This is a genomic window from Nocardia sp. KT25-26, assembly GCF_056627695.1.
On sequence record NZ_CM152813.1, the window covers coordinates 342478 to 803850 of the forward strand.

Consider the following 461373-nt stretch of genomic DNA (forward strand, 5'->3'; position numbering starts at 1 on the left):
TCCTTGGCGAGGGTGGTCTCCACCAGTTCGCGCACATTCGGCGGCAGATCGGTCGGCAGCGGTGGCGGTGTATCGCGCACATGCTTCATGGCGACCGTGATCGCGCCCTCACCGGAGAACGGTCGCTGCCCGGCCAGGGCTTCGTAGCCGACCACGCCCAGCGAGTAGACATCGCTCGCCGACGTCGCGTCCTCGCCGACCGCCTGTTCCGGAGCGATGTACTGGGCGGTGCCCATCACCATGCCGGTCTTGGTGACCGGTGAGGCGTCCACGGCCTTGGCGATGCCGAAATCGGTGATCTTCACCTGGCCGGTCGGGGTCACCAGGATGTTTCCCGGTTTCACATCACGGTGCACCACCCCGGCCTCGTGTGCCGCGTCCAGGGCGCGTCCGGTCTGTTCCAGCATGTCCAGGCCCTGGAGCACCGACAGCCGGCCGAGCCGGTTGAGCACCGCGTTGAGCGGTTCGCCCTGAACCAGCTCCATCACCAGATACGCGGTCTCGCCACCTTGCGGGTCGGCGGTTTCGCCGTAGTCGTAGATACCGGCGATCCCGGGGTGGTTCAGCTGGGCGGTGGTGCGCGCCTCGGTGCGGAACCGCTGCCGGAAGGTCGGGTCGGCGGAGAACTCGGTCTTGAGGACCTTGACCGCGACCCGACGGTCCAGCCGGGTGTCGACCGCTTCCCACACCTGACCCATGCCGCCGGTCGCGATCAGGCGTTGCAGGCGGTAGCGATCGGCGATCAGCGCGCCGTTGTTCAGCATCGGGGCCCCCGTGATGTCACTCGCTCACTCATTTCGTTCAGCCCCCTCGAATTCCGGCATCGAGGACTGCCCGGGCGATCGGCGCCGCTACGGAGCCGCCGGTGGCGGCCAGGTTCCGGTCTCCTTCACCCTCCACGATCACCGCGATCGCGATCTCCGGGTTCTTCGCGGGGGCGAAGGCGATGTACCAGGCGTGTGGTGTGGTGTTGCGCGGATCGGATCCGTGCTCGGCGGTGCCGGTCTTGGAAGCGATCTGATACGGCGTGCGTCCGCCACCGGCAGTGTTGTCTTCCGACGCGATCATCAGATCGGTCAGCGTCGACGCTACCTGGGCGCTGACGGCCTGGCCCACGGACACCGGCCGGTTCTGTGACAACTCGGACAGATCCGGCTCCTGGGTCTCGTCCACCAGATACGGCTGCATCCGGACACCACCGTTGGCGATGGTCGCCGCGATCACTGCGTTGTCCAGCGGGGTCAGCGCGACATCACGCTGACCGATGCTGCTCTGGCCGAGAGCGGAGTCGTCCGGGATCGGGCCGACGGTGCTCTCCGCCACCGGGATCGGAATATCGGCGTGGGTGCCGATGCCGAACGCAGCCGCCTCGTCTTTGAGCGCGGTGGCACCGACCTCGATGCCCAGTTCGACGAATGCGGTGTTGCAGGACATCCGGAACGCGTCGTACAGGGAAGCCGTCGGGCCGCTGCCGCATTTACTTCCGCCGTAGTTCTCCAATGTGGTCTGCGTGCCGGGCAAGGTGATATTGGGTGCGGCGGTGAACTGGGAGTCGGGTGTGGCCACTCCGTTCGTCAATGCCGCCGCCGTGACGATGGTCTTGAAGGTGGATCCGGGCGGATAGGTCTGTGAGATGGCGCGGTTGAGCGTCGGCTGCCCCGGATCGTTCTCCAGTTCCTCCCAGGCAGCTCCGGCAGCTCCGGCATCATGGGTCGCCAGCCGGTTCGGGTCGTAGCTGGGTGTCGACACCATGGACAGAATCCGGCCGGTGCTCGGTTCGATCGCCACCACCGATCCGGTATAGCCCTTGGCGGTCAGCTCCTCGTACGCCGTTTGCTGCATCACCGGGTCGATCGTGGTCAGGACATTGCCGCCGCGCGGGTCGCGCCCGGCGAACATGTCCACCAGTCGGCGGCCGAACAGCTGGCTGTCGTTGCCGCTCAGTATCGGATCCTCGGCGAACTCCAGGCCGGACTTGCCGAACCGCATCGAGTAGAAGCCGGTAACCGGTGCGTATGCCTCCGGCATGCTCGGGTAGGTGCGCAGGTACTTGTACCGGTCCTCGGTGGCGACCGAACTGGCCAGCACTGTGCCGCCCGCGGAGATCTGCCCGCGTTGTCTGGAGTACTCGTCCAACAGCACCCGCGAGTTGCGTGGGTCGGCACGCAACTCGTCGGCCTTGATCACTTGTACGTAGGTGGCGTTGACCAGCAGCGCGACGATCATCACCATCACCGCGACGGCGACGCGCCGGAGGGGCGTGTTCATGCCGGTCTCCCCTTTCCGGCCGGCCCAGAGCGCTGCATCATCTGGGTCCGGGCGTCCGCGATCGGTGCCGGTCCGCGCTTCCTGGCCGGAGCCGGGGCCCGGGCGGCATCCGAGACCTTCATCAGCAGCGCCACCAGCGCATAGTTGGCGAGCAGCGACGAACCGCCGTAGGCCATGAACGGGGTGGTCAGGCCGGTCAGCGGAATCAACTTGGTGACACCGCCGACCACTACGAACACCTGGATCGCGATGGTGAACGCCAGTCCGGCGGCGAGTAGTTTGCCGAAGCTGTCCCGTACCGCCAGAGCGGTGCGCAGACCACGCACGATGAGGATGGTGAACAACATCAGCACCGCGGTGAGACCGATCAGGCCGAGTTCCTCACCGATCGTGGTGACGATGAAGTCTGTCTTCGCGAAGCTCTTGAGCGCCTGATCCGTCCGGCCGTTGCCCAGTCCGGTACCGGCGAGCCCACCGGTCGCCAGGCCGAACAGTGACTGCGAGATCTGGTAGCCGGTGTCGTAATAGTCGTCGAACGGGTTCAGCCAGGTATCGACTCGCACCCGGACATGTCCGAACAGCTGGTAGGCGATGACGAATCCCAACAGGAGCAGACCTGATCCGACGATCAGCCAGCCGACTCGTTCCGTGGCGATGTAGATCATCACCAGCACGGTCCCGTAGATGAGCAGTGAAGTGCCCAGGTCTTTCTCCAGCACCAGCACACCGATACAGACCACCCACACCACGAGGATGGGCACCATGTCTCGGGCGCGGGGGAATTCCATCCCGAGGAAGTGCCGCCCCGCCGTGGTGAACAGGTCGCGCTTGGCGACCAGAATCCCGGCGAAGAACACGATCAGCAGGATCTTGGCGAACTCCCCCGGCTGCACACTGAAGCCGGGCAGCCGGATCCAGATCTTGGCGCCGTTCATCTCGGAGAACCGGCCCGGCAACACGGCCGGAATGGCCAGCAGGATCAGGCCGGCCAAGCCCAGGGTGTAGGTGTAGCGGGCCAGTGTCCGGTAGTCGTGCAACAGCACCAGGACCGAGACGAACACGATGATGCCCAGCCCGGTCCACAGAATCTGCTGGTTGGCATCCGGCGAGGGGATCGGCAGCGAATTGTCCGCGGCGCGCTGGGCGGCGGCCAGGTCGAGCCGGTGGATCAGCACCAGGCCGAGCCCGTTGAGCAATGCCACGATCGGCAGCAGCAGCGGGTCCGCGAACGGTGCGAACCGGCGCACCGCCAGATGCGCGACACCGAACAGGGCGCCGAACGCGGCGCCGTACTTGGCGATATCCCAGGTGATCGACTGTTCCTGGCTGGCCTCCACGATGAACAGCGACACCGTGGTGATCAGCGCGGCGAAGGCGAGCAACAACAGCTCGTTGTTGCGCCGCGTCGACGGCGGCGGGGCGGGCGCGAAACCACCGGGGGGACTCGGATAGGCCCCGGCCGAGGGTGCTGCCGGAGCCGACATCAGTCCGTCACCGGCCGGCAGTTCTCGCTCGAGACCTGCGGAGTCGGGGCCGCGGCGGTGGGCTGCGGCTGCGGGGTGGGTTCGGGTTGCGGCTCCGGTTCCGGGGTCGGCGCGGGCGGAGTCTCGGCCGGCGGCGGGCCGTCGGCCGGCGGTGCCTCGGTGCCCGGCGTCTCGGGCGGGATCACACCCGGCTGCTCGGGTTCCTGAACCGCGCAGGGCGGCAGCAGTTCGTCGTCGGCGAGCAGCTGCATCGATTCGCGGGCCCGGTCCAGCGATGCCGGGGGCAGGCCGCGCTCCACCTGGTCGCGGCCGGTCGGCTGGAGATCGTCCACCCGGAGTTCGCTACAGCCGGCGGGCAGATCCTCGCCGGCCGGGACCAGGGTCAGCTCGTCGGTACCGGTGATGCAGCCGACCAGTTCCACATCGTGGATCGAATAGCCGAGAATCGAACCGGGCAGCCCGCGCAGTACGACCACCCGGCCGTCGTCGGCGCCCACGTAGTAGTTGCTCCGGATCATCTTGTAGCCGACGGTGAGCCCCACGCCGATCGCGGCGATCAGCGCCAGCGACAGCAGAATCCAGCGCAGCTTGTGCGTGGTCTTCGGGGTCTCCGGCTCCGGGGTGGCGGCGCGGCGCGGCGGGGTGGCGCGCGGCGGGCGCATGGCGGCGGCACGACCGGCCGCGGTGTTCGGCGGTGGGGCGTCTTCCTCGTCGTCGGCGGAGGCGGCGCCCGCGACGATCGGATGGCTCTGCCCGTAATCCAGGTCGATGACATCGGCGACGACCACGGTGACGTTGTCGGGCCCACCGCTGCGCAGCGCCAGCTCGATCAGCCGGTCGGCGCATTCGTCGGTGCTGCCCTCGCGCATGGTGTTGCCGATGGTTTCGTCGCTCACCACATCGGACAGGCCGTCCGAACACAGCAGGTACCGGTCACCCGCGCGGGCCTCGCGCATGATCAGCGTCGGCTCGATCTCGTTTCCGGTGAGCGCGCGCATGATCAGGGAACGTTGCGGATGGCTGTGTGCCTGTTCCGGGGTGATCCGGCCCTCGTCCACCAGGGATTGCACGAAGGTGTCGTCCCTGGTGATCTGGGCGAGTTCACCCTCGCGCAGCAGGTAGGCCCGGGAATCGCCGATGTGGACCAGGCCGAGCTTCTTACCGGCGAACAGGATGGCGGTGAGCGTGGTGCCCATCCCGTCCAGCTCCGGCTCGTCCTCGACATGGTCGGCGATGGCCGCATTGCCGGTCCGGGTGGCCCGGTCCAGCTTGCCGAGGATGTCGTCGCCCGGCTCGTCGTCGTCCAGGTGGGCCAGCGCGGCGATGATCAGCTGGGAAGCGACCTCACCGGCGGCGTGTCCGCCCATCCCGTCGGCCAAGGCCAGTAGCCGGGCACCCGCGTAGACGGAATCCTCATTGTTGCCGCGGACCAGGCCGCGGTCGCTACGCGCGGTGTAGCGCAGAACAAGTGTCACGATCGCAGCTCGATCACTGTTTTGCCGACTCGGACCGGAGCACCGAGCGGGACGCGGACAGCAGTGGTGACTTTCGCACGATCCAGGTATGTGCCGTTCGTCGAACCGAGGTCTTCGACGTACCAGTCGTCACCTCGGAGAGACAGTCGTGCATGCCTGGTCGAGGCGTAGTCGTCGGTGAGTACCAGGGTGGAATCATCGGCGCGGCCGATCAGGACCGGCTGGCTGCCCAGCGTGATCCGGGTGCCGGCGAGTGAACCATGAGTGACCACAAGATATTTGGCGGTCTTCTGGCCTCGGCGCAGGTTGGGCAGCACGGTGGAGCCACGGGCCGCCCGGGAAGGCATCCGGATTCCGGACGCCGCGTATATGTCACTGCGCAGCGTGCGCAGTACTGCCCAGACGAACAGCCACAACAGCAGCAGGAACCCCGCACGGGTCAATTGCAGGATCAGTCCCTGCACGGCGTTCCACCTCCTGTTCGCCGGGGTCATGGGTGACGCAGGCAGGAACGAGCTCCCACCGGCGTGCCGACTCGGACCCCGTCGCCGGGGCCTGGTGTGCTGGCAGCATCTTAAGGTGCGAATCGCCTCCGCGTGCGCTGCAGCACCGCGAGCCTACTCGGATCACACGATGCGGATCAGAATCTCGGAGTGGCCGGCCCGGATCACATCGCCGTCGGCGAGCTGCCAGTCCTGCACCGGCGAACCGTTCACCAGGGTTCCGTTCGTGGAGCCGAGGTCCGACAGCATCGCGGTCTGGCCGTCCCAGCGCACCTCGATGTGCCGCCGGGAAACGCCGGTGTCGGGCAGCCGGAAGTGCGCGTCCTGGCCCCGGCCGATGATATTGCTGCCTTCGCGCAGCTGGTAGGTGCGGCCACTGCCGTCGTCCAGCTGCAGCGTCGCCGAGTAGCTGGACGGCACCGGGGCCCCGCCGTACCCGCCGGGCTGGCCGTAGCCGCCCGGCTGACCGTAGCCCTGCTGGTCGTAGCCGGGGTCGTAACCGGGCTGGCCGTAGCCGGCCTGCTGGTCCGGCTGCCCGTACGAGGAATCGGGGTAGCCGACGGTGCCGCCGGGCTGCGCGTAGCCGCCGCCCTGCTGCTGCTGGTCGTAGGCGGGGTCGGCGTAGGGCTGGGCGTAGCCGGCCTGCTGGCCGTAGCCCGGGTCCGCGTAACCGGCCTGGCCGCCCTGCTGGTCGTAACTCGGATCGGCATAACCGGGCTGGCCGTAGCCGCTCTCCGGGGTGTAGCCGCCCTGCTGGCCGTACGCCTGATCGGCGTAGCCCTGCTGGCCGGGGCCGAAGCCCTGATCGTAGCCCTGCTGGTCGTACCCGCCCGGCTGCTGCTCGTACCCGCCGGGCTGGCCGTAACCCTGCTGGCCGTAGCCCTGCTGTGGGTCGTAGCCACCCTGCTGTGGGTCGTAGCCCTGTGGAGGTTGGTCGTAGCCGCCGCCGTACCCGTTCTGGTAGCCGCCCTGCTGGTAGCCGTTGTAGCCACCCTGGCCGTAGTCGTCGCCGTAGCCGCCGGGCGCGCCAGGGGCCGGCGGGGCGTACCCGCGGTTGCGTGGATCGGCGTCCGCGGGCTCTCGGCTGGGGTCGAAGCCTGAGTTCTGCGTCATGTGGCCAGCTCCTGGTAGCGGGTTTGCGGGTCGTTGTGGCGTGGGTTCTGGGCGGCGTCCCGCGTCGGGGTCGACTCGGCCGGTCGTCCTGAACTGTCCGGTGTGCAGCGTAGGTGATGCTGCGAACGCCACGTGCACTTCGCCGTAGGTCTGCCAGCCTCGGTCATGGATGAAATCCTGCAGATGTTTGGCGAACGCCCGGGTGGTCAGGTCGTGATCGGCGGTCAGTTCTCCGTGGTCGGAGGCGCTGATCGTGATCACATAACTGTTCGGTGCCAGCAGATGTCCACCGTCGAGCTCCTGGAGCCGATCCGTGGCTTCCTGCTGCAACGCCGCCTCCACTTCCTGGGGGACGACGTGGCCGCCGAACAACCGGGCGGATACGTCATCGAAGGCGCCTTGCAGGCGACGTTCGAATCTCGACACGATGCCCATCCCGGCCCTCCCTTCGGTGATCGCGTCCGGCGATGGATCCGTAACGACCACGCGCCGATCGGGCGTGTCCGCAACGGAGCACGTTCCTTGCATGATATCTGCGAACGTCCATACCGGAAACGTCCGGCGGGCCATCCCGGTTCCCGCCACCCGCTCCCGGCTGTCGCCGCAGGTCAGCGAATCGATTTCGTTTTCGGCCGATCGGCATGCTAAGTTTCTAGACGTTGCTCGGGCGAGTGGCGGAATGGCAGACGCGCTGGCTTCAGGTGCCAGTGTCCGAAAGGACGTGGGGGTTCAAGTCCCCCTTCGCCCACCAGAAGAGGGCCGATCCACTGAGTGGATCGGCCCTCTTTCGTATGGTCGGAGGGCGGTCCCCCGTGTGGCGAGTGCCATAGGTCTCCGATCCGATCTCGCTACCGCCCGCGGCGGGCGAGGAGGAGGTGGCCCGGGATCGGCTTGCTCGGCAGGGTGCGGTGTTCCACATCCAGGCCCGCGGCCGCGAGGGTGCCGACGATGCCGGGGGTCTCGCGGAGGGTGAAGCCGTGCGCGGTGAAGGGCAGCTTCGCCATGGCGGCCGGATCGCCGATTGCGATCACGGCGGTACCGCCCGGCCGGAGGGTGCGGGCGAGTTCCGCGGCGACGGGGGCGAGGTCCGGGACGAAATAGATGGTGTTGACCGTGATCGCGGCGTCCAGACAGGCGTCGGGGAGAGGTAGTTCGGTCAGCGAGCCCTCGGACAGGTGCAGGCGGGCGTCCCGGAACCGGCGGCGCGCCCGGTCGAGCATTTCGGTGGCGAGTTCGATGCCGTGCACGGTGCCGTCGGGGCCGACCCGGTCGAGGAGGAGTCCCAGCCCGACGCCGCCGCCGAATCCGATATCGGCGACGGTGGCACCCGGGGGCATATCCGCGGCGTCGATCGCGGCGGTGATCGTCGCCCGGTTTCCCCGGTTCAGGATCGGAGCCACGACATGGCCGAGCGGGCCGTGCGGGCGGCCCAGCTGGCCGGCGATGGTGTGGAGCAGACGGGCGGTGACGCGAGACATGCCGGCAATCGTATCCGGGTTCCGGCCGGATACTGAGGTGAAGATCACATCGCTGATCGGGAGGGGTTTTTCGGGCATCGGACGGTGGTGATCCGGGCGCTTCCCGCAACCGATCGGCTGACCAGTAGACCGCCCTTGGGTGTACATCTCCACCAGTTAGCCGAGTGATGATCATGTTTATAAGGCCGTAAACAAACCTGAGGTCGCTTTATTGCGTCAGTGTCGTTGTCGAGTTCGGTCGGTCTGCGGAAGGTGCAGGTAGGCCGCGGTGTCGGGGTGGGGATCTCGTGCCGGTGGCGCATTCGGGCGTGGCCGCGCAGTGTATTCCGGGGACCGACTCGTCCGGTTCATCCGGTTTGCCGAAGGTGAATTCTCGGTGGCCGCCCGGGGATTCCGGTCCGGCAGCCAGAAGTTAGCTGGAACTGTGAAAAACACCGAGTCCACATGGGATTACGTTGTGCTGCGAGCCGGGCGCTTGTACTCCTCGACGGGTGTGTCGGGGGTTGCGCAGGGGTAACGATTGTGTAGAGTCGACGGTAACGCTGGCCGCAGCTCGAGCCGGACTCGCTGCGGCCAGCGGAACTCAAATCGGGGGATATCCACAACCAGGCGCACAGCGGTGTTGCTGTCGGTTGCCCATCCCCGGTCGTGTCCCGTGTGCCCGATGTTGCCTGCTGTGCAAATGCACGTACATCCGTGCGTTCATGCAGTTCGCGAGGCTCGTTCCCGGGCCACTCGTCCGCCGACACCGAACACGTACACCAGGAACAGTGCCTCGGCCGCGAAGCCCAGCCCGATGCGCACCGGGGTGGGCAGGCCGCTCGGCGTGACGAAGCCCTCCAGCAGTCCGGACACGAACAGCACCCCGACCAGGCCCAGCGCGATGGTGGCGGTCGATCGTCCCCGGTCGGCCAGCGCCCGGGCCCGGCTGCGCCGCCCCGGATCGACGAGCGTCCAACCCAGCCGCAGGCCGGCGCCACCCGCGACGAAGATGGCGGTCAGCTCGAGCGTCCCGTGCGGAAGGATGAAGCCGAAGAAGGAATCGAGCCGGTCGGCCTCCGCCATCAATCCACCGGTTATCCCCAGGTTCAGCGCATTCATGAACAGCACATACACAGCCGGGAGAATCAGCACACCGATGAACAGCGCAATCGCGGATACCCAGGCGTTGTTGGTCCATACCTGCGCAGCGAACGCGCCCTGCGGATGCTCGGTGTAGTAGGTCTCGAATCGGCCACCGGGCGCGGTGAGCGACCGGGTGTCGTCCGGAACTCCCAGGGCGTCCCGGGTCGCGGACGAACTCTGGACCAGAGTCGCGAATACGGTCGATACGAGTAGGAAAGCAGCGCCCACCGAGATCCACCAGTACCGGGCGTAGTACACCGCAGCGGGGAAGTGGTGGGTGAAGAATCGCCCGATCTCGCGCGCCGTGCCGCCACGGGCGGCCAGCACCCGGCCCCGGGCACGGGCGAGGATCGCACCGAGCCCGGTGATCAGATCGGGGTCGGGATGTTCGCGCTGCAGCCGGGCCAGCTGCTGCGAGGTGTCCCGGTAACGGCGCAGCAGTTCATCGGTCTCGGGACCGGTCAGCGAACGCTGCCTGCTCAGCTGGTCCAGGCGGTGCCAGGATCGTCGGTGCGCCCAGCTGTAGGCATCGGTGTCCATATCGGGAATGCTATCCACATGGCCGAATTCACCACCGGCGAAGCTGTTTCGCTCGAGCTGCCGATCGCCCGGATCCCCAGCCGGGCCGGCGCGTTCGTCATCGATGTACTGCTGGAGTTGTTGCTGGCCTTCGGCCTGTTCGCTGTCGCCGCGATGCTGGGGCTGTTCCGGCTCGACGAAGCCTGGGTGGCTGCCGTGGTTCTCGTGATCATGGTGTCGGTACTGGTCGGCTACCCGGTGGCGACCGAGACCCTGGGGCGCGGGCAGACCGCGGGGAAGGCGATCGCCGGGCTGCGGGTGGTCCGGTCCGACGGCGGACCGATCGATTTCCGGCACGCCCTCACCCGTGGGCTCACCGGGGTGATCGTGGACTTCTGGCTGCTCGGTGCCTTCGGTGCGGTGGCGGTGGGCACGTCGATGTGTTCCCCGCGGGCGCGCCGGGTCGGCGATGTGCTGGCGGGCACAGTGGTGGTGCACACCCGGACACCGATGCCGGCGCCCGCCCTGGTCGCCGCCCCGCCGTGGCTGCAGCCCTGGGCGACCCGGCTCGATCTGACCGGGGTGTCCACCGAACTGGCCGCCGCGATCCGGCAGTACCTGACCCGGCTGCGCACGCTGACCCCGGAGGCACAACAGCAACTCGGAACCCGGCTGATGCAAGCGCTCGCCGAAGTTGTGCACAGTCCGTTGCCGACCGGGTACCCCCCGTTCCATGTGCTCGCGGCCGTGCTCGCCGAACGTCAGCGGCGCGCGGCACTGGAGCTCACGTCCCGGCAGTCCGGTGCCGCCCGGTGGAGTGTCTCGGCCTGAACGGGGCAGGCGCTACCCCGTGCCGCCCCGTTTCAGCTCCAGATATTCCTCGGCCAGGGCTTCCGGGAGCCGATCCGGTGCGGCCGTGACGACATCCACCCCCAGCCGCCGCAGCGACTCCCGGGCCAGGGCGCGTTCGGCGAGCACCGTTTCCGCCGCCGCGGCGGTATACGCCGCGCCGGAACTGCTGCGGTCCCGGGCCGCGGCGGCGATATCGGGGTCGGTCACCGAAACGATCAGCACCCGGTGCCGGCGCAGCAGCACCGGAAGCACCGGAACCAGCCGTTCCTCGACCGAATCGCTCAAATCGGTGAACCAGACCAGCAATGCGCGCCGCCGGCTGCGCTGCAGCACCGCCCGGACCAGTCCCGGCACATCGGTGTCCACCAGCCGGGGCGTGACCCCGGCCAGCGCGTGCATGAGTTTCACCGACAACCGTTGGCCACGGGCGGAGGCCTCCGCTCGTACCTCGCGGTCGTAGGCCAGCAGATCGACGGTGTCGCCGGCCGCGCCCGCGAGCCCACCCAGCAGCAGGGCCGCCTCGATCGCGGCGTCGAGCCGGGTGCCGTCCCCGACCCGGCCCGCTTCCGTGCGCCCGGTTTCCAGCAGCATCAGCACGTGCCGGTTGCGTTCCGGGCGCCAGGTGCGCACCAGCACGTCGGCGGCCCGGGCGGTTGCGCGCCAGTCGATCGCCCGTACATCGTCGCCTGCCACGTATTCCCGGAACGAGTCGAACTCGGTGCCCTGACCGCGGGTGTGTGCGATCGTGCGGCCCTCCAGCTGCTGCAGCCGGGAGACCTTCGCCCGCAACAGCCGTTCGCTCCGGAACGGCGGCAGGGCGCGGACCCGGGCCGGTGCGGTCAGCCGGGTCTGCCGCCCGGCGAGGCCGAGCGGGCCGACGGTCCGCAAGGTCACCGGTCCTGCCACCCGATCGCCGCGGTGCCCGGGTGTCAGGGTGGTGCGCAGCCGGGTACGGGTTCCGGGCGGCAGCCGGAGCGGATGCTCGAAATGCTCGGCACCGGCGCTGTCGGGCCAGTTGTCCCACAGCGTGCCGCGCACCGTCCGGTCTCCGGTGTTGGTGACCACCAGCTCCACATCGGTACTGCGCCCGAGCCGGACGGTGGTGAGTGGCTCCCGGTCGAGGTCGATCGTCGCCCGCGCCGCCGATGCGTCCACCGCGACCGCGGCGGCGAGCAGTGCCGTCGCCAGCAGCACACCCGGCCAGGCGGGCAGCACGAACATCACGAAGGCACCGGCCACCACGGCCAGCGCGACGAATCGTCCGGTAACCGTCATCGCGGCGGCTCCTGCCGTCGGTTTCCGGCCGATCGGCCGCGGCGATGGGAAGGCGAGTAGCGCATCGGCTACACCGGGACGGGGACGGCGTTCAGCAACGAGGCGAGCACCGATTCCCGGGTGACCCCGTCCAGCTCGGCCTCGGGCCGCAGCTGCAGCCGGTGTCGCAGGACCGCCGTCGCTACCGCTTTCACATCGTCGGGGGTGGCGTAACCGCGGCCGTGCAGCCACGCATACCCGCGGGTGGCGGCCAGCAGGGCCGTGGCGCCGCGGGTGGAGGCACCGTGCTGGACGGCGGGGGAGGAGCGGGTGGCCCGGCACAGATCGACGATGTAGGCGAGGATCTCCGGCCGGGCCGTCACCTCCGCGATGGCGGCTCGGCCGGCGGCGAGGTGTGCGGGCCCGGCCACCGGCTGCAGTCCGGCGGCGCCCAGGTCGCGGGGATCGAACCCGCTCGCATGCCGTTGCAGGATGTGGAACTCGTCGTCGCGGCCGGGCAGCCGGATGTCGACCTTGAACAGGAAACGGTCCAGCTGGGCTTCCGGCAGCGGATAGGTGCCTTCCTGTTCGATCGGGTTCTGGGTGGCGACCACCACGAACGGATCCGGCAGCGGGCGCGGCTGCCCGTCGACGGAAACCTGCCGCTCCTCCATCGATTCCAGCAGGGCGGACTGGGTTTTCGGCGGCGTCCGGTTGATCTCATCGGCCAGCAGCAGATTGGTGAAGACCGGGCCCTGCCGGAAGGTGAACTCCGCCGAATGCGGATCGTAGATCTGTGAACCGGTGACGTCGCCGGGCATCAGGTCGGGGGTGAACTGCACCCGGGCATGGTCCAGGTCCAGGGCGGTGGCCAGGGCCCGGACCAACAGCGTCTTGGCGACGCCGGGCACACCCTCGAGTAGTACGTGCCCGCGGCACAGCAGGGCCAGTACCAGGAACATCACCGCATCGTCGTTGCCGACCACGGCCTTGCCGATCTCGGTGCGCAGCGCGGCCAGTGCCGCGGCGGCTTCGGCAGCGGTCGGCGCGGCGGCGCCGGCTTCGGTCGCGGTCGGTTTCGTCAGTTCAGTCATCCGAGTTCCGTCTCGATCCATTCGAGTTGTGCGGCAACGTGGGTCAGGGTCTGTGCGTCGGGCACCGGTGCGTAGAGGGCCGCGTGGATCTGCTCGGGCGGGCTGCCGAGTCGCCGGGCGGCCGCCGCGGTCAGCTGTTCGGGGGTGAGTGACCCGCCGTGCTCGAGGCGGGGCCGGATCCGGCGCAGAGTGCCGGCCCGCAGCTTGCCCGCGACGAACTCGGTGTCGCCGCTGCGCCGGTACAGCCCGGCGCGGCCGGTGAGCAGTTCGTTCGCGGCCACCTGCACCGGCAGCGGCTCACCGACCAGGGCACCGCGCCGCCGGCCGCGCCACCAGATGGCGGCGGCGAAGGCCAGCAGCAACTGCAGGCCACCGAACGCCAGCCAGGGTGGCAGCCTGCTGAAGATCGAGTCCTGGCCCGCACCGAATTCGTCCGGCAGATCGGGCGGCGGCAGATCCGGTGGTGGCAGATCGGGATCCGCCGGTGGTGGCGGCGCGGTCGGCGCACCGCACGATTGCAGCGCTGCGAACAACAGCAGGGCGATCGCCGCCGTGGCGGCCAGAACACCCCAGAACCTGGGGTCGCGCAGCAGTTTCGGCAGCTGCGGCAGGGACCTCCGGCTCCGCGCGGCGGTTGCGGCGGGTGCGAGCTCCACCGGTTCCGGTTTCGGTGGCGGCGCGGTCTGCGAATATCGGTCGGCGTATTCGAGGTGCCGGTATTCCGCTTCGGTCGCGGCCCGGCTGCCGTACACGACCTCGTCGAAACTCGTTGCCGAAGGCGTCAATTCGTCGGCCTGCGGCAGCGGCAGCACCGTGGTGGCATCGGTGGCCGTCTCCTGTGCGGTCCGGGATCGGCGCACCGGCAGCGCACCCTGTTGTTCCAGGCCACGGAGTACCGCCCGGAAACGCTCCCGCAGCGCGCGGTCGTAATCCTTTCCGGCTGCGGCCTGTTCGGCCGCCGCACGGTGATCCGCGGCCGACCCGAGCCGCGGCGGGTCCGGGGCCGGGGCCTCGGGGTCGGGTACCGGTTCGTTCATCGTCCCCCCGTCGGAATCCGGATATCGGCGCCCTCGCACCGGCAGCGCCGATCCACGTACACCAGTACCCGGGACGCGGCTTCGACGATCTCGGTGAACGCCGCGAGCAGCAGCACCGCCGCAACCACCAGCCCGATGACCGCCCAGCGATGCGTGCCGGTGAACTCGGACAGGAAGTACGGGATCCCCAGCAGCGGCACCGCCACCAGCGCGAACACCGCCCGCTGGGTGAACCACAGGCCGGCGGTGCGCCAGGCGGCATCGCCGATCAGCAGCCGGGACCGGGTGGCCGCAGCCGGATAGCCGAGGCGCTCGGCCAGGATCAACGGCGCCACCTGGAACCCGCGGGCCCGGAGATGACCCAGCCAGACCGGGCCGAGCGGCATCGTGATGATCAGCACGGAACACAGCAACAGCACGCCGACCCCGCCGAGGGTGAACATCGCCTGGGCGGCGGCCAGCGGAGCCGCCCGGGAGCCGAACGCGGCCAGCAGTTTCCGGGGACCAGGCCGGTGGCCGCCGAGCAGATCGGCGAGCCCGGCCGATATTGTCACCGAGCGCAGCACCAGCCGCACCAGCCAGACCGCCGCAGCGCTCGCGCCCAGCACGGCCAGGAAGGTACCGGCGTCGGAACCGTCGGTGAGGTGCGAAACGAGCCCGGTCACGGCGAGGACGAAGACCTCGGCGCTCAGCAGTGTCCCGGCCAGGATCGGAGCCAGCGCCGGTAGCTGCGCCTGGATCAGGGCGAACGGCTCGTCGAGCAGCTCGCGGAAACGCATGGGCCGGAGGGGCACCGTCGGAGCTGACACAGCAGCTGCCGGATCGACTCCCGCCCCGACGGCCCCGGCCGATTCGGTGGCTGGGGACACGCCGCCGAGTCTAGATCGTGTCGCCCGGTCGCGGGCGGGCGAGCCGGGTCGGAGCCGTTCGGCCACGCAGGGTCACCTCATCGGCCAGCTCCCACCGGCCGGCTTCGGTCGAAGCCGCACCGGACACGGTGGTCGCGGAGCTGAGCAGCAGGCCCGGTTCGTTCTTCGCCAGCTCACACAGCCGGGCCGCCTCGTTGACCGCATCGCCGATGACGGTGAACTCGTACCGGTGCCGGGCACCCACATTGCCGGCCACCACCCGTCCGGCCGCGATCCCGATGCCCGCCTGCAGTTCGAGTGGCCCGTCCGGATCGTCCGGGTCGCGCTGCTGCAGCCGCTGCTGGATGGCCCGCCCGCAGGCCAGCGCCGCACCGGCGGCATCGGGTAGCGGTGCCGGTGTGCCGAAGACGACCAGCGCGGCATCGCCTTCGAATTTGTTGAGCAGGCCGCCGTGCCGGTCCACTTCGTCGACGACGACATCGAAGAACCGGTTCAGCATCGCCACGATCTCCGGCGCCGGCCGGGTGGCGGCCATCGTGGTGGAGCCGACGATGTCGATGAACAGCGCCGCCGCCTCGGTTTCGGTACCGCCGAGCACCGGTCGCGAGGCGATGGCCGCCCGGGCGACGTCGCGGCCGACGTGCTTACCGAATAGATCGGCGATCTCGGCACGTTCGCGCACCCCGCTCACCATCCGGTTGAATCCGCTCTGCAGTTCACCCAGCTCGGTGCCGTCGTAGACGGTGACGGCCACTCGCAGATCACCGTCCTCGACCCGGCGCAGTGCCTGGCGTACACCGCGGATCGGTGCCACGGTGGCCGCGGTCACCTGCATCATCAGCACCATTCCGAACACCAGCGCCGAACCGCCCAGCGACAGCATGCACACCGCGAGGCGCTGCGTGCTCACTTCCGACGGGTCGGCCAGCGCCCATATCGCCACGATCATCGCGGTGGCGACCGGCACGCCGGTACCGACCAGCCAGCAGAGCATGGTCCGGCCGAAGACGCCGAGACCGTGCCGGCGGCGCTGGGGTGCGGCCTCCAGCACCCGGGCGGTGACCACGCGGAGGGCGAATTCGGCGATCAGATAGCTGTTTGCGCACACCACGATCGCCGCCGCACCGATGGCCAGGACGAACTTCGGGATGAGCCGCGGATCGGCGATGCCGTAGCAGGTGGTGAGCACGATCAGCGCCAGCGTCCACAGCACCAGTTGCTGCAGCACCAGCCGCCGTGGTGCCGCGGCGGCCGCCCGCTGCTCGGCCGGGGTGGGTACCCGGTCCGGATCGGTGGCCCAGCGCATGGTGCGCAGGCCCACGACTGTGCCCCAGACGGTGCCGATCGCCAGCGCTGCCACCGCGCACAACGGCGTCAGGATGGCGTTCAGCAGGATCAGGTCCCAGCGGAACAGCGACGGGCCGGGGAGTACGAAGCCGGTCAGGGCGATGACGACCGCGATCCCGATCAGATTCGCCACCAGCAGCGGGAGGGTCAGCAGCAACTGGACGCGGACCCGCCGGATGCGGGAGTCCTCCTCGGCCGGGCCCAGCAGTGGGGACCCCCACGGCGCCGGCCCGGGCGCCGTCACAGTGTCCGGGTGCAGTTTCGGCTCGGTCTCGCCCACCCCCGCACTGTAAACCGGACACCCCTCGGTGGCGTGATTCATATGACCTTCAACACATCATGCAGTCGGCATATGTCCTGGAAGATCGGCCGGTCGGTGTGGTGTGACCGCTTCGGGCGGGCGCTCCGGCTTCCGGTACACCTGTGCACTGGACCCCTGGTCGGCGGTCGCGCGCGGCGGGCCGGCAGGAAATCTGCCGCGACCGTCACCGGCTGCGGATGTCAGCGCCCCGGCGGCAGTTCGTACGGGCCGCGGTGGCCCGGCAGCTCGGTGCTGTCCCGGCCGGGTAGTTCTGCTGCGCTGCCCGAGTTCAGCGCGGGATCGCCCGGCGCGGCGCCGGTGGGGAGGGCGGCGTATCCGGCCGTCGTCGGATACATCCGCGGATCCGGATGGAACCGGGCATCCGGTGCGTCCACGACCCCGGCGGCGATCCGGTGCGCATAGGCCCCGCCCGGTGCAGTGGGGTCGGCGCCGGGCGGCAGCTGGTGGCCGACCTGGTATCCGGGCGGCAGCTGGTACCCCGCCTGGGCGGCCTGCGCCTGCGAGTCCTGTGTGTCGACGGTGACTTTGCGGGTGCGCCGCAGTGTGAAGGTGACCTCCTCGACCTCCTCGAACGCCTGCCGCGCGGTCCGAAGTGGGTGCGTGGCCGTGTCGATGGCGTTCGCCACGAACGAGGGCACCAGCGGGCGGATCCAGCGGGCCGCGGTGTCGGTGAACGGAACGGTCCCGATCACCGGCAGTTCCAGGCCCCCGCTGGCGGTCGGCGCCGGGGCCGGGGCAGTCGTGCTGCCGACGGGTTCGGGCAGCTGCTGCTGCGGCACCGGCGCAGGTGCCTGCGCCCGGTCGGCGGACAGCTGGGCCGCGGGGAGGTGTGCGGGCAGGTTCGGCTGCTGTGGCACGGAGTCGTCCTTTCGATCGCCGGCCGGGCCGGGAAGTTCGGGGCGTCGTGGTTCGGTGATTCCGATCTCCAGGCCGCCGATCGCCGCGACCACCCGGGTGCGCTGCCGCTCCCGGTCGATGGCGCGGTCGGCGTCCAAGGCGAGTCGGGCGGTGGCGAGCTGATGATCGGTGCGCAGCGACTCGACCGCCACCCGGGTCCGGGCCTGTTCGACCGCGATGGCGGCGTCGGCCTCCCGCTCGGCGCGGTCCTGCACCTCGCGGGCCGCGGCTGCCCGGTCCGCCGAGGTCTCGCCGCGCCACCACCGCAACAGCAGCGGCAGCAGTGCGAGCAGGGTCGCTGCCGCCAGGATCAGCAGCCGCAGCGCGAAGGCACCGGCATGGTGGGTGGTGTAGTCGTTCATCGCCAGCCAGCGGGCGCCGAGCCCGCGGTCGGCCTCGGCGACCGCGGTGGCCCGGGCCGAGGTCAGCGCCGCATCGGCGGCGGCGATCCGTCCGTCCAGTTCGCCGGCGCGGTCCCGGGCAGCTGCCAGCTGGTCACGGGCGTCGGCGAGCATCTCGTTTGCGGTGCGTTCCTCCGGGCCGCGGCCGGGGACGCCGGTGATCCGGGTCTGCGGGCAGGCCGGGGTGGGGTTGTATTCGCAGCGGGCGATGACCAGCGCTTCGTCGATATCGTCCTGTGCGGTGGCGATCGCCTGCTCCTGGTCGGCGCGTTCGGCGCGGGCCCGGTCGAGTTCGGTCTTTGCGGTGACCACCGCGGGTGCCGACTCGGCGGCGGCCGCGGCGCGTTCGTCCACCGTCCGATCCACGGTGCCGGCGAGCAATACGGTGGTGGCGAGCTCGGCGACGATGACGCCCGCGAGCACCGCAACGCCCACCCGCACGAGATGAATGCGCAGCCCGGCGGCGGTGGGCCGGACGACGATCAGGGCCCGGGCGACGGCACCGGCCGCGGCGGCGGCCAGGATCGCGACCGCGAGCGCGGCCGGCACGCCGGCTCCGGCGGCAGTCAGGGCCGTGCCGGTGACCAGGCCGGCGACCACGGCGAACAGCAGTACCGCGGTGCCGGTGAGGGCGTATCCGGTGCGTTCGTGGTCGTCCGCACCCTCGGCGTGCCCGCCGCCGAGTGCGATGACGATGCCGGAGACGGTCATGGGTTATCACGTCCTTGCAGCGTCGAACGGACAGGCCGGAACGGACATCTTGGCGGAACTGTCACGAACCCGTTGTGTCAGCGTGACAGCACCCGGCCCGACACACCGAGCGACGCCCGGGCTATGTGGGCAGCCTCACAAGTGTTGTGCAGCACGGATGCCGACGTCCGACGCTGTGTTCTGCGCCACGCCCACCGAATAACTGGAAGTGTGCTGTCTCCCACAGCATCGGCCGGATCGTCCGGAAAGGTGTGGTGTCCCGCCGATTCCGACATTGTCGGTTATCTCTCAATCCGGGTTCGGTACGGGGTCTGCGGGTTTGGTTCCGGCCGGGCCGGGGAACTCCAGACCGATGCAGGTGGATGCCCGCTTCCGGGCGTCGTGCCGGCCTCCTGTCGGCCGGTTCGCCCTGGTGGGCGCGGTGCAGGCGGAATCGATCCGCCCGGTGCCCTGCTTTACACTGGACGATGCGCGCAAACTGGAGGACGGACAACGCAAAGCCCAGCTAGACCGGGTTATTAGTACAACCTTAGTTGGTTGGGTCCCGGACCTGACTTATCGTTTGCTCTTACGCCGAACACACACAACGTCGGCGATATCGCCCATCGAGGGCCGGAAATACCGGGCCCGACCGTAGTGGGTGCAAGCCCGCGCAAGCGAGCACCACTTCCCTCTCGTGGAGGGCGGAAGCGGACAACTGGAGACGTGACTGCACGCCGGAGACCATCAGCGCGGCTGGACTCCGGACCGTACGGACGCAGTCTTGACGAAGGCGTTCGACGAGGACGGCCCGGCCACGTGGTGGGCCGAGTTCATCGGAGGCCGACTTTCTTGAAGGCAGAGGCATGACGCAACTTCCTGGCCACAGGTCCCCGACCGGCGGCGCCGGCTATGGGCACCGCCCCACGGGGCTCTACGACCCGGCGAACGAACACGACGCCTGTGGTGTCGCATTCGTCGTCGACATGCACGGCCGCCGCAGCCGCGACATCGTCGACAAGGCTATTACGGCACTGCTGAACCTGGAGCACCGCGGTGCTGCGGGCGCCGAGCCCAACTCGGGCGACGGTGCAGGCATCCTGATCCAGCTTCCGGACCGGTTCTTCCGTGCAGTCCTGGCTCAGGAAGGCGCCACCTTCGAACTGCCGGCGGAGGGCTCCTACGCCACCGGTATCGCTTTCCTGCCGCAGTCCCGCCGGGAAGCTTCACGGGCCGCCTACGGTGTCGAGAAGATTGTCGCCGAGGAGGGCCTCGCGGTTCTCGGCTGGCGTGAGGTGCCGATCGACGAGTCGTCGCTGGGTGCGCTGGCCCGCGACGCCATGCCGACCTTCCGGCAGATCTTCATCGCCTCGCCCGCCGGTGCCGACGAGCAGCTCTCCGGTATGGACCTGGAGCGGCGCGCCTACGTCATCCGCAAGCGCATCGAGCACGAGCTCGGCAAGGCGGGCGCCGGCGAGGGCGCGGTCGGCAAGGAATCGGTGTATTTCCCGAGCCTGTCCGGTGAGACCTTCGTCTACAAGGGCATGTTCACCACGCCGCAGCTGCGTGCCTTCTACCTGGACCTGCAGGACGACCGCGTCGAGTCGGCGCTGGGCATCGTGCACTCCCGGTTCTCCACCAACACCTTCCCCTCGTGGCCGCTGGCGCACCCGTTCCGCCGGGTCGCGCACAACGGTGAGATCAACACCGTCTCCGGTAACGAGAACTGGATGCGCGCGCGTGAGGCGCTGCTGCGTTCGGACGTGTTCGGCAAGGATTCGGCCGGCAAGAACCGCCTGGACAAGGTCTTCCCGGTCTGCACCCCCGGCGCCAGCGACACCGCCCGTTTCGACGAGGTGCTCGAACTGCTGCACCTGGGCGGCCGCAGCCTGCCGCACGCGGTGCTGATGATGATTCCCGAGGCCTGGGAACGCAACGAGACCATGGACCCGCAGCGGCGGGCGTTCTACGAGTACCACTCGATGCTGATGGAGCCGTGGGACGGCCCCGCGTCGGTGTGTTTCACCGACGGCACCGTCATCGGCTCGGTCCTGGACCGCAACGGTCTGCGCCCCGGCCGCATCTGGGTCACCGAGGACGGCCTCGTCGTGCTCGCCTCCGAGGTCGGCGTGCTCGATATCGACCCGGCCAAGGTGGTTCGCAAGATCCGGCTGCAGCCGGGCCACATGTTCCTGGTGGACACCGCCAAGGGCCGGATCCTGACCGATGACGAGGTCAAGTCCGAACTGGCCGCCGAGCACCCGTACCAGGAGTGGCTGGACGCCGGCGTCAAGCGGCTGGCCGATCTGCCGGACCGCCCGCATCAGCACATGTCGCACGACCGCGTGCTGATCCGGCAGCAGATCTTCGGCTACACCAACGAGGAACTGAACCTGCTGATCTCGCCGATGGCGAAGAACGGCATGGAAGCGCTCGGCTCGATGGGTACCGACACCCCGATCGCGGTGCTGTCGTCCCGGTCGCGGCTGCTGTTCGACTACTTCCAGCAGCTGTTCGCGCAGGTCACCAACCCGCCGCTGGATGCGATCCGCGAGGAAGTCGTCACCAGCCTCAAGCGCAATATCGGCGCCGAGGCCGACCTGCTGCACCCGGGCCCGGATTCGTGTAAGCAGATCGCCCTGGAACAGCCGATCCTGGACAACGACGAGCTGTCCAAGCTGGTGCACATCAACGACGACGGCAGCCATCCCGAGCTGCGCTCGGTCGTGGTGCGCGGTCTGTACCCGGCCGACGAGGGCGGCGAGGGTCTGGGCCGGGCGCTCGAGGCGATCAACACCCAGGTCTCGGCGGCCATCGAGGGCGGCGCGCGGATCGTCGTACTCTCCGACCGCGAGTCGAACGACAAGCTGGCGCCGATTCCGTCGCTGCTGCTGACCGCCTCGGTGCACCACCACCTGGTGCGGGAGCGCACCCGCACCAAGGTCGGCCTGGTCGTGGAGGCCGGTGACGCCCGCGAGGTGCACCACATGGCCATGCTGGTCGGCTTCGGTGCCGGCGCGATCAACCCCTACATGGCCTTCGAGACCATCGAGGACATGCTGGAGCGCGGTGCGCTGCAGATGCCGGGCAGCACCGGCGACCTGCGCGCCGACTACGCCAAGGCCGTGGCCAACTACAACAAGGCCGCCAGCAAGGGTGTGCTGAAGGTGATGTCCAAGATGGGCATCTCCACCATGGCCTCCTACAACGGCGCCCAGCTGTTCCAGGTGATCGGCCTGGACCAGGGCCTGGTCGACCGCTACTTCGTCGGGCTGCGCTCGCATCTGGGCGGCATCGGCCTGGACGAGATCGCCGAAGAGGTGGCCATGCGCCACCGCGTCGCCTTCCTGGAGAACCGCAACGAGCGCGCGCACCGCGAGCTCGAGGTCGGCGGTGAGTACCAGTGGCGTCGCGAGGGTGAATACCACCTGTTCAACCCGGACACCGTGTTCAAGCTGCAGCACGCGACCCGCTCCGGCCAGTACTCCATCTTCAAGGAGTACACCAAGATGGTCGACGACCAGTCCGAGCGGCTGGCTTCGCTGCGCGGCCTGTGCAAGTTCAAGGAGGGCGAGCGCGCCCCCATCCCGATCGACGAGGTCGAGCCGGCCAGTGAGATCGTGAAGCGGTTCTCCACCGGCGCGATGAGCTACGGCTCCATCTCGGCCGAGGCGCACGAGACCCTCGCGATCGCGATGAACCGGCTCGGCGGCCGCTCCAACTCCGGTGAGGGCGGCGAGAACCCGGCCCGGTTCGAGGTCGAGGAGAACGGTGACTGGCGGCGTTCGGCGATCAAGCAGGTCGCCTCGGGCCGGTTCGGTGTCACCGCGCACTACCTGACCAACTGCACCGATATCCAGATCAAGATGGCCCAGGGCGCCAAGCCGGGTGAGGGCGGCCAGCTGCCGCCGCACAAGGTGTACCCGTGGGTCGCCGAGGTGCGGCACTCCACGCCGGGCGTCGGCCTGATCTCGCCGCCGCCGCACCACGACATCTACTCGATCGAGGACCTGGCGCAGCTGATCCACGACCTGAAGAACGCGAACCCGCAGGCTCGGATTCACGTGAAACTTGTCGCGGAGCCCGGCGTCGGCACCGTCGCCGCGGGTGTGTCGAAGGCGCACGCCGACGTGGTGCTGATCTCCGGCCACGACGGTGGTACCGGTGCCTCGCCGCTGACCTCGCTCAAGCATGCGGGTGGCCCCTGGGAACTCGGCCTGGCCGAGACCCAGCAGACCCTGCTGCTCAACGGCCTGCGGGACCGGATCGTGGTCCAGGTCGACGGCCAGATGAAGACCGGCCGCGACGTGATGATCGCTGCGCTGCTGGGCGCCGAGGAGTACGGTTTCGCGACCGCTCCGCTGGTCGTCTCCGGCTGCGTGATGATGCGCGTCTGCCACCTCGACACCTGCCCGGTGGGTATCGCCACCCAGAACCCGGTGCTGCGCGAGCGCTACACCGGCAAGGCGGAGTTCGTGGTGAACTTCTTCATGTACATCGCCGAAGAGGTCCGGGAGATGCTGGCCCAGCTGGGCTTCCGCACCCTGGACGAGGCCATCGGCCGGGTCGACCTGCTCGACACCACTGAGGCCAAGAACCACTTCAAGGCGAACAAGCTGGACCTCTCGCCGATCCTGGATCAGCCGGAGACCGCGTTCATGCGCCAGGACCTGCGCTGCACCAAGGAGCAGGACCACGCGCTGGACAAGGCCCTGGACAACGAGCTGATCGCGCAGAGCGCGGCGGCCCTCGAACGCGGCCAGGCGGTCAAGTTCGAAACCAAGATCACCAACGTGAACCGGACGGTCGGCACCATGCTCGGCCACGAGGTGACCAAGCTCTACGGTGGCGCGGGCCTGCCCGACAACACCATCGACATCACCTTCAACGGTTCCGCGGGCAACAGCTTCGGCGCGTTCGTCCCGGCCGGTATCACCATGCGGGTGCAGGGTGACGCCAACGACTACGTCGGCAAGGGCCTGTCCGGCGGCCACATCGTGGTCCGGCCGTCCGAGACCGCGCCGACCGGGTTCGTGGCCGAGGACAACATCATCGCCGGCAACGTCATCCTGTTCGGTGCCACCAGTGGCCGCGTACTGATCAACGGTGTGGTCGGTGAGCGTTTCGCCGTGCGTAACTCCGGTGCCACCGCGGTCGTCGAGGGTGTGGGTGACCACGCCTGTGAGTACATGACCGGTGGCCGGGTCGTCATCCTCGGCGATACCGGACGCAACTTCGGTGCGGGCATGTCCGGCGGTATCGCCTTCGTGTACGACCCCGAGGGCACCTTCGCCGGCAAGGTCAACCCGGAACAGGCCGGAGCCGTCGAACAGCTGTCGGGTGACGACTTCACCTGGCTGCGCGACATCGTCACGGTGCACCGCGACGAGACGGGTTCGGCGCTGGCCGAGCGCATTCTGAGCGACTGGTCCCAGCAGGTGAACCACTTCGTGAAGGTGATGCCGCGCGAATACAAGAAGGTTCTGCTCGCCATCTCCGAGGCCGAGAAGAGCGGCAAGGACGTGGACGAGGCGATTATGGAGGCGGCCCGTGGCTGACCCACAGGGATTTCTGAAGCACACCTCGCGGGAGCTGCCGAAACGTCGGCCGGTGCCGCTGCGCCTGCTGGACTGGAAAGAGGTCTACGAGGAGAAGTTCTCCCACGACACGCTGCAGACCCAGGCCAGCCGCTGCATGGACTGCGGTATTCCGTTCTGCCACCAGGGCTGCCCGCTCGGGAACCTGATTCCCGAGTGGAACGACCTGGTGTACAAGGACCGGTGGCGCGAGGGCATCGACCGGTTGCACGCGACCAACAACTTCCCGGAGTTCACCGGTCGGCTGTGCCCGGCACCGTGTGAGGCCTCCTGCGTGCTCGGCATCAACCAGGACCCGGTGACCATCAAGCAGGTCGAGGTCGAGCTCATCGAGAACGCCTTCGACGAGGGCTGGGTGCAGCCGGTCTACCCGACCCGGATCACCGGTAAGAAGGTGGCCGTCGTCGGTTCCGGTCCCGCCGGTCTGGCCGCCGCCCAGCAGCTCACCCGGGCCGGTCACACCGTGACCGTGTTCGAGCGGGCCGACCGCATCGGCGGTCTGCTGCGCTACGGCATCCCGGAATTCAAGATGGAGAAGCGCTTCATCGACCGCCGGATGGCGCAGATGGAGGCCGAGGGCACCATCTTCAAGACCGGCGTGAACGTCGGTATCGACATCACCGCCGCCGAACTGCGTGAGCAGTTCGACGCCGTGGTGCTCTCCGGGGGCGCCACCATCGCCCGTGACCTGCCGATCCCGGGCCGCGAACTGGACGGCATCCACCAGGCGATGGAATTCCTGCCCTGGTCGAACCGGGTGCAGCTGGGTGACGACTGCACCGACGAGAACGGCCTGCCGCCCATCCACGCGAAGGGCAAGAAGGTCGTCATCATCGGTGGCGGCGACACCGGTGCCGACTGCCTGGGCACCTCGCACCGGCACGGTGCCGAGAGCGTCCACCAGTTCGAGATCATGCCGCGCCCGCCGGAAGAGCGTGCCGGTTCCACCCCGTGGCCGACCTACCCGCTCATGTACCGGGTGTCCTCGGCGCACGAGGAGGGCGGCGAGCGGGTGTTCTCGGTGAACACCGAACGCTTCGTCGGCGAGGACGGCAAGGTGACCGGCCTGCAGGCGCACGAGGTCAAGATGGTCAACGGCCGCTTCGAGAAGGTCGAGGGCACCGACTTCACCCTGGAGGCGGACCTGGTCCTGCTCGCCATGGGCTTCGTCGGCCCCGAGAAGCCGGGCCTGCTCACCGATCTCGGTGTCGGCTACGACCAGCGCGGCAACGTCCAGCGCGACAAGAACTGGGCCACCAATGTTCCCGGCGTGTTCGTCGCCGGCGATATGGGCCGTGGCCAGTCCCTGATCGTGTGGGCCATCGCCGAGGGCCGGGCCGCCGCCGCCTCGGTGGATCAGTTCCTGGAGGGTGACACTGCCCTCCCGGCGCCGATCCCGCCCACCGCGGTCGCCCAGCGCTGACCCGCTGAACGCCGAAGGCGCCGCCGGACAACGAGGTCCGGCGGCGCCTTTGTGCTGTGCACCGGTGTCGGCTGTGCTGTGCACCGGTGTCGGCCCGCCGCCGGTCGCCGGTGCACCGGCGAATGCAGCGACATCCATCTCCGCCGCCGCACGGGCCCGGCCGCGCATGGTGCCGCTCCGGCTCTGCCACGACTGTGGTGTGTGTGGCAGCAGACATCACCCGGTCCTCCTGTGGCGCGGTTCCGGTCGTGCGCCTATTGTGATGCGCGATCGGGCGCGCAGCGCTGCGCGCTGTCGGGGTGTGCGCGGTGCAGCGCAGGGTAGTTCGAACTGGAGCGGTATGCGGTTGAAGAAGGTTGTCGCGGGCTTCGGCGTGTCTGCGGCGATGGCGGCGGGGCTGATCACGGGTGGTGGGAATGCCGCGGCGGCACCCGGTTGTCCGGAACTGTATGTGGTTGCGATTCCCGGCACCTGGGAGACCGGGCACGACAAGGAACCGGGGCCCGGCATGCTGTCCGGCGTCACGGACGGTCTGCCCCGGACCGCACAGGTCGACTACGTGACCTATGCCGCGACCGCTTTCCCGTGGGAAGGCGACGTCTACGGCAGTTCGAAGCAGGAAGCGGTCGATTCGGCACGCGGATTGCTGACCGCCAAGGCCGCGGCCTGCCCGGGAGCCGATATCGCCTTGGTCGGATACAGTCAGGGTGCCGATGCGGCAGGCGATCTCGCCGCCGAGATCGGGACCGGCCTGGGCCCGGTCCGTCCCGAGCGGGTCGCCGGTGTCGGTCTGATCTCAGATCCGCGCCGGTCACCCACCGATATCCAGGTCGGCCCGCCCGCACCGGGCGCCGGCGCCAGCGGTCCGCGGCCGGGCGGGTTCGGTTTGGTCAGCGACCGGGTCCGCACCATCTGCGCCGTGGACGATCTGTACTGCGCCACCGAGAACGAGGATTTCATCACCCGATTCGCCGGTTTCCTCGCGCAGGCCTCGGCAGCGAATCCGGCCGAGCTGCCGAAGTATCGGAGTGAAGCGAACTCGATCATCGAAGATCTGATGGCGCACGGCGGCATTCCGACGCTGCAGTCGCAGTTGTCCGATCCGGCCAACCAGGCCCGGGCTGAGCAGCTCGAGGAGTTCTATCTGTCGCAGACGCATATGCGCTACGCCAGCTATCCGGTCGGTGGCGGCCAGACCGCGATCTCGTGGATGCACAACTGGATCGCCGGGATGGCCTGATTCACATCTCTGGTTCGATTTCCTCGCGGCCGGTGACATCCGCCGTATCGATGATGCGGATGTCCCGGCCCGGATCGGTGAGCACCTTGAGAAAGCCGGGTGGATTCTCCATGACGTAACCGTGCACCACGCCGTCCCGGGTTTCGATGCGCTCCAGCGCAACCCACGGCACCTGCACGACCGCCGCGAGGATCAGCGCGGCCGCCGCGACCACCATCCCGGTCCGGGTGATGAACCAGTGCGCGAGCACGCGCCCTTCGGGATCGTGTACACCGGCCCGCAGCAGGATCAGCAGCAGCGTGGCCAGCACGGCGGCGACGGCCAGGACCCACCAGGCCCGGTAGGTCCAGACCAGCGCCGTCGTGAACACCGCGACGATCACCAGCCAGACCAGGTTTCCCGCATTGCTCCACCCGGGTTTCCCCAACCTGATCTGGTGTACCACCGCCTCCGGCAGCAGGATCGCCAATGCCACCCCACCCAGCACCGGACTGGCCATCAGCGTGCCGATCACCATCGGCCCGACATCGTCGACCCCGAGGGTGCCCGCGATCGAGAACGCCGCACCCCACGAATAATCGGTTATCGCGAACAGCCGCAGCGCCAGGAACAACGCCGCCAGCGCCGTCAGCGACAGCCCCTTGGCGAACAGATGGTCGTTTCCGGACGGCTCGGCCATGCGATGACGATAGCCGTGGTCATCGCCCGGCTCCGGCAGTCGACTGCGGCGTGCCGCCGCAACGACCGCTATCGACCGGGCGCGCGGCGATACTCCTCCTGGCGGTGCCGGACCTGATCCGGCCGCCGCGGTCTGTACAGCGGATGCGGCCCCGTATGACGGTGGCGGGCCCTCAGTATCCGTGGGGCGGATGCTGACCGGGGTATCCCTGTGGACCGGGGTACCCCTGTGGTGGGTGGCCCTGTGCGTGGCGGCCGTCCGGCGGTGGTGGTCCGTAGCCCGGCTGCGGGACAGGCGGGGGTGGTACGTAGCCGGGAGGTGGGAGCGGAGGCCGCGCGCGATTCGCGGAGCCGGACCGAGTGGTCAGCGAAATCACGACAATGATCACGCCGATCGGGACAAGCAACAGCGTGCCGACGACGATGATTCCGTACAGGGTCTCCATGGGCTCCCCCCACCTGGATCAGGACAGTGTCGGTAGTCGATCTTGCCACGGCGGCTCGCTCAGTGGATGCCAGTGTCCGTGGGTCGGGTGCTGACCCGGAGTATCCCTGTCGTGGGTGGCCTGGATGTGGCGGCCGACGGCGGTGGGGTGAACCGGGGGAAACCACCTCGGATGTGCTGCGCCGCGCACTGCGCGTCCTCGACCGGGAGCGCTGGCAGGCTCAGGCGCAGGACGACGCCGACCGGATCACCGCCAGTGGTGAAAATCTCGCAGACGAGCCGGACGCCTGGTGATCCGGGGTGCGGTGTACCGTATCGACCTCGGTGATCAGCGGCGGGGGCATGAACAACGCGGTCGCCGCTTCGGCGTAGTCCTTTCTCGAACCGACTGGTCCATGGTCACCATTGTTCCGACGTCGACCAGCGCTCGACCTTCCCGGTTCCGCCCCGAAGCCGAGCTCGGCGGGCGCACCACCCTCCTGCTGGTCGACCAGGTCCGCTCGATCGACACCGGGTACCTGAACGGCGATCCGGTCGGGTACCTGACACTCGAGGAGATGACCCGGCTCGATCGAGCGGTGATCCGCTATCTCGGCCTGAACTGATCCGGCTGCCCGGGGGCAGCCGGATCAGCGCGGTTTCACGAACGGGAACGGCAGGGTTTCGCGGATGCTGCGGCCGGTGAGCAGCATGACCAGGCGATCCACGCCGAGGCCGAGTCCTCCGGTGGGTGGCATGGCGTGTTCCAGCGCGTGCAGGAATGCGGCATCGGGGGCCGGTCGACCGGTGGTGCGCCGGCGAAGCTGCACGGGGTCGGTGAGTTCGCTGTGTGCGGTGGCGATTTCGGCACCCCAGGCAACCAGTTCCCAGCGTTCGCCGACACCGGGGACGGTGCGGTGGGTGCGGGCGAACGGCGCGACCGACGTGGGAAAGTCGAGATAGAAGGTCGGTTCCTGGGTCCGCGCGACCACCAGGCGCCGGTACGCCTTCCGCACCAGCAAGCCGGGATCGGCGCCCGGTGGGCCGGAAACCCCGGCCTTTTCGCACAGTTCCCGCAGCCGGTCCGGGTCGGTACGGGAGGTTATCTCGGTGCCGACCGCCTCGGACAGCGCTCCGTACACCGTCTTCACCCGCCAGTCTCCGGAGATGCCGACCCGGGTGCCGCCACCGGATCCGTCCGGCCGCAGGACCACCTCGGCACCGTGTGCGGCCCGGGCGGCATGCTGGATCAGCTCCCGGCAGATGTGCATCATCCGCAGGTAGTCGCTGTGCGCCTCATAGGCTTCCAGAAGCGTGGCCTCCGGATTGCGGCCGAAATCCACGCCGTCGGTGCCGAAGGTGCGGCCGATCTCGAACACCCGCTCCACCCCGCCGACCCCGAGCATCTTCAGGTACGTCTCGGGGCTGTGGCGCAGGTGCAGATCCAGCCGGCCGAGCCGGGTGGTCGGCTGCGTTCCGGAACTGGGCGCCGGGTGCAGGATCGGCGTCTCCACCTCCAGAAAACCCCAGCCGTGCATCGACTCCCGCAACGACCACAGCACGGCGCTGCGCTGCACGAGCAGGTCCCGTTGCGCGGTGTCGACGGCGAGGTCGAGATAGCGCTTACGCGTCCGGGTATCGGATGCGGTGAGGCCGTGTCGTTTGTCCGGCAGCGGATGCAGGCTCTTGCCGTTCATCCGCCAGTCCTGGCCGTGCAGTACGAGTTCGCCGCGCCGGCCGGTGCCGATCCGCCCGCTCACCTGGATCAGATCGCCCAGGTCGAAGATCCGGGTGAATTCGGTGATCCGTTCGGCGCCCACCCGGCCCCGGTCCAGTACGACGGTCAGATCGCCGGACCAGTCGCGGACCAGTACGAAGATCACCCCGCCGTGATCGCGGCGGCGCAGCAGCCGACCGGCCACCCGCACCGTGGTGCCGCGCGGTACCTGCCATGTCTCGGCGATCGAATGGGTCGGTGGATAGGCTTCCGGATACGGTTCGCTGCCCGCGGCCCTGATCCGATCGAGCTTGTCCTGCCGCACCCGGAACTGATCGGGCAGTCGCGGCGCCGGGGCCGGTTGCTCGGCCCGGACGGCGGGCGGAGGCGGCGTGGGTGGCGGCTCGGCAGCCACCGGTTCGGGGTCGGGGCGACGACTGCTCCATGCCGACAACGCGGCCAGCGCACCCAGCAGGACGAAGAGGCCGAGTAGAACGAGGATCGCTGCCGTCACCGAACCAGTTTGGCCGGTAACCGGGGGGATTTGCCACGCGGACGCTACGGCGTGTTTCGCACAGTGCCGCCGGGCCGGTGACCAGGCCGACGATCGGGAGGGGTAAACATTATCCCATGTCGGAACCAGTAGATGTGCCCATCGGTGACGAGGTGATCCGGCTCGGGCAATTCCTGAAGCTGGCGAACCTGATCGATTCGGGCTCGGAGGCGAAGTCGGTGATCGCCGCCGGTCTCGTCCGGGTCAACGACGAGGTCGAGACCCGGCGCGGCCGGCAACTGCAGGCCGGGGATGTGGTCGTCTTGGCGGGCCATCAGGCCCGGGTCACGCAGGCGCACTGAGCGGCGCGGGCCGGTCCGCCACAGCGCCGCCCGATTGCGGAACAGCCATGGGACATGATTTGCCTCCCCGCCCGCCTGCGAGCCACAACGTTCGTCTGCCTGGACCGGCAGACCGGATTGTCGCTCGCAGGCGGGCGGGTTCGGTGACCGGTTCCGGCCGCTACTCCGCGCGTGCTACGACGCCATCGGAGTCGCTGTAGACCATCTCGCCCGGTACGAAGGTGACGCCGCCGATCTCCACCGGGACGTCCTTCTCGCCGCTGCCGGTCTGGGTGCTCTTCCGCGGGTTGGTGCCCAGCGCCTTCACGCCGATGTCGAGAGTGCGCAGGATCGCGGAGTCCCGCACGGCGCCGTTGACGATCACGCCGGCCCAGCCGTTGTCCACGCCGCGCCCGGCGATGATGTCGCCGACCAGTGCGGTGTGCACGCTGGCGCCGCCGTCGACGACCAGGACCTTACCCTCGCCCGGTTCGCTGAGGGTTTGCTTGACCAGCAGGTTGTCCTGGAAACAGCGGATCGTCGTGATCCGTCCGGCGAACGCCGCGCGTCCACCGAATTGGATGAACTGCGTATCGCAGCTGCGGATCTCGGGGCCGATCTCATCGGCCAGATCGGCGGTGGCCACCACATTCGCTTGCTCGGTCATGGCCTCGATTGTGTCGTATCAGCGATGGCTCCAATGCAGCCGGTACATCTCTCGGTCGTGATCGGTGAATTTGGTGCGGTTGACCAGATCCGGGTTCAAGCCGTGCTGGATCATCCGGAACCGGCGCCACACGTAGCTCAGCGACAGGGTGAACAGCACCATCGGGATGATCATCAGCACCATCAGGCCGATCCGCCAGTTCAGTGGTCCCGGCAGCAGCAGGACCAGCAGGAAGAACGGCAGGACCGGGCCGAGGAACCGGACGAGGTAGCGTTCCAGCGCCCCGTGGCCGACGAGGTCGCGGAGCACCCACTCGTGCAGCTCCTCGGGGAGCTCACGGCCCAGATCGTAGGCGATCCGCTGCCTAATCGTCGGGGTGCGCATACCTCCAGGCTATACCCGACGGCTATCGATGTGGTATGGCTCATTCTCCCGTGGTACGGCCGTGCCGCCGCTCGTAGGCGGCCCGTTGGCCGGCCGCGCGGGCCCGCGCATCGGCATCGGCCAATGCCGGGTCCAGCCCGTGCCTGATCAGCCGGTTCCGGCGGAACACGTAGGTGAGTGCCACGGTGAAGTAGATCAGCGGCAGATACAGCAGCGCCATCATCGCCAGACCCATCCACACCGGCCCCGGCACCAGCAGGAAGAGACAGAGCACCGGCAGGATCGGCACCAGGATGCGCAGCAGGTAGCGGCGGGTGGCGCCGGGGCCGGTCAGATCGCGCAGCACCCAGTCCTGCATCGAGGGCGGCAGCGTCCGGCCGCAGATGTAGCCGATCCGCTGACCGAACCCCGGACTCGCGAACTCGCTCACGCCTGCGAATGCGCCTTCTCGATCTCGGCCACCAGGTGGTCGGTGGTGTGCTTCGCGGCGATCTTCACGAACGGTTCGATGGTCTTGTTCAGCATCTTCCCGGCCATCCCGCTGCCCACGCTGAACTCGATCACGGCATCCACGGTGCAGCGATCGTCGCCCTTGGGGTAGAAGAAAAACGTCGATTCGAGCTCGATGCCCTTGATCGACTTCACTCCGATGGTGCGGCCCGGCTCCCAGCGGACCACCTCGATCCGGGACTCCAGCGTCGCCGGACCGAGCTTCATCTTGCCGTCGAACTGGGCGCCCACGCCCTCGGTCTGCTCGGTGACCGCGACGAACCGTTCGATTCCGTACAGGAAGTTGGCGAGGTTGCGGTAGTCGTTCACATAGGCGAACGCCGTTTCGGCCGAGGCGACGCAATCCTCGACAATCCTGACTTCGGTCATGCAGTCACTCTAACGGCGCTCACCCGGAGACTGCGAGCGTAGCCGCGAGCCCGAACACCACGGCCTGCACCGTCACCTCGGTAATCGCCCGGCGCAGTGAGCCGTCGGCGGTCATCCGATGCCGCCGGACCAGCGGCACCCAGCTGCGCCGCCACCACCAGCCCAGTCCGGCCAGCGCCACCAGCAACACCAGTTTGGCCAGCATGATCCGCCCGTAGCCGGTGGTCACCAGGGGAGCCGGGCCACCGATCCGGACCAGGCCGTTGATCACCCCGGTCGCCGTCAGCACCACCACCGCCGGGCCGGCCAGCGTCGAGAACTGCGGCAGCACCTGCAGCCAGTCCCGGCGGCTGCGCAGCACCAGCGCCGCGGCCAGCAGGACGCCGAACCAGGCGGCGGCGGCCAGTGCATGCACCCCGGCCAGCACCGAGCCGAACGCCTGCTGCGACATATGCCCGGTGATCGGCCGCAAGGTGAGCACGACCGCGGCGAACACCAGGACCGGATCGGTCGAAACCGGGTCGGCCCGCCGGTCTGCCAGCACGCTGTAGCAGGTCAGGCCGCCGGTGCCGAGCAGAATCGCGATCCCGATCTGCCCGTTGCTCAACTGGGTGAGGAAGATGCCGAAATCGGTCGCGCTCAGCCGGGTGACCGGCACCCCGACCACCTCGGCCGCCGCACCGACCAGCACACCCACTTCGGCGACGAACCAGATGGCCGCCAGCACGGCCAGGCGGCGCCACGGTGCGGGCGCCCGGGGATGCAGCCGGGGCAGCACCGCCAGACCCAGCACCGTGGCACCGGCGATATCGGCGGTCGCCCGCAGTGCGGCCCCGGCCGGGAACGCCGGGACCGCCAGCAGCAGCCAGGCCAGCGCCACCCCGGCCAGGGCGGCGCCGGCCACCGGCAGCATGGTCCGCCACGGTTTCGGCTCGGACACGGCGGCCCGGCCGCCGCGCGTCACTGTTTCCGGCTGCGGCCGGTCAGCAGCGCCACTGCCAGACCGGCGGCGACCACCACGGCGCCACCGACGATGAACACCCAGACGGGAACCGAACCGGACTGCTCGTCGCCGTCGGAGCCTTCGGCGGCCTGCCCACTCGCCGGCGGCCCGGGCGTCCCGGAGCCCTCGGTGGTCAGGGTGAAGGTGCGCTTTGCCCTGATCGGGTGTCCGTCGGCCGAGGTCACCTGGTACGCGATCCGGTATTCGCCGACCGGCCCGAGTTCGCCGACCGCCACGCTCACCGTATTGCCTTCGACCACCGGCTCGCCCTTCGACCACAGGTGGCCGTTCGGTCCGGTCACCGTGAGCGCCGCGAAGTTGGGTTGAATTTCTTCGTTGAAGGTGACGCTCACCCGTGCGGGACCGGAATCGATACTCGCCCCGTCCTCGGGATCACTCGCGATCGCCGTCGCGTGCGCACCGGCAACCCCGGCGCCGGTGCCGAGTCCGGCAAGTGCAAGCAACAGGACCAGGACGCCGGTGCCGGTGCGGGTGCGCAGGCGGTGCAGTGCGGTCACGACTGCCGCCCCCGGATCACGGTGCCCAACCCGAGCGCCACGGCGAACAAGGCCAGCGCCAGCCCGATGCCGCCGAGCCAGCGGGCCACGGTATCGGTGCCGGGATCGTCGGCGGCAGCTTCGGTCTCGGTGCCGACCGAGTGGTGGTCGCCGCCGTTGCCTTCGGCCAGAGTCAGGGTGGGTGCCGGGCGTTCGGGTTCCGCACCCTCGGTAGCCGGCTGATCCCAGGCGACGACGGTCCCGTCGCTGTAGGTCTGGGTCGCCGGGAGCACGAGTGTCTCCTCGTCCGGCAGTGGGCCGATCGACAGGGCGAACTGCTGGAACTGATCCGGCCCGATACCGGCGTCGGTATCGGCGGTCCAGGTCACGGCCGTGATCTCGTCCGCGTCGTTGCGCACCAGTTCACTGTGCCAGCCGGGCATCGGTTCCGTGCGGACCGACTTCGGGTTCGGCAGCTCGACGGTGAGCGCCGTGGTGGACGCGGTATCCGATTCGGTGGGCACCCGGAAAGTGGCGATCGTGTATCCGCCCTGGGTCGCGCCGGGCGCGTCGACGGTGACGTGCGCGCCGGCCGGCCCGGCCGCTGCGAGCAGCAGTCCGGCGCCGAGGGCCGCGGTGGCCGCGGCCCGGAAGTAGGGATGTCTGGTCATGGGGGAGAGTCTCCTCGTCTGGTCGGCGGCCGGGCGTGCGGCCCGGCCGAGCCGGATGTCGACGGCTGCGCTGCCGCGCCTCGTACTGACAGTGGTCCGGTGGCTTGCGCAGCCGGCAGGTGCGTGGTGCCGATCGGGCTTCGATGCTGGGCGTGTGCGGCCCGGCCGTGTTCGCCGCCGATGGACTGCACCCGGCAGTCAGGAATGCGCCGGGCCGGCGACTGGTCGATGCGTCCACCGGACCGGATCGCGGTCGGCCGGAACCTCGAGCGTCGCTGACCGGAATGCCGTCGATCCTCGACGGGCCTTCGGCCGCGATCCGCTCGGCCGCGGACCGTTCGATCTCCGGAATGCGGCAGTCGCAGTGCCGGCCGGTCAGGTGCTCGATGACCGGGTTGGTCGGGTTACCGACGGCCCGTCATCGGTAGGTGGCCGCTGGGCGGGGCACGTGGGGCCACTGCACCGAAATGCCGGGCAGCGGCGCGCACATCGCTCTCGCAGTGCGTTGCCGGGACACGCGGGGCCAGCGGCGCGGCAGGCAGGCGGAGGAGCGCCCGGAGCACACCGGAGGCCACCAGATACAGCCGCTCGGCGGCATGGATGAGTGCCGCGCCCGCCCCGGCGGCGAGCAGATGCGCCGCCAGCATGCCGTCGGTGGGCAGGTGCAGCAGGGAGGTCGCGTCACCGTGATGGCTGAGCAGGACCGCGAGCGCCGTGTGGGCCGCCCACTGGCCGAGCGTCAGCACCAGGGCGAGTCGGGCCGCTTCGCTGCCGAGCAGTTGCGGCCGGAACCATCGGAGGACCCGGTCGTTCGCCGCCAGATTCCCGGTCAGTCCCGAGATGGCCAGCAACACCGCCACTTCCATGGATCGTGGCACACCGCCACCGGCGGCGCCGTGCGCCGCGATCGCCAGGGCTCCGACGACGGCACCGCCCGCCGCGCCGCGCAGCCGCGCAGCCGCCGCATTCCCGCCGGACCCTGGTCTGGAGTGCACCGAATCGGCCGGTCAGTGAATACCCAGCCGGTCGAGCGCGGCGGATTCGATTCCGGAGAGTTCGGTGGAGATCGAGGCGTGCACGGCCTTCCGGCGGGGCGCCGGCATCTGGTCGGCGGTGCGCAGCGCGACGGTCAGGTCGTCCAGGCGGGACCGGTTCGAGGCGATGAACTGCTGGGTTTCGGAGCTCTTCTTGTCCACGGAGCCCTTCTTCGCCTTCCCGTTACCGGTCTCCCCGGCCGCGATCTTGTCCAGGGCGGCCGAGGTATTCGCGATCCGGGCCTGCAGCCGCGCGCCCGGGCCGCCGAACTCACCCAGCCGATCGGTGTCGACCCCGAGTTCCTGGGCGCGGCGGGCGTCGAGCTGTCCACGCACGAAGGTGGCAGCGCGGTAGGCCAGCGGCGTCAGCACCGGCACCAGGACCCGGGCGACGCCGATGTACTTGCGGATCTCACTCGGGCTGAACCGATCTCGTTCGGCCTTCTTCGCCGCTGCGGCCGCGGCCTTCTCCTCGGCTTTCAGGGCGGCGATCTGCGCCTCGGCCACCTTGGCTTCGGTGCGGGCCTGCTGCTTGGCCGCCTTACGCTGGGCCCGTTCGCCCACCTTCGCCGCCTTGCGGTCGTTCTTGGCGCCGAGCTTGGCCTCCATGGCGGCCTTGTGCTTGAGTGCCTTCGCCTCCGCTCGCCGGCTCGGACGCCGCTTGCGCTTGCTGAACAACCCCATGGGAAAGGCCTTCCGTCATGCTCACCGTCATGAGGCAGCGCCGAGGAAGTGACCCTGCCGTATCCGTAGCGTAGTGGGACAACGCCGGGTTGTCCCTCCCGGGGCCGAGGCGTGCCGGATACGCGATTGGGCAATCTGTCGGGGGTAGGCACCATACTGCTTACGTGTTCTCCCCCTCGCCCCTGCCCAACGAGCCGGTGCCCGCCGAGCCCGTCTATCTGGATGCGCGCGGGCTGATCGGCTGCCGTCACCGGCTGCGTCTCGACGCCACGTACCCGCAAGTGCAGGCCGAGGTGCGCGAGGATCCCGGGGTCCAGGAGCGGCGTGCCGCGGCCGCCGCCTTCCGGGCCCGGGTACGCGACGAGCTGCGCGAATCCGCGCCCGACAAATGGGTCGTCATCGATCCGAACCTGCGGGCCCGTGCCCGGGCCGAAGCCACGATGGCCGCGATCGAAGCGGGTATCGACCGGATCTGGGGTGGCCTGCTGCCGCAGGAGGCCGATACCGGCCGCCGTGGCGGCGCCGAGGTGCTGCTGCGCGATACCGACCGGGGCGGCTGGATTCCGATCATCGTGGTGAATCACAAGATCACCGACCCGCGCAGCCCGCAGCCCGCCGACTTCCATCCGAACACCACCACCCTGGCCTCCTGGAATCCGCAGCCGGACCGGCATGTCAAACTCCGCCAGCAGCCCCGCGACCAGCAGCGGCTCGCCCATGTCTACCGGATGCTGCAGCGGCACGGGCTGGCCAGCCCGGCACTGGTCGGTGGCGTGATCGGGCTGGCTTTCGACCGGATCCTCGTCCACGATCTCGGCCCGGTGCTCGACGAATACGACCGGCGCTACGCCGACCGGATCGCGGTGCTGCGCGGCGAGCTGCCGACGGTCCCGTCCAAGGTTCCCGAGTGCCGGCAATGCCCTTGGTGGAACCGCGATATCGAGGGGCCGAGTTGTGAACGCCGACTGATCGCCGATCGGGACGTGAGCCTGGTGGCGCCGGGGTCCCGGGCCGAGGTGCTGCGCCGCCACGACGTCCGGACCATCGACGAGCTGGCGGCATGGACCGGCGACGATCCGGACGATTGGCAGCACGGGCCGTTCGAGGAAGTGGTGGTCACCGCCCGCGCCTGGCTCACCGGTGCGCCGCTGGTCCGCCGGGTCGATGCGGTGCGGGTACAGCGGGCCGACGTGGAGGTCGATGTCGACCTGGAGAGTTTCCAGGAGGACGGCGCCTACCTGTGGGGCACCCTGCTGGACGGGGTGTACCGGCCGTTCGTCACCTGGGATCCACTGCCGACGCCCGACGAGGGCCGCTCCTTCGCGGAGTTCTGGAACTGGCTGATGGCGGTACGGGCACAGGCCCACGCCGCCGGCAAGACCTTCGCCGCCTACTGCTACTCGCGCACCGCCGAGGACAAATGGCTCTACGAATCGGCCCACCGGTTCGCCGGGATGCCGGGGGTGCCCACTCGGGAACAGATCCGCGATTTCGTCGACGGAACCGAGTGGGTGGATATGTTCCAGGCGGTATCGGACCAGTTCATCTGCCCCAACGGTAAGGGATTGAAGAAGGTCGCGCCGGTGGCCGGATTCGCCTGGCGCGACGCCGAGGCAAGCGGTGAGGCTTCGATGGGCTGGTACCGCCGCGCGGTCGGCTACGACGGGGCGCCGGACCCGACCCAGCGCACCCGGCTGCTCGAGTACAACGAGGACGATGTCCGCGCCACTCAGGTGTTGCGGGAATGGATGACCGAGCGCGCCGATCTCGAGGTCCCGGGCCTGGCCGACTTCGCAAGTCGTACTATTTCGACGTGACAGAGCAACTCGAGTTCCAGGCCGAGGCTCACCAGCTGCTCGAGCTGATGATCCACTCGGTGTACTCCAATAAAGACACGTTCCTGCGCGAGCTGATCTCGAATGCTTCCGATGCCCTGGACAAGCTGAAACTGGCGTCCTACCAGGACAAGGATTTGCAGGTCGACACCGACGATCTGCATATCGAGCTGGAAACGGACTCCGAGGCCCGGGTGCTCACCGTGCGCGACAACGGTATCGGGATGTCCCGGGCCGAGGTCGTGGACCTGATCGGCACGCTGGCCAAGTCGGGTACCGCGCAGCTGCGCAAACAGCTCAGTGAGGCCAAATCGGATGCCGCCGCCGAGGAGCTGATCGGCCAGTTCGGCATCGGCTTCTATTCGACGTTCATGGTCGCCGACAAGGTCACCCTCACCACCCGCAAGGCGGGCGAGACCGAGGGCACCCGCTGGTCGGCGGAGGCGGGCAGCTCCTCCTACACGATCGAATCGGTGGACGGCCTGCCGCAGGGCACCTCGGTGACCCTGCAGCTGAAGCCGGCCGACGAAGAAGATCACCTCTACGACTACACGCTGGAGTGGAAGCTCCGCGAGATCGTCAAGAAGTACTCCGACTTCATCTCCTGGCCGATCCGGATGCAGGTCGAGCGCACCGTCACCGAGGGTGAGGGTGAGGAGAAGGTCGAGAAGACCGTCGTCGAGGACCAGACGCTCAACTCGCAGAAGGCGCTGTGGACCCGTCCGCGCAGCGAGGTCTCCGACGAGGAGTACAAGGAGTTCTACCACCACGTCAGCCACGCCTGGGACGATCCGCTGGAGATCATCCCGATGAAGGCCGAGGGCACCTTCGAATACCAGGCGCTGCTGTTCATCCCCTCGCATGCGCCGTTCGACCTGTTCACCCGGGAACACAAGCGCGGGGTACAGCTCTACGTGCGCCGGGTGTTCATCATGGACAACTGCGAAGAGCTGATGCCGGAGTATCTGCGCTTCGTGAAGGGCGTCGTCGACGCGCAGGATCTGTCGCTGAACGTGTCCCGGGAGATCCTGCAGCAGGACCGGCAGATCCGGGCGATCCGCAAGCGCCTGGTGAAGAAGGTGCTCGGCACGGTCAAGGACCTGCAGAAGGCCGAGGACCAGACGAAGTACCAGACCTTCTGGCAGGAGTTCGGTCGCGTCCTCAAGGAGGGGCTGCTGCAGGACACCGACAACCGCGACACTCTGCTGACCGTCTCGTCGTTCGCGTCCACGAACTCCGATTCCGAGCTGACCACCCTGGCCGAGTACGTCGAGCGGATGCCCGAGGGCCAGGACGCGATCTACTACATGACCGGCGAGAGCCGGGAGCAGATCGAGAACTCTCCGCACCTGGAGGCGTTCAAGGCCAAGGAGCGCGAGGTACTGATCCTCACCGATCCGGTCGACGAGATGTGGGTCGGCTCGGTGCCCGAATTCGAGGGCAAGCGGTTCCAGTCCATCGCCAAGGGCGAGGTCGATCTGGAGACCGAGGAGGAGAAGAAGGAGTCCGAGGCGCTGCGTGAGCAGCAGGACAAGGACTTCGCGGACCTGCTCGGCTGGCTCGGCAAGACCCTGGAAGACACGGTCAAGGAGGTGCGCCTGACCAGCCGGCTCACCAGCTCGCCGGCCTGCCTGGTCGGCGACACCTTCGACTTCAGCCCGATGCTGGAGCGGATGTACCGGGCGTCCGGGCAGGCACTGCCGGAGTCCAAGCGGATCCTGGAGCTCAACCCGACCCACCCGCTGGTCACCGGTCTGCGCGATACCTACGACGCGCGCAAGTCCGATGCCGACGAGGGCAAGGTGCCGGAACTCGCCGAGACGGCCGAACTGCTGTACGGCACCGCGGTTCTCGCCGAGGGCGGCGAACTGAAGGATCCGGCCCGGTTCGCGCACCTGCTCACCGACCGGCTGACCCGCACCGTCTGATCGCGAAACGCGACAGCGTGGCGTACTGCCCGGACATCGGCCCGGTGTCCGGGCAGTACGCGTAATCGGACGCAAGCCGCGCGGCCGGGCGCCGGGTGCGCCACTATGGATACATGGCAGAGTGGGACGGCCATGAGATCCGGGTTGCGCGGCGGGCAGATTACGATCAGCTGGTCGGGGTGGTGGAACAGTGGTGGGGGCAGACCGAGGTGGCGAGCCTGCCCAGGTTGTTCCTCGATCACTTCCATCGAACCAGCCTGATCGCCTCCGACGAGGTGGGGCTGTCCGGTTTCCTGATCGGCTTCGTTTCGCCGTCGGAGCCCGACGAGGCCTATATCCACTTCGTCGCGGTGCGCCCCGAATCCCGTAAGAGCGGGCTGGGCCGGGCGATGTACGGCGAGTTCTTCCGGATCGCGCGGGACGGGGGCAGCCGGGTGGTCCGGGCGATCACCTCCCCGGCCAACTACACCTCGATCGATTTCCACCGCAGTCTCGGCTTCGCGGTGGCCGGCCCGGTGCGTGACTACAACGGCCCGGGACGCGCGATGGTCACCTACGAACGGAAGATCTGAAAAGCCGGGGACGGGCCGGCCCGTCCCCGGCTTTCTGCGTTACCGCGGGGCCATGCGCAGCGCGCCGTCCATCCGGATGGTCTCGCCGTTGAGGTAGTCGTGCTCGACGATGTCGACCGCGAGCTGGGCGTACTCGTCCGGGCGACCCAGGCGGGACGGGAACGGCACGCCGGCCTCCAGGCCCTTGCGGTATTCCTCGGTGACACCGGCGAGCATCGGGGTGTCGATGATGCCGGGGGCGATGGTGTTCACCCGGATCCCGAACTGGGCCAGGTCGCGGGCGGCCGGTACGGTCATGCCGTGCACGCCGCCCTTCGACGCGGAGTAGGCGATCTGCCCGATCTGACCTTCGAACGCCGCCACCGACGCCGTGTTGATCACGACGCCCCGCTGACCGTACTCGTCGACCGGCTCGGTCTTGGCGATCGCGTCGGCGGCCAGGCGCATCACATTGAAGGTGCCCAGCAGGTTGACGGTGATGACCGTGCGGAAGAGCTCCAGATCGTGCGGGCCGTTCTTGGACAGGATGCGGCCGGCCCAGCCGACGCCGGCGCAGTTGACCACGATCCGCAGCGGGGCGCCGGCCTCGGTGATCTTCGCGACGGCCGATTCGACCTCGTCGTTGCTGGTCACGTCGGCGGGCAGCAGGGTGACCCCGGCCGGCACGTTGTCGCCGGCCCGTTCGATGGACTGCGGTACGTCCAGGCCGTAGACGGTGGCGCCCAGTTCGGCCAGGCGCTTCGCGGTGGCGGCACCGAGGCCGGACGCGCCTCCGGTGACGATGGCGGCGGAACCCGAAATCTCCACGATGGTCCTCTCGTTCGTGACAACCATTGGCGGTATGCCAATGGCACCATATCGGGTCGTCCATCTCCGCCGCCGTCGGAGGCAGCGCAGAATGGAGTGACCAGATTTGACCCTACGAAGTTCCGGAGCCAGTGACCATGACCGAACCGGCTGCCCCACCTCGTCGCCTGCCGCGCGGACGGCACGGCTTGCCGCGTGAGGAGGTCGTCGCTTGTCAGCGCGAGCGGATCCTCGTCGCCATGGGGGAGGCGATGGTGGAGAACGGCTATGTCGGGACACCTGTGGCCGCGATCCTGAAACGCGCTGGTGTTTCTCGGGAGACGTTCTACGAGCAGTTCAAGTCCAAGGCCGACTGTTTCGCGGCCGCCTTCGACCGGGTCTCCGAACAGACGGTGGCGCGGTTGACCGAGGTGGTCGGCGAGCCCGCCGCTGCGGACGAGCTGACCCGGATGGATCGGTTCATCGGCGCCTATCTGCAGCATCTGGCCGATGATCTGCCGTCGGCCCGCCTGTTCCTTTTCGAGGTGTATGCGGCCGGTCCGGTCGCGATCACCGCCCGGCTGGCCCTGCAACGCCGCTTCGTGGACCTGCTGGCCCAGGAGGTGGGTGCGCGGTCGGAGGCGCAGCGCTTCGCCTGCCAGATGCTGGCCGCCGGGATCGGCGGGATGGTCACCGGCCGGGTCGCGGCGAATGATCCCGAAGGTCTGCTGGCCCTGCGGGCGCCGGTGATGGAGCTGGTCCGCCGCTCGGGCGCGCTGTTCGGCGACGCAGTGCCCACAGACTGATCCCGGCCGCGATCAGAGCCGGTGCGGCGGCCGCCAGGACAATGGTGGTGGACCCGCCCAGTCCGGTCGCGAAGGCGTCGAGCGCGGTCTTCGCCGCGAAGAACAGGAACAGCAGGCCGGAACAGCAGGCGATGAGGCGTTCCGGCAGATGCTTGCCGACCAGTTTGCCGACCGCGATGGCCAGCGCACCGGCGGCGATCATCCCGGCCACCGAACCGATCCAGACCGCGGCCCAGTCGTTGCCCGAGGCGAGCGCGGCGGTCGCGAACATGGTGCGGTCGCCCAGTTCGGCCAGCATGAACGCCGAGATCACCACCAGGAAGGCGTTGCGGGTGCTCCCGGGTTCGGGGGCCGTCTCCGCTTCGGCATCGTCGAGCGCCTCCCATAGCGTCCAGACGCCCACGGTCAGCAGGGTCAGCGCGGTGACCACCGCGATGGCGCCGGCGGGCAGCGCCGCCCCGAGGAAATGGCCGACACCGGCGGCGATGAGATTGACCGCGACACTGGCCACGCTGATGCCGGCCAGCACCACCCACCAGCGGTATCGCAGGGCGAAGGTCAATGCCATCAGCTGGGACTTGTCGCCGAGCTCGGCCAGGAACAGCACACCGAAACTCAGCAGAATCGTGGCAATCAAAGAAACTCAGCTCCCAGGGTTCTCCGGCCTGTCGGCTGAGCTTCGGGTGCGCCTCCAGCCGACAACGCAACAAGCGGTTGTCATCGGCCGAAGGTCTCGCCCACCGGTGCCACCGGTTCGGACAGCCGGACCGCCGAGGGCGATCAGTATGTCGACTGCGCGATTGCGGGCTACTCCCCTTCGCTGTATCGACCATACCCCGCTACCCTCGCCGGCGCCAACTCTATGTTGTCGAAATCGCAGTGGCGCCAATAAGTTTGGCGATACTTGGGTGATTGTTCGGGTGTCCTGAGTCGTGTGCTGTGGGGCACCTGCCACATGGTTGCCGGGCCCTCGGGCCCCAGCGGTACGGAATGCCGGGCGCCCGGAGTAACTCAGTGATGTCGGCGGCCGGTCGTCCGGACCGAGCCTGTGGTGGGTGCGGTCGACCGTGGCCCCGGGCCCGGACGATCGAGCGGCCGCCGACCGAATTCGGGTGTCGACGCCTCTCGCGACCGGGTGTGCTCAGGCGGCGATGAGCATGGCCAATACGGCGGTATCCGGATCACTGATCGGGTCCAGGCCGACGCGGCTGGTCAGGGCGGTGACGGTGCCGTCGAGTTCGGCTTCGGCCCAGGCGGCGCGGTGTTCCAGGCCCAGGTGGGGGATGCCGGGCAGGAGAACGCAGCCGGAGGCGGCTCCGGTGCATTCGGGTAGGGACGGGTGGGTCTCCGACGGTGGATGCAGCATCAGCAGGGCCGGTGGGACGTGGTCGGCGAAGCGGCCGGGTTCGAGGGCGTCCTCGCCGAGGACCGGTCCTTCGGCCATCACCAGGCCGACGGTGCCAGGCTCCGGGTCCTGCGGCAGTTCCTCGCGGACGCCGAACACGGTGGAGGTGACCAGCAGGCCGGGCAGGGATGCCACCCGCACCGCGAGGATCAGCACCTGCGCCCATTCCTTGGTGGTGTCGGGCCAGCGGCCGGAAACGACGAATCCGCGTAGTTGCCCCCGGGCATGGAAGGGAGTGATCCCGATCGGACCGTTCGTCTGCATCTCGGCCTCCCGTGGCTACCGGGGGCGGCTGTGCCCGTCCTCGCATCGAACCCCGGGGTACGAGGTCCTACTACATGGATAGCGCGAAACATATCTGGCACACAAGTACCAGAGAGTGCCAGGAAGCGCCGGGTGGTGACCGAAGCTGCCGTGCGTCCCCGGAAACCAGTGCGCCGGTGCATCCGGGGCATTGCTGCCCGGATGCACCGGCGAACGGATACGGCGGGCAGCCTTACCCGAAGATGAGGCCCTTGCCCTGCGCGACGGCGCGCGCGAAGCGATCCTGCACGTCGGCCCAGTTGACGACGTTCCAGAACGCGGTCACATAGTCGGCCTTGACGTTCTTGTACTGCAGGTAGAAGGCGTGCTCCCACATGTCGACCTGCAGCAGCGGGATGATGCCGATCGGCACGTTGGCCTGCTGGTCGTACAGCTGGAAGGTCAGCAGCTTCTGACCCAGGGTGTCGTAGCCGAGCACCGCCCAGCCGGAGCCCTGCAGGCCGTTCGCGGCGGCGGTGAACTGGGCGCGGAACTTGTCGAACGAGCCGAACTGGTCGTCGATGGCGGCGGCCAGCTCGCCGACCGGCTTGTCGCCGCCGTTGGGCGACAGGTTCTTCCACCAGATCGAGTGGTTGGTGTGACCACCCAGGTGGAACGCCAGGTTCTTCTCGTGCAGGAAGATCGCGGAGTGGTCGCCGGCCTCCCGGGCGGCCTCCAGCTTCTCGAGAGCGGTGTTCGCGCCCGCGACGTAGGCGGCGTGGTGCTTCGAGTGGTGAATCTCGTTGATCTGCCCGGAGATGTGGGGCTCCAGAGCGCTGTAGTCGTAGTCCAGATCCGGCAGCGTGTACTCGGCCACGTTGTCCCTTTCCTGTGTCGGGCTGTGTGCACTCGAGCGTTCGAGCGCACCCAACCATCATTCGTACACCCGTTTGCTGCAACCCAGCGTGTGCGCCCCCGCATTCCGGGATACCGGAATCGCCGAGGCAGCCCGCGGGCTGCGACATGTGTTTACCAACTGTGTCTAGCATCGAAGCATGTCGTGGTTCGATGAGCTCGCCGGACGGGTCCACCTGCCGGAACCGCGGATGGTTTCGGCGGATGCCGCGCTGCCCGGCCGGGCCGACCCCATTCTGGTCCCGGAGACGCACTTTGTGAACGGCCACCCGCTCCGGCCACCGTTTCCCGAGGGTATGGAACTCGCGGTGGTCGGCATGGGCTGCTTCTGGGGGGCCGAGAAGGGGTACTGGGAGCTGGACGGGGTCTACTCGACCGCGGTCGGCTACGCCGGCGGATACACCCCGAATCCGACCTACGAGGAGGTCTGCAGCGGGCGGACCGGGCACACCGAGGCCGTGCTGGTCGTCTTCGACCCAGCGGTACTCGACTATCGCGGGGTGTTGAAGCATTTCTGGGAGAACCACGACCCCACCCAGGGCATGCGCCAGGGCAACGACCGGGGTACCCAGTACCGTTCGGCACTGCTCACGCTGAACGGCCGGCAAGACGAGATCGCCCGGGAGACCGCGGCGGCATACGGTGAACGGCTGCGGGCCGCCGGGTACGGCCCGATCACCACCGAGATCGCCCCGCTACCCGATCTGTCCCGGTTCTACTACGCCGAGGGCTATCACCAGCAGTACCTGGCGAAGAACCCCGGCGGCTACTGCCCGGTGCACGCCACCGGGGTGAGCTGCCCGATCGGGCTGGAGGGCGTCTAGCGCGTCAGAGCGGCGGGGCTATGCCCGCCCGGCTCGCCCGGGCGTCGCCGGCATCGTGTGCCTGCCACCAGCGCTGCCCACCGGCCACGAAATCCGCCATCGGCAGCTCCCGGCCGTCGGTATCGGACACCGAGAGCTTGTCGAACCAGATCCGCACATCGAGTTCGCGAGGGTCGATGCCCTCCTCCTGGCTGAACTCGATGACGTGCGGCGAGATGCGGGTGTCGTCGAGCACGGTGTCGAAGCTGAGCAGTTCGCTCCACAGCGTCCAGCCGCTCTCGTCGACATCGATGAACTCCCAGCCGTGCAGGCCGGCGCCGCCGAAGCTGCGGATGGCCCCGTCCAGCCCGTCCAGCTGCAGCGGCAGCACCTTGGGCTCGACATCGTCCCAGTGCTGGGTGCGCAGCGAGGCCGCCACCCGGGACACCCCGGTGAAGGTGAGCACGACCCGGCTGTCCTCCGGTGCGGGCCCTTCCGCCGGGAGGGTGAGCACCTCCAGCGCCAGCTGTAGCCGGCCCGCTGTGACATCGATCTCCGCGCCCAGGCAGGTGGCTTCTGCCAAAGCGGTGTTCAGGCCGTTGGTGTCGAAGCTGTCGAGTAGCCCCCTGCTCATGTTCATGTGCTCAGGCTACCGATACCCCCACGGAGATCGCGGGATTTCAGATTTTCGCCATGCTCGTCATTTTTTATGGAACCGAATCCGGCCGGGCTGCGTCCAAACAGATGTCGGGATCGGAACACCTGGTGGATCCCGACGCCGGCGGTGGTCGACCGCTCCGGGATGTCAGGAGGGGAGTTCCGGATCGGTCGCCCCGGCCACCGGCGCCGCCGGGGGAGGACCTGGGGCGATAGTCTTGTCCTGCCGGCGGTGTGCTGCGCGATAGCTGAGACCTGTGGATCAACCTGTGGATGATGTGGATAACTCGGCTCGGTGCACACGATGCCCGGCGACCGGCCTCGCATGGCAGGATCGAAACCGTGACGAGCGCAGATGTCCCGACGGTCCCGGTGGGTGAGATCCCCGCCGGATTCGACCACGCCGACCCGGTCCCGGGCGCCATGCTCCTCGATGTACGCGAGGCCGACGAATGGCAGCTCGGCCACGCCCCGGGGGCCGTGCACATCCCGATGGCCGACGTACCGGCCCGGGTGGACGAGATCGATCCCGACGCCGAACTGTATGTCGTCTGCCGCCAGGGCGGGCGTTCTCTGGAGGTGGTCCGGTATCTCGAACACATCGGATACGAGGCGATCCAGGTGACCGGCGGCATGGTCGCCTGGCAGCAGGCCGGGCGACCGCTGGCGGGGACCGGCGAGCATCCGGGCAGGATCTACTGACGCGCCGCAGGCGCGAACGAGCACAGGAACGGGGTGCGCGGTGAGTTCGGTGGTGCAACCTTGTGCGCGCTGTGGCGCGCGCTGGTCGGTGCAGGGGACACCGATGCACTGGTGCCCGCGCTGCCATGGCGTCCTGCTGTCGCCGGGCCCGGTGGATGCGCCGCCCGAGCGGCGTAACTATCGCTGGGTGGCGCGCCGTCCGGGGCGGGCCGGTCGCCGGCCGGGGCCGGCTCGGGCGGTTCGGCCGACACCGACACCGCACTACTCCGAGATCCCGCGCTGGGGCCTGATCGACGTTCCCGGACCACAGCAGGCGGACCGGCCCCGGGATCGGCTGTCCGTCTGGGCGGGCCGTGCCCCACTGCTGTTGTGGGTCACGGCGGTGCTGTTCCTGCTGGCCGCGTTCGCCGAAGCGGGCCGGTATCTGATCCTGCTCCGGAATCGGACCCGGCTGATCACACCGGAACTGCTGTGGGCGTCCGACAGTTCGGTCTGGGTGTTCGGGGTGCTGGCCCCGCTGGGTGCGCTGGCGGCTGCGGTGGCTTCGACGGCGTGGCTGATCGAGGTGCGGCGCCGGGTGTTCGCCGCCCGGGGTCGGCGGGATCCCCGGTCGGTCCGTTCGATGCTGCTCGGCTGCCTGGTTCCGGGGGTGAACCTGATCTGGCCGGGGGTTTTCCTGTGCGAGGTGGTCGGGGCGGCCTACGATCCACGGGCCCGGCGCGCGGTGCGGATCTGGTGGATCATCTGGGTGTTCGGCGGTGCCCTGATGGTTGCCGCCCTGCTCTGGCGGCCGACCGGAACCCTGCAGGCCGAGGCCGACTCCGTCGCGGTCACCGCGTGGACGGATCTGTACGCAGCCGGGGTCGCCGTGGCCACGGTATGGGCCATGCAGCTGCTGCAGGGGCGTGATCTGTGGGGCCGGCACCGTCGGCCGCATCGGTGGACAGTGTCGGCGGATCCGGTCGAGCCGGTGATCGCACCGGTGGCGCCGGGGCATCGGGAGCCGGAACCGGATACCGACACCGCCGAACGTGAGCAGGAGGAGGTCGTGGCCAAGTGAGCCAGGGCAAGCGCGCGCCGTTCGTGGTCGCGCATCGGGGGTCGTCGGCGACGCGGCCCGAACACACGCTCGCCGCATACGAGCTGGCGCTGCAGGAGGGTGCCGACGGTGTCGAATGCGATGTCCGGCTGACCCGGGACGGACACCTCGTCTGCGTGCACGACCGCACGGTGGATCGGACGTCCTCGGGCACCGGTGCGGTCAGTGAACTCACCCTGGCCCAGTTGCGCGAATTCGATTTCGGCGGCGACGGCGAACCCGCGGGTGTGCTCACCCTGAGCGAGTTGATCGGCTTGGTGCTGGACTGGCGCAGCCGGCCCACCAAGCTGTTCATCGAGACCAAACATCCGGTCCGCTACGGCGCCCTGGTGGAGAACAAACTGCTGGCCGAACTGCAGCGGTTCGGCATCGCCGCACCGGCGTCGGCGGACCACTCCCGGGCCGTGGTGATGTCTTTCGCGGCCACGGCGGTGTGGCGGATCCGCCGCAGCGCGCCGCTGCTGCCGACCGTGCTGCTGGGCGAGTCCTCGCGGTATCTGGGTGGCAGTGCGGCCACCACCGTCGGCGCCACCGCGGTCGGACCGTCGGTGAAGACTCTGCGCGAGCATCCGGAGCTGGTGGACAAGGCGGCCGCCGCGGGCCGGGAGACCTACTGCTGGACGGTCGACGATCCCGCCGATATCCGGCTTTGCGCGGACCTGAGTGTGGGCTGGGTGGCGACGAATCATCCGGGGCGCACCAAGACACTGCTGGCGGAGTTGTAGCGCTGCCCGGTATCCCGGGATCGGCCCAGTAAGGTGGCCGTTCGTGGGTAAGAGCAAGCGCAACAGTCCGAAGCCGGGAAGCAACCGGCAGCAGCGCCTCGCCGAGCGGCGGGCCGCACAGGAGCAGGCGTCCCAGGCGGTCACTCGGCCGTTCGAGGGTTTGGCCGCCGAATGTGATCTGGTGGCGCTGCGGGAATTCGTCCCGTCGGCGACCGCGAACCTGAAACTCGCCCCGGGGGTGGCGGCCGAGCGTCCCGTCACCTTGGCGACGGTGCTGCCCGGTGCGGTGGCCGCGCTGGTCCGGGCCGGTGACGAACCGCTCGGGATGGTCGCCGCCCAGGTGCAGGCCCAGGGGGCCGATCCGGGTGCCGACCTGGCCGCCGCGATTCTGTGGACCCAGTCCGCGGAGCCGGGCGATTCGCTGCCGGCGGCCGGGGCCACACCCGATGGCCCGCGCCCGGCCGACGTCATCGATCCGGGCGCGGACCTGGAGCTGACCGTGCACCAGGATTTCGATTGGTGGGTGCCGGCGGGGGTGACTCCGGATCCCCAGGTCGCTGCCACCATCGAACAGGCCAAGGATGCGATCATGCCGTCGGCCCGGCTGTACCCGGCCGATGTGACCGGGGCGGTCTGGTGGGTGGACGCCGGTGAGAAGGCGCATATCCGCTGGGTCCGGCCGGAGGACGAGGACCGGGTGATGTCGGCCCTGGCCCGGGTGCATGCCGCGGGTGGTCTGCATCTGGGTGAGGGTTCCCGGTTCGCCGGCACCTTCCGGACCCATGGGCTGCTGGTGCCGGTGTTCGATCTGGATCCGGAGCGGCACCCGACCGAATGGGAGGCGGCGGCAGTCGAGTTCGACGCCCGGCTGGGCGCCGCCCTGGCCACCGATGCACCGCTGACCGGTGCCGAACGCCGGTCCCGGGACGGTTTGCGGTCGCGTCAGGTCACGCTGCGCTGACCCGCCGAGATAAGCCGGAGAAATTTTCTGAAAAACGCACGTTCCACCCTTGGTGCCGGCTACTGTCTTCTCATCGCCGCAAGACCGGGCGATGGTGAGGTGACACTCACCGCTTCGATGAGGAAAGTAGGAAGCCATGGACGGCATTCTGGAACTGATCACCGGCCTGCTCAGCTCGCTCAGCGCCGAGTGATTCTCCCCCCATGAAAACTTCATAGCAATTGCCGGTGCCGACTTCGACTCGACACCGGCAATTGTGCTTTCTGCTGCACAATGATGAGGATGGTAAGAAGATGGAAGAGTTCCTGATCCAGATCCTGGCGCTGCTGAACACCCTGAGTGCCGGGGGTGGCAGCGCCGAATGACGAACCGTCGGTGGCCGGTCCGCGCCCGGATCGCGGCGGGGCCGGTCACCGACGTCGTGCCCAGGGCTCAGACGGCGCCGCCGGCGGCGGAGGGTGCTCCCGAGGCATCCTTCGGCAGCGACATCTCGCGGGCCATGAAGTTCTCCAGATCGAACAGGTTGGCGCCGGCGCGGTCGGCGATATTGAGCAGGGTGGTCATATTGGCGACCTCCTCGACCTGCTCCTTCAGGAACCACTGCATGAACTGCTCGCCGAGGTAGTCGCCCTCTTCCCGGGCGGTACTGGCCAGCTGGACGATCTGATCGGTGACCGTCTTCTCCTGGTCGAGAGCCAGGGCGATCGGTTCCCGGGCATCCGCGAACCGCGACTTGGCGGCATCGATTCCGGCGATCTCGACATCGATATCGCGGTCCAGGAAGTACTGCACGATCATCATGGCGTGATTGCGCTCCTCGACGGCCTGGGCATAGAAGCGCTTGGCCAGCTGAGGCAGATCCGCATTGTCGAACCACACCGCAATTGCGATGTACTGATGCTCGGCGTTGAATTCATGCCGGATCTGGTCGTGGAGCAGGCTGTGGAATTTGCTGCGCGGGGCTTCCGGATTGCTGGACATATCGGCAACATTAGTCCTGGTCGCAGCGCGTGTCATCCAAGTGCAACCTTATTGAGGTTAGTGTTTCCTCAGTAGCCGGGGCACTCAGTTTTACCTTACTGAGTTGTGCCTAACCTGAATTTCTGGCCCGTTTTTCACCGGCCATTTTAGGGGCACCGCCATCCGTCACGACGGTGCTCCGCAGTTCCCGGCGGATGAATTCCTCCACGTCGAAGAGGTTCCCGGGTGCCCGGTCCAGCACCGTGAGCAGCGTGGTCATATCGGCGAGATCGGCCGTCTGCTCCTGGAGGAACCACTGGACGAACTGCTCGCCGAGCAGGTCACCGTCCGCGCGGGCCCCGGCCGCCAGTTCGGTGATCCGGTCGGTGTGTTCCTGCTCGCGATCCAGCAGGAAGGCAATGGCATCGCGCGGGGAATCGAATTCGGACCGGATGGTGTCGAGTCCGCCCACCGTCACCGGCAGGTCGCGGTCCAGCAGATACTGCACCATCCGCAGGCCGTTGCCGCGCTGCTCTTCGGCGTGCGCGTACATTCGCCCGGCCAGTTCCGGCAGCCGCTGCGTGTCGAGATAGACCGCCGCGGCGAGATACTGCTGGGCGCCGGTCAGCATCCGGCGGACCTGGGTGCGTAGCAGATCGGGGAACGCGGCCATGCCTCGACGTTACTCCGTGATCAGGTCGGGTGGGATCGGTTCGTCCGCCGCGAGCGCGTCGAAGAACAGGCCGGCGCGCTCCTGGTCCCACAGCAGGACGTTGCCGCTGCCGGTTTCGGCGAAATCGCCGACCGGGACCGTGGTGGTCACCAGGTCACCGCGCATCGACCAGGCCAGCCGGGCCAGGTGCCACAGGTGGTCGCCCTCGTCGACGCGCAGCGAGCCGGCCACGTCGCCGATCATCGGCCACAGCGTGAACGGGTTCAGCAACGTGCCCGCGCTCGTCGCCTTCGCCAGCAGTGCCGACAGGAAGATCCGCTGGTTGTTCATCCGGTCCAGGTCGGCGCGCGGCGTCGCCCGGGTCCGGACGAAGCCCAGTGCCTCGGCACCGGAGAGCCGCCGGCAGCCGGCCGGCAGATCCAGCCCGGCGAGCGGATCCCGGATCGGGTCGGGCAGGCAGACGTCGATACCGCCGAGCGTGTCGACGACATCGGCGAACCCGCCGAACCCGACCTGGGCGTAGTGATCGATCCGCACCCCGGTGTTCTCCTCCACCGTCTGCACCAGCAGGGCCGGCCCGCCGAAGGCGAATGCGGCGTTCAGCTTGTCCTGGCCGTAACCGGGGATGTCGACATAGGAATCGCGCGGCAGGCTCACCATCGTGGTCGCCCCGGACCGGGGGATGTGCACCAGCATGATGGTGTCGGTGCGTTCCGGTCCCGTATCGCCACCGGTGGCGAGATCCTGTTCCTGCTGTTCGCTGAGTTCGCCGCGCCCGTCGCTGCCGACCAGCAGCCAGTTGGTGCCCGGCGTGTTTCCGATCCGCCCGCTGTAGGAGGTGAGGGCGGGAACCCGGTTCAGCTTGCCGTCCAGATGGATGACCGCCGCGAACAGCGCGGCCAGCAGCGCTACCAGCAGGATCAGCAGCCAGCGGCCCAGATGCCGGCGCCGCCGGCGTGGCCGGGGCGCCTGCCCGGCACCTGCACGCCGCGGACGCCGGGGTGGTGGCACGTCATCGCGATAGGGGACCGGCCGCTGGGTCGGTGCATGCCCGCGCGGGCGCGCCGACCCGCCCGCCGGGCGGATACCGGAGCGCCCGGGCGGCGGTGTCGGGGGTGGTCCGACCCGGCTCCGTGGCGGTGGTGCCGGCTGCCGGATATGCGGCGGTGCCTCGGACCAGGCCTGTGCCGGCGGCGGCCGCCCGTCCCGCCGCGTGATCTGGGTCGCCTCCGCCGGCGCCGGCCGATCGCCGCAGACACCGGCCGTCCCGCCACCACCCCGACCACCCGGAACGTGGCTAGGCCGGTCGACTTGCTTCGGCCGGTGGCCGGCCTCGGATGGGGGAGCCGGTCCGGTACCGCGCCTGGGCGGGCCGGCCGGTCCGGCGGGGGGAGCGCCCGGTATCGGCCGGCCGCGGGGCGGAGCCACCGGCCGTTTTCCCGGGGGCGGCTGATTGCCGGGGCCGACGAAGGGGCTGCCCGGCTGCGCGCCTCGCGGCGGTCGGTCTTCCGGTCCTGCGGCTGCACGTCCCGGCTGCCTGCCTTGCATCGGTCGGTCTCCCGATCCTGCCGGTGCACGTCCCGGCTGCGTGCGGCGGTCGGCCGGTCCGGGCGGAATGTTCTGCCGGAACGGCTGGTTGTCGGTTCCGCCTGGGTGAGGTCCGGGGTGGCCTCCTTGTGCTTGCCGGGGGTCCGGCGCGGTGTGGGCGTTCCCTGGCGGCGGGTTTCCGCGCGTTGCGGGTCCAGCGGGTGGTGGTACCCCTGCACCCGGGCTGGGTTGCGCGTTTATCGGGTGGCCTGGCCGGTCCGGGCCGCCGGGTCGACCAGCAGGGCGGGCAGTGCGTGGCGGGACCGCTTCCGGCGTGTGGTGCCGGGCGGAAGCGCTGTTCGGCGGAGGGTCGCGGCGGTCCGGGTGTGGGCCGGGGCGACCTTCGCCGGTGCGGTCGTCCTGCGGCGGGATACGCCGCCGCGGGACGCCGGAGCGAGGGTCGTCGCCGTTCATTTCCGGGACTCTACTTATTCGGAGGGGATGGGCGGTGGATGCTGTGCCTATCGATTGCCGGCTCGCCGGTGTGAACACGCACAGGGAGGTCGTAGCCGAGTCGGTATCACGGCAGCCAGTCCACCCGGCCGCGCAGCACCGTGTAGCCGAGATAGGCGACGGCGTCGATCAGGGCATGGGCGATCACCAGCGGCCACAATCGTCGGGTGCGCTGCCAGTAGCGGCCGAAGACCAGGCCCATCACCACATTGCCCAGCCCGCCGCCGAGGCCCTGGTACAGGTGGTAGCTACCGCGTAACAACGCGGAGGCCAGCAGCGACCGGTTGGCCGACCAGCCGAGTTGCTGCAACCGGGTGATCAGGTACGCCACCACGAGCACTTCCTCGGCGACCGAGTTGGCGGCGGCCGACAGCAGCAGCGCCGGCAGCCGCCACCAGTGCTCGTCCAGCGCATCGGGAACGATGGTCACACTCATGCCGAGGGTGTGGGCGATCAGATACAGCGCCAGGCCCGGCAGGCCGATCACGGCGGCGAGTGCCAGTCCCGCCGGTAGATCGCCGGGCCACCAGCGGGTTCGGGCCGGACCTGCGGCCGCCGAACTGCTGCTCCGGGCGAACAGGTACGGGCGCGCGAAACCGATCATCCGGGGACCGATACCACTGCGCCACAGCAGGTAGAGACCCAGCGCCGCCCAGCCCGCCAGCCGGGCGACACCGAGCAGCTGGAACGCCAGGTCCAGGATGGAGTGTTGCGATCGCGAGGCGTTCAACGCCACCGTTCGCTCGCCGACCCCGCCCGGTGCGAGCGCCGAGTCCAGCAGCGACAGGGCTGCCGAGGCTCCGCTCAGACCGAAGGTCACGACCAGGACGATCGCGATCTCGATCCGGATTCCGAACCGCTCTCGCTCGCTGAGCTCCCCGCCACCGTCTCGCATGCCGCGCAGTGTATGCACTCCCCGCGCCCGTGCCGTCCCGGCAGGGCACGATCAGCGGCGGCGGATCCCGTTGAGGAACGGGCAGCCCGCCAGGATACGCACCGCCCGGCTCAGCGATTCCAGATCGTCGGCCGGGTCCGGGAAGGCCAAGCGGATATCGTGATCGCCGTCGAGGCCCTCGACCCGAAGGGTCAGCCCGTACCGGTCGATGGCCAGCGGAAACACCGTCCCGCCGCGCAGCCGTGGCGGCAGATGCCGGGCCAGCTGGGCGACGATGTCGGCGTGGTCCTCGGCCAGGTGCTGCAACCAGGCGGATTCCAGGGCACAGAACGGGTCCGGGGTGGCCGTTCGCAATGCGGTCGCCGGAACCGATTCCGCGCCGGAGGTGTCGGCCACCACCGCGGTGTCCACGGTCAACCGCACCAGGGTCACGCCGAATCCGACGTCGAGCAGGCCCGGATGCGGATGGTCCTTGGCGATCTCGCCGGCGAGGGCGCGCTGGGCATGCGCCGGAACGTGCCGAATCCGGCCGCGCAGCCAGACCAGTGCCCGCACCGGTTCACGCAGCGGCAGCGGGGCATGATCGGTGAGTTCCAGGACCGCGGGAGTGCCGTCGGCGGCGGTGGCCGGTTCGGCGGCGACCGATCCGGTCGGGATGGCGACCACGGCGTCGCCGCCGGCGCGCAACTGGTGCACCGAAGTCGGCGTCGGTTCGGCGCCCGGCAGCGCGAGCATTGCGGTCTCGGCATGCGCGCAGGCATTGCGGACCCGCTCGGCGGTGCTGGGTGCGGCGGTGGTGGTGGAACTACGCATGCAATCCTCCGCGGGGCTCGGCTCGATCCGATGTCGATCATTAGGTTACCCTAAGCTAAGTCAAAGGGGTGAGCTGCGCAACCGATCACCGGCACGTAATACGGTGGACCGATGGCCGACCGTCCTGCGCCCGCCCCAGTGCCGATAACGCTCGGGATGCCGAGCCCGGCCGCCGGTGCATCCGCCGGAACCGGTCCGGCCGGGCTCGCCGACGGCCTGGTACATCCGGTCGGGGGCCGCATCGCCGCGGCACGGGTGATAGACGCCGATGTCCCCGATGCGGAGCTGGCCGATTTCCTGGCCGGGGCGGCACACCAGGACGGCGGATTCGTCGCCCGGACCGCGCACGGGGAACGGGCACTGGCGGTGGTCGCGGCCACCACCGCCGCACTGTGCGGTGAGGACATCCGGGCCGCGCTCACCGCGCCGGACATCGCCTTTCTGACCGCGCTGCGGCCGGCCGCCATCGAGGCGGTTCGCGGCGTGTTGCTGGGTATCGAGACGCCGGCACCGGCCGAGGTCACGGCGACGCTGTCGGTGCTGGCACCGGCCGCTGCCGAAGTGCCGCCCACCGGAAACGCCCCGGAATAGCTCACCGGCCCGCGATCGGGCGGCCCCGGCGCCGCGGCGCAAGTAGTCTCGTAACCGTGCCGCGTATTGCCTATTTCGGACCCTCCGGAACCTTCACCGAGATCGCCCTCGCCGAATTCGAATCGAACGGCGCCTTCGACGGTGCGGTGGAACGGGTCGCCGCGCCCAGTCAGGGAGCGGCGCTGGAGCTGGTCCGCACCGGGGCGGCCGCGGGCGCTGTGGTGCCGATCGAGAGTTCGGTGGAGGGCTCGATTCCGGCCACGCTGGATTCGCTGGCCGTCGGTTCGCGGCTGCAGATCGTCGCCGAGACCGAGCTCTCGATCCGCTTCGCGGTCCTGGCCCGGCCGGGAACGACGTTCGACGACGTCCGGGTCGTCGCCGCCTACCCGGTGGCGGCCGCGCAGGTGCGCGAATGGCTGGCCCGGCAGCTGCCGCAGGCGCAGCTGCATGCGTCGGCGTCGAATGCCGCCGCGGCCGAGGACGTGGCGGCGGGGTCCGCCGACGCCGCGATATCGACGGAATTGGCCGGTGCCCGGCTCGGGCTCGTCGCATTGGCCACCGGGGTCGCCGATCACGACTCCGCGGTGACCCGGTTCGTCCTGGTGACCCGGCCCGGTGTGGCACCGGCCCCGACCGGCGCCGACCGCACCTCCGTGGTGTTCCAGCTGCCCAACGAGCCCGGCGCGCTGATGCGTGCCTTCGCCGAGTTCGCCACCCGCGGCGTCGACCTGACCCGGATCGAATCGCGCCCGACCCGCACCGGAATGGGTACCTACCGGTTCTTCCTGGACTGCGTCGGGCACATCGACGACCCGGCCGTCGCCGAAACATTGAAGGCGCTGCACCGGACCACCGAGATCCGGTTCCTGGGATCCTGGCCCGCGTGCGCACCCACCGGTACACCACCGCCGTCGGACGAGCCCGCCGCCGAGTGGCTGACCCAACTGCGGAAGGGAGTGGCAGATCTGTGAGTGATCAGCAGGCGGCCCGGCTGATCCTGGTCCGGCACGGTGAGACCGAAGGGAATGTGGCCCGCATCCTGGACACCAGGGTGCCCGGCTTGCCGCTCACCGAGCGCGGGATCGACCAGGCCAAGGTCTTCGGCGCCGGGCTGGCCCGGCGGCCCCTGGCCCTGTTCAGTTCCACCGCCCGCCGGGCCCAGCAGACCGCGGCCTATATCGAGGCAGCCACCGGCGTCGGCGCCGAGTCCCTGGACGACATGTTCGAGGTGCAACTCGGTGACCTGGAAGGGCGTTCCGATGACGAATCGCACCGGCAGTTCCAGGAGGTGTACCGCAGCTGGCACGAGGGTGATCTGGTGCGCCGGGTACCCGGCGGCGAGTCCGGCCGCGAGGTGCTGGACCGGATGCTGCCGGTGATCGACCGGCTGCGCGCCGAGTTCCTCGACGGTGCCGACGGCGCCGGTGATCTCATCGTGGTGAACCACGGCGCGGCGATGCGTCTGGTGGCGGCGGCACTGACCGGAGTGGCGCCGGCCTTCACCCTGGAGAACCATCTGCGCAACACCGACACCATCGAACTGCTGCCGACCGCCGGCGGCTGGGAATGCCTGCGCTGGGGCCGGCTCACGCCGCCCCCGGCCTCATCCGCGGCCCAGCAGGCACCGGCCGGGGAGCTGTCGGCGGCGGGAAACGCCGCCGACCCCGACGACCCGATGGGCTGAATGCGCCGACCGGATCAGGCCTGCGAGACGGCTCCCGGGAACCCTTCGCGCAGCGGCAGCGACTCGATGAGGTCGGTCAGGGCCGTCCGCAGCCGGGCATTGCTGCCGGTGGCGATCGAGGACCACTTCACATCGTCGTCGGACATGCTGGCCGTGATGATGAATCGGCCACCCCGGGTGTTGAACACCGCGATGTGGTTGTCCAGGATGTCGCGGGTGCCGTCGCCGTAGGCGACGCCGACGATCTCGGCGTAGGAGTGGATCTCCACCAGCGCCGAGGCCAGCGTCTGCGCGTCCTGGGCCGGATTGCCGACCTCGGCCAGCTGGGCGGCCGTCTTCGCGGAGTCCCCGGTGTCGTCGAAGATCGGGGCGAGCTGTTCGGTCGGCGCGTTCATTCCGTACAGCTCGAGCGGCTCGGCCGGGCCGAGCGCCGCGAGTATCGTCCCGGCCAGGTCGTCACCCGCGCGGTCGACGACGTAGGAGTTCGGTCCCCGCAGGGCCACGACCGCGAAATCGTCACCGCGGGCCAGACAGCAGCGGCTCACCTGGCCGTCCACCATCCAGCGCAGCGCAATGATCCAGTGCGGATGGTTGAGCACCCGCAACCGCTGGGCCAGTTCGGCCTGCACGGTCGCACCGAACAGCAGCTCCCGCTCGGTGAGTGACTTCTCCGCCTCGGCCAGCGCCGCATCGTGATCGGCGAGATTGTCGTAGCGGCCGAGCGCGTCGAGCACCACCGGCATCTCGTCGAGTTCCAGCTTCTCCAGCAGGAACTGCATCTCGTCGAGCGAGAGCGTCACCGCTTCCAGCGATGACGCCTCGCCCGGGCCGAGTACCGTCACTTGGCGGATCCGGTCACGTCGCCGCCGATCACTCCGTCGGCCAGAGTGCGGCCGTCGGCGAAGTGTTCATCGGACCGGCCGTAGTCGGCGGCCTTGTGCTCGTCGTCCTCGTCCTTCGAAACCTGCCGGCCCATCAGTGGATGCCCGCCGGGCTGAGCCGGCCGGACCGGCGCACCCTCGGCACGGACGACCACCGGCTCGGCGGCCGTCGCGGTGGTGACCTGGGCGGCGGGTGCGGGAGCGCCCCAGCCTTCGGGGACCTTCAGTCCGCCGTTGCCGAGCCCGCTACCGGCGCTGGGGAATCCGGCCGCGCGGGTGCCGGCGGCAGCTGCCGCGGCGCCGCCGCCGGCAGCCATGGCGCCCATCGGGGCAGTGGCCGGTGCGGCCGGTGCCGCTGCCGCCGCAATCGTGTTCGCGGCCGCCGCACCGGCATTGGTGACCGCACCGACTCCGCCGGTGGCGATGGTGCTGGCGGCGTTGGTCATGTGGGTCGCGGCGGCGCCGACCGCCGGGTTGCTGATGATCGCCTGCGCGGCGGCCGCCGCGGTCTGGATCGGGTCGCCGCCGAAGCTGCCCTCACCGGCGGTGCCTGCGCCGCTGGCGATCTGCGGCGGCGCGTGGAACTCGCCCGGCGTGGTGACGGTGGCGGTGGTGGCCGCCTCGTAGGTCTCCATGACCAGTGCGGCGCGGACGTCCATCGCCTGCTTGGCGACCTCCGCGACCTCCCAGGCGCCGGAGGCGGCGCCGGCCGGGTTCCGGGAAGCCCAGACCGCGGCCTCGGTTGCCGCGACCTCCGGCGGGCTCGGCATCGCCAGTGCCGCAACCCCGTAGGCGGTGGCGTTGGCGGTGCACTTGGCGCTCATCGTGCCGGCCATCGTGGCCTGCTCCGCGCACCAGCCCATGAACGGCGCCAGCCGGGAAAGCGCCGCGATGCCGTTCACACCCTGCAGGCCGACCCCGACCTCGGCGATGACGCGGCCGATGGTCGCCGACGCATCGGTCCAGGCGGCCGTGAGTGCGGTCCAGGACCCGGCGGCGGCGGTGATCGGCACCGCATGCGCCCCCGAGTGCAGGGCGGTGGAATTGCCGACGGCCATACGGGGCAGCCAGAACACCCCGGTGATACCTGCGGTCATGAAAGTTTTCTCCCCTGAAAGTGTGATCTGTGCCGGACGCTGTCCGCCGCTACACCTGGATGCTGTTGATCGAGCCGGCGCGCGACACATCCCCGGCGATGTGGGTACCCAGCTGCGAGATCAGCGTCTCGGCGGCGTGGTGGAGCTCGAGGACGGCCTGCGCCACGGAGAAGTCGTGGGTCGCGGCGGCGTGATTGAAGTGGTTCGCGGCCAGCAGCGAGACTTCCTCGGCACCGGACGGCAGCACGTGGGTGGCCGGTCCGGCGGCGGTGGCGGTGGCGGCCAGGCGATCGGCCAGCAGGTGCAGTTCGGCAGCTGCGGCGGTCACGATCTCGGGCGCGATGAGGACATGTCCAACCATTACTCGACTCCTTCTAGTGGCGACTACCGGGAACCACGAGAATTCCCCCTACGAGTGTTAGGACGCGACAGCCCTGTGATCGGTTCCATCGAATCCCCACCAACTTTGCTCAACCCCATCCCAGCTCATGCAACCGGTCGTCGTCAATCCCGAAATGGTGTGCGATTTCGTGGATCACGGTGATCGCCACCTCTTCGACGACGTCGTCGATGCTCTCGCAGATATCGAGGATAGCGTCTCGGTAGACGGTGATGGTGTCCGGTAGGGCTCCCGCGTAGTCGTGATCGCGTTCGGTGAGTGCGATGCCGTGGTACAACCCGAGCAGCGACGGTTCCTCCGGATTGCGTGCTTCGATCAGCACCACCACATTGTCGATCGCATCGGCCAGTTCGGCCGGAATCAGGTCCAGGGCATCGCCGACGAGCTCCTCGAAGTGCTCGTCGGGCATCGTGACGGTCACCGCGGCTGCTGCGGTTCGGGCTGCGGCGGTAGCGGCGCCGCGCCCGGCAGCGGTGCCGGCGTCGACCGGCCGGAATTCGGCGGCGGGACCGGCTTCTGCCCATCGATCAGGATCTCGCCACGGGCCGACCCGGTGATCGGCGCGAAGCCCTCCCGGTCCACTCCCTTGCCGATCATGCAGTCGAGCCGGTGGCTGCCGGCCAGCCAGCTGCGGGTATCCACACTGTGGAAGAACATGGTCAGCGTCTTGTTCCGGATCACGTCCGGTCCGCCGAGGTACTCGTTCGCCGCCGCCGTGCACTTCTCGTCCATGTAGCTGTCCTGGTCTTCGGTGCTCGGCGGACCGCCGGTGAACTGCGCGGCCAGGTCCACGGTGCCGACGATCTCCACGGCGTGCGGCTCCGCGCAGTCCACCGGGTCGGTCGGCAGGTTCTGCGTGATGCCCAGGCATACGCCGGGGGCGTACACCTTCGACTGGTCCTGGTCCCGGATGCTCCCGGTGGCCGGCGGAGTGCCCGAGGTCGCCGCCACCTGGACGCCGCAGCGCAGCGTCCGGTCGCCGTGCGCCCAGCCGTCCGGGCTCGGATACATCAGGCCAACGACGTACTTGCCCTGTGGATCGAAGCGTCCGTCCAGATAGCTCTGGACGGCGGGCACGCAGTGCTCCTCCTTGAGCTCGGTGAGCCGCAGCGAATCCGGGAACTCCGAGTCCGGGCCGAACTCGGCCCCCGGGTAGGCGCTCATATCGATATCGGCGGTCACCTCGAACAGGTGCTCATCGGCGCAGTTGACCTTGACCAGGTCGCTGCGGTCAGGTGCGGTCCAGCTCAGGCAGTCCCCGGTCCGGGCACTGCTGAACTCCTTGTCCCGGACGGTCGGAGAAGTACCCGGTTGATGTGCCTCGAGCTTCCGGTCGTTGTCGAACCCGGTGATGAACACCGTGACGGCGGCCGCGACGATCGCGCCGAGGGCTGTGATGAGCAGCCCCCAGCGCAGCTTCCGCGCGGACAGGTGCATACGGACGCCTCGGTTCCCGGACTTCGCCTTCTCGGACATCGCGTCCATCATGTCACTACCGCGCGCCGGGCATCGCCGAGATGCCGGTGTCCGTGGTGCTTCGCCGTGCAGGGCCGGGAAGAACTAGCCGCGCAGGGCCGAGACGAAGATGCCGGGCAGCCGGCTCGGCTTGCCGTCGCCGTAGAACTCGGTGAGCCGGCGGCCGGTGGTCGCGGCCGTGTCGTTGGAGACGAACCACGGCGGCTTCGGGGTGGTGCTCAGCTCACCGCCGAGTACCGAGCGCGGGAACGGGCGGAACGGGCCCCGGACCACGGTTCGCTCGACATCGTCGAGCAGCAGCGCATTGTGCACCACGCCGACACCGCTCTGGATGTCGTCGAGGGTGTGCCCGGGGTAGGCCCCCCAGCTCGCGCGCGGGGTCAGGAAGCCCAGACCGGTCCAGGCATTGACGGCGATGGTGCCGTAGCGGAGCCGTTCGAGGGCCGCGTCCAAGGCCGGGCCAAGCAGCTTCAGGGTGGCCGGGTCGGCGATGATGTTCGCGCCCAGCGTTCCGGTCAGCTCGTCGTTGGCGAAATCCACCGCCCGGGAGAGGAACTCGACTCCGGTTCCGGGAAGTTCCACCACGCCGAGGACCGGTGAGAAGTATTCGGTCTGCAGCAGCGGCGAGTCGCTCGGCGGCACATCGGTCACCAGGACCCGGCTACCGGCCTGCTCTGCCTCCGGATAGCTCGCCACCGCGGCGGCGACCCGGTCGTCACTGCCCGGGTAGTACGCGGCGCGCTGCGGGGCCCGCTCGAAGGCGGTGCGCAATGCGGTGCGGAAGGCGTCCTTCTGCGGCCAATCCGCGGCCAGGACCACCGTCTGTGCCGCAACGCAGTTGTAGCCGCCGTTGTGCAGGCGCATCGTCGCGATGTGCTCGGCCTGGAACTGCAGGTCGGCGGCGGACCAGTCACCCGGTACCACGACGACCGGCGAGACGCCGCCCAATTCGCTGGTGATCGGCTTGTCCAGCAGCGGTGTGCCGGCCCGCTTGCGCTCGGCACCCGACTCGCCGGGCCCCCAGACGATGGCGTCATGGGTGTGCGCCCCGCCGGTCATATGCACATGCGCGACCTGCGGGTGGTTCACCAGGTAACCGCCGGCCTCGGCGCCGCCGGTCAGGATCCGGACCAGCCCGCGGTCGATGAACGGGGCGAAGATCTTCCGGAAGACCGGCAACAGCGGGTCGGTGATCGGATTCAGCTTCAGCGCCACCACCCGGTTGTTGGCCAGCAGCTCGTAGAGGGTGTCCAGCGGGGCGATGGACATGATGTTCCCGGCGCCCAGCACCGCGCCGACCCCGCCCGTCGCCGCCGGTTCCAGCTGGGCCAGGCCGGCCTTGCGCCGGGCGGTGTCGGCATCGACGCCGGGACGCAGCCACACTTCCCCGGTGAAACCACTGAGCAGCAGTTTGTCGTAGATGCCGTGCGGGAGCACCGGAACACTGACCCGGTCACCCGGTGCGGTGCCCAGGGTGGTTCCGTCGAGCGGGCTGCGCCCCTGTTCGAGGGCCTGCAGGGTCTGCGCCAGCGCGGGGAGGGCGCCCAGCATGGTCATCGGGCCCGACATCCACTCCTCGCCGACGAGCGGCGAGTCGGCGTCGAGCTGCTTGATGCCGCGGGCCGCCTCGACCCACTCCGCCGCGTGCTGCGCGGTCAGGGCGTGCATCTCCTCCAGGAGGGCGCGGCGCTCGGCGAGGCCGGTGGCGGCCCAGGTCTTCTCCCCCGCTGTGAGGTCGGCCAGTGCGGTGTCCACGACGGTGGCGTCGAATTCGGTGCTCACAGCGTCGACTATACCCATGTCTGACACGTGTTTGCATAGGTCCGAACCGATTCCGGTTTGCGGACCCGACTAGGGTGTTTGCCATGATCGACCTCCGATTCCTGCGCGATGATCCGGAAGCGGTGCGCCGCTCGCAGCGCGCTCGCGGCGAGGACCCGGCTCTGGTGGACGCGCTGCTGGAGGCGGACGCCGCCCGCCGCGCCGCGGTGGCCACCGCCGACAACCTGCGGGCCGAGCACAAGGCGATGGGCAAGCTGATCGGCAAGGCGAGCAAAGAGGAGCGGCCCGCCCTGCTCGCGCAGGCGAGCGAGATGTCGGCGAAGGTCAAGGAGGCCGAAGCGGCCCAGCATGCCGCCGACGCCGATCTGGATGCCGCGCAGCGGGCCATCTCGAATGTGGTGCAGGACGGCGCTCCGGCCGGTGGTGAGGACGATTTCGTGCTGCTGGAGACCATCGGCACGCCGCGGGAGTTCGACTTCGAGCCGAAGGACCACCTGGAGCTGGGTGAGTCGCTCGGGCTGATCGATATGGAGCGCGGCGCCAAGGTCTCGGGCGCGCGCTTCTACTTCCTCACCGGCTACGGTGCGCTGCTGCAGCTGGGGCTACTGCAGCTGGCGGCCCAGCGCGCGGTGGCCAACGGCTTCACCATGATGATTCCGCCGGTACTGGTCCGGCCGGAGATCATGGCCGGTACCGGATTCCTGGGCTCGCATTCGGCCGAGGTCTACCACCTGGCCGACGACGATCTCTATCTGGTCGGCACCTCGGAGGTCCCGCTGGCCGGCTACCACTCCGAGGAGATCCTGGATCTGAGCGAGGGCCCCAAGCGGTACGCCGGCTGGTCGTCCTGTTTCCGCCGGGAGGCCGGCAGCTACGGCAAGGACACCCGCGGCATCATCCGGGTGCACCAGTTCGACAAGGTGGAGATGTTCGTCTACACCACCCCGGACCAGGCGAGCGCCGAGCACCAGCGGCTGCTGAACTGGGAGAAGGAGATGCTGGCCGCGATCGACGTGCCCTACCGGGTGATCGATGTGGCGGCCGGTGACCTGGGCAGCTCGGCGGCGCGCAAGTTCGACTGCGAGGCCTGGGTGCCCACCCAGCAGACCTACCGGGAGCTGACCTCCACGTCGAACTGCACCACCTTCCAGGCCCGCCGGCTCTCGGTGCGGTACCGGGACGAGAACGGCAAGCCGCAGATCGCGGCGACCCTGAACGGCACCCTGGCCACCACTCGCTGGCTGGTGGCGCTGCTGGAGAACCACCAGCAGGCCGACGGTTCGGTGCGGGTACCCGAGGCGCTGGTGCCGTTCGTCGGTACCGACAAACTGGAAGCGAAGTAGCGCGCTTCGTTCGGCGAACGGGCATACCTCACAACCTCTAGGCTGGTGATCGTGCGAGGAATCGGGGCGCGCGGCGATACCCGAACTCGGGTGCGCGCCGCATCGGCGCTGGCCACGGCGAAAGTGATGGCCCGGACCACCGGGGCGTTCTACGTCATGGGTGGTGTGCTCGGTCTGGTCATCACGGCCATTGCACCCGGGAACGAAGGAAATCGGCCGCTGGTCGGGGTGGCGGCAGCGATTGCGCTGCTGCTCGGCCTGACCCTGCTCGCCTGGGGCCCGCGGATGCCGCACGGCCTGCACCACGCGTACCTGGGCACGGCGACCGTGCTGGTCACGATCGCCGTGCACTCGTTCCCGAACCTGATCGGCGGGATCACGCTCGCATCGTTCTACGCCTTCGTCGCCTGCGATGCCGCACTGTTCTTCGCCTGGCCGCTGGCCATGACCCATATCGGTGTCGCCATGGGCCTGTGCCTGTGGGTGCTGCCGACCCGGGATCTGCCCTGGTGGTCCGGGCTCATCCCGGCCGGGGTCACCTTCGGGGTCGGTGTGGTGGTCGGCATCCTCACCCGGATGGCCTCGGAAGCCGATATCGACGTGCTCACCGGCCTGCTGAACCGGCGCGGCTTCGAGAAGCAGCTGAACACGGCCATCGACACCGCCGGCCGCACCGGCCAGAACCTGGCGCTGGTGCTGGTCGACCTGGACCGCTTCCAGAAGATCAACGATCATCTCGGGCACCGCGCCGGCGATGCCGTGCTACAGCGGGTCGCCGATACCTGGTCGAAGGCGCTGGCGCCGGGCCAGGTGCTGGCTCGCTTCGGCGGCGACGTGTTCGCGCTGCTGTTGCCCGGCGGCACCGAACAGGCCGCGATCCTGCTGACCGAACAGCTGCGCTCGTCGGTGACCACAGGCTGCTCGGCCGGTGTCACCTCATGGCAGCCCGGTGAGTCCGGATCGCTGCTGATCAGCCGTGCCGATGTCGGCCTCTACCGAGCCAAGCAGTCCGGGCGCAACCGCACCGTGCTGGAATCCTCGCGCCAGCAGCCACTGGCGGTGGAGCTGCGCGAGGCGATCGACAGCGGTGCGCTCGACGTGCACTATCAGCCCATTGTCAGCCTCACCGAGGAAGGCAATCAGGCGGTCGGTGTGGAAGCGCTGCTGCGCTGGTCGCCGAATGCACAACCCGATGTCACCACCGAGGGCCTGATCCGGGTCGCCGAGGAATACGACCTCATCTCCGACCTCGACGAACTGGTGTTGCGCCGGGCATGCGCCGACGCCACCCGGCTGCAGGACACCTTCGCGCAGCTCGACCTCACGCTGAACGTCAACGTCAGTGGCCTGGAACTGGCCGAGACCGGCTACGCCGACCGGGTCACCGGCATTCTGGCCGAGACCGGCTGGCCGGCCGAGCAGCTGGTGCTGGAGGTGACCGAGAGCGAGCTCGCCGCCGAATCCGAGACCGCCATCGCCAACCTGCACACCCTGCGCGATCGTGGCGTGCGCATCGCCATCGACGACTTCGGCACCGGATACTCCTCGCTGAGCCGGCTGGCGACCATCCCCAGCGATATCCTGAAGGTCGATCAGTCGTTCGTCGCGGCGATCCGCTCCGATTCCCCCGCGCCGCCGTTGCTCGGGGTGATCGCGGCGCTCAGTAAATCGCTGGACCTGCAGGTGATTGCCGAGGGCGTGGAGACCGACTACCAGGCGGCGGTCCTCACCGAGCTCGGCTTCGCCCTCGCCCAGGGGTATCACTACAGCGATTCGCATCCGGTGGCGGAGCTGATCAACGACCTCAATGAAGGATCGGGTTCCGACGACGAGCTGCCCGCCGGTAGCGGTGACTGGATTCCGCTGACCTGACCGGTGACCCGGATCGGGTGTGCAGAAACCGATTGACAGCCGGCGATCGATCCGGAAATCATGGGGTCATGCGTCTGGTCGTCTACTTCTGTTGACTCCTGCGGCGGAGCTTCCGTCCCGTGAGCCCGGTGTCGGTCCGTGGGCTCACCGTACGTGCGGTGCTGTTCAAGGGCACCCGCGATCTGCTGCCGATCTATGCGTTGTATGCGGTGCTGTTCGCCGAACACGGGATGAGCACCGCGCAGATCTCCGCATTGCTGGCCGTCTGGTCGATCACGGCATTCGTGCTGGAGGTGCCGTCCGGTGCCTGGGCCGACACCGTCTCGCGCCGTGGCCTGCTGGTCCTCAGTGCACTGTTGCAGGGTGCCGCGTTCGCACTGTGGCTGGTGGCCCCCTCGTTCCTGGGCTTCGCCCTCGGGTTCTTCATCTGGGGTATCGCCGGATCACTGGAATCCGGGACGTTCGAGGCGTTGCTCTACGACGAGCTGGCCGAACGTACGGCCACCGCCGAGTACCCACGGATCATGAGCTGTGCGCGCGCCGCGCAGGAGGCCACCGTGCTGGTGGCGATCGTCGCGGCCGCACCCCTGTACGCCCTGGGCGGGTTCGCGCTGGTCGGGTGGACCAGTGTGGCAATCGCCGGCCTGCACACTCTGGCGGCCGCAGCACTGCCGGGGGCCCGGATGCAGATATCCGCCACGGCCGTCGACGAGCTGGATGACGACGCCGAACCGAACCCACCCGCAGCAGAACCGGCGCCGGGCACCGGACCGCCTCCGCGGGAATCAGGTCTGTCCGGCACCGGGATGCGCGGGTCCGCTGCCGGCGGCGAGGAGACGATCGGTGCGGCTGTGAAGTCGATGGCCGACTCGGGACAGGTACCGGGCACCGGGGTGCCTCCGCGGGTCGGGATGCCCGGAGCAGCGGTCCCGGCGGGCGATGTGGCCGGGCCGCCTGCCGCTGCGGGACCGGAAGCCGGTGTGCTGCGGCGATATGTCGGCATGTTGCGGGCCGGGATCTCCGAGGCGCTTCGGGTGCGCCGGGTTCGCCGGGGGGTGCTGCTCGGCTCGCTGCTCTATGGGATCACCGCGTACGACGAATACTTCGGGTTGCTGGCGCAGTCCGGCGGAGCCGGCAACACTCTGGTGGCGTTGCTGGTCGGGGTCACCGTGGCCGGTTCGCTGACCGGGTCCCTGCTCGCCGGGTGGGCGGCCCGGTGGTCGCACCGCACGCTCGCGGTATCCCTGATCGGTGCGGGTATCGCGTTCATTGCCGGGTGTCTGGTTGTCGGCGCCGCCGCCGGATCCACCGCCGCGGCACCGCTGCTGTGGCTCGGTTTCGCGGCCGTCGGCGTCGGCTATGGTCTCGACTACACCGCCGTCGTGGTCGCCGATGCCCGGCTGCAGGACGCCATCGATGGCCCGGCTCGGGCCACCGTCACCTCGGTCTCCGGCCTGCTGTCCGAGGTCGTGGCCCTGGCTGTCTTCGGGTTCGTCGCGCTGGCCGGCACCTGGCTGCCCCTCCCCGCCACGATCGCCGTCCTGGGCCTGCCACTGCTGCTGGCCGCCGCACTGACGCCGACCTGGTTGCCGCCGCGGACCGCGGCCGAGCCGGTATCGAACGAGCTCACCGATCAGCAGATCTGACCGGGGTACGGGTGCAACGGTGTGGTGGTGGCGACCTACTCAACTGATCGGCCGCGGTGTGGCGGTTCCGGACGACCGGCGATGATGGGTCGGGCGGCGAGCCGGTCGCCGGGACGGTCGAGCACGAGTGGGTGAGGGTGAGCGGGCGGTATCGGGTCGGGTTGGGGTTCGGGTTCTGCATCGGTGCCGGTGTGGCGGTGCAGGCGCGGATCAACGGGGCGCTGGGGGAGCGGCTGGCCGATGGGGTGGCGGCGGCGACGATCAGTTTCGGGACCGGGCTGGTGGTTTTGCTGGTCGCGGCCGGGGTGAGCCGCCGGATGCGGGCCGGGGTACGCCGAGTCCGCACGGCGGTGGCGACGGGACGGCTGCGGTGGTGGCAGCTGCTCGGTGGGCTGTGCGGGGCATACTTCGTCGCCGCGCAGGGCCTGACCGTTGCCGCGCTCGGCGTCGTCGCGTTCACGGTGGCGGTGGTGGCGGGGCAGCTGATGAGCAGCCTGGTGGTGGACCGGCTGGGTTTGGCGCCGAACGGCCGCACCCCCATCACCGGACCGCGGTTGCTGGCTGCCGGGCTGGGGATCGCCGCCATCGCGGTGTCCGCATCGGATCGCGCGGAGCCGGTAGCGGAATCGGCGGTGCCCACCGACGGCCTGTCCGGTGTGCTCATCGTGATTCCGGCACTGGCCGGGATCGGTTTGGCCTGGCAGCAGGCGGTGAACGGCCGCGTAGGTGCCGTGGGCGGTCCGATGCCGGCGACGCTGGTGAACTTCACCGTCGGCCTGGCCGCGCTGCTGCTGGTCGATCTGCTGATCCTCGCGACCATCGGCCCGCCGCAGACCTTCCCCACCGAACCGTGGCTGTATACGGGCGGCCTGATCGGGGTCGCGTTCATCGCGCTGGCCGCATTGACCGTCCGCTGGATCGGTGTGCTCCTGCTCGGTCTCACCTCGGTGGCCGGCCAGCTGCTCACGGCGTTGTTGCTCGATGCGGCGGCCGGAGCGTTGTCGACTACCAGGACGATCGGTTGTGTCGTGGTGTCCGCCGCAGTCCTCGTCGCCGCTTCGGGAAGCAGCCGATCCGGCCCGTCGATCCGGCATGACCGCCGATAACGCGGCAGGCTGCCCGGACACCGTGGCGGCCCGCGATCGCCGACCGGGACCGAGCGCAGCACCTACCGCAACGTCCGGACCGCCAGGGTGATGCCGGACCGACCGCGGAGGTGCCGGGACACGCCGACGCCCGGCGGCACGCAGACGGCCCGCCCGCTCGGCCGGTGGCCAGTGGAGGTGGGCGATGTTAGGTTGACCGGCGAAACACGCTGTCGCTCGGCCCCGGTGCGGTGTGGCCGAGGGTGGCGGGATTGGGGCGGACGGGGAGATCGAGTGGTGACGGGGTCGATGGATACCGGCGATCCGGGAATCATCGGGCACTACCGTTTGCTCGGCGAACTCGGTGCGGGCGGGATGGGCCGGGTACTGCTCGGTGTCGGGCCGGACGGCCGGTTCGTCGCGATCAAGCAGATCCATCGTCATCTGGTGGGCGACAGCGAATTCCGGGCCCGTTTCGAGCGTGAGGTGCGGGCCTCCGCACGGGTGTCCGGCGCATTCACTGCAGCGGTGGTGGACTTCGACATCACCGGGCCGGTCCCGTGGCTCGCCTCGGTGTTCATACCCGGTGTACCACTGGATCGTGCGGTTTCGAGTGGCGGACCACTGCCGGTGGATGCGCTGCGGGTGCTGGCTTCTGGGCTGGCTTCGGCCCTGCACGCCATCCACGGCACCGGACTGATCCACCGGGACCTCAAGCCTGCCAATGTCATCCTCGCCGCCGACGGGCCGCGGGTGATCGACTTCGGCATTGCCGCGCTCACCGAGCCGGACTCGGGACTGACCGAAACCGGTGCGCTGATAGGTTCACCCGCCTACATGTCGCCCGAACAGGCCGGTGCGGAGCCGCTCACGGCCGCCTCGGACATCTTCTCGCTGGGCGCGTTGCTGTACCTGGCGGCCACCGGAGTCACCCCGTTCGCCGCCGAATCGGCACCGCAGGTTTTGTTCAACATCGTGCATCGGGAACCGGACCTGGACCGGGTGCCGCCACCGGTTCGCTCGCTGGTCGGTGCCTGTCTGGCGAAACAGCCGCAACAGCGGCCGACGCCCACCCGGATCCTCGACCACCTGGGTGTACTGCCGGTGCGTGTCCAACCCTGGTCCGCACCGGTGGCCGCCGAGATCGCCGAGAAGCAGCGGCGGCTGCTGGCACAGTCCGCAGATCCGGAAGCCACACGGATCGTCGGCGCGGAACCGCAGTCGCCCGGCGCGGGACCGGCAACGGTCGATACACCTGCCCGGACCAGGCTTCGTCGGTGGCGGTGGCCGGGAGTCGCGGCAGCCGGATGCCTGGTCGCCGGAGCTGCCTCGGCCGCCCTGCTGTTGCCCGGCGATCCCCCTGCTCCCGAACCGGACGGCCCGGCGATCGCACTGCCCGGCTTGGCGCAGCTCCGCGAAACCGACGCCTGTGCCTGGTCCCGGGCAGCGCTCGGATCGGAACTTCCGGAAACCGCCGATGCCGGTCTGCCACGCGACACCGCGTCCTGGTTGTGGCAACCGACCTCGTCCTGGGGCTGTGCCGGCAGCGCGGGCGCCCACCGGCTGACCGTCGAACTGGGTGCGCCGCTGGCCGGCTTCGAGCGACTCGATGGAACCGCGGGGGGACACCCGATACGGGGGCGTGGCGGCGCCTGTGCCCGGGGCGTCGGTACCGGCACCTGGGGGATGGTGGTCGACACCGGTGCCAGTGCCGACTGCGCGCTGGCCGAAAGCGTGCTGAACCGCCTCGTAGCCTCATTCGGGACGCTCGCTCGGCATCCCGCGGATGCCGGTTCGCTGGCGACGGTGGATCCGTGTGTTCCGGTCTCTCCGGCGGTTCTCGCCGAGGTCGGGATCACGGCGCCGGGGACCCCCGTCGCTGCGCACACCTGTGGGTGGACCGGCGAGTATCGGCTGGAGGTGTCTGCGTCACTGCCGCGGCGACAGGATCTGCCGATATCGCCGGTGGTCATCGATCTCGGCTCGGGATTACTGGTGGACGAGTCGCGCGTCGGCAATTCGTCGACGTATTGCGGGCGCTCGCTGCGGGTGCGTGATGTAGGCGAGACGTTCGTCGAGGTGCTGACCGTGTCGGTCCGGGGTGATTCGGCACAGCGCGACCAGCTGTGCCCGACGGCCGACCGGATCATGAGATCGGTTGCCGCCGAGCTGCCCCGGGCCTGAGCGGGTGGCGGGCCGAGCGGCCGGGTGCTAATTTCGGCGAAGGTTTTCGGTGGAGCCGGACAGTCCGTGAACTCGGGACTTCCGGTGGAGGGGGCAGCAGTGGTGAGGCATCTTCCGTACCGGATTCCGGTTCTGGCCGCTGCGGCGCTGGTGTTCGTCGCGGGATGTGCGGAAAGTGGTGGCATCGACTACGGGGACTATTCGATCGAGCCGATCTCCCGCGCCTACGACCAGAGCGCCAGCCGCTCCCGCGGATTGCTGGTGGAATCACTGCGTCTCGGCGAGCGGATCGTCCGCGCCGACCGCATCGACCCCGATCTGACCGAGGGCCGCGGTGGCGGTGTCTCGGTCGACTACCGGGGTGTCACCGGGATCCTGTCGGCCGCACAGATCGAGGCGCTGGATCCGTTCGAAGTATCGGGCGCTTTCGGGGTGATCGCGGGCAATGGCATGCGGCACGAGGAGCAGAACGACAAGTCGCTGTCGATCACCCTGGTGTCTTTCCCGTCGGCGCAGGTCGCTGCCGATGCCGCCCGGGCGATGGCGGCGGCGGATTTCGCGGCGAACGACGGCAACGTCGGTGTCGGTATTCCGGACCACCCGGCAGCGCTGGCGCACCGCAGGCCCGGAATCCCGACCGTCGGCGGGTGGCTACCCTGGAACAACCTCGTAATACGAGTGTTCGCGAAGCTCCGCACGCCCGGCGAACCGGAATTGGTGGACGTCGTCGTCCGGACCTTTCGCGAGCAGATCGCCGAGCTGGCCGATTTCGTCCCCACGCCGCCCGCCGACTTGCCGGAGCTGGTCATGGACTCGGACGGACTGCTGACCAGACTGGTCACGACCGGATACCGGATCCCCGACGACCGGGAATTCGCCGTATACGGCCCGCACGCCTTCGCGCTGTTGAACGATCGGCCGGCGGACAGCGAGCGGCGCTACACGGAACGGGGCATCATTGCGATCGCGGTGGCAGAGAACAAGTTTCTCTATCGCGCCGGTGATGCTGCCGCAGCGGCCAGGTTCGCCGACGACCATGTGGGTTCACTGCTGGACGAAGACTATCTGGCGATGCGTGGCGTCGACGGCCTCGCCGGGGTGCGGTGCTTCCGCGCTCGGCATCCGAACCCGGATTCGATCGAGGCGCGCCGATACACCTGCCTGATCCAGCGGGGTGACTTCGTAGTGCGGGTGAACAGCCATCACGAGATCGACGTGCGACAGCTGGCCGCGGCACAACACGCCTTGCTCGGAGCGGACGCGTGAGCCGAGAGGCCGACCGGGAGGGGCACAGATGAAGGCACTGGAATCCGGCGATCCGGAACAGCTGGGCCGGCATCGGCTGCTGGCGGTCATCGGAGCCGGTGGCATGGGCACGGTGCTGCTCGGCCGTAGCCCGGACGGCCGGCTGCTGGCAGTGAAGCGAATTCATCCGCAGCTCACCGGAAGTGAACAGTTCCGGGCCCGGTTCCGGCGGGAGGTGGTGGCCTCGCAGCGGGTCACCGGGGCCTACACGGCAGCAATCGTCGACCACGACGCCGAGGCCGAGGACCCGTGGCTGGCGGCGGAGTTCATCGCTGGGCCGGCCCTGCAGGACGTGGTCGCCGACTACGGCAGGTTCACGCTGAGCGGACTGAAACTGCTGGCCACCGGGCTGGCAATGGCCCTGGTCGAGATTCATCGGGCCGGTTTGGTGCATCGTGACCTGAAACCCGGCAATGTCCTGCTCACCAACGACGGTCCGCAGGTCATCGATTTCGGTATCGCCCGGGCGATGACCGAGGACGTACAGCTGACCGCCACCGGGACAGTGATCGGCTCGCCCGCCTACATGTCGCCGGAGCAGGCCGAATGCCGACCCTTGACGTCAGCATCGGATGTCTTCTCGGTCGGCGCGATCCTCGCGATGGCGGCGACCGGGGTGAGCCCGTTCCACGGCGCTTCGACACCACAGGTGCTGTACAACGTCCTGTACACCACACCGGATCTGAGCGGAATCGCTGCGCCGGTCCGGGATCTCGTTGCGGCATGCCTGGCCAAGGACCCGGCCCAGCGGCCGACTCCCGAGCAGTTGCTGGAGGCCGCGGGGCGAATCGACGCCGAACCGGTCTGGCCGGTCCGAGTGCGCCGCCGGATCGCGGATTGCGCCGCGGAGGCCGAGCGCTGGGCCACCGGTACCGGCGTCCCGGTCGAGGCGGAACAACCGCGCCGCCGGGTGGAACGCCTGCTGGCCGAACCGCGGCGGGTCCTGCCGGTCGCGGTGGCCGCGCTGCTCGCGGTCGGCGCGGCTCTGGCCTGGGGGGCAGGTGTGGACGGGCACGCGGTGCCGATGGCAGATCCACCACTGGCATTGACCGCCGAAGAGACACGGTCGCTCGATGTCTGCGAGTTGCTGAAGCCGTCGGTGCTGGGGGAGATCGGCACCCCGGCCGGGGAACTGGTTCGCAACGGGTCCACCGGCTGCTCCATGAACGTGCTCGATCCGTTGGGTGACGAGTTGTACTTCACTGTGGATACGGGGCTGCCGCCCGGTTGGGTCATCGAGGATCACGACCCGATGGGCACCACCATTGCCTGGATGCCGGTCCTCGGGCTGCACCGCGAGGCCTCGATCTGCGACCGCTATGTGGTCACCCAGGGAAGACCTCGTACCGCCATCCGAATGCAGGTGAACAGCTCGGGCACGGACGGCTGCGCAGTTGCCGAGCGCGCCCTCGCGGCGGTTGTGCGGCGGCTGTCGGTCGATCCGCCGGTCCGGGACCTGCCGGTGGACTCGGTACTCCGGCTGGACGCCTGTGAGTTCGTGTCCGAATCCGCCCGGGCGGTGGTCGGCGACCCCGGCAGCGTCGAACCCGGCGGAGCACATGGGTGCAGCATCCAGGGCGATATCGGGTGGGTGAATTTCGATTTCCGTGAGGGCATCCGATTCGATTCGCCCGGGAACGACGGCGTCGAGATGGACGGCTGGACGGTCCAGGAGGACCCACTCGGCGACCGGCAATGCGACCTTGCATTGATGGTCCGGCCGACCTACAAGGACCGTGCCGAAAGCGTCTCGATCAACTTCGGCACCTGGCGTGCCGCCGATATCGACCCCTGTGAATCCGCCCGCCGGGTGCTGACCCCGTTGCTTCCGAAACTGCCGAGATCATGACACCGACGCCGCTCACACCCGCCGACCCGCATCGCATCGGCCGCTACCGGCCGATCGGGGTGCTGCGTGCCGACCCGATCCACCGGCGGCTGCTGTGTGCCGGCCCGGACCGGCAGCTGTACGTGCTCACCCAGGCCCGATCCACCGCCGTCGAGCAGACCGACTTCCGGATCCGGCTGCGGCACACCGCGGTGGCTGCCATGCGGATCACCGGATCGGCCAACAGCACGGTGGTAGACGTGGATTCCGATGCCGACCCGCCGTGGTCTGCCACCGGGTACACGCCGGGGACGCCGCTGGACGAGGTGATCGCCGAGCACGGGCCGCTCCCGGAAGCGGCGGTGTGGGCGCTGGCGGCTGCCGCGGCTGCCGCCCTGTGTACGGTCCACGCGGCCGGGCTGGTGCACCGCGGCCTCCGCCCCGGCGCGATTCTGCTGACCCGGGACGGGATCAGGCTCGGCGATATCGGCCTCGTACCCACCGACCCACCGGTCGCCGAGACACCGCCCGGGACGCCCGACTTCCTGGCGCCGGAACAGACCCTGGCCGCGCCGGTCACCAGCCCGGCCGATGTATTCGCGCTGGGGTCCGTGCTGGCTTTCGCGGCCACCGGGAAGGCACCGTTCGCGGCCGTTTCGGTTCCGCTCACGTTGTACACCATCGCGCAGGGACAGCCCGACCTGACCCAGGTGCCCGAGCAACTACGTGGACTCGTGGCAGCCTGTCTGCAGAAGGATCCGGCGGCTCGCCCCACTCCGGCGCAGATCGCCTACCGGCTGGGGGAACCGCCGGCCGCGCCACCCTGGCCGGATGCGGTGTTCGCCGCCATCGATGCCGAACGGAATCGGGCCGAAGAACTCCTGGCAGAACTGCCGGCGGAGGTCTTGCCGGACGCCCCGGCCGTCCCGGCGCATCGACGATTCGCCGCCACGGCACAGCGACTGGGCAGTGCAGTCCGACGGCGCTGGCGTGCTCTCGGCCGGCGCGGTCGCATCGGGTCGGCGATCGTTGTCGCCGCGATCGTGCTTGCTGCCGGAGCGACCGGGTACGGTGTCGCGACGAGTCCCGAACCGGGCCCGGTCACTGCGTTGACGCTGGCCGAGCAGCGCAGAATCGATGCGTGTGCCTGGCTCCGGTCGGCGCTCGGCAGTGGAATACCCGACGGCCCGGCGGCCTTCCCTGCATCGAGCTGGGCGTTCGACTCCTGGCTGAACTGGGGTTGCACTGCGTACACCGACGGCTATCGGATCACCTTGGAACTCGGCGCGTATCTGGAGTACTTCACACCGTACGAGACCGACGTGGCCGGAGTTCCGATCGTGCACGGCAGCATGGTGCGATGTGGCCGGGCGATCCGGTCGGCCGCACCGGAATCGGAGCCCGAGTTCGAGACCGGGATCGTTGTCGACTTCTCGGTGCCTGCCGATATCGAGCTCGGTTGCGAGGCCTCCGACTACATCGTCGGTCGGCTGGCGCGGACTCTGGGTAGTGCTCCGCGTACCGAAGATCCGGCCACGGCGTTGGCCCGCATCGATCCGTGCGAGCTGCTCGACCGGAAGGTCGTGGCCGCCGCGATCGGGCCGCTGCCACCGGAACCGACGGTGGCGGGTGCGCATCACTGTCGTTGGAACGGCCGGGTTCAGGCGACGCTGTCGACGAAAGCGATCAGCCTGATGACCGATGAACCCACCGAGACCGTGGACGGGGTCGAACTGGTCGGCGACCCCGAAGGCTCATCGGCCATCTGTACCCGTGCCTACCGGTATGGGGACCGCTCGGACGATGAGGGCTATCCGGTCGATGTGCTGGAAATGGAGATCTACGGCGGCGCCGGCACCAACTGCGAAACCGCCGGAGAACTCCTCGCCGCGGCGGTGCGCGCACTGCCGCCGCACTGAACCGGCGACCGGGTCAGAGCTTGCGGGAACGCAGTTCGTGGCCCTTCGAGGTCTTGCACCGGCCGGACTCCAGGTCCCACTGCCACCCGTGCAGGTTGCAGGTCAGCGTATTGCCTTCGACCACACCGAACTTGGAGAGGTCGGCCTTGAGGTGCGGGCAGCGGCGCTGCACCTCCCAGCCGTCGAGTTCACACGAGGCGTTGTCGTCGTGCGCTTCGGCGAACCAGCCGTCGGCGTAGGCGATCCGTTCGTCGGTGAGGCATTTGAAGAAGGTGTAGAGGAACTCGTTGTAGCCACCGATCCGCCAGGCCTGGAACCGGGTGGACAGGAAGATGGTGTTCACCCAGTCGGGTTCGTTGTCCCGCAGTACGGTGCGCACCAGCTCGGGGGCGATGCGGAAGCCGTAGCGGTACTTGCCCTCACCTTCGACGGGGAGCCGGACCTCGCGCTTCGGGAAATCCAGGACGATGGTCTGCTCGCCGAGCACCAGCCCGACCGGGTAGCCGATACCGTCGCAGATCAGATCGCTCTGCTTCATGATCGGCTCGAAGAGCTCCCGCAGCGGTTCCAGCAGCGAATCGTCGCCGGTCGCCCAGGCGGCCTTCTCGGCCGCGATCACCGGCGCGAACCGCTGCGCCATCTCCTCGATATAGCCGGCCTTGTCCCGATAGATCTCGTCCGGGTCGAACGGATGGCTCAGTTCGAGTTCCGCACCGTGTACGTCGGCGACCGATCCGGGGATCATCAGGATGCCGCCGGAATTGCCGTGGCTGCGCATCTGCTCGAGGAACACCACCTGGTCCGGGAAGATGTTGCCTTCATCGCCGCGATCGTCGTTGAGGTAGCGCAGCTCGTCGTCGAGGAACACCGGCGGCCCGGCCGAGGGCACCACCCAGGTGGCCCCGACCTGTTCGATGTAGGAGCGGGCCCGGTCCATCCCGCGCTGCCGCTTCTGCTTGCCGAAGTTGGCCTTGGTGCGCTTCGGGATGTCGTACACCATCGGGTACCAGATGGCGCCGGAGTACTGCAGCAGGTGGATGTCGATGTGGCCGAACGCGTCGTGCACCACGTCCATATCCACCGGCCGGGCGTCGTTCATGTTGAAGCAGGTGGTCTCGCCGTCGGAGACGATCAGCCCGGAATCACCGATCGGGCCGTCGGCCGGCGCGCGCAGCGCCACGATCATGACGTCCAGATCGGCTCCGTTGCCCGGAACCGTGTGCTTGACCGAGTCCTCGGTCTCGAAGAACTTGTGGAAACCGAGCTTCTCCAGCTCCCGCTTCAGATCCGGTACCGGATAGTCCGGGAGCAGGACGGTGGCGTCCTTGTTGACGTATTTGCTCAGGTGTGCGGCGTCGAAGTGGTCGCGGTGCAGATGCGAGACGTACAGGAAGTCCACATTGCCCAGTTCGTCCCAATCGAGACGGGTGTTGTCGGGAAACGGGAACCACGACGCGAAGTACGCGGGGTTCACCCACGGATCGCAAAGGATCGTCCCGGCCGCGGTTCGGATGTGGAATCCGGCGTGTCCGACGCTGGTGATCTGCACGAGCTGTTCCTCCTGACCAGTACCAGCCAACCAGGGTAATGGTCAGGAGGTGTAGTCGCCGATGCAGTAGCCATCCGACATGGGTGCCAGGACGAACGTCACAGTTCCGGGGGTGCCCGCGGGGTCGGTGACCGGGACGGTCACCTGCTCGTATCCGCCGGTCAACGGCTCCGAGCCGATCCGGGCGTCGGTGAATGCCGCGATCCCGGCCGGTGCGGGCGCGGCGGCCAGCGGCGCGGCGACCGGGGCCCCGCTGCCGGTCGGATCCCAGGTGGGTGGCGCGGCCGGGCACACCAGCGGATAGGCGGCCTCGGTATCGGCCGGGTTCAGCGGCGCACCGGTCAGCCGGGCCAGATAGCGGCGCACCGTGTGCCGGGCGTCGGCACTGTCGTAGCCGGGCTCGGCCGCGGCCGGGAACACCCGCCCGCAGGCGTACCCACGCTCGACGGCGGCGCGCGATACCGCCACCGTGGTGGTCTCGCTGCGCCAGGTGATCGTGTCGCCCTCGGCGACGCCCGGTGCGGCGAGTGCGGTGAGCGCGGCCTGCGGATCGGCGTACATACCCTCGATCGTCAATGGCGGAATGGTCCAGCACTGCTGCTGCAGTTGTTCGAGTGGCTGGGTGGCCAGGTCCGCGGCCCAGCGTTGCACCGCCGGGGCCGCTTCCGGCAGGCCCGGTACGGCGCCGACCGGGGGCGCGTCGGAGGGGACCGGCGGTGCGGTGGGCGCCGGAGCCTCGCTGGTGATCGTCGGCTCGGTGCTCGGGCTCGCTTCGGTGGTCGTTTCCGCGGCGAAGGTCTCACCGTCGCGCGGACGGCCGTCGCGGGAGATGCCGGAAACGGAGTCGCAGCCGGTCAATACCACGGTCGCGGCCAGCGCTGCTCCGCCGGCGACCAGGCGGAAGGTGCGCCCGGCCGGGCGCGGCGCGGTGGCGGTCGGGGTAGGCGGGCAGACACGGTCCACGGCAGCGATCCTCTTCCCTCGGCAACGGTCGGCGCCATTGCGGCCCCGGCTTCCGCCCGCCCAAGCTACCCGCTCGGCACCGGATCGACAGGCTCGCCGAATGTCGCCCGCGGTGACGTACCGCACGATCTGCGACTACGCTCCGGAAATGTGGAACCCGTCTACCGGTCGATCATCGGCCTGGCCCGAACGCTCTTCTTCGCCGAAGGACTGAAGTTCACTGTGCACGGCGCCGAGAACATCCCCGCCACCGGCGGTGCGGTGCTCGCCGTCAACCACACGGCGTACACGGACTTCATCTACGCCGGCCTGCCGGTGCGCACCCCCAAGCGCTATATCCGGTTCATGGCGAAGAAGGAGGTCTTCGACAACAAGATCTCCGGTCCGATCATGCGCACGCTCAAGCACATTCCGGTCGACCGGTCGGCCGGTGCCGACTCGTATCAGGCTGCGGTCGAGTACCTGCAGCGCGGTGAGCTGGTCGGTGTCTATCCGGAAGCCACCATCAGCCGCAGTTTCGAGATCAAGGCGTTCAAATCCGGCGCCGCCCGGATGGCGATCGAGGCCGGGGTGCCGATCATCCCGATCGTGATCTGGGGTGCGCAGCGGGTGTGGACCAAGGGCTACCCGAAGCGCCTGGGCCGCACCAACACCCCGATCTCGATCGCGGTCGGCAAGCCGATCCGGCCCTATGAGCCGGCCGCCGAGCTCACGGCGGAACTACGCGCCACCATGCAGGAGTTGCTGGCCGGACTCCAGAAGGACTACGAGCACGAACCGGGTGCCTACTGGGTGCCGGCTCGGCTCGGCGGCAGCGCCCCGACACTCGAGGAAGCCGACGCCATGGATGCCGCCGAGGCTGCGGAGAAGGCCGCCCGGCGCGCGGCCCGCAGCGAGCAGCAACCGGGCTGAACCCGGCATCCGGCGGTATCCGATGGCCTGAGCCGCGAGGCGCGCAGCCGTGGCTCAGGCGGGACCCGATTTCGTTTTCGCCGGGGCCACCGGCTAGAGTTCTAGGCACGCGATGCGGTCCGGGTGACCGGCGGCATCGAGTGTGCGGATGTAGCGCAGCTGGTAGCGCATCACCTTGCCAAGGTGAGGGTCGCGGGTTCGAATCCCGTCATCCGCTCCATATGAGGGCGGCACCCGGAAGCGGGTGCCGCCCTCATGCTGTTTCCGGACCGATGCGGCGCGGGGTGCCCGGCACGCTGCGGGGTGCGGTCGAATTCGATGGAACCGATCGGCGGGGCGGTACGTCCTATTAGATGCCGGTACGGTCCGGGGGTTCGTCGGGGGATGTCCCGGCCGCCCGGCGATCACAGCTACGAGGACGAGGAGTGGCGCGATGCTCAGTAGTGACCCGCAACGAGCGGCCGACGAGCTGGCGCAGTGGGCGCAGCAGCTCGAGGAGAAGGCCGGGCGGTACCAGGACCTGCAGGGCCGGATGGCCACGCTGACCGCCACCGAGTCCCGGGGTGGGGTGAGCGTCACCGTCGACCCGAACGGGGTGCCCACCGATATCCAGCTGTCCGCGGCCACCCGGGGCGCCGATCCGGCCACCCTGTCCGGCCTGATCATGAGCTGCATGCGGGCCGCCCAGGCGAAGCTGCGCGGTCAGGTCACCGATCTGGTTCGCGATGTCGTCGGGGACGATTCCGCCGGGCAGGGCATCGTCGACCAGTACGACCGACGCTTCCCGGATCCGGCGCCGGAGCCGTCGGAGCCCGGCGCGGGCTTCGCTGCGCCCGGCTATGCCGCGCCGCCGCCTGCCGCTACTCCGCCCGTCCCGCCTGCTCCGTCGTACCCCCGGGCAGCCACACCGCCCGAGCAGAGCAACGTCCGCCCGGGCACCCGCAAGCCGGACCGCGACCGAGTGGTCGCCCCCGACGATCCGGACGAGGACGACCAGTTCTTCGGCCGCAAGTCCTGGCTGGTCTGACCCGGCGTCATCGCGGCCCACGACTTGTCCGGGGCGCACCGGTCGAAAGCGTGCTGCAGTGGTGGCGCGGCCGGCCCGAGCGTCAACGCGGAACCGGTCCCCTGCCCTGCTTGTCCTGCGGCGGCACCTCGGCGACTACCGCATCGATACCGACCTCGTCGGCGATACCCTCCGGGTGAGGTGTGCCCGGTAGAGCGTCGAGGTAGGCGGCGATCTCGGCCGGTCCCCACCCGTGGGTCTCGGCCAGACCGTCGGCCAGTAGCTCGCGGTAGCGGGCCGAGGGGGCGCGGAGCGGCACGGCATCCGGGTCCCAGGACGCGGTACAGGTCAGGATCGGCAGTCCGGCGAGTTCGCCTAGGTGCAGCAGGGTTTCGTAGCGGCCGGGGCCCAGTTGCAGGCGTCCCCGGGCAGCGACCTCGCCGGGGTCCACCGCAACGGTGCTTCCGGGCTCGCGGTACATCTCCTGGGCCAACAGATCGTCGAACTGTTCCACGGTCAGCAGCCGGGCGCAGACGGCAGCCGTCCGCGGTCGGCCGGGTGCGGGGCGGTCGGTGTAGAACGCGACACCGCCGGTCCATACCGGACTCTCCCAGGCGAAGTACACGCAGCCGGGCAGTAGCAGCGGTTCGGTGCGCAATGGTTCGGCCGGGTCGCGGAATCCCGGATAGGTGCGCTTCCCGCCGGCCGGACGTCCACCCAGGCGGTAGCAGTCGAACCGTGCGGTGCTCAGGTTCGATCCGTATGCGGCATACCACACTCGCTGCATCACATCGCCTTCCGTGTCTGCTCGAGCGGCCGTCCGACTCCATGGTGCCGCAAGCTGGGCGCCCGGCCGGCGGCCCCCGTCCTCGCGCACAGGGCGGCGGCAGTAACTCGCGCCGGAAACGGCGAACGGCGGGCAGCGATCGGATCGCTGCCCGCCGTCCGGTTCCGGTGGACAGTGCTACTGCGCCGTCGACCGGAAGCGCCGCAGCCGCAGGCTGTTGCTCACCACGAACACCGAGCTGAACGCCATGGCGGCGCCGGCCAGCATCGGGTTGAGCAGCCCCGCCATCGCCAGTGGGATGGCCGCGACGTTGTAGGCGAACGCCCAGAACAGGTTGCCCTTGATGGTCCCGAGAGTGCGCCGGGACAGCCGGATGGCATCGGCGGCCGCCCGCAGGTCGCCGCGCACCAGGGTCAGGTCGCTCGCCTCGATGGCGACGTCGGTGCCGGTGCCCATCGCCAGGCCCAGATCGGCCTGGGCCAGGGCGGCGGCATCGTTGACGCCGTCGCCGACCATCGCGACGACCTTGCCTTCGTCCTGCAGCTTGCGGACCGTGTCCACCTTGTCCTGCGGCAGCACCTCGGCGATCACCGCATCGATACCGACCTCATCGGCGATGGTGCGGGCCGCGCGGGCATTGTCGCCGGTCAGCAGGATCGGGGTGAGCCCGAGTTCGGTGAACTGGCGGATCGCCTGCGCCGAGGTCGGCTTCACGGCGTCGGCCACCACCAGCACGCCGCGGGCCTGTCCGTCCCAGCCGATCGCCACCGCGGTCCGCCCGGCGTCCTCGGCCTCGGTCAGCACCCGGGTCAGCTGCTCGCCGAGCGGCTGCGACCAGTCCGCCAGCAGCCGGGGCCGGCCGACGATCACCGCGTGACCGTCCACCACGCCCTGCACTCCGAGCCCTTCGATATTGCCGAAGTCCTCGACGGCCGGCAGGGTACCGAACTTCTCGGTCGCGCCCTTGGCCACGGCCTGGGCGATCGGGTGTTCCGAGGAGTTCTCCAGTGCCCCGGCCAGCCGGAGCACCGTGTCGGCGTCTTCGCCGGCGGCGGCGTGCACATCGAGCAGGGTCATCTTGCCGGTGGTGACGGTGCCCGTCTTGTCCAGCACGATGGTGTCCACCTTGCGGGTGGATTCCAGCACCTCGGGGCCCTTGATCAGGATGCCCAGCTGCGCGCCCCGGCCGGTGCCGACCATCAGCGCGGTCGGGGTGGCCAGGCCCAGGGCGCACGGGCAGGCGATGATCAGCACGGCCACGGCGGCCGTGAACGCCGCCGCCACCGAGCCGCCGGTGCCCAGCCAGAAGCCGAGCGTGGCGACCGACAGTGCGATCACGATCGGTACGAAGATGCCGGAGATCCGGTCGGCCAGCCGCTGTGCCTGCGCCTTGCCGGTCTGGGCGTCCTCCACCAGCTTCGCCATCTGGGCGAGCTGGGTGTCGCTGCCGACCCGGGTGGCGTGTACCACCAGCCGGCCGCCGACATTCACCGTCGCACCGGTCACCGTATCGCCCTCGGCGACCTCGACCGGCACCGATTCGCCGGTCAGCATCGAGGCGTCGACCGCAGACGAGCCCGCCACGACGACACCATCGGTGGCGATCTTCTCACCGGGCCGCACCACGAATTCGTCGCCGACGGCCAGCTGTTCGATCGGGATCCGCTGTTCGGCACCGCCGCGCCGGACCGTGACGTCCTTGGCGCCCAGTTCCAGCAGCGCCCGCAGCGCCGCCCCGGCCCGCCGCTTGGACCGCGCCTCGAAGTAGCGGCCGGCCAGGATGAAGGTGGTGACGCCGGCCGCCGCCTCCAGGTAGATGTTGCCGGTGCCGTCCATCCGGGCGATGGTCAGTTCGAACGGGTGGGTCATACCGGGAACACCGGCGGTACCCCAGAACAGTGCGTAGACCGACCAGGACAGCGCGGCGAGGGTGCCCATCGACACCAGGGTGTCCATGGTGGCGGTGCCGTGCCGCAGGTTGGTCCAGGCGGCTCGATGGAACGGCAGCGCTCCCCACACCACCACCGGCGCGGCCAGGGTGAGGGACAGCCACTGCCAGTTGGTGAACTGCAGCGCCGGGATCATGGCCATGGCGATCACCGGGACGGTGAGCACCAGCGAGACCAGCAGCCGGGTGCGCAGTGCGGCGGCCGGGTCCGGTTCGGCCGGAGTTGTTTCGGTGTCGGCGGGTGCGGGTGGCTCGGGTAGGGCGGCCGTGTAGCCGGCCTTCTCCACCGTCTCGATCAGCTGCTGCGCGCCGATATCACCGTCGATGTCGACGCGGGCCTTCTCGGTGGCGTAGTTGACCGTGGCCGTGACGCCGTCGAGCTTGTTGAGCTTCTTCTCGATCCGGTTGGCGCAGGACGCGCACGTCATGCCACCGATCACCAGTTCGACCTGTCCGGTGCCCGGTGGTGTTGTCGCGGTGGTCATCGCGAGGCTCCTAGTTCTCGAAGGGCTTCCGGCGCGCCGTGACCGGAGTCGCAGGTCTGCTGGTTCTCGTGCCGGGTCGGTGCGGCCGGTTCCGGGCCGACCAGGGCGCCGATACCGACCGCGATCCCGAACACGGCTGCCAGCGAGATGGTGAAACCGGCGAACTTTGTCGTGGCGTTCATCGGATGCTCCGTTCCGGTATCGGTCAGTCGGTGAGTGGGTAGCCGGCCGCGTCCGCGGCGGCGGCGAGGTCGGCGGTGGCGATCGGCCCATCGGCTTCGATGGTGACCGAACCGCTGTCGACATCGACGTCGACCCCGGTGACACCGGGCAGTGCGCCGATCTTGTCGCGGACCTTGCCGGCGCAGCAGCCGCAGGTCATTCCGGTGACGGTGACGGTGGTGGTGTTCATATTCTGCTCTCCTTCTCCACGATGCGCCGCTCGCAGCGGCTACTGCCGTTCATACGATACCCCCCTAGGGTAATTAGTCAAGAGGGCTCCGGTCGACTTCTGATTCGATATCTGTCAATATCGACGCATGTCGAATCAGGAACCGATGGGATGTTCCGCCGAGCCGCTGGTGCGCCCGCCGCTGGACGCCGAGTCCGCGGCCGAACTGGCGGCGGTGTTCAAGGCGCTGTCGGATCCGGTGCGGTTGCGGCTGCTCGCCTCGGTCGCCGGCCGGGCCGGTGGCGAGGCCTGCGTCTGTGACATCTCGGCCGGGCTGGACGTCAGCCAGCCGACCATCTCGCACCACTTGAAGGTGCTGCGGGAGGCCGGGCTGCTGGTGAGTGAGCGGCGCGCGTCCTGGGTGTACTACCGGGTGGTACCGGAGGCCCTGCAGCGACTGGCCGTGGTGCTGCCGCTCGAGGGGGCACTCGCGTGAACGTGACGGCCGAAACTCAGCCGGCCGTCGTCGGCAAACTGGGCACGCTCGACCGGTTCCTGCCGGTGTGGATCGGTGCCGCCATGGTCGCCGGGTTGCTGCTCGGCCGGATGATTCCCGGCCTGGGCGATGCGCTGGGGGCGGTCGAGATCGACGGCGTCTCGCTGCCGATCGCGATCGGACTGCTGATCATGATGTACCCGGTGCTGGCCAAGGTCCGGTACGACCGGCTCGACACCGTGACCGGCGACCGGAAGCTGCTGGTCGGCTCGCTGGTGCTGAACTGGGTGCTCGGCCCGGCGCTGATGTTCGCGCTGGCCTGGATCTTCCTGCCCGATCTGCCCGAATACCGCACCGGCCTGATCATCGTCGGACTCGCCCGCTGTATCGCCATGGTGATCATCTGGAACGACCTGGCCTGCGGTGATCGCGAGGCGGCGGCGGTGCTGGTCGCGCTGAACTCCATCTTCCAGGTGCTGATGTTCGCGGTGCTCGGCTGGTTCTACCTGTCGGTACTGCCGGGCTGGCTGGGACTGGAACAGACCACCATCGACACCTCGCCGTGGCAGATCGCGAAATCGGTGCTGATCTTCCTGGGCATCCCGTTGCTGGCCGGCTACCTGAGCCGTCGGATCGGTGAACGCAGGGCGGGCCGCACCTGGTACGAGGAGAAGTTCCTGCCGCGGATCGGCCCCTGGGCGCTGTACGGTCTGCTGTTCACCATCGTCGTCCTGTTCGCCCTGCAGGGTGAGCAGATCACCGAACATCCGCTGGACGTGGTCCGGATCGCGGTCCCGCTGCTGATCTACTTCGCCGTCATGTGGGGCGGCGGCTATCTGCTCGGCGCCGCCATGCAACTCGGCTACGCCCGCACCACCACCCTGGCCTTCACCGCCGCCGGTAACAACTTCGAACTCGCCATCGCCGTCGCCATCGCCACCTACGGCGCGAGCTCCGGCCAGGCCCTGGCCGGCGTCGTCGGCCCGTTGATCGAGGTCCCCGTGCTGGTCGCCCTGGTCTACGTCTCACTCGCCCTGCGCAAGCGCTTCCCATCGACTCCGGAAGGTGCCCCGGTATGACCGACAAGCCCAGTGTCCTGTTCGTCTGCGTACACAATGCCGGACGCTCCCAGATGGCGGCCGGGTTCCTGACCCAGCTGGCCGGTGACGCCGTGGAGGTCCGCTCGGCGGGCAGCGCCCCCGCCGACTCGATCAATCCGGTTGCTGTCGCCGCTATGGCCGAGGTGGGGATAGATATCGCCGATCAGGCGCCGAAGGTGCTCACCTACGACGCCGTAGAGACGTCCACCGTGGTGATCACCATGGGCTGTGGCGACACCTGTCCGGTCTTCCCCGGTATCAGCTACCGGGACTGGGTGCTCGACGACCCGGCCGGCCAGGGGATCGAAGCCGTCCGGCCGATCCGCGATGAGATCCGGGCGAAGGTGGAAGCACTGCTCGCCGAGCTGGTTCCGTCCCGCGCTCGGGCCGGCTCAACTGGGGTCTGAGCCGCGGATTGCGGCCAGCCAGGTGAAGGTTGCCGCTGCGATGCAGCAGGCACCGGCGAAGGCCGGGATGCCGCCGCCCATGACGTACACCCAGAACAGGGCGGCGAACGGGGCGGCGACCGCGCCCTGGGCATCCAGCAGCAGGCGGCGGGCCGGGGCCGGCGCATCGGTGACCAGGCGTTCCCAGCCGTTGCGTGCGGGGTGCGTGGCGGTCCCGGGTTCCGATGGCCGGGTCGGGTTGTCGATCAGTTTGCCGGGTGGCTCGGAGGTGCGTGCCCGGCCGGCGGGGTAGCAGCGCAGCAGCTTCGGCCCGGGGTTTCCGGCGGCCGGGTCGGCACTGCGTGTGGTGACAGCCCCATCCGGCGGTCGGTGCACGAACAGGCGCCCGCGGTCGACAGTCAGTTCGGCCGGAACGAGCGCAGTGAAGGCACGATCGAAATGAACCGGGACCCACACGGTTCCGTTCGCGTCGCCGACCTCCAGCCAACTGCGGCCGACCAGCCGATGCTGCTGCCGGACCCGGCGCGCCCGCCCCGGCCGGGCGCCGGACCGGAGCAGCCCGGCCGCCCGGGCGAACTGCCATCCGCTGTACCCGAGAATCGCGATCGCGACCACAGCCAGGGCGCTGAGCTGGTCGGAGTCGGCGAACGGTGCCCAGGCGATGACGATTGCCAGGGCGGCGGCGGTCACCGTGGCCGGGTAGGTCAGCGGGTAGCCGCGCCGGCGGTTCACTTCACGAAGCCCACATCGGTGTAGTCCACCGTTGCCAGGCCGAACGCGCCGTAATTGGCCAGGTTCTCGCGAGTGGCGACGTTTCCGGGCGACACCGCCAGCGGCAGCGAATGCCCGAGTTCGAAGATCATCCGATCGGCCTCGTTGGCCAGTTCCTTCGCCTTTTCCGGGTCGATCTCGGAAATCACCCGGTCGATGAGCTCGTTCAGCTCGGGCGAGCCGATCCGGCCCTTGTTGCTCTGTGGATTCTCCGGATCGTAAGCGTAGATCTGGGTCAGCGCGCCGAGCGGGAAAAGACTGCGTTGCCAGCTGAACTGGGCAATATCGAAGTTGCCCGGGTCGATCACGTCGGTGAACAGCCCGGTCCCGGGGTAGGTTTCGATTTGCAGTTCGACCCCGATCTCCGCCAGGTTCTGCTGCATGATCTGGGCCATCTTCACCCAGCTCTCCTGGTCGAACATCACATCGCGCAGCACCAGCCGCTGCCCGTCCTTCACCCGGTACTCGCCGTCGAGTCGCCAGCCGAGCTCGTCCAGCATCCGGGCTGCCTCGTCCGGGTCGTACCGCACCGGCTCCGAATTGTCCTGGTAGCCCGGCTGACCCGGCAGGAAGACGTGGTTGTTCAACGGCTGCGGATCCGCGACCAGGCCGTGCTGGGACGTACCGACGATGTTCTCCCGATCGATGGCCTTCATGATGGCGACCCGCAGTTTCGGGTCGGCGAGAATGGATCCGGGTGCGCCGTTGAAGGTGAGCTGTGAATTGTACGGTCGCGGGGCATGCCGCACGTCGATGCCGGGGGCGTTCGCGGCGGTGGTGACCTCGGCCAGGTCGGTCCCGAGATCGATGGCGTCCAGTTCGTCGTTCTGCAGCGCGGTGAGCCGGGCGGTCCAGTCCAGCACGCTGTAGGTGACGGTGTCGAGTTTGGGGGTCTCGCCCCACCAGAGCGGGTTGCGTTCGAGCACGATGCGCTGCTGCGCGCGGTCCACGGAGGCGATGCGGAACGGCCCGGCGGTCTCGGTGGGGCGTTCGCGGTCCCGGTCGTCGAACGCTTCCGGGGTGGCCGTGGACGCCGCGGGCATCAGTGCGCTGAACAGGCCGCGCCACTCCGAGTAGTGCTCGGCGAAGGTGACGACCGCCTGGCGGTCGTCCACGCCGCGTTCGACGGTGGCGATCCGGTCGTAGCCCTGGGTGGCTGCGACCTGGAATTCGGGGTTGCGGCCGCTCAGCGCTTCGGCCTGAGATTTCATGTCCGCCCAGGTGATCGGGCTGCCGTCGGTCCACACCGCATCCGGATTGATGGTGTACGCCACCCGCTGCGGCTCGGTGCCGGTGAGTTCGATATCGGTGAAGTAGTCGTGATCCACCGACAGTTCGCCGGTGGGCGATGACGTGACCGGTCCGGGCAGCGTCCAGCCGACGATCTCGCTGACCTCCCCGTCGGAATCCACGTGGTGCGGATTGAATGTCGCCGGGAACGAGGTCACGGTCAGCCGCAGATTCCCGCCGTCCCGGATATCGCTGCGGTCGTGCGCATTGATGTCGTTGGTATCGGTCAGCACCGTCGACCCCGCCACGATATTCGAACTGTCACCACCGCATCCGGTGACGATCAGGGCCAGGGCAGCGGCCGGGGCGAGGCAGCGTCCGGCCAGCTTCCGGGTGCGCCGGTGTCCGGCCGCGGTTCGTCGATCACTCATTGCACGAATCCGATCTGCGTGTAGTCGTAGGAGGCCAACCCTGGGGAACCGAAGTTCGCCAGGTCGGCGCGGACGCCGAAACTGCCGTGGTCCTGGGTGAGCGGAATCGAATGTCCTTCGGCGAACACCTCCCGGTCGATCCGGTTGGCGAGTTCGATGGCGCGTTGCGGGTCGAGTTCGGAGAGCATCGCATCGATCTGCTCGTTCAGTTCGGGTGAACCGATCCGGCCGAAATTGCCCTGCAGATCGTCCGGGTAGTAGCCGTAGATCTGCGGAATGCTGCTGAGCGGGAAGGCATCACCCTGGAAGCTGAACTGGGCGATATCGAAATCGCCGGGCTGCATCACATCAGTGAAGAAGCCGGGGCCCGGCCGGGTGTCGATCTCCACCCGCACGCCGACCCGGGCCAGATTCTGCTGGACGATCTGGGCGACCCGCACCCAGGTCGAATCGTCGTACATGACATCGCGGATGACCAGTTCCCGACCGTTCTTCGTCCGGATGTCGCCGTCGCGCCGCCAGCCCAGTTCGTCGAGCATCCGCTGCGCTTCGGCAGGATCGAAGGCGACCGGTCCGGAGTTGTCCCGATAGCCTTCCTGGCCGCGGACGAATACGTGGCTGTTCAGCGGTTGCGGGTCGGCGACGATGCCGTTCTGGATTGCGTTGGCGATACCGGCGCGGTCGATCGCCTTCATCAGCGCGACCCGCAGTCGCGGATCGGCGAGGATCGAGCCGGGCGCGCCGTTGAAGGTGATGTGCCGCCAGCGGTTCCCGGGCGCCTGGCGGATCTGCAGGCCGGCCGTGGCGCGGACGGTGGTCACCTCGTCGATCGAATGCAGCCGGGCGGCGTCCAGTTCGTCGTTCTGCAGGGCACCCACCCAGGTCGACCGGTCGAGCACCGAGAAGGTGATGGTGTCCAGCACCGGCGGCGTACCCCACCAATCCGGATTGCGGCCGAGTACGATCCGGCCCTGCGCCCGGTCGGTGGACTGCACCCGGAACGGGCCCGCAGTCACCGAGATCGCGTCGGCGAGGCTGTCGTTGAAGGCTTCGGGGGTGGCGGTCACCGACTTCGGGTACAGCATCGAGTTGCCGGCGAACTGGCCCCGCCATTCGGCATACGGTTCGGCGAAGGTGATGATCGCCTGCCGGTCGTCCACCCCGCGTTCGACGGATTCGACCCGGTCGAATCCGCTGGCGATGGCGATCTGGAACCCCTGGTCCGGGTTGCGCAGCGCATCGGCCTGCGACGCGATATCCGCCCAGGTGATCGGGGTGCCGTCGGACCAGGTCGCGTCCGGGTTGATGGTGTAGGTGACCTGCTGGGGGTCGGTCCCGGTCAGTTCCACCTCGGTGAAGTAGTCGGTATCGACCGACAGCTTGCCCGCGGCATCGGTGGTGAAGGCGCGTGGCATCATCGGCCGGACGATATCGGCGATCTCCCCCTCGTTGCCGTCGATGGACAGGGTGTTCCAGTTGGCCGGATAGGCGGCCACGGCCAGCCGCAGATTGCCGCCCGCCCGCAGGGCGTCGCGATCCATCGGATTGATATCGCTGGTTGCCCCGAGCTGTGCGGTCCCGGAAGCGCCGGTCTCCTCGGCCGAGCAACCGGCGGCGAACAGGCCCGCCGCCAGTACTGCGGCGACCCACCGGATTCCGGGTGATCGAACGCGCATTCTTCCTCCTATCGGCTCACCACCGGGACGGCGTCGAGCAGCGCCCGAGTGTATTCGTCGCGCGGATCGGTCAGCACTTGTTCGGCCGGCCCGGATTCGACGATCCGGCCGCGGTGCATGACCGCGACATCGTGGGCGAGGTTGCGGACCACGGAAAGGTCGTGCGAGACGAACAGATACGACAGGCCGCGGTCGGCCTGCAGATCCCGCAACAGGTTGAGCACACCGGCCTGGATGGAAACGTCCAGCGACGACACCGGCTCGTCCAGCACCAGCAGCTCCGGGGCCAGGGCGAGTGCCCGCGCAATACTGATTCGTTGTTTCTGGCCGCCGGAGAAGTCGGCGGGGTAGCGGTCGGCGTGTTCCGGGTGCAGGCCGACCAGGGTCAGCAGCTCCGGTACCCGCTGTTCGATCTCGGCGCGGGGGCGGCCGTCGATGCGTAGTGGTTCGGCGATCACATCGAAGATCGGCAGGCGCGGGTCCAGGGAGGCATTCGGGTCCTGGAACACGATCTGCATCCGGCGGCGCAGCTCCCGGCGCCGGTGCCGGGTCAGGGTGGCGACATCATCGCCCAGGACCTCGATCCGGCCGGACTGTGGTGTGGTCAGATCCAGGATCTGGGTCAGCGTGGTGGATTTGCCCGAACCGGACTCGCCGACCAGCGCCAGGGTCCGGCCGGCCCGCACTTCGAAACTGATGCCGTCGACCGCCCGGACCTCGCCGATCCGGCGCCGGAACACCACCCCGGAAGTGAGCGGAAAGGTCTTCACCAGGTCCGTCACCCGCAGCACCACCCCGTCCGATTTCCCGAGATCCGGTTCGGGTGCGGTGATATCGGCCCGGTAGGCGTCGAACAGTTCGGTGCTGCCCAGCTCCGCGGTGCGCACACAGGCCGCCGAATGGCCGGGCCCGGTGCGTTCCAGCGGCGGTTCGGCGGCCCGGCATTCGGGGATGGCGACCGGGCAGCGCGGTGCGAACGGGCAGCCGCCGGGCAGCGCGTGCATGGCCGGCGGCGCACCCGCGATCGGGATCAGCGGGGTGCGCGGCGGCCCGTCCATTCGCGGGATGGAACCCAGCAGGCCGACCGTGTACGGCATCCGGGGCTGCGCGAACAGTGAACGGGCCGGAGCCGTTTCGACGATCCGGCCCGCATACATCACCGCGACCCGGTCGGCGATGGTAGCGGCGATGCCCATATCGTGGGTGATCAGCACGATGCCCGCACCGGTGACGTCCCGAGCGGTGCGCAGCAGATCCAGGATCTGCCGCTGCACCGTGACATCGAGTGCCGTGGTCGGTTCGTCGCAGATGATCAGGTCCGGATCGTTTGCGATCGCCATCGCGATGACCACCCGTTGCCGCATCCCACCGGAGAACTCGTGCGGGAAAGATCGCGCCCGGACCTGCGGATCGGGGATTCCGACCAGGTCGAGCAGCTCCACCGCGCGGCGGGCGGCCGCCGCGCGGGTGGTCTTTCCGTGCGCGAGCACGGCCTCGGCGATCTGATCACCCACCCGGTACACCGGGGTCAGCGCGGAGAGCGGGTCCTGGAAGACCATGCTCACCGCTTTCCCGCGGATCCGGGACAGGTCCCGGTCGCCCAGGCCGATCAGCTCCCGCCCGCGCAACCGGATCGAACCCTGCACCCGGGCCTGGTCGGGCAGCAGCCCCATCACGGCCAGCGAGGACACCGACTTTCCGGAACCGGATTCACCGACGATGGCGAGTACTTCACCGTCGGCGACGGTGAAGTCCACGCCCCGGACGGCCTCCACCCGGCCCTCCTCACTCGGGAAACCGACCCGCAGGCCGGTGACCTCGAGCAGCGGTGTCGTGGTGCTCTCGATGCCGGTCATCGCTTGGCTCGATTCGCGGAGGGATCGAAGGCGTCCCGCAGGCCGTCACCGACGAGGTTGGCGCACAGCACGGTGGCGATCAGCAGGCCACCGGCGAACAGGAACAACCACGGGTAGGTGAATGCCGATCCGGTGCCCTCGGCGATCAGCGAACCGAGGGACACATCGGGTTTCTGCACACCGAAGCCGAGGAAGCTCAGCCCGGTCTCGGCCATGATCGCCGCGCCGATGCTCAGCGTGGTGTCGATGATCAGGATCGACGCGATATTGGGCAGGATGTGACTGCCGATCACGGTCCGGGTCGGCGCACCCATGTACCGGGCGGCCCGGACGAATTCGCGTTCGCGCAGGCTCAGCGTCATGCCGCGCACCATGCGGGCGCTGATCATCCAGCCGAACACGCTGAGCAGCACGATCAGCAGCACGATCGAATGGCTGCCCTTGGTGCGCGGCGCGAACAGGGCCACGATGATGAAGCTGGGCACCACCAGCAGCAGGTCGACCAGCCACATGATCGCCCGGTCCGGCCAGCCGCCGAGCAGCCCGGCCAGCGAACCGGCGACCGCGGCGATGGTGGAGCTGATGATCGCCACGCAGAATCCGATGATCAGCGACTTCTGCAGCCCGCGCAGGGTCTGGGCCAGCACATCCTGGCCGATCTGGTTGGTACCGAACGGGTGTTGCAGGCTCGGTGGTTGCAGCAGCGCGGTGTAGTCCAGTTCCTGATAGTCGTAGGGCAGCAGCGGCGGCAGCACGAAGGCGGCCAGGAACATCAGCAACAGCAGGGCCGCACCGGCGACGGCCGGCTTGTTGCGCAGGAACCGGCGCAGCACCAGCTTGCGGCGCCCCATCGCGACCGGGGACGTCTTCTCCTCGGCAATGATCAGCTCGGTTTCGGTCATCGGACTCGCACCCGGGGATCGAGGATCGCGTAGACGATGTCGGAGAGCAGCCCGGACAGCAGCACCACCAGGCCGGCGAACGCCGTCACCGTCACCACGACGTAGAGGTCCTGGGCATTGATCGAATCGATCAGCCATTCGCCCATGCCGTGCCAGCCGAAGATCTTCTCGGTGAAGGTGGCGCCGGTGATCAGGGCGCCGAAACTGTAGGCGAACAAGGTCGCCATCGGGATCAGCGCGGTGCGCAGGCCGTGTTTGTAAAGTGCCTTCGTGCGGGTCAGCCCCTTGGCCCGGGCGGTGCGGATGAAATCGCTCTGCAGCACGTCGAGCATGGCATTGCGCTGATAGCGGCTGTATCCGGCCATGGCGCCCAACGCCAGCGTGGCGGTGGGCAGCACCAGATGCTGCAGCCGGTCCACGAACTGCGGCCAGAATCCGGTGATCCGGCTCGCCGAGGTCTCGCCGGTATAGAGGAAGATCTGCTGTCCCGTCATCGTGTTGATCTCCAGAGCACCATATTTCAGCAGTGTGGCCAGCAGGAACACCGGTGTGCTCAGGATGAGCAGCGAGAGCACCGTGGTGAAGTAGTCGCTGAACTTGTACTGCCGGATTGCGCTCGCCGCACCGATCAGGACCCCCAGCACGGTGCCGATCACCGAACCCAGCACCAGCAGCCGCAGGCTGACCGCCACCCGCCGGCCCAGTTCCTCGCTCACCGGTTGCCCGGCCAGCGTGGTCCCGAAATCGCCGTGCACCACGCCGCCCACCCAGGTCAGGTAGCGCTGCGGGATCGGTTCGTCCAGGTGCAGCTCGGCGGCCTTGGCGTCGATCACCGCCTGCGGCGGCCGGGGGTTGCGGGATTCCAGGCTGTCCAGCGGCCGGAAGGTCAGTGAGGCCAGTGCGAAGGTGAGAAAGGAGGCCACCAGCAGCAGCACGAGGTAGTTCAGCGTGCGGCGCAGCAGAAAGCCGGTCATTTCTTCCTCGGGTCGAACGTATTGTTGCGGGGATCATACGGAGTGCCGGTCTTACCCGCCGGACCATGCGAAGGCGTTTCATCCGGCAGGATGGAATGGTGACGCGCTTGCAGACCAAACCGACGCTGGTGGCTTCCGATGTGGACGGCACCCTTATCGACGACGCCGAGCGGGTTACGGCTCGAACCAAGTCGGCCGTGGCCGCGCTCGTCGCCGACGGGGCCACCTTCGTGCTCGCCACCGGCCGGCCGCCGCGCTGGATCGAGCCGGTGGTGGCCCAACTCGGGCATGCCCCGCTGGCGGTCTGCGCGAACGGCGCGGTGCTCTACGACAGCGGCGCCGACCGGGTGCTGGCCAGCTCCTGCCTGTCGGTGGACACCCTGGACCACCTGGCCGACCTGGCCGAACAGGCCCTGCCCGGGTGCGGGCTGGCGGCCGAGCGGGTGGGCGCCAGCGCCCACGACGCGGCCACCCCGCAATTCGTCAGCTCCCCGAACTACCTGCACGCCTGGCTCAACCCGGACGATACGACGGTGTCCCGGGCCGAGGTGATCGCTGCGCCCGCGATCAAGATGCTCATCCGGCTGTCCGGCGCGCGGAGCTCGGAGATGCGGGCGGTGCTGGCGCCGCTCGTCGGCGACCGCGCCGACATCACCTACTCCACCGAGAACGGGCTGATCGAACTGTCGGCCCCCGGTGTCACCAAGGGCTCCGGCCTGGCGGCCATGGCCGATCACCTCGGGATGACCGCCGATTCCGCCATCGCCTTCGGCGATATGCCGAACGATGCCCCGATGCTGCGGCTGGCCGGACACGGCGTCGCGATGGGCAATGCCCACGAGGAGGCCCGCGCGGCGGCCGACGAGGTCACCACGCCGAACACCGCGGACGGAGTGGCCGCGGTGCTCGAACGCTGGTGGGGGTGAGTAGCTGAGCCCTCGGGCGGGGGCCGGAGGCCGGCACCGGACGCCCGGCCGGTTGTTCGCGTCCGGTTCGGCCGTGGCGGTGGGGCACACGGCTATCTCGGCACCAGCCTGGTCGGGCAGCCGGTAAGGCGAGTAGCTGGGGGGCCGACCCCGGTGCGGATGCGACACCGGGGTCGGCCCTTGCGTCCGGCGGCGTGCTGGGTTGGTGGTTCGTTCTGCCGGGGTGTGGGCTCAGCGGTGGATTATGGAGCGGCGCCTTCCGGAGCGGCGCCTTCCGGGATGGTGCCGGGATCGGCGGCGCCTTCCGGAGTGCTGCCGGGGCCGGCGGGCGCTGGTTCGGCGGGCGCCGGTGCGGGTTCGGCGGGCGCCGGTGCGGGTTCGGCGGGTACGCCTTCGGTCTCCAGCCGCTCCATTTCTTGCTGGTAGGTCTCGTTGTAGGTCTTCCATACCGTGGTGACGATGCCGGTGAGCTCGTTCAGGATCAGCGAGCCGTTCTGGAAGTCGGTGCGCATTCCGTCGGGGACGACGTAGGCGCTGCCCAGGGGCAGGCCGAGGACGCCCGCATCGGCGCCGAGTTCCAGGTAGCGGTCCAGGATCGCGCCGATCACCTCGAACACCTGGCCGTTCTCGCCGGAGTAGATGTAGCCGTTGGCGAACTTCACGTACTCGCGGCCCTGAGCGGCCGGCAGCAGATCCGATTCCGGTTCGCCCAGCGGGCCCTCGGCAGCACCGGTGTCCACCCAGTGCCGGGCGATCGCGTTGTTCTCCTTCGCCAGCCCCAGCAGCCGGTCGACCAGGGCCCCGAGTTCGGCCAGGTTGCCGCGGGAGCGGGCCTCGTTCTGCGGCGCCGGGCGCTGCTGAGTCTGGGGACCGGCAGAGCTGTCCGGGACCTCCGGGGCGGAGTCGGTGACGGCCCGGTCGGTGCCGCTGCCACCCGCCGCGCGGGCGGCGATCGAGCGGATCCGGTCCATCAGGGCGTACGCGGCGTCACCGGGGCAGCTGGTGTTGCCGACATCGCGGTGCGCGAACACCACCGGCAGTTGTACCTCTTCGCCCAGCGCATACCGGGTGAACTCGGTGCCCTCGGAGTACATGGTGGTCTCGCCCTGCGGATCCAGACCGGCGACCCGGGCTCGCCAGCCGATGAACCGGCCGAGCGAGTTGATCGAGATGTCGGTCGGCTTGGTGGTCTCGTAGTTGCCCATCAGCGATACGCCCGCGGTGTTCTCGTTGAACCCGCCCGTGTGCGCACCCTGGACGGTGCGGTTGAGCCCGCCGTAGCGGCCCTCGAAGATCTGGCCGTACTTGTCGACCAGCGCGTTGTAGCCGATATCGCACCAGCCCAGCGTCTGCGCGTGATAGGCGTAGATCGCCCGGACGATGCCGGCGGATTCGCTGCGCGAATAGTCGTTGCTACCGGCGGTGTGGTGCACGGTGAGCCCGCCCAGGCCGTCGTCGTAGGTGGGTTCCTGGCAGCGGATCGACTCGTCGGCGCCCCACTGCGCGCGGGTGATCACCTTCGGTCCGCCGCCCGGCAGTGCCGCCGCGATTTCGTGCAGTGAACCATCGATGGCGGCCCGGCCGGGATTGATCAGGACGGCTTCCAATGCGGTATCGGCCAGATGTGCCGGATCGTCGGAGCCCGGGTTCGGTTCCGCGATCGGCTGCGCCGCATCCCGGGTGATCATCATCTGCACCGCGGTGGTCTCACCGACATAGATCGGCTCGGTACCGGACGGTGCGGCAGCGCCGACGCCGGCATCCACCGGATCCGAGTCGTACCAGGGCCCCCAGCTGCCATCGGACTGCCGGGATCGCAGCATGGTGGTGACATCCGCGAGGGCGGGCCCGGTGACCGCGACCATGCTGAACGGCGTATCGCTGGTCACCTCCTTGACCTGTGCGCCCACCTGATCGAGCAATTCGGGGGCGATCGCCCCGGGAGCGAGCGCCGGCGTGTCGGGACCGGTGCCCGGCTGCATCCGGGCCGGATCGGCGATGAATCGCACGCCACCCGGGATCTCGGCGGCTGCCGGAGTCCGATCGGCCGTATCGGGTGCCGCGGGGTCCGTGGTGGTCGGTGCCGGAGCGGTGGTGGGTGCCGGAGCGGTGGTCGGTGCCGGACTGGTGGTGGGTGCGGCGCTGGTGGGTACGGGGGCTGTGTTCGTGGCCGGTGCCGGCATGTCGGTGGCCGGTGCCGGTGCGGTGGTGGGCGCCGGGGAGGCGCCGTCCAGCCGGGGGAGCGGGATCTCGCTGGGTAGTTCCACGCCCGGCGGTGCCGGCAGGTCCGGCGGCAGCTGGACGGACTCGGGCAGGGGCAGCATTCGCAGATCGGAAAGGTGCAGGTCGGGCAGGTCGAGACCGGTGAGTTCGCGCAGCGGGATGGTGATGTCGGGAGCCGAATTCAGCGCCACCTGGGCCAGCTGGGTCGGCACGGCGACCGGATCGACGTCGTTGGCTTCCCGGTAGCCGACGGAATCGCTCAGTGCCAGCACGCCCACCGGCGTCGCGACCACGAGCGTGGCCACCACGGGAAGCACGTAGGAACGTTTCGGCTTGAAATTCGGCACGTGCGTCTCCAATCAGGGTGGAACCGGTACTGCGCGTCGTGCTGGGGCTTCGGTGCGCCGGGCGAATCGCGCCGACATGTGATGCTTGCTTCCTGCTGTCTCACAGATCACACTAGCCACATCAGTCACATCTCTAAACCTCTTGTTGAGGATTAGTCGATTGCTCGAATGTAGCCCTCGGACCGCTCAGGCCCGTTGCGACATGCCGACGAAGGAGGCGCTGTGAACCGTGGCCCCAGCCGGGGAACGCACCGGCGCACTGTTCCGCTGTTCCGCTCCATTCCGCTCCCGGTGCTGGTCAGTGGCACCGCGGTGGCGCTGACCGGCGCGGTGGCGCTGTACTGGGTGGTTCCGGCGGTGACCACAACGGCCGGCGCCGGCCACGGCCGCGGTATGAGTCAGGTCGGTGCGTTCGACGGCGCGCAGGACGGGCAGACGGCCGAGCAGATCCTCGACTACTACTACCCGGGCGCCACGCTCGGGCAGATCGGCCCCACCACCATCCGGGTCCGGCTGGCCACCCGGGACGACAGCACCCTCGACGTGGCGGCGCCCGGTGGGGCCCAGGTCGCCGGCCGGGCCCTCGCTCCCGGCGAAGCCGCGCACCTGACCCCGCTTCCCGGCGGCCGGGCGAATGTCGTGGTCACCGCTGGTTGCAACGGCGAGGTGCTGTGGCAGGCCGCGACCGACGATCCGCACGTATATCCGGTCGACCTCGGACCGGGCCGTCCGGCCGCCGAGCATCTGGCGCTCTGCGACGGCGCCGGGTATCGCGGCGCCTTGGGAGTTGCGCTCGAGGGCGAGTCGTACCGGATCGTGAACCAGGTCGATGTCGAGGACTACCTGCTCGGCGTGGTGCCCACCGAAATGCAGGCCAACTGGGCCGACAAGGGCGCGAACGAGGCGTTGCGGGCCCAGGCGATCGCGGCTCGTTCGTACGCACTCGCCGAACAGCGCTACGACTACGCCCGCACCTGCGACACCACCGACTGCCAGGTGTATCCCGGAACCGAGCGCGAGGACCCGCGCACCGCTGCCGCCGTGGCCTCGACCGCAGGCACGGTGCTGCTCCGGGACGGCCAGATCCTACGCTCGGAGTACTCCGCCGCCCCCGACGGCGGCCGGCCCGCCGATATCGGCACTTTCGCCGTGGGCCCGCGCCCCGAGGAGCTCGGCGGCCCGGTCCCCGCCCCGGCTCCGCCGCCGGTCGAGGAATTTCCGCTGCCCGAACCGGACGACCCGAGCCGTCAGGTCCGGGCCGGTGAAAGCGTCATCGACGCCGCCTACCGCCGGGTGGGTGGACCGTCCGGAAGTCTCGGTGCCCCGATCGGCCCGGAGATGCTGCTGCCCCAGCAGGCGGGAACCTATCGGCTGTACAGCAACGGCGTGATCGTGGCGACCGAAACGCTCGGCGCCCAGGTGGTCGACTTCGACACGCTGCTGCAGCTGGTTCCGGATGTCGCCGACCAGCTGCCGACGGGCTCGGTCCGTCCAGACGGCTCTGCCCTTCCAGAGGGCGCCGTCGAACCGGAGATGACAGCACCGGTCGACGAGCTCCCTGCTCCCGTCGATTCCGCCGCTCCGGTGGAGTCGGGTGCAGTCGCCCCAGCGGATCCGCTCGCAGCCCCGGCCGAATCCCCGGTCGCACACCCGCTTGCGGCCCCGGCCGCGCACCCGGCCGAATCGCCCGCTGCGCCCCCGGTCGGATCGCCGGAGCTGTGACAGTCGGAATTCGAGCGGACATCTGATTCGCGGTTTCGAATAGTTACCCCGGCGGGTCAGCGCCGGCTGGTCGGCGCTTGACCTTGACGTTACGTCAACTTGCATCCTGGTCTCACCGACGAGAACGAAGGGAGACCGGAGGTGCGAACCGGGGAATGGTCCATTCAGGATCTGGCCAAGGCGGCCGGCACCACCAGCCGCACACTGCGTCATTACGGACAGCTCGGCCTGCTGCCGCCCAGCCGGATCGGCGCCAACGGATACCGCTACTACGACCAGGACAGCCTCGTCCGGCTGCAGCGCATTCTGCTGCTGCGGGAGCTGGGGCTGGGCCTGGCGGTCATCGCCGAAGTGCTCGCCGGAGAACAGGACACCACGACGGCCCTGCGCACGCACCTGGAGCTGCTCCGGCAGCAACAGGAGTTGCTCCGGCGCCGGATCGACTCGGTGGCCACCACGCTGCACAAGACCGAAAGAGGTGAACCACTCATGGCAGCAGAGGTTTTCGACGGGTTCGAGCACACTCGGTACAAGGACGAGGTGATCGAACGCTGGGGCAAGGATGCCTACGAGGCCGGCGATCGCTGGTGGCGGGGACTGTCCGCCGAACAGAAGCGCGAATTCCAGCAGACCCAGCGCGATATCGCAGCCGACTTCGGCCGTGCCAAGCAGGCCGGACTGTTCCCGGAATCCGACGAGGTCCAGGCGATCACCGCCCGCCACCACCGGTGGCTCGGTTCCTCGGCCGTCCGTCCGGTGACCGCCGAGTATTTCCGTGGACTCGGCGAAATGTACGTTGCCGACCCGCGTTTCGGCGCCAACTACGACACGCCAGGTGGTCCCGGTACCGCCGAGTTCGTCCGGGATGCGATGAACAGCTACGCCGACCGGAACCTGTGAACGGTTTCCGGTACGTCCGGCCGAGGTGCCGCACCGACCGCGCGGTCGTATAACTGAACGCGGTACCTGGACCGGGAGTGGGTGGATGGACGATCGAGCAGCGGGGCCGCGCAGCTCCGGTGTCGCGGTGGCGGCGGGTGCGCTGGCCGTGGGGACCGGCCTGGGACTGACCGGCCTGATCGTCCGGTATCTCCAGTTCCTGGCCGCGGAACCGGAGAGCGGCGGTATCGAGGTGACGGTGCTGGCGGTATGCGCCGCGACCTACCTGACGGCCGGCGGGCTGCTGCTGGCCCGTCACCGCATCGGCCGGCGGATGCTGCTGGGTGTTTCCGGGGTGATGACCGCCGGGTCGCTGCTGGTCGTAATGTTCAACGGCGCTGCCGTCGGCTACCGGAACAGTCCGCTCACCTGGTGGACCTTGCTGAACGCCGTGCTGTTCGTGCTCGCGCTGATACGTCCGACCCGTCGCTGGGTCGGGTAGACCGACTACGGTTCGTTCCATGGTGCAACAGCAGCCCGGTACCCAGTGGCGCACGATGGTGCTGGGCGCGGCAGTCGGAACCGCGACTGTGGCGGCGGTCGGCAATCTGGTCGGCCTGGTGCTGGTGGCGCAGGCGTTCGCCGACGATCGCGCGGCGCTCGACGATTCCCTGGCCGTACTCACCGCACTCGGCAGCCTGCTGGCGGCCGCGGTCTTCGGCTACGGTGCCGTCGCCCTGCTGCGCGGTGACCGGACCGGTGGCTACGTCCTCGCCGTGGCCGCCGGCGTCCAACTGACGTTCGGCCTGATCGCATTGTTCGCCGCCGGGGTGCGCTACGACTCCGGGTACGGCATCCACTGGTTCCCGGAAAGCTCCACGGCGGAGGCGATCGGGGAGGCGTTCACCGGTGTCCTCGGCATCGTGAACACCCTGGTGCAGCACAGCGTGTCCGGCGCCGCCACCGCAATCGGGTTCGGCCTGGTCCTGCTGCTCCCCGCGCTCGCCGCCGCATCGCTGCCGGAGAACACCGGGTCCGCGGGCGACGTATAGTGCCCAAGCAGCAGGATCAGTGAACCATCAGGGGGGGCGAATGAGTTACCCGTACGGGCAGCAGCAGGGCTGGCATCAGCAGGGCTACGGACAACCGATGCCGCCCGGACCCGGCTATCCGCCCGGCGGGTACCCGCCGGGATTTCCGGCCGGTCCGCCACCGTATGGCCACCCGCCCGCGGCGCCGGTTTCCGGTGCCACCGGGATCACTGCGGCATCGCTTGCCCTGCTGATCGCGATCCTGGGCGGTATCGGTCTGACGGTCGGGCTCTTCGTCTTCATCGATTCGGACTCCGATGCGCCGACATCGGCCTTCATCGGTTTCGCGATCGGCGGATTGGTCAACTTCCTGTTGTTCCTGGGATCGGTGCTGTTGTTCATGCGTACCACCGCCGGGCGGGTGCTGGTGGCCATGGTGACGGGTCTGGCCACGGCCACCGGGATCATCCTCCCGTTGGCCAACGGTGGCTTTCCGATTCTGCTGCCCTCAGTGTTGGCGGGTGTGGTGTTCATCCTCGCCGTCGTCCCGTCCACCGGCCGGTGGATCGCCGCCAAGAACGCACCCCGTGGCTACGGCCCGCCGACGGGCTACCCGCGGTACTGATCGGCCCGCATCCGCGCGGTGGGTGACTCCACCGGGACATCCGGCGAGCTTCCGATACGCTGGGCTCCCGTGACCGTCGCATCGTCCCCCGGTAACTCAGTCAACAACTTCGATCTGATCGTGGTCGGCTCCGGCTTCTTCGGGCTGACCGTCGCCGAACGTGCCGCAAACCTGCTGGGCAAGCGGGTGCTGGTGCTGGATCGCCGCTACCACCTCGGTGGCAATGCGTATTCGGAGGACGAACCGGAAACCGGAATCGAGATCCACAAGTACGGTGCGCACCTGTTCCACACCTCGAACAAGAAGGTGTGGGACTACGTCACCCAGTTCACCGAGTTCACCGGCTATCAGCACCGGGTGTTCGCGATGCACAAGGGGCAGGCCTATCAGTTCCCGATGGGGCTCGGCCTGATCTCGCAGTTCTTCGGCCGCTACTTCACCCCGGACGAGGCGCGGGAGCTGATCGCCGATCAGGCCTCGGAGATCGACACCAAGGATGCGCAGAACCTCGAGGAGAAGGCGATCTCGCTGATCGGCCGCCCGCTCTACGAGGCGTTCATCCGCGACTACACCGCCAAGCAGTGGCAGACCGACCCGAAGGAACTGCCCGCCGGCAACATCACCCGGCTGCCGGTGCGCTACACCTTCGACAACCGCTACTTCAACGACACCTACGAGGGCCTGCCGAAACACGGCTACACCAAGTGGCTGGAGAACATGGCGGCCTCCGAGCTGATCGAGGTGCGGCTGAACACCGACTGGTTCGATGTGCGCGAGGAGCTGCGCGCGGCCAGCCCGGACGCTCCGGTGGTCTACACCGGCCCGCTGGACCGCTACTTCGACTACGCCGAGGGGGAGCTGGGCTGGCGCACCATCGACTTCGAGACCGAGGTGGTGGAGTCCGGCGACTACCAGGGCACCTCGGTGATGAACTACAACGATGCCGATGTGCCGTTCACCCGGATCATCGAGCCGCGGCACTTCCATCCGGAACGCGATTACCGAACCGACAAGACGGTGATCATGCGCGAGTTCTCCCGGTTCGCGCAGACCGGCGACGAACCGTACTACCCGATCAACACCCCCGAGGACCGCGCCAAACTGCTGGCCTACCGGGAGCGGGCGAAGGCCGAGACCGCCGAGTCGAAGGTGCTGTTCGGCGGCCGCCTGGGCACGTACCAGTACCTGGACATGCATATGGCGATCGGCAGTGCGCTGAGCATGTTCGAGAATGTGCTGCGCCCGCATTTCGAGACCGGTGCGGCGCTGGTGGAGGACGACAAGTGACCGAGCAGACCGCCATCCGCCCCGCGGCACCGGCCGTTCCGGCTGCGGCACCCGCAGCGGAGCTCGATTCCGGCCGGGCGGTCGCCCTGCTGGCCCGAGTGATCCTGCCGCGCCCCGGCGAGCCGCTGGACGTGCGCAAGCTCTACCTCGAGGAGTCGGCGACCAACGCCCGCCGGGCGCACGCCACCAGCCGGACCTCGCTGTCGATCGGCGCCGAATCCGAGGTGTCGTTCTGCACCTACTTCAATGCCCTGCCCGCCGGATACTGGCGCCGCTGGAGCATCCTGGACGCGGTGGTGCTGCGGCTGCGGCTGGCCGGGCACGGCCGGGTGGATCTGTACCGGTCCAAGGCCGACGGCTCCCGCATCCACGTACTCGGCCGCGAATTCTCCGGCGATACCGCCGCACCGGCGCTGATCGAACTGGAGACCGACCTCGGCCCGTTCGAGGACGGCGGCTGGCTGTGGTTCGACATCACCACCGACACGGCGGTGACGCTGCTGTCCGGCGGTTGGTACGCGCCGCAGCAGGCGCCGGGCGCCGGCACCATCGCGGTCGGCATGCCCACCTTCAACAGGCCCACCGATATGGTGAACACCCTCGCGGCGCTGTGCTCGGACCCGCAGGTGCTCGCGCATATCGACGCGGTGATCATCGCGGATCAGGGCACCCGCAAGGTGGTCGACGAGCCCGGGTTCACCGAGGCCGCCGCGGCGTTCGGCGACCGGATCGCCATCCACGACCAGCCCAACCTGGGCGGCTCCGGCGGCTACAGCCGGGTGATGTACGAGGCGCTGCAGACCACCGACGCCGAATTCATCGTCTACATGGACGACGATATCGAGATCGAACCCGATTCGATCCTGCGGGCGCTGGCCTTCTCCCGGTTCGCGAAGTCGCCGCTGCTGGTCGGCGGGCACATGCTCAACCTGCAGGAACGCTCGCATCTGCACGTCATGGGCGAGGTGGTGGACCGCAGCATCTTCATGTGGAGCGCCGCCCCCAACGTCGAGTACGACCACGATTTCGCCAAGTACCCGCTGCACGACCGGGACAACTCCAAGCTGCTGCACCGGCGGATCGACGTCGATTTCAACGGCTGGTGGACGTGTGTGATCCCGCGGCAGGTCGCCGGGGAGATCGGCCAGCCGCTGCCGCTGTTCCTGAAGTGGGACGATGTGGAGATCGGTCTGCGCGCCCGCGCCGCCGGCTATCCGACGGTCACCCTGCCGAGTGCGGCCGTCTGGCATATGGCCTGGAGCGACAAGGACGACGCCATCGACTGGCAGGCGTACTTCCACCTGCGCAACCGGCTGATCGTCGCCGCCATGTACCTGCCCGGCGACGGCAAGGCGATGATCGCGAACACGGTCAAGGCGACCTTGAAGCATCTGCTGTGTCTCGAGTACTCCACCGTCGCCATTCAGAACGAGGCGATCCGGGACTTCCTCGCCGGGCCGGAGCACCTGTTCGAGCTGCTGCCCTCGGCGCTCGGCAAGATCGCCGCCATGCGCAAGGAGTACCCGGACGCGGTGGTGCTGCCGTCGTCGACCGAGCTGCCGCTGGCCAGCGGCCGGAATGTGGGTGCGGTCGGCGAACCGGCGAACCCGATCGCCAAGGTGGCTCGGCTGGCCAAGGGGGTGCTGCACAACTTCCGTTCCGCGGACACCGGACACCATGAGACCCCGCAGCTGAACGTGCCGACACTCGACGCACGCTGGTTCCTGCTGTCCCAGGTCGACGGCGTCACCGTGACCACCGCGGACGGGCGGGGCGTGGTCTACCGCAAGCGTGATCCGCGCACAGCCGCCGCCCTGCTCAAGGAGGCGATGCGGTTGCGCAAGGAACTGACCGCCCGGTTCCCGGAGATGCAGCAGCGCTACCGCGCCGCCCACGCCGAGCTCAGCAGCACGGCGGCATGGGAAAAGGTATTCGGCACGACGAACGGAACCCAGCAGTGAACGCGATGAACCCGACTTTGCAGGACGGGGCGACCGGCTCGCGGCCGCCGGAGGTCGCCGTGATCAACGCGGTCCAGGCCACCATCGGCGGCAACCCGGGTGTGGTGTCCGCCGCCCGCGGCATGTCGCATTTCGGTGAGCATGCGCTCGGCTGGGTCGGTATCGCGGCGGCCGGTTGGCTGGTCGACAAGCCGCGCCGGCGCCAGTGGGCCGGTGTCGCCGTCGGCGCGGTCGGTGCGCACGCAGCATCGATCGTGATCAAGCGGGTCGTGCGCCGTCCGCGCCCGAACGACCCATCGGTGCAGGTCAACGTGTCGACACCGAGCAAACTAAGCTTCCCTTCCTCGCATGCCACGTCCACGACGGCGGCTGCGGTGTTGCTCGGCCGGTTGACCGGGCTACCCTTGCCTGCGGTGCTCGTGCCGCCGATGCTGTTGTCGCGGGTGGTGCTCGGAGTGCACTACCCCTCCGATGTGCTCGCCGGTTCGGCGCTCGGTGCAGCCTCCGCAGCGGCGTTGCTGGCCGTCGAAAAGAACCGAAACAGCCCTGCCCGACCGGGCGCTACCGCAGAAGGCGCAGCCTGAGATGAGTGAAGAGCCGACGAGTGTCGACCTGGCCGAAGGTGCCGTAAAGGGTCCCCCGAAGACCCTGGCCGGTGGTGTCGTCAAGGCGATGCGTCCGCGCCAGTGGGTGAAGAACGTCCTGGTGCTCGCGGCGCCACTGGCGGCGGGCACCGCCACCGATGTGGACGTGCTGGCGCAGGTCGGCATCGCATTCGTCGTGTTCTGTATGGCGGCCTCGGGCGTCTACCTGATCAACGACGCGCTCGATGTCGAGGCCGACCGGGCGCATCCCACCAAGCGGTTCCGGCCGATCGCGGCCGGCGTGGTTCCGATGAACCTCGCCTATGCGCTGGCGATCGCGCTGTTCACCGGCTCGATCCTGGCCTCGTTCGCGGCGGGCTGGCAGCTTGCCGTGGTGATGGCGGTCTACATCGGCATCCAGCTGGCCTACTGCTTCGGCCTGAAGCATCAGGCGGTGCTGGACATCTGCATCGTCTCGTCGGGCTTCCTGCTGCGCGCGGTGGCCGGTGGTGCGGCCGCCGACATTCCGCTGTCGCAGTGGTTCCTGCTGATCATGGCGTTCGGCTCGCTGTTCATGGCGGCCGGTAAGCGGTACGCGGAGCTGCAGATCGCGCTGAACACCGGCGCCAAGATCCGCAAATCGCTGCAGTACTACACGCCCACCTATCTGCGGTTCATCTGGACTCTCGCGGCCACCGCTGTGGTGGTGTTCTACGGCCTCTGGGCATTCGAGCAGGGCGCCGCCAAGGACACCGAGTGGTTCGCGATCTCGATGATTCCGTTTACCATCGCAATTCTGCGGTACGCGGTCGACGTCGACGGTGGCGAGGCCGGCGAACCCGAAGAGATCGCCCTGGGGGACCGCGTCCTCCAGTTCCTCGCAGTCGCCTGGATCGGAGCGGTAGGTGTCGCTGTCTATCTCACCTGACGAGATGTTGACGGGAGCGGATCGAACCGAATACGAGGAGCAGCCGGACGCCCAGCGTGCGGCTGCTCCGTCGCGCTTCTCCCGATTATCCCGCGGCATCTTCCTGAGTGGGATCGCGATCACCGTGGCGGTGTTCGCGGTGGGCGCCTGGAACCGGCGCTGGATCGCCGACGACGGCCTGATCGTGCTGCGTACGGTCCGCAACCTGCTGGCCGGTAACGGTCCGGTGTTCAACGCCGGCGAGCGGGTCGAGACCAACACCAGCACCGCCTGGACCTATCTGGTCTGGTTCTTCAGCTGGCTCACCGAGCTCCGGATGGAGTACGTGGTGCTCGGGCTGGCGCTGACCCTGTCGCTGCTCGCGATCGTGTTCGCGATGCTCGGCGCGGCGCGCCTGTGGGGCGGTACCGCGACCCAGTTGCTGCTGCCGGCCGGGGTGCTGGTGTACATCGCGCTCGCCCCGGCGCGCGACTACGCCACCTCCGGTCTGGAGTCCGGCCTGGTGATCTGCTGGGTCGGCTTGCTGTGGTGGCTGCTGATCCGCTGGACGCAGGCCGAGCGGGTCCGGGTCCCGGCTCTGTTCGGTCTGGTGTTCCTGGCGGGGCTGGCCCCGCTGGTGCGGCCGGAGGCGTCGCTGATCGGCGTGCTCGCGCTCGGCATGCTCTTCCTGGCCCCGATGCCGGAGTTCCGCTACGGCCCGACCGTGTTGCGCGCCCTGATCGTCGGCGTGGCCGGGCTGGTGCCGGTGGGGTATCAGATCTGGCGAATGGGCTACTACGGCCTGCCCTACCCGAACACGGCGGTCGCCAAGGATGCCGCAGGCGCGAAATGGGGTCAGGGCTTCGTCTACCTCTGGGATCTCGTCGGACCCTACTACCTGTGGTTGCCGCTGCTGGTGTTGCTGATCGCCGGTCTGCTGGCCGCGCGCGCCCGCGGGACAGAGTTCGGCTGGAACCGCAGCCGGATCTCGGTCACGGCGCTGCGCACCTGGTTGCGTACCCCGGCGGCAGTGGTGACCCTGATGCTGGTCAGCGGCGTGCTGCTGACCGTCTACGCCCTGCGTGTCGGCGGCGACTTCATGCACGGCCGGATGCTGCTGACCCAGTTGTTCTGCCTGCTGCTGCCGGTGGCGGTGCTGCCGCTGCGGTTCTTACCGGCGGGCGCGGGCCGCGGTGCGGTCCCCGCCGCGAGCCCGGCGTTCGCGGCGGTGGCCGTGGCGCTGCTGGGCACGGTCGGCTGGGCGTTGTTCGCCGGGAACACCACGGCGATCACGACGGGCACCAAGATTCCCGAGTCCGGCATCGTGGACGAGCGGATCTACTACGTCCTGAACACCGGACATGATCATCCGATTCTGGCCGAGGACTATCTGGACTACCCGCGGATGCGGGCGATGGTCCGCGATATCGGGAACAACCCGAACGGCGGGCTGCTGCTGAACTCGCCCTCGTTCACGTCCTGGTATCTGGATCCGCCGCCGCAGCCGATTCCCGAGGACGGCGCCGGGCATACGGTCTACTTCCTGAACCTGGGTATGACCAGCATGAACGTTCCGTTGGACGTGAAGGTGGTCGACCCGATGGGGCTGGCATACCCGCTGGCCGCGCATACCGACCGGCTCACCGACGGCCGCATCGGCCACGACAAGAGCCTGTACCCGGACTGGGTGGTGGTCGACTCCGGGATGGTGGACCAGCATCCGTGGATGCCCTGGTACATGGACGAGGAGTGGGTGGCCCAGGCCCGGGTGGCGATGTCCTGCCCGGACACCCAGGCGCTGCTGCTGTCCACCCGGGACCCGCTGGACTTCGACCGGTTCAAGCACAACCTGCGCAATGCCTTCCGGTTCGCCGAGTACCGGATCGATCGGGTGCCGAAGTACGAGATCCAGCGGTGTGGTCTGGTCGATCCGTATCCGGAACCGCCACGCTGAGATAGCCTCAGTGCATCACAGCGACCACATTTTTCCCATCTGTCCCGGTGGCAGTGCGGATAAACGTGGCCTGGGTCATTGTGTATCGTTTCGGTAACGCCCAGCTATCGATATCACGATATGGTGCACGAGAACGTTGTCGTCGGCGCGCTGGGTCGGGTGCGCGTCGACTCTTCAGTCGATGCCGTACAGACACGAAAGGCCGGAACTTCAATGCGTGGCGGACGTTTACATACCCGGGGAGTCGGGGCACGACTCAAACGAGCGATGCTGGTTTCACTTGCGGTGATCATGCCGCTGGGTGCCACCGTCGCGGCCCCGATCGGTGCGGGTACCGCATCGGCCGCGTTCAACCCGGACGGCTTCGATTTCTGGGTCGAATCCGATATGGGTCCGATCAAGTCGCGGATCTTCCGCGCCGCCGACGGCAACACCGGCCGGGTGGTGTACGCGCTGGACGGGATGCGGGCGCGCGACGACCTGAACGGCTGGGAGATCGACACCGAGGTCGCCCGCGAGCTCACCAAGTGGAACATCAATGTGGTGATGCCGGTCGGCGGCCAGTCCAGCTTCTACGCGGACTGGCGGGCACCGAGTAGCTTCCTCGGCCTGGACGCCGGTTCCGGTGGCAGCAGCACCGGGTCCGCCGCCACCGGTTCGGCTATGACCGGTTCTTCCATCGCTCCGGTCGAGGTGGACGGCAAGGCCAACACCTACCGCTGGGAAACCTTCCTGACCAGCCAGCTGCCCAACGCCCTGCGGGACCGGCTGGGTTTCAGCTCGCACCGCAACGGCGTGTTCGGGCTGTCGATGGGTGGTTCGGCCGCGCTGACGCTGGCCGCCTACCACCCGGAACAGTTCTCCTTCGCCGGCTCCTTCTCCGGCTACCTGAACATCTCCGCCCCGGGTATGCGCGAGGCGATGCGGGCCGCGATGATCTCGGCCGGTGGGTTCAACATCGACGCGATGGCGCCGCCGTGGGGTCCGGAATGGCTGCGGATGGATCCGTTCGTCTTCGCGCCGCGCCTGGTCGCCAACAACACCCGGCTGTGGATCGCCGCGGCCGCGGGTGTGCCGGCCGCCGGTGACATCTCCGGCCCGATGGAGGTCATCCAGGGTGTGCCGCTGGAGGTGCTCGCCATGACGAACACCCGCGCCTTCCAGGTCCGGATGGCGACGCTGGGCGGCGGCAACGCCACCTACGACTTCCCGCTGTTCGGCGTGCACAACTGGCGCAACTGGGAAGATCAGGTCTACAAGATGCTGCCGGACATGTCCGCCAACATCGGCTGATCGAAGCATTCGACGACAACCGCCCGGGGTCCGCACCCGGGCGGTTGTCGTATGTCCGGGGCCGGAACCGTCACGATCCAGCGGCCGGGCGGTGACGAATCGGGAGTGTCGGCGGCGTCGCTGGTTGTGCCCGGAGTCACTTTCCAGCAACATGTAGAGCATTCGTCAACGATTTATGCACGGAGAGTATGTACCGAGGTCGAATCGTCTGATTTGCCAGAATGCTTCGGCTCGGTGCCAGGTACCGGGTCCGGCGGCGTTTGCTCGGGGATTGCGTCGCCGGACGTCCGAGAAAGGTCGTTTGGAATGCGAACAGCGCGCTGGAAGCGCAGCGGATCCCGGCTGCGGCGGTGGGCAGCCGGTGTCACGATGGCACTGCTGGTCCCGATGGGGGTGATGGTCGGGGGTACGGGAACTGCGTCGGCCGCCTTCAATCCGCACGCATTCGACTTCTGGGTCGATTCCGGTATGGGGCCGATCAAGTCCCGGATCCTGCGCGCCGCCGACGGCAACACCCACCGGGTGGTCTACGTGCTCGACGGTATGCGTGCACCGGAAACCCTGAACGGCTGGGAGATCGAAACCGAGATTCCTGCCGCCCTGGCGGCGGCGAATATCAACGTCGTGATGCCGGTCGGCGGCATGTCCAGCTTCTATGCGGACTGGAATGCGCCGAGCAGCTTCTTCGGTGTCCCGCCGGGGGCCACCCCGTCCTCGGGTTCGGGCGCGGCCAATGCCTTCTCCGCGGGTCCGGGCAAGAGCTACCGCTACCAGTGGGAGACCTTCCTGACCGATCAGCTGCGCTGGGCGCTGCGCGACCGGCTCGGCTTCAATCCGAACCGGAACGGCGTATTCGGATTGTCGATGGGTGGTTCGGCCGCGCTGACGCTGGCCGCCTACCATCCCGATCAGTTCTCCTTCGCCGGTGCGTACTCGGGCTATCTGAACATCTCCGCGCCCGGTATGCGGGAGGCGATCCGTCTGGCAATGCTGGACGCCGGTGGCTACAACGTGGATTCGATGGCGCCGCCGTGGGGTCCGCAGTGGCTGCGGATGGATCCGTTCGTCTTCGCGCCCAACCTGGTCGCCAACAACACCCGGCTCTGGATCGCCGCGGCCAGTGGCCTGCCCACCGATCGGGACCTGCCGAGCGTCGGAACTGCCAACGGGATGGCGCTGGAGGCGCTGGCACTGGCGAACACCCGGGCCTTCCAGGTGCGGATGGCGACTCTCGGGGCCTCGAACGTCACCTACTCGTTCCCGGCCTACGGCATCCACGCCTGGAACAACTGGAACGACGAAGCCTTGCGGATGATTCCGGACCTTTCCGCACATATCGGCTGATCCACGTCGTTATCGGTGAAATTCACCGATTCGGGCCCGGGCCGCGCGATTTCGCGGTTCGGGCCCGAATCGTGTTGCCGGTGGCCCGCTTCCCTTCCGTTCCTCTTGCCTAGGGTTCGGCGGTCGAATATCCTCCAGCGAGCGAAAGTGTGACCACATCGTTGTTGTGCGGCTCTGTGTGTCGGAAGGTCGGGATCCGACATGAAAGTGACGTGCATCACATCGGTAGCGCCGGCAGGGCCCGTGAACGACGCGGCCCGGCCACGACAGCAGAAAGAGAGCTGAATACATGCGTTTCGGCAGGGCCGTCGCGCCGCAGAGTGAACAGGCGCAGATGCCGCGATCCCGAACCGGACGAGCAGCACGGCGACTACTGGCCGCCGGAGCTGCCGCGCTCGTGCTGCCGATCGCAGCGGGGGTGGCCGCGCCGATTGCGGCCGCGGCTCCCGCGCCGGTGCTGCGCGCACCGGCCGGTGGTTACGAAGAACTGATGGTCCCGTCGCAGATGGGCCCGATCAAGGTGCAGGTGCAGTGGGCCCGCAACGGCGGCAGCTCGGCGCTCTACCTGCTCGACGGTCTGCGCGCCCGCGACGACCGCAACGCCTGGTCCTTCGAGACCAACGCGATGGAGCAGTTCGCCAACGACAACGTCACCCTGGTGATGCCGGTCGGCGGTGAGTCCAGCTGGTATGCGGACTGGAACCGGCCCAGCAACATCAACGGCCAGAAGACCACCTACAAGTGGGAGACCTTCCTGACCGAGGAGCTGCCGGCCTTCCTGGAAGGCTACGGCGTCTCCCGCACCAACAATGCGGTGGCCGGTCTGTCCATGAGCGGTCCGGCGGCGCTGCGGCTGGCGGCGCTGCACCGGGATCAGTTCCAGCATGCGTCGTCCTTCTCCGGGCCGCTGGACTGGAGTGCGCCGGGCATGCGGGAAGCGATCCGCGTCATGATGCTCGACGCCGGCCGGTTCAATGTCGACGCGATGGCCGCACCGTGGAGCCCGGCCTGGGTGCGGATGGACCCGATGGTCTTCGCCCCCGAACTGCGGGGCACGCCGCTCTACATCTCGGCGGCCACCGGCCTGCCGGGTGAGTTCGACCATGTGTCCTCCGCAATCGGCGCGTTCAACACCGCCAACGCGATGGGGATCGAGGTGCTGTCCTTCGCCAGCACCAAGGCCTTCCAGCGTCGGCTGAACTCGCTGGGCATCGCCGCCGAATACGATTTCCCGCCGGCCGGTACCCACTCCTGGAAGTACTGGGAGGAGCAGCTGTGGAAGGCGCGCCCGCACATCCTGGGTGCACTCGGCGCCTGATTTCCTAGGCCCCGCGCGGCTTGTCGGGCCGGTTCACCGATTGTGGTGAACCGGCCCTTTTGCGTGTCCCTACCGGGAATTCCGAGTTTGCCGGTGTACAACCGATTGATGGCAGGTCCTCGATCGGGGTGGCAATCGGGCGGAGAGGGGGCACCATGAAACGTGCGGTCGGGACGTCGATGCGACGTCTGCTGGGAATTGCGGTCACCGCTGCGGCATTGGTGTTGCCCGCTGTTTGCACGCCGGTTTCGGCGCAACCCGCTCCGGGGGCAGTCGTGCAGCGGGTCGAATGGTTGTCCGACCGCCGGGTGGCGCTGTGGGTCTACTCGCCGGCCATGGACACCCCGATCCAGGTGCAGCTGCTGCTCGCCCGGGACTGGAACGCCCGGCCGGATGCGAGCTTCCCGATGCTGTTGATGCTGGACGGGTTACGCGCCCAGGACGACGAGAACGGCTGGACCAAGGACGCCGACGCCGAGGGATTCTTCGCCGACAAGAACGTCAACGTCGTGCTCCCGGTGGGTGGCCAGGCCAGCTGGTACACCGACTGGCTGGAGCCGAACAACGGTCACCACTACCGGTGGGAGACCTTCCTCACCGAGGAGTTGCCGCCGGTACTCGAACGCGACTGGCGGACCACCCCGGTGCGTGGTATCGAGGGCCTGTCGATGGGCGGAACCGCGGCGATGAACCTCGCGGCCCGGCAACCGGGTTTCGCGAAGTACGTGGCCTCCTATTCCGGTCTGCTCACCACCACGACACTGGGGATGCCGCAGGCGATCCAGTTCGCCAACCGGGATGCCGGCGGGTTCGACGCCGCCGCGATGTGGGGCCCGCCGACCAGTCCGGAATGGGCGGCGCACGACCCGTACCTGCTCGCCGACCGGCTGCGCGGGGTGAGCATGTACGTCTCCAGCGGCAGCGGCCTGGCCGGATCGCACGACCCGTTGGGCGATCTCCCGCTGCTCAGCACCAACTGGGCCGGTACCGGGCTGGAAATCCTCTCCCGGTTGTCCACCGAGAACTTCGTGACCAAGCTGGACGAACTGCAGATCCCGGTCACCGCCAACTATCGGCCGTCCGGCACGCACAGCTGGCCGTATTGGGATTTCGAGATGCGGCAGTCGTGGCCGCAGGCCGCGGCGGCGCTCGGCACCGACGGCGGCACCGCCTGTGACCCGGGTGGTGCCATCGCGGCCGCCCGGCAGGCACACGCCTGGCTGGGCAACTGCCTGACCACCGAATACCCGGCCGGATCCGGTGTGGCCCAGGACTATTACGGCGGCCGGGTGTTCTATTCGGCAGCGACCGGGGCGCACCCGGTCGGTGGCCGGATCGGCGGTGCCTACACCGCCGCGGGCGGCGCCGGATCACCGCTCGGCCTGCCCGCCGAGGCCGAACGCGGCCTGCCCGACGGCCGCGGCCGGATGCAGCCGTTCGAGCACGGCGCAATCTACTGGACCCCGGAGACCGGCGCCCACGCGGTACGCGGCGAGATCCTTGCCGAATGGGGGCGACAGGGCTTCGAGGGCGGACCGGCCGGCTATCCGGTCTCCGCCGAGACCCGGACCCCCAACCGCGACGGAGCCGTGCAGACCTTCGAACACGGCCCGATGTTCTTCAGCCCGGAGACCGGCGCACACCGGGTCCAGGGTCTGATCCTGGCCAAGTACCAGGAGCTCGGTTTCGAGGACAGCGTGCTGGGATTCCCGACGGCCGGGGAGGCACCGCTGAAGGATCTCGGCGCGTACAGCAGCTTCGAGGGTGGCGCCATCTACTGGAGCCCGCTGTCCGGCGCCTGGGCGGTGCGCAACGGTCCGATCCTCGATGCCTGGGGTGCCCAGGGGTTCGAGAACGGGCCGCTCGGCTATCCGACCGGTGACGAACACCTGATCCCGGGCGGTATCCAGCAGAACTTCCAGACCGGCTCGATCGTGGTCCGGGACGGCTTGGCCGAGGTCAGGGCCCTGTGAAAGGCCGGGCAGGGCACTGAGAGTTCTCTGAGCATCCTCGCCGCTGCCCCGAGTTCGCGGGAACTGCCGCTAGCCTGGTCTGCGATCGCTCCCAGCCGTGGAGCAGCTACCCGGCGAACATACGAGGAAGACCCTTCATGCATCGCATCCCTGTCGCAGTTGTCGGATCGATCGCGGCCCTGGCGGCTGCCGGTCTGCTGACCGCTTGCGGTGACAACGAGTCGACGGCGTCGCAGACCCCGACCCTGACCACCGCAGCCGACGCGAGCACGTCGGTTTCCGAGCCCACCCCCGAACCCGCCCCCGAGGCGCCGGCCCCCGAAGGGCAGCCCGGTGAGCCGCCCGCCGCCGAACAGCCGGCGCCGGAGCCGAGCCCCGCCGAGGAGCCGGCACCCGCACCGGCCGACGAGCGGGACGCGGCGTACATCGACGCGCTGGGTGCGCGCGGTATGCACCCCGAGGACACCCAGACCGCCGTGGTGGCCGCCCAGTACGTCTGCCAGGGCCGGGCCGCCGGCGCCACGGATGAGGAGCTGCGTGCCTATGTCGGCGCGATGGCCGGTACCGACCCTGCGTTCGAGGCCAGCGGCAAGTCCGTGGACGAAGCCGCCACCGCCTATATCGAGGCGGCGACCGAAACCTACTGCCCGTGAACGCCCGGGCATCGAGGCGATCACGCCGGATCCGGCCGCTGGGGTGTCTGACCGCCCTGGCGGTGCTGGTGCTGGTGATCGTGGTGGTGGTGCTGCTGTGGTACCTGCTGGCCGGGCGGCTGCGGGAGCCCGGGCCCACCCCACCCGGTCCACCGCGCCCGGATTCGCAGTCCGCCGACTGCCCGGATGTGATGATGATCTCGGTGCCCGGCACCTGGGAGTCGGCGTCGAACGACGACCCCTACCACCCCACCGCCAACCCGGCCTCGCTGATGCTCAACGTCACCGAGCCGTTGCGGGCCCGGTTCCCGGCGGAGCGGCTCGAGGTCTACACGGTGCCGTACGTGGCCCAGTTCTCGAACCCCATCGCCCTGCCGCCGGACGGGCAGGAGTCCTACAACAACAGCCGCAGCGAGGGCACCCAGCGGACGGTGGATGTGCTCGCCGAGCGGCATGCGGCCTGCCCGCTGACCACCTATGTGCTGGCCGGGTTCTCCCAGGGCGCGGTGATCGTCGGCGATGTCGCCGCGCAGATCGGTGCCGGCAACGGTCCGGTACCGGCGGATCTGGTGCTCGGCGTGACCGTCCTCGCGGACGGCCGCCGCACCGCCGACAACGGGCCGGGGCAGCCGGTCGAGATCGGCAGCCCGCCGCCCGCCGGGGTGGGCGCCGAGGTGGCGCTGCGCGGCATCGAGGTGCCCGGGATCACCATGACCGGGCCGCGGGCGGGTGGCTTCGGCGCGCTCGCCGATCGCACCAACAGCATCTGCGCACCCGGCGACCTGATCTGTGACGCCCCGCGTGAGGCGCTGAATCCGATCAATGTGCTGGGCAGCCTCAACTCCCTGATCCAGGCGGCCGGCAACCCGGTGCACGCGCTGTACAACTCTTTCACCGTCGATGCCGACGGCACCACGGCACCCCAGTGGACGGTCGAGTGGGCGGCCGGGCTGATCGACGGTGCGCCGTATCCGCCGCACTCCTGACCCGGAGCGCAATGGTGAGTCCCACCCGATGAGACCCCGGTGTGTCGTGACAATCACTTACCGGTGAGTATCGGAGTCGGTCACCGTGTGATGTGACATACGCACGCCAGTTCGCGGACACGCTGTAAAGTGCGCTGATGATCGCGCTCCCGCCGCCCGTCGGCAGGGCGTGTACCGACCGGTAACCACCCGTACAGCCAGGAGCCTGAGTAGATGACCGAAGCCGCCGCGCCCACTGGTGTGGAATCGGAGTTGACCGCACTGGGCACGCCGCTGCGACCGTTCCGCTTCGCTGCCGCGGGCGAGGGCAACAAGCAGGAGGGCGGTGCCCGAAAGTTCGTCCGGACGGCGCAGCAGGCCGAGGAGTACGGTTACGACACCTTCGTGGTGCCGGACCACCTGGGCGACCAGATCGGCCCGATCGCCGCACTCGGCGCGCTGTCCCAGGCGACCGACCGGATCCGGCTGGGCACCTCGGTGCTCGCCAACGGCTTCCGGCACCCGGTGGTGCTGGCCAAGGATCTGGCCACCATCGATGTGCTGTCCAAGGGGCGCCTGGAGGTCGGCCTCGGCGCCGGCTGGAAGCAGGACGAGTTCGCCGCCGCCGGGATCGAGTACGACCGGCCCGGTGTGCGACTGGCCAAGCTGGACGAATCGCTGACCATCCTGGACACGCTGCTGCGCGGCCAGGAATGCAACTTCGACGGCAAGTACTTCCAGGTCCACGGCATCAAGGGCACACCGCGCCCGCGGCAGGGTCCGCGCCCGCCGATCTGCACCGGTGGCGGCGGCCCGCGGATGCTGAAGCTGGCCGCCAAGCACGCCGACATCGTCTCGGTGGTGCCGGTGACCACGCCGGGCGGTAAGGGCCTGCTGTCGGGAATCACCCTCGAGAAGACTCTCGAAAAGGTGCACCTGATCAAGGAAGCCGCCGGTGACCGGTTCGCCGAAATCGAGCTGAACTGGGCGATCACCGCGATCGTGATCACCGATGACCGGGAGAAGACCGCAGAGATGGCGTTGTCGGCCATCGAGCGCGGCCTGCACCCCGATCTCGAGGTGGACGTGCAACTGGGTGTCGAGGACATCCTGAACTCGCCCTATGTCGCGATCGGTTCCTTCGAAGAGATCGCCGAGCAGATCAAACGGGTGCGAAAGCTCACGTCGATGTCCTATGTCGGCATCTTCCCCACCCAGATGGATGCGTTTGCTCCGGTGATTCCGCTGCTGCGGGAGGAGTGAGCCGGCGTTCTCTGTAACATGGGCCTGGTTTGATTACATCTAGCCGATAGCGGTCGCCGCGCAGACCGCAGGAAATATCCGTAGCTCGTCCGGGCGTACCCGTCATGCGTCCGGCCGGGTGGCGGCGAAAGAGAGTCGGGGCCTTTCAGGCAGCAGCGTCCACTCCGCCGGAGTCGGCGCCGTCCTGGCTGTTCGTGCCTCGGAGGAGAAGAAGGAATGGAAGAGACTTTCGACGATTACCTGGACGCGACCGGGAACATCGTGATTCCCGAGGGGCGGACCCTGGTCGATCATGTCGAGAAGCACACCCGCAACGACGCGAACACGCTCGCGTACCGCTACATCGACTACTCGCGGGAACGCGACGGTGAGGTGCACGAGCTGACCTGGCAGCAGTTCGGGGTGCGGCTGCGCGCGGTGGCCGCTCGCCTGCAGCAGGTGACCAACCCGGGCGACCGGGTGGCGATCCTGGCCCCGCAGGGCCTCGACTACGTGATCTCCTTCTTCGCGGCGATCTACGCCGGCACCATTTCGGTGCCGCTGTTCGACCCGGACGAACCGGGCCACACCGACCGGCTGCACGCGGTGCTCGGCGACTGCGAGCCCGCGGCGATCCTCACCGCGACCTCCTCCGCGGCGGGGGTGCGGCAGTTCTTCCGCTCGCTGCCGGCCGCGCAGCGGCCGCGCATCATCGCCGTCGACGCGATCCCGGACAGCCTCGGCGACAGCTGGGTGCGGCCCGATATCGCCAACGACGACATCGCCTACCTGCAGTACACCTCCGGTTCCACCCGGACCCCGGCCGGTGTCGAGATCACCCACCGGGCCGTGGGCACCAACGTGCTGCAGATGGTGAAGTCGCTCAATCTGGACTGGAACTCCCGCGGCGTCACCTGGCTGCCGCTGTTCCACGATATGGGCCTGCTCACCGTGATCCTGCCCGCGGTCGGCGGCCGTTACATCACCATCATGTCGCCGAGCGCGTTCGTGCGGCGGCCCTCGCGCTGGATCCAGGAACTCGCCGCCGTCTCCGACGGCGCCGGCACCTTCGCCGCGGCGCCGAACTTCGCGTTCGAGCACGCCGCCGTGCGTGGCCTGCCCAAGGCCGGCGAATCGCTGGATCTGTCGAACGTGATCGGGCTGATCAACGGCTCGGAGCCGGTGACCACGTCCTCGATGAAGAAATTCAACGAGGCCTTCGCCCCGTACGGGCTGCCGAAGACCGCGATCAAGCCCTGCTACGGCATGGCCGAGGCGACGCTGTTCGTCTCCGCCACCCGCGCCGAGGACGAGGCCAAGGTCACCTACGTCGATCGGCACGAGCTCAACGCCGGCCGGATGGTCCCGGTCGACCAGGGTTCGGACAATGCCATCGCGCAGGTGTCCTGCGGCTATGTCGGACTCTCGCAGTGGGCCGCGATCGTCGACCCGGAGTCGGTGGACAGCCCCGACGGCGGTCGGGAACTGCCGGACGGGCAGGTCGGCGAGATCTGGCTGCACGGCAACAACATGGGCATCGGCTACTGGGGCCGCCCGGACGAGTCCACCAAGACCTTCCGCAACAAGGTGACCCAGCGGCTCGCCGAGGGCAGCCACACCGAGGGCACCGATGCGGACGTCGACTGGATGCGCACCGGCGACTACGGCGTCTACTACAACGGCGAGCTCTACATCACCGGCCGCGTCAAGGACCTGGTGATCGTCGACGGCCGCAACCACTACCCGCAGGATCTGGAGTACTCCGCACAGGAGGCCAGCAAGTCGCTGCGGCCCGGTTTCGTCGCCGCCTTCTCGGTGCCGGCCAACCAGCTGCCCGCCGAAGTGTTCGAGGCCGACAGCCACTCCGGCTTGAAGTTCGACGCCGACGACGCCTCCGAACAGCTGGTGATCGTGGGCGAACGGGGCCCGGGCGCCGGTAAGGCCGACCCGCAGCCGATCGCCGACGCGGTGCGCGCCGCCGTCTCGCAACGGCACGGCGTCACCGCCCGTGACATCCTGCTGGTCCCCGCGGGATCCATCCCGCGGACCTCCAGCGGCAAGATCGCCCGGCGGGCCTGTAAGGCCGCCTATCTGGAGGGAACGCTGCGGGGTGGTTACACCCAGCAGGCTTTCCCCGATGCACCGGAAGAGTAATTGAACCTCCGAGGCGAGCTGATGCCCGACGTGACCGCCACCCCGCTGGTGTTCCGCACGTCGGGCATCATTTCGCGGCGCGCCCGGACCGCACACAGGTAGCTTGAGGAACTGATGGCTGACAACGAGGGCACGCCCCGCAACGACCAGGCCGTGGACGCTCCTGCCCAGGCAGGCGCGCCGGAGACCGCCACCGACATCTCGGTGGCCGAGCTGCGTGAATGGCTGCGGAAATGGGTCGCCGATGCGACCGGCCAGCCACTCGAGCAGATCACGGTAGACCGGCCGATGGAGGAGTTCGGGCTCGCCTCCCGGGACGCGCTCGCGCTCGGCGGCGATATCGAGGAACTCACCGGCGTGGTGCTCAACGCCACCGTCGTGTACCGGCACCCGACCATCGCCTCGCTGGCCGAGGTGATCGTCAACGGCGAGCCGGAGCCGCCCGCCGAGGAGACCGAAGACTACTCGGCCGCCTACACCCCGGGCGAGATGCACGATATCGCCGTGGTCGGCCTGTCGACCCGGCTGCCCGGTGCCGGGGACACGCCGGAATCCACCTGGGAGTTCATCCTCGGTGGTGGTGACGCGATCCGGGAGCTGCCGGAGGGGCGCTGGGCGGAATTCCTCGGTGACCCCACCGTGGCCGAGGCCGTGGCCGCCGGCAAGACCCGGGGTGGCTACCTCGATCAGGAAGTCCTCAAGGGGTTCGACGCGGACTTCTTCGCGACGTCGCCGCTCGAGGCGGAGCGCATCGATCCACAGCAGCGACTGATGATGGAACTCACCTGGGAAGCGCTCGAGCATGCGCGCATTCCGGCGAGCGACCTCCGTGGCTCGCCGGTCGGCATGTTCATCGGCTCCTCGACCAGCGACTTCCAGATCATCGCCTCGCTGGCCCTCGGTGAAACCGATCCGAACGTGCCGGCTTCGGCCGAGGCCTACGCGATCATGGGCAGTTCCAACGGCATCATCGCCAACCGCGTGTCGTATTTCTACGATTTCCGGGGCCCGTCGGTCACGGTGGACACCGCCTGCTCGTCCACGCTGGTCGCCGTGCACCAAGCGGTTCGTGCGCTGCGGGACGGCGAAGCCGATCTGGCGCTGGCCGGTGGCGTGAACATGCTGCTGATTCCGATGACGACGCTCGGCTTCGGACCCGGAACCTCCGAGGAAGGACGTATCGCGGCCTTCTCCGCCGATGCCGACGGCATGGTCCGCTCCGAGGGCGGCGGTCTGGTCGTGCTCAAGCGGCTCGTCGACGCCGAACGCGACGGCGACCACATCTACGGCGTCATCAAGGGCACGGCGGTCAACAGCGACGGCCGGTCCAACGGCCTGCTGGCGCCGAACCCGGACGCTCAGGCTGAGGTGCTTCGTCGCGCCTACCGCGATGCGGGCATTGCCCCGACCTCGGTGGATTACATCGAAGCGCACGGCACGGGTACCCCGATCGGTGACCCGATCGAGGCGGAGGCCCTCGCCCGGGTCGTCGGCCGGGGGCGAGAGGCCGACAAGCCTGCGCTGCTCGGCTCGGTCAAGACGAACTTCGGTCACCTCGAGTCCGGCGCCGGTGTGCCGAGCCTCGCGAAAGTGCTGATGTCGTTCGAGCACGATGTGATTCCGCCGAATATCAACTACTCCGGTCCGAGCCCGTACATCCCGTTCGAACAGGCGAATCTCCAGGTCGTCGCCGAGCCGACCGAATACCCCCGCTACAGCGGCACCGCCACCGTCGGCATCTCCGGTTTCGGTTTCGGCGGTACCAATGCGCACGTCGTGCTCCAGGAGTACGTCCCCGGCGCGAGCGCGGCCACGGAGACGGTTCCTGAGGTGACCGCCGAACAGGTGGCCGAGACCGAGGCGGCGCTCTTCGAGTCCGAGGAGACCACCGATGTGGTCGCCGAGGCCGAGGCCGTCACTACCGCGGCCGCCGACGAACTCGCCGAGCCTGCGCCGGCCGAACCGGAATGGGGTGGCGAACGCGAGGAACCGCTGCCGGTGATCCTGGCGGTCTCCGCGTACCTGCCGTCACGCCGCAAGCGGGCCGCCGCCGAGCTGGCCGACTGGCTGGCAGGCCCCGGCAAGGACGTGCCGCTCACCGACGTGGCCCGGTCGCTGGCCAAGCGCAGCCACCAGCGTTCCCGCGGTGTCGTGGTGGCGAAGAACCATGAGGAAGCGGTCGCCGGACTGCGGGCGATCGCCGCCGGTAAGCCCGGTAACGGCGTCTTCACCGCCGATGCGCCGGTCGCCAACGGCCCGGTCTGGGTGCTGTCCGGGTTCGGCTCGCAGCACCGCAAGATGGCCAAGCAGCTCTACGGCGAGAACTCGATCTTCCGCAGGACCGTCGACGAGGTCGACGAACTGGTGCAGGACGAGGCCGGGTATTCGATCCGGGAGATGATCCTCGACGACGGCCAGGACTACGACGTCGGCACCTGTCAGGTCGGCATCTTCACCATCCAGCTCGGACTGGCCGCGGTGCTGCGCGCGCACGGCGCCGAACCTGCTGCGGTGGTCGGGCATTCGATGGGTGAGGTGGCCGGCGCGTACATCGCCGGCGGTCTGGCGCTAGAGGATGCGGTACGCGTGATCTGTGCCCGGTCCCGCCTGATGGGCGAGGGCGAGCAGATGATCACCGAGGACGATGTGCGCAATATGGCGCTGGTCGAACTCAGCGCCCACGATGTGGCGCAGCTGCTGGAGCGCTTCCCGGATGTGGAGTGCGCCGTCTACGCCGCGCCCACCAACACCGTCATCGGCGGGCCGCGTGCGCAGGTGGAGGAGATCGTCGCCGAGGTGGAGGGCATGGGCAAGTTCGCCCGCATCCTGCCCACCCGCGGCGCGGGCCACACCTCGCAGATGGATCCGCTGCTGGGCGAACTGGCCGCCGAGCTGGCGGGTATCGAACCCAGCGCGCTGAAAGTCGGTCTCTACTCGACCGTGCACGAGGGTCTGTTCTTCAAGCCCGGTTCCGATCCGGTGCACGACGAGCCCTACTGGGTGAAGAACATGCGCGGCTCGGTGTATTTCACCAACGCCGTGAAGGCCGCTGTCGACACCGGCCACACCACCTTCCTGGAGCTGGCGCCCAATTCCGTTGCGCTGATGCAGGTGCTCGGCACCACCTTCGCGGCGGGCGTGCACGACGCCCAGCTCATCCCGACGCTCAAGCGCAAGGAGGACGAGTCGGCCGGTGTGATCGGCGCGCTCGCCCAGCTCTACGTGCACGGCCACCCGGTGAACCTGAGTTCGCTGCTGCCCGAAGGCGAATACGCGGACATCCCGCGCACCACCTTCGTGCGCAAGGAGTACTGGCCGAAGGTCTCGATGTCGGCGGGTGGCAGCACCCGGGCGCCCGGCGCGCATGTCGCCATGCCCGACGGCCGGCACGCCTGGGAGGTGTCGGCCACGGCCGTCACCGATCTGACCGCACTGGTGCAAGCCGCGGCAGCGCAGGTGCTTTCGGACGTGACGGTCACCGTCACCCATCCGCATGCCGCACTGCCCACCGCCGGCACCCTCACCACTACGCTCACCCCGCACCTGGGTGGCGCGTCGGTGCAGGTGCATGCGCGGGAGGCGGGCGCCTTCCGGCTGCTGTTCGATGCGGTGGTCACCTCCGGCGCGCCGCTGCCCGAACCCGCCGTCGCCGCACCGGCCGAGGTCGCACAGGTGGCCGAGCCCGAGCCGGTCGAGGAAGCGGCCGGGGAGCGTTGGGATCCGAACGGTTCCGAAACCGTCGAACAGCGGCTGTCGGTGATCGTCGCCGAGTCGATGGGGTATGCGGTCGAGGATCTGCCGATGGAGATCCCGCTGATGGAACTGGGCCTGGACTCGCTGATGGCGATGCGGATCAAGAACCGCGTCGAATACGAGTTCGACATCCCGCAGCTGCAGGTCCAGGCGGTGCGCGACGCCAGCCTCACCGAGGTCGCGAAGGTGCTGCGCTACGCCATCGAGCACCGCGACGAGGTGCAGGCCATTGCCGACAAGCAGGCCGCAGGCGAGGACGTGTCGGTCGACGGCAACTTCGTCGAGGCCGCGCGTGCCGCACTGGCCGCGGGGGAGGATCCGATCACGAGCGTCCCGGGCGCAGCCGAGCAGCTCACCTCGGCCACCGTGTCCGATACTTCCGCAGCAGGCGCCGACGACGCTGCGTCGCCGGTTGCGGGTGCCGCCGCCGGTACGACCGGTGTTGCCGCGGGTTCCGAGACCGGCGGTGCTGCGTCTCCGGTCGCCGCTGCTGCCCCCGAGCCCGAGGCCGCCGACCGTGCCGCGGCGGGCACTGCGGCACCGGATGTGGACTATTCCGCACCCGCCGGAGACACCGACAATGTCCCGCCGCGGGACGCTGCCGAACGCCTCACCTACGCGACCTGGGCAGTGGTGACCGGCAAGTCGCCGGGCGGCATCTTCAACACGCTGCCGATCCTGGAAGAGGAGGTCGCCGAGAAGATGGCGGCCCGCCTCACCGAACGGGTCGAGGCCGAGGTCACCGTCGACGATGTGCTCGACAGCGAGACCATCGAGGAACTGTCCGAGGTGGTGCGGCAGTTGCAGGACGCCGCCAACGAGGTCGAGGGCTTCATCCGGCCGCTGCGCCCGCGCGCCGAGGGCTCGGATGCGGTGCCGGTCTTCGTATTCCATCCGGCCGGTGGCAATACGCTGGTCTACGAGCCGTTGATGAAGCGGCTGCCCGCGGACACCCCGGTGTACGGGTTCGAGCGGGTGAACGGCTCCATCGAGGATCGGGCCCGCGAGTACCTGCCCGAGCTGCGCAAGATCCAGGGCGACGGCCCGTACGTGCTGTACGGCTGGTCCCTCGGTGCGGTGCTGGCGCTGCAGGTCGGGCAGCTGCTCCGGGAGGAAGGCGCCGATGTGCGGCTGGTCGGGCTGATCGATCTGGCCATGCCGGTACAGGACGAGGATGCCAGCCCTGCCGAACGGATTGCCCGGATGGAGCGTTTCCAGGCCTTCGCCAAGAAGACCTACAACGTGCCCGGTGAACTGGATCGTGAACAGCTCGAGGAGCTGGCGGCAGCCAGCGATGAAGAGCAGTTCCAGATGATCAACGACCTGATCAAGCTCAGTGGCGCCAAGATCCCCGGCGGTGTGCTGGAGCATCAGCGGACCTCGTGGATCGAGCATCGGGCCCTGCAGCAGACCAAACCCAGCCGCTACGACGGTGATGTCGTGCTCTACCTGGCCGACCGCTACCACGACGGTGCGATCGAACTGGAGCCGCGCTATGCCGACCGCCGCCCGAACGGCGGGTGGGACGAGTACATCGAGAACCTGGAAATCGTCCACATCCCCGGCGATCATCTGCAGATCGTCGACGAGCCGCGAATCGGCACCATCGGTAAGGACCTGACCGCGAAGCTCGCCGCGATCGGAGCGAAGGGAGCCAAGTGAGCACCACCACCGCCGAGAAGCTGGCCGACCTGCGCCAACGCCTCGAACAGGCGCAGGAACCGGCCGGCGAGAAGGGAATCGAGAAGCGGGCGCGCAAGGGCATCCCGAGCGCGCGGCAGCGGATCGACATGTTGCTCGACCCGGGCACCTTCATCGAGGTCGGTGCGCTGGTGCGCAGCCCGGTCGACCCGGATGCGCTGTACGGCGACGGTGTGGTGGTCGGCCACGGGCTGGTCGACGGCCGTCCGGTGGCGGTGTACTCGCACGATCAGACCGTGTACGGCGGTTCGGTCGGTGAGGCATTCGGCCGTAAGGTCGCCGGGATCATGGAGTACGCGGCCAAGGTCGGTTGCCCGGTCGTCGGCATCAACGACTCCGGCGGTGCGCGGGTCCAGGAGGCCGTGAGTTCACTGGCCTGGTACGCGAACATGGCGTACCGGGTCGAACCGCTGTCCGGTATGGTGCCGCAGGTTTCGATGATCCTGGGCAACTGTGCCGGTGGCGCGGTGTATCACCCGATCAACACCGATGTCGTGGTCGCCACCGAGGCGGCGCATATGTTCGTCACCGGCCCCAAGGTGATCCGCGAGGTCACCGGCGAGGACGTGAGCCTGACGGAACTCGGTGGGGCACAGACTCAGGCCGAGATCGGCAATGTCCACCATGTGGCCGAGGACGAGGACGCCGCCTTCGCCTGGGTCCGCAACTACCTGAGCTATCTGCCCAGCAGCTGCCAGGAGCAGCCGCCGGTGGTCAACCCGGGTATGGACCCCGAGATCACCGACTCGGACCGGGAACTCGACACCCTTATCCCGGATTCGGACAATGCCGGCTACGACATGCACGACGTGTTGCTGCGCATTTTCGACGACGGCGAATTCCACGAGGTCAGTGCGACCGCTGGACGCAATCTGATCACCGGATTCGCCCGGATCGACGGGCACAGTGTCGGTGTGGTGGCGAATCAGCCGATGGTGTCGGCCGGGGCGCTGGACGCCCGGGCCGCCGACAAGGGCGCCCAGTTCGTCCGGATCTGCGATGCCTACGAGATCCCGCTGGTGTTCGTGGTCGACACGCCGGGCTTCCTGCCCGGGGTGGAACAGGAGCAGGCCGCGGTCATCAAGCGCGGCGGGCGTTTCCTGTTCTCCTTCGTGGAGGCGACGGTGCCGAAGATGACCGTCGTCGTGCGGAAGTCCTACGGCGGCGGCTATGCCGTGATGGGCTCCAAACAGCTCGGCGCCGATATCAACCTGGCCTGGCCGACCGCCCGGATCGCTGTGATGGGCGCCGAGAGCGCCGTCGGCCTGATCGGCGCCCGCCAGATCGCCGCGGCCCCCGAGGATCAGCGCGAGGCCATCCGGCAGCAGATGATCGACTTCTACAACGCCACCGTGGCCACCCCGTGGGTCGCCGCCGAACGCGGCTACATCGACGCCGTCATCCAGCCCTCCGACACCCGCCTGGAACTCCGCAAGGCCCTGCAACTACTCCGGGACAAGTCGATCCAGCGCAACCCCCGCAAACACCACCTGCTGCCGATGTAGGAGGCGCAATCGGGGCCGCGGCCGTGCCCGGCGGTCATCCGGTGCGTTCTCGGACGACCGCCGGTGGCGCCAGGTGATCAGGCGATGGTGGCGGCGGTGATGACCACGTCGTCGGCGGGGACGTCCTGGTGCATGCCGGCCGAACCGGTGGAGACGGCGGCGATCTTGTCGACGACCTCGCTACCGTCGGTGACCTTGCCGAACACCGCGTAGCCCCAGCCGGACGGGGTGGGTGCGGTGTGGTTGAGGAAGCTGTTGTCGGCGATGTTGATGAAGAACTGGGCGGTGGCCGAGTGCGGATCGCTGGTCCGGGCCATCGCGACGGTGTACTTGTCGTTCTTCAGGCCGTTGTTCGCCTCGTTCTGGATCGGCGCCTCGGTGCCCTTCTGCTTCATACCGGGTTCGAAGCCGCCGCCCTGGATCATGAAGCCCGGAATGACGCGGTGGAAGATCGTCCCGTTGTAGTGGCCCGCCTTCACATAGTTCACGAAGTTCGCGACGGTGTTCGGCGCCGCCTGATCGTCCAGCTCCAGAACGATCGGTCCGTAGTTCGTCTCCAGATTCACCTTGGTCATGGCAGTGAGTCTAGAGGCTGGATTTCGCTAGAATGCAGATGGCCCGCGCATGCTTCTTCCATGCGCGGGCCACCTGTTTCATCGGATCGCCGAATCCGGCGTCACCCTCAAGGACCGACCGTGATCGGCGTCGACGGGTCCGAGGTGTTGTTCACCTCGTAAGCCGCCTCGACGGTGCCGCTGGTGGCGCTGGTGGGGCACCCGAAACCACCGGTGACATCGACGGGTGCACTGGTGTTCAGGGCCACCGTGGACGGATCGCCGTTGGTCCAGGTGCCGTCGACCGTGGCCGGCCCGTCGGGGGCCACCACCGCGGTGCAGGACGCGAAACCGCTGGTCTTGATCACCATGCCGCCCTGCGGAATGCCGAGGCTGCCGGTGATCGGGGACCCGTATTCGCCCTCGATCGTCCAGTTTCCGCTGGTGGTGATCGTCGCGCTGACACCCCACAGGTTGGTGCTGCAGTTGTCGAAGGTGGGCGCGGCGATCGAAACCGCGACCGGACCGCTCGGGTTGGAGTTGTCCGGTGCCGCCGGCACCTGGCCGGTGGTTTCCGAGGTGTCACAGGTGACCGTCACGCTGCCCGCGGTGAACTTCACCGATCCCTGGTTGGTGGCGGACACGTCCGCTCCGGCCGGGCTGACCGTGGTCGAGCTCTGGGCCATGGCGGGCCCGAGGCCGATGGCGAGCGCCGCCGCCGCACAGCTCGCCGAGGCCACCGTCACGCGGGCAATACTTCGAGTGTTGAACATTTCGCACTCCTTGAATCGTTTCGACGACCCACCGATCCGGGCCGTCGAAAAAAAGAGTACGAATTCGGAATCATCGCCGAGTCGTTTCTGTAACTACGATTTTCTAGTAATTGTTCGAGTGAACTACCTGCGGAATCCGGATCATGTTGATATCATCTGCGCGGATCGTTTTGATATCCGATCGCATTGTTTCGCTGCGTCGTCGATTAAGTCGCTGGTATTCTGGGGAAACTTCTGTGTCCGGTACGCGACCCGGTTGGTGCCGGGTTCGACCTGGGTGGACGATCCGCGAGTCGCGTAGCGGGTAACCCCTGCTGCCGCCCGGAAGCTTAATGAAAAGGTTGAAGTTCAAACTTGTGACACCCGGGTTCGGTGGCCTGGCCGTGCGATGACCGATCCCGGTGGGTGTCCGAATCGCTCCCTCCGGGATACGGGCAGATACGATGACGAACCGTGCCAGACGCCCCTACCGCTGTCCTCGCCGAGCCGGCCGCCCCACCGGCCGCGTCCGTCAAGGATTTCCGCACCGCCCGCCTGATCGCGGTGGTCGCCGGTCTGCTCGGTGCGCTGTTCGCCTTGGCCACGCCGTTTCTGCCGGTCAAACAGACCACGGCGGTGCTGAACTGGCCCCAGGGCGACACGCTCGGCAATGTCACCGCGCCGCTGATGTCGCAGGTTCCGATCGATCTCACCGCCTCGATCCCGTGCTCCGCGGTCGCGCAAATGCCGCCGCAGGGCGGCATGCTGCTCGCGACCGCGCCGCCGCAGGGTGATCGAGCCGCGCTCGAAGCGATGTTCGTCCGGGTGTCCGAAACGAGCGTCGACGTGGTGGACCGGAACGTGGTCGTCGCCTCGGCGCCGCGCGAGCGGATGGCCGAGTGCAGTGCGATCACCATCTCGTCCGATGCCGACCGGACCCGGGTCGCCTTCGAGGGCCTCACCCGGGAGGTCGAGCGTCCGGCCGAGGGCGGTGGCACCGAACTGGTCACCGAGCCGGTGACCGGTGAGCTCGGCGGTGATCTGCGGCCACAGGTGGTCGGCGTGTTCTCCGACCTGAGCGGCGCGGTCCCCGACGGTCTCGACTTCGATATGACCGTCGATTCCCGATTCAGTTCCAGCCCCACCCCGGTGAAGCTGGTGGCCATCGTCGCGGCCGTGCTGTGCACCCTGCTGGCCCTGGTCGGGCTGGCCCAGCTGGACGGCAGCGACGGCCGTGGGCACCGCCGGTTCCTGCCCGCCGGCTGGTTCCGGTTCACCCTCGCCGACGGCGCCGTCCTCGGCACTCTGGTGTTCTGGCACTTCGTCGGCGCCAACACCTCCGACGACGGCTACATCCTGACCATGGTCCGGGTGACCCCGGACGCCGGATACATGGCCAACTACTTCCGGTGGTACGGCGTACCGGAAGCGCCGTTCGGCTGGTATTACCACGTCATCCAGGTGTTCGCCGAGATCTCCACCGCGAGCCCATGGGTCCGGCTGCCCGCCCTGCTCTGCGCGATCCTGTGCTGGCTGGTGATCAGCCGGGAGGTGATCCCGCGGCTGGGCAACGGAGTCAAACGGTCCCGGGTGGCGCTCTGGACCGGCGGACTGGTGTTCCTGGCCTTCTGGCTGCCGTTCGACAACGGCCTGCGCTCGGAGCCGATCGTCGCGCTGGGTGCGCTGCTCACCTGGGTCTCCATCGAACGCGCCATCGCCACCGGCCGGATGCTGCCCGCCGGGGTGGCCGTGCTGGTCGCGGCATTCACCCTGGCTGCGGCGCCGACCGGGCTGATGTGTGTGGCCGCCCTGCTGGCCGGGATCCGGCCGCTGGTCCGGATCGTGGTGCGGCGGCGCCGGCAGCTGGGCACCCTGCCGCTGCTGGCCCCGATCGCCGCGGTCGGTTTCCTGGTGCTGATCGTGGTGTACGGCGATCAGACCTTCGCCGGGATCCAGGAGGCCAACCGGGTCCGCCAGGCCACCGGGCCGAACCTGGCCTGGTACGAGGACTACCTGCGCTACTACTACCTGTTCGTCGAAACCGTCGACGGTTCACTGGCCCGCCGGTTCGCCTTCCTGGTGATGCTGCTGTGCCTGTTCACCACCATGCTGGTGCTGCTGCGCCGGCGCCGGGTGCCCGGCATCGCCTCCGGGCCCACCTGGCGGCTGATGGGCGTCGTGATGGGGACCATCTTCTTCATGATGTTCAACCCGACGAAGTGGACGCACCACTTCGGCGCCTACGCCGGTATCGCCGGTTCGCTGGCCGCGGTCACCGCGGTGGCGGTATCGGCCAGTGCCCTGCGTTCGGCGAAGAACCGGGCGATCTTCCTGGCCGGGTTGCTTTTCGTGCTGGCGCTCTCGTTCTCCGGGATCAACGGCTTCTGGTACGTCTCCAGTTACGGGGTGCCGTGGTTCGACAAGCCGATCTCGCTGCAGGGCTACCAGTCCAACACGCTGATGCTGATTCTCTTCGGGCTCGCACTAGCGCTGGTCGCCTGGTATGCGCTCCGCGAGGACTATGCGAAACCGCGCCCGGCGGCGAAATCGGAACGCGGTAAACGCATCCGCAAGTTCGCTGCGATCCCGTTGACCATCGTCGCGGCCGGTATGGTGCTGCTCGAGATCGCCTCGCTGACCAAGGGGATGGTGGACCAGTACCCGGCGTTCTCGCTGGGCCGGTCCAATGTCGATGCGTTGAGCGGCCGCAGCTGCGGCCTGGCCCGCGACGTCCTGGTGGAACCGGACCCGAACCGGGGCCGGCTGAACCCCATCCCGGAACCGGGCAAACCGTGGCTGAACCCGGCCGATCCGCTGGCCGGCACCGCGGCCACCGGCTTCGACCCGAACGGCATCCCGACCGACCTGTCCGCGGATGCGGTGGAGGTGAAACCGGGTACCGGCAACACCAGCAACCAGTCGGTGGGCGCCAACTTCGCCGAGGGAGAGAACGCTGGTACCGGCGGTGGCACGGGTGCCTTCGGCATCAACGGCAGCAATGCCAAGCTGCCGTTCGGCCTGGACCCGGCGACCACGCCGGTGATGGGCAGCTACCAGGAAGGTGTGCAGCAGCCCGCCCACCTGGAGTCGGCCTGGTACGAACTGCCGCAGACCGATGATTCGGAGCTGCTGGTGATCAGCGCCGCCGGCCGGATCGCCTCGGTGGACGACACCGGCAAGGAGAATTACGGCCAGTCGCTGCGTGTCGAGTACGGCACCCGCAATGCCGACGGCACGGTCACCCCGCTGGGTACCTACCTGCCGCGCGATATCGGGCCCGCTCCGTCCTGGCGCAACCTGCGGATCCCGGTCGACGAGATCGCTCCCGAAGCGAACGCGGTGCGCATCCTCGCCAACGACCCGATCCTGATCGGCGACCAGTGGCTGGCCTTCACCCCGCCCCGGCTGGCCGAACTCGAGACACTGGACGAGTACCTGGGTTCGGAGCAGCCGATCCTGCTGGACTGGGCGGTCGGCCTGCAGTTCCCGTGTCAGCGGCCCTTCCAGCACGAGAACGGGGTGGCCGAGGTGCCGAACTTCCGGATCCTGCCGGACCGACCGCTGGCGGTCTCGTCCACCGACACCTGGCAGGCCGAGGAGTTCGGCGGCCCGCTGGGCTTCGCCCAGATGCTGTCCGCCCGGGTCACCATCCCGACCTATCTGAAGGACGACTGGGCGCGGGACTGGGGTTCACTGGAACGCTACGACCAGTACCTGGATGCCACTCCGGCGGAGCTGGACACCGGGACGGCGACCCGTTCCGGCTTCTGGTCGCCGGGTAACCTCCGGGTGTTCTGACCCGGGCAGTAGCTCCGGACGTGATGCGAGGCCGGTAGTCGATCCAGGATCGGCTACCGGCCTCGCTTATCGGACGTATGGTTGTAGACGACTGATGGCACCGGGGTTGTTGCTATGCGTTCTGGAGCATGCGGCGGCCTAGATCGCGTCGCAGTACCTCCTGATCCGGGAGTCGGTCGAGCACCCGCATCACGGCAGGGCGCAGCTCACGCTTCTCGTCGTCGCTGAGCAGATCGACGAGATCGCGTAGATCCATGTCATCGAAGGCTCGTGTCGTCATACCCACAAGCGTACGTGTTCAAACCTGAGAAGGGCCTGTCTTTTTGCTGCCATTTACTGCCCTTTCACAGTGCCGAAACCAGTACTCCTGCCCCGGTTTTCGCGCTGCAGGCGGTCATCGGGCCCGGATCGGTGGTTGTTCGGTGATGGCCGACGTGCGTTTCACTGTGACCCCGATCTCTGCAGGTACGGCATCCCGGTACGGGGTATAGCGCTCCAGGGAACCCCAGTCGCGACCCGGATCGTGCGACAGGTAAGTCGGCACGGTTTCGGCCTCCAGCAGCAACTCGGTCCAGCCGAGCGGGCCGCCGCCGATGTGGTCCTGCCATGCGTTCGAGGCATCCGAACCGACCCGGTCCGGCAGGATCCGCCACTGCGGTGCCTCGGCCACCCCGTCGTGGTGGTCGAACGGACGCTGACACGGGAAGGCCAGGCCCACGTGCCAGTCCAGCAGGACCGGATCGGTCGAGCCGACCACATCATCGAGCGTTTCCAACCGGGGCAGGCGCGGCGGTGTCACCGCCAGCCACTGGGGCCGGGTGATGTCGTTGTCCACCGCGACCAGCCGCACCGCGTCGACCCCGGCCGGCAGCCGGTCCAGCGGCACCCGCAGATTCCGCCACGACGGCGACGGCCCGATATCCAGCGGCTGCACCGCACCCAGCACCTCGACGGTCCCGTCGGAGCCGCGGGTGCCGTACTCGACCCGCAGCTGCTGGCCGTACTGCAGTACCCCGTCGTTGTCGACCGAGGCGATCCGACCCGCCGCGGTGACGACCAGCACCTGATAGGCGGGGTCGGCGCGCAGCTGCTCGGTCAGGTCCAGGCGGTACCACTGCGAGGTCAGGCTCGCCTGTTCCTGCGGGCCCTGCTGGTAGCTGCCCAGCACCGGCGTCCGCGCCGGGTCCAGGCCGAAGGGCAGTGCGACGGTACTGCCGTTGATACCCGGCTGCTCGGTGGTGCCGCCGCCGGTGCCGGCGCCGGTGGTGTCGGTGGTCTCGTTCGACGAGCCGGTGTTCACCGAGTTCGCACCGCCGGTCACGGTCTCCTCGGCGTCCGCCGTCAGATCGGCGGCGACACCCTGCGGGGTGAACCCGGAGGACTCCGCGGCCAGCGCGGTCGCCGGGTCACCGGAATACGGCTCCAGCAGCGAATCGGCGGTGTCCGTCTCCACCAGCACCTCGTCGGCCAGCGCGCACGGCTGCCCGGCCAGGGATTCGATATTCGACTTGGCGATCGAATACGCCGGGTACTGGGTGATCGCGCCCTTGGCCATCGAAGCCACCTCGAACAACACCAGCACCGCGGCGGCGATGGTCAGCGGCATGGTGGCGAAGCGGTCGAACCGGCCCGGCACCGGGCGCCGGCGGTACGGCTCGCGATAGTGCAGCCACAGCGCCCACAGCAGGGCCAGCACGCTCAGCCCCAGGAACAGGGTGGAGACACCCTTGCCGGCGATCAGCGGTGCCTTGTCCCAGAACGGCACCCCGTAGCTGGACACATACCACCAGCCGTTGGACCCGGTGAAGGTGATCGCCAGCAGGAAGAGCACCGCGGCGGCGAACAGTGCGCGGTTGCGCGGCGCCCGGATGCCCGACGTGCCCACCGCGACCGCGGCCAGCGCCGCCAGCGAACCGGCCAGGCCCGCGTACACACCGAAGTGGTGCGTCCACTTGGTCGGCGTCCACATCATCAGCAGCAGGGCGGCGAACACGATGCCGAGCAGCCGCACCGACGGGCCGCGCGACGTGCCCGGGATCCGGCCCTTCCGCAGCACCTGCAGGATGCACACCAGCAGGCACAACAGCATCACCAGGACGCCGAACCGGCGGGCCAGGGAGCCGTCCGGGGAAAGCATGAGCAGCGAGTCCCACCGGGTGCGCTCGTCGAACCAGGCGACATTCGGCCCGACCAGGGTGCGCACCCGGGTGGCCTCCATGACCGTGGCCAGCGTCTGATCGGCGAACACCACGACCAGCACCACCGTGCCCGCTGCCAGCGCCGGAGCCAGCAGCGCGGTGAACCGGAAGATCTTGGTCGTCAGCGGCATCCGGCGTGCGGGTGCGGGCGCATTCTCGGCGTCGGGCGTACCCGCATCGGCCGCGATCCGACGCGGTGCGGCGCCTGCCGCCCGCTTGATGAGGATCTGCAGCACCGGCCGGGAGCCCGCCAGCAGGGCGGCCACACAGATCAGCCCGGTCGGCCCCGCGGCCAAGGAGAAAGCCGCGATCAGGATGGCCAGCGCCGCCGGCAACAGGCGGGCGGTGGCGATCGCCCGTTCCATCGCCGCCCAGGTGAGCAGGGCGCCCGCCGCGATCAGCGGTTCCGGGCGCAGGCCGTTGTCGTAGGGCAGCCAGAATGCCAGGAACACCAGGCCGGCGGTCCACACCGCCACCGCATCGTGCCGGATCCGGGCGCCCAGCCGCGGCAGCACCTCCCGGCTGATCACCAGCCAGCACACCACTCCGGCGAGCAGCGCCGGCAGCCGCATCCACGGGCTCGCCGTGGAGATCGACGTCATCCAGGCCAGCACCTCGTACGACCAGCCGAACGGTGCCTCCGGCACCCCGAACCAGCGGTAGTAGTTGGCCATGTAGCCGGACGGCCCCGAGGCGCGCGCCATATTCAGGATGTAGCCGTCGTCGGAGGTGTTCGCGCCGATCACATGCCACACCAGCAACGTGCCGACAACCACGACATCGGTGGCCCGCACCCGCAACCAGTGTGCGGGCAGCAGCCGGCGGGCGCGGCGACCGTCGGCGGTGTCCAGCAGATGCAGTGCCACCAGCGACACCACCGTCGCGACCGCCGCCAGCACCATCACCGCCAGCTTCAGCGCGGTCGGAGTCGAGGTGAACCGCGAATCGATATCGGCGTGAAAATCCGCCCCGACCAGCGCGGCCTCGTCCAGGTCGGTGAACACGCCGACGATCTGCGGGCGCTTGTCGACGGTCACCGTATCGGCGAACGGCGTACCGTCGGCCCGCTGCACACCGGTCAGTTCCACGGTGGTCGCATCGACGGTGGACACGATCTCCAGCTGCGTGCATCCGGCGATCTCGGCCACCGGCACCGCCAACATCGGCACATCCCGGACCTGGACGTTCAGTTCACCGTCCCGGACCGCCACGGTCAGTCCCCGGGCGGTCTGTCCCGATTCGGGCGGCACCGTGGCCAGCAGCGTCGTGGTGCCCGAGTCCGGCAGCCCGGCCGCCATGCTGCACGGCAGCGTGGCCGACAGCTGCTGCGGTACATATGACACCAGCGGTGCGGCCACCTCGGTCGCGCCGGCCTGCGGCCAGTCCAGGCTCGCCTCGTCCTGCTGCACCGGCATCAGCGGCGTGAGCAGTGCCGCAACAAAAGCCAGCAGGCCGGAGACGAGCGCGATCAGGCGGTATCTCTGCACGAGCGTCGATGCTATCCGGCGGTCCGGTCCGCAGTCGTTCTGGTGACCGATCGGCGATGCTGTCGGCCGTCCTGGTCGACCGAGCCGGGTTCGACAGCGATAGGCGTACGGGCCGGGCGGCTGAGCATCTGCCGGTTTGCTGAGCTCAGTGCACGGTGTCGAGCTGTGCCCGGATCCAGCCGGGGATCTGTTCGACGGGGCGGGGGTAGGCCTCGAGTTCGGCCCGGAGATCCTCCGGGGCGACCGGGGGCATCCAGTCGGAGACGGCCGTGGTCGAGAAACCCGTGCGGTACCGGGTCGGCCCGGCCACGTAGATCTCGGCGGAGAGCCAGGTGCCCAGGTTCGGGTCGTAGGAGGCGTGTTTGTGCTCGTTGAGCAGGCGCCGCATCTCCGGGGTCGGCTCCAGATGAGTCACCTCGCCGTCGCGGCGCTTCGCCTGGATACCGCAGGACACGTGGTGGCCGACCTGCAGCGCCCAGATCAGCGCGAAACGCTGGCCCGGTTCGAGCAGCCGGATGGCCGCGTCCACCAGTGCCTTCTCCAATGCCGCGAGACCGGGCGCGGTATCCGGTACCGGCTGGGCCGCGGCGGCCACCGGACGGCGGGGTGCCGCGATCGGACGCCGTACGCCCGGCGTGCCGGGGTGTGCATCGGCGGCGGGTTCGCGGTCCGCGGGCCGGGCCGGCGCCGAGGGATGCTGGGTGGCCTGCGGCCGCCGGATCGGCAGCGGCGGGCGCCCGTACGCCGCATCGCCGGGACGTGCCCCGGGTGGCAGGACCCGGTCTGCTGCGCGGCCCGTACCGGGTTCGGAGGTCATCGGCCGCTGCCGGTACGGCTCGGCGGCCGGGGCGACGGGCCGTTCGGCCGGCATCGGCATCAGCGCATCGAGATTCTCCCGGGGTGCTCCTTGATCGGGCCCGGTGAGCCCGCGGTACCGGTCCTCCGCCGCCCGAGGCCCGGACGAGTGGCCGCCGGTGCCATTCGGCTCGGCGGCTGATTCGCCCGCCGGGTTCTGCCGCCGGATGACCTGCGTGAATGCATCGTGGTCGACCGGTCGGGCAGCTCGATCCTCGGCCACGTCGGCTAGGTCGTGCGGTCGGCCGGGATCCATCGTCGGCGCTGATTCGGCGCTCCGGCCGTAACCGGTCCCGGTCGTTCCGTAGCTCTCACCGCCGGTCATTGCAGCAAAGGCGGTCCCCGGTACGGCGGAGGTATCTGCCGTACCGGGCGTCGGCTCGCCTGCAGCCGGTGCGGGCGTGGCTTCCATGCTCGGCGCCGCACTGTCGCCCGGCCTCTCCGGCTCTGCGGCCTGGCGCCGGATGACCCGGGTGACTCCCTCTGCATCCGGGCCGGAGTCGGCGTCGGAGATACGGGTAAACGGAACCGTGGCCCGGGACCCGGGTGGTTCGCTCAAGCTGTCCGTCAACGCACTTACCTCTGCACCGCTACCGGTCGATCCCGCCCGGTGCGCATGCCTGAGACGGCGCGTATCACCTGGTAGGCCGGTCGAGCCGGGTGAAAATAACGACCCCTACGGTACGGCACGGTAACCCTCGGATGCACCCGGTGTGCCGCAATCCACCCGCCGGCGCCCCCGAGTCGGCGTCCCGATCGGGTGGGCGCGGATAGACTGAGGGTCGCGCATGACAGGCCGACAACAGTGATCGAAGCCGGAGGTGAACTGCATGGCGATGCCGATGCCTCGCGCTGATGAGTGGACCTCCGCAGACCTGGACGATTTCCCGGAAGACGGACTGCGATACGAGGTGTTGAATGGTCAGCTCGTCGTGAATGCCGCACCGAAGCCGAAGCACCAATGGCTGATCCGGTCGCTGAGCCGCGTCCTGGAAGCAGTGTCACCGCCGGAATGCTTGGTACTGGACGGCGTCGGTGTGCTGATCGGTGACGACGAACCGATACCCGACCTGATCGCGGTGTCGGGGGCCATCGACTGGAACGCCCGCGGGGTCCCGGTGGCGCAGGTCGCACTGGCCGTAGAGGTCGTGTCGAAGTCGACGACTCACCAGGACCGGATGGTGAAACCTGTGGTCTACGCCGAGGCGGGGATCCCCAACTATTGGCGGATCGAAGCGAACTCGTTCCACGGCCAGCTGGCGGGGGAAGGTGCTCCGGTCCTGTTCGCCTATGTCCTCGGCCCGGATGGCCACTACGAGCAGACGCACCGAGTCGCGGCCGGAACCGTGGCGGCGTTGCGGACTCCGTTCGAGGTCGAGTTCGACCCGGGAGCACTACTGCCCTGAACGACCGACGGCTGCGCGGGCGCCCGGCGTGCTCGCCGGTGCAGCCGACCTGGACGGGTCGGCTGCGGCCGGGGCTTTTCGATGGGGCGGATCGGTCGTCAGCGTCCGATCGTTGCGCGGACGGCGTCGGCGACGGCGGGGGAGTCCTTGCGCAGGATCTTGGAGTGGTTGCTGGCGACCTTCGCGCTGATCGTGACGTTCGGGTTGTGCGCGAGGATCGGGTCGAGCACGGCCCGGTTGGTTTCCATCTCACCCTTCTCGCTGCCCAGGCTGTTTCCGGTGGCCAGGACGAACCGCACCGGGCGGGCGGCGCGTTCGAGTACCGGCACGCTGGCGGCGGCGATCTCGTTGAGTTCGATATTGGACTCGGCATGCTGGGCGGCGCTCATCCGCGCGGCCATGCCGAACGGGCGGGCCAGCGGCAGTAGGAACCGCATCTTGTGGAACAGCTTGCGGATCCGCTCGGCGCCCTCTTCGCCGGTCAGGCCGTGCGGGAAGGCGTCTACCGTCACGGACCCGAGGACGCGGTCGGGGTTCCGGTCGGCCCAGTGCCAGCTCAGCACCCCGCCGTAGGACCAGCCGACCAGGACGACCGGCCCGGTCACGTCCCGGGCTGCGAGTACCGCATCGATATCGCGCAGGCAGGCGGCGAAGGAGTAATCCGTGGACTGCTTCGATTTGCCGCGGGCCCGTTCGTCGAAGGTGATGTGCCGGTAGCCGGGGCCGAGATCGGCGATCACCCGCTTCCAGTGCGACCGGTCCGCGTAGGCGCCGTTGAGGTAGACGACGGGCTGTCCGGCACCGCCGGTATCGGTGACCGCGAGTGCGGTGTCGTCGACCGGCACCATGCCGGTCCAGCTCGTGTCGTTCGATTCGGTGGCTGCTGCGTTGCTCATGTGAACACTGTCGCGAGTGCGGCTGATACCGCCCTGACGCCGGCCTGATACAGCACCTGACACGGAATCGTCCCTGTTCGACGCACGAAAGTCGGTTTCCGCCGCCTTGCAACGAACCCACGCGTCGCCGCGCACATCTGAAATGAATCTGTGTCTGAAAGTGCCGACGAAGCTGCCGTCGAGTGGTCAGAATTGGTCACGAACGACTCCCCGTCGGCAACAGAGGAATTGGACGATGAACAGGTTGTCGAGATCCGCTGCGGCGACGATGATCGCGGCCGTCGTCGCGGCCGGAACCACAGCAATCGGCATCGCGCGCGCGGAAACGCCGGGCGCGCTGCCGTGCACCCCGTACACCGCAATCATGGGACCGGGGACCTGGGAGACCACGCTGCATGCCGACCCCGCAGTGCCGGTCGGCATGCTCCGGCCGATCGGCGACGGTCTGCAACGCCGGTTCGGCCCGGACATCACCGTGCGTTACGTCCCCTATGCCGCAAGCGCATTCGACCAGGGGCTGAGCTACGCGGAGTCGGTGCATACGCTGGATTCCCACTTGCGCCGGATGCTGCAAGACCTGTGCAGCTCGACCCGGGTCGTCCTGGCCGGCTACAGCCAAGGTGCGGACGGCATCGGCGACCTCGCGACCGAAATCGGCAACGGCGAGGGCCCCATCGGCGCCGACCGAGTGGTCGCGGTCGGGCTACTGGCCGATCCGCACCGCGATCCGAATACCACCCTTTCCCTGGGAAATCCGCAGCCCGGTCGCGGTATAGCCGGAACGCGCGGGCGGGGGTTCGGTGCGTTGACCGAGCGGGTCCGCACCCTCTGTACCGACGGTGACCTCTATTGCTCCCTGGATGCCGCGGCTTCCCCGTTTCTCGCCGTACTGGGGCGGTTCCTCAGCGGTGATCCCGGGCCGGTCGCGAATATCGTCCCCGCCACGGTCGATCCGGGCACGCTCATCGAACAAGCCGTCACCATGGGCGCCGGCTGGACCGCCACCGCGGCGAACCTGCCGGCCATACTCGACAACCTCACCCGCCTCCCGGACCTCGTCGCGGCGGGCGATATTCGCGGCGCGCACCGGACCGCCCAGGCGCTGAACATCGACCTGGCCCCGCTGGTGCAGGCCGCAGCAGGGGTGGACCGGCGACTGGTCGCCCAGGTCATCCGCGCAGCCGCCGCCGTCGACCCCTCCGGCCGGACCGCAGGCATCAGTGTCATCGCCGACGCCCTCATACACATCGATCTGCTGGGTATCGCCGAGCGGGCCGGTCGCCTGCAGGAAGCCCTCTGGCGTGCTGTCGAATCCCTCGATCGCAACGACCATCTCGGCGCTGCCGCCGACCTGGCAGCCTTCGCTGCCACCGGCGTCGACCTCACCGGCGCCGTGCTCGGCCCGGTCGCCGCAGGCATCCGGGGTGATCTGCCCGCCACCACCCGGACCCTGCTCAGCATCACCGACCCCGCCACCGTCGACGAACTGGTCCAACTGGGCCGTCAGGGCGCGGACCTGGCCAACTTCTACGCCTCCGCTGCCCATATCGAATACGCGGACGACGCCCGAATCCTGCTGAACTACCTGAGTTCCCGGGTCGCTTCATAGATAGCGACCGGGGCCCGGCGAACACTCGCCGAGCCCCGGTTCGTGCCGGTCGAGCCGACACAACGGTGTTCGGATCAGCACGACACCGCACCGCCGGCCGAGTTGTCGAGACGCACCCCCAGGACTCTCGACAACTCGCCGGCATTGTCGGCACTGGGTGTGACCACATCGCGTTCCCACCGGCTGATCTGGTTTCCGTCCGCAATACCGATCCAGTCGGCCAACTCTGCCTGCGTGAATCCAGAGGCCATTCGCGCCGCCCGAATGGCCTTGCCGATCGTCGTGGACATGGTCTCCCCTTTCGCACCCGGCCGCATTCGAACGATAACGGCGAATCGACCGGCGAAGGAGGCTGTGACTGCACAGCGCCCGACTGTGTGTGCACAACTCGACTGTGCGTGCATGGACTTGCGCGCCGGCGGCGGGCGGCGCCACCGCATCAGACTGCCGTCGAATGCCGGATGACGATGTTGCCGAGGGGGTTCCGTGCGAACACGTGCACCGTGTCGGCAGCATCGGCCGCTGGCTGCAGCTGGTTCTGCACGGCGCCCATAGCGGTGACCGTTTCCAGGCGGGCCGCGCTGCGCGGATGGACACCCACCTCGAGCTCGCCCATGGATGTCTCCAGTCGCACCTCGCCGCGCGATACCTCGCCGATGCGGATATCGCCCTGCCCGGCCTTCGCAGTCAGTGCGTCGAGGGCACGATCCACGATGATGTCGCCACGGGACACCGTCAGATCACACCGGCCGAGGGCGCCGGTGGTGAGCAGCCGACCGGCAGCGACCGTGCCGGTCAACCGGGAGCCGGTCGGCACCTCGATGGTCACCTCGATCGACGAATTGCCGCCGAACGGAGTGTAGGTCCGCCACAGTTTCGGCGATTTCACCGTCAACACCCCGTCGGTGCAGTCGACCCGGGTCTGTTCGGCGACCCGCACATCGCCTTTCGCGGCGGCATCGGCGGGCAGGACGGTCACAACCGTATCGGTCCGGTCGGCGGCGATGACGGTGACGGTGCCGGCGAGCACCTCGACGTCGACGGCGATGGGTGCGGGGGTCCGGAAGGTATGCATGGCTGGTCTCCTCGGGGAAGTGGTCGGATGGTTCCGGTGAGCTGCAAAGTTCCGCTTGCGTTGTGCTCACTGGAGATACGATCTCCCGCCCGGCTGATACCGGCCTGACGTCACCCTGACACCGCCGCTGACACGATATCTGCGCTGCTCACGGTGGTTCCCGACGCCGCATGGGCTGCGGCGAAGCTCAGGTGGCCCGCCGCCGGACGACTGTCCAGGGCAGAATGGCCGGGTGCAGATCGGGATGCTTGGACCGCTCGATATCCGGGCGGATGACGGGGAAACGATCGAGGTCCCGGGTATCAGGTTGCGGGCACTGCTGACCGCCTTGGCGCTCGAGCCCGGCCGGGCGGTCTCGAAATCGACGCTGATCGACTGGATCTGGGGAGAGCAGCCGCCCGCCGATGCCGCCAATGCACTACAGGCACTGGTTTCCCGGTTGCGGCGGATGCTGCCGGACGGATCGCTCGACGGGCAGGCCGGCGGCTACCGGCTGACGGTGCAACCCCACGAGGTCGATGCCGTTCGCTTCGAGGGGCTGCTCGACCAGGCTCGCGGCGGCGACGACACGCACCGGGCCCGGCTGCTGCGTGCGGCCCTCGAACTGTGGCGCGGCCCGTTCCTGCAGGACGGCCCGGACAGTGCAGCGGCCGCCGCGGTGGTGACCCGATTCGAGGGGCTGCGCCTGGCGGCGACCGAGGACTGCTACGAATCGGAGATCCGGCTCGGCCGGGGTGCGGACCTGGTCGGCGAACTGACCGAACTGGTGGCCCGGCATCCGGTACGCGAACGTCTGGTGGCCGCACTGATGCGGGCGCTCGGCGCCGCGGGACGTGGCTCCGAGGCCCTGGTCGTCTACCAGCAGGCGAGGGAGGAACTCGCCGACACCTTGGGCGTGGACCCCGCGCCGGAGCTCGCCGACCTGCATGTCGCGCTGTTGCGCGGTGAGGTCGGTGCTCCGGAGAGCGACCGCAGTACCAACCTGCGGGCCGAGCTGACCAGGTTCGTCGGCAAGGACGCCGATATCGCGGTCGTGCGGGAGCTGATCGGCGACCATCGGCTCACCACATTGACCGGCCCCGGCGGTTCGGGAAAGACCAGGCTCGCCCTGGAGACGGCCCGCACCCTGCTCGCCGACCTGCCGGACGGCGCGTGGCTGGTGGAGTTCGCCGCCGTCGAGGCCGATGGCGACCGGACCCCCGGCGGGACCGGCCAGGGAGGTGCTAACGGTCTTGCCCAAGCGGTGGTCGCGGCACTGGGATTGCGGGATGCGCTGCTCGGCGGAGCGCCGAATGCGGAACCGATGGATCGGCTCATCGGGTCGATCCGGGAGCGCGAAACGCTGTTGATCCTGGACAACTGCGAGCACGTGATCGAATCCGCGGCGGTTTTCGCCCATCGCCTCCTCGGCGAGTGTCCGCGCTTGCGGATCCTCGCCACCAGCCGGGAACCGCTCGGCCTGATAGGCGAGGCATTGTGGCAGGTGGTGCCGCTGGCGTTGCCGGAGGAGCGAGCAGAACCCGGCGAGGTCGAGTCCTCCCCCGCCGTTCAACTGCTGCGGGATCGGGCGAGTGCGGTGCGCAAGGACCTCCCGGACGATGCCCGGACCGGGGCGACCATGGCGCGCATCTGCAGGGCACTCGACGGGATTCCCTTGGCGATCGAGCTGGCCGCGGCGCGACTGCGCACCATGTCCCTCGAACAGCTCGCCGATCGTCTCGATGATCGATTCCGCCTGCTGACCGGCGGAAGCCGGATCGCGCTGCCCCATCATCGGACGTTGCGTGCGGTGGTCGACTGGAGCTGGGAGCTGCTCACCGAGGCCGAACGGATCGTCCTGCGCCGGCTCGCGGTCTTCTCCGGCGGTGCGAGCCTGGCGGCCGCCGAACAGGTGTGTGCGGACCCCGAGTCCGGGGCCGCTGTGCTCGAGCAGTGGGAGGTGCTCGAGCTGCTGACCACCCTGACCGAGAAATCGCTGCTGCACACATCGCCGGACGGCCCATCCCGGGAACCGCGCTTCCGGATGCTCGACACCATTCGGCAGTACGCCGCGGAACGGCTGTCGGAGTCGGGTGAATCGGAGTCGGCGCGGCGCGCGCATCTCGCGTACTTCACCGCGCTCGCCGAAACCGCCGAACCGCATCTTCGCCGCGCCGAACAACTGGACTGGCTCGGTACCCTCGCGGCCGAGCACGACAACATCGCTGCAGCCATGCGGGGGACACTCACCGCCGGTGATGCGGACGGTGCCGTGCGGCTCGCTGCGGCCGCGGGCTGGTACTGGTGGCTCAGCGGACACAAGGCCGAGGGGATGGAGCTGGTCACTGCGGCCGCCGAGATCCCCGGCGAGAGCGACGACGAGATCCGGGCCAGGGTGTTCGGGTTGGTCGTGCATTTCATGAGTTCCGGGCCTGCCGACGAGCACCGGACGGCGGAATGGATCCAACGGGCCGATCGGTTGCGCCGCCGCAGTACGGGCGAACATCCGCTGCTCGGATTCACGGCCGCACTGGAACGGATGTTGCAGGGGCCGGATGCGGTGCTGACGGCATTCGAACCGCTGCTCGACGACGACGATCCATGGGTGCGGGCGCTCGCCCGGCTGCAGATGGGCAAGATGCGCATCATGCTGGGCCGGGAAGTGCGCGCGGCAGATGAATATCTGGCGGCGGCGCTCGCCGAGTTCCGGGATATCGGCGAGCGCTGGGGGATGTCCTTCGCCCTGACCGAGGTAGCCAACCGGATGGCCGCCCGTGGCGAGTTCGCCGATGCGTGCGAACTTCTCGACCAGGCGATCACGGTGGTCACCGAGGTGGGCGCGCTCGAGGACATATTCCTGATCCGCGCCCGCCAGGCCCAGCTGCTCTGGCTGCTGGGTGATGCCGAGGCCAGCGCGGCCGCTATGGCCGAGGCGCAGCGGTACGCGGATCGGTCCGGGTGGCCGGATGCGCTCGCCGAACTCGCCCTGTGGCAGGCCGAACTGGCGCGCTGGCGTGGCGATACCGACCAGGCCCACCGCCAGGTCAGATGTGCGACATCCACCCTGAGCGGCGCCGCGGATCAGGGCTACATCGGTGCCGCCGCACAGCTGCTGCTCGGTTATCTGGCAGCCGGACCCGGCGAGGCCCGCAAGCACCTCACCCAGGCCGTCCGGATGGCCTCCGCGGCGGGCTATGTGCCGCTGATCGCCCAGGTACTCGTCGGTGTCGCGGACCTCGCGCTCCGCACCGACCGGCCCGAGCAGGCCGCACAACTCCTGGCCGCGAGCGCCGCGGCTGCCGGCTTGCCGGACCGTTCGCTGCCGGATGTGGCCCGGATCGAGCAGGCGGCACGTCACCGTCTCGGCGCGGACCGGTTCACCGAGGCGGCGTCGGCTGGTGGGGCGGCCGACTGGCAGGAACTGGCCGCGCTGACGCTCGCCGGCCGAGCGCCGGCCTAGCTCGCCGCACCGGTGCCGCCCCGTCAGGCCGAGGAGGCGCGGAGCGCGAACCAGCCCTCGGTGGGGTCGGCGTAGCCGTGGTACACGAGCGGGATCCGCTGGTCGATCTCGAAATGCCGGTACACCGCCGCCATGGCCTGCCGGACGGAATGTGCCTGGAAGTCGTCGATCCGGCGCGGGCCGATCCGATGTTCGGGTAGTTCCTCCAGCCGGGCGAGTTCGGCCGGGTCGTCTGCGTCGAGCCCCACCGGAGCCGGGTCGGATATCAGGTGATCGTTGAGCACCGCCCGGATCCGGGCCGATTCGTGCCGGGCCGGGTGGAAGGCGAGCAACTGGGTGTGCACCAGATCGTGGCGGCTCAGCGGCATGGCGGCGGCCTGGATCAGCGCGACCAGTTCCGAATCGCGTTCCGGTATCCGTTTTCGCTCTGCGACCGGGTCCTGTTCCACCAGGTGCAGCATGCAACCGCCACGCACCAGCGGTTCCGGCGCCATGAAGACGCTGATGCTGGGGCACCGGCAGTTCATGCCGGTCAGGCACACCTTCGTATGCAGGGGGTCGAGCGGAAACGGATGGGACATACGTCCTCCTCCGGTCGGGGGATCGAGGCCCCGGATCGATCACGTACGAGTGTCGAACGCCGTCCACCGGATTCCGGCGGCGACCACAGGCGTATGGGTCAGTGTAGTGGCGGCCTCGGCCGCTTGCAGCTCCCTGCGCCGGGTCACGCCCAGCCGGACTCCAGCGGACCCTCGTGAACGTTCACCTGCCGAAGCTCGGTTGCCAGCCGTTCCGCAGTCACGAAATCTCGATCGTCATGCACGATCACGAGCCCGTGATAGGCGGCCGTCGCGCAGATCTGCAGGTCGACTGCCGACAGGCAACGCAGACCACCGAACTGGGCAGCACGATGCTGTAGACCCGCGATCCACATCCCGGCCGACTTCGGAACCGAGACATCCTGGTAGAGGGTGTCGAACATCTCGCACAGCGTGGCGGACTCCTTCAAGTTACGGGCCGAGGCCAGGAACTCGGAGCGCTGGGGGTAGCACGATCGCAGGTGGCCGTCCTGAACCGGATCCAGCCACCGATCGTGAACTTCCTCGTCGCGCAGCATGCGCCCCAGGGCGGATGAATCGAGCAGATATCCGACCATCACGGTGCGAAACGATCCTTCTCGGCTCGGTGGGCAGCCTCGGCGCCTTCGATGTCCCAGTCGCGCGCGAGGTCGAAGTACTTCCGGTACGCAGCGGCACGGGTGCGCCGTTCGTTGTACTCGGCGAGGGCAGCGGCTACCGCGGCGGTCTTTGTCCGGTGTCCACCGAGCTTCTTCGCTTGTTCGAGGGAATCGTCATCGATATCGATGTGGGTGAGGGACACGGCCGCCTCCTGTACAGGAATCGAGAATCTCGACCGGTAAATTGTACATCTTCGGACCCCGAGCAGTCAGCGTTGCACGGTCACCAGGGTGAACGGGCCGATATCGGTGCTGGTGAAGGCGGGGTCGGTGAACAGCTCCTGCGGGAACGCGACGACGTAGCGCTCGACATTGGGGTCGTTGGGGTAGACGTCGCGGGCCAGGCGCAACGTATAGGAGTCGCCGGCGCGGCGGAACAGGAAGGCGTCCGGGACGCGCCACGGCGAAGAGTCCAGGGCCTCGAGCAGTTCGGCGGAAGTGTCCAGTTCGGCCCAGTCTCCGATCAGCTCCGCGCGGCCGGTGAAATCGGCGAGCGGGTTGGCGTAGTGGGATGTCAGCGCTTGGAAGCCGAAGTAGGGGTAGTAGGCGAGGAAGGTGGTGTCGGCGGTCAGCACCACCGTCTCGTCCCGGGGCCGGCCGGTCTGCTCCCGGAGGGTGGCGTCCACCTCGGCGTAGTGGGTGACGGCCGAGGGAGCGCGGCGATCGGCGCGGTCACCGTTGCCGTCGGTGTCGGTGTAGGCGGTGTTGATCTCGGGGGCCAGATGTTCCGGGATGCTCTGCGCGAAGGCCAGCGTTCCCAGGACCGCCACCACGGCCGCCGCCGTCCGCAGCGGGGCCGGTTCGTTGAAGGCCTGATAGGCGGCCCGGGCACCTTCGACGAATCCGAAGGCGCCTGCCGCGGCCAGCAAGGCCAGCAGGATCGGCTCCAGCCGGAACGAGAGCAGCGTCATACCGCCCGCCGTCGCCAGCATGGACAACAGCACCCACAGGTAGACCGCGAGCACACCCATACCGAGGGCCTGCGCCCGCCGCGAGGATCCCGCCCGCAGTACCAGCCACACCACCCCGAGCAGGCAGAACGCGCCGACCAGCGAGAACTCGGCCATCGGCAGCGGCAGTTCGGCGCCGGATTCGGGCAGGTAGTGCCAGGCGGCGCCGGAGGTGACCCGGTTGCCACGCAGCGCTTCGAGCAGATACGGCGCCCACACCAGCAGCGCCAGGACGCCGGCGATGGCGCCCATCACGACCAGTTTGATCAACGGGGGCAGCGCGGCCCGCCAGGCGGACGCGCCGCCGGATGAGTTCCGCCGGCCGTTATCGGATGCCGCCACATCGTCGGTCGCTCCGGCCGGGGCGTCGACTGCCGTCGAGCCGTGTCGGCGGCGACCCCGCGACCTCGGACGCGCCGCGCATACCGACAACCAGGCCGCCAGTAGCCCCATCAGCCCCAGCGTGAACGCCATGACACCGAAGTAGAGGGTGTAGAAGCAGGCGGCCAGGCCGAGGAAGAGGCCGGTGCCGATCGTTGCGCCCCAGCCGCCCGCGGAACCTCCGCGCGGTCCGGGCCGGTGCAGTGCACCCCAGGCCAGCACCAGCACCGGCGGGATGAACACGATCAGCACCGCGCTGTACGCCTCGTGGGCGGCATAGCTGATGGCGAACGCGGTGACCGCACCCGACACGGCGACGGCCCAGTCGGCGCGGATCAGCTCGCTCCACAGCACCAGCGCCAGTACCGCCGCCACGGCCAGGGCGCCGATGGCATACGGCTTGAACACCTCCCAGCCGTCCATGCCGAGCAGGTTGCCGACCCGCCCGCCGATCCAGAACCAGCCGGCCGGGTAGAACGGCGGCAGTTCGGCGTAGGTCATATCCCGCAGCGCCGGGCTGTCGGTGAGCCGGGTCAGGTACTCGGTGCGGAATTCCTGATCGACCGAGACGCCGAACAGGTACAGCTTGGTGGCCGCCAGCGGCATCCCGAGCGTCACGGTGACGAATGCCGAGAGGCCCGCCCAGGACAGCAGTTTCGCCACCCACGGCCACCTGTGCCGGCGCAGCAGCACGATCGCGGCGATCAGCACCGCGACCGCGCCGACCTGGCCGACCGTGGTCAGCGCGCGCAATACGTTGGCGGAGTTGAACGCCGGCCACTCCACCATCGAGAAGGCGGTGAGACCGACGGCCGCGACCACCACGGCGACCAGGGCGGCCGCCAGGGCTTCCCCGGCGACCCGGGCCACCCGTCGAGTCAGTGAAGCATCGTGCCCTGCAACCTGCGTCACCATCCGCGCCTGCACCCTTCGCCTTTCGTCACCGACCCGAACTCGCGGGCCAGCCTAACGGAGGTGTCCGGGGGCAAGCCGCTACAGCGGCAGCTTGCGGAAGATCGGCCGGGGCACGTGGCGCAGCGCCGACATCAGGAACCGCACCTCGCCGGGCGCCCAGATGAGCTCCTTGCCCTTCTCCGAGGCGGCCACCGCAAGCGCGGCAACGTCTTCGGCGTCCACCGTGAACGGAGCCTCGGAGGCGCCGGTGGCCTTCCAATGCTCCAGCGTCGTGGTGGTGCGCACCTGGCCGGGACGGATCACGGTGACCCGCGGGCCGTACTCGCGCAGCGCCTCGCCCAGCCCCAGGTAGAACCCGTCCAGCCCGGCCTTGCTGGAGCCGTAGACGAAGTTCGAGCGGCGCACCCGCTCGCCGGCGACCGAGGACATGGCGATGATCCGGCCGTGCCCTTGCGCCTTCATCTTCTCGCCGAGCAGCACGCCCACCGAGACGGCGGCGGTGTAGTTGATGCCGACGGCCTGCACCGCCTTGCGCTGGTTCTGCCACAGCTCCTCGGCGTCGCCGAGCACGCCGAACGCCACGATCGCGACGTCGACATCGCCCTCGGCGAAGGCCTGGTCGACCACCTTCGGATGGCTGTCGGTGTCGAGCGCGTCGAAGTCGATCACCTCGACCTTGCTCGCACCGGCCGACTTCATCTTCGCGACGGCGTCCTCACGCAGCGGATCGCCCGGCAGGGTGGCCAGGATTATCGCGGCCGGACCCTTCTTCAGGTACTCGGCGCAGATCGCCAGCCCGATCTCCGAGGTGCCGCCGAGCAGCAGGATGGTCTGCGGGTTGCCTACTGCATTGATCACTGGAGCTCCAGCCTCCTGGCCATATCGGACATGAATACACCGTCGGGGTCCACGCTGCGGCGGATCTTGATCCACTCGTCGATCCGCGGATACATCTGATGGAAGGTTTCGGCGGTGGTGCGCGAATCCTTCGCCGTGTACAGGCGGCCGCCGAACTCCAGGACCCGCCGGTCCAGATCGGCGACCAGCTCGTTGAGACCGGGCCGGATCGGGAAGTCGACGCAGATGTTCCAACCGGGCATCGGGAAGCTCAGCGGGGCCTTGTTGCCCGGGCCGAACAGCTTGAACACGTTCAGCGCCGAATAGTGGCCGGAGGCCTGGATGTCGATGATGATCTGCTTGAACGCATCGACGGCCTCGGTGGGGACCACGAACTGGTACTGCAGGAACCCGGCCGGGCCGTAGGCCCGATTCCATTCCGCGATCATGTCCAGCGGGTGGTAGAACTGCGTCAGGTTCTGCACCTTGCCGGTGTAGGTGCCGCCCATGGCGTAGTACGCCTCGCCGACCATCCCCAGGCTGAGCCGGTTCGCGGTCCAGCTGGGGAATATGTTCGGCACGGTCAGCAGCTGTGGTGCGTCGAACTTCAGCGGGTTGCGGCGCAGCTTCTTGGGCAGTTCGTCGACCTTGGCCAGCCGGCCCCGGGTGAGGCAGGCGCGCCCCAGCTTGGGCAGCGGGTTCATCACATCGAACCAGGCGCTCGAGTAGGTGTAGTCCGCTTCGCTGCCGTCGCTGTGCACCGCGATGGTCTCGTCCAGCGTGCCGGTCTTCACGCCGTCGTTGAGGAAGTACGCCGTCTCGGTCGGCGCCATCTCGACGGTGGCCCGCAGGATGATGCCGGTCAGCCCGTTGCCGCCGACGGTGGCCCAGAACAGCTCCGCGTTCTTGCGCGGGGAGACGCGCTGCACCGCACCGTCGGCGGTGAGCAGGTCGATCGAGCGGACGTGGTTGCCGAAGCTGCCTTCGCTGTGATGGTTCTTGCCGTGGATATCGGAGGCGATGGCGCCACCGATGGTGACCTGGCGGGTGCCGGGTAGTACGGGCACCCAGAGGCCGAACGGTAGCGCGGCCTTCATCAGTTGATCCAGGCTCACCCCGCCGTCGACGTCGACCAGCCGGGTGTCGCGGTCGATGCGATGGATCCGGTTGAGCGCCGGCATGTCGATGACCAGCCCGCCCGCGTTCTGCGCATGGTCGCCGTAGGAGCGGCCCAGCCCGCGCGCGATCACGCCGCGGCGCAGGTGGGCGGGCTTGCTGTCGTTGTCCTCGGCGACCATGGTCACGGCCTTGACGATCAGCTCGGGATCGTCGGTCGAGAGCACTTCAGCTGAGGTGGGTGCAGTGCGACCCCATCCGGTCAGTGTCCGGGTCCGTGTGGGGAGCCCGGAGGTGCCGGTGGTGGTCGGATCGTTCGTGGACATCGGCATAGAGGCTACATGCATCGTGCGACTCGCGGCGGGTCTCAACTACAGCCTGTAGTGAGATACTCGCCCGGTCGCCCACCGGTTACGCTCGTCGGCGTGCAAGTCCAACCCGAGACCGCCGCGGCGCCGGCCCGTGCCGAGGTCGACCTGAAGACGCAGATCGTGCGTTTCGTGCTGACCGGCGGCCTCTCCGCGGTCGTCGACTACGGCCTCTACACCGCATTGCTGGTGCTGGGCGGCCTGCCGGTGGCCGGTGCAAAGGCACTCGGCTTCATCGCCGGTACCTCCACCGCGTACCTGATCAACCGCCGCTGGACCTTCCAGGCGGAACCGAGTCGGGCCCGGTTCGTGGCGGTGGTGCTGCTGTATGCGGTGACCTTCGCGGTGCAGGTGGGGATCAATTCCGCGCTGTACTTCGCGCTGCCCGAGCAGTGGTGGCGGCAGCCCCTGGCGTTCGTGGTGGCGCAGGGGACGGCCACCGTGATCAACTTCGTGGTGCAGCGCGTGGTGATCTTCCGGCTGCGCTGATCAGCCGGCCCGGGCCGCGACGGGCACGGTCAGCGCCTGTTTCTGGTCCTTGACGCCGAAGTAGTCGCCGCCCTTGGCCCGGATGTTGTCGGTGCCCCAGTCCCGTACGTCCTGATCGACGGGGGCCAGCTGCGGGATGTGTTTGCGGCAGTGGATGTAGGCCTCCTCGACGTCGACCACCACCCACATCTGCGCGGCCCGGCCGCGGCGGGATTCGGGCAGGTCGGTGATGGTTTCCCGGAGGTCCTCGTCGCTGACCAGCCGGGCCGAACCGTTGATGTGCAGGCCGATCTGGTCGCGGATGAAGTCGATCATCAGGATGCCGACATGCGGGTTCTCGACCATATTGCCGAGGCTGGCCATCACCCCGTTGCCCCGGTACTCCGGGTAGGTGAGGGTGTTCTCGTCGATGACGTGCAGAAATCCCGGGGCGCCCGCCCGGAAGCTGGCATCGCATTCGCCGAGGCTGTCCGCGGTGGCGATGAATGCCATCTCCATCCGGCCGACGAACTCGATCATCGTGGGGTTGAGGTGGTCCAGTACCTGGTCGTCGTAGAAGCGTTGTGCGCGGTCCTCGGTTCGCAGGCGGCGCTGTAGTTCGTGCTCGCCGTCGCTGCCACTGGGAATGCCGGCCATCCGTGGGCTCCCTCTGCCGTTCCGAACGTGGTCGTGATGCGAATCTCGTGCCGAAACCCGGTGGTGAGCTGGGTCTCGTTCGAGTGTAGGGGAGGTGACCGGGTTACGGGCCGGGTCCAGTTCGGTAAATCGGACGAAAGTGACGTTTTCCCAAAGGGATTCGCGGGTACCACAAACCGACTGATTGGTTTGTTTTCGCCGAACCCGGGAAACGCCGAAAACCCGCAGGTCGCCGCGGGGATCGGCAGCCTGCGGGTCTCGGAAAGTATGTGCCGAGCCGCGGGGGAGGGTCTAGCTGGCCAGGGTCAGCCGGGCCCGCTTACGGGTGGTAGCGGAGCGGACCGCCGCGCCCAGGGCGACCACCGGCGGAACCCAGCGGGCCTCGCTCGGTGCCACACCCCAGGAGGCGCTACCGCTCGGCAGCAGGGTCGGCGGCAGCGGCACGCTGGCGCCGTCGGTGTGCACAGTGGCGCCGGCCGCACGCATCGCCTCGATGGCCGCGCCGGCCTTGGCGACGCCGGTGACCAGGTGGATCTCCCGGCGCTCGGCGCCGGGGATCTCGATGACCGGGCCGGTCAGATCGTTCGCGCGCAGGTAGCGGCGCACCTCGGCGGCCAGCGGGCCGGTGACCTCGACGGCCGCCAGCTCGGCATCGGTGATCAGGCACAGGCCGTTGGCCGTTTCGGCAACCGTCCAGCCACGCTCGCTGTAGTCCTGCGCAGCCGCGGCCATCTCGGCCGCCGGGACGGTGGTCGGAAACGTCGTGCGCACTGTCTTCTCCATTCCCCGCAACAAGTTCAGGTCGTGCTTCCATGGGACGTATCGGCCGGAGGGGCCGGTCGCGTTACGGATCGATACAAAAAAATCTCGGCATTGTTGTTCGGGTCTCACCTAGGCAGCCGCGGCTATCGCTTCCGGGGTGATCGGCGGTTGGCCAACCGTCGGAAACCGGGCAGGATCCTCGGGTATGACCGAAGACTCCGCCGAGGCCGGGGGGCCGGACCTCGATCCGGACGACTACGTTGCCGAGTCACGTTGGCTGTCTTGGAAAGAGACCGAAGTCCGGCTGCCCGAGACCACCGCCGATCCAGAACCGGATCGAACACCGGACGACGATACGGCCCACAGCGGCCCGCACGCATTTCGCGAGTGGAGCGCCGAGACCATCCGGGCCCTGCTCGACGTCCAGTTCCACCGATCGGCCACCCGCACCCTGCTGCCGCTGGCCTACATCCTGGGGGTGGTCACCTTCGGGATCGCCCTGCCGATCGCCCTGACCGTGCTGATGTGGCGGGTGTCGGCGGTGCTGGGCATCGTCGCTGCGCTGCTCGCGGTGCCGCTCGGCTTGACCATCGCCGCATCGGTGCGGTTGATGCTGGAATTCGCCGACAACGCCGCCCGGCTGGCCGGCCGGGTCGAACACATCGGGGATCTGGCCGACGGGCTGTTCCAGGCCTTGTCCGATGTCGCCGAACCGGTCAACCAGCTCTCCGAAGACGTTCGCGCCGTCCAGTTCTGGCGGTTCCGGAAGAAGGGGTCCCGAAAGTAGGCCTGGCCGGTGGCCGATTCATTGTGAAACAATGCTGCCCGCATCCTGAGATATCGGATCGCAGGTTGGGGGCCTCCGTAAGCAGTACGCGGAGGTCGTATTCGGGTTCAACAGGGGGGAAGTATGGCTTCACCGCAGGCAACTACCGGTTCCACGATGCCGCGTCGAAAGCTCGGCCGGCATCTGCGGGATCTGCGCAATCGGGCGCGGATGACCACGCGGACCGCGGCCCAGCGGCTGGAATGGTCGGAAGCCAAGATCTGGCGGATCGAGACCGGGCAGACCTCGCTGCGCAGTCTCGACGTCGAGGCGATGTGCAAGATCTACGGAGCACCCGCGGACCTGGTCCCGGCGCTGGCGGCGCTGGCGCGGGAGACCAAGGCCCGCGGCTGGTGGGTGAAATACGGGGATGTCATCCCGGAGGGTGGCGAGTCCTATATCGGGCTGGAGGAGGCGGCCGCCGGGCTGTCGATCTACGCCGACGGCGTGGTGCCCGGACTGTTGCAGACCCCGGACTACCACCGGGCGATTCTGGAGCGGGCGGAGCCGGAACTCACCGCGGCCGAGATCGACCGGCGCGAGGAACTGCGCGCCGCGCGGCAGGATCGGCATGTGGCGGTCGAATCGCCGCTGCGGCTGGCTGTGGTGCTCGCCGAGCCCGTGCTGCGGCGTGCCGTCGGCGGCGCCCGGGTGGCAGCCGCGCAGCTCACCCGGCTCAAGGAGCTGGCCGACCACCCCACCATCGATATCCGGGTGGCCCCGGCCGACGCGCCGTACCACGCCGGGCTGATGACCGGCCGGTTCACCATCATGGAGTTCGGGGCCGACGATGCGGCCGGGCTGTCCGAGCCGCCGGTGGTCTACATCGACGGGTTCACCGGGCCCGAATACGTGGACAAGCCGGTCGAGGTGGCGCGCTACGAGGCAGCGTTCGACGAGATCCGCTCGGTCGCGGTGCGCGAATTCTGATCACTGGGTAGCCGCGGGGCGGCCGCATCCTTCGCCGACCGGGTGTAGATGAGCGGCCGTCCGTCCCGGCCGGTGGTCGGCCATTCGATGCCGAGCGCGGGATCGAAGGCGTCCAGGTCGTGATTGTGTTCCGGCTGGTACTCGAGGTTGCACAGATAGGTGATGCAGGAGTCGTCCTCGAGCGACAGAATCGCGTGCCCCAGCCCCTCGGACAGGAACACCGACCGGCGGGTGACATCGTCGAGCAGGACCCCGTCCCACCGGCCGAAGGTCGGCGACCCCGGCCGCAGGTCCACGACCACATCCCAGAACGCGCCGCGCACGCAGGTGACGTATTTCGCCTGGCCGGGCGGGTCGTCGGTGTAGTGGATACCGCGCAGTGAACCGGCCGCCGAAACCGAGGTGTTCACCTGCTGCAGCCGCAGCGGACGGCCGGTGGCCTTCTCGAATTCCGAGGCCTTGAACGATTCGCAGAACACGCCGCGGTCGTCACCGATCAGGCGGGGGGTCACCACCCAGGCGCCGGGGACGGACAGTTCGCGAATCTCCATACCGGTTACCAATCTACGCCGCGGTCGAGCAGGTCGAGCAGGTAGTCACCGTAGCCGGAGCGCACCATCGGCTCGGCGAGGGCCCGTAGCTGTTCGTCGTCGATCAGGCCGCGCCGCCAGGCCACCTCCTCCGGTACGCCGATCTTGAGGCCCTGGCGTTCTTCGATGGTGCGCACATAATTGGCGGCGTCGAGCAGGGAATCGAAGGTTCCGGTATCCAGCCAGGCCGTGCCACGAGCCAGCACGTCCACGTGTAGCCGGCCCTGTTCCAGGTAGGCGCGGTTGATATCGGTGATCTCGTACTCGCCGCGGGCGGAGGGGCGCAGACCGCGCGCGATCTGCACCACGTCGTTGTCGTAGAAGTAGAGGCCGGGGATCGCATAGTTGGAGCGCGGCGCCTTCGGCTTCTCCTCGATCGAGACGGCTCGCCCGTCGGCGAATTCGACGACGCCGTAGGCGGTGGGGTCGGACACCCGGTAGGCGAAGACGGCGCCGCCGTCGATGTCGTGGAAGCGTTCCAGGCCGGTGCCGAGGCCGGGGCCGTGGAAGATGTTGTCACCCAGCACCAGCGCGGCCGAATCGGTGCCGATGTGGTCGGCACCCAGGACGAAGGCGCTGGCCAGGCCGTCCGGTTCCGGTTGCACCACGTAGTCGATGCTGATGCCGAACTGGCTGCCGTCGCCGAGCAGGCGGGTGAACGCCTCGGCGTCTTCGGGGGTGGTGATGACGAGGATGTCGGTGATGCCGGCGAGCATCAGGGTGGACAGCGGATAGTAGACCATCGGCTTGTCGTAGACCGGGACCAGCTGTTTGCTGACACCGCGGGTGATCGGGTGCAGCCGGGAGCCGGTGCCGCCCGCCAGGACGATTCCTCGCATGCGGTTCAGCGTAGGCCAGCCACTGTCCTGCGGAGACGGGGTGGTTCCGACATGTCTACGAAACGGTCACGACGGCGGTTGCGGCGTTTCATCTCCTGCTCACCGGGCGATAACTGTTGCATAGATCACGTCAGCATGGTGTTCTGGACCGCGGTGTTCTGAAACATCAATGTGTGAGATGTCAGCGTCGACACCTCGTCCGCCGGTGACGGCCGGGTGCGGCGCGCCTGAGTGAGGAGGTGCGCGATGGCAGTGACGAAGATCGGCCGCCCGGCCGCAACGGACGCATTGGCCCGGCACAACACGACTGCTCCGGAACCCGGACTGGTGATCCGGAGCATGCCGCCCAGCTCACCCTCCCGAGTACTCATGGCCGCCTGCCGGGGTGTCGTCGGCCCGCTGCTGCGCACCGTGCCGATCAACCGCGCCACCGTCCCGATCGGGGCCGCCGCCGTGGAGGTGCTCACCCGGCTGCGCCCGGAGCCGCAGGGCATCGAACGTGAGCAGGTCCGGATGCCCGGATTCGTGATGGAGATCGTGCGGCCCGCCGGTGGCTCCCGGGCGCTGCGCCACGGCGCGGTCCTCTACCTGCACGGCGGCGGATTCGCGGTGGGCGGGCTGCAGTCGCACCGCCCGATCGTGGCCGGGCTGGCCCGCCGGACCGGGCTGCCGGTGCTGCACGTCGAATACCGGCAGCTGCCGGGCACCATGATCACCGAGTCGATCGACGACTGTGTCCTGGCCTACCGGTGGCTGCTGCGGCACGGCGCGGATCCGGCCCGGATCGTCTTCGCCGGTGACTCGGCGGGTGGCTTCCTCGCCTTCGCGACCGCGCTGCGCGCCCGCGAAATCGGCCTGCCGGTGCCGGCCGGCCTGGTCGGGCTCAGCCCGCTGCTGGACCTCGACTACGCCGCCAAGCGCGGCTACGTCAATGTCGACCGGGACGCCTACATCCCGCTGTCCGGCCTGGAAGCGGTGGTCCGGATGGGCGCCGAACGCGACGGCCCGCTGGATCCGGCGCTGTCCCCGACCAACGGAGACCTGGCCGGTCTGCCACCGGTACTGCTGGTCGCCGCCGAGGACGAACTGCTGCGCTACGACAGCGAACTCATGTCGCATCGCCTCACCGCGGCCGGCGTCCCGAACACGGTCGAACTGTGGCGCGGCCAGGTGCACGCCTTCATGAGCATCCTGCCGGGCATGCCGGAGAGCCGCAGCGTCCTGGGCCGGGTAGCCAAGTTCGTCCGCAATGCCGTCGACACCAGCATGAGCGGCGCCCGAACCGCCTGACCGGAGCCGACGGGCAGGCCGACCGATCTACCCGAGCTGCCCCGGGGGCCGCGTGCCGGTATCGGTACGCGGTGTCCGGGGTCGTGATCCGGACGCATGGTCCCGGACTCGCCATTGGTCCGGCTATGCACAACAGGGTCGACAAGGTTGCGGTCCAGGTTCTCCTCGACGGTGCCATTCGGTTTCCATGATCGGGGCCCGGCGATCGGTCGATGCTGTGCTGGCACGGCCTGGATCCTCCGGAGAGTGAGCGGGTGCCCGGGTGTCTGCTGTCTCGCTCGGTTCGACGGGATCGGCGGCGGCGGACGACCGGCTGGTCACCCGGGTCACCGGTGAAGTCGGTGACCCGGGCGGCGTCGGCGCCGGGATGCCCGCTGTCGGCGGCGTCGGTTTCCCGGGGCACGGTGGGATCGTGGGGTTCGATGCCGTCGGCGTACCGTTGGCGGCGTGCGATTGCTGGTAACCGGCGGGGCCGGATTCATCGGTGCGAACTTCGTTGCGCAGACCGTGGCCGCGCGGCCCGATGTGCGGGTCACCGTGCTCGATGCGCTGACCTATGCGGGCAATCGGGCATCGCTGGCCCCGGTGGCCGACCGGATCGACTTCGTGCACGGCGATATCGCCGACGAGGCGCTGGTGGACCGGCTGACCGCGGGCGTGGATGCGGTGGTGCACTTCGCCGCCGAATCGCACAACGACAATTCGCTCACCGAGCCGTGGCCGTTCGTGCAGACCAACATCGTCGGCACCTACGCGCTGCTGCAGGCGGTACGCCGCCACGATGTGCGCTTCCATCACGTCTCCACCGACGAGGTGTACGGCGACCTCACCGCGGACGAACCGGCCTTCACCCCGGCCACCGCCTACAACCCGTCGAGCCCGTACTCGGCCACCAAGGCCGCGGGCGATCTGCTGGTGCGGGCCTGGATCCGCTCCTACGGCGTGCGGGCCACCCTGTCGAACTGCTCCAACAACTACGGCCCCTACCAGCATGTGGAGAAGTTCATCCCGCGCCAGATCACCAACCTCATCGACGGTCGGCGGCCGCGGCTCTACGGCACCGGTCGGCAGGTCCGCGACTGGATCCACGTACACGACCACAACCGCGCGGTCTGGGATGTGCTGGAACGCGGCCGGATCGGGCAGACCTATCTGATCGGTGCCGACGGCGAGCTGGACAACCGGTCGGTCATCGGGCTGCTGCTCGACGAGTTCGGCCGCCCGGCGGACGATTTCGACCATGTCACCGACCGGCCCGGGCATGATCAGCGCTACGCCATCGACGCCACCCTGTTGCGTACCGAACTCGGTTGGCGGCCGGAGTTCGAAGACTTCCGGGCGGGGTTGCGGGACACGATCGCCTGGTATCGGGACAACGAATCCTGGTGGCGGCCGCACAAGGAGGTTACCGAGCGGGCCTATGCGGCTGCGGGGGAGCGAGTGTTGTAGGCCGGGTCTGCGCTATTCGCACACAACCGAGGCCCCCACCCGCGTTTCGGCAGGTTTCGGGCCGGAAGTGTGCGAATAGCGCAGGTTCAGCCCCAGACGTTCGTGTAATAAGTGCCAACGGCTGCAACCAGCGCGACGGTGCAGGCGGCCACCACCGTGATCGCCGGGCCGCGGGTGGGGGTGCGGCCGGATTCGTCGGTCAGCCGCAGCGGCATCCAGCGCAGCAGGGCCGCGAATGCCAGGATGGCCAGCGGAACGAAGTACCGGCCCTGGACCCCGTCGATGATGTAGAAATCGACCGGCGTGAAGGACATGTACAGCGTTACGTAGACCATCGCCACGCTCGCCGCGACGGTCAGCGCCACGATCAGGGTACGCCGGAAGGTTGCCGTCGCCGGGTTCAGACGTTCGGCGATCCCGGCACTCACCGCGAAGGCGAGCAGGCAGGCCACCACCGTCATCGCCGGCACGTCCACGTATGCGAACCCGAGTTCACCGAAGAACTGGGTGAACCACACCTGGTCGCGCAGGGCGATGCTCTCGGCGAAGGTGTGCCCGAAACCGAGGGGGTCGGTGAGTACACCCTTCAGCTGCTCGCCCGGGTGCACCGTGTACCACTGGTGCTCGGGCCGCATCATGCTCATGCCCTCGCCGGTCGGGGCGGCGATCTTGGTCCAGATCAGGAAGGCGATCGCGCCGATCCCGGCGAACAGCCAGGGCAGTAGGCGCAGCTTGCCGGTCAACCCGTCCGGGCCGGTCAGCCGGAGCCGGTCGGCCGGGACCACCACGACCAGCATCGCGATCAGCACGTAGGTCGGCTTGCTCAGCGGCAGCGCGACGGCTGCGGCCAGCAGGGCAGCGGTCTGGCCGCGGGTGAGTTGCTCGCCCAGGAACAGCGCCCGCACCAGCAGCGCCGACACCATGATCGCCAGCGCATTGGTCACCGTGTCCGCGGTGACCGTGCCCGCCTGGAATACCGCGATCGGCAGCAGCGCCACCGTGGCGGCCAGCCACTGGATCCGGCGCCCGCGCAGCGCGTACAACGCGAATCCGACGATCACCAGATAGGCCAGCAGGCCCGCGAAGCGGGTCAGCAGGAACAGCGATCCGACATCGAGGCCGAGCGCCTCGCCCACCACGATCCCGGCCGCCGCAGGCAGGTACGGCACCGGCGAATACGCCGCGGTGTTGGTGAACCACATCTGCGTGGTCTCGTCCGAGACCGGTGCGGCACCGAGTCGGTCGTAGGCGCCCGGGTCGGCGACCATCGCGTTCGGCTGTGCGGATTCCTCGGGATTGTCGTTGTAGTCGCGGAAGGCGTAGCCCATCAGCGCGTCGACACTGACCGGGATCTGCCCGCCGTAGGCGATACCGCGGTCGTCGTCGATGGTCTGCGGCAGCACCCCGCCGTGCGCCACCTGATAGGCCCGTCCGAACTGGGTGATCTCGTCATGCCCCCAGAACGCGGGCGTCAGCACCGCGAAGACGGTGCCGAAAACGGCGGCCAGCACGGTGAATGCCACCGTGGCCGCGCCGAAACGGTCGCCGAGCCGCTGCAGCGGGCGCATCATCCGGGCGCGTCGAGTATCCGGCCCGGCCGAAGCCGTGGCGTCACCGGTGGCCGGTGCCGCAGCATCGGTAGCGGCCGTCATCGAGCCACTCCGCTGCGGGCGGCGGTACCGTCGCCGGCCCCGTCCGATGTGGCGCCGGTGTCGGCGGTGTGCCCGTCCGACATGGCGCCAGCGTCGGCAGTGCCCTGGTTCGATGTGGCGTCGGTGGTGCGCGTCCGAGTTTCGGCGTCGGTGCTGCTACGGGAGTGCGCGTGCTCGTCGGCCGCCGTGCCCGCGGCAGCTGCCGGCTCGGTTTCGGCAGCGGTGCCGATGTGGCGGATGGCGCCGGTCGTGTCCGTCGGGGTGTCACCGGTTGCCGGAGCCGCATAGTCCCTGGCGACGGACGGGTAGCGCAGGTATACGAGGCGGGCCGCCTCGTGCCGGGAGCGCCGGATGCCGTCCAGGATCAGGCCCGCCGTCCAGGCGAGGCTGCCGAGCAGCAGCAGAGTGAAGCCGAGGAACAGGGTCGGGAAGCGGGGCACCTGGCCGGTGTCGGCGAACTCGATGACGATCGGCACGGTCAGGATCACCGAGACGAGCCAGGCCAGCGTTCCGAACAGGCCGTAGAACGCTACCGGCCGCTCGTGCCGGGCCAGCCCGGCGATCAGCGCCAGGATCTTGGTGCCGTCCCGGTAGGTGCGCAGTTTCGATTCACTGCCGGCGGGCCGGTCCCGGAAACCCACCTCGACGGCGGTCTGCGGTACCCGCAGGTGCAGCGAATGCACGGTGAGTTCGGTTTCGATCTCGAACTCACGCGAGACCGCCGGGAAACTCTTCACGAACCGCCGGGAGAACACCCGGAAGCCGCTCAGCATGTCCTCGACGTTCTCGCCGAACACCTTGCCGACGACGCCGTTGAGCACCTTGTTGCCGGTCTCGTGCCCGGAGCGGTAGGCGGTGCCGGAGTGGTCCTCGCGGCGCACGCCGAGCACGTGGTCGTACGGCCCTTCCAGCAGTTTCTCGATCATCATCGGGGCCGCGGCGGCCTCGTAGGTGTCGTCGCCGTCGATCATCACGTAGATGTCGGCGTCGATATCGGCGAAGGCCCGCCGGACGACGTTGCCCTTGCCCTTGGTGTTCTCGTACCGGACGATCGCCCCGGCCGCGCGGGCCCGCTCGGCGGTGCGGTCGGTGCTGAGATTGTCGTAGACGTAGACGACGATGCCCGGAACGGCGGCCGACAGGTCGCTGACGACCTTCGCGACGGCGGCCTCCTCGTTGTGGCACGGAACCACTGCGGCAATGCGGAGATCGGCGGTATCCACCCGGGTCAATCCTCGATGTCGGCGGTTTCAGGGATCATCGGGAGAGTACCGGTCGGGTGCCCGGGTCGTGCAGGCAGTGTTACCTCGTGCGCGCCCGGTCGGACCGATGACCTGCTGCGGTACCGTCGGCCGCGTGTCACAGCCAGGATCTGCGGTCCCCGAACGCTCCGATGCCCCGGCCCCGCTCCTCGATCGGGTGCGTACCGCGCTGCGGCAGGGCTCGGCCTTCCTGGTGGTCGGCGCGATCGGGTTCCTGGTCGACGCCGGCACCTACAACCTGCTGGTCTTCTGGGGCGGCGGGCTCTCCTTCGAGGAAGGGTTGCTCTACCACGCACCGTTGCCGGCGAAGATCATCGCGATCGCGGTGGCCACCGTGGTCACCTATTTCGGGAACAAATGGTGGACGTTCTCGCACAAGCAGACCGACAATCCGGGTCGCGAATACCTGCTGTATGCGGTATTCAACGTCATCGCCATCGGGCTGCAGCTGGGTTGCCTGGGCTTTTCCAGGTATGTGCTGGACCTGGCGGGTCCGGTGCCGGACAACATCTCCGGCACGCTCATCGGCCAGATCGTGGCGGTGGTGTTCCGGTACTGGGCCTACGACAAGTTCGTGTTCACCGGTACCGCGGAACCGGAGCGCGGCGGCGCGGCGGCAAAGGTTCGTGATTGATATTCTCGCCCCGCCGTGTGCGGCATTCCGGGCGTTGATCGTGCGAAGGATTTCGAGGACTTCATGGAGCAGTCGGCTGACCAGGCCGTAACCGAATCGACCGAGCGGGCCTCGGTCGAGAACAACCGCGTCGTACCGGCCGAACCGGCCCCGGCCCGGCTCGTGCTGCAGCGCGGGGTGTTCAGCGGTCCCTCGCCGCGAGTGAGCGACGAGCTGTACGCCGTCACCTCGGGCGCCGCCTCTCGGGAGCGCCTGCGCCTGCGCCTCGAGAAGGGGACCACCGCCCACACCAACAGCTACTTCGGCCGGTTCGCCGCCTCCTACTGGCAGCGCTGGACCACCGTCACCGAGGTGCAGGCGACGATGGTGCTGGGCGTCGAGAAGTCCGCGCGGGTGCGGCTGGTCGCCTCGGATATCGCCGGGCACCGCCGCATCGTGGACAGTGCTGCCGTCGATGCAGACGGTGTGATCACCCTGTCCGCGCCGCTGGACCAGTTCGTCGACGGTGGCGCGCTGTGGCTGGAGTTCGATGCGGTCGGTGGTGCGCTCACCGTCGCGGAACTCGGCTGGACCGCCGCCGCCCCGGAACAGGTGCGCCCGGTCGCGATCGCGATCTGCACCTTCAACCGGGCCGAGGACTGTGCACACACCGTCGCCGCGCTGGCCTCCGACGAGACCGTGCTCGACACGATCGATGCCGTGTACGTGGTCGACCAGGGCACCGACCTGGTGGAGAGCCGGCCGCTGTTCCAGCAGGTGCGTCCCGATTTCGGGGACAAGCTGCGCTATCTGCGCCAGCCCAACCTGGGCGGGGCCGGCGGGTTCACCCGCGGACTGTACGAGGTGTCGGCGGCGAACGAGCATGCCGATGTCATCCTGATGGACGACGACATCCTCTGTGAGCCGGAGACCGTGCTGCGATTGCGCGCCTTCGCCAATCTCACCGTGGAGCCGACGCTGGTCGGTGCGCAGATGCTGTTCCTGCTCAATCCCGACTACCTGAATGTCGGCGCCGAGGACGTAGCGCTGGACAAGCTGCAGCACGGCCAGAAGGTGCCCAAGGCGCTGCGCAACACCTCCATGCTGAAGAAGAAACAGGAGCGCCGGGTCGATGCCGGCTACAACGCCTGGTGGACCTGTCTGATCCCGGCCGAGGTGGTCGCGAAGATCGGGCTGCCGGTGCCGATCTTCTTCCAGTGGGACGACGTCGAATACGGCCTGCGGGCCCGGGAGAACGGGTTCGTGACCGTGACCCTGCCCAACGCGGCGGTGTGGCATGCCGACTTCTACTGGAAGGACTACGACGACTGGGCCCGCTATTTCAGCACCCGTAACTCGCTGATCGTCAGCTCGCTGCACACCGACCTGGACGGCACGGCGATCACCCGGCAGCTGTTCCGCTACATCGCCGAACTCCTGGTCGCCATGCAGTACGGACTGGTCCACACCACGCTGCAGGGCATCGAGGACTTCCTGAAGGGCCCGCAGGTGCTGCGGGACGGCGGCGTCGAAGCGCTCACCGCCGCCCGGACCAGCCGCGCCGACTACCCGGAGACGATCAAGCATCCCGCGTCGGCGCCGCCGGTGCCCTCGGCCGATGTCCGGGTGCGGCGCGCGGGCGGCGAGCCGAGCCGGGACACCCTGATCCTGATCAAGCGGGCGATCGGACAGTGGTTCGGCCGCACCCAGCACGGCCTGATCGGGGTCACCCGGGAGGACGCGCACTGGTGGCATGTCTCGCTGTTCGACCATGTGGTCGTCACCGACGCCTCCCAGTCCGGCGTCCGGGTCCGCCGCCGGGACAAGGCCCGCGCCAAGGCCCTTCTGTGGCGCACCTTCCGTACGCTGCGCAAACTTCGCAAGGACCTGCCCGACCTGCAGCGGGAGTACCGGGCTGCGATGCCCGAACTGACCAGCCGGGAGAACTGGGCCCGCCTCTACGGCATCGACGGCGACTGAACGCGTGGACCGTTGCGACCTTGCATCGAACTGCGTGGTCTTGCATCGTCGGCGGTGCAAGACCACGCATCTCGATACAAGGTGACGGCTGCCGGCTATCCGGGTTTGCCGAACTGTTCGTTGCGGCCGAGGGAGCGTAGCCGGAACCATTCCTTCAGGCCGGCCGGGTCGCGCCGGGTGACCAGGAAGAACCAGGAGAAGCGGATCCACTCCTGCGGGAGCAATTTGCGCATCCCGGGCTGCGACATCAGGTAGCCGCGGTTGCGGTAGGTGAAGTAGCGTTTCACCGGGTCGTCCGGGTACTGGGTGTGCATTCGGCCGCCCAGGATCGGCTTGAACTCGGCGGCGCCGTTGGGATGCAGGTAGGCCGCTTGCAGGCAGGTGCCGAACGGCAGCCCGGACCGCACCAGGCGGCGGTGCACCTCGACCTCGTCGCCGCGGACGAACAGCCGCAGATCCGGTACGCCGATCAGGTCGACGGCCCGGGCCGAGATCAGCGCACCGTTGAACAGTGAGGCGATCCCGGGCAGGAAGTCCTCGTCGCCGAGTTCGGACCGCAGCCGTCGCCATACGACGCCGCGGCGCAGCGGAAACGCCAGCCGGTCCGGATCGTCGATATCGGCTACCACCGGCGACACCTCCACCAGGCCGTGCCGGTCCGCACAGTCGAGCAGGGTGGCCAGCACCTCCGGGCCGTCCGGGCGGCCGTCGTCATCGGCCAGCCACACCCAGTCGGCACCCATGGTCAGCGCATGCAGCATGCCCAGCGCGAAGCCGCCGGCGCCGCCCAGATTATGCCGGGACCCCAGGTAGGTCGCCTCGATCGGCTGCTGCGCGACCAGCTCGGCCACCTCGTCCTCGTTGGCGTTGTCCACCACGATCAGCTGATCGATCGGCCGCGACTGCGAGCAGAGCACCTTCAGCGATTCGGCCAGCAGCTCACGCCGCTTGTGCGTCACCACGACCGCCACGATCTTCGCGTGCGGCCCGGTATCCGCGGTCAGCGAACCGGGGGAGACCTCCGCTGCGCCTTCCGGCAAGTCGGCGGGGTCGTCGGAAGCTGTGGCGACGAGCGCCGCCGACCCGGTCGCGGTATCTGCGGCCGATTCGGCATCAGTCTTCGGCGCCGACGCGGCGGGCTGTCCGCCCGTTTCCGGCGCAGTGCTGCCGGGGGGCGTTGTGTCCGCGTCGACCGGGCTCGGCACCGTCTCACCGGTGGAGCCGGCCGGGGTAGTTTCGGTCGCTGCCCCGGTGTGCCCGGATTGCTCCGACGGGGATGGGTCGGCCGACCGGGGCGCGACGGGGTCCGGCCGGGTGATGCCGGTCGGGATTCCGGAGGCGGTCGTATCGGGCTGCTGGCCTGTCATGCCTGGTTCTGCTCCAGTTCCGGCTCGGGGGCCGCGCGCTCGTCTTCCATCTCCCGCAGCACCTGGGCCACGTGGTTGCCGGCCTCCGGGCCCTCGTATGCCCGCACCACCTCTTCGATACCGCCGTGCAACCGCACCTGCCCGTGATCGATCCACATCGCGGTATCGCACAGCTGGGCGAGGAACTCGTTGGAGTGGCTGGCGAACACCAGGATGCCGGACCGGGACACCAGTTCCTGCAGCCGGGTGCGCGCCTTCTTCATGAACTCCGCGTCCACCGCGCCGATGCCCTCGTCCAGCAGCAGGATCTCGGGGTCGATCGAGGTCACCACACCCATCGCGAGCCGCACTCGCATACCGGTCGAATAGGTGCGCAGCGGCATGGACAGGTATTCGCCCAGTTCGGTGAATTCGGCGATCTCGTCGATCTTGGCCAGCATCTGCTTGCGAGTCTGCCCCAGGAACAGGCCGCGGATGATGATGTTCTCGAACCCGGAGATCTCCGGATCCATCCCGACACCCAGATCGAACACCGGCGCCACCCGGCCGCGGATCCGGGCGCTGCCGCGCGACGGCTCGTAGATGCCCGAGAGCAACCGCAGCAGCGTCGACTTACCGGCGCCGTTGTGCCCGACCAGGCCGACCCGGTCACCCTCCTGCAACGACATGGTGATGTCGCGCAGCGCCTCGACCACGACCACATCGGAGTTGTTCCGGCCGATCGCGCCGCCGGCCTTGCCCAGGAACGCTTTCTTCAGCGATCGCGACTTGGCGTCGAAGATCGGGAACTCGACCCAGGCCTGATGGGTTTCGATACTCACACGACTCATCGCAGCTCTCCTACACCCAGTACGGAACGCGGGCCCGGTACTGCTTCAAGGCCAGGATCGCACCGATCCAGCCGACCACGGTGATCGCCCCGACGATCACCCAATGCCGCAGTTCGGACGGTTCGCCCAGCAGCGGGGCGCGCACGATCTCCAGGTAGTGGAAGGTCGGCACGATCTCGACCAGCTTGGCCCGGTCGCTCATCCCGCCGACCGAATTCTCGAGCGCGGCCGTGGACCACATGACCGGGGTCAGCACGAAGAGCATCAGCGTGGTGCTGCTCAGGATCGGCCCGATATCGCGGTACCGGGTGCTGAAGATGCCGAACAGGATCGTCACCCACATGGCGTTCAGGAAGAGCAGCAGGATCGCCGGCAGCACCAGCAGCACCGAGGCGTCCAGATCCCGCCAGATCGAGAAGCCCACCAGCAGCAGCAGATAGATGGCCGCATTGTGGGCGAAGAACAGGAACTGCCGCCAGACCAGGCGATACACGTGCACGCTCAGCGCCGAGGGCAGCTGTTTGATCAGTCCCTCGTTGGCGATGAACACATCCGAGCCCTCGAGGATCGACGCCTGGATCACGTTCCAGACGATCAGGCCGACCGTCACATAGGGCAGGTACTCGCTGAGCGGCTGATCCAGCAGCGTGGAATACAGCAGCCCCATCGCCAGCGCCTGCAGCCCGGTGGCGATGGTGATCCAGAACGGCCCCAGCACCGAGCGCCGATACCGCTGCTTGATGTCCTGCCAGCCCAGCGACAGCCACAGTTCGCGCTGGGCGAAGCCGTCCCGCATGTCCTGGAACGCGCGGCGGAAGGTCTGCGAATCTGAAACCATCGGGCTCGCGGTCAACAGCGGTGTGCCCGCGCCGGGCTCGGCGACGGTTTCGTCGGGACGTTCGTGGTCGACAGAATGCACGGAGCTCTCTTCGGGTCGCGCGTCATCCGGTTCGGACACCGATTCGGGGCGAGCGGCTGCGGCTGGCACGATGCACGACCCTACCTTCCGTACCGTCCTCCGGGACTGCAGGTGGGGTCGCGATGCGGGTGCTTCGGTGGCGGGCCGCCGCCCGACGGTGGCGGTTCACAGATACTGGCCGGTGCCACCGCCGGTGTGCGCACCGCGCGGATCGCCCGCATGCAGGCCCGGGGGCAACGCACCCTGCCGCATCTGTTCCAGCTGTGCCCGGGCCGCCATCTGCTGGGCGAACAGCGCGGTCTGGATGCCGTGGAACAGGCCTTCCAGCCAACCGACCAGCTGTGCCTGAGCGATCCGTAGCTCCGCGTCCGAGGGCACCGCATCCTCGGTGAACGGCAGCGTGAGCCGCTCCAGTTCCTCGCGCAGTTCCGGCGCCAGACCCTGTTCGAGTTCCCGGACCGAGGACTTGTGGATGTCCTTGAGCCGGTTGCGGCTGGCCTCGTCCAGCGGTGCCGCGCGCACCTCCTCCAGCAGCTGCTTGATCATCGTGCCGATGCGCATCACCTTGGCCGGTTGCTCGACCATATCGGCCAGCGATTCGCCGGCGTCGTTCTCGGAATCCCCGGTCGACTGCGCGCCGTCGGCAGCCACCTGCCCGGCGGCTGCGTCGACGGCGTCGGCCGGCACCGTCACCGGCCGGCCGTCGGGGCCGATCACGACGATGGATTCGGGGGCTTCCTCCGAGTTCGTCATGCACCCCATCATGTCGTGTGCGGCGCGATCGTGCTAACCCGGCGGGGGTGTCGGACGGGTGGGTGCGTGCTGCCGCGGATGCGGTGTGCGGCGCCGGATCGGCGCGGTACGGGTGACGCGGGTGGGCTCGCGTCTGCGATCCGGGGGAACACTCGGTCGGTTGCCCGGATCGGCGGACACGGTTACGCGGTGTGCTCGGCTGCGCCTAAAGTGGCCTGCATGACTTACGACGTCGCGAGGGTTCGGGGACTGATTCCCTCCCTGGGCGACGGCTGGATCCATCTGGACCCGCAGGCGGGGATGCTGGTTCCCGATTCGGTATCGCGTGCCGTCTCGACCGGTTTCCGGACCTCCTCCTTCACGCACGTCGGCCGGCACGGCGCGGCGGTGCGCAGCGGCGCGATCCTCGATGCCGCCCGGGAGGCGGTCGCCGACCTGGTCGGTGGTGATCCCGCCGGGGTCGTCCTGGGTCCGGACCGGGCGGTACTGCTGGCCTGGCTGGCCGAATCGCTGAGTTCCCGCCTGGGCCTCGGCACCGGCATCGTGCTGTCCCGGCTCGACGACGAAGCCAATGTGGCGCCGTGGCTGCGGATCGCCAACCGGTACGGCGCGCATGTGCGCTGGGCCGAGGTGGAGATCGAGACCTGCGAGATGCCGGCCTGGCAGTTCGAGGAGCTGATCGGGCCGACGGCCCGTCTGGTCGCACTCACCGCGGCCTCGCCGATCGTCGGTTCCGCGCCGGCGGTGCGGGTGGCTGCCGACCGGGTGCACGATGTGGGCGGGCTGCTGGTCGCCGACGCCTTCGGCGCCGCCCCGTACGCGCCGATCGACATCGAGGAACTCAATGCCGACGTGGTCGCGGTGAGCGCGCCGTCGTGGGGTGGGCCGCAGATCGGTGCGCTGGTTTTCCGCGACCCGGCGTTCCTGGACCGCATCCCGTCCATGTCGCTGAACCCGTACGCCAAGGGCGCCGAACGGCTCGAGGTGGGCGGTCACCAGTACGCGCTGCTCGCCGGGCTCACCCAGTCGATCGACTATCTGGCCGGTCTGGACGAGGCCGCCACCGGTACCCGCCGGGAACGCCTGGAGGTTTCCATCACCTCCCTGCAGGACTACCACGATCAGCTGTTCGACCATCTGATGGCGGTTCTCGACGAGGTGCCCGACCTGACCGTCATCGGCCGCGCCTCCACCCGTATCCCCACCGTCAGCTTCACCATGGCGGGAATGCAGGCGGAGAAGATCGCCGCCGAACTGGCCGATCGCCGCATCGGCACCCTCAGCGGCGTCCACGGCGGCAGCCGGCTGCTCGACGCCCTCGGCGTCAACGACGAGGGCGGCGCCGTCACCATCGGCCTGGCGCCTTACACCACCCGCTTCGAGATCGACCAGCTCGGCCGCGCCCTCACCGAGCTTCCCCGCTAATGGTTGCCGTGGCAGCTCCTACCGGGTGCGGACGTTACTGCGGGAGCACCAGGCGCTCGGTGACCAATCCGGTGTAGCGGTCGGCTTCGGCCACATCGAACGGCGACAGTGCACCGCCGAACGTCAGCTGCACGATGCCGCGACCGACGCGCACGCTCACTGTGTCGACGACGACATCGAGCTGGAAGCCTTCCACCGAAATCGGGACGGTCATCCGGCATCCGTCGCATGGACGCCCCTCTCGATCGCTGCGCGGCTCCGACTCCACGGTTGGGCCGGGGAACCGCATGAGCCGCCTCGAACACGAAACATCCCCTGACCTTCAGCGCTGGTCAGGGGATGTTGACTGTGCGCCCGAAGGGATTCGAACCCCTAACCTTCTGATCCGTAGTCAGATGCTCTATCCGTTGAGCTACGGGCGCATATCTGCACTGTGTTCAGTTGTCGCCCGGGTGACCGGGCGTGGCGGAGGCGAGAGGATTTGAACCTCCGGTCCCCGTGAAGGGACAACTCATTAGCAGTGAGTCCCATTCGGCCGCTCTGGCACGCCTCCTGGAGCCTTCTCTTCGAGGGCAACCGGTCCTTTCGAACCGCCGGGAATGAAGATTACACGAGTGCGCGACCGGGGCCAAAACGCCTGGTCATTCAGCGTAGGTTGCTGTCGAACCAGTCGTAGATCCGGGTCTGTGAGTCGATCCGGATCGCGGCGTCGTCCTCGTCCTCGCCGTCCGGACGGTCGGCGCGGTGGCTCAGACCGGGGTAGGTGATGGTGAGGCTGGCGACGTTGGCGCGTGCGGTGGCGTCCCGCAAGCGATCCACCTCGTCGGGTGGGGTGGCCGGATCGTCCGCACCGAACAGGCCGAGCCAGGGCGCCTGCAGCCGGTCGGCGACGTCGATCAGGGCCTCGGCCTGCTCGTCCAGCTTATCGGAGATGCCGGGTGCGGCGACGCTCACGGCGGCGCCGATCGGCCGGTTGGTGGCGACCAGGAACGCGGCCGTGCCTGCAGTGTCGAAGCCGAGCACGCCGATGGTGTCGGCGAACACGCCGCGCCGGGTGAGCCAGTCGAAGCTGGCGTCGAAATCGGCGAACAGGTCGTCGCCGAACACCTGCCCGCCCGCGGCGGCACCGGGACGGTGGAACAGGTTCGGGGCGACCACGATCCAACCGTCGGTGGCCAGCGACAGCATCAACTCGTTCAGCGCGGGCGGGAACTCCTTGGATTCGTGCAGCACGATGATGCCGCCCCGGGCAGCTCGGTCCGGTTCGACGACGGTGATCGGTACCGCCTCGGCCGTTCCGGAGTCCGATTCGTCCGGACCACGCAACGGAGCGAGGTCGTCATAGCTGCCCGGCATGTCCCCAGGGTAGTTCCGGCCGATCCGGTTGGGTAGGGATTGTGCAGGTCGTCGGCGGGTCGCCGCACTGCTCGGCGCCGTCGTTGCCGAAGTAGGCTGGAGGCGTGACAGCGCACATCCGGCCCGACCTCGCCACGATCCCCGCCTACACGCCGGGGCGCAGCCATCCGGGTGCGGTGAAACTCGCCAGCAACGAGACCACGCACGGACCGCTGCCGAGCGTCATGAAGGCGATCACCGAGGCGGCAGAGCTGGCCAACCGGTACCCGGACAACCAGTCCACCGAGCTGCGGGCACACCTGGCCGGTTTCCTCGGGGTGCCCCCGGACCGGGTGGCCGTCGGCTGCGGCAGCGTCGCCCTCTGCCAGGAGCTGGTGCAGATCACCTGTGCCGGGCCGGCCGACGAGGTGATGTTCGCCTGGCGTTCGTTCGAGGCGTATCCGATCATCGCTCAGGTCGGCAACGCGACTGCGGTGCCGGTGCCGCTCACCGCCGACCACGGACACGACCTGGACGCCATGGCTGCGGCGATCACCGAACGCACCCGGCTGATCTTCGTCTGCAATCCGAACAACCCGACCGGCACCGCGCTCACTCGCGCCGAACTGGTGCGTTTCCTGGACCGGGTGCCGCCCGGCGTGCTGGTCGCGTTGGACGAGGCGTACTACGAGTACGTGCGGGCGGCGGACGGCCCCGACGGTGTGGAGCTGGCGAGCACCCGCCCGAACGTGGTGGTGCTGCGCACCTTCTCCAAGGCCTACGGGCTGGCCGGCCTGCGGGTCGGGTACGCCGTCGGCGACCCCGAGGTGATCACCGCGCTGGCGAAGGTGCACACCCCGTTCAGCGTGAACCGGGTGGCGCAGGCCGCGGCGCTGGCCTGCCTGGAGGCCCGGCACGAGTTGCTGGACCGCACCGATGCCGTGGTCGCCGAGCGTGATCGGGTGCGTTCGGCACTGCTGGCCGCCGGCTACGAGGTGCCGCCCAGCGAGGCCAACTTCGTCTGGTTGCCGCTCGGTGAGCGCAGTGTCGGCTATGCGGAGGCCAGCGCCGAGGCCGGTGCGGTGATCCGCCCGTACCCCGGCGACGGGGTACGGATCACCATCGGCGACCCGCACGAGAACGACCGCTTCCTGGCCTTCGCGACCGGGGCCGGGCTACAGCTCCGCTGAGCCGCTCAGCCCGAGGGCCCTTCGGGCCGCACGCTTCTGGCGGAGACGGAGGGATTTGAACCCCCGGTGGTTTTACCCACGCTCGCTTTCAAGGCGAGTGCATTCGGCCGCTCTGCCACGTCTCCTCGGACCTCGATCGTAACCGAAGGCCCGTCGAGGCGGGGTGGCCGCTGGCGGTGGGTGCGCGGGGACGCCAGGATGGGGTGGTGCATGCAATCGAGCTGAACGGGTTCGGTGGGCCCGAGGTGATGGAGTGGACCGAGTCGGTCGATCCGGTGTTGGGCGCCGGTGAGGTCCTGGTCGAGGTGATCGCGGCCGGGGTGAATCGGGCGGATCTGCTGCAGCGTCGCGGTCTGTACCGCCCACCCGCGGATGCCACTTCGGTGCCGGGGCTGGAGTGTTCCGGAACGATTGTCGAGGTCGGTAGCGGTGTGCGTGACTGGCACGTCGGGGACCGGGTGTGCGCCTTGTTGTCCGGCGGCGGCTACGCGGAGCGGGTGGCGGTACCGGCCACCCAGTTGCTGCCCATCCCGGACGGGTTGGATTCGGTGGCAGCCGCGGGCCTGCCCGAGGTGGCGGCGACGGTGTGGTCGAACCTGGTGCTCACGGCCGGGCTGCATGCGGGCCAGCTGGTCCTGATCCACGGTGGTGGCGGTGGGATCGGCACGCACGCCATCCAGGTGGCCAAACAGCTGGGTGCCCGGGTGGCGGTGACTGCCGGTTCATCGGAGAAACTGCAACGGTGCGCCGAGCTGGGCGCGGATATCCTGATCGACTACCGCAACGACGACTTCGTGGCCGAAGTTGCCGCGCTGCCCTCCGGCTCGGGCGGCAACGGTGCCGACATCATCCTGGACAACATGGGCGCCGCCTATCTGGCCCGCAACGTCGAGGCGCTCGCGCCGTACGGGCGGCTGGTGGTCATCGGCATGCAGGGCGGGGTCACCGGTGAACTGAATCTCGCCGCTCTGCTGGGCAAGTGGGGCACGATCCACGCCACCAACGTGCGCAATCGGCCGACCTCGGGCCCTGGCAGCAAGGCCGAAATCATCACCGCCGTCCACGATCACGTCTGGCCGTTGGTCGCCGAAGGCCGGATCGCCCCGATCGTGCACGCCGAACTGCCTATCACCGAGGCGGCCGAAGCGCATCGAATGCTGGACGATCCCGACACGTTCGGCAAAGTCCTATTACGCGTGCCGGACTGAGCGGTGACTGCGCTACTCGCACACAAAAAGCGTCGAATGGCCGAAATCGCGCGATCTGATGCAGTTCTGTGCGAATAGCGCAACTCTACGATCAGCGGAACCGTCGGCGAGGACACCACCGGCGCCGGTCTCGAAGCACCCGCTCGACCTCGTCGACGCAGGTATCGCAGTAGTCGATGATGTCGCCGGCGGCGTAGCGCAGCAGAAACCAGCCCTGCGCCAGCAGCCAGTTCTGTCGGCGCCGGTCGCGGCGGAAGGTCGCTCGATCGCAGTGGAACTCCCAGCCGTCGATCTCGACAATCGTGCGGGAAGCTTCGTCGACGAAGTCGCAAACATAGGGACCGACCTCGTGGTTGGCGAGGAGGAACAGATTGCGTCGGGCCAGGGCCCGGGCGAAGCGCCGCTCCGGCTCGGACAGGGCTCGGGTGGCCGCCTCACGGAGCTGGCGATGTACTGCCCGCGTGCCATGGCTGCCGGGTCGGCACAGCTCCAGAACGTTGCGGCGGGGGACGGTTCGTCCGAGGTGGCGGTCGACCAGACGGTCCGCGGCGGGCTGCGACAGCACCCCGATGCAGTCGACCAGCGTCTGCGCGGGGCTCACCATCGGGAATTCACGGGTGTCGTCGAGCGCAGCTGCGGGCAGGTCCTTGCGGTAGAGCTTTACCCAGGCCGGCGCTCGCCGGGAGATGGTAACCGGGACCGTTGCCTCGTAGACCTCGGGTTCGTCCAGCATGCCCCACAACCAGGCAGCGGTTCGGTGGCTGAGCCGTGCTTCGGGGATCCAGGCGACGACTGCGGCCGCCCGGTCCTGCGCGCTCGGTGGGCCGACGGCATAGACGCCGGAAAACAGGCGGGTATAGGTGCCGCGGCGAAGCCGGTAGTCGATGGTCCGGGCGGGGATGCCTGCTGCCCGGAGTTCCGCGCGAGTTCGGATGGTGGACATACGGTGATCGTTGTCTGCGTGGCCGACCGGTTCGGGCGGAGTGACCCGTGTCTGTGGATTGCTGTGGCCTGTGGACAATTGGGCCGAGCCGTAGGCGCGTCCTACTTCCAGGCAGGCAGGTCCGGAAGCGGGCCGGGGAGGGTGTCGCCGGTGGAACGGCCGAGGAGCCATGCCAGTACGGCGTGGGCCGGGCCGAGAACGGTATGGGTCGGGCGGCTGCTGCCGACCGTGGTAATGAATTCGGAGTCGGTGGTCTGGATGTCGAAAGCCGGTGTATCGGTCAGCTTCCCGGACAGGTCGCGGGCGGCCTCGGGGAGGAGCCGGTCGACGAAGGCACGGGGCCAATCTGCTGAGGTGTAGCCGATGCCCAGATCGACGTGATGGATTTCGACTTCCCGTAACCGCATCCACGGGACACCCGCGGCGGGAAGTGCGCCGCCTTGGCGATTGCGGACCTGGTGCTGCCAGGCGTCGTCGGGCAGGGTGCGTCCGAGCGCGAGGAATCGGCGGTGGCCGGCCTCGACGTCCTCCCGCTGGACCTGTACCGGCCGGCCGGCTCCCGCCTCGATATCGGCGTCGCGCGACGCCGCACTCGGGTACTGCGGGATCTCGGTGCCGGAGTGGGCCCACAGCAGCAGGTTGAGCAGGCTGTCCGCGTTGCGGGCGAGGTGGGTCAGGACGTGGCCTCGTGACCATCCGGGTAGCTGTGAAGGTTCTCCGAGTTCCGACTCGGACATGCCCGAGATGGCCGATATCAGCCGCTCGGTGCCCGCTGCCACCAGATCCAGATCCGCTCGAACCGCGCCGTCGCTCGCCATGCGCCCATTCTCGCCTGTTTGGACCGGTCGCACTGTCATCGAGGTCGCGGCGGTGCGGCCACGTCACCCCACACCGTTTCTACCGGCCTACCCACAGGCTGCTGTCAGGTTCGCTGGGCAGGCTGGAATTCGACAAATTCGAGCGAGGAGGTTCCGGTGACGTTTCTGACCGTATCGGCCGGGTTCATGATGTTGACGGCGATGGTGCTGTCCGGGTTCATGGCGGAGCACGCACCGCGTTCGGTCGTGCGCGTGCGGTCGGACCGGCGGTGATCAACGTTCGGTGAGCTCGCGCTGCACCCGATCGGCCGCGGCCACCGGATCCTCGTGCTCCCAGATCCGGATCACCAGCCAGCCGGCCTCGCGGAGGGCGGCGTCGGTGGCGCGGTCGCGGGCGACGTTGGCGGCCAGCTTGTCCGCCCACCATTGCGCGTTGTTCTTCGGGTCGGTGGCATGTTCCGGGCAGCGGTGCCAGAAACATCCGTCCACGTAGACGGCGATCCGGCGGCGCGGGAACACCAGGTCGGCCCGGCGCCGTTGCCCGCGTAGCGGGGCGCGGTCGACGAAGTAGCGCAGCCCACGCCGGTGCAGCTCCCGGCGCAACGCCAGCTCCGGTTCGGTGCCGGTGCGCCGCTGCCGCGACATCCGGGCGCTGGTCACCGGGTCGGTGCCCGGCCGGTTCTGGGACATCAGCGATCACCTGCCTCGAACGCTACCCGGCCGGACACGGCGATTCCGGGTCACGCGGCCGAACCGCTCATCCGATCGAGATGGACCTGCACATCGTCCAGGAATCCCGGTGGGAAGCGCAGGTTGCCCATTCCGGTGCGCCGGAGGAACCCGGCGGTGGCCCGGGCAGAGAGCAGCTGTGTATCCGTGAGGAAGTGTCGCAGGTCCTCGTAGGGTTCGTGGACCGGCCAGGTGCTCAGGGGGACTCGGTGGGCGGTTCCGGAAGCACCCCATGCGGCGGTGGGCCAGGCGTGTCCGGGGCGAATCGGTTCGCCGGTGTCCAGCGGGGTTCCGGGTGCGGCGAGCCGACCGGCGACCCAGCTCGCCATTCGCACGCTGACGGCGTTGCCGACCAGTTTCCAGCGGTGGCCGCGTCGCACGCCGGGCACCGTCAGCGCCGGTGCGGTCCACCCCGGGGCGAATCCCTGCAGTCGTTCACCGTCGACGATGCCGGGTGTGACGATTTCGCCGGAGGGCAGCCGAACGGCGGGCGGGCTCGCGATTCCCAGCCCGGAGCCTCCTTTGAGGGTGGGCACTGCATTCACCGCCCAGCCGAGACCCCGGACGCCCTCGGTCCAGTAGAAGCCGCACGGGTCGTGGGCGGGGTCGCCGGATTCGCGCGGCCCGGCTTCGTCGGCGAACAGGACGGTGCGGGGGTCCTCGGTACGGGAGGCCAGCATCAGCACCCGTTGCCGGCGCTGCGGCAGCCCGAAGGCGCGCGCATCGACCACCCGGTAGGCCCAGCGGTAACCGAGCTCTTCCAGCGCGCCGGTGATGTGCCGCATGGCGGCGCCGCGACCCAGCTGCAGCATGAACGGCACGTTCTCGATGAGCAACCAGCGCGGCCCGCGCTTGCGGCGGACCAGCCGGAACACCTCGCCGACCAGGCCGGAACGCTGTCCGGTGATCCCCGCCGTGCGCCCCGCCTGGGACAGGTCCTGGCAGGGAAACCCCGCTGCCACCAGTTCGGTGCCGCCCGGCAATGCGCGCAGCCGGGTGACATCGGCGTGCAACGGGACGTCGGGGAACTGCGCACCGAGTACCCCCTGCGCACCCGGGTCGATTTCGCACAGCAGTTCGGTTTGCCAGCCGTGCTCGGTCAGCCCGAGCTCCAGCCCGCCGATTCCGGCAAACAGCCCGACCATCCGCGCGCTCGTCACCGACTGTCCCTTTCCGCCAGCTGTTGTGCGGGCAACGTTACTCGAGCCGGTGCCCCGGGAGCGACTCGTCACCGGTCCGAGGCCACCGGAGGCACGGCGATCTGCGGGTAACGGCTTACCGTAGAGGGGTGACGACTCCAGCCCCGGGCAACGACGGCCCCTCCGAGCCCAGACCGGCGGTCCGCTGGCCGACGGTGCTCACCTGGCGATCCCCGGACAATATGCGCATGGAGTCGGTTCGGGTGACGGTCAACGGCAACCGGATCCGGGCCGCCGGCCGGATGATCGGCGCCGCCTGTGACGAGCACCCGGCCTTCAGCGCCTCCTACGATCTGGTCACCGACGAGCAGGGGGCGACCCGGCGGTTGTCGCTGCGGGCGACCACGGCAGCCGGTGAGCGGCACGCCTCGATATCGCGGGACGAGGAGAACTACTGGCTGGTGGATGCGGGCGGCAACCATCAGCGGTCCATGTTCGGGCATGCGCTCGACGTCGATGTGGTGCTGAGCCCGTTCTTCAACACGCTGCCGATCCGGCGCTTCGGACTCCAGCACAGCGTCGGCGACGTCCAGGTGCCGGTCGTCTATGTCCGGTTGCCGGAGCTGCTGGTCGCCGAGGCCGACCTGACCTACAGCAGCGCCGCCGACGGCATCAGCGTGCTCTCACCGGTGTCCAGCGCCACCCTGCGGGTCGACTCAGACGGTTTCCTGCTGGACTATCCGGGCCTGGCCGAACGGATCTGACCCCGGAAAGCAGAAAACCCCCGCACCGGATGGTGCGGGGGTTTTCCCAGCGGTGGCGGTGGGATTTGAACCCTTCTTACCCTAGTGGTCAGGGGGTCGATATCGTACTGACCTGCAATAATGCCTAATTGGGATTCACGGTGTATCACGGTGTTTCGACGGCGATTGTGGGCAATATGTGGGCACGCCTCAGCCGGTCGAGATCGGTCCGGGTGGATCTCGGTTCCGCTACGGGTGCAGGGTGGATTCGACTTCGGTTATCCGTTGCTCGAGGCGGATGGAGCCGAGTTCGGCGGTGTCGGTGCGGATGCGGTCGAGGATGTGGCGGGCGGTGGCAGTGTCGCCGGCGCGGGCGTGTGCTTCGGCGAGCCATGACCGGTACAACGCTGCCTCGCGTTGGTGGCCGGCGGGGTATCGGTCCACGATCGGTGACAGCAGGGACTCGGCGGTGGTGGTGTCGCCGAGCTGGACGGCGCAGCGGGCGCGCATGATGTCGATCTCGTCGCGGTCGAACCAGTACGTCCAGTCGGGTTCGGGGTCGCCGGGCCGGCGATGGTCGTAGTCGTCGTCCACGCGGTCGAGGGCGCGGTGGGCGCTGTCGACGTGGCCGGCCTTCGCCGCGGCCCAGGCGATTCGTTCGCCGAGCAGGGCACGCACGATCGGGGGCGCGTCCGCGCGGGCACCGTGGGCGGCGGTGCGTGCCAGCAGCAGGGCATCGGCGGGGGTGGCGGTGTTGGTGAGCATGTAGGCCAGGGTCGAGAACAGTTGCCCGGCAAGGGCGCGGTCGCCGGCTTCGCTCGCGGCGGTCACGCCGTCGAGGTAGATCCGTTGCGCCTGCCGGTACCGTCCGGCGTCGGCGTGGACCCAGCCGCCGAGCTGGGACAGTTCGCCGACCACCCGCAGTAGCCGGTGGCGGGTGTCGGGGGTGTGGCTGCCGTCGCGGACCACGGTCTTCGCGGCGTCGAGGTCAGCGCGGACGATGGGGTGCAAGGTGGTGCCGGCGATCACGTCGTCCAGGCGGCGGAGCTGGATCACGCGACGTTCCATCTCGTCGGCCAGGCCGTCGCCGATCCGGCGCCCCGCGGCCAGGTGCAGCGTCGCCGGGGACTCGGTGACGAGCCACTCATGAGCGATCCGCAGCGGGTCACCGGCCGGGGGCGTGACGGTGGCGGGGTCGGCGTCCAGGGCCGCGGCGTAGGCGCGCCGGATCTCGGGTGAGACCGGCCGCAGTCCCCGTTCGATCTGGGACAGGTACGCGGCGGACCAGTGCACTCGCTTCGCCAGCTCCCGCAGACCGACCCCGGCCTGTTCCCGGGCGGCCCGCAGCATCGCACCCGATACCGGTGTGTCGTCCATTCCCCGCACCCCTCGCGACCGTCTGCACTGTGCGAACACCTGCGAACGCTGTGCGAACACCGTAAGCGCTCGGGCGCCGCGGTGGCGTGCCTACCGTCCGATTCAGCACCTGCCGCCGGGTGCGGTGAACCTCGGCGGCGGGTGCCACCAACCGGGTGGGTACGGCAGGCGTGCCCCGATCGACGGCGAAGGGGTGGACGTGGAGCACACCGACGACGAGGACCAGGCGGGCGGCGAGTGGCAGGCGATGCTGCGGCAGCTGCACGACGATGTGATGGCCGCGCTCGCGGTGATCGGCGACGAGGGCGGGCCGCGGTGAACGGGCCGGCCGCGGTGGGGTGGATCAACTACGACGTGAGCCGGGCGCCGGAATGGGATGCCGCTCGGGTGCGGCAGTTGGCCCGGCGGCTCGGCTACCGCCTGGTGTTGCCGTCGCCGGTGTCGCTGCTGCCGCTGCCGGATCACGTGCGTGATGCCGGCGCCGAGACGGTGTTGATCCCTGCCCCGGGCCACTTGTCGGCGCTGGAGTTGGACGCGGTGCTGCATGTCGCCGATGTCGAATCGGCTGTGCCCCGACTGTCGTTCGGCCGGTGGTCGATGACGGAGGTGCAGCGGTGAACGGGTGGACGGTGTTCTGGCTGGTCGTGGCGGTCGGGCTGCCGCTGCTGGTGCTGGCCGCGGCAATCTGGTGGCCAACCCGCGGCGAGTAGCCGGCCGCTCGAGCGGCCCTCCCTCGTCGTGTTCCGGTTGATATCGTCGGGCCACACATCGACCGGAGGGGGAACCCGAACATGCGTACCGCTGCCACGATGGCCGGCGCCTGCATCGTCCTGCTCGGCCTGACCGCCTGCAACGACACCGACGAGACCGGGCAGCCGGTCACCGAGCCATCTACCACCGCGGCCGACGTGGCTCTGTGGAATCCGTGCGACGAGATCTCCGATGAGGCGATCGCTGCGGCCGGGGTCGATCCCGCATCCACGGTGATCGGTATCGGTGGCCGGCCGCAATCGGGTTGGGAGATCTGCGGCTGGCGCGGCGACGAGTACGCCGTCACAGTGTTCTCGTCCGCACGCCCGGTGCAGTGGTACGAGGACAAGGTGGGCAACGTCGAGTTCCAGGACGTCACCCACGCAGGCCGCACCGGCCGGCAGTTCAAGGTCGAGGGCGGGCTGTACGACCTGAGGTGTGATGTGGTGTTCCGTGCTGCGCAGGGAACGGTCCAGATCAAGGTGCAGAACGATCCGGTCCTGGATGACATCCCGGCACCGTGCGACTCCATGGCCCAGGTCGCCGCCGCCCTGGTGCCGACGTTTCCGAGCTGACCACACAGGGGGACACGATGACCGAACAGACCCAGTATCAGCAGCTGTTGGCGCAGGCCCGGGCAGGTGAGATCTACCTGGACGACGAGGTCGCCGCGTACCAGATGCACAAGGCCTGCGAGAAGCGGATAGCAGACCTCAAGGAATTGCTTGTCGTCGCTGGTGACCTGCAGAACATCGGCAGCTTCGGTGACTTCAAGATGGCCAAGGACATCGAAGCCAAGTACCTCCGGCAGGCCACCGGCTCACCGAACTCGATCGACAGCGTGCTTCTCAAAGACATCGAATCGGTTCAGGCGCTGCAAGAAGTGTTCGCGATCAGCTTCCGGCGAGTCACCGGGACGGATATCGAGAACGCGAACGCTCTGGACTACCAGACCGACCAGATCGACTGACCGACCGGAGCGGGGCAGTGTCGTACCCTCGCTGTCAGGAAAGCCACCGGGGCCGGGCCGGCCCACAGCCAGCGCCCGGAACACCCCGGTGGTAAGGCCGCGGAGGGGCCGCGGCAGCCCGTTCGAACCCTGCCGGTATTCGAACGGGTGTTCTAATTTCTGACCCCCGATAATCGAACGTTATCGGTGGTCAGGAGCCGCCGCCGATAGTCACCGACCACACCGCAGTGGGGCATTCCCAGCCCGCGGCGAGTGTCTGTTCGGCGACGGCCTGGTGTTCGTTGATCTCGTGTTGGGTGGCGTAATTGACCAGTACTGCGTCACGCCACACGGTGACCGGGCCGGTTGCGAACAGGGTGGGGCCGAGTCCGGTGTAGCCGGCGCTGAAAACGTATTGGTGCCCGTCGGGTGTGGTGCGGGTGCTCTGGCCGGGGACACGGAATCCGGTGGTGCCGATCGCAGGTTCACGGATCACCAGGCGCGCGGTGGTGAGTTCGGCGAGCTGGGCGGGGTCGGCGTGGATCACGCCGGTGTGTCCGGTCTCGGCGAGTGCGGCTTCCAGGATGCCGAGTCCTGCGGTGATGGTCGCGGCCGGGCCGAGGTCGACCGCGGCGGCGCCGAGCAGGCCGGCGACGTGCTCGCCGAGGTGCCGTTCGGCCTGGAGGTTCAGTAGTTGCATCGCGTTGGTGCGCAACTTGTCGGCCGGTTCGCCGAGTTGGCATTCGTCTGATGCCCATACTGTGACCGCGGCGAAGGTGTCCCAGTCGGGGCGGGCGCCGGCCTTGCGGGCCTCGCCGGGGTCGACGGGGCACAGCCCGGTCGGCCAGGTCCCGGAGTTGCCGCAGTTCCGCGGTTCCCAGTCGATGCCGAGCGGCAATCGTTCCTCCGGTCCGACGTCGAGGACGGTCAAGCCGGGGCCGGGGGTCAGTAGGCCACCGCGGCGCGGCTGGAGCAGTGGCGGGGTGTGGGTGAGTGTCATGTCAGTTTCCCTTCTGGGTGACGCGGCGTGCCCACCGCTCCACGCCGTCGATGTCGACCAGCGCGCCCGGTACTTCGTACGCTGTACGTCGATGCTTGGCGCCGAACCGTTTCTCGTCGGCGCGGAGCTCGGTCACCGGATGCATCGACGCGACAGGTGGTAGCGCCCAGTGGTCGCGTCGGTCGGCCGCGATGTGGAATCGGGTACGCGACTGGGCGGACTTCCACGCCTCCAGGCCGTCTTTGCGCAGGATCTTGTTCGCGGCGGCGAGCCGGGACTCGATCCCTTCACGCTCGGCGGCGGCAGCGCGCCGGTCCGCTTCGGCCTGTTCGGCAGCACGTGATTCCTGGACTCGGGCACTGTTCCAGCGCTCGACAACCTTCTCCGCCTGGTCGAGCTGCGACCCGAACCGCTCGGTAGCCGACTTGATCGCGGCGGAGAACTCGGCTCGCGCTCGAGCGAGCATGATCTGTGCATCGCAGGCGGTGGCGTGCATCTGCATGTACTTCCATGCACCGTCCGGGTCTTCGGCGATCGCGGCAATGACCGCACGGAGACCGTCGACCGCGTGCTCCGTACGGGCGTCGAGTTCCTCGGGGGCGCCGAGGTGCCGGCGGATCGACTCGGCGACCGGTGCCGCGGCCGGCACGTCCGGGACGCGGCCGAACGAGGCGAGGCGGGCGCGTGCCGGGTTCTCGGCGAGCTGGGTGGCGAATGATCGGGCATCCACGGTGTCAGTCCTCCTTGTCTGTGAGTCCAGCGGCTTTCAATGCCGTTGGGGTGGTGGATAGTTCGACGTACTCGGTGAGTGCGTGCTGGAACTCGCCGGGCGTCATCCGGGGCCCGTCCGCGGCATCGGAGCCTTGGTTGAGTCCGTGGAGCCGGGACAGGGATTCGAGGGTGCGCAGCACCAGCGCGGCGGCTTTCTCGTCACCGTCGACCGCGGCGGGCCACCACGCTTTCAACAGCTGGGTGTATCGGCTGTCCTGCACGGTCCGGTAGTGGCCGGCGGTGTCGGACTCGGTGCGGTTGAGGACACGCTGAACGGCCCGGTACGCCGACGAGCGGCACTTGTAGCCGAGCGCGGTGGCGATGTCGTCGTAGGAGTGGCCGGCGGCGCGGAGCTGGAGTGCCTGGAGCTGGCGAACTCGGTCTTCGGGTGTGGCGTGTTTGGCCATGTTGCCTCCCTTGGTTGCCGTCCTGGTTGCGTCATGCGGCCGATCGTGGACGGCAGGGGTGCACGCGCCCGGCCCGCACCGGGTCAGCTGCCGCGGGGTGGCCGTCCTCGCGGCCCGGGGAGTCCGTAGACCTTCCCTGCCCAGATGCCGGCGGGGTGGTGCTGTTCGGCGACGACGGTCCGGCAGGCGTCGATGACGGTGCAGGCGCGGCAGAGCTGCACGGCGGCCCGGTGTCGGCGGTCGCGGGCGTCGAGGTCTTCGCCGTCGAGTTCGGCGTCGAATGCGGGTGCCAGTCCGGCGCAGCGGGCGCCGGCTAATCGAGGGTCGGTGAGGTGGCGCGGGATCTGCGCGGCGGCGAGCCACGCGCGGATCTCGCGGATCTCGTTTCCGGTCACCCGGGCACCACCGGGTCGAGGTGGGTGGTGGCGAGTTGGCCGTGGTGGCGTCCGTGGCAGGGGCATCGGCAGGTGCGGGTGGTGTCGGGGTCCGCGGTGAGGCAGCCGGGCGAGCATCGGCCGGTGCGGATGATCTCGGCCACCGTGCCGGGGGACGGAGTGAGGCTCATTCGGTACTCCTGTGTTCGGGAGCGAGAGAGGACCGGATTTCGTGCCCGCAATGCCCGCATGCCCGCGGTAGCCGGTGTGACCTGAGGAAACACTGCCTGGCAGTGGCGGGCAGTGATGCGGGCATGCGGGCACGGTGCGGGCATTGATGCCCGCATGCCCGCGATGCCCGCGGGATGCCCGCGTATTGCCCGTCAGTCGAGCGGCTCGGTTTCCGCAGGTGAGAAGCGGTATTAGTCGGCCGATGCGGGCATGCGGGCATTGCGGGCATCATTTCCCGCTCTCTCTCGCTTCGGGCGGTGTGAGTTGCCAGCGGGCGGCGTGTGCACGTCCGCCGCGGGGCAGCTGCTCGATCTGCCATCCGGCGGCGCGGAGGGCGGGGGCGTTGCGTTTCAGCTGGGCGGTGACCGCGCGACCGTCGCGGGGCCAGCCGTGCGGCTTGCGCCAGTTCGGCCCGGACTCCGCACCGATGGTCACTGTGCGCAGCAGCTCGGCGGCGGTCGTCGCCTCGATCGGCTCGGTGACGTGCTCCTGTAGCGCGGTGAGGAACGGTTCACCCTCGAGGGTGTCCACGGCCAGCGTGCGGGCCTGGTTCCGGTACCGGTCGAGACCGGCGGTGTCCAGCACGATGTCCACTGCGGCCAGGATGTGCGCGAAGTCGGCCATCCGCGGGGTGTTGGTGAGCGCAACGGAGGGCAGCACCGCCTTCACGCCCGCGGCGAGGTCGAGTACCGCGGCGAGAATCCGCGGCCACGCCGCGGCAAAGTTCTCGTCCAACTCGCGTTCGGTGACGTACTGGTCTTCGGAGATGCGCCTGAGATTCGCGACGATGGACCGTTGGGCGTAGTCACCTCGCATGGCGCCGATGTCGATGCCGTTGACGATGAGGCAGCGGCGGAACGAGAACACGGCAAGGTCACCATCGGTGTAGAGGGCGCGGCGCACGTCTCCGTCTCCGGTGACGGCGCGGCACATCGAATCGGACAGCCATTCCGGGATAGAGGACAGGTTGTCCAGTGCCACCACCCATGAGCCTTGGGCGGCAGTGACCCATCCGTCCGCGTCCTTGGGCGCCTTGCGCAACTGAGCGGACGACGGATCGACCAGTGCGGCAAGCATTCTCGTTGCCTTGGATTTCCCGGAGCCCTGTTCGGCGAACAAGGACAGGATCGGGTGCGGGATGTCGGGAGCGACCAGTGCGGCGACGAGCCACGCCAACACCACCGGACGATCGGGTTCGGCGATGTTGACCAGCCTCCACAGCGCTGCGAGATCCCCGGGTAGCTCCGGCATCGGCATGGCGCCGATGAGGTTGGTCCGGCGGAACAGCACCGGGGCCTGTTTGACGATCTCCCACTTGTCCGGCCGGATGCAGATCACCGTCTTGTCCGGGGTGCCCATGTCCACCCAGGCGACGTTGTCGTGTTCGGCGACGCGCAGGTGCAGCCGAGCGCGGCCGGCCTCGAGGGCGTCTCCTTCGAGGATCATGAGTGCATCGGCGAGCGCCTGCTGTGGTGCCGCGCGGCCGGTCTCGTTGAAGAACGTTCGGGCCAGTTCGGCGCGTAGGCCGGCCCTGCCGCCGCGGAGCATCCGCACGACCGGTTCTCCGTCGTGGGTGCGGGCGTACGGGTCTTCGTCGTCACTGACTCCGAACTCGTAGCGGGCGCGGGCCAGATTCACCAGCGCTGTCGCCGCCGACTGTTTCGGTTTGTCGCCGTCGTCGGCCCCGGGTGGCGTGTCGTGCGGTGGTGGCTCCGGTGCCGGATCTTCTTCGGCTCGCATGCGGTCGATCTCCTCCCGCGCCCACATGATGTACTCGGCCTGGTACTGGTGGCACGTAGGGCATGCGTAGTCGGGGTCCGGCCGGTGCCGAGGGCACGCGCGGGGCGGGCCGTCCATACCGTCAGCGCTGCCCGGCAGGCGGGTATCGTCGCGCATGAGCTGTCCCGCTCCTTTCTGCGGCCGGCACCGAGGTCTCCGGTGCCGGCCGCTGTCGTAGCTACTGGTTGGTGAGCGGCCAGCGCTCGGTGAGGCCGATCTGTGCGGACGCTGCACGGAGGAACCGCTGGTGCTCGTCGCGGATCTCGTCGCGGGGCGCCCCGCCGTTGATCAGCGCGACCAGCAAAACCGCCCGGGCTTCGACCTCCGACTCGAGCTGACTCCGCTTGTCGACCGCGGCGAGATGCGCCGGGCCGCGGTCCGGCGCATATTCGCCGACTCGGTACCCGCGGCCACCGGACCCGGCCTGCCGGTCGCAGAGCTGCCGGTCGAGTGCGGTGGCAGCCTGTAGCCGGTCCCGTCGCCGGGCGCGTTCGATGCGCTTCTCCGGGGTACTGGGCGGGTGAGGCCGGTCCGCGATCTCGCGCGCCAGATCATGCGCCGCGGTCACCGGGCCACCTCCACCGCGGTCGGCCGCAGCGCCCGCCGGGCGGCGTGGCGCTGCCGGTCGGACAGCGGCGGCCGGCCCCGGCCGACCTCACCGGCCAGCGACACCCGGGCCGGGCGCGGCCGAGTGTCGGCCCGGCCCTGCCGTTCCCGGACCACGTGGACGACGACGCTCGCACAGACGTAGCCGGTCGCGCCGAATACCCCGATCAGGATCACGTAGCAGATCAAGGTGGTGATCACCGGCCACCGTCCTCGAGTCCGGCGAACAGGACCATCGGGTCCTCACCCAGCAGGCGAGCGATGGCGATGGTCTCGGCAACCGTCCACTCCGATACTCCGCCGAGCTTGCCCCAGAACTCGCCGGGCTCGAGGTCGAGCCGCTGACTCAGCGCCAGCAGATCCGGGGCGTGCTTCTCGATCAACCCGGTGGTCCGGTCCTGGAGGGCGCGGGTCACTCGGTCGAGCTGGGCGGCGTCGGCGCGGGCGAACTCGATCTGGTCCTGCGCTTCGGCCTGGGCGACTGCTTCGGCGATCCGGTCGCGACGTTCGCCGTCGCACCCGTCACTCGTGCACCGGAACAGCTGCCCGTCTGGACCGTGCCCGGCCGGGACCGACCGGACACCGGGCGCGGCCAGCGACCGGCCGCAGTACAGGCACGCGACCCCGGCCCGCTGTTCGAGTGTCAGGTCGGCGACGACCGCGACATCGGCAGCATGGAGAACCAGCTCATGCGGCCAGCGGTCGAGCCGCACCACGACGTGACCGGGCTTGAGGGGGTATCCATCGGCAGGTAGCTGTACACCGGGGCAATCCTCGGTCGCGCCGAACCGGGCAATGACCCGGATCTGCCGGTCGTCGCACGGCAGGCAGAGGAACGTCTGGATGTCGTGCGAACAGTGCTCGCCGGTCGGCCGCCACGGGCCGGCTATGTCACCGCACCGCACGCAGCGGGGCCGGTCGTGCGAGTGGTGCTTTGTCGATACCATAGGGTCGCCTTCTTCCTGGTGGGAGTTGGTTTCGGCCCGGTCGAGCTGCAACTCGGCCGGGTCCTTGGGGGAAATCACGCTGACTCCGGCGTGACGGTGTTCTTCTCCAGCCACTCCTGCACGTCTGACCAGCGGTAGAGCACTCGCGATCCGACCTTGACGTAGGGCATGCCTTTGCCCAGGTACCGGTCGTTGGCGAGACGTGCAGTCGTGGTGTGCAGGTGTTCGGCCACAGCTTTCGGCAGCAAAAGGCCCTTGTCCGGGTTCACAGCATCCCTCTCTGTCCTGATTTTGCATACCTATGTGCGGATAATCCGCACTAAACACAGATCTACACCACTCCTTTGAGATCGGCAAACCCCGACCTAAGATCTGCAAGATGGGAACAAGGAAGGTGGAGCTCGGCACCACCGGCAGGGTGGTTGCTCGCAATATCGCCCGTTACCGAAAGAAACGCGGCTTGACGTTGCGTGAGCTGTCCAACCAGCTGGCACGCGGCGATAGGCCCATGGCGCACAACACGATCAGCGAGATTGAGCGCGAGGCACGGAGAACCGATGTCGATGACTTAATGGCCTTGGCCTGGGCGTTGAACGTCTCTCCCACCGAGTTGCTCATGCCCGAGACAGGGGATGGCCCGGAATGGGAAACCGAGATCGTCGAAGCGACTGGGTATCCCAACGGAGTCGCGGCCGGCCCGCTGCTCGAGTGGTTCGCGAGTCCCTACTGGGTCAAAGGCGCTGTCCAGGCTGTTCGGAAGGCGATGGACCCGGCCGTTGTCCAGGCATCGCTGGATCAGATGCTTCAACAGATGATGGATCCCGATGTAATTCAACAGCGGGTATCGAAAGCGCTGGAGGAGGCCAGCTTCAAGGACATATTCGGCAAGGGTGACCGGAAGCCAGCCGGAGAAGGCGAGCCGGAGCATGGCGACGATTGAGCCGTACCAGACTTCGGTCTGTCGCCGGGATTGCGGCCCGCGGCCGAAGGCCGAGAAGGGTAAGCAGCCGGCACCCTGGTGCCGCAAGGACGGGCACACGCTAAACCGGGTGCGCTACCGCAAGCCAGACGGCAAGCAGACCGACAAGCGCGGGTTCCGGCGCAAGATCGACGCCGAGCGGTTCGCGAACACCGTCGAGGTGCAGAAGATGACCGGCGACTACGTCGCGCCGGCACTCGGGCGCGTCACGGTCGCCGAGCTCGCCGAGGACTGGCTGAAGGAGAAGAAGGCCGGCGTCGCGCCGTCGAACTACCGAACCCTCGAGTCCGCGTGGCGAATCCACGTGAAACCGCGGTGGGGCGCGGTCCGGGTCGGTGACGTGGAACCGGACTCGGTCCGCGGGTGGATCGTGGACATGCGGCTGGCTGCCCAGCAGCGCGCCGAGGACAAGGGCGAACCGGATATCAACGCCGGGGCGACGAACATCATCCGGTGCTACGGGGTACTTGCCGGGGTTCTGGACATGGCCGTGGAATCCAAGAAGCTGCTGCCGAAGAATCTGGCCCGCGGCAAGACGGTCACGAAGGCGCTACCGGAGAAGCTGCGGAAGCGGCATGTCTACCTCACTGCCGACGATGTCGACCGGCTGGCGAGGGAATCGGGCCGGCATCGGCTGTTGGTGCGGATGCTGGCCTACTGCGGGCCGCGGTGGGGCGAGATGATCGCGCTACGGGTGCGGGATGTCGACCTTGCCCGCGGGCGCCTCACGGTCGAGAACAACGCCGTGCAGATGGGCGTCGAACATGCGGAGGGGCCGACCAAGGGGCGCGAGATCCGCAGCGTGCCCGTTCCGGCGTTCGTGCTCGCCGAGTTGGCGGAGCACATCAAGGGCCGCGCGCCCGACGCGCTGGTGTTCCCGCACCCCGACGACGCGACGAAGTACCTGCCGCGGCCGAAGACGGTCGACGGGTGGTTCTCGGGTGCTGTGAAGCGGTCCGGTGTCCAGCCGATCACGCCGCACGACCTACGCCACACGTGCGCGTCGCTGGCGGTGTCGGCCGGGGCGAATGTGCTGGCGCTGGCCCGGCTGCTCGGGCACAAGGACGCCAAGGAGACGCTGAACACCTACGCGGATCTGTTCGATGACGACCTGGACAAGGTCGCGAGCGCCATGGACAAGGCGTACGGCCCGGGGCAACGTGGGCAAAATGTGGGCACGGACGCCGCGGATACCCCGCGGGCGGCATAGAAAAAGCGCCCCACCTGCGTAAACAGGTGAGGCGCTCCAGCGGTGGCGGTGGGATTTGAACCCACGGAGGGGGGTTACCCCTCACACGCTTTCGAGGCGTGCTCCTTAGGCCGCTCGGACACGCCACCGCGAACAAATATACGCGACTGTGGCCGGATCGCTAAATCGGCTGGTCAGCCGCAGGTCATCGCTGGGTGCGGAAGAAGTCGTCGAGGAGGGTCGCGCATTCGGCCGCCAGGATCCCGCCGCGCACCTGCGGGCGGTGGTTGAGACGCCGGTCGCGAACCACGTCCCACAGCGATCCGACGGCCCCGGTTTTCGGCTCCCAGGCGCCGAAGAGCAGCCGGTCGACCCGGGCCAGGACCAGGGCGCCGGCGCACATCGTGCAGGGTTCCAGGGTCACCGCCAGGGTCGTCCCGGGCAGCCGCCAGCCGTCGCCGAACACCGCGGCCGCCCGGCGCAGCGCCAGCACCTCGGCGTGCGCGGTGGGATCGCCGAGCGCCTCCCGGGCGTTGGTGGCCCGCGCCAGCTCTCGGCCATCGGCGTCGAAGACCACCGCACCCACCGGGACATCCCGCGGATCGGTGTCGGCGGCGGCGGCGATCGCGGCCCGCACCATGTCGGCTTCGGTCGGTCCGGGCCGGTGCAGCGGGTTCAACGCGGCAGTTTGTCCAGGACCGCGGCGAGCTCGTCGGCGAACCCGAGCCGCTGGGCGATCATCCCCAGCTGTTCGTCCGGGTACAGGTCGGTTTCGGTGAGGATCACGCCGAGTACCGGTTCCGGGAGGCCCAGGTCGGCGAGGACGCCGAGGTCGCCTTCTTCCCACGGCTCGATATCGTCGAGTTCTTCGGGGTCGATATCGGGAATCTCGATGTTGAGGGCGTCGAGGACGTCGGCGGCGATGTCGTAGTCGACGGCCGCGGTCGCGTCCGATACGAGCAGCCGGGTGCCGCTGGGGGCGGGCCGCACGATGATGAAGAACTCGTCGTCGACGTCGAGCAGGCCGAATACCGCGCCCGAGCTGCGCAGGGCCTTGAGCTCCGTCTCGGCTGTCGCGAGATCGCCCAGGGTGGCGTGCGGGAGCGGAGTGCACCGCCATTTCCCGTCCTCGCGGACCACTGCCACTGCGAACCCTTCGACGTCGTCGTAATCGTCCGACGCCGCCCTGCCGGTGCCCGAGCGCTGTGCTGCCATGGCCCAAACGGTAGTCTGTCGCGCCGCCGTTGCGGAACTCGTGTGCCAATCTGTTCCGGTGAGTTCTGACCAGCGAGCACCGGTGTGCATTCTCGGAACGGGCCTGATCGGCGGATCAGTGCTGCGCGCGGCGGTCGCCGCCGGCTATCCGGCCTGGGGATACAACCGGTCGGAGTCCGGCGTGGCGGCCGCGCGCGGCGACGGATTCGACGTCTCCGGCGACCTGCCGGCGGTGCTGGAGCGTGCCGAGGCGGCCGGTGCGCTGCTGGTGATCGCCGTTCCGATGCCGGCGGTCGATCACATCCTTGCCGATATCGCCACCTTCGCGCCGAACTGTCCGCTCACCGATGTGGTGAGCGTCAAGGGGCCGGTAGCCGAAGCCGTCCGGTCGCACGGCCTGGCTGCGAAATATGTGGGTGGGCACCCGATGGCCGGCACCGCCGAATCCGGCTGGCCGGCGACCGACCCGGAACTGTTCCGGGGCGCGGTATGGGCGGTCGGCGTGGACGAGGGAGTGCGTGCCGACCCGTGGCGCCGGGTGGCGCGCCTGGCCCTGGACTGCGGTTCGGTGGTGGTGCCGGTGCGTGCCCGCGAACACGATCAGGCGGTGGCGCGCATTTCGCACCTGCCGCATGTGCTCGCCGAAGCGCTCGCTGCCGCCGGGGCCGCGGGCGGCGAACTCGCGCTCGGCTTGGCCGCCGGCTCGTTCCGGGACGGCACCCGGGTCGCCGGCAGCGCCCCCGACCTGGTGCGCGCCATCTGCGAACCCAATGCCGAGGCCCTGACCGAGGTACTCGACGAAACCCTGGCCATGCTGACCGTCGCCCGCGACACCCTGCGCACCCACGGCACCCTCGGCCCCCTGGTCGATGCCGGCTACAGCGGCCGGGTGGACTACGCCGACCACCGGCGCTGGGAGATCACCGGTATCACCCCGGGCGAGCACGGCTGGCTCGAAGCCTTGCACGAGGCGGGCCGCCGTGGCGGGGTGCTGACGCGACTGGATTGATCGCTGCCCCGGAGGCGCCGTCGGGTATGGAACGCCCTCCGGGGAACCCATTTGCAAATAGGTGCATGCCGGCCGTCGCGCCTTTCGGGGGCGGTCGTGCCGCAGAGCGGACCGCCCGGCGAGCCTGCGGGTCCGCAGTCGTCGGCGGATATGGGCGTCCGATGAGCACCCCGTCCGGCTGGGTCGCCGGACACCCGGACTGCGTTATCGTCGAACCCGGATGTCTTGCGTCGTGAGGAGACAGTAATGGGCTCAACGGTTTTCGCGGTCTTCCTGCCCCTGGCGCTGGCCTTGGTGATGTTCGGTCTCGGATTGACGCTGACCGTCGGCGATTTCGGGCGGGTACTGCGATATCCGAAGGCGGCGCTGACAGCTCTCGGCTGCCAGATCCTGTTGCTGCCGGTGCTGTGCTTCGGGCTGATCGAACTCTTCGGTCTCGGTGGGGCATTGGCTGCCGGGATGTTGTTGCTCGCCGCCGCACCGGGAGGTGCCTCGGCCAACCTGTTCAGCCATCTCGCGGGCGGTGATGTCGCCCTGAACATCACGCTGACCGCGATCAATTCGGTGCTCGCGGTGTTCACCATGCCGTTGGTGATCGCCTTCGCCTATGCTCGGTTCCTGGACGAGAGTGCGGCCATCGGTCTGCAGCCGGGAAAGTTCGTCCAGGTGTTCGCTCTGTTGCTGATTCCGGTCGCGCTGGGGATGTGGGTGCACCGTCGTTTCACCGCCTGGTCGGAGCGGATGCGCCCGACCGTGAAGATCGTCTCCGCAGTGGTACTGGCCTCGGTCGTGCTCGCCGCCGTGGTCCGGGAATTCGACACCCTCACCGAGAACATCGGCACCCTGACCGCCATCTGCCTCACGCTGTCCACCCTCGGCCTGCTACTCGGCTACTTCGTACCCCGCCTGGCCGGCGTATCCGCCGACCAATCCGTCGCCGCCACGATGGAGGTCGGCATCCAGAACGGCGCGGTCGCCATCGCCATCGCCACCACAGTCCTGAACAAACCCGAAATGGCCGTCCCACCCGCCGTCTACGGCGTCCTGATGAACGTTCCCGCCGCCCTGGCAACCTATCTGCTGTCCCGCCACCTGCGCGCCCGCCGCCACGCCGCCGAAGCGCCGGTCGGGCGGTGAGCTCGAGCTACGGTGGGTCATCCCTGCTCGTCCGTAATAAGCTGGATGGGAGTGGCATCAGCTCTCGGTGAAGGCCCCGGCCCGGGGCCGGCAAGTTCACAGCGTGCCCGGTGGGCGGGAAGGATGCGATGCCGATGCGCGGGCGACAGGTACCCGCGAAGTCCGGGGGACTCGGGGGCAAGCTGGTGATGCTGGTGGTGCTCACCTGGGTGGGCATCGGTCTGCTGGCGGCCGGGCAGCGGAACTACTTCGCGAACATCCCGAGCGACTGTGCCCAGTGGGCGACGATCGTGGTGACGGCGGCGGCCGGGCCGGGCAACTATGTCGGCCTGAACCCGAGGGTGAACGAATGCGAGTTCAAACTGCCGGAACCGAGCGAGTAGCCCGGGAACCGAGCGCCCCGCAGGCCGGATGACCTGCGGGGCGAGCTACGTCAGCCGCCGACCGGCACCTTGTCCGCGGCCCCGTTCTGCCGCTGGACCTCACGCAGCGCAGTGCCTTCCACATCGATATCGGGCACGATCCGGTCCAGCCACGCCGGCATCCACCAGGACCACTTGCCGAGCAGAATCAGCAGCGAGGGAATCAGCACCATCCGCACCAGGAAGGCGTCCAGCGCGACACCGGCCGCCAGCGCGAAGCCCATCGACTTGGCGGTTTCGTCGGTTTCCAGAATGAACGAGCCGAACACCGAGATCATGATGATGGCCGCCGAGGTCACCACGCGGGCGCCGTGGTGGTAGCCCTTCACGACGGCGTCGGTCGGGTTCTCGCCGTGCACGTATTCCTCGCGCATCCGGGTCACCAGGAACACCTGGTAGTCCATCGCCAGACCGAAGACCAGGCCGATCAACATGATCGGCAGGAAACTGACCAGCGGACGTGGATCGGAGATCAGGCCGAGGGCACCGTCCTGGAAGATCAGCACGGTGGCGCCGAAGGTGGCGGCCATCGAGAGCAGGAAGCCGAGGGCGGCGGTGAGTGGCACCAGGATGGACCGGAACACCAGGATCAGCAGGATGAATGCCGCCCCGGCCACGATCGCCATATAGGGCACGATCTTGCTGAGCAACACGTGATCGATATCGGCGTAGATCGCGGTGGTGCCGGTGATTCCGTATTCGATCCCGTATTCCTCGTTCAGCGCGGCTTCGGCATCGCGTGCATCGGCGACCAGGTCCTTGGTGGCCTGGTTGTTCGGCCCGGCGGTCGGGATGCCGTTGAGCAGGGCACCGGCACCGTCCTCGCTGAGCTGCGGTTCGGTGACGTAGTCCATGTCCGGATACGACTCCAACTGGGTGCGCAGGGCATCCAGGGCCTCGGGGCGCTGTTCTTCCGGTACCTCGGCGAGATCCACCGCGACCTGCAGCACGCCGTTGCTTCCTTCGCCGAACCCCTCGGTGCGCAGGTCGTAGGCCTTACGAACGGTGGTCGTCTCCGGCAGGGCGTCCTCACCGGGTAGTCCCAGTTGCAGGTTCACCGCTGGCGCGGCGAGCACCCCGAGTACCACGATCGACCCGACCATCGTCACGATCGGCGCCTTCGCGATCAGCCGGGCGAAGCGCATGCCGTTGGTGACCGAAGTGTCGTCCTCCGGATCGTGCTGCGCGATGACCGGCAGTTTCGGCTTGAACAGGAACCGGCCGAACGCGCCCAGCAGTGCGGGCATCAGGGTGATCGCGGTGAGTACGGCCATCGCCGCGGCCACCGCGCCGCCGAGACCCATGAAGGTCAGGAACCGGACCCCGACGATGCCGAGCCCGACCAGCGCGATGATGACGGTGAGACCGGCGAACACGACCGCCGAGCCGGCGGTGCCGACCGCGGTGCCGGCGGCTTCCTCGGGGGAGTCTTGGACGGCGAGTTCGTGCTTGTAGCGGGAGACGATGAACAGCGCGTAGTCGATGGACAGCGCGATGCCGATCATCGAGGCCAGGAAGGTGGTGAAGCTCGGGATCGAGGTGAACGACGTGCCGAGGAAGATCAGCGAGGTGGCGGCGCCGAGGCCGACGATTGCGGTGATGATCGGGACGAAGGCGGCGACGATGGCGCCGAACGCGACCACCATGACCACCAGGGCGACGGCCATGCCGATCATCTCTGCGGTGCCGCCCGGCTGTTCCTGCTGCATCGCCACGGTGCCACTGATCTCGACAGTCAGTCCGGCCGCCCGCGCGGTATCACCGGCCGCATACGCGGCCTCCCGGTCGGCGTCGGTGATGTCGGCCCATTCGGCGATGGTGAACGGCACGTTGAAATAGGCGACGGTTGCCGGGTTCTCTTCGTTGAGCACGTTCAACGGTGCACCGCTGCACTGCGCCGGGTCCGGATCCGGGACCAGGCAGCCCATCTGCTCGGTGGCGGCGATCGGGTCGACGATAGGTGCACTGTGGTCGACGATGTCGAGCCGATCGAGTTCGGCGATCAACTCCTGCACCGCCGCCCGGTTCGCCGGCTCGATGAGCGTCTCCCCGGCCGGGGCGCCGACCACATATACGCCGGTCACCGCGTCGAACTCGAATTCCTCGGACATGCCGGGAAAGTGTTTGTCGAGAATTTCCGTGGCCCGTTCCGACGGGAGGTTCGGCATGCTGAAATCGTCGGTCATCGGCTGCTGCAGCGCCGCGCCGAGCCCGCCGACGACCAGGAAGCCGAGAAGCCAGATCGGTAAGACGATCCACTTGCGGCGGAAGGCGAATTTGCCCCACCGGTACAGATAGATGGACACGGGATCTCCTCGCATGATCGGAAGGTTCACGCTGGGCACCGAGCGCCGCCGAACCAACCGATACCGACTGCGCCAGTGATCTACCGGGTCGAACTGCATCGAGTCTGGTGGTGCATCGGGTCGAGATCAAGCACCGCTGCGAGGTACGGCCGAAATGAGACGGCCCCCGCAACCGGGTGGTTGCGGGGGCCGGACGAGCCGAGATCAGACGCCGACCGGTTCCTTGTCGACCGACACCGTCTTCGTGGTGCCGTGCTGCTCGAGCTTGGCGCCTTCCACGTCGATATCGGGCAGGATCCGGTCGAGCCAGCGCGGCATCCACCACGACCACTTGCCCATGATGACCAGCAGCGCCGGCACGATCACCATGCGCACCAGGAAGGCGTCGACCGCGACACCGACGGCGAGCGCGAAGCCCATCATCTTGGCGGTGACGTCGGTTTCCATCATGAACGAGCCGAAGACCGAGATCATGATGATCGCCGCGGCGGTCACCACCCGGGCGCCGTGGTGGTAGCCCGAAACCATGGCCTCCTTGGCCGATTTGCCGTGCACGTATTCCTCGCGCATCCGGGTCACCAGGAACACCTGGTAGTCCATTGCCAGCCCGAAGACCAGGCCGATCAGCATGATCGGCATGAAACTGACGATCGGCTGCGGATCGGCGATCAGGCCGAGCGCGCCCTCCTGGAAGATCAGCACGGTCGCGCCGAAGGTGGCGCCCATGGAGAGCAGGAAGCCGAGGGCGGCGGTGAGTGGCACCAGGATGGACCGGAACACCAGGATCAGCAGGACGAAGGCTGCCCCGGCCACGATGGCGAGGTAGGGCAGGATCTTGCTGAGCAGCACGTGATCGACGTCGGCGTAGATCGCGGTGGTGCCGGTGATCCCGTATTCGATGCCGTACTCGGCGCGCAGTTCGTCCTCCGCGCCACGGGCGTCGAGCACCAGATCCTTGGTGTCCTGGTTGTTCGGGCCCGATTTCGGGACGCCGTTGAGCATCACGCCGAGCCCGTTCTCGCTGAACTGCGGCGCGGTGACGTAATCCATCTCCGGGTAGGAGGCGAGCCGGTCGCGCAGTGCCGCGGCGGCTTCCTCGCGCCGGTCCGGATCGACCTGCTCCAGGTCGGCGGCCACGACCAGGACGCCGTTGCTGCCCTCGCCGAAGCCCTCGGTGCGGATGTCGTACGCCTTACGCACCGTGGAGTCGGTGGGCATGCTGTCCTCACCGGGCAGACCCAGCTGCAGGTTCGCGGCGGGGATCGCCAGGGCACCCAACGCGACTACGGCCAGCGCGAGGGCCACCCACGGCGCCCGGCCGATCAGCCGGCCGAAGCGCATGCCGTTGGTGACCGCGGTGTCGTCCTCCGGGTCGTGCTGCGCGACGCCCGGCAGCTTCGGCTTGAACAGGAACCGGCCGAACGCACCCAGCAGGGCAGGCATCAGGGTGATGGCGGTGAGCACGGCGAATCCGGCCGCGATGGCGCCGCCGAGGCCCATGAAGGTGAGGAACTCGACCCCGACGATGCTCAGCGCCCCGAGGGCGATGATGACGGTGAGACCGGCGAACACGACCGCCGAACCCGCGGTGCCGACGGCGATACCGGCGGCCTTCTCCGGGGAGTCTTGGACGGCGAGTTCGTGCTTGTAGCGGGAGACGATGAACAGCGCGTAGTCGATGGACAGCGCGATGCCGATCATCGAGGCCAGGAAGGTGGTGAAGCTCGGCACCGTGATGATCGAGGTGCCCAGCAGGATCACCGAGGTGGCGGCGCCGAGGCCGACGATCGCGGTGATGATCGGGACGAAGGCGGCGACGATGGCGCCGAAGGTGATCACCATGACCACCAGGGCGACGGCCATGCCGATCATCTCTGCGGTGCCGCCGGGCTGTTCCTGCTCCATGGCGATGGAGCCGCCCATTTCGACGGTCAGGCCGGCCGCGCGAGCGGAGTCGGCGACATCGTAGGCGGCGTCACGCTGCGCATCGGTGACGTCGACGACCGACTCGACGGTGAACGGCACCGAGAGGACGGCCACGGTGTTCGGTGCGTCCGCGTTGAGCACGTTCAACGGGGCGCCCGAGCAGGCGGCCGGGTTCGGGTCGTCCAGGCAGCCCATTCGGTCTGCGACGTCGATCGGGTTCATCAACGGGGTCTGTCCGTCGACGATGTTCTCACCGTCGACTTCCAGGTTGCCGAGGTCGGCGATGACGCGGTCGATCGCTGCCCGGTTCTCCGGGGTGGTCAGATCGCCGCCCTCGGGGGCCTCGAAGACGTAGTCACCGGTCACCGCGGTGATGCTGAACTTGTCCGACATGCCCGGGAACTGCTTGTCGAGGATGTCGTTGGCGCGGGCGGACGGCAGCGAAGGCATGGTGAAGTCGTCGCTCATCGGCTTGCTCAGGGCCGCGCCGGCCGAGCCGAGCAGGACGAGGAGCAGGAGCCAGACAGGCAGGACTATCCATTTGCGGCGGAAAGCGAACTTTCCCCATCGGTACAGATAGACGGACACGAGGGGTTACTCCTAAGGCACGTTTCGGGGTTGTGCTCGGTCGATTGGCCTGTAGACAGCACTTCGCGGGCCTCCCTGCGTGGTCCCGCCTCCACGTTTACACTTCTGCCTACCGTGCGGTAGGTAGACTACCCAGTGGATAAGTGGAGGGACAACCTCTATTTAGCCGACGGGATGCAAGTCACATCGAATTGATGGGAGGATTGCGGTATGGCCGTCCGGGACACCGTCGATCACGCCGCAGGCACAGGCACCAAACAGGCCATCCGCGATGCCGCGGTGCAGCTGTTCGGTGCCAAGGGTTTCGAGCAGACCAGCCTGCGCGAGGTGGCCGATGCGGTCGGCATCACCAAGGCCTCCCTCTACTACCACTACGAATCGAAACTGGACCTGCTGCTGGCGATCATCGACCCGATCATCGACCACATGCGCGCCGTGGTGGAGGACATCGAAGCGGTCCCGTACAACGACGAGGGCATCCGGTCGGTGCTGCGCACCTATCTGCGCGGCATGATCCGCAACCGGGACGCGGGTGCGCTGTGCCTGCGCGACACCGTCGCCATCCTGAATGCGATGTCCGATCGATATCCGGACATGATCGACGCAAACCGGCGGTTGCGCGCCTGGCTCGCCGGCCCCGACCCGGGTGCCGAACAGCGGCTGCGCGCGGCGGCGGCCCTGGAGGTACTCGGGGTGGCCCTGCTCTCCACCGATGTGGAACCCGCCGCATCCGACGAACTGGTGGAATCGACCTTGCTGGAGGCCGCAACCGTCGTCCTCACCGGCGCGTGGCGGTCGTCGCGGTCCGGGCAGCTCTGCTGTGGATCGGGGAACTCCTAGATGCACATCACCGCACGGGTCGACTACGCCGTGCGGGCCCTGCTCGAGCTCGCCGTCGGCCAGGCCGAGCCGGAACAGGGCCGCGCGATGAAGGCCGACACCATCGCCGTCGCCGCGCAGATCCCGCCCAAGGTGCTCGAATCGGTCCTCGGCGAACTGCGCCGCGCCGGGCTGGTCACCAGCCGGCGCGGTCCCGACGGCGGCTACCGGCTGGCCCGCCCGGCCGCGGAGATCTCGGTAGCGGATGTGATCCGCGGAGTCGAGAGCCCGTTGGCCTCGGTGCGCGGGCAACGGCCCGAGGACGTCGAGTACCCCGGTGCCGCCGAGCCGCTCCAGCAGGTCTGGATCGCGCTGCGGGTGAACATCCGGGCGGTGCTGGAGAACGTCTCGATCGCCGATATCGCCGCCGGGCGGCTGCCGGACTTCGTCGCCGGGCTGACCGGCGACCCGGGTGCCTGGGCCCGCCGCGAGCCGGTAGCACGGGCATGACGTCCCGGTGGCCGGAACGCCGTTGTGCGTCGTACGAAAATCCGGCGGCGCCCGTCGGTACCGCACGGTAGCCTGCGATCACCATGCTGATCCGCTTACTGCGCAATTTCCTCCACCCCTACCGGGCTCAACTGGCCGGGGTGGTCGGTCTGCAGTTGGTAGCGGTCATGGCCATGCTGTACCTGCCCAGCTTGAACGCCGACCTGATCGACTACGGCGTCACCAAGGGCGACCTCGGCTACATCTGGACCACCGGGCTGTGGATGCTCGTGATCACCGGGGTGCAGATCATCGCGTCGGCCGGATCGGTCTATCTGGGTGCCCAGGCCGCGATGAGCGCCGGCCGGGACATCCGCGGCGCCGTGCTGCATCGGGTGGAATCGTTCTCGGCCCGCGAGGTGGGGCTGTTCGGCGCGCCCTCGCTGATCACCCGCAGCACCAACGACGTCCAGCAGGTGCAGCTGCTGGTGGTGATGTCGGTGACCATCCTGGTGATGGCGCCGATCATGTGCATCGGCGGCATCATCATGGCGCTGCGCGAGGACCTGCGCCTGTCCTGGGTGTTGCTGATCGCGGTGCCGGTGCTGGCACTGGCGATGAGTGCGATCATCGCCCGGATGGTGCCCGGGTTCCGGGCCATGCAGGCCCGGATCGACGTGGTCAACCGGGTACTGCGGGAGCAGATCACCGGTATCCGGGTGGTGCGCGCCTTCGTCCGGGAACGGCAGGAGGTCCGGCGGTTCGGGGTGGCCAACACCGACCTCACCGAGGCCGCGCTGCGCGTCGGCCGGTTGATGGCGCTGATGTTCCCGACGGTGATGCTGATCAGCAATGTCACCGCCGTCGCGGTGATCTGGTTCGGCGGCCACCACATCGACGAAGGCACCATGCAGATCGGTTCGCTCACCGCGATGCTGGCCTACATCATGCAGATCCTGATGGCGGTCATGATGGCCTCGATGCTGGCCATGATGGCTCCGCGGGCCGCGGTCTCGGCGGATCGCATCGGCGCGGTGCTGGAAACCGAGTCCTCGGTGCTGCCGCCCCTGGAACCGAAACCCTTCGCGGGAGACCCCGCCGCGGTCGACTTCCGGTCCGCCGAATTCGCCTATCCCGGCGCCGAGAAACCGGTGCTGTGTCGAATCCGGTTCCAGGTATCGCCCGGCACCACCACCGCGATCGTCGGCTCCACCGGTGCGGGTAAGACCACCCTGCTCGAACTCATTCCCCGCCTGATCGACGTCACCGACGGAGCGGTCCTGGTCGGCGGCACCGATGTCCGGGATCTCGATCCCGCGCAGCTGCGCGGTGTGATCGGCCTGGTCCCGCAGCGGGCGTACCTGTTCTCCGGCACCGTCGCGACCAACCTGCGCTACGGCAAGCCCGACGCCACCGACGACGAACTCTGGCAGGCCCTCGAGGTGGCCCAGGCCGCCGATTTCGTCCGGCAGATGCCCCAGGGCCTGGACACGCCGATCGCCCAGGGCGGCACCACGGTGTCCGGTGGCCAGCGGCAGCGACTCGCTATCGCCCGGGCCCTGGTGCGGCGGCCGCGGATCTACCTGTTCGACGACTCGTTCTCCGCACTCGACGTCGCCACCGACGCCCGGCTGCGGGCTGCCCTGAAACCGGAGACCGCCGAATCCTCGGTGATCATCGTCGCCCAGCGGATCGCCACCATTCGCGACGCCGACCAGATCGTGGTGCTCGAGGACGGCGAGATGGTCGGCCTGGGCACCCACGATCAGCTGTTGCGTGATTGTTCGGAATACCGCGAGATCGTGGAATCGCAGATGACTGTCGAGGAGGCGCAGTGAGGCCCGGAGCGCCCAATCCGGGAGCACCGGATGCCAAGGCGAAATCGTTCGGCCCGTCGTTGAAGCGACTGCTGCGCCGGCTGGCGCCCGAGCGGGTGTACGTCATCGCGATCATCGTGCTGGCGATCACCGCGGTGGTGTTCAACGTGCTCGGCCCGTATCTGCTGGGCAAGGCCACCAACTTGGTGTTCGACGGGGTGATCGGCCGGCAGCTGGACCCGGCGCTGTCCAAGGAGCAGGCGGTCGAACGGCTGCGCGACCAGGGCGACGACACTTTCGCCGATATGCTCTCCTCGATGCAGGTCGTGCCGGGTGTCGGCGTCGACTTCACCGCGGTCGGCCAGGTGTTGATCCTGGTACTGGTGCTGTACGCCGCCGCCTCGCTGTTCGGCTGGCTGCAGGGCTTCCTGCTCAACATCGTGATCAACCGGACCGTCAAACGGCTGCGCAGCGAGGTGGAACGCAAGCTGCACCGGCTGCCGTTGAGCTACTTCGACACCGCCCCGCGCGGCGATGTGCTCAGCCGGGTCACCAACGATGTCGACAACATCTCGCAGAGCCTGCAGCAGACCATGAGCCAGCTGATCATCTCGGTGTTCTCGGTGCTCGGCATCCTGATCATGATGTTCTGGATCTCGCCGCTGCTGGCGCTGATCGCGCTGCTCACCGTGCCGGCCGCGATCGTGGTGACGGCGCAGATCGCGAAGCGCTCCAAACCGCATTTCGTGAACCAGTGGCGCTACACCGGCGAGGTCAATGCCGCGGTGGAGGAGGCCTACACCGGTCACGCGATCGTCACCGCCTTCGGCCGCAGCCGGGAGGTCGGCGAGGAGTTCGATCGCCGAAACCAGAAGCTGTACGAATCCAGCTTCCGGGCGCAGTTCATCTCCGGGCTGATCATGCCGTCGATCATGTTCCTCGGCAATATCAACTTCGTGCTGATCGCCCTGGTCGGCGGATTGCGGGTGGCCACCGGCCAGCTCTCGCTCGGTGAGGTGCAGGCGTTCATCCAGTACTCGCGCCAGTTCTCGCAGCCGCTCACCCAGATCGGCTCGATGATCAACCTGCTGCAATCCGGTGTCGCCTCCGCCGAGCGGGTGTTCGAGATCCTCGACGCCGCGGAGGAGCTGCCGGATCCGGCCGTGCTGCACCCGGCACCGGATGACCGGGGCCGGGTGGAGTTCGATGCGGTGTCCTTCCGCTACGAGCCGGACAAGCCGGTCATCGACGATCTGTCGCTGATCGCCGAGCCCGGGCATGTGGTGGCGATCGTCGGCCCCACCGGTGCCGGCAAGACCACCCTGGTGAATCTGCTGATGCGGTTCTACGAGGTGGATGCGGGCGCCATCACCATCGACGGGGTGGACATCACGACCATCAGCCGGGAGCAATTGCGGTCCCGGATGGGCATGGTGCTGCAGGACACCTGGCTGTTCAAGGGCACGATCCGGGAGAACATCGCCTACGGCAACCCGGAGGCGAGCGAAGCCGACATCCTGGCCGCGGCCCGGGCCGCCTATGTGGACCGCTTCGTGCACGCCCTGCCCGACGGCTACGACACGGTCATCGACGAGGAAGGCGGCGGGGTCAGCGCCGGTGAGAAGCAGCTGATCACGATCGCCCGGGCCTTCCTGGCGAAACCGTCGATCCTGATCCTGGACGAGGCGACCAGTTCGGTGGACACTCGCACCGAACTGCTGGTCCAGCACGCCACCGCCGCCCTGCGCCGCGACCGCACCAGCTTCGTCATCGCCCACCGGCTGTCCACCATCCGCGACGCCGACACCATCGTGGTGATGGAGGCCGGGCACATCGTCGAACAGGGCAACCACGAACAGCTGCTCGCCGCCCAGGGCGCCTACTACCGCCTCTACAACGCCCAGTTCGCCGCCGCGGTCACTCCCTGACGGTGCGCAGGGCCGGAGCCTCCCGTGGCGGCAGCGGCTGCGGAGAGCCGGCCGTCGGCGCCCGACCGATACGGGTGGCTCGGGGCGTGCCGGGCGGGGCTGGCAGTATTGGTCCGTGGCCGATCCCAGCGAGTTCTCCTTCCGTGTCGATGCGCGTCTCGACGGGGACCGGCACGGCCGCACCGGGGTGATCGAGACCCCGCACGGCGCGATCGAGACCCCCGCCTTCATCCCGGTGGGCACCAAGGCCTCGGTGAAGGCGGTGCTGCCGGAAACCATGGCCGAGCTGGGGGCGCAGGCGCTGCTGGCCAATGCCTACCACCTGTACCTGCAGCCGGGCTCCGACATCGTCGACGAGGCAGGCGGGCTCGGGAAGTTCATGAACTGGCCGGGCCCCACGTTCACCGACAGCGGCGGCTTCCAGGTGATGTCGCTGGGGGTCGGGTTCAAGAAGGTGCTGGCGATGGAGTCGGTGGACGTCCGCAGTGATCAGGTGATCGCCGCGGGTAAGGAGCGGCTGGCCACCGTCGACGACGACGGTGTCACCTTCCGCTCCCATCTGGACGGGTCGAAGCACCGGTTCACCCCCGAGGTGTCCATGGGGATCCAGCACCGGCTGGGTGCCGACATCATGTTCGCCTTCGACGAGCTCACCACCCTGATGAACACCCGCGAGTATCAGGAGCGTTCACTGCAGCGCACCCACGAATGGGCGCAACGCTGCATCGACGAGCACGAACGCCTCACCACCGCCCGTAGCCACCGGCCCTATCAGGCCCTGTTCGCGGTGATCCAGGGCGCACAGTACGAGGATCTGCGCCGCAAGGCCTGTCGGGACCTGGAGAGCATCCGCGGTGCGGGCGGCACCGAATTCGACGGGTACGGCATCGGCGGCGCCCTGGAGAAACACAATCTCGGCACCATCGTCGGCTGGTGCAGTGCCGAACTGCCCGAGCACAAGCCGCGGCATATGCTCGGCATCAGCGAACCCGAGGACGTCTTCGTCGCGGTGGAGAACGGCGCCGACACCTTCGACTGCGTCAACCCCTCCCGGGTCGCCCGCAATGCCGCCGTCTACACCGACCGGGGCCGCTTCAACATCAACACCAGCCGCTTCCGCCGTGATTTCACCCCGATCGACGAACACTGCGACTGCTACACCTGCGCCCACTACACCCGCGCCTACCTCCACCACCTCTTCAAGGCCAAAGAGATGCTGTCGGCCACCCTGTGCACCATCCACAACGAACGCTTCACCGTCCGCCTGGTGGACCGCATCCGCGCCAGCATCGCGGCCGGTGAGTTCGACGAGTTCAAACGGGAGTACCTCGGCACCTGGGCGGCGAAGCAACGTTCCGGGTAGGTTCGGCTGCCGCCGCGGGACCGGCCCGGATCCGCGTCTGGGCCGGTGCAGGCACCACGACCACCGGTGGCTGCGCGGACCCGGGCGCCGGTTCTATTCGTGCAACGCCGGTTCCGGCTGTGGCCGGTAGCTGGGCTCGTTCTTCTTCAGGAAGCCGATCGCGCCGTAGGTGACCGGCATGACCAGGACCTCGACCAGGGTCTTCCACAGGAAGCCGATCAGCACGTAGTTGACGAACGTCGACCACGAGTCGATGCCGATGGCCGTGGCGGCGATGGCACAGAAGATCAGGGTATCGGCGAATTCGCCGACCACGGTGGAGCCGATGAGGCGCGCCCACAGATGCTTCTCCCGGGTGCGTTCCTTCATCAGCACCAGGGTTGCGGAGTTGAGCAGCTGGCCGACGAAGTAGCCGGCCAGGCCGGCGAGCACCAGTTGCGGGGTGGTGCCGAGGACGGTGCGGAAGGCGTCCTGGTTCTCGTAGAACCCGGCGGCGGGCAGGCCGATGGCGACGGCGAAGCACACCACGGTCAGCAGCAGCGCGGCGAAACCGTAGTAGATGGCCCGGCGGGTGGCCCGGAAGCCGTACACCTCGCTGAGCACGTCACCCAGGATGTAGGCGAGCGGGAAGAGGAAGAAGGCACCGTCGGTGGCGATCGGCAGGATCTGCAGCGGCCCCACCGTCAGTGCGGCGTCGCCGAAGAACTCCACGCCCTTGGTGGCGCAGATGTTGGAGATGATCAGGGTGGCGGTGAAGAACGCCACAATAGCCGGATAATACCCCCGCGCGACCTGGGCGAATGCCGCATGTTCCGGCGCGGGGCGCCCAGACTCGGCGGGTTTGTCGGGATTGTCTATCGTACGCACATCGACCATCAAACCAGGTCGTGGAATAGGCTGTACCAATGACGAACCCCGGCGATTCCGACGAGTGGTGGCGGCAATACGGCGGTTCCGGAGTGACGCCCGAGTCCGGTACGCCCCAGCCAGGACCCAGCTCACAGCCGCAGTCGCCGAGCCCCGACCTGTCGAAGAACCCGTCGGTACCGCAGCAGCCGGTCCCGCCGCCTCCGCCGCAGTATCCGGGCTATCCGCCTCCGGCCACGCCGCCACCCCCGCCGCCGTACGGCGGCGGTTACCCGGCGGCCGGTGGTTATCCGGCCGCCGGCGGGTACCCGGGGCCGGGCTATCAGCCGTACTACCAGCAGCCGCAGGGCACCAACGGTTTGGCGATCGCGTCGCTGTGCGTCTCCATTCTGGGGATGTGCACGTGCATCGGCTCGATCGTCGGGATCGTGCTGGGCACCATGTCGCTCAATCAGATCAAGGAGCGGGGCGGTGAAGGCCGGGGTATGGCCCTGGCCGGTATCTGGATCGGCGTGGCCGGAATCGTACTCGCGGTGGCCTACCTGATCTTCCTGCTGCTGGTCGGTTTCGCGGCGGATACCTCCTCCAGCACGTACTGAGTTCGCAGACGACGAAGGGGCGCCTCCGATTCGGAGGCGCCCCTTCGCGTGGTCCGACAACCGGGTGTCAGCTCTTGATCACCTGGGTACCGCCGGCGAACTTGTCGTGCCAGCCCTGCCGGTTCGGGTCCTGGTTGATGGTGACGGCGATGTAGATCGCCAGTCCGACGAAGACCAGGTTGCCGAGGCAGTTGATCAGGTTCGGGACGAAGAAGATGTTGCGCTTCAACGAGGTCACCGGGTCGAGCTTGTCCGCGCCACCGGGGGCGACGACCCGCAACCCGAGCATCTTCTTGCCCAATGTGGCGCCTGCCGACACCTCCATGCCGACGAAGTACCCCATGTAGAGCACCACCAGCAGAATCGGCTGCAGGACCCACGAAACGAGGAAGCTGCCCGACATGGAATCCACGCCGGTGCCGATGCCCAGGATCATCGCCAGAATGAAGTAGGGCACGCCGACGATCAACCCGTCGATCAACCGCGCACCGATCCGCAGCCCCAGATCGCCCGGTACCGGCCCACCCATGCCGAACTGCTGCTGGGCGTACGGATCTCCGGGCATCTGCGGGTAACCCTGCTGCTGGGCATACGGATCCTGGCCGTACTGCGGCTGCCCGAAGCCCGGCTGCTGCCCGTACTGGGGCGGCTGCTGGCCGTACTGCGGCTGCTGCTGCGCATAGGGATCGGGGCCCGGCTGCTGTCCGTACTGGGGCTGTCCCCCGTACGGCTGGCCGCCCTGCGGGTACTGATTGGGGTCGTAGCCACCGCTGGTCATGTTTCGTCCTCGCTGTGATCAGGCGATCGGTCGAGGGGTACGTTACGGAGTGCCCGGTAGCGGCGACAACCCGTCGGGCCGCCAGATCCAGGGGTCCCGGGGGAGTCCGGCGGGATCGAAACCCTCGCGTAGCTCGGATATCGTCCGTACCGGACGGCCGAGTGATCGGGCGATGGTGGCGAAGACATCCTCGGGCGTGTTGCCCGCGGCGCGCCGGTCGGCGAGGGTGACCGCGCCGTCCCGTTTGGCCAGCCGCTGTCCGTGTTGGTTCAGAACCAGCGGAACATGTGCGTAGTGCGGCACCGGAAGGTGCAGCAGGGTGGCCAGATAGGCCTGCCGCGGTGTCGAGGACAGCAGATCGTCGCCGCGGACCACCTGATCGACGCCCAGATCGGCATCGTCCACCACCACGGTCAGGTTGTATGCGGGGGTTCCGTCGCCGCGCCGCAGCACCATATCGTCGACGATGCCCCGGTAGTGGCCGTGCAGTTCATCGGTGATCTCGAAATCCGGTTGTGCGGCGCGCAGCCGGAGCGCGGCGGGCCGCCCGGTGGCTCGGCGTTCGGCGCGTTGCCGGTCGGTGAGCTCCCGGCAGGTGCCGGGATAGGCGCCCATCGGGCCGTGCGGGGCGGTGGCGGCCTGCTGGATCTCACGCCGGGTGCAGAAGCACTCGTAGGTGTGGCCGGCGCGTTGTAGCCGGTCCACGGCGTCGGCATACAGTGCACGCCGCTCGGACTGGTGGACGATCGGTCCATCCCAGTCCAGCCCCAGCGCGGCGAGATCCTCGATCTGCCGTTCCGCGGCGCCCGGACGGACCCGGTCCAGATCGTCCACTCGCAGCACGAATCGGCGGCCGGTGGTGCGGGCGAACAGCCAGGCGAGAATCGCGGTACGCAGGTTGCCGAGGTGCAGATCGCCGGATGGGCTGGGGGCGTACCGGCCGGCGCCGGTCATGTGCAGGTGCCCGCGCCGGGCCGGCGGAGGCTGGGGCGGAGGCGATCCGGGCCGATCGGGGTCCCGGCGGCCAGGGCGGTCAGCAGGTCCTCCGCATGCGCGATGAGACCGTCCCGATCGATGTCGTAGGGCAGCGGCGCCGGGTGCTCGGCGAGCCGGCCGATCGCGCGGCGCAATAGAGTACCCGCGCCCTTCGGGTTATCACGCTGAATATGGGTGATTCCCACGGCGTACTGGGCGAGCCCCTGCCACAGCATCCGCTCGGCTACCGGTCCGTTCTTCCAGGCGGCCTCCAGTACCTCGTGCGCGTTGAAGGCCAAACCGTCGTCCAGCAGTTGCTGGGCGAAGGTCAGGGTTTGCTGGGGTGGCAGATCCAGTTCGTCCGGGATCCGCTCGACGCCGGTGCTGCCCGGCGGCAAGGGTCGGCCGAGGCGGTCGCGCGGGCGCGCATTGCGGGCGCGACCTGTGGAATCGCGGTCACGGGGGAGCATCTCTCCATCATCCACACCGGGGCGGTGTGGGGTCGGTCAGGGGCGGCGCCGGACCGCTGCATTGACGTATCACGGAACAATTACACCCATTCGAAACCTTCCTGAACGGGCATGTTCGTAGCTTGTGAAGTGTACCGGCAATGTTGCCGCAACCCGGAAACTTCGCAAGGTTGGCAGAAGGTTGGGATGTTGGTAAATCTTTCCGGCAAACCTGCGGCGGACCTGCTAGTGTTTGCAGCGCGGGGCCGGTATGAGCCGAGCGTCGACCACCTCTCGGCACCCCGTGGCTCCGCTTGCTCTGTGTGTCTTTCGGCGCGCTTCGATGCGCTCGGTGAAGGCGCGAAATATGGGAAATCCCGTTTACGAGGACGTGAGGAGAACGTGCAGTGGATGTAGCAGTGACGGGTTCCGGGTGGCGAAAGAGTAGTTACAGCGGCCCCGATGGGAACTGTGTGGAGGTGGCTCCGCTGGTCGACGGCCGCATTGCGGTCCGGGACACCAAAGACCGTGGTCGGGGGCCTATCCTTGCCTTCACCTCCGGTGAATGGCAGGCGTTCGTCGCCGATGTCTCGGCGGGCGCGTTCGCTCGCGGGTGAGCGCCGCCGGCCCGGTGTGACCGGGCTTTTCCGGCCCCGAGTCACCGGCTCGGGGCCTTCGTAGCGACGTACTATCGTCTACCGGGTGAGTCAGCTGGCACCTGCAGACGCGACGATGTTCTGGTTGTCGCGCCGTACCCGCAATGATCTGTTCCTTCTCTATTGTTTCACCGAAACCACGGTGTCCGATGCTGGCCTGCGTTCATTCGTCGCAGGCCGTTGCAGAGATATCTCGGATCTTCGAATGCGGATTCGTCCGGTGCCCGGAAACCTGGACTATCCGCAGTGGGTCGGTGCCGAATTCGTTGACGAGCAATTCATCGTTCACGCATTACCGAAGCCGGATTGGCCGAACCTGCAGGACCGGCTCGGCGAACTTCTGGGTACCACCGTGGACCCGGTTCGGCGGGCCTGGCGCCTGCATGTGTTCCGATCCGTGTACGGCGCCCCGGGTGCCGGTGCGGAGCCGGTGACGGTAGCGGTTCTGCAACTCTCCCATGCGCTGGCGGATGGTCGGGGGTCCGCGGCGCTGGCTCGCCGGTTGTTCGCTGCCGGCGCGGTCGCCGGTCCGCCACCGGAGCCGACCGGTCCTGTGCATAAGTCTCGGAGATATCCACAGGCTGTGGATATCTCGGTGTTGCGCGGTGCCGCACTGTTGCCGATCCGCCTGGCTGCCACCGTTGTTCGCGGTGTACAGGCTTACCGTGAGTACCGCGCGCGTGTCAGCGCAGCCGAAAAGACCCCCGTGGCACCAGGATTCCCGCCGATCGGGATCAATCCGACTCGCCCGGTGGCCGATGCCGACCACCGGGTGCGGATGCTGGTGCGCGACGCCGCCGACCTCCGGGGTACCGGGCAGACCGTCACGGTCGTGGTGAGTACGGCGATCTCGCTGGCGATCTCCCGGCGGCTGACCGGCCCGGACCGGGCGGTGCCGCTGGGCGCCCAGGTGCCGATGGCGCTGTCCGGTCCGGGCCGGGGGCGCAACAACTACCGCAGCCTGTCGGTGTCATTGCATTCCGACGAACCGGATCCGGCCGAGCGTGCCGAGCGGATCGCCACCGACCTGGCCCGGCATCGCATACGGGCGGCCGAATCCGTGCCGAGTGCGCAGGACCGGGTGAATGCCGGGCTGCCGGCCCTGCTGGCCCACCGTGATATCGATAGCGCGGACCTGACCGCCGTTCCGGACGAACTGCACGGTCAGACGGTCATCTCGAGCGTGAACCGTGGGCGAGCCGACTTGGAATTCGCCGGGGCCCGAGTGCTTTTCACTGCCGGCTTTCCCGCCCTCGGTGCGGTCATGCACCTGACCCACGGTGTGCACGGCCTGGGTGACACCGTCACCGTCTCGGTGCATGCCGACCACGCCGTGCTGCCCGACCCGGACGGTTACCTGCGCGAGGTGGATGCGGCGCTGGACGAGGTGGTCGCAGCGCTACGGTCACGCTGAACCGTCGTCTGCCCGTCCGGCTCCACCGGTCCGACCACCGAGACCGGGACTATGCGCGGGTATGTGGTTCACCAGGTGTGCCGACCAGTTCGGAGCCGATCGCCGCCAGTGCCGACAGCAACGCCGTGACTTCGTCCGGTCCGGCCGCCGCACCCGCGCGCCCGGCGACCCGGAACGGGCAGCGATATTCGGCCGCGCCGGAGATCCGGTGCGGGCGTTGGATCTCGATCAACGGCGGAACCGGCGCGGTCAGCCGGTCCGCCCCGGTGAGTGCCGCCAGGGTGGCGTCGGCGGTCCGGGCGTCGTGGCGGCCGGAGGGTGCACCGCCGGCTGTGGCGTGGATGCGCCGGTACCACTCGACGACGTCGGGCGATGCCGCCCGGGTGCCGGTTTCGTAGTGGCCCAGCGCCGCCCGGCTGTAGGGCACCCGGGCGGCCATGCCGGCCAGGGAGAGCCCGGCCGCCTCGCGCAGCCTGCGTAGCTGTGTGCCGACTTCCGGATCGACCCCACCGTCTCGACGCTCGCCCCGAGTGGACATGGGGCCATCGTAATCAACTGTAGACGCTTGTAGACGCTTTTTGCTGTCCAAAAGGTCTTTGAGGGGACCATACTGGCTCCGGTGGTTCGAGCAACACCATAGCGGGCCACGCAGCAGGAGGGACTCGAACGGGAGGGATTCGATGGATGTCGTGTTCTGGACGGCCGTGGCATGCTGCGGCGTCAGTGTGATCGTGTACCTGTCCCTGGCGGTGTCGTACCGCCGGGATCGGCGCCCCAGCGTCGCCGATATCCGGTTCCGGCTCGAGGCCGAGACCGGCCGCGCCCGGTCAGGCGGTTTCGGCGAACACCCACTGCCGGTATCCATCGTGCGCCGCGACGACGGGTACCGCGAGGACCTGCGGCGTATCGTCCGGATGCGCGGCATCGATCCGGTCGATGATCTCGGCTACCCGGCCGGACCGCGTGTGCAGCACCGCAAGCGTCTCCCGGTCGTCTTCGACGACACCGTCCCAGCGGTAGATCGAACGCACCCCGCCGACGATATTGCCGCACGCCACCAGCCGGTCGTCCACCAGCCGCCGGACCAGCGCGGCCAGCAGCTCCGGATCGGCGGCGGTGACGCTGATGCTCACGAGGTCGTCGGCCACGAATCCACCTCACCGCCGGTGCGGACCAGCTCCGAGAGCAGCTTCTCGGCGTCCGGCTTCTCCCGGGCCAGGGCGCTCCAGCCACGCACCAGCCCACCCGTGCTGGACTTGCTGGACCAGGCGCCCACCGCATGAGCGCCCTGGGGATCGAGCGAGTAGTAGATGGTGCCGACCGGCCATGCGGTGTCGACGCTGCGGTACCAGCCGGTCAGCGCCTCGCTGTCCCAGACCCGCAGCTCACCGCGCCACGGCCCGGCCGGTTCGGCGGGCGTTTCGGCCTCGGGCTCGCTACCGGAATCGAGCAGTACGTGGTCGCCCTCGTGCCGGATCGTCACCGGGGTGACCTCCACGGCAGTCACGCCATGGTGCCAGCGCTGCCAGGCGGCCCACCAGTCGCCGGCCAGATCAACCCGGGCGTCGACGACCCCGGCCAGCTCGGCCAGCGACACCTCCAGCGCCTCGGCGAGCCGGATGGCCACCGGCAGCGTCGGCGACTGCTCCTCGGATTCGTAGCGGGTGATCTGCCGCGAGCTCACCCCGATGGCTGCCGCCAGCGCGGGCTGCGACAGTCCGAGCAGGCGCCGCCGCTCTTGGATGACCTTGCCGGTACCGGTGTTCATACAGTTATCGCCTCCGAAAACATGCCTGCCATTCCCGCTCCGTCCGTCATCCGTGCCGCCGATCGGCCACATCCCCCGGACCTCCCCGGCCCGGGGTGCCGGTGATCGGTGCGGCCGACCGCGACCGCCGTATCGATCTGTGGCGCAGTGCACACGCCGACTGTGCCGCCGATTCTCCCATCTACTCGCTCCGGCAGGCCCGTTTCGTGCTGACCGAACACGACGGGTGCGGTCCATGCTGCCTGCAGCACCTCGCGGCGACGGCCTACAGCACCGGACTCATCGACGACGAATAGCCGCCGGGTTCAACCGGGTTTCTTTCCGGCGGCCTTCATCTCCTTCTTGAAGGCGCGGACCTCCTGGAGGGTTTCGCCGTCGACGATGTCGGCGGCGGAACGGCGGGAACCGGGCTCGGCATAGGCGCCCGCTACCTGCTCCCAGCCCGACGGTCGGACGCCGAGCTGCTTACCGAGCAGGGCCAGGAAGATCCGGGACTTCTGATTGCCATAGCCGGGCAGCGCCTCGAGCCGGCGCAGCACGGTCTTGCCGTCGGGCGGCGCGCCGTCGGCGCCGGGGTCGGTCCAGATCCGTTCGGTGACGCCGTCGTAGTGCTCCAGGACGTAACGGGCCAGGTCCTGAGTGCGCCGGGCCATCGCCCGGCCGTATCGGTGCACCGCCGGTGGCGTGGCGCAGAGCTCTTCGAAGTCCTGCTGATCGGCGGCGGCGATCGCGGCGATATCGAATCCACCCATCCGATCGGCGATCTTCTTCGGGCCGCGGAAGGCGTGCTCCAGCGGATACTGCTGATCCAGCAGCATCCCGGTCAGCAGGGCGAACGAGTTCTCGGAGAGCAGCCGGTCCGCGTCGGGGTCCTGCGCGAGGCACAGCGTGTCGGTCATGACGGTCCTCCTGTTCCGGATCGGAACCGATCATCTCATCGGTCGTCGGCCGGGCGGCGACCGCCCGGAATGCCTATAGTCGGTGATGCAGAGCACAGGGGTGTCCGGTGGGTGACGTGGGTCCCGCGTAGGCTCGCCGCATGCCCTCGACGACGGCGGTACCCATGAACGACCTCACCCTGCGTCCCGCCCGGTTCGACCGGGCCGGACGGGATCAGTTGATCGACGCCCACGACCTGCGGGCCGGCGTGGCCGGCATGCGGCAGTGGCAGCAATGGACCCACGAGTCGCTGGCGCTACGGCCCGGCGAGAGTGCGGTCGACATCGGGTCCGGTACGGGCTCGGAGGTCTTCCGGTTCGCCGATGCGGTCGGCGCGGACGGTGCCGCGGTCGGCGTCGAGCCCGATCCGAATCTGCTCGCCGCCGCCCAGCAGCGAGCCACCGAGCTCGGGTCGCCGGCGACCTTCCACACCGGTGACGCCTACGGCCTGCCGTTCGGGGCGGACACCTTCGATGCGGTGTTGTGCGAGCGGGTCTTCCAGCACCTCACCGCGCCGGCCCGGGCGGCAGCCGAGATCGCGCGGGTGCTGAAGCCCGGCGGGCGCGCACTGGTCGCCGACGCCGATTGGGCCACCGCGATCGTGCATCCCGGCGAGCCGAAGGTCGTCCGGGCGGTGATCGACACGCTGATCTCGGCCACCACGAATCCCTTGTCGGGCCGCCGGATTCCGGGGCTGCTGACCGAGGCCGGGCTGGCGGTGACCGAAATCGGTTCCAGCGCACTGGTACAGGACCGCACCATCGGCGCCGGCACCCTGGTCACCCGGGTCTCGGCGATGGCGGTGGCCCGCGGTGTGATAACCGAGGACGAGGCCCGGCAACTCCGGGAGGATCTGGACCGGGCGGCGGAAACCGGCGAAATCCTGCTCTCGGTCACCATGTTCGGAGTCATCGCCCACGCTCGGTGACGACGCTCGTCGGCCCTTGGCGGCCTGTCGGTTCCGCACGGTTGCCCGAGTGGCCGGCTACCGGGCCGGAGCCGCCCACCCGTGGCGACGCGATCGTGATGCAGTCGTCGCGGGCGGGACCAGCTCCGGGCCGCCTCGCGGTCAGTGCTGTTCGAGCAGCTTCTCGGTCGCCGCCAGCAGGACGCAGGTGGCCAGCCCGTCCATCGCCTTCTCCAGCTCCGGCAGTTGCGGGAAGCTCGGTGCGATGCGGATGTTCTTGTCGTCCGGGTCCTTCCGGTAAGGGAAGGCCGAACCGGCGGCGGTCAGCGCGATACCCGCGTCCTTCGCCAGGGCGATCACCCGCGCGGCGGTGCCCTCGAGCACGTCCAGGCTGATGAAGTAGCCGCCCTTCGGCTCGGTCCAGGAGGCCACCTTGGACGCGCCCAGGCGGTCCTCCAGGATCTTCAGCACCAGTTTGAATTTCGGTTCCAGCAGTTCGCGGTGCTTCTGCATGTGCTCCCGGACGCCTTCGGCGTCGGTGAAGAAGCGCAGGTGCCGGAGCTGGTTCACCTTGTCCGGTCCGATGCTCTTCTTGGCCGCATGCCCGAGATACCACTCCAGGTTCGCCGTCGAGGCGCCGAGGAATCCGACCCCGGCGCCGGCGAAGGTGATCTTCGAGGTGGAGGCGAACACGATCGGGCGGTTCGGGTTTCCGGCCGCGGCCGCCATCCCCAGGACATCGAGGACCGGTTCCGCGGTGTCGGTGAGTGGATGGACGGCGTACGCGTTGTCCCAGAACAGCCGGAAGTCGGGCGCTGCGGCGGGCAGCGAAACCAGCTGCCGGACGACCTCCTCGGAGAAGGTCACCCCGGTCGGGTTGGAGTAGTTCGGTACCGCCCACAGGCCCTTGATCTGCGGGTCGTCCGCGATCAGCGCGGCGATCGCCCGGACGTCCGGACCGTCGTGCCGCATCGGCACGGTGATCATCTCGACGCCGAGCGCCTCGGTGATCGCGAAGTGCCGGTCGTACCCGGGGGCCGGGCACAGCCACTTCACGGTCTCCTCGGCCACCCAGCGGCGCGGCGAGTCGGGCGTGCCGTAGAGCATGGCGTAGGTGATGACGTCGTGCATCATCTCCAGGCTGGCGTTGTTGCCGGCCAGCAGGTTCTCGACCGGAATGCCGAGCAGCTCACCGAAGACGGCGCGCAGCTCGGGCAGGCCATGCAGGCCACCGTAGTTGCGGCAGTCGGTGCCGGTGCCGTCCCGGAAGTCGCCGTCGCCCGGCAGGGAGAGCAGCGCCGCGGACAGGTCGAGCTGTTCGGGAGCGGGCTTACCGCGGGTCAGGTCCAGCTTCAGCTTCTCGGTCGCGAGCTTCGCGTAGTTCGCGCGCTGGGTCTCGTGTTCGGACACGAGCTCGGCGTGGCTCATCAAACCGATCTGCGTTTGCCGGGGCATTCTGGGCAGCCTTTCGAAGCAGCATGGTGACTGGTCGGTGGTGGCCGACGATGGAGTGCGGCCGCTGCCCACGTTACCCGGGAAGTTGCCGGAAGTAGGATGCGATGTCTTCTCGGCTGGTTTGCGAAGTTGTGACGCCGACCGTGCGGAGTCCTCACGCGGGTCCGGAAAAGAAAGGGGACCCCGCGCACCCGGCAGAGCCCGTTGACCCTTGCTGCCTTCCGGCCCTGGGGGAGTTCACAGGATGCGCGCCGCGCGGGATCCGTGGGCCAGTGTAGCGGTTCGGCGCGGCGGCGCCACTCCGGGGCGGTGTTCGATCGGAGTGCGGTTCGTCAGCGCTGGCTGTCGCACTGGTGGAAGAGCACGTCCGAGGCCTTGGCGAGCACTTCGAGGCGGCTGCGGCCGCCGTGGTCGGCGAGCAGGAAGTGTTGGCCGATCGCGGAGCAGAAGGCGAGCAGGCTGCGTGCTTCGACCTCGTCGGGGTCGTCGCAGAAGGTGCCGATGCTGGTGCGCAGCAGCTCCATCCGCCGGTTGTCCACCCGGCGCAGCCGGTCTGCGACGGCCTCGTCGTGCCGAGCCCAGTCGCGGATGGCGAGGTCGATCGGCAGCAGGCGGTCGCTGGAGAAAGTGAGGATTCCGGCCAGCACGGCGGTGGTTCGGGGGTCGCTGGTGGTCCGGCCGACGGCGTCGAGGACATCGTCGGTGCTCTCCCGCTCCCAGGTGTCCAGCATTGCGGTCAGCAGGGCGTCCCGATCGGCGAAGTATCCGTAGAACCCGCCCTTGGTGACGCCGAGACGTTTGGCGAGCGCTTCGATGCGGACGCTGTCGACACCGCCGTGGGCGAGCGCCGTGAGCCCGGCTTCGATCCAGCCCTCCCGGGGGATGCGAGGGGTGCGCATGATGTGTTCCACCTCATTGTCGTTATTCTGTACGGTACCGTATTTCAATTGGTGACCACCCCGTTTTTGCGCGCGGCCGCGCCGACGGTATGCTGCTGCACGGAGGATTCGCCTAGTGGCCTATGGCGCTCGCCTGGAACGCGGGTTGGGTTAACAGCCCTCGCGGGTTCGAATCCCGCATCCTCCGCTCCGACAAGCCGTCGGCGAGCCCGGAATCCCGGGCCTGCCGACGGCTTCTGTCGTTCCGGCCGCTCACCAGTTCTCGGTGTACTCCCGCTGGAAGGACCGCTGGATGCGCCCGGAGCTGACCACCCGGTCGACCCATTCGCCGAGGATGACACCAGCGGCCAGTGAGCAGCCGACACCGAAGGCGCCGAAGATCTGGTTGATCCCGAGCAGCAGCTGATCGTCGAGCAAGGCGTACAGACCGCGGTAGACCTTGAGACCCGGCAGCAGCGGGACGATACCGGCGGTGGCGGCGACCAGCGGCGGGGTGAGCGCCCGCCGCGCCATCAGGCCACCGGCCAGGCCGATCACCGTCGCCGCGAAACCCGACGCGATGACCGGGCCGAAGCCGATCTCGCTGACCAGCAGGAAAACCAGCGTGCCGACCGCGCCGCCGGCCGCCGCCGTCGCCAGTGCCCGGCGTTCCGCATAGCAGGCCAGCGCGAATGCGAAGGCCGCCAGCGCACCGGCGAACAACTTCACCGGCAGGTTGTCGATATCGCGGCCGCCGACGTCGATCGGCGGCAGGTTGATCCCGATCATCACCGAGACCCGCAACGCCAGGCCGATCCCGGCGACGATCCCGCCGGTCATCATCAGCACTTCCAGCATGCGGGCGGCAGCGGTGATCGGAGCGTCGGTGATCGCGTCCTGGACCGCGCCCACCAGCTGCAGACCACTGAGCATCACCGTGATCCCCGCCGCGATGATCAGCGCGGGGTCGGCTCTGATGCCGAGCGGCTCCTCGAAGGCGCTGAGGATGATTGCCGGAGTGGCCGCGATGATGCCGCCCATCACGTTCTGGAAGAACACCGGCAGTCCCAGCCGCCCGAGCGAGATGTTGAACACGTCGATGACGGCGGTGGTGAGGAAACTCAGCGCGGCCAGCACGATCCCGCCGCCGAGCAGCGTCGCGATCGCCCCGGCCAGCAGCGACCAGCCGAGCGTGGACACCCAGCGCGGGTACGGGTGGCCGCCGGAGGTGATCTCGTCGAGTGCGGCATGGGCGCGATCGGGCGGCACCAGCTGGGTGCGGATCTTGCGGGTGAGCCGGTCGGCCTGCGCCAGCCGGGTGAAGTCCAGTGAACGATAGGTCACCATCCGCATATCGCCGGCCGGCGGCAGCGCCGGGCCACGATCGGCGGTGATCTGAATCGAGTTGTACGTCACATCGATATCGCACTGATCCAGCCCGTAGGTGGAGGCGATGAACCGGACCTGGGCGCTGGTGTCGGTGACACCGGTCCCCGAGGCCAGCACGACCTCGCCGACCCGCACCGACAGGTCCAGTACCTCGGAGACCTGGGCGTCGTCGGACAGATCGATCGGCTGGACCGGTGTCGGTGCGAAGACGAGGTTGTCGGCGGTCGCCCGGCGTTCCGGCGACCAGAGCCGGAAAGGCCGGCGCAGCCGGAATCGCCCCCACTGCGACCGGGAAGGGATCGGAATTCGGTCGGTGGCGGTGTCGTCGTCGAATGGCGGATCTGCAGCCATACCCGCGACGGTAGCCGTCCGCGGCCGGGTCGCGCCGCCCGCCCGGGACGGGGTACGGCGTGTCGCGGCAATGGCGTCGGTCGTGTCCCGGCGGGTCAGTGACCGGCGTCACCGATATCGCCGAAAATGCCCTCCAGTGCGGTGATGAAGAACGGGAACCGGCCCGCGAAATGGTGCAGGTTCGGGTCGCTCTCGAAGCCGCCGAACCAGTAGATGCCCGGCCGGGCGTCGGCCGCGGGCGCGAGGTCACGGAAGGCCCGGATCCAGTTGTCGGTGCGGGCGTTGAGGACCGTGTACGGCAGCCCGCGGGAGAACACCGTCTCCTGGTCGATCGGCGGGACCTGTTCCCGGGTGACCGAATCCATGCCCCGCTGCAGCGCCCGGACCCGGCCGGTCACCGCATCCCCGTGTGCGGTGCGGGCGGGCAGATACCGCGGCAGCACCAGGCCGGCGCAGCCGGCCAGCGCGATCGCCACGCCGACCAGGGCATGCCCCGCGGTCAACGCGAGGACGATGGTGGTCAGCAGCCCGACGCCGATCAGCGACGCGCCCACCCAGACCGGCAGCCGGGACCGCTTCGGGTCGGTCAGGGTGCCCGCTGCCACGGCGTCGGCGATCATCGCCTCCCGGACCGCGGCCCCGGCGACCCGGCCCGGCGCCCGCAGTTCGCCGACCGTCACCGATTCGGCATCGTCGGGCAGCAGTGCGGCGTAGATCGCCGACTCGTAGTCCCGCAGCTGCTCGTCCGGCGGGTTCACCCGGCTGATCCGCCAGTCGTCGTCGGCGATCGACTCGATCCACAGGTAGCGGCGCACAGCGAGATCGACCACCGTGGCGGCCACATCCACGGGATCGACATGCTCGTCCAGCAGCAGTCCGGCCTCGCCCGGCAGCACGCCTTCCGGGGTGACGAAGTGCACCCGGTCCTGTTCACGGGCCAGCGGGGCGAACACGTCGGTCCCGGCGGCCGCTGCGGCCGCCCGGCGTCGGGCGAACAGCACGTACCCGGCCGCACCCAGCAGACCGAGCAGCAATGCGCCGAATGCGGCCAGTACCGGACCGGTCACCTCGAATGCGCGGCCCGAACTGTTCTCCCGCACATCGGCGTTCGCGGGCACGGTGCCGGGAGGCAGTTGCAGGGTGAGGTCCAGGGTGTCGCCGCTGGCGATATCGGTCTGGGTCAGATACAGCACGCCGTCCGGCTCGATCTGCACGTCGGCGCATTCGCGGGTACTGCCCAGCCGGCCGAGCATGCATTCCACGATGCCCATCCGGTAGCTGGGGCTGATCACCGTCACATCGAGGCGGGCGATATCCACCCCGATCGCACCGAACCACCGGAACACCTGGCTGCCGGGCGCATCGGCGACGGTGTTGTGCACGGTGTACTCGAAATTCGACTCGCCCGGCCGGGCGGTCACGGTGAATCGGTCGGTTCCGGTCTCGGTGCTGCCCGTCCCGGTCGCGGTCGCGTCGGTGACCCGGAACCGGCGTTCGACATCGCCTTCCAGCTGGACGCGCAGCGGCACCGTCATCGTGAAATCCTCGGCGCCGGGCGGCACTACGACCGTCTCGTGCACCTGCAGGGCGCCGGTCTCGTCCAGCGTCAGATCGGCTGTGATGGTGACGCCGTCGTCCGTGGGCTGTGCCTGGGCTGCCGGCGCGATCGGTGAAACGCACACCGCGGCGCAGCCCAGTGCTGCGGCGAGCAGCCGTCGAGGCGTGGCGCCCCCCCGAAAAGTCAGCATGGCTCGCTACTCTAGTCAGCTTGATAGTCTGCGTCGGGCCGACGAGGTCTGCCGAACCGGGAAAGCGCGGTGCGGCCGACCGATGCGATCGGGTACTGACGGCGATACCGGAGACGGAGGCGCGGGGGAGTGACTGGACCACCGTACGGGTACGGACCCGATGGACGACCGGTGCCGCCCGGATACGGTGCCCGGTACAGCGCACCACCCGGCTACCCGCCACACCCCGGATACGCACCGCAACCGGGCTATCCCGTGCATCCGGGGTATCCACCCTCGGCACCCGGGTACGGGCGGCCCGGCTATCCGGCCCCACAGCCCGGCCGGCCACCGCAGGGGTACGGCTACTCTCCGGCGTCGCCGCGTCCGATGCCGTACGGTCCGCCCGGCCGACCGCCGCAGCCGCCACGTAAGAGCGGCGGCGGGGCTCCGCTGCTGTTGATCGCACTGGTGCTGGTAATCGGCGGGCTGGTCACCTTCGCCTTCCGAACCGGGATCGGCAGCGATGTGCTGACCGACGCCCGCGGGCCCGACCACAGCTACTCGACGGATCCGGACGGTGCGCCGTCCGAGACGGCGAACAACCCGCTGCTCACCGATCCGGACGCGACCCTGATCCCGGCGACCTGCAACTATGCCCGCTGGGATACCCAGGTCGAGCAGGCCCGGGCGTTCTTCGAATCGGCCGCGGGCTGTCTGGAATCGGCCTGGCGGCCGGTACTGGCCGATGCGGGGCTCCCCTTCCAGGCTCCGGAATTGAGCGTCACCGCGACCACATCGGGAATCACCACCCCGTGCACCGGTTCGACCAGCAACTTCGCCGCGTTCTATTGCGGTGCGAACCACACCATCTATATGCCGATCAGCCAGTTGCAGACCGACCATTTCGGCGACAACTGGGTCGTCTATCTGTCGGTGTTCGCCCATGAATACGGCCACCACATCCAGGCGGTGTCCGGAATCCTGCGCCGGGCGAACCAGGAGCGGGTCACCGTCGGTGTCCGCTCACCGGAGGGGCTGCAGCTGTCGCGCCGGGTGGAGCTGCAGGCCAACTGCTTCGACGGCATGTACATCGGGTCCAGTGCCGATGCCGGATCGCTGAACGGGGATCAGGTGGACGTCGCCACCCAGGATTCCTACGGTCGCGGCGACCGTCCGGGCGATATGCGCGACCACGGAACCTCGGAGAACGGTGGACAGTGGTTCGAGAAGGGGCTGGATCGGAACCTGACCGGGGCCTGCAACACCTTCACCGCCCCCGCGGGTGAGGTGAGCTGACCGGCGCACCCATTCGGGAGTCGATCGCCGTGGTCACCGGGGCCGTTGCTGTTTGGCCCGGGCCCGTCGGCCACGGGGGCCGAGCGCCGGCTGCTCGTCCTCGGCCAGCCATTCGGCGGTGGTCAGCCATTGGCGCTGGGCGTCGAGGTCGGCTTCGTCGAAGAAGATCCGGCGGTTGCGGCCGTCTCGAACCTCGCGGGCCAGTGCCGCCCAGCCGGGTGCGGTGCCGTTCCGGGAGAGTTGGTCGGCGATGTAGCCGGTGACCAGCTTCCCGATCGTGTTCACCGGCTCGACCGACACCCGATTGCCGTACCGGGCGGCATACCAGCGGCGGCCGGCGCACAGCGACCGCGGCCGGGCGTTGGAGGCGATCCAACCGGCTCGCTGGGCCCGCTCCACCAGCCACAGGTGCTTCACCGCGGCGGGCGGGACCGTGCCGACGCGTTCGGTGATCAGTTCCCGGACCGCGGGGTCGTCGAGGATGTCGCGCCGGGTCGGCCCGCTGTCGTGGGCGGCCCAGTGAGCCGCGGTCAACCGGGCCAGCAGCCGCCCGAAGTCATTGATACTGCGTTGCGCGCGGCGGCCGAGTCGTTCGATCCGGTCGGCTTCGCGGCGCATCTCGTTCTGCGCGGTCAGCGTCCGGATCGCGGCCATCGTGGGCACCTGGCCGCGTTCGAGTAGCTGCAGGATCGCGGTGGCGGTGCTGGGGTCGGCGGCGGCCGAAACCGGCAGGCTGTCGCGTTTGACGTCGAACTCCTCCGGGCGGATCGCACGGCTGAGTAATCCGACGGCGGTGCGATCGTCGGCGAAGTCGGTGTTGGCGAGCCAGGCGGCGGCGATGTCGTCACACGACAGCACGGTGAAAAGGTCCTCCGGTCGGGAGCGATCAGTTTCGATGTGTTGCGGCTCGTAGTCCGGCACCCGGTGCGGGCGCAGGTGGCAAGGTTGTGCCCCGGTCGGGATGAGGGACCGGCCGGGGTCACCAACCTGATGAAGGTTTGGCCACCGAAGTTGCCGACACCAACGGTAGCCAGGCAATTGCGCCGCTGTCAGCAGCGGAGACGTATTCGTTACGTCCAAAATCTCGCCGGAAAACGGGGTGGTGGCCGGTTGGCGGCCGTCTACGCTGGACACGGCGGCTTCCGAGGTGCGGGTGACCCGGGTGAATGCAGTCTTTCGGGAGCCTGGAGCCCGCGGGTCTCTGCGTTTGCCGAAGCTACCAGGCCGGTCGCATGTATGTGATTTGCATCACTATATGGAGCGGGTGGTTGCCGGGGCGACCGGTTCGATACCCGTTCCACCAGGTGGAATGTGCATTGTCGGAGTCCGCCGGTAGCCTCTGGCCGTGGCTCTGTACCGGAAATACCGACCGGCAACCTTCGCCGAAGTGGTGGGTCAGGAGCACGTCACCGACCCGCTGAGTACGGCACTCGACACCGGCCGGATCAGTCATGCGTATTTGTTCTCCGGGCCCCGGGGGTGTGGCAAGACGTCCTCGGCGCGCATCCTGGCCCGCTCGCTGAATTGCGTGCAGGGCCCGACCTCGCGTCCCTGCGGGGAGTGCGCCTCGTGTATCGCGCTCGGTCCAGGCGGTGGCGGCAACCTCGATGTGATCGAACTGGACGCGGCCAGCCACGGCGGTGTCGACGACACCCGGGAGCTGCGGGACCGGGCGTTCTATGCGCCCGCCGAATCCCGGTACCGGGTATTCATCGTCGACGAGGCACATATGGTCACCACGGCCGGTTTCAATGCGCTGCTCAAGATCGTCGAGGAGCCGCCGGCCCATCTGATCTTCATCTTCGCGACCACCGAACCGGACAAGGTGCTGCCCACCATCCGGTCCCGGACCCACCACTATCCGTTCCGGCTGCTGCCGCCCGCCACGATGCGCGGCCTGCTCGGCCGAATCTGCGAACAGGAGCAGGTGCCGGTCGAGGAGTCGGTGTATCCGCTGGTCATCCGGGCAGGCGGCGGCTCGCCCCGGGACAGCCTCAGCGTGCTGGACCAGCTGCTGGCCGGTGCAGGCCCGGAGGGCGTCACCTACCCGCGGGCGGTGGCGCTGCTCGGTGTCACCGATATCGCGCTGATCGACGATGCCATCGATGCGCTGGCGGATGCCGACGGCGCCGCCCTGTTCGGCACCGTCGACCGGGTCGTCGAGGCGGGCCATGACCCCCGTCGATTCGCGGTCGACCTGCTGGAACGCCTACGCGATCTGATCCTGCTGCAATCGGTGCCGGACGCCGCCGAACGCGGCCTGGTGACCGGCCCCGGCGACGTATTGGACCGGCTGCGCGACCAGTCCGGCCGCATCGGCCCCGCCGCCCTCACCCGCTTCGCCGAGCTGCTGCACACCGGCCTGGGGGAGATGCGCGGCGCCACCGCGCCCCGCCTCCTGCTGGAGGTGATCTGCGCCCGAATGCTGCTGCCCGGCGCCGTCGACTCGGAAGCGGCCCTGCTTCAGCGCCTGGAACGGCTGGAACGCGGCGCCACAACCGCGCCACTCCCTGGCACCCCGGCGCCCCCCACCTCGCCGATGCCCCCCGGTTCGGCAGCTGCCCCCGCTCCGGACGGCGGTGGACAGCCCCGCCGCCGCGGCGCAGAGATTCTCGCCGCGGCCCGGGCCGAACGGGCCGCAAAGGCCGATGCAGCTGCCCAGCCCCTGCCATCCAAACCGGAGGCCGCTCCGCCCACGGATGCCCGAACAGCCGGGAACCGGGGTGGTCCGGCTCCGGAGGCTCGGAGCACTCCAGCGCACGGTGGCGCTGTACCGGCAGCTCAGAATCGCTCCGCCGCCGGCGCCGCGCCGGCTGGTCCCGGTGAGGTCTCCGAACCGCGGGATGACCTCCGGCGCGATCCGGGTCTCGACGCAGCAACCGGGCCGCGTCCGAGCGCCGGTGCGGATTCCCCATCCAGCGGTGGGCGAGTTACTGCGCCCGGCGCCCATCCGCATGCGGCCGACGAGCGGCCCGCCGAAGCTGCCCAGGCCCGGCCCTCCACACCCGAGGCCGCCGGGGCGGGCACCGGTCGCGACCGGGCCGCTTCGACAAGCCCGACCGAATCCGGGTGCCCACAGCCCGGCCTCGAGTCCAGCGGTACCGGGTACGGTCCCGCTCCGGATCGCGTCGCGGGGCCGACCAGCTCGCCCGAGTCCGACGCTGCAGTCGACTCGGCTACGGCGGGCGGTGACGCCCCGGCCGGCTCGCCGGAGCAGGGTGCTGCCAGAGTTGCCGATCCGGTGACGGGGCGGCGTGCTCCCGGTGCCGGTGATGCCGGCGGTCTCGTCGCGCGGGGGGGTAGGGCTGCCGACCCGGCTGGCTTGCCGGTGCAGGCTGCTGCCGGGGGGCAGGACTCGGTCCCAGGCGACCAGGGTGCGCCTGGGGTCGCTCGGGCAGCCGACCGGGCTGGTTCGCCGGGCCGGGGTGCAGCCGGGGGCGACGACTCGGTGCCGGACGACCGGAGTGCGCCCGGGGTCGCCCGTGCAGCCGAATCCCGAGGTAGCGGGCGCTACGCGGCCGGCTCAGGCCCGGAGCGGGGGGTGCCTGTCGCTGATTCCCATGCTTCCGGAGGAGCGGCATCCACGAGTTCGGATGCCGGCGTCGAGTCGCAGGCCGGTGCGCGGGGTCAATCCTTCGATCAGGGGTATGAAGCAGCCGGACGGAAGGCGCCCGGGGTGGTCGACGCGGGTGAACCCGATGGCCGAGGATCCGGAGTTTCCGGCCCCGGCCTCGAATCCGGGCCCGGCGCCACGGGTGAAGGGGAGCTCGCAGACACTGCCGCCGGGACGGGCCCGGGTGTCTTGCAACCTGCCGGTGCGGCGGGACAGCACCCGGTGGCCCCGCCGGGTGCCGGGGCGGCTGCCGACTACCCGTCGGCGGCGGAGTCGCCGGTCACCGGACCCGAGGAAGTAGCCGGATCCACTGTCGAAGCACAGTCGGCCGCCCCCACGGCAAACGAACCGCAAGACGATCTGCAGGCCGTGGTGGAGGCCGCCTGGCCGGATATCCGGGCGAAGGTGCGGGAATCGGGTGCCACCCTGCACGCCTTGCTGTCCGGGGCCGCGGTGGCCGGTGCGGAGGGGGATACGGTGATCTTCACGCATCCGAGCCCGCCGTTGGCGCAGCGTCTTTCGGCTCCGCAGAACATCGATGCCGTGCGATCGGCCGTGCAGGCCGTGCTCGGCCGGTCGGTCGAGGTGCGGTGGGAGAGCGGCGCTCCGGCGCCCCGGCCGGCGCCGCCGCGGGCGGCCGGTCGCGGCAGTGGCCCGCAAACCGCGGGCGATACCGAACGCCCGGCCCGCCGGCCGCAGTTCTCCCGGCCCAGTCAGGCCCGCGGTGCCTCGGGCGCCGCGCCGCGCCCGCCCCGGCCCGCGAGCGATGACGACATTCCGCCGCCCGACTACCCCGACCTACCCGACGACCCGGGCCCCGGCGGCTATCCGGACTCCGGTCCCGGCCCGGGCGGTGAGTTCGTGCCGCCGCCGACGCCCGAGGAAGAGCAGGAGATGATCGCGGCCGCCGCCGAGCCGGTGGCGCCCGGGGATCGGCGTGATCCGGACGAGGTCGCTCTGGCCTTGCTGGCCAGCGAGCTGGGCGCCACACCGCTGAATGGTTGACAGCCCCCGGCAGGGCAGCGTTAAGTTAACCGGAGTTCGCACTCCACGGTAGTATGAACGGGTGGGTTTTGTACGGCGTCAGGACGATGGGTCGTGACGGACGTGCGGCCACCGCACCCCAAGGAAGGAACACTCCGATATGACCACAGAGGCCTACATCTACGAGGCCATCCGCACTCCGCGCGGCAAAGGCAAGAAGAACGGCTCGCTGCACTCGGTCAAGCCGATCGATCTGACTGTCGGTCTGGTCCAGGAGCTGCGTGGCCGCTTCCCGAACCTGGACGAGGACCAGATCTCCGACATCATCCTCGGCGTCGTGACCCCGGTCGGTGACCAGGGCATGGACATCGCCCGCACCACCGTGACCGTGGCCGGCCTGCCGGACACCGTCGGTGGCTTCCAGCTCAACCGCTTCTGCGCCTCCGGCCTGGAGGCCGTGAACCTGGCTGCGCAGAAGGTGCGCTCGGGCTTCGACGATCTGGTCATCGCCGGTGGCGTCGAGTCCATGTCGCGTGTTCCGATGGGTTCGGACGGCGGCCCTTGGGCCCTCGACCCGGCCACCAACTACGACACCTACTTCGTCCCGCAGGGTGTCTCCGCCGACCTGATCGCCACCATCGAGGGCTTCAGCCGCGATGATGTCGACGCTTACGCCGTGCGTTCGCAGGAGCTGGCGGCCAAGGCCTGGGAGCAGGGCTACTTCAAGAACTCGGTCGTCCCGGTCAAGGACCAGAACGGCCTGACCGTGCTGGACCGCGACGAGCACATGCGTCCCGGCACCACCGCCGCCGACCTGGGCAAGCTGAACCCCTCCTTCGCGATGATCGGCGAAATGGGTGGCTTCGACGCGGTCACCCTGCAGAAGTACCACTACATCGAGAAGATCGACCACGTCCACCACGGTGGTAACAGCTCCGGCATCGTCGACGGCGCCGCCATGCTGCTGATCGGCAACGAGGAGGCCGGTAAGGCCTCCGGCCTCACCCCGAAGGCGCGCATCGTCGCCACCGCCACCAGCGGTGCGGACTCCACCATCATGCTGACCGGCCCGACCCCGGCCGCGCAGAAGGCCCTGGCCAAGGCCGGCCTGACCATCGACGATATGGACCTCGTCGAGATCAACGAAGCCTTCGCCTCGGTGGTGCTGAAGTTCCAGAAGGACCTGAAGGTTCCGGACGAGAAGCTGAACGTCAACGGCGGCGCCATCGCCATGGGCCACCCGCTGGGTGCCACCGGCGCGATGATCACCGGCACCATGGTCGACGAGCTCGAGCGTCGCAACGGCCGCTACGCCCTGATCACCCTGTGCATCGGTGGCGGCATGGGTGTGGCCACCATCATCGAGCGCGTCTGATCCCCGCAGCCGACGAGACTTCCACTTCTCACAGGAGAGAACGAACCCTTATGACTGACAACATCATCGGTTGGGAGAAGGACGCGGACGGCGTCGTCGTCCTGACCATCGACGACCCCAGCCAGGGCGCCAACACCATGAACGACGCGTACATCGCGTCGATGGCCGCGACCGTGGACCGCCTGGAGGCCGAGAAGGACGACATCACCGGTGTCGTGCTGACCTCCGGCAAGAAGACCTTCTTCGCCGGCGGCGACCTGAAGAACATGATGCAGGTCGGCCCGGACGACGCCGAGGGCGTCATGAAGATGCTCGACGACGTCAAGGGCCCGCTGCGCCGCCTGGAGCAGCTCGGCAAGCCGGTCGTCGCCGCCATCAACGGTGCCGCGCTCGGCGGTGGCCTGGAGATCGCGCTGGCCACCCACTACCGCGTGGCCGCCGACATCAAGGGCGTCGCCATCGGCCTGCCCGAGGTGAGCCTGGGCCTGCTGCCCGCCGGCGGCGGTGTCACCCGCACCGTGCGGATGCTCGGCCTGCAGAACGCCCTGATGCAGGTGCTGCTGCAGGGCCAGCGGCACCGCCCGGCCAAGGCCAAGGAGATCGGCCTGGTCGACGAGCTGGTCGGTTCCGTCGAGGAGCTGCTGCCGGCCGCCAAGGCGTGGATCAAGGCCAACCCCGAGGCCGCCCAGCCGTGGGACCAGAAGGGCTTCAAGATCCCCGGCGGCACCCCGTCGGTGCCGAAGTTCGCGGCCAACCTGCCGGCCTTCCCGGCCAACCTGCGCAAGCAGATCAAGGGCGCCAACATGCCGGCCCCGCGCAACATCATGTCCGCCGCGGTCGAGGGCTCGCAGGTCGACTTCGACAACGCCTCGCTGATCGAGTCCCGGTACTTCACCAACCTGCTGACCGGCCCGATCTCGAAGAACATGATCCAGGCGTTCTTCTTCGACCTGAACCACATCAACAACGGTGGTTCGCGGCCGAAGGACGTGCCGAAGCGCGAGATCAAGAAGGTCGGTGTGATCGGCGCCGGCATGATGGGTGCGGGCATCGCCTACGTCACCGCCAAGGCCGGTATCGACGTCGTGCTCAAGGACATCAGCCTGGAGAACGCCGAGAAGGGCAAGGGCTACGCCGAGGCCATCGAGGCCAAGGCGCTCAAGCGTGGCAAGACCACCGAGGAGAAGTCCAAGGCGCTGCTGGACCGGATCACCCCGGCCGCCGACCCGGCCGCCTTCGAGGGCGTCGACTTCGTCATCGAGGCCGTCTTCGAGAACCCGGACCTGAAGAACAAGGTCTTCCAGGAGATCGAGGACATCGTCGACGGCGATGCGCTGCTCGGCTCCAACACCTCCACGCTGCCGATCACCATGCTGGCCAAGGGTGTGAAGCGCGAAGAGGACTTCATCGGCATCCACTTCTTCTCGCCGGTCGACAAGATGCCGCTGGTCGAGATCATCAAGGGTGAGAAGACCTCCGACGAGGCGCTGGCCCGGGTGTACGACTACACCCTCGCCATCAAGAAGACCCCGATCGTCGTCAACGACAGCCGCGGCTTCTTCACCTCGCGCGTCATCGGCACCTTCATCAACGAGGCCATCGCGATGGTCGCCGAGGGTGTCGACCCGGCCACCGTCGAGCAGGCCGGTCTGCAGGCGGGCTACCCGGCCGCGCCGCTGAAGCTCAGCGACGAGCTGAACTTCACCACCATGCAGAAGATCTACAAGGAGACCGCGGAGGCCATCAAGGCCGAGGGCGGCGAACTGAACGCCGCCTCCGTGGAGACCTCCAAGGTGATCGACAAGCTGGTCAGCGAGTTCGACCGGACCGGCAAGCTGGGCGGTGCCGGTTTCTACGACTACACCGACGGCAAGGCGACCGGCCTGTGGAGCGAGCTGCGTTCGCTGTACAACTCCAGCCGGGAGCTGCCCGACGGCGTCACCTTCCAGGACCTCAAGGACCGGATGATGTTCGCCGAGGCCATCGAGACCCAGAAGTGCTTCGACGAAGGCGTGCTCACCAGCACCGCCGACGCGAACATCGGCTCGATCTTCGGCATCGGCTTCCCGGCCTGGTCCGGCGGTGTCCACCAGTTCATCGTCAACTACGACGGCGGCCAGGCCGGCTTCGTGGCCCGCGCCGACGAACTGGCCAAGAAGTTCGGCCCCCGCTTCGAGGTTCCGGCTTCGCTGCGCAAGTAATCCGGTGACAGCGCCCATTGGGCGCTGACCGCACGACCGCCCTGCCTCAGTCGAGGCAGGGCGGTCGTCGTCTACCGGACTTCGCCCGGCTTCCGGTACCGCACGTTCCGGACCGGGTGTTGTTCGGCGATCAGCCCGCGTTGTCGGTGCAGACGGTGTCGATCACGCGGGCACCGCTCAGCTGGGCGGATCCGAAGTTGGCCAGCATGGCCTGCGGCTGCAGTTCGGCGAGGTGTTCGTAGGCGAGGCGCTCTGCCTCGGCGCGGTTGGCGCCGACGCCGTATGCGACATCGCCTCCCTCACCGGTGACCAGTGCCATGCAGCCGTTCGCCCAGGATGCCCAGATCTCACAGTCGGACTGGTCGCAGTACTGCATCGCCTGTGCTTCCGCCGCTTCGCGGGTCGGGTGATTCACCGACACGGCGTAGGCCCAATCCTGGTCACTCCACGCCATCGCCCCGTGCAGGTTGGCTGCCTGTGCGTTACCGGCACCCAGCACCGATCCGGCCACGAGACCCATCGCGGCCATAGCAAGACCGGCAATCTTCTTCGAGCTCATCTTCTCCCCAATCGGAACGACTCCGGTATCGGAGCCACCAAGATCATCTCGCGATTCCCGGCGATTGCAAACTCGGAAATGATGTTCACCCGCACAGATCGGGGTGTAGCTCACATCGGGAGTGGAAAAAGGTTCGACTTGCGCTATTCGCACACAATCGCCGCGGACGGCGTGGTTTCGAGCCGGGAAGTGCCGATTGTGTGCGAATAGCGCAACATTCGAGGCACTTTCACTGCCGTGCAGCGCACCGGATGTGTGGCACCGGGCCGATGCGTGGCGGCTGACGCATCGGCGGCGGCGTGTCGCAACCGGTGCCGCCCAAGCGGCGGCACCTGCCGTCACATGTGGGTTGCCGACCGGATCGACAACTGTTGTATGTACTCGCCCTCGGTCCCGTCAGCCTCGGCGTGCCGCACGCAACCCGGCGATGAACCCGGCGACACTGTGCAGGTCGTTCTCGGACAGGCCCGACAGGTCGACGATGCCGGCCGGGGTGGAAGGTTCGGGTGGAGTCTCCGGTGCCGGATCCAGGCCGGCCCTGGCCAGCAGGAAGCCGGCGTCCAGTCCGACGGCGGATGCCATCGCCTGCAACGTTTCTGCCGTGGTACTGGCCGGAACCTTCTGGCCACGCTTGTATTGGGTGCCACCTTCGACCTGGGTCCACAGGCTGGTGCTGATACCTGCGGCACGCGCTGCACGATCCATCGACATTGCCCGTTGCTTGCGAGCTAGCCGCAGTGCTGCGCTGACGTCCTCCGGGATCACCGCGCTCCGATGCCTCGCCATGTCCACATGCTACCAGGTTGCATGCATCGACTCGATTGATGCATGCACTTGCCGAAAGGTTGCGCGCAGGTGGTTCGCAAACTTCTCAGCACTGTTGTCTACAACAGTGCTGCGCGATTGTTGCGGTGACCCTACACAGTCGGCCGTGGGTGACAGATGTGAATTCTGAAAGGCACTGCAATGCAACAAGTGACAGGTTGCGTCAATCGCGAGTCTTCGAGTTTCACCCCGACTTGACAACCGCTAGCTTGCAACGTTGCATACAACGTGTGGCGAGTGCGGGCTCCGAATCGGGCCCGGCACACGGCGCGCTGTGACGCCGGTGTGAAACCGGCTCGAGCCGTACCGCGACCCGGGTCGCGGTAACGCAAGCTGAAGGAGCAAGTGCATGAACAGATTCGATGCCGTGCAGATGGCATCGGGACGCGGGGCAGGAATGCATACGGCGAACGGGAATCGGGTGCTCTCCCTCCGATCCGCGATCGATGCTTCTGTCGGCGCCACCGATCCGGTGCGATCGGTTGTCCGGATGTCGCAATGGGGCGCTCGTCGGAATTCGGCGACCAGCACACCTGCGACCCGAGAGGCGGCATGAAGGTGTGTAGTGATGACGGGGGTGCGGCCGAACGCGAGGTTGCCGAGCCGGGTTTCTATCTGGACCGCAGGGCGATGCACTCGCTGATCGGCCTGCTCGACGAAGTGCCGGCACTGGCCCGGGACCTGGAGGATGCGCGAACGCGCCAGTGCCGGCTCGGTACCGTGGACTTCCGCACCAAATCCGGGCATCAGGAGCAGAAACTGCCGTTCAATCCGGCTGCGGCGAGCGCGGCCGACCACCTGAAGGCGGTGCTGGGGTCCTGGGCCCGTCTGGTCTGCGAGCAGCGTGCCGTCGAGTACGACGGCGCTACCGACATCACCGGCATCTCGAAATGGCTGCGGTACAACATTGTCGCCGTCGCCATGACCGAAGGTGCACATGACGCGCCGGCCGAGATCCGCCGGGCCGTCGATGCCGCGCTCCTGGTGGTGTGTCCGCCGGTCGAAGACGCCATCGCGGATCCGGATCGGGTGGCGCAGGCCCGTGCGATGCGAATGAACGCATACGGTATCGGCAAGCTGGCGGTGAGCCTGGGTGGCGAGTTCGCGACGATGACCAAGCGGCGGGTGCAGACCCTGCGCAATGCCGGTCTGATCGAGGCGGTTCCGGGGCCGTGGCGCCCGGATTGGCCGGAGCTGTACATCGTCGGAGAGGTCATGGACGCGCACCTGAAGCTGCCCGCGCGCGTGCGGGGGAAACGTCGAAGAGGTGCATGAGAAGCGCTGGGGCGCCGACCGGACGGTCGGCGCCCCAGCTGTTTCCATGGGGGCTCGACGGCCGTCGCGGGCCGGTCTACGGGTCGGCGAAAACTCTTACGTGCTAGTCGTTCCGGCGCCTCGAGTCCCCGTGTGTGCCTTCCGTGGCACCCTTGCTGACCTGGGAGTTCAATGAAATATGGGGCGAGTATTGACAATTCACGGGCCGTGTTCCAGACTGGTCGCAGCGGGATTTCGCATGCCCAGATGCCGAAAACCGCTGATTCGAACCAGGTTTCCCTCGTCGCCGACGCTCGGGCCCGTCTGCTGAACCCGCGCCCCGGAACGCTAAGATGGTCGCGAGTCCATGGGCAGAGTGCCCGGTTTTACGTGAACGATGGGTAGGTTGGTTGTGTCCGGAACTTCCGAAGCCGGCATGCCGGAGGATGAATCACCGAACTACCAATGGTTCACCTGCGAGGACGGGCACGCCCGGGCGGCCGACGGCGAGCCGTCGGCCGACAACAGCCGACCTCGCCGGGGCCATTTGGAGATATCGCAGATCAGCTCGACGGATCGGCAGCTGATCGCCGGAGTGCTCAAGCAGTGGCGGCAGAACACCCCTCCTGCACAGTATTGGCCCGGCACCGGACGGTGAAAACTGTGATGTGCGTCTCCAGCTCTGCGCGGTAGTCGAAACTGTTCGGAGAGAAGCGATTCGGGGGAGGAACTGAAGTGCAGACCGCAACGGTGCCGTCGACTGCGGGACCCGAGAAGATGGGCCGGGTGTTTCGATGACCGACCAACTGCCGAGTGCGTTACGGCAGAACCATTTGATGATCACCGATCACGCTGCGCGGAACAGCATCCGGATCCGGCACCTGCCACTGGTGAGCACCACATTGTACTGGTCGCCGCAGGATTACGGACTGCTGATTGCCGCGGACCTTCCGGGCCGGGAACACACCGAGGCCATCGCACACGGGGTCGTTCACCTCGAGATGGCGGAGCGGCCCGAAGTGTTCGGTGTGTTCGCCGGGACCACCCCGAAGGCGGTGGTGGAAGGGATGGTGCACACCGAGGTCGCGCGGCTGCTGATCCCGATCGGCCTGCTCATCGAGGCGCTCGTCCTCTCCGACAACCTGCGGGTGGTCGCGGGACTGCTGGATGTCAGCGAGTTCCTGCTGCATTGGCGTCTGGAGAACCTGAGTCGTGAAGATCTCGCGCTGATTCCGGCTGAGATCCTGAACCGAACCGGCTGGGTGCCCGGCACGGGCCCCGCCTATACGCAGGTCTGTACCTGGCCGAACCACACCGGCGACATCCTGCTGGCCGCCATGTAGCCATAGAGAACAAACCGAACAACGACGCGAGACCCCCGATCCATCGGATCGGGGGTCTCGTCGTCGGTGCCTGATTCGGAAAGGAGGTGACCACATGCTTGCTGGTCTGACTGTTGATCAGTGGCTCACGATCGGCCAGGCACTCGTCCAGGTGCTGTCCGTGGTCGTGCCGCTGTTCGTGTAGTGCGCTCGGCTCCCTGGAGCGAGTGTGTGTCCGGAAAGGAGCCCCTCATGTGGCTCAGCACAGTGCCGGAGCCCGCCGTGGTGCGCTCCGTACTGGTGGCGATCACCGGTGTGATCGCTTTCGTCGTCGGCCGGGAGGTCGACACCATGTGGATCGAAACGGTCATGCAGGTCTACGGCCTGTTGACCCCGGTCGTGGCCGGGTTGTTCATCCGCCCGGCGGTGACCCCGGTGCGCTCCCCGGGAGGTGTCGGTCCGTGAAGACCTGGCTGAATCCCGAGTTCGTGCAGGCTGTCGGCGTCGCGGTGGCGACGGTGATCGGTGCCGTGACCGCATGGCAGGCCCGCGAGGTGGCCAAACTCCGCGCCCGGGTCGCGGCGCTGGAGGAACAGGCCGCCAGCGACAAGCTGCGGTTCCGGGATGCGATCCGGTTGATCCGCGCCCTGCAGCGGCATATCGACGAACTCCTGGGTTTCCTGCGCCTGCATGTACCGGGCCAGGAACCGCCGCCGGCTAAGTACCGGATCCCGGCGACCCTGGAAGAAGAAATCTGACCGCACCTTGCGTACGGTCCCCGACCTCATGCGGCCGGCCCCCGGAGAACACTCGACACGATTCGCGGGTTGCGAGCCCGCCGCATGACCCGCCCCGATCCCGTCAGCGCGCCCGTCTCCCGCAGGTGGTGTGCGGTCGCAGACGCCGCTGCTGCGCGACGGGACCGGGGCGCCTCGGTCCCGCCCCCGGAACTCCCCTCTCTTCGCCGGGGGCGGGACCTCTACTCGAATTCGACCGAATGGAGAACATCATGTCCGCAGAACACCATGACGAGGAGTCGGTCGTCGGCGCCGGAGCCTTGCACGTCGACGTCCAGGTGAAGCAGTGACTTCGCCCTACCCCGTTCCCGGGGAGTTTCCCGATTTCGAACAGTTCCTGATCGATCTGTACACGCCGATCGCAACCACGGTCAGCGAACTCCCGCCCACCGGAACCGAACTGGACGGCGCACTGCCGATCCTGTGGGTCCGCCGGATCGACGGCAGTCTCGACGAGAACGCCATCACCTATGTCGCCGAGGTACGGATCGCGGCCCTGGCCGCCGATCGCGCTGCCGCGGCACAGCTCGCCGCGCAAGCGCGGGAAGCGCTACTCGACGCACCCGGAACCGACGTCAACGGAGTGTTGATCGACTGGGCGCGCGAAACGGCGCCCGCCCGCATCCCGTACCGCGCGACGACCCTGCAGCGCAGTCAGGGAACCGCACAGTTCCCGGACCTGGATCCGCTGGCCCCCGTGGTCGAACTCGGGTTCACGCTGCACGCCCGCCGCCAGTAGGCGGCATTCCCTCGAAGAAATGGAGAATCCATGCCTGCCACCGATCTGACCACACTGAAGGACGCGCAGCGCGAACTGCTGCTGAAGCCGCTGGACGCGGCGGTGTTCCTGGCACCCTGGTACACCCCCGTACCGGCCACCTTCACCGATGCCACCGGCGCGCTGCAGTCGCTGCCGGTCGAATACAAGTCGGTGGGCCTGATCGACAAGAAGACCGGCGTCTCGTTCGCCCGCAAGCAGACCAACGCCTCGATCGAGTCCTACGGTGAGCTGCAGGCCACCCGGGACGACATCACCAGCGATATCACCACGCTGGAGTTCGAGCCGCAGCAGACCAATGCGATGACCCTCGAACTGACCACCAGTGCCAATCTGGCCCAGGTGGAGGCGGCCGCCGATTCGGGTGAGGTGTTCTTCGCCCAGCCGACCTCGGAGCAGGTGACCTACTACTCGGCGATCGTGATCGGCAAGGACGGCAACGAGGCCGCCCCGATCTACGTGTTCAAGGTGATGCCGAAGGTCGCCGTCACCAAGTTCGCGGGTGAGCAGTGGACCCCCACCAAGGTGCTGTCGCAGAAGCTCACCCTGACCGCGTTCAAGGACGACACCGCCGGCTACGCCGTCGCGCACGGCTTCGGCGGTGTCGGCTGGAAGAACCTGCTGGACAAGACCGGTATCGCCGTCGCCGCGGCGGCCTGACCACCAGAGTAAGGAGACAACATCATGATCCCCACCCAGTTCCCGGTCACCATGACCGACGGCACCACCGAATACCAGGTGCACGATGCGAGCGGCTACGTCAACGCCGTGTACTCGCTGGGCCACCGTCCCACGCGCCCGACGCCTGCCGAGGGCAGCAGCAAGTAGCAGTCCGGGCCGGGGTCCGACCTGTTCGGCCGGACCCCGGTCATCCGGAAAACCGGATGCGGCACCGCATCCGCCACGACACCACCCGGAGCATCATCCATGGCAACTCAGCGAAAGACCCCGGCGGCCACCGCCACCGAGCCCCGTATCAGCGACGAGGGCCGGTTCTACGAGATCCAGCAGGAGCTGGCCGCCAAACGGCGCGGCCCGTACCGCCTGACCGCGGATATCGTCATCCAGCCGATGACCCGCCGCCAGGCCAAGGCCCTGCGCACCACCGAAGACGAGGAAGAGCAGCTGGCCGTCCTGCTCGGCGATCAGTTCGACGCGGTCGAGGAACTCTTCGACGACCGTCCGCTCGACGAGTGGATCGCGTTCCAGGAGGACCTCTACGCCCACTTCTTCGGCGCCGGCGCCACGGAGCTGCCGGGGGGATCCGAGGGCTCGTAGCGTTCTGGGACCGTTTCGGTGCCGCGCTCGACTACGACCTGCTCGAGCGGGGCATCGACGTCCGGGACTGCTTCGGGCCCGCCCAGCTGCGCACCCGTGACTGGCGGACCATCTGGCGGTTCAAGGACCGGCTCCCCCGTGGATCGCAGTACAAGACCGCCGTAGCCATGGATCGGGACCTCGCCGAGCAACTCCTGGCTCTCGAGGAACGTGACGAAACCTCCGACGGTGCGGCCACCCCCGAGGGCTACACCCTGGACACCTACCTGCTGCTGAGCCTCATCGACGCAGTACAGGGTGTCCAAGCCGCCGTGATCGCCGCAGCCGGGGCCGACCCGCCCGCCTTCGACCCGATGCCGCGGCCGGAAACGGCGCTGGACCTGGTCCGGGAGGAGCACCGGCGGCGGTCGATGGAACGCCTGATCGCCGAGTTCACCCACCCCGGATGAGCGGCGGGCTACTACTGAGTTCCGAACAGGCAGAACATCTCGACGGACGCCGCGGCTGATCCGGTCCCCCCGGTCTGGCAGGGCCGGTTCGGATCGTTGGTCTCCAGGTACAGCACGTAGTAGTAGTCCCCGGTGGCCTGGTTCGGCGAGGTGGCACTGCACCGGTACCCCAGCACTTCACCGTGCAGCTGCGCCTGCCCGGCGCTCTCACATGCGGCCCGGGTGGGAAAGGTCCCCCCGTCGAGCGTCGCCGCTCCAGCCGTACCGATGGCGAAACCGGTGGCGGCAGCGCCGGCAAGAGCAAGAGTGAGGATCCGCTTCACGATGAAATTCCCTTCGTTCCAACCTGATTCGAGTGCCAGGAGGTGATCCGGAACGTATCAACCAGCCTCGCGTGTAGCAACCGGTTGCACCGAACTCGTTGAGCGCCTCGAATCGAGTCCGGCACAACGGGTGACCAGCCTCTGCATATCGGCTGGGGCGAAGCCACCGCCCCGGCCCGACATGGGTGCTACTCGGCGCGTCGTGGCGCCAGCGATTTCATCGCCTCCGTCCGATCGGGGGCGTGTTCGACCAGTTCCCGGATCGCGGACGCAACCGCGTCGACATGGTCTGCATGGTTGCGAGATCGCCCCGAACCGAGATGGTCGAGTTCGCTTGCGAGTTCTAGGGGTAAAAGTAGCTGGCAATCAATGGGTCTTTGGGTGGATTGACTTCAGCGCTTCGGTCCGATCTGGGGAATACTGGATCAGGCTGTGGATTGCCGACTCCACCGCGGCTATATGCTCCGCAGGCGTTCCCATCGTGTTCGACGTGCTGGACTGAACTTCGTGTTGTCCGATGAGGTTCGAAACGTGTTCGGCAACGGTCTCCGCGCGAGTTGCGACGGAAGAGTGATTGAGAGTGTGGTCAAGCTGTTCTACGCTGCTACGAAGTTCCTCCAACGCCCGCAGCCGGCCCTGGAACCCGGACCAGGCAGTTGCGAGCATAGCCGTGGTGTTGTCCCATTCGCGAGTGGCCAATTCTGCGGATACTTCCCGGCCTCGAGGACGAGGCCCCAAGTGCTGTTCATTGATGTGAAACGCGAGCACATCACGTATGAACTCGTCTCGGGTTCGTTTCAGATTCAGCCGGCGGCGAGGTTCGGCCACATGCCGACTCGACCAGCAGTTGGATCCGGTGATCGAGGTATGGAGTTCGAAGATGCTTCCGGCCATTTCTGCGCACTTGCAGCATCCGGGTTGAAAATCCAGTCGTGCTGATTCCACGGCCCGGCCGAAGGTGAGACTTTCGGTTGCCGACCTGATAGCCCATACATCGTCTTGGTTCAGGGTAGTCGGACTTTTCAGTATCTTCCGGTCCTTGAAATATTGACGTGCAAACCAAATCATACCTCCGACGCTGCAGACAACCAGGGGGACGGCCAACAGTCCAAGAATCGCTGCCTGGTTGGACAGCTTCCCCGTGAAAAGCTCGATGAATGGGAGGACCAGCGTCCCCATGACCAGACCAAGAATTGGTGACGACCACAACGACACCTTGGTTGCGAACTTAAATGTATGCCAGGTCGGGGGCGGAAATTCGTCACCCATGCCAATTGTGGACAAACCGAGATCGGATCGCAGAGCAACTTTCTCTCGGATCCTATCCGACACCTTGTAGGGGTTGATAAACCGTGCTCGGACCTTGCCGCCCTTGCGTATTTCGAATTCCAACTCGGTAGTGTTGTATCGCACTTCTCGAGTATCTATCAAACGGTGCGTCAGGGCAACCATCGTGGGTTTTGTCTACTTATTAGTTTTACCCCTTTTTGCTGGGTGCAAGGGGCAACCAACCACACCCGCCAGCCCGGACAGCCGCCGAGAACCGCAATCCTAACCCGATCAGGACAGCACATCACCCGAAATATATATCGAGGCGCTACGATTCGAGTAGCCTTATGGCCGAGGACGGTGAGGCACAACGGATCGTATCGCCTCCAACCGACTTGGAGCGATTTCTACTAGTTCGGTGATTGCGGAGGTAACTGCGGACACGTGCCTGGCTTGCTGGGTAGGATTGGATTCAGATGCGGCGTGAATCTCCCGACGTCCGGCAAGGTACGCTGCTCGTCCGGAAACACCTTCAGCACGTACAATCGTGGCTGAATTGGCGACCATCCGGTCGAGCTCCGAAACAGCCCGGTACAACTCTTCGTAGCCGCTGGTCCATCTGGTGAGTTTCGACCAGGCGTCGGCCAGTACTTCGTTGGCGAGGTCCCATTCACGCTGGGCGAGTTCCGCGGCTGTTCCAACACCCTCGGGCCTGGGGCCTAGGTATTGCTGATCGGTGTGGAAGCCGAGGATGTCGCGAATGATCTCGCGAACCTGGTCTTTCAGGTGGAGACTCGATTGTTGATCGGCTAGATGGGGTCCCGTCCAGGATGTGGATCCGATTATCGATCGGTACAGCCCGAGTACGTTTCCGGCCAGTTCCTGACAGTGGCATCTACCAGGCTCGAACTCTGCAGGGTAGGAGTCGTTACCTTCTCCGAACTCCATTCGATCGGTAGCATTCTTGATGACGCCCATCTCGTGTTGGGTAATAGTCAAAGGGTTGTTTCGAATCCTATGTTCTCGGCGCAGGAACCAGAGGAGAAATATGAAAAACATAGACGCTCCCGTCAAAGTCGGTGCGCCGACGACGACGAGTAGTGGGTCGATGCCGCCGAAGCCTCTTGAAACCGCATTCTCGTCAATTCCCGCCAACAAGAAGCTTGCGATGGCAGTGAGGAAACTTACTGCGTAGGCCACCGCGGCAGCCTCCCGAACCGTCCTGCGGAATGGTTTTGGAACTTCGATATCGCCCTCCATCGAGTGGACTCCGCAAAGACTCCGCTCGGTGATTCTTTCCTGCAACTCGGGTGGGACGTTGTAGGCGTTGATGTAATGAGCAAATGGTTGGTCACCGAGATCATGAATCTTTAGGTCGGGAACACTCTTGCGCATGCCAGTAAGCATGCGCAAGAGTGTGGGTTCGTGCAAGCTCGTAGCATCTGTAGAAACCCGAGATGAAAATTCCCTTCGTTCCAACCTGATTCGAGTGCCAGGAGGTGATCCGGAACGTATCAACCAGCCTCGCGTGTAGCAACCGGTTCCACCGAACTCGTTGAGCGCCTCGAATCGAGTCCGGCACAACGGGTGACCAGCCTCTGCACATCGGCTTGGGGCGAGGCCACCGTCCCGGACCGACATGGGTGCTACTCCGGGCGCCGTGGCGCCAGCGATTTCATCGCCTCCGTCCGATCGGGGGCGTGTTCGACCAGTTCCCGGATCGCGGACGCAACCGCATCGACATGGTCTGCATGGTTGCGAGATCGCCCCGAACCGAGATGGTCGAGTTCGCTTGCGACAGCGAGTGGCATTGCGTGCCGCGCGATCTCCTCGGCACGGCTGGCAGTCGCCGCATTGCCCAGTTCCCGGTCCAGCGCGGTCACGGCGCGAGCGAGCGACTCGAGGCCGGCGACCCGGTCCCGAAGCCCCGCCCAGACACCGGCGAGGACGTCGACGGTGGAGTCCCACTCTCGTGCGGCCAGCTCGGCGGAGGTATCGGCTCCTCGGGGGCGGGGGCCGAGGTACTGTTCGCTGGAATGCAGGTCGACTACACCTCGGATTATGTCGAGACGCTCGCGCCTCGGATCGAACTCGGAGTGATGGTTGCGGATATATTCGCTGGACCAGGCATCGGTAGACAATATTCTCCCGCACAGTTGGTCAGCTCCAGCAACCAGATCGCCACATCGACAGTTCACTGGACTGAAATACAGTTCGCCCGCAGGGAGAGCGGTGCCCATTTTGAGTGTTTCAGTTGCGCTCATTATGGCGTGCTCATCGCCTCTGGTAAGGCGCAACAGGTCCCTACTGGCTCGACGGCGTTTCCGCAGGTCGAGAATAAGAAAAATCAATGTGACAGGAAGGGTTGTTGCCGCCGGGCCTGCGAAAATCAGGATGACCGACATATCGCGTTGTGTCGGACCGGGGGGGCTGGGAAAGAAGAGTAGCAACGGAATCAGGGCCATGGTCCATAGAACTGTATAGCCTGCAATGGTTCGCCTGTAGAAGTTCAAGAAGATCTTCGCAACCGAGTCAGGATACTTATCTAGGTTGTCGAGAGATGATCTGTCGGCCCACGAACGTGCAGTCACCTTCTCTCGCAGTGCTCGCGGAAGTGCGTATAGGTTTATATATTCGATTCTATTGGTTTCGATACGGTATCGGAAATTGTGTCCAATATCGGATGGGGTCGGCATTAATTTATCACCCGTACCTCGCTTGGTTTTTCTCGGTCTCGCAGTTTAGTTCTGGTCGGGTATGAAGGATTTCAAGGTCCCCAAGCGGTCGGGCGAGTGCGTTATCAATTCGTCGATCGCTGAACTGATCGACGCTATGTGTTCAGCGTGGCCGATGGTTGCGAATTCGGACTCCTGGTGGTGGATTTCATAGAACCCCGATTCTGCGGCAAGCCGCCTGCCCAGTTCTTCGGATCGCGCGGCTGCGGCAGAGTATGCAAGCTCCCTGTCCAGATTGTGGACAGATTCACTGAGTGACTCAACTGCAGCCAATCGTTTGCACAGTCGCTCCCAAATCTGTCCGAGCGCTGCTCTCGCTATGTCCCATTCACGTTGGGCAAGCCCTGCTGCGGTGGTGTTGCCGACAGGACGGGGTCCGAGGCGCTGTTCGTTGGAATGAAATTCGACGGTCCGCTGTATTATGTCGCACCATTCTTGATGTGCGTCGAACTCTTTGCGAATGTCGCCGAGGTATCGGCTGGCCCATGCGTCGCTACCTGCAAAGCTATTGAACAGGTGATCTCCCGTGGCAATCAGGTCCGCACATCTGCAGCGATCTACTGTCGACGACAAATCCTTTGACGCACTGATCCTGCCGAAATCGATAACTCGGTGTGCTGAGCGCACCGTCTCGATTTCTGATTCGGTGAACCTCAGCTTGTCTGATGTTATTCTAATCCGTTTCGCAAGTCTTGCGACTATGTACACGGTAGGAGCGATCAGGAGGATCAGTCCTATGCATGCTTGGCGCATAGTGTCCGCGCCACCGTAGTCAGGTCGAGGATCGGCAATATTGGATGCGAGAATTGTTCCCAGCAGGCCTGATGGAAATAGCCAGAGGGCGGTGAGAATACTTGCGGAAATCAGTATACTGGAAGTTTTCTCAGGACTGGGGTCGCGATTGTCAATACATGAGCGCCCCGCTTTTACCCGGGTGCGCACTTTGAAGCCAATGTCGCCGGTAAGTGCGGCAATGTCTATGTATATCACTCGTCCAGGATTTCGTTGTAGGACGAAGTCGGTCTGGAATTGTCGAGGGTTCACCAGCACATTATCGCCTAAGGGGTGGATCAGGGCAAGAGTAGGAGCTTCTCGGTGCGTCCTGCTCGTCACTGCATCCCACTAGGCGATTTCGATAGTGAGGATCTATCACATGAATATGGATCAGAATCAGAGTTCCCTGACGTTGTCCATGGATTCCCCTGCGTTGGCAACGATTGGGGTTTTGTCGCAAGCGTTGACAGCTCTGTCTGAGACCGGTTTTTGGGCAGAAACAGGGTTTCCAGTAGATTCGGAGAGATTTGGTCTCCTGTACGCCAAAGTGTCTGACATAAAGGACCTTGCCGGTGATATCAGATCAGCTGTTGAACGGGTCAATTCAGGAGGGGTCTATGCGCAGCAGTCACCGGCCGGCGGTGGATCTACGATGTCCGGTGGGAATCTGGAGACGGCACACGATGGATTCCTCGGTATTTCCGACGTGGGATTGGCTGTTGCCGATCTCCGAGACAATCTATCAAAATTCGACGAGCTGGACTATAGTAGTTTCGAAGGATTGGCCAACGCTGTTTTTCTTGCAGGAGGGGTCGCTTCCTCGGTAACTACCGCGTTGAAGGGCTTGGGAGATGTTGCATCGTTGGGAGGGCTGTTCCCCTTCGCCAACGGGGGCAGTGATGCAGGGGATCAGGGGCGGAGCTTGGAACGTTTGGCGCCGTTTCCATCTGGCAATGGAGTGGCTGCTCGTTCGTCGGTCGGCGATTTTGGTGCAGCTGATTCAAGTCGCCTGCACGGCGAGTCTGGTGAAACATCTGGGAGCAGTGGCCGGTCTGATGACTCTGTGCAGTCGCGACGGACTTCTTCGAATTCGAATCCCAGAAGACGGTGGAATGTTGCTCGGGTGAGGAGTGCAGCGGTTGGTGTCGTGTCAGGTGGAGCGCAGAGTGCGTTGTCAACGGTACAGTATGGAGCCGCTCGTACAAGAAACTTAGTGTCTGCTGTCGGTTCCAAATCGAAAAATATTCGTGGTGCGGCTATGGATAAGGCGGTCCAGGCGTCGGCCGTCTCAGGGTTCCTGTGGGACGGTGTAAGGACTAAATCCAACGAATCGCTTGAAAGAATCAAGGACAGGGTAAGGCGCGATAACTCAAACAACGTGGGCGACGAGTCTGGTAAGAAGCCTCCAGGTAGGCTCCGTCGAACGGCAGCTTCGGTCGCTGCGACCGGCGCTATCGCTGCAGGAATCCTGGGTTTGGGAGCAGGGGACAGTACGGCGCAGTCCACGACTGTCCCGATGCCTCCGACGGCTACGCAAGTTGTATCCGCAGGTGCAGTAGGTAAAGGCGTTGCACAGCGAAGTGCAGGTGCGGCAGCAGTTGCTGGCATGTCAACGCTGACCGGTGCCGGAGTGGGCCGTAGCCGGGCCCAGGGCGCCGGCGGCGTGCCTGCGACGGGATCGGCCAGTAGTGCGGGTGGCGGCACGGACAAGGCAATGGCCGATCGGCTGAAGGCGACGAAGGACTTCTCCAAGGCTGCTGCGGATGCCGAAAAGGCTCAAGATGCCCTGGACAAGACAGTGAAGAAGTCCGCGAGTTCGCAGAAGTCGGCAACGTCGGCTACCAAGAAGGCGACGATTGCAACCAAGGCATTCAACTTCGCCACCCGGATGAACCCGCTCGGCCTGGTGGTCACTGCCGTCGAGTTGCTGATCTCCAACTGGGGCAAGCTGGGCAAGGTCTTCAACAAGGTGAAGAAGAAGATGCTGGACCCGCTGGCGAAGTGGGTGTCCGGCATGTGGAACGAGAAGGTCATGCCGATCCTGCGGACCTCGAGCGAGAAGATCGGTGGCTTCTTCAAGTCCATGGGTAGCACCGTGAAGGGTGCCTGGGACGGGATTGTCGACAAGATCCGAGACGTGGTCGGGTTCATCGCCAATGTCTTGGACAAGGTTGCGAGCGTTGCGTCGTACATTCCAGGGGCGCCTGACCTCAGTGGCGTTGTCGGCAAGCTGCGGGACTTCGCGAACGGCGGGCAGAAGAAGGCCGACGGCGGCCTCCTCCGCGGCCCGGGCGGTCCCCGCGACGACCTCATCCCGGTGATGGCATCCAACGGCGAGTACATAGTCAACGCGGCCGCTACCGCCGAGAACCTGCCGCTCCTGGAAGCCATCAACAGCGGTCAGCTGTCCTGGATCGGGGGCACTGACCGGATCAGCGAGTACTCGTCCTGGTCGGACTGGGCCGGCAGCGATGTGAAGTCGGCTGCGATGCGTGCCTTCTTCGGCGGCAAGGGCGAGGCACCCGACCTGGAGCAGATCAAGGATCCGATCGAGAAGGCACGGCAGGAGGCGCTGGTCGGGGGCAAGACGGCGATCTCGGAAGCACTGGGTACCGGTGCGAGTGGCTTCCTCGGTGATGCTCTCGGCGTATTCGGCGTGGACCGTGTGCCCCCGCTGGTGCAGGCGGCCATGAAGGTGCACAACGCCATGATCGACCAGAGCGAGGCCGCGAAGGACACCTCGGCCGGTGCCGAGGCAGAGCTGGTCTCGGCGGCGGCGCAGTCGAACGATTCGCTGCTGGCGTCGGTGAGTCGCGACGCCGCCGGGCTGGCCGGCCTGGAGGGCCTGCAGCCGCTGCGGCTGCCTGCCCTGTCCGCGGCAGGTGGCCGTGGGAATTCCTCGGTGGATCAGTCGATGAACATCTCGCTGTCCACCCCGGATATCGACACCGCCTTCAACAAGGCGAAGACCTGGGAGGCGCAGCGGGCGCTGACCTATACGGCCCGCTGGAACTGAAACTCCCGCTCGAATTGAGGTGATGAGATCGTGGCCGAAGCCGCATTGATCGAAGTAGAAGGTGTCGACGGGTCCTTGTGGACGCTGTCCGGCGCCGGCCAGGGAGCGGAAGGCGTCGAGCTGGGGACCACCCCGGTCGGACTCTACGACGCTCCGGTGACCACGATCTGGAACTCGTCCGCGTTCCAGATCGGCGCCAGCTACGGCGGCGCCAACTGGCTCAAGCGCGATGTCGTGTTCGGGGTGAACATCTTCGAAACCGAATCGGCTACCTGGGAGTCGGTGGATTCCGCTTGGCGCAAGGCCTGGGCCTACGACCGGGACGCCAAGCTGACCGTGACGACCGAATACGGTTCGCGCAGCCTGCATCTGCGACTGGCCCAGCAGCCGGACTTCAAATCGGCCAAGGACCCGCATCTGAAGCGGTGGGGGCAGGTCACCATGACCTGCACGGCCGGCATCCCGTGGTGGGTGGAGGAGGACGTGACCGCATCGGCGGTCGCGGCCACAGACACCACCGGCGAAGGCGAATCGGAAACGATGTGGCTGCCGGTGTCGAATCCCACCGATCAGCCGCTGTGGCTGAAATGGGTGGTGAGCGCACCGGGCACCTGGACGCTGCCGGACTTCTCCTGGGCGGATGACGAGAACCGGGAGCGGGTGATCACCCTGCCGGTGCTGGCGGCGGGGCAGGACGCGACCGTCGATACCGATCCGATGGAGGAGATGATCGTCGCCGCCGACCGCAGTTCGCTGTGGGCGCGGATGAACGGCGTGATGTTCCTGCATCCGGTGCCGGCGTGGACGCCGGAGACGATGGTCCCGGTGACGGTGCGCGGCGCGGCGCCGGGCGCGGCGGTGCAGGTGCGCTGTCCGCGGAACTGGTCGCGGCCGTGGGGGCTGCAATGAGTGCCGACCTCGAATCCGTCTACCGGGATGCGGTGGCGGTGCGGCAGGCTCGTAAGGACAGGCGGATCGAGCCGCCGCTGGTCCGGTTGTGGGACGGTGACTGGAATCTGCGCGGCATCTGCCGCGCGGAGATCTCCGCCGACTTCACCTGGTTGCTCAACGAATCCGGTACCGGGCAGCTGGTACTCCCGGCAGACCATTATCTGGCCGAATGGGTGATGGACGCTTCGGCGCGCAGCACCCAGAACGTCCACATCACCGTCGACAAGGACGGGGCCCGGTGGAGCGGCCGGATGAAGACGGCGACGTTGCGCAAGTCCGAAACGGGGCTGCAGACGGTGGTGCTGCAGTTCATGCACGACTACGAAGAGCTGAAATGGATCCAGGCGTGGAGCAATCCGTTCCTGCCGGCGATCTTCCAGTTCCCGCGGGTGTTCATGCTGGCAGGTCCCTCGGTCTGGTGCCTGAAGCTGGCGCTGTTCCTGAACGTGCTGCGCAAGGAAGCCAGCCTGTGGGCGCTACCGGACGACCCCCTGGACCCCGAACAGTGGTTCGACCTGGACCAGTCGAACTGGTCGATGGTGGTGGCGCCGAGCGACTTCCTGTCAGACACCTCGATCTGGACGGTCATCTCCTCGCGCTGGAAGACATGGCACGAAATGGCCCAGGGCACCCTGGAAGACGCCCAGCTGATGGTCACCTGCCGGCGCTATCTGAATGGTGACCCGCCGCCCTGGCCGGGAGCCGAGCTGCGGCACGGTTGCCTGGTGTTCGACATCGTCGACAAGTCCGGGTATTTCACCGGCACCTCCGAGGGCGGCAATGCGCTGGACGGGCTGGTGCACACGGTTCAGCAGTTCGTCGGTGACTTCGAGGAGCAGGAACCGAACATCCTGCCCGACCCGAACGCCCCCGAGGAATATCACGAACCGGATTGGCTCGGCACTCGGCCGTCCAATCCGTGGGTCGTGTACCGCGAGGCGGAGCACACCGGCATCCAGACCTCGGAGTTCACCATCTCGCCGGCCACGGCCGTGCAGATCAACGCGGGCGGGCACAGCATGCCCGGCGTGAACGAGGTGATCTCCGCGGTCGTCCAGATGGTCGGCAACCTCACCTCCACAGTGACGCTCAGCATCCCCGGTATCGGCGGTGCCGGGGTGAGCCTGCCGCCACTGGGCGGACCGCTGGACGCCTTCCTCAAACCGCTGTACGAGGACACGGTGCTGGCCTGGATGTCGTTCAAATCGCCGCTGCGGCCGCCGAAGATGGGCTGGTCGCACTACTTCGAGTACTTCCAGTCCGGAGCCGACAAGGCGTACACGCTGTCCTCGCTGGTCGCGATCCGGGCCGGACTGTGGGCGACCCGCGGGTTCACCTCGCACAAGGTCACCGTCGCCGACGGCGCACCGTACCTGATCGGCGAGCACGGTCGCGGGCATTTCTTCCTCGGCGACCGGATCGGCGCCACCGTGGCGGGGCTGCCGAAGGGCCAGATCTTCGTCGAACAGGTGACCGAATTGAACATGTCCTGGTCCCGGGGCGTCACCCCGGCCTGGCATATCACCATCGGCACCGACAAGGCCCGGGAGGACCCGGTGGCCAAGGCGCTGCGCCACGTCCAATCCATCATGGGCGACCTGCAACAGCTGGGTGTCATGTGAACCACCCCTGAACGGAAGAGATCATGCCGCTTCCCCTGCAACACGAATGCAATCCGAACGACCCCGAAGAAGCCTTCCTGTGGGCCCTGGTCGGCCTGCCCGGCCCGCGCAACGGACCGCTCCTGGTCCCGCAGCAGGTACTCGGAAAATGGTCGAAACACCTGTGGGATCTGGGTTTCCGGCACCATCCGGAGGAGCAGACCCTCGAATACCATCCGGCCGACCCGGCCGGTGAGCACTGGCTCGCCCAGTCGGGCAACTGGGTGCCGGTGGGTACGCCGCGGCCGGTGCGGGAATCGGTGCCCACCATCCGGGACCTGCCGGTGGCCGCCCGCCGGGAACTCGTCCGGCAACTGCGGGAAGCCGGTGACCTGGCCGAACCGGCCCCGGACGGCACCGATGGGGCACAGGCGGGCAGCTACGAAGCCGGCACGCCATGACCAGCCCCGACCGGATCGTGCCGGAAGGCGCCTATTCCGGCGGCACCGGAATCCCGCAACCGACCGAGGATGCGGCCCGGTCGGCGATGGCCGCACCGGTCGTCCGCTCGTTCTCGAACGTCGCGATCAACTTCGGTGCGGTGATCGAGGCCGGAGTCAAGGACTTCCTGGCCGACCTGTGTGATGCGATCACTGGCGCGACCGGCGGATTCGTCGATCTGAGCGGTTGGGCGCGCACCCTGCGCGCCGACGCCGATCAGGCGCTGAACGATTCCGTCGCCGCCCAGCAGACCGCCTCCGGCGCACAGTCGGCGGCCGACAACCAGACGGTGGTCCTGGAGGCCACCAACTCCAAGGTGCAGGTGGTGATCGACGGGCTGCCGGTCAAACCGTACTGGGAGACGATGAACCTCACCGAGGAGTCGTCGTTCCCGCGCACCATGCTCGACCGCTCCGTGCGTGCTATCTCGGTATCGGGTTCGGTGGTCTCGGTGCAGTACGACCCGGCGTTCATCCCGCCGGCGAACACGCTGACCGGTGCGTTCATCCGGTGCCTGTACAGCGGTGGCCGCAAGGTGGTCAGCTACATTCCGGATCAGGTGTCCTCGCCCGGTGCGCTGCATCTGGTGGTCGGCCGGATGCTGCCCTCGGGCGATGTCCGGATCGAATGGGTTTCGCCGGACCAGACCCCGGCGATCACGAACAACCGGGCCGAACGCACCGTCGAACTGCCCACCGAACTGGTCTTCGAACAGGGCGAGACCGCCTTCGTCGGCGTGCACCAGCTCGGCTCCGGCAACCGCCGTCCGCTGCTCGGCATCGAAGCCGCGGACATCCCCCGGCCGCCGACCGTGTGGCCGCCACAGCTCAACGCCGCGTTCTCCGCATCCGCGCCGCTGGTGGCGGGAACGACACTCGCCGCCGGTGCACTGGACTTCGGCTCGCGGCGCGTCCCGTACGTCTCGTTCGGGAAGTCCTCGGTCACCGGCGAGCCGGTGCAGTTGCGCTTCTACGAAGACTTCGAATCGGGGATGCCGACCGCGATGGTGCGGTGCTCGACCCGCTACGCGACGGTATCCGGTGGTGTGTTCGTGGTCTCCGGGCTCGACGACGGCATCCGCCGGTACCTGTACGGGCAGACGCTGAACTACGACGACCAGCTCGTGTCCGGCCGGATCCGGGACCCGAGCAGCCAATACGCCCGGCTGCTGGTCCGCTCCAACGCGGCGAACACCGACTACGTGACGCTCTCGGTGAGCAACAGCGCCATCGGCCTCTACCGCTGGACCGGCGGAACGTCGGCGGAACTGGCCGCATTGAGCACCACGGTCGTCGACAACGACCGGTTCCGAATCCGCGCGGCGGGCAACGTGTTCTCCGCGGAGCGGCTGGTGGACGGCGAATGGGTGGTGGTGCTCAGCCACACCGATGTCGACGACGTCATCCCACGTGGCCCCGGCTACCGGTACACCGGGCTCGGTGTCACCCGCCAGTCCTGGACGAACAGCGGCGGCTGGGGCGACTGGAAGGCGGAAGACCTGTGACCAGCCCCGACCACCTGGTACCCGATGGCGCCTACAGTGCGGTGCCGCAGGGCAATTCGCTCGCCGGGCTGCCCGCGGTCACGCAGCGGCAGATCGAGGAGCGGGTGCGCGGACAGATGGTGCGCAGCTTCGCCGCGATCCCCGTCAATCTCGCCACGGCGGTCCGGGTCGGCCTGCACGAGTTCGCCGCCGACTTCTGCGAAGCGGTCACCGGATTCACCGGTGGCCTGGTGAATCTGCAGGGCTGGGCGCAAGTGCTGCGGGAGAAGGCCGCCGAGGCGCGGGCGTCGGCCGGCGATTCGCAGCGCGTGGCCGACCTCGCCGAACGGATGGTCACCGAGAGCGGCGACGGGCTGGCGGCGACGAACTCGCGGGTGCAAGTGGTGATCGACGGGCTGCCGACCCGGCCGTACTGGGCGGCGATGAACCTCGCCGAGGAATCCTCGATCCCGCGGGCCATGCTGGTCCGCAAGGCATGGGACGTCGTCTACGGAACCAAGGCCGGATACACCGCCTACACCTACACCTATATCGCCTACTACGACAGCAACGGCTTTCCGGTCTACTCGACGCAGACGTTCTCCGTCCGCTGGACCCCGGTGTACACCCCGCCCGCGAATACGCTGGCCGGCGCGTATATCCGGACCCGGTTCGACGGCGGCCGGCAACTCGTCACCTACATGGTCGACGCGGCGCCGGGCGACCCGTGTGCGCTGTACGTGGTGGTGGGCCGGGTCCTGGAATCCGGGGACATCCGGATCGAATGGGTGTCCGCCGACCAGACCCCGCTGATCACCAACTCGAGGTTCGAGCACTCCGTCGAGATGCCCGTCGACCTGGTCTTCGACACCGGCGAATCGGTGTTCATCGGTGTGCATCAGTGCGGTCCGGGTGCCGTGCGCCCACTCCTCGGCGTCCCCGCCACGGAGTTGCCGCGCCCCGTGACCGCGCAGCCCGCCCGGGCGGCAGCCACCTTCGCCGCGGCCACCCCACCGGCTGTGGGCGAAATGCTGGCCGAGACCGGTCTCGATTTCAGCTCAGGCGACATCCCGTACGTGGGCTTGAGTAAGAAGCTGCTCAGCGGCGACCCACCGAAACTGATCCGGTACGAGGGGTTCGACCGGGGCGTGATCCCCACCTCGTTCGCCCGGATGACGGCGTTGCCGGCGCGGGTCACCGGAGGCGTCTTCGTGGTGTCCGGCGGGACGGACGGCGTGCGCCGATACCTGTACGCGAAGTCGATGAACTACGACGACCACATGGTCACCGGCCGCGTCATCGACCCCACCGTGCGGCACGCCTGGCTGATGCTGCGGTCCGGCCCCGGCAACGACGAGTTCGTCTCGCTGAACGTGGTGCAGAACTCGATCGCGATCTACCGGTACGCCGGTGGCACCTGGACTCAGTTGTCCGCGGTCGAGACGACGGTGCACAGCGGTGATGTGGTGCGCATCAAAGCAATCGGAAATGTCTATCTCGCTCAGCGCCGGATCGCCGGTGACTGGGTGGACGTAGTCACCTATATCGATGCCGACGGCATCCTGCCCAGCGGTCCGGCACACCGATATGCGGGACTCGGAAACGAACGGGTTTCGTGGGTGAACGGCGGCGGCTGGGATTTCTGGAAAGTAGAGGATCTATGAGCAAGTCAGTCGCAATCGCAGGATTCGACATCGAACTGGAGGTGAACCAGGAAACCTTGTACGTATCCACCGTGTCCGAAGGGATGTCGCGGCGGCGCGGCAGCATCTACCTCGGCACGCTGGACCCGGTCCCGGAACCGGTCTTCGTCGAACCGGACCCGGTCGCACCCACCGCCGAGGTGAGCTGATCATGGCCGGAGCAAAGCAGCTGGGCCACGACCCCACGAACCTGACCCTGGTCCTTTCCAAGGGCGCCGATTTCGTGCACACGCTGGCACTTCCCGCAGGTTCGACCTTCCCGGCCGGCAGTACGGTCCGCATCGTCGTGGTCGACAGCGGCGACAACGAGATCGCGAACTGGCAGGCGGTGCTCACCGAGACCGAAGCCCGGTTCGTGGTCCAGGCCGAACTGGCCGACACCGTACCGGCCGGCGCCAAATACCGCCTGTACGTTTCCTATCCGACCACGCCGAGCACCGAATACCTCTGGTTCTTCGGTGCCGTCCGCCGCAAGCAGTAAACCGCCGCGGCACCTTTCATTTCATTTCGAATCTCCCCAGGAGGATTTCCATCATGGCTATTGCTGTGTCCGCAACCCGGCAGGCCCTCGCCGACGCCTACAAGAACATCGCCGGCTCGAATATCGCATTCGTCAGTGTCCACACCGCCGACCCCGGCACCACCGGCGCCAACGAGGCCTCCGGCGGCACCCCGGTCTACGAGCGGAAGCAGACCACCTGGACCTCCGGCACCGGCGGCGTCGTCACCGGTGCCCAGGTGACCATCGATCTGCCCGCCGACACCTACACGCACGTGGGGCTGTGGAAGACCGCGACCGGCGGCGAGAGCGACTTCATCGACAAGGTCGCCATCAGCTCCACCACCCTCGGTGCCCAGGGGCAGCTGCTCATCACCCCCACCTTCACCCAGTCCTGACGAAAGGGGACCCAGCATGGCCACGCAACGAACCCCGACGCGGGCCGTGCCGCCCTCGGAACCGGCATCGGCCGCGACCCGGCCGGTGCCGCCGGTCCACCAGGCCACCTTGCCGGCCCCCGGGTTCTCCCGCCTCGACGTCGACGTGCCGGTGATCGAGCCGTACTCGGTGGCCGCGTTCGGCGGCGGTGGCAGCGTCGCTGCCGTCGTGGACGCGGCGCGCGCCACCGGTGCGGCCGAAACGGCGGGGGAGGGCATGCTCCTCGCCTCGAAGTCCTGGCGGTCGGTAATGCATTCGCCCGGTTCGGGCACCGGCGCATCCGCCGCCGCGGTGGCGATCCGGTCCGGTGGTGCCGTGCTGACGGCCCCGTTCGCCGCCGTCGGCGGTGCTTCCGGTGCCGTAGACCTCGGCACGTCCGCCCCCGGCGGCGCGATCGGCACAGCCGACGTCGAATTCGAGGTGGTAGCCACGACGACCGCGCTGTTCCGCGGCACCGGCCGCTATTCCGGCCTGGCACCCGAGGATGCTCTCGGCAGCGCCGAAGGTACCGCGACCGCGGAGGTCGCCGCGATCGGCCCGGTGGCGCGGACCGCCGACTTTGCCGGAGCGGCGGTGTCCGGAGCCCGATCCGGGCAGTGGGTGCGGCCGTCTGCCGGCGGCACCCTGGCCGTGCGGGTGGGCAACCCTGCCCGTGTATCGGGTGAGGGGGCGATTTCGGTCGCACAAGAGCCCCGCGTGACTGCCGATGCCCCCGCAACCGGGACCGGCACGCTGGAGGTGGCCTATCGCACCGCGTTCAGCCCGTCTGGAATGTCCAAGGACGGTAGCTGGTCGGGCCTCTCGACTACCTGGAATACCGTCCCGGGTTGGACGGCGGACACAGTGGGTTTCCCCGGCACCACGCTTTCCGGTGACGGGTTGGTCGTCCAGTCGGGTACGGCTGCGGCCGACGTCTCCGCCGCGGCTGCATTCACGGCTGGCAGCATCTTCGGAGTCAATGTGACGCTGCGGTTGCTGGTGGATGGTGTGGTCGTGGCGACCGGGCCCGTTCAGGAAGTCCCCGGGAACGGGGCGGCGACCGCGACGGTGTCGACCACGCTCGATCTGAGTACCGGCGCCATCGTCACCCTGCAGGCGTTGAGCGATCAGTCGTTGTCCTCTTACAACCCGAGTATGGATGGTGGGGCGGGAACGTACGTGCGGGTTACTCGCTGACCTGGCGTGCGTGGTCCGGCGCAGGTGTGGTTCATGTGGAGTCACGCCTGTGCCGGCGGTGCCCGCACAGGAGGAACGCGGGCGTCCGCGCCGAATCGTTACCTACCGCCACGCTCGCCGAAATCGGCGTCTGGGCATGCAACGTCCCGACCCGACTTCGACTCTTCATCCAGAGCGCTGCTTCTCGTGCAGCGACTTGCCGGTCTCCGGCAGCATCTATCATCCGCAACTCGTCTAATCGAGCTTGAGGTCGTCGACGGGATGCACTCGGAGAGAGCGTATCCCGCAAGCGCTCGCTGGGGTCAGTAGGCCCCGGCCTTTCGAAGGCTTCATGCGGTCGGCCCCCGGAGAACTCTCGACACAGAATGCGGGTTGAGAGCCCACCGCATGCCCGCCCCTTTTCGGCCCGGTGGTTTGCGCGCCCTTGTCCCGCAGTTCGTCTGTGGTGGCAGACGCGGTGCTGCGTGACACCGGGCCCAGGGGCGTATCGGTCCCGCCCTCGCTCGTCCCCGAGGGCGGGACCACCCAAACCACACATCAGATGAGAGCCCGATCCAGTCTGTCCGGTCGGGCTTTTTGCGTACTCGGACCAGGAAAGGACCTGAAACTCTCATGCGCGGTAAGGAAATCATCGGATCGGTCGACTTCGGCGCCACTGAAGGCGTGGCCCCGGACCTCCGGGTCGGTGTCGTCGCCGTCCTTCGGTGGGGAACCGGGACCGGCGATCAGGGAGTGTGCCCGTGAACGCCGACGATTATCTGAACGATGATCGGGAGCGGGCGGAGTGGTTCTACAGTGTGGATTTCACTCCGGAGCCGCCTCGTCCGCGGCGGGTGTATGACCTCTGGAATCAGACAGGGGCTACGTCTGCGTTGATTCTGGAGCGGTATTGGCGGATTCTGGACACGTTGCCGCCGTGGGAGCACGACGCGGCCGTCGAGGAGCTGCTCGCGTCCGATCCGAATTGGTTCGCGTCGATGCAGGAAGTCGATGACGATCTGGTCCCGGTCGCCGCTCCGATCAATCTCCGACAGGAGTTGCCGCCGTCGGAGCTTCCGGGTACCGAGCCTGTCGATGAGGACGAAGCGCAGCTTCGGCCCGAGGAAATCGAGAACCGGAATCGCGAAGCCTGGCTGGGCGACGACGAGGAGGAATCGGCCGACACTGCTCCTGCTGCACCCGAACCGGGCGCCGGGGCAGGTGAGCCTGTTGTACCGGTAGATGATTCGACGCCCGGTGCAGACGTGCCCGGCTCCTCCCCGAACCCGCCGCAGACGTCTCCGTCGCCTGCCGATCCGGAACCACACCCGGTGGAGGGGTGGACGCCGCCCGCCCTGGCCGGCGCGAAGGTCGACACTGTCGTCGTTCCCGGCACGGCCGGTCAGTCCTTGGACACCACGATCACCGGCCTCGATGGTTCGGTGACTCAGGTTCGTTCGGTGGCCGACGGTCAAGGCGGCGCAACGATCTGGATGACCGACGCGCAAGGTCGTCATTCGGTGACGTATGTGTCCGCGCCGGACGAGAACGGCGTGCAGCAGACCCAGACCTTCCATGCGGAGGCCGCGGTCACCGACGCCGGAATCGTCGGCACAACGGTCGGTGACGGCGACACCTGGGTCAACCAGGGAGATGTCGGCAACGGCCCCGGAGAGATTTCGATCGTCCAGAAACAGGACGACGACCACACCTACTACCGGACCGAACTGCTCGGCGACGGTTCCGAACAGACAACTGCGTGGCGACCGGGATCGCTGGAGTTCCAGACCCCGTGGGTGGTCGGTGAACGCCGCCCCGACGGCAGCTTCTGGCTCAACCGGAGCGATGGGTCGTCGGTCGGCGTCCGACCCGACGGATCCGGCTGGTACTACCATCCGGACGGACTCGTCCTCGACCTCGCAGCCGACGGCACCGCGACGTTCACCGACGGTGACGACATCACCGGCACATCGGGAATCGACGATTCGGGACGGCCATTCTCCGAAATCCGGGACAAACGCGCCAACCAGGTGGTGACCCGTCTCGTCCAGAACGCCGGGACCGAGGAAGAGTGGACCGAGGTCGTCGTCAGTGGCCTCGACGGCACCGCCGAGGCCCACTATCGCGAACTCGCCGATGGCACTCTCGAACTGCTGTGGCGCAACGCACCCGGCTACCGAACCGACATCCGGTCCTACGATTTCGACCCCGGCCGGCTCGTCGACGATGCGCATACCCTGCGACGCCGGCCGGACGGCAGCACGATCGTCGAGGAGAACGGTGTGGCACTCGGTGTCCTCACCGAAGCTCCCGACGGAACGATCCGGTTCACCCCCACCCAGGCCTACCGCGACCAGCACCCCGCACACAGTGCCCCGAACACCGCGCTGGGCGTGCAATACATCGAGTGGGCGCCGGGCGAGGAACCGAAAACCTACATCGACTACGACGGTCCCGGTGACGCGTTCCGGCCCATCGTGCACAACACCCAATACGGTGATGTGCCCGGCCTGCCGTGGATCGGCTCCGGTGTCGGTCCCCTGGGACAAGGTTCAGGGGGATTCGCCGACAAATTCGGCACCTCGCTGATCGACTTCTACGACTCCACCCTGCCCCTGATCGGTCAAGGCGGGTCGAAGAACACCGGCACCCGGCAGGCCTGGACCGATCTGGCCAAAAACGTCGGGAAAACCGCTGAAGTCCTCGCACTGACCGGCGCCGCAGGCAGCGCAGGGTTCCGGCTCGCCGACAGCGGCGCAGTCCCCGGCCTCGCCGCAGGCGAAGCCACCAGCATCATGACCGGCATCGCCGACAGCTTCGGCTACAGCGACTTCAAAGAAGGCAACATCACCGGCGGCCTCGGCACCCTACTCGGCGGACTCGCCGGCGGCGCCGCAGCCGGCGTCGGAGCCTCAGCCGTCATCCGACCGTTCACCCGGCCTCGTCCGGCCACCACAGGTGACACGAACCGCGGTAACAACTCGGAAGTCGAAACCGAAACGACGGCCGAAGTCCGTACCGAGGTCGAAGATGCTCTCAGCAACACCGATGACCGTCCGGATACACCCGACAGAGGTTCGGGCGGCACCGGTGGTGTGGGCCCGTCGTCGGGCAATAATGGCCGCGGCGAGGCATCTGACAGAAACGATGGCGACACACCCAGCCCAGGGCGGCCACCGAATCCACGTGAGGGCGTGTACACCGGCAATACGCTGCGTGACCGGCCTTCGGAAGAGCCGGCAGCCCTACGGGAACGGGGGATATCCCAGGAAGAATTCGATGTGCTGAAGGTGACGGAAACGAACTCCATGACCGAAGCCCAAGCCCGGCTGGTGATCGAGATCCGGAAGGCACTCGAAATCCAGGAAGGTCAAATCATCACCAAAGTCATCCACAAAGACATCAAAGAACTCTACCTGAACAACGCAACCAAAGACGCAAAGGGTGAACCATTCAACCCGACCCAGTTCGGAGGGTCGATCGCTCGTGGCACCGACACCGCCGACCTGACCACCCCCGCCGCCCTGCGAGACGGTCTCGCTCTCGACGACGGCGGTGCAGACTGGACCCCGATCGCTGAAGGAGCGCAAAACGCCTTTCAACTTCGACTCAAGGCACCAAAGAATTTCAAGGCTGCACCATCATTCGGCGGTGTCAGCGATCGGGCAGTCGCTGATTGGATCGGAAGACTGGCGGGCCAGAAGGGCAAACCGTGGGATCCGCCATTCATAGGAACAGGGTATACTGCGGGAGGTGTTCCAGAATGGTTGGCTAATCGCACAGATATCGTAGAGCGTGTTGAAATATGGCGAGTCTCCGAACGAGGAACGGAACAGATGATCGGATACTTCGACGATCGGTCTGGGAAATGGGTGAGATTGTGATTGTTGGTGGCAGATGGAGGCCGGGCCGCGCAGCCGTCTACAAAGGGGAAGAATACCTCTGGAATGAGAACGATTCTGCTGAGCCTTGCATCATACTGAATCCAAGTGTAGGGCAGCCTTCGCCTGAAGGGTTGCCGCTGTGGGATACCTATGACGGAGGTGGGAAGAGGTTTTTGGTAAATCCTCTCGAGTTGGATGCGTGGCATCGATGGCGGTGGGTATTCAATTGGCGGGGTGAGCCTTTCGATTCGGATGGCGAGACGGAGGACGGCATGATTCGAGGTGTCTACCTGGGGGATAGTCAAGAATGGGCGGAAAACAACGATCTGAATAGGGTGGAGCAGTACGTTTATGTAGGTACCTTCCCTCTTGACGAGATTACCGACCTGAAGAAGGAGTACGACGATATACTTTCGTGGTGGAAGGAGCGCCATGGTAAGTAACGTGCGGCCCGGCTGCACTGATACCCACGGGAGAGATCTGTGATCGACTCATATGAAGAAGCGGTGGATGTCGCACGGGCCGAACTGGCTCCAGAGTGGAGTTGTGGCACACTCTGCATCGATGATCGTAATATTATTGAAAGTGACGAATATTTCGTTGTCATTGTCGGCGCCAAGGAATTCCTAGTAGACCAGGATATGTCATACTCTATTGTCGGTGGAGTGCCAGTGGTATATAAATCCTCTGGTGAAGTTGGTTCAATACCTTCGGTTGAACTGGCTTGCTCGAATGACATCAGAATCGGAGTCAACAACAGATCGACCTTCATTGATACATGGGGTGACGTTCCTCGGGGTTAGCCTGACGCCCTCGGTGTCGCGTGAGTGAGCCTATGGCCCCCTCTGTTGTGGGCTTTCGCCGACGATCGGCAGAATACTGCCGGTTCAGACTGAAAGGTCTGTCTTGGCGCGCAGTTGGCCTGTGAATCGGCAGCATTCTGCCGCTATGCTGGGTATCGACCAGTCGACCTGGCCGGATCCACAGGTTTCGGCAGCATCTTGCCGATCGAGGAGGTTGGGTATATGGATCCAGTCCGCCGGATCGGCGAGTAGATCCGGACTGCGCGTCGCGGCTACATGCTGACCCAGGAGCAGCTTGCCGAGCTGGCCGGGACGTCCACCCGCACGGTCCGGGATATCGAGCACGGCACCGGGTCGACCGGTGTCGGCACAGTTGCCGAAGTCGCCGACGTTCTCGGTTTGACCCTGCAGGTCAGCGGATGACAGACCTCGCCGATCTGCGACTCACCAGAGCTGCCGATGTCTACAAGGCCGGTCGCCTTGCTGTCACCCTGAGTAGGTCTGAATCCGGGATGATCGAGTTCCGATACCGACCGGACTACCTGGCTGCCTCGGGGCGGCCGGTTGCGACGACTCTGCCGCTCTCGGCCGAGGTGGTGCGCACCGGCGGTGGCAGTCTGCCCGCGTACTTCGCCGGCCTGCTTCCCGAGGGGCATCGGCTGTCGGTGCTGCGTCGGGCAGTCAAGACCAGCCTGGATGACGAGTTCACGCTGCTCTTGGCGGCAGTGCGAGGGTTGGCTGCCGTGGCTCACGCACCTCGTGTGGCTGTGCGGAACCTGTACCTGCAGTTTTTGTTCGCATGGCTGACCGGTAACGGGGACTTGCACGCCAAGAATCTCGGCCTCCTGGCCGACTCCGCGGGACGATGGTCGGTCGCCCCGGTCTATGACATCCCGAGCACGCTTCCGTATGACGACGACTCGATGGCACTGCCGATCGCCGGCCGAACCAGACGGTTGAAGGCGCGTGATTGGGCAGCCTTCGCTGCGGAGCTGGACCTTCCGGAGCGGGTCGCAGCGTCCGCCCGCGCCCGGGCGCTCCGGGCCGCGCGGGCAGTGGATTACGCGCGGATTCCGATCACAGGATCTCCTACGCACCGCATGGAATGTGAGCTGCGATTCCGTAGGGCCGAGCTCGAGAAGCTGTAGTCGGCATCGGCTCGCCGACCCGCCGAGGTTGCATCTTCGTCGTAGGGGTCGTGCCGGTCTCGATGGGGGCCTCGAGGGCTTACGTGCTAGTCGGATTCGGGTGTTCATCGCGTGCTGTTGCCGCGGATCGGATGGCTGTCTACCTGCGGTTTCGATGAAAAATAGTGTGGCCGTTGACATCCCGAATGCCATGGTGCAGAATGGGTCGTGTTGGGACGTTGCATGCCCAGATGCCGATTTCGGCGGGATCGTTCCTACTTCGATCTTCATCCAGAGGGCGTCCCGCGCCGACGGCACCTCGGACACCGTGCACTGCTTCTCGTTCAGCAGTCCTGCCAATCCCGGCAGCATCCCTGATCCGAGACTCATCGAGTCGCACGAGACGTCGGTGACGGAACATGCGTTCGGAAAGAGCGCACCCCCTACTACTACCTGCTGCGGCCAGTAGGCCCCGGCCCTTTCGAAGACTTCATGCGGTCGGCCCCCGGAGAACTCTCGATACAGAATGCGGGTTGAGAGCCCACCGCATGCCCGCCCCTTTGTCCCGGTAGTCTGCGCGCCCTTCTCCCGCAGCTCGTCTGCGGTAGCAGACACCGGTGCTGCGCGACACCGGACCCAGGGGCGTACCGGTCCCGCCCTCGGGCCCTCCCTCACTCGTCCCGAGGGCGGGACCACCCAAACCACACACATCAGATGAGAGCCCGATCCGGTCCGTCCGGTCGGGCTCTTCGCGTACTCGGACCAGGAAGGACCTGAAACACTCATGCCCGGTAAGGAAATCATCGGATCGGTCGACTTCGGCGCCACGGAAGACGCATCCCGCGAATACGTGAAAACCGAGGCAGGCCAGCTGGTCACCCCCGAGTTCCTCGCCCTGATCCAGCAAACCCTCACCGGGAAACTCGCCCCGCCGGAGGACGGCGACGACACCGACCCGGAGGTTCGCGCCCTGGCCGAAGAGCTGTCGGTGATCCACCTGCCCGAATGGCACAGCCCCGTCGGCCGCAAGCTCGCCGACCCCACCGTGACATCGATCAAGCAGGCCACCCGAGTTGCCGAGTACCTGGTCCAGCGCGGTGTCCGGGTCCACCCGGACCTCGAGTCGATCCGCTGGGTCCCGACCCCGGGTGGGCCGCCCGGGGCCTTCGACACCGGCATGCACGTCACCCGCGACGAACACGGCGAATGGCCGGCGCCCGACCCCGAAGCGTTCTACGACCTCGACGACATCGACGTCCGCCAGACCGAGGACGGCCGGTGGAGCGCAACCCACCCGCGGGGCTTGGCTTTCGAGGCCGCGACCCGCACCGAGGCCTACGCCGGAATCGTCGAACAGTTGCGGGTTCGGATCGACGCGGCGCGGCGCGGCGAAACTGCCGACGGCGAGGATCGAGGCTGCCCGTGAACGTCACGTTCGGTCGGCCACCACGGATTGGTCGAGAGATGAGTAGCGTGGGGCGAGTACGAATCGGTGCAGTGTGTATGGCGCTGCTGCTGGTCATCGCCGGAATCGTGTCGCTGCAGAAAACACCGGAAGCCTACGCCCAGCCCTCCCAATTCTCGTCCGCCGACATCGGATTCGCCGAGGGCTCGGGTACGGACATCGCCGCACGGCTCCCGGCAATACAGTCCGCCGCCGCACCGAAGGCACCGATCCTGCGGATAGATCTGGATTGGTGGTACGTCGAACCCACCGCGGGCGCACCGCTCCGATGGGACCGCCTGGACCCGGTGGTCGACGAGGCCGCCGCCCGCGGCATGCGGGTCCTGCTGGTGCTGGCTTACGCACCGCCGTGGGCGAACGGTGGGCACAGCGACGACAAGTGGTTTCCGGTCCACGATCAGGACTGGACGTCGATCATCGATCGCACTGTTGCCCATTTCGGCAGCAAGGTGCAGGCGTACGAGGTGTGGAACGAACCGAACTTCGTGAACTTCGGAAACTACGACACCGACCGCATGGCGAGATACTGGGAACTGGTCCGGCTCGCATACCCGCGGGTGAAGGCGGGTTGTGCCACATGTGTCGTGCTCGCCGGCGGTTCGGGTGCCGGCACCGTGCAGGGCTCGGCGAACCCGAATGCTCCCTCGGTGTGGCTGGATTGGGCGTACACCAACGGCTACGGGGACGACTTCGACGCGGTTGCGCATCACCCGTATCCGGCGTGGAGCGCCGGGAAGGGCCCGGCGGACCCGGAGTGCACCAACCGCTGGTGGAATATGTTCGGCCCGCCCGACGAGGACCCGGCCTGCGGTGAGCTGGCATTGGTGCATTCGGTGATGGTCGAGCACGGGGACACAGACAAACTGATCTGGGGCACCGAGTTCGGCTACCCGACGGCCGGCGTGAGTGCCTTGCCGAACGTTGCGACGATCCGCGACTATCTGGTGCAAGGCGTGCATATGTGGCGGTCACTGCCGTACACGGGACCGTTGATCATCTACTCGTACCGCGATCGCTGTAACGCACCGGACGATCCGGAATGCCACTTCGGCCTGGTCACCACTGCGATGGCCGACAAGGAACCGATCACAGCCGACGTCCTGGCCGCCCTGCGCGACGAACCGCCGCCGGAGCGTTTGGAATCGGGAGCCACCCTGGTGCAGGGGTCCGCACTGCGATCCCGGAACGGCCGGTACGAACTCTGGTTGCAGGACGACGGCAACCTCGTGCTGTATCGGAAGAACGGCGAGGTGCTGTGGTCGACGCAGACCACGGACGGGCACACGCTGATCAACCAGCCGGACGGCAACCTCGTGCTGTACCGCGCCGACGGAACCGCCGTGTGGTCGACCGGCACCTGGTATGCGGGTGCTTCGACGCTCGTCCTCCAGGACGACGGCAACCTCGTCCTCCGTCGCAACGGCGGAAACCTGGTGTTCTGGTCGACCGGAACTGCCCAGGGGTGATCTATCGACTATCGAAACAGGAAAGTAGGCGCGGAATCATGCGCGAACGAATCGACTTCCCCGACGCGGAACAAACCGTCATCGACTTTCTGGCCGCTGAGCTGACGGCTGTCTCCGATACCGCCCAGGTGGTGTCGGCGGTCCCGGACCCGGCTCCGGACCGCATGGTCCGGGTGACCCGCAACGACCGCAGACCTCGGCTGGATGCGAAGGACCAGGATCAGCGCCGCGGCGCCAACCTGATCCTCGACTACCCCCGTATCGTTCTCGAATGCACCGATGCCGCCGGCGATGCGGCGAACCTCGCCGCGCTGGTGCGCTCGCTCCTCCTGTCCGCCGCGCCCGGCTATCTGGGCGATGTGTGGTGTGACGGTGTCGAGGATGCCGGCATGGAGAACGACACCGACCCGGTGACCGCCGCCCCACGGTATGTGCTGGTCATCGACATGATCGTGCGAGGCACTGTTCTCGCCTGACTCCGGCTACGGAGTCGACAACTGAATATCCATCCCAAGGGCCTGCGCAAAACCCAAGGGAGAAAAAGGAAATGGCTCTGCCTTCCAGCAATTTCATCGGCGCTGCCACCCCGAACCTGGAGGTTTCGGGTGGTGTTCTGGTCGCGCCGCTCAACAGCGCTCTGCCGACCTCCACCGCCGAGGCCGTCGACCCGGCGTTCAAGGCGCTCGGCTATGTCTCCGAGGACGGCATCGAGTCGCTCGGTGAACGCCAGGTCCAGTCGGTCAAGGACTGGAACGCCGATATCGTCGCCCAGCTGCAGACCGAGCACTCGGTCCGCTTCGGTCTCACCCTGTATGCGGTGTGGGACGAGGACGTGCTGAGCGAGGTCTTCGGTGACGGCAACGTCACCCCGACCCCGGCAACCGCGTCCGAGGGCAAGCTGCTCACCGTCGAGGAGACCGGTTCGGTCCTGCCGCGGCGTTCGTGGATCTTCGACATGAAGACCGAAGAGAAGAAGCTCCGGATCGTGCTGCCGAACGCCAAGATCTCCTCGGTCACCGAGCGCAAGTTCGTGTCCAACGAGCTGGCCGGCTTCACCATCAACATCGAGGCCTTCAAGAACGACGCCGGTATCAAGGCGTACCGCTACTACAACGACGGCCTCACCATCTGATCCCGCGGGCTGATCGCCCGCGTTCCCGGCAACACGGTTGCCCGAAATACCCCCAGCGGCGGCAGGTTTCCAACCTATGCGCAGGCCCGCCTGCCGCCGCTGGGCCCTTCGGGCCGCCGTGGCCATCACCACGAAGAACCAACGAAAGGGTTTGCGTACCATGACTTCTCCGAAAGCACCGATCAACCTGACCGAGCCGATCAAGGTGAAGGACGACTTCGTCCACCGTGTGAACGGCATCGAGATCCAGCTGCCCTCGCTGTCCTATCTGAAGCCCGGCATGGTGCGGCATCTGCGCAACCGCGGCGACGTCGACGCGATGTACACGCTGCTGGAACTCACCCTGGCACCCGAGGTGCTGGCGGTGGTCGACGATATGGATCCGGACGAGTTCCACGACATGCTGGACGCCTGGCGGGCCCACTCGGGGTTGCGCCTGGGGGAATCCTGAGCCTCGACGGTCTCCTGCAGGAGTACCCCGAGGCCATCGGACACGACCTGATCCGTTACGGGCTGCGGCTACGGCATCTGGGCACCGAGGCCCTGAGCTGGGTCGATCTGCGTGACGTGCTGCGGTACCTCCCACCGGATGCCGCGTTGCATACCGAACTCAATCCGGACGCGCGCAAGTGGGGAAACGCGGAGTTGCTGCTCGCGGAAACAGTGGATCAGTTGCGGCTGCTGGTGTGGTCGAAGACCAAGGATGCCCGGTACGGCCGTGGCCGCCCGGATCGGATCAAGCGCCCCGGTGTGAGTGCCGGGGGAGAACGCGTCGGTACCGCGACGGGTGTGAACCAGATGAACGAGTTCCTCGGCTGGACCGAGTAGTTCGGTGCACCCCCGGAGCGGTCTGACCGGAAAGTGGATGTGAATTGTGAACAAGAAACACATGCCGGTGGTGACCCTGCCGGATGTTCTTGCGATGACGACCAATGGTCAACCTGCTCCGGGGATGCAGGTCCGGCTGCCGAGCGGGGCGGTGTGGTCCGGTGGTGCCCACGCCGGCACCTCGACCCTCGACCTGCCGGACGATCCCATCGAAGTCCCCGACGGCACCGGTTCGGTGCCGGAGTCGGGTGGCCTGGTGGGCAGCGTGCTGGGAGCCTTCGAAGCGGCTCTCGACCTGCTGCCCGGCACCTTCACCGATAGGGTGTTCGACCAGGCGCTGGAACTGCTGGCGGGGGTGAACGACCCGGCCCCGGAGACCCGGGTCGTGCGGATCAACTCCAAGAGCACGCTGTTCCGCCCGGGCGGAACAGGTTCGGACTCGGTGGAGACCGTCGTCGACGGCGACGGCTGGTCTTTCCTTCCGGGCGCGGCCGATACGGGTGGGGGCCGAGTGTTCGGCCCCGGCGGCCCGACCGACGACAGCATCGTCGCCCGGCTCTCCGACGGTGAGTACGTCGTCAATGCGGCGGCGACCGCCGATTCGCTGCCGCTGCTGGAAGCCATCAACAACGGTTGGGTGCCGTCACCGGAGTTCGTGGCGGGCATGCTGCCGGGGTTCGCCTCCGGTGGCCTGGTCGGCCGCAGCGACGCCATGATCGACCCGCAGCGCTGGCAGGACCTGCTCGGTCCGGGACTGTTCGCCGATGTCGCCGGCAATATCGCCGGTGCCGCGGTGAGCGCCGCCGGGCAGGTCGGCTCGGCGCTGGGTTCGGCACTGGCGCCGGTCTTCGGCGCAGAGGGTCTGCTGGGCGGTGCCCGCCGCACCAACGACCCCCTGCTGTCCGGCGGCGACATGCCGACCGGCCCCCTCGGCGCGGAGATGAAGATCCAGCCGGAGGGGCTCGTCGGGGCTCTGGGCGGGATCCCGGGCGCGTCGTCACAGGCGGCATCGGGCTCCCGTAGCTCCACCGGGATGAGCGAGCTGTCCGACGCGCTCAGCAATGGCCTGGTATCGGCAGCTACCGAGGCCGGTGGCCGGGTCGGTGAAAGGCTGGGGTCGGCTATTGCGCCGGCGCTCGGACCGGCCGGGCAACTCGCCCCGGAGATCGGTAAGGAGCTGGGCCGGCTCATCGGATCCCGGTTCAGTGGTGGGTTCACTGCGTCGATGACGTTGAGCAGCACCGAGACGCCGGAGGTCGGGCAGGCCGGTTCCGGGCAGCCGGGCGATTTCAGTGTCGGCGAAAGCGGTGGAGCCCGATCGAAGCCGGGCGCCGGCACACCGACTCGTATGGGGCTGAGCGTCCCCAGCGGGCCCGGTGTCGGGACCCCGGCGACCGGTTACGGACCGGCCGGGCAGGTTCCGCCCGGCGTCCAGTACCTGATCATCGGCGACGGCGCCGGAAACGAACAGATGCTGCTGCTCGGTGGCGGGCCGGAAGCGCCGGGAGCCGAGGGACCGTCGGCCGCGCCGACGCTCGGCAACCCGCAGGCACAGACGTTGGAACTGGCCTACCGGAACGTCGGCTACGCGGATGGCGACGCTGTCGACCGCGGAGCCGTGGTCGGTACCGAGCTTGCCCGTGGTCTGTTCGGAAGGAATCCGGCCGCACTCGACGTCGGCAGCACCCTCGGCGGCATCATCGGCGCCGCGGGCGGGCCGATGGTGGCCGACGCGCTCGCACCCGGTAGTCCATTGCTCGGGGCGCTCGGGATCGACCCGGAAGCGGAGTACTTCATCCCGGATCTGCCGAAACCCGAGGCCTACGAGGGCTACTCGCCGGAGAAGGCGGTCCTCGCCGGGGTGCAGGGTTTCCTGTCCGGCAGTGCCAGTGGTGGTCTGGTCAAAGGGATCACCGGCGCCGCCAAGGGAGTGCTCACTGAGGGCGGCAGCCAGGTCGGTACCGCGATCGGTACCGCGATCGGGGGCATCCTGGGCGGTCCGCTCGCCCCCGTCGCAGCAGCCGTCGGCGGTGCCCTCGGTTCGGTAGTCGGCGGCGCCATCGGTGACGTCGTCAGCGCCCCGCTCGAATTCGCGGCGGAAACCGCGAAAGAGGTGATCGGCACCGGCTTCGGCCTCACCGATCTCGCCGAAGGCCCGGGCGCGCACACCGCCCGCGGCGACCATTTCAACTTCAACGGTATGGACCCGAAGAGTGCCGCCATCTCGGTGGAACGGGTCCGCCGGCGCCGCGTATTGGCGCAGCAACGCGGAGGAGGCCTCGGCCGATGAGCCACAAGCTTTTGCAGAACCGGGACACCAAGATCGTCGTCTGGGACGTCAACGGCCGGGTCTGGCATCTCGCGGGCGCCAACGCCGGCCGCGAGGGTGTCCGGCTCTCCGCACAGACCGGCTATATGTTCGCCCCGGTACAGCTGCTGGTCACCGAAGGTGCCCGGCAGGACGGCGCCACGTTCACCCGCTCCGTGCGGTGGAAGAAGGAATGGGACTTCCTGGTCCTCATCGCAGGTGCCTCGAACAACCCGCGGATCGACCCGGTCCGCGACTTCCACGCCGTCCACGACGCCTGGTTCCGGGGCTGGTCCACCGACAAGCCCGTGACTGTCGGATACTTCACCGCCCACCAGGGCTGGCGGTTCCAGCAGATGCAGCTCGGCGCCGCGCCGGAACCGTTCGGCGAGGTGGACCCGGCCCGGAACGCGTTCACGGCGTACCAGATGTCCGCTGTCGGAATGGACCCGCTACAGCGCCATTTCGACGAGACGTCGGTGTGGATCAACTCGTCGGGTGCCGGTGAGGGCATCGTCCGGATCCGCAACGCGGCGGACCAGCCGGCATGGCCGCGGTACACGATGAACGGGCCCGGCCGCTGGTCGATTCTGGACCCGGTGGACGGTGACCTGACCCGAATGGTGCAGACCCCGTGGCTCGAGGCCGGTGAAACCCTGCGGATCGATACGCATCCGCGGCACCGGACGGCACGAAAGCTGGTCGGTGGCGAGGAGTCCGACGAAAACGTCTGGGGCCAGCTCGCCGGCCGCCGCTGGCTCGCCTCGATGCCCGCTTGGAGCTCGACGGAAGTCGTGGTGAAGGTCGACGGTGGCGATACGGGTTCGAGCCTGGTGGCGACGGTGTCGCCCCGGTCCTCACGACCGTTCTGACCCGTTTCGAACAACTGAATCCGGCCGGTTGCCCGGTCGATGACAAGCACTGAGCGGAAGTCCCGGTCCGGTAGGGCCGGGACTTCCGCTTTGCGCTGGTCGGGAGTGTGAAAAGTGAATGACGAGTATTGGGAGGGTGTCCGGGAGCGGGCGGAGTGGTTCTACAGTGTGGATTTCACTCCGGAGTCCCCTCGTCCGCGGCAGGTGTACGACCTCTGGAATCAGACGGAGGCGTCGTCTGCGTTGATTCTGGAGCGGTATTGGCGGATTCTCGACACGTTGCCGCCGTGGGAGCACGATGCGGCCGTCGAGGAGTTGCTGGCGTCCGATCCGAATTGGTTCGCGTCGGTGCGGGATCTCGATGACCACGAGGTGCCGGTTGCTGATCCGATTCATGGTGGGGCGGGACCGTCGTGGGAACGCGATCGTGGCGACGACGTGAACGACGATTCGGTGGCGCCACCGAATGCCGCTCCACCTCCGCCTCCTGCTCCGTCCGTGCCGGACCAGGAGTCCGACGAACCGCCCGGCATCAACTACGGGGGGCACAACTATGCAGGCGGTGCGCCGCCACCGGCAGAACCCGAGGAGACCCTCGAGGAAACGCCGGCTACTCCGTCGGGCCGGCCGGAGAAAGGTTCCGGCGTCGTGGGTGCCGATACGCCTGTCGGCGGTCCCGCCGCAGGTTCGCCAGAGGCGTCCGACCAGGCGCCGACTCCCCCGTCGGAGACACCATCCCAGCCAGGCGTCACCGACGGAGGTAATGCAGGAGACCCTGGTGAGCCGGATGTGTCCTGGATCGATCTACCGGACACATCCGGCCACGATGTGGGTGACGTGTGGGAGGGGACCTACGCAGGTCGACACGCAACGATGTCGATACCGGAAGGAAATGGCACCAACACAGTCGACATCGTCTTCGACAACGGAGACCGGTGGCGAGTAGCGAGCGACGGCAACGGTGGTGTCCAGCGCTGGCACGATGACGCCGACGGGAAGTCATCGTACTTGTCCAAGATAAGCGCCGAAGCCCAGGTGTATATCGAGAGTTTCGACCATGCATCGACCTCTGGACCGCCGACAAGCGTGTCGGGTGGCAATTCAGATCTGAGTGAAACCTACACGCCGGTGTACGACGCCGATGGGAATTACCTCGGGTTGAACGTTGGTGTCGCGAATGACAAGGGGTTGTGGGACAACCAGTACGAAGATGTATACGGGAATATCGACTACAGCCGGACTGTGGAATCTGACAATGGCGGCTATGCCGCGGTCGATTCGGGAAAGATCGATTACACCGGAAATGGCTATCTGATCGACGAGGGAAACGTTCGTTGGGATGTCTACCCGGACGAGAATGATAATCCGGTTTTGCGCCGATTCAACGCCGTGACAGATGGCTAAGAGTTCAAGTATCAAAAGGGCGAGAACTTCGTCCACGAGGTTCGCAATGGGCGTGGACAGGTTGTCGATATGACCGAAGTCGGACCGGATGGTCTCCCCGTTCTGCATCTTTTTCGTAGTGAAGAACTCTTCGTCACCGGCAAGACCGATGCCGACGGCGAATTTCGATACTCGTTCCGCAACGAATCGGACGGCCGTCGTGGCGAACTGCAGTTCCTCCCGGATGGTGGAACCCGGTTGAAGTACAACGGGTACCTCGTCGAAGAATTCGACAGCACGGGAGCGCTGATCGACAGCTACAACAGGCGCGGTGGCCGCCCTATCGACCAGTATGTCAAGGAGGAAATCGCCAGAGGTGTGCTCTCGGCTGGAAAGGGCGCCGTCGAGGGTATCGGGGCAATCACCGGTGTCAACGATGTGATCAACGACCTCAACAAGTCTCGCGGATCCGACTGGCGTTTGACTACGCAGGACGAAGCAATCGAAGGCATGGCCGATGGTGTCTCGGAAATGGTGTCCACCAACTTCCGGTCCCTCACAACCCTCGGATACTCCACCGGTGCTGCTCTCGCCGGCAAACAGTCTTGGAGCGAAGCCTGGCGCGATATCCGCCGAGATTTCGGGGCCAACTGGAACGCCAACTCCAAATTCTGGCTCGGTGCGGATTGGGAAGGAGTCACCTATGACAATTTCTTCCATACCCTCGGGCAAGCCGGATTCGGCGCCGCCGCGCTACTCGTGCCCATCAAGGGGACGCCCGCGCTGGGTGGTAGAGCAACGGCCGCAGCCGGCCACGCGCCGTGGGGTGGTCCCGGTGTCCGGCCTGGTACGCCGAGTCGGCACATCCGTGATGAGTCGCAGGCTGCGCGTACACCGAAGCTCCCACTGATTCGGGAACAGCTGAAGAAACGGACAGAGAAGTTCGACGAATGGGCAGATCAGACGATCCAGAAGGCCGACGGGCTTCTGTACCAGGGAATCGAATTCCTGGTTGGCCGTCAATTGGAAGTGGCAGGGTGGCCGCGCAACGGTTCCTTCGATGGATCCGCTGCTGTATTTGCAAGCGCCAACCGCAAGGGAACGTCCGGAAATGGGTCAGGGGGAACTCCTCCGCCGGCAAGACAGCAGCCCGCACTCCCTCCTGGCAGAACGTCGAAACCGGTCAAGAAAATCCGAAACATTAGGGACCCGCGCACGAGGTGGAGGTTGGCAGAAGTCAATACGAGGGAGCGGTATGCGGCGGGGACTGAAAGGCCGTACGCAGTTCCCAGAAACAATAACGCAAACTTTCCAGTACCGAGAGATACGGTGCGAAAGGTCGACGCGCCGGTGGATCTTGGAGACGGGCGGACCATCGCTATTGAAGTAAAAATGTATCAACGCTACCGTCGGGTAGAAGTATCACCAGGGAAGTGGGAAACAGTAGAGCTAAGTGTTCCCCTAAGTGGCAAAATCCAGCTTCAGATCGCGAAGGATGTGGCACTTAGGAATGCCATTCCCGGCTACCTGCCCTTGTGGGAATTTTTGTGGGCGGGACCGAGTCGCCAGCTGATTGAGGAACTCGCCAGGGCTGGGATACCATACGTATGGCACCTGTGATAAGGAGGACGAATGTCAGATTCGAGCGCTAGGCTGGAACAGTGGGAGAGTCAGAGGAGGGCCTTCTTGTCCGAGGTTTGTTCGTCTTTGGAATTCGGGCAGGTTGATCTGGATCGCGAGCCGCTGTCAATCCTGGCGATGTTGGATGAGTTTCTCGACGGGCAGGATTATGATGATCTGGACGAAGATGACTGGATCTGGCTCCACACTTTCCTTGCAGCGTATTTGTCCCAAGTATTCATTGTGTGCTTTCGGGCTAGGTGGGATGTTGCGGTCGACGAACGGGGGGATAACTATCTTCTAGTTGTGGAAGGGTTGGATGGTGTGATGCGGTCCATATCGCCAATGGATGTTGTCTATGAGGATTTCGTTTCGAGCATTCCACCTGATATGGCACGAATACTTGCTTCTGCGGAGGAAAAGGCTGGTGTTACTCCAGTAGTAGATTTGTAGCCGATTACACCTCCCGCTCTAGCGGGGCTGCAAGACAAGGGGGCAGGCGCCGAAATCGAGCAACGCAGCTTCACGATCTCCGATCCTGTTTGGGAACTCCCCACCTGGGAGCACTACCGGAAAATATAGTCGTTATGGTGTGTCACCAGCGTCTGTAACCAGTTGGTTGGTGTGACTCAACCCGACAGTTCTGACGTGGATGCACTGAGCCTTTTTCAGGCTGCCATCTGAAAGCGGTTGGGGTACTGGAGGTTCAGCGGCAGGGCACCGTCGTCGCCTCCTCGACGTAGCGCCACGCCGTCGTAGTCGAGATACCGAACCCGACCCCGAGTTCGGTGATCGGTTCACCTTTGCGCAGGTAGACCAGCACAAGCATCGCTTGTTGGCCCGGGTCCAGCGCTCGCCAGCGTGAACCGATCTCGCGGCGGTGGCGGCGGATCACGCCGGCAACGAAGTGCAGGGTCGAAGATGACAGCGGCAGCGCGGCAGGGTAGAACAGCAAGTGAAGCCTCTGGTGGACGAGTGGATGTGGTAATCAGCTCTCTTACCAGGGGCTTCGCCAGTTCGCATCCCGGCGACAGGGCAATCACGCTGCGGTGCAACATGGTTCAGCGCCAGGATGGAATGGGGTCACGCTCCGTGTATTCGACGTATAGCAGAAAGGGTTTTGTGTATATTTCACGGCACAACTTGCCGCTCGATCATATCCGTAGCGAGATTGAAATAGACTCGAAAGCTATCGAGAATTGGCTGGGACTCGACGTAATCCAGACCTGGCAACTCTATCACTTCTCGGCAAGTTGTCGTAAATTCTTGCATAGGCTTCTGGCGGTGGATCCGAGCGGCGTTCACGAGCGAACGCTGCGGGCGGCCCAGCTGGCACTCGACGCCAATATGGCGATGATTCGCGTTGCGGACAGAGGGTTCGGTACACCCGCAGTGATTTATGTTCGCGGCCAGGCGGTCGAGATCGCCGGACCGTTGGGTGATCTGAAAGTCCCATTGGATACCTTCTTCGATGCTCTTTGGTTGGCGGTAATATGTGATGACCGAGAAACGTTGTCATACCTGTCAAACTTGCCACAGGACATGTTCAGAGACGCGCGTCCTCAGTTTGATGAGTTCATGTACTCCTGGATGGAGGTTATGCAGCTAGTCATTGGCGGAAATACATCGGACGGCACCTGGGGAATGAAGCTTATGGATGCGATCAGGAAATCTGAGCTGAGTTTCGTATCCAACGCTTCTGCAGATCTTGTAGACCTTGTGCTCGTGCCGCCAGTGCTGGTATTCCATAAGATGGCAACGGGAAGTTCCGGTGCAGAGTTCACCGAGCGTCTGTGTAAGGCGCTGGAATGGCATAAGGAGTACTGGTCGTCACCCGAAAGGCGTATGGATCCGATTGGTTGGGCTTCCCTCTCACTTTCTGGGCTTGTGAAGATTGCCAGCGACTGGGGGTATTCGATTGAAGTAGAGTCGGAATATATTCCGTCGAGGTTCATCTCGACGATGTAGTAGGTCTTCGTGTTCGGTTACGTGGTACTTGGGGGCACACAGTCGTGTAAAATATTTCTCTCGGCCGTACCGTGGACCCGTTTATCGAATCGGTTCAGGACTGCCCGGGGGTGTTCGATATATAGCCGAAAGGGTTGCGGTGTATATTTCACGGCACGGATTGTCGGTTGACCACCTGCGCGAGGACCTAGAAGTTGATTCTAAGGCGATTGACAAGTGGTTGTCGACGCCTGTGCTGCAGACACGTCAGCTTTACCATTTTTCGCTGAACTATACCGATTTCCTTTGCCGGCTCCTTGTAGTGGATCCCTCGGGAGTCGACGAGCGGACGGTACGAGCGGCACGAGGAACCCTTGATGTGCATTTGGCGATGATCCGAGTAGCGGAGCAAGGCTTGGGCACTTCTCCGGTCGTCTATATTGATCGCAGGCCTTTCAATGTTGAAGGCCCTGCGAGTGAGACCGTAGTTTCCGCTGGAACGTTCTTCAACGCACTGTGGTTGGCAGTTATTTGTGAGGATCGAGACGCACTTGCATATTTGGGTGGACTGCCCACAGATATTTTCAGAGAACCGAGACCGCAGTCCGATGAGTTTATGTACTCCTGGATGCAGGTGATGCAGCTATTTGTAAGTGGTAACACATCTGATGATGTATGGGTTCACAAGTTTATGGATGTATTCAGGCAGTCTGAGCTGTCTGAAGTATCCATTGCCCCTCCGGGCCTTGTGGATTTCGTGCTGGTGCCACCCATATTGGTGTTTCATAAAATGGCAACGGCCAGCTCTGTTGACGAATTCACTACGGCGCTTCGAAAGGCTCTCGAAAGGCATAAGGAATACTGGTCTGCCGAGGAGTGGTATAACGATCCGGCTGGCTGGGTTTCGTTTCCACTTACTGGACTCGTGAAGATCGCGCGCGATTGGGGGTATCCAGTCGATGTGCAGTCGGAGTACATACCCGATGGATTTGTATCGAGGTTCCAGTAGGAGTATTATTGCAAGTTCGTAGCCGGCTGGGTAAACCTTAGGGTTGGGAATACATGGTGGATACACTCTAAGGGCGGCGATGTATAGTCGAAAGGGTTTGCGGGTGTACATTCCACGGCACGAATTGCCGGTTGAGCACGTGCGTGAGTTTCTGGAGATGGAGTTCGTGGCCATCGAAAAATGGTTGGCGATGTCCGAATTGCAGACGCGTCAGCTGTACCACTTCTCTGTGAATTGCAGCGATATCTTGTATCGACTTCTAACTGTGGATCCTTCGGGTACTGACGAACGGACTGTGTTCGCGGCTCGGGGAGCGCTCGATGTCAATATGTCAATGATTCGGATGGCAGATCTACGATTGAAGGAGTCTTCGGTCGTAAGCATTCATGGGAAAGAATTCGATGTCGTGGGCCCTTCCGACGAGCTGAGTGTTTCTCTGGGGCACTTTTTTGATGCTCTTTGGTTGGCGGTGATATGCGATGACCGGGACGCCTTGACATACCTAGCGGACCTACCTCTCGGCATCTTCCGGGATTCTCGAATTAAATTCGATGAGTTCATGTACTCCTGGATGGAGGTTATGCAGCTTATCGTCGGTGGCTATACATCTGATGATACGTGGGCGTTCAAGCACATGGATGCAATCAGGCAGTCCGACTTGTCTGCAATTTCCTATGGATCCCCGGATGTCGTGGACTTGATTTTGGTGCCGCCGCTGCTTGTGTTTCATAAGATGGCAACACAGTGTTCCGTGATGGAGTTTACCGAAGTGCTTCGGAAGGCATTGGAGTGGCACAAGGAGTTCTGGTCTGCAGCGGAAAGGTGTAGTGATCCACTAGGATCGTTCTCGCTTCCACTAACTGGACTGGTGAAGATGGCGCGAGACTGGGGGTATCCAATAGAGGTGCGGTCGGAGTATATCCCGGAGCGTTTGACGTCGAGGCATGACTAAAGAGCCTATCGTGGCCTCCACGTTATTCTACGACCAAGTCGACCGCCCGGGATCTGGTTCCGGGCTGCACGAAATACTTGAAGTGCATTCTCGTCATGATTTGCAAGTCGAGTTGTGGAACCATCGAAACGGTGTCCTTTACGTAGGGACACTGGGTATCAGACAGTCCTCGTAGACTGCACTGCAAGTGCTAAACGGTACACACCATCCCGGTCTCAGCGAGGATGTGCTTCCTTTCGAGCGATTCGCCGGTCCAATATGCACGTCGAACCCGTCCACCTGGGTTGAGTACATCTTACGTTGCGGGTAGATGACATATACAGCCTGAAACTGTGGCACCCCCGGCGCCGCGCACGTGAATATCTGACAAACCCGATCCCACCGAGGGATCGGGTTTTTTCATGCCCGATTCCCGATGGAAGGTGGTTGATTATGGGAGCGTTCCGATGAGCGCCCCGGTATGGGATCCGCATGCGGAAGCGCGGCGGATGGATGAGGTGGTCCGGGTCGACCGTGAACAGGCCCGGGACCAGGACGTGCTGGTCCGGTATTGGGACAAGAACATGAAGGAGGTGGGGGAGGAACACAGTTATCTGTCGCTGGAGTTCACCTATCCGCGGAATGCTGCCGGCGGGTTGAAGATGATCTGCCCGCGGGATATGACGCACTATGATCACCTGTTCAACAACGATGATTTCGAAGATGCGACGATCCCGATCACGGTGAATACCCGTGGGTTCCGGTGGGACGGGTACATCACCAAGGCCTCGATCGTGCAGGACGAGCACGGTGTCGAGACCGTCGATATCGAGGCCATTCACGCCTGGAACCATGTGGCGACGATCTGCTGCTGGGCTTCGCCGTACGCGCCCGTGCTGGCACAGTTTCCGCGGCATCACATCATGTTCGGGCCGGTGCGGTCGCTGGTGACGACCTACCTGATGATGAACCTGATCCGGCTGCAGGGAGATGCGACCTTTCCCATTGCGGTCGTGCCGGTGAACCCGCTGACCGACACCAGCGGCTGGAGTGCTGCGTCGGCTCGGTTCGACATGGCCGACAAGCTGTTCCAGCCCATGCTGGAGGACTCGGGGGTCATGCTGACTGCCCGGTTCTTCCTGCCGGACGAGGATGAGCAGCCGGCGCCCGACTGGTTCTATCTGGACAAGCCGACGGTCGTGCTGGAGACGGTGGACAAGTCGGGGGTAACCGGACCGACGGGGACCCTGCTGGACGGGATTCTGTCGTGGATCGAAGATTTCGCAGACGACGGGACCACACCGGTCCGTTATCCGCGGTTCGATTCGACCACCGAATACGAGGCGATCTACGGCCAACCCGGGAAGTTCGGGACCTTCCAGAACTTCCCGTGGGTCTGGTACTTCGAAGGCGAGTACTCGGGTATCGGGCCGTCGGAGATCGCGCTGCACAAGCCCACTGCCACGAATGTCATCATCGGTGGCCGCTCGCCGGGGTGGGTGAATGCCGGCATCGAACTGGCGATCAAGGGGTTGCTGTCGCTGCTCGGGCTGGACTGGTTGTATCGCGGCCAGCTCAACGACGTGTTCCTGGCGTGGATGGTGTACCAGGACCGGCAGCGGGTGGACCGGGCCGGACCGTACGCATTCCGTGAGCTCTACATCACCGGAAGCGACAAGGCATTCACCCTCGACGGGTTGGTGGCCGGCCGGCAGGGCCTGCACCTCACGCGCGGCTATACGAGCCACAAGGTGACCGTCGAAGACAACGCGCCGTACCAGCTCGGTCGGGATTTCGGTCTGGGCGACCAGATCGGGTTCGCCCTGGGCGACAAGGTGTTCACCGACTATGTCACCGAACTGACCTTCGTCGACAACCGGGAATCTTCGGCCACCTGGCAGATCACCGTCGGTGATGGATCCGACGAGGAGGACTCGGTCGTAAAGGCGTGGCAGCGGCTCGGGCGGGTCGCCGCCGCGGTGAAGGACCTTTCCACAGACGTCGGGGCCGACCTCGACCTGCTTATTTTCTGACACGGAGGAACACATGGCGGATATCAGCTTTCCCGCCCATATCACCGTGAACCGGGAGGTGGACATCGACGGCCTGCCGATTCTCGATGCCGAGATCGGTTTGTCCGACGAGGTCGCCGCGATCGACCTGCCGCCCGGCCCGGCCGGGCCGCAAGGCAAGCGCGGGCGCCCCGGGACCACGTTTCGCAAGATGGGAGAGATCCCGAACAGTACGGCACGGCCGGGTGGGCTCGGGCCGGACGACCGCGGCAAATGGTGGCATCGCCTGGATGACAACGGCATGGACGTGTGGACCGGCACGTCCTGGCAGCACTCGGCCGATGCAGTAGGGCCGAAAGGGCCGGTAGCCGAGTCGACATCGTTCTCGGTTGCGCCGACGCTACACGAGGCCGGATTGACCGCACCTGCGGTCGAGATTGTCTCGGCGGGCCCGGAACAGCGCTTGACGGTGACGGCGCCGGCCGGTTTCCAAGGACCCCCGGGGCCCGCGGGTGATTCAGGTGCGATCGGCGAAGCTCCGGATTACGACGCCTCGTCCGGTCCTGGCCACGGCGGCGTATTCGGGTTCGACCGGGTGTCCGGAAAGTTTCGGCCGATGCCCGCCCCGCTCGGTGTGGGCCCATGGTGCTGGTACGAAGCAGGGTTCGAGGCTGCTGCCTCGGCTTCGACGGGCAGGCTGACGGTCGGCACCTTTACGGTTCCGGCTCAGCCGTTTGCTTGGCGACCGATCGTGTACGGCCAGTTGTACGTGTCGGCGTCCACATCGACCGGAAACTTTGCACAAGCAACTGTCCGCCTGCACAACACACAGGGACCGCAGCTGGCAGCCACTCTGCCCGTGGCGGGTCCGCGGACGATCTATCTTCCGCTGTTCCCGATGTACAGCGAGGAGAAGGCGACCAGAAACCTGTCTCCGTCGTCGACCTACGCCACGGTCCCCGCCGGTCAGGCGGGCACGCTCGTCGTCTCGGCGGAGCGGAGCGAGAACGGAAGCGGTTCGATCGGGTTCTCCGACGCCCGGGCCTCACTGGTCGTGTTCGCACGTCCGATCTGAAGGAACGATATGTCCACACTAGGTGAATATTTCGAAGCTGCGCGGATCCGGGGGATCGATGAAGGCATCGATCGAACGGGCATCGTGCAGTCGATGCAGGTGACTCCACGCGATGGTGCGCTGGAGCTGATCACGGGTCCGGACGGCCCGGACGGGCCCACGGGTGAAGCCTGTCCGGCCTTTCGGTGGGAAGGTGATATCGCCGATCCTGCCGCGCTGGCGAGCCTGGCCCCGAAATTGGGTCTCGCGCAGGCAGGCAAGGCTTGGCGGGTCCGTTCCACCGACACGCTCATGTTCTGGAACGGGACCGGTTTCGACTCGTTCGCCGAAGCGTTCGGTGCGATAGGTCCACAAGGCGACGCCTGTGTCGTGACCATCGGGACAGTCGAGACGGGTCCGCCCGGATCCGACTTGGCGGCCACAGTCACCGGCACTGCGCCCGACCTTGTCCTGAACCTCACCGTTCCACGCGGCATCAAGGGGCGCAAAGGTGAACTCGGCGGCCCGGGGCCTGTTCGTGATGCGCTCGACTATGCGGACGGGCCGCACACCGATCGGGCGGTACCCATTTGGGATTCCGGTGCCGAGCGTTGGACACCCGCACCCTATCCGGGTCTGCGGGGACCGTGGTCGATGGTGGAGTCCGAGTCCTGGGATGGCAACGCCGGTTTCGCGGATTCGGTGTCCAGCATCTCGTCGTCGACTTACACCGTCGGTGCGTTGAACATTCCGGCGCAGGATACCGCTTGGCGTCCCTTCGTCACGGGTGGCGTTTTCGTCCGTCCGTTGGATACGTCATTCGAGAATCGGATCGATACCGAGATAAGGCTGAACTCCGCCTCGGGGCAGTTCGTCGCGCTGGGGTCGGGAGCTACCGCCGGCGCCGGAGCGTATTCGCGCGTGCAGCCGTATTTCGGTACCCCGGTCACGCCGGACAGTTCTGTCGGAGTGGTGCCCGCCGGGCAGCCGGCAACCCTGCACGTCGTGCTGCGCCGCTCGATCGGTTCGACAAACTACAACTACTCGCGCCGCGACGCCCAGTTGGTGTGCTGGGCACAGCCGGTCGGCGCCGGAGCTACGATATGACCACAGAATCGATGTTCGACGACGACATCATGATCACCATGCGCGGCGTGGCCGACTCGGTGGGACTGCCCTATACGGTCAACCCCTTCGAGCTGCTGGATCGCGAAGCCCTCATCGAACTACGCGAAGGCCCGGAAGGCGCCGAAGGGCCGGCGGGCGCAAGGGGCCGGCCGTGGGACTGGCAAGGCGATATCGCCGACGTGGCTGCGCTCCAGTCGCTGAGCCTGACCACGGCAGATGCGCGGAAGGCGTGGCGTGTAGTTTCCGAGAACGCCGTCTACTTCTGGACGGGGCTCGAGTTCATCGCCTTCGCAGACGCATTCGGCAAGCCTGGTGCCCGGGGCCCGTCCACCCGGATGGCCGGGCGCGGAATTGCGGGCCCCGTCGGGTCCTCGGCGTCTGCCCGGATCATCGGTGATGCGCCCGATCAGGAACTGGAGGTGACGTTTCCACGGGGTGAGTCCGGAGATCCGGGTGATCCAGGCGAAGCCGGCCGGATCCAGGACGCGGCCGATGTACTGATCGACGAGGATCATGTGCTTCGGCACGACTACGTGCTGAGCTGGAACGAAGAGCTGGAGAAGTTCACTCCGGTGCCAAGTCCACGACTCGCCGGCCCATGGGCCATCGGTCAGGGGCAGTTCAACGGCGGAAGCAATCTCGACGACGACAAGCGCGTGCTCGCCGCAATCACCATCCCCGGCCAGCCGATGGCCTGGCAGCCGGTGGTTGAAGGCATTGTCGGTGTTGTCAGCACGGCCTCGAATCAATCGACTCAATGCAATATCGAGGTCCGGATCGGCGACCCGGACGAAGGCGAGCTGGTGGGGCTGGGAGTCGGATCGACCTCGCCCAACTTCGGGGTCTCCATGATCACCCCGGCGAACCAGTATCCGGTATCCCCGGAATCTCCGCAGGGAGTCGTTGCTGCCAACCGGACCGTAACGCTGTACGTGCGTGTCGTCCGCAACGGGCCGGGCCGATACACGATCAGTCCGTACGGTGCCCAGCTCATCGTCTATGCCCGGCCTGTGTGACCGGGGCCCGAGAAAATCGAAAGGATAGAAATCATGGCAAACCTGCCTCCACTGAAGTACGGGAAAGTCGTCGGACGGTTTCTCGCAAATGTTGCCGACGGCCCGGACCTCGGTGACCTACCCGAGTTTCCGCCGCTGCGTGGACGTGTAACCTTCGCCGCTGATGCCCCGAAGGTGTTGGTTGCAGCCGGTGAACCGGCTCCCGCAACCTATGTGCAGCTCCCGCGCCATTACGAATGCCAGCTGGACGAATTCGGCTATCTGACCTGGCGTGGTGGCCGCGGAATCCGGTTGGTTGCGCCGGATGAGGCGACCAACCCGAGCGAATGGACTTGGAAGGTCTCGTTCGATCTGGATTACGACGGTGAACCGGTGCCGTTGGAGTCGTTCAGCTTCGACGTGGGCGAGTACCAGCCCGGTCCGGATCCGCAGAATCCGGATGCCGGCGCCACCGGGCTCGTCGATCTGACGCTGGTCTCACCGGTTCCCGCCAGTGGCGGAAATGCCGTGGTGCGTGGTGAGCGCGGCAGCGGTATCCAGATCGACGGCCAGGCGGCCACGTACGCCGAACTGCCCGCCACGCCCGAAGACGGTGCGCAATACGTCGTGGCTGCTGATGGGCTCCTGTACGTGTACCAGGCCGCAGCCGGTGGCTGGACGCCCGACGGCGAAGGCATCACCGTTCGTGGCCCCGCCGGTACCACCGAGTGGACGGGGATCACCGGTAAGCCGACTACCTTTCCGCCCACCATCGGGTCGACTGCGACGACCGCGGTGGCCGGTGACGATCCGCGTTTGACGGACGCTCGCACGGCTCTGCCGCACACCCATCCCGTCAACCAGATCTCGGATGCAACGGTCACCGGACGTTCGGTGGTAACGGCAGCCGATGCTGCGGGGGCGCGCGCCGCGATCGCTGCGGTGGCCGATGACGACCCGCGGCTCACGGACGCACGCGAACCGACCCAGGCAGGTCAGGCTTACGACATCGCCTTCAAATCCCACACCGGCACCCGGAAGGTCGGAGCCGGCAACGTGATGCCGGAAGGTATCCGAATCGAGCGTCCCCTCAGCGTTTCGTCAATCACCTACCGTGGTGAGAGTTCCGGGACGGGAAACCTGGTGGTCGAGTTGCGAAAGAACGGTGTCGCAGTCTCGGGCAGTGCGGCGACAATTCCCGACGCCGAACATGCCGCCGACACCGTGGTCTCGACCGGCGGGCCCTGGGCCTTCTCGGCGGGTGATCGTCTGACTGTGCACGTCACGACCGCGGACAGTCCGGCAGGGCGTGGTCTGCAGGTGAGCCTGAAAGGGGTGACCGCCTGATGCCGCTGCTGGTTGTAGCATCCACTGCGGTCGCGCCGGCGGGCATGGACAAGAGCGGGACGCAGACGATTTCCGCCAGTACGAGCGATGTGAAACTCACCGGCTGGGTAGCCCGCGGCGGATACGAGGGCAGCACGATCGTTGCCGATGAGCTCGTCGTCGATTCGATGTCGGCTGTCGTGCGCTGCCGCATCACGCTCACGGGTGACTGGAGTCCGTTCACCGGCAGCCTGCGGGCCAGTGTGCTGCACAACGGTACAGCTGTTGCGACCGAATCTTTCGCCAGTGGTACGACGGAACTGGCCATACCGGATTTCGCCGTACAACTGAACGATGGAGATCGTCTCTGGGTGGAGATGACCAATACCACCTCCACCCCGTACTCCCGTAGTGCAACCGTTGCGGAAGGTCCCGGCACCTACCTGCTGGTCGAATCCAGCTGATTTCCGTCCGCTCGCGTGCTGAACAACTCATCGAATTACGTATGCATCGAATATGCCCACCGGTATGTCGATGCATTTTTTGTTGAAACCCGAAAGGATGATCCGAATGTCCGAACTCGTGCGTATCCGTATCACCTCGAACTCGGAGTGGACCAGTATCCGTGTTCCCCGCCAGGCGGAACCGGTGCGCGCCCGCCGTGCCTCGACGGGCGGTGAGGGCGGAACCGGTGCCCAGTTGTACGACACCTACTGGGAAGTCCCGACCAACGCCCTGGATGGCGAGGAAACCTACCTCATCCGCCGCGGCGTCCTCCCGGACCCGGTGCCGACCGATCCCGGCGAGGGTCCGCAGGACGCACCGAGCGAATCCGGTCTGTCCGGTGCGACCACCTTCTTTGCCGACGATTCGGAATTCTTCTGGATCTACCGGGACCTGTTCCGGGACGGCAGCGGTTACCCGCCGAACGACGCCTGACCAACCATGTCCTGGACAGGTGACCCCACCTGGCTCGCAGATGTCCTGCGAGCCGAGGGCTTGAAAGTGGTCGAACACGACGGCTGGCGGCAGCGGGGACACGGCGACTTCCGTGACATCCGCGGCGTCCTGTGTCATCACACGGCCGGCGGCGGCAGCAACGACTGGAAAGTCGTGCAGTACGGCCGCCCCGGCCTGCCCGGGCCGCTGGCGCAACTGGTGCTGGAGCGGGACGGAGCCTACCGCGTGATCGCGGTAGGGGTGTGCTGGCATGCGGGGCGGGGCAGCCACCCCGGCTGGCCGACGAACAATGCGAACTACCACGTGATCGGCATCGAAGCGGTGTCGCGCGGGGACGGTTCGGACTGGACGCCGCAGCAGCTCGACGCCTACAAGCGGGGCTGCGCGGCGATCCTGCGGCGCCTCGGCCGCGGTTCCCGCGATTGCGTCGCGCATCGCGAATACAGCAGTGAAGGAAAGATCGACCCGGCCGGAATCGATATGGCGGCCTTCCGCAGGGAAGTGCAGGCGCTGATCGATCGGCCGGGCGGAAAGGAACTCGCCGTGAACCCTGGCGATCTGGAACTCGTTCGCCGCTGTGTGCGTGACGAACTCGGCGCCGTGCTCGGCGATCTGCGGGATGTGCGCGCCCAGCTGTGCGGCCCGAAAAGGGGGCGTTACGAAGGCTGGTCGCAGCTAGGCGACCGCACCCTGGTGGACGCGGTGGCCGAACTGCTCGAACGGACTGCGCCCGTCGAAGAACGGGCGGACCGGGATGGGTGATCGCAGCGGCGCCCGCCGCATGATCGATGTGCTGATCGTCGGCGGCACCTGGAACCCGGACGGTGAGGGCGTCACCGGCTCGTTCGCCGAGGCGCTCGACCCGGATTTGTTCTCGCCGCGGATGGTTCCCTACCCGGCCGACTACGGAAAGCGGGTGCCGTTCGCCGAGAGCGTCGCCCGCGGGCGCGAGGCGCTCATCGCGGCGATCGAACGGTCGCCGAATCCGGTCGTGCTGGCCGGTTATTCGCAGGGGGCTGCGGTAGCCGGGGATGTCGCCGCCGCAGTCGGCCGGGGCGAACTACCGCACCTGGATGTGGTGGCTTGTGCACTGATCGCGGATCCGCTGCGGCCCGCCGGACGCTACCTCGGCCCGGCGGATCCCGGCGGGTTCGGAGTCCTCGGCCAGCGCGACGTGCCCGGCATCCCCACCTTCTGGGCAGCCGCACCGGGCGACCCGATCACCGCTCTGCCGGCAGGCAACCCCCTGCGGACGATTGCGGACCTGTCCGGGATGTTCTGCCTCTCCGGTGTCGGCGCCGGGGTCCGCTGGGCCGAGGACATGATCGCGACGGCCGCCCGACGCCAGCTCCAGCGGTGGTGGTCACCGGTGAACTGGCGGACCTGGGCGGGTGCGATCGCGTATGCGCGTGGATATCTGACCGATGGCCGGCACACCGACGACTATGTCCGGCACGGTCATACGGTTCGCCTCGCGCGGGTGGTGGAGCAGTTGATGGTGCAGGAGATTGCGCGATGAGCGGAATCGTCCGGCTTCCGATGCGGAAGCTCTGAGTTGGCCGCGTGGAAGTTGGATGGAACGTTGCCCGCATCCTGATTGTGGGTGACTCCACGTCGGAGTAGACGCCGGACGGTGCAGTGAGAAAGGCCTGGAACCTCGGGTTTCAGGCCTTTCTTGTGTTGTATCTCGATGAATGTATGCGCAACATGCCGAAGTACTCCCAGCGTTTTACAGTTGTGGGCTGCTTCATAGTTGGTAACACACATTGGAAAGGGTGAGTCGTGTACGACGAATATACTATTAACGTAAAGGAGTTCGGCGCCGTAGGTGACGGTATTGCTGACGATACGGTAGCTGTGAAGTCGGCAATGGCGGCCGTGCTGGCTTCGGCTACCAACAATATCACCACCAATAGAGTGCTGACCAAGTCGCTGTACTTTCCGCCCGGAACGTATGTGGTGAGTGAGTCCGATGCTCTGCTCGGCACGCCCGACCTGGGAGCGGGCGAGTTGTGGGGTGCCAACTTGGTGCACGACTTGGAGGTCTTCGGGGCCGGCGAGCGGTCGTCGCTCATCGTGTTCTCCTCGGATGCCGCCCCCTCGGCGGATCCACGACAGAACAATCTGATGACTGCGGCGAACCGACTGCGTTCGGCGCGGTTTCATGATCTGGGATTCCATTCGACCAACCCGAATCAGTCGTTCGCCTATTTGTGGTGCAGCGCAGCCAACGACGGTACCTACCCGGCCTACGGCTCGGGTGCCCAGAATCGAATCGAGTGGCGGAACCTGAGGTTCACCGGTGACTGGCTGCGTGGCTGGGGTTTCGACGGCGACTCGAATGCGAACCTGAATTCCGAGATGGTTTTCGACCGAATCTATGTGGAGGGTGTCAATTGGGGCGATGCCGGAGTGCGTTCCGGGTTTTCACCGTACCCGGCGCAGCAGGCGCAGTTCTTGAACTATGCGTTCCGTGACTGCGAATTCGAATGGAACTCCGGAACCATGCTCGACTTCGCCATGGGTGGCAGCATCAATATTCACGGTGGTTCATGGATCCTCATCGATACCACGCAGACATCGGTGTCCACCATGATCAAGTTGGGTGAACACAACATCGCCGACAGCTCGTGGCGGTTTCTCGCCCAGGGTGTTCGCTTCGAATTGCGCTCGCAGTATCACCGTATTATCGACTGCGGGTGGGTGACGGGCAATGTGACATTCGAAAGTTGCACCGATAGCGCGCTGGCCTATCAGGTTCTCGCCAACAAGGATGCGCCGAATTCCTTCCCGGCGTTCGGCTCGGACTCACCGATGACGCATGTCTACGACTGGACAGCATGGGGCACCGGGCCGATCGTGCGTTACCTCGACTGTCAACTGATGGGCTTCCACCAGGTGGCCACCAACGCGACGATGGGTCCGGTCGGCAAGGTCATCTACGACGGCTGTTCATTGCTGACCGAGCCGCCCGCGACCTTCCTTCGGTCCACGCAAGCCGCTGCGCCGAGCGCATTCCAGAATCTGGGTTCCGTAGCGGGTGGATGACCGGACTCGCCGATCGAGAGGTGCTTCTGCGTTTAGTGGCGATTTCCAGAGGGTAACCATTGCCTGGGGTATCACCTAGTAGATGCGGACACGAGTCTGTGTAGGTCACAGTCCCATCCTGGGATACGGATTGCGCTGTGGCGGCATCGGTTTGGGTGGTCCTTCCGTTACAGGGCTGGCATGTGGTGATTGTTACACCCCTTGTGTTCGATTGCTGATTGATTGCTGTCTGGTTGCAGTTGGGTGTGCTGGTCGACCGGCGAAACGTGTTCTGGTCAGGCGCCTGTGGCCCGATATCGATGCTCCACATTGGGTGAGGAATTCACCCTGTAGTACCCGGAAGCCGGTCGGCTAGTCTCCGGCAACCTGGCTGTTGCAGTCGCGGCTTCGGCCAGTGTCGGAATTGTCTCGGGGATGTGTTAGAAACAGTCGTGTTCGGTAAATGAGTTACCGAATGAAACGTCCTACCAAGGGGATTCATCAATGAGGAAGTTCCGTTCCTTCGGGTTCGTGCTGGTTGCCGCTGCGAGCGCTGCGCTGCTGAGCACCGGTGTTGCAGCTGCGGACGACCCGACCGATCCGGGCACCAACCCGCCGCCCGCCGAGACCGCTACCGGTTCCGCCGATGCCCTGGCGGCCGTCCTGGAGGCCCTGGCGACCGGTTCGAGCGAGGCCGACCCGGGCACCGGTGACCCGGATGTGGAGCCCGACGCCACCCCGATCACCAGCGAGGAAGAGGATGACCAGACCGGCGGGAACGCCGCGACGGGTTCGTCCGACCTGCTGGCGGCGCTGGCCAGCGGTTCGGCCGAGGCCACCCCGGAGACCCCGGGCGACGACCCGGACGACACCGACACCGGCGCCGGCTCCTGAGCTTCTGCGCCGACAGCCGTCGCCCATAGTTGATCAGGCCTGAACCGGCATAGTCGACGCTCCTCGGGGGATGGATCGCCGACCGGCTGAATGAGCAGGACCCCGCACCGTGTGCACGCGGTGCGGGGTCTTTTCGTGTTTCAGCGGTGGATCATTCGGTGGGGATCAGCCGGTACAGCCACCAGGGGCGGTCCGGGAAGGCGGGATCGTAGATCCGCAGGTTCATCCGGCGGACGGTCTCGGTGTGCGGGTCGCGCAGCAGCAGGTGGCTGCGCGGGATGTCGGCGGAACGGACTTCCGCGGTCCAGGCGTGGTCCCAGTCCGGGGAGCAGCGGCAGGCGTCGGTGATCTCGGCGATGCGTTCGGCCGGGGCCAGCGGGGACAGCATGCGGAAGGCGTGCACCAGTAGCTGGGCCTCGGTGGTCCAGTCAACGAAGACCACCTTGGCGGCGGGTTCGGTGAACATCCATTCGAGCAGGTTGCCGCCTGCGGTCAGACCGGGGAAGGTGCGCTCGTAGGCGGGATTGGTGGCGACCACGTCCAGGGTGGGGAAGCGCTGGAAGCAGGCCGGGTGCAGCATGCTGTGCAGATCGGCGCGGTCGGCGGCGGTCGGTTCTTCCACCTTCGGCGCCCCGCGATCGGCCGCTGTGGGTGCGGTGAGGATCAGGATGTGCTTGCGATACCAGATCGGCACGTCGAGCGCGTCGAACAGCCGTTCCAGAGTCGTGTGATCGGGCGCCAGGCTCCCGGATTCCAGCTGGGAGAGCAGCAGCGGCGCGATCCGGGTACGGGCGGCGAGCTCCGGCCGGGTCAGTCCGGCGGCCTGGCGGCGCTCGCGCAGATACACACTCAGTGGCGAGCACCCCGCTGTCATCTCAACCCCCCGCCGACGAAGTGGTTTTTCGCAAGATACCGCACCGGACAGGGTGTTCCGGCCGGAACAGCCGCAGCTGCGGCGGATAATCTCCGCCGGGCCGGTGGTGCGGACACCGCCGAGGGCCCCGGAGTGAAAACTCCGGGGCCCTCGGGTGATGCTCACGATCCGGATGGATCAGAACGCGGCTTCGTCGAGCTCCATGATGTCGTTGTCGATGTTGCTCAGGATGCCTCGGGTGGCGGTCAGCTCGGGCAGCACGTTGCGGGCGAAGAACTGCGCGACGGCGACCTTGCCCTTGTAGAACGCCTCGTCCGATCCGGCGCCGGCCTCGAGCTTGCCGAGGGCGATCTCGGCCTGCTGCAGCAGCTGCCAGCCGATCAGCAGGTCGCCGACGCCGAGCAGGAAGCGCACCGAACCCAGGCCGACCTTGTACAGCTCGGTCGGCTGCTCCTGGGCGCCCATCAGGTGCCCGGTGAGGGTGGCGGCGATGGCCTGGGTGTCCTCCAGGGCGGTGGCGAGCAGCTTGCGCTCACCCTTGAGGGCGTCGTTGCCGGACTCGGACTCGATGAACTTCTGCACCTGGCCGGCGACATGGGCCAGGGCGACGCCGCGGTCGCGGGCGATCTTGCGGAAGAAGAAGTCCTGCGCCTGGATGGCGGTGGTGCCCTCGTACAGCGAGTCGATCTTGGCGTCGCGGATGTACTGCTCGATCGGGTAGTCCTGCAGGAAGCCGGAGCCACCGAAGGTCTGCAGCGAATCGGTCAGGTACTGGTAGGCCCGCTCGGAGCCGACGCCCTTGACGATCGGCAGCAGCAGGTCGTTGACCCGGAACGCCAGGTCCTTGTCGGCGCCCGACACCGCTTCGGCGATGGCCTCGTCCTGGTGGGCGGCGGTGTAGAGGTAGATGGCGCGCAGGCCCTCGGCGTAGGCCTTCTGCATCATCAGCGAACGACGCACATCCGGGTGGTGGGTGATGGTGACGCGCGGCGCGGTCTTGTCGGTCATCTGGGTCAGGTCGGCGCCCTGCACGCGGGTCTTGGCGTACTCCAGCGCGTTCAGGTAACCGGTCGACAGGGTGGCGATGGCCTTGGTGCCGACCATCATGCGCGCGTTCTCGATGACGTCGAACATCTGCGCGATGCCGTTGTGCACCTCGCCGACCAGCCAGCCCTTGGCGGGGACGCCGTGGCCACCGAAGGTGACCTCACAGGTGGCGGAGACCTTGATGCCCATCTTGTGCTCGACACCGGTCACGAACACGCCGTTGCGGTCGCCCAGGGTCTCGGTCTCGAAGTCGAAGTGGTACTTCGGCACGTAGAACAGCGACAGGCCCTTGGTGCCGGGGCCGGCGCCCTCCGGGCGGGCCAGCACCAGGTGCATGATGTTCTCGAACAGGTCGTCGGAGTCACCGGAGGTGATGAACCGCTTGACGCCCTCGATGTGCCAGGAGCCGTCCTCCTGCTTGATGGCCTTGGTGCGGCCGGCGCCGACGTCGGAGCCGGCATCCGGCTCGGTCAGCACCATGGTGGCGCCCCAGTTGCGGTCGGCGATCTTGGCCGCCCACTTCTTCTGCTCGTCGGTGCCGTTGTTGTAGAACACCTGCGCGAAGCCGGCGCCGGCGGCGTACATCTGGATGGGCGGGTTGGCGCCGAGCACCATCTCGCTCAGGGCCCAGGTCACCGAGGACGGGGCGTTCAGGCCGCCGAGCTCCTCGACGACACCGACCTTGGCCCACTCGCCCTCTTCCAGGGCCTTGTAGGACTTCTTGAAGGCCTCCGGCAGGGTGACGGTGTGGTTCTCCGGGTCGAAGACCGGCGGGTTGCGGTCGCCCTCTTCGAAGGAGTCGGCCAGCGGGCCCTCGGCCAGGCGGCGGACCTCGGACAGCATCTCCTTGACGGTGTCGGTGTCCAGGTCACCGAAGGTGCCGTTGTCCAGGAGCTTGTCGATGCCGAGTACCTCGAACAGGTTGAACTCGAGGTCGCGAACGTTGCTCTTGTAGTGGCCCATTTCTAGTACTCACTCTCCGTTGAGTCTGGTGCGGTCGATCGCTGTCGTTCCCGCCCGTCCTGACGTTCACCGGGTAGCCCTACCGGTTTTCCGCATGCTACTCGCGGGTAACTTACCGAACATATTACCGGTGGGTAGCGCCCTCGGCAAAGAGGGTCGCCGGCAATGTGACGCGATGAACACCCGCCGGTGACGCGCGCACCCGGTGGACCGGCCGGTCTCTCGGCGAACCCGGAGCTACGGTGAGGTATGCGCATCGAGACGACAGCCGGTCCTGCGGAGGTGGAGCTCGACGAGGCCGGAACCCCCAGGTTTCTGCTGCTGCTCACCCACGGTGCGGGCGGTGGTGTCGAGGCAGAAGATCTACTGGTGGTGCGGGATTCCGCCGTCGAGGCCGGTGGTGTGGTGGCTCGGGTGCTGCAGCCCTACCGGGTTGCCGGACGCCGGGCGCCAGGCTCGGCGGTGAAACAGGACGAGGCGTGGCTGGAGATCGTTACGGCCCTGCGTGACCGCTATCCAGGGTTACCGCTTGTTCAAGGGGGCCGCAGCAACGGCGCCCGGGTCGCGTGTCGAACCGCGGTCGCAGCCGAAGCGCGCGGCGTGATCGCGCTGTCGTTTCCGCTCCATCCACCCGGAAAGCCGGAACGCAGCCGCCGTGACGAGCTGCTCGCGACCGGAGATATCCCGGCGGTGGTGATCAACGGTGCTCGCGACCCGTTCGGGGTGCCCGAGGCTGCCGACGCGGCCGAGGTGCGGGTGATCGAGGGGCAGGCGCATGCCTTCCGCAAGGGGTTCGAGGAGATCGGGGCGGCGGTCGCACCCTGGTTCGCTCGCTGGAATGGTTGAGTTGCCGATTTCGACCACTTTTCCTCGGATTCGGGCAGATATGCGTCTTTCGCCTGAAAGTGGGCGAAATCGGCAACTCACCGGCGTTCAGGTGGCGTCACGGCATCCGGCCGCTTCGCGACCAGCAGTGCGTCGATCGCGTCCGGCCCTTCGGTGGGGCGCAATACCCGCTCGGCGGCCCGGATGGTCAGCCCGGTGCCGGCCAGATCCGCCCCCAGCTCGTCGGGGGTGAACAAGATCTCCGGGTCCTGTGGCCCACCGTAGCCCTCGGTCAGGTTGGTGCGGTCGTGGCCGAGGATCAGCAGCATGCCGCCCGGGGAGAGCATCCCCGCCAGCTGCCGCAGCAACGTGCGCCGCCGGTCGGCGGGCAGATGCACGAAGACCAGCAGGATCAGTTCGTACCGCCCGGCGGCGTCGAGGTCGGTGATATCGGCGCACCGCCAGTCGATCCGGGAGCGAACGGAACGGGACAGCCGGGCCGCCGCCGTCCGGCCCTTGTCGATACCCACCTGGGAGAAATCGACGGCATGCACCTGCCAGCCGTGCGTGGCCAGCCACATGGCGTGCCGCCCCTCACCGCAGGCCAGGTCGAGCGCCCGCGGCAGCTCGGGCACCTCGCCGCCCGGCTCGTCCGGGCACAGCGCGATACTGCGATCCAGGCCGTAGACATGCTCCACCACCGTGCTGTTCGGCGGTGCGCCCCAGATCAATTCGCTGCGCGCATACCGCGCATCCCATTCGGCGGCGTCCATACCGTCGAGTCTATGACCCGACCGTGTCAGAGCGTGGTCTTCATCAGCACCACGTTGTACTGCGAGTGCACGGTGGTGAGGAAATACAGGTCCCGGCCGGTCTGATACGGGAAGATCGACGGTGCGTACGCGGTGGGCAGCTCCCGGGTGTCGATGAGCACCTCGGGTGCGCTCCACGGGCCCTCCGGGGAAGGTGCCCGGCGCATGACGACCGAATCGAACGGATCAGTGGTCAGCGAGATGAACTGCCCCAGGTGATCGTTCCACTGCACCGACAGTTCGCCGACACCGGCCATGATCGGCGCCGCGGCATCCACATCGCCACGCTTCCAGCCGCCGCCGTCCCAGTACTCGTAGGCACCCAGGTTCTCGATCTCGGCCGCCGGCACCCGCGCGATGAACGCCTCGTGATTGCGGCCCGACGGGGTGCCGTACTCGTAGACGAAGCCGCCGCTCTTCACGAAGGCGTTCATCTGGAACTTGCGATGGCCGCCCTCGTTGGGCCGGCGGGTGTGGCCTAGGTCGGCCCAGGTCTCGCCGTTGTCGGAGGACGCGGCGAGGCCGGAGAAATTGGTGGTCCAGGCGCCGGGAGCATCCCAGGTCTTGACCGACATCAGGCTCATGTACTGGACGCCGTTCACCTCGATCCCGGCCGTCGGGATCCGGCTGATCTCTACGAACGGGATCTTCGGGCTCGGGATGAGATCGCGCGCCTGGCCGAAGAAGTCGCGCACCACGCTGTCGAAGAAGATGCCGCCGGACGGGTCCTTGGTATGGCTGCGGACCAGGATGTTCGAACGCCAGGCCCAGGTGCTGCCGGCCAGCAGGTTCGGCAGGCCGAGGCCGGCGGTGTCGCCGAACGCGGTCAGCATCTCGCCGCGCCCGTTGTCCCACATGATCCCCAGGTCGGTGCCCAGCACGTTGTAGTTCTGCGTGTTGTTCGGGCTGGCCATGCCGGTGACCTGGAAAACCGCCCGGGTGCGTCCGTGCAATTGAGGCAGCCCGTGGGTGCCGTTCAGCACCGGGATCGGGTTGATCGCATTCGGGTTGGCCTCGACGGGTGCGGGTGCGGTCAGCAGCAGCGTCGCTGCCCCGAGTACCGCCGACAGCGCGATCGATCCGGTCCTTCTCACCTGGTGCATGCCTCCACGTCGGGCCGGATCGCACCCACGACGATGTTGCAGGTCACAAACCGGCTACTGGTGAATCGCAGCGATGCTAACAGGCTATCGATGTGAAATGCGGCACTTCAATTTGTGAGTTGTCGGTAACCGAATCGGTCCTGCCCGGGGCCGATCTGCCGGGTTGGTCTGCGGCACAGGTCACCGCGCGGAAAGATCGGTGTGAACCACGGTGACCGCAGCGTGCGTGCACGGAGAGGAACTACAGCGATGACCGACACCATCCTGATCGATCGGCGTGCCGACGGGATCACCGTGCTCACGGTGAATCGCCCGGCCCAGCGCAATGCCATCGACCTGGCGACGGCCCAGGGCATCGAGGCCGCGGTGGACGCCTTCGAAGCCGACGACGCCGCCCGGGTGCTGGTGCTCACCGGAGCCGGTGGCACCTTCAGCGCCGGAATGGACCTGGTGGCCGCGAGCCGCGGGGAACTGCCGGTGACCCGGCGGCGCGGTCCGCTCGGGATCGCGGCCGAGCCGCCGGTGAAACCGATGATCTCCGCAGTGGAAGGGTTCGCGCTGGCGGGCGGATTCGAACTGGCGCTGTCCGGCGACCTGATCGTCGCTGCCGCCGACGCCCGGTTCGGCATCCCGGAGGTGCGGCGCGGCCTGGTCGCCGCCGGCGGTGGCGTGCTCCGGCTCACCCAGCGGCTCCCACGGCCGATCGCGGCCGAGCTGGCGCTCACCGGTGGCCGGATCTCGGCCGAGCGGCTCCATCAGCTGGGAATGGTCAACCGGGTCGTGGAACCGGGAACGGCCCTGACCGTTGCGCTGGAGCTGGCCGCCGAGATCGTATCGGCCGCGCCGCTCGCCGTCGCCGCGAGCAAGCGGATCATCGACGAGTCACCCGAATGGTCGCGGGCCGAGGCGTTCGCGAAACAGGGGGAGATCGCCTTGCCCGCGTTGACCTCCCGGGATGCCGCCGAGGGGGCGCTGGCATTCGCGGAGAAGCGGGCGCCACACTGGACCGGGCGGTGAACGGTGGTCTCCGGCGGGATTGTGCGGCATGATCGCTGCGGCCGGACCCGGCCGTGAGATCGAGAGGACCATAGTGCGAATCTGTCTGGTCGCCGCAGCGCTGGTGGCGCTGCCGGTGCTGTCTGCATGTGGTGGTGACGACGAGGCCGCGGCCCCGGTCACGCATGAGGAACTGTCCGCGGCGCTGCGTCAGGACGGCCTCGAATCCAGCCCGGAACTGGCCGATTGTGCCGCGACGGTATTCCTGGAATCGGGAATTTCGGACGACGGCCTGCGGGTGATCGCCGACGGTACCGACGTGGGCGACCCCAGTGAGCTGTTCAGCCCCGAGGACATCGACAAGGCGGTCGCCGCCCAATCCCGCATCGCCACCGACTGCGTGACGACCGGCTGATTCATATCGCGACCGACAACTCCACCGCGACGGTGTCGCCGTCGTCGATCGACTCGGCGCGGCGCACCGCCTTCTTCACCGGCAATATGTAGGTACCCCGGTGTTTGTCCGGGAAGACCGAGGTGGACCAGTCCGTATCACCGATCCGCACCCGGACCGGGACCGAGCCGAATCCGCCGACCCGGTGGCCGTACTGCTGTTCGATATCGTCCGCGATCTCCTCCGGCACCGACAGGAAGTACCAGGAACCGCCGGAATGCAGCCAGACCGCTGCGGTGAACCGGTAGGGAGCCATGGTGCCGAGGCTAGCTGCCTGGTCCGACAGGTTTTCGAGTTCGCGGATGTAATTGTGCGGGAGCGTCTTTCACTCCGCCCGGGCTAGCATCGTGGCGTGAGTGCGCCCGAACTGGTCCTGGAGTACGTGAATGCCCTGAAGTGGCCGATCCTCGGGATCGGGGTGGCGCACTGGCTCCGGCAGTCCATCGTCGACTTGATCGGGCGACTCGAGACGGCGAAATTCGAGGCGGCCGGAATCTCGGCGGAACTCGAGGCCCGCGCCATCGAAACCGCGACCGCCGTCGAAGCTGCCGGTCTGCGGGTCGGCGACGAGCCGGACGCGACCCCGGTGGCCGCCGACCCGGGTGTGGACGCCGCGTCGGGCGACAGCGACGCCGCATCGTGGTTCTACGTCCCGCACGATCCGGCGGTCGTCGCCGCACTGCACCTGTCCGCGGCGGACCGTCGGCGCGTCGACGCGGCCATCGCCGACCTGCAGCATTTCGCGGCGTACGAACCGGACCCGAAGAAGATCGACCGATACCCCGGCCCCATCCTGCAGGTCGAGAGCTCCGCCGTCACCGGCTATGTGCTGCAGGCCTATTGGGACCCCGCCATCGGATCCACGCCGGTGCTGTGGCCCGGCACCCCCGCCGGCCTGCAGGCCAACTTCCGGCGGCTCGACCGCCTCGCCCAAGCCACCGACGGACGGTCCCGGCAGGTCACCCGCGCAACCGCCGTCGAATACGACCGCGCCGCCCGCTCCTGGGCCGGCCAGTATGCCGCCTATCTGCGATCCGTCTTCCGCCGCGCCGACCGGCTCTGGGCCGACGGCCACGACCAGCCACTGCTGCACGGTTCGGCCGACACCGACGGCCCGGACGTGAGCCGGGCCGTCGGCTGACCTGGAGACGCCCGCCGCCGGCTTGCGTGCCGGCTAGCGAGCGGCGAGTTCGCTCACCTTGGTCATGATCGCCTCGAGTGAGGTCATGACCGTCGAATGCTTGTTGTCGACGTCGGCACGGAGATCGGCCAGGCCGGTCTTCAGTTCGGTGACGTCGGTCTTGAGGCCGGTGACGTCCATCTTGAGTTCGGTGACGTCGGCTTTGAGGCCGGTGACGTCCATCTTCAGGTCGGTGACATCCGACTTGAGGTCGGCTATGTCACTGTCTACCCGGTCCATCCGCCGATAGACCTGCTTGAAATGTTCGTCCAGCGCACACAGATGGCTCGTGCTCTCCGCGAGCTTCATCGTGTGATCGGCGACGATGGCCTCCAGATGCGCTACCCGCACCTCGATCGGAACTTCCGACATGATGCTCCCTCCCTGGTGTACAGCGAACCGGATGCGCAGCCCGAAGCCTCGGGAAGTGGCCGAAAAAACGAACAGGCCTCGACCTGTCCATCAGCCGGTCGAGGCCTACTCGTTCTGTGCGAGCCGATGACGGGAATCGAACCCGCGCTGTCTGCTTGGGAAGCAGAAGTTCTACCATTGAACTACATCGGCCTGCGCTTTCGCGCGAACGCGACTCTATCAGACCGGGGACTGTGCCGGTCAACTTCCGGGCACGGTGCGAGGGGGAGTGGCGGTGGCCGAGCTGGGGGAACGGGTAGGCGTTACGCTCTCCGGCGTGCTGCTTTCCGATCGTGACATCCGTGCGGAGGTCGCCGCTGGGCGTCTGGGGGTCGAGCCGCTGGTCGAAACCATGGTTCAGCCGTCGAGTATCGACGTGCGGCTGGACGGCTTGTTCCGGGTGTTCGACAACTCCCGCTACACCCATATCGACCCGGCGCAGCGACAGGACGAGTTGACCAGCCTGGTCGAGCCGCCGCCCGGGGAGCCGTTCGTGCTGCATCCGGGTGAGTTCGTGCTGGGCTCCACCCTGGAATTGTGCAGCCTGCCCGACGATCTGGCCGGGCGGCTGGAGGGCAAATCCAGTCTGGGGCGGCTGGGGCTGCTGACGCATTCGACGGCGGGGTTCATCGATCCGGGGTTCAGCGGGCACATCACGCTGGAGCTGTCCAATGTGGCGAACCTGCCGATCACCCTGTGGCCGGGGATGAAGATCGGCCAGCTGTGCCTGTTCCGGCTGAGCAGCCCGGCCGAACATCCGTACGGCAGTGCGGCGGCCGGTTCCAAGTACCAAGGTCAGCGCGGCCCGACGCCTTCTCGTGCCTATTTGAACTTCCCACTGCCGACCGTCCCGGGCCGAAATCCCGAGCCCCCCGACGAGGTGAACTGATCGCGGCAGTGCATCCAGCGGTGCGGCCGCGCGGCGCCGGCGATGCACGTCCGTGCGTCCGGATGCACTGATCGGGCGGGATCTGCACACTCGGTCCGCCGGTGGCTTCAATCAGCCGGGCGCTGGTCGTAGCGGTCGGCGTAGCGGGTGGGGGATTCGCCGAACATCTTGTGGAAGTCCCGGGACAGGTGGGCTTGGTCGGAGTAGCCGAGATCGGCCGCCACCGCAGCCCAGTCCGGGGCGGGATCGTCGGCCAGTCGTTCGGTGATCTCGTGCAGGCGGTACCGGCGGATCACCCACTTCGGCCCGAGGCCGACGTACTCGGCGAAGAGGCGCTGCAGTTGCCTGATCCGCAGCCCGAAGCGGTCCGCGACCTCGGTGACCCTGGTCAGGGCCGGGTCGTCGGCGATGGTGGTGGCGATCCGGCAGGCCAGCTCGGCCCGCGGGTCGGGGCCGGGTAGCCGGGCGATGAGGAACCGCTCGAAATCCGGCACCGCGGCCCGAGGCGGCGGACTCTCGCTGAACACCTCGGCCGCATCCAGGCTCCGGTTGCGCAGCCGGTGCAGCGGTGTCCCGGCGAACGGCCGGAACATCCCCGGCCGGAAGGCCACGCCGACCACCGAGCCGACGCCGCTCAACAGCTGGAAGCGGTGCGAATCGACCGGACCCTGGACGCGGACGGCGCCGTCCCGGGCGGTGAGATGGACGTTCGGCAGCGGCATCAGGAGCTGCCGGTACGGTTCCGGATAGTCCCAGGTGACCGACCAGTATCTGGCGACATAGGGGGCCAGCGCGGCCGACGGTTCCGTGAAGGTGTGCTGCTGATGTTTCCGCCATGCGCCGCCGAGTTCCCGCACGTCGCGCTCCACACGGCGATTCTAGTTCCGCGCCACCATCGCTCCCGCAGCGGATTCGGCGGACCGGGCTCGTTTCGGGCAGCGGTGCCGAATCGAGTGCCGCTCATGTCGAGATCACGGCCGCCGGTGTCGCGTTTGTTCAAGACATCCGTGCGGTGGGGCTGTTTGCTGGAGACATGCTCGAAACCGAACGCATGGCGCGCGCCGCCGCGCCGATACCGAAGCTCATCCGCGATCTCTCGCCGGACCGGCTCACCGGCCCGACGCCCTGTGCCGAGTTCGATGTGCGGCAGCTGATCAACCACTTGCTGTTCTGGGCTCCTTCGCTGGCGGCGGCCGGACGGAAGGAACTGGTCCCGCCCCCGGCCGCGAACGACACCGAGATCGACCTCACCACCGGGGACTGGGCGGCCGCAGTGGAGAGCGGGCTCGACGAGCTGGTGGCCGCCTGGTCGCAGCCCACGGCCTGGGCCGGTACCACCCGGATGGGTGGCAATGCCGAACTGCCGGCGGCGATGGTCGGCGGCATGGTGGTCGGTGAGTTGATCGTGCACGGCTGGGATCTGGCCCGTGCCATCGGCGCCCGGCCGGTCTGGGACGTCGATCTGCTCACCTACGCCTACGCCGAGGCGGCGCATACCGCGGCGCAGGGCCGGGAGATGGGGGTCTACGGGCCGGAGGTAGCGGTCGCCGCGGACGCCCCGGTTCTGGACCGTCTCCTCGGCGTGACCGGACGCGATCCGGACTGGACCGCTCCGGCCGGCCGGTGAGAACACCGGCCCTGCCGAACATCCCCGTTGCGGCAGGTGCCGGTGCGCGGCCCGGGATCGGGTCCGGGCCGCCGATCGTCGGGCGGCCGTCAGCTGCGACTGCCCGCGGCCAGTGCCGCGGTGAGCACCGCCGACAGCGGGGGCAACGCGCCCGCCGGCGGGTTCACCCAGTGGCAGCCCTCGCGCGTCCACCGGCCCAGGCCGGTGGGCAACATGACAGCACTGCCGATGCCCGGGATGTCGATCCCGAGCTGCTCGAGCCGACCGAGTACCTGACTGCCCGGTGTGCTGTCCGGCGCGGCGAGCACACTCCAGCGGATGTGCCGGGCGAGCATCGGTGCGGTGGTTCCGCAGCGCTCCATGGCGGTACGGATCTCCTCGGCACGCCCGGGCGGCAGGTGTACCACGCACACCTGCCCGCTGACGGGCAACATGACGAACCCGCCGCGCTCCCGGACCGGTAGTCCGTAGTCGCGCCGATAGCAGTCGACCCAGTCGTCGACGGTCCTGGCCTCCACATCTCCAGGGTCCCGCCCGCGGTGTGGATCGGGAACGGCCCGAGCCGGTCCCATCACTGCCTTTGCACTGCCCAAAGCCGAGGCCCCGGCGCGCCGACACCTCGACACGCCGTATGAAGTTGCGGCGCGCCGGAGTTCATCCCGGCCGGGTCCGAGGAAATGTGGCCCGCCTCACTATCCGCTCGTACCCTGGGGGGAGTTGTACGTTCGAGTCGGGGAGGCGCCGTGGTCGGGGAATGGACGGGGAGGCAGGCCCGCGCGCTCCGTGATGCCAAGCGGATGAGTATCCGCGAATTCGCGGCCCACCTGGGCGTACACGAGCGGTTGGTGTCCAAGTGGGAGGCCGGTGGGGAGCGGGTGCGGCCGCGCCCGGTGAACCAGGCCGCCCTGGATACGTCTCTGGCCAGGTCGGACGAGGTGGTGCGGGCCCGGTTCGCCGCCTTGCTGGCCCAGCGCACGCCGGCCGGCGAGTCGCGGCCGAGTGCCTACGCCGGCGATGCCGAACTGCTGGCGCTCATCGACGCCGGTGCGATGAGAGGCGATGCGCTGGCAGCGATTTCGGAGAGGGATCTGATCATGGCAGCTGCCCACGAGGCCAGCGAGCACGCCGCCCGCGCCGAGAGCACCAATGTCGGCGCGAGCGCACTCGCCCAGCTCGATGCCGATGTCCGGCGGATCGCCGGTGACTATGTGCACCAGGCTCCGGTGCCGATGGTGGTGGAGATGCTGCGGGTGCGCAGACGGGTGTACCGGTTGCTGGACGGCCATCAGAAGCCGGTCGACACGTCGCAGCTGTACCTGCTCGCGGGCACCCTGTCCGGGTTGCTGGCCAACGCCAGCACCGATCTCGGCCATCTGGATGCGGCGGGCGAGCAGGTCCGCGCCGCCTGGGCGTATGCCGAGCTGTGCGGCCACAACGGCCTGCGGGCATGGACCAAGGGGATGCACGCCCTGATCGAACTGCGGGCCGACCGGTTGCACGCCGCGGTCCGGCTGGCGCGCAGCGGGCAGGAATTCGCCGAATCGGCGACGGCGCGGGTGCGGTTGCTGAACATCGAGGCCAGGGCGTGGTCCCAGCTGGGTAACGAGGCCGATACCGATCGGTGCGTGCGTGCGGCCGAAGCGGCCCGGGGCAGTGGGCCGCGCGACGAACTGCACGACGAGATGGGCGGTGTGTTCGGCTTCAACGAGCCGAAGGCCCAGTACTACGCCGGTGCGACGTATATCCATCTGGGCCGGGCCGCACCGGCGATCTCCGCGACCGAGCGCGCGATCGAGCTGTACTCGAACGGCCCGGCCAAACACCGGTCCTACGGTGCCGAAGCCCTGGCCAGGGTGGACAATGCGGCAGCGCATCTGCTCAGCGGCAGCCTGGACGGCGCGACCGAAGTGCTCAATCCCGTCCTCGGTCTCGCGGAGGAGAAGCGAATCGCCCAGTTACGGGACCGGCTGGCCGGGTTGCGCCGCCGGATCGCCGCGCCCGCGTTCCGGGAGGCCGCCGCGGCCCGGGAGCTGGACGAGCGGATCGAGGAGTTCTGCGGTGCTTCGGCCGCAGTCGCGCTACCGGGCGGCAGCTGAGCACCGCCGGTCTCCGGCGGACCGGACACATCGGCGCCGGTCGGTTTCGTGGCAGGCCTGCGGAGTCGGGTGCATCGGGCACCGACCGATGCCGATGGGGCGGTAGCGGCGGAGACTGCTGGTCTCGGGATAGGCCTCGGCAGCGGGTGCATCCGGCAGAGTCCGATCCCGATGGCCCGAGGTGGTGGCGCTCGAACCGAGGCGGGGCTGCTCGCGGGTTGCCGGGAGTGGCACCATGGACCGGGTGAGCCCGAGTCAGCACCCGTACCTCCCGCCGCGCACGCTGGAGCAGTCCAGCAAGCTGCAGAATGTGGTCTACGAGATCCGTGGGCCGGTGCATGCGCATGCCGCCCGGCTGGAAGCCGAGGGGCATCGGATCCTCAAGCTCAACATCGGCAATCCGGCGCCCTTCGGTTTCGACGCGCCGGATGTGATCATGCGCGACATCATCGCCGCGCTGCCGTATGCGCAGGGGTACTCGGAGTCGAAGGGCATCCTGTCGGCCCGGCGTGCCATCGTGACGCACTACGAGCTGGTGCCGGGCTTCCCGGAGCTGGATGTCGACGATGTGTATCTGGGTAACGGCGTCTCCGAGCTGATCACCATCACCATGCAGGCGTTGCTCGACAACGGCGACGAAGTGCTGATCCCGGCCCCGGATTATCCGCTCTGGACGGCCATGACCAGCCTGGCCGGCGGCACCCCGGTGCACTATCTGTGTGACGAGGCCAACGGCTGGCAGCCCGACGTCGCCGATATCGAATCGAAGATCACCGACCGGACCAAGGCGCTGCTGGTCATCAACCCGAACAACCCGACCGGCGCCGTGTACTCCGCCGAGGTGCTGCAGCAGCTGGTCGATCTGGCGCGCAAACATCGGCTGCTGCTGCTGGCCGACGAGATCTACGACAAGATCCTCTACGACGACGCCAAGCACACCTGCCTCGCCTCGCTGGCGCCGGACCTGCTGTGCCTGACCTTCAACGGCCTGTCCAAGGCGTACCGGGTGGCCGGTTACCGGTCCGGCTGGCTCGCCATCACCGGGCCGAAGGAGCATGCCTCCGGATTCCTGGAGGGTATCGACCTGCTGGCCTCGTCCCGGTTGTGCCCGAATGTCCCGGCCCAGCATGCGATCCAGGTGGCGCTCGGCGGGCATCAGAGCATCGAGGACCTGATCCTGCCCGGCGGGCGTTTGCTGGAACAGCGTGATGTCGCCTGGGAACGGCTGAACATGATCCCGGGCGTCTCGTGTGTGAAGCCCAAGGGCGCACTGTATGCGTTCCCACGGCTGGATCCGGAGGTGCACGAGATCCGCGACGACGCCAAACTGGTGCTCGACCTGCTGCTCCAGGAGAAGATCCTGATGGTGCAGGGCACCGGGTTCAACTGGCCGGCGACCGACCATCTGCGGATCGTGACCTTGCCGTGGGCGCGGGATCTGGCCGTGGCGATCGAGCGGTTCGGCAACTTCCTGGCCGGCTATCGGCAGTGAACTGGCAAAACAGACCCCTAGTACGGAAATCTACGAAATTTAGTGACTTGCTGGCGCAAAACTGGATCGTTTGTGTACAGTAGGTTGCGGCACCTCGGGTGCCCGGCCCGGTTGTCTACCCCCCCTGGACAACCGCAGGCCTTAGGGGTCAGAGCGCCTATCCCCCCTGGGCGCCGGCCCTGCGGGCGGCGGAGACATCCCCCTGCTCTCCGCCGCCTGCCCCGCCTCTCCGCTTATTCTGGCCAGACTTTCGATGGTTCTTGTGGCGCGTCGGCGACTGCGGTGGGCGAGGTCATCATCGCCCGTTCCCGGTGAGTTGCCCATGTTCTTGCGAGATCAGTTGGTGCGTGGCGTACATCTCGGATGGGGGCATCCTGTTGAAAACGATATCCCTTAGGCTCTGTCCGTGAGCGATCACCACCATCACCATCATGACCACTCCGGGCCGATTGCGATCGGGGCGACGGCTGCCCGGGTCGTCGTCGGGCTCCTCACCGGGATCGGGGTCCTGGTGGTCGTTGCCACCTTCATGCTCTGGCCGGACTCGCGTTCGGTCGCGATCCCGCTGCCGCTGCAGAACGCGACCGGTGGTGCCGTCCAGACCGAGGCGGGCACGGTGGTCCGGCAGGACATGGGGACCTGCGGTAGTCCCTCGCAGGGCAAGGTCTTCACCGGTCAGCCGCAGCCACCGGGCGTCGCCACCTACACCTGTCAGCGCAATATCATCGAGATCGAGTCCGGCCCCGATGCCGGCTCCTTCACACTGTTCGAAATCGCACCGGGACCCGGCCAGCCGGAGTTGCAGGCCGGTGACGAGATCCGGGTCGGCCGCCAGGCCGACCCCACCGTCCCGGGCGTCACGCTCTATTCCTTCGAGGACTATTCCCGCGGCCTGCCGCTGACGCTGCTGGTCGTGGCGTTCGTGCTGGTGATCGTCGTGGTGGCGCGGTGGCGTGGTCTGCGGGCGCTGATCGGCCTCGGATTCGCCTTCGCCGTGGTCGTGGTGTTCCTGCTCCCGGCGCTGCTGGACGGTAAGCCACCCATCCCGGTGGCGCTGATCTCCGGTGCGCTGATTCTCTATGCGGTGCTCTATCTGGCGCACGGCGTGAACCTGCGGACCAGTTCCGCCCTGCTCGGCACTCTCACCTCGATGCTGGTGGCCGCCGTACTCTCCTGGGTCGCGCTGGGCAGCACCCATCTGACCGGCCTGTCCGAGGACCAGACCAATAATGTCGCGGTCTACCTCGACCACGTCAGTATCACCGGACTGCTGCTGGCCGGGTTCATCATCGGCTCACTCGGTGTGCTCAACGATGTCACCATCACCCAGGCATCGGCCGCGTTCGAACTCGCCGCACTGGACGAGGGAGCGAGCCGACGGGAGATCTTCGCGGCCACCATGCGAGTGGGCCGGGACCATATCGCCTCCACGGTCTACACCCTGGTGCTGGCCTACGCCGGTGGCGCACTGCCGCTGCTGCTGCTGTTCAGCGTGTCCGGGCGGGCGATCGGGGATGTGCTGGTCGGTGACGCGGTGGCGGTGGAGATCGCCCGTTCCGCCGTCGGCGGTATCGCGCTGGCCCTGTCCGTTCCGCTCACCACCGGCATTGCCGTCCTGCTGGCGCGCCCGTTCGGTGGTTCCCGGCCGACGACACCGCAGCGGCGGCCCCGGCACGCGAAAGTGCCTGCCTGAATTACAGCCCGGGCAGCGTCGGCAGCACGATCGGCGGCAGCCCGGGGACGACGGTGATGGTGTTCGGGCCGGGCGGGGGCGGTGGCGCCGGGTCCTCGGCCGTCGGCGCCGCCGGCGCCTGGGTCGGCGGCGCCGCGGTTTCGTGGATCGGTTCGGGCGTCGTGGTCGTCGGTGGCACGGAGACGTACGGGCTCAGCGAATTCGACTGTGGTGTGGAGGTGCTGGGGACCGTCGCGGAATCGTCCGGGGACTGGGCGCCGCGTTCGAGTACCTGCGGGCCATACCCCAGGCCCAGGCCGATTGCGGCCACCACCACCAGCGCCGACACCGTCAGCACCGCCGCGTTCAGCTCCCGTCGGCTGTGTGAACCGCGATCGGACAGGGCGGCCAGCGGTTTACGACTGCGCCGGGCCGGCGCAGTCAGCCAGGCCGGGGTGTTGTCCTCGTCGTCGAGCACCGGGGCAGGCGCCGGTGCCGGTTGCTGCCGCACCGGCCGGGCCAGCAGCGCGGCGCCCCGGGCCAGCACCGTCTCCGGGTCGGGCGGCACCATCGCGGGAACGCCGATGGTGCGCTCCAGCACCCGGGCGATCAGCGGGATCCGGGCGCCGCCGCCGATCACCAGCACCGCCTGCACCGGGTGCTGCGAGCGGACGATGGCGTCCCGGGTCATCCGGGCCGACGATTCGACGGCCAGCATCATCAGTGATTCGAAATTCTCCTGGGTGAGCAGCACCAGACCCTGCTCACTGGGCAAGGCGACCGCGGTTGTCTCCGACAGTTGCTCCTTGGCCGAACGGCACAGCGAGTCCAGGGCGGTCAGGCTGGCCGGATCCGCCGGGTGCGCGATGCGGCCGGAAGCGATCTGCTGTTCCCGGATCAGCGTATCCAGATAGTCGCCGCTCACCTCGTCGATGCGTTCGCTGTGCCGAACATCGCCGGTGCGGGCGTTGATCACGCTCACGGTCAGTCCGGAACTACCCAGGTCGTATACCGCGATGGCGGAGACTTCACTCAGATCGCTGGTGGCGTGGGCGAATTGCAGGGCGGCGACGGCCTCCGGTACCAGTTGATAGTTGGTGAGCTGCTGGCGGGCCATCGCCGCCCGGATCGCACGAGCCTGTGGCTCGTTCCGGAAGGTGATCGCGGTGGCCGCGGTTTCCGGTGCCGACGCCACCGCAACGGCGATCGCCTCGGCGGCGGACTCCACCACCCGATGCTCCGGCATCGGGACGGTCTGCACCTCGAACGCGTGGGCTGGGACCTCACCGTTGGCGCCCGAAGCCGCCGGTCGCGCCAGCCGCACCGCGCCGGCCCCCACCGAAACTCCCAGTACCGAACTCATCAGCTGCCCATCTCGACTCGTACCGCACGACGTTCGGATTTGTCACCCGTTGTCGATTCGTTACTCTACGGGGTGCCGAGTCCGGCGTACACCCATCCGGCGTCGCGCCAGGTGCTGCGGTCGAGGCAATTGCGGCCGTCGATGATCGACCGGGAATGCACCACCGGGTCCAGATCCCGTGGGTGCAGTTCGGTGAATTCCTGCCACTCGGTCAGCACCACCACCACATCGGCGCGGTCGCAGGCCTCGGTCACCGAGGTGGCGTAGTTGAGGGTCGGGAACACTCGCCGGGAGTTCTCCACCGCTTTGGGGTCGTAGACGGTGACCGCGGCGCCGTTCAGCTGGATCATGCCCGCCACATTCAGAGCCGGAGAGTCACGGACGTCGTCGGATTCGGGTTTGAACGCCGCCCCGAGCACAGCCACGTTGGCCCCCAGCAGCGATCCGCCGCAGGCCCGGGCGGCCATATCCACGACCTTGGCGCGCCGGCGCATATTGATGTTGTCCACTTCGCGCAGGAACGCGACCGCATGCCCGGCACCCAGCTCCCCGGCCCGGGCCATGAACGCACGGATGTCCTTGGGCAGGCAGCCACCGCCGAAACCCAGCCCGGCATTCAGGAACCGGCGGCCGATCCGGGCGTCGTAGCCGAGCGCATCGGCCAGGACGGTGACATCCGCACCGGTGGCCTCGCACACCTCGGATACCGCATTGATGAACGAGATCTTCGTCGCCAGAAATGCGTTCGCCGATACCTTCACCAGTTCGGCCGTCGCCAGATCGGTGGACAGGAACGGTATCTCGGCGGCGAGCAGATCGGCGTACACCTCGCGGATCTGTGCCTCGACCCAGTCGGCCGCCGCGCGCCGGGTATCCACACCGAGTACCAGCCGATCGGGGCGGAGGGTGTCGCGCACCGCGAACCCTTCCCGCAGGAACTCGGGGTTCCAGGCCACCTCCACCGGCACCGAGGCGCGGGCGCGTGCCCGTTCACCCAGTTCCGCCGCCGTCCCCACCGGGACGGTCGATTTGCCGACCAGGACGGCCGGCCGGTCGAGCAGCGGGGCGAGGGTGTCCACCACGGCGTGCACGTACTTCAGGTCGGCGGCGTACTCGCCCTTTTTCTGCGGGGTGCCGACGCCGAGGAAATGCAGGTCGGCATGCGCCGCCGCGGCCTCGTAGTCGGTGGTGAAGCGCAGCCGTCCGGCCGCGAGATTTCGCTGCAGTACCTCTTCGAGACCCGGCTCGTAGAACGGCACCACACCATCGGACAACTTGGCGACCTTGCCCGGGTCGACATCCACGCCGAGCACCTCGTGCCCGAGTTCGGCCATACACGCCGCGTGGGTTGCCCCCAGATACCCGGTTCCGAAGACTGTGCATCGCATGATCGATTGGTAATCCGCGGGCGTGGCGACGCCGCGTCGATGAAGCAAGGGCACGCGCAACAGCAGGTGTACAGGTGGCGACATGGGTGCAGGGACGGTCCGGCGACGGTGGCGGCGGGCGGTGTTCGCCGCGCTCGTGGTAACTGCCCTGCTGATCCTCGCGCTGCTGCCGGTGTACAGCTACCCTCGTACCGACGCGCCCCGCCCCGCCGACGCGATCCTGGTACTCGGCGGCGCCCACGACGGCCGTGAAGAACTCGGCTTGCAGCTGGCCCGCGACGGTTACGCACCGCGGGTACTGATCTCCGACCCGTACGAGTACAGCCCGATGGTGAACCGGATCTGTCACGGCGGCTACTCGTTCGAGGTGATCTGTTTCGATCCGCAGCCCCGCACCACCCGGGGCGAAGGGCAGGCGATGGCGCGGATGGCCCGCGCGGCGGGCTGGCAGCGCATCATCGTGGTCACCTTCACCCCGCACGTTGCACGGTCACGGTACATCCTGGGCAGCTGCTGGGATGGTGAGCTGCTGTTCGTAGATCACTCGCCGCCGCTGTCGCCGTACCGGTGGGCATGGAACTACGGCTACCAGTCCGCGGGGTTCGTGAAGGCCGCGGTGCTCGGTTGCTGAGCGTCCGTCCGATCGGTCAGCAATCGCAGCAGCAGCACTTGTCCGCGCAGTCGCAGCAGTTGCAGCTGCAGTCGCAGACATCCCAGCAGCCCCGTTTGGACCAGGACTCCTTACGCTTGCCCGAGCACGGATTCGTATGCTCCACGCAGCAGGCGGCGCCGGTGCAGTAGTACCGCGCGGTCCAGCCGACGGACTGCCAGGGACGAGGACGAACAGGTGGTTTCGAGAGATCCGGTCCGCCGGTCAACCGTCGGTTCAGCACCCGCAGCGGATCGAGCAGTGCCCAGCGCACGGCGGGTGTCGCCGCCAGACCGGATTCGTCGGCCACCCGGCCGATCTGCACGGTGTTCGCCGCGATCAGGGCGCGGGCCCGTTCGAGGTCGGTACCGGTGGCGGGTAGCGGGTTGAAACGTCCACGGGCCCGGTCGGATCGGTAATCCTCGACGGCATCGGCCAGGTGCGCAATGGTTCCCAGCCGGGAACCGATATCACGCAATGGATCTGCGTTCTGCGGCCGGCCCGCCGATATCGCGCTGTGTGCGAAGAGTTCACCCGCGCATCGGCTCGCAGCAGCAGTGAGCTCGCTCAGCTGCACGGTCGAACCGGGCCGTGCGGCGCGCTGTTCCAGCTCGGGCTGCCGGGCGACGGCGGCCAGTAGCGGATCGGGGTCGAGACCGACCGCGAGTGCGCGATCCCGGCCCTCGGACTCCCAGCGGTCGGCGAGCCGCCGCATCGTTCGCCGGGTGGCTACCGGAGTTTCCCGGTCGGCCAGATGATCCCGCAGCTGCGCGGAACCGAGCAGCAGGGAAGCGGTCGTGGCCAGCGCGACACCCGGCGAATCGGCGCCGGCCACCCGGGCGCGCCGGAAGCCGCGCAGGGCGCACGGACCGGCTCGGCGATCGGCTGTGGTCGTCCCGGCCTGCACATCGGTCAGCACCCCGAGTACCACCGCATCGGTATTCGTGGCGATCCGGGCCGACTGGCCGTGCCGGTCACGCAGGCCGAGACACAACCCGCACAGCTGTGCCTGCCACAATCCCGGATCGATCCCATGCCGCTGTGCGCCGTGCGGACACGGCCGGAGCATTCCGAACAACTCCCCACCTCCGGCGCATGATCTTGCGCGGTGGGTAGTCGCGTGTCAATGCGGCCGGATCAGGTCAGGTTCCGGACCGCGGCAGTCTCGTACTCGGCGACCCTGGCATCGAGAACGGTGGCCTGCTGTTCAGCGCCCGGCCCGTCCTGCCGGAACGCTTCGACAGCAGCCTGCGTCTCCCATCGTTCGAAGACGTTGATCCGGGCCGGGTCGACGAGATCGGCGGTGATGGCGAAATCCAGGCAGCCGGGAGCACGGCGGGCCTGTTCGACTATCGGGATACAGCCGGCCAGGTAGGCCGCGCGCTGGTCCGGGTCCACCACGAGATATCCGGCGACGATCACCATGTCCGGGCGCTCCTCCGTTGCGGTTCGGGGTCACCTGTGTAGACGGGAAGGGGAGACTGTATTCATCGGTGCCGAGCACCCGGATGCCCGATGCGTTCGAGGCTGCCGTGATCGGGGCCGCCGTCCGCACGGGCGGTGACCGCCCCGGTCGCGCCGTCCACGAGGCTGTGTTGTCGGGGTTGTACGGGCCGGCAGGGCCGTGTTCACCGCATGCCTGTGGGCTCGCCGGCGGCCGATCGTGGAACGGCCGGGAGTTGTTTCGTCCCCGACGTGACGCCGCAATGCCCGGCCTGCGCATTTTGCAACAGCCCGAACCGCACGGTCGGCGACGATCTGTGTGCGAGCAGCGCATCCGAGATGCTTGGCTCCGGGCGTTTCGGTGCCGCCCCGGAGGATTCCGGCCCTGCAGGCCCATCCGGGCGCCGCCGCGAGGCCGATTCGAACAGATGCAGCTGGGCCCGGTTTCCTGTGCAGGAAACCGGGCCCAGCTAGGACTGTTCAGTTGTCGGCTGTGGTCAGCCCTTACGCCCGGGGGCCTTTGCGCCGGCCTTGAATCCCAGACCGCCCGGCTTGGCGGTCGGCGGCGCCACCGGCGGGGTGCCGTTGCCGTTCTCGGTGGGCTCGGCGGCCGGCTCCGGCTCGGCGGCGGACTCAGCGGCCGGTTCAGCCGCAGATGCCGACTCCGGCTCCGGCTCGGCGGCCGGCTTCGCGGCGCCCGGGGCCTTGGGGCCGGGGCGTTTGAAGCCGGACTTCATGGCCAGTCCCTTGGCGGCGACGGTCGGCTTGGTCTCGGTGGGAGCCGAGGCCTGCTCGGTGGTCTCCGCAGCCGGCTCGGCCGATTCGGCGGGGGCAGCAGTCGGCTCGGCAGGCGTGGCCTGGGCTGCGCCGGGGGCCTTGGGGCCGGGACGCTTGAAACCGGACTTCATGGCCAGTCCCTTGGCAGCGACCGTCGGCTTCGTCTCGGCCGGAGCTTCCGCCGGGGTCTCGGCCGGCTCGGCTGCCGGAGCTTCGGGTGCCTTGGCACCGGGCGCCTTGGCGCCGCCCTTCATGGCGAGGCCCTTGCCGCCGGGTGCTTTCGCACCGCCCTTCATGCCCAGGCCCTTGACCGGTGGGGTCGCGGGGGCCTCGCCGGCCGAGTCGGCCGGAGCTTCGGGTGCCTTGGCGCCGGGTGCCTTGGCGGCACCCTTCATGGCGAGCCCCTTGCCGCCGGGTGCCTTCGCGCCACCCTTCATACCCAGACCCTTGGCCGGGGCCGGTGACTCGGTGGTGGCTGCATCGTCGGCAGCAGGCTTCGCGCCGGGTGCTTTGGCGCCGCCCTTCATACCGAGGCCGCCGCCACCCGGTGCCTTGGCCGCGCCCTTCATACCGAGGCCGCCCCCGCCGGGTGCCTTGGCCGCACCCTTCATGCCCAGGCCGCCGCCGGTCGGTGCCGCCTTGGTGGCGGTGGCCGCGCTCGCGGTGGCCGCAGCCGGTGCGGGTTCCGGTTCGGGCTCGGGTTCCGGTTCGGCCTTCGGCTCCTGGATGACGACCAGGTTCTCCGACAGCTTCGCCGGGTCGACCCGCTCGATGGAATCCAGCATCAGCTGCGCGACGTCGACGACCTCGACGCCCTCGCCCTTACCGTCTTCCTGGCGGGCGGTGACACCGTCGGTCAGCATGACGCGGCAGAACGGGCAGCCGGTCGCGATCTTGGTGGCGTTGGTGGTGTCGAGGGCCTCGTCGACGCGGTCGATGTTGATCCGCTTGCCGAGCTGCTCTTCCATCCACATCCGGGCGCCACCGGCACCACAGCACATGGAGCGGCTGCCGTGCCGCGGCATCTCGACCAGGTTCGAGCCGGAGGCTTCCATCAGCTCACGCGGCGCGTTGTAGATCTTGTTGTGCCGACCCAGGTAGCAGGGGTCGTGGTAGGTGACGTTCTGGGTCACCGAGGCCACCGGCACCAGCTTCTTCTGCCGCACCAGGCGGTTCAGCAGCTGGGTGTGGTGCACGACCTCGTAGGTGCCGCCGACCTGCGGGTACTCGTTGTTGAGCGCGTTGAAGCAGTGCGCGCACGTGACGACGATCTTCTTCTTTTTCTGCTCGACGCCGTCGAACACCTCGTTCAGCGTCTCGATGTTCTGCTCCGCGAGCTGCTGGAACAGGAACTCGTTACCCGCGCGGCGGGCGGAGTCACCGGTGCAGGTCTCGCCCTGGCCGAGCACCATGAACTTGGTGCCCGCGGTGGCCAGCAGCTCGGCGACGGCCTTGGTGGTCTTCTTGGCCCGGTCCTCGTAGGCGCCGGCGCAGCCGACCCAGAACAGGTACTCGTAGCCGTCGAAGCTCTCGGCGTCCTTACCGTAGACCGGGACGTCGAAGTCGACCTCGGAGATCCAGTTGAGCCGGTCCTTGGCGTTCTGGCCCCACGGATTGCCCTTGTTCTCCAGGTTCTTGAACAGGCCGGCCAGCTCGGAGGGGAACTCCGATTCGATCAGCACCTGGTAGCGGCGCATATCGATGATGTGATCGACATGCTCGATATCCACCGGGCACTGTTCGACGCAGGCGCCACAGCTGGTGCAGCTCCACAGCACCTCGGGGTCGATCACACCGTTGACCTCGGCGGGGCCGACCAGCGGCCGCTCGGCCTCGGTGCGAGCCGCTTCGGAGATCTTGGCCAGAGCGGCCTCGTCCGGCTTGCCGTCGGCGTCGACCAGGCCGATCTCGTCGCCACCGGGATCCTTGCGGCCACCGGCCAGCAGGTACGGCGCCTCGGCGTAGCCGTGGTCGCGCAGCGACATGATCAGCAGCTTCGGCGAGAGCGGCTTACCGGTGTTCCAGGCCGGGCACTGCGACTGGCAGCGACCACACTCGGTGCAGGTGGTGAAGTCCAGCCAGCCCTTCCAGGAGAAGTCGGTCATCCGGCCGGCGCCGAGGGTGTCGGTGTCCGGGTCGACGTTCTCCATGGTGAGAACCTTGCCGTCGGACATCATCGGCTTGGCGGCGCCCAGCGCGACATCGCCGTCGGCTTCACGCTTGAAGTAGATGTTCGGGAACGCGGCGAACCGGTGCCAGGCCACACCCCAGGTCATGTTGCGGCCGACCAGCAGCAGGAACAGGCTTCCGGAGAGCAGCTTGATCAGCGCGAAGATGGAGACCAGCGTCGGGCTGGCGGGCAGCAGCTTCGCGACGTTCATGGTGAAGAAGTCGGTGGCGGCGTTCGCATGCCCGTAGGTGGCGATCTTGCCGGCCTTCACGAAGATCATGCCGAGACCCTCGACCAGCACGATGCCTTCGATGATGTAGGCGGGACCGAACTTGGAGCCGCTGAACCGCGACAGTCGCGCGGGAACCCGCGGGTGGTTCAGCTGGCGGATCACGATCAGCGTCACGATGCCGACCACGGTGCCGATGCCGAGGATCTCGTCCCACAGGTGGTAGATCGCCCAGTCGCCGAAGATCGGCCAGTGGAATTCGGGGTTGATCGACTGGCCGTAGGCCTCGAAGAAGAGGATGAAGCCACCGAGGAAGCCGATCATCACCAGCCAGTGCGCCCAGCCGACCGTGCGGAACTTGTTCATCCGCGTATGCGCCAGGAACTCGATCAGCATCGTCTTCAGGCGCGGGAAGAAGGGCCGCCAGCGGTCCGGCGCGGACTGGCCGAGCGTCACCGCACGGCCGATGTTCCAAACGCCGCCGAAGAACGACGCCCAGCACAGGAGGCTGAGCGCCATGCCTATCAAGCCCAGCGTCACGGTCAGGGCATTCATGTCGCGACCTTTCTTTAGAGGCAACACGAGGGTCGGAGGGCGATGTCGCGATCACCCGGTTGGCTCGTATCGTAACTGCCCGTAAGTTACCGGCCAGTAACTACCGGTGTCCACCGTAGGATCGGGTTTTGTGCTCTGGCCTCGTTTGCTAGGCCTTTACCCGTTGGATGTTCTGTGATCAATGTCACATGATATTCGTCCGGGTGTGACCTGGTTTGGGTCGATGAACACCGTAAACCGGTCCATGATCAGGACAATTACTAAGGCCAGGCTTACCCGCTGCCGGATATCCGGGCTCGCATACGTCGGAACGTTGGATTAGAGTCACATCGTTCTCTCAGCTGTGCGGGGCTTCACATTGCTCGGGGAGAGTCCGCCGGTGGGCGGGTTGAGATGCTCTCGCAAGTGAGCCGAACGCGCAGTACACCACCTGATGATGGATTGGAAACTGAATGAACTTCCGTAGTGCCACTGCGGCGGCGATGCTGGCTATCGGCTCGATGACCGTGGGGATGGGGACGGTGCACGCGGAGCCCGCGCCGGCTCCGGTGGAAGACATCAAGTACTCGGTGAAGATGGTCGACAAGACCATCGTCGCGACGCTCGCCAACGGCACCTTCTCGATCGTCGAGCAGGAGGGGGAGACCCCGGAGGCTCCGGTCACCGAGATCGCCGAGATCAAGGACAGTGCCGGTAACACGGTGGTCGAGATGCCGCTGGAGTTCCTGGTCGGCGACACCGAGATCCCGGTTGCCACGGAGATCAGCGAGGATGCAGCCACGCTGGAACTCACCGCGGAGAAGCCGGAGGGGCTGGAGCCGGGTACTCAGCCGATCGTTGCGCAGCCGATCGCTTCGCCCGCTGAGGATCAGCGGGCAATCAACGACTTCTCCAGCAAGTTCGGCCTCGGTACCGCGATCGGCGGTTTCATCGGTACCGCGATCGGTTTCGTGGTCGGCTGCGTCGTGCTCCCGGCTGTTGGTTGTGTGCCCGGCGCCGGCATCGGCGGCATCATCGGCACCATCGTGGTCGGCGGTCCGACGCTCATCGCCGCCGGTGTCGACCTGGTGCAGACCCTGATGGCCGAGCCGGGCACCAGCAAGTGGGCCAACGGCGGCAAGCCGCAGGAGGCCGGCGACAAGTGAGCTTCCGGCGGGTAGGCGAGATCGCCTGCTCCTGAGGGTTCGACAAGAAGGGGCTGCCCGAAATGGGCAGCCCCTTCGTCGTGTCCTGCCGTTCTTCGAAGTCGGCAACCCAGTCGCCCCGCAGGCCGACGATCGGGCTCCGGGCGACCGGTAAGTCCGGCATCGGACAGTGCCGCGCCCTGCTCGCACACATCCACGGCCCCGACGCACTGCCCTGCTGGCAACAATCGGCCACGAGTACGTTCCGCATCACCTGACTGCCGCACTCGGTTCGGTTCGGATTTGCAAACCGCGTATCGAACGGTGCGGTGTGTCGTCGTCGGTGAGTTCCGTCCGCACATCCCGACGATCTACATCCCGACTGCTGCCCAGCGGCAGCAGTCGGCGTTGGGAGGGTCGCTATACCCGTCTGCTGCACTCGGTCCGGTTCGGATTCGAACCGCGTATCGAACGGTGCGGTGTGTCGTCGTCGGAAAGTCCGACCGCACGTCCCGACGCACATCCACACCCCGACTGCTGCCCTGCGGCAGTAGTCGGCCATAGAGGGGCTCGCTGTACCCGTCTGCTGCACTCGGTCCGGTTCGGATTCGAACCGCGTATCGAACGGCGTGGTGTGTCGTCACCGGGAAGTCCGACCGCACATCCCCACCCCGTCGCTACCCTGCGAGCAACGGCCTGCCATGGACAGGTTTCGCTGCACGGGCTACCGCACTCGGCCTGGCCCGGACGCGGTAGTCGGCCGCGTCGCTGGCCCTCGCGTGCCGCCCGGACCGTCGACTCGGTGCACTGCTGGGCCGGCCATGTATCGAAATGCGTGGTGTTGCACCGCCGGCGATGCATGACCGCACATCTCGGTGCAAGGTCTTGCAGCCTTGCCCAGCAACCTGGGGTAGGTGCCGATCCGGCGGGGGCCATCGCACCATGCTGGACCGGTCGGTGTGGGCTGCCCCTGGTGGGCTTCGCCGAACCGCGTCGTGTGCTGACGTGCCTCGTCCGGCCCGGCGACTCGGTGCATGGTGTGCCTGCTGACGGCTGTCCGCCGGCCGTTCGGTCTTGATCTCCAGGCACTGGACGATGCCGTAGCTGACGATGCCCAGGTCGTCGGCGGCCGCGGTCGGGTGGCAGGCGGCGCCGGTCAGTCGCCGGGCACGATCACCCGGTCGGCTTCCTCGCCTGCGGGTGGGGTGCGCTACATACGAAAAGGGCCGGCAGCGGCAATCCGCTACCGGCCCCTTCGAGCTCCGGACCAGTCCCTACCCGGTGCGAACGGCGAGGCCGGGGTTCTCTTCGAGGACGACGCTGATCGGCTGGCCGAACAGCAGCGGTGCCTCACCGGTGAGTGCCCCGATGGCGTCCGGGATGGCGCAGCCGCTGAAATCGGCCACCGAGGAGGCGCTGGAGATGCCGAGCGCCTGGCGGCCGGTGATGATGGCGCCACCCGAATCGCCGGGCAGGGCGCAGATTTCGGCGGCGAAGCTGCGCGTCATATCGCGGTCGCCGACCGTCACGGTCTGCTCGACGGCGCTGATCACACCGCAGCTGAAGCCGGTGCGGGCGCCGGACTTGCAGACCGGGGCGCCGACCACCGGGATGGCGACGCCGTCCAGTGCGATCGGTGCCGCACCGGGCACCCGGACCAGGTTGTTCTCGAACCGGGAGCGGGCGCTGTCCTCGATACGGACGATCGAGTAGTCACGCGCGCCGAGCACCGACTTCTCGAAGGTGCCGAGCAGAGGCCCCGGCTCGACGGTGCCGATATCGACGTGCATGGTGGCGGAGCCGCCCGAGTCCACGGCCGGGTTGCAGTGCCCGGCGGTGATGTTCACGACGTTGCCGCCGCCGTCGACGCCGTTGAAGCCCAGCGAGCAATTCAGCGATTGGCGGCCGTCGAAGGACTGGTAGCCGTCACCGCCGAGCAGCGCGCCGCCGGTGGGCGTGGTGGTCGGCTGCGCGGACAGCGACGGGAGGGCGCCCAGCGGCGGCGCGATCACCTGGACCAGGGCTGGGTCGATGAAGCTGGGCAGCGGCAGTCCGGCGTGCTCGACCTGAACGGCGATCGAGTTGTTCACCGGGTCGATCAGCGCGCCGCGGACGAAGTTCGAGATCTCCGGCGGCTGTGTGGCCAGCCAGTTCTCGAACGCAGTCTTCTCCTCGCGCAACGCCGTTTCGCTCTTGGCCACGTTGCGGATCTCGAACCCGGCCGATTCGGCCGCGGTCCGGGCCTCCTCGGTGCCGGAACCGGGCGCCAGGGCGACGATCGGGCGGCCGGCGTCGTCGAGCCAGGCGCCACCGAACGTGTCCGGGAACTGCTCCTGTGCGGTGGTCACGAATCCGGCCAGCTGCTGGCCCACATCGGCGCGGCGCAGGTATTCGCCCGCGTCGATCTGCAGGTCCCGGTCGATCGCCTCGACCAGCGCCGCCGGCAGGTCCGAGGCGGGTTCCGGGGCCGGCTCGGCGGATGCCACACCGGCGGTGGGGCCGAACATCAGGACGGTCGCCGAGGCGGCGATCAGGGACTTGCGGACTCGGGCCGAGCCGCGCACCGACGGCGCGTGGCCGGCGGAGCGGCCGATGTGTGGCAGGAGCATGATCGAACTATACAGAGATCCAGCTCACCCGGTGCGTCTCGGTGTATGTCACTACGTCATCCGGCGATCGGTTGGGTTCGGAGTGTGATTCCGGCGCCCGGGCCACCGCCGGCGCCGGCGTCGATATCGGCCAGCACCGCCCGGATCGGAACACCCAGCGTGGCGGTCCCGCCGTAGGGTGCCAGCTTCGAGTTCGCCTCCGCGCAGTTGGGGGCCTCCGCGGCATTGGAACCGCTGGTGATGCCCAGGGCGAGGCTGCCGGAGACGATCGCGCCGCCGCTGTCACCGCCGAGCGTGCAGGCCGAGGTGGCGAAACCGCGGACGGTCTTGCTGGCGCCCTCCGCGGTGAACAGCTGGGTCTCGACCCGGTCGGAGACGACGAAGCCACAGGTGAAGGTGGACGACTGGCCGGACTTGCAGACCGGCGCGCCGGTGACCGGTTCGGCGGTGCCGGTGATGGTCAGGGTGGTGCCGTTCGCACCCCGCACCGACGGCCGGTCCATCCCGGCGCGCACGGCCCGGTCGTTGAGGGCGATCACCGAGTAGTCCAGCCCCGCCGGACCGCCGAGAACGGACCGGACGAAGGTGCCGACCTCGGGGCTGTTCGGCAGGTCCCGCACATTCGGGACGTAGACGCGTGCGGACTCACCGGACTCCACGAACGGATTGCAGTGCCCCGCACTGATGTTGAGTGCGTTTCCGGCGGAATCGGTGGCGTTGAAACCGAACGAGCAGATATCGACGCCGGCCAGCGAGGCGTCGTGCAGGTCGGTGGTCGCGGTGATGTAGGTGTCGCCGCCCATCGGGTGGCGCTCCACCGGGCCGCCGCCGCCCGGACTGAGCACGACCTTCACATTCGCGATGAGCGTCGGCAGGTTCAGCATGTGCCCGGCGGGGGTGTTCGCCACGTTGAGCACCAGCTGGCTGTCGAGCACATCGATCGCGACCGAGCTGATCGCGGCAGCGATTTCACGCGGCAGCGTGCCGACCCATGCGGCCAGCTGCATCAGCGCGCCCTCCAGGCCGTCCGCGGAGACGGGGGCCAGCCGGGTGTCGTACCCGTCGGCGGCGGCGATCCGCGCGGCATCCGGATTGGTCACGGCCAGCACCGGCTCGCCGTCCGGGCCGAGCCAGGCGCCGGCGAACGACTCCGGCCGTTCGGCGCGGAAATCCGTTGCGTAGTCCCGGAGTTGCTGGGCGCGCGCAGCGCGATCGAGGTATTCGTCCGGGGTCATCTGCAGGTCGCGCTGGATGGCGGTGACCAGTTCGGCCGGCAGGTCCTGAACGGACAGCTGAGCCGGCGTGGGTGGCTCAGCGGATGCGGGCGCGGTACCGAGCAGAGGTGCCAGCAGGACGGTTGCGCTGGCCCCGAGGGCAGCAGCCTTGATCGCGGCGCGACGCGCCACCAACTCGAGCATGGGTTCCCTTCGTCGTGACCGAGGCCACTCTAGCGGGTCGGCTGCGCGGCTGATGTGCCCGCCCTCACGGCAGAACGCGGCGCCGGACCCGGTCGAACGAGCCACGGCGCCTCACTGTATTGCACCGTTGACACCTGCGCCCGGTGAACGGCTCAGCGTCCCGGCAGGGGGATCCGGGGATCGACGTTGTAGGGGAAGTCACGGTCGAAGGGGAACGGCCGTTCCGTGGTCGTCGTGGTCTCGCTGGTCGCCGGTGTTTCGGTGGTGGGCGGAACGGAACTGCTGTCCGGCGCAGTGCTGACCGGCGGTTCGCTCGACGGCGCCGGCAGGGGCGTCGTCGGCACGACCTCCGGCGCCGGTTCGGCAACAGTGGCAGGCGGCGGGGCGACTTCCGCAGGGGCCGGTGGTACCGGAGCAGGCGTTTCGCTGCTGGTGATCGGCGCCTGCGGGGCATCCGCAGCAGGGGGCGGTTCGGGGCTGCGGACGAGCAGCGCGACGCCGACGGCACCGAGCGCCAGGCCGGCGGCTGCGGCGGCCGCGATCAGCAACGGAGTGCGCGACCGGGTGGATGCCGGGCTCGGTTCCGGTTCCGATGCCCGGTCCAGGGCGGTGGTGGGCACCGCCACCGGCAGGGCGGCCGAATAGGCCTGCGGTGTCTCCGGCGGGCGGGACACGGCCGGCATGACATCGGTATTTACCAGGGAGTTCTCGGATTCGGTCGGATCCGGCGGGGTGGCTCCGGCAGGTGTGGCCAGCACTGCAGCCAGGGCCGCTTGCGCGGCGGCCCCGGCGTAGGCGCGGCTCGGCTCGGTCGTCCCGGCGGCGGGCAATTCGGCCTCGCTGATCAGCGTCACCGATTTCAGGCCCAGATAGTCGAGCGCATCGCGGACGACGGCGATCAGATCCGGTGACCAGTCCGCCGGATGCGTCGCATAGAACTCGGCCGGCCCGTCCAGCAGTTCGGCGGTTTCGTTGATCAGGCAGAACATCGCGGTGGCGAGCAGGTCCTCGGCCCGGTAGGCGGCGCCTTCGTCCACCGGTAGCCCGGCCGGGTCACCGACCGCGGCAGCGAAGCCCCGGATCGACTCGGCGCCCTCGGGGGCACTGCCACCGAGGGCGGCATCGCCGTCGGACGACATGTGCAGTACCGGCTCCCGCACGATGTACCGCGGTGCCTCGCCATCGGTCACGACAGCGGCTGTGCACTCGTCGTCGGCGATCCGCAGGCCCACCCCAGTGGCCATCTCCGATTACCTCGCTTCGGCTGTCGACTCCACCACGCCGCAGGTCACACCGCCAATGAGCCATGTCCCATGGCGCGGAGCATTGACAATAACTCGGATCGGGAACGTGCACCCAGGCGACGTCGGATCCGTGCGACGTGATGCTCCACTGTTTTCGCGGAAATGTACAGCCGGGCGCCGACCTCCCGGTAGGTCAGGCCGAGCAGTACCAGTTCGGCGACCTCGCGTTCCCGTTCGCTGAGCACCTCCGGGCCGAGCCGGGCCGGAGCCGGTTCGGCGGGTTCCGGCGTCCCGGTGATCGAGGTCGGGCGCGGCGCGGGTGTCTCGGTACGGGCCGGGATGCGCACGGCCCGGGCCAGCTTCAGCAGGGCGTTCGCGGTGGCCGCGTCCTCGGTGGCCAGGGCGGCGTCACCGGCCAGCCGGGCCGCGTCCCAGGTGAGCCCCTGGTCGGCCAGGGCCGCGACCGCGGATCGGACGGCCGGGCCGTCCACCTGTCCGCGCAATACCAGCACCCAGGTCCGGCCGGCGTCGGCGAGGACGGCGGCCTGCCGGTCGCCGGCGGCGGCCGCATTCTTCAAGGCATGTGCGTGCGGCAGCAGGTCCTGGGGGGATTTCGCGATGATCGCCGCCTGCACCCCGTACCAGTGGAAGGCGTTCGCCCAGGCCGGGGCGCGGCCGAGGCGGCGCAGCAGTTCGGTGGCCGCATCGACCAGCGGCTGGAAGCGGGCTTCGTCGTGCAGTTGCAGGCCGGCCAGCCACAGTTCCCCGATCGGCAGCAGGCTGAGCAGATCGACGTCGACCTCGTCACACAGCGGATGGGCGGCGGCCCAGGCCTGCCGGAGGGCCGCGGCGTCGCCGCTGCGGCGCGCCAACCCGACCGCGAGGGCATGTGCCGACAGCCGGTCCCGGGGCGGTAGCGCGGTGAAGTCCAGCCCGGCCAACCGATCGGCCGCGAGTGCTTCGTCGCCGGTGCGCAGCGCGGTCCAGGCGGTCAGCACCGGGAGTTGCTGTCCGGAACCGGCGGCCGCCCGCACCGCATCGACCGCCCGCTGTGGAGCTCCTGCACTGAGGCTGAGCAGCGCCGCCACTGTGACGGCGCTGCACGGCAGGGCCCGGGCGGCCGGTCCTTCGGTGCGGGCCGCCTGCACCAGTGCGGAGATGGCGCCGGGGGTGCCGGAGCCGTGCGGGTCCAGCGAGTCGGTCAGGGCGCCCGCGATCAGCCGGGCGTCTGCGGTGCCGGGGGTGGGTGGCCAGTGGTGCGCGCATTCGGCCATCTCGGCCGCCCCGGCGGCGTCGCCGGCGAGGGCGAGCACGGTGGTCGCGATCGGCCAGTCGGCGCCCACTCGCCCCGGCCCCAACCACCGATACAGCGCGGCGGCGCGCCCGGCCAGGCCGCGGCGGGTCAGCACCCCGGCGCAGATTCGCACGGCGGTGGACAGTTCGGCGGGTTGGGCGCCGGCCCGGCTCAACACCGGTTCGGCCAGCCGCACCGCGGTATCGTCATCCCCGGCGACCGTGGCGGCATCCGCCCAGCGCAGCGCAATCGGTTCCACCGCGGCACCGGCATCGACCGCCGCCGCGTAATACCGGGCCGCATCGGCTGCCCGGTGCGGTGCGGCCCGGCAGAGGAACCCGGCCAGGCGTTCATCACGGACTCCGGATTCGGCGAGCAGCAGGCCGGTCTCCTCACGGAGCAATCCGGCATCCAGCCGGGCGCCCAGCAGCCGGCGCTGCACGGCGACGAACCGCCGGTCGCCCAGCAGCGTGCGCAACGGCGGGACGGCCACGCCGAGCAGCAGATCGGCATCGGTGACCAGGGCGCTCGCCCGGGCGCGGTCGATGAGTTCCCCGGCCGTCGCTGGGGAGACCCCGAGCACCTCGGTGAGCTCCCCGGCATCCAGGCCGGTGCCGGTGGCCGCCACCACCAGTGTGTCGAGCAGGTCCGGGTCCGCTTCTTCCAGCAAGGTCCGGCTCCATGCCGCCAATGCCTCGTCCACGGCGGCGATGCCGGCGTCCAGGCGGCAGGTGCGGGCGGCGGTCAACGCGGCGACGACGCCGCTGTGGATGCCCGCGGTCTGCTGGTGGATGTGCTGGGCGACCTGCCGGGGCACCACCATGCCCAGCTCCCGGGCGAACGGAATGATGTCGCCGATGCTGAGCCCGCGTAGTTCCACTGTGCGCCCGGCCCGGGCCACCGCATCGCACAGGGCACGCAACGGCGGATGGTGCGGGATGGGGCGAGTCGCCAGGATCAGGGCGGCATCGCCGGCCTCCACCGTCGCCCGCAGCGAATCGAGCTGTTTCGGGCCCAGGGCGTGCAGATTGTCGGCAACCAGCACCGGCCGCCGGTCGCCCTGTTCCGCGGCATCGGGTGCGGCGACCGCATCGATTACCGCACAGCCGTGCCGGCGCAGCCGGGTCCGGGCCACCTCCAGCAGGGTGCTCTTCCCGGTGCCGGCCCGTCCGCGCAGCAACAGGACGGCCGGCTGCTCCGGCAGCGAATCGACCACCCGCAGCACATCGCGGGCGTGCGGGACGGTCTCGAGGGCGATTCCGTTCATCAGCTGCCCCCGAGTAACTGACCGGGCAGCTTGGTGACGCCACCGACGGTGTCACCGACACCTCCGGTATCGCCGGTGCCCGCGGTGTTGCCGAGACCGTCGACCGTGTCACCCACACCGCCGACCGTGTCACCGAGGGGGTCGGTGAGGCCGCCGACGACATCACCGGGGCCCGGCAGGTCGGGGACGGTCGGGGGCGGTGGGGGCGGCGAGTACTCGGGCTGGGTGGCAGGCGGGCCGGGGGCGGGGTCCTGGGTCTGCGGTGGTGCGGGGTTCTGTGTGGGTGCCGGATCCTGCGCCGGTGCCTGGCCGCCGCCGGTCGGTGCTTGGCCGCCCTCGGACGGTGTTCGGCTGCCGTCGGACGGTGTTCGGCTGCCGTCGGACGGTGCCTGCTGTCCGTTCGCGGGTGCCTGACCGCCGGGTGCGGCCGTCCGATCGCCGGGGGCCGGTGCCGGGTTCCCCGCTTCGGGCGGTCCCGCGTTCGGCGCGGCACCTTCCCCGCTCGGTGGACGCTCGCCCGGGGCACCCGCGTTCCGGCCGTCCGCGGCGGATTCGTTGCCGTCCGGGGTCGCGCCATTCGGGGTGGTCCCATCCGGCTCGGCGGCCGGGGCGCCGGGTGTCGAGGTGCTGGTTTCCGCGGATGCCGGGGCATCGGAACCGGAACTGTTGATCGCCAGCGTTCCGGTGGTCATCGCACCGAGGGCCAGCACCGTCGCCGCGACCATGGCGGCCCGCTTCGCCGTCACCAGCGGGCGGGGCGGTTCCGGTTCGGCCGGGAGTTTCGGCAGGTCGCCGGAGATCGGCAGGGCGGGGGCCGCTGCCGGGATCTCGGTGGTCGGCGCCTCGGCCGCAGCAGGCGGTGCCTCGGTCGCGCCGGCCGGCACGAATGCCGCGGCGATCGGCGCGGTGGCGGGGGTCTGCACGGCTTGCAGATCTGCGGCGATCTCGGCGGCGCCGGCCGCGCTCGCGGTGCAGGGGTCGGCGCAGGTCGTCACGGGCAGCCCGAATTCGGCCGAGACCAGCTCCGCAACCAGCGGGATCGCCGCGCCACCGCCGGTCAGCAGGACCGAACGCACGCCGGACAGCTCGGTACCGGACTGCTGCACAGCGTCCCGGACCGCCGTCAGCGAGCTCTGTACCGCCGGTCGCAACAGGTTCTCCAGATCGGCCCGGACCACCCGCACCCGAGTGGTTTCACCGGTCGCCGGATTCCGAACGTCGACCTCGGTGGCGGTATTTATGGAAAGGTCTTCTTTCGCATTTCTGCATCGAGTTCGCAATTGCGTCAACTCGTGCTCGATTTCCGGGTCGAACGGGTCGAATTCCGCACCGTCGAGCGCATTTGCCAGAACATAGCGAACGGTGGCGAGGTCGAACTCGGAACCGGAGATGTCCGAGCGGTGAACCGCAGGACCCAGTAGGCCGGCCTGCTCGCCGGTGCGCAGTACCGAAACCGTCAGGCCGCTCCGGCCCAGGTCGTAGACGACGAGGGCGCCATCGTCCAGTAACCCGTTCTCGATCTCGTACCGGCGCAGCGTCGCCACCGGCTCGGGTACCAGGGTCACCGAATTCGCTCCGGTGCGATCCAATGCGGCGCGCAAGGTCTCGACGGTGGTGTCACGCCACCAGGCCGGATGGCAGGCGACGGTGGTGGGTTCGCCGGAGGCGTCCGGGACGGCGGCCAAAGCCTCGTCGGCCAGCAACGTGATCGAGGTTGCTACGAGATCGGCTGCAGCGTAACTGGTTCCGTCTTCGGCCAGGATGTCCACCGGATCGCCCACCCGAGGCAGGAACCCCTCCAGGACGACGGAACCGGCCGGGTCCGCCCCGGTCGGTTCCGCGAAGCTCGCGCCGGTCTCGGGATTCAGCCGGACCGCACTGCGGTGCCGCACCACCGCGATCGGGTCGCCGCCGTCGGCCGCAGTTGCCACGGCCGTCGAGTTCGCCGTGCCGACGGTGATGCCGAGAGCCGGGCGTTCAGTCATCAGGGCACCCCTTGCGGATGTCGGGCGGTCCGGAACGGACTGCGTCCTCTGCGAGTCCATTCGTTCTGTCGTTTGCCGCCCGGCTGCCGTTACGGCCATTGGGGGATTTCGGGGGGAAATCCCCTAATCCGCATCGACCCCCTAACGAATGGCCCCGATCAGGTATGGGGTTTCACCCCGTTTCCGGGGGCCTCCGCTCGCCATAGCGTGAAGAGGACTTCATCACATCGGGCCCGGCGACGGACTGTGCCGCGACCCGCCTCGATTCGGAGGAGCTGATTCCCGATGACCTCGATGACCGACAATGCGATTCTGCAGTTCATTCTCAACCTGCTGCGCAACCCGGACGAGGCCGCGACCTACGCCGCCGACCCGTGTCGCGTCATCGAGGAGGCCGAGCTCTGCGTCACGCCGCAGTACATCTCTGCCTGTGCGCCGATGGTCTCGCGGATGTTCTGCGGCTGCGGATCGGGGCAGTTGCGCGGAATCGTCTGCGCGGGCCGCAGCGGTGGTGCCGGCATGTTCGGCCCGGCCGGTGCGACCGGGGCGGCCACGCCCTTCTTCTTCGGGCCGGGGCGGGCGTGGGGTGGTCACGGCGGTCACGGTGGGCCGGGGGGACATGGTGGGCACGGTGGCGGTGGGCACGGGGGGCCGGGTGGTCCCGGTGGTCCCGGAGGCGGTGGCGGACCCGGCGGCGGCCCCGGCGGACCGGGCGGTCCCGGTGGACCAGGCGGCCCCGGCGGACCGGGTGGCCCCGGCGGCGGTGACGGCGGAGGCAACGGCGGTGGTGGTGACACCACGATCATCGGTGGCGACGGCGGCGACTTCACCAACGGCGACAACGGTCTCATCAACGGCGACACCACCCTCATCGGTGGGGACAACAACATCCTCGGTGACGTGCTGGGTGGCGACATCCTGGGCGACACCATCGGCGGCGATGTGCTGGGCGGGGATGTAGTCGGCGGCGACGTGCTCGGCAGCCTCATCGGTGGGGACAACGTGATCGGTGACCTGCTCAACGACGGCGGGGTGAACCTCGGCGATATTGCCGGGGCAAACCTCGGCGACGTCGTCGGCAACACAGTCGGCGGTATCACCAACGGCGACATCGGCAGCCTCGGCGATATCGCGAACCTGGGTGATATCACCAACCTGGGCGATATCGCGCAGCTCGGTGACCTGACCAACCTCTCGAACCTCGGCGACATCGGATCCATCGGCGGGGTCGAGGTACTCAACGAAGCCGCGCAGCTCGCCAACGACATGTCCGAGGCGTTCCAGAACGCGGTCGAGATCGGCGACGCCATGCTCGGCGGGCTGAGCGCCCCGGTCTCGGTCGTATCCGGTTCGCTCGGCGGCGTCACCGGCGTGCTCAACGACATCGGGCCGATCGGTGACTTCGGCGGCATCGTCAACGATTTCGGTGGCATCGAGGATATCGGCAGCGTCCTCGACGGGGCCACGCTCGGCGATTTCGTGAACGCATTGAACAACGCCGGCAACGTCACCGAGGTCGTCGGAGACATCGACTCCGTGGTCGGCGATATCGGCTCGGTCGGCGATGTGCTCGGCTCCGTCGGCGATATCGAGAACACCGGGAACACGATCGGCAACCTGGTGGGCGGCGACGTGGTCGGCGACGCGCTCTCCTTCGACGACAACACCGTCGGCGACGTGGTCGGCGATGTGCTCGGTGGCGACAACACAGTGGGTGATGTGGTCGGAAGCCTGGTCGGTGGTGATGTGGTCGGCGGCGACAACACCCTGAGCAATGTGATCGGTGGGGTGACCGGTGACGACAATTCGATCGGTGCGATCGGCGACGTGATCGGCGGTGATGCCACCGTCGGCGAGGTGATCGGCAGCGTCACCGGTGACGACAATTCGATCGGCTCGATCGGGGACATCACCCAGGTGGCCGGCGACGTGGCGAGCATCGGTGACGACAATGTCATCGGGGACGTGAACCAGATCGCCGGTGACGTCGGGTCCGTGGGCGATGTGATCGGCGGGGACGCCACCGTCGGCGACGTGATCAACGGAATCAACGGCGACGACAACTCCATCGGCAGTATCTCGCAGACCGCCGGCGACCTCGTATCGGGCGACAACTCCGTCGTCGATATCAGCGAGGTCGTCGGTGACGGCAATGTGTTCGGTGACCTTGTGGACAACTCGGGCGGAATCATCGGCGACAACGCCACGGTCGGTGACGTTGTGGACAACTCCATCGGCAGCGTCGTCGGTGACGGCAATGTGTTCGGTGACCTTGTGGACAACTCCGGGGACACCGTCGGCGACGTCATCGGCGGCGACGCCACGGTCGGTGATGTTGTGGACAACTCCGGCGACATCTTCGACAACGTGGCCGGTGACCTTGTGGACAACTCGGTCGGTGGTGATGTCGTCGGTGACGTTGTGGACAACTCGGTGGGCGATGTCATCGGCGACATCGGCGATGACAACGTGGTGAGCAACGTCGTCGGTGATGTGGTGGGCGATGGCAACACGATCGGCGATGTCGTCGATGGTGGCGTCGGATCGATCGACGAGAGCACGATCGGCGATATCACCAATGCGGGGGATGTTCTCAGCGGCAACGCGGGAGATGTTCTCAGCGGCAACGGAACAGTGAGCGATGGCGTCGGCGATATCGGCGATGTGACCGGCGCCGGCGATGTGCTCGACGGCGGGATCGGCTCGGTGGGCGATGTGCTGAACGGCAGCACGGTCGGCGATGTCATCGACAACTCCGGCTCCATCGGGAACGTGACCGATGTGCTGAACGATCCGTCGGTCGGCAACGTGCTGAACGACAGCACGGTCGGCGATGTGATCGGCTCGATGGGTGATGTCACCAATACCGGCGACGTGCTGAGTGATATCGGTTCCATCGGTGACAGCACCGTCGGCGATGTCCTCAGTGGCAACGGCACCGTCGGCGACGTCCTCGACAACGCCACCGTCGGTGATATCACCGATGTGGTGGATGCCGGCAACGTCGGTGATATCACGAACGTCGGCTCGGTCGGCGACGTGGTGAACAACGGTCCGGTCGGCGAGGTACTCAACGACGCGGGAATCGAAACCGGCGACATCACCGACATTCTCAGCGGTGACAACACGGTCGGTGGCATCAGCGACTTCCTCAACGGTGACAACACCATCAGCGACGTGACCGATGTGTTCAGCGGTGACAACACGGTCGCAGATGTGCTCAACAACGCCACGGTCGGCGACACCCTGAGCGATGTGGGAGACGTGCTCAGCGGGAACGGGACGGTAGGCGATGTCGGTGATGTGCTGAGCGGCAACGGCGTAGTCGGTGATGTCACGGATGTGCTGAACGACAGCTCGGTCGGCGATGTCACGGATGTGCTGAACGGCGACAACACGATCGGAAACATCTCCGAGGTGGTCGACGGCTCCGTCGGTGATGTGCTGAACGATTCGTCGGTCGGCGATGTGGAGAACGTGGTCGGTGGCGTGCTGAATGATGCATCGGTAGGCGATATCGGAAACGTCGTCGGTGATGCGCTCAACGACTCCTCAGTGGGCGATGTCGGCAATATCGCAGGTGATGTGCTCAGCGGCAACGGGACTGTCGGTGACCTAGTCGAAACCGGTGATGTGCTCGGAGATACGACAATCGGCGATGTCAGCGGGATCGCCGGGGACGTGCTCGGCAACGGCGCGGTCGGCGATGTTCTGAACGATGCCGGCGATATCAGCGGGACGGTGGGCGATATCGGATCCGTCGGGGATGTGAGCGATGTCGTCGGTGACGTGCTGAGTGGCAACGGAACGGTCGGCGACGTCACGGATGCGTTCAACGACAACGAGATCCTCAATGGCGTCGGTTCGATCAGTGATGTGACCGGCGACCTGGTCGACGCCGGCGGCGACATCGGCTCCATCGGCGACGTCACCCAGGTCGTCGGCGACATCTCCGGAGACCTTGTGGATGGCTCGGTAGGTGACGTGACCGGGATCGGTGACGTGTTCGACGGCGACATCTCCCAGGTCGTCGGCGACATCACCGGTAACAGCGGCGATTTGGGGACCGTTGGTGACTTGACCCAGACGGTCGGCGACATGACCGGGGTCGGCGATCTGCTCGACAACAGCGGCGACATCGGTTCCATCGGTGATATCTCACAGGCAGTCGGTGACATCACCGGAAACTCGGGCACCATCGGCGACGTGATCGACGGTGGCGTCGGTTCGGTCGGTGACATCACCGATGTCGGTTCGATCAGCGACGTGATCGACGGAGGCGTCGGCTCGGTCGGTGACATCACCAACGGTGATACCGGGAACATCGTAGGTGACGTGACCGGTGACGTCGTGGACGGTGATATCACCGGCGACCTGATCGACGGCTCGGTCGGCGACGTAACGGGTGACCTGGTCGACAATTCCGTCTCCGATCTGATCGACGGCGGAATCGGTTCGGTCGGTGACGTGATCGGCAATACCGGTGATCTGACCGGAATCGCCGGCGATGTGACCGGGGACTTGATCGATGGGTCGGTCGGCGACGTGATCGACAACTCCGGGACTGTGGGCAGTATCGGCGATGTCGCCGGCGATCTGGTCGACAACTCGGTCGGCGACCTGACGAACGTCGGGTCGATCGGTGACGTGACCGGTGACCTCGTCGACGGTGACGTGACCGGCGATCTGATCGACGGCGGTATCGGTTCGGTGGGCGATGTGACCGGGGACCTGATCGATGGTGGCGTGATCGGCGGAGACCTGACCGGCGTCGCCGGTGATGTCACGGGCGACCTGGTGGACGGTTCGATCGGCGATGTGACCGGGGACCTGATCGACGGTTCGGTCGGTGACGTGATCGGCAATACCGGTGATCTGACCGGGGTCGCCGGCGATGTCATCGGTGGCGAGGTGACCGGGGTGGCCGGCGATCTGGTCGGCGATATCACCGGCGACTTGGTGGACGGTTCGGTCGGCGACGTTACGGGCGACCTGATCGATGGCGACGTGACCGGCGACCTCATCGACAATTCCGGCGACATCACGGGCGACCTGATCGATGGTTCCGTAGGCGACGTGGTCGGCAACTCCGGCGATATCGCAGGTGACTTGATCGACAACTCGGTCGGCGATCTGACGGACGTCGGATCAATCGGCGACGTGACGGGGGACGTGATCGACGGTTCGGTCGGCGATGTGATCGGTAATACCGGCGATGTGACCGGAGATCTGATCGACAGCTCGGTGGGTGATGTGACCGGCGACCTCATCGACAACTCGGTGGGCGACGTGACCGGGGTGGTCGGCGATATCACCGGCGACCTGGTGGACGGCTCGGTTGGCGATGTGACCGGCGACCTGATCGATGGCGACGTGACTGGCGACCTCATCGACAACTCCGGCGAAATCACAGGTGACTTGATTGATAACTCCGTCGGGGACGTGGTCGGCGATGTGATCGACGGTTCTGTCGGCGATGTGATCGGTGGCGATGTGACCGGGGTGGCCGGCGATCTGGTCGGCGATATCACCGGCGACTTGGTGGACGGTTCGGTCGGCGACGTGACGGGCGACCTGATCGATGGCGATGTGACCGGCGACCTCATCGACAACTCCGGCGAAATCACAGGTGACCTGATCGACAACTCCGTCGGGGACGTGGTGGGCGATGTGACCGGCCATCTGATCGACAACTCCGTCGGTGATGTGACTGGCGATCTCGTCGACGGTTCGGTGGGCGACGTGGTCGGGGATGTGATCGACGGTTCGGTGGGTGATGTGATCGGCAACACCGGCGATATCACCGGCGACCTGATCGATGGGTCGGTCGGTGACATAACCGATGTCGGCTCGGTTGGCGATGTCATCGGCGGTGATGTCACCGGTGACCTGATCGACGGTTCCGTGGGCGATGTGACCGGCGATCTGATCGACGGATCGGTCGGAGATGTCGCCGGCGACTTCATCGACAACTCCGTAGGTGATGTGACCGGCGATTTGATCGACAACTCCGTCGGTGACATCGCAGGCGACAACAACGTGGTGGGTGATGTTGTGGACAACACGATCGGCGGCATCGGTGACGGTAATTCCTTCGGCGATGTCATCAACAACTCGGGCGAGGTCGTCAGCGATGTGGTCGGTGATCCGACAGTGGTCGGCGACCTGGTGGACAATTCGGTCGGCGGCGATTTGATCGACAACTCGGTCGGCGATGTGACCGATGTTCTGAACGGAAACGGGAGCATCGGCGATATCTCCCAGGTGGTCGGCGATGTCACCGGAATCGATGGCACGGTAGGCGATATCACCGATGTGGTCAGCGACAACACGGTTGGCGACGTCGTCGGTGAGGTGACCGGCGTGGAGGCCGGTGACTTCCTGAACAACATCGGCAATGTCGGTGACGTGATCGGATCCGTAGGCGATATCGACGGCATCGACAACTTCGTCGGCGACGTGTTGAACGGGAACGGTTCGGTCGGCGATATCACCGGCGACTTCTTGAACAACTTCGGAAACGTGACCGACCTGGTGGACGGTTCGGTCGGCGATGTCCTCAGCGGAAACGGGACGGTCGAGGACGTGCTGAACAACACGGGCACGGTAGGCGATGTCGTCAACGAGTTCGGCAACGTCGGTGATATCACCGGATTCGCCGGCACCGTCGGTGATGTGCTGAGCGGCAACGGTTCCGTGGGTGATATCACGAACTCGATCGGCGACTTCACCGGAGATATCGGTTCGGCGGGTGACATCACCGGCGTCGGTGACGTGCTCGACGGCAACACGGTGGGCGACATCCTCAGCGGCAACGGCACGGTCGAGGACATGCTGGACAATTCCGGGACCATCGGTGGCACGGTCGGCGATCTCACGGGCATCGGCGAGCTCGGTGACGTGCTCAGCGGCAACGGGACGATCGGCGACGTCACCAATTCGATCAGCGATGTGACCGGGGATATCGGTTCGGTCGGCGATGTTCTCGGTGGCAACACGGTCGGCGATGTGTTGAGCGGGAACGGGACGGTCGGCGATGTGGTCGGCTCGGTAGGCGACATCGGCAGCATCGACGATGTTCTCAACGATTCCGGAAACGTGGGGCAGGTCGTGGGGGACGTACTCTCCGCCGGCGGCGATATCGGTTCGGTGGGCGACATCACCGATGTGGTCGACGGATCAGTCGCAGACGTGCTCAACGACAACGTCGGCGACGTCACCGGGATCGGTGAAATCGGCGATGTGCTCAACGACAACGACGCGGTCGGCGATATCACCAACACCTTCGGCGATGTGACCAACACGGTCGGCGACGTGTTGAGCGGCAACGGTTCCATCGGCGATATCACCGGCGACATCCTCAGCGGCAACGGCACGGTCGGCGATATCACCGGTGACGTGCTGAGTGGAAACGGCACGGTCGAGGACGTGACCGGTTCGGTCAGCGACATCCTCAGCGGTGACGGCAACGGCAGCGGCAACGACATCATCGGGGACGTGACCGGCATCGCCGGCGACCCGAGCCTGGTCGGGGACGTGGCCGGGAGTGTCGGTGACGTGTTGAGCGGTAACGGCACGGTCGGCGACATCACCGGGATCGCCGATAACACCGTGGGCGATATCGGCACTGTCGGTGACCTGACCGGGACGGTGGGCGACGTGCTCAGCGGTGACGGCAACGGCAGTGGTAACGACATCATCGGGGACGTGACCGGCATCGCCGGCGACCCGAGCCTGGTCGGGGACGTGTTGTCGGGCAATGTCGGCGACGTCACCGACAACACGATCGGTTCGGTCGGCGACGTGCTCAGCGGAGACGGCGACAACACAGTCGGCGATCTGCTCTCGGGCAATGTCGGTGACATTTCCGAGGTGGGCAACGTGACCCAGACCGTCGGTGATGTGGTCGGTGGCGATGTCACCGGCGTGGCGGGTGACCTGGTCGGTTCGGTCGGTGATATCGGCACGGTCGGCGATATCACCGGGGTGGCCGGCGATCTGACGAACACGGTGGGCGATATCGGTTCGGTCGGTGACGTGACGGGAATCGGAGGGGATTTCGACAACACGATTGGTGAGGTGACCGGAGTGGCCGGTGACGTGAACAACTACATCGGGAATGTGTCTACGGTCGTCGGTGACGTCACCAACGCGTGGGGTGATGTATACGGAGTCGGCGGCGATTTCATCGGATCGATCGGCGATATCTCCGGCGACGCCACCGGCGTCTCGGGCGACATCATCGGCTTCGCCGGTGACTCCTTCAACGGGTTCACCGGGATCGCAGGTGATTTCACTGGCGTTGCGGGCGACGTGTTCGGCGGTGTCACCGGAATCGGCGGTGACTTCACCGGGATCGCAGGTGATTTCGCCGGTGTCGCCGGCGACGTGACCAACAGCTTCACCGGGATCGCCGGTGACTTCGCTGGAATCGCCGGCGACGTGAGCAACAGTGTCACCGGTGTGGCTGGGGATCTGAGCAACAGCTTCACGGGCGTCGCAGGTGACCTGAGTGGCAGTGTCACCGGAGTTGCCGGCGATTTCAGCAACAGTGTCACCGGTGTGGCTGGCGATCTGAGCAACAGCTTCACCGGAGTCGCCGGAGACATCACCGGAATCGGCGGCGACGTGTCGGATGTGTTCGGCGGGGTCACCGGAGTCGGCGGTGATATTGCGAGCTGGACCGGGGACTTCACCGGAGTCGCCGGGGACGTCTTCGGCAACTTCACCGGCGTCGCCGGTGATATCGGTGGCGACCTCTCCGGCATCGGTGGCGATGTGACCGGCGTGAGCGGTGACCTGTTCGACGGATTCACCGGAATCTCCGGCGATGTGACCGGCTGGACCGGGGACCTGAGCAACAGCTTCACCGGCATCGCGGGCGACCTGAGTGGCAGCCTCACCGGCGTCGGTGGCGATCTGACCGGGGTTGCCGGTGATATCTCGGGCGTCGCCGGCGATTTCACCAATACGTTCGGCGACATCTCCGCCTTCACCGGCGATATGACAGGTGTCGCGGGCGACTTCCTCAATGGCTTCACCGGGGTGTCCGGTGATCTGACCGGGTTCGGCGGCGAGATCTCGAACTCGATCGGCGACTGGTTCGAGAACGTCGGAAATGTCACGGGCACATTCGGTGACATCTCGGGAGTGGCCGGCGATGTGACGGTTTCGGTCGGCGACGGCCTGACCGGATTCGCCGGCGATGTGACGGGCGTGGGCGGCGATCTGCTCGGCTCCGTCGGTTCGGTCGGTGACGTCACCGGAATCGGTGAGGTCGGCGACATCACGAACACGATCAGCGACGTAACGGGCATCGCAGGCGATGTCACCGGAATCTCCGGTGCAGTCGGCGATGTGACAGGGATTGCGGGCGATGTCACGGGCGTCGCCGGCGACTTCAACGGCATCGTCGGCTCTGTCGGCGACGTGACAGGTGTAGTGACCGGAGACATTTCGGATATCGCAGGGGACGTGAGTGGCATGGCAGGCGACGTGAACTTCCAGGGCATCGGTGACGTGAACGGCATCGGCTCGATCAGTGACATCTACGACGTGTTCGACTTCAACGACAACACGTTCGAGCACATCACGGTGCTGGGCGGCGACGTGCACGATTCGCTGAACGGGTGGACCAACACGTTCGAGCACATCACGGCGTTCGGTGGCGACGTGCACGATTCGCTCAACGGCGATTGGCTCAACGACTGGAACAACAGCTTCGACGACATCAACGTCCTGGGTGGCCAGGTACAGGACTCGCTGAACGGCGCGAACATCCTCGGTGGCATCACCAACAACGGTGACGTGATCTGGGATCAGGATTGGGTGCAGTCGATCGGCAACCTCACCGACATCGCCGACTGGAACCAGTCGGTCGGTGACCTGACCGGCGTCGGCGACAACGTGCTCAACGGCAACACGTTCGACGACATCAACGTTCTCGGCGGCCAGGTCCAGGACTCGCTCAACGGCGACTGGCTCAACGGCTGGACCGATGTGGCGGACTTCTTCGGTGGCGGCGGACTGGCCGGCGACGGTGGGATTCTGAACAACGGCGGCATCTTGAACGACAACCTCATCGACCCGGACAACGTGAATGTGCTCGGCGTGCAGGATGCACTGAACGGTGACTGGACGAACGCGGCGGGCATTGTCGGAGATTGGACCAACGTCGGCGGCATCGTCGGTGACGACAACACGGCCGGGCTGGTCGGCGACTGGACCAACTCGGTGGGCAGCGTCAGCGACTTCCTCAACGACGGCAACTGGGAGCACATCACCGTTCTGGGTGGCGACGTGCACGACTCGCTGAACGGCTGGACCGACACCCTCGACTTCTTCAACGGCAACACCTTCGACGACATCAACACCAACGTCCTCGGTGGCCAGATCGACGAATCGTTCAACGGCGACGGCGGTCTGCTGGGCGGCGGCGTCCTCAACGGTGACGGTGGCCTGGCCGGCGACGGCGGGATCCTCAACGGTGACGGTGGTCTCGCCGGCGCAGGCGGCGTGCTCAACCCCGACGGTGGCATCACCGGCATCGGTACCGGCGACATCCTCGACAACGCGAACTTCGAGCACATCACGGTTCTAGGTGGCGATGTGCACGACTCCCTGAACGATTCGCTGAACGGCTGGGCTTTCGACGACATCAACGTCCTCGGTGCGCAGGACACTCTCAACGGCTGGACCGACTTCCTGAACGCCTGGGACATCGACGACACCAATGTCCTCGGCGGCCAGGTGAACGAAACCCTCAACGGCTGGACGGACACCGTCGACTTCACCGACAACACCTTCGAGGACATCACCGGGGTCGGCGGCAATGTCGACGAGATCGGTGACGTGACCGGCATCGCGTCCGGCGAGGGCGGCCTACTCGGTGACGGTGGTCTGCTGGGCGACGGCGGTGCCTTCAACGGCGACGGTGGCCTGCTGGGCAGCGGTGGACTCACCGGCGTCGGCGGCGACCTCACCGGACTCGGTGACGGAAACACCTTCGACGACATCAACGTGCTGGGTGTGCAGGACGCGGTGGACGATTCGCTGAACGGCTGGGATATCGACGATGTGAACGTGCTCGGCGGCCAGGTGAACGAGACGCTCAACGACTCGCTGAACGGCTGGACCGATGTGGTCGACGCGACCGGCATCGGAGCCGGTGAAGGCGGGCTGGCCGGTGACGGTGGTCTGCTGGGTGACGGTGGCGTCCTCAACGGCGACGGTGGCCTGCTCGGCAGTGGCGACCTGACCGGTGTCGGCGGCAATTTCACCGGAATCGGCGGAACCGTCACCGATTCGCTGAACGCCTGGGACCTGGACCACATCAACGTGCTGGGTGCCGATGTGCACGATTCGCTCAACGACACCCTGGACGACTGGAACTTCGACGACACCAATGTCCTCGGCGGCCAGGTGCAGGATTCGCTGAACGGCCTCGACTTGGTCGACGACGTGTTCAACGGCAACACCTTCGACGACATCGACACCAACGTCCTGGGCGGTCAGGTGAACGAGACTCTGAACGACTCGTTGAACGCTTGGGACATCGACGACACCAACGTCCTGGGCGGCCAGGTCAACGAGACCCTGAACGACTCGTTCGACGCCTGGGACATCGACGATGTGAACGTCCTCGGCGGTCAGGTGAACGAATCGCTCAACGACTGGGACGATTTCCTGAACGGCAACGACATCGTCCAGGATCTGAACGCCGCGGCGGCGGGCATCGGCGGTGCGGTGGCCGGCGACGGCCTGTCCACTACCCCGGCGATGGATGGCGGACTGCTCGACGGCGACGGAGTGTTCTCGGCGCTCGATCCGGCCGCGGTGGCCCCCGACGAGGAGACCAACCCGGTCGGCGGACTCGCCACGACCGCCGCGCAGACGGTCGCCGGTGCCGGTGCCGCAACGGTGCTGGGCAGCCTCGACGATGCGACCGCCGACGCCGCCGGCCTGACCGGGTTCACCGATATGGTCGACACCGGACTGCCGACCGGGCTGGACGAGGTCTACCAGGCGACCGGCGTGGTCGAGAACGTCGGCTCGGGTCTGGAGACCGGCTTCGGCGACGGACTGACCGGTGGCACCGGCCTGGTCGACCAGGCGGCCGACACCGCGTGGGCGGTCGAGAATGCGAAGATGGACCTGATCGAGTCCGGCATCGCGGGTGCCACCGGCGCGCTGGCCGGCGAGGAACTCCCGGGCGTGGACGATGCCGTGCAGACCGGCTGGCTGGACGAAGCCACCGGCCACACCCTGCCGGATCCGGGCCTGCTTGATCCGGGCACCCTGGACCCGAACAGCGTGCTCGATCCGGTGGCGATCACCGACGAATACGATCCGTCGGGTTGGCTGGATGCGACGGGCGACGCCGTCGGCAGTGGCCTGGAGACCGGTTTCGGTGACGGCCTGACCGGCGCGGTCCCCGATCCCGGCACCGGGCTCCTGGATACCGGGACCGGGCTCGTCGACAACGGAGCCGGCCTGGCGGATACCGGGACCGGCGTCGTGGATACCGGCACCGGAGTCGTCGGCGGGGTCGTGGACAGCGTGGGTGGCGTGCTCGGCGGAGGCTACGACTCCGGCTATGACACGGGCTACGACGCCGGCCAGACGGCCTACGATACGGGCCAGACGGCCTACGACTCCGGCTACGACACGGGCTACGACGCCGGCCAGACCGCCTACGACTCCGGCCAGACGGCCTACGACTCCGGTTACGGTGCCGCGGACTCCGGTTACACCTCGGGTTACGACACCGGCCAGTCGGTCACCGAACCGGTTTACGACACCACCACCGGCACCACCGGAGCGGTCTCGGACACCTGGGATCAGGTGGATGTCTCCGGCGCCTTCGGCCCGGGTCTCGGCGCCACCGACACCGGCGTGCTGGGTTCGTCGACCGACACCACCACCGACACCGCCGACGACGGCGGCCTGCTCGGTGGCGGCCTCCTCTGAGAAGGGATCGGCTCCGATGGCGAATATCGCTGAGCAGTCGACAGCACCGTCAGCAGCCACCCCGCTGCTGACGGTGCTGGGGGATACGATCACGGCGGCCCGCGCGGCGGACCGCGACGACCTGGTGGTGCGGTTGGAGGCGGCGGCCCAGCGGTTGCGGGACCCACGCCGGCGGATCATCGTCACCGGCCAGCTGGGGCAGGGCAAGAGCCGGTTCGTGAATGCGCTGCTGGGGCAGTCGGTCTGCCCGGTCGGCGACGATCGCACCACGGCCGTCCCGCTCCAGCTCGAGCACGGCCCGGTGCCGCGGGCCGAGCTGGTGCTCACCGCTCCGGGCGCGGCGGAGACCCGGGTGGAGGTGCCGTTCGCGGAGATCGGCGGCATCGATGCGAACAGCCCGTATGCGAAGGGCCGCCAGATCGTGCGGATCGAGGCGCAGGCGCCGAACCAGCTGCTCGGTGAGGGCATCGTGCTGGTGGACACGCCGGGTGTCGGTGGGCACGGCTCCTCGTACACCACCGGCGTGCTGGGGATGGTGCCGGCGGCGGATGCGGTGTTGGTGCTCAGCGATGCCTCGACCGAACTGACCGAGCCGGAACTGTCCTTCCTGCGGCAGGTGCGTGAGCTGTGCCCGACAGTCGCGGTGCTGCTGACCAAGGTCGACATGTACCCGCACTGGCGGCGGGTCGCCGACGCCGACCGCCGGCATATGGCCCGCGAAGGGGTGGAGGTGCCGCTGATCCCGGTGTCCTCGCTGCTGCGGACCCACGCCCTGCGTCGCCGCGATGCCCAGCTCGGCCGGGAATCCGGCTTCGGTGTGCTGTTCGGTTTCCTCAAGGAGCAGGTCGTCGTCCGGGACCGGATCGCCGCGCAGGCCGCGGTGGCGCGGGAACTGCACTCCTCGGCCGAGCACCTGGCCTTGGCATTGGGCAGTGAACTGATGATGCTGCGTAACCCGGAACGCGCCGACAATGCGGTCCGCGAACTGGAGGCTGCCCGGGACGCTGCCGAGGAACTGCGCCGCGCCTCCGGCTACTGGCAGCAGACCCTGTCGGACGGGATCACCGACCTGATGGGCGATATCGACCACGACCTGCGGGAACGGCTACGGGCCATCGCGCACACCGCCGAGGACTGGATCGACGATCACGACCCGGCCCGGCACTGGCGGGCGATCGCGGAATGGCTCACCGGGACCGTCGACACGGCGCTGGGTGACAACCTGCTGTGGACGCACACCCGCACCGAGACGCTCGCCGAACGGGTCGCCGACCACTTCAGCGCGGTCGGCGCCGTGGACCTTCCGAATATGGACAAGGCGCTCGATTCCGACGGACGGGGCGCCGGTGCGGGCACACTGGCCGATCTGGAACCGGATATCGGTGCCACCAGCAAGGTACTGGTGGGGTTGCGCGGTTCCTACGGCGGTGTGCTGATGGTCGGTCTGGCCAGCACGTTCGTCGGTATGGCCCTGCTGAATCCGCTCTCGATCGGCGCGGGTGTGCTGGTCGGCGGCAAGGCGTACAAGGACGACAAGCAGGTCCGGCTGTCGAAACGGCGTTCGGAGGCGAAGAACGCGGTGCGCCGGTTCGTCGACGACGTCGCCTTCCAGGCCGGCAAGGAGACCAAGGACCGGATGCACCGGATCCACCGGGCGCTGCGCGATCACTACACCGGGGTCGCGGCTCGCTCGCTGCGTTCCATCGACGCGTCACTGAGCGCCGCGCAGGATGTGGCCAGTTCCGCCGCGGCGGACCGCGCCGAACGCACGGCCGAGCTGGAACAGCAGCTGCTCGCGGTCACCGAGCTGCGCAAGTATGCCGACCGGATGCTGCAGCTGCCCGGCGCGAGCCGGGAACGGGCGATGCAACCACCACCGCCCTCGGTGCGGCCGGTGCCGGTTCCGGATCCGCGGGGTGCATCGAGGGCGCGTCCGGCCCCCTGAGGAACTGTTCCCGGCGGGGGCGCCGCCGCTAGGGTGGCAGCGTGGGCACCAGATGTGAACCGGCGGCGACCCGACACCGAGCGGCACCGGGAATCCTCGTCGAGGCCCAGCAGCTGGTTGCGGCGGCGACGCAGGCGCTGGGCCGGGACCCGGCCGCCCGGGCCCGGCTGGCGGAGTGTGCGGCGCGGTTGCAGGAACCGTTGCGCGTCGCCCTGGCCGGGTCGATCAAAGCGGGCAAGTCGACGCTGCTGAATGCGCTGATCGGGCAGAGCGTGGCGCCGACCGACGCCACCGAATGCACCCGGGTGGTCACCTGGTACCGCAACGGCCCGACACCCACGGTGACGGCCTACGACGATTCCGGTGCCACGGCCAACGTGGTGGTCCGGCGAGGAGCCGGAGCACACGGGCTGACCTTCGAATTGGACGGGCTGCGCTGGGATCGGCCGGGACTGCATGCGGTGGACCATCTGGAGGTCCGCTGGCCGACTCCGGAGCTGGCCCGTACCACCATCATCGACACGCCGGGTACGTCGTCGCTGTCGCAGGAAGTGTCGCTGCGTACCACTCGGCTGCTGACACCGGACGGCTCGGGCGCCGAGGTCTCGGGGGCCGATGCCATCGTCTATCTGCTGCGTCGGCTCGACGCCACCGACGTGGACTTCCTGGAACAGATCGGTGGTTCCGGCGGCACCTCCGGACCGCTCGGCGTGGTCGGGGTGGTATCCCGGGCCGACGAAGTCGGGGCCGGTCGCATCGATGCCCTGCAGTCCGCGCGGGATGTGGCGGCCCGGTTCGCGGGGGAACTGGAGCAGACCGGGCTGTGTCAGTCGGTCATCCCGGTGGCGGGACTGCTGGCGTTCGCGGCGGCCACGCTGAGCCAGCCGGAGTTCGCGGCCTTCGAGGCACTCGCGCGGGTGCAGCCCGAGGATCTCGAGGTGGCAATGCTGTCCGCCGATCGGTTCGCCCGGCCGGATGTGGCGTTGCCGGTGCCGCCGATGGTGCGTGCTCAGCTGGCGGACCGGTTCGGGATGTTCGGGGTACGAATGGCGACCGACCTGGTCCGTTCCGGGGTCCGGGACGCATCGGCGCTGGCTGCCGAGCTTTCCGCGCGCAGCGGGATCGAGGAGCTGCGCGCGGTGCTGGATGTGCAGTTCGGGCAGCGGGCCGAGCAGCTGAAGGCGCATTCGGCGCTGACCGCCCTGGATCGGGTGCTCGCTGGCCATCCCGGGCCGGCCGCCCGGGACCTACGCCCACGGATCCGGACCCTGCTCGCCGATGTGCACGGATTCGCCGAGCTGCGGCTGCTCGGCCGGCTGCGCAGCGACGAACTTCCCCTACCGCCCGACGACCTGGCCGAGATGCACCGGCTGGTCGGCGGCTCCGGGATCGCGCCGCATCTGCGGTTGGGGTTGCCCGCCGATGTCGATGTCGCGACGTTGCGTGCACACGCGGTGGCGGCGGTGCAGAAATGGCGGGGCCGGTCCCGGCATCCGCTGGTCGATCAGGCCACGGCCGCGGCCTGTCTGACTGCGGCTCGCAGTGCCGAGGGAGCACTCGCGCAGATACGCGGCTGAGTCCGGTCCGTTCGATTGAATTGATCCCGTTTCAATTCTTCCACCGGCGGGCATCCGCCGGGCTAATTGGTCGACTGCCCAATTCTGTTGGGTTCGCTGTCACCTACCGGTGACAGCGCCGTGGCCGTATTCACATGTAACACGGCCTCAGGTAACGGATTCATAGCAGATTTTCGGCCTCTACCAGGACTTTATCTCGGATTGGCGAGTTTCTTCCGATCAGAATGTAACAATCGGCCAGCAAACGGGGATTTGGGTGCGAGCGCTCGAAAGATACGGATCCGGCACAAACCACTACGTGGAGGAGCCCGAATGACCCCGAATTCGGTCCTGGAGTACATCCTCGACCTGCTGCGTGACCCGGTCGCCGCGGCGAACTACTGCCAGAACCCGGCCCAAACTCTCGCCGACGCGGAGCTGTGCACCACGCCGCAGGAGATCGCCGCCCTGGCACCGACTGTCGCCGGCGCCCTGGACGTCGACTGCGGCAGCCAGCTACAGGCCCTGGTAGCCGCAGGTGCTACCGGCGCCGCAGTCGCAGGAGCGGCAGCCGGTGCCGGTGTCGGCATTGATACCGGCCTGAACACCGATCTGACCGGCAACGCCGCCGCCACCGGCTCGACCGAAGCAGCACTGGGCGGTGCGATCGAAGGCGTCGCAGATCTGAATGCCGAGCTCGGGTCCGGGGTCGACCTGGGTGTCGGTCTGGATGGTGTGCTGGATGCCGGTGCCGGCCTGGGTGCGGGCCTGGATGGTGCCCTGGATGCCGGGGCAAGCCTGGGCGCCGGTGTGGATGCTGCCCTCGGTGGCGCGCTGGATGTGGGCGCTGAGCTGGGTGCCGGCCTGGATGCAGCTCTGGGCGGTGCGATCGAAGGCGTCGCAGATCTGAATGCCGAGCTCGGGTCCGGGGTCGACCTGGGTGTCGGTCTGGATGGTGTGTCGGATGTCGGTGCTGGTCTCGGTGCGGGCCTGGATGGTGCCCTGGATGCCGGGGCAAGCCTGGGCGCAGGCCTGGATAGTGCGCTGGATGTCGGGGCCGGCCTGGGCGCTGCCGTGAATGCGGGTGCCGGTTCGAGTGGTGGTGTAGATGCCGCTCTCGACACTGCCATGGACGGTGCGCTGGAGGTGGGTGCCGATCTGGGCGCCGGGGTGGAGGCCACCCTCGGTGGCGCGCTGGACGCGGGCGCTGAACTGGGCGCCGGGGTGGAGGCCACCCTCGGTGGCGCGCTGGACGCGGGCGCTGAACTGAGTGCCGGCTTGGATGCCGCTCTCGATGCAGGTGCTGAGGTGGGCGCAGGACTCGGCGGCGCGGTAGGTGTCGGCGGGGACTTCGGCACCGATCTGAACGCGGGTCTGGACGGGGCCTTGGACGGTGTTTCGGGTATCGGCGCTGATCTCGGTGGTGTGTTGGATGCGGGTCTGGAAGCCGGTGCTGAACTCGGGACGAGCCTGGACGGTGCGGTCGACGCGGGTGCCGGTGTCGGCTCGAGTCTGGATGCCGGTGGTGGTCTCGCAGCCGGTCCGGACAGTGCGTTCGAGGCGGGCGCCGGTATCGATGCGGCCGTTGACGGTGCGCTGGATACCGGTGCGGAGTTGAGTGCCGCCGCGGTCGGTGATACCGGTGCTGCGGTGGGCGGCACGTTGGACGGTTCCCTCGGTGCGGGGGAGGATCTCGGGGCGGAGCTGGGTGGTGCAGTCGGTGTCGGGGCGGGCCTCGGTGCCGAGCTGGGTGCTGGGATCGACGGTGCCTTGGGGGCCGGTGCCCAGGTCGGTGCGGAGCTGGATGGTGCGACCGGTATCGAGGCCGGGATCGACGGCGCGGCCGCTGGTGTCGATGCCGCTCTGAACGGTTCACTTGGCGCCGCAGCCGATCTCGGGGCGGAGCTGGGTGGTGCAGTCGGTGTCGGGGTGGGCCTCGGTGCCGACCTGGTCGCCGGCGTCGACGGTGCGGTGGGCGCCGGTACCGACGCGGATGCCGGTGTACACGCCGGATTCGGTGGTGTCCTGGACGCGGGCGCGGAACTGGGCGATGCCGGAGCGGAACTCGGTGCCGGGCTGGGAGGCGCCTTCGGCGGTGGGATCGGTATGGGTAGTGCATTCGATGGTGCGACCGGTATCGAGGCCGGGATCGACGGCGCGGCCGCCGGTGCCGAGGCAGGTGCCGGTGCGGCGGCAGCCGTCGAGGCCGAGGGGGCGGCAGCTGCCGGCGTCGGAGCCGGGGCGGGTGCGGCGTTCGACGGCAGTGCGACAGGTGGTTTCGATGTCGACGGCACGATCCCCGGAGCCACCGGTGGTGTGCAGGCCGGGTTGTCCGGACTCGGAAGTGCCGGAGCCCAGCTCGGGTCGGCCGGGGCCGGGATCGGTACCTCGCTTGCCGGAGCCGGAGCCGCCGGGGCGCAGGCCGGGATGGCCGGCGTGGGTGCCCAGCTGGGGGCCGGTGCGGCCGGGGTCAGCGCATCACTGTCGGGTGTGGCGGCCACCGGCGCCCAGGCCGGTGCCATCGGCGTTGCCGAAGCCGGTGGGCAGCTCGGTGCGGCAACCGGCGGAAATGTCGGTGCCGGGCTGGAGACCGGACTTTCCGGGTTCGCCGATGTGACGGCCGGTGCCGGGGTGGACAGCGAACTGTCCGGATCTGCGAATACCGGTTTCGACGGTGAACTTTCGACCATCCTCGACGGCGGAGGCGGCCTCGGTGGAACCGTGCAGTCCGGTTTCGACGCCGGCATGTCGGGTGCTGCCGAACTCGGCGCAGGTCTCGAAACCGGCCTGTCCGGCGCGGTCGACGGGGCCGGACAGCTCGGCGGCATAGTGGAAACCGGTGTGGACTCGACGCTTTCCGGTGCGGCCGAAGGTGCCGGGCAGCTCGGCGGTGTTGTGGACGCCGGTATCGCCGGTGCGGCCGCAGGTGCCGGGCAGCTCGGCGGTGCTTTGGACGCGGGTATCGCCGGTGGGGCCGAAGGCATCGGCGCGGTCGGCACCGGTGCGACGACCGGACTGGGCGGTGCCGTGAACTCCGGCCTGGAGACCGGGCTTTCCGGTGCCGGGCAGTTGAGCGGCGCGGCCGGGACCGGCCTGTCCGGTGCGTCCGACGGTGCCGCACAGCTGGGCGCCGCCGGTATCGGCCTGGAGACCGGGCTTTCCAGCGCCGGCCGGCTGGACGGTGCGGCAGGTGCCGGGCTGGACGGTGCGCTGGAGTCGGCTGCCGGTTCGGCGACCGGGCTGTCCGGCGCCGGACAGTCGACCACCGACGCGGTGTTCGGTGCCGAATGGCACGGCACGGGTTCGGAAACAGCTATTGCGGTCCCCGGAGCTGCGGGTGCGCAGGCCGGGGCGGGAGCGGAGGCAGGTTTGTCCGGCACAGAATTCGATACGGCGGCCGGTACGGATGCTGCGGTGTCGGCGAATCAGGTTTCGGAAGTGTGGTCCACGGTGGACGTGGCCGACGCCTTCGGGACCGGAACCGCTTTCGGCTCCGGTACCGCAGTCGGCGCCGGCGGCGCATCGCTCACCGGCACCGGGTTGTTCGGTGATACCCAGGCCGGCCTCACGGCGGGCACCGTACCCGCCGGCGCCGCACACACCGACGGCCTGCTGGACTGAGAGGAATACACGACGCGATGGGTATGCCTGCCGCGACCACCACACCGCCGGCAGCCCTGCCGGCGGTGCTCGGTGACACCATCGCCGCCGCCCGCGCCGCGGGCCGCGACGATCTGGTCGCCCGCCTGGAGACAGCAGTCGAGCGGGTACGCGACCCGCGGCATCGCATCCTCGTCGTGGGGCAGGCGGGCCAGGGGAAGAGCCGTTTCGTCAATGCGCTACTGAACCTGGACGTCTGCCCCGTGGGGGAGAACGGCACCACCACGATCCCGATGCAGTTGGTCCACGGCCCACAGCCGCGTGCCGAGCTGGTGCTGGCGGTGCTCGGCGCGCCGCACGCCCGGGTCGAGATACCGGTGGCCGAGCTCGCCGCGGTCGGCGAGCATCACCCGCTCGCGGCCGGCCGCCGGATCGTCCGGATCGAGGTCGCGTTGCCGAATCCGCTGCTCGCGGACGGTGTGGTGCTCACCGATACCCCGGCCGTCGGCGGTCGCGGCGCCGGAACCGGGGTGCTGGGGATGGCGGCCGCCGCCGATGCCGTGTTCTTCGTCTCCGACGCCTCCACCGAACTGACCGATCCGGAGCTGGCGTTCCTCCGGCAGGTGCGCCGACTGTGCCCGGCGGTCGCGCTGCTGTTCACCAAGACCGACTTCTATCCGCATTGGCGCCAGGTGCATTCGGCGAACCTGGGACACCTGCGCAACGCGGAGCTGGACATCGCAACCCTGCCGGTTTCCTCGGTGCTGCGCACCCACGCCCTGCGGCTGCAGGATGCCCAGCTCGGGGCCGAATCCGGATTCGGTGAGCTCTACCGGTACCTGCGGGAGCAGGTCGTCGCCCGCGACCAGGCCACCACCCGCGCCGGCGCGTCCCGCGAACTGTCTTCTGCAGCCGAACATCTGGCCCTCGCGTTGGGCAGCGAACTCATGTCCTTGCGCGATCCGCAGCGCGGCGCCGCAGCCGTCCGGGACCTGCAGGCGGCGAAGTCGGCTGCGGAGCAACTGCACCGGCAAGCATCGGCCTGGCAACAGACACTGTCCGACGGCATCACCGACCTCGCCGGCGATATCGACCACGATCTCCGCGACCGGCTGCGCACCATCGCCCGCGACGGCGAGGAATGGATCGACGGCCACGATCCGGGCCGGCACTGGTCCGCTATTTCGGAATGGCTCACCGAGACGGTGGACACCGCACTCGGCGACAACCTGCTGTGGACCTACGAGCGCGCAGAAACCCTGGCCGACCGGGTGGCCGACCACTTCCGTGCCGCCGGTTCGGTCGATCTGCCCGAGGCGATCACCGGCCCTCAGGCTGCCTCCGGCGGACACGTCACTGCGGCGGCGACGCTCGCCGATCTGGAACCCGATATCGGCTTCGGGTCGAAGGTTCTGGTCGGGGTCAAGGGCTCCTACGGCGGTGTGCTGATGGTGGGCCTGGCCACGACCTTCGCCGGGATGGCGATGCTGAATCCGGTCTCGGTGGGGGCCGGGCTGCTGGTGGGCGGCAAGGCCTACCGCGACGACAAGCAGGCCCGGCTGGCCCGCCGACGTTCCGAAGGCAAAGCCGCCGTGCGCCGGTTCCTCGACGATGTCGCCTTCCAGGCGGGCAAGGAAACCAAGGACCGGCTGCACACCATTCACCGCAGCCTGCGCGACCACTACGCCGGAGTCGCCGAACGCAGCCTCCGCTCGATCGACGAATCACTGCGGGCCGCGCAGGCCGCCGAGAACACAGCTGTCGGCCGGCATGCCGAACGGGTGGCGACCCTGGAACGCCAGCTCGCTGCCGTAGCGCAGCTGCGCCGCCATGCCGAGCTGCTCCGCTCGCAGGTGTCCGCCGGTGCGCATCGTGCACCGGAAGCGCTGGAACCGGTGCGCAACTGACACCGAGATACTTGCGCTATTTGCACAGAAACAACACGATCTGTGCAGATTCCGGCCGATCGGCACGGGTTGTGTGCGAACAGCGCAGTGCTGCGCCAGACTGGAGGCGTGGGACAGCACGCTGTCGTACAGGATCTGCTGAACCGCGCGGGCACCACCTACGCCGCCGCGGCGGGGATCACCTTGGCGAACAAGCCGGCACCCCTGTTCCGGCTGCTGATGCTGGCCGAACTGCTCAGCACCCGGATCTCGGCGAAGATCGCGGTGGTGGCGGCGCGGGAACTGGCCGACAGCGGGTACCGCACCCCGCAGCGGGTGGCGGATGCCGAGTGGCAGGAACTCGTGGATGCGCTGGGCCGGGCGCACTACGTTCGGTACGACGAGAGCACCGCCGCCCGGCTCGGGGCCAATGCCCGTACCCTCCTCGACCGATACCGGGGTGATCTGCGCAGGCTGGCCGAGGAAGCCGATCACGACCCGACCCGAGTCCGTGACCTGCTGCAGCAGTTCAAGGGGATCGGCCCGGTCGGCGCCGATATCTTCCTGCGCGAGGTGCAGGATGTCTGGCCGTGGGCGGGCCCGTACTTCGACGACCGCGCCCTGCGTGGCGCCGCTGGAATGGGGCTGCCCACGGGCCCGGACGGTCTCGCGGCGCTGGCGCCACCGGGGCGGGTCGCCGACCTGGCGGCCGCCCTGGTTCGGGTATCGCTCGAAGGGCATCAGTGAGCTGATCTCCGAGTCGCCGGCCGGTGCCGAGACGCTGAAATCCTTCGCCGATCGGAACCGGTGGGAATAGACCGCGGGACGTCTCTGTTGTCCAGTTCGACAGTCTTGAGCGTCACAGACTCAAGTTCCAGTTGACTCCGGCCCGCCGGGGCAGGCAGGATTGAGTCCACCACGCTCAGCGTTGCTGGGACCGTGCTCCGTGAGGTGTTCGAGGCGAGGTCCCGGGAGGGCGCTCGAGTCGCCCGGACATCCACACACAGATATGTAGACAACAGGAGGAACCACTATGGCTCGTGCGGTCGGAATCGACCTCGGGACCACGAACTCGGTCGTGAGCGTTCTGGAAGGCGGCGAACCGGTCGTCGTCGCGAACTCGGAAGGCTCGCGCACCACCCCCTCGGTCGTCGCGTTCGCGAAGAACGGTGAGGTCCTCGTCGGCCAGCCGGCGAAGAACCAGGCCGTCACCAACGTCGACCGCACCATCCGCTCCGTCAAGCGCCACATCGGCACCGACTGGACGGTGGAGATCGACGACAAGAAGTACACGTCGCAGGAGATCAGCGCGCGCACGCTGATGAAGCTGAAGCGCGACGCCGAGGCCTACCTCGGTGAGGAGATCACCGACGCGGTCATCACCGTCCCCGCCTACTTCGAGGACGCCCAGCGGCAGGCCACCAAGGAGGCCGGCCAGATCGCCGGCATGAACGTGCTGCGCATCGTCAACGAGCCGACCGCGGCCGCGCTGGCCTACGGCCTGGACAAGGGCGACAAAGAGCAGACCATCCTGGTCTTCGACCTCGGTGGCGGCACCTTCGACGTCTCGCTGCTGGAGATCGGTGAGGGCGTCGTCGAGGTCCGCGCGACCTCCGGTGACAACCACCTCGGTGGCGACGACTGGGACAACCGGATCGTCGACTGGCTGGTCGACAAGTTCAAGGCGAGCCAGGGCATCGACCTGACCAAGGACAAGATGGCCCTGCAGCGCCTGCGCGAGGCTGCCGAGAAGGCCAAGATCGAGCTGTCCTCGAGCCAGAGCACCTCGATCAACCTGCCCTACATCACCGTCGATGCGGACAAGAACCCCCTGTTCCTGGACGAGCAGCTCTCCCGCGCCGAGTTCCAGAAGATCACCTCCGACCTGCTGGACCGCACCCGTGCGCCGTTCCAGTCGGTGATCAAGGACGCCGGTATCAACGTCGCCGATATCGACCACGTGGTCCTCGTCGGTGGCTCCACCCGGATGCCCGCCGTCTCCGAGCTGGTCAAGGAGCTGACCGGTGGCAAGGAGCCGAACAAGGGCGTGAACCCGGACGAGGTCGTCGCCGTCGGCGCCGCCCTGCAGGCCGGTGTGCTCAAGGGTGAGGTCAAGGACGTCCTGCTGCTCGATGTCACCCCGCTGTCGCTGGGTATCGAGACCAAGGGTGGCGTGATGACCAAGCTCATCGAGCGCAACACCACCATCCCGACCAAGCGTTCGGAGACCTTCACCACGGCCGACGACAACCAGCCGTCGGTGCAGATCCAGGTGTTCCAGGGTGAGCGCGAGATCGCCTCGCACAACAAGCTGCTCGGTTCCTTCGAGCTGACCGGCATCCCGCCGGCCCCGCGCGGTGTGCCGCAGATCGAGGTCACCTTCGACATCGACGCCAACGGCATCGTGCACGTGACCGCGAAGGACAAGGGCACCGGCAAGGAGAACACGATCAAGATCCAGGAGGGCTCCGGCCTCTCCAAGGAAGAGATCGATCGGATGGTCAAGGACGCCGAGCAGCACGCCGCCGAGGACAAGGCGCGTCGCGAGGAGGCGGAGACCCGCAACCAGGCCGAGTCGCTGGTGCACCAGACCGAGAAGTTCATCAAGGATAACGAGGACAAGGTCCCGGCGGAGACCAAGTCCAAGGTCGAGGCCGCGATCGCCGAGGCGAACGAGGCGCTGAAGGGTACCGATACGGCCGCCGTGAAGGCCGCGGTGGAGAAGCTGGCCACCGAGTCGCAGGCGCTGGGCCAGGCGCTGTACGAGGCGCAGGCCGCCGACGCCGCCGCATCGGGTGACGGTGCGGGTGCCGCTCAGGGTGCCGACGACGGTGTCGTCGACGCCGAGGTCGTGGACGAGCCGATCGACACGGAGAAGAAGTGACCGAGGCCAACTCCGATCAGGAGTTGATCACGGAGCAGGAGCAGGACTCGGCCCCGGCCGCCGAGGCAGGCGCGGAGAACGGCGGCGCCGCGGTGGACACCGCGGCGCCGGCCGAAGCCGGCGACGAGCTCGCCGAGCGCACCGCCGACCTGCAGCGGCTGACCGCGGAGTACACCAACTATCGCCGGCGCGTCGAACGTGACCGCAAGACCGCGATGGACGCGGCCAAGGCGGCGGTGGTGACCGAACTGCTCGGTGTGCTGGACGATCTGGACCGGGCCCGGGCGCACGGCGACCTGGAGACCGGCCCGCTCAAGGCGGTCGCCGACAAGCTCGCGAGCGCCCTGCACAAGCAGGGCCTCGAGGAGTTCGGTGCGGAGGGTGAGCCCTTCGACCCGACCCTGCACGAAGCCGTCCAGCACGAGGGTTCCGGCGCCGATCCGGTGATCGGCGTGGTCATGCGCAAGGGCTATCGGCTCGGCGAGCGGGTGCTGCGGCACGCGCTGGTCGGGGTCACCGATGGCGACGGTTCCGAACAGCCGGCCGCCGAGGCCGCGGGGTCCTCCGGGACCACGGCGCCGTCCGGGACCGCGGAGGCATCCGATGCCGATGCCGACGCGACCGAGTAGCAGCGACACGAGAGGAGGAGATACCCGGTGAGCCAACGGGAGTGGATCGAAAAGGACTTCTACAAGGAGCTGGGTGTCTCCTCCAGCGCCTCGCAGGACGACATCAAGAAGGCCTACCGCAAACTCGCTCGGGATCTGCATCCCGATGCCAATCCCGGCGATACCAAGGCGGAAGAGCGCTTCAAGGCGGTCAGTGAGGCCCACGCGGTGCTCGCCGATCCGGCCAAACGCAAGGAGTACGACGAGACCCGCAGCCTGTTCGCCGGCGGCGGATACGGTCGCGGTGGGTTCAACCCCGGTGCCGCGGGCGGCTTCTCGCAGGACTTCAACATCGGCGACATCTTCGGTGGCGCCGGTGGCGGGGACGGCGGGCTGGGCGATCTGCTCGGCGGGCTGTTCAACCGGGGCGGATCGCGCGGCGGTGGCAACCGGCCGCGCCGGGGTGCCGATGTGGAGACCGAGACCACGCTGGGCTTCCGGGAGGCAGCCCAGGGGGTGACGGTCCCGCTGCGGATGACCAGTCCCTCGCCGTGCACCACGTGTCACGGTTCCGGCGCCAAGCCGGGGACCAGCCCGCGGGTCTGCCCGCACTGCAACGGGTCCGGGGTGGTCAGCCGCAACCAGGGTGCGTTCGGCTTCAGTGAGCCGTGCGACGACTGCCGCGGCACCGGCTCGATCATCGACGACCCGTGTGCGGACTGCCACGGCTCCGGTGTGCAGAACCGGACCCGCACCATCACCGTCCGGATCCCGCCCGGGGTCAGCGACGGTCAGCGGATCCGGTTGGCCGGCCAGGGCGAGGCCGGGCTGCGTGGTGCCCCGTCGGGCGACCTGTTCGTCACCGTGCACGTCAGCCAGGACAAGGTTTTCGGCCGTCAGGGCGACGACCTGACCCTGGTCCTGCCGGTGAGCTACAGCGAGCTGGTGCTGGGCACCACGGTTTCGGTGCCGACGCTGGAGGGCCGGGTCGGCGTGAAGGTACCCCCCGGTACCGCCGACGGACGTACCCTGAGGGTACGTGGTCGCGGCGTGCCGAAGCGCGGTCCGCAGGGCGGCGCCGGGGATCTGCTGGTCACCGTCAAGGTGGCGGTTCCGCAGCATCTCGACTCCGAGGCCACCGAAGCGCTGCAGCGCTATCAGGATGCGGAGAAGGCGAGTGGGTTCGACCCTCGTGCCGGATGGGCAGGTGCGTGATGTCCGACGATCCGAGGAATGCGTCCGGCGGTTCGCGTACCGAGTTCTTCATGATCTCGGTCGCGGCTCAGCTGGCGGGAATGCATGCGCAGACCCTGCGGACCTATGACCGGTTGGGTCTGGTGACGCCGCAACGTACTTCGGGCGGCGGACGGCGTTATTCGTCCCGGGATGTCGAACTGCTGCGCGAGGTGCAGCGGTTGTCCCAGGACGAGGGTGTCAACCTGGCGGGGATCAAACGCATCATCGATCTCACCAACGAGGTGGAACGCCTGCAGCAGCAGGTGGCCGAGCTGAACGCTGAGGTGGAGCGGTTGCGGGCCGGATACCGGCCCGATCTCGCACCCGCTCAGCGGAGTACGGCTCTGGTGGTGTGGAAGCCGCGTCATCGGCGCTGAATACCTCGGGCCCCCGGTTCGCCCGTCGCGGATGCGACGTGGCGGACCGGGGGCCCGCCGGTATCCGGACAACACTCGGCGATCGGCTGGAAACCTTCCAGCAACCCACTTATTCGGCGACGGTTCCGATGTTCGTTCCGGGAAGGATGCCGGATTCCGTGAACTTTCCGGGACGGACGTACATCTCGGATCAGCCCGTTTCGGTGGATATGGGCGGCGGATACGGACATCTTTGCAGATCTGCGGTCTGTTTCAGTCCACAATTGCTGGCACCCACCTTGGTTTCAACAAATAACAAGCGTGATGTTTAAAAGTAGGATTCCCTAGTCGGCAAACCTCACATAGACTCTCGGCATCGGCTGCTGACGAGTGTCCCTGCAGCACCATCACTCGCCGGCGTGGCTAGCTCTTCACTGGCGAAACGAGGTAGTGACACACATGGATTCGCGCACTGTCGCTTTGATTCGGACGACGTTCAAGGCGGTTGCTGCGGAGGATGGTGGACCGGAGAAGCTGGCCGGATCGTTCTATTCGATCCTGTTCACCGATTACCCGCAGGTACGTGACTTCTTTCCGGCGGCAATGGACGCCCAACGAGACCGATTGGTCAAGGCGATCTCCTATGCGCTGGATCGGCTCGAGGAACTGGACAAGCTGCTTCCGTTCCTCGCCCAGCTCGGCCGCGATCATCGCAAATACGGTGTGCAGCGCGCGCATTACGCCGCCGTCGCCAATTCGCTGAAGAACGCGATGCGCCGTACCGCCGGCACCGAGATGTGGACCGACGAGGTGGACCGCGCCTGGGACGAGGGGTTGGCGCTGATCAGCGGCGCCATGATCGATGCGGCGGAGAAGGAGTCCACACCGCCGGTGTGGACCGCCACCGTGCGGGAGCGCAAGGACGTGCTGCGGAATCTGACCGTCGTCCGGCTGCAACTGGACCAGCCGATGCAGTACGCCGCCGGGCAGTATCTGAGCGTACAGATCCCGGCCCGGCCGCGGATGTGGCGATACCTGTCGCCGGCCAATCCCGCGAATCCCGAGGGCGAGATCGAGTTCCACGTCCGGAGTGTGCTCGGCGGCTGGGTGAGTCCGGCGATGGTCTCGCACACCGCGGTCGGTGACCAGTGGTTACTCGGTCCGCCGCTGGGCGGCCTCGGCATTCCGCGCAATACCAAGCGGAAGATGCTGATGGTCGGGTGCGGAACCGGGATCGCGCCGCTGCGGGCGCAGCTGATGGCGATGGCGCAGCGGCGGGTGAACCCGAAGGTGCACCTGTTCGTCGGCGGCCACCATCCGTGCGACCTCTACGATCTGCAGGCCCTGAGTGGGCTGGCCATGGCCAACAAATGGCTGACCGTCACCCCGGTCACCGAGAGCGACGACAACCCCTGGTGGTACTACGACGAGGCGGGTCGTGCGGCAGAGCTACCCGGTCTGGAACCGCGGATCACCGGGCAGATCGGTAAGGTCGTGGCCGGCTACGGGGCGTGGGCGGATCGCGATGTGCAGATCGTCGGTTCGCCGTCGATGGTGCAGACCACCAAGTTCCGGCTGATGGCCGCCGGCACCCAGGCCAAGGCGATTCGGCACGATCCGCTCTTCTGAGCGGGCTCAGCCCACGCCCTCCACCTGGATCCGCTCGGCCGGAGTTCCACCGGCGACGAGCGCGTCCACCGTCGCCCGGGTCATCGCCGGGGAGCCGCACACCAGCACCTGATGCCGATCGAACGGCCCGTGCGCGGCCGCCACCTCGCCGACGGTTCCGTGCCGGAGCTGGTCGTCGGGGAAACCGATATCCACCCGGCAACTCTCGTACCATTCGTCGCGCGCTCGCGGGTCCTCCGCGCTCGCCACCGTCGGGATCACCGTCAGCCAGGGCAGTTCGCCCGCCAGCAGGAACAGCATGTCCGAGGCGTAGAGGTCGCGCGGCGACCGGCCACCGTAGAACAGCACGGTGCGCGGCGGGTCGGGGTGTCGCGCCAATTCCAGGATCGCGGCACGCAGCGGCGCCAGCCCGGTGCCACCCGCCACCAGGACCACTTCCTCGCCCGCCGGATCGATGTGGAATGTGCCGGCCGGTGCGCTGATCCGCCACTGGTCACCGGGCGAGGTGTCGGCGACGATGGCCTCCGAACACCACCCACCGGGCACGGTGCGGACGTGGAATTCGAGCTTGCCGTCCAGTGACGGCGGCAGTGCCGGGGACAGCCGCCGCCGCAACCCGGGCTGCTGCGGCACCTCCACCAGCACCGATCCGCCGGGCGGGAACGGCACGAAATCACCGATCAGCCGGATCACCGCCACGTCGTGGCGCAGTCGATGATGACCGACCACCGTCGAGACGCCAACCGGTTCCGGACGGTCGGCCGGACGCGAATCATTGCTCACCGTGCCGAATCTAGTCGACGGCGCCACGGTGCGCGGTCCACTCGGCGGTGCCGCCCGCCGCGACCGTTCATACGACCGCGGACCTTCGAGCATGGTCGGACCCGGACATGCCGACGCTTCGGAGACGCGTGCTGTGCCGTACCGGCACACCGTTCGAGCCGATCGCCCGGCCGGTGCAGCGCGGCCTGATCTATCACCCTGGCCGGGACACGCCGCTGCCCGGTCACCCGGCCGGTGCAACGCGGCCGGCCCGGCGGTGACGAGGTGGTGGAGATCAGACCGGGTCGGCAGTGATATCGGATTCCGGGGTACCCGCCGAGATCAGGGTGCGGCGGGTCTCGGTGATCATCCTGGGCGAGCCCGAGATCTGGATCTGATACCCCGCCCAGGAACCGAAGCTGGCCACCACCGCGCCCAGATTTCCGGTCAGGCGCCGATGCATGCCGTGCGGCGGTTCGACCGGTGCGTCGGGGGCCCACCACGGGTTGACCTTCTCCGCACTGACCGGAACCACGGTGAGCCAGGGGTTGCTCTGCGAGAGCTGCCACATGTTGTCCACGTCGTACAGGTCGCACGGGTAGCGGCCGCCGATGAAGAAATGCACCCGCGGATTGACCCCGCGCCGGCTCATCTCGATCAGCTGGGCGCGCAGCGGGGCGATCCCGGTGCCGGACCCGATCATCAGCACATCCCGGCCGCTCGCCCGGTCCACCTGGAGACCGCCCAGCGGTGCGGCGATCTTCCAGCGGTCGCCGACCGAGGTCTCGTTCACGATGGCCGGGCTCACCCAGCCACCGTGGATCTTGCGGACGTGGAACTCGATCTCGCCGTACGGGTTGGCCGGGATCGCCGGGGAGAAGTACCGCCACATGTTCGGCCGCTGCGGCACCGCCACCGGGACGTACTGGCCGGACTGATAGGGGATCGGGCTGTCGGCCTGCAGCCGGATGATCGCCAGATCCTCCAGCACCCGCCGGTGCCCGACGACGGTGGCCTCCCAGAACGGCTGCGAAGTGTCGGAGTTGGCGCCGATCGCCATGGCGGCCGAGATCAGGATGGTGATGTCGTGCCAGCCCTCCTCCAGCTCCCGGGTCCAGCGGCTGCCGTGGAAGGTGCGCAGACCGGCCAGCAGCGACCGGCCGGCCAGGTCGTAGTGCACGGCCTCGACGCCGTACTTGCGGTGGTCGCGGGCCAGCTGCTCCAGGAAGTTCTGGGCGCGATCCCAGTCCTCCAGGTTGTCGAGAACGAACTGCACGGCGGTGGTCAGCCGCTTGGGCTGCATATCCATTGCCGGTGGGAACAGCTCCCGCAGGGCGGGCATCTCGGTGAACAGATGGCCGTAGAAGGCGCTGATCAACCGCTCGGCGCCGCCCGGTGCATCCAGCACCGCACGGAAGTTGTCGCGGACCAGCGCTGCGGAACGCGCATCCACGGCCGTTTTCCTTTCCCTCGTTCCGACGAACCGGGCCGCCACGCGGCGGCCCGACGTCCAGTATCCCCCGAAACGTGCCTTTCGGTATGGGAACGGGGAGTGATCCTTTACCCAATCGATCGCCGGGCAAACCAGGGTATGCGCCGGAACCGGAAAAATTTCGGCCGATCGGTGCGTCAGATGGCGATAACGGTCTTGCCGCGGGCGCCGGAGAGGCCGAGCACATTGGGGGCGGCTTCCAGTGGCACGATCGCCTCCACCGGAACCACCAGATCACCGGTGGCGACCCGGTTCAGGAGCTGTCGCAGCTCGGCCCGGCCGGCGCGGGACTCGAAGTTGCCCCCGGTGATGCCGTGCTCGCGCAGGGTGTCCTCGTCGGCGGTGAAGGTGGTGGTCCAGTATTGGCCGCCCTTGCGGACCACGCTCAGCAGCGGCAGGAAGTCGGCACTGCTGCCGACCAGGTCGAACACCACGTCCACACCGTCGGGGTGGGCGAAGTGGACCGCATCGGCGGTCGGCGAGGCCTGATACCCGGCCTGGTCGGCCCGGGTCAGATGGTTCGGGTCGACGGCCGGGGAAGCGGTGTAGTCGATGGTCTCGGCGGCGCCCAGCCGGGTCACCTGGTCGGCCGAGTCGGCGCGAGCGGTGGCGATCACCTGCGCCCCGGCCAGGTTGGCCAGCTGGACCAGGAACGAGCCGACCCCGCCGGTCGCGCCGACCACCAGTACGGTCTGCCCGGACCGGATGCCGGCCGCCTCGACCAGGCCGAGCGCGGTTCCGGCGGCGGTGGGCAGGGCGGCGGCGTTCGTCGCGGACACCTCGTCGGGGATCGGCACCAGCGTGGCGTCCGCGGGCAGGGGGGCGTACTGGGCCCAGCAGCCGTGCCCGGCGCGCCCGGCCAGGAACTTCCCCAGCACCCGGTCGCCGACGGCGAATCCTTCGACGCCGGTGCCGACCGCGGAGACGACCCCGGCGCCGTCCAGGCCCAGGATCATCGGGAAGTCGTGCGGCATCGAGCCGTCCAGGATGCCGTCGGCCATCTTCAGGTCGAACGGGTTGACGCTCGCCGCGTCGAGTGCCACCTGTACTTCGCCCGGTCCGGCGACCGGGGTCGGGGCATCGGCGAGCTCCGGGCTGCTTCCGAACTTCTGAACCACGATCGCGCGCATCTGCAGACTCCTTGCGGTGTTCGGCTCCGCGTCGCCGGGGACTGCGGGGCTCGTCGGGTCCGGCCTGGCCAGCGCCAATGGTAGGCGCGGGCACGGTGGCGGGGCCATGATTGTCCGGTGCGGGTGTCGCGGGCCGGAGATCCGCCGAATTTCGACAGACTTGAGCGGAACAGACTCAACTCTCGGTGCGTTGAACTCAACAGGATCGGTGCTCGGCGGTGCGACCTGCCGGGCACCCGCTCGTGACTACTAGGAGAAGGGTGACACGTGGACTCGTTCAATCCCACCACCAAGACCCAGGCGGCCCTCACCGCCGCCCTGCAGGCGGCCTCCGCCGCGGGTAATCCGGAGATTCGTCCGGCGCACTTGCTGGTGGCGTTGCTGGATCAGACCGACGGCATCGCCGCCCCCCTGCTCAAGGCTGTCGGCGTCGATCCGGCAGCAGTGGGCAGCGAGGCCCAGAGCATCGTCGACCGGCTGCCGCAGGCCACCGGCGCGACCACCACCCCGCAGCTCGGCCGGGAGGCGCTCGCCGCCATCACCGCCGCGCAGCGGCTGGCCACCGAACTCGGCGACGAGTACGTCTCCACCGAACATGTGCTGGTCGGGCTCGCCGAGGGCGATTCCGATGTGACCATGCTGCTGAAGAAGTACGGCGCCACCCCGGAATCGCTGCGCGAAGCCTTCACCACCGTCCGCGGCAGCGCCCGGGTGACCAGCCCGGACCCGGAAGGCAGCTACCAGGCGCTGGAGAAGTACTCCACCGACCTCACCGAGGCGGCCCGGGCCGGCAAGCTGGACCCGGTCATCGGCCGGGACACCGAGATCCGCCGCGTCGTGCAGGTACTCTCCCGGCGCACCAAGAACAACCCGGTGCTGATCGGGGAACCCGGCGTCGGCAAGACCGCCATCGTGGAAGGTCTCGCCCAGCGGATCATCGCCGGCGATGTGCCGGAGTCGCTGCGCGGCAAGCAGGTCGTCTCACTGGACCTGGGTGCCATGGTTGCCGGTGCCAAGTACCGCGGTGAATTCGAGGAGCGGCTCAAGGCCGTGCTCGAGGACATCAAGAACAGCGCCGGACAGATCATCACCTTCATCGACGAGCTGCACACCATCGTCGGCGCGGGTGCGACCGGGGAATCGGCGATGGACGCCGGCAACATGATCAAGCCGATGCTGGCCCGCGGTGAGCTGCGCCTGGTCGGCGCCACCACGCTGGAGGAGTACCGGCAGAACATCGAGAAGGACGCCGCGCTGGAGCGGCGGTTCCAGCAGGTGCTGGTGGGCGAGCCGTCGGTCGAGGACACGATCGGGATCCTGCGCGGCATCAAGGAACGCTACGAGGTGCATCACGGCGTCCGGATCACCGACTCGGCGCTGGTCGCGGCCGCTACGCTGTCCGACCGCTACATCACCTCCCGGTTCCTGCCGGACAAGGCGATCGACCTGGTCGACGAATCGGCCTCCCGGCTGCGGATGGAGATCGATTCCCGGCCGGTGGAGATCGACGAGGTCGAGCGCGCGGTGCGGCGGCTGGAGATCGAAGAGGTGGCGCTGGCCAAGGAGACCGACGAGGGCTCCAAACAGCGCCTGGAGAAGCTGCGCTCCGAACTCGCCGACGACCGGGAGAAGCTGAACCAGCTCACCACTCGCTGGCAGAACGAGAAGAACGCCATCGACGCCGTGCGGGTGCTCAAAGAGGAGCTGGAGGCGATGCGCGGGGAATCCGAGCGGGCCGAACGCGACGGTGACCTCGGCAAGGCCGCCGAGCTCCGATACGGCCGCATTCCGGCCGCGGAGAAGCAGCTCGCCGAGGCGGAGGCGGCTTCGGGTGCCGCCGCCGACGGTGAGGTGATGCTGAACGAGGAGGTCGTGCCCGACGATATCGCCGAGGTGGTGTCCTCGTGGACCGGTGTCCCGGTCGGCAAGATGATGGAGGGCGAAACGCAGAAGCTGCTGCGGATGGAAGCCGAGCTCGGCCATCGAGTCGTCGGTCAGGCCGAGGCCGTGCAGGCGGTGTCCGATGCGGTACGCCGCGCCCGCGCCGGGGTGGCCGACCCGAACCGGCCCACCGGCTCGTTCATGTTCGTCGGCCCCACCGGTGTCGGTAAGACCGAGCTGGCCAAGGCCCTCGCCGACTTCCTGTTCGACGACGAGCGCGCCATGGTGCGCATCGATATGAGCGAGTACTCCGAAAAGCATTCGGTGGCTCGCCTGGTCGGTGCCCCGCCCGGATACGTCGGCTACGACCAGGGCGGCCAGCTGACCGAGGCGGTACGGCGGCGGCCGTACACGGTGGTGCTGTTCGACGAGATCGAGAAGGCCCATCCGGATGTGTTCGACATCCTGCTGCAGGTGCTCGACGAGGGCCGACTCACCGACAGCCAGGGCCGCACCGTCGACTTCCGCAACACCATCCTCATCCTGACCTCGAACCTGGGTGCGGGTGGTGACCGCGAGCAGGTGATGGCCGCCGTTCGTGCGGCGTTCAAACCGGAGTTCCTGAACCGCCTCGACGATGTGGTGATGTTCCATCCGCTCGACGAGGAACAGCTGGAATCGATCGTCGACATCCAGCTGGACCAGCTGCAGAAGCGGCTCGCCCAGCGCCGGCTCACCCTGGAAGTCAGCGATTCGGCGCGGTTCTGGCTCGCCGTGCGCGGCTACGACCCCGCCTACGGTGCCCGCCCGTTGCGCCGGCTGATCCAGCAGGCCATCGGCGACAGCCTCGCCAAGGAACTCCTGGCCGGTGAAGTCACCGACGGTGACACCGTGAAGGTGACCGTGGACGACAAAGGCGAAGGCCTGATCGTCGGCACCGGCGCCCGCACCGCATAACCTCCCGCTGGGACCGGTTCGGTCGCGGTCTCAGGCACGGCTGCGCCGCATTGCCGGTCCGGCCCGGCCTGCGTCGGCCTCGCCGCGCGATCGTGGCCGGCCGGTTCCCATCCGTCGCGGTGCCGCTCTCGACCGGCCTCGGCGGGGGCTGGGTTCGGTGGTTCCGGCTGAGGTGGGTGCCGGCCGTCCCACATGTATGAGTGGGCGGCGGGTGCCGGGACGTCGCCGAGCCGGGACTCAACTGCCTGGGCGGACCGGCGTGAGGTCGGTGCCGGCGGGGGGTCGTAGCCGCCGGAGCGTGCCGTCCATTCCGGTGATGAAAAGCGCCCAGGAGTCGGCGTCCCGCGCGATACGCACTGCTGTGGGGCCGTCCGGCGGGATACGGATCGGGGCCGGCTTCAGCAGTCCGGCGGCGATGGCGCAGGCGGAGCCGTCTCGGGGGTCGACCTGGTAGACGTTGCCCAGAGCGTGATCGGTGACGAAGATCAGGCCGTCCCGGGTGGCTTCGAGATCGTCGGGAACGGCAGGCAGGCGCGGGAAGGCAGTGACGACCGTGCGGTCGGCCGGCGCATCCAGCGGGATCCGGTGGATGCGCGTGAAGATGTCCGTTGCGAACACGGCGGTGCGGTCAGGGGTCAGGGCGAGACCGTTGGTCATCGGCAGTGCGGCCCAGGCCGGATCGAACTCGGCGGTAGCAGGCCGGTATCGGGCGATTCCGGTCGGTGGTGCGCCGATGCCACGGGTGCTGATCAGCAGGTCGCCGTCGGGCAGCAGGAGTAGCCCATTCGGGCCGTTCAGATCGGTGAGCAGGGTGTCCACCGTCCCGGTATCCCGGTTGTACCGCTCCAGCGTGCCGGTACCGGTGAAGTTGTTTCCAGTCAGAAAGTAGACCGATCGGTCGACGACTTGCACGCCGGCGGGCCGGAACAATCCGGTCACCAGCTTCTCCACGTGCCCGGTACGGGATATATGGGCGAGGTAGCCGTCCATTATCCCGGTGACGAAGAAACCGCCATCGCCATCGGTATCCAGATTCTCCAGATTGCCGACCCCGGATACCAGGATGTTCTGGGTCCAGCCGGATGTGCAGTCGGCTGGGAGGTCGGCGCGGGCGATGCCGGGGCCGATTGTCGCCGTCCCGGCCAGCGCTGCGGCAACGATTCGGGCCCCCAATCCGAACATCATGTGCCACAACGTACCCCGGGTTCGTCCCGGAGTTCGACCGATGAGTGGCTGCACCCGTTGTGGAGAACCCGCCGAAGTCGCCGGGCGGCATGCGGGGCAAAGTTCGGTCCGCATGGTTCGCAGCGGGCTTACCCTGGACGGTATGACGACGCCGAAGGATCCGTGGGCGCGGCCGGGCGACGAGCCGACCGAGCGGCTCGGTTCGTCGGATCCGGGGGCCGGGCCCGACCCGACCCAGGCGCCCGTGGAAACCACCAAGGCCTACGGGGTGGGCGAAGGGGACAGCTGGAACCAGGACCCGTGGGCGCAGCCGACGGTGCAACAGCCGACGCCCGGACAACCGCCGCCGCCCACGAACCCGACGCAGGAACTGCCGCCCTATGAGGCGCAGTGGGGTACGGCGGAGACCCAGCCCGGTTACGGTCCGCCACCGGGATACGGTCCGCCGCCACCCGGTCCGGGCGGTGACCTGCCGCCGGGTCCGCCCGAGGAGCCGAAACGGCACACCGGACTGCTGATCGGCCTGGGGCTCGCGGTGGTGGCCCTGGTCGGTGCGCTGGGCGTCTTCGCGGCACTGCTGCTGACCGGTGGTGACTCCGATTCGGAATCCGCGACCGGTCCGACCACCACCACCGGTTTCCGGGTGCCCACGACGACACCGGCGCCACCGACCGATCCGGGCTCCGGCGGGCTGCCCGGTTTTCCCGGAATCCCGGGCCTCGGTGAGAATTTCGGCGCCGCAATGGGCACCATCTCGGAGAACAGCGACGGGGTGATCGTGCTGGATCGGCTGGGCGGCGAGGCCACCCGGGTGCGCTACGACGAGAACACCCAGGTGGTTTCCCTGGCCGGTAACAACGCCGAAGATCTACCGGTCGGTGACATGATCATGGTGCAGGGAGAGAAAGGGCCCGACGGCGAGATCCGGGCCGCGATCATCATCAGCACGTCGTTGTCCGGTGGACCGCGATGACGCGCGCACGCGCGTCGAAGGTGGCACTGCCGGGCATCCGCGGCTGCGGCTGGATAGGGTAGGCGACGATGACGGCAATGTGGTTCGGACTGGCGGCGATCGCACTCGTGGGTGCGATCGTCCTGCTGTACTTCGATCGGATCCAGCGTCAGCGGACCGGTCACGCCCGGCAGTCCTGGGCGAAGTCACAGGGCTACACCTACGTGTCGGTCGAGCCGGCACTGGCATCGACCTGGCGCCGCGGTGCGATGGCCAAACTCGGCTACCTCACCGCGGTCGATGTGGTCTCGGGCATCCGTAAGGGCGAGAAGTTCGTGCTCTTCGACCTGGAGGACGCCGCGACGCTCGTCGCGGTGCGCCGCCAGATCGGCTCCGAGATCGACGTGGACATGCGGCTCAAGACCGCCGCGCCGCCCAAGGACGCCGATCTGGAACTTCTCGGTGCCATCGGCGATCGCGTCGTCTTCGCCACCGACCCGGAGATCGCCCGGCACGCGGTGGATCAGCGGATGGTCGCGTTCATCGAGACGCTCCCGGATACCGTGCAGATGCTGTGGAGCGAGGGCAACTGGACGCTCGGCATGCTCGCCGTCGGCACCGGCTCGAAGGAGTGGGAGGCCACGATCGATGCGGTGCTGCGGCTGTCCGGCCTGCTGCATGTGCTGCCGCCGGTCGCCGACCCGCTGGACGGCTACGAGGAGCGTCCGGCACGGCGCGACAACGCGCTGGAGGACACCGCGATCACGCCGATGCCGGCCTTCGACGATGCCGACGACGGATACGACGCCGACGGGTACGACGCCGACTACGCGGACTATCCGGACGAGTCGGCGGCCCGCCGAGGTGACGACCGGCCCTATCCGGGCGAGGCATCCGGTCGGCGGGATCCGGACGACTACGACGCCGACGATTACGACGACTACCCGGCCGACGCCGACTACGCGGACGATCATCGAGCCGAATCGTATCGGGGCGACGACTATGCCGACGAGTTCCGTGGAGCCGGTTCGGCCGCCGTATACCGTGACGACGATCCCACCGGCGACGACCGGGACGATCCAGGCCCGTATGCCGACGGCGACGACTATGCCGACAGCGACGGCTACGGCGATGGTGCCGGCTACGACGACCCCCCGGCCCCGCGTCGCCCGTCGCTGGCCGTCGTGCCGGACGCCCGGCCACGTTCCGCCGAAGCCGGCCACGACGACGACATGGATTCGTCCGCGCAGCCGGGCGGGCCGTTCCATCCCGGGTTCCGGCCGTATCAGGGACCGCAGTGAGCGCTGCCGATCCGGTCCGGCTGCCCGGCGCGGCCCGGCCGGTTGCCATGGTCACCGGCCCTACCTCGGGCATCGGTCGGGAATACGCCACGCGGCTGGCTGCCCGCGGCTACGACCTGGTGCTGGTCGCCCGGGACGAGGCCCGGCTGCAGGCGCTGGCCACCGACCTGGAACGCCGCTACGCCACCGCCTCGGAGATCCTGACCGCGGACCTGGCCGACGCCGCGGACCGGGCCCGGGTGGCGGAACGGGCCGCCACCGGTATCCGCTTCCTGGTCAACAATGCCGGTTTCGCGCATTCCGGGGAGTTCTGGGAGTTGCCCTACGAGCAGCTGCAGGCCCAGTTGGATGTCAACGTCACCTCGGTGCTGCAGCTCACTCGCGCGGCCCTGCCCGCGATGATCGCCGCCGCCGAGGGAGACATCGTCAATGTCGCGAGTGTGGCCGGGTTGATCCCCGGACGGGGGTCGACCTATTCGGCCTCCAAGGCCTACGTCGTATCCTTCAGTGAGGGGTTGGCCGGTGGGCTCGCCGGGACCGGAGTCCGGATCCAGGCGCTCTGCCCAGGGTTCGTCCGTACCGAGTTCCATCAGCGAGCCGGCATCGAGATGTCGGGGACGCCGAAGCCGATGTGGTTGTCGGTGGACCGGGTCGTGTCCGGTTCGCTGCGCGATCTCGACGCCGACCGGGTGATCAGCGTTCCCGGCGTGCAGTACAAGGTGCTCACGGCGGTGGCCGGACTGATCCCGCGCGCCCTGCAGGTCCGAATGAATCGTGGCCTGTTCAATTCACGCGGAAGGACCTGACAAGGATGATCGACCAGGCACGCGAGACCGACGCGCCGGTGACCGACAGCGCGGCGGCGCGCGAGCAACTGGCTGCGCTGGTGCGCGAGCTGGCCGTGGTGCACGGCAAGGTGACGTTGTCGTCCGGAAAGGAAGCCGACTACTACGTCGATCTGCGGCGGGCGACCCTGCACCACCGGGCCGGGCCGCTGATCGGGCAGCTGCTGCGCGAACTGGTCGCCGATTGGGAGTTCGACGCCGTCGGCGGCCTCACCATGGGTGCCGATCCGGTCGCGCTCGCGGTGATGCACGCACCCGGCCGGCCGATCGACGCCTTCGTCGTCCGCAAGGCGGCCAAGGCGCACGGAATGCAGCGGCAGATCGAGGGCCCGGACGTCGTCGGCAAGCGCGTCCTGGTGGTCGAGGACACCACCACAACCGGAAATTCTCCACTCACCGCGGTGCGTGCGCTGCGCGAGGCGGGAGCCGTCGTCGTGGGTGTTGCTACCGTGGTCGACCGGGAGACCGGGGCCGATCAGGTGATTGCCGACGAGGGTTTGGAGTATCGTTCGATCCTCGGGCTGTCGGACCTGGCCCTGAGCTGATCCGGATGACGACGGGGTCACCGGAATGTTTTTCGAAGGACGTGTGAGTCACCTGTGGTGAGCATTGCAGTAAGGAACAGCCGCGAGAACGTCGCGATGCTCGGGATCGGGGCTTACCGCCCGCAGCGTCTCGTCAGCAACGCCGACGTATGTGAGGTGCTGGACTCGACGCCCGAGTGGATCTTCGAGCGCACCGGCATCAAGAACCGCCGCTGGATCAGCGGCGACGAAACGCTGCGTTCGATGGCTGCCGCCGCAGGTGACCGGGCCCTGAACAACACCGGCATCGATCGGGAGAAGATCGGTGCGCTGGTCCTGTGCACCTCCAGCTGGCTCAAGCTCACCCCGCACGGCGCGCCCACCGTGGCCGCCGATCTGGGCATGAACGGCATTCCGGCGTTCGACCTCACCTCCGGGTGCGGCGGCTTCGGCTACGGACTCGGCGTGGCCGCCGACCTGATCCGGGCCGGATCCGCCGACTATGTGCTGGTGATCGGCGCCGAGACGATGACCGTCGGCCTGGACCCGACGGACCGCGGCACCGCGATGATCTTCGGTGACGGCGCCGGCGCCGTCGTGGTCGGTCTCAGCGAGGAGAACGGCATCTCGCCCACGGTGTGGGGCAGCGACGGCGAGAACGCCGAGGCGATCGCCCAGGACGTCGACTTCCTGGAGTTCATGGAGAAGGCGCAGCGGCTGCAGGGCACCGATCCCGAGGTGGAGCCGGTCGGCCGGATGTCGCTGCATATGGAGGGTCCGAAGGTGTTCCGGTGGGCCGCGGTGACGCTGCCGCGGGCGCTGTCGGATGCACTGGAGATCTCCGGGGTGGCCAAGGACGATATCGAGGTCTTCATCCCGCACCAGGCCAACGCCCGGATCAACGAGCTGATGAAGAAGAACCTCGGGCTCGCCGACGAGATCCCGATGGCCAACGACATCGAGAACACCGGCAACACCTCCGCGGCCTCAATTCCGCTGGCCATGGAGGAGATGCTGGCCAGCGGTAAGGCGAAGGGCGGCCAGCTGGCGCTGCTGCTCGGGTTCGGTGCCGGGCTCAGCTACGCGGGCCAGGTGGTGGTCCTGCCGCCCGCCCCGAAGGAATCGAGCCTGTAGTGCCCGCCGGCTCCGCGAGCCTTCGGCGCCGGGCCCATCGATCGTTGCGGGCGGGATACCTGATCGCGGCCGCCGCCACCGTATACGGCGCCGTCAGCGGCCGGGACCGGTTCCAGCAGGTGGCGAAGCCGCTGCTGATGCCGTTGCTGGCCGCCGACTACCTGCTCACAGCCGGTTCGCGCCCGCCCGCGGCCGATGCGCCCGGCGGCCTCCTGCGGGCGGTACCTCCTGCACCGGGGACCGCCGAATCCGGCCGTCGACCGACTGACTCGTCCGTCGCCCCGAATGCGTCGGCCCGTCCCCCCGAGGGACCGGCCCCGGATACTGCGCTGCCGGGTACCGGAACCGGCAACCCCGGACGGCAGCGCGTGACGTCGGTAGGTGCCGAGCCCACGCACGAGGGGTCGGTCGACGACGAACCTCAGGGCACGGGTGCGGGTGCCGCCGAGACCCGCGGTATGGCCGCGGTGGATGCCGAGAGCAGGCCCGTGACGTCGGTGGACGCCGAGTCCCGGCGTGCGGCCGGGGGAGATGCCGGGCCTGGGCACGGGTGGGCAGCGGACGCCGGACTTCCGCCCTCCCGGTCGGTGGACGATGGGCGCACCGGGCCGGATGTGGACCGGCTGCTGCTGGCCGGGGCGTTGACCGCGGCGACGGTCGGTGATGTGTTCCTGCTGAATCCCGACGACGACCGGCGCTTGGTGCGGGGGGCCACGGCGTTTGCCGCCATGCAGTCGGCGTATGTGGCGCGTTGGCTGCGGTTGGGGGCCCGGCCCCGGGCCGCCGTGGTGGTGCCCCGGATGGTGGCCTGGGCGGGTGCGGCCGGGCTGCTGGCCGCTCGGGCGCCGAGGTTGGCTGTGCCGTTGACCGCCTACGGGGCTACCCTGGGCACCGCCGCGGTTCTGGCCTCCGATCCCCGGCTGGCACCGGACGCGGTACAGGTCGCGGGGATGAATGTGCCCGGTGCGGATCCGCGCAGCCGCCTCGGGCTGGGCGCGCTGCTGTTCACGGTTTCGGACGGCCTGATCGTGCTGCGCCGGTTGTTCGCGCGCGGCGACCGGGCCCGCCGCACCACAGAGGGCGTCATCCTGGCCACCTACGCCGGTGCCCAGTATCTGCTGACCGATCCGGCGCTGTACCGCCGCTGACCGCTCACAACACCAGCATGATGTGGTCGCGGTCCGCCGGATCCACCCGGACGGAGACCGTGCTGCCGACATCCAGCACCGGTCGGTCGATCGGCATCAGGTCGTAGACGATCGACCCGTGGTAGCTCGACGATCCCGGGACGGTGAGCTCGAGATCCAGTTCGGTCAGTTCACTGCCGTGATCGGTGCGGGCGAGCGGTTGCACCCGTTCGATGCGGGCCCAGCCCTCCAGTCCGTGCCGGCGCAGCCTCCGGTCCTCCCGCGACGGCCGCTGGGCAAGCAGTAACCCCACCCCGGTGAGGCTGCCGAACAGCCCCACCATCATCAGCACCTGATACGGCAGAGTCCCGGGCGGTGAACGCGGCGCCAGCCAGCCGATCCACACCGCCAGCGAGACCAGATATATCGACACGACGACGACCATCGTGCGCAGCACACGGACATGATCCATCCCGGTCACCTACCCCGGGTCGTTGATTCGTACCTCCAGGATAGTGCGCGCCGGTGTCCTGCGCGGCTAACCCTTGCGGCCGACCAGAGCCGCCGGATCGACCCGGATCGGAGTATCGGCGACGTCGATCGAGATCGCCCGGGACGTTTCGGCGACGAGTTCGTAGTGATCGTCGACCAAGCGGTATGCGGTGATCGATACGGGATCATCGAGATCGACCAACCAGTAGTGCTCGATTCCCGCCTCGGCATATTCGGCGAACTTCGTGACCCGGTCTGTGCGGCGGCTACCCGGCGAGAGGATTTCCACTGCAAGCGCGACGTCCTCGGCGTCGAAACGGGCCGGATTCGCGTCGACCGCCTCGGCCGGGACGACGACTACATCGGGGGCGCGCACCGTCGGAAAGGCGCTCTCGCTGATCACGACCTCACAGTCGGGCAGGGCCTCCCACTTCTCCGGGAGTTGTGCATCCAGCTGGTGAACCATGCGGCCACAGGCCCGCTGGTGCAGGGCCAGCGGTTTCGGTGACACGACGAGTACCCCCTCCACCAGCTCGAACTGCCGACTGTTGTCCTCGGGAAGCGCATCCCAATCCTGCATGCTCAGCAGATGATCGGGCCACGGTGCCGCCATTTGTCACCTCCTCGTCCGCTCGGCACCATTCTGGCACAGCGGCGGCTGGTTCTACCATCGTCGGGTGCGTGAGTCTGAGATGCCGGAACCGGTCCGGAATGCGGAGCTACCAGCCGGAACAGCGGAGCAGTCGCTGCCCGGTCCCACCGAGTGGGGCGAGCATCCGCACGGGCTCGGGCCGTGGGTGCAGGAGTACGGCGAGCCGGTGCCGGACGACGAGCGCTACGACCCCGAACTGCTCGCGCACGGCGACCGCCGCAATGTGGTGGACGCCTACCGGTATTGGTCCCGGGAGGCGATCGTCGCCGATATCGACAGCCGGCGGCATCCGTTCCATGTGGCGATCGAGAATTTCGGCAACGATGCGAACATCGGGACCGTGGTGCGCACCGCCAACGCGTTCGCGGCGGCCGCCGTGCACATCGTGGGCCGGCGGCGCTGGAACCGGCGCGGGGCCATGGTCACCGACCGCTACCAGCACGTCCAGCACCATGCGACCCTCGGCGAGCTGCGCGAGTACGCCGCGGTGGCGGGATTGACGATGGTCGCGGTGGACAATGTGCCCGGCGCGCAGCCGCTGGAAACGGCCCGGCTGCCGCGGAACTGCCTGTTCGTCTTCGGTCAGGAGGGCCCGGGGGTGACGCCGGATGCGCAGGCCGCGGCCGAGTTGACGGTGTCGATCGCGCAGTTCGGTTCCACCCGCAGCATCAATGCCGGGGTTGCCGCCGGTATCGCGATGCACGCCTGGATCCGGCAACATGCGGACCTTTCCGCAGCCTGGTAGCCGACCCGAAGTGTGATTGTCATCGAATCAGCGACAGATCGGTAACAAATCGGGCGCGAGAACGGGGCAGAAACTGGCACCATAGTGCTATGACCCCGCGTAGCCGGCGCTTGCAGCCCACCGAACGCGCCGGTTCCGCCAGCCGCACCACCTCTGCGGTCTGGTCCGAGCGCGCCGATCTGGCCGAGGCTGCCGTCCTCGCGCGACATCTACGTCCCCTGTTCGGGCTGCCGGGCACCGAGCTGGGTGTGGTCGGCTGGCCCGCGACCCGGCGGGAACGACTGTTCCTGAAATGGCACTACTGGTGGCAGGCCCATCTGCTGGACTGTGCGATCGATGCCGCCGAGCGCGTGCCCACCCCGCAGCGGCGCCGCCGGATCGCCACCATCGCTCGCACCCATCGGCTCCGGAACCTCACCGGCTGGACGAACCGCTACTACGACGATATGGCGTGGCTGGCCATCGCCCTGGAAAGGGCCGTCCGCACCCAGGAGCTGACCAGGCTGCGGCGCGGATTGCGGTCCCTGCAGAACGAGCTCTACGACGCCTGGGCCCCGGACGTGGGTGGCGGCATTCCGTGGCGGGTGGGCAGCGATTTCTTCAACGCGCCCGCCAACGGTCCCGCCGGTATCGTGCTCGCCCGGCTCGGCGCCCAGGAGCGTGCCACAGCGATGGCCGACTGGCTGGACGCCACCCTGCGGGACCCCGAGACCGGTCTCGTCTTCGACGGCATCCATCAGCCCGCACACGAGATCGAACGCCCGGTCTACAGCTACTGCCAGGGTGTGGTGCTGGGGCTGGAGACCGAGCTGGCCGTGCAGACCGGGCGGCCGCGGCACACCGAGCGGGTGATCCGGCTGCTGACGGCCGTCGAGGAACGGCTCACCGCCCGGCTGGTGATCACCGGCGGCAGTGGTGGCGACGGCGGGTTGTTCAATGGAATCCTGGCCCGTTACCTCGCCGACGTCGCGTTGCGGTTGCCGGGCGAGGACCGGACCGAGCAATCTGCGCGGCGCACCGCGGCGGCGATCGTCCGGGCCTCGGCCACCGCCGCCTGGGCGAACCGGCTGGAAGTCGAGGGCGAACCGCTGTTCGGCCACGACTGGACCGAACCGGCGACCCTGCCGGGCGGCAGCCTCGGCGCCGGCTATTCGACACCGAACGGTTCGGTCACCGCATCCCGGATCCCCGAGCGGGACCTGTCCGTTCAACTCTCCGGCTGGCTGCTGATGGAGGCCGCGTACCGGGTGAGCGACGCCGGGCTGTGAACTAGGCGGTGCTCGATTCGCCTGACCCTCGAAGCCCTCCGTGGTTATGCTGCGCTGCCGCCTCCGGGCTGCCGAGATCAGGCGGTGCTCGATTCGCCTGACCCTCGAAGCCCTCCGTGGTTATGCTGCGCTGCCGCCTCCGGGCTGCCGAGATCAGGCGGCGGACTCCACGTCGAAGTCCTCGGTGGGGCGGGCCATTTCCTGCCGGTACTGCCGGATGCCGAGCACGGTCGCCACCACGAGTCCGATGACCAGCGCCGTGACCACGGCGGGCATCAACCAGGGCACCCGATCCAGGAAGCCGCCCGCGTAGAACCCGATGAGCAGCAGTACCGGCGCCCATCCGATCGCGCCGAGGGTGCTGGCGATCGTGAACTTGCGGTGGTCCATCCCCGCCGCCCCGGACACCAGCGGGCACAGGGTGCGTACCCAGGGGATCCAGCGGGAGACCAGGACGGCGAGGAATCCGTGGCGATGCAGCAGTTCGGAGACCTTGGCCAGGTTCTCGGTGTTGATGTAGCGGCCGTTGCGCCGTGCGACGAGATGATGGCCGGTGCGTTGCCCGATCGTGTATCCGACCTGGTTGCCGGCGACGGCGGCGATCATCGCGCCCACCGACAGTGCCCACACCTGTTTCTCGCCGGCGCTGTGCGAGGCGAGCACGATGCCGGCCGTGATCAACATGGAATCGCCGGGTAGGAAAAGGCCCAGGATCACCGCGCATTCCACGAATACGAAGGCGATCACGATCGTCCACACCAACATGGGGCCGGCGGTTTCGAGGGGGGCGAACCCCGACGCCGTCAGTCCCGTCATGCGCTGTCCTCCATCACCCAACTGCCGGGGCTTCGTGATTGTGTGGCCGGTTTGCGGGCCGGCCGCACTCCATCATGCCGCCAATGCCCGATCGATGTGATCCGGCAGGGCGATCCGATGGCCGGCGCAGCCGCTACGCTGTGCCTGTGTCGCGATCAACGGGAACATATCTGCTCGACGCGCTGCGTGGCGGGCTCATGGGTACGGCCGAGGTCGTGCCCGGCGTCAGTGGTGGCACCATCGCGCTGGTCACCGGGATCTACGACCGGCTGATCCTGTCCGCCGGGCACACCGTGACCACCGCGAAGCTGCTGGCCACCGACGTTCCCCGGGGCCGGGGGACGCGGCGGGCCGCACAGGAGTTCCGCAACGTCGACCTACCGTTCCTGCTGGCGGTCGGCCTGGGCATGGTGGCCGCCGCCCTGACCGCCGCCAAGCTCGTCGCTCCCTTGGTCGAGGACCATCCGCAACGGACCTTCGCGGTGTTCTTCGGCCTGGTTTTGGCGTCGCTGTGGGTGCCGTACTCGGAGTCCGGCCGGAACTGGTCGGCTCGGGAGTGGCTGATCGCCGCCGCCACCGCGGCCGCGGCCTTCGTGTTCTCCGGCATGCCCCCGACCGAGATCAGCGACCCCAACCCGCTGCTGGTGATGGTGATCGCCGCGGTGGCCATCTGTGCGCTGGTACTGCCGGGTGTCTCGGGATCCTTCGTGCTGCTTGCGACCGGTATCTACACCACGACCATGGACGCGGTGAACAATCGCGAACTCGGCTACATCGCGGTGTTCGCGGCCGGTGCGGTGCTGGGCCTGAGCTGCTTCGTCAAGGGGCTGCAGTGGCTGCTGGAGCACCGGCACCGGGTCACCATGGTCGTGATGACCGGCCTGCTCGCGGGTTCGCTGCGGGCGCTGTGGCCGTGGCAGCCCTGGGAGGAGGACAGCCGGACCCTGCTCGCACCCAGCGGTGACGTTCCGGTGACGGTGGCGTTGATGGTGGCCGGTTGGCTGCTGGTGGTCGGCATCATCGTGATCGAGCGGCGGTCCGTTCGATCCCGGGCGGCCGAACCGGCCGATGCGATCACCCAGCCGGATATCGACTCGACTCGCTGCTGACCTAGGCTGTCCGCTGACATAATGCTCTCAGCGCTTACAGCACCACACGCACCACACGACTGAGCGCACGGACACAACGGAGGTCTCCCAGTGCCTATCGCGACTCCCGAGGTCTACGCCGAGATGCTCGGCCGGGCCAAGGCCGACCACTTCGCATTTCCGGCCATCAACTGCACGTCCTCGGAGACGATCAACGCAGCCATCAAGGGGTTCGCGGACGCGGGCAGTGACGGCATCATCCAGTTCTCCACCGGCGGCTCGGAGTTCGGCTCCGGCCTGGGCGTCAAGGACATGGTGACCGGTGCGGTGGCGCTGGCCGAGTTCGCGCACGTGGTTGCCGCCAGGTACGACGTGACCATCGCGCTGCACACCGACCACTGCCCGAAGGACAAGCTGGACACCTTCGTCCGGCCGCTGATCGCGCTCTCCCAGGAGCGGGTCAAGCGCGGGGAGAACCCGCTGTTCCAGTCGCATATGTGGGACGGCTCGGCCATCCCGATCGACGAGAACCTCGAGATCGCCAAGGAACTGCTGAAGCAGGCCGCGGCCGCCAACATCATCCTCGAGGCCGAGATCGGTGTCGTCGGTGGCGAAGAGGACGGCGTCGAGGCCGAGATCAACGACAAGCTCTACACCTCGCCGGAGGACTTCGAGAAGACCATCGACGCCCTCGGCGCCGGTGAGAACGGCAAGTACCTGCTGGCCGCTACCTTCGGCAACGTGCACGGGGTGTACAAGCCGGGCAACGTCGTGCTCAAGCCCGAGGTGCTGGCCGAGGGGCAGCGGGTGGCCGCCGCGAAGCTGGGCCTGGGCTCGGATGCGCAGCCGTTCGATTTCGTCTTCCACGGCGGTTCCGGCTCGCTGAAGTCCGAGATCGAGGCGTCGCTGAGCTACGGTGTGGTGAAGATGAACGTCGACACCGACACCCAGTACGCGTTCACTCGGCCGGTCGCCGGGCACATGTTCACCAACTACGACGGTGTGCTGAAGATCGACGGCGAGGTCGGCAACAAGAAGACCTACGATCCGCGTAGCTACCTGAAGAAGGCGGAGACCTCGATGGCCGCTCGCGTGCTGGAAGCCTGCCAGGACCTGAAGTCTGCGGGCCGTTCCATCTCGGCCTGAGCGTCACCGGAGTCGGCGGGTCCGATCTCATGAGTCTGGATATCCGTGTGCTCGGGCCCGTCCGGCTGCTCATCGGCGATGCGCCGGTGGCAGTGGGCGGGCCCAAGCCGCGAGCTCTGCTGGCCGCGCTGACGATCAACCGGGGCCGTGCGGTGTCGTCGGCGGCGCTGGCCGAAATGGTGTGGAACGAGGATCCACCGGATGCGTATGCCGCCAGCCTGCAGGTGTTCGTCTCCAACATCCGCAAGGCGCTGCGCACCGCCGGGGTCGATCCGGCGACCGTGCTGCACACCGAATCGTCAGGGTATCGCCTCGAAATCGACGACAGTGAATGCGATCTCGGCCGTTTCGAGACCTCGCGGCAGGCCGGGGTGCGCTGTTCGGAGATCGGCGACCATCCGGGTGCCGCGTTGCAATTCGGTGCCGCGCTACGGGAATGGTCCGGCCGGGCACTGGCCGACCTGCGCGGGCTGCAGTTCGCCGACGGCTTCGCCACCGCGATGGAGGAGGAGCGGCTGCTTGCCGCCGCCGCCCGGATCGATGCCGAAATCGCCTGTGGGCGTAGCTCGACGGTGATCGGCGACCTGGTCGCGATGACCAACGAGCACCCGCTCCGGGAGCCGCTGTGGGGCCAGCTGGTGACCGCGCTGTACCTTTCCGGCCGGCAGGCCGACGCACTGGAGGCGTGCCGGCGGGTGCGGACGGTGCTGGCCGAGGAGCTGGGCATCGACCCGGGGCCCGCCCTGACCGAGCTGGAGCAGCGGGTGCTCCGGCAGGAGCCGCTGAACACCGTGGAGTTCAAGCGATCCGAGCAACTCGTCGCGGCGATGAGCGAGACGGTGACGGAGGCGCCCGGCGATCTGCGCGGCGGTGTGCTGCACCTGGCGGACGGGCGCAGCGTCGTCATTCCCCGGCACGGTCTGCGGATCGGCCGGATGACCGACAACGATCTGGTCGTGGACGATCCGAAGGCCAGTCGCTACCACGCCCACATCCTGCCCGCCCGGCGCGGGTTGATGATCAAGGATCTGCGCTCGGCCAATGGTGTCTACGTCAACGAACTGCCGATCGAAGCCGGCGCGCTGCTGGCCGACGGCGACGTCATCCGGGTCGGGTCCACCGAACTCGCCTTCCGTTCCGGCTGATCGATCGGCGCCCCCGGATCCGGCTCAGGTGAGCCGGACCTCGGCAATGGCGCGCCCGAAGAGCTTGCGCCCCTCCGAGATTCCGCTGAGCAGCACGGTGGCGGTGCGGCGTTCGGGATCGACCGCCTTGACCTTGCCGGAGAACTCGATCTCGCCGGCGGCGGTGGCCGGAACCGGCACGTACCCGGCGAATCGCACGCTCAGCTTCTCGATGGCGGTGGGGTCACCCAGCCAGGACACCAGGTAGTCGGTGGCCAGGCCCATCGTCAGCAGCCCGTGCGCGACCACGGTGGGCAGACCGGCCAGCTGGGCGGCGTGGTCGCTGAAGTGGATCGGGTTCGGATCGCCGGAGACGCCGGCGTAGTTCACCAGATCGCCGCGGGCGACACGCGCCATCGCGCCGGGTAACTTGTCGCCGGCGGCGACCTCGTCGAAGCCGGGTGTGGTGTTCACGGCGGCGGATTCGCGCACCGGGGCCGGCGCGGGCCCGTCCACCGGGATCAGGACCTGGTCGGCGCGGACCCCGGCGATCACCTCCGGCCGGGCCTGCATGCTGATGTTCTCGACCGCCGCGACGATGTTCGCGTCCACCTCGGCGCCGCGGCGGGCCACGATCGTGGTGGTGCCCTGCTGCGCCACCTCGCCGTCCTGGTTGGTCAGCACGAACTTCACGTTCACGAAGTCGTTGTCCCCGAACTGGCGGATCGACTCCACCTCGATCGAGGTGGCGATCCGTTCCCCGGGCTGCATCGGCCGGAAGATCTCGAAGACCTGGTCGGTGTGCAGGACCTGGGACAGGTCGTACTGGGTGAGCACGTTTTCCAGCAGCGCCCGCGTCGCGGTCCAGCCGATCACCGACGAGAAGGTCGGCGACGCAACGATGCCGTCGTAGCCGAGCTTTCGGCCGTCGGCCTCGTTCTGGTGCGCGGGATGGCAGTTCTGCACCGCGCGCGCGAACTCACGGATCTTCTCGCGGCCGACCTCGTAGTGATCCCGGATCCGGTACCGGCGCCCGACCAATGTTGCGGTCGATTCGGCATCGCTTCGGGTTTCGGCACCGTCGGAGGCAGGCTGTGCCACTGTTTCCTGACTGCTCATGATCCGGGACATGTTACTGATACCCAGGGCGAATGACCACTTGTGTGTGACTCCTATTACCAGGCAACGTTTGTGCGAGTTCAGCGCCTGTGACGGGCATCGCACCTCCTCGCGTCGAAGGCGAGGTGACGGCGCTCACTGCGGCACATTCGTCGGGTCGCAGACCTTCCAGCCGTCGGCGGTGCGCTCCAGGTCGAAGGTACGGGCCGTGCGATTGTCCGGATCGCCCGAGCTGTACACCGTGGCCTCGGCCAGCGCCGCATCCTCGGTGATCTGTACCGCGTCGACGCTGGCCACCTGCGGCACCGAGCCGTGTTCCAGGGCCTGCTGATGCACGGCGGCGAACTGATCCGGTGCGATATCGCGGTAGTACTCGTGCAGCGGACCGCAGGTCGTCGCCTGCAGCGCGGCCAGATCGCCGCTCTCCAGGGCATCGGTGTAGGCCGTGATCGCCTCGCGGACCTGGGCCTGCGGCGAGTTGTCCAGCGAGCCGACGACCAAGGCCACCACCGTCACGATCAGGGCGACCACCAGCACACCCGCCGCGCCCACGGCCAGCAACCATCGCTGGGAACGCCGGGGCGTGGCCTCGGCCGGCGGCGGTTCGGCGGCCGCGGGCTCGATGCGCTGCGGCGGAGCGACCGGGGGCGGCTGCATCGCTCGCGGCCCACCGAGGACCTGTTGCGCGGGTCGGGTCGCCTGCAGGTCGGCCGGCGACGGGGCGCTGCCCGAACGCTGGACCTGCGGGGCCGGGGGGCCGGCCGGTCGGTCGGAATCCGCGGTATTCGGCGCAGCACCCGCACCGGGCGTGGGCCGCGGCGGGCCGGCCGGTTCGGCACCGGGGGCACGCCGGGGCGCATTGGGCGGTCTCCCGCCCGGCTGGACCCCCTGCCCACCGGGTGCCGGTGCGCCCGGCCGTCCGCCCGCACCGGCCCGCGCCGCATCGTTCGGCGGCCGGCCGGCTGCGTTCATCCGACGCGCTGCATCCGGGCCGGCTGCAGCTGCGTCGGCGGGGGTTTCGGTCGGACGGCCGGAACCGGCAGGCGGATGTGGTGCACGGGGCGGTGCCCCGGCCGCCGACGGCGGTGCCGCGGGAGGTGTCCCGGCCGCCTCGCCGGCGGCGTCCGCCGGGTGCGGTGCATCGGAGGACGCACCGGGCGGCCGGCCCGGTCCGGTTGCCGGATGCGGAGTTCCCGGTGCCCCGGCTGCCCGATCGGCGTCCGGTGCCGGCTGTGGTGCGTTCGGGGGCATCGGGTCCGGCTTGCCGGCGCCCGCGGCCGGGCGCGGCGCATTCGGCGGCGTCGCCATCGGTGCGGGCCCCTTCGGACCGGGCACCACCCGGTCGTTCTTGCCGAGCCGGATGCGCTGGGTCTGCTGTTCCGGGTTCGGCACTGCCCGCATGGCCACCGTCGCATCCGAATCGGCGGCAGTCGCCTCAGGACCCGGTTTGCCGTCGCCGCCGGCTCGCCCGGCTTCGTCGGCGCCAGGCACCACGTCGCTGCCCTCTCCAGCACCGGAGCCCGCATCCGGCCCCTGCGTCCCGGATGGCCGACTCGCATCGGGGCGCTGTTTTTCCGTTCGGCCCGGCGCCGGCCGGTGGCTCGCACCCTGCGGCTCACCGGCAGGAGATGGGCCGGTGACCTCCTGCTGACCGGCCTTCGGTGGGCCGTCCGCGCCGTGCGGCCGGTCTCCGGTCTCCGGGCTGCCGGTCTCCGGGCTGCCGGTCTCCGGGCTGTCGGCGTGCGGCTTGTCCCCGGCGCCATGTGGGTGAGTGCCGCCGTGGGCATCGGTCGGGCGTTGCGGTCCGGCAGGCGGCTGTGGCGATGTGCGCTCCTGGGGCGGAACGGCCCGGCCTCCCGGGTTCTGGCCTGCACCGGCTTGTCGATCGGCGGCACTCCGGCGGGCGTCGGCGTCCGGCAGGCCGTCGGCGGTCCGCGGCGTCCGGTCTCCGGCCGGGGAAGCCGGGCGCTGGGTCCGGTCGGCGCCCGGCGAAGCGGTGGGTTGCCGGGGTTCGGTCGGGGCCTGGGCCGCGGAATTCGGATTCGGGGGAACGGCGGCAGTGTTCAGCTGCTGGGTGGGGGCCGAGGCGGGGTCTGCGGGGGTGTCGGAGCGAGGCGGCGCACCGGCGGCGCCCGGGCTCCTCGTGGTGGTGCCCAGCTCCTCGGTGGCGGCGTCGGCAGTGGCTACCGGGCCGGCGTCGGCCGGTGTGACCACCTCGGTATCCGCCGGCTCGGCTGCGTCCGGCTCCAATCCGGTCGATGTCGTCCCGGGTTCGGTCGATCCGGAGGTGGGAGTGGTGGTCTCGGCGATCGTCGGTTCGGCGGCGTTTGCGTCCGGTCTGGTCGGTTTGTTCCGGGGTGGGGTTGCCGAAGCGGTAGGGGCGGTGGTCTCGGCGATCGTCGGTTCGTTGGGGTTTGCGTCCGGTCCGGTTGGCTCGTTCCGGGGTGCGTTTGCCGGGGCGGTGGGAATGGTGGCTTCGGCGATGGTCGGTTCGTCGGGGTGTCGGTCCGGGGAAGCAGCGGTCGAGTCGCTGCGGGACGTATCGCTGCCGGCCGGTGATGCGGCGGCAGGGGGCGAATCGGTGCCGGTGTCGGCAGTGGTGGGTTCGGGGGCGGCCGCGTCGGTGCTGCTGCGGGTGGGGTGCGCAGTAGGCGCGCCACTGTCCGGAGCGGCCGGGCCGGGTTGCGGAGTGGGGCCGGGTCCGGCTGCTCGGGCCGATTCGGCGGGTGCCGGTCGGTTCGGTTCGGCGGCGGGCTCGGTCGACTCGGGGTCCGGTGCTGGGTTCGGTCCGGCCTCGGCGGGCCGAGGTGCTGCGGGGGAAGCCGCCCCGGCTGGTTCGGGAGTGTGGGCGGCGCGTGGGCCGGATGTCGGCATGGCGACGGTCGGGGCCTCCGGGCCGGTGCGGGAGTCCGGGGTGGCGTCGGGGTCCGCGACGGCGTCCGAGGGGCGGGTCTCGGCGTTGTTCGGGTCCGGTTCGGTGGTGCCGGAACCTGCCGTGGTGAGCCCGGCCAACGGCGACGTCGGCCGACCGGGGCCCGGGCGCGGCTCCCGGCCGGACGTGCCGCTGCGATCCGGCTCGGCAGCCGGACGGTTGTCGTCGGTCGAATTCGCCACGTAGTACCCCTCGCTCGGCCGGAAACGTGAACTCGTCGGCCAGCCTATCGAGCGATCCGGCGGACGGTGCACAATGATCCCCATGACCTCCTTCGGTGACCTCCTCGGACCGCAACCGGTCCTGCTGCCCGAAATCTCCGATCCGGAGGACGCGCTCGCTGCCGGCGCCGATCCGGTACAGGTGGCCGCGGACCATCCGGCCGCATCGGTGGCCTGGGCCCAGCTGGCCGAGGCCGCGCTCGATCGCGCCGGGACCGACGGTGTCACGCTGGACACCGTGTCGGCGTACGCCTTCGCCCGCACCGGCTACCACCGCGGCCTCGACCTGTTGCGACGCAACGGCTGGAAGGGGTTCGGCCCCGTCCCGTGGAACCACGAGCCGAACCAGGGTTTCCTGCGCAGCGTCGGTGCATTGGCCCGGGCCGCGAAGCTGATCGGCGAAACCGAAGAATACGCGCGCTGCCTCGACCTGCTCGAGGACTGCGACCCGACCGCCGCCGGCGAACTCGGCCTGGACTGACCCGGCCGGTTCCGATCCGTTGGTGATCGACTCGCATTCGCCCGTCGTAGCCGCCGCCACGCCGGTGGTCACTGCCGCACGCGACAGCACCAAGGTTCGGTTCCGCACATCGTTGTTGCGGCTGCGGAATTCGACGCTGCCGATCTTCCAGTGCGCGATCGGGGCGGCACTGGCCTGGTTTCTGGCCCACGATGTGGTCGGGCATGTCGACCCGTTCTTCGCGCCGACGGCCGCGGTGGTCTCCATCGGCGTGTCGTTCGGCGCGCGGCTGCGCCGGTCGGTCGAACTGGTGGTCGGTGTGGCCGTCGGAATCGGTGTCGGCGACCTGTTCATCGCCTGGGTGGGTCCCGGCATCTGGCAGCTGGCCCTGGTGGTGGCCACCGCGATGGCGGTGGTCGTCTTCCTGGACGGCGGCGGCATCATCACCATGCAAGCCGCCGGGTCCGCGGTGCTGGTCGTGACATTGAACCAGCCCTCCAACGCCGGCCCGGACCGGATGATCGACGCGCTGATCGGCGGCCTGGTAGGGGTGGTGGTCGTCGCCGCGATTCCGCTGCATCCGGTGCGCCGGGCCCGCGAACATGCGGGCGGGGTCCTCGGCGTGATGAGCAAATCGCTGATCGAGGGTGCGGCGGGACTGCTCGAACAGGATTCCGGCAAGGTGAAGGTGGCGCTGGAGGAAGTCCGGGCGACGCAGGCGCAGATCGATTCACTGCGGTCGGCACTGGCCGGCGGCAAGGAGATCAGCCGGATCTCCCCGCTGTACTGGAACTCCCGCCCACGACTGGAACGGATCAGGCGTACCGCGGACCCGCTGGACAACGCGGTACGCAACACCCGCGTGCTGCTGCGCCGATCGCTCACCCTGGTTCGGGACGACGAAATGCTCGACCCGCGATTGATCGATCTGATCGATCAACTGGGGCACGCGGTCGACGTGGTCCGCCGGATGATGCTGGCCGATCCGGGTGAACAACCCGATCCGGCCGAGGCGACCCGCGAGCTGCGCAAGGTGGCGACCGGGGCGCGCCCCGAACTCGTCGCCGGTGCCGGGCTGTCGGCACACGTGGTCTTCGCCCAGCTGCGGTCGACCGTGGTGGATCTGATGGTGGTGTGCGGGATGCAGCGGATATCGGCACTGGCCCTGCTGCCGCCGACCGTCCCGAACCCGTACGTGACGCCCAGCGCCTAGCCGGATCGGCGGCTCACTGCCAGAAGCGGGTGAGGTAGCTGCCGTAGGCGGCCCAGGAACTCGGAACACCGGACAGCTCGAACAGGGCGTAGACCGCATCGAAGAAGAAGTCACTGAGCGGCGTGAAGAAGATCACCGCGAACAACAGCAGCAGGCCGTACGGCTTGAACTGATCCAGTGCCCGTCGGGTCTCGTAGCTCAGCGACGGCTCGAGGACCCCGTAACCGTCCAGGCCCGGCACCGGGAGGCTGTTCAGCAGGGCCGCGGTGATCTGCAGGAACGCCAGAAAGCTGAGGCCGAACCAGAAGGCCGCATGCTCGGTGTCGCCGAACACCCGGACCGCCACCAGCAGCAGCACCGCGCACACTGCGTTACTGCCCGGTCCGACCGCACTCACCAGCCGTTGCGTGCCGGGGGCGAACTTGCTCGAATCGAGATACACCGCCCCACCGGGCAGCCCGATACCGCCGAGCGCGATGAACGCCAGCGGCAACACGATCGACAGCACCGGATGGCTGTACTTGAACGGGTTGAGGGTCAGGTAGCCGCGGATCGCGACCTCGTGATCCCCGGCCCGCCACGCGACATAGGCGTGCGCGAATTCGTGCAGGCACAGGCTGACGATCCAGCCGAAGATCACCAGCGCGAAGACGCCGGCCTTCGCCTGCAGCGAGTCCAGGGCGGCATTCCAGGCCAGCGCGCCGCCGACCACCGTGCCCAGCACCACCAGCAGGAATACCGGGCTGGGGCGCACCCCGTGCAGCCGGGACCGGCTGCCCTTGGAAAACGAATAGTTCATCGAACCAATAGCCAGGGCTGCTCGAACCGATAGAAGGTGGACCGGGGAACCGGCCGCGGGCCGGGGACACCGTCCCGCACCACGACCGCACCCGGCGTGCCGAGCTGCGCTGCCCGTCCCGTCACCCACTTACGCCTGCGGAACGCGCCGCGCCGGACGGCCGCCTGGACACCGGGCATCGCCAGGGTGGGGGAGACCTGCATGGCGTGCACGGTGCCGGTGAACAGCAGCGTGTCATCCACGTACGCCTCACCGGTGAGCTTGCCGCCGTCGGGTCCGGTCAGTGTGGCGCGGCCGACCAGCACGGTGCCGGTGTCGTCGCGGATCAGCGGGGTGGGCACCGCCTTGCCTTCCAGCGCGATCTTGGCGGCGGTGTTGCCGGTACCGGTCTGGTAGGCGCGGGCAGCGTAGGTCTTGTCGATCGGCACGTAGCCGACCTCGACCTCGAGTCGTTCGGTGCGCATCAGGTGGGTGAGCACGGCGGCCAGCGCGGCATCCTCACCGAGGACGATCAGCCGGGGCAGGCTGTCGGCCGACAGCACCGGCAGCAGATCGTCGATGATCTGCGGGTCCGGGCGGGATTCGGTCTGGGTGGTCGGTGCCGAAGCGAGGGCGATCGGCACCGGCACGTCGCCGCATCGGAGAACGTGGGTACTCAAACTGCGGTACACCCTCCTCGGTTCGGCCGACGCACCCCGTCGAACCCACATTACGTCCGGCACCCCCGCCGGTTCACCCGAGCAACCATAGCGGTCGGTGTGCTCGCCCGCCGCCTCGGCGGGGTGCACGGACAGCTGTCGGCTAGACTGTGCTTCCGGCCACCGCCTCAGTACGGCAGGTAGCTGCAGCACGGAGGTGCTGCCGTCGAACCCGTAGGAGACATGCACCATGCCGGGAATCGTCCTCATCGGCGCCCAGTGGGGCGACGAGGGCAAAGGCAAAGCCACCGATCTGCTCGGTGAGCGACTGCAGTGGGTGGTCCGCTACCAGGGCGGCAACAATGCCGGTCACACCGTGGTCCTGCCCAACGGCGACAAATTCGCACTGCATCTGATCCCGTCCGGCATCCTCACTCCCGGAGTGAAGAACGTCATCGGCAACGGCGTCGTGGTCGATCCGGGTGTGCTGCTGGACGAACTCGCCGGGCTCGAGGCCCGGGACGTGGACACCACCGGCCTGCTGCTCTCGGCCGATGCGCATCTGATCATGCCGTACCACGTGGCGATCGATAAGGTCACCGAACGCTTCCTCGGCAACAAGAAGATCGGCACCACCGGCCGCGGTATCGGCCCCTGCTACCAGGACAAGGTCGCCCGGGTCGGTGTCCGGGTGGCCGATGTGCTGGACGAGAAGATCCTGGCGCAGAAGGTCGAGGCGGCCCTGGAGTTCAAGAACCAGGTGCTGGTGAAGATCTACAATCGGCGGGCGCTGGAGCCACAGCAGGTGGTCGACGAGGTGCTGACCCAGGCGGAGAGCTTCAAACACCGCATCGCCGACACCCGGCTGGAACTGAACCTCGCCCTCGAACGTGGCGAGACCGTGCTGCTGGAGGGCTCGCAGGGCACCCTGCTCGACGTCGACCACGGCACCTACCCGTATGTGACCTCGTCCAACCCCACCGCGGGTGGTGCGGCGGTCGGTTCCGGTATCGGACCGAACCGCATCGATACCGTGCTCGGCATTCTCAAGTGCTACACGACCCGGGTGGGTTCCGGCCCGTTCCCGACCGAGCTGTTCGACAACTACGGCGAATTCCTGGCCAAACAGGGTGGCGAGATCGGTGTCACCACCGGCCGGTCCCGGCGCTGCGGCTGGTTCGACGCGGTGATCGGCCGCTACGCCACCCGCGTCAACGGCATCACCGACTACTTCCTCACCAAACTCGACGTGCTGACCGGCCTGGACCGGGTGCCGATCTGCGTCGCCTACGAGATCGACGGTGAGCGGGTCGAGCAGATGCCGACCACGCAGACCGAATTCCACCACGCCAAGCCGATCTACGAAGAGATGCCCGGCTGGTGGGAGGACATCTCGCACGTGCGCAGCTTCGACGAACTGCCGGCCAACGCGCAGGCGTACGTGCTGCGCCTGGAGGAGCTGTGCGGGGCGCGGATCTCCTGCATCGGTGTCGGCCCGGGGCGGGACGAGACCATCGTGCGCCACGACGTGCTCGGCTGAGTGGCGGTGGGACGGAAGCCGTAGCGCTGCGTCGGCACGCATCGCCACGGGGCAGGCACCGCCGTCCGAGGGGATGCGGAGAGTGCGGATCGGAGCCGGTGTCTGCATACCGTGTGGTTCGGCCGGAGTGCGGCTCCCGGGGCTGGAAGCGAGTCTTCGGTATGCCCAGCAGTGGCGTTGTCGCCGGGCCGACCGCCGTCCGTGTCGGCACGCCTGGGTGATGGGTACGAGAGCAGCCCGGTGCTGTCCGAAGGCCGACGGGCAGCAACGCCGGGTTGCTTCCGTCGAATCCGGGGTTCCCCGAAGTGCGTCGCCCTGGGGGGCGTGTGCAGGTCTGCGTTCGGCCGCTCGAGATATCGATCACTCGGTTGGGTAGATCGTGGCGGCGGTACCGGAGTGTGCGGGTTTCGCGGGTCGGGTAGTCACGCCGCTCGGGACGGGGTTCCGGATGCCGGGGCACGTATGTGCGAATGCCCCGTGGCCGGGGCAGCCGGCCGACCAGCAGTCATGCTCTGTCGCTATCGATTTGACAGCAACCTCCCGGCGAACGCTAGGTTTTCGGCGCGGCCTCGCCTCGCAGCTCCGGATCCGGTGCTTGCAGCGCGGCCGGGAGTCGGTTGCAGAGTTCGATTGTGGAGTGTTGCGGTGCGTCGTCGGTCCGGTGAAGTGAACAGTTCGATGGCGTGGCGGATGGCCCGCCCGGTGGCCGGGGTGCTGCCGATGGCCGTCGCGGTGGCCTGTGCCGGGGTGGCGGTGGCGGTGCCGCAGCCCGGTGTCAACGACGGGCCGACCGCGAGCCAGCCCGGTGTCACCGATGAGCAGTCGCCCGGCGCGAACCACCTGCTCAGCCCGGATCGCCCCGATTCGCTGCAGCGGCTGGAACCGGCGCCACGCCCGGAGCGCACCCGTCCGGTACCCGATCCCGCTCCCGCACCGCCCGTGGTGATCGAGGAGCTGCACCTGCCGGAGCCGGTGGAACCGGTCGCCCCGATCGCGCCGCCGCCGCGCACCCTCCGCATCGGCCACTTCGAACAGCCGGTCCCCGACGAAGTACCCGACGACGTTCTCGACGGCGTCAACACCACTGCCGCAGATGTCGAGGCCGCCATCGCCACCCAGGGCCGTTCCGTCGGCATCAACCCGAGCCGTTCGGACAAGATCGCCGCCGCCACCGCCGCGGGCGCGGTCGGTGGTGCCGTGGCGGGCGCCGCGATCGTCGGCGTCCCGGCCGCGGTTGCCGGTGGTCTGGCCGGTGCCGCTGTCGGCGCGCCGATCGGACTGGTGGTCGGCGCCGGTGGCACGGCCGCCGGCGCGGCGGCGCTGGGTACCGTGGCGGGGGCCCTCACCGGGCCGTTGGTTCCGGCCGTGATCGGCGCGGCAGCGGTAACTGCGGCACCCGTGATCCTGGCGACCGGTGCCGCCGGAGCAGGTGCCGGTGCGCTGATCGGCGCCGGTGTGGGCGCCGCCGTCGTCGGCATCCCGGCCGCTGCAGCCGGTGCGGTCGGTGGCGGGCTGCTGGGCGGCAGTGCCGGTGCCGCCGCCGGTGCGACCCTGTAGCAGGGTCGGCATGTTGATCGGTGCCGGTGTGGGGCTGCCGCAGGCCGTGGTCGGTAGGCTGCTCGGCGCCGTCGCCGGTGTGCACCTTGTGGCAGGGCCAGTGCTCTGAACGGTGCCGGTGTCCTGGCCGCTGCGGCGGTGCGGTCGGCGGCGAGCTGCTCGGCGGCAGCGTCGGTGCGGCCCTGTAACCGGCCTCCGGCTCGCGGTATCCGGCTTCCGACTCGGCGCCGAAAGCGGGATGCCGGGCCGACCTTGTTTCGCCGGGGCAGCGGTGCCGATGGCGCCGCATTCGACCTGCCCGCCGAAGCTGTCGGCGGTGCCGCCGGTGGGTGCTCGGCGCCTCAGGCGCGATCGGTCAGGAAGTCGCCGATCGCCGGGGCGAGGTTCTCGGTCTTCGGGTTGGGGCCGACGCGTGGCAGCTCCCGGAACTCGGCATCGGAGAGGGCCTCGGCGATCGCCTTCGCACCCTTGGTGATGACGGGGGAGGAGCGGTCGCCGGCCGGTATCAGGGTGGGGACGGTGACGCCGGTCCATTCGGACTTCTTCGGCGGTTTGCCGGTCATGTACGGCGCGAGCACCGCCCAGTCGTGTGCGGTGGAGGGAGCAACGGCGGTCAGCTTCTTCCAGAACGGACTCATCCGCATGGTGGCCACCATCAGGAACGGCACACCCATCGCCTTGGACAGGTAGGTCCGCACGGTCCGGCTGCGTTTACCGGCGGTGATGGCGGCATCCAGTTTCTCGGCCAGATCCTTCGGGGGCACCGGATCCTTGGGGTCCACCACGAACGGCGGCTCGAAGGCCACCACCTTCGTGATCCCCGGAACCTTCCCCGAATTCGCCGCAGCCAGCGCCAGCACCGCACCGGAGGACAAGCCGACCAGTGCGACCGGGCCGCCCGCGGCCTCGGCCAGTGCCACGATATCGGCGATCTCGTTCGCGACGTCGTATCGGCCGGGCGAATCGGTGCTGTCGCCGCGCCCCCGCCGGTCGTAGACGAACACGGTGAGTCCGTACTGTTCGGCCAGCGCCTCGGCCAGTTCCACCAGCGACGGCTGCTTGCGGTAGCTGAACGCCCCACCGATCAGCACGACCGCACCGGCATCCCCGGCGCCGATCCGGTCGTACGCGATGGTCGTGCCGTCGGCCGACTGCACCGTCTCCATACTTCGTTCCTCTCCACCCGCCGCCCGGTCCCCGGGCCGACACCCGGCTCTACGGAAACCGACCGTACGCGACTCGGTGCGGGTCATTCGGTGCGCACCGCTACCTTGCATCCACCTGCGTGGTCGTGCACCGCCGGCGATGCACGACCACGCAGTTCGATGCACTGCTGGTTGAGCGTCGTGCGACGAACCAGGTGATGTCGGCAACACCGCTGCCGATGCTCGGCCGGTCGGAACGCATCCCGTTGTCGCCGGAGCGCATCGCCGCTGTTGCTGCCCGGCCACGATAACCCGGTCCCTGCCGCCGAACAGTGGCCCTCAGTAGTAGGTGAGGGGCTGCAGGGGGCCCGGGGACAGCGATCGATACGCATCGGCGATGGCGCGGACGGCGCGGCGCAGGTCGGCCTCGGGGTGGGTGAACGGTAGGCGGAGGAATCGTTCGAAGGCGCCTTGGACGCCGAACTTCGGGCCGGCGGCCAGCAGTACGCCGTGGTTGGGTGCGGTTGCCGCGAGGGCGGTGGATACCGGGTCGGGGAGTTGTGTCCAGGTCGACATGCCGCCGGAGTTCGGGACCACCTGCCACTGGGGTAGTTCGGTGGCGAGCGCGTCCAGCAGTGTGGCGCGGCGGGAGCGGAGCTGGTCGCGGCGTTGGGTCAGGATGGGTTCGGCGTGGTCGAGCAGGTGGACGGTGGCGAGCTGGTCCATGACCGGGGTGCCGAGGTCGACGGTGGAGCGGATACCCAGCAGCCGGGTGATCAGCGCCGGGTCGGCGCGGATCCAGCCGACTCGCAGACCACCCCAGAAGGATTTCGAGGCCGAGCCGATGGTGATGACTTCATGCCCTTCGGCGAAGGCCGCGACCGGTGGCGGGGTCGGGGTGCCGGACAGGTTCAGCTCCCGCATCGACTCGTCGACGACGACGGTCATCCGGGTGTCGCGGGCCAGCGCCGTCAGTTCGGCCCGGCCGGCGGCGTCGAGCAGCAGACCGGTGGGGGTGTTGAAGTCGGGGACCAGGTAGGCGAGCGTGGCCGCGGTCTGGCGGGCGGTGTTGCGCATCCCGTCCAGATCCCAGCCGGATTCGGGCGATTCCGGGCGCAGCGGCACCGGCACCGGGCGGGCGCCGACATCGCGGATGGCTTCGAGCGCGTTCGGATAGGTGGGGTGGTCGATGAGAACCCGGGAGGTGGCGGTGGTGAGGGCATTGAGCAGCAGGCGTAGACCGTGCTGTGCGCCGAGGGTGACCAGGATCTGGTCCGGTGTCGTCGGCAGGCCACCTTGGGTGTATCGGCGGGCCAGCGCCTCCCGCAGCGGTGCCACCCCGACCGGATCCATACCGTGGGTGCCCAGGTAAGCGGGGATGCGATCCAGCGCTTCGGCGTAGGCCTGATGCAGTTGCGGCGGTGCCGACATCGCGGCGTAGGTCATGTCGATGGCTGCCCGGCCGGGCCGGGCGAGCGCCGGCATCGGGCTGCGGGCCGGTTCGGTGCCGTTGCGTGCGGTTTCCGGCAGCGCGACGGTACTGCGGGAACCCTGTCGGCTGATCAGGTAGCCGTGGTCGCGGAGCAGCGCGTAGGTGGAGGTCACCGTCGTGCGGCTGACGCCGAGCGTGGCGGCCAGGTTGCGTTCGCTGGGCAGCGCCACGCCCAGCGGGGCCCGGCCGTCGTGGATCAGCAATCGGATCGCCTCGGCGAGCGCTCGATAGGCGGGCCGACGCGCGCGCCGTTCTGTCGCGGCATCGTCCGGGTCACGCCAGTGCCCCAGGTCCCGGGCCAGCCCGGCCGCGCCGATCACCTGTGTCGCCATGGGTCCAGTATCGAACTGGCCTTACGTCGGGGCAAACCAGTTGTGCCGGGGTCGGCAGCAATGTGTCGTACCCGGCGGGCACACTTCGGGTATGTGTTCACGAACCAGGCCGGCGCATCGCGCGCTGTCCGGGCCCGGATACCCGCCATGACCGCGCCGGCCGGTGGTGAGACCGAGGTGGTGTCGGCTGCGCTGTTCGATACGGCGATCGGGAGGTGCGCGCTCGCCTGGCACGGCACCGCGATCGTGCGGTTCGCGCTGCCGACGGCATCCGTATCGGACATCCGTACAGCGATCACCCGGCCGTTCGGGGACCGGCCGGTGCTCGAACGGGAGCCGCCGCGGCAGATCGGCGAGGTGATCGCAGCGGTACGGGCCCACCTGGACGGGCGGCTGGATCCGCTGCGCTGGATCGAAGTCGATCTGTCGGCGGTCCCGGAGTTCCATCGCCAGGTCTACGCCGTGACCAGGTCGATCGACCCGGGACATACGCTCAGTTACGGCGAGGTCGCTGCCCGGATCGCCGCGGAATCACCGCCCCGCGCACCCCGGCGCGGACCGGGCGCAGCGCAGGCGGTCGGCCAGGCTCTCGGGCGCAACCCGATCCCGCTGATCGTCCCCTGTCACCGAGTCCTCGCCGCCGACCACTCCCTGCACGGCTTCTCCGCGCCGGGTGGCCTGGACACCAAGGCCCGGCTGCTGCAGATCGAACGAACATCCGGCTTCGGCGAACCGACGCTGTTCTGACCCGCGTCGGCATCGGTCCGCCCAGACCTCCTCGATGGACGGTGGCCGGTGAGCCGGGAACCCGGCTGGTGCCGGTACGAGCGGCGCACGCTGGGCCACGCCGCCGTTTCGGCCCCGTCGGCTGGCACCGGACACGAGCGGTGTTCGCGGCCGCCGCGCAGCAGCTGTCCATGCGAGCACATTCATGGGGAGCCGTGATCGTTGCTCGGTCGGCGGAGGCCACGTAACGGTACTCGGCCGTCCGCCCGGATCAGGCTGCCGGACATCCCTCGAGGGGCCCACGCCGGCCGGCGAGTCGGGGTCTGAGAGGGAGCGGGGAGTCGCAGCGCCCGTGTGCTCGGCCACGCCGCCGTTCGGCCTGTCGGCTCGTATCGGACACGAGCGGTGCTCGCGCCGCCGGGCAGTAACAGTCCACCAGAGCGCCTTCCTGGCGTAGCCCGTGATCGGCGGCCGGTCGCCGGAGGTCACGCAACGGTACTTCCGCCGCCGTCGGAATCAGTCCGCCCAGACGTCCTCGATGGGGGTCGCGGCGGTCGGCGGCGGGGTCGGGACCTCGGCGGGGGTGCGGGAGAAGCGCGGTGCCGGGGCGTGCTGGACGACGCCGTCGATCTCGACCAGGCCGTTGCGGGCCACGATGTGCGGGTTCTCGGTGGCCTCGGTGAGCGTCAGCACCGGGGTGGTGCAGGCGTCGGTGCCCTCGAAGACCGCGGCCCATTCGTCGCGGGTCTTGGTCTTGAACCGCTCGGCGAACAGTTTGCGCAGCTGGTCCTGGCCGTTCGGGTCGATCTGGGCGGGCAGGCCCTCCGGGTCGATCTCCAGTCCGGCCAGCAGCTGGGCGTAGAACTGCGGCTCGATGGCGCCGACGGCCATGTACTTGCCGTCGGAGGTCTCGTAGGTGTCGTAGAAGGCCATGCCGGTATCGAGCAGGTTGGTGCCCCGCTCGTCGGACCACAGACCGACCCCGCGCATCCCCCAGATCATGTGCGAGAGGGCCAGTGCGCCGTCGATCATGGCCGCGTCGATCACCTGGCCTTTACCGGAGCTCTGCCGCTCGACCAGGGCGGCCAGGATGCCGAACACCAGGAACATCGAGCCACCGCCGAAGTCGCCGACCATGTTCAGCGGCGGTACCGGCTTCTCGCCCTTGCGCCCGATCGCGTTGAGTACGCCGGTCAGCGAGATGTAGTTGATGTCGTGTCCGGCCCGGTCGGCCAGCGGACCGTGCTGGCCCCAACCGGTCATCCGGCCGTACACCAGGCGCGGGTTGCGGGCGAGCGCCTCGTCGGGACCCAGGCCCATCCGCTCGGTGACACCGGGCCGGAAGCCTTCGAGCAGCACATCGGCCTTCTCGACCAGCCCGAGCACCTTCTCGACATCGGCCGGGTTCTTCAGATCGGCTTCGACGATGGTCCGCCCGCGCCACTGCGGGCGCTCCAGGAAGCCCGGCAGCTGGCCGGCCCGCTGTACGCGGACCACGTCGGCGCCCAGATCGGCGAGTAGAAGGGCCGCATGCGGGCCGGGGCCGATCCCGGCCAGTTCGACGACCTTGATGCCCGCGAGGGGGCCCTGCTTGGCGGGGGACGGTGTGCTCACGCCTACCTCTTCATCCGAGTTGCTGCTGCGTCCGGCAGTAGTTGACACACCGACAATAACGCCGGAGGCGCGCATTGGCGATCAATAGGTCAGAATCGGCCGGTGAGCTTCTGGGGAGAACTGGTCGTCGGCCTCGTCATCCTGATCGGCTTGACCGGCATCATCATTCCGATCCTGCCGGGTGTCGTGCTGATTTTCGGCGCCGTCCTGGTGTGGTCGATCATGACCGGCGGTACCACAGCGTGGACGGTGTTCGCGATCGCCACGGTGGCGCTGGTGATCTCCGGGGTCGTCAAATTCACCTGGCCCGGGCGGCGGATGCGGGAGGCGGGCGTATCCAACAAGGCGCTGCTGTCCGGCGCCCTGCTCGGCGTGATCGGGTTCTTCGTGATCCCGGTGATCGGCCTGTTCATCGGCTTCGTCATCGGCGTCTACCTGGCCGAGCTCTACCGCTTGCGCAGCAACGAACAGGCCTGGCCCGCCACCGTGCATGCGCTGAAAGGCGCGGGCCTGTCGATGCTGGTCGAATTGTTCGGCGGGCTGGTCGCCGCGGGGGTCTGGCTGACCGGCGCGATACTCGCCTGATCCCGGTGGCCGGGGGCGGTGCGTCATCGGCCTGCCCGGACCGTCCGGGCTGCGTCCCAGAGGGCCGCTCGGGGCGGGTGATCAGATCCCCGGTGGTCCGTTCACATCGTTCGCCGTCCGCATCAGGCCGGTGTGGTCCGGCGATCAACCGGCCGAACCCTGCACCGACCTCCGGCACCTGGTCCAGGTGGCCGATGTCGCCGGTACCGGGGCTGACGGGCGGCGTGGGTCGTCCTGAGTCTCGCTCAGGGTTCGATGATCGGCAGTGGCCGGGTATCGCCGTCGGAGGTCGGCAGTTCGCTGCGCGGGATCGGCAGCGTCGGCTGGTCGGTGCGCCGCAGCGGGCGGGTCGGCTCCGGATCCGCCGGGACCGGCCTCTCGCGGGCCGGGAGCCGGTAGAACGCCCGGGCGTTGTCCTCCAGGATCGCGTCCAGGTCGCCGCCGATCACCTGCTCGATGAGATCGACATCGCGATCGTCGAACGGCCGTCCGGCCCGGGTCCCGGGCAGATCGGTGCCGAACATCAGCGCACCCGGATTGACCGCGTGGATCCGGCGCAGGGTTTCCGCGACGTTCATCTCGACCCGGCCGAATCCGGTGGCCTTCACCCGGGCGCCGCGGTCGACCAGATCCAGCAGGTACGGCAGGCTCTCCTCGGACATGCCGAGGTGGTCGATCGACAGGGCGGGCAGTTTGGAGATCACCGGCTGCAGTGAGGCCAGCATGTGGCCGTCGATGTACACCTCGACATGCCAGCCGGCCAGTTCGTGTGCGCGCAGCGCCTGCAGGGTCATCTGCTCGATATCGGCGGCCGCCCGCTTGAGGTTGAAACGCAGCGCCCGCACCCCGACCTCGTCGAGTTCGAGGATGTCGGAATCGGCGGCGTCCAGGTGCAGCCGGGTGACGCCGACCCAGTCCGGGCCGAGCTCGGCCAGCGCGGCCTTCAGGTAGCTCTGATCGGTTCCCTGGAAGGAGCCACTGACCACGGCCCCACCACGAACGTCGAAGCGCGACATCCGGTTCCGGTAGTCGGCGATGGTGAACGGCGGCGGTAGATAGCCTTCGTTCTCGGCCAGCGGGAACCGCGGGTCGAAGATATGCACATGGGCATCGAACACTGCTACAGGATGCCTCGAGATCGGGTGTCCGGTCGCGTCGAATCGACGCGACCGGACAACGAATTACACCTTGTTCGGCTCGGAAGCGCGGAGCATGTCCTCGCGCTCGACCACCTTGACCCGCTCCCGGCCCTCCGGCTCACCGAGGGCGCGCTCGTGCGCGTCCAGGCGGTACCAGCCGGCCCAGGTGGTGAACGGGATGCCCTTGCTCTCCAGGAAGTCGGTCACCGCGTCGAGTTCCGGACGCTCGGCCGGCGCGAAGTCCTTCGCATCGTCGAGCAGGCAGGCGATGGTCTCGTTGGCGTCGCCCTTGGTGTGGCCGATCAGGCCGACCGGGCCGCGCTTGATCCAGCCGGTCACGTAGGTGGCCTTCATGAACCGGTCCGCGCCCGCGGCGCTCTCGTCGACCAGTACCCGGCCGGCCTCGTTCGGGACGGTGCCGGCCTGATCGTCGAACGGCAGGTTGGTGATGTTCTGCGACAGGTAGCCGACGGCACGGTAGACCGCCTGCACATCCCAGTCCTTGTACTCGCCGGTGCCCTTGACGTTGCCGGTGCCGTCGAGCTGGGTGCGCTCGGTACGCAGGCCGACAACCTTGCCGTCGGAGCCGAGGACCTCGGCGGGCGATTCGAAGAAGTGCAGGTACAGCTTGTGCGGCCGGTCGCCCTGGTCGCGGATGGCCCACTGCTCGAGGGTGTTGGAGACCATGTCGACCTGCTTGGAGTTGCGCCGCGCGGCCTCCGAGCCCTCGTCGTAGTCGATGTCCTCGGGATCGACGATGACCTCGATGGTCGGCGAGTGGTCGAGTTCGCGCAGTTCGAGGGGGGTGAACTTGGCCTGGGCGGGACCGCGCCGGCCGAATACGTGCACCTCGACGGCCTTGTTGGCCTTCAGGCCGGCGTACACGTTCGGCGGGATCTCGGTGGGCAGCAGCTCGTCGCCGGTCTTCGCCAGCACGCGGGCGATATCGAGTGCGACGTTGCCGACGCCGAGGACGGCGACCTTCTCGGCGTCCAGCGGCCAGCTGCGCGGCACATCGGGGTGGCCGTCGTACCAGGAGACGAAGTCGGCCGCACCGTAGGAGCCGTCCAGGTCGATCCCGGGGATCGGCAGGGCCCGGTCGGCGTTGGCGCCGGTGGAGAAGATCACCGCGTCGTAGAAGACCCGCAGGTCGTCCAGGGTGATGTCGGTGCCGTAGTCGATATTGCCGAGCAGGCGGACCTCGTCCTTGTCCAGCACCTTGTGCAGGGCGGTGACGATGCCCTTGATCCGCGGGTGGTCCGGCGCGACGCCGTAGCGGATCAGCCCGAACGGCGCAGGCATGCGCTCGAACAGGTCGATCGACACCTCGGCATCGGACTTCATCAATGCGTCGGCGGCGTAGATCCCGGCCGGTCCGGCGCCCACGATCGCAATGCGGAGCGGGCGGGTCCCCGCGGCGCCCACGGCCGTCGACTCAGTGTTCTCGGTCATCTCTTACGCGCACCCTTATGGTCGATAACGATTGACGGTGTCTACTTAGCTTAGGCTAAATTGACGGCCCGGCATCGGGCGGGCGGCCGTCGACTCGGCGGCAGGCCGCAAGGGCCGATTCTATCCGCGCACGATCCGGCTCCGGTTCCCCGGGCCCGGAGTGGGATGATTCCATGCTATGACCGAGCAGCGACCGGGCGAAAGTCGGCCCGACCACGAGGACGAGCCGCCGATCGTCGTCGACCAGACCGACAAACGCTCCATCGTCCCGTTCGCGGTGGCCGCCGTGATCGCCGTGCTGGTGCTGATCGCCATCGTGCTGGGCGGCCTGCTGTCGCCCGCTGAGAAAAATGTCACAGAAGCCGACCGGATCGCCGCGGCCGCGGCCAACTACCTGGACGCCCGGGCCAACAGTGACCGGCGCCCGCCGATCGGCGTGGCCTGCCCGGACTTCGACGAAGCGGCTTCCGGATTGTCCGACGAACTCGGCGGGCCGGATCCCGAAGCACCGGCCGAGCTTTCCCGCGTCACCGATCAGCGGATCAACGGCGACCGGGGACGGGCCACCGTCACCGTGCAGGTCGACGGCGCGGAATCCAGTAGTACCTGGGAGTTCCGGCGGATCGACGGCAGCTGGCTGGTGTGCACCATCTGACGGTTGTGACCGATCTCGAAGCGAGTTGACAGCGTGCCCGGTGCCGGGGCAATCTCGGTGCCGAGGTCATGAGTACCAGCGACAAGCCCCGGCTGGCTGGTCGGCAACCCTCCTCCGCGGTGGGGTGCTCCGGGTGACGACCTGGCCGTTTTCGACTCCGAATGCGGCAAGTGCGGATTCACAGGAGGTTCGAACATGAGTTACGCCGGCGACATCACCCCGGAGCAGGCGTGGAAGATCCTGTCCGAGAACCCCGATGCGGTGCTGGTGGATGTGCGCACCGATGCGGAGTGGCGGTTCGTCGGCGTACCGGACACCAGTGCGATCGAGCGGCCGACCCTGCTGCTGGAGTGGGTCGATGTGAACGGCTCCCGCAACCCCGAATTCGGTGACCGGCTCGCCGAAGCTCTGCGCGACCGGCCGGCCGAGGCGCCGGTGGTGTTCCTGTGTCGTTCCGGTCAGCGGTCCGCGCATGCGGCCGCCCTGGCCACTGGTGCCGGAATCGCCCCGTCCTACAACGTGCTCGACGGTTTCGAGGGCGGCTTGGATGCCCACGGACATCGCGGTGGCAGTGGCTGGCGGGCCGTCGGTCTGCCGTGGCGCCAGTCCTGATTCGAAAGGATTGCGGATTCATGATCACCGGTGGATCGTTCGACCGTCCGTTGCCCGCCGAGGTCGGCCCGGCGACGCTGGGTGTCCGCGGCGGACTCCGCCGTTCCGGCTTCGAGGAGACCTCCGAGGCGTTGTATCTGACCTCCGGCTTCGTCTACGAGAGCGCCGAGGCCGCCGAGGCCGCGTTCACCGGCGAGGTGGAGCATTTCGTGTACTCGCGCTACGGCAACCCGACCGTCGCGGTGTTCGAGGAGCGGATGCGCCTGATCGACGGCGCCGAAGCCGCCTTCGCCACGGCCAGCGGGATGTCCGCGGTGTTCACCGCGCTCGGCGCGCTGCTGCAGGCCGGGGACCGGCTGGTCGCCGCCCGCAGCCTGTTCGGTTCGTGCTTCGTGGTGTGCAACGAGATCCTGCCGCGCTGGGGCATCGAAACCGTCTTCGTCGACGGTGACGATCTCGAGCAGTGGGAGCAGGCGCTGTCGGTGCCCACCCAGGCGGTGTTCTTCGAAACCCCGGCCAATCCGATGCAGACGCTGGTCGATGTACGCAAGGTGGCCGAGCTCGCCCATGCCGCGGGCGCGAAGGTGGTGCTGGACAACGTCTTCGCCACGCCGCTGCTGCAGCGGGGCTTCGAACTGGGTGCCGACGTGGTCGTGTACTCGGGCACCAAGCACATCGACGGACAGGGCCGGGTGCTCGGCGGTGTCATCCTCGGCGACGAGGACTATATCCAGGGGCCGGTGAAGAACCTGATGCGGCACACCGGTCCGGCGCTGAGCCCGTTCAATGCCTGGACATTGCTGAAGGGCCTGGAGACCATGCCGCTGCGGGTCCGGCACTCCACCGAATCCGCGCTGGCCATCGCCCGTTTCCTGGACGAACACCCGGGTGTCGGCTGGGTGCGGTACCCGTTCCTGGAATCGCATCCGCAATACGATCTGGCGCGTTCCCAGATGTCCGGCGGCGGCACCGTCGTCACCTTCGAACTCTCCGGAGACGACGGTAAGAAGCGCGCCTTCGAGGTACTGAACCGGCTGCGCATCGTGGACATCTCGAACAACCTCGGTGACGCCAAGACCCTGATCACCCATCCGGCCACCACGACCCATCGGGCCATGGGGCCGGAGGGCCGCGCCACCATCGGCCTCACCGACGGTGTGGTGCGAATCTCGGTCGGCCTGGAGGACACCGAGGATCTGCTCGCCGATCTGGACAACGCCCTCGGATAGACCGGCAGGATCAGCCCAGCTTGCGCAGCCGCGGCGCGAGATCGCGCCGGAACAGGTCCAGGAACCGGAGCTGGTCGTGGCCCGGGGCGTGGAAGACCAGGTGGTTCAGGCCCGCGTCGAGGTACGGCTTGATCTGCTCCACCGCATCGTCGGGATCACTGGCCACGATCCAGCGCTTGGCGATCTGCTCGATCGGCAGCGCGTCGGCGGCGGCCTCCATCTCGATCGGGTCGGTGATGTCGTGCTTCTGCTGCGGGGTCAGCGACAGCGGCGCCCAGAAGCGGGTGTTCTCCAGCGCGAGCTCGGGGTCGGTGTCGTAGGAGATCTTGATCTCGATCATCTTGTCGATGTCGTCGCATGCCCGGTCCGCCTTGGCCGCGCCCTCGGCGACCGCGGGCATCAGCTTGTCGTTGTACAGCTCCATGCCCTTACCGGAGGTGCAGATGAAGCCGTCGCCGGCCCGCCCGGCGTAGCGGGCGACCACCGGGCCACCGGCGGCGATGTAGACCGGGATCCCACCCTCGGGCACGTCGTAGATGGAGGCGCCCACGGTGTGGTAGTACTCGCCGTCGAAATCGGTGCGTTCGCCGGTCCACAGGGCCCGCATCAGCCGCACCGCCTCGCGCAGCCGGGCGAAGCGCTCCTTGAAGTCCGGCCATTCCCCCCGGTAGCCGGTGGCGATCTCGTTGAGCGCCTCACCGGTGCCGACACCGAGCATCACCCGGCCCGGGTACAGGCAGCCGAAGGTGGCGAACGCCTGGGCGACGACCGCCGGGTTGTAGCGGAAGGTCGGGGTCATCACCGAGGTGCCCAGCATGATCCGTTCGGTGCGTTCGCCGACGGCCGCCAGCCAGCCCAGCGAGAACGGGGCATGCCCGCCCTGGTGCCGCCACGGCTGGAAATGATCGCTGACGGTGGCACTGTCGAGGCCGTGTTCCTCGGCGGCGACCGCCAGCTCCACGAGCTCCCGGGGCCCGAACTGTTCTGCCGACGCCTTGTATCCGAGCTTGAGCTCAACCATCTGCGCCACTCCTGTCGTGTGTCGTTCGTTGCGGGCCGACCGGATCCGAGCCGTGGTGTGGGCGTCGGGGCCGGCCGCAGCGGGTGGGTGCGCGACCGCTTCTGGAGACCCTAGTCCCGGCCGGTGCAGATGCGCGCCCGCGGCGCCGTGGCGGGCACGCCGGAGCGTGCGGGCGACACTGCGGCCCGGATAGCGGATGATTGGCTGGTGACCACCACGGATGACCGGATACTGTCCTACCTCACCGATATGGACGGGGTGCTGGTGCACGAGGATCAGCCGATCCCCGGCGCCGACGAGTTCCTCACCGAGCTGCGGGAGAACGAGATCCCGTTCCTGGTGCTGACCAACAACTCGATTCGCACGCCGCGGGATCTGCAGGCCCGGCTGCGGCACTCCGGCCTGGAGGTTCCGGAGGAATCGATCTGGACGTCGGCGCTGGCGACCGCCACCTTCCTGAACGAGCAGCGACCGGGCGGCACCGCCTATGTGGTCGGGGAATCCGGCCTGACCACCGCGCTGCACGAGATCGGTTACGTGCTCACCGACAGCGACCCCGACTACGTCGTGCTCGGGGAGACCCGCACCTACTCGTTCGAGGCCATCACCACCGCGATCCGCCTGATCGAACGCGGCGCCAGCTTCATCGCGACCAATCCCGACGCCACCGGCCCGTCCCGGGAGGGCGTGCTGCCCGCCACCGGTTCGGTCGCCGCCCTGATCACCCGCGCCACCGGCCGCGACCCCTACTACGTCGGCAAACCGAATCCGCTGATGATGCGGTCGGCACTGCGCCGGATCGGCGCGCATTCGCAGAGCACCGTGATGATCGGCGACCGGATGGACACCGACGTGATCGCCGGCCTGGAAGCGGGCATGCGCACCGTCCTGGTCACCTCCGGCATCTCCACCCGGGAATCGGTCGAGCAGTTCCCGTACCGGCCCACCCTGGTCGTGAACTCGGTCGCCGACCTGGTCGGCCGCACCACCCACCCGTTCACGAGCTGACCCGGCCGGACTGCGTCGGTCCGGGCGGCAGCCCGGTTCGGGTCCGTTGATCCGACCGGTGGCCGGTACCCGGATGTGAGCCTGCGGGCGCGGCCCAGCTCACGCCGCCCATGTCTCGGGTGCGAGTGGTTCGCCGCGGCTCGGGCGGCATCGTGCAGCTGAGCGGATGCCGGACCGCTCGTCGGCCTCCGGCGGAGGTGGTGAGCATGCAGCGGCCGGCCCGGCCGGTGCCGCTCGACGCCATCCCGGTCACCCCGGTTGTCTGCGCCGGTAGGTGCGGGCGGCGGTCGCGTGCGTGTTGCGCTGCTCCGGGGCTGCTCCGGGGGGTGATGCTGCCTCAGGTGGTGCCGGTGATCCGGTCGACTGCTTCGCTGAGGCGGGTGAGGGCGGCGACGGTGGGTGCGAAGTCTTCGCCCAGTTCTTCGGCGAGGCGGTGGGCGGTGGCTGCGTGGTCGGGGGTGATCCGGGCGATGGCGGCCCGACCGGCCTCGGTGGGGGTGACCAGTTTGGCGCGGCGGTGTGCCGGGTTGGGGAGGTATTCCGCGAGGCCCTTGTCCACCAGCAGGTCGGCGATCCGCTGAACACCCTGGCGGGTCATGCCCATAGCCCGGGCGATTCCGGCGACCGGCAGCGGCTCCGGCAGCACGGCGCCGAGCACCTGCCACCAGGAGACCGTCAGGCCGACCGGTTCGGACAGCTGCGCGCCGAGGGCGAGGAACTGCCCGTTGAGCCGGAAGGAGGTGATCGCGGCGGTGGCGAGCAGCTCCTGTTCGGGGTTCATTCGGCGTCGGCGCCGACCAGTTCGGCGAAGGCGCTGTTGTCGTGCTGTGCGAACAGCCGGTACCAGGCGTCCAGCACGGCCTCGTCGTACAGGCGGAGTTCGGCGAAGACCGCGCGGGCGAATTCCATCGGCGCAGTGGAGTGGGCGGTGATCACCCCGTCGGCGGAAACGGCCAGTTCGTCGACGTAGTGCTCGGCTCCCGCATAACCGCTGGGTGCCAGGAATTCCGCGGCGTTGCTGGTGTGCGGCCGGTCGTCGAGCAGGCCCGCGGTGGCCAGGCCGTAGGTTGCGCCACAGATGGCGGCCACCGGGACACCGGCGGTGACGAACTCGCGTGCCTTCGCCGCGAACGGCGCGAGTTCGCCGGTCTCCCAGGTGGCTGCGCCGGGCAGGATCAGCATGGCGCTGTCGGCCGGGGTCAGCTCGGCCAGCGCCAGGTCCGGGACGACGGTCATCCGGCCCATCGTGGTCACCGGTTCCCGGTCGATGCCGACCGTGCGGACTTGCCAGCCCGGCTCGCGATGCATTTCACCGTTGGCGATATGCGCGGTCGCGGCGCCCACCTCCCAGTCGGCGAGGGTGTCGAATACCGCTACGTGCACTGTTTTCGAAGGCATGACAATATGCTGTCGCAATGACAACATGTTGTCAATAGCGGGAGTCGGGCTCGGCGCCGAGGCTGCCCGCATGGCCGCGGTCCAGGTGACATCGCCGACGTAGCCGTGCAAACCGGGTCGGCTTCACTAAGCTCGCGATCATGGTCGAACAAGCGCCGTCCACCGTCTACATCGCCGCACCGGAAGGTGATACCGGCAAGTCCACGGTGGCGCTCGGGGTGTTGCAGATGCTGTGTGCGACCACCGCACGGGTCGGCGTGTTCCGTCCCATCACCCGCTCCAGTGACGAACCGGACTACATCTTGGAGCTGCTGCTCGAGCACAGCACCGCCGATATCGACTACGACCAGGCGGTCGGTGTCGGTTACGAGGACGTGCATGCCGATCCGGGCGCGGCGCTGGCCACCATCGTGGAACGCTTCCACGCGGTGGCCAAGGCCTGCGATGCGGTGGTGATCGTCGGCACCGACTACACCGATGTGGCCAGCCCGAGCGAGCTGCGGTTCAACGCGCGGATCGCGGTGAACCTGGGTGCCCCGGTGTTGCTGGTCATGCGCGGTGCCGAGCGGACCCCGGAGGAGGTCGAACACCTCGCCGAACTGTGCGCCACCGAACTGAGCGCCGAGCACGCGCAGCTGGTGGCCATGATCGCGAACCGGTGCGACCCCGCCGATCTGGATGCGGTGGCCGACCGGCTCGCCCGCTTCTCGGTACCGTCCTGGACGCTGCCGGAGGTGCCGTTGCTGATCGCACCCACGATGGGCGAGCTGTGCACCGCGATCGGTGGCCGGATGTACAGCGGCGACCCGGAACTGCTGCAGCGGGAGGCGCTGCGGATCATGGTGGGCGGGATGACCGCCGAGCACATTCTGGAACGGCTGTCCGACGGTGTCGTGGTGATCGCACCCGGTGACCGGTCCGACGTCCTGCTCAGCGTGGTGAATGCGCACGAGGCAGAAGGCTTTCCGTCCTTGTCGGGCATCATCATGAACGGCGGGATCGAGCCGGCCCCGGCGATCGCCCGGCTGATGGCCGGCCTGAAACCGAAACTGCCGATCCTGACCACCGGCCTGGGCACCTACGACACCGCCAGCGCGGTGCACCGCACCCGCGGCCGGATGTCGGTGGGCAGCCCGTTGAAGGTGAACACCGCGCTCGCGCTGATGGAGGAACGAGTCGACGCCGGTGAACTGCTGCGCCGCATCCACGTTCCACCGTCGCAGGTGGTGACGCCGCAGATGTTCGAGTACCGGCTGATCGAACGGGCCCGCGCCGACCGCAGATGCATCGTGCTGCCGGAGGGCAGCGACGATCGCATCCTGCGTGCGGCCGGGCGGGTGCTGCAGCGCAAGATCGCCGATCTGATCATTCTTGGCGAGGAGAGCACGGTACGCAGCCGGGCCGCCGAACTCGGGGTGGATATCGCCGCGGCGCAGGTGCTCGACCCCCGGACCTCCGGCTATCGCGAGGAATTCGCCGTCGAGTACGCCGAACTGCGCAAACACAAGGGCATGACGCTGGAGCGGGCCCGGGAGACCGTCGCCGACATCTCCTACTTCGGCACGATGATGGTGTACAAGGGCATCGCCGACGGCATGGTCTCCGGCGCCGCCCACACCACGGCGCACACCATCCGGCCCTCCTTCGAGATCATCAAGACCGTCCCGGGCGTTTCGACGGTTTCCAGCGTCTTCCTGATGTGCCTGGCCGACCGGGTGCTGGCCTACGGCGACTGCGCAGTGGTGCCGGACCCGACCGCCGAACAGCTCGCCGATATCGCCATCTCCTCGGCGGGCACCGCACAGCGGTTCGGAATCGATCCGCGGGTGGCGATGCTTTCCTACTCCACCGGAACCTCGGGCACCGGTGCGGATGTGGACAAGGTACGTACCGCAACCGAACTGGTGATCGAGCGCAGCCCGCAGCTGCCGGTCGAGGGGCCGATCCAGTACGACGCGGCCATCGAACCGACCGTCGCCAGCACCAAACTTCCGGATTCTGCGGTGGCGGGGCGGGCCACGGTGTTCGTCTTCCCGGATCTGAACACCGGCAACAACACCTACAAGGCCGTGCAGCGCAGCGCGGGCGCGGTAGCGATCGGTCCGGTGCTGCAGGGCCTGCGGAAACCGGTGAACGATCTGTCTCGGGGCGCGTTGGTCGCCGATATCGTGAACACGGTGGCGATCACCGCCATCCAGGCGCAGGGGAAGCAGGCGTGAACGAGCGTGCGAACGACCCGGTGACGCTGCCCGGCGACGAACCGGTTCTGGTGATCAACTCCGGGTCCTCGTCCATCAAATATCAGCTCCTGCAACCGGAATCCGGCACCGTCCGCGCCTCCGGGCTGGTGGAGCGAATCGGCGAGCCGGAAGGCCGGGTGGTCCACGAGGCCGACGGCCGCACGCTGGAACAGACCGGTACGATCCCCGACCATCAGGACGGGATGCGCCGGATGTTCGAGATGCTCGCCGAAACCGGCCTGGACCCGGCCACCGCGGGCGTGACCGCGGTCGGGCACCGGGTGGTGCACGGCGGTGACGTGTTCTACCGGCCGACCCTGATCGACGACGAAGTGCTCGACACCATCCGGGGACTGTCCGAACTGGCGCCGCTGCACAATCCGGCCAATGTGATCGGTATCGAATCGGCGCGCCGGCTGCTGCCCGAGGTACCGCAGGTGGCGGTATTCGACACCGCCTTCTTCCACGGTCTGCCGGCGGCAGCCCGGACCTACGCCATCGATGCGAAACTGGCTGCCGAGTACGGAATTCGCAAGTACGGGTTCCACGGAACCTCGCACGAGTACGTCAGTGGGCAGGCCGCCCGGCTGCTCGGCAGGCCCCTCGGCGAGCTGAACCAGATCGTGTTCCATCTCGGCAACGGTGCCTCGGCATCGGCGATCCGCGGCGGTGAACCGATCGACACCACCATGGGGCTGACCCCGCTGGAGGGACTGGTGATGGGCACCCGGCCGGGGGATCTCGATCCGGGCGTGATCACCCATCTGATGCATACCGCAGGGCTCGACCTGCCGGGATTGGAACAGCTGCTCAACCGCCGGTCCGGCCTGAAAGGGCTGTCCGGGGTGAACGATTTCCGGGAGTTGCAGCGGCTCATCGACGCCGGCGACGAGGCCGCCCGGCTGGCCTACGACGTCTATATCCACCGGATCCGCCGGTACCTCGGCGCGTACCTGGTGGAGCTGGGCCGGCTCGATGCCATCGTGTTCACTGCCGGAGTGGGTGAGAACGGTGCGCAGGTCCGAGCCGATTCCCTCGCCGATCTGGCGGGCTTGGGAATCGAGGTCGATCCCGAGCGCAACTCCGCGAAGGCGTCCGGACCCCGGATCGTTTCGCCCTCGGAAGCGCCGGTTTCGGTGCTGGTGGTGCCCACCAACGAGGAGCTGGCCATCGCGCGGGCCGCGCACGAGCTGGTCGCGGGCTAGAACCAGGTGGTGGCCCGCATTGCGTTGGCCAGATCCACCAGGGCGTAGCGGTGCTTGCGCCCCGGGGCATTGCGGGCCAGCGTGCGCAGCCCGGCTTCGGTACCGGATCGCAACTCGTCCTCCCGGAACGGCGCGCCGAACAGGGTCGCGGTGCGCAGCTTGGGGGTGTTCCCGGCCTGCAGCCAGGCCAGCGCCGTGCCGAGGACCAGGGTGCGCAGCAGGGTCTTACGGCGCTCGGTGGCGGGCAGCGCCTGCACTCGGGCGGCCGCGAGCCGCAGGGTCGGTTCCGCCAGGTCGGGCACCGGGCTTGCGGTGAGCAGCAACAGGATCGCGGTGGTGCGTGCGGTGGTGTACTGGCGCGACGTCGCGGGGACCTCGTCCAGGGCCTGGACCGCCTCGGTGATGCGGCCCGCCGCGCGCAGCTGACGCGCGAGACCGAATGCCGCGCTCACCACGGAACGGTCGGTGCGCCAGACCGTCTCGTACAGGTTCTCGGCATAGGCCCGCCACTGTTCCGGATCCGGCGAATCCCAATGTTGCAGTACGAGTTCCGCAGTGGCCGCGAGGGCCAGCTTCGGGGCGATCTCGCCGGGCAGGACCCGCAGCACCTCGTCGAAGCGGGCGAAGGCCGCCTCGTAGTCCAGTTCCAGTAGCAGCGCCTCGCCGAGCAGCCAGTCTGTACGCCAGTCATGTTGTGCCGGAGTTCGTTCCAGCAGATGGATCACGGTGGCCGACTGTCCCAGTTCCAGCCGGGCGCGGGCCTCGGCCAGCAGTAATTCCAGCTCCAGCGTTTCCGGCATGTTCTCCGGGTCGGCGGCGGCGCGCTCGCGGACGTCTTCCAGGGCGTCGAGCACGCGCTCCGGCTCCGGATGCACCGTCGCCGCCAGCAACGGGGCGGCCGGGTCGGCGGGATCCAGCAGCGGGAACGGTAGCGCGGCGACCACATCGGGTGCGGCGAGCAGTGCGGAGCGTTCCCTGCCGTCCAGATAGGCATCGGCCTGGGCGATCAGCTCGTCGGTCCCGAAACTGGTTCTGGGCGGCGTGAAAACGGTCGACAGCTGGGGGTGCTCGGTATCGGTGTCCAGCGCCAGGATCTCCCGCAGTACCCCGGCCAGCTGGGCCGACATCGCGCGGGCGGACGGGAACCGCCGCGCCGGGTCCGGGTCGGTGGCGGTGGCCAGCAGCCGGTGCAGGAATCCGTAGCGGGCCAGCAGCGGCTCATCGGCCGGATCGGGCAGGCCGTCGAGATAGCGGCCCCGGTCGCTGGGCAGATGTAACGCCAGCACGGCGAGGGTGCGGCCGGCGGTATAGATGTCGGAGGCCACCGTCGGGCCGGTGCGGGCGAGTTCGGGAGCTTGGAAGCCCTTGGTGCCGTACAGGTTCCCGTAGGCCTCGATGGTGGCGACGGCGCCGAGGTCGATCAGTTTGACCTGGTCGGTGGTGACCATGATGTTGTCGGGCTTCAGATCGTTGTAGGTCAGCCCGATCGAGTGCAGGTAGTCCAGTGCGGGCAGCGTCTCCAGCAGATAGGCGATGGCCTCGGTGACCGGCATCTTGTCCGGGTACCGGTCCAGGATGTGCCGCAGCGAATGGCCGCCGACGTACTCCATCACGATGTAGCCGACCGCGGCGCCGGTCGCATCGGTGTGCTCGACGAAGTTGTGGATCTTGACGATGCTGGGGTGCGCCACCTCGGCCAGGAACTGGCGTTCGGCGACCGCGACGGCCTGCGCCTCGGCATCCCCGGCGTGCAGCAGGCCCTTCAGCACCACCCACCGGTCACTGACATTGCGGTCGATCGCCAGATAGATCCAGCCCAGCCCGCCGTGCGCCAGGCAGCCCTGGATCTCGTACTGGCCCGCGACCATATCCCCCGGATGCAGCGACGGGCGGAAGTCGAACGGTGCCGCGCAGTTCGCGCAGACTCCGGTGGTGGAAGCCGCCGCTGCGGCCGTGGTCCGGCCGACCGGTTTCGCGCAACGCCAGCAGTACCGGCGGCCCTCGGCGACCACCGGGTCGGTGAGCACCGCCTCCCGCGGATCGGCCGGTGGGACCGTCGGAATCGGCACCAGCCCGGCACCGAGCCGCCGGCTCGGCCGCGACCGTGCGGTCCGCACACTGCGTCCCGTCGTTCGCGCCGACTCCGAGGAGTGTTCGACGTCCTCGGATGCGGCATCCGAACCGAAGTCGGCCGCCTGGGTACCAGGTGCGGCGGCTTGGGTGCCGGGTCCTGCGGCCTGAGTGCCGGGTGCGGCCGCCTGGGTTCCCGGTGTTGCGGCCTGGATGCCCGGTGCTGCCGCTTGGGTGCCCGGTGCCATGGCCTGGGTGCCCGGTGCTGCCGCTTCGGTGCTCGGTCCCGCTGCTCGGGTATCCGGTGCTGCGGCCCGGCCGCCTGTTCCGACCGCTTGTGTGCCCGGGCCGACCGCCTCGGTGCGCCCGGCCATGAGATCGCCGGTGCCACGACTCCGGCCGGGGGTGAGTTCGGTACCCGGGGGACGGACATCGTCGGATGCGCTCCCACTCGCCCCCGCGGCATCATCGGGTCCGCGGGTGTCGTTCCATTCGGTGCCGGTTGCTGGGTGTGCAGAGGGTGCCGGTGGCTCGGCGGCGGGTGGGGGAGTGTCGCGGCCGGTGGTGAGTTCGGTTCCTGCGGGTTGGATGTCGTCGGGTGTGCCGCCGCTCGCCGCCGCATCCTGGGGTCTGCGGGTGTCGTTCCATTCGGTGCCGGTTGTGCCGGCTGCTGGGTGTGCAGAGGGTGCCGGTGGCTCGGCGGTGGGTGGGGGAGTGTGCCGGCCGGTGGTGAGTTCGGTTCCTGCCGGTCGGACGTCGTCGGGTGCGCCCCCGGCCGGATCCGCCTCGGTGCGCCCGGATTCGGTGGTGTGCTCGGGGGTGCCGGCTCCGGTATCGCTCCTCGCGGCGCCGAACGCATGCGTTTCGGGGGCAGCCGACCGGGTGCGATTCGCGGCGGGCGGGGGGTCGGCATCGTCCGGCGAGTCGGCGGTGGCGGCGGATCGGGGGCCCGGATCGTCGGTGGGCCCGGACGGGCGGTGGCCGGCGTATTCGGTGCCTGCTTCCGTCGATTCGGCTTCCGTGGGGTATGCGTGCGGTGCCGGAGGTTCGAGGGTCCCTGCGCCGGAGGGCGCCTCGTCGGTGCCGGGTGGCGTGGTTGCGATACTGCGGCGGGGCAGGCCGATATCCGGGTGGGCGGGGTTCGGCGGCGTCTCGCCGGGATGGTCGGAATCCGGGCGGGGGAGTCGCCGGGTCGCCGGGTCCCCGGCGTCGTCCGGCTGCTCGCCGGGCGGGGGTTCCGGGAGGGTCCAGCCGCCGGGGAGGATGGTCGGCCGGTCGCGGTCGCGCTCTGCGGTCATGCCGATCAGTCCTGGTAGGTGGGGGTCGGGGGACTCGGGGTCGGGCCGAGGACGGACAGCCAATTGCGGTGGATTCGGGTCCAGGTGCCGTCGGTGCGGATGCGTTCGAGGGTGGCGTTGACGAAGCGGACCAGGTCGTCGTCGCCCTTGGGAATGCCGATGCCGTACGGTTCGTCGCTGAATCCGGGACCGACCACCTCGGTGTAGGGGTCCTGGGCGGCCAGCCCCGCCAGGATCGCGTCATCGGTGCTCACTGCATCCACCTGGCGCTGCTGCAGCACCACCAGGCAATCCGCCCAGGTGGGCACGGTCAGGATCGACGCGGCCGGCTGATCGATGCGGAGGTGGTCGAGCGAGGTCGTGCCGCGCACCACGCACACCGTTCTTCCCGCCAGATCGGCGAGGCCGTCGATGCCGGAACCCTTCATCGCCAGCACCCGCTGTTCGGCATGCAGGTACACGGTGGAGAAGTCGACCCGTTGGCGGCGCTCGCAGGTGATCGTCATGGTTTTGGCGACCAGGTCGACCGTGTGGTCCTGCAGGGCGCGTTCTCGTTCGGCCGAGGTGAGGCTGCGGAATTCCACCAGGTCCGGATCGCCCAGCAGATCGCGGGCCACCTCGCGGGCGATATCGGCATCGAAACCGTCGATCCGCCCGGTGATCGGGTCGCGGAAGCTGAACAGGTTGCTGCCGGTGTCCAGGCCGACCACCAGCCGGCCGCGCTCCCGGATCGCATCCAGTGTCGGGCCGTCCGCCCGGCTGGGGCGCAGGCTCGCCGTCGGATCGCCGCAGTCCTCGGCGGCCTTCGGCGGCAGCGGCGCGTTCGGATCGATCGGGATCGCCTCGGCGGGCAGCGGCGGCTCGGTGTTCACGGCGGGCGCGTCGGGCACCGGGTCGGCGGGGTCGGCCGAACAACCGCTCAGGACCACGGCCAGCGCGGTGGCCGTGGTGATCGCGAGGCGGCCCGCCCGCCCGGCCTTCACCGATACTCCCGCAGCCGGGGCCAGACGCCGAGGCCGACCAGTACGGCGGCGGCGATCCCCAGTACCAGCGCGCCCGGGGAGAGCAGGCCGAGAACGTGGCTCGCCTGTTCCACTCGGGACCGCAGCCCGGTCCGGGTGGCGTCGCCGGCATCACGGAGCGCCTGATCGAGGGCGTCGACCTGGGCCGCGACATCGTTGGGCCCGGAGCCGATCGCGACGGTGCTCGCGCCGGTGAAGTCGCCGTGTTCCAGGGCCTCGTTCATCCGGCGGTGCGCGGCCTGCCAGCGGTCGAGCAGGGCGCGGGCATCGCGCACCCGGTCGTCGGCCGGGGCGTCGCCGGGGTAGCCGTCGAGCAGCCCGGCCAGTTCGGCGACATCTTCGTCGAAGATGCGGTCGTAGTCGCCGGAGGCGTCCCGCCGCACCAGCTTCAGCACCTCCGCCGAACGGGCCTGCTGGGTCAGGATCCGGCTCTGGGCGAGTTGCGCCGCCGGCCGGGCGCCGTCGTCCCGGAACCGGATCATCGACGCCGCCGAGATCGAACCGGCCACCACCGTCCACAGCAGGGTCAGTACGACCGCTCCGGTCGCCAGCAGCAGGCCGATATTGAAGACCCGGCGGGAGCGCCGCGCGAGCTCGATCTGGGCGGCGATGAGCGCACCGGTCGCGAGCAGCAACACGATGATCGCCGGCCACGGTGGCTGCACATGATTGTCCTGCGTCGCGGACATGGCGGCGTATCGATGCTGTTGCAGCTCCTCGGCCATCGGCAGCAGGGTGCCCTGCATGTGTTCGGAGGCTTCGCTCAGGTATGCGGCGCCGACCGGGTATCCGTTGCGGTTGTTCGCCCGGGCGGTTTCGATCAGCCCGGAGTACACCGGCAGACCGGTGGCGATGCCGGTGCGCAGCCGCTGGTCGGCGTGCGCACCGGAATGCCCGCCGCTGTCGGTCGTGGATTGGGTCACCAGTTCCGCCGCGGCCGAGCCCAGAGCCTGGGTGTAGCGCTCGCGCAGGGCGGCGGGCTCGACACCGCCGGCCAGGAAGGCGCTGCCGGCCGCCGCGTCGGCAATGGACAGTGAGGTGTAGAGCCGGCTGGCCGAATGCGCATCCGGTTCGGTCCGGGTGAGCAGTTCGGCGAGGGCGGCCTGCCGGTCGTCGACGGTGGCCGAGGTCAGCGCGCCCGCGGTGAGGCACAGCAGCGCCAGCAGTACCCCGGACAACAGCAGCAGCCCCGGTGATGAGGTGGCGAAGGTCCGCAGCCGGGCCGGGTCGAATCGGTTGCGAAGCGCCCGCACATCCGGGGCGTGCGGCAGCCGCTCGGCGATCTTCGACTCCGGACGCATCCGGTGCTGGCCGCGGTGCGAACCGGCGGGCCGGCCGGGCGTGTCGCCCTCCGGCTGCGGGGCCGGCGAGCGAGAGGCCGAACGCATGGTCGCGACCGCTTCGGCGGGGTCCGTGCCGGACGTGACCCCGGTATCCGTATCGGCCATGTGTTGTTCACCTCCCCGTCGAGGCAGCACACCCCGGTGCTTGCGGAGTTTATTGTGGTCGTACCTGTCGTGCAGCGTGTCGAGCGACTGCGCCTCGGTTGCTGGATGGCTGCTGCAAAGGAAGAGTACTGGTATGCGCGGTGACGGAGACGGCTGGTCGAACAGCCCGGGTGGGGTACGTCACTGGGGGAAGTTCGGGGCTGCGGGCCTGTTGCTGCGTGCCCCGCTGCCCGCCGGTGGTGCGGCGGTGCTGCTACAGCACCGGGCACCGTGGAGTCACCAGGGCGGCACCTGGGCGTTACCCGGCGGCGCCCGGGACAGTCACGAATCCGCCGAACACGCCGCGGTCCGGGAAGCGTGGGAAGAGACCGGCATCCGGGCCGGTGACATCCGGGTGCGTGCCGAACGCCTGACGATGTCCGCGCCCAGCGGCTGGACCTACACCACGGTGATCGCCGATGCGCCCGACCGGTTGCCCACCGAAGGCAACCCGGAGAGCTCCGAGCTGGCATGGGTGCCCGAAGACGAGGTGGCCGGTCTGCCGCTGCATCCTGGCTTCGGCGCCGCCTGGCCTGCGCTGCGGGCCGCCCCGGCGCGGGTGCGGCTCGCTGATATCGCCGATCCGGAACCGGTGGCGGCCGTGTTGCCGCGCACCGTGGACCTGGGGGAGCGCGGTTTCGCCTGGCTGCACACCGAGGAGGGCGGCCCCGGCACTCTCGCCCACATCACCGACCCGGGCGGGGCTGCGTTGCCCGACACGCTGTCGATCAGCGTCACCTGCGTCCTCGCCTGACCGGCGTAGAACCCGGTCAGGTCGCCGCGAGCAGCGCCTGTTTCAGGTCGGCGGCTGCGGCCTGCGGGTCGGCGGCCTCGGTGATCGCCCGCACGACCACGATCCGGGAACCACCGGCAGCGGTGACCTCCGGGAGCCGTTCGGCGTCGATTCCGCCGATGGCGAACCAAGGCAGCGTCGGATGCGCGTTCGCGGTCGACCGGACCAGTTCCAGACCTGCGGGCTGACGGCCCGGTTTCGTCGGGGTGGTCCACACCGGGCCGGTGCAGAAGTAGTCGAGATGTTCGTCGATGGCGGCCAGACTCGCCTGTGCGCGGCTGTGCGTGGACCGGCCGATCAGCACGTCCGGGCCCAGGATCTTGCGGGCGTACCAGGGCGGCAGATCCCCTTGGCCCAGGTGCAGCACGTCGGCACCGGCCGCCAGGGCGATATCGGCGCGGTCGTTGACCGCCAGCAGCGCACCGTGCCGACGGGTGGCGGCCTTCATCTCGGCCAGCACACCCAGCTCGGCCTTGGCCTCGAGCGGACCGTATTTCGCCTCGCCCGGCGACCCCTTGTCCCGGAGCTGGACGATGTCGACGCCGCCGGCGAGTGCCGCGTCCACGAACCGGGCCAGATCGCCCCGCTCCCGGCGGGCATCGGTGCACAGGTAGAGCAGCGAGTTCGCGAGGCGGTCACTGCGCCGGCTACGGCCGATCGGTGGGACGGCCGGTGCGGGGGCACCGCCGGCTGTGGGGCCGAAGGCCGGTGACGGCTGCGGCAGCGGTCGGTCGGGATGGGAGGGCTGCACAGTGTCGACGGTAGTCGCGCTACCGTGGGATGCGAAACATGGCGAGCCCGAGGCAGGTGAGACGGATGCGGACGCTGGCAGTGGTCGGCGGCGGAGCCGTCGGACTGGCCGCGGCCTGGCGGGCGGCCGTGGCGGGCTGGTCGGTGACGGTTTTCGATCCCGCCCCCGGTACCGGTGCGTCGTGGGTCGCGGGCGGCATGCTCGCCCCGCTGTCGGAGGGCTGGCCCGGCGAGGAGCAGGTGCTCGAATTCGGCGCCGCCGGGCTGGCGCATTGGCCGGAATTCGCCGCCCGGCTCGCCGAGGCGTCCGGTGCCTCGGTGTTCGTCGCCGAGGAGACGCTCACCGTCGCGCTCGATGCCGCCGATGCCGCCGACCTGCGTACGGTCGCCGATTTCGTATCGGACACGCTCATGCGGGCACCCGGGTCCCCGAGCGTGCCCGGCCGGCCGGCCGAGGGGCCGGAGCGCGCCGCGCTCGGCAGCCCGCCGCAGTTCCGGCTCGCAGCCGACCGGGCGGGCAGCGCAGGTCAGGTCGCTGATATCCCGGCGAGCCGTAGTGCACGGCTTCCGGGCAGTGACGTGCTGCAGCCGCCGGGCGCCGGCGGATCGGCCGGTCCGGGACCGGCCAGTGCTGCGGCGACAGCCGACGCGCCCGGACGCGATATCACCGAGCCGGGTGGTACCGAGCTGCGCTTGGTGGGTCGACGTGAAGTGCGCGCCCTCGAGCCGGGCCTGGCGCGCACGGTGCGGGCCGGTCTGCTCGCCGCCGAACCGGCGATCGACAACCGTGTGTTGCTCCGCGGCCTGCAGCTGGCATGTACGGCCGCCGGGGTGCGGATGCAGGCCACCGAAGTGCCCGACCTGGCCGAGCTGCCACACGACCGGATTCTGCTCGCAACCGGCGCCGCTGCGGCCCGACTGTGGCCGGACCTGCCGGTGCGTCCGGTGAAGGGCGAGATCCTGCGCCTACGGCGGCGGCCGGGCACGCCGGTCCCACCGAGCCGGGTGGTACGCGCCCGGGTGCACGGGCGGCCGGTCTATCTGGTGCCGCGGGCCGACGGTGTCGTCGTCGGCGCCACCCAGTACGAGGCCGGTTTCGACACCGCCGTCACCGTCGCCGGGGTGCGCGACCTGATCGCCGACGCGGAAGCCGTGCTGCCCGGTATCGGCGACTACGAACTGGCCGAGGCGAGCGCCGGTTCCCGGCCGGGTACCCCGGACAACCTGCCACTGATCGGACCGCTCGACGAGCGCGTCGTCGCCGCCGCCGGCCACGGCCGCAACGGAATGCTCACCGTTGCGCTGACCGCCGATGCGGTGGCCGCGTTGCTCGACGGCGAACCGCTGCCCGAGGCCGCGGCCGCCGATCCCGGTCGTTTCGCGGCGCTGCAGCCGCTGTCGTCTTCTGGAGGAGTGCGATGACAACCACCATCCCGATCGGCGTCACCGTCAACGGTGCCGATCACGAATTCGCCGAACCGATCACCATGCGCGAACTGCTCGCCCGGCTGGAGCTGCCCTGCCAGGGGGTGGCGCTGGCCGTCGACGGTGCCGTGTTCCCGAAGTCGCGGTGGGACGAGCCGGTCCGGCGGGGCTGGGACATCGAGGTGCTGACGGCGGTCCAGGGTGGCTGAGCCGGAACCGCTGCGGATCGCGGACCGGGAGTTCGGCTCCCGGCTGATCATGGGCACCGGCGGCGCCGAGAGCCTGGCCGTGCTGGAGGAATCGCTGATCGCCTCCGGTACCGAACTGACCACGGTGGCGATGCGCCGCGTCGACGCCGCGGGTGGCACCGGCGTGCTCGACCTGCTGAAACGTCTCGATATCGCGCCGCTGCCGAACACCGCCGGTTGCCGCACCGCCGCCGAAGCCGTGCTGACCGCCCAGCTGGCCCGCGAGGCCCTGGAGACCGAGTGGGTCAAGCTCGAGGTGGTCGCCGACGACCGCACCCTGCTGCCCGACCCCGTCGAGTTGCTCGACGCCGCCGAACAGCTGGTCGACGACGGTTTCACCGTGCTGCCCTACACCACCGACGACCCGATCCTGGCCCGCCGCCTGGAAGAGGCCGGTTGTGCCGCGGTGATGCCGCTGGGCGCCCCGATCGGCACCGGCCTCGGCATCGGCAACCCGCACAACATCGAGATGATCGTCGCCGAAGCCGGCGTCCCGGTGATTCTGGACGCTGGTATCGGCACCGCCAGCGACGCCGCCCAGGCCATGGAACTCGGCTGCTCCGCAGTGCTGCTGGCCACCGCCGTCACCCGGGCCCGCGACCCCCGGCTGATGGCCTCGGCCATGGCCGACGCCGTTCGTGCCGGGTATGCCGCCCGGCACGCCGGCCGGATCCCGAAGCGGTTCTGGGCCCAGGCGTCTTCGCCCGGCCGCGGGTAGCCGCCCGGTTCGCGGTTCGAGCACACGGGCCAGAAGGAGGGGGCGATGTCTGACCGCGGTGAATCGGACCGGCGGGAACCGTCTGCGACCCAGGCGAAGGGCGCGGCATTTCTGGGGATGACGATGGCGGGTGTCGGGTTCCTGTGCCTGATGTTCGTCGTCTTCATGGTGCACAGTGAGCCCAAGGTCGAGTACACCGGAGTGCCGCCGGAACTCGGGTTCTGGGTGGCCGTCACCGGGATTCCGATCCTCGTCCTGGGTGTCGGTGCGGCACTGCTGTGGTGCCGCTCCCGCGTGGGATGGGTGATCGTGGTCGGGATGGGACTGCTGATCACCGGTGTCTTCTTGCTGATGACGGCGTCGGTGCTGGCGTCCGACGATCCGGGCGCGGTGCCGGCCATGCTCGTCCCGGTCGGTGCCTTCGGGTCGATGACCGGTCTCGCCTTGTCGGGGTCGGCCCGGAGGTGGGTCGGGGTGTCGTCTCATCCTCGAGGATGAGAAGACTCGCGACCTGCTGGGGACGCGCGGAGGGTCGGGGGTGGGGAAAGCTGGTCTCATGATCGAACTGAGGGGCCTGACGAAGAAGTTCGGGCAGACCGTCGCGGTTCAGGATCTGAGTTTCACCGTGTCACCGGGACAGGTGACCGGGTTTCTCGGACCGAACGGTGCCGGCAAGTCCACCACGATGCGGATGATCCTCGGTCTGGACCAGCCGACCGCGGGTACCGCGACCATCGACGGCAAGCCGTACGCGCAACTGGAGCAGCCGCTGACCAAGGTCGGCGCACTGCTGGACGCCAAATGGGTGCATCCGAACCGGTCGGCCCGGGCGCACCTGCAGTGGCTCGCGGCATCCAACAACCTGCCCACTTCCCGGGTCGACGAGGTGTTGCGCCTGGTCGGCCTGTCCGAGGTCGCGAACAAGAAGGCGGGCGGGTTCTCGCTGGGTATGTCGCAGCGGCTCGGCCTGGCGGGCGCCCTGCTGGGTGACCCGAAGGTGCTGCTGTTCGACGAGCCGGTGAACGGGCTCGACCCGGAGGGCATCCTGTGGATCCGGCGTTTCATGCAGCGGCTGGCGAGCGAGGGCCGCACCGTGCTGGTGTCGAGCCACCTGCTGTCGGAGATGGCGCAGACCGCGGAGCACTTGATCGTGATCGGCCAGGGCAAGCTGATCGCCGACACCACCACCAAGGATTTCATCGAACGCGCATCCGAACAGTCGGTGCGGGTCCGCAGCCCGCAGCTGGAACAGCTGCGCAGCCTGCTGACCGGCAACGGCATGACCGTCCGCGAGGACGGCGAGCCCGGTTCGGCTCTGGTGGTGACCGGGGTGAGCAGCGACGAGGTCGGCAAGCTGGCCGGTGCGAACAGCATCACCCTCTACGAACTGGCACCGCAGCAGGCCTCGCTGGAGGAGGCGTTCATGCAGATGACCGGCGGCGCGGTGCAGTACCACGCCGAAGGGGTCGAGCAGGTCATGGGAGGAGCGCTCTGATGGGTGTCTTGGCAGCGGAACGAATCAAACTGACCTCGACCAAATCGCCCTGGTGGTGTTCGGCCATTGTGGTCGTGCTGGGTGTCGGGATAGCCGTGATCTTCGCGTTGGTCGCGCGGGCGGCGTCCGGGGCCGGCCCGGACTCCGAGGCCCCGGCCCTGACTCTCGACGTGGCCACTCTGGGCATCACCGGCTTCGGTGCGACGGTGCTGATGATCATGGCCACGTTGGCGGTGACCAGCGAGTACCGCTTCGGGATCATCCGGACCACGTTCCTTGCGGTGCCGAACCGCACGAAGGTGATCCTGACCAAGACGGCCCTGCTGGGTGGGTTCGCCGCGGTGCTCAGCGCGTTGGTGGCCGCGGCCGCTTTCGGGGTCGCGAAGGTGGTCGGTGGCGACGACGCCGGTGCGCTGGTTCTCGACGGCCAAGCTCGCCTGATCGCGGGGATCCCGCTGAATGCCCTGCTCGGCGTGGTGCTGGCGATCGGTGTCGGCACCCTGGTCCGGCAGTCCGCGGCGGCCATCTCGCTGATCGTGCTGTGGCCACTGGTGGTGGAGCCGTTGCTCGGTGCGTTCGGCAGCTTCGGCCGCAATGTGTCGCCGTTCCTGCCCTTCCAGAACCTGAACCGGTTCATGTTCTCCAACGAGGCCGGCTCCGAGTTCACCTCCACGGCGAACTGGCACTGGGGGGTCTGGGGCAGCCTGGTGTACTTCATCGCCTTCGTCGCGATCGTGTTCGGCGCCTCCCTGGTGGTGCTCAACCGGCGCGACGCCTGATCCCGGTGTCCCGGACCGCGTGCCCTCGCAGGTCCGGGGCACCGAACGGCGAGCTCGTCGGGGGTTCGCCGGGCACCGGCGGTCGCTGCCCGTCCGCCGGCGCCACTGCTCGGCCCGGTGCGCTTCCCGCGCACCGGGCCGCATGCGTTCAGGTCGGTACTGACGGTACTGCTTCGGCCGTCCGCTGAGATATCCTCTCCCGGTGAGTGAAAGATCTTCCGGTGGGTCGGTTCCCGGGTCGGAACCGGAGGATGACCGCTCGATCGGTGCGGCCGAGATCGTGGTGCCGGTCGGATCGGCGGAACCGGACCCGGACAGTGCGGAAGCAGCCTCGGCGGCTCGCAGCGCCGCCCAGTTCCGCGAGCGGGTTTCGGCCCGGCTGAACGCCGCGAACCGGCGCGCGGACGTGATCGGTGCGGTGCGGAAGGCCCGGAGCCAGCTGCCCGGGGACCCAGGTTTCGGCGATCCCCTGTCGACCTCCGGCCGCGGCGGTCCGAGCCGGGTGGCGCGCGCCGCCGACAAACTGATCGGCGACAACCCCAGCGCGGCGAAGGAGATCGGCTTCGGAGCCCTGCAGGTGTGGCAGGCGATGCTGGAGCGGGTCGGCCGGGGCAGGGGCCAGGCCGAGGTGACGATCATGTTCACCGATCTGGTGTCGTTCTCCAGCTGGTCGCTGCGCTCGGGTGACGAGGCCACCCTGGAACTGCTGCGCCGGGTCGCGAAGGCCATCGAGCCGCCGGTTGCCGAGCGCGGCGGGCAGGTGGTCAAGCGGATGGGCGACGGCCTGATGGCGGTCTTCTCCTCGCCGGACCGGGCGCTGCGCGCCGCGATCCAGGCCCGCAAGAACCTGGCCGAGGTGCGCTACGACGGTTATCAACCGAAGATGCGGGTCGGCCTGCACACCGGCACGCCCCGGGAGATCGGCGGCGACTGGCTCGGTGTCGACGTCAATATCGCCGCCCGCATGATGGAGGCCGGCGGCAACGGTCACCTGATGATCTCCAACATCACCCGTGACGCCATGCGGCCCGAGACCTTCGAGGAGCTGGGCGTGGCTGTCAAGCCGTACCGGCGCAACTTCTTCGCCGCCCCGCTGAGCGGTGTACCGGAGGATGTGCGCGCCTTCCGGGTGACCACCGGCTGAGCTCAGATGAGCCAGAGCACAGCGCCGACGAGGGCGAGGACGGCGCAGACGCCGAGGCCGATGGCGATCGGGCGGGCGGTGTTGCGCAGCGTGTAGGCGCCGCCGATCAGGAAGCCGGCCAGGGCGAACATCAGGATGACGGCGGTGTCGGACATGGCTTCATCCTGCCTCAGTGCTGCGGACCCGGGCGGTTCGGGTCGCGGGCTCGGTTGCCGCCGATTAACAAGCACGCATGCTTGCTTTTTTCTGGACCCGGTGTGATCCTGGAATCGGTAACCCGACCTCAGGAGGACACCCGCCGATGAGTGCCCTGTCCACCGATCCAGACCTGATCCGGATCGGCAACTGTTCCGGCTTCTACGGCGACCGGATCGGCGCCATGCGCGAGATGCTCGAAGGCGGGCAGCTCGATGTGCTGACCGGTGACTATCTCGCCGAACTCACCATGCTGATCCTGGGTCGCGACCGGATGAAGGACCAGAATCTCGGCTACGCCAAGACCTTCGTCCGGCAGATCGAGGACTGCCTCGGCCTGGCTCTGGAACGCAATGTGCAGATCGTCGCCAATGCGGGCGGTCTCAATCCGGCCGGGCTGGCCGAGAAGCTGCGCAAGGTCTCGGCCGAGCTGGGCCTGACGGCCAAGGTCGCGCACGTCGAGGGTGACGATCTGCTGCCGCGGGCCGCGGAGCTCGGCCTGGGGCAGCCGCTCACCGCGAACGCCTATCTGGGCGCCTGGGGCATCGTGGAATGCCTGAACTCCGGCGCCGATATCGTGGTGACCGGCCGGGTCACCGACGCCTCGGTGATCGTCGGGCCCGCCGCCGCGCACTTCGGCTGGTCGCGCACCGACTACGACGCTCTGGCCGGCGCCGTCGTCGCCGGACACGTGATCGAATGCAGCACCCAGGCCACCGGCGGCAACTTCGCCTTCTTCACCGAACTCGGCGATTTCGGCCGCCCCGGTTTCCCGATCGCGGAGATCCGCCGCGACGGCAGCAGCGTGATCACCAAACACGACGGCACCGGCGGCGCGGTGACCGCGGACACCGTCACCGCCCAGCTGATGTACGAGATCCAGGGCGCCCGCTACGCCGGGCCGGATGTCACCACCCGGCTGGACAGCGTCGAGGTCGCCCAGGAGGGTCCCGACCGGGTGCGGATCGGCGGGGTCACCGGCGAGGCTCCGCCGCCCCGGCTGAAGGTCTCGCTGAACACGCTCGGCGGTTTCCGCAACGAGATGCAGTTCATCCTCACCGGCCTGGATATCGAGGCGAAGGCCGATCTGGCGAAGCGGCAGCTGGAGTCCTGGCTCACCGACCGCCCGGCCGAACTGACCTGGACCCTGGCCCGGGTGGACCGGCCCGATGCGCCCACCGAGGAGCAGGCCAGCGCGCTGCTGCGCTGCGTGGTCCGTGATCCGGACCCGAACAAGGTCGGCAAGGCGTTCTCCAGCGTCGCGGTGGAACTGGCCCTGGCCAGCTATCCGGGCTGCACCTTCACCGCGCCGCCCGGCAACGGTTCGCCCTACGGAGTGTTCACCCCGGGCTATGTCGACGCTGGGGAAGTTCCGCACACTGCGGTACTCGCCGACGGGTCCCGGATTCCGGTACCCGCCGCCGGCGAGACCCGGCCCCTGGAGCCGGTCGCCGAGCCGGATCTGCCCGAACCGTTGCCCTCGGAATGGACCAGCCGGGTCCCGCTGGGCACCATCGCGCTCGGCCGCAGCGGTGACAAGGGCGGCGACGCCAATATCGGCATCTGGGTCCGCACCGAGGACCAATGGCGCTGGCTGGCGAACACCCTCACCGTCGACAAGCTGCGCGAGCTGCTGCCCGAGACCGCCGACCTGGCGATCGAACGGCATGTGCTGCCCAATCTGCGCGCGCTGAACTTCCAGGTGCACGGCATTCTCGGCCAGGGCGTCGCCCATCAGGTCCGCTTCGACCCCCAGGCCAAGGGGCTCGCCGAATGGCTGCGCTCCCGGCATATCGACATCCCGACCGAGCTGCTGCCCTAGAGGAGAGATCTGATGAGCGGAATCTGGGACACCCCGGAACGACGAGAACTACGCGCCACCGTGCGCGGGTTCGTGGAACGCGAGATCCTGCCGGATCTCGACACCTGGGAGCGGGAGGGCGAACTGCCCCGCGATCTGCACAAGAAAGCGGGCGAACTCGGCCTGCTCGGAATCGAGTACCCGGAATCTGCGGGGGGCGAAGGCGGTAACGCCATCGACTCGGTGATCGTCGGCGAGGAGTTCCACTACGCCGGTGCTTCCGGCGGCACCTGGGCCTCACTGTTCACCTGCGGTATCTCGCTGCCGCACATCATCGCCTCGGGCAACACGGAACAGATCGACAAGTGGGTCAAGCCGACCCTGGCCGGTGACCTGATCGGCTCGCTGGCCATCACCGAACCCGGTGGCGGCTCCGACGTCGGCCATCTCACCACCTCGGCCGTGCGCGACGGCGACCACTATGTGATCAACGGCGCCAAGACCTTCATCACCTCGGCCTGCCGGGCCGATTTCGTGGTGACCGCGGTGCGCACCGGCGGTCCCGGTGCGGCCGGTGTCTCGCTGATCATCGTGCCGACGGACACGCCCGGCTTCACGGTCACCCGCAAGCTGGAGAAGATGGGCTGGCTGGCCTCCGATACCGGTGAGCTGTCCTACCAGGACGTCCGGGTGCCCGCCGAGAACCTGGTCGGTGCCGAGAACACCGGATTCGCCCAGATCGCCGCCGCTTTCGTCAGCGAGCGGGTCGGCCTGGCGGTGCAGGCGTACGCGCAGGCCCAGCGCGCCCTGGACCTCACCCTGGAATGGTGCCGCAACCGCGACACCTTCGGCCGCCCGCTGATCTCCCGGCAGTCGGTGCAGATGACGCTCACCGAGATGGCCCGGCGCATCGATATCGCCCGCGTCTACACCCGGGCGCTGGTGGAGCGGTTCCAAGCCGGTGAGCAGAACCTGATCCCGGAGGTGTGCTTCGCGAAGAACACCGCCGTGGAAACCGCCGAATGGGTCGCCAACCAGGCCGTCCAGTTGCACGGCGGCATGGGCTATATGCGCGAATCCGAGGTCGAGCGGATCTACCGCGATGTGCGGATCATCGGCATCGGCGGCGGCACCAACGAAATCCTGACCATGCTGGCATCGAAAGTATTGGGGTACCAGTCGTGACCACATTCCGATCCACCCTGGACACGTCCAGCGCGGAGTACACCGAGGCCGCCGAGGCGATGAACACCAAACTCGCCGAGGTGGAGGCCGAATTCGCCAAGGCGGTCGCCGGTGGCGGCCCGGAGAAGGTGGCCCGGCACCACAAGCGCGGCAAGCTCACCGCCCGCGAGCGGATCGAGCTGCTGCTCGACGAGGATTCGCCGTTCCTCGAACTGTGCCCGCTCGCAGCCTGGGGCAGTGATTTCCACGTCGGCGCCTCCACCATCGCCGGGATCGGTGTGGTCGAGGGTGTCGAATGCATGATCGTGGCGCCCGATCCGACCGTGCGCGGCGGCACCTCCAATCCGTGGACGCTGCGCAAGACGTTGCGGATCAACGAGATCGTCAAGGAGAACCGGCTGCCGGTGATCTCCCTGGTCGAATCCGGCGGCGCCGACCTGCCCACCCAGAAAGAGGTGTTCATCCCGGGTGGCGCGATGTTCCGCGACCTCACCCAGGCCTCGGCGGAGGGCATCCCCACCATCTCGCTGGTGTTCGGCAACTCGACTGCGGGTGGCGCCTACATCCCGGGCATGTCCGACTACGTGGTGATGGTCAAAGAGGGCGCCAAGGTGTTCCTCGGTGGCCCGCCGCTGGTGAAGATGGCCACCGGTGAGGAATCCGACGACGAATCGCTCGGCGGCGCCGAAATGCATGCCCGCGTCTCCGGTCTGGCCGATTACATGGCCGCCGACGAGCAGGACGCGATCCGGCTCGGCCGCAATATCGTCAAAAGGCTGAACTGGAAGAAGCAGGGTCCGGCGCCGCGCGAGGACGTCGTCTCGCCGCTGTACGACCCGGAGGAACTGCTGGGCATCGTGCCCTCGGACCTGAAGATTCCGTTCGATCCGCGCGAGGTGATCGCCCGCGTCGTCGACGGTTCCGACTTCGACGAGTTCAAGCCGATGTACGGTTCCAGCCTGGTCACCGGCTGGGCCGAGATCAACGGCTACCCGATCGGCATCCTGGCCAATGCCCGCGGTGTGCTGTTCAGCGAGGAATCGCAGAAGGCCACCCAGTTCATCCAGCTGGCCAACAAGAAGAACACCCCGCTGTTGTTCCTGCACAACACCACCGGCTACATGGTCGGCAAGGAGTACGAGCAGGGCGGCATCATCAAACACGGCTCGATGATGATCAACGCGGTCTCCAATTCGAAGGTGCCGCACATTTCGCTGCTGGTCGGTGCCTCCTACGGTGCCGGGCACTACGGCATGTGCGGCCGCGCCTACAATCCGCGGTTCCTGTTCGCCTGGCCCAGTTCGAAATCCGCCGTCATGGGCGGCGCCCAGCTGGCCGGCGTGATCACCATCGTGCAGCGGGCGGCCACCGAGGCCAAGGGCCTGCCGTTCGACGAGGAAGGCGCCGCGGCCATGTCCGCCATGGTGGAGGCGCAGATCGAGGCCGAATCGCTGCCGATGTTCCTGTCCGGCCGGCTCTACGACGACGGCATCATCGACCCGCGGGACACCCGCACCGTGCTGGGGATGGCGCTGTCGGCCATCCACAACGCTCCGATCCAGGGCGCCGAGGGCTTCGGCGTCTTCCGAATGTGAGGTCCACCGTGAACCACATAACGAATGTGCTGGTCGCCAATCGGGGCGAGATCGCGCGGCGCGTCTTCGCCACCTGCCGCACTATGGGCATTGCGACCACGGCCGTGTACTCGGACGCCGATACGGCCGCACCGCATGTCGCCGAGGCCGATGCCGCCATCCGGTTGCCCGGCAACACCCCGGCCGAGACCTACCTGCGCAGCGAACTGATCATCGATGCGGCGCGGGCGGCGGGCGCCGACGCCATCCACCCCGGCTACGGTTTCCTCTCCGAGAACGCCGAATTCGCGCGGGCCGTGCAGGATGCCGGGCTGATCTGGATCGGGCCGCCGGTGGCGGCGATCGAGCAGATGGGCTCGAAGGTCGAATCGAAGAAGATGATGGACGCCGCGGGCGTCCCGGTGCTGGCCGAACTGGATCCGGCCGAGGTGACCGAAGACCACCTGCCGGTGCTGATCAAGGCATCCGCCGGCGGTGGCGGCCGCGGTATGCGGGTGGTGCGCGACCTCGCCGAGCTGCCCGGCCAGATCGAGGCCGCCCGGCGGGAAGCCGAATCGGCGTTCGGCGATCCGACCGTGTTCTGCGAGCGGTATCTGGAGACCGGCCGGCATATCGAAGTGCAGGTCATGTCCGATACGCACGGGCGGACCTGGGCGGTCGGCGAGCGGGAATGCTCGATCCAGCGCCGGCACCAGAAGGTTGTCGAGGAGGCGCCTTCGCCGCTGGTGGAAAAAGTGGACGGCATGCGGGAGCGGCTGTTCGAGGCGGCCCGGCTGGCCGCCGAGGCCATCGGCTACGAGGGTGCGGGCACCGTCGAGTTCCTGGCCGACGATGCCGGTGACTTCTTCTTCCTGGAGATGAACACCCGGCTGCAGGTGGAACACCCGGTGACCGAGCAGACCACCGGACTGGATCTGGTCCGGCTGCAGCTGCGGGTCGCCGAGGGGCTGCCGCTACCCGAAGCGCCGCCCGCACAGCGCGGTCATTCGATCGAGGTGCGGCTCTACGCCGAGGATCCGGCACAGGACTGGCAGCCGCAGAGCGGGACCGTGGAGAAGATCGAGATCCCGTTCACGGCCGGGGAATTCACCGTGCTGGACCGGGCGGGCGTGCGGCTGGACAGCGGTGTCGTGGACGGCTCGGTGGTGGGTGTGCACTACGACCCGATGCTGGCCAAGGTGATCTCGTTCGCCGAGACCCGTACCGAGGCGGCCCATCTGCTGGCGACCGCACTGCAGCGGGCGAAGGTGCACGGCCTGGTCACCAACCGGGACCTGCTGGTCCGGGTGCTGCGCCATCCGGCCTTCCTGGCCGGTGACACCGATACCGCCTTCTTCGCCACCCACGATCTGGCCGTGCTGTCCGAGCCGCTGGCCGCGGCGGCCGCCGAGGGCCTGTCGGTGGTCGCGGCGGCGCTGGCCGATGCTGCGCGCAACCACGGCCGGTCCCGGGTGGCCGCGCTGGCGCCCAGCGGCTGGCGCAATCTCGCATCGCTGCCGCAGACCAAGTCCTACGAGAGCCGGACCACCGGTACGCACGAGGTGCGGTACCGGTTCACCCGCAGCGGCATCGAGGTCGAGGGGTATGAGGGCCTCGACCTCCTGGAGCTGAGCCCGCAGCGGGTGGTGCTGGCGGTGCCGGGCGAGCACGGTCCGGTGCGCCGGCAGTTCGAGATCGCCCGCTACGGCGACCTGGTCTGCGTCGACTCGCCGCTGGGGCCGGTCTCGGTGCGCCGGTTGCCACGGTTCACCGATCCAGCCGACCAGGTGGCCGCGGGCTCGCTGCTCGCCCCGATGCCGGGCAGCGTGATCCGGCTCGGCGCCGCGGTCGGCGACCGGGTGGAACACGGGCAGCCGATCCTGTGGCTGGAGGCGATGAAGATGGAGCACACCATTGCCGCACCGGCCTCCGGCGTGCTCACCGAGCTCAATGTGACCGCCGGTCAGCAGGTCGAGGTCGGCGCCGTCCTCGCCGTCGTCGACGAGGCAGGCGCCGACGAAGCCGGCACACCCGCTACCGAATCCGAACAGTCCGCCTGAGCCGGCCGAAACACCAGGAGCACCGATGAGTTTCATCGAGAACGACGAACGCAAAGCGCTGCGGGAGGCGGTGGCCGCGCTGGCCGCCAAATACAACTACACCGACTACGTGCTGCCGCTGGCCCGCAAGAACGAGCCGCTCGAGGAGTTGTGGAACGAGGCGGGCAAGCTCGGCTTCCTCGGTGTCAACCTGCCGGAGGAGTACGGCGGCGGCGGTGCCGGCATGTACGAGCTGGCGCTGGTGATGGAGGAGCTGTCCGCCCAGGGTGCCGGGCTGCTGCTGATGGTCGTGTCTCCGGCCATCTGCGGCACCATCATCACCAAGTACGGCACCGAGGCGCAGAAGCAGCAGTGGCTGACCAAACTCGCCGACGGGTCGGCGAAGATGGTCTTCGGCATCACCGAACCGGATGCCGGGTCCAACTCGCACCAGATCAACACCACCGCACGTCGTGACGGCGAGGACTGGATCCTCAACGGCCGCAAGATCTTCATCTCCGGAGTGGATCAGGCCGAGGCGGTGCTGATCGTGTCGCGGACCGAGGATCACAAGACCGGCAAGCTCAAGCCGGCCCTGTTCATCGTCCCGACCGATGCACCCGGGTTCAACAAGACCCGGCAGGAAATGGACATCATCGAGCCGGACAACCAGTTCACGTTGTTCCTCGACGATGTCCGGCTCCCGGCCGACGCTCTGGTCGGCAGCGAGGACGCCGCGCTGATGCAGCTGTTCGCGGGCCTGAATCCGGAGCGGATCATGGGCGCCGCGATGGCCGTCGGAATGGGCCGCTACGCCATCGGCCGGGCGGTGGAATACGCCAAGGAACGGCAGGTCTGGAAGAGTCCGATCGGCGCCCACCAGGGCATCGCGCATCCACTCGCCAAGGCCAAGATCGAGATCGAGCAGGCCAAGCTGATGATGCAGAAGGCCGCCACGCTCTACGACGCCGGTGACGAGATGGGCGCCGCCGAGGCCGCCAATATGGCCAAGTACGCCGCCGGCGAGGCCAGCATCAACGCCCTCGATACCGCCATCCACACCCACGGCGGCTCCGGCCTGACCTCGGATATCGGTCTTTCCGCCATGCTCGGCGCGGCCCGGATCGCCCGGATCGCCCCGGTCAGCCGGGAAATGATCCTGAACTTCGTCGCCCAGCATTCGCTCGGGCTGCCGAAGTCCTACTGACACTCCGGAGCTCGCCGGGTCCGGTCCACTGCGGCCACTCGGCGAGCTGGGAGGACCGGAGCCGGTATGTGTTCGCAACCGCCCACCTATGAGCGACGATCGCCGCTCACCGGCCGAACGGCGCCCGTGCCCGACGCCGCGACCTCGGGCGATAAGCCGGGCGGAGCAGATGAGAAGGAGAAGTCGATGAGCGGGACAACACCGGATTCGGACGCGCCGTTCGTCCGCTACGAGGTGGACGAAGGGTTCGCGGTGCTGACCTTCGACTCACCGCACAACCGGAATGCGCTGTCGTCCAAGCTGGTCCGCGAACTGCTGGCCGGGCTGGATGCGGCGAACAACGATCCGGCCGTGCGCGGGATCGTGCTCACCCACACCGGGAACACCTTCTGCGCGGGTGCGGATCTGAGTGAGGCCGCGGGTACCGATCCGGCGACGGCGGCCGATCAGCGCACCCGGATGATGATCGACGTGCTGCGCGGCATCGTCGCCGCACCGAAGCCGGTGGTGGCGCAGATCGACGGCAATGTGCGCGCCGGCGGGATGGGCATCATCGGTGCCTGCGATCTCGTGGTGGCCGGCCCGGCCAGCACTTTCGCGCTCACCGAGGTGCGGATCGGGATGGCGCCGTTCATGATCTCGCTGACCCTGCTGCCGCGCCTGGATGCCCGGGCGGCGAGCCGCTACTACCTCACCGGCGAGAAGTTCGATGCGGCCCGGGCGGTGGCGGTCGGGCTGGTCACGGTGGCCGCCGACGATCCGGCGGCCGAGGTGAAGCGGCTGTGTGGCGAGCTGCGGAAGGGCTCGCCGCAGGCGCTGGCCGAATCGAAGAAGCTGGTGAACGCGCAACTGCTGGCCGGTTTCGACGCCGAGGCCGAGGAACTGGCGCAACGTTCGGGGAGCTTCTTCGGCACCCCCGAAGTGATCGAGGGAATGACGGCCTTCCTGCAGAAGCGCCCACCCAGCTGGGCGCAATAGGCCGCTTGGGAGAATGCAGCGCATGGCGACACCCCACGAACCCAAGCAGGACCGCAGCCGGGCCACCCGGCAGCGGCTGCTCGAGGCGACCATCGACTGCCTGGCCGAAAAGGGCTGGGCAGCCGCCACCGTCGCGGTGGTCGCCGAGCGGGCCGGGGTGTCGCGCGGCGCCGCACAACACCATTTCCCCACCCGGGAAGACCTGATCACCGCGGCCCTCGAGTACATGTTCGACACCCGGATGGATCAGGCGCGCACCGAAGCCGAAACGGTCGACGGGATCGCCGAGGGGGAGGGCCGCACCCGGGCCGTCGTCTCCGGACTCGTGGAGTCCTACACCTCGCCCCTGTTCAAGGCTGCGCTGCAGGTGTGGACCCATGCCGCTGCCGACCCGGCGTTGCGGGAACGCATCGTGCCCCTGGAGGCGCGCTTCGGCCGGATCGCGCACCGCCGCGCCGTGGAGGCCCTCGGTGTCGACGACTCCGACCCGGTCGCACACAACCTGGTGGTCGCCACCCTCGACCTGGCCCGCGGTCTCGGCCTCGCCGACGTCCTCACCGACGACTCCGCCCGCCGCAAGCGCGTCGTCGACCAGTGGGCGACGACCCTGCACGGCGCCCTCAACCCGGCTCGCTGACCTTCGCAGTCGACCTGAATCACCGCTGGGTGGTGCCGAGGGAGGCTGCCTTCTCCTGAGACCTCGCGTCCTCGCTCGGCGGTGCCGGTCGCCCGGTCAGGCGGTGCGGCGAATACGCAGGACGGAGTCGGTGCGGGTGCCGAGGCGGCCGTCGCGGCTGCGGGATTCGGATTCGACCAGGTCGGCGGTCTCGACCCGCCATACGGCGGGGTCGAGCGACAGATCGGTCAGCATCTCCTCGATGGTGGGGAATACGTGGTCATGGTGCGGGTCGCCGTCACCGGCCCAGGTCGGGGCGGCGGCATGGCTGCCGATCACCAGGACCCCACCCGGCGCCACGGCCTCGGCGGCGCGGCGCAGGATGCTCGGCCGCTCGTCCGCCCGCTCCACCGGTGAATGCAGGAACTGCGCGGCGACCAAGTCGAAGGTGCCTTCGGGAAATGACTCGGCCAGGTCGTGGCGTTGCCATTCGATGGTGTGACCGGCAGCCCGGGCATGTTCGTCGGCGCGCTTCAGGGCGGTCGCCGAGATATCCACGCCGGTGACCTGCCAGCCCTGCCCGGCCAGCCAGATGGCATCACCGCCCTCGCCGCAGCCCAGGTCCAGGGCGGTCCCCGGCGCGAGCCCGGTGACCTCGCGGACCAGCAGAGCATTCGGCCGGCCGGTCCAGATCTGTTCCTGCTCGCCGTAGAACTGCTCCCAGAATTCGGTTGCCGTCATCACTGTCCCTTTCGCTGTTCGATACCACTCGACAATGCCCGGCAATCCGTCAATCGGCAAGTATTGTTGCCGAACCGGCAAATGTCGGTCCACTGTGCCGCCGTGGTCGACTTCCGCCCCCGCCCCGGCCCGCCCGCCTTCGGGTATCCCGGCGGTCGGGCGGTTGTCGGTGGTCCGGGGGAGGCCCACCGGTAGGATCGTCAGCTGTGACTCGCGGTACCGGGGTGGCAGGCAGAGGTGTGGCGGCGCGGGTCGATGCGCGTACCGAGCGCTGGCGGGAACACCGGGTGAAGGTGCGCGCCGAGTTCGTCGATGCGGCGTTCCGGGCGCTGGACCGGTTCGGCCCGGAAGTGAGCATGGGGGATATCGCCAAGGAAGCCGGTGCCGCCAAGCCGAAGCTGTACCGGCACTTCCAGGACAAGGCCGACCTGTGCAATGCGGTCGTCGACCGGGTTCGCGACGTACTCTGGGAACGAGTGCTGCTCAGCATCGACCTCACCAACCATTCGGTCGCCGAGTTGGTCCGGCAGGGTGCGGCCGAATATGTCGGGGTGGTCGGCGAGCATCCGAACGTCTTCCGGTTCGTCATGCACGGCCAGTTCGCTCAGCAGGGCCAGGATTCCGAACAGGCGTTGCAGACCGCCCGCCGGACCGCGCGCCGCGCCGCCGAATTCCTGGCCGGTGTGCTGCCGGAGGATGCGGTCGATGTGGCCGGTCTGGAACTGGTCAACTACTCCGTGTTCGGCGCGGTGGCCTCGGCCACCGACTGGTGGCTCGGTGCCGAGCGCCGCGACACGGAAGCCATGCCGGTGGAGCGGTTCGTCGACTATCTGGCGGAGAGCATCGTCGCCCTGGCGCAGGCGAACGCCAGGTTCCACGGCGTGGTCATCGATCCGTTCCGGCCGTTGCACTCGGCGTTCGGCGGCTGAGGCGGTTCCGGCGCCGGATGCATCACGAGACCTCCGGATCGATATTCCGCGACACGTCGCGTCTGTCGTGCCGATGCAGCCACTGGATCGGGCGAATGCGTGGGAACAGTTTCACCATGGCCAACACGAAATACGCCAGGGTATTCAGGCCGACGAAAACCGACAGGACCGTGAACCACTCGCCGGTCAGCACCGACGCCGGAAGAATGAATCCCGCCAGGACCGTGTCCGAATCCGTCACCCGGTCACCTCCGGTTCGCCGTGGGTGACATGCCCCCACTCTGCCTGCCGGTTCAATGCAATATCGACTACCCCCTTGATGTACACCGCATCCAGAAACAGGGCATAGAACAACTCGGGCAGTACCAGTGCTGCCACCGCACAGGCGCGCCAGCCGCCGCGGCGGACCGTGACCACGCGTTCCAGCACGAACCCGGCGCCGATCACCAGCCAGAACGGAAACCAGATCCAGGTATCCACGGAGATGACCATCAGCAGCATCGACGCCAAGAAGGCCAGCAGCGCCACCACGCCGTACCCCAGCCCCAGCTGCTGCACCCAGTAGCGGCTGGTTTCGGCGGTCACGCCATACGACCCCAGGTTCTCCAGCGCGCCGCGCTGCCAGCGCAGCCGCTGCCGCCACAGTGGTCGCCATCCCGGCATCAACTCCGTCACCACGGTGCAATCCCAGGGCGAAACCATCGACGCCCCCAGCGACTTCAATGCGATGGTCAGCTCGTTGTCCTCGGTCAGCACTCCGGAGTCGTACACATCGCCCCGAGCCCCGGGGAGCCGCCCGCCGCGGGCATCCGCCACCGCCCGCAACGCCCGGGACCGGAACACCGATGCCGTCCCGGTCAGGACGAACACCTCACCCCGGCGGCGCATCAATTCCCGCCCGTACCGCACATATTCGTTCCGCTGGAACTGGCCGATCAGCCCATGTCCCGGCTCACCGTAGAACAGCCCGCCCACCGCCATCAGCGAGCGGTCTGCCGTCATCCGCCGATCCGCCGCAGCCAGAAAGCCCTGATCCAGCTGCGTGTCCGCATCCATGATCATCACCGCATCGTTGTCCCCCAGACCGGGCAACACCGTATTCAGCGCCTGATTCAGCGCACCGGCCTTTCGCCCGGTGTTGCCCACCGTGACGAAAACCTCGACCCCCGCAGCGCGGGCCAGGCGGACCGTCCCGTCGGTGCAGTTGTCCGCTACCACGACCACCCGGTCCGGCGGTCTGGACTGCGCCATCAATGCCGACAACGTTTCCGGAAGAATGTCCTCTTCATTGTGGGCCGGAATCAATACGGTGATCGTCACCGGGCCGGCATGAACCCCTGCGGTGTCGGCCAGTACCACCTTCTGCGACAACGGATACCGATCCCGGTCGGCCGAATTCCGGTCACGCCACAACACCCACTGTTCCTGGAGTACCACCACCAACGCGAACAGCAGGACGCCGACCGTCAATGCGATGACCCAGCCGATCCGGTCCGGGCTGAACTGATAGAAGACATCCCACACACCGAACAGCACCTGCTCGTGCAGATCCGCCGGAACCGGATGGGCGAACCGGACGACGAGCCACACCACCGCGGCCACGGCAGAAGCAGAACCCAGTACGACCACACCCACCATACGATTCAGACGCAGCCATTTCATGGCGCCGACCCTAGCGATACGGCTGGTGATCCCTCCTCAGCCGGCGCGTGTGTCGAATTCGATTCGGCCCGATGCCCTGCGGAGCGACCGGGACATCCGCCCGGTGCGAACCCGCCGCGCCGTGGTGCTCGGCGTCGGTGCGCAACGGATCAGAGCAGCCAGGCGACGAGTAAGAGAACCAACGGGATGGCGGCCGCGACTCCGAAGATCGTGAGCTTCACCCACAGGCCGGGCCGTTCTTGCGGAACGAAGCTCGCGCTGCCGTCGCTGTAGATTGTGTACGGCGCGGCGTAGTAGCAGTGCACCGGGTTCCATCTGGCATCGATATCGAGAGCGGCCTTTCCGGCGCGCCAGAGGACGTACTGCGACCAGAGCTGAGCACGGTAGTACCCGGGTACGAGATAGAACTGATTCGTGCCTTCCTGGAGCGGGAACGTCAGCCCCGGGGCGAATTCGACCATCATCGTGGCACGTCGGTGCTTCAACTTGATGCCCGGCGATGCGGTGACCGCGACCGGAATTGTCGGGTACGGGGCGGGCTGAGCGGGATACACGGAAATCACAGTAGTAGTCCGGGCGGTGCGGATGCTCAGGTGAGCTGCCGCCGTACCCCGCCGGTCGCTCGAAGTCCGGGTAGGCGCGCGGTGTGCGGTTGTCCGACTCGCACGCGAACTCCGTTGTTCTCGCCGGATGCTTCGTCGAACCCGGTGGTGCGATCGAGTTCAGTATGCCTCCGGCCACCGACAGAAACGGTCCGGGGTAGCCGCTCAGCGGGAGACCGGTTCGGTGCGGTCGATCAGGGCGTATGCAACCGCCAGAAAGGGGAGACCGGTCCGTGGCCGGCGCCGAGATCGTAGGCGGCGGACAGGCAGCGGCGGGTCCATTCCTTGGCGAACTCGACCGCTTCCGGCACCGCGTATCCGTTGGCGAGCGCGCAGGTGATGGCGGCCGCCATGGTGTCGCCGCCGCCGTGGTCGTTGCCCGTGCTGATCCGGGGTGCGGTGAACTCGCGGAAGGTGCCGCCGTCGTACAGCAGATCGGTGCTGTCGGGTGCGGTGCGCAGGTGCCCGCCCTTCACGATCACCCAGCGCGGGCCGAGTGCGTGCAGGGCCTCGGCCGCCCGGCGGGCGGAGGCGTCGTCGGTGACGTCGATGCCGGTCAGCAGCCGGACCTCGTCCAGGTTCGGGGTCACCACGGTGGCCAGCGGGAACAGGGTGTGCCGCACCGCGTCGAGCGCCTCCTCGTGCAGCAGCGGATCGCCGTGCATCGACGCGGCGACCGGGTCGACGACCAGTGGGATCGAACCGTCCCGGCCGATACCGAGTTCGCGGCACACTCCGGCCACCGCTTCGATGATGGCGGTCGAGGCCAGCATGCCGGTCTTGGCCGCGCCGATGCCGATATCGGTGACCACCGTGCGCACCTGGTCGGCCACCACCGGCGGCGGGATCTCGTGGAATCCGCTGACCCCCACCGAGTTCTGCACCGTCACCGCAGCAACCGCCACGCAGGCGTGCACTCCGCACAGGGCCATGGTGCGCGAATCGGCCTGAATGCCGGCGCCGCCGCCGGAGTCGGTACCGGCGATCGTCAGGGCGCGGACCGGGGTCAGGCCGTCGGGGGTGAGGGGCAGAAGTTCCACGCTGCAACCCTACGGGCCGGGCCGGCCGCGCCGGGGCCCACCCGACGCGGTATAAATGAAAATCGTTATCATTAGTGCTGTGACCGATGTGATGCCTGCCGAACAGCTGCCCGTGACCGTGCTCTCCGGCTTCCTGGGGGCCGGTAAGACCACCCTGCTCAATCACATCCTCGCGAACCGGGAGGGCCGCCGGGTGGCGGTCATCGTCAACGACATGAGCGAGGTCAATATCGACGCCGCACTCGTAGCCGGTCAGGGGCATCTCGACCGCACCGAGGAGAAGCTGGTCGAGCTGACCAACGGGTGTATCTGCTGCACCCTGCGCGAGGACCTGATCGAGTCGGTGGCCCAGCTGGCCCGGTCCGGTCGATTCGATCAGCTGGTGATCGAATCGACCGGCATCTCGGAGCCGATGCCGGTCGCCGCCACCTTCGACTGGGAATTCGAGGACGGGTTCCGCCTCGGCGATCTGGCCCGGCTCGACACCATGGTCACGGTGGTCGACGCCGCGACCTTCCTCACCGAGCTGGTGCGCGGCGAGGGGTTGGCCGACCGGGATCTGGCGGCCGGGGAGGGTGATACCCGGACCATCGCCGACCTGCTCGTCGACCAGGTCGAATTCGCCGACGTGCTGCTGATCAACAAGACCGATCTGGTCAGCGCGAACGCGGCGGCGACGGTCGAGGCCACGGTGCGCCGGCTCAACCCGCGTGCGGCGATCCTGCGCACCGAACGCGGTGTGGTCGACCTCTCCGAAGTGCTCGCCACCGGGCGTTACGATCCCGTGGTCGCCGCCGAGGCCGACGGCTGGGCCGAGGAACTCGCCGGTGGCCATACCCCGGAGACCGAGGAGTACGGCATCAGCAGCATCACCTTCACCGCGGATCGCCCGTTCCATCCGGAACGCCTCGCCGCGGCCCTCGGTGCGCTGCGGGGCATGCTGCGGAGCAAGGGCTTCTGCTGGATCGCCAGCCGCCCCGAACTGGCCGCGATCTGGTCACAGGCCGGGCCGAACCTGACCTTCGAACCCGGCGCCTGGTGGTCGTCTCTGGAGGTGCCGGCCGGGCAGGAGATCGTGTTCATCGGTGTCCGGCTGAACGGTCCGGCGGTCCGCGAGCTGCTGAACGACGCCCTGCTCACCGATGCGGAACTGGCGGCCGGGCCGGCGACCTGGGCGGACTACCCCGACCCGTTCCCGGAGTGGAGTGATCTGCATCACCACGATTGAGCAGTTTTACGCGCGAAAACAACTCGAGTGTTGCATGATTCACCGCAGCGACGTCGCACCCGCGCGCCGATGAGGGGAGTGCGGGCGCGGACACCGTCGCGCAGGAGCGCCGGGCGGCCGGCCGGTGTCGCGCCGCCGGCGCTCCGCGAAGCGGCGGTTCAGGCCCGGCCGAAGGTCAAGGCCACATTGTGGCCGCCGAAGCCGAAGGAATTGCTGACCGCATAGTCGCCGGTCCGGTGTCGCGGTCCGCCGGACACGATATCCAGGTCGAAGGCCGGGTCCGGGTTGTCGTAGTTCAGTGTGGGTGGGATGGCGCCCTCCCGGAGTGTCAGCACGGTGATCAGCGCTTCGAGGGCGCCGACTGCGCCGATCGAATGCCCGAGCGCCGATTTGGGCGCGTAGACCGCAGCATCCGGTGCGACCGCGGTGATGGCCGCAGCCTCGGAGGCGTCGCCGATCGAGGTGGACGTGGCGTGTGCGTTGATATGGGTGATATCGCTCGGTTGCAGACCGGCGGTCCGGATTGCGGCCTGCATCGCCCGGGCGGCGCCCGCACCGCTCGGATCCGAGGCGACGATATGGAAGGCATCCGAGGTGATCCCGGCGCCCAGCACGCGGCCGTGGATCTCGGCGCCGCGGGCCCGGGCGTGCCGCTCCGATTCCAGCACCAGCAGCGCACCGGCCTCGCCGAAGACGAATCCGTCCCGGTCCCGGTCGAACGGCCGGGACGCGCGGTCCGGCTCGTCGTTGCGGGTGCTCATCGCGCGCATCATGGTGAACCCGGCGATCGGTACGGCATGGATATGGCCCTCCACGCCGCCGGTCACCACCACATCGGCCTCGCCCGTGCGGATCAGCCGCCAGGCCTGCGCGATGGCTTCCGACCCCGAGGAACACGCCGACACCGGGGTGAACGCTCCCGCCTGCGCACCGATCTCCAGGCTGACGGCGGCCGCGGGGCCGTTCGGCATCACCATCGGCACGGCCAGTGGCGACACCTTGCGGTAGCCGCCCGCGCGCATCGCATCCACGGCTTCGATGAGGGCATCGCCACCGCCGAGGCCCGTGCCGATGGCGACGGCCAGCCGTTCGCCCTCGACATCGGGGCTCCCGGCGGCCTGCCACACCCGCCGGGCGAGGACCAGGGCCAGGCGTTCGACATAGGAGTGGCGCCGCTGTTCCACCCGGCTGAGGTGTTCGTCGGGCGTGGCCGTGAGGGTGCCGCCGATGCGGACCGGAAGGTCCTGTCCATCGGGTAGGTCCGCCAGCGTGCCGATGCCGCTCTCCCCGGCGAGCAGTCGCGACCAGGTCTCGTCCATGGTGTCGGCCAGCGAGGTCATGGCGGCGTAGCCGGTGACGACCACCCCGTCCGCGGTTTCTGAAGCGATCGGTACAGTCACGACGACATGAATACCTGTAGCGCTCGCTACAGTCAAACCATGGCCCGCCCACTCGACCACCGCAGACGCGCCGAGCTTCTGGCCGGCGTGATCGACTACATCGCCGATCACGGTCTCGCCGAACTGTCGCTGCGCCCGCTCGCCGCCGAGCTGGGCACCAGCTCGCGAATGCTGATCTACTACTTCGGGACCAGGGAAGAACTCCTGGTCCAGGCCTTGGCGACGCAGCGCCCGGATATCGCCGCCCTGTTCGCGGACAGCACGGACGCAGCCGTCCTCCGGCAGCGCCTGCTCGACTTCTTCGACGACAGCCTGACCGGAGCCGGCGCGACCAGCGTGCGGGTGATGCTGCAGGTCCTCGGCGCGGCCTGCGTCCCCGCCAGCCCGTTCCGGGACTATGCGACCAACGCCGTGGCCGTCTTCGTCACGGCCCTCGCCGACGCGCTGCGTACGAGCACTGCGGTCGACGACCCCGAAACGGTCGCCACCGTACTGGTTTCGGGTCTACGCGGTCTCCTGCAGGACCAGGCGATCACCGGCGATACCGAACGCACCTCGCGAGCGGCCCGCTGTCTCGTCGACTCCGTGTTCCCGGCGACGGGTGCTCCGCACCTGCCGTAATCCGATAGTTGCGGGCGAAATCTGCGCGATCAGCGCAGTTGATGTGGAAAGTGGTGGAAAACGACAACCATCAACTCGACGGCCGCGCCGGAACCGGTACCTCGGGTCGCTCCGGCGCGGACCGCGGCTCGTCGGCCTCGGAGAGGCCGAACCGGGTGTGCAGTGCGGCGAGCGGTTTCGGCGCCCACCAGTTGAACGTGCCCATCAATCGCATGAGGGCCGGGGCGAGCAGGCCCCGGATAACGGTGGCGTCGCTGATCACGGCGAGGGCGCAGCCGATACCGAAGAGCTTGATCATCGAGACGCCCGAGGTCGCGACGGCCAGCAGGACGATGCTCATCAGCAGGGCGGCGGCGGTGAAGATCCGGCCGGTTCGCGCCACGCCCATCGCCACGGCACGGCGGTTGCCGGCCGCAGTCTTCGGCCCGGCCAGCCATTCCTCCCGGACCCGGGAGAGCAGGAACACCTCGTAGTCCATCGAGATGCCGAAGGCCAGGGCGAACATCAGGATCGGCATCGCCAGGTTCAGCGTCCCCGTCGCGGTGAAACCGAGCAGCCCGGACAGATGGCCCTCCTGGAAGACCCACACCATCGCACCGAACATCGCCGACAGCGAGAGGATATTGAGCACCAGCGCCTTCACCGGGATCAGCACGCTGCCGGTGAACAGGAACAGCAACACCAGTGTGGTGATCGCGATCAGGGCGCCGGCCAGCGGCAACCGGTCGAGAATTGCGGTCACCGAATCCTGATTCAGTGCCCCGGGGCCCCCGATCAGCGTGTCACCGGGCGCCGGAACCGCACGGATCGCCTCGAGCTGTGCGATGCCCTCGGTCGAGTATGGGTCCAGTTGCGTGCCCACCGAGAGGAAGGCGCCCGCGTCGGTCTGCATTCCATCGGGTGGGGCGGCCAGTCGTGCCCCGTCGATGTACACACCGGCACTCGACAGCACTGCCGGAACGCCGTCGACCCGGGACAGTGCCGCCGCGTATTCGCCGAGTTCGGCGCCGTCACCGGTATAGCCGGGCAGGACCACGGTGGCGCTGGCCGCCAGGTCGGCATCGAATTCGTCGCGCAGCACATCCCCGACCTCGCGGCTGGCCACCGACGTCGGCAGGGCCCGATCGTCCGGATAGCCGAACTCCACGGACAGGAACGGCGAGCCGAGCAGCAAGAGGAAGGCGGTCGCGGCGAGCGCGATCGGGACCGGCCGCTTCATCACCATGGTCACCAGCCGGTACCAGAACGTCTGTTCCGGCTCCTTCTCCCGGACCGGCCCCAGCCGTAGCAACCGGCGGATCGGTCCGCGCAGATCCCAGGCGTCGATCCGGTCGCCGATCAGGATCAGCGCCGCGGGCAGCACCAGGATCGCGGCCGCGGTCGCCGCGGCCACCACGGCGATGCCGGCGTAGGCGAACGATTTGAAGAAGTACTGCGGAAACACTGCGAGTGCGGCCAGCGAGAGTGCGACCACCAGCGCCGAATACACCACGGTGCGGCCGGCCGTCCGGACCGCTCGGATGACCGCCTGCTCCGGGTCCAGTCCCCGCCGCAGCTCTTCCCGATAGCGGCTGACGATGAACAGGCTGTAGTCGATGGCCAGGGCGAGCCCGAGTGCCGTGGTCATGTTGAGCGCGAAGATCGATACATCGGTGAAGGCGGTGAGAGCTCGCAGGATGCCCAGCGCGGCCGCGATCGCGAACAGTCCGATGGCCACCGGCAGCGAGGCCGCGACCACGCTGCCGAAGACCAGGATCAGCAGCACGCCGGTCACCGGGATCGCGATCGCTTCCGCGATGATCAGGTCCTTGGAGATCTGTGCATTGATATCGGCGAATGTGGCGGCCAGGCCACCGGCGACCACGGTGGCCGGCCCGTCGGTGCGCTCCACGGCATCGGCGATCCGCGCGGCCCGCTCCGGCAGCTGGTTCTCGTCGCCTTCGATATCGGCCAGGATCAGCGCCCGTGTTCGGTCCTCGCTGCGCAGTGCCTGGCGCAGGTCCGGGCGGGCCGTCCAGTAGGACTGGATCCCGCCGACCTCCGGATACGTCTCCAGCTGGTCGATCGCCTGCTCGGCGGCCTGCCGTGCGGCGGGTGAATCAGGTCCCTCCGGCGCCGAGACGAGCAGGACGAAGTTCGGTTCACTGCCGGGGAAGTTCTCGTCGAGGAACTCGGCCGCGCGAACGGATTCGAGGTCCTCGGTGACGAAACCGCCCGGCTTCATCTCCGAGTGCACGGTGGCGCCGAACGCGCCACACAGCACCATCAGGACCAGCGCGACGAGCAGAATCACCCGCGGCCGCGCCACGGCGACCCGAGCCAACCCGTTCAGCATCAGCATTTTCCCCTTCTCCAGGCTCCTCGCGGAGTACCGTATCCCGGTTCCGGAGTGCCGGACACCGCCCGGGGGTGGAGGTCTTTCCGCTGAAACGTCCACCCACGGGAGGGCGCCGCTGCCGAAGCACTCGTACCACTTCGTCGGCACAGGGCTCGCAGTTCCGGCGGGCCGGGATCGGGGTGGGCAGGTACGCTCGGTCGGGGAAATTTCATACGGGGCGTCCGGCGAACCGGGCACCTCGAATACGCCAACGGGGGCTCGCACCAGCGGGCTGAGAGGACGGCTAGCCGAATCCGGCGCCAGGGCCGTCGACCGTTCGAACCTGACCGGGTAATGCCGGCGTAGGGAGGAGAAATCATGGGCAGAACTACGTCCGCAGCAGCGAACGAGACCATCGACACCGTCACCACCGGGCCGATCGAAGGCAGCGTCAAGCACTACAAGGATGTCGACGGCTTGCGGGTGCCGGTGCGCCGGATCAACCTCACCAACGGCGAGGTGTTCGACGTCTACGACACCTCCGGCCCGTACACCGACGACACGGCCACCATCGATCTGGAGGCCGGGCTGGCCAGGACCCGCGACGAGTGGGCCAAGCCCGCGGTCGACGGCCCGCCCACCCAGCTGAACTGGGCCCGGCAGGGCATCGTCACCGACGAGATGAAGTTCATCGCCGCCCGCGAGGGCGTCGAACCGGAGGTCGTCCGCGAGGAGGTTGCCGCCGGCCGCGCGGTGATCCCGGCCAACCACAAGCACCCGGAACTGGAGCCGACCATCATCGGCAAGAAGTTCCTGGTGAAGATCAACGCCAATATCGGCAACTCGGCGGTGTCCTCGTCGATCGCCGAGGAGGTGGAGAAGATGGTGTGGGCGACCCGCTGGGGTGCCGACACCATCATGGACCTGTCCACCGGTAAGAACATCCACGAGACCCGCGAGTGGATCATGCGCAACTCGCCGGTCCCGGTCGGCACCGTGCCGATCTACCAGGCCCTGGAGAAGGTCAACGGCGATCCGACGAAGCTGACCTGGGAGCTGTACCGCGACACCATCATCGAACAGTGCGAGCAGGGTGTCGACTACATGACCGTGCACGCGGGCGTGCTGCTGCGCTACATTCCGCTGACCGCCAAGCGGGTCACCGGCATCGTCTCGCGCGGCGGTTCGATCATGGCGGCCTGGTGTTTGGCGCACCATCAGGAGTCGTTCCTCTACACGCATTTCGAGGAACTGTGCGAGATCCTGGCCCGCTACGACGTCACGTTCTCCCTGGGTGACGGGCTGCGCCCGGGCTCCATTGCCGATGCCAACGACGAGGCGCAGTTCGCCGAGCTGCGCACGCTGGGCGAGCTGACCAAGATCGCGAAGTCACACGGCGTGCAGGTGATGATCGAGGGTCCCGGTCACGTGCCGATGCACAAGATCGTGGAGAACGTGCAGTTGGAGGAGGAACTCTGCGAGGAGGCCCCCTTCTACACGCTCGGGCCGCTGGCCACCGATATCGCCCCGGCCTACGACCACATCACCTCGGCGATCGGTGCCTCGATCATCGCCCAGGCGGGTACCGCGATGCTCTGCTACGTCACGCCCAAGGAGCATCTGGGGCTGCCCAACCGCGACGATGTGAAGGTCGGCGTGATCACCTACAAGATCGCCGCACACTCCGCCGACCTCGCGAAGGGGCATCCACACGCCCAGGAACGCGACAACGAGCTGTCCAAGGCCCGCTTCGAATTCCGCTGGCACGACCAGTTCAACCTGTCGCTGGACCCGGACACCGCCCGGGAGTACCACGATGAGACGCTGCCGGCCGAACCGGCCAAGACGGCGCACTTCTGCTCGATGTGCGGCCCCAAGTTCTGCTCGATGCGTATTTCCGCCGACGTGCGCGAATACGCGGAGAAGCAGGGGCTCACCGACGTGGAGGCGATCGAAGCCGGAATGGCGGAGAAGTCGGCCGAGTTCACCGACCACGGCAACAAGGTGTACCTGCCGGTCGTGTCCTGAACGCGGTCGGGCGGCTCGCACCCGAGGATGCGAGCCGCCCGGCGCGGTGCTACTGCAAACCCCGACGGTTGCAGCAGGTCTATTCGACGCTGCCTGCTAATCGGCGCTGCCTTCGCTGGATCCGGTCACCAGACCCGGCAGTACCTCGCTGAACAGGTAGTCGAGGGGGTCGGTGCAGGTGTAGGCGGCGCACGAACCGAGCGGTGCATCCGGTGCGGCGATATCCGCGGTGGCCGTACCGGCGAGGGCGAGCTGGGCCGGAGCGACAACTGCAGCAGCGACAGCCGCACTTGCGAGAGCGCGTTTCATGGAAACCTTTCGGTGGTGAGCAATCTCGATGCCACTTTCGACGGCCGGACGGCCATCGTCAAGCCCCGATTTGCTTGGGGTACCGGTCTATTCGGCTGACCCGGTCAGCGCGGCGTGGAGTAGTTGCGACAGTGGGTCGGTACAAATCGGTGGCAGGCTCTTCGTGCAGGTGCCGCCGGCCGAGCCCGTCGCCGACCCGGCGATCGAGGCAGCCGGTGTGGTGTCGGCGCCCGCGGTGGGGGTGGTCTGCCCGGCCTCCGGTGTCGCCGCTTCGGCGGATCCACTCATCAGATCCGGCAGCGCGGTGAGCAGCAGTTCCGACAGCGGATCGGAGCAGACCGGGGGTTCGGTGGAGGTGCAGCCGGTCGTGGACCCGGTGTCGGATCCGTCGATCGGGGCTGCGGCTTGGGGCGATTCGGAGCCGCTGGGCAGCATCTGGGCCAGGGCCACAAACCAGTCGGGGAAGAGTTTCACCGTCGAGATGTGCTCGGCGCCGGCCGTGGCCGACGAGCCGTCGGCCGATGCGGTTCCCGCGACGGCGAACTGGGCCGGAACGAGCAGTGCCGCGGCGACGGCTGCGGTGGCGAGGAAGCGTTGCATGAGGTCCTCCGAAATTAGAGCATTTCACTTATGGACCCTAGCCGTACTGCCCGGCGGCTCGTGGCCGAACGCACGATGCCCGGCCGGGAGTATCAGGTGCAGGTGCCGACCTGAGCCTCGGACGGCGCCGATGCGGCTCGGCTCACTGCCCGACCGCGTTGCCCTCGTCGCCGATACGGCCCCGGCTCCTCTTTCGCCTCGCCGGGCGACGAGCTGAATTTCGGAGGCATCCGGCCGGACTCCGGCACCTGCCTACTGCGCTGCGGCCGGCAGGATCCGGCCGCGGACCTCGCCCAATGCGATCCGGCTGCCGTGCGGCCCCGGTGCGGCGGCGGTGAGTACCACCTCGTCGCCGTCCAGCAGGAAGGTCCGTTCGGTGCCGCTCAGGTCGATCGGCTCCCGGCCACCCCAGGAGAGCTCCAGGAAGGAGCCGCGATCGGTGCGGGCCGGGCCGGAGACGGTGCCGGAGGCGTAGAGATCACCGGGGCGCACATTCGCGCCGTTGGCGGTCAAGTGGGCCAGCATCTGGGCCGGAGACCAGTACATCCGCGAATACGGCGGATGTGCCACGATCGTCCCGTTCCACTGCACGGTCAGGGTGATGTCCAGGCCCCATTCGGTGGATTCGCGCAGGTAGGGCAGGGGTACGGGTTCCTGTGGCGGCAGCGGGATCCGGGCGTTCTGCAGCGCCGAGAGCGGGGTGATCCACGGCGAGATAGACGTGGCGAACGACTTGCCCAGGAACGGCCCGAGCGGCTGATACTCCCAGGCCTGGATATCGCGGGCGGACCAGTCGTTCACCAGCGTCACCCCGAACACGTGGTCGGCGAAGTCGTCGGTGCTCAGCGGGCTGCCGCGGTGCGACCCGACTCCGACGACGAAGCCGAGTTCGGCCTCGATATCCAACTGCCGGGTGGGGCCGAAATCCGGTGCGCCGGAATAGGTACGGAGCTGCCCGGCCGGCCGGGTGATATCGGTTCCCGAGGCCACGATCGTGCCGGCCCGGCCGTGGTAGCCGACCGGCAGATACCGCCAGTTCGGCAGCAGCGGTTCACTGTCCGGCCGGAACAGGCGGCCCAGGTTCGTCGCGTGGTCGATACTCGCGTAGAAGTCGACGTAGTCGCCGATCGCCACCGGCAGGCCGAGTTCCACTTCGTCGAGGGAATAGCAGCCCGCGGTGGGGATCTCGTTGCGCAGCAACAACTGCAGATGGGTGCGCACCGAATGCCAGTGCCGGGGGCCCAGTTCCAGGAATGGGCGCAGGGTCGGGGCATCGAAGATCGGGTCGTCCAGAATCTCGGCCAGGTCGAGTACGTGATCGTCGATCCGCACACCCACCCGGAAGGTCTCCTCGCGCGGTGCGAACACCCCGTAGGGCAGGTGGTCGATCCCGAACGGGCCGGCGAGGTCGGCGGCGGTCACGACGGCCTCGCCCAGGTCCAGGCGTACTCCGGGTCCTCGCAGGCCAGCGCGCCTTCGCCGAGTTCGAGCGGCCGGAAGGTATCCACCATCACGGCCAGTTCGTCGAAGAACTCGGCACCGATACTTCGTTCGTAGGCGCCCGGCTGCGGGCCGTGCGCGTAGCCGCCCGGATGTACCGAGACCGAACCGGGCCCGATCCCGGAGCCCCGGCGTGCCGCGTAGTCGCCACCGCAATAGAACATGATCTCGTCGGAATCGACATTGGAGTGGTAATAGGGCACCGGGATCGACAGCGGGTGGTAGTCGACCTTGCGCGGGACGAAATCACAGACCACGAAGTTCACTCCCTCGAAAACCTGATGGACCGGCGGCGGCTGGTGTACCCGGCCGGTGAGCGGTTCGAAATCGGAGATGGCGAAGGTGAACGGATACAGGCAGCCGTCCCAGCCGACCACATCGAACGGATGCGTGGCATACACCATCCGGGTGCCGGCCACCCGTCCGCCGGGGCGGTGTTTCACCAGCACCTCCACCTCGGCGCCCTCGGCGAGCAACGGTTCCGCCGGGCCGTGCAGATCGCGCTCACAGTACGGCGAGTTCTCCAGCAGCTGCCCGTACTTCGACAGATACCGCTTCGGCGGTGCGATATGGCTCGCCGCCTCCAGGATGTAGGCCCGCAGCGGTTCACCCGGATCCGGCAGCCAGCGGTGTGTGGTGGCGCGGGGGAGCAACAGGTGGTCGCCGGTGCGCACCGGCAGGGCCCCGAACACCGTCTCCACGGTGGCGCTGCCGGATTCCAGGTAGACCAGTTCGTCGCCGATGGCGTTGCGGTACAGCGGGGACGGGCGGGCGGCCACCACATAGGCGATCCGCAGATCCGCATTGCCGAGCAGCAGCCGGCGCCCGGTCACCGGGTCCGCGGCCGCGGCGGCCTCGGGTGGGAACAATTCGTGCAACCGCAGGTGGCGGTGCCGCAGCGGATGGTTGGGGGTGGTGTCCTGGTTCGGCAGCTCCCAGATCCGGGCGTCGATGATCGCCGGTGGCAGCCCGCGGTGATACAGCAGTGAGGAATCTCCGGAGAAACCCTCCTCGCCCATCAGCTCCTCGTAGTAGAGCCGGTCCCGGGCATCGCGATGCTGCGTGTGCCGCTTCGGCGGCACCGCCCCGACCTGCCGATAGAACGCCATGCCGACCTCCTGCCGGACCGCGCCCCCGGCGCCGTTCCGGCCGGGCACGCAGGCGGATCGCTCGGTATCGATCGTAGCGATTCGGCCCCCGGCCGCGTAGGTACCGCGCCCGAGAGGGTGATGATGCACCGCCCTGCTGCCGTGGCGAGACGCGGTGGGCTACGCCGAGCGCAGGGCCCGATAGACGGCGGCGCCGACGAACTCGCCGAGGGTGTCGGGCGTCCAGGATTCCGGATCGGTGAGCAGGGTGCGCACCGCACCTTCGCCCGCGGAGGCCCACAGCTCGACCAGCGCGGGCAGTTTGCGGTCGGCGTCCACGGTGCCCCAGGCGGCCAGCGTGGGCCGCAAACGCCGGGTGCACAGGTCGATGGCCAGTTTCCGGCCCCGGCCGAACAGACCGGCCACCGCCGGATCCGGGTTGCCGTACAGCAGTTGCCAGGTGTCCGGGCGTTCCGCGACGACGCGCAGCAGTGCCCGGAACCCCTCGACGAAGACCTCCTCGTCGGCGGCCACCCGGCGGCGCTGCAAGGCGCCGAACACGCCGTCGATCAGGTAGCTCTCCTCGCGGTGCAGCAGCGCTTCGAGCAGTTCGACCCGGTCGCCGAAGCAGGCGTACACCACCGGCCGGGTGACCCCCAGTCGTTCCGCGACGGATCCGATGGTCACGGCGCCGATGCCGTCCCGGACCGCGATCTCCAGGGCGGTGTCCAGCACCTGTGGGCGTCGGCGCTCCGGCCCCAGATGCGAGGCCCGCTGCCGCGTCCCCTTCCTCGCCCCGGTGCTCGTCACGACAATGGACGATAGCAGCGGCAGTGCTCCGACCTCGGCCGGACCGTCATTCGCAGCGCTGTTCATGCAGTGCTGTAGGAAAATGCTACATTCATGTAGGAAATCTGGGTTCCGCGGCACCGCGCTGCCCGTGCAGTTGGAGGAGTCAACGATGACCGACGCCCTGTTCAATCCACGTACCTGCAAGTTCGCCGAGTTCGACGCGACCACCGCGCGGCTGTTGCGCGCGACAGTGGACCACTTCGAGGCCATGGGCAAGGCGAAGCTGCTGGCCGACAACCGGGACCGGGTCTGGTACGCGGACTTCCTGGAGTTCGTCAAGCGGGAGCGGGTATTCGCCGTCTTCCTGACCCCGGCCGCCTATGCCGAGGGTGATCCGGACAAGCGCTGGGACACCGCCCGGATCGCCATGATGTCGAAGATCCTCGGCTTCTACGGCATGCAGTACTGGTATGTGTGGCAGGTGACCATCCTCGGGCTCGGCCCGATCTGGCAGAGCCACAACGCCGATGCCAAGGCCCGCGCCGCGGCGCTGCTCGACTCCGGCGAAATCTTCGCCTTCGGCCTGTCCGAACAGGCGCACGGCGCCGACATCTATGCCACCGACATGGTGCTGGAGCCGAAGGCCCGCGGCGGCTTCACCGCCACCGGCAGCAAGTACTACATCGGCAACGGGAACCAGGCCGCCATGGTGTCGGTATTCGGCCGCCGCGCCGACCGGCCGATCATCGATTCGGCCGAATCCCTGCAGCGGAAGGTGACCGACGACGAGTACTCCGGTTACCTGTTCTTCGCCGCCGACAGCCGGCATCGAAATTACAAGCTCCGCAAGAACGTCGTCGACGCGCAGATGTACGTCGCGGCGTTCGACCTGGAGAAATACCCGGTCGCCGAAGCCGACATCCTGCACACCGGGCGGGCGGCCTTCGACGCTGCGATGAACACGGTCAATGTCGGCAAGTTCAATCTCGGGTTCGGTGCGGTCGGGGCCTGCGAGCACGCCATGTACGAGGCGGTGACCCATGCCGAGAACCGGCACCTGTTCGGCCACCGGGTCACCGAGTTCCCGCAGGTCCGGTCGATCCTGGCGGACTGCTATGCGCGGCTGATCGGCATGAAGCTCTACAGCGAGCGGGCCATCGACTACATGCGCTGCGCGAACCCGGACGACCGGCGATACCTGTTGGTCAGCGCCATCGAGAAGATGTCGGTGACCCGGAACGGGCAGCGGCTCTACGAAGATCTCGCCGATGTCATCGCCGCCCGCGGGTTCGAGAACGACATGTACTTCCCGATGGCGCTGGTCGGTATGTTCGGGCTGCCCCGGCTGGAGGGCACCGTCCACGTGAACATGGCCCTGTCGCTGAAGTTCATGCCCAACTACATGTTCCATCCCGCCGATGCCGGGCTGGCCGCACTCCGATACCTGCCCGAGGCCGCACCGCAGCGGACCGTGCGGATGCTCGCCGACGTGCTCGGCCGTACCGGCCGCCGGGCCGCACCGGCCGCGCGCCTGGTGCCGCGGATGAAAACGGAATTCGCCCGGGCGGCGCACCCGCCGGTGCCGGTCTGTCGGGACCCTGCCGACGACGAATTCCTCTTCCGGCAAGGCCCGAGCAAGGGGCTCGGCAGGATTCGGTTCGCCGACTGGCGGCCGGTGTTCGAAAAGCATCGGCACATCCCGAACGTCGAGGTGTTCCTCGAACAGGCGCTGGGCCTGCAAGCGCTGCTGGCGGCTGCCACACCGACCCGGGAACAGCAGCAGGACGTCGACTTCCTGTTCGCCCTGGGTGAGCTGTTCACGCTGGTCCCCTACGCACAGCTGATCCTGGAACAGGCCGCGATCGAATCCACCGAACCGGAGGTGCTCGACCAGCTCTTCGACATCTTCGTCCGGGAATTCTCCGCCCATGCCCTGGCCCTGCACGGCAAGCCGTCGGCGACGAAGGCCCAGCAGCGGCTGGCCCTGGACCTGCTGCGCCGGCCGGTCGCCGACGAACAGCGGTTCGACCGGGTCGTCGACCGAGTGCGGGCCCTGGCCGGTCGCTACGAGATGAACGCCTGATCGGAGGTTCGACGATGACGAAACCGATGAACCGCCCGGAGTTCGACGCTCCGGCACGCAAGGTCCGGGAAGTCGACTACGGATTCTTCGGCCCCGGGTCGGCCACCTGGAAGGTCTGGACGGCTCCGACCGCGCTGATCGGCTTCCAGCGTGCGGTCACCCTGGAGCATTTCGATCCGGCGCTCACCGCCGCCGTCGCCGATATCGGCGGCATCTACACCGACCCGCGGGGCCGGCTCGATCACACCTTCGCCTACTTCCTCATCGCGGCGGTCGCCGACAGCCGCACCGCCATCGAAGCATCCGAGCGGCTGATGCAGGTGCATGCACAGTCCACCGGTATCGAACCGATCACCGGACGTAGATACAGCGCCAACAACCCGGAATCGCAGCTGTGGATCCACATCACCGGCTGGCATTCGGTGCTGAAGGCCTACGAGATGTTCGGACCCGGGCCGCTCACCGAGGCCGAGGAGCAGCAGTACTGGGCCGACTGCGCGGTGGCCGCCGAACTGCAGACCTGCAAACCGGCCGATGTGCCGAGGTCCCGAGACGAGGTCCGCGCCTACTTCGCCGAGGTCCGGCCGCGGCTGTGCTCATCGGAACGCGCCTACGAGGGCATGCACTATCTGCTGTTCACCCCGTTCGACCGAGGTGTGAAGCTGTGGGCGGGCAGCCGCCTGGTCGCCCCGGCCGCCATTGCCACCCTGCCGCGCTGGATGCGCCGCACCGGCGGCTTCGACCAGCCCCGGGCGCTGGACTTCCTCTACCGGGCACTCGCCCGGCCCCTGGTCCGGCTGCTGGCGATCGAGTCGATCAAGACAGCCGTGATCGGCGCCTTCATCGGCCCGATGACAGGACGGCTCTACCGGGAACATCGTGCCGCCCCGGTCCCGCGGGAACCGGTGACCGTCACCCCCGCCCAGGCCCGGGAACGGTACGGGCGCAGCGTCCGCAAGTCGGACGTGGCGCAATAGCAGGTAGCCGCGGCAACCCAGTCGTAGCAGACGTGGTTACCGGCCCCTGACGAGAGCGGCTTCGGCCGTGCCCGATGGCGGGTCGGCTCGACCGGGAACACGATGGCGCCGCCTGCAGGCAGTCGCCGTCCGGGGTCGGGTTCGGCCGCTACGCCTCCGATGCCCGGGCGGGCGTAGCGGATCCGGTCGAGGCGCCGTCGGCCGAACTGCCGAGCAGCATGGGTAGCAGCGGCATCTCCATCGGGACGCAAGGTCGGCCGACTCCGGTCGGCATGCATGGGGTGTAGCTGCCGATGTCGGTGGCGGCGAGGCCGCCGCTCAGGCTCGGCGGGAGGCAGGCCGAGCCTGCCGGTACTGCCGGATTGCAGTACACGGGTGCGGCCGGGGCAGCGGCGGCCGGTGCGGCGAGGAACAGCGCCGGCAGTGCGGTGGCAGCGGCGAGGGAAGCGGCGGCGGTGATGCGTTTCATCAGCGGGTCCTTGTCGAGGCAGCTCGGACGCCGCTCACGGTAGCCGCGCCGGACCGGATCCGGTGACCCCGGTTTTCGGGGCTCGACCTGGACTTGCGGGGTCCGGCCACGGCTGGATCAGGCGTATCCGGTGTGCCTGAACCCGAGCAGCCGGAATGGCCTGAGCCTCGGACTGCCCGGGGTGAGCCGACCGGCCGGCGCGGATCAGGCGGTGAACTCCGCGATCACCGGGGCGTGGTCGCTGGCGCCCTTGCCCTTGCGTTCCTCACGGTCGACGAAGGCGTCTTCGACGGTGTCGGCGAGGGCGGGGGAGGCCAGTACGAAATCGATCCGCATGCCCTCCTTCCGGGGGAAACGCAGCTGGGTGTAGTCCCAGTAGGTGTAGACGCCCGGGCCGGGGGCGAACGGGCGATGGACATCGCGCAGGCCGGCATCGAGGAAACCCTGGAAGGCCGCGCGTTCGGGTTCGGAGGTGTGTGTCTTGCCGGTGAAGAACTCCGGTGACCACACATCGTCGTCGGTGGGTGCGATATTCCAGTCCCCGACCAGCGCGAACTTCGCGGTCGGGTCGGCGGCCAGCCGGGCGACGGTGTCGGTGTGCAGCGCCGACAGCCAATCCAGCTTGTAGGTGTAGTGCGGGTCGTCCAAGGCGCGGCCGTTGGGTACGTACAGGCTCGACACCCGCACCCCGCCGCAGGTGGCCGTCACCGCGCGGGCCTCCACCACCGGTTCGCTGATCAGTGCCTCGTCCGCGTTCTTGTCGAATCCGGGCTGCCCGGGGAAGGCGAGTTCGACATCGTCGAGGCCGACCCGGGAGGCGATGGCCACCCCGTTCCACTGGTTCAGCCCGATATGAGCCACCTCGTAACCCAGCTCATCGAACCGCTCGAACGGGAACTGGTCGTCGCGGCACTTGGTCTCCTGCAGCGCCAGCACATCGATGTCCTGCCGATCCAGGAACGCCGCCACCCGATCGATACGGGAGCGGATCGAGTTGACGTTCCAAGTCGCGAGACGCACAGCGAGCCTTTCTGTACCGGATGAAATCCCTCTTCCGCCGATGATGTCACGGCCTGCGACGGCCCGAGTCAGTGCATCGATACGCGCGGTCGTGCATCGCCGGCGATGCACGACCGCGCAGGTGGGTGCACGGCGGATCGGGTGCTGTGGCTCAGGTCGGTGGTGCCGTGTACCGGTAGTTGTGGTGGTGCAGGAAACCCAGCTCCCGGTAGAGCGCGAGGGCGGCCTCGTTTCCGGCCTCGACCTGGACGTAGGCGTGGGTGGCGCCGAGGTCGCGGCCCCAGCGGATCAGTTCGGCGCAGACCAGGGCGGCCAGGCCGTTGCGGCGGTGGGCGGCGGCCACCGCGACACAGCTGAGCCCGATCCAGCGGCGGCCGTCGTGGGCGGTGGTCACGGCGCCGCGGCCGATCGCCAGCGGGTCGGGCACGCCGAGTGTCGCGTACCCGGTCAGGCCGTCCAGTACCGCATCGATGACGTCCGGGACGGGTTCATCGGGTGGCGTCCGGCTCGGCCGCTCGCCGCGGTAGCGGTGCAGTTGCAGCCAGGCATCGCCGGGGCGGTCGGCGATCCGGACCATCGACGGGCCCGCCGGTAGTACGAAATTGTCGATGTCGAGCCCGAGCACGGCGGTCTCACCCCAGCTGTTCCAGCCCGGCGGCACCGGGGCCAGCCGATCCGGCAGCTGCAACAGCATCGGCAGGCTTTGCTCGGCGTACCAGGCGGCGATGCGCTGCAGGGTATCCACGGACAACTGGGCGGGGCGGCCCGGCTCACCGATCGGTACCGCGGAGTTGGCGCGCCGGGTGTAGCCGGCACCGGCCCGGGCCAGCCACCCGTCGATCCAGGTGTGCCGGACCCCTGGCCAGCTCGCGGCGGCCGCGCTCTCCAGGGCGCGGATATCGCGGACCCGGATCGGCCGCGGCCCGATCGCCTTGAGCGCCACGACCCGTTCGAGGGGCACGGTGATGGTGTGGCCGTCGGCGGTGCGCACCGTCACCGGGTCGTGGCCGGTGAGTTCCCCGATCACATCGGTCAGCGCAGGATCGCCGTCGTGTGGTTGTTCGGCGGGCAGCAGCCGGTAGCGCAGCACCACCCGGCCGCCGAGTGGAATCGCGGTCGGTTCAGTCATGCCCGAACGGATCCGGAACGGTACCCGGCACCCAGCTCAGCCCGGGCATGCCCCAGCCGTTGCGTTTGATCGTCTTTTTGGCGGCCCGGGCGTTGCGCCCGATCAGGACGTCGACGTAGAGGTAGCCGTCCAGATGGCCGACCTCGTGTTGCAGCATCCGGGCGAAGAAGCCCTTGCCCTCGATGTCGACCGGCTCGCCGTTCTCGTCGGTCCCGGTCACCCGGGCCCAGTCGGCCCGCCCGGTGGGGAACTGTTCACCCGGCACCGAGAGGCAGCCCTCCTCGTCGTCGTCCGGATCCGGCATGGTCTCGGGGATTTCCGAGGTCTCCAGCACCGGATTCACCACGACACCCTTGCGGCGGACCGCGGTGCCGTCGGCCTGGAAATCCGGGCAGTCGTAGACGAACAGCCGCTTTGCCAGCCCGACCTGGTTGGCCGCCAGGCCGACACCGTTGGCCGCCTCCAGGGTCTCGAACATGTCGGCGACCAGCCCGGCCAGCTCCGCCGGTGTGTCGGTCACCGGTTCGGTCGGGTTGTGCAGCACGGGGTCGCCGACGATCACGATCGGGAGGATTGCCATAGCCGAATTATCCCCGGAAGCGCCCTCGCCGTGGCGCCGGGTCCGGGGATTCACCGGCTGGCAGCAGGCCAACACGCCGGACCGCTGGGCGGTCGGGATCCCGCGCCCGTGGTTGAATGGTCCGCAACGGGTAGACGTCTGATCGTCTCGTGGTAACTCGACGAGGGAGCAAGATGGACGGCGCAGCGGCTCGCAATCCCTCCGCGATCCCGGAAGACAGCGGTGTCTCGCCGGACGGCACTGCCGGCGATCCGGCGGAGACCTCCGGTCTCAGCCGGCGGGAGCTGGACATTCTCGAATTCGAACGCAAATGGTGGAAATACGCCGGGGCGAAGGAAGACGCCATCCGGGAACTCTTCGGCCTCTCCGCCACGCGGTACTACCAGGTGCTGAATGCCGTGGTCGACCGCGAAGAAGCGCTCGCGGTGGATCCGATGCTGGTGAAACGGCTGCGCCGGTTGCGGGCGAGCCGGCAGAAGGCGCGGGCGGCCCGGCGGCTCGGGTTCCGCGCATGATCGGGCGGGTGCGCGGCACAGCACTCACCGGGCGGTCGTTGCGACTAGGGTTGCCCAGGTGAGCAACCCGAACCCGACCCCCGGCGGCCCGCCGCTGCGCGCGCTGGCCATGGTGCTGATCGCACTGGCCATCGTGTTCGCCGGCCTGGGTGCGATGTCGCTGTCGAACTCCGGCGGTGCCGATGCGCAGGACGCCGGCGAGCAGACCTCGACCTCGAGTGCGGCCGCCCCCGCGGCCACCACCACGGCGGCGCCCGCGACCACGACCGATCCCGATACGGCGGCCCCGACGACCACCGAGGCCGATACGAGCACCCCGGTGACCACGACGACCGATCCGGCGCCCGCCGCCGACGGTGTCGACCTGGCGACCCCGGTGCAGGTGCTCAACAACAGCCTGGTGACCGGCCTGGCCTCCCGTACTGCGAACGAACTGACTGCGAACGGCTGGACGAACGTCAGCGCCGGCAACTATGCGGGCGGCACTTTCGCCGCCACCACGGTGCTCTACGGCAGTGGTCCGGGCGATCGGGCCGCCGCCGAGCAGATCGCTGCCGAACTGGGTGCCACCACGGCGGCCAAATCGGGCGCCCTCGGTGATTCCGCGCCGGGTGTCGTGGTGATCCTGACCGGGAACTGAGTCAACCCAGACACAGCCCGACCCGGTGGACGTGGCATCATCTTGTCCGGTAACGATCGTGTTCACCCTGCTTTACTCGTTAAACTCGGTACTCGGCAAAGGAGTTCCCCGATGGCCCCGTCCACAACTCGTCGCCCGTCCTGGCGGACTGTGACCCCGGTGCTGGCGGTCGCCGTGTTCGGTCTCGCTGCCTGCACCAACAGCCAGGAGTCGAGCGACATCGAGGGGACGACCCCGCCGGTGTGGACCGGTTCGCCCGCTCCCGCGGCCACCGGCAGCGAGGAACCGGGCCACGGTGCGGAGTCGGACCACGGCGAGGAGTCGTCCGACCACGCCGCCCCCGGTGCGCTGATCGCCGAGCTGCAGACCACCGCCGGCGCCACCGTCGGCACCGCCACGGTGACCGCCGAAGGCAGCCACCTGGTCGTGTCGGTGGAAGCCGAAGGGCTGACCCCGGGCTTCCACGGCCTGCACTTCCACGAGAACGGCACCTGCGAGGGTGACTTCACCTCGGCGGGCGGCCACCTGCAGACCGGTGCCCCGGACGCGCACCCGGCCAGCGGTGACCTGACCGCGCTGCAGGTGCGTGCGGACGGCACCGCCGAGCTGGTCACCACCACCGATGCGGTGACTCTCGACGATGTCGAGGGCAAGGCCCTGATCATCCACGCCGAGGCCGACAACTTCGGCCATATCCCGAACCGATACGTCCAGGGTGAGGGCGGCGCTCCCGGCCCGGACGCAACGACCTTGGCGACCGGCGACGGCGGCTCCCGCTTCGCCTGCGGTGTCGTCGGATAGCGAGTGAGTATGGCCGGGGCAATCGAGTCGGTACCTTTCCGCGGATCGCCCCGGCCGACCATCGGGATCGAATGGGAGATCGCGCTGGTCGACAAGGTCACCCGGGACCTGTCGAACACCGCCGCCGCGGTATTCGACAGTGTCGGTGACCTGCGCACCCCCTCCGGTGCCCCGCAGGTGAGCAAGGAACTGCTGCGCAACACCGTCGAGCTGATCAGCGGTGTGCACGACACCGTGGGCGCCGCGGTCGACGATCTGACCGGCATCATGGATCGGGTGCGGCGCGCCGCCGACCCGCTCGGGGTGGATCTGTTCTGTGCGGGCACGCACCCGTTCGCCCAGTGGTCGGCGCAACAGCTCACCCACACCGCCCACTACGACGAGCTCATCGAGCGCACCCAGTGGTGGGGGCGGCAGATGCTCATCTGGGGGGTGCATGTGCATGTGGGAATCTCGCACCGGGACAAGGTGTTCCCGATTCTGAACGCGCTGCTGCTGACGTATCCGCACCTGCTGGCGCTGTCCGCTTCCTCCCCGATGTGGTCGGGCGCCGACACCGGCTATGCGAGCAACCGCGCGTTGATGTTCCAGCAGCTGCCGACCGCCGGACTGCCGTTCCAGTTCGAGCACTGGGCGCAGTTCGAGCGGTTCGTCCACGATCAGTTCAAAACCGGCGTGTTCGAACAGCTCGGCGGGATGCACTGGGATATCCGCCCGGCGCCGAAATGGGGCACCATCGAGGTGCGGGTCTGCGACGGCCTGTCCACCCGTGCCGAACTCGCTGCGATGGCGGCGCTGATCCACTGCCTGATCGTGGATCTCGACGCCCGTCTGGAGGCGGGCGAACAGCTGCCGACATTGCCGCCCTGGCACGTTCAGGAGAACAAGTGGCGTGCGGCGCGATACGGTCTCGACGCGATCGTCATCGTGGACGACGACAGCAACGAGCGGCTGGTCACCGACGATCTCACCGATCTGCTGAACCGGCTGGAGCCGACTGCGGCCCGGCTGGCCTGTGCGGACGAATTGGCCACGGTCGCAGACATTCCCAAGCGTGGTGCCTCGTATCAGCGGCAGCGCCGGGCAGCGGCCGGATCGCAGGGCGATCTGGTCGCCGTGGTCGACTCGCTGGTACGGGAGCTGCAGCAGTAACCGGGGTGGTCACGACGGCCGATCGAGCTCGTCGCCCAGCTCGTTGACTCGCAACAGGCCGTCCTGGTCCCGCTGCTCCCGGTAAGCGGTGCGGCCCAGCAGGTGGGCGATGACCGGGGCGGTCACCAGCGTGAACAATGCGACCAGCAGCAGCATCCAGACATTGCGGTGGCCGCGCAGCTCCAAGAAGGCGCCGAACAGCACCAGCACCAGGCCGACCACCTGTGGCTTGGTCGCCGCGTGCATTCGGCGCAGGGTGTCCGGGAAACGGATGATGCCGATCGCTGCGGTCAGGGCGAACGCCGACCCGGACAGGATCAGCACGGCGCTGACCCACTGGCCGGCGCTCATCGGTCGTCCCGGACCCGGAAACGGGTGACCGCGGCGGTGCCGAGGAAGCCCACCAGTGCCAGCGCGGCGATTGCAGGCACCACGGTGGTGTCGGCGCTGTAGGCCGCCCAGACGGCCAGCCCCGCCATGGCCATGGCGGTCAGCGAATCGACGCCCAGCACGCGGTCCAGGGTGCTGGGTCCGGCCAGCACCCGATAGCTGGTGAGGATGGCGGCGACGGCGAGCATCACACCCGCGGCGACGGCGACAACGGTCATGATTCGGCCTCCCGGGGAGCGCGGATGCGTTCGGACGGTCGCTCGAAGGTACGGATCAGCAACCGTTCCAGCTGCCGGGTGGTGCGGTAGAACTCGGTGACGGCCTTGTCCGTGCTCACATCGAGGACGTGCACGTAGACCACGCAGCGATGCCGGTCCACCTCTAGCACCATGGTCCCCGGAATCAGGTTCAGCAGGTCGGCACACAACACCAGTACCAGATCGGACTGGATGCTCAGGTACACCCGCAGTACTCCGGAGACCGGCGGCGGCGCCGGCCGGATCGAGAACCACGCCACCTGCAGGCTGGACAACACCATGTAGTAGCCGCTCACCGCGATCAGCCGGAGCGCGGACAGCAGATGGAAGCGCCCGAGCACCGGTAGCCGCGGCAGCGACAGCGCAGTGGTGACCACGATCGCGATCACCAGTCCGGCCAGCACATTGGCGATGCTGATATCGCCCCACAGCGCCACGTACACGGTGGTCAGCCACGCCAGCAGCGCGATCCGGACTCCGGTGGACCGATCGACCCGGCTCATCGGCCGTCCCCCCATCCGCCCAGGACCGCGACCACATACACGGACGGATCGTTCAGTTCGGTGGCGGTGCGCTGGGCGATATCCAGGACCGGCCCGGCCGCGACGGTCAGGCCGAGTCCGGCGGCGACGAGTCCGGCGGTGGCGAGCACCATGAGGCCGGGCATTCGGCCCGGGTCGGTGCGTTCGTCGTAGGCCACGTCCACGGTGTCCTCGATCAGGGTCGGCAGGTGAGCATGGGCCAGATGCCCTTCGGGCGCCTGTTCCCGGGGCCGCCAGAAGGCCTTGGCCCAGACTCGCGCGACCGCGTACAGGGTGAGCAGGCTGGTCACCACCGACCCGGCGATCAGAACCCAGGCCAGCGTGCTGCCCTCGGCGGCCCCCGCCTCCAACAGGGTCACCTTGCCGACGAAGCCGGAGAACGGCGGTATACCGCCCAGGTTCAGTGCCGGGACCAGGAACAGGACGGCCAGCACCGGACTGGCCGCGGCCAGTCCGCCGAGCCGGCGCAACGACACCGAGCCCGCCTGCCGTTCGATCAGGCCGACGGCCAGGAACAGCCCGGTCTGCACCAGGATGTGGTGCGCCACGTAGTAGACGGCGCCGGTGAGACCGGCGGTGGTGGCCAGCCCGATACCGAAGATCATGTAGCCGATGTGACTGACCAGCGTGAACGACAGCAGACGCCGGATATCGTCCTGGGCGATGGCCCCGAAGATACCGAGCAGCATCGTCAGCAGGCCGCAGACCAGCAGCACCGCATCGAAGGCGCCGTCGGGGAACCACAGCGAATGGGTGCGGATGATGGCGTATACGCCGACCTTGGTGAGCAGACCGGCGAACACCGCTGTGACCGGGGCCGGTGCCGTGGGATAGGAGTCCGGCAGCCAGCTCGACAGCGGGAACACCGCGGCCTTGATGCCGAAGGCGACCAGTAGCACGGCGAAGCAGGCCGTCCGGACGCCGCCCGGGGCCTCGCCGAGCCGCAGGGCCAGCTGCGCCATGTTCAGGGTGCCGGTGGTGGCATAGGTGAGGGCGATGCCGATCAGGAAGATCAGCGAGGACACCATCGACACCATCACATAGGCGATTCCGGTGCGAATGCGTTCCGCGGTCGCGCCGACGGTGAGCAGGACGAACGAGGCGGCCAGCAGGATTTCGAAGCCGACGAACAGGTTGAACAGGTCACCGGCCAGGAAGGCTGCCGAAACACCCGCGGTGAGCACCAGATAGGTGGGTCGGTAGATGGAGGTGGGCTGGTGGCCGCCGCCGTCGCGGATGTTCTGCCCGGCACCATAGAGGAAGACCGCGAGCAGCACGAACGACGAGATCAGCAGCATCGCCGCGGAGAGCCGGTCGACCACCAGGGTGATGCCGATCGGCGTCTCCCAGCCGCCGACCTGGACCGCGGTGGTTCCGTACTCGTCGGCGAGGTACAGCAGCACCGCGCTGATCAGGGTGGTGCCGGTCAGCGCGACCAGCGAGATCAGCGACTGCGCCCGCGGCCGGCGGCCGAAGATCAGGGTGCCCGCGGCGGCCAGCAGCGGTATCAGCACCGGCAGCGCGGCCAGTTCGGGGATCATGTTGTGCGCCGGGGTCACTGCTCGGGCACCTCCTGTTCGCGGCGGGCGGCGACCTCGGCATCGCCGGGGTCGGTCTGCACCCGCTCGGAGGTGGTCAGGATGTAGGCGCGGTAGGCCAGGGCGAGGACGAACGCGGACAGGCCCATGGTGATCACGATCGCGGTCAGCACCATCGCCTGGGCCAGCGGATCGGCCATCTCGTCGTGCGCGGTGTCCTCGGCGCCGACGATCGGCGGTTTGCCGTCCGGGCCGCCGACCGTGACGATCAGCAGGTTCACCGCATTGCCGAACAGGATCATTCCGAGCAGCATCCGCGACACCACCCGCTCCAGCAGCAGGTACACCCCGCAGGCGGTGAGCACTCCGATCACGATCAGCAGCAGCAGATTCGAGCTCATCGGGAACCGCCCTTCACCTCGTCGGGCCGGTCCGTGGCCCGCTCGTGCTCGGTGTCCAGGCGGGCGCCCAGGCTGCGCAGCACATCGAGCACCAGCCCGACCACGATCAGGTACACGCCGAGATCGAAGAACAGGGCGGTGACCAGTTTGACGTGGCCCAGCACCGGCAGCGTGACCTCCAGGATCGCCGACGACAGCGGGGGCGCGCCCAGCAGCAGCGAGGTGGTGGCGGTGCCCGCCGCTAGGGTCAGACCGGCGCCGAGCACATGGCCGGCTTCGACCGGCAGCGCCTCGCCCAGTTCGTAGGGCCCACCGGCCAGGTACCGCAGGGTCAGCGCCAGCCCGGCCAGCAGACCACCCGCGAAACCGCCGCCGGGGGCGTTGTGCCCGGTGAAGAAGAAGTACAGCGACAGCATCATGATGGTCGGGAACACCAGCCGGGTCGTCATCTGCAGCACCATCGACCGGTATCGGCGGTCCACCAGCCGGCCGGCGGACAGCCAGCCGATCCGGTCCGGATCGTAGTTCGGGGAATCGGCCGCCCGCGGCGCGGCCCCGAATCGGCGACTGCGGAAGACCAGCGAGGCGACCCCGGTTGCGGCGACCACCAGGACCGAGATCTCACCGAGGGTGTCCCAGGCGCGGATATCGACCAGCAACACATTGACCGCGTTCTTGCCGCCGCCCTCGTGGTAAGCGGCGCCCGGGATCAGTTCCCAGATCGGGGTGCCGCTGCGGGCTGCCGAGGCGAAGGCCGCCAGCACCGCGACCGTCGCGCCGACCGCCGCGGCCAGCAGGGCCCGGCGCGCCTTGAACGCGGTGGCTCGGTGCTCCTCGATCTCGGCCGGGAAGGCCCGCAATACCAGGACGAAGATCACCAGCGTCAGGGTCTCGACCAGGAACTGGGTGAGGGCCAGATCGGGAGCGCCGTGCAGGGCGAAGATCACGCCGCATCCATATCCGGTCATGCCGACGACCAGGACGGCGGCCAGCCGGTTACGCAGCACCGTGGCGCCCAGCGCCATCGCGATCATGATCGCGCCGACGGCGAACTGCCACACCGAATCCCACAGGCGCAGCTGCACCCCGGTCCGGGTCCCCAAGGCGAGCATCGCCACCGGCAGGATGATCAGCGTGGTCAGGATCGTCGCCTGGCTCAGCGGCAGCGAACCGCGCTGCACCGCACCGGTCATCCGCAACGACAGCCGGTCCATCGCCCGCAGGGTGGCATCGTAGGCGCGGTCGGCATTGCCGAGGCGTGGGGTGCCCGGCTCGGTGATCCGGCCCTGCACCGAGAAAAGCGCGGTACCGGCGAGGATGACGAATACGGTGATCCCGAGGATCGGGGTCACACCGTGCCAGAGGGCCAGATGCTCTGCCAGGACACCGGGCAGCGTATCGGCGTACGGGCGCAGCAACCGGTCCATCCCACCGGCGGCGAGCCCGGCGAGCAGCGACCCGGCCGCCAGCACTGCCGGTGGGCCCAGGAACAGTGCGTCCGGTCGGTGCCACTCGGCCGGAGCAGGTGGTACGGGCCCCGTCGACGCGGCCGGTCCGGGGCTCGCTTCCGGTAGCGGACCGGGCTGCTCGATGGAGCCGGTTGCCGATGTGGGGTCCGAGGTGGCCGCGGGTGCAGCGTCCGGCGTACCGGTGGATGAATTGCCTCGGGTGCCGGGGCCGGTGGGATTCGATACACCAGGCGGCCGGGCCGGTGTCGTTGCAGCCGTGGCAGGAAGTTCCGGGCCGGTGCCGGCCGTTGCGGCGGCGAGCGCACCGGGTTTGTCGGCGAACGCGCCCCAGATGAATCTGGCGCTGTAGCCGACGGTGAGAATCGAACCGAGTACCAATCCGGCCAGCACTGCCCAGCGGACCGGTTCGGCCAGGACCGTCGCCTCCGGCAGCGCGGCCAGCGCGCTCTCCTTACCGACGAACCCGAACAGCGGCGGGATACCGGCCATACTCAGCGCGGCCAGGACCGCGATCCAGAACAGCACGGGGGCGCGGCGGCCGAGGCCGGAGAGCTCGCGCAGGTCGCGGGTGCCGGTACCGTGGTCGATGATGCCGACCACCATGAACAGGCAGGCCTTGAACATCGCGTGGGCCACGATCATGGCCGCACCGGCCAGGGCAGCGGCGGGGGTGCCGGTACCGACCAGCACCATCATGAACCCGAGCTGGCTGACCGTGCCGAATGCGAGGACCAGCTTCAGGTCGTAGACCTGCATGGCCCGCCAACCGGCCAGCAGCATCGAGGCCAGGCCGAGGGGCAGCACGATCGGATGCCACGGCGGCGTCTCCGCCATCGCCGGGGCCAGCCGGGCCACCAGATATACCCCGGCCTTCACCATCGCCGCGGCATGTAGATAGGCGCTGACCGGTGTCGGCGCGGCCATCGCACCCGGCAGCCAGAAATGCATCGGCACGATGGCGGATTTGCTCAGCGCCCCGACCAGGATCAAGGCGATCCCGATCGACACCGCCACGCCGCCCGGCGATTCGGCGGCCACCACATCGGAGAGCAGATAGCTGCCGTACCGCTGCCCGAGGATGACGATGCCGACCAGCATCGCCAGCCCGCCGGCGGCGGTGACCAGCAGCGCCTGCAGCGCCGCCCGGCGGCTGACCGCCCGTTGTGCGTCGTGACCGACCAGCAGGAACGACAACACCGTCGTCGTTTCCCAGAAGATGTAGAGCAGCAGCATGTTGTCGCTGGTGACCAGGCCGAACATGGCCCCGGAGAAGGCCACCATCTCGGCGGCGAACACCCCGAGCCGGGGTTCGTCGCTGTCGAAGTACCGGGCGCAGTAGCCCAGGATCAGGGTTCCGATCCCGAGTACCAGCGTGCTCATTATCGCGGCGAGCGCATCGAACCGCAGATCGATGTCCATCGAGATCGTCGGCGCCCACCTGAGCTGCACCGTTTCGGTATCGCCCCAGTGCGCCACGACCCAGATCAGGCTCAGCAGCGGGACGGCGGCCAGTGGGTAGAACCCGTTGCGCCCCAGCGCTCGCACGCACATCGGCGCCGCCAGCGCGGCGAATGCATGAGCGAGCAGGATCGGAAGCAACAGCCCTCCGTCAGGTCGTCCCGGGGCGGGTAATGCCGCCCAATCCTACGGAGCAACCCGGGGATGACCGTGCAGGCGAAGGTGTCGCGTCGCCCATTCCGGAACCGGGGCGGCTATCGCCGGATCGCCCGTTCAGCTCATCTCGGTGACCTCGTCGGGGACCGGCACCGGGCGTGGCCGCAGCCGCAGCAGACCCCAGGCGGCGAGCGCCAGACCGATCACGATACCGAGGGCGACCAGGGCGGGGGTCTGCTCGGCGGCGAGGGTTACGCTGATCCGCCAGCTGTTGGCGGCGGTGGGGATGGCCCAGGCGACGGTCGGCAGGAACAGGGTGCCGAGCGCCAGTACGGCGGTGGGCGGATAGTGCACCGGGGTTGCGCCACAGGCATATCCCGCCGCGAGGGCGAGCACACCGATGCCGGCGGCCCAGGCCGGGGAGCCGGGATACCGGGCGGCCAGGACCCCGATCCCGGCCGCGGCCAGGACGAGCACGAACGCGACCCGGGCGTCGGCGAGCCGCCTCCCGGCCAGGACACCGGCCGCGACAACGGCGACGACGATCGGCACCGGCCGGCCGATTTCCGGCAGGTCGGCGAAAGCGTCACCGACGGTGGCCAGCGCGACCGCCAGCAGCACGGCGAGGCCGTCGCGGTCGGGCAGCAGCATCGCCGTGACGGCGGCGGCCGCCACGGTGGCCCCGGCGGCCAGCCCCAGATCCAGCACCGTGACCCCGGAGCCGTCGAACTGCTGCGACAGCCATTCGGTGCTGCCGAGCAGTCCGCCGGCCAGTACGGTCGCGGCGATGATCGGCACCAGCGGTAGTTCCGCGGCGAGCCGGGGCTGCGGTGGCATCGCCATCCCGTGCCGGTGCCGGACGGTCGCCAGGACGAGCAGGATGGTCGCGGCCGTCGCCACCCACTTCGGCGATTCCAGTACCGGCTGCTGCCCCAGCAGCAGCTCGGCGACCAGCTCGTCCACCTCGACGAAGACGAACGTGGTGACCGCACCCACGGCGTAACCGAAGGCCGTCCACGGGCGGCGCGGCGCGCTGATGCCGAGGGCGCCGAGCACCACCCCGCCGAACAGCGAATCCAGATAGTTCTGGGTGGTCAGCACATCGGCCGAGGACACATACTGGCCGACCACGTGATTGAGCAGCAGCAGCGCACTGCCGGCGGCGGCGATCAGCCAGGACAGCACGGTCCGGGTGGCCGGATAGAGCAGTACCGCGGTCACCACCGCGATGATCAACCCCAGTGCCACGCCGCGCGGCACGCTGTTGATCAGGCTGGTCACCCGGTACGGCGAGCTGGGCGCGGCCAGGGTCAGGGTGAACGGCAGGAACAGCGCCATCGTGGCGACCGCGGCACCCGCGAAGGCCGTGACAGCGTCGAGACCGTCCCCGATCCAGCGCATCTGCCCACCTTAACGGCGGTCGCCCGGCATGTTCGGGATATGACCGGCCGGGGTGTGGCCGGTTCAGGAACGGCTGTCGGCGTACTGCTGCAGTGCCGCCACCTGCGCCGCATCCAGCGACGGGCGCACGCTCGCGCGGGCGGTGGCGATATCGGCGCCGGTGACGTCGGCGGCATCCAGGTCGCGGCGCAGCGCGGCGAGGGCCGCCTCGCGGAGCAGGGCGGCGCAGTCGGCGGCGGAGTAGCCGTCGAGTTCGCCCGCCAGTTCGGCCAGATCGACATCGCCGGACAACGGCACCGACCGTCCGGTGGTGCGCAGGATCTCCAGGCGGGCCTCGGCATCCGGTGGGGGGACGAACACCAGCCGCTCCAGCCGGCCGGGCCGCAGCAGCGCCGGGTCGATCAACTCGGGCCGGTTGGTGGCGCCCAGCACCACCACATCCCGGAGCGGTTCCACGCCGTCGAGTTCGGTGAGCAATGCCGCGACCACGCGATCGCCGACCCCGGAATCGCTGCTCTGGCCGCGTCGCGGGGCCAGCGCGTCCACCTCGTCCAGGAAGATCAGCGACGGTGCGGAATCCCGGGCCCGCTGGAACAGTTCCCGCACCGCACGCTCGGACGAACCCACCCATTTGTCCATCAGCTCGGCACCCTTGACCGTGTGCACACTGAGCTGGCCGGTCCCGGCGAGGGCCCGGACCAGGAAGGTCTTGCCGCAACCCGGTGGGCCGTACAGCAATACGCCGCGCGGTGGATGAATGCCGAGGCGGGCGAAGGAATCCGGGTGTCGCAACGGCCACAGCACTGTTTCGGTGAGTGCCTGCTTGGTCTCCACCATGTCGCCCACATCGTCGAGATCCAGGCTGCCCGCGGACAATTCCTCCATTCCGGAGCGGGACAGCGGCCGGATCACGTCCAGTGCGCCGAGCAGATCAGCCTGGGTAAGTTCCGGATCGGACTGGTCCCGGTTGGCCCGGGAGGCCGCCCGCAACGCCGCCTCCCGGCGCAGGGCAGCGAGGTCGGCGACCACGAATCCCGGGGTGCGTGCGGCCACCTCGTCCAGGTCGAGCTCGGCGGCGGGAATTTTGCGCAGCAGCAGCTCCAGGAGTTCCCGACGCACCTGGCCGGTCGGCAGGGTCAGTGCCAGTTCCCGGTCGCACAGGTCGGGCGCCCGAAGTCGGGCGTCCACGTCGGCGGGATGCGCGGTGGTCGCCAGCACCGCGACACAGGGCGCTCGGACGGCGGCGCGCAGCTGGTCCAGGATCAGCGTGGCGACCGGTTCGGCCTCCGCCGGGAGCAATGCGTCGATATCGGTGATCAGCAGGATGCCGCCCTGGCCGGAGCCGACCTCGGCCACCGCTTCGGCCACCTCGCGCAGCCGGGCGCCGGTCTCGGCGGCTCCGACCGTCGGGCCGTCCAGCTCCACGATGCGGCGCGGCGCCGCGACCGCGCGGGCCAGCGTCGCCTTGCCGACGCCGGCCGGGCCGGTGACCAGCACCCCGAGATGGGCGGGGGCGCCGAGAGTTTTCAGCAGTTCGGGTTCGTCGAGTGCCAGGCTCAGCCATTCGGCGAGTTTTGCTGCCGGGGTACGGGATCCGGCCAGCTCCTCGACGGGGATCGGGGCGGGGCCGGACCCGCTGCGCACCGGCGGTGCCGTTTCGGCGGACCGTTCCTCGCCGAGCGCGACATCATGGGACAACGGCTCGGTCGCCGCACCCCAGACGACCGCGGTGTTCGGTTGCACGCTCACCGGGCCGCGGACCGGGTCGGTGCCGGTGACGGTCAGCAGCTCGCTGGTCCAGGCAATTCCGAGGGTGCGCGACAGCGCCTTGGTGGTGGCCGCCGAGCTGATGTCCGGTCCCAGATCGCGGGGGAGAAGCGAGACCGTGTCGCCCACCGTCACCACCTTGCCCAGCAGGGCCTGCCGCAGCGTGGCGGCGGGGATGGTGCCGGTGGCATGCGTGGAGCCGCTGACCGATACCTGCCGGGCCCCGTACACCGTGGCCGGGGCGACGGTGACCATCGAGTTCTCCCGCAGCCCCGCATTCGACAGGGTGACATCGTCGAGCAGCGCGGTGCCGGGCGGAGTACCGGCCGGTGCGGCGGCGACCACCGCAGCCGTGCGGCGACCGCCGATCACCGAGATCCCGTCCCATTCCCGCAGCCCCAGTGCGGTCAGCGTTTCCGGGTGCAACCGCACCAGGCCGCGCCGGGCGTCGGCGGCGGACGGATTGAGCCGGGCGGTCAACGTCAGTTCAGCCACCGCCCCATTCTGCACGGACGCGGCACCCGGGGCCGCCCGTACCGACCACGGCACCGGGACGTGCTGGGTATCGGTATCCTGCTGGGCAATGCGCCGGAGGCGCCGGCGCCGCGAACGACCCCGGGGGAAGGCTACCCATGACCCGTTTGTCCGTGATCGTCCCGGCCGCTGCGCTGGTGCTGGCCCTGGCCGGCTGCGGTTCCGAAGAGGAACCGACCGAGGCGAGCGGCCTGCGCCAGGGCACGCCGACGTCCAGCGTCGGTGCCCCGCCCGAACCGCCGAGCACCCCGGCCACCTCCGCTGCTGCGGAGACCGGCGAGTCGGGCACCTCGACGGCCCCGCCGCCCGGCGATGCGCCCGCCTCGGCGATGACCTGTGCCGAGTTCCGGGCACTCGACGACGAGCAGGAGAAGGCGGCCATCGATCGCATGCTGGCCGAGCACCCGGGCAGCATGTTCGAAGGCAGCCCCAGCATGGCCCGGGCCACCGCGAAGCTGGCCTGCCTCGCGCCCGGTTCCGAAGACGAACCGGTGGTCGAGGCAGCGGGGATCGCCGTCGGCGCGTGAATTCGGGCCTACTCCGGCCCGTCCGGTTCCGCCTCGGCGGGACGTTCCAGCGGTAGCCGCACGGTGAACCGGGTGTCACCCGGCGTGGATTCGGCCCGGATCTCGCCGTGGTGTTTGTTCACCACGATCCGGAACGAGATGTCCAGACCGAGCCCGGTGCCCTCGCCGACCGGCTTGGTGGTGAAGAACGGTTCGAAGATCCGCTCCCGGCTCTGTTCCGGAATGCCCGGTCCGGTGTCGCCGATCTCGACCACCGCGCAGTCGTGATCACGGCGGGTCCGTACGGTCAGCGTCCCGGAGCCGCGCATCGCGTACACCGCGTTGTCGATCAGGTTCGTCCACACCTGGTTGAGTTCGGCCGCATAGCAGGGCACCGGCGGCAGGCCGGGGTCGTAGTCCTTGACCACCCGCACGTCGTCGCCGATCTTGCGGGCCAGCATCACCAGGGTGCTGTCCAGCAGTTCGTGCACGTCGACCTCCCGGAACGGGGCGCGGTCCAGCTGCGAGTACTGCCGGGCCGCACCCACCAGGCCGGAGATCCGCCCGGTCGCGTCGGCGATCTCGTTCATCAGCAGCTCGGTCTCGATGGTGTAGTTCAGCCACCGGATCGCGCCCTCGAACACCTGCCGATCGCAGTCGCCCAAAGCCGCCTGCACCCCGGTGAGCCAGTCGGTGTCCAGACCGGCCTGTACGAAGGTCGGCGCCAGTTCCCAGCCGTCGACGATGCCCTGTTCGTCGAACCAGTCGGCCAGCGCGTCCTCGCGGTCTGCGGCCTCCATCGGGGAGAGTTCCGGGGCCTTGCCGACCCGTTCGGCGGCCTGCTCCTGCAGTTCCACCAGGGTGGCCAGGGCGGCCGGCGAATACGCACCTCGGGAGAGCATGGCCAGCTTGTGCCGCATCCCGGCCACCCGGTCCCGCAGGCCCTCGGTCGCGCGGACCGCGGCCGCCGCCGGATTGTTCAATTCATGGGTGAGCCCGGCCGACAACGAGCCCAGGGCCAGCAGCCGTTCCCGTTCCGCGATGCGCTGCTTGGAGCGCTCGTTGCCGAAGAAGGCGCCCTCCAGCAGGTGCACCGCCATCGGGAACCAGTCGTGCATCATCCGGGCGAAACTGTCCGCATCCAGCACGAAGAACCGGGACGGCCGCAGCACGTACATCGATCCGTTGTGGGTCTGCGGCACCTTGTCGCCCAGATAGGCGGTCCAGGCGCCGGCGTACACTCCGCGATGGCCGGTGCGGTTCAACTCGATCTCGGTGCCGCCGGAGAGTTTGGTCAATCGCACTTCGCCGTCGATCAGGACGTAGAAGCAGGTGGCCGGATCGCCCTCGCGGAATACCCGGCCGGGTTCGATCGACTCGATCCGGCCGGCCGCGCACAGCTCGGCGAGCTGTGCGTCGTCGAGCTTCTCGAACAGGAACAGGGTGCGCAGTTCTTCGGGATCGCAGATCATGTCGGCTCCTGTGTCAGGCCAGATAGCGGTGGACGAGCATCACGGCCATCGCGCCCTCACCGACCGCCGAGGCCACCCGTTTCGCGGATTCCGCGTGTACATCGCCGGCCACGAACACGCCGGGCACGCTGGTCTCCAGATGATGTGGCGGCCGGGACAGCTCCCAGCCACTCCGGCGTTGCCCGTCGACGAGCAGATCCGGGCCGGCCAGGACGTATCCGGCCGCATCCCGGATCACCACGCCGTCCAGCCAGCCGGTCTGCGGTGCGGCACCGATGAACAGGAACAGCCGTTGTGCGGGCACCTTTTCCTCGGTGCCGGCGCGGTTGTCACGCAACACGATGTGTTCCAGATGGGCATCTCCGGCCACCGAGACCACCTCGGTCTCGGTATGCACGGTGATCGCCGGGATCTCGGCGATCTGCTGGATCAGGTAGTGCGACATCGACTTCTCCAGCGATTCCCCGCGTACCACCAGGTGGACATGCCCGGCATGCCGGGACAGGAACACCGCGGCCTGCCCGGCCGAGTTGGCGCCGCCGACGATGTAGACCTCCTGATCGGCGCATTCGGCGACCTCGGTCATCGCCGATCCGTAGAACACGCCGCGTCCGGTGAATTCGTCGACGCCCGGCGCGGGATGGTGCCGGTAGTCGACGCCGGTGGCGATCAGCACGGTGTGCCCGCACAGCGAACCGCCATCGGCGAACCGGACGGTGCGCGCCGAACCGTTGACCTCCAGGCCCACCACCTCGCGGGTGGTCACGATCTCGGCGCCGAACTTGACCGCCTGCCGTCGGGCCCGATCGGCCAGCTGGGAACCGGTGAGGCCGTCCGGGAAGCCGAGATAGTTCTCGATCCGGGAACTCTGACCGGCCTGGCCGCCGGTGGCGGTGCGCTCCACCAGCACGGTGCGCAGCCCCTCCGAGGCGCCGTAGACGGCGGCGCCCAGCCCGGCCGGTCCGCCGCCGACCACGATCAGGTCGTAGAACTCACCGGTCGGCTGCACGCTCAGCCCGACACTCGCCGCGAGCTCGCTGTCGGTGGGCTGTACCAGCGCGTCACCACCGGCGGTGATCACGACCGGGCAGGATTCGGCGTCGACACCGGCCGCGGTGAGTAGGCGCCCGGCCTCCGGCTCATCGGACGGGTACCACCGGTAGGGCAGTTGGTTGCGGGCCAGGAACTCGCGCAGCTGTGAGGAACGCGGCGACCAGCGATCGCCGACCACCCGGGTCTCGTGCACCGGACGGCGGTCGTCGCTGCGCCAGGCATCGAGCATCGAGTCCAGCACCGGATACAGTTTCTCCTCCGGCGGGTCCCAGGGTTTGAGCAGGTAATGGTCCAGGTCGACGACGTTGATCGCATCGATGGCGGCGTTGGTGTCGGCGTATGCGGTGAGCAATACCCGCCGGGCATGCGGATGCAGGTCCATCGCCTGTTCGAGGAATTCGATGCCATCCATGCCGGGCATCCGGTAGTCGGCGATCAGGATCGCTACCGGATGTTCCCGGAGTTTCAGCTCACGCAGGGTCTCCAGCGCCTGCGGGCCCGATTCCGCGCGCATGATCCGATACCGGTCGCCGTATCGGCGGCGCAGATCGCGGACGACCGCGCGGGAGACACCGGGATCGTCGTCGACACTGAGGATGGCCGGCTTCACAGCAGCGGGAGATGTCACCCCAGCAGTATTGCAGCGCTCGGTTCCGGCGGGCAGTCCGGATTTTCAGATCCGGTGGTGCTCGACCAGGTCCAGTTCGGTGGGGGTCAGCAGGCGTTCCAGCCGCTCGTCGCGGGCGCGGCGGCTGCGGGGGCTGAGTGCCTCCAGCAGGGGGCGATGCTCTTCGGGTTCGATCGTCGGCAGCAACGGAACCCCGTGCGTAGGGCGGCGCGAGAGGAGGGTACGTATTTTCACGGCCGATCACCTCTTGTGTTGTGCGAGCGTACGCCTGGCGGCAGCTGGTTCCTCGTCGAGCAGCTGTACTGCATGCGCTACGTGTATCCGTGCGAACCGGGCGGGCATTACACCCGGTGACCGACGTCTCGTAGGGCTACCGCTCGGTGCGGTAGCTATGAGGTTGCCAGACCTGGCTCAGTGGTGCAAATCGGAACTCCGCGCGCCGCCCCGGACACGCCGCGGGCGGCCACCCGGAGGATGGCCGCCCGCGCCCGTTGTTCACTTCCAGTTCGGCAACGTGACAACTTGTGCGGCATAGGAGAGTCCGGCTCCGAAGGCGATCAGCAGCCCCCGGTCGCCCGGCTTCGATTCGCCGGTGCGCAGCAGCGTCTCCATGGCCAGTGGAATCGAGGCGGCCGAGGTGTTCCCCGACTCCTCGATATCGTTTGCCAGCGCGCAGTCCTTCGGTAGCTTCAGCACCCGGGCCATGATCTCGATGATCCGGCCGTTGGCCTGGTGCGGGATCATGGCGTCGAGGTCGTCGGTGGACAGTCCCGCCCGGTCGATTGCTTCCCGGCACACCTTCTCCAGCGAATGCGCCGCCCAGCGGAACACCGCGGTCCCCTCCATGGCCAGGTACGGCCGCACCGCATCGGTGCCCTTCTCCTCGATCTCGGCGAAGAACTCCATCCAGTCCTTGTTCTGCCGGATTGCGTGATGCTGGGTGCCGTCCGAACCCCAGACGGTGGGTCCGATGCCTTGCTCCGCCGCCGGGCCGACCAGCACGGCACCCGCACCGTCGGCGAACAGGAAGGCGGTGGAACGGTCGGTGAAATCGATCGTGTCGGTGAGCTTCTCGACGCCGACCACCAGCACATGGCTCGA

The 461373-nt window shown here is 68.2% G+C and carries 400 protein-coding genes, 8 tRNA genes, 1 other RNA gene, 4 pseudogenes and 2 riboswitches (2 of these 415 cut by a window edge); of the genes and pseudogenes, 216 read left to right on the forward strand and 197 right to left on the reverse strand.

Annotated features, from left to right (window positions below; translation table 11 throughout):
- From AC1HFH_RS01615 to AC1HFH_RS01640, 6 genes are all read right to left on the reverse strand, one after another.
- A protein-coding gene (locus AC1HFH_RS01615) for a serine/threonine-protein kinase (RefSeq protein WP_480245651.1) crosses the window boundary here: on the reverse strand, window positions 1–764 show its beginning. It extends 808 nt beyond the left edge of the window; the window shows 764 of its 1572 coding nt (coding positions 1–764); the start codon lies at window positions 762–764; its stop codon lies beyond the left edge, outside the window.
- Between the two features lie 37 nt (window positions 765–801).
- Complete coding sequence (locus AC1HFH_RS01620; protein WP_480245652.1) at window positions 802–2268, reverse strand: peptidoglycan D,D-transpeptidase FtsI family protein; 1467 nt, start codon at window positions 2266–2268, stop codon at window positions 802–804.
- On the reverse strand, window positions 2265–3752 hold the full coding sequence (locus AC1HFH_RS01625) for an FtsW/RodA/SpoVE family cell cycle protein (protein WP_480245653.1): 1488 nt from the start codon (window positions 3750–3752) through the stop codon (window positions 2265–2267). Before AC1HFH_RS01625 ends, AC1HFH_RS01620 begins: the two co-directional genes overlap by 4 nt.
- Window positions 3752–5227 carry a PP2C family protein-serine/threonine phosphatase gene (locus AC1HFH_RS01630; protein WP_480245654.1) on the reverse strand — a complete coding sequence of 492 codons (1476 nt, stop codon included), beginning with the start codon at window positions 5225–5227 and terminating at the stop codon, window positions 3752–3754. Before AC1HFH_RS01630 ends, AC1HFH_RS01625 begins: the two co-directional genes overlap by 1 nt.
- On the reverse strand, window positions 5224–5691 hold the full coding sequence (locus AC1HFH_RS01635) for an FHA domain-containing protein FhaB/FipA (RefSeq protein WP_480245655.1): 468 nt from the start codon (window positions 5689–5691) through the stop codon (window positions 5224–5226). Before AC1HFH_RS01635 ends, AC1HFH_RS01630 begins: the two co-directional genes overlap by 4 nt.
- 162 nt (window positions 5692–5853) lie before the next feature.
- On the reverse strand, window positions 5854–7278 hold the full coding sequence (locus AC1HFH_RS01640; protein WP_480245656.1) for a DUF3662 and FHA domain-containing protein: 1425 nt from the start codon (window positions 7276–7278) through the stop codon (window positions 5854–5856).
- Window positions 7279–7508: 230 nt separating this feature from the next.
- Between AC1HFH_RS01640 and AC1HFH_RS01645 the strand changes: the two genes are divergently transcribed.
- Window positions 7509–7594 (forward strand) — tRNA-Leu (locus AC1HFH_RS01645).
- A 97-nt stretch (window positions 7595–7691) separates the two neighbouring features.
- On the opposite strand, the gene AC1HFH_RS01650 is transcribed toward AC1HFH_RS01645, so the two are convergent.
- Together AC1HFH_RS01650 and AC1HFH_RS01655 are read right to left on the reverse strand one after the other, a co-directional pair.
- The gene (locus AC1HFH_RS01650) at window positions 7692–8321 is read right to left on the reverse strand and encodes a class I SAM-dependent methyltransferase (RefSeq protein WP_480245657.1); all 630 of its coding nucleotides are present in this window, start codon (window positions 8319–8321) and stop codon (window positions 7692–7694) included.
- 702 nt (window positions 8322–9023) lie between these two features.
- Window positions 9024–9986 carry a stage II sporulation protein M gene (locus AC1HFH_RS01655; protein ID WP_480245658.1) on the reverse strand — a complete coding sequence of 321 codons (963 nt, stop codon included), beginning with the start codon at window positions 9984–9986 and terminating at the stop codon, window positions 9024–9026.
- An 18-nt stretch (window positions 9987–10004) separates the two neighbouring features.
- Here AC1HFH_RS01655 and AC1HFH_RS01660 point away from each other — a divergent pair, with 18 nt between their 5' ends.
- Complete coding sequence (locus tag AC1HFH_RS01660; RefSeq protein WP_480245659.1) at window positions 10005–10796, forward strand: RDD family protein; 792 nt, start codon at window positions 10005–10007, stop codon at window positions 10794–10796.
- A gap of 12 nt (window positions 10797–10808) precedes the next feature.
- Here AC1HFH_RS01660 and AC1HFH_RS01665 read toward each other — a convergent pair whose 3' ends face one another.
- The 6 genes from AC1HFH_RS01665 to AC1HFH_RS01690 all read right to left on the reverse strand — a co-directional run bounded on the left by AC1HFH_RS01665 (window position 10809) and on the right by AC1HFH_RS01690 (window position 18749).
- Complete coding sequence (locus AC1HFH_RS01665) at window positions 10809–12092, reverse strand: DUF58 domain-containing protein (RefSeq protein WP_480245660.1); 1284 nt, start codon at window positions 12090–12092, stop codon at window positions 10809–10811.
- 68 nt (window positions 12093–12160) lie between these two features.
- Entirely contained in the window at window positions 12161–13156 is a 996-nt protein-coding gene (locus AC1HFH_RS01670) for an AAA family ATPase (protein ID WP_480248009.1), read from the reverse strand.
- A gap of 5 nt (window positions 13157–13161) precedes the next feature.
- Window positions 13162–14202 (reverse strand): DUF4129 domain-containing protein, encoded by a 1041-nt coding sequence (locus tag AC1HFH_RS01675; protein WP_480245661.1) that lies wholly within the window; start codon window positions 14200–14202, stop codon window positions 13162–13164.
- A complete protein-coding gene (locus tag AC1HFH_RS01680; RefSeq protein WP_480245662.1) occupies window positions 14199–14981 on the reverse strand; it encodes a hypothetical protein in 783 nt (260 codons plus the stop codon). Before AC1HFH_RS01680 ends, AC1HFH_RS01675 begins: the two co-directional genes overlap by 4 nt.
- Window positions 14982–15081: 100 nt before the next feature.
- Complete coding sequence (locus tag AC1HFH_RS01685; protein WP_480245663.1) at window positions 15082–16698, reverse strand: adenylate/guanylate cyclase domain-containing protein; 1617 nt, start codon at window positions 16696–16698, stop codon at window positions 15082–15084.
- A gap of 221 nt (window positions 16699–16919) precedes the next feature.
- On the reverse strand, window positions 16920–18749 hold the full coding sequence (locus AC1HFH_RS01690; RefSeq protein ID WP_480245664.1) for a DUF4407 domain-containing protein: 1830 nt from the start codon (window positions 18747–18749) through the stop codon (window positions 16920–16922).
- A gap of 845 nt (window positions 18750–19594) precedes the next feature.
- Between AC1HFH_RS01690 and gltB the strand changes: the two genes are divergently transcribed.
- The 3 genes from gltB (at window position 19595) to AC1HFH_RS01705 (ending at window position 26988) form a co-directional block, all read left to right on the forward strand.
- Window positions 19595–24286 carry a glutamate synthase large subunit gene (gltB, locus tag AC1HFH_RS01695; protein ID WP_480245665.1) on the forward strand — a complete coding sequence of 1564 codons (4692 nt, stop codon included), beginning with the start codon at window positions 19595–19597 and terminating at the stop codon, window positions 24284–24286.
- Window positions 24279–25748 carry a glutamate synthase subunit beta gene (locus tag AC1HFH_RS01700; RefSeq protein ID WP_480245666.1) on the forward strand — a complete coding sequence of 490 codons (1470 nt, stop codon included), beginning with the start codon at window positions 24279–24281 and terminating at the stop codon, window positions 25746–25748. The genes gltB and AC1HFH_RS01700 overlap by 8 nt, the downstream gene beginning before the upstream one ends.
- 340 nt (window positions 25749–26088) lie before the next feature.
- Window positions 26089–26988: a cutinase family protein gene (locus AC1HFH_RS01705; RefSeq protein ID WP_480245667.1), complete on the forward strand. Its 900-nt coding sequence runs from the start codon at window positions 26089–26091 to the stop codon at window positions 26986–26988.
- A 1-nt stretch (window position 26989) separates the two neighbouring features.
- On the opposite strand, the gene AC1HFH_RS01710 is transcribed toward AC1HFH_RS01705, so the two are convergent.
- On the reverse strand, window positions 26990–27667 hold the full coding sequence (locus tag AC1HFH_RS01710; RefSeq protein ID WP_480245668.1) for a hypothetical protein: 678 nt from the start codon (window positions 27665–27667) through the stop codon (window positions 26990–26992).
- A gap of 749 nt (window positions 27668–28416) precedes the next feature.
- Between AC1HFH_RS01710 and AC1HFH_RS01715 the strand changes: the two genes are divergently transcribed.
- Window positions 28417–28716, forward strand: coding sequence for a type II toxin-antitoxin system PemK/MazF family toxin (locus AC1HFH_RS01715; RefSeq protein WP_480245669.1), 300 nt, complete (start codon window positions 28417–28419; stop codon window positions 28714–28716).
- Between the two features lie 24 nt (window positions 28717–28740).
- Here the strand turns inward: AC1HFH_RS01715 and AC1HFH_RS01720 are convergent, their stop codons facing one another.
- Complete coding sequence (locus AC1HFH_RS01720) at window positions 28741–30321, reverse strand: amino acid--tRNA ligase-related protein (RefSeq protein WP_480245670.1); 1581 nt, start codon at window positions 30319–30321, stop codon at window positions 28741–28743.
- 116 nt (window positions 30322–30437) lie between these two features.
- Here AC1HFH_RS01720 and AC1HFH_RS01725 point away from each other — a divergent pair, with 116 nt between their 5' ends.
- Window positions 30438–30662: an RNA-binding S4 domain-containing protein gene (locus AC1HFH_RS01725; protein ID WP_480245671.1), complete on the forward strand. Its 225-nt coding sequence runs from the start codon at window positions 30438–30440 to the stop codon at window positions 30660–30662.
- 160 nt (window positions 30663–30822) lie between these two features.
- Here the strand turns inward: AC1HFH_RS01725 and rraA are convergent, their stop codons facing one another.
- The 9 genes from rraA to AC1HFH_RS01770 form a co-directional block, all read right to left on the reverse strand.
- Window positions 30823–31308, reverse strand: a complete 486-nt coding sequence (gene rraA / locus AC1HFH_RS01730) for a ribonuclease E activity regulator RraA (protein ID WP_480245672.1) — start codon at window positions 31306–31308, stop codon at window positions 30823–30825.
- An 18-nt stretch (window positions 31309–31326) separates the two neighbouring features.
- Window positions 31327–31692, reverse strand: coding sequence for a DUF5313 family protein (locus tag AC1HFH_RS01735; protein ID WP_480245673.1), 366 nt, complete (start codon window positions 31690–31692; stop codon window positions 31327–31329).
- Between the two features lie 40 nt (window positions 31693–31732).
- On the reverse strand, window positions 31733–32122 hold the full coding sequence (locus AC1HFH_RS01740) for a DUF5313 family protein (protein WP_480245674.1): 390 nt from the start codon (window positions 32120–32122) through the stop codon (window positions 31733–31735).
- On the reverse strand, window positions 32119–32571 hold the full coding sequence (locus AC1HFH_RS01745) for an SRPBCC family protein (RefSeq protein ID WP_480245675.1): 453 nt from the start codon (window positions 32569–32571) through the stop codon (window positions 32119–32121). Before AC1HFH_RS01745 ends, AC1HFH_RS01740 begins: the two co-directional genes overlap by 4 nt.
- Before the next feature lie 19 nt (window positions 32572–32590).
- Window positions 32591–33484: a CopD family protein gene (locus tag AC1HFH_RS01750; RefSeq protein WP_480248010.1), complete on the reverse strand. Its 894-nt coding sequence runs from the start codon at window positions 33482–33484 to the stop codon at window positions 32591–32593.
- A 47-nt stretch (window positions 33485–33531) separates the two neighbouring features.
- Window positions 33532–34083, reverse strand: coding sequence for a copper resistance CopC family protein (locus AC1HFH_RS01755; protein WP_480248011.1), 552 nt, complete (start codon window positions 34081–34083; stop codon window positions 33532–33534).
- Window positions 34084–34088: 5 nt separating this feature from the next.
- The gene (locus AC1HFH_RS01760; RefSeq protein WP_480245676.1) at window positions 34089–34742 is read right to left on the reverse strand and encodes a YcnI family copper-binding membrane protein; all 654 of its coding nucleotides are present in this window, start codon (window positions 34740–34742) and stop codon (window positions 34089–34091) included.
- Between the two features lie 404 nt (window positions 34743–35146).
- Window positions 35147–35737, reverse strand: coding sequence for a hypothetical protein (locus AC1HFH_RS01765; RefSeq protein ID WP_480245677.1), 591 nt, complete (start codon window positions 35735–35737; stop codon window positions 35147–35149).
- A 12-nt stretch (window positions 35738–35749) separates the two neighbouring features.
- Window positions 35750–36460, reverse strand: coding sequence for a DUF6474 family protein (locus tag AC1HFH_RS01770; RefSeq protein WP_480245678.1), 711 nt, complete (start codon window positions 36458–36460; stop codon window positions 35750–35752).
- Window positions 36461–36624: 164 nt separating this feature from the next.
- Here AC1HFH_RS01770 and AC1HFH_RS01775 point away from each other — a divergent pair, with 164 nt between their 5' ends.
- The 3 genes from AC1HFH_RS01775 to AC1HFH_RS01785 all read left to right on the forward strand — a co-directional run bounded on the left by AC1HFH_RS01775 (window position 36625) and on the right by AC1HFH_RS01785 (window position 40795).
- Window positions 36625–38277: a TM0106 family RecB-like putative nuclease gene (locus tag AC1HFH_RS01775; protein ID WP_480245679.1), complete on the forward strand. Its 1653-nt coding sequence runs from the start codon at window positions 36625–36627 to the stop codon at window positions 38275–38277.
- 47 nt (window positions 38278–38324) lie between these two features.
- Window positions 38325–40223, forward strand: a complete 1899-nt coding sequence (gene htpG / locus AC1HFH_RS01780; protein ID WP_480248012.1) for a molecular chaperone HtpG — start codon at window positions 38325–38327, stop codon at window positions 40221–40223.
- Window positions 40224–40336: 113 nt separating this feature from the next.
- Window positions 40337–40795, forward strand: a complete 459-nt coding sequence (locus AC1HFH_RS01785; protein ID WP_480245680.1) for an N-acetyltransferase family protein — start codon at window positions 40337–40339, stop codon at window positions 40793–40795.
- A 39-nt stretch (window positions 40796–40834) separates the two neighbouring features.
- Here the strand turns inward: AC1HFH_RS01785 and AC1HFH_RS01790 are convergent, their stop codons facing one another.
- Entirely contained in the window at window positions 40835–41602 is a 768-nt protein-coding gene (locus AC1HFH_RS01790; RefSeq protein ID WP_480245681.1) for an SDR family NAD(P)-dependent oxidoreductase, read from the reverse strand.
- Window positions 41603–41739: 137 nt separating this feature from the next.
- Here AC1HFH_RS01790 and AC1HFH_RS01795 point away from each other — a divergent pair, with 137 nt between their 5' ends.
- On the forward strand, window positions 41740–42387 hold the full coding sequence (locus AC1HFH_RS01795) for a TetR/AcrR family transcriptional regulator (RefSeq protein WP_480245682.1): 648 nt from the start codon (window positions 41740–41742) through the stop codon (window positions 42385–42387).
- On the opposite strand, the gene AC1HFH_RS01800 is transcribed toward AC1HFH_RS01795, so the two are convergent.
- The 3 genes from AC1HFH_RS01800 to AC1HFH_RS01810 form a co-directional block, all read right to left on the reverse strand.
- The gene (locus tag AC1HFH_RS01800) at window positions 42272–43024 is read right to left on the reverse strand and encodes a TMEM165/GDT1 family protein (protein WP_480245683.1); all 753 of its coding nucleotides are present in this window, start codon (window positions 43022–43024) and stop codon (window positions 42272–42274) included. The genes AC1HFH_RS01795 and AC1HFH_RS01800 overlap by 116 nt on opposite strands.
- 504 nt (window positions 43025–43528) lie before the next feature.
- Window positions 43529–44056 carry a peptidase gene (locus AC1HFH_RS01805; protein ID WP_480245684.1) on the reverse strand — a complete coding sequence of 176 codons (528 nt, stop codon included), beginning with the start codon at window positions 44054–44056 and terminating at the stop codon, window positions 43529–43531.
- A gap of 232 nt (window positions 44057–44288) precedes the next feature.
- On the reverse strand, window positions 44289–44912 hold the full coding sequence (locus AC1HFH_RS01810; RefSeq protein WP_480245685.1) for a superoxide dismutase: 624 nt from the start codon (window positions 44910–44912) through the stop codon (window positions 44289–44291).
- A gap of 178 nt (window positions 44913–45090) precedes the next feature.
- On the opposite strand from AC1HFH_RS01810, the gene msrA reads away from it, so the two are divergent.
- Window positions 45091–45774: a peptide-methionine (S)-S-oxide reductase MsrA gene (gene msrA / locus AC1HFH_RS01815; protein ID WP_480245686.1), complete on the forward strand. Its 684-nt coding sequence runs from the start codon at window positions 45091–45093 to the stop codon at window positions 45772–45774.
- 4 nt (window positions 45775–45778) lie between these two features.
- Here the strand turns inward: msrA and AC1HFH_RS01820 are convergent, their stop codons facing one another.
- Entirely contained in the window at window positions 45779–46393 is a 615-nt protein-coding gene (locus tag AC1HFH_RS01820; RefSeq protein WP_480245687.1) for a hypothetical protein, read from the reverse strand.
- A 359-nt stretch (window positions 46394–46752) separates the two neighbouring features.
- Between AC1HFH_RS01820 and AC1HFH_RS01825 the strand changes: the two genes are divergently transcribed.
- The 5 genes from AC1HFH_RS01825 (at window position 46753) to AC1HFH_RS01845 (ending at window position 50262) form a co-directional block, all read left to right on the forward strand.
- On the forward strand, window positions 46753–47112 hold the full coding sequence (locus AC1HFH_RS01825) for a rhodanese-like domain-containing protein (RefSeq protein ID WP_480245688.1): 360 nt from the start codon (window positions 46753–46755) through the stop codon (window positions 47110–47112).
- A 103-nt stretch (window positions 47113–47215) separates the two neighbouring features.
- A complete protein-coding gene (locus tag AC1HFH_RS01830) occupies window positions 47216–48172 on the forward strand; it encodes a DUF4328 domain-containing protein (RefSeq protein WP_480245689.1) in 957 nt (318 codons plus the stop codon).
- Window positions 48169–48936: a glycerophosphodiester phosphodiesterase gene (locus AC1HFH_RS01835; protein ID WP_480245690.1), complete on the forward strand. Its 768-nt coding sequence runs from the start codon at window positions 48169–48171 to the stop codon at window positions 48934–48936. Before AC1HFH_RS01830 ends, AC1HFH_RS01835 begins: the two co-directional genes overlap by 4 nt.
- A 43-nt stretch (window positions 48937–48979) precedes the next feature.
- Window positions 48980–49897, forward strand: coding sequence for a DUF5926 family protein (locus tag AC1HFH_RS01840; RefSeq protein ID WP_480245691.1), 918 nt, complete (start codon window positions 48980–48982; stop codon window positions 49895–49897).
- A 227-nt stretch (window positions 49898–50124) separates the two neighbouring features.
- Window positions 50125–50262: a hypothetical protein gene (locus tag AC1HFH_RS01845; protein WP_480245692.1), complete on the forward strand. Its 138-nt coding sequence runs from the start codon at window positions 50125–50127 to the stop codon at window positions 50260–50262.
- A gap of 67 nt (window positions 50263–50329) precedes the next feature.
- On the opposite strand, the gene AC1HFH_RS01850 is transcribed toward AC1HFH_RS01845, so the two are convergent.
- The 5 genes from AC1HFH_RS01850 to AC1HFH_RS01870 form a co-directional block, all read right to left on the reverse strand.
- Entirely contained in the window at window positions 50330–50878 is a 549-nt protein-coding gene (locus AC1HFH_RS01850; protein ID WP_480245693.1) for a ferritin, read from the reverse strand.
- A 109-nt stretch (window positions 50879–50987) separates the two neighbouring features.
- Complete coding sequence (locus tag AC1HFH_RS01855; protein ID WP_480245694.1) at window positions 50988–51530, reverse strand: ferritin; 543 nt, start codon at window positions 51528–51530, stop codon at window positions 50988–50990.
- Between the two features lie 9 nt (window positions 51531–51539).
- A complete protein-coding gene (locus AC1HFH_RS01860) occupies window positions 51540–52541 on the reverse strand; it encodes an LCP family protein (protein ID WP_480245695.1) in 1002 nt (333 codons plus the stop codon).
- Between the two features lie 1096 nt (window positions 52542–53637).
- The gene (locus AC1HFH_RS01865) at window positions 53638–54465 is read right to left on the reverse strand and encodes a CPBP family intramembrane glutamic endopeptidase (protein WP_480245696.1); all 828 of its coding nucleotides are present in this window, start codon (window positions 54463–54465) and stop codon (window positions 53638–53640) included.
- A 51-nt stretch (window positions 54466–54516) separates the two neighbouring features.
- Window positions 54517–55278: a DUF2470 domain-containing protein gene (locus AC1HFH_RS01870; RefSeq protein ID WP_480245697.1), complete on the reverse strand. Its 762-nt coding sequence runs from the start codon at window positions 55276–55278 to the stop codon at window positions 54517–54519.
- Window positions 55279–55389: 111 nt separating this feature from the next.
- Here AC1HFH_RS01870 and AC1HFH_RS01875 point away from each other — a divergent pair, with 111 nt between their 5' ends.
- From AC1HFH_RS01875 to AC1HFH_RS01885, 3 genes are read left to right on the forward strand one after another with little or no spacing between them, the layout of a single operon-like run.
- Window positions 55390–55869, forward strand: coding sequence for a hypothetical protein (locus AC1HFH_RS01875; RefSeq protein WP_480245698.1), 480 nt, complete (start codon window positions 55390–55392; stop codon window positions 55867–55869).
- Between the two features lie 56 nt (window positions 55870–55925).
- Window positions 55926–56840: a prephenate dehydratase gene (pheA, locus tag AC1HFH_RS01880; protein ID WP_480245699.1), complete on the forward strand. Its 915-nt coding sequence runs from the start codon at window positions 55926–55928 to the stop codon at window positions 56838–56840.
- Window positions 56837–57553, forward strand: a complete 717-nt coding sequence (locus tag AC1HFH_RS01885) for a histidine phosphatase family protein (protein WP_480245700.1) — start codon at window positions 56837–56839, stop codon at window positions 57551–57553. Before pheA ends, AC1HFH_RS01885 begins: the two co-directional genes overlap by 4 nt.
- A 14-nt stretch (window positions 57554–57567) precedes the next feature.
- On the opposite strand, the gene AC1HFH_RS01890 is transcribed toward AC1HFH_RS01885, so the two are convergent.
- From AC1HFH_RS01890 to AC1HFH_RS01915, 6 genes are all read right to left on the reverse strand, one after another.
- Window positions 57568–58395 (reverse strand): ESX secretion-associated protein EspG, encoded by an 828-nt coding sequence (locus AC1HFH_RS01890; protein WP_480245701.1) that lies wholly within the window; start codon window positions 58393–58395, stop codon window positions 57568–57570.
- Window positions 58392–59531: a PPE domain-containing protein gene (locus tag AC1HFH_RS01895; protein ID WP_480245702.1), complete on the reverse strand. Its 1140-nt coding sequence runs from the start codon at window positions 59529–59531 to the stop codon at window positions 58392–58394. The genes AC1HFH_RS01890 and AC1HFH_RS01895 overlap by 4 nt, the downstream gene beginning before the upstream one ends.
- 49 nt (window positions 59532–59580) lie before the next feature.
- Window positions 59581–59892 carry a PE domain-containing protein gene (locus AC1HFH_RS01900; protein WP_480245703.1) on the reverse strand — a complete coding sequence of 104 codons (312 nt, stop codon included), beginning with the start codon at window positions 59890–59892 and terminating at the stop codon, window positions 59581–59583.
- A 109-nt stretch (window positions 59893–60001) separates the two neighbouring features.
- Window positions 60002–60340: a metallopeptidase family protein gene (locus AC1HFH_RS01905; protein WP_480248013.1), complete on the reverse strand. Its 339-nt coding sequence runs from the start codon at window positions 60338–60340 to the stop codon at window positions 60002–60004.
- Between the two features lie 8 nt (window positions 60341–60348).
- Entirely contained in the window at window positions 60349–61416 is a 1068-nt protein-coding gene (locus tag AC1HFH_RS01910; RefSeq protein ID WP_480245704.1) for a septum formation family protein, read from the reverse strand.
- A 75-nt stretch (window positions 61417–61491) separates the two neighbouring features.
- On the reverse strand, window positions 61492–63189 hold the full coding sequence (locus tag AC1HFH_RS01915; protein ID WP_480245705.1) for an aldehyde dehydrogenase family protein: 1698 nt from the start codon (window positions 63187–63189) through the stop codon (window positions 61492–61494).
- An 83-nt stretch (window positions 63190–63272) separates the two neighbouring features.
- Between AC1HFH_RS01915 and serS the strand changes: the two genes are divergently transcribed.
- The 8 genes from serS (at window position 63273) to AC1HFH_RS01955 (ending at window position 76371) form a co-directional block, all read left to right on the forward strand.
- Window positions 63273–64532: a serine--tRNA ligase gene (gene serS, locus AC1HFH_RS01920; protein ID WP_480245706.1), complete on the forward strand. Its 1260-nt coding sequence runs from the start codon at window positions 63273–63275 to the stop codon at window positions 64530–64532.
- A 51-nt stretch (window positions 64533–64583) separates the two neighbouring features.
- A complete protein-coding gene (locus AC1HFH_RS01925) occupies window positions 64584–66404 on the forward strand; it encodes a putative bifunctional diguanylate cyclase/phosphodiesterase (RefSeq protein WP_480245707.1) in 1821 nt (606 codons plus the stop codon).
- Between the two features lie 119 nt (window positions 66405–66523).
- Window positions 66524–68050 (forward strand): MFS transporter, encoded by a 1527-nt coding sequence (locus AC1HFH_RS01930; RefSeq protein ID WP_480245708.1) that lies wholly within the window; start codon window positions 66524–66526, stop codon window positions 68048–68050.
- Window positions 68051–68187: 137 nt separating this feature from the next.
- Window positions 68188–69156, forward strand: coding sequence for a DMT family transporter (locus AC1HFH_RS01935; protein ID WP_480245709.1), 969 nt, complete (start codon window positions 68188–68190; stop codon window positions 69154–69156).
- Window positions 69157–69432: 276 nt separating this feature from the next.
- Window positions 69433–71319: a serine/threonine-protein kinase gene (locus AC1HFH_RS01940; protein ID WP_480245710.1), complete on the forward strand. Its 1887-nt coding sequence runs from the start codon at window positions 69433–69435 to the stop codon at window positions 71317–71319.
- A 99-nt stretch (window positions 71320–71418) separates the two neighbouring features.
- The gene (locus tag AC1HFH_RS01945; RefSeq protein ID WP_480245711.1) at window positions 71419–72585 is read left to right on the forward strand and encodes a DUF7373 family lipoprotein; all 1167 of its coding nucleotides are present in this window, start codon (window positions 71419–71421) and stop codon (window positions 72583–72585) included.
- Between the two features lie 28 nt (window positions 72586–72613).
- On the forward strand, window positions 72614–74473 hold the full coding sequence (locus AC1HFH_RS01950; protein ID WP_480245712.1) for a serine/threonine-protein kinase: 1860 nt from the start codon (window positions 72614–72616) through the stop codon (window positions 74471–74473).
- On the forward strand, window positions 74470–76371 hold the full coding sequence (locus tag AC1HFH_RS01955) for a protein kinase domain-containing protein (protein ID WP_480245713.1): 1902 nt from the start codon (window positions 74470–74472) through the stop codon (window positions 76369–76371). The genes AC1HFH_RS01950 and AC1HFH_RS01955 overlap by 4 nt, the downstream gene beginning before the upstream one ends.
- A 13-nt stretch (window positions 76372–76384) precedes the next feature.
- Here AC1HFH_RS01955 and AC1HFH_RS01960 read toward each other — a convergent pair whose 3' ends face one another.
- On the reverse strand, window positions 76385–77920 hold the full coding sequence (locus tag AC1HFH_RS01960) for a Rieske 2Fe-2S domain-containing protein (RefSeq protein ID WP_480248014.1): 1536 nt from the start codon (window positions 77918–77920) through the stop codon (window positions 76385–76387).
- Between the two features lie 42 nt (window positions 77921–77962).
- Complete coding sequence (locus AC1HFH_RS01965) at window positions 77963–78883, reverse strand: hypothetical protein (RefSeq protein ID WP_480245714.1); 921 nt, start codon at window positions 78881–78883, stop codon at window positions 77963–77965.
- Window positions 78884–79033: 150 nt separating this feature from the next.
- Here AC1HFH_RS01965 and AC1HFH_RS01970 point away from each other — a divergent pair, with 150 nt between their 5' ends.
- From AC1HFH_RS01970 to AC1HFH_RS01980, 3 genes are all read left to right on the forward strand, one after another.
- Window positions 79034–79795, forward strand: coding sequence for a lysophospholipid acyltransferase family protein (locus AC1HFH_RS01970; protein ID WP_480245715.1), 762 nt, complete (start codon window positions 79034–79036; stop codon window positions 79793–79795).
- Window positions 79796–79939: 144 nt separating this feature from the next.
- Window positions 79940–80015: transfer RNA gene (locus AC1HFH_RS01975), tRNA-Gly, on the forward strand.
- A gap of 213 nt (window positions 80016–80228) precedes the next feature.
- Complete coding sequence (locus tag AC1HFH_RS01980; protein ID WP_480245716.1) at window positions 80229–80822, forward strand: YbaB/EbfC family nucleoid-associated protein; 594 nt, start codon at window positions 80229–80231, stop codon at window positions 80820–80822.
- A gap of 82 nt (window positions 80823–80904) precedes the next feature.
- On the opposite strand, the gene AC1HFH_RS01985 is transcribed toward AC1HFH_RS01980, so the two are convergent.
- From AC1HFH_RS01985 to AC1HFH_RS02000, 4 genes are all read right to left on the reverse strand, one after another.
- On the reverse strand, window positions 80905–81588 hold the full coding sequence (locus AC1HFH_RS01985) for a histone deacetylase (protein WP_480245717.1): 684 nt from the start codon (window positions 81586–81588) through the stop codon (window positions 80905–80907).
- Window positions 81589–81765: 177 nt separating this feature from the next.
- Window positions 81766–84021, reverse strand: coding sequence for a heavy metal translocating P-type ATPase (locus AC1HFH_RS01990; protein WP_480245718.1), 2256 nt, complete (start codon window positions 84019–84021; stop codon window positions 81766–81768).
- Window positions 84018–84203, reverse strand: a complete 186-nt coding sequence (locus AC1HFH_RS01995) for a hypothetical protein (protein ID WP_480245719.1) — start codon at window positions 84201–84203, stop codon at window positions 84018–84020. Before AC1HFH_RS01995 ends, AC1HFH_RS01990 begins: the two co-directional genes overlap by 4 nt.
- Before the next feature lie 23 nt (window positions 84204–84226).
- Window positions 84227–84433 carry a heavy-metal-associated domain-containing protein gene (locus AC1HFH_RS02000; RefSeq protein WP_480245720.1) on the reverse strand — a complete coding sequence of 69 codons (207 nt, stop codon included), beginning with the start codon at window positions 84431–84433 and terminating at the stop codon, window positions 84227–84229.
- Between the two features lie 127 nt (window positions 84434–84560).
- Between AC1HFH_RS02000 and AC1HFH_RS02005 the strand changes: the two genes are divergently transcribed.
- The 3 genes from AC1HFH_RS02005 to AC1HFH_RS02015 are packed head-to-tail and all read left to right on the forward strand — an operon-like array spanning window position 84561 to window position 86415.
- Window positions 84561–84908, forward strand: a complete 348-nt coding sequence (locus AC1HFH_RS02005; protein WP_480245721.1) for an ArsR/SmtB family transcription factor — start codon at window positions 84561–84563, stop codon at window positions 84906–84908.
- On the forward strand, window positions 84905–85987 hold the full coding sequence (gene arsB / locus AC1HFH_RS02010; protein WP_480245722.1) for an ACR3 family arsenite efflux transporter: 1083 nt from the start codon (window positions 84905–84907) through the stop codon (window positions 85985–85987). Before AC1HFH_RS02005 ends, arsB begins: the two co-directional genes overlap by 4 nt.
- The gene (locus tag AC1HFH_RS02015) at window positions 85984–86415 is read left to right on the forward strand and encodes an arsenate reductase ArsC (protein WP_480245723.1); all 432 of its coding nucleotides are present in this window, start codon (window positions 85984–85986) and stop codon (window positions 86413–86415) included. The genes arsB and AC1HFH_RS02015 overlap by 4 nt, the downstream gene beginning before the upstream one ends.
- Here the strand turns inward: AC1HFH_RS02015 and AC1HFH_RS02020 are convergent.
- The 6 genes from AC1HFH_RS02020 to AC1HFH_RS02045 are packed head-to-tail and all read right to left on the reverse strand — an operon-like array spanning window position 86401 to window position 94255.
- The gene (locus tag AC1HFH_RS02020) at window positions 86401–87147 is read right to left on the reverse strand and encodes a hypothetical protein (protein WP_480245724.1); all 747 of its coding nucleotides are present in this window, start codon (window positions 87145–87147) and stop codon (window positions 86401–86403) included. The genes AC1HFH_RS02015 and AC1HFH_RS02020 overlap by 15 nt on opposite strands.
- A complete protein-coding gene (locus tag AC1HFH_RS02025; RefSeq protein WP_480245725.1) occupies window positions 87144–88847 on the reverse strand; it encodes an ABC transporter family substrate-binding protein in 1704 nt (567 codons plus the stop codon). The genes AC1HFH_RS02020 and AC1HFH_RS02025 overlap by 4 nt, the downstream gene beginning before the upstream one ends.
- The gene (locus AC1HFH_RS02030; protein WP_480245726.1) at window positions 88844–90523 is read right to left on the reverse strand and encodes an ABC transporter family substrate-binding protein; all 1680 of its coding nucleotides are present in this window, start codon (window positions 90521–90523) and stop codon (window positions 88844–88846) included. The genes AC1HFH_RS02025 and AC1HFH_RS02030 overlap by 4 nt, the downstream gene beginning before the upstream one ends.
- A gap of 8 nt (window positions 90524–90531) precedes the next feature.
- Entirely contained in the window at window positions 90532–92379 is a 1848-nt protein-coding gene (locus tag AC1HFH_RS02035) for a dipeptide ABC transporter ATP-binding protein (RefSeq protein WP_480245727.1), read from the reverse strand.
- The gene (locus AC1HFH_RS02040; RefSeq protein ID WP_480245728.1) at window positions 92376–93281 is read right to left on the reverse strand and encodes an ABC transporter permease; all 906 of its coding nucleotides are present in this window, start codon (window positions 93279–93281) and stop codon (window positions 92376–92378) included. The genes AC1HFH_RS02035 and AC1HFH_RS02040 overlap by 4 nt, the downstream gene beginning before the upstream one ends.
- The gene (locus AC1HFH_RS02045; protein ID WP_480245729.1) at window positions 93278–94255 is read right to left on the reverse strand and encodes an ABC transporter permease; all 978 of its coding nucleotides are present in this window, start codon (window positions 94253–94255) and stop codon (window positions 93278–93280) included. The genes AC1HFH_RS02040 and AC1HFH_RS02045 overlap by 4 nt, the downstream gene beginning before the upstream one ends.
- A 95-nt stretch (window positions 94256–94350) precedes the next feature.
- On the opposite strand from AC1HFH_RS02045, the gene AC1HFH_RS02050 reads away from it, so the two are divergent.
- Window positions 94351–95181: an HAD family hydrolase gene (locus AC1HFH_RS02050; protein ID WP_480245730.1), complete on the forward strand. Its 831-nt coding sequence runs from the start codon at window positions 94351–94353 to the stop codon at window positions 95179–95181.
- A 242-nt stretch (window positions 95182–95423) separates the two neighbouring features.
- Here the strand turns inward: AC1HFH_RS02050 and AC1HFH_RS02055 are convergent, their stop codons facing one another.
- Window positions 95424–97751 carry an N-acetylmuramoyl-L-alanine amidase gene (locus AC1HFH_RS02055; protein ID WP_480245731.1) on the reverse strand — a complete coding sequence of 776 codons (2328 nt, stop codon included), beginning with the start codon at window positions 97749–97751 and terminating at the stop codon, window positions 95424–95426.
- A 222-nt stretch (window positions 97752–97973) separates the two neighbouring features.
- Between AC1HFH_RS02055 and AC1HFH_RS02060 the strand changes: the two genes are divergently transcribed.
- The 20 genes from AC1HFH_RS02060 (at window position 97974) to AC1HFH_RS02155 (ending at window position 126602) form a co-directional block, all read left to right on the forward strand.
- On the forward strand, window positions 97974–99473 hold the full coding sequence (locus AC1HFH_RS02060) for a SpoIID/LytB domain-containing protein (protein WP_480245732.1): 1500 nt from the start codon (window positions 97974–97976) through the stop codon (window positions 99471–99473).
- A gap of 141 nt (window positions 99474–99614) precedes the next feature.
- Window positions 99615–100373, forward strand: a complete 759-nt coding sequence (locus AC1HFH_RS02065) for a MerR family transcriptional regulator (RefSeq protein ID WP_480245733.1) — start codon at window positions 99615–99617, stop codon at window positions 100371–100373.
- An 85-nt stretch (window positions 100374–100458) separates the two neighbouring features.
- Window positions 100459–100854, forward strand: coding sequence for a hypothetical protein (locus AC1HFH_RS02070; RefSeq protein ID WP_480245734.1), 396 nt, complete (start codon window positions 100459–100461; stop codon window positions 100852–100854).
- A gap of 19 nt (window positions 100855–100873) precedes the next feature.
- Window positions 100874–101404: a hypothetical protein gene (locus AC1HFH_RS02075; protein WP_480245735.1), complete on the forward strand. Its 531-nt coding sequence runs from the start codon at window positions 100874–100876 to the stop codon at window positions 101402–101404.
- A gap of 40 nt (window positions 101405–101444) precedes the next feature.
- Window positions 101445–102008: a hypothetical protein gene (locus AC1HFH_RS02080; RefSeq protein ID WP_480245736.1), complete on the forward strand. Its 564-nt coding sequence runs from the start codon at window positions 101445–101447 to the stop codon at window positions 102006–102008.
- Between the two features lie 69 nt (window positions 102009–102077).
- Window positions 102078–103295 (forward strand): UDP-galactopyranose mutase, encoded by a 1218-nt coding sequence (gene glf, locus AC1HFH_RS02085; protein WP_480245737.1) that lies wholly within the window; start codon window positions 102078–102080, stop codon window positions 103293–103295.
- 86 nt (window positions 103296–103381) lie between these two features.
- A complete protein-coding gene (locus AC1HFH_RS02090) occupies window positions 103382–105256 on the forward strand; it encodes a glycosyltransferase (protein WP_480248015.1) in 1875 nt (624 codons plus the stop codon).
- Window positions 105257–105261: 5 nt separating this feature from the next.
- Window positions 105262–105840 carry a phosphatase PAP2 family protein gene (locus AC1HFH_RS02095; RefSeq protein ID WP_480245738.1) on the forward strand — a complete coding sequence of 193 codons (579 nt, stop codon included), beginning with the start codon at window positions 105262–105264 and terminating at the stop codon, window positions 105838–105840.
- Between the two features lies 1 nt (window position 105841).
- Window positions 105842–106768, forward strand: coding sequence for a decaprenyl-phosphate phosphoribosyltransferase (locus tag AC1HFH_RS02100; protein WP_480245739.1), 927 nt, complete (start codon window positions 105842–105844; stop codon window positions 106766–106768).
- A gap of 4 nt (window positions 106769–106772) precedes the next feature.
- The gene (locus AC1HFH_RS02105; protein WP_480245740.1) at window positions 106773–108701 is read left to right on the forward strand and encodes an arabinofuranosyltransferase AftB family protein; all 1929 of its coding nucleotides are present in this window, start codon (window positions 106773–106775) and stop codon (window positions 108699–108701) included.
- Window positions 108702–108968: 267 nt separating this feature from the next.
- The gene (locus AC1HFH_RS02110) at window positions 108969–109994 is read left to right on the forward strand and encodes an alpha/beta hydrolase (protein ID WP_480245741.1); all 1026 of its coding nucleotides are present in this window, start codon (window positions 108969–108971) and stop codon (window positions 109992–109994) included.
- A gap of 306 nt (window positions 109995–110300) precedes the next feature.
- Window positions 110301–111338 carry an alpha/beta hydrolase gene (locus AC1HFH_RS02115; RefSeq protein WP_480245742.1) on the forward strand — a complete coding sequence of 346 codons (1038 nt, stop codon included), beginning with the start codon at window positions 110301–110303 and terminating at the stop codon, window positions 111336–111338.
- Window positions 111339–111627: 289 nt separating this feature from the next.
- Entirely contained in the window at window positions 111628–112656 is a 1029-nt protein-coding gene (locus AC1HFH_RS02120; RefSeq protein WP_480245743.1) for an alpha/beta hydrolase, read from the forward strand.
- Between the two features lie 155 nt (window positions 112657–112811).
- Entirely contained in the window at window positions 112812–114629 is a 1818-nt protein-coding gene (locus tag AC1HFH_RS02125) for an alpha/beta hydrolase-fold protein (RefSeq protein WP_480245744.1), read from the forward strand.
- A 137-nt stretch (window positions 114630–114766) separates the two neighbouring features.
- Window positions 114767–115282, forward strand: a complete 516-nt coding sequence (locus AC1HFH_RS02130; RefSeq protein ID WP_480245745.1) for a DUF732 domain-containing protein — start codon at window positions 114767–114769, stop codon at window positions 115280–115282.
- Entirely contained in the window at window positions 115273–116268 is a 996-nt protein-coding gene (locus tag AC1HFH_RS02135; RefSeq protein ID WP_480248016.1) for a cutinase family protein, read from the forward strand. Before AC1HFH_RS02130 ends, AC1HFH_RS02135 begins: the two co-directional genes overlap by 10 nt.
- Window positions 116269–116481: 213 nt before the next feature.
- A complete protein-coding gene (locus AC1HFH_RS02140; protein WP_480245746.1) occupies window positions 116482–117510 on the forward strand; it encodes an LLM class F420-dependent oxidoreductase in 1029 nt (342 codons plus the stop codon).
- A 216-nt stretch (window positions 117511–117726) separates the two neighbouring features.
- On the forward strand, window positions 117727–119643 hold the full coding sequence (gene fadD32, locus AC1HFH_RS02145; protein ID WP_480245747.1) for a long-chain-fatty-acid--AMP ligase FadD32: 1917 nt from the start codon (window positions 117727–117729) through the stop codon (window positions 119641–119643).
- Window positions 119644–119757: 114 nt separating this feature from the next.
- Window positions 119758–125058 carry a polyketide synthase Pks13 gene (pks13, locus tag AC1HFH_RS02150; RefSeq protein ID WP_480245748.1) on the forward strand — a complete coding sequence of 1767 codons (5301 nt, stop codon included), beginning with the start codon at window positions 119758–119760 and terminating at the stop codon, window positions 125056–125058.
- Window positions 125055–126602 (forward strand): acyl-CoA carboxylase subunit beta, encoded by a 1548-nt coding sequence (locus tag AC1HFH_RS02155; protein ID WP_480245749.1) that lies wholly within the window; start codon window positions 125055–125057, stop codon window positions 126600–126602. Before pks13 ends, AC1HFH_RS02155 begins: the two co-directional genes overlap by 4 nt.
- A gap of 77 nt (window positions 126603–126679) precedes the next feature.
- Here AC1HFH_RS02155 and AC1HFH_RS02160 read toward each other — a convergent pair whose 3' ends face one another.
- A complete protein-coding gene (locus AC1HFH_RS02160) occupies window positions 126680–127177 on the reverse strand; it encodes a peptidylprolyl isomerase (RefSeq protein WP_480245750.1) in 498 nt (165 codons plus the stop codon).
- Window positions 127178–127284: 107 nt separating this feature from the next.
- Window positions 127285–127929 (reverse strand): hypothetical protein, encoded by a 645-nt coding sequence (locus AC1HFH_RS02165; RefSeq protein WP_480245751.1) that lies wholly within the window; start codon window positions 127927–127929, stop codon window positions 127285–127287.
- Between the two features lie 453 nt (window positions 127930–128382).
- On the opposite strand from AC1HFH_RS02165, the gene AC1HFH_RS02170 reads away from it, so the two are divergent.
- Entirely contained in the window at window positions 128383–131706 is a 3324-nt protein-coding gene (locus tag AC1HFH_RS02170; RefSeq protein WP_480245752.1) for an arabinosyltransferase domain-containing protein, read from the forward strand.
- Between the two features lie 112 nt (window positions 131707–131818).
- Here the strand turns inward: AC1HFH_RS02170 and AC1HFH_RS02175 are convergent, their stop codons facing one another.
- The 3 genes from AC1HFH_RS02175 to AC1HFH_RS02185 form a co-directional block, all read right to left on the reverse strand.
- Window positions 131819–131986, reverse strand: a complete 168-nt coding sequence (locus AC1HFH_RS02175) for a hypothetical protein (protein ID WP_480245753.1) — start codon at window positions 131984–131986, stop codon at window positions 131819–131821.
- A 114-nt stretch (window positions 131987–132100) separates the two neighbouring features.
- The gene (locus AC1HFH_RS02180) at window positions 132101–135391 is read right to left on the reverse strand and encodes an arabinosyltransferase domain-containing protein (RefSeq protein ID WP_480245754.1); all 3291 of its coding nucleotides are present in this window, start codon (window positions 135389–135391) and stop codon (window positions 132101–132103) included.
- 145 nt (window positions 135392–135536) lie between these two features.
- Complete coding sequence (locus tag AC1HFH_RS02185) at window positions 135537–136469, reverse strand: hypothetical protein (protein WP_480245755.1); 933 nt, start codon at window positions 136467–136469, stop codon at window positions 135537–135539.
- Between the two features lie 619 nt (window positions 136470–137088).
- Here AC1HFH_RS02185 and AC1HFH_RS02190 point away from each other — a divergent pair.
- On the forward strand, window positions 137089–137652 hold the full coding sequence (locus AC1HFH_RS02190; RefSeq protein ID WP_480245756.1) for a Uma2 family endonuclease: 564 nt from the start codon (window positions 137089–137091) through the stop codon (window positions 137650–137652).
- Window positions 137653–137750: 98 nt separating this feature from the next.
- Here AC1HFH_RS02190 and AC1HFH_RS02195 read toward each other — a convergent pair whose 3' ends face one another.
- On the reverse strand, window positions 137751–138548 hold the full coding sequence (locus AC1HFH_RS02195; protein WP_480245757.1) for an alpha/beta fold hydrolase: 798 nt from the start codon (window positions 138546–138548) through the stop codon (window positions 137751–137753).
- A gap of 235 nt (window positions 138549–138783) precedes the next feature.
- Here AC1HFH_RS02195 and AC1HFH_RS02200 point away from each other — a divergent pair, with 235 nt between their 5' ends.
- A complete protein-coding gene (locus tag AC1HFH_RS02200; protein WP_480245758.1) occupies window positions 138784–140157 on the forward strand; it encodes a cutinase family protein in 1374 nt (457 codons plus the stop codon).
- Between the two features lie 74 nt (window positions 140158–140231).
- Here the strand turns inward: AC1HFH_RS02200 and AC1HFH_RS02205 are convergent, their stop codons facing one another.
- Both AC1HFH_RS02205 and AC1HFH_RS02210 read right to left on the reverse strand, forming a co-directional pair.
- Window positions 140232–140447 carry a helix-turn-helix transcriptional regulator gene (locus tag AC1HFH_RS02205; RefSeq protein WP_480245759.1) on the reverse strand — a complete coding sequence of 72 codons (216 nt, stop codon included), beginning with the start codon at window positions 140445–140447 and terminating at the stop codon, window positions 140232–140234.
- A 149-nt stretch (window positions 140448–140596) separates the two neighbouring features.
- A complete protein-coding gene (locus AC1HFH_RS02210) occupies window positions 140597–141232 on the reverse strand; it encodes a DUF4097 family beta strand repeat-containing protein (RefSeq protein WP_480245760.1) in 636 nt (211 codons plus the stop codon).
- Window positions 141233–141476: 244 nt separating this feature from the next.
- On the opposite strand from AC1HFH_RS02210, the gene AC1HFH_RS02215 reads away from it, so the two are divergent.
- Window positions 141477–144671 carry an AfsR/SARP family transcriptional regulator gene (locus AC1HFH_RS02215; protein WP_480245761.1) on the forward strand — a complete coding sequence of 1065 codons (3195 nt, stop codon included), beginning with the start codon at window positions 141477–141479 and terminating at the stop codon, window positions 144669–144671.
- 23 nt (window positions 144672–144694) lie between these two features.
- On the opposite strand, the gene AC1HFH_RS02220 is transcribed toward AC1HFH_RS02215, so the two are convergent.
- The 6 genes from AC1HFH_RS02220 to dprE1 form a co-directional block, all read right to left on the reverse strand.
- Window positions 144695–145252: a hypothetical protein gene (locus AC1HFH_RS02220; protein WP_480245762.1), complete on the reverse strand. Its 558-nt coding sequence runs from the start codon at window positions 145250–145252 to the stop codon at window positions 144695–144697.
- 143 nt (window positions 145253–145395) lie between these two features.
- The gene (locus AC1HFH_RS02225; protein WP_480248017.1) at window positions 145396–145827 is read right to left on the reverse strand and encodes a PIN domain-containing protein; all 432 of its coding nucleotides are present in this window, start codon (window positions 145825–145827) and stop codon (window positions 145396–145398) included.
- A complete protein-coding gene (locus AC1HFH_RS02230; RefSeq protein WP_480245763.1) occupies window positions 145827–146051 on the reverse strand; it encodes a type II toxin-antitoxin system VapB family antitoxin in 225 nt (74 codons plus the stop codon). Before AC1HFH_RS02230 ends, AC1HFH_RS02225 begins: the two co-directional genes overlap by 1 nt.
- Window positions 146052–146117: 66 nt before the next feature.
- A complete protein-coding gene (locus tag AC1HFH_RS02235) occupies window positions 146118–148154 on the reverse strand; it encodes a galactan 5-O-arabinofuranosyltransferase (protein WP_480245764.1) in 2037 nt (678 codons plus the stop codon).
- Between the two features lie 78 nt (window positions 148155–148232).
- Complete coding sequence (dprE2, locus tag AC1HFH_RS02240; protein WP_480245765.1) at window positions 148233–149012, reverse strand: decaprenylphospho-beta-D-erythro-pentofuranosid-2-ulose 2-reductase; 780 nt, start codon at window positions 149010–149012, stop codon at window positions 148233–148235.
- Window positions 149009–150439 carry a decaprenylphosphoryl-beta-D-ribose oxidase gene (dprE1, locus tag AC1HFH_RS02245; RefSeq protein ID WP_480245766.1) on the reverse strand — a complete coding sequence of 477 codons (1431 nt, stop codon included), beginning with the start codon at window positions 150437–150439 and terminating at the stop codon, window positions 149009–149011. Before dprE1 ends, dprE2 begins: the two co-directional genes overlap by 4 nt.
- A gap of 93 nt (window positions 150440–150532) precedes the next feature.
- Between dprE1 and AC1HFH_RS02250 the strand changes: the two genes are divergently transcribed.
- Entirely contained in the window at window positions 150533–150964 is a 432-nt protein-coding gene (locus AC1HFH_RS02250; protein ID WP_480245767.1) for a GtrA family protein, read from the forward strand.
- On the opposite strand, the gene AC1HFH_RS02255 is transcribed toward AC1HFH_RS02250, so the two are convergent.
- Together AC1HFH_RS02255 and AC1HFH_RS02260 are read right to left on the reverse strand one after the other, a co-directional pair.
- Window positions 150965–151600: a pyridoxamine 5'-phosphate oxidase family protein gene (locus tag AC1HFH_RS02255; RefSeq protein ID WP_480245768.1), complete on the reverse strand. Its 636-nt coding sequence runs from the start codon at window positions 151598–151600 to the stop codon at window positions 150965–150967.
- A 291-nt stretch (window positions 151601–151891) separates the two neighbouring features.
- On the reverse strand, window positions 151892–152371 hold the full coding sequence (locus tag AC1HFH_RS02260; protein WP_480245769.1) for a hypothetical protein: 480 nt from the start codon (window positions 152369–152371) through the stop codon (window positions 151892–151894).
- A gap of 196 nt (window positions 152372–152567) precedes the next feature.
- On the opposite strand from AC1HFH_RS02260, the gene AC1HFH_RS02265 reads away from it, so the two are divergent.
- Window positions 152568–153149 (forward strand): DUF4282 domain-containing protein, encoded by a 582-nt coding sequence (locus tag AC1HFH_RS02265; protein ID WP_480245770.1) that lies wholly within the window; start codon window positions 152568–152570, stop codon window positions 153147–153149.
- 156 nt (window positions 153150–153305) lie between these two features.
- Window positions 153306–154118 carry a helix-turn-helix domain-containing protein gene (locus AC1HFH_RS02270; RefSeq protein ID WP_480245771.1) on the forward strand — a complete coding sequence of 271 codons (813 nt, stop codon included), beginning with the start codon at window positions 153306–153308 and terminating at the stop codon, window positions 154116–154118.
- Here the strand turns inward: AC1HFH_RS02270 and AC1HFH_RS02275 are convergent.
- Both AC1HFH_RS02275 and rfbA read right to left on the reverse strand, forming a co-directional pair.
- Entirely contained in the window at window positions 154067–154669 is a 603-nt protein-coding gene (locus tag AC1HFH_RS02275; protein WP_480245772.1) for a dTDP-4-dehydrorhamnose 3,5-epimerase family protein, read from the reverse strand. The genes AC1HFH_RS02270 and AC1HFH_RS02275 overlap by 52 nt on opposite strands.
- A gap of 5 nt (window positions 154670–154674) precedes the next feature.
- Window positions 154675–155547 carry a glucose-1-phosphate thymidylyltransferase RfbA gene (rfbA, locus tag AC1HFH_RS02280; protein ID WP_480245773.1) on the reverse strand — a complete coding sequence of 291 codons (873 nt, stop codon included), beginning with the start codon at window positions 155545–155547 and terminating at the stop codon, window positions 154675–154677.
- Window positions 155548–155793: 246 nt separating this feature from the next.
- Here rfbA and AC1HFH_RS02285 point away from each other — a divergent pair, with 246 nt between their 5' ends.
- From AC1HFH_RS02285 to rfbB, 3 genes are all read left to right on the forward strand, one after another.
- Complete coding sequence (locus tag AC1HFH_RS02285; protein WP_480245774.1) at window positions 155794–156837, forward strand: alpha/beta hydrolase; 1044 nt, start codon at window positions 155794–155796, stop codon at window positions 156835–156837.
- Window positions 156838–157099: 262 nt separating this feature from the next.
- Complete coding sequence (locus AC1HFH_RS02290; protein ID WP_480245775.1) at window positions 157100–157300, forward strand: hypothetical protein; 201 nt, start codon at window positions 157100–157102, stop codon at window positions 157298–157300.
- A complete protein-coding gene (gene rfbB / locus AC1HFH_RS02295) occupies window positions 157285–158286 on the forward strand; it encodes a dTDP-glucose 4,6-dehydratase (protein WP_480245776.1) in 1002 nt (333 codons plus the stop codon). Before AC1HFH_RS02290 ends, rfbB begins: the two co-directional genes overlap by 16 nt.
- 86 nt (window positions 158287–158372) lie before the next feature.
- Here the strand turns inward: rfbB and AC1HFH_RS02300 are convergent, their stop codons facing one another.
- Both AC1HFH_RS02300 and AC1HFH_RS02305 read right to left on the reverse strand, forming a co-directional pair.
- Entirely contained in the window at window positions 158373–159938 is a 1566-nt protein-coding gene (locus tag AC1HFH_RS02300) for a DUF2142 domain-containing protein (protein ID WP_480245777.1), read from the reverse strand.
- On the reverse strand, window positions 159935–161161 hold the full coding sequence (locus AC1HFH_RS02305; protein WP_480245778.1) for a glycosyltransferase: 1227 nt from the start codon (window positions 161159–161161) through the stop codon (window positions 159935–159937). Before AC1HFH_RS02305 ends, AC1HFH_RS02300 begins: the two co-directional genes overlap by 4 nt.
- A 133-nt stretch (window positions 161162–161294) precedes the next feature.
- Here AC1HFH_RS02305 and AC1HFH_RS02310 point away from each other — a divergent pair, with 133 nt between their 5' ends.
- Both AC1HFH_RS02310 and AC1HFH_RS02315 read left to right on the forward strand, forming a co-directional pair.
- Complete coding sequence (locus AC1HFH_RS02310; protein WP_480245779.1) at window positions 161295–161834, forward strand: GtrA family protein; 540 nt, start codon at window positions 161295–161297, stop codon at window positions 161832–161834.
- A gap of 63 nt (window positions 161835–161897) precedes the next feature.
- The gene (locus AC1HFH_RS02315) at window positions 161898–163793 is read left to right on the forward strand and encodes a glycosyltransferase (RefSeq protein WP_480245780.1); all 1896 of its coding nucleotides are present in this window, start codon (window positions 161898–161900) and stop codon (window positions 163791–163793) included.
- Between the two features lie 95 nt (window positions 163794–163888).
- On the opposite strand, the gene glfT1 is transcribed toward AC1HFH_RS02315, so the two are convergent.
- The 4 genes from glfT1 to AC1HFH_RS02335 form a co-directional block, all read right to left on the reverse strand.
- Window positions 163889–164797, reverse strand: a complete 909-nt coding sequence (gene glfT1 / locus AC1HFH_RS02320) for a galactofuranosyltransferase GlfT1 (protein ID WP_480248018.1) — start codon at window positions 164795–164797, stop codon at window positions 163889–163891.
- A gap of 359 nt (window positions 164798–165156) precedes the next feature.
- Entirely contained in the window at window positions 165157–165990 is an 834-nt protein-coding gene (wzt, locus tag AC1HFH_RS02325) for a galactan export ABC transporter ATP-binding subunit Wzt/RfbE (RefSeq protein WP_480245781.1), read from the reverse strand.
- Window positions 165991–166000: 10 nt separating this feature from the next.
- Complete coding sequence (wzm, locus tag AC1HFH_RS02330; RefSeq protein WP_480248019.1) at window positions 166001–166828, reverse strand: galactan export ABC transporter permease subunit Wzm/RfbD; 828 nt, start codon at window positions 166826–166828, stop codon at window positions 166001–166003.
- A gap of 246 nt (window positions 166829–167074) precedes the next feature.
- Entirely contained in the window at window positions 167075–167662 is a 588-nt protein-coding gene (locus AC1HFH_RS02335) for a bacterial proteasome activator family protein (RefSeq protein WP_480245782.1), read from the reverse strand.
- 219 nt (window positions 167663–167881) lie between these two features.
- On the opposite strand from AC1HFH_RS02335, the gene AC1HFH_RS02340 reads away from it, so the two are divergent.
- The gene (locus AC1HFH_RS02340; protein ID WP_480245783.1) at window positions 167882–169087 is read left to right on the forward strand and encodes a cysteine desulfurase-like protein; all 1206 of its coding nucleotides are present in this window, start codon (window positions 167882–167884) and stop codon (window positions 169085–169087) included.
- 34 nt (window positions 169088–169121) lie between these two features.
- On the opposite strand, the gene AC1HFH_RS02345 is transcribed toward AC1HFH_RS02340, so the two are convergent.
- The 4 genes from AC1HFH_RS02345 to AC1HFH_RS02360 form a co-directional block, all read right to left on the reverse strand.
- Window positions 169122–169301 (reverse strand): hypothetical protein, encoded by a 180-nt coding sequence (locus AC1HFH_RS02345; RefSeq protein WP_480245784.1) that lies wholly within the window; start codon window positions 169299–169301, stop codon window positions 169122–169124.
- Window positions 169302–169436: 135 nt separating this feature from the next.
- A tRNA-Arg gene (locus AC1HFH_RS02350) sits at window positions 169437–169509 on the reverse strand.
- Between the two features lie 41 nt (window positions 169510–169550).
- Window positions 169551–169640 (reverse strand) — tRNA-Ser (locus tag AC1HFH_RS02355).
- Window positions 169641–169732: 92 nt separating this feature from the next.
- The gene (locus tag AC1HFH_RS02360; protein WP_480245785.1) at window positions 169733–170443 is read right to left on the reverse strand and encodes a dienelactone hydrolase family protein; all 711 of its coding nucleotides are present in this window, start codon (window positions 170441–170443) and stop codon (window positions 169733–169735) included.
- A 104-nt stretch (window positions 170444–170547) separates the two neighbouring features.
- Here AC1HFH_RS02360 and hisC point away from each other — a divergent pair, with 104 nt between their 5' ends.
- The gene (gene hisC, locus AC1HFH_RS02365) at window positions 170548–171612 is read left to right on the forward strand and encodes a histidinol-phosphate transaminase (protein ID WP_480245786.1); all 1065 of its coding nucleotides are present in this window, start codon (window positions 170548–170550) and stop codon (window positions 171610–171612) included.
- 37 nt (window positions 171613–171649) lie between these two features.
- On the opposite strand, the gene AC1HFH_RS02370 is transcribed toward hisC, so the two are convergent.
- Window positions 171650–171737 (reverse strand) — tRNA-Ser (locus AC1HFH_RS02370).
- Between the two features lie 81 nt (window positions 171738–171818).
- Here AC1HFH_RS02370 and AC1HFH_RS02375 point away from each other — a divergent pair.
- Complete coding sequence (locus AC1HFH_RS02375; RefSeq protein ID WP_480245787.1) at window positions 171819–172820, forward strand: NAD(P)H-quinone oxidoreductase; 1002 nt, start codon at window positions 171819–171821, stop codon at window positions 172818–172820.
- A gap of 91 nt (window positions 172821–172911) precedes the next feature.
- On the opposite strand, the gene AC1HFH_RS02380 is transcribed toward AC1HFH_RS02375, so the two are convergent.
- From AC1HFH_RS02380 to AC1HFH_RS02395, 4 genes are all read right to left on the reverse strand, one after another.
- Window positions 172912–173763, reverse strand: coding sequence for a DUF559 domain-containing protein (locus tag AC1HFH_RS02380; protein ID WP_480245788.1), 852 nt, complete (start codon window positions 173761–173763; stop codon window positions 172912–172914).
- 101 nt (window positions 173764–173864) lie between these two features.
- Window positions 173865–174581: a maleylpyruvate isomerase family mycothiol-dependent enzyme gene (locus tag AC1HFH_RS02385; protein ID WP_480245789.1), complete on the reverse strand. Its 717-nt coding sequence runs from the start codon at window positions 174579–174581 to the stop codon at window positions 173865–173867.
- Between the two features lie 273 nt (window positions 174582–174854).
- Window positions 174855–175271: a very short patch repair endonuclease gene (locus AC1HFH_RS02390; protein WP_480245790.1), complete on the reverse strand. Its 417-nt coding sequence runs from the start codon at window positions 175269–175271 to the stop codon at window positions 174855–174857.
- Window positions 175272–175321: 50 nt separating this feature from the next.
- Window positions 175322–176455, reverse strand: coding sequence for a DNA cytosine methyltransferase (locus tag AC1HFH_RS02395; RefSeq protein WP_480245791.1), 1134 nt, complete (start codon window positions 176453–176455; stop codon window positions 175322–175324).
- A 236-nt stretch (window positions 176456–176691) separates the two neighbouring features.
- On the opposite strand from AC1HFH_RS02395, the gene AC1HFH_RS02400 reads away from it, so the two are divergent.
- Complete coding sequence (locus AC1HFH_RS02400) at window positions 176692–177213, forward strand: putative glycolipid-binding domain-containing protein (RefSeq protein WP_480248020.1); 522 nt, start codon at window positions 176692–176694, stop codon at window positions 177211–177213.
- 228 nt (window positions 177214–177441) lie between these two features.
- Here AC1HFH_RS02400 and AC1HFH_RS02405 read toward each other — a convergent pair whose 3' ends face one another.
- Window positions 177442–178569 (reverse strand): NsdA family TPR-like regulatory protein, encoded by a 1128-nt coding sequence (locus AC1HFH_RS02405; RefSeq protein WP_480245792.1) that lies wholly within the window; start codon window positions 178567–178569, stop codon window positions 177442–177444.
- 315 nt (window positions 178570–178884) lie between these two features.
- Between AC1HFH_RS02405 and AC1HFH_RS02410 the strand changes: the two genes are divergently transcribed.
- From AC1HFH_RS02410 to AC1HFH_RS02420, 3 genes are all read left to right on the forward strand, one after another.
- Window positions 178885–179187 carry a hypothetical protein gene (locus AC1HFH_RS02410; RefSeq protein WP_480245793.1) on the forward strand — a complete coding sequence of 101 codons (303 nt, stop codon included), beginning with the start codon at window positions 178885–178887 and terminating at the stop codon, window positions 179185–179187.
- Between the two features lie 173 nt (window positions 179188–179360).
- Window positions 179361–179894, forward strand: a complete 534-nt coding sequence (locus tag AC1HFH_RS02415) for a DUF3558 domain-containing protein (RefSeq protein ID WP_480245794.1) — start codon at window positions 179361–179363, stop codon at window positions 179892–179894.
- Window positions 179895–179911: 17 nt separating this feature from the next.
- Window positions 179912–180289 (forward strand): hypothetical protein, encoded by a 378-nt coding sequence (locus AC1HFH_RS02420; RefSeq protein WP_480245795.1) that lies wholly within the window; start codon window positions 179912–179914, stop codon window positions 180287–180289.
- Window positions 180290–180479: 190 nt separating this feature from the next.
- Here the strand turns inward: AC1HFH_RS02420 and AC1HFH_RS02425 are convergent, their stop codons facing one another.
- The 10 genes from AC1HFH_RS02425 to AC1HFH_RS02470 form a co-directional block, all read right to left on the reverse strand.
- A complete protein-coding gene (locus AC1HFH_RS02425) occupies window positions 180480–181268 on the reverse strand; it encodes a hypothetical protein (RefSeq protein ID WP_480245796.1) in 789 nt (262 codons plus the stop codon).
- Window position 181269: 1 nt separating this feature from the next.
- A complete protein-coding gene (locus AC1HFH_RS02430) occupies window positions 181270–181998 on the reverse strand; it encodes a hypothetical protein (protein ID WP_480245797.1) in 729 nt (242 codons plus the stop codon).
- 4 nt (window positions 181999–182002) lie between these two features.
- Window positions 182003–182446: a hypothetical protein gene (locus tag AC1HFH_RS02435; RefSeq protein WP_480245798.1), complete on the reverse strand. Its 444-nt coding sequence runs from the start codon at window positions 182444–182446 to the stop codon at window positions 182003–182005.
- An 83-nt stretch (window positions 182447–182529) separates the two neighbouring features.
- Window positions 182530–182841 (reverse strand): WhiB family transcriptional regulator, encoded by a 312-nt coding sequence (locus AC1HFH_RS02440; RefSeq protein ID WP_480245799.1) that lies wholly within the window; start codon window positions 182839–182841, stop codon window positions 182530–182532.
- Window positions 182838–183011, reverse strand: coding sequence for a hypothetical protein (locus tag AC1HFH_RS02445; protein ID WP_480245800.1), 174 nt, complete (start codon window positions 183009–183011; stop codon window positions 182838–182840). Before AC1HFH_RS02445 ends, AC1HFH_RS02440 begins: the two co-directional genes overlap by 4 nt.
- A gap of 268 nt (window positions 183012–183279) precedes the next feature.
- Window positions 183280–184791: an ATP-binding protein gene (locus AC1HFH_RS02450; RefSeq protein ID WP_480245801.1), complete on the reverse strand. Its 1512-nt coding sequence runs from the start codon at window positions 184789–184791 to the stop codon at window positions 183280–183282.
- 217 nt (window positions 184792–185008) lie between these two features.
- Window positions 185009–185398 (reverse strand): hypothetical protein, encoded by a 390-nt coding sequence (locus AC1HFH_RS02455; RefSeq protein WP_480245802.1) that lies wholly within the window; start codon window positions 185396–185398, stop codon window positions 185009–185011.
- Window positions 185395–185637, reverse strand: a complete 243-nt coding sequence (locus AC1HFH_RS02460) for a hypothetical protein (RefSeq protein ID WP_480245803.1) — start codon at window positions 185635–185637, stop codon at window positions 185395–185397. The genes AC1HFH_RS02455 and AC1HFH_RS02460 overlap by 4 nt, the downstream gene beginning before the upstream one ends.
- Window positions 185634–186461 (reverse strand): hypothetical protein, encoded by an 828-nt coding sequence (locus tag AC1HFH_RS02465; protein ID WP_480245804.1) that lies wholly within the window; start codon window positions 186459–186461, stop codon window positions 185634–185636. Before AC1HFH_RS02465 ends, AC1HFH_RS02460 begins: the two co-directional genes overlap by 4 nt.
- Complete coding sequence (locus tag AC1HFH_RS02470; protein WP_480245805.1) at window positions 186458–186652, reverse strand: helix-turn-helix transcriptional regulator; 195 nt, start codon at window positions 186650–186652, stop codon at window positions 186458–186460. The genes AC1HFH_RS02465 and AC1HFH_RS02470 overlap by 4 nt, the downstream gene beginning before the upstream one ends.
- Before the next feature lie 110 nt (window positions 186653–186762).
- Here AC1HFH_RS02470 and AC1HFH_RS02475 point away from each other — a divergent pair, with 110 nt between their 5' ends.
- Together AC1HFH_RS02475 and AC1HFH_RS02480 are read left to right on the forward strand one after the other, a co-directional pair.
- Window positions 186763–187323, forward strand: a complete 561-nt coding sequence (locus AC1HFH_RS02475) for a helix-turn-helix domain-containing protein (RefSeq protein WP_480245806.1) — start codon at window positions 186763–186765, stop codon at window positions 187321–187323.
- A 109-nt stretch (window positions 187324–187432) separates the two neighbouring features.
- Window positions 187433–188572, forward strand: a complete 1140-nt coding sequence (locus AC1HFH_RS02480) for a tyrosine-type recombinase/integrase (RefSeq protein WP_480245807.1) — start codon at window positions 187433–187435, stop codon at window positions 188570–188572.
- Window positions 188573–188612: 40 nt separating this feature from the next.
- Here AC1HFH_RS02480 and AC1HFH_RS02485 read toward each other — a convergent pair.
- The 3 genes from AC1HFH_RS02485 to AC1HFH_RS02495 all read right to left on the reverse strand — a co-directional run bounded on the left by AC1HFH_RS02485 (window position 188613) and on the right by AC1HFH_RS02495 (window position 189766).
- Window positions 188613–188700 (reverse strand) — tRNA-Ser (locus tag AC1HFH_RS02485).
- A 56-nt stretch (window positions 188701–188756) separates the two neighbouring features.
- Entirely contained in the window at window positions 188757–189191 is a 435-nt protein-coding gene (locus AC1HFH_RS02490; RefSeq protein ID WP_480248021.1) for a nucleoside deaminase, read from the reverse strand.
- Window positions 189192–189226: 35 nt separating this feature from the next.
- On the reverse strand, window positions 189227–189766 hold the full coding sequence (locus AC1HFH_RS02495) for a tRNA adenosine deaminase-associated protein (protein WP_480245808.1): 540 nt from the start codon (window positions 189764–189766) through the stop codon (window positions 189227–189229).
- A gap of 40 nt (window positions 189767–189806) precedes the next feature.
- Here AC1HFH_RS02495 and AC1HFH_RS02500 point away from each other — a divergent pair, with 40 nt between their 5' ends.
- The 3 genes from AC1HFH_RS02500 (at window position 189807) to AC1HFH_RS02510 (ending at window position 192295) form a co-directional block, all read left to right on the forward strand.
- Window positions 189807–190775 carry a prephenate dehydrogenase gene (locus AC1HFH_RS02500; protein WP_480245809.1) on the forward strand — a complete coding sequence of 323 codons (969 nt, stop codon included), beginning with the start codon at window positions 189807–189809 and terminating at the stop codon, window positions 190773–190775.
- A 246-nt stretch (window positions 190776–191021) separates the two neighbouring features.
- Window positions 191022–191912 carry a bile acid:sodium symporter family protein gene (locus AC1HFH_RS02505; protein ID WP_480245810.1) on the forward strand — a complete coding sequence of 297 codons (891 nt, stop codon included), beginning with the start codon at window positions 191022–191024 and terminating at the stop codon, window positions 191910–191912.
- A 134-nt stretch (window positions 191913–192046) separates the two neighbouring features.
- Complete coding sequence (locus tag AC1HFH_RS02510) at window positions 192047–192295, forward strand: hypothetical protein (protein WP_480245811.1); 249 nt, start codon at window positions 192047–192049, stop codon at window positions 192293–192295.
- 50 nt (window positions 192296–192345) lie between these two features.
- Here AC1HFH_RS02510 and AC1HFH_RS02515 read toward each other — a convergent pair whose 3' ends face one another.
- Window positions 192346–194640 (reverse strand): MMPL family transporter, encoded by a 2295-nt coding sequence (locus AC1HFH_RS02515; RefSeq protein WP_480245812.1) that lies wholly within the window; start codon window positions 194638–194640, stop codon window positions 192346–192348.
- A gap of 204 nt (window positions 194641–194844) precedes the next feature.
- Window positions 194845–197154: an MMPL family transporter gene (locus AC1HFH_RS02520; RefSeq protein ID WP_480245813.1), complete on the reverse strand. Its 2310-nt coding sequence runs from the start codon at window positions 197152–197154 to the stop codon at window positions 194845–194847.
- A 210-nt stretch (window positions 197155–197364) separates the two neighbouring features.
- On the opposite strand from AC1HFH_RS02520, the gene AC1HFH_RS02525 reads away from it, so the two are divergent.
- From AC1HFH_RS02525 to tgt, 5 genes are all read left to right on the forward strand, one after another.
- Window positions 197365–197994, forward strand: coding sequence for a TetR/AcrR family transcriptional regulator (locus tag AC1HFH_RS02525; RefSeq protein WP_480245814.1), 630 nt, complete (start codon window positions 197365–197367; stop codon window positions 197992–197994).
- The gene (locus AC1HFH_RS02530; protein WP_480245815.1) at window positions 197995–198483 is read left to right on the forward strand and encodes an RrF2 family transcriptional regulator; all 489 of its coding nucleotides are present in this window, start codon (window positions 197995–197997) and stop codon (window positions 198481–198483) included. It abuts the gene before it with no gap.
- Window positions 198484–198566: 83 nt separating this feature from the next.
- Window positions 198567–200300, forward strand: a complete 1734-nt coding sequence (locus AC1HFH_RS02535) for an ABC transporter ATP-binding protein (protein ID WP_480245816.1) — start codon at window positions 198567–198569, stop codon at window positions 200298–200300.
- The gene (locus tag AC1HFH_RS02540; protein ID WP_480245817.1) at window positions 200297–202207 is read left to right on the forward strand and encodes an ABC transporter ATP-binding protein; all 1911 of its coding nucleotides are present in this window, start codon (window positions 200297–200299) and stop codon (window positions 202205–202207) included. The genes AC1HFH_RS02535 and AC1HFH_RS02540 overlap by 4 nt, the downstream gene beginning before the upstream one ends.
- Before the next feature lie 115 nt (window positions 202208–202322).
- Complete coding sequence (tgt, locus tag AC1HFH_RS02545) at window positions 202323–203570, forward strand: tRNA guanosine(34) transglycosylase Tgt (protein ID WP_480245818.1); 1248 nt, start codon at window positions 202323–202325, stop codon at window positions 203568–203570.
- A 93-nt stretch (window positions 203571–203663) separates the two neighbouring features.
- On the opposite strand, the gene AC1HFH_RS02550 is transcribed toward tgt, so the two are convergent.
- Entirely contained in the window at window positions 203664–204446 is a 783-nt protein-coding gene (locus tag AC1HFH_RS02550; protein ID WP_480245819.1) for a queuosine precursor transporter, read from the reverse strand.
- A gap of 29 nt (window positions 204447–204475) precedes the next feature.
- Between AC1HFH_RS02550 and AC1HFH_RS02555 the strand changes: the two genes are divergently transcribed.
- Entirely contained in the window at window positions 204476–205036 is a 561-nt protein-coding gene (locus tag AC1HFH_RS02555; protein WP_480245820.1) for a DUF4190 domain-containing protein, read from the forward strand.
- 67 nt (window positions 205037–205103) lie between these two features.
- On the opposite strand, the gene AC1HFH_RS02560 is transcribed toward AC1HFH_RS02555, so the two are convergent.
- The 3 genes from AC1HFH_RS02560 to AC1HFH_RS02570 are packed head-to-tail and all read right to left on the reverse strand — an operon-like array spanning window position 205104 to window position 207259.
- Entirely contained in the window at window positions 205104–205814 is a 711-nt protein-coding gene (locus AC1HFH_RS02560) for an RDD family protein (RefSeq protein ID WP_480245821.1), read from the reverse strand.
- 42 nt (window positions 205815–205856) lie between these two features.
- A complete protein-coding gene (gene gluQRS, locus AC1HFH_RS02565) occupies window positions 205857–206768 on the reverse strand; it encodes a tRNA glutamyl-Q(34) synthetase GluQRS (protein WP_480245822.1) in 912 nt (303 codons plus the stop codon).
- Entirely contained in the window at window positions 206765–207259 is a 495-nt protein-coding gene (locus tag AC1HFH_RS02570) for a DUF309 domain-containing protein (RefSeq protein WP_480245823.1), read from the reverse strand. The genes gluQRS and AC1HFH_RS02570 overlap by 4 nt, the downstream gene beginning before the upstream one ends.
- 458 nt (window positions 207260–207717) lie before the next feature.
- On the opposite strand from AC1HFH_RS02570, the gene AC1HFH_RS02575 reads away from it, so the two are divergent.
- The 3 genes and pseudogenes from AC1HFH_RS02575 to AC1HFH_RS02585 all read left to right on the forward strand — a co-directional run bounded on the left by AC1HFH_RS02575 (window position 207718) and on the right by AC1HFH_RS02585 (window position 209308).
- A complete protein-coding gene (locus tag AC1HFH_RS02575) occupies window positions 207718–207855 on the forward strand; it encodes a DUF397 domain-containing protein (protein ID WP_480245824.1) in 138 nt (45 codons plus the stop codon).
- A gap of 115 nt (window positions 207856–207970) precedes the next feature.
- A pseudogene (locus AC1HFH_RS02580) lies at window positions 207971–208522 on the forward strand (wax ester/triacylglycerol synthase domain-containing protein); the annotation flags it as partial.
- Between the two features lie 78 nt (window positions 208523–208600).
- Complete coding sequence (locus tag AC1HFH_RS02585) at window positions 208601–209308, forward strand: WS/DGAT domain-containing protein (protein WP_480248022.1); 708 nt, start codon at window positions 208601–208603, stop codon at window positions 209306–209308.
- Window positions 209309–209357: 49 nt separating this feature from the next.
- Here AC1HFH_RS02585 and AC1HFH_RS02590 read toward each other — a convergent pair whose 3' ends face one another.
- From AC1HFH_RS02590 to AC1HFH_RS02600, 3 genes are all read right to left on the reverse strand, one after another.
- A complete protein-coding gene (locus AC1HFH_RS02590) occupies window positions 209358–209846 on the reverse strand; it encodes a helix-turn-helix domain-containing protein (protein WP_480245825.1) in 489 nt (162 codons plus the stop codon).
- A gap of 289 nt (window positions 209847–210135) precedes the next feature.
- The gene (gene cutA / locus AC1HFH_RS02595; RefSeq protein ID WP_480245826.1) at window positions 210136–210456 is read right to left on the reverse strand and encodes a divalent-cation tolerance protein CutA; all 321 of its coding nucleotides are present in this window, start codon (window positions 210454–210456) and stop codon (window positions 210136–210138) included.
- Entirely contained in the window at window positions 210438–211076 is a 639-nt protein-coding gene (locus AC1HFH_RS02600; protein ID WP_480245827.1) for a helix-turn-helix transcriptional regulator, read from the reverse strand. Before AC1HFH_RS02600 ends, cutA begins: the two co-directional genes overlap by 19 nt.
- A gap of 101 nt (window positions 211077–211177) precedes the next feature.
- Between AC1HFH_RS02600 and AC1HFH_RS02605 the strand changes: the two genes are divergently transcribed.
- Window positions 211178–211372 (forward strand): hypothetical protein, encoded by a 195-nt coding sequence (locus tag AC1HFH_RS02605; protein ID WP_480245828.1) that lies wholly within the window; start codon window positions 211178–211180, stop codon window positions 211370–211372.
- A 9-nt stretch (window positions 211373–211381) separates the two neighbouring features.
- On the opposite strand, the gene AC1HFH_RS02610 is transcribed toward AC1HFH_RS02605, so the two are convergent.
- Window positions 211382–211975, reverse strand: a complete 594-nt coding sequence (locus AC1HFH_RS02610) for an HhH-GPD-type base excision DNA repair protein (RefSeq protein WP_480245829.1) — start codon at window positions 211973–211975, stop codon at window positions 211382–211384.
- A gap of 140 nt (window positions 211976–212115) precedes the next feature.
- Here AC1HFH_RS02610 and AC1HFH_RS02615 point away from each other — a divergent pair, with 140 nt between their 5' ends.
- Window positions 212116–212943: a methyltransferase domain-containing protein gene (locus AC1HFH_RS02615; RefSeq protein WP_480245830.1), complete on the forward strand. Its 828-nt coding sequence runs from the start codon at window positions 212116–212118 to the stop codon at window positions 212941–212943.
- Window positions 212944–213084: 141 nt separating this feature from the next.
- Here AC1HFH_RS02615 and AC1HFH_RS02620 read toward each other — a convergent pair whose 3' ends face one another.
- From AC1HFH_RS02620 to AC1HFH_RS02630, 3 genes are all read right to left on the reverse strand, one after another.
- Window positions 213085–214377, reverse strand: a complete 1293-nt coding sequence (locus AC1HFH_RS02620; RefSeq protein WP_480245831.1) for an aspartate aminotransferase type Ic — start codon at window positions 214375–214377, stop codon at window positions 213085–213087.
- A gap of 172 nt (window positions 214378–214549) precedes the next feature.
- An RNA gene (ffs, locus tag AC1HFH_RS02625) (signal recognition particle sRNA small type) lies at window positions 214550–214644 on the reverse strand.
- Between the two features lie 65 nt (window positions 214645–214709).
- Complete coding sequence (locus tag AC1HFH_RS02630; RefSeq protein ID WP_480245832.1) at window positions 214710–215276, reverse strand: TetR/AcrR family transcriptional regulator; 567 nt, start codon at window positions 215274–215276, stop codon at window positions 214710–214712.
- A 101-nt stretch (window positions 215277–215377) separates the two neighbouring features.
- Between AC1HFH_RS02630 and AC1HFH_RS02635 the strand changes: the two genes are divergently transcribed.
- Window positions 215378–215463, forward strand: a tRNA-Ser gene (locus AC1HFH_RS02635).
- 65 nt (window positions 215464–215528) lie between these two features.
- On the opposite strand, the gene AC1HFH_RS02640 is transcribed toward AC1HFH_RS02635, so the two are convergent.
- A complete protein-coding gene (locus tag AC1HFH_RS02640) occupies window positions 215529–216995 on the reverse strand; it encodes a threonine/serine exporter family protein (protein ID WP_480245833.1) in 1467 nt (488 codons plus the stop codon).
- A 95-nt stretch (window positions 216996–217090) separates the two neighbouring features.
- A complete protein-coding gene (locus AC1HFH_RS02645; protein WP_480245834.1) occupies window positions 217091–218743 on the reverse strand; it encodes a DUF2207 family protein in 1653 nt (550 codons plus the stop codon).
- Window positions 218744–219112: 369 nt separating this feature from the next.
- On the opposite strand from AC1HFH_RS02645, the gene AC1HFH_RS02650 reads away from it, so the two are divergent.
- A complete protein-coding gene (locus AC1HFH_RS02650) occupies window positions 219113–220021 on the forward strand; it encodes a neutral zinc metallopeptidase (protein ID WP_480245835.1) in 909 nt (302 codons plus the stop codon).
- 33 nt (window positions 220022–220054) lie between these two features.
- On the opposite strand, the gene AC1HFH_RS02655 is transcribed toward AC1HFH_RS02650, so the two are convergent.
- Entirely contained in the window at window positions 220055–220879 is an 825-nt protein-coding gene (locus AC1HFH_RS02655) for a hypothetical protein (RefSeq protein ID WP_480245836.1), read from the reverse strand.
- 487 nt (window positions 220880–221366) lie between these two features.
- Here AC1HFH_RS02655 and AC1HFH_RS02660 point away from each other — a divergent pair.
- The 3 genes and pseudogenes from AC1HFH_RS02660 to AC1HFH_RS02670 all read left to right on the forward strand — a co-directional run.
- Window positions 221367–222983, forward strand: a pseudogene (locus AC1HFH_RS02660) (DNA polymerase III subunit gamma and tau); the annotation flags it as partial.
- Between the two features lie 1795 nt (window positions 222984–224778).
- Window positions 224779–225993, forward strand: coding sequence for an acetyl-CoA C-acetyltransferase (locus AC1HFH_RS02665; RefSeq protein WP_480245837.1), 1215 nt, complete (start codon window positions 224779–224781; stop codon window positions 225991–225993).
- A 50-nt stretch (window positions 225994–226043) separates the two neighbouring features.
- Window positions 226044–228194 carry a 3-hydroxyacyl-CoA dehydrogenase NAD-binding domain-containing protein gene (locus AC1HFH_RS02670; RefSeq protein WP_480245838.1) on the forward strand — a complete coding sequence of 717 codons (2151 nt, stop codon included), beginning with the start codon at window positions 226044–226046 and terminating at the stop codon, window positions 228192–228194.
- Between the two features lie 130 nt (window positions 228195–228324).
- Here the strand turns inward: AC1HFH_RS02670 and AC1HFH_RS02675 are convergent, their stop codons facing one another.
- The gene (locus tag AC1HFH_RS02675; protein WP_480245839.1) at window positions 228325–228753 is read right to left on the reverse strand and encodes a DUF4189 domain-containing protein; all 429 of its coding nucleotides are present in this window, start codon (window positions 228751–228753) and stop codon (window positions 228325–228327) included.
- Window positions 228754–229149: 396 nt separating this feature from the next.
- A complete protein-coding gene (locus AC1HFH_RS02680; protein WP_480245840.1) occupies window positions 229150–229539 on the reverse strand; it encodes a helix-turn-helix domain-containing protein in 390 nt (129 codons plus the stop codon).
- Window positions 229540–230076: 537 nt separating this feature from the next.
- Here AC1HFH_RS02680 and AC1HFH_RS02685 point away from each other — a divergent pair.
- The 9 genes from AC1HFH_RS02685 (at window position 230077) to AC1HFH_RS02725 (ending at window position 235456) form a co-directional block, all read left to right on the forward strand.
- Window positions 230077–230853 carry a hypothetical protein gene (locus AC1HFH_RS02685; RefSeq protein ID WP_480245841.1) on the forward strand — a complete coding sequence of 259 codons (777 nt, stop codon included), beginning with the start codon at window positions 230077–230079 and terminating at the stop codon, window positions 230851–230853.
- A 773-nt stretch (window positions 230854–231626) separates the two neighbouring features.
- A complete protein-coding gene (locus AC1HFH_RS02690; protein WP_480245842.1) occupies window positions 231627–232175 on the forward strand; it encodes a hypothetical protein in 549 nt (182 codons plus the stop codon).
- A gap of 231 nt (window positions 232176–232406) precedes the next feature.
- Window positions 232407–232619 carry a hypothetical protein gene (locus AC1HFH_RS02695; RefSeq protein ID WP_480245843.1) on the forward strand — a complete coding sequence of 71 codons (213 nt, stop codon included), beginning with the start codon at window positions 232407–232409 and terminating at the stop codon, window positions 232617–232619.
- Window positions 232616–232912, forward strand: coding sequence for a hypothetical protein (locus AC1HFH_RS02700; RefSeq protein WP_480245844.1), 297 nt, complete (start codon window positions 232616–232618; stop codon window positions 232910–232912). Before AC1HFH_RS02695 ends, AC1HFH_RS02700 begins: the two co-directional genes overlap by 4 nt.
- 325 nt (window positions 232913–233237) lie before the next feature.
- On the forward strand, window positions 233238–233690 hold the full coding sequence (locus AC1HFH_RS02705; protein ID WP_480245845.1) for a phage tail termination protein: 453 nt from the start codon (window positions 233238–233240) through the stop codon (window positions 233688–233690).
- Between the two features lie 30 nt (window positions 233691–233720).
- Window positions 233721–234389, forward strand: coding sequence for a phage tail tube protein (locus AC1HFH_RS02710; protein ID WP_480245846.1), 669 nt, complete (start codon window positions 233721–233723; stop codon window positions 234387–234389).
- A 24-nt stretch (window positions 234390–234413) separates the two neighbouring features.
- On the forward strand, window positions 234414–234557 hold the full coding sequence (locus tag AC1HFH_RS02715; protein WP_480245847.1) for a hypothetical protein: 144 nt from the start codon (window positions 234414–234416) through the stop codon (window positions 234555–234557).
- A gap of 99 nt (window positions 234558–234656) precedes the next feature.
- On the forward strand, window positions 234657–235007 hold the full coding sequence (locus AC1HFH_RS02720) for a hypothetical protein (RefSeq protein WP_480245848.1): 351 nt from the start codon (window positions 234657–234659) through the stop codon (window positions 235005–235007).
- Window positions 234923–235456 (forward strand): hypothetical protein, encoded by a 534-nt coding sequence (locus AC1HFH_RS02725; protein WP_480245849.1) that lies wholly within the window; start codon window positions 234923–234925, stop codon window positions 235454–235456. Before AC1HFH_RS02720 ends, AC1HFH_RS02725 begins: the two co-directional genes overlap by 85 nt.
- 11 nt (window positions 235457–235467) lie before the next feature.
- Here the strand turns inward: AC1HFH_RS02725 and AC1HFH_RS02730 are convergent, their stop codons facing one another.
- From AC1HFH_RS02730 to AC1HFH_RS02750, 5 genes are all read right to left on the reverse strand, one after another.
- Entirely contained in the window at window positions 235468–235779 is a 312-nt protein-coding gene (locus AC1HFH_RS02730) for a hypothetical protein (RefSeq protein ID WP_480245850.1), read from the reverse strand.
- Window positions 235780–236145: 366 nt separating this feature from the next.
- On the reverse strand, window positions 236146–237231 hold the full coding sequence (locus tag AC1HFH_RS02735; protein WP_480245851.1) for a hypothetical protein: 1086 nt from the start codon (window positions 237229–237231) through the stop codon (window positions 236146–236148).
- Window positions 237232–237393: 162 nt separating this feature from the next.
- Window positions 237394–238455, reverse strand: a complete 1062-nt coding sequence (locus AC1HFH_RS02740; protein WP_480245852.1) for a hypothetical protein — start codon at window positions 238453–238455, stop codon at window positions 237394–237396.
- Between the two features lie 239 nt (window positions 238456–238694).
- Window positions 238695–239513 (reverse strand): hypothetical protein, encoded by an 819-nt coding sequence (locus AC1HFH_RS02745; protein ID WP_480245853.1) that lies wholly within the window; start codon window positions 239511–239513, stop codon window positions 238695–238697.
- 276 nt (window positions 239514–239789) lie between these two features.
- Window positions 239790–240827 (reverse strand): hypothetical protein, encoded by a 1038-nt coding sequence (locus AC1HFH_RS02750; protein ID WP_480245854.1) that lies wholly within the window; start codon window positions 240825–240827, stop codon window positions 239790–239792.
- 1444 nt (window positions 240828–242271) lie between these two features.
- Here AC1HFH_RS02750 and AC1HFH_RS02755 point away from each other — a divergent pair.
- From AC1HFH_RS02755 to AC1HFH_RS02880, 26 genes are all read left to right on the forward strand, one after another.
- Window positions 242272–243573: a hypothetical protein gene (locus AC1HFH_RS02755; protein ID WP_480245855.1), complete on the forward strand. Its 1302-nt coding sequence runs from the start codon at window positions 242272–242274 to the stop codon at window positions 243571–243573.
- A gap of 30 nt (window positions 243574–243603) precedes the next feature.
- Window positions 243604–244482 (forward strand): phage tail protein, encoded by an 879-nt coding sequence (locus AC1HFH_RS02760; RefSeq protein ID WP_480245856.1) that lies wholly within the window; start codon window positions 243604–243606, stop codon window positions 244480–244482.
- A complete protein-coding gene (locus tag AC1HFH_RS02765; RefSeq protein WP_480245857.1) occupies window positions 244479–246146 on the forward strand; it encodes a Gp37-like protein in 1668 nt (555 codons plus the stop codon). Before AC1HFH_RS02760 ends, AC1HFH_RS02765 begins: the two co-directional genes overlap by 4 nt.
- A gap of 23 nt (window positions 246147–246169) precedes the next feature.
- Window positions 246170–246586 (forward strand): phage gene 29 protein family protein, encoded by a 417-nt coding sequence (locus AC1HFH_RS02770; RefSeq protein ID WP_480245858.1) that lies wholly within the window; start codon window positions 246170–246172, stop codon window positions 246584–246586.
- Entirely contained in the window at window positions 246583–248130 is a 1548-nt protein-coding gene (locus AC1HFH_RS02775) for a hypothetical protein (RefSeq protein ID WP_480245859.1), read from the forward strand. Before AC1HFH_RS02770 ends, AC1HFH_RS02775 begins: the two co-directional genes overlap by 4 nt.
- Complete coding sequence (locus AC1HFH_RS02780) at window positions 248127–249773, forward strand: hypothetical protein (protein ID WP_480245860.1); 1647 nt, start codon at window positions 248127–248129, stop codon at window positions 249771–249773. The genes AC1HFH_RS02775 and AC1HFH_RS02780 overlap by 4 nt, the downstream gene beginning before the upstream one ends.
- Window positions 249770–249961 carry a hypothetical protein gene (locus AC1HFH_RS02785; protein ID WP_480245861.1) on the forward strand — a complete coding sequence of 64 codons (192 nt, stop codon included), beginning with the start codon at window positions 249770–249772 and terminating at the stop codon, window positions 249959–249961. The genes AC1HFH_RS02780 and AC1HFH_RS02785 overlap by 4 nt, the downstream gene beginning before the upstream one ends.
- 2 nt (window positions 249962–249963) lie before the next feature.
- Complete coding sequence (locus AC1HFH_RS02790; protein ID WP_480245862.1) at window positions 249964–250293, forward strand: LtfC-like domain-containing protein; 330 nt, start codon at window positions 249964–249966, stop codon at window positions 250291–250293.
- Between the two features lie 53 nt (window positions 250294–250346).
- Complete coding sequence (locus AC1HFH_RS02795; RefSeq protein ID WP_480245863.1) at window positions 250347–250709, forward strand: phage tail fiber protein; 363 nt, start codon at window positions 250347–250349, stop codon at window positions 250707–250709.
- A 16-nt stretch (window positions 250710–250725) separates the two neighbouring features.
- Window positions 250726–251925 (forward strand): hypothetical protein, encoded by a 1200-nt coding sequence (locus AC1HFH_RS02800; RefSeq protein WP_480245864.1) that lies wholly within the window; start codon window positions 250726–250728, stop codon window positions 251923–251925.
- A gap of 740 nt (window positions 251926–252665) precedes the next feature.
- A complete protein-coding gene (locus AC1HFH_RS02805; RefSeq protein WP_480245865.1) occupies window positions 252666–255788 on the forward strand; it encodes a hypothetical protein in 3123 nt (1040 codons plus the stop codon).
- Entirely contained in the window at window positions 255773–256231 is a 459-nt protein-coding gene (locus AC1HFH_RS02810; RefSeq protein ID WP_480245866.1) for a hypothetical protein, read from the forward strand. Before AC1HFH_RS02805 ends, AC1HFH_RS02810 begins: the two co-directional genes overlap by 16 nt.
- Window positions 256232–256270: 39 nt before the next feature.
- The gene (locus tag AC1HFH_RS02815; protein WP_480245867.1) at window positions 256271–256591 is read left to right on the forward strand and encodes a hypothetical protein; all 321 of its coding nucleotides are present in this window, start codon (window positions 256271–256273) and stop codon (window positions 256589–256591) included.
- A gap of 276 nt (window positions 256592–256867) precedes the next feature.
- Window positions 256868–257014 (forward strand): helix-turn-helix domain-containing protein, encoded by a 147-nt coding sequence (locus AC1HFH_RS02820; RefSeq protein ID WP_480245868.1) that lies wholly within the window; start codon window positions 256868–256870, stop codon window positions 257012–257014.
- A complete protein-coding gene (locus AC1HFH_RS02825; RefSeq protein WP_480245869.1) occupies window positions 257011–257739 on the forward strand; it encodes a HipA domain-containing protein in 729 nt (242 codons plus the stop codon). The genes AC1HFH_RS02820 and AC1HFH_RS02825 overlap by 4 nt, the downstream gene beginning before the upstream one ends.
- Window positions 257740–258502: 763 nt before the next feature.
- A complete protein-coding gene (locus AC1HFH_RS02830) occupies window positions 258503–259144 on the forward strand; it encodes a hypothetical protein (protein ID WP_480245870.1) in 642 nt (213 codons plus the stop codon).
- 38 nt (window positions 259145–259182) lie between these two features.
- Window positions 259183–260649, forward strand: coding sequence for a hypothetical protein (locus AC1HFH_RS02835; RefSeq protein WP_480245871.1), 1467 nt, complete (start codon window positions 259183–259185; stop codon window positions 260647–260649).
- A 38-nt stretch (window positions 260650–260687) separates the two neighbouring features.
- Window positions 260688–261125 (forward strand): hypothetical protein, encoded by a 438-nt coding sequence (locus AC1HFH_RS02840; protein ID WP_480245872.1) that lies wholly within the window; start codon window positions 260688–260690, stop codon window positions 261123–261125.
- Window positions 261126–261196: 71 nt separating this feature from the next.
- Window positions 261197–261781: a phage tail tube protein gene (locus tag AC1HFH_RS02845; protein WP_480245873.1), complete on the forward strand. Its 585-nt coding sequence runs from the start codon at window positions 261197–261199 to the stop codon at window positions 261779–261781.
- Between the two features lie 160 nt (window positions 261782–261941).
- On the forward strand, window positions 261942–262232 hold the full coding sequence (locus AC1HFH_RS02850) for a hypothetical protein (RefSeq protein ID WP_480245874.1): 291 nt from the start codon (window positions 261942–261944) through the stop codon (window positions 262230–262232).
- Between the two features lie 146 nt (window positions 262233–262378).
- Window positions 262379–262609, forward strand: a complete 231-nt coding sequence (locus AC1HFH_RS02855) for a DUF5361 domain-containing protein (protein WP_480245875.1) — start codon at window positions 262379–262381, stop codon at window positions 262607–262609.
- 94 nt (window positions 262610–262703) lie between these two features.
- Window positions 262704–264899, forward strand: a complete 2196-nt coding sequence (locus tag AC1HFH_RS02860; protein WP_480245876.1) for a hypothetical protein — start codon at window positions 262704–262706, stop codon at window positions 264897–264899.
- A complete protein-coding gene (locus AC1HFH_RS02865) occupies window positions 264896–265789 on the forward strand; it encodes a phage tail protein (RefSeq protein ID WP_480245877.1) in 894 nt (297 codons plus the stop codon). The genes AC1HFH_RS02860 and AC1HFH_RS02865 overlap by 4 nt, the downstream gene beginning before the upstream one ends.
- 114 nt (window positions 265790–265903) lie before the next feature.
- Window positions 265904–267193: a hypothetical protein gene (locus AC1HFH_RS02870; protein WP_480245878.1), complete on the forward strand. Its 1290-nt coding sequence runs from the start codon at window positions 265904–265906 to the stop codon at window positions 267191–267193.
- A gap of 69 nt (window positions 267194–267262) precedes the next feature.
- Window positions 267263–268792: a hypothetical protein gene (locus AC1HFH_RS02875; protein ID WP_480245879.1), complete on the forward strand. Its 1530-nt coding sequence runs from the start codon at window positions 267263–267265 to the stop codon at window positions 268790–268792.
- 12 nt (window positions 268793–268804) lie between these two features.
- Complete coding sequence (locus AC1HFH_RS02880) at window positions 268805–269245, forward strand: hypothetical protein (protein ID WP_480245880.1); 441 nt, start codon at window positions 268805–268807, stop codon at window positions 269243–269245.
- A gap of 277 nt (window positions 269246–269522) precedes the next feature.
- Here the strand turns inward: AC1HFH_RS02880 and AC1HFH_RS02885 are convergent.
- Window positions 269523–269747 (reverse strand): annotated as a pseudogene (locus tag AC1HFH_RS02885) (helix-turn-helix domain-containing protein); the annotation flags it as partial.
- Between the two features lie 20 nt (window positions 269748–269767).
- Here AC1HFH_RS02885 and AC1HFH_RS02890 point away from each other — a divergent pair.
- The 5 genes from AC1HFH_RS02890 to AC1HFH_RS02910 all read left to right on the forward strand — a co-directional run bounded on the left by AC1HFH_RS02890 (window position 269768) and on the right by AC1HFH_RS02910 (window position 275766).
- Window positions 269768–270760 (forward strand): immunity 49 family protein, encoded by a 993-nt coding sequence (locus AC1HFH_RS02890; RefSeq protein WP_480245881.1) that lies wholly within the window; start codon window positions 269768–269770, stop codon window positions 270758–270760.
- Window positions 270761–270899: 139 nt separating this feature from the next.
- Window positions 270900–271748: an immunity 49 family protein gene (locus AC1HFH_RS02895; protein WP_480245882.1), complete on the forward strand. Its 849-nt coding sequence runs from the start codon at window positions 270900–270902 to the stop codon at window positions 271746–271748.
- A 139-nt stretch (window positions 271749–271887) separates the two neighbouring features.
- Window positions 271888–272700: an immunity 49 family protein gene (locus tag AC1HFH_RS02900; RefSeq protein WP_480245883.1), complete on the forward strand. Its 813-nt coding sequence runs from the start codon at window positions 271888–271890 to the stop codon at window positions 272698–272700.
- Between the two features lie 446 nt (window positions 272701–273146).
- A complete protein-coding gene (locus tag AC1HFH_RS02905) occupies window positions 273147–274712 on the forward strand; it encodes a Gp37-like protein (RefSeq protein ID WP_480245884.1) in 1566 nt (521 codons plus the stop codon).
- Window positions 274713–274725: 13 nt separating this feature from the next.
- The gene (locus AC1HFH_RS02910; RefSeq protein ID WP_480245885.1) at window positions 274726–275766 is read left to right on the forward strand and encodes a hypothetical protein; all 1041 of its coding nucleotides are present in this window, start codon (window positions 274726–274728) and stop codon (window positions 275764–275766) included.
- A gap of 18 nt (window positions 275767–275784) precedes the next feature.
- Here the strand turns inward: AC1HFH_RS02910 and AC1HFH_RS02915 are convergent, their stop codons facing one another.
- Window positions 275785–276120 carry a hypothetical protein gene (locus AC1HFH_RS02915; protein WP_480245886.1) on the reverse strand — a complete coding sequence of 112 codons (336 nt, stop codon included), beginning with the start codon at window positions 276118–276120 and terminating at the stop codon, window positions 275785–275787.
- Window positions 276121–276399: 279 nt separating this feature from the next.
- Here AC1HFH_RS02915 and AC1HFH_RS02920 point away from each other — a divergent pair, with 279 nt between their 5' ends.
- From AC1HFH_RS02920 to AC1HFH_RS02960, 9 genes are all read left to right on the forward strand, one after another.
- Window positions 276400–276852, forward strand: a complete 453-nt coding sequence (locus tag AC1HFH_RS02920; RefSeq protein WP_480245887.1) for a hypothetical protein — start codon at window positions 276400–276402, stop codon at window positions 276850–276852.
- Between the two features lie 11 nt (window positions 276853–276863).
- Complete coding sequence (locus tag AC1HFH_RS02925) at window positions 276864–277889, forward strand: hypothetical protein (protein ID WP_480245888.1); 1026 nt, start codon at window positions 276864–276866, stop codon at window positions 277887–277889.
- Between the two features lie 33 nt (window positions 277890–277922).
- Window positions 277923–279215, forward strand: coding sequence for a hypothetical protein (locus AC1HFH_RS02930; RefSeq protein WP_480245889.1), 1293 nt, complete (start codon window positions 277923–277925; stop codon window positions 279213–279215).
- On the forward strand, window positions 279215–279658 hold the full coding sequence (locus AC1HFH_RS02935) for a hypothetical protein (RefSeq protein WP_480245890.1): 444 nt from the start codon (window positions 279215–279217) through the stop codon (window positions 279656–279658). The genes AC1HFH_RS02930 and AC1HFH_RS02935 overlap by 1 nt, the downstream gene beginning before the upstream one ends.
- Before the next feature lie 106 nt (window positions 279659–279764).
- Complete coding sequence (locus AC1HFH_RS02940) at window positions 279765–280133, forward strand: hypothetical protein (protein ID WP_480245891.1); 369 nt, start codon at window positions 279765–279767, stop codon at window positions 280131–280133.
- A 6-nt stretch (window positions 280134–280139) separates the two neighbouring features.
- On the forward strand, window positions 280140–280916 hold the full coding sequence (locus AC1HFH_RS02945) for a peptidoglycan recognition protein family protein (RefSeq protein ID WP_480245892.1): 777 nt from the start codon (window positions 280140–280142) through the stop codon (window positions 280914–280916).
- Complete coding sequence (locus AC1HFH_RS02950; protein ID WP_480245893.1) at window positions 280909–281673, forward strand: PE-PPE domain-containing protein; 765 nt, start codon at window positions 280909–280911, stop codon at window positions 281671–281673. Before AC1HFH_RS02945 ends, AC1HFH_RS02950 begins: the two co-directional genes overlap by 8 nt.
- Before the next feature lie 263 nt (window positions 281674–281936).
- Window positions 281937–283202 (forward strand): glycosyl hydrolase family 28-related protein, encoded by a 1266-nt coding sequence (locus AC1HFH_RS02955; RefSeq protein ID WP_480245894.1) that lies wholly within the window; start codon window positions 281937–281939, stop codon window positions 283200–283202.
- A 483-nt stretch (window positions 283203–283685) separates the two neighbouring features.
- Window positions 283686–284075 (forward strand): hypothetical protein, encoded by a 390-nt coding sequence (locus tag AC1HFH_RS02960; protein WP_480245895.1) that lies wholly within the window; start codon window positions 283686–283688, stop codon window positions 284073–284075.
- A 151-nt stretch (window positions 284076–284226) separates the two neighbouring features.
- On the opposite strand, the gene AC1HFH_RS02965 is transcribed toward AC1HFH_RS02960, so the two are convergent.
- Entirely contained in the window at window positions 284227–284949 is a 723-nt protein-coding gene (locus AC1HFH_RS02965) for a helix-turn-helix domain-containing protein (protein WP_480245896.1), read from the reverse strand.
- A gap of 177 nt (window positions 284950–285126) precedes the next feature.
- Window positions 285127–286959: an acyl-CoA dehydrogenase gene (locus AC1HFH_RS02970; RefSeq protein ID WP_480245897.1), complete on the reverse strand. Its 1833-nt coding sequence runs from the start codon at window positions 286957–286959 to the stop codon at window positions 285127–285129.
- Window positions 286960–287208: 249 nt separating this feature from the next.
- On the opposite strand from AC1HFH_RS02970, the gene AC1HFH_RS02975 reads away from it, so the two are divergent.
- The gene (locus AC1HFH_RS02975; RefSeq protein WP_480245898.1) at window positions 287209–287805 is read left to right on the forward strand and encodes an alpha/beta hydrolase family protein; all 597 of its coding nucleotides are present in this window, start codon (window positions 287209–287211) and stop codon (window positions 287803–287805) included.
- Window positions 287806–287882: 77 nt separating this feature from the next.
- Here AC1HFH_RS02975 and AC1HFH_RS02980 read toward each other — a convergent pair whose 3' ends face one another.
- Both AC1HFH_RS02980 and AC1HFH_RS02985 read right to left on the reverse strand, forming a co-directional pair.
- Window positions 287883–288557 (reverse strand): class I SAM-dependent methyltransferase, encoded by a 675-nt coding sequence (locus tag AC1HFH_RS02980; protein WP_480245899.1) that lies wholly within the window; start codon window positions 288555–288557, stop codon window positions 287883–287885.
- Between the two features lie 26 nt (window positions 288558–288583).
- The gene (locus AC1HFH_RS02985; RefSeq protein ID WP_480245900.1) at window positions 288584–289699 is read right to left on the reverse strand and encodes a DUF4185 domain-containing protein; all 1116 of its coding nucleotides are present in this window, start codon (window positions 289697–289699) and stop codon (window positions 288584–288586) included.
- A gap of 249 nt (window positions 289700–289948) precedes the next feature.
- Between AC1HFH_RS02985 and AC1HFH_RS02990 the strand changes: the two genes are divergently transcribed.
- Window positions 289949–290716 (forward strand): crotonase/enoyl-CoA hydratase family protein, encoded by a 768-nt coding sequence (locus AC1HFH_RS02990; protein WP_480245901.1) that lies wholly within the window; start codon window positions 289949–289951, stop codon window positions 290714–290716.
- A 73-nt stretch (window positions 290717–290789) separates the two neighbouring features.
- The gene (locus tag AC1HFH_RS02995; protein ID WP_480245902.1) at window positions 290790–291110 is read left to right on the forward strand and encodes a hypothetical protein; all 321 of its coding nucleotides are present in this window, start codon (window positions 290790–290792) and stop codon (window positions 291108–291110) included.
- A 1-nt stretch (window position 291111) separates the two neighbouring features.
- On the opposite strand, the gene AC1HFH_RS03000 is transcribed toward AC1HFH_RS02995, so the two are convergent.
- Complete coding sequence (locus AC1HFH_RS03000) at window positions 291112–291405, reverse strand: DUF1905 domain-containing protein (RefSeq protein WP_480245903.1); 294 nt, start codon at window positions 291403–291405, stop codon at window positions 291112–291114.
- A gap of 96 nt (window positions 291406–291501) precedes the next feature.
- Here AC1HFH_RS03000 and AC1HFH_RS03005 point away from each other — a divergent pair, with 96 nt between their 5' ends.
- The gene (locus AC1HFH_RS03005) at window positions 291502–292290 is read left to right on the forward strand and encodes a hypothetical protein (RefSeq protein ID WP_480245904.1); all 789 of its coding nucleotides are present in this window, start codon (window positions 291502–291504) and stop codon (window positions 292288–292290) included.
- Between the two features lie 33 nt (window positions 292291–292323).
- Here AC1HFH_RS03005 and AC1HFH_RS03010 read toward each other — a convergent pair whose 3' ends face one another.
- Together AC1HFH_RS03010 and AC1HFH_RS03015 are read right to left on the reverse strand one after the other, a co-directional pair.
- Window positions 292324–292701, reverse strand: a complete 378-nt coding sequence (locus tag AC1HFH_RS03010; protein ID WP_480245905.1) for a hypothetical protein — start codon at window positions 292699–292701, stop codon at window positions 292324–292326.
- A 121-nt stretch (window positions 292702–292822) separates the two neighbouring features.
- Window positions 292823–292893 (reverse strand) — tRNA-Gly (locus tag AC1HFH_RS03015).
- A 124-nt stretch (window positions 292894–293017) separates the two neighbouring features.
- Here AC1HFH_RS03015 and dcd point away from each other — a divergent pair.
- Complete coding sequence (gene dcd / locus AC1HFH_RS03020; protein ID WP_480245906.1) at window positions 293018–293629, forward strand: dCTP deaminase; 612 nt, start codon at window positions 293018–293020, stop codon at window positions 293627–293629.
- A gap of 107 nt (window positions 293630–293736) precedes the next feature.
- Here the strand turns inward: dcd and AC1HFH_RS03025 are convergent, their stop codons facing one another.
- The gene (locus AC1HFH_RS03025) at window positions 293737–294498 is read right to left on the reverse strand and encodes an AraC family transcriptional regulator (protein WP_480245907.1); all 762 of its coding nucleotides are present in this window, start codon (window positions 294496–294498) and stop codon (window positions 293737–293739) included.
- 164 nt (window positions 294499–294662) lie between these two features.
- On the opposite strand from AC1HFH_RS03025, the gene AC1HFH_RS03030 reads away from it, so the two are divergent.
- Complete coding sequence (locus AC1HFH_RS03030) at window positions 294663–295256, forward strand: TIGR03086 family metal-binding protein (RefSeq protein WP_480245908.1); 594 nt, start codon at window positions 294663–294665, stop codon at window positions 295254–295256.
- Window positions 295257–295345: 89 nt separating this feature from the next.
- On the opposite strand, the gene AC1HFH_RS03035 is transcribed toward AC1HFH_RS03030, so the two are convergent.
- Window positions 295346–295774, reverse strand: coding sequence for a hypothetical protein (locus tag AC1HFH_RS03035; protein ID WP_480245909.1), 429 nt, complete (start codon window positions 295772–295774; stop codon window positions 295346–295348).
- Window positions 295775–296053: 279 nt separating this feature from the next.
- Between AC1HFH_RS03035 and AC1HFH_RS03040 the strand changes: the two genes are divergently transcribed.
- From AC1HFH_RS03040 to AC1HFH_RS03050, 3 genes are all read left to right on the forward strand, one after another.
- A complete protein-coding gene (locus AC1HFH_RS03040; protein ID WP_480245910.1) occupies window positions 296054–297352 on the forward strand; it encodes a helix-turn-helix domain-containing protein in 1299 nt (432 codons plus the stop codon).
- 235 nt (window positions 297353–297587) lie between these two features.
- Window positions 297588–298844: a pyridoxal phosphate-dependent aminotransferase gene (locus AC1HFH_RS03045; protein ID WP_480245911.1), complete on the forward strand. Its 1257-nt coding sequence runs from the start codon at window positions 297588–297590 to the stop codon at window positions 298842–298844.
- A 406-nt stretch (window positions 298845–299250) separates the two neighbouring features.
- Window positions 299251–300537: a YibE/F family protein gene (locus AC1HFH_RS03050; protein WP_480245912.1), complete on the forward strand. Its 1287-nt coding sequence runs from the start codon at window positions 299251–299253 to the stop codon at window positions 300535–300537.
- Between the two features lies 1 nt (window position 300538).
- On the opposite strand, the gene AC1HFH_RS03055 is transcribed toward AC1HFH_RS03050, so the two are convergent.
- Both AC1HFH_RS03055 and AC1HFH_RS03060 read right to left on the reverse strand, forming a co-directional pair.
- Entirely contained in the window at window positions 300539–301879 is a 1341-nt protein-coding gene (locus tag AC1HFH_RS03055; protein ID WP_480245913.1) for a DUF7159 family protein, read from the reverse strand.
- 65 nt (window positions 301880–301944) lie between these two features.
- Window positions 301945–303267 carry a UDP-glucose dehydrogenase family protein gene (locus AC1HFH_RS03060; protein ID WP_480245914.1) on the reverse strand — a complete coding sequence of 441 codons (1323 nt, stop codon included), beginning with the start codon at window positions 303265–303267 and terminating at the stop codon, window positions 301945–301947.
- A gap of 82 nt (window positions 303268–303349) precedes the next feature.
- Between AC1HFH_RS03060 and AC1HFH_RS03065 the strand changes: the two genes are divergently transcribed.
- Window positions 303350–303898, forward strand: coding sequence for a YdcF family protein (locus AC1HFH_RS03065; protein ID WP_480245915.1), 549 nt, complete (start codon window positions 303350–303352; stop codon window positions 303896–303898).
- A gap of 16 nt (window positions 303899–303914) precedes the next feature.
- Here AC1HFH_RS03065 and AC1HFH_RS03070 read toward each other — a convergent pair whose 3' ends face one another.
- From AC1HFH_RS03070 to AC1HFH_RS03080, 3 genes are all read right to left on the reverse strand, one after another.
- The gene (locus AC1HFH_RS03070; RefSeq protein WP_480247675.1) at window positions 303915–304985 is read right to left on the reverse strand and encodes a DUF5685 family protein; all 1071 of its coding nucleotides are present in this window, start codon (window positions 304983–304985) and stop codon (window positions 303915–303917) included.
- A 68-nt stretch (window positions 304986–305053) separates the two neighbouring features.
- Window positions 305054–305341 (reverse strand): putative quinol monooxygenase, encoded by a 288-nt coding sequence (locus tag AC1HFH_RS03075; protein ID WP_480245916.1) that lies wholly within the window; start codon window positions 305339–305341, stop codon window positions 305054–305056.
- Window positions 305342–305856: 515 nt separating this feature from the next.
- On the reverse strand, window positions 305857–309090 hold the full coding sequence (locus AC1HFH_RS03080) for a (Fe-S)-binding protein (RefSeq protein ID WP_480245917.1): 3234 nt from the start codon (window positions 309088–309090) through the stop codon (window positions 305857–305859).
- A gap of 452 nt (window positions 309091–309542) precedes the next feature.
- Between AC1HFH_RS03080 and AC1HFH_RS03085 the strand changes: the two genes are divergently transcribed.
- On the forward strand, window positions 309543–310235 hold the full coding sequence (locus AC1HFH_RS03085; RefSeq protein ID WP_480245918.1) for a DUF8020 domain-containing protein: 693 nt from the start codon (window positions 309543–309545) through the stop codon (window positions 310233–310235).
- A gap of 1253 nt (window positions 310236–311488) precedes the next feature.
- Here the strand turns inward: AC1HFH_RS03085 and AC1HFH_RS03090 are convergent.
- From AC1HFH_RS03090 to AC1HFH_RS03110, 5 genes are all read right to left on the reverse strand, one after another.
- On the reverse strand, window positions 311489–312823 hold the full coding sequence (locus tag AC1HFH_RS03090) for a S1 family peptidase (RefSeq protein WP_480245919.1): 1335 nt from the start codon (window positions 312821–312823) through the stop codon (window positions 311489–311491).
- Between the two features lie 56 nt (window positions 312824–312879).
- Complete coding sequence (locus AC1HFH_RS03095; protein WP_480245920.1) at window positions 312880–314241, reverse strand: S1 family peptidase; 1362 nt, start codon at window positions 314239–314241, stop codon at window positions 312880–312882.
- Window positions 314242–314393: 152 nt separating this feature from the next.
- Window positions 314394–315485, reverse strand: coding sequence for a hypothetical protein (locus AC1HFH_RS03100; protein ID WP_480245921.1), 1092 nt, complete (start codon window positions 315483–315485; stop codon window positions 314394–314396).
- A gap of 44 nt (window positions 315486–315529) precedes the next feature.
- A complete protein-coding gene (locus tag AC1HFH_RS03105; RefSeq protein WP_480245922.1) occupies window positions 315530–318046 on the reverse strand; it encodes a LuxR C-terminal-related transcriptional regulator in 2517 nt (838 codons plus the stop codon).
- A complete protein-coding gene (locus tag AC1HFH_RS03110; protein WP_480245923.1) occupies window positions 318046–320031 on the reverse strand; it encodes an Hsp70 family protein in 1986 nt (661 codons plus the stop codon). Before AC1HFH_RS03110 ends, AC1HFH_RS03105 begins: the two co-directional genes overlap by 1 nt.
- Before the next feature lie 285 nt (window positions 320032–320316).
- On the opposite strand from AC1HFH_RS03110, the gene AC1HFH_RS03115 reads away from it, so the two are divergent.
- The 11 genes from AC1HFH_RS03115 to AC1HFH_RS03165 all read left to right on the forward strand — a co-directional run bounded on the left by AC1HFH_RS03115 (window position 320317) and on the right by AC1HFH_RS03165 (window position 348700).
- Complete coding sequence (locus AC1HFH_RS03115; protein WP_480245924.1) at window positions 320317–333000, forward strand: hypothetical protein; 12684 nt, start codon at window positions 320317–320319, stop codon at window positions 332998–333000.
- Between the two features lie 16 nt (window positions 333001–333016).
- A complete protein-coding gene (locus AC1HFH_RS03120; RefSeq protein ID WP_480245925.1) occupies window positions 333017–334945 on the forward strand; it encodes a dynamin family protein in 1929 nt (642 codons plus the stop codon).
- Between the two features lie 41 nt (window positions 334946–334986).
- The gene (locus tag AC1HFH_RS03125) at window positions 334987–336522 is read left to right on the forward strand and encodes a dynamin family protein (RefSeq protein ID WP_480245926.1); all 1536 of its coding nucleotides are present in this window, start codon (window positions 334987–334989) and stop codon (window positions 336520–336522) included.
- Between the two features lie 312 nt (window positions 336523–336834).
- Complete coding sequence (locus tag AC1HFH_RS03130) at window positions 336835–340122, forward strand: IniB N-terminal domain-containing protein (protein WP_480245927.1); 3288 nt, start codon at window positions 336835–336837, stop codon at window positions 340120–340122.
- A gap of 17 nt (window positions 340123–340139) precedes the next feature.
- A complete protein-coding gene (locus AC1HFH_RS03135; RefSeq protein WP_480245928.1) occupies window positions 340140–342008 on the forward strand; it encodes a dynamin family protein in 1869 nt (622 codons plus the stop codon).
- Between the two features lie 108 nt (window positions 342009–342116).
- Entirely contained in the window at window positions 342117–342734 is a 618-nt protein-coding gene (locus tag AC1HFH_RS03140; RefSeq protein ID WP_480245929.1) for an HhH-GDP family DNA glycosylase, read from the forward strand.
- 286 nt (window positions 342735–343020) lie between these two features.
- Complete coding sequence (gene dnaK, locus AC1HFH_RS03145; RefSeq protein ID WP_480245930.1) at window positions 343021–344871, forward strand: molecular chaperone DnaK; 1851 nt, start codon at window positions 343021–343023, stop codon at window positions 344869–344871.
- The gene (grpE, locus tag AC1HFH_RS03150) at window positions 344868–345500 is read left to right on the forward strand and encodes a nucleotide exchange factor GrpE (protein WP_480245931.1); all 633 of its coding nucleotides are present in this window, start codon (window positions 344868–344870) and stop codon (window positions 345498–345500) included. The genes dnaK and grpE overlap by 4 nt, the downstream gene beginning before the upstream one ends.
- Window positions 345501–345527: 27 nt before the next feature.
- Window positions 345528–346694: a molecular chaperone DnaJ gene (dnaJ, locus tag AC1HFH_RS03155; RefSeq protein WP_480245932.1), complete on the forward strand. Its 1167-nt coding sequence runs from the start codon at window positions 345528–345530 to the stop codon at window positions 346692–346694.
- A complete protein-coding gene (locus AC1HFH_RS03160) occupies window positions 346694–347092 on the forward strand; it encodes a heat shock protein transcriptional repressor HspR (protein ID WP_480245933.1) in 399 nt (132 codons plus the stop codon). Before dnaJ ends, AC1HFH_RS03160 begins: the two co-directional genes overlap by 1 nt.
- A 438-nt stretch (window positions 347093–347530) precedes the next feature.
- Entirely contained in the window at window positions 347531–348700 is a 1170-nt protein-coding gene (locus AC1HFH_RS03165) for a globin domain-containing protein (RefSeq protein WP_480245934.1), read from the forward strand.
- A gap of 6 nt (window positions 348701–348706) precedes the next feature.
- Here AC1HFH_RS03165 and AC1HFH_RS03170 read toward each other — a convergent pair whose 3' ends face one another.
- The 3 genes from AC1HFH_RS03170 to AC1HFH_RS03180 form a co-directional block, all read right to left on the reverse strand.
- The gene (locus tag AC1HFH_RS03170) at window positions 348707–349483 is read right to left on the reverse strand and encodes an FAD-binding oxidoreductase (protein WP_480245935.1); all 777 of its coding nucleotides are present in this window, start codon (window positions 349481–349483) and stop codon (window positions 348707–348709) included.
- 274 nt (window positions 349484–349757) lie between these two features.
- Entirely contained in the window at window positions 349758–350915 is a 1158-nt protein-coding gene (locus tag AC1HFH_RS03175) for an FAD-binding oxidoreductase (RefSeq protein WP_480245936.1), read from the reverse strand.
- A 176-nt stretch (window positions 350916–351091) separates the two neighbouring features.
- Window positions 351092–352084, reverse strand: a complete 993-nt coding sequence (locus tag AC1HFH_RS03180; protein ID WP_480245937.1) for an NADP-dependent oxidoreductase — start codon at window positions 352082–352084, stop codon at window positions 351092–351094.
- 267 nt (window positions 352085–352351) lie between these two features.
- On the opposite strand from AC1HFH_RS03180, the gene clpB reads away from it, so the two are divergent.
- Window positions 352352–354922: an ATP-dependent chaperone ClpB gene (clpB, locus tag AC1HFH_RS03185; RefSeq protein ID WP_480245938.1), complete on the forward strand. Its 2571-nt coding sequence runs from the start codon at window positions 352352–352354 to the stop codon at window positions 354920–354922.
- Window positions 354923–355159: 237 nt separating this feature from the next.
- On the opposite strand, the gene AC1HFH_RS03190 is transcribed toward clpB, so the two are convergent.
- Complete coding sequence (locus AC1HFH_RS03190) at window positions 355160–356107, reverse strand: SMP-30/gluconolactonase/LRE family protein (RefSeq protein ID WP_480245939.1); 948 nt, start codon at window positions 356105–356107, stop codon at window positions 355160–355162.
- 142 nt (window positions 356108–356249) lie between these two features.
- Here AC1HFH_RS03190 and AC1HFH_RS03195 point away from each other — a divergent pair, with 142 nt between their 5' ends.
- The 6 genes and pseudogenes from AC1HFH_RS03195 to AC1HFH_RS03220 all read left to right on the forward strand — a co-directional run.
- Window positions 356250–357080 carry a DUF5666 domain-containing protein gene (locus tag AC1HFH_RS03195; RefSeq protein WP_480245940.1) on the forward strand — a complete coding sequence of 277 codons (831 nt, stop codon included), beginning with the start codon at window positions 356250–356252 and terminating at the stop codon, window positions 357078–357080.
- A 68-nt stretch (window positions 357081–357148) separates the two neighbouring features.
- On the forward strand, window positions 357149–358360 hold the full coding sequence (locus AC1HFH_RS03200) for a hypothetical protein (RefSeq protein WP_480245941.1): 1212 nt from the start codon (window positions 357149–357151) through the stop codon (window positions 358358–358360).
- A gap of 47 nt (window positions 358361–358407) precedes the next feature.
- On the forward strand, window positions 358408–359166 hold the full coding sequence (locus AC1HFH_RS03205) for an SDR family NAD(P)-dependent oxidoreductase (RefSeq protein ID WP_480247676.1): 759 nt from the start codon (window positions 358408–358410) through the stop codon (window positions 359164–359166).
- 5 nt (window positions 359167–359171) lie between these two features.
- A complete protein-coding gene (pyrE, locus tag AC1HFH_RS03210; RefSeq protein ID WP_480245942.1) occupies window positions 359172–359750 on the forward strand; it encodes an orotate phosphoribosyltransferase in 579 nt (192 codons plus the stop codon).
- A 54-nt stretch (window positions 359751–359804) separates the two neighbouring features.
- Window positions 359805–360863: a beta-ketoacyl-ACP synthase 3 gene (locus tag AC1HFH_RS03215; protein ID WP_480245943.1), complete on the forward strand. Its 1059-nt coding sequence runs from the start codon at window positions 359805–359807 to the stop codon at window positions 360861–360863.
- A gap of 602 nt (window positions 360864–361465) precedes the next feature.
- Window positions 361466–362011 (forward strand): annotated as a pseudogene (locus AC1HFH_RS03220) (lysoplasmalogenase family protein); the annotation flags it as partial.
- A gap of 4 nt (window positions 362012–362015) precedes the next feature.
- Here AC1HFH_RS03220 and AC1HFH_RS03225 read toward each other — a convergent pair.
- Together AC1HFH_RS03225 and AC1HFH_RS03230 are read right to left on the reverse strand one after the other, a co-directional pair.
- Window positions 362016–362462, reverse strand: coding sequence for a hypothetical protein (locus AC1HFH_RS03225; RefSeq protein WP_480245944.1), 447 nt, complete (start codon window positions 362460–362462; stop codon window positions 362016–362018).
- A gap of 66 nt (window positions 362463–362528) precedes the next feature.
- On the reverse strand, window positions 362529–363095 hold the full coding sequence (locus AC1HFH_RS03230; RefSeq protein ID WP_480245945.1) for a Uma2 family endonuclease: 567 nt from the start codon (window positions 363093–363095) through the stop codon (window positions 362529–362531).
- Window positions 363096–363174: 79 nt separating this feature from the next.
- Here AC1HFH_RS03230 and AC1HFH_RS03235 point away from each other — a divergent pair, with 79 nt between their 5' ends.
- Both AC1HFH_RS03235 and AC1HFH_RS03240 read left to right on the forward strand, forming a co-directional pair.
- Window positions 363175–363879, forward strand: a complete 705-nt coding sequence (locus tag AC1HFH_RS03235; protein ID WP_480247677.1) for a TrmH family RNA methyltransferase — start codon at window positions 363175–363177, stop codon at window positions 363877–363879.
- Between the two features lie 89 nt (window positions 363880–363968).
- Window positions 363969–365147, forward strand: a complete 1179-nt coding sequence (locus tag AC1HFH_RS03240) for a glycoside hydrolase family 76 protein (RefSeq protein ID WP_480245946.1) — start codon at window positions 363969–363971, stop codon at window positions 365145–365147.
- A 153-nt stretch (window positions 365148–365300) separates the two neighbouring features.
- Here AC1HFH_RS03240 and AC1HFH_RS03245 read toward each other — a convergent pair whose 3' ends face one another.
- On the reverse strand, window positions 365301–365963 hold the full coding sequence (locus AC1HFH_RS03245; RefSeq protein ID WP_480245947.1) for a DedA family protein: 663 nt from the start codon (window positions 365961–365963) through the stop codon (window positions 365301–365303).
- A gap of 146 nt (window positions 365964–366109) precedes the next feature.
- Here AC1HFH_RS03245 and AC1HFH_RS03250 point away from each other — a divergent pair, with 146 nt between their 5' ends.
- From AC1HFH_RS03250 to AC1HFH_RS03260, 3 genes are all read left to right on the forward strand, one after another.
- Entirely contained in the window at window positions 366110–367072 is a 963-nt protein-coding gene (locus AC1HFH_RS03250; RefSeq protein WP_480245948.1) for a DUF368 domain-containing protein, read from the forward strand.
- 90 nt (window positions 367073–367162) lie between these two features.
- The gene (gene fbaA / locus AC1HFH_RS03255) at window positions 367163–368197 is read left to right on the forward strand and encodes a class II fructose-bisphosphate aldolase (protein WP_480245949.1); all 1035 of its coding nucleotides are present in this window, start codon (window positions 367163–367165) and stop codon (window positions 368195–368197) included.
- 29 nt (window positions 368198–368226) lie between these two features.
- On the forward strand, window positions 368227–369342 hold the full coding sequence (locus AC1HFH_RS03260; protein ID WP_480245950.1) for a BTAD domain-containing putative transcriptional regulator: 1116 nt from the start codon (window positions 368227–368229) through the stop codon (window positions 369340–369342).
- Window positions 369343–369366: 24 nt separating this feature from the next.
- Here the strand turns inward: AC1HFH_RS03260 and AC1HFH_RS03265 are convergent, their stop codons facing one another.
- A complete protein-coding gene (locus tag AC1HFH_RS03265; RefSeq protein ID WP_480245951.1) occupies window positions 369367–370440 on the reverse strand; it encodes a fused (3R)-hydroxyacyl-ACP dehydratase subunits HadA/HadB in 1074 nt (357 codons plus the stop codon).
- A gap of 135 nt (window positions 370441–370575) precedes the next feature.
- Window positions 370576–373554 carry an Rv0361 family membrane protein gene (locus AC1HFH_RS03270; protein ID WP_480245952.1) on the reverse strand — a complete coding sequence of 993 codons (2979 nt, stop codon included), beginning with the start codon at window positions 373552–373554 and terminating at the stop codon, window positions 370576–370578.
- An 82-nt stretch (window positions 373555–373636) separates the two neighbouring features.
- Here AC1HFH_RS03270 and AC1HFH_RS03275 point away from each other — a divergent pair, with 82 nt between their 5' ends.
- Window positions 373637–374074 carry a DUF3151 domain-containing protein gene (locus AC1HFH_RS03275; protein ID WP_480245953.1) on the forward strand — a complete coding sequence of 146 codons (438 nt, stop codon included), beginning with the start codon at window positions 373637–373639 and terminating at the stop codon, window positions 374072–374074.
- 64 nt (window positions 374075–374138) lie between these two features.
- Window positions 374139–375266: an FUSC family protein gene (locus AC1HFH_RS03280; protein ID WP_480247678.1), complete on the forward strand. Its 1128-nt coding sequence runs from the start codon at window positions 374139–374141 to the stop codon at window positions 375264–375266.
- A gap of 13 nt (window positions 375267–375279) precedes the next feature.
- On the opposite strand, the gene AC1HFH_RS03285 is transcribed toward AC1HFH_RS03280, so the two are convergent.
- Both AC1HFH_RS03285 and AC1HFH_RS03290 read right to left on the reverse strand, forming a co-directional pair.
- On the reverse strand, window positions 375280–376065 hold the full coding sequence (locus AC1HFH_RS03285) for a site-2 protease family protein (protein ID WP_480245954.1): 786 nt from the start codon (window positions 376063–376065) through the stop codon (window positions 375280–375282).
- The gene (locus tag AC1HFH_RS03290) at window positions 376062–376724 is read right to left on the reverse strand and encodes a hypothetical protein (protein ID WP_480245955.1); all 663 of its coding nucleotides are present in this window, start codon (window positions 376722–376724) and stop codon (window positions 376062–376064) included. Before AC1HFH_RS03290 ends, AC1HFH_RS03285 begins: the two co-directional genes overlap by 4 nt.
- Before the next feature lie 229 nt (window positions 376725–376953).
- Between AC1HFH_RS03290 and AC1HFH_RS03295 the strand changes: the two genes are divergently transcribed.
- Both AC1HFH_RS03295 and AC1HFH_RS03300 read left to right on the forward strand, forming a co-directional pair.
- On the forward strand, window positions 376954–378243 hold the full coding sequence (locus tag AC1HFH_RS03295) for an adenylosuccinate synthase (protein WP_480245956.1): 1290 nt from the start codon (window positions 376954–376956) through the stop codon (window positions 378241–378243).
- Window positions 378244–378888: 645 nt separating this feature from the next.
- A complete protein-coding gene (locus tag AC1HFH_RS03300; RefSeq protein WP_480245957.1) occupies window positions 378889–379800 on the forward strand; it encodes a hypothetical protein in 912 nt (303 codons plus the stop codon).
- 341 nt (window positions 379801–380141) lie between these two features.
- On the opposite strand, the gene AC1HFH_RS03305 is transcribed toward AC1HFH_RS03300, so the two are convergent.
- Window positions 380142–380966 (reverse strand): alpha/beta fold hydrolase, encoded by an 825-nt coding sequence (locus AC1HFH_RS03305; protein ID WP_480245958.1) that lies wholly within the window; start codon window positions 380964–380966, stop codon window positions 380142–380144.
- Between the two features lie 318 nt (window positions 380967–381284).
- A complete protein-coding gene (gene yczR, locus AC1HFH_RS03310) occupies window positions 381285–382769 on the reverse strand; it encodes a MocR-like transcription factor YczR (RefSeq protein WP_480245959.1) in 1485 nt (494 codons plus the stop codon).
- A 147-nt stretch (window positions 382770–382916) separates the two neighbouring features.
- On the opposite strand from yczR, the gene AC1HFH_RS03315 reads away from it, so the two are divergent.
- Window positions 382917–383516, forward strand: coding sequence for a methylated-DNA--[protein]-cysteine S-methyltransferase (locus AC1HFH_RS03315; RefSeq protein WP_480247679.1), 600 nt, complete (start codon window positions 382917–382919; stop codon window positions 383514–383516).
- A gap of 495 nt (window positions 383517–384011) precedes the next feature.
- On the opposite strand, the gene AC1HFH_RS03320 is transcribed toward AC1HFH_RS03315, so the two are convergent.
- Window positions 384012–385109, reverse strand: coding sequence for a CaiB/BaiF CoA transferase family protein (locus tag AC1HFH_RS03320; protein WP_480245960.1), 1098 nt, complete (start codon window positions 385107–385109; stop codon window positions 384012–384014).
- A 102-nt stretch (window positions 385110–385211) separates the two neighbouring features.
- Between AC1HFH_RS03320 and AC1HFH_RS03325 the strand changes: the two genes are divergently transcribed.
- A complete protein-coding gene (locus AC1HFH_RS03325; protein WP_480245961.1) occupies window positions 385212–385694 on the forward strand; it encodes a DUF456 domain-containing protein in 483 nt (160 codons plus the stop codon).
- A gap of 245 nt (window positions 385695–385939) precedes the next feature.
- Here the strand turns inward: AC1HFH_RS03325 and AC1HFH_RS03330 are convergent, their stop codons facing one another.
- Both AC1HFH_RS03330 and AC1HFH_RS03335 read right to left on the reverse strand, forming a co-directional pair.
- The gene (locus AC1HFH_RS03330; protein ID WP_480245962.1) at window positions 385940–386812 is read right to left on the reverse strand and encodes an amidohydrolase family protein; all 873 of its coding nucleotides are present in this window, start codon (window positions 386810–386812) and stop codon (window positions 385940–385942) included.
- Between the two features lie 63 nt (window positions 386813–386875).
- Window positions 386876–388285 carry an FAD-dependent oxidoreductase gene (locus AC1HFH_RS03335; protein WP_480245963.1) on the reverse strand — a complete coding sequence of 470 codons (1410 nt, stop codon included), beginning with the start codon at window positions 388283–388285 and terminating at the stop codon, window positions 386876–386878.
- Window positions 388286–388463: 178 nt separating this feature from the next.
- On the opposite strand from AC1HFH_RS03335, the gene AC1HFH_RS03340 reads away from it, so the two are divergent.
- From AC1HFH_RS03340 to AC1HFH_RS03350, 3 genes are all read left to right on the forward strand, one after another.
- Window positions 388464–388940 (forward strand): Rv0361 family membrane protein, encoded by a 477-nt coding sequence (locus AC1HFH_RS03340; RefSeq protein ID WP_480245964.1) that lies wholly within the window; start codon window positions 388464–388466, stop codon window positions 388938–388940.
- Window positions 388941–389004: 64 nt separating this feature from the next.
- A riboswitch (SAM riboswitch) is annotated at window positions 389005–389119 on the forward strand.
- 16 nt (window positions 389120–389135) lie between these two features.
- Window positions 389136–389552, forward strand: a complete 417-nt coding sequence (locus tag AC1HFH_RS03345) for a rhodanese-like domain-containing protein (protein ID WP_480245965.1) — start codon at window positions 389136–389138, stop codon at window positions 389550–389552.
- Between the two features lie 20 nt (window positions 389553–389572).
- The gene (locus AC1HFH_RS03350) at window positions 389573–390781 is read left to right on the forward strand and encodes an O-succinylhomoserine sulfhydrylase (RefSeq protein WP_480245966.1); all 1209 of its coding nucleotides are present in this window, start codon (window positions 389573–389575) and stop codon (window positions 390779–390781) included.
- Between the two features lie 10 nt (window positions 390782–390791).
- Here AC1HFH_RS03350 and fgd read toward each other — a convergent pair whose 3' ends face one another.
- Window positions 390792–391802: a glucose-6-phosphate dehydrogenase (coenzyme-F420) gene (gene fgd, locus AC1HFH_RS03355; protein WP_480245967.1), complete on the reverse strand. Its 1011-nt coding sequence runs from the start codon at window positions 391800–391802 to the stop codon at window positions 390792–390794.
- Window positions 391803–392051: 249 nt separating this feature from the next.
- Here fgd and AC1HFH_RS03360 point away from each other — a divergent pair, with 249 nt between their 5' ends.
- Window positions 392052–392810 carry an HAD-IIA family hydrolase gene (locus AC1HFH_RS03360; protein WP_480247680.1) on the forward strand — a complete coding sequence of 253 codons (759 nt, stop codon included), beginning with the start codon at window positions 392052–392054 and terminating at the stop codon, window positions 392808–392810.
- A gap of 337 nt (window positions 392811–393147) precedes the next feature.
- Here AC1HFH_RS03360 and AC1HFH_RS03365 read toward each other — a convergent pair whose 3' ends face one another.
- Window positions 393148–393591: a MarR family winged helix-turn-helix transcriptional regulator gene (locus tag AC1HFH_RS03365; RefSeq protein WP_480245968.1), complete on the reverse strand. Its 444-nt coding sequence runs from the start codon at window positions 393589–393591 to the stop codon at window positions 393148–393150.
- Window positions 393588–394208, reverse strand: a complete 621-nt coding sequence (locus tag AC1HFH_RS03370; protein ID WP_480245969.1) for a type 1 glutamine amidotransferase family protein — start codon at window positions 394206–394208, stop codon at window positions 393588–393590. Before AC1HFH_RS03370 ends, AC1HFH_RS03365 begins: the two co-directional genes overlap by 4 nt.
- A 140-nt stretch (window positions 394209–394348) precedes the next feature.
- Between AC1HFH_RS03370 and pta the strand changes: the two genes are divergently transcribed.
- Both pta and AC1HFH_RS03380 read left to right on the forward strand, forming a co-directional pair.
- Window positions 394349–396427 carry a phosphate acetyltransferase gene (gene pta, locus AC1HFH_RS03375; RefSeq protein ID WP_480245970.1) on the forward strand — a complete coding sequence of 693 codons (2079 nt, stop codon included), beginning with the start codon at window positions 394349–394351 and terminating at the stop codon, window positions 396425–396427.
- Window positions 396424–397653 (forward strand): acetate kinase, encoded by a 1230-nt coding sequence (locus AC1HFH_RS03380; protein WP_480245971.1) that lies wholly within the window; start codon window positions 396424–396426, stop codon window positions 397651–397653. Before pta ends, AC1HFH_RS03380 begins: the two co-directional genes overlap by 4 nt.
- On the opposite strand, the gene AC1HFH_RS03385 is transcribed toward AC1HFH_RS03380, so the two are convergent.
- The 3 genes from AC1HFH_RS03385 to AC1HFH_RS03395 form a co-directional block, all read right to left on the reverse strand.
- On the reverse strand, window positions 397650–399971 hold the full coding sequence (locus tag AC1HFH_RS03385) for a serine/threonine-protein kinase (protein WP_480247681.1): 2322 nt from the start codon (window positions 399969–399971) through the stop codon (window positions 397650–397652). The genes AC1HFH_RS03380 and AC1HFH_RS03385 overlap by 4 nt on opposite strands.
- 1055 nt (window positions 399972–401026) lie before the next feature.
- Complete coding sequence (locus tag AC1HFH_RS03390) at window positions 401027–402004, reverse strand: glutamate ABC transporter substrate-binding protein (RefSeq protein ID WP_480245972.1); 978 nt, start codon at window positions 402002–402004, stop codon at window positions 401027–401029.
- A complete protein-coding gene (locus tag AC1HFH_RS03395; protein ID WP_480245973.1) occupies window positions 402001–403491 on the reverse strand; it encodes a hypothetical protein in 1491 nt (496 codons plus the stop codon). The genes AC1HFH_RS03390 and AC1HFH_RS03395 overlap by 4 nt, the downstream gene beginning before the upstream one ends.
- Window positions 403492–403624: 133 nt before the next feature.
- Here AC1HFH_RS03395 and AC1HFH_RS03400 point away from each other — a divergent pair, with 133 nt between their 5' ends.
- On the forward strand, window positions 403625–404284 hold the full coding sequence (locus AC1HFH_RS03400) for an NUDIX hydrolase (RefSeq protein ID WP_480245974.1): 660 nt from the start codon (window positions 403625–403627) through the stop codon (window positions 404282–404284).
- Window positions 404285–404300: 16 nt separating this feature from the next.
- Here AC1HFH_RS03400 and thiE read toward each other — a convergent pair whose 3' ends face one another.
- Window positions 404301–404981 carry a thiamine phosphate synthase gene (gene thiE, locus AC1HFH_RS03405; protein WP_480247682.1) on the reverse strand — a complete coding sequence of 227 codons (681 nt, stop codon included), beginning with the start codon at window positions 404979–404981 and terminating at the stop codon, window positions 404301–404303.
- A 158-nt stretch (window positions 404982–405139) separates the two neighbouring features.
- On the opposite strand from thiE, the gene AC1HFH_RS03410 reads away from it, so the two are divergent.
- From AC1HFH_RS03410 to AC1HFH_RS03440, 7 genes are all read left to right on the forward strand, one after another.
- Window positions 405140–406495, forward strand: coding sequence for an FAD-dependent oxidoreductase (locus tag AC1HFH_RS03410; RefSeq protein ID WP_480245975.1), 1356 nt, complete (start codon window positions 405140–405142; stop codon window positions 406493–406495).
- Window positions 406492–406707: a sulfur carrier protein ThiS gene (thiS, locus tag AC1HFH_RS03415; RefSeq protein ID WP_480245976.1), complete on the forward strand. Its 216-nt coding sequence runs from the start codon at window positions 406492–406494 to the stop codon at window positions 406705–406707. Before AC1HFH_RS03410 ends, thiS begins: the two co-directional genes overlap by 4 nt.
- Before the next feature lie 49 nt (window positions 406708–406756).
- On the forward strand, window positions 406757–407464 hold the full coding sequence (gene thiG, locus AC1HFH_RS03420) for a thiazole synthase (RefSeq protein WP_480247683.1): 708 nt from the start codon (window positions 406757–406759) through the stop codon (window positions 407462–407464).
- Window positions 407465–407509: 45 nt separating this feature from the next.
- Window positions 407510–407962 carry a hypothetical protein gene (locus tag AC1HFH_RS03425; protein ID WP_480245977.1) on the forward strand — a complete coding sequence of 151 codons (453 nt, stop codon included), beginning with the start codon at window positions 407510–407512 and terminating at the stop codon, window positions 407960–407962.
- A 58-nt stretch (window positions 407963–408020) separates the two neighbouring features.
- Complete coding sequence (locus tag AC1HFH_RS03430) at window positions 408021–408959, forward strand: ABC transporter ATP-binding protein (RefSeq protein WP_480245978.1); 939 nt, start codon at window positions 408021–408023, stop codon at window positions 408957–408959.
- Window positions 408959–409738 carry an ABC transporter permease gene (locus AC1HFH_RS03435; RefSeq protein WP_480245979.1) on the forward strand — a complete coding sequence of 260 codons (780 nt, stop codon included), beginning with the start codon at window positions 408959–408961 and terminating at the stop codon, window positions 409736–409738. The genes AC1HFH_RS03430 and AC1HFH_RS03435 overlap by 1 nt, the downstream gene beginning before the upstream one ends.
- Before the next feature lie 262 nt (window positions 409739–410000).
- Window positions 410001–410882, forward strand: a complete 882-nt coding sequence (locus tag AC1HFH_RS03440; RefSeq protein ID WP_480247684.1) for an adenylate/guanylate cyclase domain-containing protein — start codon at window positions 410001–410003, stop codon at window positions 410880–410882.
- 2 nt (window positions 410883–410884) lie between these two features.
- Here AC1HFH_RS03440 and AC1HFH_RS03445 read toward each other — a convergent pair whose 3' ends face one another.
- Window positions 410885–411037, reverse strand: a complete 153-nt coding sequence (locus tag AC1HFH_RS03445) for a hypothetical protein (RefSeq protein WP_480245980.1) — start codon at window positions 411035–411037, stop codon at window positions 410885–410887.
- A 146-nt stretch (window positions 411038–411183) separates the two neighbouring features.
- On the opposite strand from AC1HFH_RS03445, the gene AC1HFH_RS03450 reads away from it, so the two are divergent.
- From AC1HFH_RS03450 to AC1HFH_RS03480, 7 genes are all read left to right on the forward strand, one after another.
- Window positions 411184–412899 carry an acyclic terpene utilization AtuA family protein gene (locus AC1HFH_RS03450; protein WP_480245981.1) on the forward strand — a complete coding sequence of 572 codons (1716 nt, stop codon included), beginning with the start codon at window positions 411184–411186 and terminating at the stop codon, window positions 412897–412899.
- A gap of 12 nt (window positions 412900–412911) precedes the next feature.
- Window positions 412912–414063: an acyl-CoA dehydrogenase family protein gene (locus tag AC1HFH_RS03455; protein WP_480245982.1), complete on the forward strand. Its 1152-nt coding sequence runs from the start codon at window positions 412912–412914 to the stop codon at window positions 414061–414063.
- Window positions 414060–415658, forward strand: a complete 1599-nt coding sequence (locus AC1HFH_RS03460; protein ID WP_480245983.1) for an acyl-CoA carboxylase subunit beta — start codon at window positions 414060–414062, stop codon at window positions 415656–415658. The genes AC1HFH_RS03455 and AC1HFH_RS03460 overlap by 4 nt, the downstream gene beginning before the upstream one ends.
- A gap of 8 nt (window positions 415659–415666) precedes the next feature.
- On the forward strand, window positions 415667–417697 hold the full coding sequence (locus AC1HFH_RS03465) for an acetyl/propionyl/methylcrotonyl-CoA carboxylase subunit alpha (RefSeq protein ID WP_480245984.1): 2031 nt from the start codon (window positions 415667–415669) through the stop codon (window positions 417695–417697).
- 25 nt (window positions 417698–417722) lie between these two features.
- On the forward strand, window positions 417723–418883 hold the full coding sequence (locus AC1HFH_RS03470) for an acyl-CoA dehydrogenase family protein (protein WP_480245985.1): 1161 nt from the start codon (window positions 417723–417725) through the stop codon (window positions 418881–418883).
- Window positions 418884–419069: 186 nt separating this feature from the next.
- Entirely contained in the window at window positions 419070–419861 is a 792-nt protein-coding gene (locus tag AC1HFH_RS03475; RefSeq protein ID WP_480245986.1) for an enoyl-CoA hydratase family protein, read from the forward strand.
- Window positions 419862–419883: 22 nt separating this feature from the next.
- Window positions 419884–420498, forward strand: coding sequence for a TetR/AcrR family transcriptional regulator (locus AC1HFH_RS03480; protein WP_480245987.1), 615 nt, complete (start codon window positions 419884–419886; stop codon window positions 420496–420498).
- 96 nt (window positions 420499–420594) lie between these two features.
- Here the strand turns inward: AC1HFH_RS03480 and AC1HFH_RS03485 are convergent, their stop codons facing one another.
- Complete coding sequence (locus AC1HFH_RS03485; RefSeq protein ID WP_480245988.1) at window positions 420595–421218, reverse strand: class I SAM-dependent methyltransferase; 624 nt, start codon at window positions 421216–421218, stop codon at window positions 420595–420597.
- A gap of 206 nt (window positions 421219–421424) precedes the next feature.
- Here AC1HFH_RS03485 and AC1HFH_RS03490 point away from each other — a divergent pair, with 206 nt between their 5' ends.
- Window positions 421425–422147, forward strand: coding sequence for a TetR/AcrR family transcriptional regulator (locus AC1HFH_RS03490; RefSeq protein ID WP_480245989.1), 723 nt, complete (start codon window positions 421425–421427; stop codon window positions 422145–422147).
- 22 nt (window positions 422148–422169) lie between these two features.
- Here AC1HFH_RS03490 and AC1HFH_RS03495 read toward each other — a convergent pair whose 3' ends face one another.
- The 4 genes from AC1HFH_RS03495 to thiD form a co-directional block, all read right to left on the reverse strand.
- Entirely contained in the window at window positions 422170–422388 is a 219-nt protein-coding gene (locus tag AC1HFH_RS03495) for a hypothetical protein (protein WP_480245990.1), read from the reverse strand.
- Window positions 422385–423809: a glycosyltransferase family 2 protein gene (locus AC1HFH_RS03500; protein ID WP_480245991.1), complete on the reverse strand. Its 1425-nt coding sequence runs from the start codon at window positions 423807–423809 to the stop codon at window positions 422385–422387. Before AC1HFH_RS03500 ends, AC1HFH_RS03495 begins: the two co-directional genes overlap by 4 nt.
- 149 nt (window positions 423810–423958) lie before the next feature.
- On the reverse strand, window positions 423959–424363 hold the full coding sequence (locus tag AC1HFH_RS03505; RefSeq protein WP_480245992.1) for a hypothetical protein: 405 nt from the start codon (window positions 424361–424363) through the stop codon (window positions 423959–423961).
- Window positions 424364–424605: 242 nt separating this feature from the next.
- A complete protein-coding gene (gene thiD, locus AC1HFH_RS03510; RefSeq protein ID WP_480245993.1) occupies window positions 424606–425451 on the reverse strand; it encodes a bifunctional hydroxymethylpyrimidine kinase/phosphomethylpyrimidine kinase in 846 nt (281 codons plus the stop codon).
- Window positions 425452–425542: 91 nt separating this feature from the next.
- Between thiD and AC1HFH_RS03515 the strand changes: the two genes are divergently transcribed.
- Window positions 425543–426679, forward strand: coding sequence for a GTP-binding protein (locus tag AC1HFH_RS03515; protein ID WP_480247685.1), 1137 nt, complete (start codon window positions 425543–425545; stop codon window positions 426677–426679).
- A 158-nt stretch (window positions 426680–426837) separates the two neighbouring features.
- Here AC1HFH_RS03515 and AC1HFH_RS03520 read toward each other — a convergent pair whose 3' ends face one another.
- The gene (locus AC1HFH_RS03520) at window positions 426838–428019 is read right to left on the reverse strand and encodes a KasA/KasB family beta-ketoacyl-ACP synthase (protein WP_480247686.1); all 1182 of its coding nucleotides are present in this window, start codon (window positions 428017–428019) and stop codon (window positions 426838–426840) included.
- Between the two features lie 99 nt (window positions 428020–428118).
- Here AC1HFH_RS03520 and AC1HFH_RS03525 point away from each other — a divergent pair, with 99 nt between their 5' ends.
- Window positions 428119–428700, forward strand: coding sequence for a TetR/AcrR family transcriptional regulator (locus AC1HFH_RS03525; RefSeq protein WP_480245994.1), 582 nt, complete (start codon window positions 428119–428121; stop codon window positions 428698–428700).
- A gap of 70 nt (window positions 428701–428770) precedes the next feature.
- On the opposite strand, the gene AC1HFH_RS03530 is transcribed toward AC1HFH_RS03525, so the two are convergent.
- Entirely contained in the window at window positions 428771–431041 is a 2271-nt protein-coding gene (locus tag AC1HFH_RS03530; RefSeq protein ID WP_480245995.1) for an MMPL family transporter, read from the reverse strand.
- Between the two features lie 237 nt (window positions 431042–431278).
- Window positions 431279–431402, forward strand: a riboswitch (TPP riboswitch).
- Between AC1HFH_RS03530 and thiC the strand changes: the two genes are divergently transcribed.
- A complete protein-coding gene (gene thiC / locus AC1HFH_RS03535; protein ID WP_480245996.1) occupies window positions 431396–433045 on the forward strand; it encodes a phosphomethylpyrimidine synthase ThiC in 1650 nt (549 codons plus the stop codon). It overlaps the preceding riboswitch by 7 nt.
- Before the next feature lie 96 nt (window positions 433046–433141).
- Here thiC and AC1HFH_RS03540 read toward each other — a convergent pair whose 3' ends face one another.
- From AC1HFH_RS03540 to AC1HFH_RS03560, 5 genes are all read right to left on the reverse strand, one after another.
- Window positions 433142–433354, reverse strand: coding sequence for a hypothetical protein (locus AC1HFH_RS03540; protein WP_480245997.1), 213 nt, complete (start codon window positions 433352–433354; stop codon window positions 433142–433144).
- Window positions 433355–433441: 87 nt separating this feature from the next.
- Window positions 433442–433954, reverse strand: a complete 513-nt coding sequence (locus AC1HFH_RS03545) for a hypothetical protein (RefSeq protein ID WP_480245998.1) — start codon at window positions 433952–433954, stop codon at window positions 433442–433444.
- 252 nt (window positions 433955–434206) lie between these two features.
- On the reverse strand, window positions 434207–435376 hold the full coding sequence (fahA, locus tag AC1HFH_RS03550) for a fumarylacetoacetase (protein ID WP_480245999.1): 1170 nt from the start codon (window positions 435374–435376) through the stop codon (window positions 434207–434209).
- A complete protein-coding gene (locus AC1HFH_RS03555) occupies window positions 435373–436563 on the reverse strand; it encodes a homogentisate 1,2-dioxygenase domain-containing protein (RefSeq protein WP_480246000.1) in 1191 nt (396 codons plus the stop codon). The genes fahA and AC1HFH_RS03555 overlap by 4 nt, the downstream gene beginning before the upstream one ends.
- A 159-nt stretch (window positions 436564–436722) precedes the next feature.
- Complete coding sequence (locus AC1HFH_RS03560) at window positions 436723–437277, reverse strand: TetR/AcrR family transcriptional regulator (RefSeq protein WP_480247687.1); 555 nt, start codon at window positions 437275–437277, stop codon at window positions 436723–436725.
- 226 nt (window positions 437278–437503) lie between these two features.
- On the opposite strand from AC1HFH_RS03560, the gene AC1HFH_RS03565 reads away from it, so the two are divergent.
- Both AC1HFH_RS03565 and AC1HFH_RS03570 read left to right on the forward strand, forming a co-directional pair.
- Window positions 437504–439417 carry an acyl-CoA dehydrogenase family protein gene (locus AC1HFH_RS03565; protein ID WP_480246001.1) on the forward strand — a complete coding sequence of 638 codons (1914 nt, stop codon included), beginning with the start codon at window positions 437504–437506 and terminating at the stop codon, window positions 439415–439417.
- 14 nt (window positions 439418–439431) lie between these two features.
- On the forward strand, window positions 439432–440394 hold the full coding sequence (locus AC1HFH_RS03570; RefSeq protein ID WP_480246002.1) for an oxygenase MpaB family protein: 963 nt from the start codon (window positions 439432–439434) through the stop codon (window positions 440392–440394).
- 148 nt (window positions 440395–440542) lie between these two features.
- Here AC1HFH_RS03570 and AC1HFH_RS03575 read toward each other — a convergent pair whose 3' ends face one another.
- The 4 genes from AC1HFH_RS03575 to AC1HFH_RS03590 form a co-directional block, all read right to left on the reverse strand.
- Window positions 440543–440863: a hypothetical protein gene (locus tag AC1HFH_RS03575; RefSeq protein WP_480246003.1), complete on the reverse strand. Its 321-nt coding sequence runs from the start codon at window positions 440861–440863 to the stop codon at window positions 440543–440545.
- Between the two features lie 204 nt (window positions 440864–441067).
- Window positions 441068–441883: an exodeoxyribonuclease III gene (locus AC1HFH_RS03580; RefSeq protein WP_480246004.1), complete on the reverse strand. Its 816-nt coding sequence runs from the start codon at window positions 441881–441883 to the stop codon at window positions 441068–441070.
- A gap of 151 nt (window positions 441884–442034) precedes the next feature.
- The gene (locus AC1HFH_RS03585) at window positions 442035–443012 is read right to left on the reverse strand and encodes an N-acetylglutamate synthase, CG3035 family (RefSeq protein ID WP_480246005.1); all 978 of its coding nucleotides are present in this window, start codon (window positions 443010–443012) and stop codon (window positions 442035–442037) included.
- Window positions 443005–443592, reverse strand: a complete 588-nt coding sequence (locus AC1HFH_RS03590) for a peptide deformylase (RefSeq protein WP_480246006.1) — start codon at window positions 443590–443592, stop codon at window positions 443005–443007. Before AC1HFH_RS03590 ends, AC1HFH_RS03585 begins: the two co-directional genes overlap by 8 nt.
- 173 nt (window positions 443593–443765) lie before the next feature.
- Between AC1HFH_RS03590 and AC1HFH_RS03595 the strand changes: the two genes are divergently transcribed.
- The 4 genes from AC1HFH_RS03595 to AC1HFH_RS03610 all read left to right on the forward strand — a co-directional run bounded on the left by AC1HFH_RS03595 (window position 443766) and on the right by AC1HFH_RS03610 (window position 446700).
- The gene (locus AC1HFH_RS03595) at window positions 443766–444107 is read left to right on the forward strand and encodes a DUF3263 domain-containing protein (protein WP_480246007.1); all 342 of its coding nucleotides are present in this window, start codon (window positions 443766–443768) and stop codon (window positions 444105–444107) included.
- A gap of 58 nt (window positions 444108–444165) precedes the next feature.
- Window positions 444166–444747, forward strand: a complete 582-nt coding sequence (locus AC1HFH_RS03600; protein WP_480246008.1) for a LytR C-terminal domain-containing protein — start codon at window positions 444166–444168, stop codon at window positions 444745–444747.
- 111 nt (window positions 444748–444858) lie between these two features.
- Window positions 444859–445548, forward strand: coding sequence for a superoxide dismutase[Cu-Zn] (sodC, locus tag AC1HFH_RS03605; RefSeq protein ID WP_480246009.1), 690 nt, complete (start codon window positions 444859–444861; stop codon window positions 445546–445548).
- Window positions 445549–445557: 9 nt separating this feature from the next.
- Complete coding sequence (locus AC1HFH_RS03610; protein ID WP_480246010.1) at window positions 445558–446700, forward strand: glutamate--cysteine ligase; 1143 nt, start codon at window positions 445558–445560, stop codon at window positions 446698–446700.
- 9 nt (window positions 446701–446709) lie between these two features.
- Here AC1HFH_RS03610 and mnhG read toward each other — a convergent pair whose 3' ends face one another.
- From mnhG to AC1HFH_RS03650, 8 genes are all read right to left on the reverse strand, one after another.
- Window positions 446710–447051 (reverse strand): monovalent cation/H(+) antiporter subunit G, encoded by a 342-nt coding sequence (gene mnhG, locus AC1HFH_RS03615; protein ID WP_480246011.1) that lies wholly within the window; start codon window positions 447049–447051, stop codon window positions 446710–446712.
- Complete coding sequence (locus AC1HFH_RS03620) at window positions 447048–447308, reverse strand: monovalent cation/H+ antiporter complex subunit F (RefSeq protein ID WP_480246012.1); 261 nt, start codon at window positions 447306–447308, stop codon at window positions 447048–447050. Before AC1HFH_RS03620 ends, mnhG begins: the two co-directional genes overlap by 4 nt.
- On the reverse strand, window positions 447305–447850 hold the full coding sequence (locus tag AC1HFH_RS03625) for a Na+/H+ antiporter subunit E (protein ID WP_480246013.1): 546 nt from the start codon (window positions 447848–447850) through the stop codon (window positions 447305–447307). Before AC1HFH_RS03625 ends, AC1HFH_RS03620 begins: the two co-directional genes overlap by 4 nt.
- Entirely contained in the window at window positions 447847–449448 is a 1602-nt protein-coding gene (locus AC1HFH_RS03630; protein WP_480246014.1) for a Na+/H+ antiporter subunit D, read from the reverse strand. Before AC1HFH_RS03630 ends, AC1HFH_RS03625 begins: the two co-directional genes overlap by 4 nt.
- Window positions 449445–449828, reverse strand: coding sequence for a Na(+)/H(+) antiporter subunit C (locus AC1HFH_RS03635; RefSeq protein ID WP_480246015.1), 384 nt, complete (start codon window positions 449826–449828; stop codon window positions 449445–449447). Before AC1HFH_RS03635 ends, AC1HFH_RS03630 begins: the two co-directional genes overlap by 4 nt.
- Window positions 449825–452896 (reverse strand): Na+/H+ antiporter subunit A, encoded by a 3072-nt coding sequence (locus tag AC1HFH_RS03640; protein ID WP_480246016.1) that lies wholly within the window; start codon window positions 452894–452896, stop codon window positions 449825–449827. Before AC1HFH_RS03640 ends, AC1HFH_RS03635 begins: the two co-directional genes overlap by 4 nt.
- A 132-nt stretch (window positions 452897–453028) precedes the next feature.
- Window positions 453029–454312, reverse strand: a complete 1284-nt coding sequence (locus AC1HFH_RS03645; RefSeq protein ID WP_480246017.1) for a hypothetical protein — start codon at window positions 454310–454312, stop codon at window positions 453029–453031.
- Between the two features lie 63 nt (window positions 454313–454375).
- On the reverse strand, window positions 454376–456574 hold the full coding sequence (locus AC1HFH_RS03650) for an AAA family ATPase (RefSeq protein ID WP_480246018.1): 2199 nt from the start codon (window positions 456572–456574) through the stop codon (window positions 454376–454378).
- Between the two features lie 137 nt (window positions 456575–456711).
- Between AC1HFH_RS03650 and AC1HFH_RS03655 the strand changes: the two genes are divergently transcribed.
- Window positions 456712–457140 (forward strand): hypothetical protein, encoded by a 429-nt coding sequence (locus AC1HFH_RS03655; protein WP_480246019.1) that lies wholly within the window; start codon window positions 456712–456714, stop codon window positions 457138–457140.
- Window positions 457141–457148: 8 nt separating this feature from the next.
- Here the strand turns inward: AC1HFH_RS03655 and AC1HFH_RS03660 are convergent, their stop codons facing one another.
- The 4 genes from AC1HFH_RS03660 to AC1HFH_RS03675 all read right to left on the reverse strand — a co-directional run.
- Complete coding sequence (locus AC1HFH_RS03660) at window positions 457149–458591, reverse strand: ATP-binding protein (RefSeq protein WP_480246020.1); 1443 nt, start codon at window positions 458589–458591, stop codon at window positions 457149–457151.
- A 13-nt stretch (window positions 458592–458604) separates the two neighbouring features.
- Window positions 458605–460272 carry an NAD(P)/FAD-dependent oxidoreductase gene (locus AC1HFH_RS03665; protein WP_480246021.1) on the reverse strand — a complete coding sequence of 556 codons (1668 nt, stop codon included), beginning with the start codon at window positions 460270–460272 and terminating at the stop codon, window positions 458605–458607.
- Window positions 460273–460317: 45 nt separating this feature from the next.
- A complete protein-coding gene (locus AC1HFH_RS03670; RefSeq protein WP_480246022.1) occupies window positions 460318–460506 on the reverse strand; it encodes a hypothetical protein in 189 nt (62 codons plus the stop codon).
- 261 nt (window positions 460507–460767) lie between these two features.
- A protein-coding gene (locus AC1HFH_RS03675) for a beta-ketoacyl-ACP synthase III (RefSeq protein WP_480246024.1) crosses the window boundary here: on the reverse strand, window positions 460768–461373 show its 3' portion. 423 nt of this gene lie beyond the right edge of the window; 606 of the gene's 1029 nt are visible here — the last part of the coding sequence; the start codon falls outside the window, past its right edge; its stop codon occupies window positions 460768–460770.

Excerpts from the sequence above, each read along its gene's own strand:
- AC1HFH_RS01900 (WP_480245703.1), bottom strand. The coding sequence starts at position 59,892 with ATGGTTGGACATGTCCTCATCGCGCCCGAGATCGTGACCGCCGCAGCT.
- AC1HFH_RS02790 (WP_480245862.1), top strand. The coding sequence starts at position 249,964 with ATGGCCGGAGCAAAGCAGCTGGGCCACGACCCCACGAACCTGACCCTG.
- AC1HFH_RS02795 (WP_480245863.1), top strand. The coding sequence starts at position 250,347 with ATGGCTATTGCTGTGTCCGCAACCCGGCAGGCCCTCGCCGACGCCTAC.
- AC1HFH_RS02040 (WP_480245728.1), bottom strand. The coding sequence starts at position 93,281 with ATGACCGAAACCGAGCTGATCATTGCCGAGGAGAAGACGTCCCCGGTC.
- AC1HFH_RS02395 (WP_480245791.1), bottom strand. The coding sequence starts at position 176,455 with ATGGTCGGGCTGTTTGCCGGAATCGGCGGGCTGGAGCTCGGGCTGACC.
- serS (WP_480245706.1), top strand. The coding sequence starts at position 63,273 with ATGATCGACCTCCGATTCCTGCGCGATGATCCGGAAGCGGTGCGCCGC.
- AC1HFH_RS03285 (WP_480245954.1), bottom strand. The coding sequence starts at position 376,065 with ATGAACTATTCGTTTTCCAAGGGCAGCCGGTCCCGGCTGCACGGGGTG.
- AC1HFH_RS02200 (WP_480245758.1), top strand. The coding sequence starts at position 138,784 with ATGAACAGGTTGTCGAGATCCGCTGCGGCGACGATGATCGCGGCCGTC.
- AC1HFH_RS02210 (WP_480245760.1), bottom strand. The coding sequence starts at position 141,232 with ATGCATACCTTCCGGACCCCCGCACCCATCGCCGTCGACGTCGAGGTG.
- AC1HFH_RS01760 (WP_480245676.1), bottom strand. The coding sequence starts at position 34,742 with ATGACCAGACATCCCTACTTCCGGGCCGCGGCCACCGCGGCCCTCGGC.
- AC1HFH_RS03230 (WP_480245945.1), bottom strand. The coding sequence starts at position 363,095 with ATGGCGGCACCGTGGCCCGATCATCTGCTGAGCATGCAGGATTGGGAT.
- AC1HFH_RS02360 (WP_480245785.1), bottom strand. The coding sequence starts at position 170,443 with ATGCCGGGCAGCTATGACGACCTCGCTCCGTTGCGTGGTCCGGACGAA.
- thiC (WP_480245996.1), top strand. The coding sequence starts at position 431,396 with ATGGGCAGAACTACGTCCGCAGCAGCGAACGAGACCATCGACACCGTC.
- AC1HFH_RS02775 (WP_480245859.1), top strand. The coding sequence starts at position 246,583 with ATGACCAGCCCCGACCGGATCGTGCCGGAAGGCGCCTATTCCGGCGGC.
- AC1HFH_RS02640 (WP_480245833.1), bottom strand. The coding sequence starts at position 216,995 with ATGGCTGCAGATCCGCCATTCGACGACGACACCGCCACCGACCGAATT.
- AC1HFH_RS02535 (WP_480245816.1), top strand. The coding sequence starts at position 198,567 with ATGCTGATCCGCTTACTGCGCAATTTCCTCCACCCCTACCGGGCTCAA.
- AC1HFH_RS02920 (WP_480245887.1), top strand. The coding sequence starts at position 276,400 with ATGGTGGAGTCCGAGTCCTGGGATGGCAACGCCGGTTTCGCGGATTCG.
- AC1HFH_RS02195 (WP_480245757.1), bottom strand. The coding sequence starts at position 138,548 with ATGAGCAACGCAGCAGCCACCGAATCGAACGACACGAGCTGGACCGGC.
- AC1HFH_RS02205 (WP_480245759.1), bottom strand. The coding sequence starts at position 140,447 with ATGTCCACGACGATCGGCAAGGCCATTCGGGCGGCGCGAATGGCCTCT.
- AC1HFH_RS03165 (WP_480245934.1), top strand. The coding sequence starts at position 347,531 with ATGGATTCGCGCACTGTCGCTTTGATTCGGACGACGTTCAAGGCGGTT.
- AC1HFH_RS01680 (WP_480245662.1), bottom strand. The coding sequence starts at position 14,981 with ATGCGTTTCCGCGAGCTGCTCGACGAGCCGTTCGCCCTGATCCAGGCG.
- AC1HFH_RS02560 (WP_480245821.1), bottom strand. The coding sequence starts at position 205,814 with ATGACCAGCGGTGGCTACGACCCCAATCAGTACCCGCAGGGCGGCCAG.
- AC1HFH_RS01950 (WP_480245712.1), top strand. The coding sequence starts at position 72,614 with ATGAAGGCACTGGAATCCGGCGATCCGGAACAGCTGGGCCGGCATCGG.
- AC1HFH_RS02050 (WP_480245730.1), top strand. The coding sequence starts at position 94,351 with ATGGTGACGCGCTTGCAGACCAAACCGACGCTGGTGGCTTCCGATGTG.
- AC1HFH_RS03410 (WP_480245975.1), top strand. The coding sequence starts at position 405,140 with ATGCGGACGCTGGCAGTGGTCGGCGGCGGAGCCGTCGGACTGGCCGCG.
- AC1HFH_RS03265 (WP_480245951.1), bottom strand. The coding sequence starts at position 370,440 with ATGAGCAGTCAGGAAACAGTGGCACAGCCTGCCTCCGACGGTGCCGAA.
- AC1HFH_RS03100 (WP_480245921.1), bottom strand. The coding sequence starts at position 315,485 with ATGGCCACTGGGGTGGGCCTGCGGATCGCCGACGACGAGTGCACAGCC.
- AC1HFH_RS03180 (WP_480245937.1), bottom strand. The coding sequence starts at position 352,084 with ATGCGCGCGATCGTGGTTCAGAAGTTCGGAAGCAGCCCGGAGCTCGCC.
- AC1HFH_RS03540 (WP_480245997.1), bottom strand. The coding sequence starts at position 433,354 with ATGAAACGCGCTCTCGCAAGTGCGGCTGTCGCTGCTGCAGTTGTCGCT.
- AC1HFH_RS03455 (WP_480245982.1), top strand. The coding sequence starts at position 412,912 with ATGAGCGGAATCTGGGACACCCCGGAACGACGAGAACTACGCGCCACC.
- AC1HFH_RS03130 (WP_480245927.1), top strand. The coding sequence starts at position 336,835 with ATGACCCCGAATTCGGTCCTGGAGTACATCCTCGACCTGCTGCGTGAC.
- AC1HFH_RS03200 (WP_480245941.1), top strand. The coding sequence starts at position 357,149 with ATGACGGCAATGTGGTTCGGACTGGCGGCGATCGCACTCGTGGGTGCG.
- fadD32 (WP_480245747.1), top strand. The coding sequence starts at position 117,727 with ATGGAAGAGACTTTCGACGATTACCTGGACGCGACCGGGAACATCGTG.
- AC1HFH_RS03425 (WP_480245977.1), top strand. The coding sequence starts at position 407,510 with ATGTCTGACCGCGGTGAATCGGACCGGCGGGAACCGTCTGCGACCCAG.
- AC1HFH_RS03645 (WP_480246017.1), bottom strand. The coding sequence starts at position 454,312 with ATGCGCTGGATCGGGGACGGTCTCGACGCTGTCACGGCCTTCGCGGGT.
- AC1HFH_RS03240 (WP_480245946.1), top strand. The coding sequence starts at position 363,969 with ATGACCCCGCGTAGCCGGCGCTTGCAGCCCACCGAACGCGCCGGTTCC.
- AC1HFH_RS02075 (WP_480245735.1), top strand. The coding sequence starts at position 100,874 with ATGGTGCAACAGCAGCCCGGTACCCAGTGGCGCACGATGGTGCTGGGC.
- AC1HFH_RS02415 (WP_480245794.1), top strand. The coding sequence starts at position 179,361 with ATGCGTACCGCTGCCACGATGGCCGGCGCCTGCATCGTCCTGCTCGGC.
- AC1HFH_RS01625 (WP_480245653.1), bottom strand. The coding sequence starts at position 3,752 with ATGTCGGCTCCGGCAGCACCCTCGGCCGGGGCCTATCCGAGTCCCCCC.
- AC1HFH_RS03350 (WP_480245966.1), top strand. The coding sequence starts at position 389,573 with ATGATCACCGGTGGATCGTTCGACCGTCCGTTGCCCGCCGAGGTCGGC.
- AC1HFH_RS01990 (WP_480245718.1), bottom strand. The coding sequence starts at position 84,021 with ATGACCACCGCGACAACACCACCGGGCACCGGACAGGTCGAACTGGTG.
- fgd (WP_480245967.1), bottom strand. The coding sequence starts at position 391,802 with ATGGTTGAGCTCAAGCTCGGATACAAGGCGTCGGCAGAACAGTTCGGG.
- AC1HFH_RS02095 (WP_480245738.1), top strand. The coding sequence starts at position 105,262 with ATGAACCCGACTTTGCAGGACGGGGCGACCGGCTCGCGGCCGCCGGAG.
- AC1HFH_RS02530 (WP_480245815.1), top strand. The coding sequence starts at position 197,995 with ATGCACATCACCGCACGGGTCGACTACGCCGTGCGGGCCCTGCTCGAG.
- gltB (WP_480245665.1), top strand. The coding sequence starts at position 19,595 with ATGACGCAACTTCCTGGCCACAGGTCCCCGACCGGCGGCGCCGGCTAT.
- AC1HFH_RS02940 (WP_480245891.1), top strand. The coding sequence starts at position 279,765 with ATGTCCGAACTCGTGCGTATCCGTATCACCTCGAACTCGGAGTGGACC.
- thiG (WP_480247683.1), top strand. The coding sequence starts at position 406,757 with ATGGGCACCGGCGGCGCCGAGAGCCTGGCCGTGCTGGAGGAATCGCTG.
- AC1HFH_RS03590 (WP_480246006.1), bottom strand. The coding sequence starts at position 443,592 with ATGGCAATCCTCCCGATCGTGATCGTCGGCGACCCCGTGCTGCACAAC.
- AC1HFH_RS02235 (WP_480245764.1), bottom strand. The coding sequence starts at position 148,154 with ATGGTGACGCAGGTTGCAGGGCACGATGCTTCACTGACTCGACGGGTG.
- AC1HFH_RS03400 (WP_480245974.1), top strand. The coding sequence starts at position 403,625 with ATGCGCGGTGACGGAGACGGCTGGTCGAACAGCCCGGGTGGGGTACGT.
- AC1HFH_RS01725 (WP_480245671.1), top strand. The coding sequence starts at position 30,438 with ATGTCGGAACCAGTAGATGTGCCCATCGGTGACGAGGTGATCCGGCTC.
- AC1HFH_RS03315 (WP_480247679.1), top strand. The coding sequence starts at position 382,917 with ATGACCGCGCCGGCCGGTGGTGAGACCGAGGTGGTGTCGGCTGCGCTG.
- AC1HFH_RS02840 (WP_480245872.1), top strand. The coding sequence starts at position 260,688 with ATGCGCGAACGAATCGACTTCCCCGACGCGGAACAAACCGTCATCGAC.
- AC1HFH_RS03655 (WP_480246019.1), top strand. The coding sequence starts at position 456,712 with ATGACCCGTTTGTCCGTGATCGTCCCGGCCGCTGCGCTGGTGCTGGCC.
- AC1HFH_RS02825 (WP_480245869.1), top strand. The coding sequence starts at position 257,011 with ATGACAGACCTCGCCGATCTGCGACTCACCAGAGCTGCCGATGTCTAC.
- AC1HFH_RS01660 (WP_480245659.1), top strand. The coding sequence starts at position 10,005 with ATGGCCGAATTCACCACCGGCGAAGCTGTTTCGCTCGAGCTGCCGATC.
- AC1HFH_RS02105 (WP_480245740.1), top strand. The coding sequence starts at position 106,773 with ATGTTGACGGGAGCGGATCGAACCGAATACGAGGAGCAGCCGGACGCC.
- AC1HFH_RS02380 (WP_480245788.1), bottom strand. The coding sequence starts at position 173,763 with ATGTCCACCATCCGAACTCGCGCGGAACTCCGGGCAGCAGGCATCCCC.
- AC1HFH_RS02845 (WP_480245873.1), top strand. The coding sequence starts at position 261,197 with ATGGCTCTGCCTTCCAGCAATTTCATCGGCGCTGCCACCCCGAACCTG.
- AC1HFH_RS02945 (WP_480245892.1), top strand. The coding sequence starts at position 280,140 with ATGTCCTGGACAGGTGACCCCACCTGGCTCGCAGATGTCCTGCGAGCC.
- AC1HFH_RS02960 (WP_480245895.1), top strand. The coding sequence starts at position 283,686 with ATGAGGAAGTTCCGTTCCTTCGGGTTCGTGCTGGTTGCCGCTGCGAGC.
- sodC (WP_480246009.1), top strand. The coding sequence starts at position 444,859 with ATGGCCCCGTCCACAACTCGTCGCCCGTCCTGGCGGACTGTGACCCCG.
- AC1HFH_RS02080 (WP_480245736.1), top strand. The coding sequence starts at position 101,445 with ATGAGTTACCCGTACGGGCAGCAGCAGGGCTGGCATCAGCAGGGCTAC.
- AC1HFH_RS02420 (WP_480245795.1), top strand. The coding sequence starts at position 179,912 with ATGACCGAACAGACCCAGTATCAGCAGCTGTTGGCGCAGGCCCGGGCA.
- AC1HFH_RS02975 (WP_480245898.1), top strand. The coding sequence starts at position 287,209 with ATGCGCATCGAGACGACAGCCGGTCCTGCGGAGGTGGAGCTCGACGAG.
- AC1HFH_RS02820 (WP_480245868.1), top strand. The coding sequence starts at position 256,868 with ATGCTGACCCAGGAGCAGCTTGCCGAGCTGGCCGGGACGTCCACCCGC.
- AC1HFH_RS03225 (WP_480245944.1), bottom strand. The coding sequence starts at position 362,462 with ATGGATCATGTCCGTGTGCTGCGCACGATGGTCGTCGTCGTGTCGATA.
- AC1HFH_RS01895 (WP_480245702.1), bottom strand. The coding sequence starts at position 59,531 with ATGACCGCAGGTATCACCGGGGTGTTCTGGCTGCCCCGTATGGCCGTC.
- AC1HFH_RS03260 (WP_480245950.1), top strand. The coding sequence starts at position 368,227 with ATGAGTCTGGATATCCGTGTGCTCGGGCCCGTCCGGCTGCTCATCGGC.
- yczR (WP_480245959.1), bottom strand. The coding sequence starts at position 382,769 with ATGGCGACACAGGTGATCGGCGCGGCCGGGCTGGCCCGGGACCTGGGG.
- AC1HFH_RS03620 (WP_480246012.1), bottom strand. The coding sequence starts at position 447,308 with ATGACCGTTGTCGCCGTCGCCGCGGGTGTGATGCTCGCCGTCGCCGCC.
- AC1HFH_RS02950 (WP_480245893.1), top strand. The coding sequence starts at position 280,909 with ATGGGTGATCGCAGCGGCGCCCGCCGCATGATCGATGTGCTGATCGTC.
- mnhG (WP_480246011.1), bottom strand. The coding sequence starts at position 447,051 with ATGAGCGCCGGCCAGTGGGTCAGCGCCGTGCTGATCCTGTCCGGGTCG.
- AC1HFH_RS03525 (WP_480245994.1), top strand. The coding sequence starts at position 428,119 with ATGGCCCGCCCACTCGACCACCGCAGACGCGCCGAGCTTCTGGCCGGC.
- AC1HFH_RS01980 (WP_480245716.1), top strand. The coding sequence starts at position 80,229 with ATGCTCAGTAGTGACCCGCAACGAGCGGCCGACGAGCTGGCGCAGTGG.
- AC1HFH_RS01655 (WP_480245658.1), bottom strand. The coding sequence starts at position 9,986 with ATGGACACCGATGCCTACAGCTGGGCGCACCGACGATCCTGGCACCGC.
- AC1HFH_RS01865 (WP_480245696.1), bottom strand. The coding sequence starts at position 54,465 with ATGCGAGACGGTGGCGGGGAGCTCAGCGAGCGAGAGCGGTTCGGAATC.
- AC1HFH_RS03610 (WP_480246010.1), top strand. The coding sequence starts at position 445,558 with ATGGCCGGGGCAATCGAGTCGGTACCTTTCCGCGGATCGCCCCGGCCG.
- AC1HFH_RS01770 (WP_480245678.1), bottom strand. The coding sequence starts at position 36,460 with ATGGGGTTGTTCAGCAAGCGCAAGCGGCGTCCGAGCCGGCGAGCGGAG.
- AC1HFH_RS02225 (WP_480248017.1), bottom strand. The coding sequence starts at position 145,827 with ATGGTCGGATATCTGCTCGATTCATCCGCCCTGGGGCGCATGCTGCGC.
- AC1HFH_RS02985 (WP_480245900.1), bottom strand. The coding sequence starts at position 289,699 with ATGCACCAGGTGAGAAGGACCGGATCGATCGCGCTGTCGGCGGTACTC.
- AC1HFH_RS03000 (WP_480245903.1), bottom strand. The coding sequence starts at position 291,405 with ATGGCTCCCTACCGGTTCACCGCAGCGGTCTGGCTGCATTCCGGCGGT.
- AC1HFH_RS01905 (WP_480248013.1), bottom strand. The coding sequence starts at position 60,340 with ATGCCCGACGAGCACTTCGAGGAGCTCGTCGGCGATGCCCTGGACCTG.
- AC1HFH_RS03370 (WP_480245969.1), bottom strand. The coding sequence starts at position 394,208 with ATGCCTTCGAAAACAGTGCACGTAGCGGTATTCGACACCCTCGCCGAC.
- AC1HFH_RS03195 (WP_480245940.1), top strand. The coding sequence starts at position 356,250 with ATGACGACGCCGAAGGATCCGTGGGCGCGGCCGGGCGACGAGCCGACC.
- AC1HFH_RS02930 (WP_480245889.1), top strand. The coding sequence starts at position 277,923 with ATGGCAAACCTGCCTCCACTGAAGTACGGGAAAGTCGTCGGACGGTTT.
- AC1HFH_RS03080 (WP_480245917.1), bottom strand. The coding sequence starts at position 309,090 with ATGAATGCCCTGACCGTGACGCTGGGCTTGATAGGCATGGCGCTCAGC.
- AC1HFH_RS01795 (WP_480245682.1), top strand. The coding sequence starts at position 41,740 with ATGACCGAACCGGCTGCCCCACCTCGTCGCCTGCCGCGCGGACGGCAC.
- AC1HFH_RS02680 (WP_480245840.1), bottom strand. The coding sequence starts at position 229,539 with ATGGCGAGGCATCGGAGCGCGGTGATCCCGGAGGACGTCAGCGCAGCA.
- AC1HFH_RS02720 (WP_480245848.1), top strand. The coding sequence starts at position 234,657 with ATGGCAACTCAGCGAAAGACCCCGGCGGCCACCGCCACCGAGCCCCGT.
- AC1HFH_RS02550 (WP_480245819.1), bottom strand. The coding sequence starts at position 204,446 with ATGGTCGATGTGCGTACGATAGACAATCCCGACAAACCCGCCGAGTCT.
- AC1HFH_RS02030 (WP_480245726.1), bottom strand. The coding sequence starts at position 90,523 with ATGCGCGTTCGATCACCCGGAATCCGGTGGGTCGCCGCAGTACTGGCG.
- AC1HFH_RS03625 (WP_480246013.1), bottom strand. The coding sequence starts at position 447,850 with ATGAGCCGGGTCGATCGGTCCACCGGAGTCCGGATCGCGCTGCTGGCG.
- AC1HFH_RS02015 (WP_480245723.1), top strand. The coding sequence starts at position 85,984 with ATGACCGACAAGCCCAGTGTCCTGTTCGTCTGCGTACACAATGCCGGA.
- AC1HFH_RS02385 (WP_480245789.1), bottom strand. The coding sequence starts at position 174,581 with ATGGCGAGCGACGGCGCGGTTCGAGCGGATCTGGATCTGGTGGCAGCG.
- AC1HFH_RS02755 (WP_480245855.1), top strand. The coding sequence starts at position 242,272 with ATGGCCGATCGGCTGAAGGCGACGAAGGACTTCTCCAAGGCTGCTGCG.
- AC1HFH_RS03385 (WP_480247681.1), bottom strand. The coding sequence starts at position 399,971 with ATGGCACCGGGCACCCAAGCGGCAGCACCGGGCATCCAGGCCGCAACA.
- AC1HFH_RS02425 (WP_480245796.1), bottom strand. The coding sequence starts at position 181,268 with ATGACACTCACCCACACCCCGCCACTGCTCCAGCCGCGCCGCGGTGGC.
- AC1HFH_RS02715 (WP_480245847.1), top strand. The coding sequence starts at position 234,414 with ATGATCCCCACCCAGTTCCCGGTCACCATGACCGACGGCACCACCGAA.
- AC1HFH_RS02125 (WP_480245744.1), top strand. The coding sequence starts at position 112,812 with ATGAAACGTGCGGTCGGGACGTCGATGCGACGTCTGCTGGGAATTGCG.
- gluQRS (WP_480245822.1), bottom strand. The coding sequence starts at position 206,768 with ATGACCGGCGCCGGCCGGTACGCCCCCAGCCCATCCGGCGATCTGCAC.
- AC1HFH_RS02770 (WP_480245858.1), top strand. The coding sequence starts at position 246,170 with ATGCCGCTTCCCCTGCAACACGAATGCAATCCGAACGACCCCGAAGAA.
- AC1HFH_RS03500 (WP_480245991.1), bottom strand. The coding sequence starts at position 423,809 with ATGAAATGGCTGCGTCTGAATCGTATGGTGGGTGTGGTCGTACTGGGT.
- AC1HFH_RS02070 (WP_480245734.1), top strand. The coding sequence starts at position 100,459 with ATGGACGATCGAGCAGCGGGGCCGCGCAGCTCCGGTGTCGCGGTGGCG.
- thiS (WP_480245976.1), top strand. The coding sequence starts at position 406,492 with ATGACAACCACCATCCCGATCGGCGTCACCGTCAACGGTGCCGATCAC.
- AC1HFH_RS02990 (WP_480245901.1), top strand. The coding sequence starts at position 289,949 with ATGACCGACACCATCCTGATCGATCGGCGTGCCGACGGGATCACCGTG.
- AC1HFH_RS03545 (WP_480245998.1), bottom strand. The coding sequence starts at position 433,954 with ATGCAACGCTTCCTCGCCACCGCAGCCGTCGCCGCGGCACTGCTCGTT.
- AC1HFH_RS03055 (WP_480245913.1), bottom strand. The coding sequence starts at position 301,879 with ATGAGTTCGGTACTGGGAGTTTCGGTGGGGGCCGGCGCGGTGCGGCTG.
- AC1HFH_RS02115 (WP_480245742.1), top strand. The coding sequence starts at position 110,301 with ATGCGAACAGCGCGCTGGAAGCGCAGCGGATCCCGGCTGCGGCGGTGG.
- AC1HFH_RS02875 (WP_480245879.1), top strand. The coding sequence starts at position 267,263 with ATGACCGAAGTCGGACCGGATGGTCTCCCCGTTCTGCATCTTTTTCGT.
- AC1HFH_RS01910 (WP_480245704.1), bottom strand. The coding sequence starts at position 61,416 with ATGGACGCGATGTCCGAGAAGGCGAAGTCCGGGAACCGAGGCGTCCGT.
- AC1HFH_RS03520 (WP_480247686.1), bottom strand. The coding sequence starts at position 428,019 with ATGACCTCGCTGGCCGACACCATGGACGAGACCTGGTCGCGACTGCTC.
- AC1HFH_RS02450 (WP_480245801.1), bottom strand. The coding sequence starts at position 184,791 with ATGCGAGCCGAAGAAGATCCGGCACCGGAGCCACCACCGCACGACACG.
- AC1HFH_RS03040 (WP_480245910.1), top strand. The coding sequence starts at position 296,054 with ATGAGTATCCGCGAATTCGCGGCCCACCTGGGCGTACACGAGCGGTTG.
- AC1HFH_RS03010 (WP_480245905.1), bottom strand. The coding sequence starts at position 292,701 with ATGTCGGAAGTTCCGATCGAGGTGCGGGTAGCGCATCTGGAGGCCATC.
- AC1HFH_RS02400 (WP_480248020.1), top strand. The coding sequence starts at position 176,692 with ATGCGCATGGAGTCGGTTCGGGTGACGGTCAACGGCAACCGGATCCGG.
- AC1HFH_RS01830 (WP_480245689.1), top strand. The coding sequence starts at position 47,216 with ATGCACTGGTGCCCGCGCTGCCATGGCGTCCTGCTGTCGCCGGGCCCG.
- AC1HFH_RS02765 (WP_480245857.1), top strand. The coding sequence starts at position 244,479 with ATGAGTGCCGACCTCGAATCCGTCTACCGGGATGCGGTGGCGGTGCGG.
- AC1HFH_RS01710 (WP_480245668.1), bottom strand. The coding sequence starts at position 27,667 with ATGGCCGAGCCGTCCGGAAACGACCATCTGTTCGCCAAGGGGCTGTCG.
- AC1HFH_RS01875 (WP_480245698.1), top strand. The coding sequence starts at position 55,390 with ATGGCCGACCGTCCTGCGCCCGCCCCAGTGCCGATAACGCTCGGGATG.
- AC1HFH_RS02830 (WP_480245870.1), top strand. The coding sequence starts at position 258,503 with ATGCCCGGTAAGGAAATCATCGGATCGGTCGACTTCGGCGCCACGGAA.
- AC1HFH_RS02100 (WP_480245739.1), top strand. The coding sequence starts at position 105,842 with ATGAGTGAAGAGCCGACGAGTGTCGACCTGGCCGAAGGTGCCGTAAAG.
- AC1HFH_RS03595 (WP_480246007.1), top strand. The coding sequence starts at position 443,766 with ATGGACGGCGCAGCGGCTCGCAATCCCTCCGCGATCCCGGAAGACAGC.
- AC1HFH_RS01665 (WP_480245660.1), bottom strand. The coding sequence starts at position 12,092 with ATGACGGTTACCGGACGATTCGTCGCGCTGGCCGTGGTGGCCGGTGCC.
- AC1HFH_RS02110 (WP_480245741.1), top strand. The coding sequence starts at position 108,969 with ATGCTGGTTTCACTTGCGGTGATCATGCCGCTGGGTGCCACCGTCGCG.
- AC1HFH_RS02925 (WP_480245888.1), top strand. The coding sequence starts at position 276,864 with ATGTTCGACGACGACATCATGATCACCATGCGCGGCGTGGCCGACTCG.
- AC1HFH_RS01650 (WP_480245657.1), bottom strand. The coding sequence starts at position 8,321 with ATGTCTCGCGTCACCGCCCGTCTGCTCCACACCATCGCCGGCCAGCTG.
- AC1HFH_RS02445 (WP_480245800.1), bottom strand. The coding sequence starts at position 183,011 with ATGAGCCTCACTCCGTCCCCCGGCACGGTGGCCGAGATCATCCGCACC.
- AC1HFH_RS02045 (WP_480245729.1), bottom strand. The coding sequence starts at position 94,255 with ATGACCGGCTTTCTGCTGCGCCGCACGCTGAACTACCTCGTGCTGCTG.
- AC1HFH_RS02910 (WP_480245885.1), top strand. The coding sequence starts at position 274,726 with ATGGCGGATATCAGCTTTCCCGCCCATATCACCGTGAACCGGGAGGTG.
- AC1HFH_RS01735 (WP_480245673.1), bottom strand. The coding sequence starts at position 31,692 with ATGCGCACCCCGACGATTAGGCAGCGGATCGCCTACGATCTGGGCCGT.
- AC1HFH_RS03085 (WP_480245918.1), top strand. The coding sequence starts at position 309,543 with ATGAACTTCCGTAGTGCCACTGCGGCGGCGATGCTGGCTATCGGCTCG.
- AC1HFH_RS03110 (WP_480245923.1), bottom strand. The coding sequence starts at position 320,031 with ATGACTGAACGCCCGGCTCTCGGCATCACCGTCGGCACGGCGAACTCG.
- AC1HFH_RS02860 (WP_480245876.1), top strand. The coding sequence starts at position 262,704 with ATGACGACCAATGGTCAACCTGCTCCGGGGATGCAGGTCCGGCTGCCG.
- AC1HFH_RS03115 (WP_480245924.1), top strand. The coding sequence starts at position 320,317 with ATGACCTCGATGACCGACAATGCGATTCTGCAGTTCATTCTCAACCTG.
- AC1HFH_RS02745 (WP_480245853.1), bottom strand. The coding sequence starts at position 239,513 with ATGGCCCTGATTCCGTTGCTACTCTTCTTTCCCAGCCCCCCCGGTCCG.
- AC1HFH_RS03340 (WP_480245964.1), top strand. The coding sequence starts at position 388,464 with ATGACCGAGCAGCGACCGGGCGAAAGTCGGCCCGACCACGAGGACGAG.
- AC1HFH_RS03570 (WP_480246002.1), top strand. The coding sequence starts at position 439,432 with ATGACGAAACCGATGAACCGCCCGGAGTTCGACGCTCCGGCACGCAAG.
- AC1HFH_RS01955 (WP_480245713.1), top strand. The coding sequence starts at position 74,470 with ATGACACCGACGCCGCTCACACCCGCCGACCCGCATCGCATCGGCCGC.
- AC1HFH_RS03065 (WP_480245915.1), top strand. The coding sequence starts at position 303,350 with ATGGGTGCAGGGACGGTCCGGCGACGGTGGCGGCGGGCGGTGTTCGCC.
- AC1HFH_RS03435 (WP_480245979.1), top strand. The coding sequence starts at position 408,959 with ATGGGTGTCTTGGCAGCGGAACGAATCAAACTGACCTCGACCAAATCG.
- AC1HFH_RS03120 (WP_480245925.1), top strand. The coding sequence starts at position 333,017 with ATGGCGAATATCGCTGAGCAGTCGACAGCACCGTCAGCAGCCACCCCG.
- AC1HFH_RS03445 (WP_480245980.1), bottom strand. The coding sequence starts at position 411,037 with ATGTCCGACACCGCCGTCATCCTGATGTTCGCCCTGGCCGGCTTCCTG.
- AC1HFH_RS03060 (WP_480245914.1), bottom strand. The coding sequence starts at position 303,267 with ATGCGATGCACAGTCTTCGGAACCGGGTATCTGGGGGCAACCCACGCG.
- AC1HFH_RS02880 (WP_480245880.1), top strand. The coding sequence starts at position 268,805 with ATGTCAGATTCGAGCGCTAGGCTGGAACAGTGGGAGAGTCAGAGGAGG.
- AC1HFH_RS02735 (WP_480245851.1), bottom strand. The coding sequence starts at position 237,231 with ATGGTTGCCCTGACGCACCGTTTGATAGATACTCGAGAAGTGCGATAC.
- AC1HFH_RS03345 (WP_480245965.1), top strand. The coding sequence starts at position 389,136 with ATGAGTTACGCCGGCGACATCACCCCGGAGCAGGCGTGGAAGATCCTG.
- AC1HFH_RS03515 (WP_480247685.1), top strand. The coding sequence starts at position 425,543 with ATGCCTGCCGAACAGCTGCCCGTGACCGTGCTCTCCGGCTTCCTGGGG.
- AC1HFH_RS02435 (WP_480245798.1), bottom strand. The coding sequence starts at position 182,446 with ATGGCCAAACACGCCACACCCGAAGACCGAGTTCGCCAGCTCCAGGCA.
- dprE1 (WP_480245766.1), bottom strand. The coding sequence starts at position 150,439 with ATGCCGATGTCCACGAACGATCCGACCACCACCGGCACCTCCGGGCTC.
- AC1HFH_RS01805 (WP_480245684.1), bottom strand. The coding sequence starts at position 44,056 with ATGCAGACGAACGGTCCGATCGGGATCACTCCCTTCCATGCCCGGGGG.
- AC1HFH_RS02160 (WP_480245750.1), bottom strand. The coding sequence starts at position 127,177 with ATGACCAAGGTGAATCTGGAGACGAACTACGGACCGATCGTTCTGGAG.
- rraA (WP_480245672.1), bottom strand. The coding sequence starts at position 31,308 with ATGACCGAGCAAGCGAATGTGGTGGCCACCGCCGATCTGGCCGATGAG.
- AC1HFH_RS02695 (WP_480245843.1), top strand. The coding sequence starts at position 232,407 with ATGTGGCTCAGCACAGTGCCGGAGCCCGCCGTGGTGCGCTCCGTACTG.
- AC1HFH_RS03070 (WP_480247675.1), bottom strand. The coding sequence starts at position 304,985 with ATGCTCCGGCCGTGTCCGCACGGCGCACAGCGGCATGGGATCGATCCG.
- AC1HFH_RS02335 (WP_480245782.1), bottom strand. The coding sequence starts at position 167,662 with ATGACGAACTCGGAGGAAGCCCCCGAATCCATCGTCGTGATCGGCCCC.
- AC1HFH_RS01750 (WP_480248010.1), bottom strand. The coding sequence starts at position 33,484 with ATGCTGCCGGTGGCCGGCGCCGCCCTGGCCGGGGTGGCGCTGGCCTGG.
- AC1HFH_RS02710 (WP_480245846.1), top strand. The coding sequence starts at position 233,721 with ATGCCTGCCACCGATCTGACCACACTGAAGGACGCGCAGCGCGAACTG.
- AC1HFH_RS03190 (WP_480245939.1), bottom strand. The coding sequence starts at position 356,107 with ATGATGTTCGGATTGGGGGCCCGAATCGTTGCCGCAGCGCTGGCCGGG.
- AC1HFH_RS02670 (WP_480245838.1), top strand. The coding sequence starts at position 226,044 with ATGACTGACAACATCATCGGTTGGGAGAAGGACGCGGACGGCGTCGTC.
- AC1HFH_RS02865 (WP_480245877.1), top strand. The coding sequence starts at position 264,896 with ATGAGCCACAAGCTTTTGCAGAACCGGGACACCAAGATCGTCGTCTGG.
- AC1HFH_RS02405 (WP_480245792.1), bottom strand. The coding sequence starts at position 178,569 with ATGGACGACACACCGGTATCGGGTGCGATGCTGCGGGCCGCCCGGGAA.
- AC1HFH_RS02175 (WP_480245753.1), bottom strand. The coding sequence starts at position 131,986 with ATGACGACACGAGCCTTCGATGACATGGATCTACGCGATCTCGTCGAT.
- AC1HFH_RS01995 (WP_480245719.1), bottom strand. The coding sequence starts at position 84,203 with ATGAACGCCACGACAAAGTTCGCCGGTTTCACCATCTCGCTGGCAGCC.
- AC1HFH_RS02495 (WP_480245808.1), bottom strand. The coding sequence starts at position 189,766 with ATGGCAGCACAGCGCTCGGGCACCGGCAGGGCGGCGTCGGACGATTAC.
- AC1HFH_RS03075 (WP_480245916.1), bottom strand. The coding sequence starts at position 305,341 with ATGGTGATCGTCGCCGGATATCTCGTGGTGGACCCGGACCAGCGCGCG.
- AC1HFH_RS02935 (WP_480245890.1), top strand. The coding sequence starts at position 279,215 with ATGCCGCTGCTGGTTGTAGCATCCACTGCGGTCGCGCCGGCGGGCATG.
- AC1HFH_RS02650 (WP_480245835.1), top strand. The coding sequence starts at position 219,113 with ATGCCGTACGGTCCGCCCGGCCGACCGCCGCAGCCGCCACGTAAGAGC.
- AC1HFH_RS02810 (WP_480245866.1), top strand. The coding sequence starts at position 255,773 with ATGGGTGAGATTGTGATTGTTGGTGGCAGATGGAGGCCGGGCCGCGCA.
- AC1HFH_RS02620 (WP_480245831.1), bottom strand. The coding sequence starts at position 214,377 with ATGCCCCGGCAAACGCAGATCGGTTTGATGAGCCACGCCGAGCTCGTG.
- AC1HFH_RS03305 (WP_480245958.1), bottom strand. The coding sequence starts at position 380,966 with ATGGAGACGGTGCAGTCGGCCGACGGCACGACCATCGCGTACGACCGG.
- dnaK (WP_480245930.1), top strand. The coding sequence starts at position 343,021 with ATGGCTCGTGCGGTCGGAATCGACCTCGGGACCACGAACTCGGTCGTG.
- AC1HFH_RS02285 (WP_480245774.1), top strand. The coding sequence starts at position 155,794 with ATGGCAGTGACGAAGATCGGCCGCCCGGCCGCAACGGACGCATTGGCC.
- AC1HFH_RS01850 (WP_480245693.1), bottom strand. The coding sequence starts at position 50,878 with ATGTCCAGCAATCCGGAAGCCCCGCGCAGCAAATTCCACAGCCTGCTC.
- AC1HFH_RS03295 (WP_480245956.1), top strand. The coding sequence starts at position 376,954 with ATGCCGGGAATCGTCCTCATCGGCGCCCAGTGGGGCGACGAGGGCAAA.
- AC1HFH_RS03160 (WP_480245933.1), top strand. The coding sequence starts at position 346,694 with ATGTCCGACGATCCGAGGAATGCGTCCGGCGGTTCGCGTACCGAGTTC.
- AC1HFH_RS02140 (WP_480245746.1), top strand. The coding sequence starts at position 116,482 with ATGACCGAAGCCGCCGCGCCCACTGGTGTGGAATCGGAGTTGACCGCA.
- AC1HFH_RS02615 (WP_480245830.1), top strand. The coding sequence starts at position 212,116 with ATGCCCTCGACGACGGCGGTACCCATGAACGACCTCACCCTGCGTCCC.
- AC1HFH_RS01870 (WP_480245697.1), bottom strand. The coding sequence starts at position 55,278 with ATGCGTAGTTCCACCACCACCGCCGCACCCAGCACCGCCGAGCGGGTC.
- AC1HFH_RS02275 (WP_480245772.1), bottom strand. The coding sequence starts at position 154,669 with ATGGAGATTCGCGAACTGTCCGTCCCCGGCGCCTGGGTGGTGACCCCC.
- AC1HFH_RS02490 (WP_480248021.1), bottom strand. The coding sequence starts at position 189,191 with ATGGTGCGGGCCGCGATCGCCGCCGCCGCCGACACCGATCCGCGGGAT.
- AC1HFH_RS03470 (WP_480245985.1), top strand. The coding sequence starts at position 417,723 with ATGAGTTTCATCGAGAACGACGAACGCAAAGCGCTGCGGGAGGCGGTG.
- AC1HFH_RS02850 (WP_480245874.1), top strand. The coding sequence starts at position 261,942 with ATGACTTCTCCGAAAGCACCGATCAACCTGACCGAGCCGATCAAGGTG.
- pks13 (WP_480245748.1), top strand. The coding sequence starts at position 119,758 with ATGGCTGACAACGAGGGCACGCCCCGCAACGACCAGGCCGTGGACGCT.
- AC1HFH_RS01745 (WP_480245675.1), bottom strand. The coding sequence starts at position 32,571 with ATGACCGAAGTCAGGATTGTCGAGGATTGCGTCGCCTCGGCCGAAACG.
- AC1HFH_RS01675 (WP_480245661.1), bottom strand. The coding sequence starts at position 14,202 with ATGAACGAACCGGTACCCGACCCCGAGGCCCCGGCCCCGGACCCGCCG.
- AC1HFH_RS03530 (WP_480245995.1), bottom strand. The coding sequence starts at position 431,041 with ATGCTGATGCTGAACGGGTTGGCTCGGGTCGCCGTGGCGCGGCCGCGG.
- AC1HFH_RS02610 (WP_480245829.1), bottom strand. The coding sequence starts at position 211,975 with ATGACCGACACGCTGTGCCTCGCGCAGGACCCCGACGCGGACCGGCTG.
- AC1HFH_RS03475 (WP_480245986.1), top strand. The coding sequence starts at position 419,070 with ATGAGCGGGACAACACCGGATTCGGACGCGCCGTTCGTCCGCTACGAG.
- AC1HFH_RS03095 (WP_480245920.1), bottom strand. The coding sequence starts at position 314,241 with ATGCTCGAGTTGGTGGCGCGTCGCGCCGCGATCAAGGCTGCTGCCCTC.
- AC1HFH_RS03135 (WP_480245928.1), top strand. The coding sequence starts at position 340,140 with ATGGGTATGCCTGCCGCGACCACCACACCGCCGGCAGCCCTGCCGGCG.
- AC1HFH_RS02475 (WP_480245806.1), top strand. The coding sequence starts at position 186,763 with ATGGGAACAAGGAAGGTGGAGCTCGGCACCACCGGCAGGGTGGTTGCT.
- AC1HFH_RS02025 (WP_480245725.1), bottom strand. The coding sequence starts at position 88,847 with ATGAGTGATCGACGAACCGCGGCCGGACACCGGCGCACCCGGAAGCTG.
- AC1HFH_RS03555 (WP_480246000.1), bottom strand. The coding sequence starts at position 436,563 with ATGGCGTTCTATCGGCAGGTCGGGGCGGTGCCGCCGAAGCGGCACACG.
- AC1HFH_RS02120 (WP_480245743.1), top strand. The coding sequence starts at position 111,628 with ATGCGTTTCGGCAGGGCCGTCGCGCCGCAGAGTGAACAGGCGCAGATG.
- AC1HFH_RS02630 (WP_480245832.1), bottom strand. The coding sequence starts at position 215,276 with ATGCGCACCCCTCGCATCCCCCGGGAGGGCTGGATCGAAGCCGGGCTC.
- AC1HFH_RS02190 (WP_480245756.1), top strand. The coding sequence starts at position 137,089 with ATGCCTCGCGCTGATGAGTGGACCTCCGCAGACCTGGACGATTTCCCG.
- AC1HFH_RS02675 (WP_480245839.1), bottom strand. The coding sequence starts at position 228,753 with ATGAGCTCGAAGAAGATTGCCGGTCTTGCTATGGCCGCGATGGGTCTC.
- AC1HFH_RS02980 (WP_480245899.1), bottom strand. The coding sequence starts at position 288,557 with ATGGACGCCGCCGAATGGGATGCGCGGTATGCGCGCAGCGAATTGATC.
- AC1HFH_RS01690 (WP_480245664.1), bottom strand. The coding sequence starts at position 18,749 with ATGACCGTCTCCGGCATCGTCATCGCACTCGGCGGCGGGCACGCCGAG.
- AC1HFH_RS03245 (WP_480245947.1), bottom strand. The coding sequence starts at position 365,963 with ATGACGGGACTGACGGCGTCGGGGTTCGCCCCCCTCGAAACCGCCGGC.
- AC1HFH_RS02665 (WP_480245837.1), top strand. The coding sequence starts at position 224,779 with ATGACCACAGAGGCCTACATCTACGAGGCCATCCGCACTCCGCGCGGC.
- AC1HFH_RS01705 (WP_480245667.1), top strand. The coding sequence starts at position 26,089 with ATGCGGTTGAAGAAGGTTGTCGCGGGCTTCGGCGTGTCTGCGGCGATG.
- AC1HFH_RS03450 (WP_480245981.1), top strand. The coding sequence starts at position 411,184 with ATGAGTGCCCTGTCCACCGATCCAGACCTGATCCGGATCGGCAACTGT.
- AC1HFH_RS02390 (WP_480245790.1), bottom strand. The coding sequence starts at position 175,271 with ATGTCCCAGAACCGGCCGGGCACCGACCCGGTGACCAGCGCCCGGATG.
- AC1HFH_RS02525 (WP_480245814.1), top strand. The coding sequence starts at position 197,365 with ATGGCCGTCCGGGACACCGTCGATCACGCCGCAGGCACAGGCACCAAA.
- AC1HFH_RS02340 (WP_480245783.1), top strand. The coding sequence starts at position 167,882 with ATGACTTACGACGTCGCGAGGGTTCGGGGACTGATTCCCTCCCTGGGC.
- AC1HFH_RS02255 (WP_480245768.1), bottom strand. The coding sequence starts at position 151,600 with ATGGCCGGCATTCCCAGTGGCAGCGACGGCGAGCACGAACTACAGCGC.
- AC1HFH_RS03635 (WP_480246015.1), bottom strand. The coding sequence starts at position 449,828 with ATGAGCTCGAATCTGCTGCTGCTGATCGTGATCGGAGTGCTCACCGCC.
- AC1HFH_RS01855 (WP_480245694.1), bottom strand. The coding sequence starts at position 51,530 with ATGGCCGCGTTCCCCGATCTGCTACGCACCCAGGTCCGCCGGATGCTG.
- AC1HFH_RS02590 (WP_480245825.1), bottom strand. The coding sequence starts at position 209,846 with ATGTCCACTCGGGGCGAGCGTCGAGACGGTGGGGTCGATCCGGAAGTC.
- AC1HFH_RS02165 (WP_480245751.1), bottom strand. The coding sequence starts at position 127,929 with ATGTTCAACACTCGAAGTATTGCCCGCGTGACGGTGGCCTCGGCGAGC.
- AC1HFH_RS02740 (WP_480245852.1), bottom strand. The coding sequence starts at position 238,455 with ATGCTTACTGGCATGCGCAAGAGTGTTCCCGACCTAAAGATTCATGAT.
- AC1HFH_RS02600 (WP_480245827.1), bottom strand. The coding sequence starts at position 211,076 with ATGAACACCGGTACCGGCAAGGTCATCCAAGAGCGGCGGCGCCTGCTC.
- AC1HFH_RS02570 (WP_480245823.1), bottom strand. The coding sequence starts at position 207,259 with ATGCTCCCCCGTGACCGCGATTCCACAGGTCGCGCCCGCAATGCGCGC.
- AC1HFH_RS03335 (WP_480245963.1), bottom strand. The coding sequence starts at position 388,285 with ATGACCGAGAACACTGAGTCGACGGCCGTGGGCGCCGCGGGGACCCGC.
- AC1HFH_RS03205 (WP_480247676.1), top strand. The coding sequence starts at position 358,408 with ATGGTCACCGGCCCTACCTCGGGCATCGGTCGGGAATACGCCACGCGG.
- AC1HFH_RS02905 (WP_480245884.1), top strand. The coding sequence starts at position 273,147 with ATGAGCGCCCCGGTATGGGATCCGCATGCGGAAGCGCGGCGGATGGAT.
- AC1HFH_RS02555 (WP_480245820.1), top strand. The coding sequence starts at position 204,476 with ATGACGAACCCCGGCGATTCCGACGAGTGGTGGCGGCAATACGGCGGT.
- AC1HFH_RS03430 (WP_480245978.1), top strand. The coding sequence starts at position 408,021 with ATGATCGAACTGAGGGGCCTGACGAAGAAGTTCGGGCAGACCGTCGCG.
- AC1HFH_RS01785 (WP_480245680.1), top strand. The coding sequence starts at position 40,337 with ATGGCAGAGTGGGACGGCCATGAGATCCGGGTTGCGCGGCGGGCAGAT.
- htpG (WP_480248012.1), top strand. The coding sequence starts at position 38,325 with ATGATCCACTCGGTGTACTCCAATAAAGACACGTTCCTGCGCGAGCTG.
- AC1HFH_RS02130 (WP_480245745.1), top strand. The coding sequence starts at position 114,767 with ATGCATCGCATCCCTGTCGCAGTTGTCGGATCGATCGCGGCCCTGGCG.
- AC1HFH_RS02690 (WP_480245842.1), top strand. The coding sequence starts at position 231,627 with ATGACCGACCAACTGCCGAGTGCGTTACGGCAGAACCATTTGATGATC.
- AC1HFH_RS02005 (WP_480245721.1), top strand. The coding sequence starts at position 84,561 with ATGTCGAATCAGGAACCGATGGGATGTTCCGCCGAGCCGCTGGTGCGC.
- pyrE (WP_480245942.1), top strand. The coding sequence starts at position 359,172 with ATGATCGACCAGGCACGCGAGACCGACGCGCCGGTGACCGACAGCGCG.
- AC1HFH_RS02300 (WP_480245777.1), bottom strand. The coding sequence starts at position 159,938 with ATGACGGCCGCTACCGATGCTGCGGCACCGGCCACCGGTGACGCCACG.
- AC1HFH_RS03565 (WP_480246001.1), top strand. The coding sequence starts at position 437,504 with ATGACCGACGCCCTGTTCAATCCACGTACCTGCAAGTTCGCCGAGTTC.
- AC1HFH_RS01620 (WP_480245652.1), bottom strand. The coding sequence starts at position 2,268 with ATGAACACGCCCCTCCGGCGCGTCGCCGTCGCGGTGATGGTGATGATC.
- AC1HFH_RS02685 (WP_480245841.1), top strand. The coding sequence starts at position 230,077 with ATGGGGCGCTCGTCGGAATTCGGCGACCAGCACACCTGCGACCCGAGA.
- rfbA (WP_480245773.1), bottom strand. The coding sequence starts at position 155,547 with ATGCGAGGAATCGTCCTGGCGGGCGGCACCGGCTCCCGGCTGCACCCG.
- AC1HFH_RS03090 (WP_480245919.1), bottom strand. The coding sequence starts at position 312,823 with ATGCTCCTGCCACACATCGGCCGCTCCGCCGGCCACGCGCCGTCGGTG.
- AC1HFH_RS03275 (WP_480245953.1), top strand. The coding sequence starts at position 373,637 with ATGACCTCCTTCGGTGACCTCCTCGGACCGCAACCGGTCCTGCTGCCC.
- AC1HFH_RS03030 (WP_480245908.1), top strand. The coding sequence starts at position 294,663 with ATGCTCGAAACCGAACGCATGGCGCGCGCCGCCGCGCCGATACCGAAG.
- msrA (WP_480245686.1), top strand. The coding sequence starts at position 45,091 with ATGTCGTGGTTCGATGAGCTCGCCGGACGGGTCCACCTGCCGGAACCG.
- AC1HFH_RS02270 (WP_480245771.1), top strand. The coding sequence starts at position 153,306 with ATGCCGCGTCGAAAGCTCGGCCGGCATCTGCGGGATCTGCGCAATCGG.
- AC1HFH_RS03365 (WP_480245968.1), bottom strand. The coding sequence starts at position 393,591 with ATGAACCCCGAACAGGAGCTGCTCGCCACCGCCGCGATCACCTCCTTC.
- AC1HFH_RS02035 (WP_480245727.1), bottom strand. The coding sequence starts at position 92,379 with ATGACCGGCATCGAGAGCACCACGACACCGCTGCTCGAGGTCACCGGC.
- AC1HFH_RS02970 (WP_480245897.1), bottom strand. The coding sequence starts at position 286,959 with ATGGGCCACTACAAGAGCAACGTTCGCGACCTCGAGTTCAACCTGTTC.
- wzm (WP_480248019.1), bottom strand. The coding sequence starts at position 166,828 with ATGGTTTCAGATTCGCAGACCTTCCGCCGCGCGTTCCAGGACATGCGG.
- AC1HFH_RS02645 (WP_480245834.1), bottom strand. The coding sequence starts at position 218,743 with ATGCTGACTTTTCGGGGGGGCGCCACGCCTCGACGGCTGCTCGCCGCA.
- AC1HFH_RS03105 (WP_480245922.1), bottom strand. The coding sequence starts at position 318,046 with ATGAACGGAATCGCCCTCGAGACCGTCCCGCACGCCCGCGATGTGCTG.
- AC1HFH_RS01820 (WP_480245687.1), bottom strand. The coding sequence starts at position 46,393 with ATGAACATGAGCAGGGGGCTACTCGACAGCTTCGACACCAACGGCCTG.
- AC1HFH_RS03575 (WP_480246003.1), bottom strand. The coding sequence starts at position 440,863 with ATGAAACGCATCACCGCCGCCGCTTCCCTCGCCGCTGCCACCGCACTG.
- wzt (WP_480245781.1), bottom strand. The coding sequence starts at position 165,990 with ATGAGTCGTGTGAGTATCGAAACCCATCAGGCCTGGGTCGAGTTCCCG.
- AC1HFH_RS02785 (WP_480245861.1), top strand. The coding sequence starts at position 249,770 with ATGAGCAAGTCAGTCGCAATCGCAGGATTCGACATCGAACTGGAGGTG.
- AC1HFH_RS03360 (WP_480247680.1), top strand. The coding sequence starts at position 392,052 with ATGGACGGGGTGCTGGTGCACGAGGATCAGCCGATCCCCGGCGCCGAC.
- AC1HFH_RS02835 (WP_480245871.1), top strand. The coding sequence starts at position 259,183 with ATGAGTAGCGTGGGGCGAGTACGAATCGGTGCAGTGTGTATGGCGCTG.
- AC1HFH_RS02505 (WP_480245810.1), top strand. The coding sequence starts at position 191,022 with ATGGGCTCAACGGTTTTCGCGGTCTTCCTGCCCCTGGCGCTGGCCTTG.
- AC1HFH_RS03395 (WP_480245973.1), bottom strand. The coding sequence starts at position 403,491 with ATGGCCGATACGGATACCGGGGTCACGTCCGGCACGGACCCCGCCGAA.
- AC1HFH_RS02000 (WP_480245720.1), bottom strand. The coding sequence starts at position 84,433 with ATGAACACCACCACCGTCACCGTCACCGGAATGACCTGCGGCTGCTGC.
- AC1HFH_RS01640 (WP_480245656.1), bottom strand. The coding sequence starts at position 7,278 with ATGGGCATCGTGTCGAGATTCGAACGTCGCCTGCAAGGCGCCTTCGAT.
- AC1HFH_RS03480 (WP_480245987.1), top strand. The coding sequence starts at position 419,884 with ATGGCGACACCCCACGAACCCAAGCAGGACCGCAGCCGGGCCACCCGG.
- AC1HFH_RS03045 (WP_480245911.1), top strand. The coding sequence starts at position 297,588 with ATGGACCGGGTGAGCCCGAGTCAGCACCCGTACCTCCCGCCGCGCACG.
- AC1HFH_RS02265 (WP_480245770.1), top strand. The coding sequence starts at position 152,568 with ATGACCGAAGACTCCGCCGAGGCCGGGGGGCCGGACCTCGATCCGGAC.
- AC1HFH_RS02965 (WP_480245896.1), bottom strand. The coding sequence starts at position 284,949 with ATGACAGCGGGGTGCTCGCCACTGAGTGTGTATCTGCGCGAGCGCCGC.
- AC1HFH_RS03235 (WP_480247677.1), top strand. The coding sequence starts at position 363,175 with ATGCCGGAACCGGTCCGGAATGCGGAGCTACCAGCCGGAACAGCGGAG.
- AC1HFH_RS02510 (WP_480245811.1), top strand. The coding sequence starts at position 192,047 with ATGCGCGGGCGACAGGTACCCGCGAAGTCCGGGGGACTCGGGGGCAAG.
- AC1HFH_RS02315 (WP_480245780.1), top strand. The coding sequence starts at position 161,898 with ATGGAGCAGTCGGCTGACCAGGCCGTAACCGAATCGACCGAGCGGGCC.
- AC1HFH_RS02345 (WP_480245784.1), bottom strand. The coding sequence starts at position 169,301 with ATGACCGTCCCGATTTCGGTGGAAGGCTTCCAGCTCGATGTCGTCGTC.
- AC1HFH_RS03585 (WP_480246005.1), bottom strand. The coding sequence starts at position 443,012 with ATGACTGAACCGACCGCGATTCCACTCGGCGGCCGGGTGGTGCTGCGC.
- AC1HFH_RS03485 (WP_480245988.1), bottom strand. The coding sequence starts at position 421,218 with ATGACGGCAACCGAATTCTGGGAGCAGTTCTACGGCGAGCAGGAACAG.
- pta (WP_480245970.1), top strand. The coding sequence starts at position 394,349 with ATGGTCGAACAAGCGCCGTCCACCGTCTACATCGCCGCACCGGAAGGT.
- AC1HFH_RS02215 (WP_480245761.1), top strand. The coding sequence starts at position 141,477 with ATGCTTGGACCGCTCGATATCCGGGCGGATGACGGGGAAACGATCGAG.
- AC1HFH_RS02800 (WP_480245864.1), top strand. The coding sequence starts at position 250,726 with ATGGCCACGCAACGAACCCCGACGCGGGCCGTGCCGCCCTCGGAACCG.
- AC1HFH_RS03660 (WP_480246020.1), bottom strand. The coding sequence starts at position 458,591 with ATGATCTGCGATCCCGAAGAACTGCGCACCCTGTTCCTGTTCGAGAAG.
- AC1HFH_RS02220 (WP_480245762.1), bottom strand. The coding sequence starts at position 145,252 with ATGTCCCATCCGTTTCCGCTCGACCCCCTGCATACGAAGGTGTGCCTG.
- AC1HFH_RS01985 (WP_480245717.1), bottom strand. The coding sequence starts at position 81,588 with ATGCAGCGAGTGTGGTATGCCGCATACGGATCGAACCTGAGCACCGCA.